The sequence below is a fragment of the Streptomyces sp. 3330 genome (genome assembly GCF_031456635.1).
Lineage (GTDB): Bacteria > Actinomycetota > Actinomycetes > Streptomycetales > Streptomycetaceae > Streptomyces.
Genome location: NZ_JAVDVA010000007.1, coordinates 1 through 386,856, shown reverse-complemented (window position 1 = coordinate 386,856; position 386,856 = coordinate 1). Strand labels below are relative to the sequence as shown.

Annotated in this window: 312 protein-coding genes, 3 tRNA genes and 9 pseudogenes; 181 read left to right on the top strand and 143 right to left on the bottom strand. The window is 72.1% G+C overall.

Going from position 1 to position 386,856, the window contains the following annotated elements; translation table 11 throughout:
* Positions 1 to 137: 137 nt before the first annotated feature.
* A complete protein-coding gene (locus J2X68_RS15365; RefSeq protein WP_310433073.1) occupies positions 138 to 992 on the bottom strand; it encodes a TetR/AcrR family transcriptional regulator in 855 nt (284 codons plus the stop codon).
* A 1,369-nt stretch (positions 993 to 2,361) separates the two neighbouring features.
* Between J2X68_RS15365 and J2X68_RS15360 the strand changes: the two genes are divergently transcribed.
* Positions 2,362 to 6,546 carry a molybdopterin-dependent oxidoreductase gene (locus J2X68_RS15360; RefSeq protein ID WP_399040026.1) on the top strand — a complete coding sequence of 1,395 codons (4,185 nt, stop codon included), beginning with the start codon at positions 2,362 to 2,364 and terminating at the stop codon, positions 6,544 to 6,546.
* Between the two features lie 203 nt (positions 6,547 to 6,749).
* Positions 6,750 to 10,658 (top strand): glycoside hydrolase family 2 TIM barrel-domain containing protein, encoded by a 3,909-nt coding sequence (locus J2X68_RS15355; protein ID WP_310433097.1) that lies wholly within the window; start codon positions 6,750 to 6,752, stop codon positions 10,656 to 10,658.
* 108 nt (positions 10,659 to 10,766) lie between these two features.
* Here the strand turns inward: J2X68_RS15355 and J2X68_RS15350 are convergent, their stop codons facing one another.
* The gene (locus J2X68_RS15350) at positions 10,767 to 11,117 is read right to left on the bottom strand and encodes a DUF6980 family protein (RefSeq protein ID WP_310433071.1); all 351 of its coding nucleotides are present in this window, start codon (positions 11,115 to 11,117) and stop codon (positions 10,767 to 10,769) included.
* A gap of 86 nt (positions 11,118 to 11,203) precedes the next feature.
* On the opposite strand from J2X68_RS15350, the gene lpdA reads away from it, so the two are divergent.
* The 6 genes from lpdA (at position 11,204) to J2X68_RS15320 (ending at position 17,055) form a co-directional block, all read left to right on the top strand.
* The gene (gene lpdA, locus J2X68_RS15345; protein WP_310433070.1) at positions 11,204 to 12,616 is read left to right on the top strand and encodes a dihydrolipoyl dehydrogenase; all 1,413 of its coding nucleotides are present in this window, start codon (positions 11,204 to 11,206) and stop codon (positions 12,614 to 12,616) included.
* Positions 12,617 to 12,746: 130 nt separating this feature from the next.
* Entirely contained in the window at positions 12,747 to 14,033 is a 1,287-nt protein-coding gene (locus tag J2X68_RS15340; RefSeq protein WP_310433069.1) for a hypothetical protein, read from the top strand.
* Positions 14,030 to 14,494 (top strand): hypothetical protein, encoded by a 465-nt coding sequence (locus J2X68_RS15335; protein ID WP_310433068.1) that lies wholly within the window; start codon positions 14,030 to 14,032, stop codon positions 14,492 to 14,494. The genes J2X68_RS15340 and J2X68_RS15335 overlap by 4 nt, the downstream gene beginning before the upstream one ends.
* A 129-nt stretch (positions 14,495 to 14,623) precedes the next feature.
* Entirely contained in the window at positions 14,624 to 16,102 is a 1,479-nt protein-coding gene (locus J2X68_RS15330) for an AlkA N-terminal domain-containing protein (RefSeq protein WP_310433067.1), read from the top strand.
* Between the two features lie 9 nt (positions 16,103 to 16,111).
* Complete coding sequence (locus tag J2X68_RS15325) at positions 16,112 to 16,621, top strand: methylated-DNA--[protein]-cysteine S-methyltransferase (RefSeq protein ID WP_310433066.1); 510 nt, start codon at positions 16,112 to 16,114, stop codon at positions 16,619 to 16,621.
* Positions 16,622 to 16,854: 233 nt separating this feature from the next.
* Positions 16,855 to 17,055, top strand: a complete 201-nt coding sequence (locus J2X68_RS15320; protein WP_310433065.1) for a type II toxin-antitoxin system VapB family antitoxin — start codon at positions 16,855 to 16,857, stop codon at positions 17,053 to 17,055.
* A gap of 162 nt (positions 17,056 to 17,217) precedes the next feature.
* Here the strand turns inward: J2X68_RS15320 and J2X68_RS15315 are convergent, their stop codons facing one another.
* Positions 17,218 to 18,306, bottom strand: coding sequence for an ADP-ribosylglycohydrolase family protein (locus J2X68_RS15315; RefSeq protein ID WP_310433064.1), 1,089 nt, complete (start codon positions 18,304 to 18,306; stop codon positions 17,218 to 17,220).
* A gap of 210 nt (positions 18,307 to 18,516) precedes the next feature.
* On the opposite strand from J2X68_RS15315, the gene J2X68_RS15310 reads away from it, so the two are divergent.
* Positions 18,517 to 19,635: a glycerate kinase gene (locus J2X68_RS15310; protein ID WP_310433096.1), complete on the top strand. Its 1,119-nt coding sequence runs from the start codon at positions 18,517 to 18,519 to the stop codon at positions 19,633 to 19,635.
* 7 nt (positions 19,636 to 19,642) lie between these two features.
* Here J2X68_RS15310 and J2X68_RS15305 read toward each other — a convergent pair whose 3' ends face one another.
* From J2X68_RS15305 to J2X68_RS15260, 10 genes are all read right to left on the bottom strand, one after another.
* A complete protein-coding gene (locus tag J2X68_RS15305) occupies positions 19,643 to 20,875 on the bottom strand; it encodes an alpha/beta hydrolase (RefSeq protein ID WP_399040011.1) in 1,233 nt (410 codons plus the stop codon).
* A gap of 202 nt (positions 20,876 to 21,077) precedes the next feature.
* The gene (gene pssA / locus J2X68_RS15300) at positions 21,078 to 21,896 is read right to left on the bottom strand and encodes a CDP-diacylglycerol--serine O-phosphatidyltransferase (RefSeq protein ID WP_310433094.1); all 819 of its coding nucleotides are present in this window, start codon (positions 21,894 to 21,896) and stop codon (positions 21,078 to 21,080) included.
* 22 nt (positions 21,897 to 21,918) lie between these two features.
* Positions 21,919 to 22,575: a phosphatidylserine decarboxylase gene (locus J2X68_RS15295; RefSeq protein ID WP_020125547.1), complete on the bottom strand. Its 657-nt coding sequence runs from the start codon at positions 22,573 to 22,575 to the stop codon at positions 21,919 to 21,921.
* Positions 22,576 to 22,746: 171 nt separating this feature from the next.
* Positions 22,747 to 23,961 carry an acyl-CoA dehydrogenase family protein gene (locus J2X68_RS15290; protein WP_310433063.1) on the bottom strand — a complete coding sequence of 405 codons (1,215 nt, stop codon included), beginning with the start codon at positions 23,959 to 23,961 and terminating at the stop codon, positions 22,747 to 22,749.
* Between the two features lie 2 nt (positions 23,962 to 23,963).
* Positions 23,964 to 24,488, bottom strand: a complete 525-nt coding sequence (locus J2X68_RS15285) for a MaoC family dehydratase (protein WP_310433062.1) — start codon at positions 24,486 to 24,488, stop codon at positions 23,964 to 23,966.
* Position 24,489: 1 nt separating this feature from the next.
* Positions 24,490 to 25,449, bottom strand: coding sequence for a CoA ester lyase (locus J2X68_RS15280; RefSeq protein ID WP_057606081.1), 960 nt, complete (start codon positions 25,447 to 25,449; stop codon positions 24,490 to 24,492).
* On the bottom strand, positions 25,446 to 27,473 hold the full coding sequence (locus J2X68_RS15275) for a protein meaA (protein WP_310433061.1): 2,028 nt from the start codon (positions 27,471 to 27,473) through the stop codon (positions 25,446 to 25,448). Before J2X68_RS15275 ends, J2X68_RS15280 begins: the two co-directional genes overlap by 4 nt.
* Positions 27,474 to 27,490: 17 nt before the next feature.
* Positions 27,491 to 28,828, bottom strand: coding sequence for a crotonyl-CoA carboxylase/reductase (ccrA, locus tag J2X68_RS15270; RefSeq protein WP_310433093.1), 1,338 nt, complete (start codon positions 28,826 to 28,828; stop codon positions 27,491 to 27,493).
* A gap of 431 nt (positions 28,829 to 29,259) precedes the next feature.
* Positions 29,260 to 30,075 carry a TetR family transcriptional regulator gene (locus J2X68_RS15265; protein WP_310433060.1) on the bottom strand — a complete coding sequence of 272 codons (816 nt, stop codon included), beginning with the start codon at positions 30,073 to 30,075 and terminating at the stop codon, positions 29,260 to 29,262.
* Between the two features lie 136 nt (positions 30,076 to 30,211).
* Complete coding sequence (locus J2X68_RS15260) at positions 30,212 to 32,017, bottom strand: 3-hydroxyacyl-CoA dehydrogenase family protein (protein ID WP_310433059.1); 1,806 nt, start codon at positions 32,015 to 32,017, stop codon at positions 30,212 to 30,214.
* A 434-nt stretch (positions 32,018 to 32,451) separates the two neighbouring features.
* Between J2X68_RS15260 and J2X68_RS15255 the strand changes: the two genes are divergently transcribed.
* Positions 32,452 to 33,027 carry an adenylosuccinate lyase gene (locus J2X68_RS15255; RefSeq protein ID WP_310433058.1) on the top strand — a complete coding sequence of 192 codons (576 nt, stop codon included), beginning with the start codon at positions 32,452 to 32,454 and terminating at the stop codon, positions 33,025 to 33,027.
* Between the two features lie 211 nt (positions 33,028 to 33,238).
* On the opposite strand, the gene J2X68_RS15250 is transcribed toward J2X68_RS15255, so the two are convergent.
* The 3 genes from J2X68_RS15250 to J2X68_RS15240 all read right to left on the bottom strand — a co-directional run bounded on the left by J2X68_RS15250 (position 33,239) and on the right by J2X68_RS15240 (position 36,461).
* Positions 33,239 to 33,637 (bottom strand): RidA family protein, encoded by a 399-nt coding sequence (locus tag J2X68_RS15250; protein ID WP_310433057.1) that lies wholly within the window; start codon positions 33,635 to 33,637, stop codon positions 33,239 to 33,241.
* A gap of 55 nt (positions 33,638 to 33,692) precedes the next feature.
* Positions 33,693 to 35,270: an alpha/beta hydrolase gene (locus tag J2X68_RS15245; protein ID WP_310433056.1), complete on the bottom strand. Its 1,578-nt coding sequence runs from the start codon at positions 35,268 to 35,270 to the stop codon at positions 33,693 to 33,695.
* A gap of 147 nt (positions 35,271 to 35,417) precedes the next feature.
* On the bottom strand, positions 35,418 to 36,461 hold the full coding sequence (locus J2X68_RS15240) for an Rv2578c family radical SAM protein (RefSeq protein WP_310433055.1): 1,044 nt from the start codon (positions 36,459 to 36,461) through the stop codon (positions 35,418 to 35,420).
* 201 nt (positions 36,462 to 36,662) lie between these two features.
* Between J2X68_RS15240 and J2X68_RS15235 the strand changes: the two genes are divergently transcribed.
* The 5 genes from J2X68_RS15235 to J2X68_RS15215 all read left to right on the top strand — a co-directional run bounded on the left by J2X68_RS15235 (position 36,663) and on the right by J2X68_RS15215 (position 43,690).
* The gene (locus J2X68_RS15235; RefSeq protein ID WP_310433054.1) at positions 36,663 to 37,106 is read left to right on the top strand and encodes an SRPBCC family protein; all 444 of its coding nucleotides are present in this window, start codon (positions 36,663 to 36,665) and stop codon (positions 37,104 to 37,106) included.
* 153 nt (positions 37,107 to 37,259) lie between these two features.
* Positions 37,260 to 39,650 (top strand): MFS transporter, encoded by a 2,391-nt coding sequence (locus J2X68_RS15230; RefSeq protein WP_310433053.1) that lies wholly within the window; start codon positions 37,260 to 37,262, stop codon positions 39,648 to 39,650.
* A 154-nt stretch (positions 39,651 to 39,804) separates the two neighbouring features.
* A complete protein-coding gene (locus tag J2X68_RS15225) occupies positions 39,805 to 42,357 on the top strand; it encodes a SpoIIE family protein phosphatase (protein WP_310433052.1) in 2,553 nt (850 codons plus the stop codon).
* Between the two features lie 151 nt (positions 42,358 to 42,508).
* On the top strand, positions 42,509 to 43,234 hold the full coding sequence (locus J2X68_RS15220) for a methyltransferase domain-containing protein (RefSeq protein WP_310433051.1): 726 nt from the start codon (positions 42,509 to 42,511) through the stop codon (positions 43,232 to 43,234).
* Positions 43,235 to 43,336: 102 nt separating this feature from the next.
* Complete coding sequence (locus J2X68_RS15215; protein ID WP_310433050.1) at positions 43,337 to 43,690, top strand: DoxX family protein; 354 nt, start codon at positions 43,337 to 43,339, stop codon at positions 43,688 to 43,690.
* Between the two features lie 44 nt (positions 43,691 to 43,734).
* Here J2X68_RS15215 and J2X68_RS15210 read toward each other — a convergent pair whose 3' ends face one another.
* Positions 43,735 to 44,778 carry a sigma-70 family RNA polymerase sigma factor gene (locus J2X68_RS15210; protein WP_310433049.1) on the bottom strand — a complete coding sequence of 348 codons (1,044 nt, stop codon included), beginning with the start codon at positions 44,776 to 44,778 and terminating at the stop codon, positions 43,735 to 43,737.
* 591 nt (positions 44,779 to 45,369) lie between these two features.
* Between J2X68_RS15210 and J2X68_RS15205 the strand changes: the two genes are divergently transcribed.
* From J2X68_RS15205 to J2X68_RS15180, 6 genes are all read left to right on the top strand, one after another.
* Positions 45,370 to 46,203, top strand: a complete 834-nt coding sequence (locus tag J2X68_RS15205) for a M55 family metallopeptidase (protein WP_310433048.1) — start codon at positions 45,370 to 45,372, stop codon at positions 46,201 to 46,203.
* Between the two features lie 68 nt (positions 46,204 to 46,271).
* A complete protein-coding gene (locus J2X68_RS15200) occupies positions 46,272 to 47,576 on the top strand; it encodes a M20/M25/M40 family metallo-hydrolase (RefSeq protein WP_310433047.1) in 1,305 nt (434 codons plus the stop codon).
* A gap of 15 nt (positions 47,577 to 47,591) precedes the next feature.
* Entirely contained in the window at positions 47,592 to 49,790 is a 2,199-nt protein-coding gene (locus tag J2X68_RS15195) for a prolyl oligopeptidase family serine peptidase (RefSeq protein ID WP_310433046.1), read from the top strand.
* Positions 49,787 to 50,710 (top strand): LD-carboxypeptidase, encoded by a 924-nt coding sequence (locus J2X68_RS15190; RefSeq protein WP_310433045.1) that lies wholly within the window; start codon positions 49,787 to 49,789, stop codon positions 50,708 to 50,710. Before J2X68_RS15195 ends, J2X68_RS15190 begins: the two co-directional genes overlap by 4 nt.
* Before the next feature lie 69 nt (positions 50,711 to 50,779).
* Entirely contained in the window at positions 50,780 to 51,028 is a 249-nt protein-coding gene (locus tag J2X68_RS15185) for a LapA family protein (protein WP_310433044.1), read from the top strand.
* A gap of 20 nt (positions 51,029 to 51,048) precedes the next feature.
* Complete coding sequence (locus J2X68_RS15180; RefSeq protein WP_310433043.1) at positions 51,049 to 51,600, top strand: GNAT family protein; 552 nt, start codon at positions 51,049 to 51,051, stop codon at positions 51,598 to 51,600.
* Here J2X68_RS15180 and J2X68_RS15175 read toward each other — a convergent pair.
* On the bottom strand, positions 51,572 to 51,919 hold the full coding sequence (locus J2X68_RS15175) for a DUF6204 family protein (RefSeq protein WP_310433042.1): 348 nt from the start codon (positions 51,917 to 51,919) through the stop codon (positions 51,572 to 51,574). The two genes, J2X68_RS15180 and J2X68_RS15175, sit on opposite strands and share 29 nt — an antisense overlap.
* A gap of 107 nt (positions 51,920 to 52,026) precedes the next feature.
* The gene (locus tag J2X68_RS15170) at positions 52,027 to 52,377 is read right to left on the bottom strand and encodes a VOC family protein (protein WP_310433041.1); all 351 of its coding nucleotides are present in this window, start codon (positions 52,375 to 52,377) and stop codon (positions 52,027 to 52,029) included.
* A 167-nt stretch (positions 52,378 to 52,544) separates the two neighbouring features.
* On the opposite strand from J2X68_RS15170, the gene J2X68_RS15165 reads away from it, so the two are divergent.
* From J2X68_RS15165 to J2X68_RS15100, 14 genes and pseudogenes are all read left to right on the top strand, one after another.
* On the top strand, positions 52,545 to 53,045 hold the full coding sequence (locus J2X68_RS15165; protein ID WP_310433040.1) for a phage holin family protein: 501 nt from the start codon (positions 52,545 to 52,547) through the stop codon (positions 53,043 to 53,045).
* 241 nt (positions 53,046 to 53,286) lie between these two features.
* Positions 53,287 to 55,065, top strand: a complete 1,779-nt coding sequence (locus tag J2X68_RS15160) for an FAD-dependent oxidoreductase (protein ID WP_310433039.1) — start codon at positions 53,287 to 53,289, stop codon at positions 55,063 to 55,065.
* A 4-nt stretch (positions 55,066 to 55,069) separates the two neighbouring features.
* Positions 55,070 to 56,926, top strand: a complete 1,857-nt coding sequence (locus tag J2X68_RS15155; RefSeq protein ID WP_310433038.1) for a transketolase — start codon at positions 55,070 to 55,072, stop codon at positions 56,924 to 56,926.
* Positions 56,923 to 57,855 (top strand): non-homologous end-joining DNA ligase, encoded by a 933-nt coding sequence (ligD, locus tag J2X68_RS15150; RefSeq protein ID WP_310433037.1) that lies wholly within the window; start codon positions 56,923 to 56,925, stop codon positions 57,853 to 57,855. The genes J2X68_RS15155 and ligD (J2X68_RS15150) overlap by 4 nt, the downstream gene beginning before the upstream one ends.
* 300 nt (positions 57,856 to 58,155) lie before the next feature.
* A pseudogene (locus J2X68_RS15145) lies at positions 58,156 to 58,437 on the top strand (gas vesicle protein); the annotation flags it as partial.
* A gap of 61 nt (positions 58,438 to 58,498) precedes the next feature.
* On the top strand, positions 58,499 to 58,936 hold the full coding sequence (locus J2X68_RS15140; protein ID WP_310433036.1) for a gas vesicle structural protein GvpA: 438 nt from the start codon (positions 58,499 to 58,501) through the stop codon (positions 58,934 to 58,936).
* Positions 58,933 to 59,685, top strand: coding sequence for a GvpL/GvpF family gas vesicle protein (locus J2X68_RS15135; RefSeq protein WP_310433035.1), 753 nt, complete (start codon positions 58,933 to 58,935; stop codon positions 59,683 to 59,685). The genes J2X68_RS15140 and J2X68_RS15135 overlap by 4 nt, the downstream gene beginning before the upstream one ends.
* Positions 59,686 to 59,692: 7 nt before the next feature.
* Positions 59,693 to 59,956: a gas vesicle protein GvpG gene (locus J2X68_RS15130; RefSeq protein ID WP_310433034.1), complete on the top strand. Its 264-nt coding sequence runs from the start codon at positions 59,693 to 59,695 to the stop codon at positions 59,954 to 59,956.
* Positions 59,953 to 60,741: a DNA primase gene (locus tag J2X68_RS15125; RefSeq protein ID WP_310433033.1), complete on the top strand. Its 789-nt coding sequence runs from the start codon at positions 59,953 to 59,955 to the stop codon at positions 60,739 to 60,741. Before J2X68_RS15130 ends, J2X68_RS15125 begins: the two co-directional genes overlap by 4 nt.
* Positions 60,738 to 61,946, top strand: coding sequence for an SRPBCC family protein (locus J2X68_RS15120; protein WP_310433032.1), 1,209 nt, complete (start codon positions 60,738 to 60,740; stop codon positions 61,944 to 61,946). Before J2X68_RS15125 ends, J2X68_RS15120 begins: the two co-directional genes overlap by 4 nt.
* Entirely contained in the window at positions 61,943 to 62,344 is a 402-nt protein-coding gene (locus J2X68_RS15115; protein WP_310433031.1) for a gas vesicle protein, read from the top strand. The genes J2X68_RS15120 and J2X68_RS15115 overlap by 4 nt, the downstream gene beginning before the upstream one ends.
* Positions 62,341 to 63,114, top strand: coding sequence for a GvpL/GvpF family gas vesicle protein (locus tag J2X68_RS15110; RefSeq protein WP_310433030.1), 774 nt, complete (start codon positions 62,341 to 62,343; stop codon positions 63,112 to 63,114). Before J2X68_RS15115 ends, J2X68_RS15110 begins: the two co-directional genes overlap by 4 nt.
* Complete coding sequence (locus J2X68_RS15105; protein ID WP_081551358.1) at positions 63,111 to 63,299, top strand: gas vesicle protein; 189 nt, start codon at positions 63,111 to 63,113, stop codon at positions 63,297 to 63,299. The genes J2X68_RS15110 and J2X68_RS15105 overlap by 4 nt, the downstream gene beginning before the upstream one ends.
* Positions 63,296 to 63,580: a gas vesicle protein K gene (locus J2X68_RS15100; RefSeq protein ID WP_310433029.1), complete on the top strand. Its 285-nt coding sequence runs from the start codon at positions 63,296 to 63,298 to the stop codon at positions 63,578 to 63,580. The genes J2X68_RS15105 and J2X68_RS15100 overlap by 4 nt, the downstream gene beginning before the upstream one ends.
* A gap of 43 nt (positions 63,581 to 63,623) precedes the next feature.
* Here J2X68_RS15100 and J2X68_RS15095 read toward each other — a convergent pair whose 3' ends face one another.
* From J2X68_RS15095 to J2X68_RS15085, 3 genes and pseudogenes are all read right to left on the bottom strand, one after another.
* On the bottom strand, positions 63,624 to 63,794 hold the full coding sequence (locus J2X68_RS15095) for a hydrophobic protein (protein WP_310433028.1): 171 nt from the start codon (positions 63,792 to 63,794) through the stop codon (positions 63,624 to 63,626).
* 325 nt (positions 63,795 to 64,119) lie between these two features.
* On the bottom strand, positions 64,120 to 64,941 hold the full coding sequence (locus J2X68_RS15090) for a methyltransferase domain-containing protein (protein ID WP_310433027.1): 822 nt from the start codon (positions 64,939 to 64,941) through the stop codon (positions 64,120 to 64,122).
* 110 nt (positions 64,942 to 65,051) lie between these two features.
* Positions 65,052 to 65,654: pseudogene (locus tag J2X68_RS15085) on the bottom strand (phosphatase PAP2 family protein); the annotation flags it as partial.
* Between the two features lie 68 nt (positions 65,655 to 65,722).
* Here J2X68_RS15085 and J2X68_RS15080 point away from each other — a divergent pair.
* The 3 genes and pseudogenes from J2X68_RS15080 to J2X68_RS15070 all read left to right on the top strand — a co-directional run.
* Positions 65,723 to 66,382 (top strand): histidine phosphatase family protein, encoded by a 660-nt coding sequence (locus J2X68_RS15080; protein ID WP_310433026.1) that lies wholly within the window; start codon positions 65,723 to 65,725, stop codon positions 66,380 to 66,382.
* Between the two features lie 80 nt (positions 66,383 to 66,462).
* Positions 66,463 to 68,082 (top strand): ATP-binding cassette domain-containing protein, encoded by a 1,620-nt coding sequence (locus J2X68_RS15075; RefSeq protein ID WP_310433025.1) that lies wholly within the window; start codon positions 66,463 to 66,465, stop codon positions 68,080 to 68,082.
* An 87-nt stretch (positions 68,083 to 68,169) separates the two neighbouring features.
* Positions 68,170 to 68,424, top strand: a pseudogene (locus J2X68_RS15070) (DUF6158 family protein); the annotation flags it as partial.
* 586 nt (positions 68,425 to 69,010) lie between these two features.
* Here the strand turns inward: J2X68_RS15070 and J2X68_RS15065 are convergent.
* From J2X68_RS15065 to J2X68_RS15055, 3 genes are all read right to left on the bottom strand, one after another.
* Positions 69,011 to 69,553 (bottom strand): type 1 glutamine amidotransferase domain-containing protein, encoded by a 543-nt coding sequence (locus J2X68_RS15065; protein ID WP_310433024.1) that lies wholly within the window; start codon positions 69,551 to 69,553, stop codon positions 69,011 to 69,013.
* A gap of 79 nt (positions 69,554 to 69,632) precedes the next feature.
* Positions 69,633 to 70,013 carry a DUF2795 domain-containing protein gene (locus J2X68_RS15060; RefSeq protein WP_310433023.1) on the bottom strand — a complete coding sequence of 127 codons (381 nt, stop codon included), beginning with the start codon at positions 70,011 to 70,013 and terminating at the stop codon, positions 69,633 to 69,635.
* A gap of 78 nt (positions 70,014 to 70,091) precedes the next feature.
* Positions 70,092 to 71,888: a thiamine pyrophosphate-requiring protein gene (locus J2X68_RS15055; protein ID WP_310433022.1), complete on the bottom strand. Its 1,797-nt coding sequence runs from the start codon at positions 71,886 to 71,888 to the stop codon at positions 70,092 to 70,094.
* A gap of 259 nt (positions 71,889 to 72,147) precedes the next feature.
* Between J2X68_RS15055 and J2X68_RS15050 the strand changes: the two genes are divergently transcribed.
* The 4 genes from J2X68_RS15050 to J2X68_RS15035 all read left to right on the top strand — a co-directional run bounded on the left by J2X68_RS15050 (position 72,148) and on the right by J2X68_RS15035 (position 76,469).
* A complete protein-coding gene (locus J2X68_RS15050; protein WP_310433021.1) occupies positions 72,148 to 72,942 on the top strand; it encodes an RNA polymerase sigma factor SigF in 795 nt (264 codons plus the stop codon).
* Between the two features lie 182 nt (positions 72,943 to 73,124).
* Complete coding sequence (locus J2X68_RS15045; RefSeq protein WP_310433020.1) at positions 73,125 to 73,871, top strand: hypothetical protein; 747 nt, start codon at positions 73,125 to 73,127, stop codon at positions 73,869 to 73,871.
* A gap of 292 nt (positions 73,872 to 74,163) precedes the next feature.
* Positions 74,164 to 75,411, top strand: a complete 1,248-nt coding sequence (locus J2X68_RS15040) for an aminotransferase class I/II-fold pyridoxal phosphate-dependent enzyme (RefSeq protein ID WP_310433019.1) — start codon at positions 74,164 to 74,166, stop codon at positions 75,409 to 75,411.
* Positions 75,408 to 76,469 carry an MBL fold metallo-hydrolase gene (locus J2X68_RS15035; protein WP_310433018.1) on the top strand — a complete coding sequence of 354 codons (1,062 nt, stop codon included), beginning with the start codon at positions 75,408 to 75,410 and terminating at the stop codon, positions 76,467 to 76,469. Before J2X68_RS15040 ends, J2X68_RS15035 begins: the two co-directional genes overlap by 4 nt.
* A gap of 89 nt (positions 76,470 to 76,558) precedes the next feature.
* Here J2X68_RS15035 and J2X68_RS15030 read toward each other — a convergent pair whose 3' ends face one another.
* Both J2X68_RS15030 and J2X68_RS15025 read right to left on the bottom strand, forming a co-directional pair.
* Positions 76,559 to 77,188 carry a DedA family protein gene (locus tag J2X68_RS15030; protein WP_310433017.1) on the bottom strand — a complete coding sequence of 210 codons (630 nt, stop codon included), beginning with the start codon at positions 77,186 to 77,188 and terminating at the stop codon, positions 76,559 to 76,561.
* Positions 77,185 to 77,958: an MBL fold metallo-hydrolase gene (locus J2X68_RS15025; protein ID WP_310433016.1), complete on the bottom strand. Its 774-nt coding sequence runs from the start codon at positions 77,956 to 77,958 to the stop codon at positions 77,185 to 77,187. The genes J2X68_RS15030 and J2X68_RS15025 overlap by 4 nt, the downstream gene beginning before the upstream one ends.
* Before the next feature lie 84 nt (positions 77,959 to 78,042).
* On the opposite strand from J2X68_RS15025, the gene J2X68_RS15020 reads away from it, so the two are divergent.
* The 5 genes from J2X68_RS15020 (at position 78,043) to J2X68_RS15000 (ending at position 84,113) form a co-directional block, all read left to right on the top strand.
* Complete coding sequence (locus J2X68_RS15020; RefSeq protein WP_310433015.1) at positions 78,043 to 78,453, top strand: hypothetical protein; 411 nt, start codon at positions 78,043 to 78,045, stop codon at positions 78,451 to 78,453.
* Between the two features lie 24 nt (positions 78,454 to 78,477).
* Positions 78,478 to 80,649: a phage holin family protein gene (locus tag J2X68_RS15015; protein ID WP_399039992.1), complete on the top strand. Its 2,172-nt coding sequence runs from the start codon at positions 78,478 to 78,480 to the stop codon at positions 80,647 to 80,649.
* A 105-nt stretch (positions 80,650 to 80,754) separates the two neighbouring features.
* A complete protein-coding gene (locus J2X68_RS15010) occupies positions 80,755 to 81,816 on the top strand; it encodes a MoxR family ATPase (RefSeq protein WP_310433013.1) in 1,062 nt (353 codons plus the stop codon).
* Positions 81,813 to 83,609 (top strand): DUF2201 family putative metallopeptidase, encoded by a 1,797-nt coding sequence (locus J2X68_RS15005; RefSeq protein WP_310433012.1) that lies wholly within the window; start codon positions 81,813 to 81,815, stop codon positions 83,607 to 83,609. The genes J2X68_RS15010 and J2X68_RS15005 overlap by 4 nt, the downstream gene beginning before the upstream one ends.
* A 78-nt stretch (positions 83,610 to 83,687) precedes the next feature.
* On the top strand, positions 83,688 to 84,113 hold the full coding sequence (locus J2X68_RS15000; RefSeq protein WP_310433011.1) for an OsmC family peroxiredoxin: 426 nt from the start codon (positions 83,688 to 83,690) through the stop codon (positions 84,111 to 84,113).
* Between the two features lie 88 nt (positions 84,114 to 84,201).
* On the opposite strand, the gene J2X68_RS14995 is transcribed toward J2X68_RS15000, so the two are convergent.
* The 5 genes from J2X68_RS14995 to J2X68_RS14975 all read right to left on the bottom strand — a co-directional run bounded on the left by J2X68_RS14995 (position 84,202) and on the right by J2X68_RS14975 (position 89,274).
* On the bottom strand, positions 84,202 to 84,609 hold the full coding sequence (locus J2X68_RS14995; RefSeq protein WP_310433010.1) for a hypothetical protein: 408 nt from the start codon (positions 84,607 to 84,609) through the stop codon (positions 84,202 to 84,204).
* Positions 84,606 to 86,375: a right-handed parallel beta-helix repeat-containing protein gene (locus J2X68_RS14990; protein ID WP_310433009.1), complete on the bottom strand. Its 1,770-nt coding sequence runs from the start codon at positions 86,373 to 86,375 to the stop codon at positions 84,606 to 84,608. Before J2X68_RS14990 ends, J2X68_RS14995 begins: the two co-directional genes overlap by 4 nt.
* Positions 86,376 to 86,518: 143 nt before the next feature.
* The gene (locus tag J2X68_RS14985) at positions 86,519 to 87,340 is read right to left on the bottom strand and encodes an SAM-dependent methyltransferase (RefSeq protein ID WP_310433008.1); all 822 of its coding nucleotides are present in this window, start codon (positions 87,338 to 87,340) and stop codon (positions 86,519 to 86,521) included.
* 133 nt (positions 87,341 to 87,473) lie between these two features.
* Entirely contained in the window at positions 87,474 to 88,337 is an 864-nt protein-coding gene (locus tag J2X68_RS14980) for a helix-turn-helix transcriptional regulator (protein ID WP_310433007.1), read from the bottom strand.
* A gap of 109 nt (positions 88,338 to 88,446) precedes the next feature.
* On the bottom strand, positions 88,447 to 89,274 hold the full coding sequence (locus J2X68_RS14975) for a helix-turn-helix transcriptional regulator (protein ID WP_310433006.1): 828 nt from the start codon (positions 89,272 to 89,274) through the stop codon (positions 88,447 to 88,449).
* Positions 89,275 to 89,608: 334 nt separating this feature from the next.
* Between J2X68_RS14975 and J2X68_RS40295 the strand changes: the two are divergent.
* From J2X68_RS40295 to J2X68_RS14965, 3 genes and pseudogenes are all read left to right on the top strand, one after another.
* Positions 89,609 to 89,863 (top strand): annotated as a pseudogene (locus J2X68_RS40295) (ADP-ribosylglycohydrolase family protein); the annotation flags it as partial.
* A 206-nt stretch (positions 89,864 to 90,069) separates the two neighbouring features.
* The gene (locus tag J2X68_RS14970) at positions 90,070 to 90,375 is read left to right on the top strand and encodes a 4a-hydroxytetrahydrobiopterin dehydratase (protein ID WP_310433005.1); all 306 of its coding nucleotides are present in this window, start codon (positions 90,070 to 90,072) and stop codon (positions 90,373 to 90,375) included.
* Positions 90,376 to 90,555: 180 nt separating this feature from the next.
* Positions 90,556 to 91,320, top strand: coding sequence for a class I SAM-dependent methyltransferase (locus J2X68_RS14965; RefSeq protein WP_310433004.1), 765 nt, complete (start codon positions 90,556 to 90,558; stop codon positions 91,318 to 91,320).
* Here J2X68_RS14965 and J2X68_RS14960 read toward each other — a convergent pair.
* Together J2X68_RS14960 and J2X68_RS14955 are read right to left on the bottom strand one after the other, a co-directional pair.
* Complete coding sequence (locus tag J2X68_RS14960; protein WP_310433003.1) at positions 91,274 to 91,792, bottom strand: hypothetical protein; 519 nt, start codon at positions 91,790 to 91,792, stop codon at positions 91,274 to 91,276. The two genes, J2X68_RS14965 and J2X68_RS14960, sit on opposite strands and share 47 nt — an antisense overlap.
* Entirely contained in the window at positions 91,789 to 92,250 is a 462-nt protein-coding gene (locus J2X68_RS14955; RefSeq protein ID WP_310433002.1) for a hypothetical protein, read from the bottom strand. Before J2X68_RS14955 ends, J2X68_RS14960 begins: the two co-directional genes overlap by 4 nt.
* Positions 92,251 to 92,431: 181 nt before the next feature.
* On the opposite strand from J2X68_RS14955, the gene J2X68_RS14950 reads away from it, so the two are divergent.
* Both J2X68_RS14950 and J2X68_RS14945 read left to right on the top strand, forming a co-directional pair.
* A complete protein-coding gene (locus J2X68_RS14950; RefSeq protein WP_310433001.1) occupies positions 92,432 to 93,400 on the top strand; it encodes a YafY family protein in 969 nt (322 codons plus the stop codon).
* Positions 93,401 to 93,439: 39 nt separating this feature from the next.
* Positions 93,440 to 95,365: a rhamnogalacturonan lyase gene (locus tag J2X68_RS14945; RefSeq protein WP_399039986.1), complete on the top strand. Its 1,926-nt coding sequence runs from the start codon at positions 93,440 to 93,442 to the stop codon at positions 95,363 to 95,365.
* Between the two features lie 49 nt (positions 95,366 to 95,414).
* Here the strand turns inward: J2X68_RS14945 and J2X68_RS14940 are convergent, their stop codons facing one another.
* Both J2X68_RS14940 and J2X68_RS14935 read right to left on the bottom strand, forming a co-directional pair.
* A complete protein-coding gene (locus J2X68_RS14940) occupies positions 95,415 to 98,084 on the bottom strand; it encodes a cellulose binding domain-containing protein (RefSeq protein ID WP_310433000.1) in 2,670 nt (889 codons plus the stop codon).
* Between the two features lie 272 nt (positions 98,085 to 98,356).
* A complete protein-coding gene (locus J2X68_RS14935; protein WP_310432999.1) occupies positions 98,357 to 101,272 on the bottom strand; it encodes a glycoside hydrolase family 48 protein in 2,916 nt (971 codons plus the stop codon).
* A gap of 265 nt (positions 101,273 to 101,537) precedes the next feature.
* Here J2X68_RS14935 and J2X68_RS14930 point away from each other — a divergent pair, with 265 nt between their 5' ends.
* The 4 genes from J2X68_RS14930 (at position 101,538) to J2X68_RS14915 (ending at position 107,099) form a co-directional block, all read left to right on the top strand.
* Entirely contained in the window at positions 101,538 to 103,031 is a 1,494-nt protein-coding gene (locus tag J2X68_RS14930) for a cellulase family glycosylhydrolase (RefSeq protein WP_310432998.1), read from the top strand.
* A 138-nt stretch (positions 103,032 to 103,169) separates the two neighbouring features.
* Entirely contained in the window at positions 103,170 to 104,894 is a 1,725-nt protein-coding gene (locus J2X68_RS14925) for a glycoside hydrolase family 6 protein (RefSeq protein WP_310432997.1), read from the top strand.
* A gap of 312 nt (positions 104,895 to 105,206) precedes the next feature.
* Entirely contained in the window at positions 105,207 to 106,154 is a 948-nt protein-coding gene (locus J2X68_RS14920; RefSeq protein ID WP_310432996.1) for a class I SAM-dependent methyltransferase, read from the top strand.
* A gap of 225 nt (positions 106,155 to 106,379) precedes the next feature.
* Positions 106,380 to 107,099, top strand: a complete 720-nt coding sequence (locus J2X68_RS14915) for an SDR family oxidoreductase (RefSeq protein ID WP_310432995.1) — start codon at positions 106,380 to 106,382, stop codon at positions 107,097 to 107,099.
* A gap of 68 nt (positions 107,100 to 107,167) precedes the next feature.
* Here J2X68_RS14915 and J2X68_RS14910 read toward each other — a convergent pair whose 3' ends face one another.
* From J2X68_RS14910 to J2X68_RS14900, 3 genes are all read right to left on the bottom strand, one after another.
* Complete coding sequence (locus tag J2X68_RS14910) at positions 107,168 to 108,004, bottom strand: aldo/keto reductase (RefSeq protein WP_310432994.1); 837 nt, start codon at positions 108,002 to 108,004, stop codon at positions 107,168 to 107,170.
* A gap of 223 nt (positions 108,005 to 108,227) precedes the next feature.
* On the bottom strand, positions 108,228 to 110,054 hold the full coding sequence (locus tag J2X68_RS14905; RefSeq protein ID WP_310432993.1) for an AMP-dependent synthetase/ligase: 1,827 nt from the start codon (positions 110,052 to 110,054) through the stop codon (positions 108,228 to 108,230).
* Between the two features lie 371 nt (positions 110,055 to 110,425).
* Complete coding sequence (locus tag J2X68_RS14900; protein ID WP_310432992.1) at positions 110,426 to 111,928, bottom strand: MFS transporter; 1,503 nt, start codon at positions 111,926 to 111,928, stop codon at positions 110,426 to 110,428.
* A gap of 126 nt (positions 111,929 to 112,054) precedes the next feature.
* Here J2X68_RS14900 and J2X68_RS14895 point away from each other — a divergent pair, with 126 nt between their 5' ends.
* Positions 112,055 to 113,089 carry an AsnC family transcriptional regulator gene (locus J2X68_RS14895; RefSeq protein ID WP_310433091.1) on the top strand — a complete coding sequence of 345 codons (1,035 nt, stop codon included), beginning with the start codon at positions 112,055 to 112,057 and terminating at the stop codon, positions 113,087 to 113,089.
* A gap of 253 nt (positions 113,090 to 113,342) precedes the next feature.
* On the opposite strand, the gene J2X68_RS14890 is transcribed toward J2X68_RS14895, so the two are convergent.
* A complete protein-coding gene (locus J2X68_RS14890) occupies positions 113,343 to 114,254 on the bottom strand; it encodes a LysR substrate-binding domain-containing protein (protein WP_310432991.1) in 912 nt (303 codons plus the stop codon).
* Between the two features lie 154 nt (positions 114,255 to 114,408).
* On the opposite strand from J2X68_RS14890, the gene J2X68_RS14885 reads away from it, so the two are divergent.
* A complete protein-coding gene (locus J2X68_RS14885; protein WP_310432990.1) occupies positions 114,409 to 115,428 on the top strand; it encodes a bile acid:sodium symporter family protein in 1,020 nt (339 codons plus the stop codon).
* A gap of 334 nt (positions 115,429 to 115,762) precedes the next feature.
* On the opposite strand, the pseudogene J2X68_RS14880 reads toward J2X68_RS14885, so the two are convergent.
* Positions 115,763 to 116,616: pseudogene (locus J2X68_RS14880) on the bottom strand (zinc-binding alcohol dehydrogenase family protein); the annotation flags it as partial.
* On the opposite strand from J2X68_RS14880, the pseudogene J2X68_RS14875 reads away from it, so the two are divergent.
* Both J2X68_RS14875 and J2X68_RS14870 read left to right on the top strand, forming a co-directional pair.
* Positions 116,609 to 116,863, top strand: a pseudogene (locus J2X68_RS14875) (MarR family winged helix-turn-helix transcriptional regulator); the annotation flags it as partial. The pseudogenes J2X68_RS14880 and J2X68_RS14875 overlap by 8 nt on opposite strands.
* A 19-nt stretch (positions 116,864 to 116,882) precedes the next feature.
* A complete protein-coding gene (locus J2X68_RS14870; RefSeq protein ID WP_310432989.1) occupies positions 116,883 to 117,410 on the top strand; it encodes an isochorismatase family protein in 528 nt (175 codons plus the stop codon).
* Positions 117,411 to 117,482: 72 nt separating this feature from the next.
* On the opposite strand, the gene fdhD is transcribed toward J2X68_RS14870, so the two are convergent.
* The 5 genes from fdhD to J2X68_RS14845 are packed head-to-tail and all read right to left on the bottom strand — an operon-like array spanning position 117,483 to position 123,969.
* On the bottom strand, positions 117,483 to 118,331 hold the full coding sequence (gene fdhD / locus J2X68_RS14865) for a formate dehydrogenase accessory sulfurtransferase FdhD (protein WP_310432988.1): 849 nt from the start codon (positions 118,329 to 118,331) through the stop codon (positions 117,483 to 117,485).
* Between the two features lie 7 nt (positions 118,332 to 118,338).
* Positions 118,339 to 119,199, bottom strand: coding sequence for a 2Fe-2S iron-sulfur cluster-binding protein (locus J2X68_RS14860; RefSeq protein ID WP_310432987.1), 861 nt, complete (start codon positions 119,197 to 119,199; stop codon positions 118,339 to 118,341).
* A gap of 28 nt (positions 119,200 to 119,227) precedes the next feature.
* On the bottom strand, positions 119,228 to 121,051 hold the full coding sequence (locus J2X68_RS14855; protein WP_310432986.1) for an NADH-ubiquinone oxidoreductase-F iron-sulfur binding region domain-containing protein: 1,824 nt from the start codon (positions 121,049 to 121,051) through the stop codon (positions 119,228 to 119,230).
* Between the two features lie 4 nt (positions 121,052 to 121,055).
* Positions 121,056 to 122,981, bottom strand: coding sequence for a molybdopterin-dependent oxidoreductase (locus J2X68_RS14850; RefSeq protein WP_310432985.1), 1,926 nt, complete (start codon positions 122,979 to 122,981; stop codon positions 121,056 to 121,058).
* Positions 122,982 to 122,997: 16 nt separating this feature from the next.
* Positions 122,998 to 123,969, bottom strand: coding sequence for a 2-dehydropantoate 2-reductase (locus J2X68_RS14845; RefSeq protein ID WP_310432984.1), 972 nt, complete (start codon positions 123,967 to 123,969; stop codon positions 122,998 to 123,000).
* A gap of 291 nt (positions 123,970 to 124,260) precedes the next feature.
* Here J2X68_RS14845 and J2X68_RS14840 point away from each other — a divergent pair, with 291 nt between their 5' ends.
* The 14 genes from J2X68_RS14840 to J2X68_RS14775 all read left to right on the top strand — a co-directional run bounded on the left by J2X68_RS14840 (position 124,261) and on the right by J2X68_RS14775 (position 142,636).
* Positions 124,261 to 125,598, top strand: a complete 1,338-nt coding sequence (locus J2X68_RS14840) for an OFA family MFS transporter (protein ID WP_310432983.1) — start codon at positions 124,261 to 124,263, stop codon at positions 125,596 to 125,598.
* Positions 125,564 to 125,701 carry a hypothetical protein gene (locus tag J2X68_RS14835; protein WP_020125643.1) on the top strand — a complete coding sequence of 46 codons (138 nt, stop codon included), beginning with the start codon at positions 125,564 to 125,566 and terminating at the stop codon, positions 125,699 to 125,701. The genes J2X68_RS14840 and J2X68_RS14835 overlap by 35 nt, the downstream gene beginning before the upstream one ends.
* 191 nt (positions 125,702 to 125,892) lie before the next feature.
* Complete coding sequence (locus J2X68_RS14830; protein ID WP_310432982.1) at positions 125,893 to 126,840, top strand: beta-ketoacyl-ACP synthase III; 948 nt, start codon at positions 125,893 to 125,895, stop codon at positions 126,838 to 126,840.
* A gap of 228 nt (positions 126,841 to 127,068) precedes the next feature.
* A complete protein-coding gene (locus J2X68_RS14825; RefSeq protein ID WP_310432981.1) occupies positions 127,069 to 127,746 on the top strand; it encodes a GntR family transcriptional regulator in 678 nt (225 codons plus the stop codon).
* 228 nt (positions 127,747 to 127,974) lie between these two features.
* Positions 127,975 to 129,156, top strand: coding sequence for an ROK family transcriptional regulator (locus J2X68_RS14820; RefSeq protein ID WP_310433090.1), 1,182 nt, complete (start codon positions 127,975 to 127,977; stop codon positions 129,154 to 129,156).
* A 150-nt stretch (positions 129,157 to 129,306) separates the two neighbouring features.
* Entirely contained in the window at positions 129,307 to 130,878 is a 1,572-nt protein-coding gene (locus J2X68_RS14815) for a sugar ABC transporter ATP-binding protein (protein WP_310432980.1), read from the top strand.
* On the top strand, positions 130,875 to 131,891 hold the full coding sequence (locus J2X68_RS14810) for an ABC transporter permease (RefSeq protein ID WP_310432979.1): 1,017 nt from the start codon (positions 130,875 to 130,877) through the stop codon (positions 131,889 to 131,891). The genes J2X68_RS14815 and J2X68_RS14810 overlap by 4 nt, the downstream gene beginning before the upstream one ends.
* Before the next feature lie 17 nt (positions 131,892 to 131,908).
* On the top strand, positions 131,909 to 132,970 hold the full coding sequence (locus tag J2X68_RS14805) for a substrate-binding domain-containing protein (RefSeq protein ID WP_310432978.1): 1,062 nt from the start codon (positions 131,909 to 131,911) through the stop codon (positions 132,968 to 132,970).
* 614 nt (positions 132,971 to 133,584) lie between these two features.
* Positions 133,585 to 134,793 carry a Gfo/Idh/MocA family oxidoreductase gene (locus J2X68_RS14800; RefSeq protein ID WP_310432977.1) on the top strand — a complete coding sequence of 403 codons (1,209 nt, stop codon included), beginning with the start codon at positions 133,585 to 133,587 and terminating at the stop codon, positions 134,791 to 134,793.
* 21 nt (positions 134,794 to 134,814) lie between these two features.
* A complete protein-coding gene (locus tag J2X68_RS14795; protein WP_310432976.1) occupies positions 134,815 to 135,813 on the top strand; it encodes a sugar phosphate isomerase/epimerase family protein in 999 nt (332 codons plus the stop codon).
* A 262-nt stretch (positions 135,814 to 136,075) separates the two neighbouring features.
* A complete protein-coding gene (locus J2X68_RS14790; protein WP_310432975.1) occupies positions 136,076 to 138,571 on the top strand; it encodes a PQQ-dependent sugar dehydrogenase in 2,496 nt (831 codons plus the stop codon).
* Between the two features lie 14 nt (positions 138,572 to 138,585).
* On the top strand, positions 138,586 to 139,968 hold the full coding sequence (locus J2X68_RS14785) for a ThuA domain-containing protein (protein WP_310433089.1): 1,383 nt from the start codon (positions 138,586 to 138,588) through the stop codon (positions 139,966 to 139,968).
* Between the two features lie 218 nt (positions 139,969 to 140,186).
* A complete protein-coding gene (locus J2X68_RS14780; RefSeq protein WP_399040021.1) occupies positions 140,187 to 141,407 on the top strand; it encodes an inositol-3-phosphate synthase in 1,221 nt (406 codons plus the stop codon).
* 233 nt (positions 141,408 to 141,640) lie between these two features.
* On the top strand, positions 141,641 to 142,636 hold the full coding sequence (locus tag J2X68_RS14775; RefSeq protein WP_310432973.1) for an SCO3242 family prenyltransferase: 996 nt from the start codon (positions 141,641 to 141,643) through the stop codon (positions 142,634 to 142,636).
* Here J2X68_RS14775 and J2X68_RS14770 read toward each other — a convergent pair.
* Complete coding sequence (locus tag J2X68_RS14770) at positions 142,629 to 142,835, bottom strand: hypothetical protein (RefSeq protein ID WP_310432972.1); 207 nt, start codon at positions 142,833 to 142,835, stop codon at positions 142,629 to 142,631. The two genes, J2X68_RS14775 and J2X68_RS14770, sit on opposite strands and share 8 nt — an antisense overlap.
* On the opposite strand from J2X68_RS14770, the gene J2X68_RS14765 reads away from it, so the two are divergent.
* The 6 genes from J2X68_RS14765 (at position 142,834) to J2X68_RS14740 (ending at position 149,423) form a co-directional block, all read left to right on the top strand.
* The gene (locus tag J2X68_RS14765; RefSeq protein WP_310432971.1) at positions 142,834 to 143,985 is read left to right on the top strand and encodes a sugar phosphate isomerase/epimerase family protein; all 1,152 of its coding nucleotides are present in this window, start codon (positions 142,834 to 142,836) and stop codon (positions 143,983 to 143,985) included. The genes J2X68_RS14770 and J2X68_RS14765 overlap by 2 nt on opposite strands.
* A complete protein-coding gene (locus tag J2X68_RS14760) occupies positions 143,982 to 144,836 on the top strand; it encodes an EboA domain-containing protein (RefSeq protein ID WP_310432970.1) in 855 nt (284 codons plus the stop codon). The genes J2X68_RS14765 and J2X68_RS14760 overlap by 4 nt, the downstream gene beginning before the upstream one ends.
* Positions 144,836 to 145,684 (top strand): TatD family hydrolase, encoded by an 849-nt coding sequence (locus tag J2X68_RS14755; protein WP_310432969.1) that lies wholly within the window; start codon positions 144,836 to 144,838, stop codon positions 145,682 to 145,684. Before J2X68_RS14760 ends, J2X68_RS14755 begins: the two co-directional genes overlap by 1 nt.
* A 3-nt stretch (positions 145,685 to 145,687) precedes the next feature.
* On the top strand, positions 145,688 to 146,857 hold the full coding sequence (gene eboE / locus J2X68_RS14750; RefSeq protein WP_310432968.1) for a metabolite traffic protein EboE: 1,170 nt from the start codon (positions 145,688 to 145,690) through the stop codon (positions 146,855 to 146,857).
* Entirely contained in the window at positions 146,854 to 148,302 is a 1,449-nt protein-coding gene (locus tag J2X68_RS14745; RefSeq protein WP_310432967.1) for an alkaline phosphatase family protein, read from the top strand. Before eboE ends, J2X68_RS14745 begins: the two co-directional genes overlap by 4 nt.
* 74 nt (positions 148,303 to 148,376) lie before the next feature.
* The gene (locus tag J2X68_RS14740) at positions 148,377 to 149,423 is read left to right on the top strand and encodes a sugar phosphate isomerase/epimerase (protein ID WP_310432966.1); all 1,047 of its coding nucleotides are present in this window, start codon (positions 148,377 to 148,379) and stop codon (positions 149,421 to 149,423) included.
* 94 nt (positions 149,424 to 149,517) lie between these two features.
* On the opposite strand, the gene J2X68_RS14735 is transcribed toward J2X68_RS14740, so the two are convergent.
* The 5 genes from J2X68_RS14735 to J2X68_RS14715 form a co-directional block, all read right to left on the bottom strand.
* Complete coding sequence (locus tag J2X68_RS14735; protein ID WP_310432965.1) at positions 149,518 to 149,742, bottom strand: hypothetical protein; 225 nt, start codon at positions 149,740 to 149,742, stop codon at positions 149,518 to 149,520.
* A 1-nt stretch (position 149,743) separates the two neighbouring features.
* Positions 149,744 to 151,135 carry an OFA family MFS transporter gene (locus tag J2X68_RS14730; protein ID WP_310432964.1) on the bottom strand — a complete coding sequence of 464 codons (1,392 nt, stop codon included), beginning with the start codon at positions 151,133 to 151,135 and terminating at the stop codon, positions 149,744 to 149,746.
* 123 nt (positions 151,136 to 151,258) lie between these two features.
* Complete coding sequence (locus J2X68_RS14725) at positions 151,259 to 153,403, bottom strand: acetate--CoA ligase family protein (protein ID WP_310433088.1); 2,145 nt, start codon at positions 153,401 to 153,403, stop codon at positions 151,259 to 151,261.
* A gap of 4 nt (positions 153,404 to 153,407) precedes the next feature.
* Positions 153,408 to 154,649 (bottom strand): formyl-CoA transferase, encoded by a 1,242-nt coding sequence (gene frc, locus J2X68_RS14720; protein ID WP_310433087.1) that lies wholly within the window; start codon positions 154,647 to 154,649, stop codon positions 153,408 to 153,410.
* Positions 154,650 to 154,677: 28 nt separating this feature from the next.
* A complete protein-coding gene (locus J2X68_RS14715; protein ID WP_310432963.1) occupies positions 154,678 to 156,360 on the bottom strand; it encodes a thiamine pyrophosphate-binding protein in 1,683 nt (560 codons plus the stop codon).
* A 197-nt stretch (positions 156,361 to 156,557) separates the two neighbouring features.
* Between J2X68_RS14715 and sucC the strand changes: the two genes are divergently transcribed.
* From sucC to J2X68_RS14660, 11 genes are all read left to right on the top strand, one after another.
* Positions 156,558 to 157,688 carry an ADP-forming succinate--CoA ligase subunit beta gene (gene sucC / locus J2X68_RS14710; RefSeq protein ID WP_310432962.1) on the top strand — a complete coding sequence of 377 codons (1,131 nt, stop codon included), beginning with the start codon at positions 156,558 to 156,560 and terminating at the stop codon, positions 157,686 to 157,688.
* A gap of 12 nt (positions 157,689 to 157,700) precedes the next feature.
* On the top strand, positions 157,701 to 158,594 hold the full coding sequence (gene sucD, locus J2X68_RS14705; RefSeq protein WP_310432961.1) for a succinate--CoA ligase subunit alpha: 894 nt from the start codon (positions 157,701 to 157,703) through the stop codon (positions 158,592 to 158,594).
* A gap of 112 nt (positions 158,595 to 158,706) precedes the next feature.
* Positions 158,707 to 160,248 carry an aldehyde dehydrogenase family protein gene (locus J2X68_RS14700; RefSeq protein ID WP_310432960.1) on the top strand — a complete coding sequence of 514 codons (1,542 nt, stop codon included), beginning with the start codon at positions 158,707 to 158,709 and terminating at the stop codon, positions 160,246 to 160,248.
* A gap of 273 nt (positions 160,249 to 160,521) precedes the next feature.
* Positions 160,522 to 160,977, top strand: a complete 456-nt coding sequence (locus J2X68_RS14695) for a MarR family winged helix-turn-helix transcriptional regulator (RefSeq protein ID WP_310432959.1) — start codon at positions 160,522 to 160,524, stop codon at positions 160,975 to 160,977.
* A 143-nt stretch (positions 160,978 to 161,120) separates the two neighbouring features.
* Positions 161,121 to 161,205, top strand: a tRNA-Leu gene (locus J2X68_RS14690).
* A 433-nt stretch (positions 161,206 to 161,638) separates the two neighbouring features.
* On the top strand, positions 161,639 to 162,808 hold the full coding sequence (locus tag J2X68_RS14685) for an ATP-binding protein (protein ID WP_310432958.1): 1,170 nt from the start codon (positions 161,639 to 161,641) through the stop codon (positions 162,806 to 162,808).
* A complete protein-coding gene (locus J2X68_RS14680) occupies positions 162,805 to 163,206 on the top strand; it encodes a roadblock/LC7 domain-containing protein (RefSeq protein ID WP_020125671.1) in 402 nt (133 codons plus the stop codon). Before J2X68_RS14685 ends, J2X68_RS14680 begins: the two co-directional genes overlap by 4 nt.
* Positions 163,203 to 163,580 carry a DUF742 domain-containing protein gene (locus tag J2X68_RS14675; RefSeq protein WP_020125672.1) on the top strand — a complete coding sequence of 126 codons (378 nt, stop codon included), beginning with the start codon at positions 163,203 to 163,205 and terminating at the stop codon, positions 163,578 to 163,580. The genes J2X68_RS14680 and J2X68_RS14675 overlap by 4 nt, the downstream gene beginning before the upstream one ends.
* On the top strand, positions 163,555 to 164,148 hold the full coding sequence (locus tag J2X68_RS14670; RefSeq protein WP_310432957.1) for an ATP/GTP-binding protein: 594 nt from the start codon (positions 163,555 to 163,557) through the stop codon (positions 164,146 to 164,148). The genes J2X68_RS14675 and J2X68_RS14670 overlap by 26 nt, the downstream gene beginning before the upstream one ends.
* Positions 164,149 to 164,156: 8 nt before the next feature.
* The gene (locus J2X68_RS14665; protein WP_310432956.1) at positions 164,157 to 165,500 is read left to right on the top strand and encodes a cytochrome P450; all 1,344 of its coding nucleotides are present in this window, start codon (positions 164,157 to 164,159) and stop codon (positions 165,498 to 165,500) included.
* A gap of 291 nt (positions 165,501 to 165,791) precedes the next feature.
* Positions 165,792 to 167,045, top strand: coding sequence for a tryptophan dimethylallyltransferase family protein (locus J2X68_RS14660; protein WP_310432955.1), 1,254 nt, complete (start codon positions 165,792 to 165,794; stop codon positions 167,043 to 167,045).
* 283 nt (positions 167,046 to 167,328) lie between these two features.
* On the opposite strand, the gene J2X68_RS14655 is transcribed toward J2X68_RS14660, so the two are convergent.
* The 8 genes from J2X68_RS14655 to J2X68_RS14620 form a co-directional block, all read right to left on the bottom strand.
* A complete protein-coding gene (locus tag J2X68_RS14655; protein WP_310433086.1) occupies positions 167,329 to 168,615 on the bottom strand; it encodes an NAD(P)-binding domain-containing protein in 1,287 nt (428 codons plus the stop codon).
* A 186-nt stretch (positions 168,616 to 168,801) separates the two neighbouring features.
* Positions 168,802 to 169,449, bottom strand: a complete 648-nt coding sequence (locus J2X68_RS14650) for a GntR family transcriptional regulator (protein WP_310432954.1) — start codon at positions 169,447 to 169,449, stop codon at positions 168,802 to 168,804.
* A 469-nt stretch (positions 169,450 to 169,918) separates the two neighbouring features.
* Positions 169,919 to 170,920 (bottom strand): proline racemase family protein, encoded by a 1,002-nt coding sequence (locus J2X68_RS14645; RefSeq protein ID WP_310432953.1) that lies wholly within the window; start codon positions 170,918 to 170,920, stop codon positions 169,919 to 169,921.
* A 60-nt stretch (positions 170,921 to 170,980) separates the two neighbouring features.
* The gene (locus J2X68_RS14640; protein WP_310432952.1) at positions 170,981 to 171,907 is read right to left on the bottom strand and encodes a dihydrodipicolinate synthase family protein; all 927 of its coding nucleotides are present in this window, start codon (positions 171,905 to 171,907) and stop codon (positions 170,981 to 170,983) included.
* 34 nt (positions 171,908 to 171,941) lie between these two features.
* Positions 171,942 to 173,402 (bottom strand): NAD(P)/FAD-dependent oxidoreductase, encoded by a 1,461-nt coding sequence (locus J2X68_RS14635; protein ID WP_310432951.1) that lies wholly within the window; start codon positions 173,400 to 173,402, stop codon positions 171,942 to 171,944.
* Positions 173,395 to 173,790 (bottom strand): (2Fe-2S)-binding protein, encoded by a 396-nt coding sequence (locus tag J2X68_RS14630; RefSeq protein WP_310432950.1) that lies wholly within the window; start codon positions 173,788 to 173,790, stop codon positions 173,395 to 173,397. Before J2X68_RS14630 ends, J2X68_RS14635 begins: the two co-directional genes overlap by 8 nt.
* Entirely contained in the window at positions 173,778 to 174,959 is a 1,182-nt protein-coding gene (locus J2X68_RS14625; protein ID WP_310432949.1) for an FAD-binding oxidoreductase, read from the bottom strand. Before J2X68_RS14625 ends, J2X68_RS14630 begins: the two co-directional genes overlap by 13 nt.
* A gap of 139 nt (positions 174,960 to 175,098) precedes the next feature.
* Complete coding sequence (locus J2X68_RS14620; protein WP_310433085.1) at positions 175,099 to 175,902, bottom strand: hypothetical protein; 804 nt, start codon at positions 175,900 to 175,902, stop codon at positions 175,099 to 175,101.
* A gap of 464 nt (positions 175,903 to 176,366) precedes the next feature.
* Here J2X68_RS14620 and J2X68_RS14615 point away from each other — a divergent pair, with 464 nt between their 5' ends.
* Positions 176,367 to 177,071, top strand: coding sequence for a DNA polymerase beta superfamily protein (locus J2X68_RS14615; protein ID WP_310432948.1), 705 nt, complete (start codon positions 176,367 to 176,369; stop codon positions 177,069 to 177,071).
* 439 nt (positions 177,072 to 177,510) lie between these two features.
* A complete protein-coding gene (locus J2X68_RS14610; protein WP_310432947.1) occupies positions 177,511 to 179,769 on the top strand; it encodes an elongation factor G in 2,259 nt (752 codons plus the stop codon).
* Between the two features lie 156 nt (positions 179,770 to 179,925).
* Here J2X68_RS14610 and J2X68_RS14605 read toward each other — a convergent pair whose 3' ends face one another.
* Positions 179,926 to 181,722 carry a coagulation factor 5/8 type domain-containing protein gene (locus tag J2X68_RS14605; protein ID WP_310432946.1) on the bottom strand — a complete coding sequence of 599 codons (1,797 nt, stop codon included), beginning with the start codon at positions 181,720 to 181,722 and terminating at the stop codon, positions 179,926 to 179,928.
* Positions 181,723 to 181,952: 230 nt separating this feature from the next.
* On the opposite strand from J2X68_RS14605, the gene J2X68_RS14600 reads away from it, so the two are divergent.
* From J2X68_RS14600 to J2X68_RS14585, 4 genes are read left to right on the top strand one after another with little or no spacing between them, the layout of a single operon-like run.
* Positions 181,953 to 183,272: a sugar ABC transporter substrate-binding protein gene (locus tag J2X68_RS14600; RefSeq protein ID WP_310432945.1), complete on the top strand. Its 1,320-nt coding sequence runs from the start codon at positions 181,953 to 181,955 to the stop codon at positions 183,270 to 183,272.
* Between the two features lie 5 nt (positions 183,273 to 183,277).
* Positions 183,278 to 184,264 carry a sugar ABC transporter permease gene (locus J2X68_RS14595; RefSeq protein ID WP_310432944.1) on the top strand — a complete coding sequence of 329 codons (987 nt, stop codon included), beginning with the start codon at positions 183,278 to 183,280 and terminating at the stop codon, positions 184,262 to 184,264.
* Between the two features lie 7 nt (positions 184,265 to 184,271).
* Positions 184,272 to 185,111: a carbohydrate ABC transporter permease gene (locus J2X68_RS14590; protein ID WP_057601676.1), complete on the top strand. Its 840-nt coding sequence runs from the start codon at positions 184,272 to 184,274 to the stop codon at positions 185,109 to 185,111.
* 29 nt (positions 185,112 to 185,140) lie between these two features.
* Positions 185,141 to 186,499, top strand: coding sequence for a GH1 family beta-glucosidase (locus J2X68_RS14585; RefSeq protein WP_310432943.1), 1,359 nt, complete (start codon positions 185,141 to 185,143; stop codon positions 186,497 to 186,499).
* 351 nt (positions 186,500 to 186,850) lie between these two features.
* Here the strand turns inward: J2X68_RS14585 and J2X68_RS14580 are convergent, their stop codons facing one another.
* The 4 genes from J2X68_RS14580 to J2X68_RS14565 all read right to left on the bottom strand — a co-directional run bounded on the left by J2X68_RS14580 (position 186,851) and on the right by J2X68_RS14565 (position 193,143).
* Positions 186,851 to 188,620: a hypothetical protein gene (locus J2X68_RS14580; RefSeq protein WP_310432942.1), complete on the bottom strand. Its 1,770-nt coding sequence runs from the start codon at positions 188,618 to 188,620 to the stop codon at positions 186,851 to 186,853.
* Between the two features lie 208 nt (positions 188,621 to 188,828).
* Positions 188,829 to 190,976 carry a UvrD-helicase domain-containing protein gene (locus J2X68_RS14575; RefSeq protein WP_310432941.1) on the bottom strand — a complete coding sequence of 716 codons (2,148 nt, stop codon included), beginning with the start codon at positions 190,974 to 190,976 and terminating at the stop codon, positions 188,829 to 188,831.
* 48 nt (positions 190,977 to 191,024) lie between these two features.
* On the bottom strand, positions 191,025 to 192,623 hold the full coding sequence (locus tag J2X68_RS14570) for a serine/threonine-protein kinase (RefSeq protein WP_310432940.1): 1,599 nt from the start codon (positions 192,621 to 192,623) through the stop codon (positions 191,025 to 191,027).
* Positions 192,624 to 192,702: 79 nt separating this feature from the next.
* Entirely contained in the window at positions 192,703 to 193,143 is a 441-nt protein-coding gene (locus J2X68_RS14565) for an ATP-binding protein (protein WP_310432939.1), read from the bottom strand.
* A gap of 127 nt (positions 193,144 to 193,270) precedes the next feature.
* On the opposite strand from J2X68_RS14565, the gene J2X68_RS14560 reads away from it, so the two are divergent.
* Together J2X68_RS14560 and J2X68_RS14555 are read left to right on the top strand one after the other, a co-directional pair.
* Positions 193,271 to 194,116, top strand: a complete 846-nt coding sequence (locus J2X68_RS14560; RefSeq protein WP_310432938.1) for a helix-turn-helix transcriptional regulator — start codon at positions 193,271 to 193,273, stop codon at positions 194,114 to 194,116.
* Positions 194,113 to 194,319, top strand: a complete 207-nt coding sequence (locus J2X68_RS14555; protein WP_310432937.1) for a DUF397 domain-containing protein — start codon at positions 194,113 to 194,115, stop codon at positions 194,317 to 194,319. Before J2X68_RS14560 ends, J2X68_RS14555 begins: the two co-directional genes overlap by 4 nt.
* 48 nt (positions 194,320 to 194,367) lie before the next feature.
* Here the strand turns inward: J2X68_RS14555 and J2X68_RS14550 are convergent, their stop codons facing one another.
* From J2X68_RS14550 to J2X68_RS14535, 4 genes are all read right to left on the bottom strand, one after another.
* Positions 194,368 to 197,550 carry a UvrB domain 3-containing protein gene (locus J2X68_RS14550; RefSeq protein ID WP_310432936.1) on the bottom strand — a complete coding sequence of 1,061 codons (3,183 nt, stop codon included), beginning with the start codon at positions 197,548 to 197,550 and terminating at the stop codon, positions 194,368 to 194,370.
* A complete protein-coding gene (locus J2X68_RS14545) occupies positions 197,547 to 198,713 on the bottom strand; it encodes a restriction endonuclease subunit S (protein WP_310432935.1) in 1,167 nt (388 codons plus the stop codon). The genes J2X68_RS14550 and J2X68_RS14545 overlap by 4 nt, the downstream gene beginning before the upstream one ends.
* 77 nt (positions 198,714 to 198,790) lie before the next feature.
* A complete protein-coding gene (locus J2X68_RS14540) occupies positions 198,791 to 200,782 on the bottom strand; it encodes a class I SAM-dependent DNA methyltransferase (RefSeq protein ID WP_310432934.1) in 1,992 nt (663 codons plus the stop codon).
* Positions 200,783 to 200,872: 90 nt separating this feature from the next.
* Positions 200,873 to 203,146 carry an N-6 DNA methylase gene (locus J2X68_RS14535; protein WP_310432933.1) on the bottom strand — a complete coding sequence of 758 codons (2,274 nt, stop codon included), beginning with the start codon at positions 203,144 to 203,146 and terminating at the stop codon, positions 200,873 to 200,875.
* A gap of 281 nt (positions 203,147 to 203,427) precedes the next feature.
* On the opposite strand from J2X68_RS14535, the gene J2X68_RS14530 reads away from it, so the two are divergent.
* The 6 genes from J2X68_RS14530 to J2X68_RS14505 all read left to right on the top strand — a co-directional run bounded on the left by J2X68_RS14530 (position 203,428) and on the right by J2X68_RS14505 (position 213,296).
* Entirely contained in the window at positions 203,428 to 204,033 is a 606-nt protein-coding gene (locus J2X68_RS14530) for a hypothetical protein (RefSeq protein WP_310432932.1), read from the top strand.
* Positions 204,034 to 204,204: 171 nt separating this feature from the next.
* A complete protein-coding gene (locus J2X68_RS14525) occupies positions 204,205 to 207,831 on the top strand; it encodes an AAA family ATPase (RefSeq protein ID WP_310432931.1) in 3,627 nt (1,208 codons plus the stop codon).
* 91 nt (positions 207,832 to 207,922) lie between these two features.
* Positions 207,923 to 209,662, top strand: coding sequence for a hypothetical protein (locus tag J2X68_RS14520; RefSeq protein WP_310432930.1), 1,740 nt, complete (start codon positions 207,923 to 207,925; stop codon positions 209,660 to 209,662).
* 329 nt (positions 209,663 to 209,991) lie between these two features.
* Positions 209,992 to 210,237, top strand: coding sequence for a hypothetical protein (locus J2X68_RS14515; RefSeq protein WP_310432929.1), 246 nt, complete (start codon positions 209,992 to 209,994; stop codon positions 210,235 to 210,237).
* The gene (locus tag J2X68_RS14510; protein WP_310432928.1) at positions 210,234 to 212,282 is read left to right on the top strand and encodes an Hsp70 family protein; all 2,049 of its coding nucleotides are present in this window, start codon (positions 210,234 to 210,236) and stop codon (positions 212,280 to 212,282) included. Before J2X68_RS14515 ends, J2X68_RS14510 begins: the two co-directional genes overlap by 4 nt.
* Before the next feature lie 171 nt (positions 212,283 to 212,453).
* Complete coding sequence (locus J2X68_RS14505) at positions 212,454 to 213,296, top strand: alpha/beta hydrolase (protein ID WP_310432927.1); 843 nt, start codon at positions 212,454 to 212,456, stop codon at positions 213,294 to 213,296.
* A gap of 63 nt (positions 213,297 to 213,359) precedes the next feature.
* Here the strand turns inward: J2X68_RS14505 and J2X68_RS14500 are convergent, their stop codons facing one another.
* Complete coding sequence (locus J2X68_RS14500) at positions 213,360 to 213,752, bottom strand: SCO5389 family protein (RefSeq protein WP_310432926.1); 393 nt, start codon at positions 213,750 to 213,752, stop codon at positions 213,360 to 213,362.
* Positions 213,753 to 213,937: 185 nt separating this feature from the next.
* The gene (locus tag J2X68_RS14495; protein WP_310432925.1) at positions 213,938 to 214,891 is read right to left on the bottom strand and encodes an AAA family ATPase; all 954 of its coding nucleotides are present in this window, start codon (positions 214,889 to 214,891) and stop codon (positions 213,938 to 213,940) included.
* Positions 214,892 to 215,017: 126 nt separating this feature from the next.
* Here J2X68_RS14495 and J2X68_RS14490 point away from each other — a divergent pair, with 126 nt between their 5' ends.
* The 4 genes from J2X68_RS14490 to J2X68_RS14475 all read left to right on the top strand — a co-directional run bounded on the left by J2X68_RS14490 (position 215,018) and on the right by J2X68_RS14475 (position 220,350).
* Complete coding sequence (locus J2X68_RS14490; RefSeq protein ID WP_310432924.1) at positions 215,018 to 215,590, top strand: GNAT family N-acetyltransferase; 573 nt, start codon at positions 215,018 to 215,020, stop codon at positions 215,588 to 215,590.
* A 197-nt stretch (positions 215,591 to 215,787) separates the two neighbouring features.
* Positions 215,788 to 217,326, top strand: coding sequence for an ABC transporter substrate-binding protein (locus J2X68_RS14485; protein ID WP_310432923.1), 1,539 nt, complete (start codon positions 215,788 to 215,790; stop codon positions 217,324 to 217,326).
* Between the two features lie 4 nt (positions 217,327 to 217,330).
* Complete coding sequence (locus tag J2X68_RS14480; RefSeq protein ID WP_310432922.1) at positions 217,331 to 219,124, top strand: ABC transporter permease subunit; 1,794 nt, start codon at positions 217,331 to 217,333, stop codon at positions 219,122 to 219,124.
* Positions 219,121 to 220,350, top strand: a complete 1,230-nt coding sequence (locus J2X68_RS14475; RefSeq protein ID WP_310432921.1) for an MFS transporter — start codon at positions 219,121 to 219,123, stop codon at positions 220,348 to 220,350. Before J2X68_RS14480 ends, J2X68_RS14475 begins: the two co-directional genes overlap by 4 nt.
* Positions 220,351 to 220,604: 254 nt before the next feature.
* On the opposite strand, the gene J2X68_RS14470 is transcribed toward J2X68_RS14475, so the two are convergent.
* Positions 220,605 to 221,360, bottom strand: a complete 756-nt coding sequence (locus J2X68_RS14470; protein ID WP_310432920.1) for a CDP-alcohol phosphatidyltransferase family protein — start codon at positions 221,358 to 221,360, stop codon at positions 220,605 to 220,607.
* Positions 221,361 to 221,468: 108 nt separating this feature from the next.
* Here J2X68_RS14470 and J2X68_RS14465 point away from each other — a divergent pair, with 108 nt between their 5' ends.
* From J2X68_RS14465 to J2X68_RS14445, 5 genes and pseudogenes are all read left to right on the top strand, one after another.
* Complete coding sequence (locus tag J2X68_RS14465; protein ID WP_310432919.1) at positions 221,469 to 222,458, top strand: zinc-binding alcohol dehydrogenase; 990 nt, start codon at positions 221,469 to 221,471, stop codon at positions 222,456 to 222,458.
* Positions 222,459 to 222,569: 111 nt separating this feature from the next.
* On the top strand, positions 222,570 to 222,968 hold the full coding sequence (locus J2X68_RS14460) for a 6-carboxytetrahydropterin synthase (RefSeq protein ID WP_020125703.1): 399 nt from the start codon (positions 222,570 to 222,572) through the stop codon (positions 222,966 to 222,968).
* The gene (locus J2X68_RS14455; RefSeq protein ID WP_310432918.1) at positions 222,965 to 224,161 is read left to right on the top strand and encodes a glycosyltransferase family 4 protein; all 1,197 of its coding nucleotides are present in this window, start codon (positions 222,965 to 222,967) and stop codon (positions 224,159 to 224,161) included. The genes J2X68_RS14460 and J2X68_RS14455 overlap by 4 nt, the downstream gene beginning before the upstream one ends.
* A complete protein-coding gene (locus J2X68_RS14450) occupies positions 224,158 to 225,222 on the top strand; it encodes a class I SAM-dependent methyltransferase (RefSeq protein ID WP_310432917.1) in 1,065 nt (354 codons plus the stop codon). Before J2X68_RS14455 ends, J2X68_RS14450 begins: the two co-directional genes overlap by 4 nt.
* A pseudogene (locus J2X68_RS14445) lies at positions 225,222 to 226,238 on the top strand (YbhN family protein); the annotation flags it as partial. The gene J2X68_RS14450 and the pseudogene J2X68_RS14445, both read left to right, overlap by 1 nt.
* A 143-nt stretch (positions 226,239 to 226,381) precedes the next feature.
* On the opposite strand, the gene J2X68_RS14440 reads toward J2X68_RS14445, so the two are convergent.
* On the bottom strand, positions 226,382 to 227,230 hold the full coding sequence (locus tag J2X68_RS14440) for a creatininase family protein (RefSeq protein ID WP_310432916.1): 849 nt from the start codon (positions 227,228 to 227,230) through the stop codon (positions 226,382 to 226,384).
* 38 nt (positions 227,231 to 227,268) lie between these two features.
* Here J2X68_RS14440 and ribA point away from each other — a divergent pair, with 38 nt between their 5' ends.
* The 4 genes from ribA (at position 227,269) to J2X68_RS14420 (ending at position 231,457) form a co-directional block, all read left to right on the top strand.
* The gene (ribA, locus tag J2X68_RS14435; RefSeq protein WP_310432915.1) at positions 227,269 to 227,928 is read left to right on the top strand and encodes a GTP cyclohydrolase II; all 660 of its coding nucleotides are present in this window, start codon (positions 227,269 to 227,271) and stop codon (positions 227,926 to 227,928) included.
* Positions 227,929 to 228,037: 109 nt separating this feature from the next.
* The gene (locus J2X68_RS14430; protein WP_310432914.1) at positions 228,038 to 229,183 is read left to right on the top strand and encodes an FAD-binding oxidoreductase; all 1,146 of its coding nucleotides are present in this window, start codon (positions 228,038 to 228,040) and stop codon (positions 229,181 to 229,183) included.
* The gene (locus tag J2X68_RS14425) at positions 229,180 to 230,247 is read left to right on the top strand and encodes a saccharopine dehydrogenase (protein ID WP_310432913.1); all 1,068 of its coding nucleotides are present in this window, start codon (positions 229,180 to 229,182) and stop codon (positions 230,245 to 230,247) included. Before J2X68_RS14430 ends, J2X68_RS14425 begins: the two co-directional genes overlap by 4 nt.
* Positions 230,240 to 231,457 carry a saccharopine dehydrogenase NADP-binding domain-containing protein gene (locus J2X68_RS14420; RefSeq protein ID WP_310432912.1) on the top strand — a complete coding sequence of 406 codons (1,218 nt, stop codon included), beginning with the start codon at positions 230,240 to 230,242 and terminating at the stop codon, positions 231,455 to 231,457. The genes J2X68_RS14425 and J2X68_RS14420 overlap by 8 nt, the downstream gene beginning before the upstream one ends.
* Before the next feature lie 8 nt (positions 231,458 to 231,465).
* On the opposite strand, the gene J2X68_RS14415 is transcribed toward J2X68_RS14420, so the two are convergent.
* From J2X68_RS14415 to J2X68_RS14405, 3 genes are read right to left on the bottom strand one after another with little or no spacing between them, the layout of a single operon-like run.
* Positions 231,466 to 232,695 carry a serine hydrolase domain-containing protein gene (locus J2X68_RS14415; protein ID WP_310432911.1) on the bottom strand — a complete coding sequence of 410 codons (1,230 nt, stop codon included), beginning with the start codon at positions 232,693 to 232,695 and terminating at the stop codon, positions 231,466 to 231,468.
* Positions 232,696 to 232,754: 59 nt separating this feature from the next.
* Positions 232,755 to 234,155 (bottom strand): MFS transporter, encoded by a 1,401-nt coding sequence (locus J2X68_RS14410; protein WP_310433084.1) that lies wholly within the window; start codon positions 234,153 to 234,155, stop codon positions 232,755 to 232,757.
* Between the two features lie 59 nt (positions 234,156 to 234,214).
* On the bottom strand, positions 234,215 to 234,805 hold the full coding sequence (locus tag J2X68_RS14405; protein ID WP_310432910.1) for a TetR/AcrR family transcriptional regulator: 591 nt from the start codon (positions 234,803 to 234,805) through the stop codon (positions 234,215 to 234,217).
* Between the two features lie 236 nt (positions 234,806 to 235,041).
* Between J2X68_RS14405 and J2X68_RS14400 the strand changes: the two genes are divergently transcribed.
* On the top strand, positions 235,042 to 235,491 hold the full coding sequence (locus J2X68_RS14400) for a TIGR03618 family F420-dependent PPOX class oxidoreductase (RefSeq protein WP_310432909.1): 450 nt from the start codon (positions 235,042 to 235,044) through the stop codon (positions 235,489 to 235,491).
* Between the two features lie 15 nt (positions 235,492 to 235,506).
* Here the strand turns inward: J2X68_RS14400 and J2X68_RS14395 are convergent, their stop codons facing one another.
* Positions 235,507 to 236,502 carry an NAD(P)-dependent oxidoreductase gene (locus tag J2X68_RS14395; RefSeq protein WP_310432908.1) on the bottom strand — a complete coding sequence of 332 codons (996 nt, stop codon included), beginning with the start codon at positions 236,500 to 236,502 and terminating at the stop codon, positions 235,507 to 235,509.
* A 19-nt stretch (positions 236,503 to 236,521) separates the two neighbouring features.
* On the opposite strand from J2X68_RS14395, the gene J2X68_RS14390 reads away from it, so the two are divergent.
* Positions 236,522 to 237,136 carry a TetR/AcrR family transcriptional regulator gene (locus J2X68_RS14390; RefSeq protein ID WP_310432907.1) on the top strand — a complete coding sequence of 205 codons (615 nt, stop codon included), beginning with the start codon at positions 236,522 to 236,524 and terminating at the stop codon, positions 237,134 to 237,136.
* A 174-nt stretch (positions 237,137 to 237,310) separates the two neighbouring features.
* Here J2X68_RS14390 and J2X68_RS14385 read toward each other — a convergent pair whose 3' ends face one another.
* Both J2X68_RS14385 and J2X68_RS14380 read right to left on the bottom strand, forming a co-directional pair.
* A complete protein-coding gene (locus J2X68_RS14385) occupies positions 237,311 to 238,651 on the bottom strand; it encodes an MFS transporter (protein WP_310432906.1) in 1,341 nt (446 codons plus the stop codon).
* 352 nt (positions 238,652 to 239,003) lie between these two features.
* The gene (locus J2X68_RS14380) at positions 239,004 to 239,675 is read right to left on the bottom strand and encodes a TetR/AcrR family transcriptional regulator (protein WP_310432905.1); all 672 of its coding nucleotides are present in this window, start codon (positions 239,673 to 239,675) and stop codon (positions 239,004 to 239,006) included.
* Between the two features lie 150 nt (positions 239,676 to 239,825).
* On the opposite strand from J2X68_RS14380, the gene J2X68_RS14375 reads away from it, so the two are divergent.
* Together J2X68_RS14375 and J2X68_RS14370 are read left to right on the top strand one after the other, a co-directional pair.
* Positions 239,826 to 240,722, top strand: a complete 897-nt coding sequence (locus J2X68_RS14375; protein ID WP_310432904.1) for a shikimate dehydrogenase — start codon at positions 239,826 to 239,828, stop codon at positions 240,720 to 240,722.
* Positions 240,723 to 240,832: 110 nt separating this feature from the next.
* Positions 240,833 to 242,623, top strand: coding sequence for a TIM barrel protein (locus J2X68_RS14370; protein ID WP_310432903.1), 1,791 nt, complete (start codon positions 240,833 to 240,835; stop codon positions 242,621 to 242,623).
* Position 242,624: 1 nt separating this feature from the next.
* Here J2X68_RS14370 and J2X68_RS14365 read toward each other — a convergent pair whose 3' ends face one another.
* The 8 genes from J2X68_RS14365 to tkt are packed head-to-tail and all read right to left on the bottom strand — an operon-like array spanning position 242,625 to position 252,958.
* Entirely contained in the window at positions 242,625 to 244,067 is a 1,443-nt protein-coding gene (locus J2X68_RS14365) for a membrane-associated oxidoreductase (RefSeq protein ID WP_310432902.1), read from the bottom strand.
* 42 nt (positions 244,068 to 244,109) lie between these two features.
* Complete coding sequence (locus J2X68_RS14360) at positions 244,110 to 244,703, bottom strand: histidine phosphatase family protein (RefSeq protein WP_310432901.1); 594 nt, start codon at positions 244,701 to 244,703, stop codon at positions 244,110 to 244,112.
* 8 nt (positions 244,704 to 244,711) lie between these two features.
* Complete coding sequence (gnd, locus tag J2X68_RS14355; RefSeq protein ID WP_310433083.1) at positions 244,712 to 245,593, bottom strand: phosphogluconate dehydrogenase (NAD(+)-dependent, decarboxylating); 882 nt, start codon at positions 245,591 to 245,593, stop codon at positions 244,712 to 244,714.
* Positions 245,594 to 245,611: 18 nt separating this feature from the next.
* The gene (gene pgi, locus J2X68_RS14350; RefSeq protein WP_310432900.1) at positions 245,612 to 247,252 is read right to left on the bottom strand and encodes a glucose-6-phosphate isomerase; all 1,641 of its coding nucleotides are present in this window, start codon (positions 247,250 to 247,252) and stop codon (positions 245,612 to 245,614) included.
* Positions 247,245 to 248,180, bottom strand: coding sequence for a glucose-6-phosphate dehydrogenase assembly protein OpcA (gene opcA / locus J2X68_RS14345; protein ID WP_310432899.1), 936 nt, complete (start codon positions 248,178 to 248,180; stop codon positions 247,245 to 247,247). Before opcA ends, pgi begins: the two co-directional genes overlap by 8 nt.
* Entirely contained in the window at positions 248,177 to 249,721 is a 1,545-nt protein-coding gene (gene zwf, locus J2X68_RS14340; protein ID WP_310432898.1) for a glucose-6-phosphate dehydrogenase, read from the bottom strand. Before zwf ends, opcA begins: the two co-directional genes overlap by 4 nt.
* Entirely contained in the window at positions 249,718 to 250,863 is a 1,146-nt protein-coding gene (gene tal / locus J2X68_RS14335; protein ID WP_310432897.1) for a transaldolase, read from the bottom strand. The genes zwf and tal overlap by 4 nt, the downstream gene beginning before the upstream one ends.
* Before the next feature lie 19 nt (positions 250,864 to 250,882).
* The gene (tkt, locus tag J2X68_RS14330) at positions 250,883 to 252,958 is read right to left on the bottom strand and encodes a transketolase (RefSeq protein WP_310432896.1); all 2,076 of its coding nucleotides are present in this window, start codon (positions 252,956 to 252,958) and stop codon (positions 250,883 to 250,885) included.
* Positions 252,959 to 253,126: 168 nt separating this feature from the next.
* On the opposite strand from tkt, the gene J2X68_RS14325 reads away from it, so the two are divergent.
* Complete coding sequence (locus J2X68_RS14325) at positions 253,127 to 254,029, top strand: AraC family transcriptional regulator (RefSeq protein ID WP_310432895.1); 903 nt, start codon at positions 253,127 to 253,129, stop codon at positions 254,027 to 254,029.
* Positions 254,030 to 254,140: 111 nt separating this feature from the next.
* Here the strand turns inward: J2X68_RS14325 and J2X68_RS14320 are convergent, their stop codons facing one another.
* The 4 genes from J2X68_RS14320 to J2X68_RS14305 form a co-directional block, all read right to left on the bottom strand.
* On the bottom strand, positions 254,141 to 255,532 hold the full coding sequence (locus J2X68_RS14320) for a glycoside hydrolase family 16 protein (RefSeq protein WP_310432894.1): 1,392 nt from the start codon (positions 255,530 to 255,532) through the stop codon (positions 254,141 to 254,143).
* 170 nt (positions 255,533 to 255,702) lie between these two features.
* A complete protein-coding gene (locus J2X68_RS14315; protein ID WP_310432893.1) occupies positions 255,703 to 256,974 on the bottom strand; it encodes an Ig-like domain-containing protein in 1,272 nt (423 codons plus the stop codon).
* A 467-nt stretch (positions 256,975 to 257,441) separates the two neighbouring features.
* A complete protein-coding gene (locus J2X68_RS14310; RefSeq protein WP_310432892.1) occupies positions 257,442 to 258,221 on the bottom strand; it encodes an IclR family transcriptional regulator in 780 nt (259 codons plus the stop codon).
* Between the two features lie 18 nt (positions 258,222 to 258,239).
* The gene (locus J2X68_RS14305) at positions 258,240 to 258,665 is read right to left on the bottom strand and encodes a MarR family winged helix-turn-helix transcriptional regulator (RefSeq protein ID WP_057601712.1); all 426 of its coding nucleotides are present in this window, start codon (positions 258,663 to 258,665) and stop codon (positions 258,240 to 258,242) included.
* 231 nt (positions 258,666 to 258,896) lie between these two features.
* Here J2X68_RS14305 and J2X68_RS14300 point away from each other — a divergent pair, with 231 nt between their 5' ends.
* Genes J2X68_RS14300 through J2X68_RS14285 form a run of 4 tightly spaced genes read left to right on the top strand, consistent with a single transcriptional unit; the run spans position 258,897 to position 262,725 of the window.
* The gene (locus J2X68_RS14300) at positions 258,897 to 259,814 is read left to right on the top strand and encodes an SDR family oxidoreductase (RefSeq protein WP_310432891.1); all 918 of its coding nucleotides are present in this window, start codon (positions 258,897 to 258,899) and stop codon (positions 259,812 to 259,814) included.
* 35 nt (positions 259,815 to 259,849) lie between these two features.
* On the top strand, positions 259,850 to 260,725 hold the full coding sequence (locus J2X68_RS14295; RefSeq protein ID WP_310433082.1) for an amidohydrolase family protein: 876 nt from the start codon (positions 259,850 to 259,852) through the stop codon (positions 260,723 to 260,725).
* Between the two features lie 12 nt (positions 260,726 to 260,737).
* A complete protein-coding gene (locus tag J2X68_RS14290) occupies positions 260,738 to 262,243 on the top strand; it encodes a long-chain fatty acid--CoA ligase (RefSeq protein WP_310432890.1) in 1,506 nt (501 codons plus the stop codon).
* A 26-nt stretch (positions 262,244 to 262,269) separates the two neighbouring features.
* On the top strand, positions 262,270 to 262,725 hold the full coding sequence (locus J2X68_RS14285; protein WP_310432889.1) for a MaoC family dehydratase: 456 nt from the start codon (positions 262,270 to 262,272) through the stop codon (positions 262,723 to 262,725).
* A gap of 231 nt (positions 262,726 to 262,956) precedes the next feature.
* On the opposite strand, the gene J2X68_RS14280 is transcribed toward J2X68_RS14285, so the two are convergent.
* The 7 genes from J2X68_RS14280 to J2X68_RS14250 form a co-directional block, all read right to left on the bottom strand.
* On the bottom strand, positions 262,957 to 264,624 hold the full coding sequence (locus tag J2X68_RS14280; RefSeq protein ID WP_310432888.1) for a histidinol-phosphatase: 1,668 nt from the start codon (positions 264,622 to 264,624) through the stop codon (positions 262,957 to 262,959).
* A gap of 59 nt (positions 264,625 to 264,683) precedes the next feature.
* The gene (locus J2X68_RS14275) at positions 264,684 to 266,522 is read right to left on the bottom strand and encodes a LamG-like jellyroll fold domain-containing protein (protein WP_310432887.1); all 1,839 of its coding nucleotides are present in this window, start codon (positions 266,520 to 266,522) and stop codon (positions 264,684 to 264,686) included.
* Positions 266,523 to 266,566: 44 nt separating this feature from the next.
* Positions 266,567 to 269,503 carry a glycoside hydrolase family 2 TIM barrel-domain containing protein gene (locus tag J2X68_RS14270; protein ID WP_310432886.1) on the bottom strand — a complete coding sequence of 979 codons (2,937 nt, stop codon included), beginning with the start codon at positions 269,501 to 269,503 and terminating at the stop codon, positions 266,567 to 266,569.
* Entirely contained in the window at positions 269,500 to 270,369 is an 870-nt protein-coding gene (locus tag J2X68_RS14265) for a carbohydrate ABC transporter permease (protein ID WP_310432885.1), read from the bottom strand. The genes J2X68_RS14270 and J2X68_RS14265 overlap by 4 nt, the downstream gene beginning before the upstream one ends.
* A 15-nt stretch (positions 270,370 to 270,384) precedes the next feature.
* Positions 270,385 to 271,347: a sugar ABC transporter permease gene (locus J2X68_RS14260; RefSeq protein WP_310432884.1), complete on the bottom strand. Its 963-nt coding sequence runs from the start codon at positions 271,345 to 271,347 to the stop codon at positions 270,385 to 270,387.
* A complete protein-coding gene (locus tag J2X68_RS14255; RefSeq protein ID WP_310432883.1) occupies positions 271,347 to 272,633 on the bottom strand; it encodes a substrate-binding domain-containing protein in 1,287 nt (428 codons plus the stop codon). Before J2X68_RS14255 ends, J2X68_RS14260 begins: the two co-directional genes overlap by 1 nt.
* Positions 272,634 to 272,753: 120 nt before the next feature.
* Positions 272,754 to 273,806 (bottom strand): carbohydrate kinase family protein, encoded by a 1,053-nt coding sequence (locus J2X68_RS14250; RefSeq protein WP_310432882.1) that lies wholly within the window; start codon positions 273,804 to 273,806, stop codon positions 272,754 to 272,756.
* Positions 273,807 to 273,963: 157 nt separating this feature from the next.
* On the opposite strand from J2X68_RS14250, the gene J2X68_RS14245 reads away from it, so the two are divergent.
* The 4 genes from J2X68_RS14245 to J2X68_RS14230 all read left to right on the top strand — a co-directional run bounded on the left by J2X68_RS14245 (position 273,964) and on the right by J2X68_RS14230 (position 280,625).
* The gene (locus tag J2X68_RS14245) at positions 273,964 to 274,728 is read left to right on the top strand and encodes a DeoR/GlpR family DNA-binding transcription regulator (RefSeq protein ID WP_310433081.1); all 765 of its coding nucleotides are present in this window, start codon (positions 273,964 to 273,966) and stop codon (positions 274,726 to 274,728) included.
* On the top strand, positions 274,725 to 276,062 hold the full coding sequence (locus J2X68_RS14240) for a 6-phospho-beta-glucosidase (RefSeq protein WP_310432881.1): 1,338 nt from the start codon (positions 274,725 to 274,727) through the stop codon (positions 276,060 to 276,062). The genes J2X68_RS14245 and J2X68_RS14240 overlap by 4 nt, the downstream gene beginning before the upstream one ends.
* Positions 276,063 to 276,164: 102 nt before the next feature.
* On the top strand, positions 276,165 to 279,236 hold the full coding sequence (locus J2X68_RS14235; RefSeq protein WP_310432880.1) for a glycoside hydrolase family 38 C-terminal domain-containing protein: 3,072 nt from the start codon (positions 276,165 to 276,167) through the stop codon (positions 279,234 to 279,236).
* Positions 279,237 to 279,374: 138 nt separating this feature from the next.
* Positions 279,375 to 280,625: an alpha-L-fucosidase gene (locus tag J2X68_RS14230; protein ID WP_310432879.1), complete on the top strand. Its 1,251-nt coding sequence runs from the start codon at positions 279,375 to 279,377 to the stop codon at positions 280,623 to 280,625.
* 482 nt (positions 280,626 to 281,107) lie between these two features.
* On the opposite strand, the gene J2X68_RS14225 is transcribed toward J2X68_RS14230, so the two are convergent.
* Both J2X68_RS14225 and J2X68_RS14220 read right to left on the bottom strand, forming a co-directional pair.
* Positions 281,108 to 282,796, bottom strand: coding sequence for a fibronectin type III domain-containing protein (locus J2X68_RS14225; RefSeq protein WP_310432878.1), 1,689 nt, complete (start codon positions 282,794 to 282,796; stop codon positions 281,108 to 281,110).
* A gap of 166 nt (positions 282,797 to 282,962) precedes the next feature.
* Positions 282,963 to 284,114 carry an ATP-grasp domain-containing protein gene (locus J2X68_RS14220; protein WP_310432877.1) on the bottom strand — a complete coding sequence of 384 codons (1,152 nt, stop codon included), beginning with the start codon at positions 284,112 to 284,114 and terminating at the stop codon, positions 282,963 to 282,965.
* A 349-nt stretch (positions 284,115 to 284,463) separates the two neighbouring features.
* On the opposite strand from J2X68_RS14220, the gene J2X68_RS14215 reads away from it, so the two are divergent.
* Together J2X68_RS14215 and J2X68_RS14210 are read left to right on the top strand one after the other, a co-directional pair.
* Positions 284,464 to 285,324 carry a metallophosphoesterase gene (locus tag J2X68_RS14215; protein WP_310432876.1) on the top strand — a complete coding sequence of 287 codons (861 nt, stop codon included), beginning with the start codon at positions 284,464 to 284,466 and terminating at the stop codon, positions 285,322 to 285,324.
* On the top strand, positions 285,321 to 286,037 hold the full coding sequence (locus J2X68_RS14210; RefSeq protein WP_310432875.1) for a 4'-phosphopantetheinyl transferase superfamily protein: 717 nt from the start codon (positions 285,321 to 285,323) through the stop codon (positions 286,035 to 286,037). Before J2X68_RS14215 ends, J2X68_RS14210 begins: the two co-directional genes overlap by 4 nt.
* 202 nt (positions 286,038 to 286,239) lie before the next feature.
* Here the strand turns inward: J2X68_RS14210 and J2X68_RS14205 are convergent, their stop codons facing one another.
* Entirely contained in the window at positions 286,240 to 286,500 is a 261-nt protein-coding gene (locus J2X68_RS14205; RefSeq protein ID WP_310432874.1) for a hypothetical protein, read from the bottom strand.
* A 239-nt stretch (positions 286,501 to 286,739) separates the two neighbouring features.
* Here J2X68_RS14205 and J2X68_RS14200 point away from each other — a divergent pair, with 239 nt between their 5' ends.
* Positions 286,740 to 287,771, top strand: a complete 1,032-nt coding sequence (locus tag J2X68_RS14200) for an alpha/beta hydrolase (RefSeq protein WP_310432873.1) — start codon at positions 286,740 to 286,742, stop codon at positions 287,769 to 287,771.
* 112 nt (positions 287,772 to 287,883) lie between these two features.
* On the opposite strand, the gene J2X68_RS14195 is transcribed toward J2X68_RS14200, so the two are convergent.
* Positions 287,884 to 288,405: a toxin-antitoxin system, toxin component gene (locus tag J2X68_RS14195; RefSeq protein WP_310433080.1), complete on the bottom strand. Its 522-nt coding sequence runs from the start codon at positions 288,403 to 288,405 to the stop codon at positions 287,884 to 287,886.
* Between the two features lie 32 nt (positions 288,406 to 288,437).
* On the bottom strand, positions 288,438 to 289,043 hold the full coding sequence (locus tag J2X68_RS14190) for a helix-turn-helix transcriptional regulator (RefSeq protein ID WP_310433079.1): 606 nt from the start codon (positions 289,041 to 289,043) through the stop codon (positions 288,438 to 288,440).
* 291 nt (positions 289,044 to 289,334) lie between these two features.
* Between J2X68_RS14190 and J2X68_RS14185 the strand changes: the two genes are divergently transcribed.
* Positions 289,335 to 290,006, top strand: a complete 672-nt coding sequence (locus J2X68_RS14185) for a hypothetical protein (protein ID WP_310432872.1) — start codon at positions 289,335 to 289,337, stop codon at positions 290,004 to 290,006.
* 58 nt (positions 290,007 to 290,064) lie between these two features.
* Here J2X68_RS14185 and J2X68_RS14180 read toward each other — a convergent pair whose 3' ends face one another.
* Genes J2X68_RS14180 through J2X68_RS14165 form a run of 4 tightly spaced genes read right to left on the bottom strand, consistent with a single transcriptional unit; the run spans position 290,065 to position 293,463 of the window.
* Positions 290,065 to 290,886: an ABC transporter ATP-binding protein gene (locus J2X68_RS14180; RefSeq protein ID WP_310432871.1), complete on the bottom strand. Its 822-nt coding sequence runs from the start codon at positions 290,884 to 290,886 to the stop codon at positions 290,065 to 290,067.
* A gap of 20 nt (positions 290,887 to 290,906) precedes the next feature.
* Positions 290,907 to 291,725, bottom strand: a complete 819-nt coding sequence (locus J2X68_RS14175) for an ABC transporter permease subunit (RefSeq protein WP_310432870.1) — start codon at positions 291,723 to 291,725, stop codon at positions 290,907 to 290,909.
* Positions 291,722 to 292,495, bottom strand: a complete 774-nt coding sequence (locus J2X68_RS14170) for an ABC transporter permease (RefSeq protein ID WP_310432869.1) — start codon at positions 292,493 to 292,495, stop codon at positions 291,722 to 291,724. Before J2X68_RS14170 ends, J2X68_RS14175 begins: the two co-directional genes overlap by 4 nt.
* Positions 292,492 to 293,463 (bottom strand): ABC transporter substrate-binding protein, encoded by a 972-nt coding sequence (locus J2X68_RS14165; protein WP_310432868.1) that lies wholly within the window; start codon positions 293,461 to 293,463, stop codon positions 292,492 to 292,494. The genes J2X68_RS14170 and J2X68_RS14165 overlap by 4 nt, the downstream gene beginning before the upstream one ends.
* 148 nt (positions 293,464 to 293,611) lie before the next feature.
* Here J2X68_RS14165 and J2X68_RS14160 point away from each other — a divergent pair, with 148 nt between their 5' ends.
* A complete protein-coding gene (locus J2X68_RS14160; RefSeq protein ID WP_310432867.1) occupies positions 293,612 to 294,400 on the top strand; it encodes an IclR family transcriptional regulator C-terminal domain-containing protein in 789 nt (262 codons plus the stop codon).
* A 13-nt stretch (positions 294,401 to 294,413) separates the two neighbouring features.
* Here J2X68_RS14160 and J2X68_RS14155 read toward each other — a convergent pair whose 3' ends face one another.
* From J2X68_RS14155 to J2X68_RS14145, 3 genes are read right to left on the bottom strand one after another with little or no spacing between them, the layout of a single operon-like run.
* The gene (locus J2X68_RS14155) at positions 294,414 to 295,349 is read right to left on the bottom strand and encodes a PDR/VanB family oxidoreductase (protein WP_310432866.1); all 936 of its coding nucleotides are present in this window, start codon (positions 295,347 to 295,349) and stop codon (positions 294,414 to 294,416) included.
* Entirely contained in the window at positions 295,346 to 295,519 is a 174-nt protein-coding gene (locus J2X68_RS14150) for a hypothetical protein (RefSeq protein WP_310432865.1), read from the bottom strand. The genes J2X68_RS14155 and J2X68_RS14150 overlap by 4 nt, the downstream gene beginning before the upstream one ends.
* Positions 295,516 to 296,583 carry an aromatic ring-hydroxylating dioxygenase subunit alpha gene (locus J2X68_RS14145; protein ID WP_310432864.1) on the bottom strand — a complete coding sequence of 356 codons (1,068 nt, stop codon included), beginning with the start codon at positions 296,581 to 296,583 and terminating at the stop codon, positions 295,516 to 295,518. The genes J2X68_RS14150 and J2X68_RS14145 overlap by 4 nt, the downstream gene beginning before the upstream one ends.
* 399 nt (positions 296,584 to 296,982) lie before the next feature.
* Here J2X68_RS14145 and J2X68_RS14140 point away from each other — a divergent pair, with 399 nt between their 5' ends.
* A complete protein-coding gene (locus J2X68_RS14140; protein ID WP_310432863.1) occupies positions 296,983 to 298,044 on the top strand; it encodes an NAD(+)/NADH kinase in 1,062 nt (353 codons plus the stop codon).
* Positions 298,045 to 298,227: 183 nt separating this feature from the next.
* Here J2X68_RS14140 and J2X68_RS14135 read toward each other — a convergent pair whose 3' ends face one another.
* Positions 298,228 to 298,761 carry a hypothetical protein gene (locus J2X68_RS14135; RefSeq protein ID WP_310432862.1) on the bottom strand — a complete coding sequence of 178 codons (534 nt, stop codon included), beginning with the start codon at positions 298,759 to 298,761 and terminating at the stop codon, positions 298,228 to 298,230.
* Positions 298,762 to 299,236: 475 nt separating this feature from the next.
* Here J2X68_RS14135 and J2X68_RS14130 point away from each other — a divergent pair, with 475 nt between their 5' ends.
* The gene (locus tag J2X68_RS14130; protein ID WP_310432861.1) at positions 299,237 to 301,291 is read left to right on the top strand and encodes a phosphocholine-specific phospholipase C; all 2,055 of its coding nucleotides are present in this window, start codon (positions 299,237 to 299,239) and stop codon (positions 301,289 to 301,291) included.
* A 90-nt stretch (positions 301,292 to 301,381) separates the two neighbouring features.
* Entirely contained in the window at positions 301,382 to 302,200 is an 819-nt protein-coding gene (locus tag J2X68_RS14125) for a phospholipid scramblase-related protein (protein WP_310432860.1), read from the top strand.
* Positions 302,201 to 302,254: 54 nt separating this feature from the next.
* On the opposite strand, the gene J2X68_RS14120 is transcribed toward J2X68_RS14125, so the two are convergent.
* Together J2X68_RS14120 and J2X68_RS14115 are read right to left on the bottom strand one after the other, a co-directional pair.
* Positions 302,255 to 303,202 carry a hypothetical protein gene (locus J2X68_RS14120; RefSeq protein ID WP_310432859.1) on the bottom strand — a complete coding sequence of 316 codons (948 nt, stop codon included), beginning with the start codon at positions 303,200 to 303,202 and terminating at the stop codon, positions 302,255 to 302,257.
* Entirely contained in the window at positions 303,199 to 303,996 is a 798-nt protein-coding gene (locus J2X68_RS14115) for a phosphatase PAP2 family protein (RefSeq protein WP_310432858.1), read from the bottom strand. The genes J2X68_RS14120 and J2X68_RS14115 overlap by 4 nt, the downstream gene beginning before the upstream one ends.
* Positions 303,997 to 304,217: 221 nt before the next feature.
* Between J2X68_RS14115 and J2X68_RS14110 the strand changes: the two genes are divergently transcribed.
* Positions 304,218 to 304,832, top strand: coding sequence for a TetR/AcrR family transcriptional regulator C-terminal ligand-binding domain-containing protein (locus tag J2X68_RS14110; RefSeq protein WP_310432857.1), 615 nt, complete (start codon positions 304,218 to 304,220; stop codon positions 304,830 to 304,832).
* A gap of 170 nt (positions 304,833 to 305,002) precedes the next feature.
* Here J2X68_RS14110 and J2X68_RS14105 read toward each other — a convergent pair whose 3' ends face one another.
* Positions 305,003 to 306,037, bottom strand: a complete 1,035-nt coding sequence (locus J2X68_RS14105) for a DUF2510 domain-containing protein (protein WP_310432856.1) — start codon at positions 306,035 to 306,037, stop codon at positions 305,003 to 305,005.
* 287 nt (positions 306,038 to 306,324) lie between these two features.
* Here J2X68_RS14105 and J2X68_RS14100 point away from each other — a divergent pair, with 287 nt between their 5' ends.
* Positions 306,325 to 309,039, top strand: coding sequence for an AAA family ATPase (locus tag J2X68_RS14100; RefSeq protein ID WP_310432855.1), 2,715 nt, complete (start codon positions 306,325 to 306,327; stop codon positions 309,037 to 309,039).
* 92 nt (positions 309,040 to 309,131) lie between these two features.
* Here J2X68_RS14100 and J2X68_RS14095 read toward each other — a convergent pair.
* From J2X68_RS14095 to J2X68_RS14060, 8 genes and pseudogenes are all read right to left on the bottom strand, one after another.
* A pseudogene (locus J2X68_RS14095) lies at positions 309,132 to 309,289 on the bottom strand (SDR family NAD(P)-dependent oxidoreductase); the annotation flags it as partial.
* A gap of 81 nt (positions 309,290 to 309,370) precedes the next feature.
* On the bottom strand, positions 309,371 to 310,495 hold the full coding sequence (gene pcaD / locus J2X68_RS14090; RefSeq protein WP_310432854.1) for a 3-oxoadipate enol-lactonase: 1,125 nt from the start codon (positions 310,493 to 310,495) through the stop codon (positions 309,371 to 309,373).
* Positions 310,492 to 311,823, bottom strand: coding sequence for a 3-carboxy-cis,cis-muconate cycloisomerase (gene pcaB / locus J2X68_RS14085; RefSeq protein ID WP_310432853.1), 1,332 nt, complete (start codon positions 311,821 to 311,823; stop codon positions 310,492 to 310,494). Before pcaB ends, pcaD begins: the two co-directional genes overlap by 4 nt.
* Positions 311,820 to 312,425 carry a protocatechuate 3,4-dioxygenase subunit alpha gene (gene pcaG / locus J2X68_RS14080; RefSeq protein WP_310432852.1) on the bottom strand — a complete coding sequence of 202 codons (606 nt, stop codon included), beginning with the start codon at positions 312,423 to 312,425 and terminating at the stop codon, positions 311,820 to 311,822. The genes pcaB and pcaG overlap by 4 nt, the downstream gene beginning before the upstream one ends.
* Positions 312,426 to 312,431: 6 nt before the next feature.
* Positions 312,432 to 313,205, bottom strand: coding sequence for a protocatechuate 3,4-dioxygenase subunit beta (pcaH, locus tag J2X68_RS14075; RefSeq protein ID WP_020129410.1), 774 nt, complete (start codon positions 313,203 to 313,205; stop codon positions 312,432 to 312,434).
* A gap of 17 nt (positions 313,206 to 313,222) precedes the next feature.
* Complete coding sequence (locus tag J2X68_RS14070) at positions 313,223 to 314,437, bottom strand: thiolase family protein (protein ID WP_310432851.1); 1,215 nt, start codon at positions 314,435 to 314,437, stop codon at positions 313,223 to 313,225.
* The gene (locus J2X68_RS14065; RefSeq protein WP_310432850.1) at positions 314,434 to 315,081 is read right to left on the bottom strand and encodes a CoA transferase subunit B; all 648 of its coding nucleotides are present in this window, start codon (positions 315,079 to 315,081) and stop codon (positions 314,434 to 314,436) included. The genes J2X68_RS14070 and J2X68_RS14065 overlap by 4 nt, the downstream gene beginning before the upstream one ends.
* The gene (locus J2X68_RS14060; protein WP_310432849.1) at positions 315,081 to 315,863 is read right to left on the bottom strand and encodes a CoA transferase subunit A; all 783 of its coding nucleotides are present in this window, start codon (positions 315,861 to 315,863) and stop codon (positions 315,081 to 315,083) included. The genes J2X68_RS14065 and J2X68_RS14060 overlap by 1 nt, the downstream gene beginning before the upstream one ends.
* Before the next feature lie 212 nt (positions 315,864 to 316,075).
* Between J2X68_RS14060 and J2X68_RS14055 the strand changes: the two genes are divergently transcribed.
* Positions 316,076 to 316,540, top strand: a complete 465-nt coding sequence (locus J2X68_RS14055) for a MarR family transcriptional regulator (protein WP_310432848.1) — start codon at positions 316,076 to 316,078, stop codon at positions 316,538 to 316,540.
* A 374-nt stretch (positions 316,541 to 316,914) separates the two neighbouring features.
* Here J2X68_RS14055 and J2X68_RS14050 read toward each other — a convergent pair whose 3' ends face one another.
* On the bottom strand, positions 316,915 to 317,880 hold the full coding sequence (locus J2X68_RS14050; protein WP_310432847.1) for a DUF3048 domain-containing protein: 966 nt from the start codon (positions 317,878 to 317,880) through the stop codon (positions 316,915 to 316,917).
* A gap of 541 nt (positions 317,881 to 318,421) precedes the next feature.
* Between J2X68_RS14050 and J2X68_RS14045 the strand changes: the two genes are divergently transcribed.
* Positions 318,422 to 319,612 (top strand): zinc-dependent alcohol dehydrogenase, encoded by a 1,191-nt coding sequence (locus tag J2X68_RS14045; protein WP_310432846.1) that lies wholly within the window; start codon positions 318,422 to 318,424, stop codon positions 319,610 to 319,612.
* Positions 319,613 to 320,012: 400 nt separating this feature from the next.
* Here the strand turns inward: J2X68_RS14045 and J2X68_RS14040 are convergent, their stop codons facing one another.
* Entirely contained in the window at positions 320,013 to 321,089 is a 1,077-nt protein-coding gene (locus J2X68_RS14040; protein WP_310432845.1) for an ATP-dependent DNA ligase, read from the bottom strand.
* A 94-nt stretch (positions 321,090 to 321,183) separates the two neighbouring features.
* Here J2X68_RS14040 and ligD (J2X68_RS14035) point away from each other — a divergent pair, with 94 nt between their 5' ends.
* Positions 321,184 to 322,221 carry a non-homologous end-joining DNA ligase gene (gene ligD, locus J2X68_RS14035; protein WP_310432844.1) on the top strand — a complete coding sequence of 346 codons (1,038 nt, stop codon included), beginning with the start codon at positions 321,184 to 321,186 and terminating at the stop codon, positions 322,219 to 322,221.
* Positions 322,222 to 322,448: 227 nt separating this feature from the next.
* Here the strand turns inward: ligD (J2X68_RS14035) and J2X68_RS14030 are convergent, their stop codons facing one another.
* Both J2X68_RS14030 and J2X68_RS14025 read right to left on the bottom strand, forming a co-directional pair.
* Positions 322,449 to 324,596: an OmpL47-type beta-barrel domain-containing protein gene (locus tag J2X68_RS14030; RefSeq protein WP_310433078.1), complete on the bottom strand. Its 2,148-nt coding sequence runs from the start codon at positions 324,594 to 324,596 to the stop codon at positions 322,449 to 322,451.
* Between the two features lie 53 nt (positions 324,597 to 324,649).
* On the bottom strand, positions 324,650 to 327,127 hold the full coding sequence (locus J2X68_RS14025) for a ThuA domain-containing protein (protein ID WP_310432843.1): 2,478 nt from the start codon (positions 327,125 to 327,127) through the stop codon (positions 324,650 to 324,652).
* A gap of 199 nt (positions 327,128 to 327,326) precedes the next feature.
* Here J2X68_RS14025 and J2X68_RS14020 point away from each other — a divergent pair, with 199 nt between their 5' ends.
* A complete protein-coding gene (locus J2X68_RS14020; RefSeq protein ID WP_310432842.1) occupies positions 327,327 to 328,334 on the top strand; it encodes a multicopper oxidase domain-containing protein in 1,008 nt (335 codons plus the stop codon).
* Positions 328,335 to 328,416: 82 nt separating this feature from the next.
* Complete coding sequence (locus J2X68_RS14015; RefSeq protein ID WP_310432841.1) at positions 328,417 to 329,442, top strand: LacI family DNA-binding transcriptional regulator; 1,026 nt, start codon at positions 328,417 to 328,419, stop codon at positions 329,440 to 329,442.
* Between the two features lie 184 nt (positions 329,443 to 329,626).
* Here the strand turns inward: J2X68_RS14015 and J2X68_RS14010 are convergent, their stop codons facing one another.
* Entirely contained in the window at positions 329,627 to 330,418 is a 792-nt protein-coding gene (locus J2X68_RS14010; protein ID WP_310432840.1) for a VOC family protein, read from the bottom strand.
* Between the two features lie 320 nt (positions 330,419 to 330,738).
* Between J2X68_RS14010 and J2X68_RS14005 the strand changes: the two genes are divergently transcribed.
* The 4 genes from J2X68_RS14005 (at position 330,739) to J2X68_RS13990 (ending at position 333,851) form a co-directional block, all read left to right on the top strand.
* Complete coding sequence (locus tag J2X68_RS14005) at positions 330,739 to 330,984, top strand: WhiB family transcriptional regulator (RefSeq protein ID WP_310432839.1); 246 nt, start codon at positions 330,739 to 330,741, stop codon at positions 330,982 to 330,984.
* A gap of 184 nt (positions 330,985 to 331,168) precedes the next feature.
* Positions 331,169 to 331,240: transfer RNA gene (locus J2X68_RS14000), tRNA-Glu, on the top strand.
* Positions 331,241 to 331,284: 44 nt separating this feature from the next.
* The gene (locus tag J2X68_RS13995) at positions 331,285 to 332,649 is read left to right on the top strand and encodes an SDR family oxidoreductase (RefSeq protein ID WP_310432838.1); all 1,365 of its coding nucleotides are present in this window, start codon (positions 331,285 to 331,287) and stop codon (positions 332,647 to 332,649) included.
* Positions 332,646 to 333,851, top strand: coding sequence for a ribonuclease inhibitor (locus J2X68_RS13990; protein ID WP_310432837.1), 1,206 nt, complete (start codon positions 332,646 to 332,648; stop codon positions 333,849 to 333,851). The genes J2X68_RS13995 and J2X68_RS13990 overlap by 4 nt, the downstream gene beginning before the upstream one ends.
* A gap of 27 nt (positions 333,852 to 333,878) precedes the next feature.
* Here the strand turns inward: J2X68_RS13990 and J2X68_RS13985 are convergent, their stop codons facing one another.
* Both J2X68_RS13985 and J2X68_RS13980 read right to left on the bottom strand, forming a co-directional pair.
* On the bottom strand, positions 333,879 to 335,702 hold the full coding sequence (locus J2X68_RS13985; protein ID WP_310432836.1) for an AAA family ATPase: 1,824 nt from the start codon (positions 335,700 to 335,702) through the stop codon (positions 333,879 to 333,881).
* Positions 335,703 to 335,709: 7 nt separating this feature from the next.
* Positions 335,710 to 337,116, bottom strand: coding sequence for a DUF2201 family putative metallopeptidase (locus J2X68_RS13980; RefSeq protein WP_310432835.1), 1,407 nt, complete (start codon positions 337,114 to 337,116; stop codon positions 335,710 to 335,712).
* Between the two features lie 99 nt (positions 337,117 to 337,215).
* Between J2X68_RS13980 and J2X68_RS13975 the strand changes: the two genes are divergently transcribed.
* Positions 337,216 to 337,291: transfer RNA gene (locus tag J2X68_RS13975), tRNA-Trp, on the top strand.
* A 47-nt stretch (positions 337,292 to 337,338) separates the two neighbouring features.
* Here the strand turns inward: J2X68_RS13975 and J2X68_RS13970 are convergent.
* The 5 genes from J2X68_RS13970 to J2X68_RS13950 form a co-directional block, all read right to left on the bottom strand.
* Complete coding sequence (locus tag J2X68_RS13970; RefSeq protein WP_310432834.1) at positions 337,339 to 338,178, bottom strand: hypothetical protein; 840 nt, start codon at positions 338,176 to 338,178, stop codon at positions 337,339 to 337,341.
* Positions 338,179 to 338,263: 85 nt separating this feature from the next.
* Positions 338,264 to 339,238, bottom strand: coding sequence for an acyl-ACP desaturase (locus tag J2X68_RS13965; protein WP_310432833.1), 975 nt, complete (start codon positions 339,236 to 339,238; stop codon positions 338,264 to 338,266).
* Positions 339,239 to 339,454: 216 nt separating this feature from the next.
* The gene (ddaH, locus tag J2X68_RS13960; RefSeq protein ID WP_310432832.1) at positions 339,455 to 340,231 is read right to left on the bottom strand and encodes a dimethylargininase; all 777 of its coding nucleotides are present in this window, start codon (positions 340,229 to 340,231) and stop codon (positions 339,455 to 339,457) included.
* Positions 340,232 to 340,367: 136 nt separating this feature from the next.
* The gene (locus J2X68_RS13955; RefSeq protein ID WP_310432831.1) at positions 340,368 to 341,996 is read right to left on the bottom strand and encodes an ABC-F family ATP-binding cassette domain-containing protein; all 1,629 of its coding nucleotides are present in this window, start codon (positions 341,994 to 341,996) and stop codon (positions 340,368 to 340,370) included.
* Between the two features lie 266 nt (positions 341,997 to 342,262).
* Positions 342,263 to 342,622 (bottom strand): SsgA family sporulation/cell division regulator, encoded by a 360-nt coding sequence (locus J2X68_RS13950; RefSeq protein ID WP_310433077.1) that lies wholly within the window; start codon positions 342,620 to 342,622, stop codon positions 342,263 to 342,265.
* Positions 342,623 to 342,906: 284 nt separating this feature from the next.
* On the opposite strand from J2X68_RS13950, the gene J2X68_RS13945 reads away from it, so the two are divergent.
* The 3 genes from J2X68_RS13945 to mmpA all read left to right on the top strand — a co-directional run bounded on the left by J2X68_RS13945 (position 342,907) and on the right by mmpA (position 345,551).
* A complete protein-coding gene (locus J2X68_RS13945) occupies positions 342,907 to 344,016 on the top strand; it encodes an oxidoreductase (RefSeq protein ID WP_310432830.1) in 1,110 nt (369 codons plus the stop codon).
* A gap of 456 nt (positions 344,017 to 344,472) precedes the next feature.
* Positions 344,473 to 345,168, top strand: a complete 696-nt coding sequence (locus J2X68_RS13940) for an endonuclease V (RefSeq protein WP_310433076.1) — start codon at positions 344,473 to 344,475, stop codon at positions 345,166 to 345,168.
* A 236-nt stretch (positions 345,169 to 345,404) separates the two neighbouring features.
* The gene (mmpA, locus tag J2X68_RS13935) at positions 345,405 to 345,551 is read left to right on the top strand and encodes a morphogenic membrane protein MmpA (protein WP_310432829.1); all 147 of its coding nucleotides are present in this window, start codon (positions 345,405 to 345,407) and stop codon (positions 345,549 to 345,551) included.
* Positions 345,552 to 345,576: 25 nt separating this feature from the next.
* Here the strand turns inward: mmpA and J2X68_RS13930 are convergent, their stop codons facing one another.
* Complete coding sequence (locus J2X68_RS13930) at positions 345,577 to 346,749, bottom strand: saccharopine dehydrogenase NADP-binding domain-containing protein (protein ID WP_310432828.1); 1,173 nt, start codon at positions 346,747 to 346,749, stop codon at positions 345,577 to 345,579.
* A gap of 186 nt (positions 346,750 to 346,935) precedes the next feature.
* Between J2X68_RS13930 and J2X68_RS13925 the strand changes: the two genes are divergently transcribed.
* From J2X68_RS13925 to J2X68_RS13915, 3 genes are read left to right on the top strand one after another with little or no spacing between them, the layout of a single operon-like run.
* On the top strand, positions 346,936 to 348,192 hold the full coding sequence (locus J2X68_RS13925; protein WP_310432827.1) for a CaiB/BaiF CoA-transferase family protein: 1,257 nt from the start codon (positions 346,936 to 346,938) through the stop codon (positions 348,190 to 348,192).
* Positions 348,193 to 348,233: 41 nt separating this feature from the next.
* The gene (locus J2X68_RS13920; RefSeq protein WP_310432826.1) at positions 348,234 to 349,448 is read left to right on the top strand and encodes an acetyl-CoA C-acetyltransferase; all 1,215 of its coding nucleotides are present in this window, start codon (positions 348,234 to 348,236) and stop codon (positions 349,446 to 349,448) included.
* 41 nt (positions 349,449 to 349,489) lie between these two features.
* Positions 349,490 to 351,685, top strand: a complete 2,196-nt coding sequence (locus J2X68_RS13915; RefSeq protein ID WP_310432825.1) for a 3-hydroxyacyl-CoA dehydrogenase NAD-binding domain-containing protein — start codon at positions 349,490 to 349,492, stop codon at positions 351,683 to 351,685.
* A gap of 12 nt (positions 351,686 to 351,697) precedes the next feature.
* Here J2X68_RS13915 and J2X68_RS13910 read toward each other — a convergent pair whose 3' ends face one another.
* Complete coding sequence (locus J2X68_RS13910; RefSeq protein WP_310432824.1) at positions 351,698 to 352,423, bottom strand: MerR family transcriptional regulator; 726 nt, start codon at positions 352,421 to 352,423, stop codon at positions 351,698 to 351,700.
* Positions 352,424 to 352,641: 218 nt separating this feature from the next.
* Here J2X68_RS13910 and J2X68_RS13905 point away from each other — a divergent pair, with 218 nt between their 5' ends.
* The 3 genes and pseudogenes from J2X68_RS13905 to J2X68_RS13895 all read left to right on the top strand — a co-directional run.
* The gene (locus J2X68_RS13905; protein WP_310432823.1) at positions 352,642 to 354,117 is read left to right on the top strand and encodes an amino acid permease; all 1,476 of its coding nucleotides are present in this window, start codon (positions 352,642 to 352,644) and stop codon (positions 354,115 to 354,117) included.
* A gap of 54 nt (positions 354,118 to 354,171) precedes the next feature.
* Entirely contained in the window at positions 354,172 to 354,654 is a 483-nt protein-coding gene (locus J2X68_RS13900; protein ID WP_310432822.1) for a macro domain-containing protein, read from the top strand.
* A gap of 5 nt (positions 354,655 to 354,659) precedes the next feature.
* Positions 354,660 to 355,547 (top strand): annotated as a pseudogene (locus tag J2X68_RS13895) (adenosine kinase); the annotation flags it as partial.
* Between the two features lie 70 nt (positions 355,548 to 355,617).
* On the opposite strand, the gene J2X68_RS13890 reads toward J2X68_RS13895, so the two are convergent.
* Positions 355,618 to 357,111, bottom strand: coding sequence for a M1 family metallopeptidase (locus J2X68_RS13890; RefSeq protein WP_310432821.1), 1,494 nt, complete (start codon positions 357,109 to 357,111; stop codon positions 355,618 to 355,620).
* A 201-nt stretch (positions 357,112 to 357,312) separates the two neighbouring features.
* Here J2X68_RS13890 and J2X68_RS13885 point away from each other — a divergent pair, with 201 nt between their 5' ends.
* Complete coding sequence (locus tag J2X68_RS13885; protein ID WP_310432820.1) at positions 357,313 to 359,259, top strand: Xaa-Pro dipeptidyl-peptidase; 1,947 nt, start codon at positions 357,313 to 357,315, stop codon at positions 359,257 to 359,259.
* Between the two features lie 15 nt (positions 359,260 to 359,274).
* Here the strand turns inward: J2X68_RS13885 and J2X68_RS13880 are convergent, their stop codons facing one another.
* Positions 359,275 to 360,237, bottom strand: a complete 963-nt coding sequence (locus J2X68_RS13880) for an FAD-dependent oxidoreductase (RefSeq protein WP_310432819.1) — start codon at positions 360,235 to 360,237, stop codon at positions 359,275 to 359,277.
* Positions 360,238 to 360,331: 94 nt separating this feature from the next.
* Between J2X68_RS13880 and J2X68_RS13875 the strand changes: the two genes are divergently transcribed.
* Positions 360,332 to 361,972: an ABC-F family ATP-binding cassette domain-containing protein gene (locus tag J2X68_RS13875; protein ID WP_310432818.1), complete on the top strand. Its 1,641-nt coding sequence runs from the start codon at positions 360,332 to 360,334 to the stop codon at positions 361,970 to 361,972.
* 78 nt (positions 361,973 to 362,050) lie between these two features.
* On the opposite strand, the gene J2X68_RS13870 is transcribed toward J2X68_RS13875, so the two are convergent.
* The gene (locus tag J2X68_RS13870; RefSeq protein ID WP_310432817.1) at positions 362,051 to 364,456 is read right to left on the bottom strand and encodes a Tex family protein; all 2,406 of its coding nucleotides are present in this window, start codon (positions 364,454 to 364,456) and stop codon (positions 362,051 to 362,053) included.
* Positions 364,457 to 364,537: 81 nt separating this feature from the next.
* Positions 364,538 to 364,669: an LPFR motif small protein gene (locus tag J2X68_RS13865; protein WP_310432816.1), complete on the bottom strand. Its 132-nt coding sequence runs from the start codon at positions 364,667 to 364,669 to the stop codon at positions 364,538 to 364,540.
* Positions 364,670 to 364,857: 188 nt separating this feature from the next.
* Between J2X68_RS13865 and J2X68_RS13860 the strand changes: the two genes are divergently transcribed.
* Both J2X68_RS13860 and J2X68_RS13855 read left to right on the top strand, forming a co-directional pair.
* Complete coding sequence (locus tag J2X68_RS13860; protein ID WP_310432815.1) at positions 364,858 to 365,829, top strand: DJ-1/PfpI family protein; 972 nt, start codon at positions 364,858 to 364,860, stop codon at positions 365,827 to 365,829.
* Between the two features lie 28 nt (positions 365,830 to 365,857).
* Entirely contained in the window at positions 365,858 to 366,493 is a 636-nt protein-coding gene (locus J2X68_RS13855) for a DJ-1/PfpI family protein (protein ID WP_310432814.1), read from the top strand.
* Here J2X68_RS13855 and J2X68_RS13850 read toward each other — a convergent pair.
* The gene (locus J2X68_RS13850) at positions 366,480 to 367,229 is read right to left on the bottom strand and encodes an enoyl-CoA hydratase-related protein (RefSeq protein WP_310432813.1); all 750 of its coding nucleotides are present in this window, start codon (positions 367,227 to 367,229) and stop codon (positions 366,480 to 366,482) included. The genes J2X68_RS13855 and J2X68_RS13850 overlap by 14 nt on opposite strands.
* 328 nt (positions 367,230 to 367,557) lie before the next feature.
* Here J2X68_RS13850 and J2X68_RS13845 point away from each other — a divergent pair, with 328 nt between their 5' ends.
* Complete coding sequence (locus tag J2X68_RS13845) at positions 367,558 to 368,076, top strand: ATP-binding protein (protein WP_310433075.1); 519 nt, start codon at positions 367,558 to 367,560, stop codon at positions 368,074 to 368,076.
* A gap of 3 nt (positions 368,077 to 368,079) precedes the next feature.
* On the opposite strand, the gene idi is transcribed toward J2X68_RS13845, so the two are convergent.
* Together idi and J2X68_RS13835 are read right to left on the bottom strand one after the other, a co-directional pair.
* Entirely contained in the window at positions 368,080 to 368,673 is a 594-nt protein-coding gene (gene idi / locus J2X68_RS13840; protein WP_310432812.1) for an isopentenyl-diphosphate Delta-isomerase, read from the bottom strand.
* A gap of 187 nt (positions 368,674 to 368,860) precedes the next feature.
* Entirely contained in the window at positions 368,861 to 369,802 is a 942-nt protein-coding gene (locus tag J2X68_RS13835) for a cation diffusion facilitator family transporter (RefSeq protein ID WP_310432811.1), read from the bottom strand.
* A gap of 677 nt (positions 369,803 to 370,479) precedes the next feature.
* Here J2X68_RS13835 and J2X68_RS13830 point away from each other — a divergent pair.
* From J2X68_RS13830 to J2X68_RS13760, 16 genes are all read left to right on the top strand, one after another.
* A complete protein-coding gene (locus J2X68_RS13830; RefSeq protein WP_310432810.1) occupies positions 370,480 to 372,327 on the top strand; it encodes a DUF5941 domain-containing protein in 1,848 nt (615 codons plus the stop codon).
* Entirely contained in the window at positions 372,324 to 373,076 is a 753-nt protein-coding gene (locus J2X68_RS13825) for a sugar phosphate nucleotidyltransferase (RefSeq protein WP_081551011.1), read from the top strand. Before J2X68_RS13830 ends, J2X68_RS13825 begins: the two co-directional genes overlap by 4 nt.
* A complete protein-coding gene (locus tag J2X68_RS13820) occupies positions 373,064 to 374,125 on the top strand; it encodes an iron-containing alcohol dehydrogenase family protein (RefSeq protein WP_310432809.1) in 1,062 nt (353 codons plus the stop codon). The genes J2X68_RS13825 and J2X68_RS13820 overlap by 13 nt, the downstream gene beginning before the upstream one ends.
* Positions 374,103 to 374,882, top strand: coding sequence for a CDP-alcohol phosphatidyltransferase family protein (locus tag J2X68_RS13815; RefSeq protein WP_310432808.1), 780 nt, complete (start codon positions 374,103 to 374,105; stop codon positions 374,880 to 374,882). The genes J2X68_RS13820 and J2X68_RS13815 overlap by 23 nt, the downstream gene beginning before the upstream one ends.
* A 35-nt stretch (positions 374,883 to 374,917) precedes the next feature.
* On the top strand, positions 374,918 to 375,763 hold the full coding sequence (locus tag J2X68_RS13810) for a glycosyltransferase family 2 protein (protein ID WP_399040015.1): 846 nt from the start codon (positions 374,918 to 374,920) through the stop codon (positions 375,761 to 375,763).
* Positions 375,764 to 375,863: 100 nt separating this feature from the next.
* On the top strand, positions 375,864 to 376,793 hold the full coding sequence (locus tag J2X68_RS13805; protein WP_310432806.1) for an ABC transporter permease: 930 nt from the start codon (positions 375,864 to 375,866) through the stop codon (positions 376,791 to 376,793).
* Positions 376,786 to 377,574 (top strand): ABC transporter ATP-binding protein, encoded by a 789-nt coding sequence (locus J2X68_RS13800; protein WP_310432805.1) that lies wholly within the window; start codon positions 376,786 to 376,788, stop codon positions 377,572 to 377,574. The genes J2X68_RS13805 and J2X68_RS13800 overlap by 8 nt, the downstream gene beginning before the upstream one ends.
* A 360-nt stretch (positions 377,575 to 377,934) precedes the next feature.
* Positions 377,935 to 378,846 carry a squalene synthase HpnC gene (gene hpnC, locus J2X68_RS13795; protein ID WP_310432804.1) on the top strand — a complete coding sequence of 304 codons (912 nt, stop codon included), beginning with the start codon at positions 377,935 to 377,937 and terminating at the stop codon, positions 378,844 to 378,846.
* Positions 378,843 to 379,793: a presqualene diphosphate synthase HpnD gene (gene hpnD, locus J2X68_RS13790; RefSeq protein WP_310432803.1), complete on the top strand. Its 951-nt coding sequence runs from the start codon at positions 378,843 to 378,845 to the stop codon at positions 379,791 to 379,793. The genes hpnC and hpnD overlap by 4 nt, the downstream gene beginning before the upstream one ends.
* Positions 379,793 to 379,945 carry a DUF6380 family protein gene (locus J2X68_RS40290; protein ID WP_399039903.1) on the top strand — a complete coding sequence of 51 codons (153 nt, stop codon included), beginning with the start codon at positions 379,793 to 379,795 and terminating at the stop codon, positions 379,943 to 379,945. The genes hpnD and J2X68_RS40290 overlap by 1 nt, the downstream gene beginning before the upstream one ends.
* Positions 379,942 to 381,363: a hydroxysqualene dehydroxylase HpnE gene (gene hpnE, locus J2X68_RS13785; protein WP_310432802.1), complete on the top strand. Its 1,422-nt coding sequence runs from the start codon at positions 379,942 to 379,944 to the stop codon at positions 381,361 to 381,363. Before J2X68_RS40290 ends, hpnE begins: the two co-directional genes overlap by 4 nt.
* A gap of 110 nt (positions 381,364 to 381,473) precedes the next feature.
* Complete coding sequence (locus J2X68_RS13780) at positions 381,474 to 382,502, top strand: polyprenyl synthetase family protein (RefSeq protein ID WP_310433074.1); 1,029 nt, start codon at positions 381,474 to 381,476, stop codon at positions 382,500 to 382,502.
* Positions 382,503 to 382,619: 117 nt separating this feature from the next.
* Entirely contained in the window at positions 382,620 to 384,641 is a 2,022-nt protein-coding gene (shc, locus tag J2X68_RS13775) for a squalene--hopene cyclase (RefSeq protein ID WP_310432801.1), read from the top strand.
* Positions 384,641 to 385,282, top strand: a complete 642-nt coding sequence (locus tag J2X68_RS13770; RefSeq protein WP_310432800.1) for a 1-hydroxy-2-methyl-2-butenyl 4-diphosphate reductase — start codon at positions 384,641 to 384,643, stop codon at positions 385,280 to 385,282. The genes shc and J2X68_RS13770 overlap by 1 nt, the downstream gene beginning before the upstream one ends.
* Positions 385,283 to 385,287: 5 nt before the next feature.
* On the top strand, positions 385,288 to 386,310 hold the full coding sequence (hpnH, locus tag J2X68_RS13765) for an adenosyl-hopene transferase HpnH (protein ID WP_310432799.1): 1,023 nt from the start codon (positions 385,288 to 385,290) through the stop codon (positions 386,308 to 386,310).
* A 4-nt stretch (positions 386,311 to 386,314) separates the two neighbouring features.
* Positions 386,315 to 386,856 (top strand): flavodoxin-dependent (E)-4-hydroxy-3-methylbut-2-enyl-diphosphate synthase (locus tag J2X68_RS13760; protein WP_310432798.1); only part of this gene is annotated, 542 nt, incomplete at its 3' end.

The window sequence follows — 386,856 nt, the reverse complement described above, 5'->3', positions numbered from 1 at the left end:
CCCGTCTCCTGCCCTCCCGTTCCCGCCCCCGCCCCGTCTCCTGCCCTCCCGTTCCCGCCCCCGCCCCGTCTCCTGCCCTCCCGTTCCCGCCCCCGTGCTCGAGCCTCGCTCGACTGCCGGGGCGGGGATCGGCATCGCTACGCCCTGAGGCCTGCCGGGGGCCGGTAGTCGGCACCCAGCCCCATGCGGGTCACGCTCTCGTGCATCAGCAGCTCGAACATCGGCTCCTGGTCGGTGATCAGCGGGGTGAGGTGCTCGAACACCTCCAGCGCCACCTGTCCGTACAGCGTGCGCCAGCACGAGAGCATGACGATCAGCGCCCCGAGCGGCATGTCGACGCCGGTGGCGGCGCGGTAGTCGGCGATCTGGCGGCGCATCGACGGGGCGAGGTCCTCGTCGGCCAGGACGGGGTAGGGGCGGGCCGCCCACAGCCGCATGTGCTCGGCGCCCCAGAGAGCGGCGAGGTCGCGGACCCACTCGGCGGTCACGTCGGTGTGGGTCACACCGGCGGCCACCGTGGGTGTGCCGAAGAGGAGACGGAACTCCTGGCGATGCGCCAGCGCCCAGCGGCGGAACACCCGGGCCGGGGCGATCAGCCGGGCCGCGAAGTCCGTCTCGCACTCGCCCTCGATGGCCGCCCGCAACCGGTCCGTGAGCTCCGCGACGATGTCCCGGGACGTGCACCGCACGATGTCCCCGAGATCGTCGAAGTGCCGGTACAGGGCGGCCGGGGTCACCCCGACCCGGCGCGCGATCTCGGCGAGCGTCAACGCCTCCACACCCTGCCGGGTGATGACCTCCCGCGCCGCCGCGCGGACGTCCCGCGACATCTGCCGGCGCAGCCGTTCGCGACGGGTGGGAGCGGGTCCTGCGCCGTCGTCCTCCTCGGAGCGCTCGCGCAGCACGACGAACACGTTGACGGTCCTCACATCGCCACCGCCGCTGATGTACTGCGTGCCACCGTGATGCGCCGCGTTGCTCTGTCCCGGCATCGCGGCCGTCGTCGAGGGGCTCTCGTGCCCCGCCTCACCGTTCACCGTCGACCCCGGCTTTCCCGGCCGACGTTGAGGTCCCCGCTCAAGGTGATGTGCTGCGTCCCGCCGTCGCGAGCGACGTTGTGCTGCACGGAGATCCCCGCGGTACGGCTGCCGGTGCCCGTGCCGGTGCGGGTACGGGTGGCGGTGCGGGTACTGCAACTGGTACGGATGCCGGTGTCGGTGCTGGACCGGGTCAGGGCCCGGCGACCGGGCTCCCCCTCCGCCGTGCGGGCCCCCGCGACCTCCGGGACCACATGACCGAGTCGACCTGCCCCGCCCCGCACAACCTCGCCGGGCTCCGTCCCGCCCGGCTCCGTCCCGGTCGGCCCGGACTCGCTCGGCTCGCAGTCGTACGGCCCGGACTCACTCGGTTCGGACCCACCCCGGGCCGCCGCTGCCAGCCCCGCTTCGATCCCTGCTGGCTCGACCGTCCCGCCTTGGACCCGCGCCACTGCGGCCAACTGCCAGGGCGGTGTCCCCCGGCCGCGCAGACCCGTGAACCGCAGCCGTACAGAGCGCCAGATGTCCGTCGCCACGGCCCCGGCCATCGCCGTTCCGCCGGCTGCAGCCAGCCCCCACAACGCTTCCCAGAGCACCGCGCCTCCTTTCGCCCCGCGACACCGCGTGTGCCGCTGACCGAGAAACGTCCACGGGCCTCACCGAGTAACGGCCCGTTACTTTGCTCCTGGCGGTTGCTCGATGCGTGAGGACGTGCGCACCGGCTCGGCGTACGCCGGCTTGGCGGGGGCGCGCGACCGGCGTTCCCACGCGGACAGCCGACCGTGGCTACGCGGCGCCGCCCCAGCCAGGGCGAGAGATCGCTGATGAGGCGGCGAGGCGGCGAGGTAGCGGGGCGGCGAGGTAGCGGGGCAGCGGGGCGGCGAGGTGACGTGGTGCTCACGCTGGGCGAGCGGTCGAGGGCCGGGTGGGCGGCTGCCGGCGGCTACGCCCCGGGGCCGGCCAGCCGGCCGGCGGGCAGGGTGGCTCGGTCGCCGGCGGCAACCGGGATGACTGCGCCCGGAGCCCATCCGTCCGCGCCCCCCCCCGCAGCCCGGCCTCCCGCAGCCCGGCCTCCCGCAGGCCGGCATCGGCCCGCTCACACCCGCCCGCCCCCTGGTGTGCGCCGGGCTTAACTCCTGGCGGCCGGTCCGGGAGACACCTGTGTAATGCACGGTTCGTACCGTCACAGAGGCTTGCAGAGGCTCTCACCAGGCCGATCGTCAGAAGGAAGGGGGCGCCCGTGGCCGCGTTGGACCCACGGACCGACAGCACGAGCACGACGAAGGTGCGCACGGTCTGCTCGTACTGCGGTGTGGGCTGCGGCATGCTCCTCGACATCGGCCGCGGACCGGACGGGCGGCGTACGGTCCTGAAGGCGTCCGGCGACAAGCAGCACCCGGCGAACTTCGGCCGGCTGTGCACGAAGGGCGCGACCACCGCCGACATGCTCGCCGCGCCGGGCCGGCTGACCGGCGCGCTGGTCCGCCCGGACCGCGGCGCGGAACCTGAGCCCGCCCCCGTGGACGCCGCCGTCGCCGAGACGGCACGGCGGCTGCGCGCGATCGTCGACGAACACGGCCCCGACGCGGTCGCTCTCTACGTGTCCGGCCAGATGAGCCTGGAAGCGCAGTACCTCGCCAACAAGCTGGCCAAGGGCTATCTCCGCACCAACCAGATCGAGTCGAACTCCCGCCTGTGCATGGCGAGCGCCGGAACCGGTTACAAGCTGTCTCTCGGCGCCGACGGCCCGCCCGGCTCGTACGAGGACCTCGACAAGGCGGACGTCTTCCTCGTCATCGGGTCCAACATGGCCGACTGCCACCCGATCCTGTTCCTCCGGATGATGGACCGGGTGAAGGCGGGCGCCAAGCTGATCGTCGTCGATCCGCGCCGCACCGCCACCGCCGCGAAGGCCGACCTGTTCCTCCAGGTCGCGCCGGGCACCGACCTCGCCCTGCTCAACGGCCTGCTCCGCCTCCTGCACGACAACGGCCACACCGACCCCGAGTTCGTCACCGCGTACACCGAGGGCTGGGAGGCCATGCCGGACTTCCTCGCCGACTACGCGCCGGAGACGGTCGCGGAGATCACCGGCGTACCGGAGGACGACCTGCGCGCGGCGGCCCGGCTGATCGGCGAGGCGGGGGAGTGGACCAGCTGCTGGACCATGGGCCTCAACCAGTCCACGCACGGCACCTGGAACACCAACGCGCTCATCAACCTGCACCTCGCCACCGGCAGGATCTGCCGCCCGGGCAGCGGCCCCTTCTCCCTCACCGGCCAGCCCAACGCCATGGGGGGCCGGGAAATGGGTTACATGGGCCCGGGGCTGCCCGGCCAGCGCTCCGTCCTCGTGGAGGGCGACCGCGCCTTCGTCGAGGAGCTGTGGGGGCTCGAACCGGGCACGATCCGGGCCGACGGCGTCGGCAAGGGGACCGTCGAGATGTTCCGGAAGATGGCCGACGGCGACATCAAGGCCTGCTGGATCATCTGCACCAACCCGGTCGCCTCGGTCGCCAACCGCCGGACGGTCATCGAGGGGCTGGAGGCCGCGGAGTTCGTCGTCGCGCAGGACGTCTTCGCGGAAACGGAGACAAACGCTTACGCCGACGTCGTCCTGCCGGGCGCGATGTGGACCGAGACCGAGGGCGTCCTCATCAACAGCGAGCGCAACCTCACGCTCGCCCGGCCCGCCGCCGACCCGCCCGGCGAGGCCATGGCGGACTGGCGGCTCATCGCGGCCGTCGCCCGCGCCATGGGTTACGAAAGCGGTTTCACCTACGATTCCGCCGAGCAGGTCTTCGAGGAGATCAAGCGCGCCCACAACGCGCAGACCGGTTACGACCTGCGCGGAGTGACCTACGAGCGGCTGCGGGCCACCCCGGTGCAGTGGCCGGCGGCGACCGTCGACGGCCCCGACCGCAACCCGATCCGCTACGTGAACGACGACGGTTCGCTCACCTTTCCCACGGCCTCCGGCCGCGCGGTCTTCCACCCGCGTCCGCATGTCCCGCCCGCCGAGATGCCGGACGACGACTACCCGTTCTTCCTCAACACCGGCCGCCTCCAGCACCAGTGGCACACCCTGACGAAGACCGCGAAGGTCGCCAAGCTCAACAAGCTGGATCCCGGCCCGTTCGTGGAGGTGCACCCCGAGGACGCCGCCGCGCTCGGCCTGGCCGACGGCGACTCCGTCGAGGTCGCCTCGCGGCGCGGGCGGGCCGTGCTGCCGGCCGTCGTCACCGACCGCGTGCTGCCCGGCTCCTGTTTCGCGCCGTTCCACTGGAACGACCTGTTCGGCGAGTACCTCAGCGTCAACGCGGTCACCAGCGACGCCGTCGACCCGCTGTCCTTCCAGCCCGAGCTGAAGGTCTGCGCGGTCTCGCTGACAAAGGTGTCGACACCGGTTACCGTCCAGTCCCCGGCCCCGGCGGGCCGGGCCCCGGCCCCGGAGAACCCCCTCGGGCACGCGCTCGCCGGCCGGACGGCCCCGACCGAAGGGCCCGGGACCGTCCTCGCCCCGACCGCCGTCCTGCCGTCCACGGCCGAGGTCTTCGGTCTGCGCCCCGCCCCGCCGCCGGTCCTGACCGAGCGCGAACGCCGGTACCTGGTCGGTTTCCTCGGCGGGATCCCGGCCGGCGCGCCCGGGGTGCCGGTGCTGCCGCCGGACGCGCCCTTCAGCCCCGAGCACGCGCTGTGGGTCAACGGCACCCTCGCCGGCCTGTACTCCCGCACCGCCGCCGCACCCCCGCGGACCCCGGCGCGCCGGGTCGTGGTCCTGTGGGCCTCGCAGACCGGCAACGCCGAGGACTTCGCCACCACCACGGCCGAGCGGCTCACGGCGGGCGGTCACCCGGCGTCCCTCGTCGCCATGGACGAGGCCGACCCCGCCGCGCTGCCCTCCGACGCCGACCTGCTGCTGATCACCAGCACCTTCGGCGACGGTGACGCCCCCGACAACGGGGCCGGCTTCTGGGACGGCCTCGACGCGCTGGACACCGGCCGCCTGGAAGGCCGCCGCTACGCCGTCCTCGCCTTCGGGGACTCCTCGTACGACGACTTCTGCGGGCACGGCCGGCGGCTGGACCGCCGGCTCGACGAACTCGGCGCGGTCCGGCTGGCCCCCCGCACCGACTGCGAGCCGGACTACGAGACGCAGGCGCAGGCCTGGCTCGACCAGGTGGCCACCGCTCTGCAAGAGGCCGCGCAACCGGTGTCCCCGGCCCCGCTGCCCCCGGCCCCGCTGCCCCCGGCCCCGCTGTCCCCGGCCCCGGCGGGGCAGGCCCCGGCCGTCGGCGTGCCTGCCGCCGCGCACACGGGGGCGACCGTTGCGGAAGCCGTTTCCGGGGCCGTGACGAAAGCGACACCCGCCGCTCCCCGTTCCCGGCGACCCGCCCCCGTCACCGCCCGTCTGACCGGCAACCGGTTGCTGAGCCTGCCGGGCTCCGGCAAGGAGGTCCGGCGCTTCACCTTCGACACCCGCGACAGCGAGACCCCGCTCCTCTACGAGGCGGGCGACGCCCTCGGCGTACGCCCTCTCAACTCCCCCGGGACGGTGGCGGAGTGGCTGAGCGTCACCGGTCTCGACACCCGCGCGCGCGTGCAGGTGAACGGCGTCGGCGAGACGGCTCTCGGCGAGGCCTTCCTGCGTCATCTCGACATCACCCGGATCACCCCGGCCCTGCTGCGCTTCGCCGCCGACCGCACCCGCGACCCGCGTGAGCTGCGCAAGCTGCTGCGCCCCGACAACAAGGACGAACTGGCGAAGTGGTCCTGGGGGCGGCAGGCCGTCGACGTGGTCGCCGAGTTCGGTGTCCGCGCCGACCCGCAGGAGTGGGCCGAACTGCTGGGTCGGCTCCAGCCGAGGTTGTACTCCATCTCGTCCAGCCCGCTGACCGACCCCCGTCTCGTCTCGCTCACCGTCTCCGTGGTGCGGTACGAGAACCTGGCCGGCCGGCCCCGGCAGGGCGTCTGCTCGCCCTTCCTGGCCGACGCCGAGCCCGGTGCCGAGGTCGCCGTCCACGTGCAGCGCTCCCCGCACTTCCGGCCGCCGGCCGACCCCGCCACGCCCATGGTGATGGTCGGCCCCGGCACCGGCGTGGCGCCCTTCGTCGGCTTCCTCGAAGAGCGCCGGGCGCGGGGGCACCGCGCTCCCAACTGGCTGTTCTTCGGCGAACAGCACCGGGCGACGGACTTCTACTACGAGGAGGAGCTGGCCGCTCTCCTGGACGACGGCACCCTCGCCCGTCTGGACACCGCCTTCTCCCGCGACCAGCGCGCCAAGGTCTATGTCCAGGACCGGATCCGCGAACACGGCTCGCACCTGTGGTCCTGGCTCCAGGACGGCGCCCACTTCTACGTCTGCGGGGACGCCTCCCGGATGGCCAAGGACGTCGATCTGGCCCTGCGTGACGTCGCGGTCCTGCACGGCGGTCTGAGCGAGCCCGAGGCCGCCGCCTACCTGAAGCAGCTCGCCTCCGACAAGCGGTACGTGCGGGACGTCTACTGACGGGAGTCACCAGAAGAGCCCGTGGGAGGCGCGGGCACCAAGTGGCGTTGCGCCGAAGTGAGTTGATATCAGGCCATCGCGGCGCGTCTATGTTCGTTTTTTCAACAGGAGTGGACAAGATCTGACGCACCCTCCGTCCGTGCGAAGCCGCACGGGTCGCCCCGAGGAAGGTCGTGGTCATGTCGCACCCGCACGTGTCGTCCATGGACCGGCCGGACCGCCCCCAGCGGGTGGGACCGGACCACCCCCGGCGGGCGGTCGTCAGCCGTCGTCGTCTGCTCGAAGGGTCGGCCGCCGTCCTCGGCGCGCTCGCCCTGTCCGCGCCGTCCACCGCCCACCGGGCCGCCGCGGCGGGCGCGGACCCGGAGTGGAGCGGCGCCATCGACGTCTTCCGGCTCGGCACCGAGCCCCCGCACACCACCCTCATGCCGTACGCGGATCTCGCCCAGGCCCTCGCCGCCGACCGCACTCGCTCGCCCTACCGGCTCAGCCTCGACGGCACCTGGAAGTTCGCCCACGCCGAGCGTCCCGACGACCGGGACCCGGACTTCCACCGCACCGACCTCGACGACAGCGGCTGGGACACCATCCCGGTTCCCGCCGCCTGGCAGTTGCACGGTCACGACCGCCCGATCTACGTCAACATCACCTACCCGTGGTGGGGCCCCAACGGACTGGGGGAGGAGGCGCAGCCGCCCGCCGCCCCCACCCGCTACAACCCCGTGGGCCAGTACCGTCGCACCTTCACGGTCCCGCGCGGCTGGGCGGGACGGCGGACGTTCCTCCACTTCGAGGGGGTCAAGTCCGCCCACTACGTGTGGATCAACGGCGAGTTGGTCGGTTACCACGAGGATTCCTACGACCCCGCCGAGTACGACATCACCCCGCATCTCAAGCCGGGCGCCAACCAGATCGCGGTGGAGGTCTACCGCTACTCGGACGGCGACTGGCTGGAGGACCAGGACATGATCCGGCTGAGCGGCATCTTCCGCTCGGTCTACCTGTACTCCACCCCGGCCGTGCACCTGCGCGACTTCCGGCTGGACACCCCGCTGAGCGACGACCACCGGGCGGCCGGGCTGTCGGTCACCGCGAGCGTGCGGGACTACGGCGGACGGGGCGCGGGCCGCTACACCGTCGAGACCCAGCTGTACGACGCGGGCGGACACCCGGTGTGGCCCCGGCCCCTGCAACAGGCCGTCGCGCTCGGCGCCGGGGAGGAGAAGGCCGTACAGGCCGCGAAGGCCGTGCCCGCGCCGCGCCTGTGGTCGGCCGAACACCCGTACCTGTACACCGCCGTGCTCCGCCTGCGCGACCCGTCGGGAAAGGTGATCGAAACCCTTTCCCACCGGGTGGGCCTGCGCGAGTTCGCGCTCAAGGACGGCCTGATGCGCATCAACGGCAAGCCGGTCTCCTTCCGGGGCACCAACCGGCACGAGATGCACCCGGTGCGCGGTTCGGCCCTCACCCGCGCCGACCTCGTCGAGGACATCGGGATCATCAAGCGGCTGAACATCAACAGCGTCCGCACCTCGCACTACCCCAACAACCCGCTGTGGCTGGAACTCGCGGACGAGTACGGCCTGTACCTCGTGGACGAGACCAACCTGGAGACCCACGGCATCCGGGGCGAGTACCCCGGCGACCACGCCGAGTGGACGAAGGCGTGCGTGGCCCGTGCCCAGAACATGGTGCACCGCGACAAGAACCACGCGTCGGTCGTCATCTGGTCCCTGGGCAACGAGGCCGGCGGCGGCACCACGTTCAACGCCATGCACGACTGGATCCGCTCCTACGACAGCACCCGCGTCATCCAGTACGAGGGCGACGACCGTCCGGGGATCAGCGACATCCGCTCCGAGATGTACGACACCCCCGCCCGCGTTCTGGCACGCGCCGAGGACACCGGCGACATCCGGCCGTACGTGATGATCGAGTACTCCCACGCGATGGGGAACTCCAGCGGGAACTTCAAGAAGTACTGGGACCTGATCCGCCGTCACGACGTGCTCCAGGGCGGCTGGATCTGGGACTTCGTCGACCAGGCACTCGACTGGCCCACCCCGGTCCGCAAGCTGTTCACCGAGGCCGGGCCCGCCGGGCTCCGGGGCGAGCTCATCGCTCCCGGCGGCACCTTCACCCGCGACGAGGGCGTCTCCGGTGGAACCGTTTTCGCCCGCGACGCCTCGCTGGACCTCACCGGCTCCCTCACGCTGGAAGCCTGGATCACCCCGCACGTAACCGGTTACCACCAGCCGATCCTCGCCAAGGGCGACACCCAGTACGCCCTGAAGCAGACGAACAGGACTCTTGAGTTCTTCATCTACGGCAGCGGCCAGTGGATCACCGCGAGCTGGGCGCTGCCGGCCGACTGGACCGGCGCCGAGCATCAGGTCGCGGGTGTCTTCGACGCCGCGGCCGGCACCCTGACGCTGTACGTCGACGGCGTGGTCCGGGCGACCCGCACCACCACGGTGCGCCCCGGCGTCAACACCGCGCCCCTGTCCCTGGCCACCGACGTCGACAACCCGACCCGGGAGTTCAGCGGCACCGTCCGGCGGGCCCGCGTGTACGCCCGGGCGCTGAGCGCGGCCGAACTGGCCTCCGCCGGCCGCGGTCCCGGCGACGACGGCGTGCGGTTCTGGTTCGACGCCGCCACCGTCGGCCTCACCGAGCAACGCCCCCGCGAGAAGACGTTCCGCGCCTACGGCGGCGACTGGGGCGACAACCCCAACGACGGGGCCTTCTCCGGCGACGGCATTGTCACCGCAGACCGCGGGGCCACCGGCAAGTCCGCCGAGGTCAAACGGATCTACCAGGCCATCGACGCCTCACCGGCCGCCGGCGGCCCGCTCGCCCCGGGAGGGCCGGTCACCCTCACCAACGAGTACCTCTTCACCGACCTGCGGGAATTCGACGGCCGATGGGAACTCGTACGGGACGGGGAGGTGGTCCGGCGCGGCAAGCTGAGCCGTGAGCAACTGAACGTGGCCCCGCTGTCGAGCAAGGACATCACCGTGCCCTTCGAACTGCCGGACCGTCCGGCACCGGGCGCCGAGTACTTCCTCCAGCTGTCGTTCACCACCAGGGAGGCGACGAAGTGGGCCAACTCCGGCTTCGAGGTGGCGAGACGGCAACTCGCCGTCGACGCCGGGAGCCCCGCCGTCACGCCCGTCCCCCTGTCCGGCGTCCCGCCGCTCACTCACCGGGACGCCGCCGGATCGGTCACCGTCCGGGGCACGGACTTCTCGGTCACCGTCGACAAGGGAACCGGCGTCATCACCTCCTACGAGGCCGGCGGCGCCCGGCTGATCTCCTCGGGGCCTGCCCCCAACTTCTGGCGCGCCCCCACCGACAACGACCGGGGAAACGGACAGCACACCCGAAACCAGACCTGGCGCGACGCCGGCGCGCGCCGGAAGGTGACCGACGTGAGCGTGCGGGCGCTGCGCGACCGGGCCGTCGAGATCAAGGTGACCGGCACGCTGCCCACCACCACGGAATCGACGTACACCACCACCTACACCGTTTTCGGGAACGGTGAGATCAAGGTCGACAACACCCTGCACCCGGGCGCCGCCTCCCTGCCGTACCTCCCGGAGATCGGCACGCTGCTGTTCCTGCCCGCCCGTCTGGAGAGGCTGCACTACTACGGCCGCGGTCCCGAGGAGAACCACTGGGACCGCAACGACGCCACCGACGTGGGCCGGTACTCCGGCACCGTGACCGGGCAGTGGACCTCGTACCTGCGGCCCCAGGAGAACGGCAACAAGACCGACGTGCGCTGGGTCGCCCTCACCGACGGGAACGGCACCGGCCTGCTCGTCTCCGGCGAGCCGCTGCTGGAGTTCAACGCCTCGCACTTCACCCCCGAGGACCTGTCCGTCGGAGCCCGCCACGACTACCAGCTCACCTCGCGCGAGGAGGTCGTCCTGCGCGTGAATCACCGGCAGATGGGCGTCGGCGGCGACAACAGCTGGGGCGCGCACACCCACGACGAGTTCAAGCTGTTCGCCGACCGCGACTACGCGTACACCTACCGGCTCAGGCCGTTGACCGACGTCGACGAGGCCACCGCGGTGTCGCGGCGGCCGACGGCAACCTCCGAGTAACCGCTTCCACCCCTCCTCCGGCCCGCCCCCGCCGGCGGTACGGACACGGGTACGGCGACACGTGCCGGCCCCTGTGTCCGTACCGCCGGCGCCCGCCCGCCGAGCGCCTCAGGACGACCGGGGCGCGTCCTCGCCGGCCGGCGCCGGTCCGCCGGCGCCTGCTCGCAGCCACCGGCCGTCCTCGAACTCCGGCGGCACCTCGTCCTCCCAGGGATCGATCCCGCGCGCCTCGAGCGCGTCGAACCACCGGTCCCGCAGCGACTCCGGCAGCCGGGCGCCGCACCAGGGGCAGAAGGAGATCTCCCGGGAGGCCGATCCGCCGTCGTGGACGATCAGGCCGTACTCCCGGAACTTCGGTTCGAACCGCACCAGCGCGTCCGGGCAGGCGAAGACGTCGGGGTGCGCCCGGCACCGCCGGCCGGCCTCGCGGGTCATCTCGGCGCAGCAGTGATCGATCACTCACACATTCTCCCCGTCGGCGCGCGAGAATCGGAACGGCAGCACGCATCACCCGTATCGCACTCCACGGAAAAGGAAACGAATCCATGACCGAGCAGGACGAACGCTTCGACGTCGTGGTCCTAGGCGCCGGTCCGGGCGGCTACGTCGCCGCGGTCCGCGCCGCCCAGCTGGGCAAGCGCGTCGCCGTCGTCGAGGAGAAGTACTGGGGCGGCGTGTGCCTGAACGTGGGCTGCATCCCCACCAAGGCCCTCCTGCGCAACGCCGAACTCGCCCATATCTTCACCCGTGAGGCGAAGACCTTCGGCATCAAGGTCGACGGACAGGTCTCCTTCGACTACGGAGTGGCGTACGACCGCAGCCGCAAGGTCGCCGACGGCCGGGTCAAGGGCGTCCACTACCTGATGAAGAAGAACAAGATCACCGAGTTCGACGGCCGCGGCGCCTTCGTCGACGACCACACCCTGCGGGTAACCGGTTACGACGGCGAGATCCGCACCCTCGGCTTCGACCACTGCGTCATCGCCACCGGCGCCACCCCCAGGCTGCTCCCGGGCACCAAGCGCAGCGCGCGGGTGGTGACGTACGAGGAGCAGATCCTCGCCGACGACCTTCCGCAGTCGATCGTCATCGCGGGGGCCGGCGCCATCGGCATCGAGTTCGCGTACGTCCTGCACAACTACGGCGTGAAGGTCACGATCGTCGAGTTCCTGGACCGGATCGCGCCCCTGGAGGACGCCGAGGTCTCCGCCGAACTGGCCAAGCAGTACCGCAAGCTGGGCATCGACGTGCTCACCTCCACCCGGGTGGAGTCCATCGACGAGTCCGGTCCGCGGGTGCGCGTCACGGTCACCGGCAAGGACGGCGCCCAGCAGGTCCTGGAGTCCGACAAGGTCCTCCAGGCCATCGGCTTCGCCCCGAACGTCACCGGCTACGGCCTGGAGAACACGGGCGTGCGGGTCACCGAGCGCGGCGCGATCGACGTCGACGGCCGCTGCCGCACCTCGGTCCCGCACATCTACGCCATCGGCGACGTCACCGCGAAGCTGATGCTCGCGCACGCCGCCGAGGCCATGGGCGTGATCGCCGCCGAGACCCTCGCCGACGCGGAGACCATGGAGCTGGACTACGCCATGATCCCGCGCGCCACCTACTGCCAGCCCCAGGTCGCCAGCTTCGGCTACACCGAGGCCCAGGCGCGGGAAAAGGGTTACGACGTCAAGGTGGCGAAGTTCCCGTTCACCGCGAACGGCAAGTCGCACGGCCTCGGCGACACCACCGGTTTCGTGAAACTCATCAGCGACGCGAAGTACGGCGAGCTCATCGGCGGCCATCTGATCGGCCCCGACGTCACCGAACTGCTTCCCGAGCTGACCCTCGCCCAGCAGTGGGACCTCACCGTGCACGAGGTCGCCCGCAACGTCCACGCCCACCCGACGCTGGGCGAGGCCGTCAAGGAGGCCGTGCACGGCCTGGCCGGGCACATGATCAACATGTAGGGCCCTCCGAACGGGCGGGGGCGCTCACCCGAACGGCCCCGCCTCGCTCGCCGTCGGCGCGCGGCCGGGATGTGCTGGCTCCACCGGACCGGCCCCGGGCCGGTCCCGACCGACGGCGAGGGAGTCCGCCATGCCGGAAAGCGGTGTTCCCGCCGACGCGGAGCTGGACGCACTCAGGGCCCGCATCGCGGCCCTGGAGGAGGAGCGCACCCGCCCTCCCACCCATCACCGGGTCCGTTCGGTCTTCGCGGTGATCCTCATCGTCCTCGGCTGCTTCCTGGCCCCGCTGGGCGTGGTGGCGGCCTGGACCTCGAGCATCGTGGGCGACACGGACCGCTACGTCGACACCGTCCGCCCGCTGGCCTCCGACAAGGACGTCCAGAACGCGGCCGCCACCCGCGTCACGAACGCCGTGATGGATCGCCTGGACCTCACCGCGCTCCTCCAGGACGCCGCCCCGGCCCAGCGCCCCCTGCTGGAGAAGGCCCTCGGCAGGCTCGGCCCCTCGCTCGAGAGCGCCGTCAGCAGCTTCGTGCACGACAAGGCGCAGGCGGTCGTGGCCTCCGACGCCTTCGAGAAGATCTGGACCGACGCCAACCGCAGGGTCCACAGCGCTGTCGAGAAGGCCCTCACCGGCAGCGGCGGCGGCGCGGTGAAGATCGAGAACGACACGGTCACCGTCGACCTCGCGCCGGTCATCGACGAGGTCAAGCAGCGGCTGGTCGACTCCGGGATGACGGTCGCGGGGAAGATCCCCGAGATCCACACGAACTTCACGGTCATCAGGTCCGAGGACATCGGCAAGGTCAAGACCTACTTCCGGCTGCTCGAACTGGCCGGCTTCTGGCTGCCCGTCGTGGCGGTCCTGCTGGTGGCCGCGGGCGTCCTGCTCTCGACGCACCGCCGCCGCGTCCTGATCGTCGCCGCCCTCTGCTTCGCCTTCGCCACGCTCCTGCTGGGCGTCGCGCTGACCGTCTTCCGGGTGATCTACCTGGACGCCCTCCCGGCCGGCGTCTCCCAGCCCGCCGCCGGGTCCGTCTACGACACGCTCACCCGCTTCCTGCGCACCTCCGTGCGGTCGGTGGTCGCCCTCGGCGTGGTCATCGCCCTCGCCGCGTGGCTGACCGGGCCCGGCCGCCACGCCGCGCTGGTGCGGCGGCTGTGGCACTCGGGCATCGGCGCCGTGCGCGAGACCGCCGATCACGCAGGACTGCGCACCGGTCCCGTCGGCCCGTTCGTCGACCGTTACCGCACCTGGATCACCTGGATCCTGGCCGCGGGAGCCGTCCTGGCGTTCCTGCTGTGGCCGTATCCGACCGGCTGGGTCGTGGTCGGCCTCGCCCTGGCCCTGCTCTTCGCGCTGGCGATCGTCGACTTCCTCGCCACCCGGCCCCGCCGAAAGGACAGCCCCGCATGAGCTCGCACTCCCCGACCGGAGAGCCGCACGGCGAGATCGGCACCGCCTGGTCCACGCCGCCCGGCGGCCCGTCCGGGTCCGCCGCGCACGACAGCCGGACCGACGGCGTCGTCTTCGCCGGCGTCCTGCTGCTGTGCAGCGGGGTGCTCGCCGTGCTCCAGGGCATCGCGGCCGTCGCCGAGGACGACATCTACGCCCGCGTCGGCTCGTACGCCTACGAACTCGACCTCACCGGCTGGGGCTGGATCCACCTCGTCCTGGGCGTGGTCGCGGCGGCGACCGGAGCGGCCCTCCTCAAGGGCATGACCTGGGCGCGCTTCACGGGCATCTTCCTCGCCGCGCTGAGCCTGGTCACCCAGTTCCTGTTCCTGCCCTACGAGCCGCTCTGGTCGGTCGTCGTCATGGCGATCGACGTGTTCGTGATCTGGTCGCTGGCCTCGTGGCCGGAGCGGGCGGGCTGAGCCCGGCGGGAAGGCGCCCCGGCGGCCCTCCGGGGGAGCCGGGGCCGATGCGGGCCACGCGAGGTCGATGTCGGATTCTCGCCAGCGCCGGACCGGCGACCGGTCGATGCTGGACCTATGCAGAACGGGATGTACACCGATCGCGAGCGCTGTGTGCGCGCCGTGCAGTCCAAGGACGCGCGGTTCGACGGCTGGTTCTTCACGGCGGTCCTGACCACCGGCATCTACTGCCGCCCCAGCTGCCCCGTCGTGCCGCCCAAGCCGCGCAACATGGTCTTCCACCCCAGCGCCGCCGCGTGTCAGCAGGCCGGCTTCCGCGCCTGCAAGCGCTGCCGTCCCGACACCACGCCCGGCTCCCCGGAGTGGAACCAGCGCGCCGACCTGGTCGCCCGCGCCATGCGGCTGATCGCCGACGGCGTCGTCGACCGTGAGGGCGTGCCCGGGCTCGCGGCCCGCCTCGGCTACAGCACCCGGCAGATCGAACGCCAACTCCTCGCCGAACTCGGCGCCGGCCCGCTCGCGTTGGCCCGGGCCCAGCGCGCCCAGACCGCTCGCCTGCTCATCGAGACGACCGAACTGCCCATGGCCGAGGCCGCGTTCGCGTCCGGCTTCGCCTCCATCCGCACCTTCAACGACACCGTGCGCGAGGTCTTCGCGCTGTCCCCGACCGAACTGCGCGCCCGGGTAACCCGGAAGAGCCCCTCGGCCCGCACGGGCACACCCGGCACGCTCGCCCTGCGCCTGCCCTTCCGGGCCCCGCTCAACCCGGACAACCTCTTCGGACACCTCGCCGCGACCGGCGTCCCGGGGGTCGAGGAGTGGCGGGACGGCGCCTTCCGGCGCACGCTCCGGCTGCCGTACGGGCACGGCGTCGTGGCGCTCACCCCGAACCCGGACCACATCGGCTGCCGCCTCACCCTCAGCGACCTGCGCGACCTGACGGTCGCGATCAGCCGCTGCCGGCGCATGCTCGACCTGGACGCCGACCCGGTCGCCGTCGACGACCGGCTGCGCGCGGATCCGCTGCTCGCGCCCCTGGTGGACAAGGCCCCCGGCCGCCGGGTGCCCCGTACGGTCGACGAGGCGGAGTTCGCCGTACGCGCCGTGCTGGGGCAGCAGGTGTCCACCGCGGCCGCCCGCACCCACGCGGCCCGGCTGGTCACCGCGCACGGCGAACGCGTCGACGACCCGGAGGGCGGCCTCACCCACCTCTTCCCGACCGCCGAGGCGCTCGCCGCCGTCGACCCCGCAACCCTGGCGTTGCCCCGCACCCGCCGCGCCACCTTCACCACCCTCGTCGGGCAACTCGCCGACGGCACACTGCACCTGGGCGTGGAGAGCGACTGGCCCAAGGCGCGCGCCGTCCTGCTCGCGCTGCCCGGCTTCGGACCCTGGACGGTCGACGTCATCGCGATGCGCGCCCTCGGCGACCCCGACGCCTTCCTCCCCACCGACCTCGGAATCCGCCGCGCCGCGGCGGAGTTGGGCCTGCCCTCCACCCCCGCGGCGCTCACCGCCCGCGCCGCGGCCTGGCGGCCCTGGCGGGCGTACGCCGTCCAGTACCTCTGGGCCACCGACAACCACCCGATCAACGTCCTCCCCGGATAAGGAACGTCCGTGAAACAGCACACGATCGTCGACAGCCCGTACGGCCCCCTCACGCTCGTCGCCGACGACGGCGTCCTGTGCGGCCTCTACATGACCGAACAGCGCCACCGCCCGCCCGAGGAGCATTTCGGCCCCCGCGACGCCACCCCGTTCGGCGACGCGGAGGAACAGCTCCAGGCCTATTTCGCGGGCGAGCTGCGGGAGTTCAGCCTCGAACTGCGCCTGCACGGAACCCCGTTCCAGCGCTCCGTCTGGGACGGGCTGCGGAAGATCCCGTACGGCGAGACCCGCACCTACGGCGAACTCGCCGAAGCCCTCGGCAATCCGACCGCCTCCCGCGCGGTGGGCCTCGCCAACGGCAGGAACCCCATCGGCATCATCGTGCCCTGCCATCGCGTGATCGGCGCGGGCGGCGGCCTCACCGGCTACGGCGGCGGCCTGGACCGCAAGCGGCGTCTGCTGGACTTCGAGGGCGGCGCCGCCCCCGGCGACGCGACCCTCTTCCGGCTCCAGGCGTGAGGACCCCCGTCCGGGCCCGACTGGCGGCACCCCGGCGCGCCGGGCGCGCCGCTCCTCAGCGGAGCGCGTTCCCCGCCTCGTCCGGACCGTTCGCGAACCGGCCCCCGTGGGCCCGGGCGTCGTCCGTCAGCCGGTGCGGGCCGCCGCCGCAGCACGCTGCCGGTTCCCGGCGCGGGGGACCGAAGGGCCGCGAGCACAGGTCGCGGCGCTCCGGGCGGTGTTACCGTCCCCGCATGGCCAAGGTCGCTGTCTCGCTCGACGCCGAACTCGTCGTCGAAGTCATGGTGCTCACCGGGGTGGGCAATCCGCAGGACGCCGTCGAACTGGTCGTGCGCGACTACATCGAGCGCGGCCATCGCACGGAGGCCCGGACCGCCGTCCGGGACGAGGCCCTGCGCGAGGTGGACGGCAAGCCGCGCGACGTCCAGGGCTGAGCGTCCCGGAGGATCACCGCGGCGGCCGGCACACGGGGCAGGGAGACGCGGTGCGCCGCGGGCCCGGGCGTGCCGGGAAGGCCCGTACGGACGGCGTGGGGACGGCGTGGGGACGGCGTAGGGACGGCCGCGGCCGCGCGCCGGACCGGCTGTCCCACCGCCTCAGGGGTCCGCCGGCCGGTCCCGCTCCCCGGCCAGCCGCAGCGTCCGCCGCGCCAGCTCGCTGATACGCACGCCGTCGAAGCCGAACACCGCGCTGCGCACGGTGTCCTCCAGCGGCTCCGTCCACCGGGGCGGGATCGCCGAGGCGCCGGTCAGGACCCCGGCCACCGAACCGGCCGTCGCGCCGTTGGAGTCGGTGTCCAGGCCGCCGCGCACGGTCAGCGTGACGGTCCGGGTGAAGTCGCCGTCGCCGTAGAGCAGTCCGGCGGTGAGGACGGCGGCGTTCGGGACGGTGTGGATCCAGCCGAGGCCCGCCGTCTCCTCGGTCACCGTGGCGAGCGTGTCCTCCCAGGTCATGCGGGCTTCGTGGAGGGAGGCGACCCGGCGCACGGTCCGGGCCAGTCGGCAGCTCGCCGGGACGACGGCCAGCGCTTCGTCCAGCGCGTGGCGCACCGTCGGCGCGGTGAACGCCGCCGCGATCAGCGCCGCCGCGAACATCGCGCCGTACACCCCGTTGCCGGTGTGCGAGAGCACCGCGTCCCGGCGGGCGAGGGAGGCGGCGCGGCGGGGGAGGCCGGGGCAGGTCCAGCCGTAGATGTCGGCGCGGATCAGGGCGCCGATCCACTCCTGGTACGGGTTGTCGTACGTCGCCGTCAGCGGCGGCTTCAGCCCGGCCGTCAGGTTGCGGTAGGCGGCCCGCTCGGCGGTGAACGTCTGCAGATAGGGGAGCCGCAGCAGCCACAGGTCGCCGACCTGCTCGGTGCTGAAGCCGAAGCCGTGGGTCTCCAGGAGGTCGAGGCCGAGGATCGCGTAGTCGACGTCGTCGTCGCGGCAGCTGCCGTGGATGCGGCCGCGCACGCACTCCCGCCACTCCGGGCGCAGCCGCAGGCCGTCCTCCTCGGTGGCCGGCTCCGGCAGGTAGTCGGTGAGCGGCAGGGCTGCGGCCCGCCGCAGATAGCGGTCGATGCGCTCGCGCGTCCACAGGTCGCCCTGCTCGACCGGCTTGCCGAGCATGTTGCCCGCGATCCGGCCCAGCCAGCCCCCGAGGACGCGGTCGGCGAGCTCCGGCTCGCCGCCCACAGGGGTCATGGGTCCGGTCTACCCGATTCCGGTGCCGCCCGCGAGGGTTGCGACCGCCCACAGGCGCCGCTCAGCGTCGTTCCAGGGTCCGGGCACCGCATGACGGCGGGGGCGCCTTGCGGTTAAGGTCGCAGCGGCGCGACTGGCCCTGACGTGCGCGGGGCCCGGAGAGCAAGGGGATGCAAGGTGACGGACGCTCCAGTGCGGGGCACCCGACGGGTGCTCGTGGCCGCGGACAAGTTCAAGGGCTCGCTGACGGCCGTGGAGGTCGCCGAGCGGGTGACGGCCGGGCTGCGCCGGGTGGTGGCGGACCTCGAGGTGGAGGCCCTGCCCGTCGCCGATGGCGGTGACGGGACCGTCGCCGCGGCGGTCGCCGCGGGCTTCGCACGCCGGGAGGTGCGGGTCGCCGGACCGCTCGGCCAGGAGGTGACCGCCGCGTTCGCGGTGCGCGGTGACACCGCGGTCGTGGAGATGGCGGAGGCGAGCGGCCTCCAGCGGCTCCCGGCCGGGGTCTTCGCGCCCCTCACGGCGTCGACGTACGGCTCGGGCGAGCTGCTGCGCGCCGCGCTGGACGCGGGGGTGCGGACGATCGTCTTCGGGGTCGGCGGCAGCGCCACCACCGACGGCGGGGCGGGCATGCTGTCCGCGCTCGGCGCGCGGTTCCTCGACGCGGACGGCGAGCCGGTGGCCCCGGGCGGCGGCGGTCTCGCGGAACTGGCCCGCGCCGACCTGTCGGAGCTGGATCCCCGGCTGGCCTCGGTGGAACTGGTGCTGGCGAGCGACGTCGACAACCCGCTGACCGGCCCCAAGGGCGCACCCGCGGTGTACGGCCCGCAGAAGGGCGCCTCGCCGGACGACGTCGAGGCGCTGGACGCGGCGCTCGCGCACTACGCGAAGGTGCTGGAGAGCGCGCTCGGGTCGAAGGCGGCGGAGTACGCCGCCGCGCCGGGCGCGGGCGCCGCGGGCGGCATCGGCTACGGGGCGCTGCTCGTCGGCGCCCGCTTCCGCCCGGGCATCGAGGTCATGCTCGACGTGCTGGGCTTCGCGACGGCGCTCGGACGGGCCGATCTGGTGATCACCGGCGAAGGCTCGCTGGACGAGCAGACCCTGCACGGCAAGGCCCCCGCGGGTGTCGCCGCGGCGGCCCGGGCGGCCGGCAAGGAGGTCGTCGCGGTCTGCGGCCGCCTCGCGCTGCCCCCGGCGGCGCTGGGCCGGGCCGGCATCCGCCGCGCCTATCCGCTGACGGACGCCGAGCCGGACATCGCCCGGTGCATCTCGGACGCCGGGCCGATCCTGGAGCGGGTGGCGGAACGGATCGGCCGCGACTTCCTGAGCTGAGCGGGGGCTACGGCAGGGGGATCAGATCGCCGTCGGTCTCCCTGAAGTAGCTGCCGTTGGCGAGGCCCTCGACCTTGCTCTGCCGGAACCACTGCTTCGAGAACTGATGGACGGTCTTCGCGGTGGTCTCCCAGACCAGGGAGTGACCCGCGCCGGCGAGGCAGAACATCAGCGTCTTCGGTCCCTTGACGGCGTCGTAGAGGGCCGGGACGGAGAAGCGCAGGATGTCCGGGAACGTCGCGGGGCTGTTCGCCGTCCGGTCCAGCTCCCCGTAGACGATGAGGACGGGGACCCGCTTGCCGAGCACCCGCGTGCCGGCCGGGTTCTCGTGCACGGCGGTCTGGCTGTTCCAGCCCCACGAGTACGTGTTCCGGTACCGCAGGACGCCCTCGTAGACGCCCGGCGCCTCCTCGGGGCCCCACTTGGAGGTGAGGGGGTCGTCCTGCACGCAGGCGTCCCACGCCCGTTCGTCGATGCCGGGCTCCCACAGGGCGGGGGTGCTCACCAGCGACGCCTTGAACCCGGTCTTGCCGGCGACGTGCATCGGGAAGCCGAACAGGTTGGGCGGCTGGGACACGGGCAGCGTCGGCACACCGGCCGGGCGCCCGAAGGGGTCGGAGGCGTTCCCCGACCAGCGCCCCTTCGGCGGGAAGACCGGGGCGAGCAGGAACAGGCTCTCGACGTCCTCCGGATGGCGGAGCGTGTAGGGGCCCATGACGAGCGCGGCCGCGGACCAGCCGACGAACCGGATCGGCTTGTCGAGGCCGGGCACGTTCCTGATGTACTTGACCACCGCTTCGAGCTCCGCCGCCTCGCTCTCCGTGTTGCCGAGCTCGTGCGGGTAGGGGGGCAGGGTCGAGCAGGGCTCCGGAAGCGGGTTGGGGACGAGGACCGCCTGCTGCTGGGTCGGATTGGCGTTGCACGGCTCGTCCATCACCTTCGGCCGTGGTGCGCGGCCGGACCCCTGGAGTTCCATGATGAAGACGTCGTAGCCGTCCTGGGCGAGTTCCTGGGCCCAGCTGTACCGGGTGGTGTGCCCGTTGGGCACCGGCGCCAGGTCGAACCCCGCCAGTGCCGGGACGCTGCGGCCGTGCAGCATGAGGACGGGCTGGTGCGGGTTGCTGCCGTGGGTGCCGTCGTACTCCCGGACGGGGAGCAGCACCGGGTCTCCGAAGTTCGCGGGGATCTTCGAGGTGTGCGGCACCAGATGTTCCTTGAGGACGAGTGAGGGCATGGCCATCTCCCGAAAGGTGCAAAGGGGGTGATTCTCGTACAATCCCTCCCTCTTTCTACCGTCCTCTTCTTCCTCACCCTCTGCAACCGCGCACGGATCGCCGGTAGTTGACGGAGCAAGGGCACACGGCGGACGCCCTTGAACGCGAAACGGGTGCGGCCCGGACCTTCGAGGTCCGGGCCGCACCCGTTTCGCGGTGGGGCGGGGGTCAGGGCAGCTGTGCCGCCCGCGCCTCGCGCCGGTTGTCGCGGAAGTTGTTCACCCGGCGGGCCGTGGCGAACAGCGGGATGACCGCGCCCATGACGAGCTGCAGCGCGCAGCCGGTCTGGAGCAGGAGCTGACCGCTCGGGGCGTCGAACGCCCAGGCCGCCAGCAGGCCCATCGACAGCACGATCCAGCAGAGCATCGCGCCGGCGAGGCGGCCCCGCGGCTTCGGGTACTCGACCCGGCTCACCATCAGCCACGCGGTGCCGATGATCGCCATGAGCGTGGCGACGAACGGCAGCTCGAGGAGCACGATCGAGACGACCGTCAGCGCGCCGAACGGCGACGGCATGCCCTGGAAGGTGCCGTCCTTGACGGTGACGCACGAGAATCTCGCGAGCCTCAGCACCACCGCGAGCAGCACCACGATGGCCCCGACCGCCGCCACCCGCTGGTGGGCGTCGTCGGCGACCATGCCGTAGACCAGGACGAAGTACGCCGGGGCCAGGCCGAAGCTGATCAGGTCCGAGAGGTTGTCCAGCTCCGCCCCCATCGGGGAGGAGCGCAGCTTGCGAGCGACGAGGCCGTCGAACAGGTCGAAGACCGCCGCGCACAGCATCAGGATGACCGCCGTGGCCGCGCTGTGGCGGGCCATGCCGGATTCCTGGCTGCCGGTGAGGTGCGGGATCAGGATGCCGGTGGTGGTGAAGTACACCGCCATGAATCCGCAGGTCGCGTTGCCGAGGGTGAGCGTGTCCGCTATCGACAGGCGGAGAGAGAGGGGCATCTCCTCGTCCTCGTCCACCTCGTCGGCCTCGGGCACCCAGCCCGCCTGGGTCTCCGGGTCAATCACGGTCAATGCGAGTCACCCCTGCCACCGTCTTCTGCCCCACCTCGACCGCGACGTCCACGCCCTCGGGGAGGTAGATGTCGACGCGCGAGCCGAAGCGGATCAGGCCGATCCGCTCGCCCTGCTCCACCTTCGTGCCCTCGGGGATGTAGGGGACGATGCGGCGGGCGACGGCTCCGGCGATCTGGATCATCTCGATGTCACCGAGCTCGGTGTCGAAGTGCCAGACGACGCGCTCGTTGTTCTCGCTCTCCTTGTTGAACGCCGGCACGAACCCGCCGGGGATGTGCTCGACGGACGTCACGGTGCCGGCCAGCGGCGCGCGGTTGACGTGGACGTTGAGCGGGCTCATGAAGATCGCGACCCGGGTGCGTCCGTCCTTCCACGGCATGATGCTCTGCACCACACCGTCGGCGGGGGAGATGACCCGGCCCGAGGCGATCTCGCGCTCGGGGTCGCGGAAGAACCACAGCATGCCCGCCGCGAGAGCGGTGGCGGGCACGGCGACGGCCTTGGCGGCACCCGAGCGGCGGGCGCGCAGCAGGCTGACGGCTGCGGTGGCGACGGTCGGCAGAAGCCACGGCGATGCTCCGCGCGCGAGGCGTGCGCCTACCAGGCTGTCGCGGTGTGCAGAGGTTTGGCTGTGGGGCATGGATGACCTTCGTAGCGGATGATGCCGCGCTTCGACGGGGGGGACGGCGGCTTTCCGCGATCGTAGCGGTTCGGGGCCACAACTGGGTAAGCAAGGAAGCCGAGTCGACGGCAGAGGGAAGGTGACGGGGTGTGATCTTCTTCTCGAAGAAAACACCCCCAACCCGGACAATCAGCCCTGGAACCGGTATTCCTCGAGCAACCTGCGCCCGATGATCATTTTCTGGATTTCTGCGGTGCCTTCACCGATCAGCAGCATCGGGGCCTCGCGGTAGAGGCGCTCGATCTCGTACTCCTTGGAGAAGCCGTAGCCCCCGTGGATGCGGAAGGCGTCCTCCACGACCTCCTTGCAGTACTCGGAGGCGAGGTACTTCGCCATCCCTGCCTCAAGGTCGTTTCGTTCCCCGGAGTCCTTTTTGCGTGCGGCGTTCACCATCATGGCATGGGCGGCCTCGACCTTGGTAGCCATCTCGGCCAGCTTGAACTGGATCGCCTGGTGCTGGGCGATCGGCTTGCCGAAGGTGTGGCGCTGCTGGGCGTACGAGACGCCCAGCTCGAAGGCACGCTGGGCGACGCCGCAACCACGGGCGGCGACATTGACGCGGCCCACCTCGACCCCGTCCATCATTTGGTAAAAACCTCGGCCGGTGACCCCGCCGAGCACGCTGTCGGCGGGAAGCCGCAGGCCATCCATGATCAGCTCGGTGGTGTCCACCCCCTTGTACCCCATCTTGTCGATCTTGCCCGGGATGGTCAGGCCGGGGCGGACCTGGCCGAAGCCGGGCTCCTTCTCGATCAGGAAGGTCGTCATCGACTTGTGCGGCTTGGCGGCCGCCTCTTCGGGGGAGTGTCCTTCGTCACTTCGGACCAGAACGGCCACCAGGGACGACGTGCCGCCGTTCGTCAGCCACATCTTCTGGCCGTTGAGGACGTACTCGTCGCCGTCCTTCACCGCCTTCGACGTGATCGCGGACACGTCCGAGCCGAGCGCCGGCTCCGACATGGAGAAGGCGCCGCGGATGTCGCCGGCCGCCATCTTCGGCAGGTAGTGGTCCTTCTGCTCCTGCGTGCCGTGCTGCTTGAGCATGTACGCCACGATGAAGTGCGTGTTGATGATGCCGGAGACCGACATCCAGCCGCGGGCGATCTCCTCGACGCACAGGGCGTACGTCAGGAGCGACTCGCCCAGACCGCCGTACTCCTCGGGGATCATCAGGCCGAACAGACCCAATTCCCTGAGGCCGTCGACGATCTGCTGCGGGTACTCGTCGCGGTGCTCCAGCTCGGTCGCGACCGGGAGGATCTCCTTGTCCACGAAGTCGCGGACGGTGGAGAGGATCTCCTGCTGGATGTCGGTCAGACCGGCGGTCTGGGCGAGGCGCGCCATGGCTACTTCTCCGTCTTTTCCGAAGGGGCGTTCAGCTCCGGGCGGCCCGGCTGCTCGCCGCCGCGCTCCTTGATGTACGTCTCGGTCGGCACCATCACCTTGCGGCGGAACACGCAGACCAGCGTGCCGTCCTGCTTGTAGCCCTTGGTCTCGACGTAGACGATCCCGCGGTCGTTCTTCGACTTCGACGGCCACTTGTCGAGCACGGTCGTCTGCCCGTAGATCGTGTCGCCGTGGAAGGTCGGCGCCACGTGCTTGAGCGACTCGATCTCCAGGTTGGCGATCGCCTTGCCCGAGACGTCCGGCACGGACATGCCGAGCAGCAGGGAGTAGATGTAGTTGCCCACGACGACGTTCTTGCCGAAGTCGGTCGTCCGCTCCGCGTAGTTGGCGTCCATGTGGAGCGGGTGGTGGTTCATGGTGAGGAGACAGAACAGGTGGTCGTCGTACTCCGTGACCGTCTTGCCCGGCCAGTGCTTGTACGTCGCCCCGACCTCGAACTCCTCGTAGGTGCGTCCGAACTGCATCTCAGGCCTCCGGGATCTCGAACTTGCCGGTGCGCTGCATGCCGGCGGCGCGTCCCTTGCCCGAGATGACCAGCGCCATCTTGCGGCTGGCCTCGTCGATCATCTCGTCGCCGAGCATCGCGGAGCCCTTCTTGCCGCCCGCCTCGGACGTGTAGTAGTCGTACGCGTCCAGGATCAGCTCGGCGTGGTCGTAGTCCTCCTGCGACGGCGAGAAGATCTCGTTGGACGCCTCGACCTGGCCCGGGTGCAGCACCCACTTGCCGTCGAAGCCGAGCGCGGCCGCGCGTCCGGCGACCTCGCGGTAGCCGTCGACGTTGCGGATCTGGAGGTAGGGGCCGTCGATCGCCTGGAGGTCGTTCGCGCGGGCGGCCATGAGGATCTTCATCAGGATGTAGTGGTAGGCGTCCGCCGGGTAGCCGGGCGGCTGCTCGCCCACGACCAGCGACTTCATGTTGATCGACGCCATGAAGTCGGCCGGGCCGAAGATGATCGTCTCGATGCGCGGGGAGGCCTGCGCGATCTCGTTGACGTTGTTGAGGCCCTGCGCGTTCTCGATCTGCGCCTCGATGCCGATGCGGCCGACCTCGAAGCCCATGGTCTTCTCGATCTGCGTCAGGAGCAGGTCCAGCGCGACGATCTGCTGGGCGTTCTGCACCTTCGGCAGCATGATGCAGTCGAGGTTGGGGCCGGCCCCCTCGACCACCGTCACGACGTCGCGGTACGTCCACTCGGTCGTCCAGTCGTTGACCCGGACCACCCTCGTCTTGCCCGTCCAGTCGCCCTCGTTGAGGAACTTGACGATGGTGTGCCGCGCCTCGGGCTTGGCGAGCGGCGCGCAGGCGTCCTCGAGGTCGAGGAACACCTGGTCCGCCGGGAGGCCCTGCGCCTTCTCGAGGAAGCGCGGGTTGCTGCCCGGGACCGCGAGACACGAGCGGCGGGGACGCAGACGGTTGACGGTCATGCGGGGACCTCCAGGGGGTCGAGCTTGTTCGCTTTCCGGATCTCGTCGACGATGCGGCCGATGATTCCGGTGATGTCGAAGTCCTTCGGGGTGAAGACCGCGGCCACGCCGGCCGCCTTGAGCTGCTCGGCGTCTCCATTCGGGATGATGCCACCGGCGATCACCGGGATGTCTGTGGCACCGGCCACACGCAGCCGTTCGAGGACGTCCGGCACCAGCTGGGCGTGCGAGCCGGACAGGATGGACAGGCCGACGGCGTGCACGTCCTCCTCCAGCGCGGCGTCCACGATCTGCTCGGGCGTCAGCCGGATGCCCTGGTAGACCACCTCGAACCCGGCGTCCCGGGCGCGCACGGCTATCTGCTCGGCGCCGTTGGAGTGCCCGTCCAGGCCCGGCTTGCCGACCAGAAAGCGCAGCTTGCCGACGCCCATGTCCTTCGCGGTGTCCTCGACCCTGCGGCGGACGTCGGCCATGGCCGAGCCCTCCTCGGCCGGGACCGCCACCGGCGCCGACGACACGCCGGTCGGGGCGCGGAACTCGCCGAACACCTCGCGCAGCGCCCCGGCCCACTCGCCGGTCGTGACCCCGGCGCGGGCGCACTCCAGGGTGGCCTCCATGAGGTTGGCGGTGCCCTTCGCGGCCTCCTTCAGCCTCTCCAGCGCCTTGCACGGGCGCGGGTGGTTGAAGGGCGGCTGGTAGCGCGTGTCGCGCCAGTTCTCGAGGGAGGCGATGACCCGGGCCTCGACCGCGGGATCGACCGTCTGGATGGCCGTGTCGAGGTCCGCGGTGAGCGGGTTGGGCTCGGTCGTCTCGAAGACGTTGACGCCGATGATCTTCTCCTGCCCGGACTCGATCCGGGCCCGGCGCTCGGCGTGCGAGGAGACGAGCTGCGACTTGAGGTAGCCGGACTCGACGGCGGCCATCGCGCCGCCCATCTCCTGGATCCGCTCGATCTCGGTGAGGGACTCCTCGACCAGCTCGGCCACCTTGGCCTCGATGACCTTCGAGCCCTCGAAGATGTCCTCGTACTCCAGCAGGTCGCTCTCCAGGGCGAGCACCTGCTGGATGCGCAGCGACCACTGCTGGTCCCACGGCCGGGGCAGCCCGAGGGCCTCGTTCCAGGCGGGGAGCTGCACGGCCCGCGCGCGTGCGTCCTTGGACAGCGTCACGGCGAGCATCTCGAGGACGATCCGCTGGACGTTGTTCTCCGGCTGCGCCTCGGTCAGGCCCAGGGAGTTGACCTGGACGCCGTAGCGGAAGCGGCGCTGCTTGGCGTTCTCGATGCCGTAGCGCTCGTGGGTGATCCGGTCCCAGATGCGGCCGAAGGCGCGCATCTTGCACATCTCCTCGACGAAGCGGACGCCCGCGTTGACGAAGAAGGAGATGCGGGCGACGACCTCGCCGAACTTCTCGGCCGGCACCTGCCCGGAGTCACGGACGGCGTCCAGCACGGCGATCGCCGTGGACATCGCGTACGCGATCTCCTGGACCGGCGTGGCCCCGGCCTCCTGCAGGTGGTAGCTGCAGATGTTGATCGGGTTCCACTTCGGGATGTGGGAGACCGTGTACGCGATCATGTCCGTCGTCAGACGGAGGCTCGGTCCCGGCGGGAAGACGTGCGTCCCCCGGGACAGGTACTCCTTGACGATGTCGTTCTGGGTGGTGCCCTGGAGCAGGGTGATGTCCGCACCCTGCTCCTCGGCGACGACCTGATAGAGCGCCAGCAGCCACATGGCGGTGGCGTTGATCGTCATCGAGGTGTTCATCTGCTCCAGGGGGATGTCCTGGAACAGCCTGCGCATGTCACCGAGATGGGCCACCGGCACGCCGACCCGGCCGACCTCGCCGCGGGCGAGGACGTGGTCGGAGTCGTAGCCGGTCTGGGTGGGCAGGTCGAACGCGACCGACAGACCCGTCTGGCCCTTGGCGAGGTTGCGCCGGTACAGCTCGTTGGACGCCTCGGCCGTGGAGTGACCGGCGTACGTGCGCATGAGCCACGGCCGGTCCTTCTGACGCTCAGTCATCTATGACCTCGGGTGTCTCAGATGTTGCGGAAGCGGTTGATGGCGTCGATGTGCTGGGCGCGCTTCTCCTGGTCGCGCACACCCAGACCCTCCTCCGGGGCCAGCGCGAGGACGCCGACCTTGCCCTGGTGGAGGTTGCGGTGCACGTCGTAGGCGGCCTGGCCGGTCTCCTCCAGGGAGTAGACCTTCGACAGCGTCGGGTGGATCTTGCCCTTCGCGATCAGCCGGTTGGCCTCCCAGGCCTCGCGGTAGTTGGCGAAGTGCGAGCCGATGATCCGCTTCAGGGACATCCACAGGTAACGGTTGTCGTACTCGTGCATGTAGCCGGAGGTCGAGGCGCAAGTGGTGATGGTGCCGCCCTTGCGGGTGACGTAGACCGAGGCGCCGAAGGTCTCGCGACCGGGGTGCTCGAAGACGATGTCGATGTCCTCGCCGCCGGTGAACTCGCGGATGCGCTTGCCGAAGCGCTTCCACTCCTTCGGGTCCTGGGTCCGCTCGTCCTTCCAGAACTTGTAGCCCTCGGCGTTGCGGTCGATGACCGCCTCGGCGCCCATGGCCCGGCAGATGTCGGCCTTCTCGGGGGAGGAGACGACACAGATCGGGTTGGCGCCGCCGGCCAGCGCGAACTGCGTGGCGTAGCTGCCGAGTCCGCCGCTGGCGCCCCAGATCAGGACGTTGTCGCCCTGCTTCATGCCGGCGCCGTTGCGGGAGACGAGCTGGCGGTAGGCGGTGGAGTTGACGAGGCCGGGGGCCGCCGCCTCCTCCCACGACAGGTGGTCGGGCTTCGGCATCAGCTGGTTGGACTTGACCAGGGCGATCTCCGCCAGGCCGCCGAAGTTGGTCTCGAAGCCCCAGATGCGCTGCTCGGGGTCGAGCATCGTGTCGTTGTGGCCGTCCGACGACTCCAGTTCGACGGACAGGCAGTGCGCGACGACCTCGTCGCCCGGCTTCCAGGCGTTGACGCCCGGGCCGGTGCGCAGGACGACGCCCGCCAGGTCGGAACCGATGACGTGGTAGGGCAGGTCGTGCCGCTTGGTGAGCTCGCTGAGCCTGCCGTAGCGCTCCAGGAAGGAGAACGTCGACACCGGCTCGAAGATCGAGGTCCACACGGAGTTGTAGTTGACCGAGGAGGCCATGACGGCCACCAGGGCCTCGCCCGGACCGAGCTCGGGCAGGGCCACCTCGTCCAGGTGGAGAGACTTGCGGGGGTCCTTGTCGCGGCTCTCGAGGCCGGCGAACATCTCCGCCTCGTCCTTGTGCACGGTGATCGCGCGGTAGGACTCGGGGAGCGGCAGAGCGGCGAAGTCGTCCGGTGTCGAGTCCGGCGACTGGATCGCGTCCAGGATCTTCTGCATGGTCACGGTGTTGCCTCCGGCGGAGAGCGCCCTGAGGGCGGGGCGCTGAGGGTTACGTCGGTTGCTGCTGAGGGTGTGGGAGAACGTGCCGTCGGTTCGGCGGATGTGCTGTTCGGCAGCGCTTTGTGGCGCGGGAGGTTGCCTGTGACGCAGGCGTCCGGGCGCGCAAACCATGAGCTTGCGGGGACAGCCGACGTACGAAAGGTCTCTGCACGCCGGCCGCCCGGACACCTTCAACGTATGACACCGCGTGTCACCCCGCAAGGCACTGAGTGCCAGAACTTGGTCTCAGCTGAAATCTTTACGTAACACATGAGCGATGATCGATCGAACGGCCTCTGAAATGTGCGTGAAAAGGGGCTCTGACATGCCAAAACGGCCACCCGGTGGGGTGGCCGTCATCACAGCGTCTCAGGGGTGCCGCGGGGTGTTCAGCGTTCCTTGAGAGCCTGCTCGATGGTGCGCATGACCTCGTCCAGCGAGGCGTCGGTGCGGGCGACCGTCACCAGGACCTCGCCCTGCGCGGAGACCGCCGCCGGGGCGGGCCGGGCGGCGCCGGCGCTGTTGCGGCCGGCCCCGATGCCGGTCCCGAACGTCTTCCGCACGATCGCGAAGGCGTGGTCGAGCTGTGTCTCCACGTCGCCCTGGCCGCCGGCCCTGAGCCAGCGCCGCAGCACGTGGTTGTGGGCGGTGACCACGGCGGACGCGGCGACCTCGGCGAGCAGCGGATCGTCGTTGGCGTCGTCGTCGTGGGCGTGCTCGTCGAAGTGGCCGAGCAGATAGCGGGTGAAGAGGCGCTCGTAGCGGGCCACCGAAGCGATCTCCGCCTCGCGCAGGGTGGGCACCTCGCGCGTCAGCTTGTAGCGGGCGACCGAGATCTCCGGCCGGGCCGCGTACATCTTCATGACCTCCTTGATGCCGCGGCACACCGTGTCGAGCGGATGCTCGTGCGCCGGGGCCGCGTTCAGCACGGCCTCCGCCCGGATCAGGGTGTCGTCGTGGTCGGGGAAGATCGCCTCTTCCTTGGAACGGAAGTGACGGAAGAAGGTCCGGCGGGCGACCCCGGCGGCGGCCGCGATCTCGTCGACGGTGGTCGCCTCGTACCCCTTGGTCGCGAACAGCTCCATCGCCGCGGCCGCCAGTTCTCGGCGCATCTTGAGTCGCTGGGCTGCCGCGCGGCTGCCCGCGGCACTCTCCGGCGCGTCGGGCGTGGCTGGTGTACGTGTGGACCTGGCGGGCTGGGGCATGACCCGAACGTACTGCATGTGCGCAGCTCGGTGCGCCTGTCCGGGGTTTCCCCCGCCCTCGGCGGGCGGGGGCCCGAGGGCGGGATCGAGCAGCCCGCCCCAGTCCTCGTCGGCGCGGAGCCGGTCGCCGATGCCCTCAGCGGCGGGCATATTCGCGGAAGCCGCGGCCGGTCTTGCGGCCGAGGCAGCCCGCGGCCACCAGGTGCTCCAGGAGCGGGGCCGGGGCCAGGCCCGGGTCCCGGAACTCGCGGTGCAGCACCTTCTCGATCGCCAGCGAGACGTCGAGTCCGACGACGTCCAGCAGCTCGAAGGGGCCCATCGGGTAGCCGCCGCCCAGCTTCATCGCGGCGTCGATGTCGTCGAGCGAGGCGTAGTGCTCCTGCACCATCTTGATCGCGTTGTTGAGGTACGGGAAGAGCAGCGCGTTCACGATGAAGCCCGCGCGGTCACCGCAGTCCACGGCGTGCTTCTTGATCCGCCCGCACACCTCGCGGACCGTCGCGTGGACGTCCTCGGCCGTCAGCACGGTGCGGACGACCTCCACCAGCTTCATCGCGGGCGCCGGGTTGAAGAAGTGCATCCCGATCACGTCCTGCGGGCGCGAGGTGGCGCGGGCGCAGGCGACGACCGGCAGCGAGGAGGTCGTGGTGGCGAGGACCGCGCCGGGCTTGCACACCTTGTCCAGCGTCGCGAACAGCTGCTGCTTGATCTCCAGGTCCTCGGCGACCGCCTCGAGCGCCAGGTCGACGTCGGCGAACGCGTCGTAGGACCCGGCCGGGGTGATCCGGTCCAGGATCTGGGCGGCGGCCTCGGCGGTGAGCCGCCCCTTGTCGACCGAGCGGGAGAGCGACTTGCCGATCCGGGCCTTGGCGGTCTGCGCCTTCTCCTCGCTGCGGGCGGCGAGGACGACGTCGTAGCCGGCCTTGGCGAAGACCTCGGCGATGCCGGAGGCCATGGTGCCGGAACCGGCGACCCCGACCGAGCTCACCGGGCGGCCGGGGGCCCCGCCGGCGCCGGACAGGGGCGTCAGCGCGTCCGGCACGACCGTCGCGCCGCCCGGGGCGTCGTAGGTGTAGAAGCCGCGGCCCGCCTTGCGGCCGGTCAGGCCCGCCTCGCTGAGCTGCTTCAGGATCGGCGCGGGGGCGTGCAGCCGGTCGTGGGACTCGGCGTACATGGCCTCCAGGACCGTACGGGCGGTGTCCACGCCGATCAGGTCGAGCAGGGCGAGCGGGCCCATCGGCAGTCCGCAGCCCAGCCGCATCGCGGCGTCGATGTCCTCACGGGAGGCGTACCGGGCCTCGTACATCGCCGCGGCCTGGTTGAGGTAGCCGAACAGCAGGCCGTCGGCGACGAAGCCGGGACGGTCGCCGACCGCGACCGGCTCCTTGCCGAGGTCGAGGGCGAGGTTGGTGACGGCGGTGACCGCGGTGGGCGCGGTCAGCACCGAGGAGACGACCTCGACCAGCTTCATGGCCGGCGCCGGGTTGAAGAAGTGCAGGCCCAGCACCCGCTCCGGACGCGCCGAGTCGGCGGCGAGCCGGGTCACGGAGAGCGCGTTGGTGCCGGTGGCGAGGACGGTCTCGGGCCGCACCAGCCCGTCCAGCTCGCGGAAGATCTGCTGCTTGATCTCGTACGACTCCGGGGCCACCTCGATGACGAGGTCGGCGTCCGCCGCCGCGCGCAGGTCGGTGGAGACGCGGACGCGGGCCAGGGCCGCCGTGCGCTCCTGCTCGGTGAGCCGGCCGCGCTGCACGGCGCGGGCGGTGGAGGCCTCCACCGCGGCGAGGGAACGCGCGGCCTGGGCCTCGCTGATGTCGATGCCGATCACCTCGCGCCCGGCCTTCGCCAGGACCTCGGTGATGCCGGTGCCCATGGTGCCGAGGCCGATGACGGCGATCGTCCGGAGCGGGGACAGAGGGGTGTCGGACAGGGGAGCGACCATCGCGGGACTCCAGAAATGAGGTGACGACTGGGAACGCGCCCGGGTGCGCCGGGCGGCCTCTGCGAGGCCTGGGCGCACCGGATGCGGAGAAGATCTGCGGGTGTTGCCGGGCTGACGAGCGCACACGCCCGGTGCCGTCGCCGCGGGCGTGCACACGCCCGGAGCGAAGGAGGGTTCCGACCGGCCCTGTCCCGTGGCCGGGTCGTACAGCGGTACATGTGGTACCGAACCGACTTCTCGCGGCGACTGCGTCACCAGGCCACCGCGAGGAGGTGATGCGAGTGGGTGACTCGCTCGTATGAGCTTAACCGGTGGGTAACGAGCGCGCCAGCCCCTGGGAATGTGACCTGTTTCGCTCGAACGGCCCAGCCCGGCGCGTCGGACGTGTGCCCGGTTTGCGCCGCCGCGCACGGCCCAGCCCCTACGCTCGGCACATGGACGAAGAGTTGCGATCACTCACGGAGCGCTTACGGCGCGAGTCCGGCGCGACGGCGGCGTACGAGCGCCTGGCGCGCACCGCGGACCTCGACGAACTGGCGGCCGTGCTCACCGAGTCGGGGCAGCCCCTCTGGGCCCGCGAACTGGCCGCGTTCCGGCTCGGATGCGCCAGGGACCGGCGCGCCTTCGAGGCGCTCGTCCTGCTGCTCAACCACCGGGACCCGCCGCGCTGCGCCTCCGCCGCCCACGCGTTGAGCCGGCTGGACGATCCCCGCACCGCCCGCGCCGCGGCGGCCCTGGCCACCAACGAGCTGCGCGTCGCCTACGCCCTGCAGCCCGTCCGGCTGCTGGTGGACCTGCGCGCACCCGAGTCCGTCCCCGCGCTGATCACGACGCTGCGTCGACGCCTGAGCCCGCACGATCCCTACCGGCGGGTGGCCCTCGCCTGCGTGGAGGGGCTGGGCGCCCTGGCCGACGACCGCGCCCGCCCGGTGCTCAACGACGCCCTGGCCCACCCGGCGCTGGCGGAGGCGGCCGTCCACGCGCTGGCGCGCATCCCCCGGCAGCGGTGAGGGCGCCGGACCGACGGGCGTGAGCGCGCCGTACAACGGGCAGGTGTCCGAGGTGGCGCGCCTCGGGCACCGCGACGCCCTCCACCTCGAAGGGCTCCTCGGCGCCGTCCGCGTGGAGCCCGGCCCGCTCGTAGAGGCGGCGGGCCGACCCGGATCTCGGAGACGCGGTCGACGTCGGCGAGCGCCATGTCCCTCACGACCGGGGCGGACGTCATGCGCCCAGCACCGCGAAGGCCTCGATCTCCATCAGGAAGTCCGGGTGGATCAGGGCGGCGACCTGTACGGCCGAGGCGGCGGGGAGGCGGTCGTCGGGTATGTGGGCGGTACGGGCCGCGCGGATCGCGGGCATGTGGGCCATGTCCGTGACGAAGTAGGTGAGTTTGACGACGTCGTCGAAGGTCGCGCCGGCCGAGGCGAGGCAGCGGCGCAGGTTCTCGAAGACCTGACGGGCCTGGGCCTCGGGGTCGCCCTCGCCGACCAGCCTGCGGTGTTCGTCGAGCGGGAGCTGACCGGCGACGGCCACGAACCGGCCGGTGCCCATGACGACATGCGAGTACTGGGCCGCGGCGGCGACTCCGTCGGGGGCGGTGATCCTGGTCGGTTCGCTCATGTGTCCATGGTGGACCAGGGTTCCGGCAACGCCCCCGACGGGTCGGGGTCACCGCTCAGCCACGGAACCCCAGCAGCCCGTGCAGCGTCGAGCCGTGGGCGGTGCGCGAGGCGGCCTTGGACGCCGACGGCTTCGGGTCGGGCAGCGCCTTGCACACCGCGTCGGCGCCGCCGCTCCCGTGCGGCACCGTGCCGTCGGTCAGGTACGCCGCCAGGTACTTGTCCAGGCAGGCGTTCCCGCTCAGCGTGATGCCGTGGTTCTGGCCGCCGTCCTCGACCACCAGACGCGAACCGCGCAGCAGCGCGTGGACCGTCGCGCCGCCCGCGAACGGGGTGGCCGCGTCCTCCGTCGCCTGGAACAGCAGGGCCGGCGGCAGCTCGCCGTTGGCGAGGTCCACCGGCCCCACGGACCCGGTCGGCCAGAACGCGCACGGGGCGTTGTACCAGGCGTTGTTCCAGGTCATGAAGGGCGCCTTCGCGTACACCGACCAGTTGTCCGTGCGCCACTCGTCCCAGTCGCGCGGCCAGAAGGCGTCACGGCACTGCACCGAGGTGTAGACGCTGTAGCCGTTGTCCCCCGCGGCGTCGACGGCGGCGAAGTCCTCGTACGCCTCGACCAGCGGTGCGGCGTCCTTGCGGTTCACGTACGCCGCGAACGCCTCGGCGAGACGCGGCCAGTAGCCGTTGTAGTAGCCGCCGGGCAGGAAGGTGTCCTCCAGCTCCGAGGCGCCCACCCGGCCGCCGGCCGGCTTCCCCGCGAGGGCGGCCCGCATCGCGTACCACTTGGTCTCGACCTGCTCGGGGTCGGTGCCGAGCCGGTACGTCTTGTCGTACTTGGCGATCCAGGCCATCAGGGCCCGGTGCCGGTCGTTGAAGGCCAGGTCCTGGGTGAGGTTGTCCTCGTACCAGACGCCCGTGGGGTCGACGACGGAGTCCAGGACCAGGCGCCGTACCCGCTGCGGGTAGAGCTTGGCGTACACCGCGCCGAGGTAGGTGCCGTACGAGTAGCCGAAGTAGTTGAGCGTCGGCGCGCCCACGGCGGCACGGATCGCGTCCATGTCCCGTACGGCGCCGACCGTGTCGATGTACGGCAGCACGCGCGCGTACTTCTTGGCACAGGCCGTCGCGAACGACCGCGCGCGCTCGACGTTCGCCTTCTCGACCGCCTCGGTGCCCGGCACGGAGTCCGGGCGCACGGAGGCGAAGTGACCGGGCGCGCAGTTCAGCGCGGGCGTGCTCTTGCCCACCCCGCGCGGATCGAAGCCGATGACGTCGTACTGGGCCGCCACCGCCTTCGGCAGCGCCGAGGCGACGAACCCGGCGAGACTCAGCCCCCGGCCGCCGGGGCCGCCGGGGTTGACCAGCAGCGGGCCCTGGTACGTCTTCGCGGTGTGCGGGACGCGGGACAGCGCCAGCGTGATCTGCTCGCCGTCCGGCCGGGCGTGGTCCAGCGGCACCTTCAGGGACGCGCACTGGAGCTTCGGCTGCCCGGCGGTGGCGCAGCCCTTCCAGGCGAGCGCCGCCGCGCGGGCGGGTTCGGCTGAGGGCGAGGGGCTCGCGGCGGCGGGCACGGCGGTGACCGTCCCGGCCACGACGACGGCGGCAGCGCACAGCACGGCTGCGCGTTGGTTCATGGAGTGCTCCCGAGACGACGAAGGGGCCGGAGGTGGTCGGACCGCACAGCTCACGGCCCTTGCCGCATCGTCCCGGCAAGAGCGTCCGCCAGAACCTGTTCCGCCGTCGATTGACCCGTTCGGGTCGCCGGATGCGCTCGAACGCCCTCAGATCAGCGAGAGCTGGGTCGGTCCCGCCCCGGCCGGCTCCTCCACCGGCCCGGGCCGCGGGATCCGGCGGGGCATCCCCGCGCGCGTGGGGCCGATCCCGTACTCCTCGGCCAGTTCGTGGACCTGACGGGTGATCCGCCGCTGGTACCACTTCGGGGCGTAGGCGCCGTCCGCGTACAGCCGCTCGTAGCGGCGCACCAGGTAGGGGTGGTGCTGCCCGAGCCAGGCCATGAACCACTCGCGGGCGCCGGGACGCAGATGCAGCGCGAGCGGGGTGACGGAGGTGGCTCCGGCGGCCGCGATCGCCCGCACGGTGGCGCGCAGCTGGGCCGGCTCGTCGCCGAGGAAGGGGATCACCGGCGCCATCAGCACCCCGCAGCCGATCCCGTGGTCCGTGAGGGTCCTGACGACGTCCAGGCGCCGCTGCGGGGCGGGGGTGCCCGGCTCCACGGTGCGCCACAGCTCGGTGTCGGTGAAGCCGACGGAGACCGAGACGCCGACGTCGGTCACCTCGGCGGACTCCCGCAGCAGGTCGAGGTCGCGCAGGATCAGGGTGCCCTTGGTCAGGATCGAGAAGGGGTTCGCCCGGTCGCGCAGGGCGGACAGGATGCCCGGCATCAGCCGGTAGCGGCCCTCCGCACGCTGGTAGCAGTCCACGTTCGTGCCCATCGCGACGTGCTCCCCGTGCCAGCGGGGTGAGGCCAGCTGGCGCCGCAGCAGCTCCGGCGCGTTCACCTTGACGACGATCTGGGAGTCGAAGCCCGTCCCGGTGTCGAGGTCGAGATAGCTGTGCGTCTTGCGGGCGAAGCAGTACACACACGCGTGCGTGCAGCCCCGGTAGGGGTTCACCGTCCACTCGAACGGCATCCGGGAGGCGCCGGGCACCCGGTTGAGGATCGAGCGGGCCCGGATCTCGTGGAACGTGATGCCGGCGAACTCGGGCGTGTCGAACGTCCTGGTGGTGACCGCGTCCGCGCCGAACAGCGCGGCGTCGGCCGGCCGGTCGTGACGGGTCTCCGCGGTGAGGTTGTCCCAGCGCATGACGCCTCCTCGGTAGCACTGCCCCCACAATAGAACATGTGTTCCCATGATCGTGCGCGGAACCGTTCGGCGGTCCTTTTCGATCGCCCCGCGATCGCTTCCGGGACCCCGATTTGGGCGGCCGTGGACCGGGGTGGTTGGCTTGCCCCGAACCTGAGAAACCCCGAACAACCCTGAGCAACACAGACCTGGAGGAACCCCATGGCGCAGGTCGAGGCCACCACCGAGCGGGTCGTCGCCGCGGATCCGGAGAAGGTGTTCGACACCATCGCCGACTACAGCGGATCGCGCGGGAAGCTGCTGCCCGAGCACTTCAGCGAGTACGAGGTGCGTGAGGGCGGCGACGGCGAGGGCACCCTCGTCCACTGGAAGCTCCAGGCCACCAGCAAGCGCGTCCGCGACTGCCTCCTGGAGGTCACCGAGCCGACCGACGGCGAGCTCGTCGAGAAGGACCGCAACTCCTCGATGGTCACCGTCTGGCGGGTCACCCCGGCGGGCGAGGGCGCGTCCCGCGTCGTCGTCACCACCACCTGGAACGGCGCCGGCGGCATCGGCGGCTTCTTCGAGAAGACCTTCGCGCCCAAGGGCCTCAACCGGATCTACGACCTGATCCTCGCCAACCTCGCCGCCGAGGTCGAGAAGTAGGGCAACGCCCCGGCGCCTCGCGCGCGTTGGCCCTCTTCACCGGTTCGAGTGGTTCTCTCTTGTGACCGGGTCGGCGCCGTGACTCGTCGCGCTTGCCCGTAGTTGTCGCTTCACGCGGGAACTGCGACGCAGGCGCGACGAGGGGAGCGGTACATGGGCGGGACCATGACGGCACAGGACGAGCCGGTCACGGCGCCTGCCGCACAGGACGGGACGCCTGCGCCGGAACCCGGTCGGCGCGGGGTGCGGCTGATCTTCTTCTCCCTGATGCTCGCCCTGCTCCTCGCGGCCCTGGAGCAGATGATCGTCGCCACCGCCCTGCCGAAGATCGTCGGCGAACTGCACGGCCTGGACCGGATGTCCTGGGCGATCACCGCCTACCTGCTCACCGCCACCGTCGGGCTGCCGGTCTACGGCAAGCTCGGCGACCTCCTCGGCCGCAAGGGCGTCTTCCAGTTCGCGATCGTGGTCTTCGTCATCGGCTCCGCCCTCGCCGGGCGGGCCGGGACCATGGACCAGCTGATCGCCTTCCGCGCGGTCCAGGGCGTCGGCGCGGGCGGACTCATGATCGGCGTGCAGGCGATCATCGCGGACATCGTGCCGCCCCGGCAGCGCGGCCGGTTCATGGGCCTCATCGGCGCCGCCTTCGGCCTCGCCTCCGTCGCGGGACCGCTGCTCGGCGGCTACTTCACGGACCACCTCTCCTGGCGCTGGTGCTTCTACGTCAACGTCCCCTTCGGTCTGCTGACCCTCGCCGTCGTCACCGTCGTGCTCCAGCTGCCGAAGCCCACGGCGAAGCCCCGATTCGACGTCCTCGGCGCCCTGTTGCTCGCCGCCGCCTCCACCTGCCTGGTCCTGCTCACCAGTTGGGGCGGCACCCGGCACGCCTGGGACTCCGGCGTCGTCCTCGGCCTCGGCGCGGGAGCGGCGTCCGCGACCGTCCTGTTCGTCGCCGTGGAACGCACCGCCCCCGAACCCCTCATCCCGCTGCGGCTGTTCAGGGACTCCGTCTTCAACGTCACCGCGCTGGTCGGCCTGGTGATCGGCGTCGCGCTGTTCGGCGCCGCGAGCTATCTGCCGACCTTCCTGCAGATGGTCGACGGTGCCACCGCCACCGAGTCGGGGCTGCTGATGCTGCCGATGATGGGCGGCATCGTCGGCGCCTCGGTCCTGTCCGGGCAGCTCATCACGCACACCGGCCGCTACCGGATCTACCCCGTCCTGGGCAGCGCCCTCGCCGCCCTCGGCATGTATCTGCTGTCCCGGCTGGAGGCCGACACCCCCCGGCTCCAGTACAGCCTCTGGATGGCCGTCCTCGGCGTCGGCATCGGGCTGGTGATGCCCGTCCTCGTCCTCGCCGTGCAGAACTCCGTGCGCCCCGCCGACCTCGGCACCGCCACCAGCGCCAACACCTACTTCCGGCAGATCGGCGGAAGCGTCGGCGCGGCGGTCTTCGGCACGCTCTTCGCCGACCGGCTCACCGACGCCCTGCGAGCCCGCCTGCCCGTCGGCACGGGCAGCGGCCTCCCGGACTCCGAGTCCCTCACGCCGCAGCTCGTCCACGCCCTGCCCCCGCAGCTGCGGGACGCCTACATCCGCGCCTACGCCGACGCCATGCCGAGGATCTTCCTCTACCTCGTGCCGGTGCTGGTCCTCGGCCTGCTCATCGCCTTCTTCCTCGAGGAGAAGCCGCTGGTGTCCCACGGCGCCGCGACGCGTCCCGCGCCCGGGGACCCCGGGACCACGGAAGGGCCGCAGACCCTGAGGCTCCCCGTGCCGCACACCGCCGGCGTCCCCGTCCACGGAACGGTGCGCCACTCCGACGGGACCGCCCTGCCGCGCGCGGCGCTCACGCTCATCGACGTGGGCGGGCGCCAGATCGGCCGGGACGCGAGCGGCGAGGACGGACGGTTCGCGCTGGCCGCGCCCGGCTCCGGGCCGTACGTCCTGATCGCCGCCGCCGGCGGCCACCGGCCGCGCGCCGTCTCCGTCGCCGTCGGCGAGCGCCCCGTCGCGCTGGACGTCGTCCTCGGCGGCGCCGGACGCCTGGCCGGGACCGTCCTGAGCGACGACGGCTGTCCGGTACGGGAGGCCGTCGTCACCCTCACCGACGTCCACGGCGAGGTCGTCGCGAGCACCCGCAGCGGCCACGAGGGCGGCTATGTCCTCACCGGACTCGTCGCCGGGGAGTACACCCTCGCCGCCGGCGCGGTCGGTCACCGCCCGGCCGCCGTCCCGGTCAGCGTCCAGGCCGCCCGGGAGACCCGCCAGGACGTCGAACTCGCCGGCGGCGCCCTGCTGCGCGGCACCGTACGCGCCCCCGGCGGGCGACCCGTCGAGGACGCGCGCGTGACCCTCCTGGACGCGGCGGGCAACGTCGTGGACACCCTCACCACGGGGCCCGACGGCGCCTTCCGCTTCGACGACCGGTCCTGCGGCGAGTACACCGTCGTCGCCGCCGGATACCCGCCGGTCGCCACCGTCCTCCAAGTGGCGGGCGGCGGACGCACGGAACGCGACCTCCAGCTCGGCCACGACGACTGATCCCGTCGCGAGCGGACATCCGGAGGGGCGGCGTACCCCGGCGCGCTCCGCCGAAACCAATTCCAGGATTGCCGCACATGCCGAGCGACGTGCGCCGTACGGTGGTGACGGCGGGACAGATCTTGTACAGCTCTGGGGAGAGAGGGCCTGGGCCATGGACCGTGGCACCGAGAGGGACGCACCTCCCCGCCGCGGAGCAGCGAGCGGCGCGGTCGGCGCGGCGGGCGGAACGCCCGGGCGGTCCGTCCGCCCGGAGGGCGCCGAAGCCGCCTCCGACCCCGGGCGTGTCCCCCTGGCCGTCGTCGTGGTGGACCGCGAGGGACTCGTCTCCCACTGGAGCTCCGGCGCACGCCGGCTCTTCGGCGTCGTCAAGGAGGAGGCGCTCGGCAGGCCCGCGATCGACCTGCTCCCCGTCTCCGGCGCGCTCCCCGAGCCGGACGACGATCTCCCGGACGGCGGGTACGACGGCTACGGGGACTACGCGGCCTACGACGGACTCGGGCCCGGCCTCGACTCCTCCCTCGACCGGGGCCTCGGCTACCCGGCGGCCGGACGGGCCCGGCTGACCGTACCCGGACAGGACCGCGACCACGGTCGGGTCGACGTGCTGTGGTGGGCGTACCCGCTGGTCGGGCCGGGCACGGAACGGCTGCTGGTGCTGGCCGCGGACGCGGCGGGACTGCGCCGGGACGAGGCGGCCGACCCCCTGGCCGTCGAACGCATCGCGCCCGCCTTCGCCCTGCACACCGACTTTCCCGGCGCTGCGGAACTCGCCCGGCGGCTGCCCGAGATCCTGCCGAGCATGAGCGTCGGCGAGAGCGCCCGCATCGTCGCGCAGATCCTCGAACTCGGTTATCCGATACTGGAGTTCAGCCAGAACGACCGGGTGCCCGTGACCCCCGACTGGGGCGTGGCCCGGCGCGTCGAGCGCAGAGCGCGCCGTGAGCGGGCGGCCCGCGCCGCCGCCGAGGGGTCGCCCACCGCACGGGAGCCCGCCGACGAGGGCGAGGACCTCGAGTACGTCGCCGTCCGTGAGCGGCTGGAGTTCCTCAACGAGGTCAGCGGGAAGATCGGCACCTCCCTCGACCTCTCCCGCACCGTCCTCGAGGTCAGCAGAGCCGTCGTCCCGCGCTTCACCGACGTCGCCGGCACCTATCTGCGCGAACAGGTCGTCGCCGGGGAGGGGTTCCCCGACGGAGTGCCGGACACGACCACCATGTGGCACCGGGTCGCCGTCGAGCACACCGACGAACCCGGCCGCTGGGACGACGTCGTACCCGTCGGCGAGGCCATGCCGTTCCCCGCCCACACCCCCTTCTTCCAGTGCATGACGACCGGGCGGCCCGTCCTCGTGCCGCGCATCAGCGAGCAGATGGGCCACGCCATCGCCGCGCAGTTCGAGAAACGCGACATCCGGCCTCTGATCACCGGCCGTTCCATGCTGGTCGTCCCGCTCAAGGCCCGTAACGTCGTCCTCGGCTTCATGATCCTGCTGCGCCATCCCGAGCGCGCCCTCTTCAACGACATGGACCGGGTCACCGGCGCCGAACTCGCCGCCCGGGCGGGCCTCGTGCTCGACAACGCGCGCATGTACACCCACCAGGAGAGCGTCGCCGAGACCCTGCAGGACAGCATGCTGCCGCACATCCCGCCGCGCATGGCGGGCTGCGACATCGCCACCCGCTATCTGCCCGGCACGTTGCTCGGGCGGGTCGGCGGGGACTGGTTCGACTCGGTGAAGCTGCCCGGCGCGCGCACCGCCCTCGTCGTCGGCGACGTCATGGGCCACGGCCTCAACTCGGCTGCCATGATGGGACAGTTGCGCACGGCCGTGCAGACCATGGCGGCCCTCGACCTGCCGCCCGCCCAACTCCTGCGCAACCTCGACGACTTGGCGCAGCGGCTGGGCGACAGCTATCTCGCGACCTGCCTGTACGCGGTCTACGACCCGATCGAGGGCGAGCTGCACCTCGCCAACGCCGGCCACATCCCGCCCGTGCTGGTGCGCGCCGTCGACGGCCGCAGCGAACTCCTCGAACTGCCCACCGGGGCGCCCATCGGGGTCGGCGGGGTGCCCTTCGAGGCGGTACGCGTGTGCGTGGAGCCGGGCGACCGGCTGGTGATGTGCACCGACGGGCTGGTGGAGGTGCGCGGCGAGGACATCGGCGTAGGGCTCGCGACGCTCTGCGAGTCCGCCGCCCACCCGGCCGCCTCCATGGACGACGCCTGCGACACCATCATCCGCGCCCTCAACACCCGCGGCGGCCGCAAGGACGACGTGGCCCTGCTCATGGCGCGCCTCAACGGCATCGAACCGGACGACGTCGCCGAGTGGCGGTTCCCCCGCGATCCGGCCCAGGCGGGCCGGGCCCGCGCGGTGGTCCGCGAACAGCTGCACGACTGGGGCCTGGCCGGGCAGGCGGACACCGCCGCGCTCATGGTGAGCGAGCTCGTCACCAACGCCGTACGGCACGCCCGCAGCAACCCCGTGGCCCTGCGCCTCGTCCGCGGCGACACCCTGCTGTGCGAGGTCGAGGACGACGACCACGAACTGCCGACGCTGCTGAGCGCCGGGCCCGGCGACGAGGCCGGGCGGGGGCTGCGCGTGGTGAGCGCGCTGGCCCGCGAATGGGGCTCCAGCCGTACCGGCACGGGGAAGTCCGTGTGGTTCGAGCTGACGCTCCCGCGCCGCCCCGCGGGGCGCTGAGCACGACGGACCGGCGCACACCGGGCGGCGGACGGATCTCGAACGCGGCGTGAAGGAACGCGCACCGCGCTTGTCGCGCCGGCCGGGGAGCGATAGACCGTACTCGCCCGTCACTCACGGCGGATCGGCCTTGCATTCCGGGGAGTTGTGCATGAGCGTGACGAGTCGATACCGGCAGGCCTGGGAGGGCTTCTGGCGCGAGGCTCCGCAGGAACCGGGCGGAGTGTTCTGGGACGCGGATCCGAAGGTGACCGCCGCCCTCCACCTGGCCCTCTTCGAACCCCATCTCGCCGATCCCGGTCTGGCGTTGCTGGACCTCGGGTGCGGCAACGGCACCCAGACCCGGTACTTCGCCGACCGCTTCCCGCACGTCGTCGGCGCCGATCTGTCCGCCGCGGCCCTGGACCGTGCCCGCCGCGCCGACCCCGCGGGACAGGCCGCGTACCGGCTGCTGGACGCGGTCGAGAAGGGCGCAGCCGAGACACTGCACGCCGAACTCGGCGACACCAACGTCTATATGAGGGGCGTCCTGCACCAATGCGAGCCCGACGACCGGCAGCCGCTGGTGGACGGGATCGCCGCGCTGCTGGGGGAGCGCGGCCGGGTCTTCCTCGTCGAACTGTCGGAGGCCGCCCGCCCCGTCCTCGGCGGACTGGCGCAGAGCCCGGACGGTCCGCCGCCGAAGCTCGCGCCGATCTTCCGGCACGGCATCGCCCCCGGCGAAGTCGCCGACGACGCGGTGCCCGGGTATCTGCGCGCCGCCGGCCTCACGGTCCTGGCCTCCGGTGAACTGCCGCTCGTCACCACCGAGTACGCGCCCGACGGCACCCGGATCGAGCTGCCGTCGAAGTGGCAGGTGGCCGCCCGCGTCGCGTGACCGTCGTCACACAAAACTGTCTCCGGCGGCTGTCACACTCGCGCGGCGCACCGTGTCAGGGGGGTGCAGGAACGGACGGAAACCCCCTGAGGAGCTGCTGAGATGTTCACCGACCACTCCACCGCCTACGTCGTCGTCACCCTTGTCGGAGCCGTCATGGCGGGCTTCTCGGCCGCCTCGGTCCTCCTCCGCGCCGAGTGGACGGTGAAGCCGCTGGCCGACTACGGCGTGCCGCGCTCGTGGTGGCCGTGGCTCGGCGGGGCCAAGGCCGCGGGCGCGGCCGGTCTGCTGGCCGGCCTGTTCGTGCCCGTGGTCGGCGTGCTCGCCGCGATCGGCCTGATCCTGTACTTCCTCGGCGCCGCCGCCACGGTGCTGCGGGCCCGCTGGTTCGCGCACGTGCCGTTCCCGCTGGTCTACGCAGCGCCGGTGGTGGCCTCGCTGGTGCTGGCCTTCTGAGAACGGGTGCGGGGCCGGTGCGGACGGTCGGCCCCCCCCGTCTGTCAGCCGTCGGCGTCCATGGTTTCGGTGTCCATGGTTTCCGTATCCATGGCTTCGGCGTCCATGGTGTCGGCTCCGACGGTGTCGAGCACGGCCACCTCGATGCCGTCCAGCCGCTCCCGGTCCGCCACCACGTCGATCCGGGTGATCCCGCCCTCCGCGATCGTGAACAGCAGGACCAGCCGCAGCCTGCCGTGCGGTGCCATCGCGAGGCCGACCCCGCCGTCGAGCAGGGCGAGGCCGGTGAACCGGGCCCGGCCGGCCGCCGCCATCGCGCCCTCGGCCACGGGCCCCGCGCCCCTGACCGTGACGGGTTCCGGCGTCGGGACGACGAAGCGGTCGGCGGTGAGGACCACGTCCGGGTGCAGCAGGGCGAGCAGTGCCTCGAAGTCGCCGCCCCTCGTGGCGGCCAGGAACGCGTCGGCGACCTGGCGTTGCCGGGTCCGGTCGACGGCGGACGCGGGTGCGGCGGGTCCGCGTCCGGGAGCGGAGGCCCGGGGAGTTCCGGTGTCGCCCGGGCCGGAGGGCGCGTTCGGAGCGACGGCTGCGCCGCCCCTGACGCGCCGACGGGCCCGGCTGGCCAGCTGCCGTGTGCCGGCCGGAGTCCGGTCGATCATCGGGGCGATGACGTCGAACGGCACGGCGAACAGGTCGTGCAGCACGAACGCCAGCCGTTCGGCCGGGGCGAGCGTGTCCAGCACGACCAGGAGCGCCACCCCGACCGAGTCGGCGAGCAGCGCCTCCTCCTCGGGGTCGCCGCCCTCCGCCTGCCCGGCCACCGGCTCGGTCACCTGGGCGTCGAGCGCCACCTCGGGCCGTGTTCTTCGCGAGCGGAGCATGTTCAGGCAGACCCGGCCGACGACCGTGGTGAGCCACCCGCTGAGGTTCTCCACCTCGCCGACGTCCGCCCGGGTCGCCCGGAGCCATGTCTCCTGAACGGCGTCCTCCGCCTCGCTGAGCGAGCCGAGCATGCGGTAGGCGACCGCGCGCAGGTGCGGCCGGTCGGCCTCGAAGCGTTCCGGTGGCAGGGCGGTGTGCGTGGTCATGGCCGGGTCCCCGTTCGTCGTCACCCACCTGTGGGCGTGCGTGCCCAGATCACCACACGGCAGCGTCGTCCGCACCAGCGATTCCGTGAACGAAGGAACGTCCCTGGCCGTGTGGTTGTGGCACGGCCCGGCCAACAGGGCAGTTCGCTCACAGGTGTTGACGGCACCGGAGAGGACCGGGGGAGGGGACCAGGCCCGCGTCGGCTGCCGGAGGGCGGCGGCCGGAGAGCGGCGGCCGCTCGGGGTGCTGCACGTCGGCGGGCTCCGGACGGCCGGTGCGCGGTCGGTCCGGCCGGCCCCGCGGTGCGACCGGCGACGACCAGGGCTTCGGAGCCGGGACCGGTGAGGGCCCGGGCGTCGGCGGCCCCCCGGGGCCCGGCGGTCCTTCGGCCGGGGTGCGCGGGTCCGGTCACCCGCGCGACCGGGTGGCCCGCCGCCGTCGGCCGCCCGTCCCGGGCGGGCGGCCGACGGCGGCGGCCGAGGGGTGTCTGCCGCCGTGGGGGAACTCCCGGCTGAGCGGCGTCGCTCCCGGGAAATCCGGGCCGCGGCCCGCTAGGCTCGGGTCTCCTTGAGAGGACGGGGTGCCGTGACGTGAAGATCCTCATCAGCGCCGACATGGAGGGCGCCACGGGCGTCACCTGGCCGGCCGACGTGCTGCCCGGGGCGCCGGAGTGGCAGCGGTGCCGGTCGATGTTCACCTCGGACGTCAACGCCGCCGTGCTCGGCTTCTTCGACGGCGGAGCGGACGAGGTTCTGGTCAACGAGGCCCACTCGACCATGCGCAACCTGCTTCTCGAGCAGCTCGACGAGCGGGTGGAGATGCTCACCGGCCGTCACAAGTCCCTCTCCATGGTGGAGGGCGTCCAGCACGCAGACGTGGACGGCATCGCGTTCGTCGGCTACCACGCGGGCGCCGGCATGGAGGGCGTCCTCGCCCACACCTACCTCGCCAACTCCCTCACCGGCGTGTGGCTGAACGACGTACGGGCCAGCGAGGGGCTGCTCAACGCGCACGTGGTCGCCGAGTACGGAGTGCCGGTCGTCCTCGTCACCGGTGACGACGTGGCCTGCGAGGACGCGCTGGGCTACGCGCCCGAGGCGCTGAAGGTCGCGGTGAAGGACCACGTCTCCCGGTACGCGGCCGTGTGCCGTACCCCGGCCCGCACGGCCGCCGACATCCGGGCCGCGGCGAAGGAGGCGACCCGGCTGGCCGTCCGTCAGGAACCGGTGAGCGGAGGGCCGTTCACGGTGGCCGTGGAGTTCGACGCCGAGCACCTCGCGATGGCGGCCACCGTCGTGCCCGGCGTCGCCCGGGTCGGCGAGCGGAAGATCGCGTACACCAGCGGCACCATGTACGAAGGCATCCGTACGTTCAAGGCGGTCACGACGATCGTCTCGGCCGCGATCGAGGAACAGTATGGCTGAGGAGCGGGACCCGGGGCGGTGGCCGGAGCGGCCGCCGGGGCCGGGGCGGCGGCACGGGCGGGAGCGGCATGGCTGACGCGCGGGCGCGGGACGAGGTCGTCCGGTTCACCTCCGATCTCATCCGCATCGACACCACCAACCGGGGCGGGGGCGAGTGCCGGGAACGGCCCGCCGCCGAGTACGCCGCCGCCCTGCTCGCCGAGGCGGGCATCGAGCCGACGCTCCTCGAACGCGTCCCGGGACGGACCAACGTCGTCGGCCGGATCGAGGGCACCGACCCGGCCGCGGACGCCCTGCTCGTCCACGGCCACCTGGACGTGGTCCCGGCGGAGGCCGCCGACTGGAGCGTCCACCCCTTCTCCGGGGAGGTGCGCGACGGGGTCGTGTGGGGGCGCGGCGCCGTCGACATGAAGAACATGGACGCGATGATCCTGGCCGTGCTGCGGGCCTGGGCCCGGCAGGGCGTCCGGCCCCGGCGCGACCTCGTCATCGCCTTCACCGCCGACGAGGAGGCCAGCGCCGAGGACGGCTCCGGGTTCCTCGCCGACCGCCACCCGGGACTGTTCGAGGGCTGCACCGAGGCCATCGGCGAATCCGGGGCGTTCACCTTCCACGACGGCGCCGGGCGCGAGATCTACCCCATCGCCGCGGGTGAGCGCGGCACCGGCTGGCTGAAGCTCACCGCCCGCGGACGCGCCGGACACGGCTCCAAGGTCAACCGGGAGAACGCGGTGACCCGTCTGGCCGCCGCGGTCACGCGGATCGGCGCGCACGAGTGGCCCCTGCGGCTCACCCCGACCGTCCGGGCCGCCCTCACCGAACTCGCCGCGCTGTACGGCGTCGACGCCGACCTGCGCGATGTGGACGGGCTGCTGGCGAAGCTCGGCCCGGCGGCCGCGCTGGTGGAGGCGACCGTCCGCAACAGTGCCAACCCGACCATGCTGGAAGCCGGTTACAAGGTCAACGTCGTTCCCGGTGAGGCGGTCGCCTATGTCGACGGCCGCTATCTCCCGGGCGGCGAGGACGAGTTCCGCACGACCCTCGACCGACTCACCGGTCCCGAAGTGGACTGGGAGTACCACCATCGCGAAGTGGCCCTGCAGGCACCTGTGGACGCCCCGGTCTACGCCCGCATGCGGGCCGCCGTGGAGGAGTTCGCGCCCGAGGGGCACGTGGTGCCGTACTGCATGTCCGGCGGTACGGACGCCAAGCAGTTCTCGCGGCTCGGCATCACCGGCTACGGCTTCGCACCGCTGAAGCTCCCGGAGGGCTTCGATTACCAGGCCCTCTTCCACGGGGTCGACGAGCGGGTGCCGGTGGAGGCGCTGCACTTCGGTGTCCGGGTGCTCGACCGGTTCCTGCGGACGGCCTAGGCGAACGGGGAGAACGTGCAGGTCCTGCCCTACGGTTCCTGGCCCTCGCCCATCGACGCGGCCCTCGCGGCCACGCACGACGGGCGGCCCGAGTATGTCGGCTTCGTCGGCGACGAGGTGTGGTGGACCGCGCCCCGGCCGGCCGAACACGGCCGCCGCACCCTCGTCCGGCGTCGGCACGACGGCACGGAGGAGTCCGTGCTGCCCGCCCCCTGGAACGTCCGCAGCCGGGTCGTCGAGTACGGCGGACAGCCGTGGGCCGGCGCCGTGCTCGACGGCCGGCCCCTGGTGGTGTTCGTGCACTTCGCCGACCAGCGGCTGTACGCGTACGAGCCCGGGTCCGCGTCGGGCGCCGGGCCGCGCCCGCTCACTCCCGTCTCGTCGGTGGGCGGCGGACTGCGCTGGGTGGAGCCGCAGTTGCTGCCGGAACGGGGCGAGGTGTGGTGCGTCCTGGAGGAGTTCACGGGTGAGGGCCCGACCGAGGTGCGCCGGGTGCTGGCCGCGGTGCCGCTGGACGGTTCGGCCGCCGAGGACCGCGCCGCCGTGCGCGAACTCACCGACGACCGACGCCGTTTCGTCACCGGCGCCCGCCTCTCGTCCGACGGCCGCCGGGCCGCCTGGCTGGCCTGGGATCATCCGCTGATGCCCTGGGAGGGCACCGAGGTGGTCGTCGCCGACGTCGGGGGTGACGGCACGCTGAGCGGCGCCCGGGTGGTGGCGGGCGGCCCGGGGGAGTCGATCGCCCAGGTCGACTGGATGCCGTCGACGGGATACGGGCGACAGGGGGCGGACGACGGTGGCCGGTCCGCGGCATACGACGGACGGTCGACCGGCGACGACATGCGGTCGACCGGCGACCAGATGCGGCTGACGGGCGACGACATGCGGTCGACTGCCGACGGGGAGCGTTCGGCCGTCGACAGTCCACCGTCCGCAGGCGACGCGGGACAGTCGGCGTACGACGGACAGCAGTCCGCAGAAGACTGCCTACTGTATACAAGCGACCGCAGCGGCTGGTGGAACCTCTACCGCGACCACCGGCCCCTCTGCCCCCGCGAGGAGGGGTTCGGCGGCGCCCTGTGGAAGCTCGGACAGCGCTGGTTCGCGCCGCTGGACAGCGGACTCGTCGCCGTCGTGCACGGCCGGGGAGCCACCGCGCTCGGGGTCCTGGACCCGGAGACCGGCGAGCTCGTCGACGCGGCCGGACCATGGACGGAGTTCGCGCCCACCCTCGCGGTGCACGGGGAGCGCGTCGTCGGCGTCGCCGCCAGCCCGCGCAGCGCCTACGAGGTGGTGGAGCTGGACACCAGGACGGGCCGGGCCCGGGTGGCCGGAGCCGCGCACGACGACGCCGTGGACCCGGCCTACTACCCCGAGCCCCGGATCCGCACGTTCACCGGCCCCGACGGCCGTGACATCCACGCGCACGTCTACCCGCCCCACCACCCCGGGCACGTCGCGCCCGGCCACGAGCTGCCGCCGTACGTCGTGTGGGCGCACGGCGGGCCCACCGATCGCGCCCCGCTCGTGCTGGACCTGGAGATCGCCTACTTCACCTCCCGGGGCATCGGCGTCGCCGAGGTCGACTACGGCGGCTCCACCGGGTACGGGCGGGAGTACCGGGAGCGGCTGCGCGAGCAGTGGGGCGTCGTCGACGTCGAGGACTGCGCGGCCGTCGCCCTGGCGCTCGCCGACGAGGGCACGGCCGACCGCCGGCGGCTGGCCGTCCGGGGCGGCAGCGCGGGCGGCTGGACCGCCGCGGTCTCGCTGGCCGGCACCGACGTGTACGCCTGCGGCACGATCCGCTACCCCGTGCTGGACCTGGTGGGCTGGGCGACGGGGGAGACCCACGACTTCGAGTCGCGCTACCCGGACAGTCTCGTCGGGCCCCTCGCGCAGGTGCCCGCCCGCTACGCGGAACGCTCGCCGATCGAGCACGCCGACCGGATCACCGTCCCGTTCCTGCTCCTCCAGGGGCTGGACGACGTGATCTGCCCGCCCGCCCAGTGCGAGCGGTTCCTGTCCCGGCTGACCGGGTCGGCCCGCTCGGCCGGGCGGCCGGCGCCGCACGCGTACCTGGCGTTCGCGGGGGAGGGGCACGGCTTCCGGCAGGCGGCCACCATGGTGCGCGCCCTGGAGGCCGAGCTGTCGCTGTACGCTCAGGTGTTCGGGCTGAGCCCGTCCGGAATCCCCAGGTTGGAGCTTGCGCGGTGAAGGAACTCGTACGGCCGTCCCGGCTCGCCCCAGGGGCCAGGGTCGCGGTCGTCGCGCCCAGCGGGCCGGTCGCGGAGGAGCGGCTGGAGGCCGGCCTCGACCTGCTGCGCGGCTGGGACCTCGACCCCGTGGTCGCGCCCCATGTGCTGGACCGGGACGACCTGCTGCCGCACCTCGCGGGCACCGACGCCGACCGGGCCGCCGACCTCCAGCGGGCCTGGTGCGATCCGGGTGTCGACGCCGTGCTGTGCGCACGCGGCGGCTACGGCGCCCAGCGGATCGTCGACCTGCTCGACTGGGACGCGATGCGGGCGGCCGGGCCGAAGGTGTTCGTCGGCTTCAGCGACAGCACCACCCTGCACGAGGCGTTCGCCCTGCGCCTGGGCCTGGTGACGCTGTACGGGCCCGCGGCCGCGGGCATCGACTTCATCAAGAGCGCCCGCGGCCAGGAACACCTCAGGGCCACCCTGTTCGCCCCGGAGTCCGTCCGCACGCTCGCCTCCACCGGTACGGCCATCGCGCCGGGCCGGGCGCGGGGCGTCACCCTGGGCGGCTGCCTCGCGCTGCTGGCCACCGGCTACGGCACTCCGCACACCCGGGCCGGCGCCCGCGGCGGCCTGCTGCTGATCGAGGACGTGGGGGAGCGGCCGTACAGCGTCGACCGCGCCCTCACCCAACTCCTGCGCACCGGCTGGCTGGACGGCGTCGCGGGCGTCGCCCTCGGCTCCTGGGAGAACTGCGGCCCCTACGCGGAGCTGCGCCCGGTCCTCGTGGACCGGCTCGGCGGCCTCGGCGTCCCCGTCGTCGAGGAGCTCGGGTTCGGTCACTGCGAGGGGGCCCTCACCGTGCCGTTCGGGGTGCCCGCCGTGCTCGACGCCGACGAGGGCGCCCTCACCCTCGACCTCCCCGCGCTGCGCTGACCCCCGGCCGCCTCACCCGGGGGCGCGCCTCACCGTGCGTGAGCGCGGCGCAGGGCCCACGCTGGTCGTATGAGCCCGAAGACCTCGAAGGCGTCCCGGAGCGGGGGCAGGAACGAAGCGATGACGCCGGGCCGGATCGTCGTCCTGGCGCTCGCCGTCCTCACTCTGGTCTTCATCTTCCAGAACACCCGCCCCACGAAGATCCGGCTGCTGGTCCCCGAGGTGACGGTGCCGCTGTGGACGGCGCTCCTGGCGACCTGGGTCATCGGCGTCGTCTGCGGCGCCTCCTTCGCGTATTTCCGGAAACGGCGCAAGTGACCTCGTCGTAGGCTGTCCCGATGCCGCACACCGCATCCCGCTACCTCGCCGAGGGCCCCCGCGTGGGCATACGTCACTTCACCTACGAGGACGGGCCGGAGTTCACCGCCCGCGCGCGGGAGAGCGAGGACCTGCACCGCCCGTGGCTGTTCCCGCCGGCCACCGCCGACGCGTACACGGCCTACGCGGGCCGGCTGATCGAGGACCCCTCGAAGGCCGGTTTCCTCGTGTGCACGCGGGAGGACGGGGCGGTCGCCGGGTTCGTCAACATCAACAACATCGTCCAGGGCGGCTTCCAGTGCGGCGCGCTGGGCTACGGCGCCTTCGCGCACGCGGCCGGGCGCGGGCTGATGCGCGAGGCGCTCGACCTCGTGGTGGGCCACGCGTTCGGGCCGATGCGGCTGCACCGGCTGGAGATCAACGCGCAGCCCGGCAACGTCGCCTCCATCGCCCTGGCCCGCGGCTGCGGCTTCCGCCGGGAGGGTTTCTCCCCGAAGATGATCTATATCGACGGGGAGTGGCGGGACCACGAGCGGTGGGCGATCACCGCCGAGATGCGGCCTTGTAGTTGATCTTCATGGTGTCGAGGTCGGTGACCGTCGACCGCAGCCCGGTGAAGCCGTGGCCGAGTTCGCGCAACGTCGCCTCGGCGCGCTCCTCGGCGAGCGCGCCCGCCATCTCGTCGCCGTCCGCCGCGTCCGACACCACCACGTAGCGCATCGAGAAGTGCTTGAGCGGCGACGGCTCGTAGGACAGCGTGCCCTCCTCGGTGAACCGCATGCTCGTCAGGCCGTGCGCGCAGGCCTCGGCGAGGAGGCGGGTGCGGCTCTCCTCGGTGAGACCGTCCCAGGTGCCCCGGACGATCACCCGGTAGGTGTGCTGCTCATTCACTGCCGCTCCTTCGTGCCTGCCGCCGAACGCCCGACTCTACGTCCGGGAAGGCCCGCCGCCCACGGAATTTCGTCCCGCCCGCCGCGGCACCCGGCGCACGCGGAACCTCACGAGCCGCGCCGGTCGACGTACTCGTACACCGCTCCGTCCGGGTGCCGGGCGATCAGGTTGCGGCCCACCGGGGTGGGCACCGGGCCCGCGATGACGTCCGCGCCCAGCTCGGTGAGGGTCCGGTGGGCCTCGTCGACGTCCGCGACGGCGATCGTCGCGGCCGCCTTGCGCAGCAGCTCCAGCTCGGCCGGAGGCCCGCTCATCAGCAGGAAGCAGCCGACCGCGGCCACGTGGACGCCGCCCCGCTCGAAGCGGAGCGCGCCGGTGCCCGCCAGCCGCTCGTAGAAGGAGACCGAGCTCTCCAGATCGTCGACACAGACACGCAGTGTGGCTCCCAGAATGTCCATGCGGACGAGCCTAGTTGGGGCGGGTGCGGTGAGGTGATCCCTTCACCCGATCCCCGCCCCGGCCCCCCTCCCGGTCCCCGCCCGGTTCTCGGCCCCGCTCCCGGCCCGGCGATCCGGCAAGCCGGTCACCGGAGTTAAGCGTCCATGACAGCGGGTACCCGAGGTCCATGGAGCGCATGGATCACCTGGAGCATCTGGACAAGCATCTGGTCGACGAACTGGCGCAGGTGGCGCGCGAGACGATCCGCGAGGAGCTGCGCGAGCAGACCCGCAAGCAGCGCCGTACGGCGATGCTTTACGCGGCCTCCGGCGCCGTCGCCCTCTACGCGGGCGCGGCCGTCGCACTCGCGGTGGGGCTCGCCCTCGGCATCGGTCTGCCGGACTGGGCCGCGGCGCTGATCACCGCCGCGATCCTCGGCGTCGTCGCGTACCTGCTGCGCGGCGCGGCCAGGCCGCACGCGTCGTCCCCGTCCACGGCGGGGCTGGAGGCGGCGCAGGACAAGGGCCCGGGCCGCGTCGTCGGCGGTTCGCAGCCGGCCGGACCGCCCGGTGGCACCGGCCTGCCCTACCCCCCGATGCCGCCGACCGCACCCGGCGCCCAGGTGCCGGCGCCGGGCGCGGCGCCGCGCGCCGACGACATCGATCCCGAGAGCCCGCAGCGGGCCTGACCCGCGGCGCGCATCCGCCGAAGTGACGCACCCGCGTCACGGGTTCGGCGTCCGGGAGGCCCCGCGGCACGAGCTGCCGCGGGGCCTCCCGGCGTGCGCGGGCGTTCCCGGTCGCTCCACAGCCGGCGCGTTCCGGACGCCGGACGCCCGCCGCGGACACCGGCGCACGTTTGACGGCTCCTGCCAGGGGGACGCGGAAACCTCCGTACGACAACCGTCCGAACCCCTCCGGAGGACCATCGTGAGGCGTCCCCGCATCGTGATCGTCGGAGCCGGATTCGCCGGCTACCGCACGGCCCGGACCCTGGCGCGGGCGGTCCGGGGCCGGGCCGACGTCACTCTGCTCAACCCGACCGACTACTTTCTGTACCTGCCCCTGCTGCCCCAGGTGGCGGCGGGCATCCTCGAACCGCGCCGGGTCACCGTCTCCCTGTCGGGCACCCTCCGTGAGGTGCGGCCGGTGCTCGGCGAGGCCGGACGCGTCGACCTCGACGCGCGCACCGTCCACTACACGAACCCCGAAGGGGACGAGGGCGCACTCGACTACGACCGGCTCGTGCTGGCCGCCGGCAGCGTCAACAAGCTGCTCCCCATCCCCGGGGTCGCCGAGCACGCGCACGGTTTCCGCGGCCTGCCCGAGGCCCTCTACCTGCGTGATCACCTCACCCGTCAGGTGGAGTTGGCCGCCTCCGGCGCGAACGCGGAAGAGTGCGCGGCGCGTTGCACGTTCGTCGTGGTCGGAGCGGGCTACACCGGTACCGAAGTCGCCGCGCAGGGACAGCTGTTCACCGACGCCCTGGTCCGCGCGCACCCGTTGCGCCGGGGCATCCGGCCGCGCTGGCTGCTGCTCGACGTCGCGTCCCGCGTCCTGCCCGAACTGGACGAACGGCTCTCCCGTACCGCCGACCGGGTGCTGCGCGGGAGGGGCGTCGAGGTGCGTATGGGGACCTCCGTCAAGGAGGCCACCCGGGACGGAGTCCTGCTGACGGACGGCGAGTTCGTCCCCACCCGCACCCTGGCGTGGTGCGTGGGCGTACGGCCCGATCCCCTGGCGGAGTCGCTCGGACTGCCCATGGAACGCGGGCGGTTGCTCGTCGAACCGACGCTGCAGGTGCCGGGCAGGCCCGAGGTGTTCGCGTGCGGCGACGCGGCCGCGGTACCGGATCTGGAGCGGCCCGGGGAGTACACGCCGATGACCGCGCAGCACGCCTGGCGGCAGGGCAGGGTGGCGGGGCGGAACGTCGCCGCCTCGCTGCGCGCGGGCGGCGGCGCGGCCGGTCTGCGGCCTTACCGGCACAAGGACATGGGCTTCGTCGTGGACCTGGGCGGGGTGCAGGCCGCCGCCAATCCGCTCGGCGTCCACCTGTCCGGCCCCGCGGCGGGCGCGGTCGCCCGCGGCTACCACCTCGCCGCCATGCCCGGCAACCGTGTGCGGGTCGCCGCCGACTGGCTGCTGGACGCCGTACTCCCGCGTCAGGACGTCCAGCTGGGCCTGGTCAGGTCCTGGTCGGTGCCGCTCGACACGGCGTCACCGGAGCCGGCACGGGTACCGGAGGACCACCGCCGCGAACCGACGGCCCCCGGCCCCGGCGCCGCCACCCGGGAGGACGTGAAGGCCGGGAACCGCGCGGACGCGACGGACGGAGCGGACGGCGCCCACGCGTCCGACACGCACACGCACGACACGCACGACACCGATGAAGGGAACGACGTGAACGCCAAGAACGACGTGAACCAGGAGACCGGCGGGTCCGGCGAGCACCACCCCTCCCCGGAGGACGACTCGCAGTCGATCACCTCGCCGACCCCCGAGGTGGGGCGGCACGGCGGCGGTGAGGACGAGTCCGGCACGGGCCGGCGATCGCCGGAGGACGGCTCCCAGTCGATCACCTCGCCGACCCCCGAGGTGGGGCGGCACAGTTCCGGACCGGCGGACGTGCGCGACGACAGGACCGCGGACGAGCCGACCCCCGGCCCCGTCGAGCACGGCGACACCCGCGACGCGAAGGGGGACAGGTAACCAGATGGACACCGCCGAACTGACCGGACTCGGACAGCAGTTGCGGGTCGACAGTGTGCGGGCCGCGGCCGCCGCGGGGTCCGGTCACCCGACGTCCTCGATGTCGGCCGCGGACCTGATGGCCGTACTGCTCGCGCACCACTTCCGCTACGACTTCGACCGCCCGGCGCACCCGGGCAACGACCGCTTCGTCCTCTCCAAGGGCCATGCCTCCCCCCTGCAGTACGCGGCCTACAAGGCCGCCGGGGCCATCGACGACGAGGAACTCCTGACCTTCCGCGCGCTCGGCAGCAGGCTCGAAGGACACCCCACCCCGCAGCGGCTGCCCTGGGTCGAGACGGCCACCGGCTCGCTCGGCCAGGGACTCCCGGTGGGCGTCGGCATCGCGCTGGCCGGGAAACGGCTGGACCACATCGGCTACCGCGTGTGGGTGCTGTGCGGGGACAGCGAGCTCGCCGAGGGCTCGGTGTGGGAGGCCGCCGAGCACGCGGGCCACGAGCATCTCGACAACCTCACGGTGATCGTCGACGTCAACCGGCTCGGCCAGCGCGGTCCCACCCGGCACGGCCACGACCTCGGCGCCTACGCCCGCCGCTTCCAGGCCTTCGGCTGGCACACCATCGAGATCGACGGACACGACGTGGACGCCGTCGACCGCGCCTACGGCGAGGCGGCCTCCACCCTGGGGCAGCCCACCGCGATCCTCGCCCGCACCCTCAAGGGCAAGGGCGTGCGCTCCGTCGAGGACCGCGAGGGGCTGCACGGCAAGCCGCTGCCCGACGCCGACGAGGCGATCGAGGAACTGGGCGGCCTTCGTGACCTGCGGGTCCGCGTGCGGGAGCCGGCCGACGCCCGCATGCTGCACTCCGTCCCCACCGGGCCCCTCGTGCTGCCCCGCTGGGAGGGGGAGGACCGTGAGAAGGGCGTGGCGACCCGTGACGCCTACGGCAAGGCCCTCGCCGCCCTCGGCGCCGCCCGCGCGGACATCGTCGCCCTCGACGGCGAGGTCAGCGACTCCACCCGCGCCGAGGCCTTCGCCAAGGAGTACCCCGACCGGTTCTTCGAGTGCTACATCGCCGAGCAGCAGCTCGTCGCCGCGGCGGTCGGACTGGCGACGCGCGGCTGGGTCCCGTACGCCTCGACGTTCGCGGCCTTCCTGACCCGGGCCCACGACTTCGTCCGGATGGCCGCGGTCAGCGGGGTCGGCATCAATCTCGTCGGCTCGCACGCGGGGGTCGCCATCGGCCCGGACGGACCCTCGCAGATGGGTCTGGAGGACCTGGCGATGTTCCGGTCCGTGCACGGCTCGACCGTGCTGTACCCGTGCGACCCCCACCAGACCGCCCGGCTCGTCTCCGCCATGGCCGGCCTGGAAGGGGTCCGCTATCTGCGCACCTCACGCGGCGCCGATCCGGTGCTCTACGGGCCGGACGAGGAGTTCCCCGTCGGCGGCAGCAAGGTGCTGCGCTCCTCCGACCGGGACCGGCTCACGATCGTCGCGGCCGGCGTCACCGTGCACGAGGCGCTGAAGGCCGCCGAGGCGCTCGACGCCGAGGGCGTCTCCGCGCGGGTGATCGACCTGTACTCGGTCAAGCCCGTCGACCGGGCCACGTTGCGCCGGGCCGCCGAGGAGACCGGCCTGCTGCTGAGCGTGGAGGACCACCACGAGCAGGGCGGCCTCGGGGACGCGGTCCTCGACGCCTTCCTCGACGGGCGGCCGGTGCCCCGGCTGGTGCGGCTCGCCGTCCGGACGATGCCCGGTTCGGCGACCCCGGCCGAGCAGCTGCACGCCGCGGGCATCGACGCCGAGTCGATCGCCGCGTCCGCTCGGCTGCTGGTGGAGCAGGCGATCGCGCCGTGAGCGGTGACGACGTTCGCAGGGTGCGGGCGGGCCGCCGCAGCGTCGAGGTCCACCGGCCCGAGAAGGTGCTGTTCCCGGGCGGCGAGGAGGCCAAGCAGTACACGAAGGGCGACCTGGTCGCGTACTACCGGTCGGTCGCCGCGTTCATGGTGCCGCACCTGCGCGGCCGTCCGCTGATGCTGGAACGGCATCCGGACGGGATCGACGGGCCCCGCTTCCTGCAGAAGAACACGCCCGAGCACTACCCGGAGTGGATCACCCGGGCCGAGGTGGCCAAGGAGGACGGCACCGTCCGCCACACCGTCTGCGACGACTCCGCCACCCTCGTGTACCTCGCCGACCAGGCCTGCCTCACGCTGCACCGCTGGACGTCGCGGGCCGGCCGGGCCGACCGTCCGGACCTGATGGTCTTCGACCTCGACCCGGCCGACGGCTCGTCCTTCGCCGCCGTCCGGGAGGCCGCCGAATGGCTCGGCGACCTGCTGGACCAGCTGCGGCTGCCTTCCGCCCTCATGACGACGGGCTCGCGCGGCCTGCACGTCGTCGTCCCGGTCGACGGGCACGACGACTTCGACGCGGTGCGCGGGTTCGCCCGGGACGCCGCCGACCTGCTCGTCGCCGAGCACCCCGACCGGCTGACCACGGCCGCCCGCAAGAAGGACCGCGGCGACCGGCTCTACCTGGACGTGCAGCGCAACGGCTACGCGCAGACCGCCGTCGCGCCCTTCTCGGTGCGCGCGCTCCCCGGGGCGCCCGTCGCCATGCCCCTCACCTGGGAACAGCTGCGCGATCCGGAACTCGGCCCGCGCCGCTGGACCATCGCCGACGCCGCCGAGCAGGCCCGCACGCGTCCGTGGTCGGCGCTGCCGGGACGCGGGCGCGCCCTGGGCCCCGCCCGACGCCGGCTCGACGCACTCCGGGCCACGTGAAGGTTTGGCCAAGAGCCTTTGGGCCACACGGAAGAAGAGGTGGCCATGGTGAACACGAAGAACACATCACAGGCACGTGCTTCACACGATTCGGACGAGGCGCACGAAGCGCCTGAAAGGCGGAGTTCCAAGAGTTCACGGACCTCGGGAACCTCACGGGCCTCGGGAACCTCGGGGGCTTCGGGAACTCCGCAGAAATCACACAGACCACAGAGAACGACGAGAACGAAGAGATCAGAGAGTTCGCAGCCCGCCGAGCGCGCGCGGACCTCGCCGGACAAGGAAGGAAAGGACGCCGTGGCGGACGACCGGCCGAGCCCCATGGAGGTGCTGCGCCAGGCGCGCGCCCAGCTCGCGGAGCTGACGGGCATGACCGCCGAGAGCGTCTCGTCCTTCGAGCAGACGGAGGACGGCTGGTCCCTGGACGTCGAGGTCCTGGAGCTTTCCCGCGTGCCCGACACGATGAGCCTGATGGCGAGCTACCAGGTCGATCTCGACCCCGGGGGCCAGCTCACCGGGTACCGGCGCGTCCGCCGCTACGAGCGGGGTCGCTCGGACGCACATCGGCAGGGCGGCCGCTAGGCCGCGGGCGCGCAGTCATTCCCGATCATCATCCAATCTCACACAAGGAGGCGCGGTAGACATGACCGTTGTCCCGGCACAACAGTCCGGCGGTGGAGGCGGCTCCAGTGGCCTCTACGACGTGCTGGAGCTCGTCCTCGACAGGGGTCTCGTCATCGACGCGTTCATACGGGTCTCCCTGGTCGGTATCGAGATCCTCAAGATCGACGTCCGGGTCGTGGTGGCCAGCGTCGACACCTACCTGCGCTTCGCCGAGGCGTGCAACCGGCTGGACCTGGAGGCGGGGCCGCGCAAGAGCCCCGGCCTGCCCGACCTGGTCGGCGAGATCACCGAGTCCGGCGCGCGCGGCAAGTCCAAGGGTGCGCTGTCCGGCGCCGCGGAGACCATCTCCGGCGCCTTCAAGCAGGCCCGTGACGAGGGCTCCGACAAGGAGGAGCGGGAATCCAGGCCGCGGACGCGCAAGAGCACCACCGCGCGCCGGAAGGAGGAGCAGGAGTGAGCACCTACGTGTACGGCATCGTCGCCGCCTCCCACCCCGACCTCCCGGACGGCCTGGTCGGCGTCGGCGATCCCGCCCTGCCGGTGCGCGTCCTCAAGGAGGGCACGCTCGCGGCGGTCGTCAGCGACGCCCCCGAGGGGCTGCGGCCCAAGCGCAGGGAACTGCTCGCGCACCAGACCGTGCTCGCCGAGGCGGGCGCCGAGGGCTGCGTGCTGCCCATGCGGTTCGGCAGTGTCGCCCCCGACGACAGCTCCGTCACCGGGGTCCTCGCCGAGCGCGCCGCGCACTACGAGGAGCGCCTGCGGGTCCTCGAAGGCCGGGTCGAGTACAACGTCAAGGCTTCGCACGTGGAGGAGGCCGTCCTGCATCAGGTGATGGCGGAGAGCCCCGAACTGCGCAGCCTCGCCGAGGCCAACCGGCAGTCGGGCGGCGGCAGTTACGAGCAGAAGATCCAGCTCGGCGAGATGGTGGCCGCCGCGGTGAAGGCCAAGGAGGCCGAGGACGCCGCCGACGTGCAGCAGGCTCTCGAGCCGCTGGCCGCCTCCACCAGTGTGGGTCCCGAGTCCACCGGCTGGCTGGTCAACGTCTCGTTCCTGGTGGACCGCGATTCGGCGGCAGCCTTCCTGGACGCCGCGGAGGAACTGCGCGCGAGCCGTCCGCACCTCGAACTGCGCGTCAACGGGCCGCTGCCGCCGTACAGCTTCGTCGAACCAGGCCCGGCCGAACCGGCGGGCGCCACCGCGGAGTAGGTGTGCCATGGGACTGATCTCGGAGGTGCTGCTGCTGCCGTTCGCTCCGGTGCGCGGGAGCGGCTGGGTGATCGGACAAGTGGTCAAAGAGGCCGAGCGGATCTATTACGACCCCGCGACGGTCCGGGCCGAACTCGCCCGGCTCGAAGAGCAGCTGGACGCCGGCGAGATCAGCGAGGAGGAGTTCGACCGACAGGAGGACGAACTCCTCGACCGGCTGGAAAGCGCGACGCGCAGAAGCGCGGGACAGGACGACGGGTGGACAGGATGAACCGAACGGCAGTGGGCCTCGCGGTCGGGGCCGGGTACCTCCTCGGACGTACCAAGAAACTGAAGCTGGCCATAGCCGTCGGCTCCCTGGTGGCCGGCAAGCGGCTGAACCTGACTCCCAAGGGCATCGCGGACCTGGTCTCCCAGCAGCTGCAGAACAATCCGCAGTTCAAGGAGATCGGGGACCAGCTGCGCCAGGATCTGCGCGGGGTCGGCAAGGCCGCCTCCGGCGCGATGGTCGAGCGGCAGATCGACGCGCTCGCGGACCGGCTGCACGGCCGCACCGCCGAGGTGCGCGACCAGCTCGAGGGCATCGTGCCGGGGGAGGCCGACGACGAGGCGGACGACGAGGCGGACGAGGAGTACGAGGAGCCTCAGGACGCCGAGGACGAGGCGGACGACGAGTACGAGGAGGACGCCGAGGAGGAGGACGAGGAGCCTCAGGACGCCACCGCGGAGGACGAGGAAGAAGAGGACGACGAAGAAGAGGACGAGGGGGAGGGAGAGGAAGAGGAGGAAGAAGAGGAAGAGGAGCCGCCCAGGAAGACGGCGGCCAGGAAGGCCCCCGCGAAGAAGGCTCCTGCGAAGAAGGCTCCTGCGAAGAAGGCGCCGGCGAAGAAGGCTGCCAAGAAGGCCCCTGCGAAGAAGGCGCCCGCCAAGAAGACCGCGGCCCGTACACCGGCCGCGAAGAAGACCGCGTCGGCCCGCAAGACGGGCACGGGCGCAGCGAAGACCGCCTCGGGCTCGTCCCGGACCCGGCGGCCGAAGGGAGGCGGTGACCGATGACCGAGGCTCTCGGATCCGCCAAGTCCGCGACATCCGCGGCTTCCGGCGCCGGCAAGGCGGCGGAGGGCGGCAACCCGCTCTCCGGCATCGCGCACAGCGAGGCCGCCGACCGGCTCAAGGCAGAGGTGCAGGAGTACCTCGCCGCACAGGCCACCCGCCTGCTGACCGGCGTCGGCCACAAGCTCGGGGACACCACCTCCAAGCTCAACGACATCGCCGAGGGCAACAGCCCGGGCTTCGCCAAACTCGCCCTCGAGGGCGGCCGCAAGGTCGCCGAGGGCAAGGGACCGCTGCGCACCGCGCTGGAGCTCGGCGCCTCGCGCGCGAAGGACAAGGTCACCGGCGCGTTCAAGAACCTCGGCGGCAAGGGCGGCAAGGGCAAGAAGAGCGCCGGCAAGAAGCCGACCGTGATCATGGAGACGATCGACGTCGGCGTGCCGCTGCGCACCGCCTACGACCAGTGGACGCAGTACCAGGACTTCAGCACCTTCGCCAAGGGCGTCAAGAGCGCCAACCGCGCGGACGACACCACCAGCGACTGGCAGGCGAAGGTCTTCTGGTCCAACCGCAGCTGGAAGGCGAAGACCACCGAGCAGGTGCCGGACGACCGGATCGCCTGGACCTCGGAGGGCGCCAAGGGCACGACGAAGGGCGTCGTCTCCTTCCACGAGCTCGCCGAGAACCTCACCCGGATCCTGCTGGTCATCGAGTACTACCCCACGGGTCTGTTCGAGAAGACCGGCAACATCTGGCGCGCCCAGGGCCGCCGCGCCCGTCTCGACCTCAAGAACTTCGCCCGCTTCATCACCATCAAGGGCGAGGCGCAGGACAGCTGGCGCGGTGAGATCCGCGACGGCGAGGTCGTCACGTCCCACGAGGACGCGGTCGCCGAGGAGGAGCGGGAGAACGAGGAGAACGAGGAGAACGAGGAGAACGGCGAGCCCGAGGAGGGCGCCGAGGCACGGGATGCCGAGGACGGCGGCCGGGAGGACGATGAGGAGTACGAGGCCGAGGACGACGAGGCCCCGTACGCCGAGGACGAGGAACCGGAGGGCGAGGAAGAGGAGCCCGAGGACGAGTACGAGGAGGAAGAGGAGGAAGAGGAGGGCGAGCCGGAGGCCGCCGAGGACGAGTACGAGGAGTACGACGAGGAAGAGGAGCCCGAGGAAGAGGACGCGCGCGGTAAGAGCAGGGCCCGTCGATGAGCATGCCGAGCCGGATGCCGGAGCCGTACGGCCAGGGCGGCGGGGCCAATCTCGCCGACATCCTGGAACGTGTCCTCGACAAGGGCATCGTCATCGCGGGCGACATCCGGATCAACCTGCTCGACATCGAACTGCTCACCATCAAGCTCCGCCTCATCGTCGCCTCCGTCGACAAGGCCAAGGAGATGGGCATCGACTGGTGGGAGGACGACCCGGCCCTCTCCTCCGGCGCCCGCCGCAACGAACTGGCGCGTGAGAACGCCGAGTTGCGGGAGCGGCTGGCGCGCCTGGAGGAATTGGAGCTGAGCCGCTCCCCCGAGGAGAGCCGCGCTCTGAAGGAGGGCGGCGCCCCCGAGGAGAGCCACGCCGCACAGGACGTCCGAGAGGAGCCATCATGACCGGACTGCGTTACGTGTACGCCGTCTGTCACCCCCTCGGCGCGCCCCTCCAGACCGCGCTCTCGGGGGTGGCGGGCGATCCGCCCAGACTGCTCAACCACCGTGGCCTGGTCGCCGTGGTGAGCCATGTGCCGGAGCGGGACTTCGCCGAGGAGCCGCTCCGCCGCCGTCTGGAGGACCTGGACTGGCTCACGGAGACCGCTCGAGCCCACCAGCAGGTGATCGACGCCCTCACGGCCGTCACCACTCCGCTGCCGCTCCGGCTCGCCACGGTCTTCCGGGACGACAGCGGCGTCCGCGTGATGATGGAGGAGCGCGAGGAGGACTTCCGGCGCGTCCTGGACCGGCTCGCGGGGCGGGTCGAGTGGGGCGTGAAGGTGTACGTCGAGCCCGAGCCGCAGGAGTCCGAGCGGAAGGCGGCGAAGCCGGCTTCGGGCCGGGACTACCTGATGCAGCGGCGCTCAAAGGCCCGGGCCCACGACGACACCTGGCAGCGGGCCGAGCGGTTCGCCGGGAGTCTCCACGAGAGGCTGTCCGCGTACGCCGAGGACTCCCGCCTGCACCCGCCGCAGAACGCCGCCCTTTCCAAGGCGTCGGGCCAGAACGTGCTGAACGCCGCCTATCTCGTCCCGCGTGCGAAGTCCGAGGAATTCGTGGAAATGGTGGACCGCACCAAGGGGGAGGAACCAGGAATGCGTGTGGAACTCACGGGGCCGTGGGCTGCCTATTCCTTCGTGGAATCCGCCGGTGAGCCGGGGGAGGGCGCATGACCGTGGTGGAGCGCCGTGAGGTCGCCCTCGTCGACCTGCTCGACCGGCTGCTGGCCGGCGGGGTCGTCATCACGGGCGACATCACGCTGCGCATCGCGGACGTGGATCTGGTCCGCATCGACCTCAACGCGCTGATCAGCTCGGTCAACGAGCAGGTGCCGTCGCCCTGGGGGGATTCGCTGTGACCGAACGCCGCAAGCATCTCGACCTCGAGCCCGACACCGTCGAGCGCGATCTGGTGAAACTCGTCCTGACCGTCGTGGAGCTGCTGCGCCAGCTGATGGAACGGCAGGCGCTGCGCCGCTTCGACACGGGCGACCTGAACGAGGAGCAGGAGGAGCGCATCGGGCTCACCCTGATGCTGCTCGACGACCGCATGACCGAGCTGCGGGAGCGCTACGGACTGCGGCCCGAGGACCTCAATCTGGACCTCGGGCCGCTGGGACCGCTGCTTCCCCGGGAGTGATCGCCTCACGCCCGGGGGAGCGGGTGTCGTGTCGCCGCTTTCCTCACCACCTGTACCAGCGGCCCCTGCCTCCCGCGGAAGTGGTTCCGCGGGCCAGGAATCCGATCAGCCAGAGGACGAGAACCGCGAGCGCGATCCACCAGAGCACCTTCACCGCGAATCCGGCGCCGAAAAGAATCAGCACCAGAAGCAGAACCAGCAGAACGGGAACCATAGCGTCAACCTCCTGCCCTGCGGGTTTCCCGGATTCCAGGAATCATTCGCGATTCCTTCGATGTTCCTTCACGTGCCGTTCGCCGGCCGTTCGCCGTCCTGCTGCGCATCCTTCGCGATACGGGGGCGAATCCGTGGTGCGGGAGTGTCGCGCGGGTGATTTCCGAGAGCGATTCCTGCGGGTGATTATCCGCGATTTTCGCGTGAATCCCGTGCCTGTGCTGGTGCTTGCGCTTGCGCTTGTGCCGATGCCTGTGCCTGACGGTGGGTGGCGGCCGGGATTCCTCGCCGTGCGTGCGCGGGATTCCGCGTGGCGCGTGCGCGGGTCAGACGGCCTTCCGGCACAGGATCTCCGCGTGCAGGACGCTGAACCAGCCGTCCTCCCGCCGTCCCCACTCCCGCCAGGCCTGCGACACGGCGCGCAGTTCCTCCGGCGTGGCGTGTCCGCCCCGGGTGGCGCGTTCCGCGTACGCCGAGGCCACGGTGCGGTCGGCCCACAGGCCGCTCCACCAGGCCCGCTCCTGCGCGGTGCTGAAGGTCCAGGTGGCGGAGGTGGCCGTGATGTCGGTGAAGCCCGCGGCCAGCGCCCAGGACTTCAGCCGGCGCCCGGCGTCCGGCTCGCCGCCGTTGGCCCGGGCGACCCGGCGGTACAGGTCCAGCCAGTCGTCCATCCCGGACGAGGCGGGGTACCAGGTCATCGCCGCGTAGTCCGAGTCGCGGACGGCGACGTAGCCGCCCGGCTTCGTCACCCGCAGCATCTCGCGCAGCGCCTGCACCGGGTCGCCGACGTGCTGGAGCACCTGGTGCGCGTGGACGACGCAGAAGGTGTCGTCCGGATGTTCCAGGGCGTGCACGTCGGCGACCGCGAAGTCGATGTTGGTCAGCCCCCGCTCGGCCGCCGTGGCCCGCGCCTGCTCCAGGACCCCCGGCGCGTGGTCCACGCCGGTGACGTGCCCGTCGGGGACCAGGGCGGCCAGGTCGGCGGTGATGGTGCCCGGGCCGCAGCCGATGTCCAGGATCTTCATGTGCGGCTTCAGCGAACCGAGCAGGTAGGCCGCTGAGTTGGCGGCGGTCCGCCAGGTGTGCGAGCGCAGCACGGACTCGTGGTGTCCGTGCGTGTAGACGGCCGTCTCCTGTGCTTTCGGCATGGCTCTGCCCCTTCTCGACGAACCGGGTCCCCGGTTCCCTCACCGTACGCCGATGCTCGGATGGTGAGACCGTTCGTCTTGGAATATGGGCTGACGAGGTGTCAGGTGGCCGGTGCGACCCGGGCGCTCCGCCGCCGCCGGAGGCGCGCCGCGCGCCGGACGGCGAACGCGGCGCCGACGCCCAGCGCGGCGCCCGCGAGCACGTCGCTCGGGAAGTGGACGCCCGTGTACACCCGGGACATCGCCACCGAGAACGCGACCGGCGCCACCACCACGCCCCAGGCCGGCGACTCCAGCGCGACCCCGGCCGCGAAGGCCGCCGCCGACGCCGAGTGGCCGGACGGGAAGGAGGTGGTGATCGGCTGCCGCTTCAGCCGCCGTCCCAGCGGCACCGCGTCCAGACCGGGCCGGGACCGGCGCACCGAGCCCTTGCCGAGCGTGTTGATGGCGAGCGACGCCAGGCCGAGGGCGGTCAGCCCGCGCGTCGCGGCACGCCGGGCCCGGGGCGTGCCGGACACGGCGAGGGCCGCCGCCGTCGCGAACCAGAGCACGCCGTGGTTCGCGCTGCGGCTCAGCCGCGGCAGAACCGGTTCCGCGGCCGGCCAGTGCCGCTCCGCGGCGAACGCGAACACGTGGTCGTCGAGGGCGAGGAACAGGTCGCGCAGGCCGTGCCGACCGGGCTTCAGAGCGGTGAGATCGATGTCGGGCATCATGGGCTGCGGGTACCCTGAAGTGGCCGTTTCTTGTGCGGGGGCGGCTGTCGACACCGGAGGGTCACTGCATGCGCCTGCTGCTCGTCCGCCACGGCCAGACCCCCACGAACGTGGACTACCTGCTCGACACCGCCGTCCCCGGCCCCGGCCTCACCGCACTCGGCGCACGGCAGGCCGCCGCCCTGCCGCAGGCCCTCGCCGACGAGGACATCGAGGCCCTGTACGCCTCGACTCTCGTGCGCACCCGGCTCACCGCCGCCCCGCTGGCCGCCGCCCGCGGGCTCGACGTCCTCGTCCGCGACGGCATCCGGGAGATCTCCGCGGGCGACCTGGAGATGGCGCGCGGCGACTCGGCGCAGGGCGAGCTGTACATGCGCACGGTGTTCGCCTGGGCGGCGGGCGACGTCGGGCTGCGCATGCCGGGCGGCGAGAGCGGCACCGAGTTCCTGACGCGGTACGACGCCGTCGTCGCCGAGGCCGCGGCGAGCGGCGCCGGGACCGTCGCGATGGTCAGCCACGGCGCCGCGATCCGCGCCTGGGCGGCCACCCGCGCCGACAACGTCGATCTGCCCTTCGCCACGGCCAACCGTCTCGCCAACACCGGCACGGTCGTCCTCGAAGGCTCCCCGGCGGACGGCTGGAAGGCGCTGTCCTGGGCGGGAGCGACGGTCGTGCCCGCGGGGGAGGGCGGCCCGGCGGGGCAGCCGGTGGCGGAGACCGGCGGCTGACCGGCCACGACGCCCCCTCCCGGGCCCGCCGCGCATAACGGTTTGCCGCAACCCGCGGGCGGACCGCAGAATGCGTCCTCATGGGACATCTGGAAGCCGCGCACGTCGAGTACTACCTCCCCGACGGGAGGGCGTTGCTCGGCGACGTCTCCTTCCGGGTGGGCGAAGGGGCCGTGGTGGCGCTGGTCGGCCCCAACGGCGCGGGCAAGACGACCCTGCTCCGGCTGATCTCGTCCGAACTGAAACCGCACGGCGGGACCGTCACCGTGTCCGGCGGCCTCGGCGTGATGCGCCAGTTCGTGGGCTCCGTGCGGGACGAGACGACCGTCCGTGACCTGCTGGTGTCCGTCGCCCCGCCCCGCATCCGCGAGGTCGCGCAGGCCGTCGACAAGGCCGAGCACGCGATCATGACCGTCGACGACGAGGCCGCGCAGCTCCAGTACGCGCAGGCCCTCTCCGACTGGGCCGAGGTGCGCGGGTACGAGGCCGAGACGCTGTGGGACATGTGCACCACGGCCGCGCTCGGCGTCCCCTACGACAAGGCCCAGTTCCGCCTCGTCCGCACCCTCTCCGGCGGCGAGCAGAAGCGGCTCGTGCTGGAGGCGCTGCTGCGCGGCACCGACGAGGTGCTGCTGCTCGACGAGCCGGACAACTACCTCGACGTGCCCGGCAAGCGGTGGCTGGAGGAGCGGCTCAAGGAGACCCGCAAGACGGTCCTCTTCGTCTCCCACGACCGCGAACTCCTCTCCCGGGCGGCCGAGAAGATCGTCTCCGTCGAGCCCGGCCCGGCCGGGGCCGACGCCTGGGTGCACGGCGGCGGCTTCGCCACCTACCACGAGGCCCGCCGTGAACGCTTCGCCCGTTTCGAGGAGCTGCGGCGCCGCTGGGACGAGAAGCACGCCCAGCTCAAGAAGCTGGTCCTGAGCCTTCGTCAGGCAGCCTCCGTCAGTCACGAGCTGGCCTCCCGCTACGCGGCGGCCCAGACCCGGCTGCGCAAGTTCGAGGAGGCCGGCCCGCCGCCGGAGCCGCCCCGCGAGCAGGACATCACGATGCGTCTCAAGGGCGGCCGCACCGGCGTCAGGGCGGTCACCTGCAAGGGGCTCGAGCTCACCGGTCTGATGAAGCCCTTCGACCTGGAGGTCTTCTACGGCGAGCGGGTCGCCGTCCTCGGCTCCAACGGTTCGGGCAAGTCGCACTTCCTGCGGCTGCTGGCCGGCGACACCGTGGCGCACACGGGGGAGTGGAAGCTCGGCGCGCGCGTCGTGCCGGGGCACTTCGCGCAGACCCACGCCCACCCCGAGCTCCTGGGCCGCACCCTCCTGGACATCCTGTGGAGCGAACACTCCCAGGACCGGGGCGCGGCCATGTCCCGGCTGCGCCGCTACGAGCTGACCCAGCAGGCCGAGCAGACCTTCGACCGGCTCTCCGGCGGTCAGCAGGCACGTTTCCAGATCCTGCTGCTGGAACTGCAGGGCGTCACGGCCCTGCTCCTCGACGAGCCGACCGACAATTTGGACCTGGAGTCCGCCGAAGCCCTCCAGGAGGGCCTCGAAGCCTTCGACGGCACGGTGCTCGCCGTCACCCACGACCGCTGGTTCGCCCGCTCCTTCGACCGCTACCTGGTCTTCGGCAGCGACGGGCGGGTCCGGGAGACCGCGGAGCCCGTGTGGGACGAGCGGCGCGTGGAGCGGGCCAGGTAGGGAGCCGGCCCGCACGGAGGGCCCGAGGGCCCAAATGTTCGTACAGTGGAGGCGGAGACGTGCTCCCGGGTGGGGTACCCGAACCGCATGGACGAACACGACGAGCGGGGCATGACCATGACCGGAGTCGACCCGGACCGGCTGGACGACCAGCAGCTGATGAAAGAGCTGGAGACGATCCACCGCACGCGCCACGACACCCTGCTGTACGGCTCGAACGACGCGCTGCGCGCCCACAACGGCCGCATGGCCCAGTTGGAGGGCGAGTACCTGCGCCGCAACCCGCGCCGCTTCGTCTCGCCGGGCCGCACCCGGGACGGCGCGCGGGAACGGACCGTCGGAGCCGACGGGATCCGCTCGCGCCGTACTCCGTCCGGGAGTCCGGCCGCCGGCGAGGCCGGCTCGGCGGGCACCCCGGTCGGCAAATGGGGCCCGGGAACGACGAGCGGCTCCGGCGGAGCCTGAGCCCACCGGAGCCGCCCGACTGCTCGCGATCACCCGCGCTTCTCGCGGTCACTCACGGTTGTGCTGACGGTGCGTGTGGGTAGTGGGTCGACCGCGAAATGTCTACAGTATCCAGTCGACCGTGCATGAGCGGCCCGGATGCGGTCGGTGGTCGACCGCAGACCATCGACCGCTGACTGTCGACCGCTCACCGCGGACGGCCGCAGGCGACTCACCGCGGACGGCCGCAGGCGCCCACCGCCGACCGGCGATCGTAGACAGACGACTGTGGATGCCCCACCGCCGACCGGCGATCGTAGACAGACGACTGTGGACGCCCGACCGCCGACGGCCGACTGTCCACCGCTCACCGCAGTCGCCCGACCGCAGACGACAGATCGCAGTCACCCGCCCGCCGACGCCCGCCCGCCGACGCCCGCCGGCCGGCGGGCGACCGTCGACCGCCGCTCGACCGCCCCCGCGGTCAGCCCGCTTCTCGTGCGAACACGTCCAGGAACGCCTCGCAGAAGGCCTTCAGGTCGTCCGGCTTGCGGCTGGTGACGAGCTTGTTGGGGCCGTGGTCGCAGATCTTCACCTGCTCGTCCACCCAGGTGGCGCCCGCGTTGCGCAGATCCGTCCGCAGGCTCGGCCACGAGGTCAGCACCCGGCCCCGTACGACGTCCGCCTCGACGAGGGTCCACGGGGCGTGGCAGATCGCCGCGACCGGACGGCCCTGCTCGAAGAAGTCCTTGACGAACGCCACGGCCTTGTCGTCCGTGCGCAGGAAGTCGGGGTTCGCGACGCCGCCCGGCAGGACCAGCCCGCCGAAGGACTCCGCGGACGCCTCACCGACGACCTCGTCCACCCGGAACGTGTCCGCCTTGTCGAGATGGTTGAACGCCTGGATCTCGCCCGCTTCGGTCGACACCAGGACGGGCTCGTGGCCCGCGTCGACCGCCGCCTGCCAGGGGTCGGTGAGTTCGACCTGCTCGACGCCTTCGGGTGCCGTCAGAAACGCGATGCGCATGAGGGTCAACGTCCTTTCCGTGTCCTTGCCGCGGCCCCTGTGTCAGTGGGCCCGGTCTCGCCCGACGGGTGCCGCGCCGTCACCGGCCGCTCCCGACCAGCGCCTCGGCCAGCTCCTGGACGGTGGCGTAGCGGTCCTTGCCCGGCAGCTGCCGCACCGCTTCCACCAGCGCGTCCGGCGCGTTCTTGCGGCGCAGGCCCACGGCCAGCGCGCCCGCGCCGGCGGGGAAAGAGCTGCGTCCCAGGGTCCGCGCCAGCTCCAGCCGCACGGTCTCCAGCGTCGCCCCGGAGCTCCCGGGCACCACCGGCCCGCCCCAGATCGCGGGGTCGTCCTCGGCGGACGGCTCGGGGTCGTGCCACTCCTCCACCCGCGTCGGGTGTCCGGACCTCAGCAGACCCTGCAACTCGTGCTTCATCTCGTCGTCCCGGTGCACGCTCAGCCGGTTGCTGCCTCGCTGCATGTCTCTCCCTCCAGGTCTTCGTCGGTGTCGGTGGCCACCGCGTACCCGAGGACAGGGAGCCGACACGGGGTCGCCGGGCTACTTCTCCTGCCGCCCCGGCAGGAACTCCTGCATCTTCGCCCGCAGGCCCTGTTTGATCATGGAGCCCCGGTCGGCGTCGCCCCTGAGGGCCGAGGCGACCGTGGCCTCGATCTGCTCCCAGGTGGCGTGCGCCGGGACCGGCGGCACGGCCGGGTCGGTGAGGAACTCGACGACCGCGGGGCCGTCCGCCTCCAGAGCCGTACGCCAGCCGCGCTCGACGTCCTCCGGCGTCTCCACCCGCACCCCGGTCAGCCCGAGGGAGCGGGCGAACTCCGCGTACGGCACGTCGGGCAGCTCCTGCGAGGGCAGGAACGACGGGGCGCCGCCCATCGCGCGCATCTCCCAGGTCACCTGGTTCAGGTCGCGGTTGTTCCACACGGCGACGACCAGCCGCGGGTCCGTCCAGCGGTCCTTGTACTTGGCGGCCGTGATCAGCTCCGCGAGACCGTTCATCTGCATCGCCCCGTCGCCGACCAGCGCGATCACCGGCCGGTCCGGATGAGCGAACTTCGCGCCGATCGCGTACGGCACGCCGCAGCCCATCGTCGCCAGCGTGCCGGAGAGCGAACCGCGCATGCCGGGGCGCAGCATGACGTGGCGGGCGTACCAGTTCGCCACCGAGCCGGAGTCCGAGGTGACGATCGCGTCGGACGGGAGCAGCGGGGACAGCGCGCGGGCCACGTGCTCCGGGTTGATCGGGTCGGCCGACAGCCCCGCCCGCCGCTCCAGCACGTCGTCCCAGCGCCGTACGTTGTCACATACGGTTTCGAACCATTCCCGGCCGCGTTCCTCGCCCCGGATCATCGGGATCAGCCGGCGCAGGGTCTCCCGCGCGTCGCCGACGAGGTTCACCTCGTACGGGTAGCGCATCCCGATCATGTGCGGATCGATGTCGATCTGCACGCCCCGCGCCTTGCCGAACTCCGGCAGGAACTGCGTGTACGGGAAGGACGAGCCGATCGTCAGCAGGGTGTCGCAGTCCCGCATCAGCTCGTAGGACGGCCGGGTGCCGAGCAGGCCGATCGAGCCGGTGACGTAGGGGAGCTCGTCGCTGAGCGCGTCCTTGCCGAGCAGCGCCTTCGCGACGCCCGCGCCGAGCTCCTCGGCGATCCGCTCGACCTCGGCCCGGGCTCCGGCGGCGCCCTGACCGACCAGGATCGCCACCTTGTCCCCGGAGTTGAGGATGTCGGCGGCCCGCCGCAGGGACTCCTCCGACGGGACCGTCGTCGCGTCGCTCAGGCCGAGACTGGACGGCACCATCCTGAACTCGTGGGTGGGCGCCGCGTGGTCGAGTTCCTGCACGTCCCCGGGGATGATGACCGCGGTCGGGCAGCGGCGGGCGTACGCGGTGCGGATCGCCCGGTCCAGGACGTTCGGCAGCTGCTCGGGCACCGTCACCGTCTCCACGAACTCCGAGGCGACGTCCTTGAACAGGGTGTGCAGGTCCACCTCCTGCTGGTACGAGCCGCCCATCGCCGAGCGGTGCGTCTGGCCGACGATCGCGAGGACCGGCACATGGTCGAGCTTCGCGTCGTACAAGCCGTTGAGCAGGTGGATCGCCCCCGGCCCCGAGGTCGCCACGCACACCCCGAGGCGGCCGCTGAACTTGGCGTAGCCGACCGCCTGGAACGCGGACATCTCCTCGTGCCGCGACTGCACGAAACGCGGCTCGTCCCCGGCCCGGCCCCAGGCGGCGAGCAGGCCGTTGATGCCGTCGCCGGGATAGCCGAAGACCTGCTCCACCCCCCACTCCCGCAGCCGCTGAAGGACATGGTCGGAGACCTTGACGCTCATGGAAGTGACCTCCTGGGCAGGGGACATGGACACGGTGTGAAGGCCGTGTCCCGTTCCGTGTGACCCCTGGGGCCGCCGGAAAACCTGGGCGGGTGTTTGGCGCGTGGAGTCGGGGGCAGGCGCGTCTCAGTGCTTCGGACCGGAGGCACGTCCGTGGAAGGCAGCGCATTCGCGCCCCCCGGCGGCCCGGTCGGGCTGCTGTCGCGCTTCCCCGGTGACCGGCCAACCCAAAGCACGTCCGAGGGAGTTGCCACACCCCATGCCGAACAGAGCGAACACGAAGCGCCATCCGCACGACGACGCCCCCGACACCGCCGACGCCTTCCGAAGGCTCGCCGCCCTGCCCCCGGGCCCCATGCGGGACACGCTCCGCGCTCAGATCGTCGAGGCATGGCTGCCCATGGCCGACCGGCTCGCCGGCCGCTTCCGCAGCCGCGGGGAGTCCTTCGACGACCTGCGTCAGGTCGCCGCCCTCGGCCTGGTCAAGGCCGTCGACCGCTACGACCCGGAACTCGGGAACGCTTTCGAGAGCTACGCCGTCCCCACCGTCACCGGTGAGATCAAGCGGCACTTCCGCGACCACATGTGGACCCTGCACGTGCCACGCCGCGTCCAGGAACTGCGCAACCGGGTGCGCTTCGCCGACCAGGATCTGGCCCAGACCGTCTCCGGCCGGCGTCCCACCGTCGCGGAGATCGCCGAGCGCGCGCAGCTCAGCGAGGAGGACGTGCGCCTCGGGATGGGGGCGCTGGAGAGCTTCACGGCCCTGTCGCTGGACGCGGAACTGTCCGGCGGCGAGGACGGCTACTCGCTGAGCGACATGCTGGGGGCGGCGGACCCGGCGCTGGGCACGGTCGTCGACCGGGAGTCCGTCAGGGCCCGGCTCGCCGCGCTGCCCGAGCGGGAGCGGGCGATCTTGTACATGCGGTTCTTCGAGGACATGACGCAGAGCCGGATCGCCGAGCGCCTCGGCATCTCGCAGATGCATGTCTCCCGGTTGATCAACCGGTGCTGCAACCGGTTGCGGGAACAGGTCATGAACGACGCGGCGTAGCAGGAGCCTGCGGCTGCGGCTGCGGCTGCGGGGACGTGGTCGTGGGCGGCCGTCGGTCACCCGGTTGGTGGTCCGTGTCCCGCCAATGGCGTCCGGCCGCGCGCGGCCGGCGGGTCCTCGGGCTCTGATGGCTGTGGGGCGGCAACGCCCCGCCCGCAGTCGTCGGCCGAAGGAACCGTGCCATGCGTCGCACCGCTCACCTGCTCGCCACCCTCGCCGTGGCCGGCGCCGTCCTGGTCGCCGCCGGTCCGGCGGCGACCGCGGACCCGGCGGCGGAGGTCAGCCCGGGCAGCGTCGCCCCGGGCGGCAGCGTCACCGTGTCCGTGTCCTGCGGTCCCCTCGGCGCCACCGCGCCCGAGAGCCTCGAGGCCACCTCGCAGGCCTTCGCCGAGGGCACCGTCGCACTGAGCAAGGTCCCCGGCGCCGACGGCGCCCAGTCCGGGGCCGCGTACCGGGGCACCGCCCGCATCGCGCCCGCCGCCGATCTCGAGGTGAGTCCGGAGGCGGTCGGACCCGACGCCGCCTGGACCGTCGACGGCACCTGCCCCGCGGCGCCCGGCGGACAGGGCAAGCCGTGGAGCGCCCCGCTCGACGTCGCGCGCAGCGCACCACAGCCGTGCGGGTCGGCGTCCGCCGCCTCCTGTGCCACCGGCCGGCCCTGTCCGCCGGCACAGGACACCTCCACGACGCACACCGACCCCTGCCGCACCGTCGAGCCGTGCGCCGCGCCGGAGCCCCGGCCGCGCGCCACCGCGTCCCACGAGACCGGCTGCGCCCCCGCCGCCCTCGGCCACGGCGTGCAGGCCGGTGAGGGCGGCGCCTTCACCGACTCCGTTCCCGCGCTCGCCGCCGGCGGCCTGCTGATCGCCGGCGCGTTCGGCGCCGCCGTGCACCGGCTGCGCCGCCGGGATCCCGGGGACGGCGTCTGACCTGCCCGAGAGCAGGGAGGGCCGGGCTGTGGCCGGCGCGACGCACGGGGGCGGTCATGGGGTCGGCTCCCACGGGGTACTCGGGCCCCCGGGGCACGAGCGGCCCCGTGCGAGCGTCCGGCCCCGCAGGACCGCCGGGCCCCGCGCGGACCGTGACGCCCCACCCGGACCGTGACGCGGCCCGGCGGCCGGGTACGCCGCCGCGCCGCGGGCGCTCGTCCGGGCGCCGCGCCGGAGGCGGACGGGACTCGGGACCAGGCAGGGCACAGGGACGGACTGCGCGGAGGGCGACATGCGACGGACGGCGGTGGAGGACCACGGGCCCGTCCGCTACGGCCCGCCGCTGCCCCTGGACGGCCTGCCGGTGCTGCCGGAACTCGTCGCGGCGCTCACCCGGGCCGCCGGCCGCGCCGACGCCGAGCCGGTCGGCGGCGGCCCCGCCCTGCTCGACGCGGCCCACGGCTACTGGGAGCGCCGCGGCACCCCCGCCGAACCGGGGCGCGTCGTGGCCGGGCCCGGCGCCCCCGCCCTGCTGCTCGCGCTGACCGCGGCCCTGGGCGGCGACGTCCTGGTGCCCCGGCCCTGCGCCGCCTGGTGGGCGCCGTACGCGCGCCTGCTGGGGAGGCCCGTCTTCCATGTGGCGACGCCCGCCGAGTGCGGCGGCGTCCCCGACCCGTACGCCCTGCTGGAGACGGTCCGCCGGGTGCGCGCCGAGGGCGGTGACCCGCGGCTGCTGGTGCTGTCCGTCGCCGACGACCCCACCGCTACCGTGGCGCCGCCGGAGGTGCTGCACGAGGCGGTGGAGGCCGCCGCGGGCGAGGGCCTGCACCTGGTCAGCGACGAGACCTGGCGCGACACCCTGCACACCCCGCAGGACACCGTGCTGGTCAGCCCCTCCGAGATGCTGCCCGAGCGGGTCACCGTCGTCAGCGACCTCGCCGGTGCGCTGCTGCCCACCGGCTGGCCGGCGGCCGTCGCCCGGTTCCCCGGCTCCGCCACCGGCGACGACCTGCACGCGCGGGTGCTCGACGTCCTCACCGCGCTCGGCGCGCGCGTGGCCGCACCGGTCGCCGCCGCGGCCGGGTACGCGCTGGCCGAGCCCGAGCCCGTCATCGCGCGCGTGGAGGCCGCCGTACGCCTGCACGCGCGCGTGGCGGACGCCGTGCACGCCACCGTGGTCGCCGCGGGCGCTCTCGCCCTGCCGCCCCGGGCCGGCCGTCACCTGTACGTCGATCTCGGCCCGCTGCGCACCGCGCTCGCCGCGCACGGCATCGGCGACGCGCAGGACCTGGAGGACTTCCTCTCCGCCCGGCTCGGGATGCCCGCGCCGGGCGGACACCGCTTCGGGGACGAACTCGGGGCCCTGCGCGTCCGGCTGTCCACCGGCATGCTGCTGGACGGCACGGACGCGCAGCGCGCGGAATGCCTCACGTCACCCGCGCCGTTGGAACTGCCACACGTGCAACGCGCGTTGATGCTCTTGAGGTCGGTCTTCGACGGCCTCCGTGACGACGCTCAGCGATGGGAGCCTCCTCGATGACGCAGCAGTCAGAGTCGACCACCGGCACCACGGTGAGCACCGAGGACGCCGACGCCCCGGCCCCCCTGCCCCCGCTCACGCCCACCGCGCCGCCGCTCGCGGAACCCCGGCCTCCGGGAGAGCGGCGGGTGTGGCCGCGGACCTTCCACGACCGGCTGACCTCGCCGCTGCCCGATCTCAGGGCCATCGCCCGGTTCGCCCGCGAGGGTTCCGTCCGGCCCGGCAAGGACGGCCTCGCCGACGTCCCCCGGCTGCCCTTCGCACCCGCCCCGCTGCCCCGGGTGGACGCCCGCACGGTCGCCGTCTCCTGGGCGGGGCACGCCAGTTGGGTGGTGAGCGTCGGCGGCCTCACCGTCCTGACCGACCCGGTCTGGTCCCGTCGCATCCTCGGCACCCCGGCCCGGATCACCCCCGTCGGTGTGCCCTGGGAGGCGCTCCCGCGCGTCGACGCCGTCGTCATCAGCCACAACCACTACGACCATCTCGACGCCCCCACGCTGCGCCGCCTCCCGCGCGACACGCCCGTCTTCGTGCCGGCCGGGCTCGGACGCTGGTTCCTGCGCCGCAGGTTCACCCGGGTCACCGAGCTCGACTGGTGGGAGGCGGCCGAACTCGACGGCGTCCGCTTCGACTTCGTGCCGTCCCATCACTGGTCCAAGCGGTCCCTCACCGACACCTGCCACTCCCTCTGGGGCGGCTGGGTGCTCACCGCGCCCGACGGGCGGCGCGTCTACTTCGCCGGGGACACCGGCTACGGACACTGGTTCTCCCGCATCGGTCAGCGCTACCCCGGCATCGACCTCGCCCTGCTGCCCATCGGCGCCTACGACCCCCGCTGGTGGCTCAGTGACGTCCACTGCGACCCGGAGGAGGCGGTCCGCGCCACCCTCGACCTCGGGGCGCGGCGGATGGCCCCGATGCACTGGGGCACGTTCGTGCTGTCCGCCGAGCCCGTCCTGGAACCCCTCACGCGTGTGCGTGCCGCCTGGGACACGGCGGGGCTGGCCCGGGACGACCTGTGGGACCTGCCGGTGGGAGGCGCCCGCGTGCTGGAGTGACGCGGCCGCGTCGCCCCGCGGCCGGCACATCGGTCCGGCGCACCGCGCCGCGGGAACCGGCCGGCCGCCGGACGGTCGGGGCTGCGGGGCTACGCGGTCCTGGCCCCCCGCACCCGGCGCCACAGGCTCGGGGCCGCGCCGACGACCACGGTCAGCGCGATCGCGGCGACCACGCCCTCCCAGGGCTCGGGGAACAGCGAGCCGCCCAGTATCCCGATCAGCTGGTAGGTCGCCGCCCAGGCCAGACACGCCGGGAGATTGCCCCGCGCGAAGCGGCGCAGCGGCCACTTCGCCATCAGACAGGCCAGCATCACCGGTATCCGGCCCGCCGGGACCAGCCGGGACAGCACCAGTACGGCCGTGCTGTGCCGGGCGAGCTTGTCCTGCGCCTGCTCCAGCCGTTCCTCGGGCGCCCGCGAGCGGATCGCCTCCAGCCAGCGGGAGCCGTTCTTCGACCGCATCCCGCGCCGCCCCAGCCAGTACAGCGTCGCGTCCCCGCAGAACGCCGCCAGCGACGCCGTCAGGAACACCATGGCCAGCGCGTACGGCACGGTCTGATGGACGGCGACCGCCGCCGCCGTGCTCACCAGGGCCCCCGTCGGCACCACCGGCACCAGCGCCCCGATCAGCACCAGCAGGAACAACGACGGATAGCCGAGGGCCTGCTGCGTGGCCTCCGTCGGCACGACCGTCACGGTCGTGGCGAGCCACCACTTCACCGGAAGACCTCCGGGCGCACGCTCTCCCCGTGCCCCAGCCGGTGCACCGTCACCCCCGGCGCGCGCTCCGCCGCGAGCCGTACGAACTCCTCGCCGGGAGCATGGAATTCATGGGGGCGCACGGCGTCCATGCCGATCGGCCAGTACGTGCCGTAGTGCACCGGCACCGCGAGGCGCGGCGCCAGCCGGACCAGCGCCTCGGCCGCGCGCCCCGCGTCCAGGTGCCCCTCGCCGAGATGCGGCCCCCAGCCGCCCACCGGCAGCAGCGCCACGTCGACCGGCCCGACGTGCTCGGCCATGTCGTCGAACAGGCCGGTGTCCCCGGCGAAGTACGTCCGGGCCCGGCCCTCGACGACGTACCCCAGCGCGGGGGAGTGGTGCCGTCCGACCGGCAGCCGCCGTCCGTCGTGGCGCGCGGGCACGGCCCGTATCCGCACGTCGCCCACGGTCGTCTCGTCCCCCGGCGCCATCTCGGTCAGCCGCAGGTGGCGCAGACGGCGCAGCCCGGGGACGGCGCGCGGCGCGCCCCGGGGCACCAGCAGGCGCGTGCCCGGCGCGAGGCGCGCGAGCGAGGGCACATGCAGATGGTCGGCGTGCAGGTGGGAGACGAGCGCCACGTCCGCGCGCCAGGCGCCGGGCGGGGGCACCGCGCCCCGGCGGCGGCGCAGATGCGCGAGGCGGCGCGCGAACAGGGGATCGGTGAGCACGCGTACGTCCGAATCCTCGACCGTACAGGTGGCGTGCCCCCACCACGTGATCTCCACCGCCACCTCTTTGCCTCCTTCGCGCGACTCCCCGAAGCCTACGGGCAGGAGTAGGGTCGGCGGCGAAACCCGGAGGTGAGGGGGGACGCCATGGGACCGGTGCGGGTCATGCGGGTCACGGCGATCGCGAGTCTGACGCCGCTCGAGGAACTGGACGCCGATCCCTTCCTGGTGGACTCCCGCAGCCAGCACGCGATGTGCGCGCGCTGGGCCGCCGAGCGCGGCTACGTCGTCAGCCGGGAACTGCTGGTCCGCGGGCTGCGCGCCGACCACTGCGTGCTGTGGGACGGCATCCGGGCCGGCGCCGACCTGTTCGTCGCGCCCAGCCGGCGGGTGCTGGAGAGCGCGCTGTCGTCCGTCGAGGAGTTCGCCGCGGAGTGCGCGCGGCGCGGTGTGCGGGTGGAGACGGTCGGCAGCGCCGAGCCCGCCTACGACGCGCAGATGAAGGCCCGGGTGCACCGGAGACTGTCGATGCCCACCGCCGGCTACGACGGGCGGTAGCCGCCGGGTGCCTCTCACCCCGGTATGACAGGGTGGAGGGCGGCCCCGGGTGTCGGGGCCGGAACGCGAGGTGTACGGGGCGTGCGTGGGGTGCGGTGGCGGCGGGCCGTCAGTCAGGCCGGGCGGAGCGTCGCGGTGTGGGGCGTCTCCACGCTCACGATGCTGGTGCTCGCCGGGATCCTGCCCGACTTCCGGCTCCAGTCCCCCGACGGCGACAGCGCCACCACCATCGCGATGACCGCCGCCGTCGGCGCCGGGGTGTTCGGTGTGCTGTCGGCCCTGGCGTGGCCCCTGCTGGTGCGCCTGCTGCTGCTCGTGCCGGCGCTGGTGCTCGGCCTGCTGGTGTTCTTCCTCAACGGCTCGCTGCTGCTGCTCGCGCTGCGCCTGAACCCCTCCGGGCAGAGCGAGGCCGCCCCGGAGACCGCCGTGATCGTCGCCGCCGTGATGTCCGCGGTCGCCTCCGCGACGGGCGGCGCCCTGGCCGTGCGCGACGACGAGGCCTACCGGCGCCGCCTGTACCGGCTCGCCGACCGGCGCCGCAGGGACGGGGCCGCCTGCCCCGTCACGCACGGCACCGTCTTCCTCCAGTTCGACGGCGTCGGCCACGACGTGCTGGCCGCGGCGGTGCGCAAGGGACTGATGCCGACCGTCGCCCGATGGCTGGGCGCCCCGCAGCAGGACGGTGCGCGGGACCGCGCGGGAGGCGGCGCCCCCCGCCCCAGCCACCGGCTCACCGCGTGGCACACCGACTGGTCGAGCCAGACCGGCGCCAGCCAACTCGGCATCCTGCACGGCAGCAACCACGACGTGCCCGCCTTCCGCTGGTACGAGAAGGACACCGGGGAGGTGATGGTCTGCAACCGTCCCACCAGCGCCGCCGAACTCCAGCGCCGCGCGGTCGAGCGCACCGGCGACGGCGGACTGCTGTCCGCCGACGGCGCGAGCCGCGGCAACCTCTTCGGCGGCGGCGCGGACGAGCAGGCCCTCGTGCTGTCCATCGCCGCCCGCCGGCGCAACCGGGAGACACGGTCCCGGTCCGGCTACTTCGCCTACTTCTCCGACCCGGCCAACGCCGTGCGCACCGCGCTGTCGTTCGTCGCCGAGGTCGGCCGTGAGACGGGTCAGTCGGTCCGCGCCCGGCTGCGCAGGGAGCGCCCCCGCGTCGGACGCGGCGGCCTCTACCCGCTCGTCCGCGCCTTCGCGACCGTCGTCGAACGCGACGTCGTGGTGGCGGCCGTGATGGGCGACATGCTCGCCGGCCGCACCGCCGTCTACGCCGACCTGGTGGCGTACGACGAGGTCGCGCACCACTCCGGGCCGCTCGGCCGGGACACCGAGCAGGTCCTCGGCCGCCTCGACCGCGCGCTCGCGCTCATCGAGAACGTCGCCGAGCACGCCCCCCGGCCCTACCGGATCGTCGTCCTGTCCGACCACGGCCAGAGCCCCGGCGAGACGTTCCGCGCCCGCTACGGGCTCACCCTCGGCGACCTGGTGCGGGCCGGTTGCGGACTGGCCGTGTCCCGCAAGGCCGAGCGCACCCACAGCGGCGCCGAGGCCCGGGCGGCCGTCCGCGCGGCGCTGCGCCGGCCCGTCGAGGAGGACGGCGAACGCCATCACCCGGCCGGCCGCCGCTCGGAACCCATCGTGCTGGCCTCGGGCAACCTGGGCCTGATCTCCTTCCCGGACGTGCCGCACCGGATGACCAAGGAGGAGATCGACGCCCGCCACCCCGCCCTGCTGACCACCCTCGCCAACCACCCCGGCATCGGCTTCCTCCTCGTCCGCAGCGAGGAGCACGGCGGGGTCGTCCTCGGCGCGCACGGCGCGGAGATACCGCTGGACGAACTCGACCGCACGCCCGGCCCGCTGGCCGCGTTCGGGCCCGGGGCCGCCGACGCCGTGCGCCGCACCCACTCCTTCCCGCACACCGCCGACATCATGGTCAACTCCTTCCACGACCCGGCCGACGGCGAGGTCCTCGCCTTCGAGGAGCAGATCGGCTCCCACGGCGGCCTCGGCGGCGCCCAGGCCAGACCCTTCCTGATGTCCCCGCTCGCGCTGTCCGCCCCCGTCGAGGACGACGGTGAGCCGCTGACCGGCGCGGAGCAGGTGCACCGCGTGCTGCGCCGCTGGCTGCGCGAGTCCGACGGGCCCCAAGTGCCGCTCGAGACGGCGCCGGAGGAGCGCGCCGCCTGAAATTCGGCTGCGCCGCGGGAGCCGTACGCACACACTGGCCGTACCGATCCGGCCCGGATCCCGCGCACGCGCGCGCCCTTCCCGCATGCTCCCGAGGAGCCTTCTTTGCAGGCTGCCGTCTCCGTCACGCCCTCCCGCGTCCCCGAACTGCTCCTCGGTCTCGCCACCGTGCGGCCGGTGTTCCTCTGGGGCGCCCCCGGCATCGGAAAGTCCTCCCTGGTGCGGGACTTCGCCGAGTCCCTGGGGCTGGAGTGCGTCAGCCTGCTCGGCACCCAGCTCGCGCCCGAGGACCTGATCGGCGTCCCCCAGATCCGGGACGGGCGTTCGGTGTTCTGCCCGCCGCAGGCCATCGCCCGTGACGAGCCGTACTGTCTGTTCCTGGACGAGCTGAACGCGGCCACGCCCGACGTCCAGAAGGCGTTCTACTCCCTCATCCTCGACCGGCGGATCGGCGACTACGAGCTGCCCGAGGGCTCGATCGTCATCGGCGCCGGGAACCGGGCCACGGACAACGCGCTCGCCCGGCCCGTCGCGTCCGCGCTCGTCAACCGCCTCACGCACGTCCATCTCGAGGCGTCCGCGAAGGACTGGCTGAAGTGGGCCGCGGGCAACGACATCCACCCCTGGGTGCTGGACCACCTCACCGACCGGCCGGACCACCTGTGGTCCAAGCCGCCGAAGACCGAGGAACCGTTTTCCACCCCCCGCTCCTGGCACATGCTCTCCGACGCGCTGCACTCCTTCGGGCGCGATCTCGACGAGGACACCCTCGCGGTCCTGGCCCACGGCACGCTGACGCCCGCGCACGCCACCGCCTTCCGCGGCTACGTCAAGATCGTGCGCAGCCGGTACGGCATCGAGGCCGTCCTCAAGGGCGACGCTCCCTGGCCGCGCGGGGTCGAGGACCGCGACCTGCTCTACTACCTCGCCGACTCGTTCCGCGGCCGGCTCGTGAAGGAACTCCCCGCCGTCCGGGAGCACATGTCGCCGAAGGGCCGGCAGACCGCGTACCGCGCCAAGTCGCTGCTCGTGCAGCTCGCCGAGATCTCGGTCGAGGTCGCCCGGACGGTCATCGCCTCCGACGCCGACGGCAACCCCGTACTGCCCGCCTGGTTCCTGGTCGAGGCGGCCCGGGACATGCCCCGCCTGGTGGAGGCCCGCCGGTGAGACGGGAGGACCGCGAGAAGAAGAAGCGGGACCTCGCGGCGGAGGCCTTCGAGGCCGGCAGGGCCGCGCTGCGCGGCAACCCGGCGCTGGCCGCCGTCGACTTCGACGTCTGCCGACGCGAGGAGTGCACGACGGCTCCCCGCGACGGACTCGTGCGCGCCGACTCCAACGGCACCCTGCACGCCCACCCCACCAGGCTCGCCGACCCCGCCGCCTGGGCCTGGTCCCTCGCGCACGCCGCCCTCCACCTCGGCTTCGGACACCTCCCGGCGTCCCCGCACGAGCGGGACCAGCCCGACCGGTACGACCTCGCCGCGCGCTGCACGGTCGTCAACCGTTTCCTGCTGACCTTTCCGGTGGGCAGCGCGCCCGACGGACTGCCGCTGTCGTACCCGGGCGGCGACGAGGAGCAGCTGGCAGCCCGCTGGCGGCGCACCGGCCTGCCGGCCGCCTACGAGCACTGCGGCACCGCGGGGGCGGCCGCCGACCAGGTGCTCGTGCGGTGGACCTGGTCCGGGCGCCGGATGCCGGACTGGCCGCTGGCCTTCGCCACCGCCCTGACCCGGACCGTGTCCGCCGCGATGGACATGGCGGGCGGCCGCCGCACGTCGCTGCACGGCGAGGTGACCCCGTCGCGTCCCTGGGAACGGGCGCTGAGCTGGTTCGTCTCGTCCTACCCGCTGCTCGGCGGCCTCGCGGCCGGCATCGAGCTCGTCGCCGACGCCGAACTCGCCCGCGCGCACGGCATCTCGATCGCCGCCGTGAACGCCGAGGCGGGCGAGATCTACATCAACCCGCTGCGCCGCTACGAGGACGAGGAGTGGCGGTTCGTCCTCGCCCACGAGATGCTGCACGCCGCCCTGCGCCACGGCGACCGCTGCGGCACCCGTGACCCCTATCTGTTCAACGTCGCCTGCGACTACGTCGTCAACGGCTGGCTGCGCGAGATGCAGGTCGGCACCATGCCCGAAGGGCTGCTCCACGACCCGGAGCTGGCGGGACTGTCCGCCGAGGAGGTCTACGACCGCATCACGGTGGACCTGCGCCGGATGCGACGCCTGGCCACCCTGCGCGGCAAGGGCGTCGGCGACATCCTCGGCGCCCCGCTCGGCCCGCCCTGCGACCACGTCGACCTCGACGGCTTCTACCGCCGCGGCCTCGCCCAGGGCCTCGACCTGCACCAGCGGCAGGAACGCGGCTTCCTGCCCGGCGGGCTGGTGGAGGAGATCCGGGCGCTCAGCCACCCGCCGCTGCCCTGGGACGCCCGACTGGCGCGCTGGTTCGACGAGTTCGTGCCGCGCCCCGAGCCGGTGCGGACCTACGCCCGCCCCGCGCGCCGGCAGGCGTCCACGCCCGACATCCCGCGCGCCGGCCGCTGGTTCCCGCCCGAGGAGGTCGCCCGCTGCACCTTCGGCGTCGTCCTGGACACCTCCGGCTCCATGGACCGCACCCTGCTCGGCAAGGCGCTCGGCGCCATCGCCTCCTACGCCGCGGCCCGTGACGTCCCGGCGGCCCGGGTCGTGTTCTGCGACGCGGCCCCGCACGACGCGGGCTATCTGCCGGTCACCGAGATCGCCGGCCGGGTCCGGGTGCACGGCCGCGGCGGCACGGTCCTCCAGCCCGGCATCGACCTGCTGGAGCGCGCCGACGACTTTCCGCCGGGCGCGCCGGTGCTCGTCATCACCGACGGCTGGTGCGACGTGCTGCGGGTACGGCGCGAGCACGCGTACCTGATCCCGCAGGGCGGCCGGCTGCCGTTCACCGCGCGGGGGCCGGTGTTCCGGGTGCGCTGACGCGGAGTGTGATCGGATGGGGCACGGAAACCCGTGCAACGGGAACCCCCTGCGAAACCTCATGCGAAAGGAAGAACCGTGGCTACCACGCGCTCCGCACACACGGTCTGGGAAGGCAACCTGCTCGAGGGCAACGGGGTCGTGACCTTCGACTCCTCCGGCATCGGTCAGCAGCCGGTGTCGTGGCCTTCGCGCGCCGAGCAGGCGAACGGCAGGACCAGCCCGGAGGAGCTGATCGCCGCCGCCCACTCCAGCTGCTTCTCCATGGCGCTGTCGCACGGCCTGGCCGGCGCCGGCACCCCGCCCACCAAGCTCGTCACCTCCGCCGACGTCACCTTCCAGCCGGGCGAGGGCATCACCGGCATCCACCTGACGGTGGAGGGCACCGTCCCCGGCCTCGACGAGGACGCGTTCGCCGCAGCCGCCGAGGACGCCAAGAAGAACTGCCCGGTCAGCCAGGCGCTCACCGGTACGACCATCACCCTGTCGGCCAAGCTCGCCTGAGTCCGCCGCCTGTCGGTCCGGGCGCGGGAGCCGTACCAGGCCCCGCGCCCGTCACGCGCCCGGCCCGCGCCGGGCGGGCCGCCTCGGCTCAGACGAGTCCGGTCAGTCCCCTGATCGCGGACTGCGCCCACTCCTGCGCCCCGACCGCCGTCCCGGCGGCGAGGCCGGTCGCGACGGGCGCCAGGGCTCCCTTGAGCATCGTGACCGAGCGGCGGAGCCTGCCCGGTTCGGGCGACTCCGGGCCGCTGATCTCGGCGAGGACGTCCTGGGCGGCGCTCTCGGCGTCCTCGCGCTCCCGGTCGCCGAGCCCGGCCGCGGGCAGCTGCCGGAGCAGCTCGGTCACCAGCGTCGCGAGCGCCTCGTGTCCCGGGGCGACCGTGCTGTTGAGCTGCTGGTTCTGGGTGGCCGTCTCGTTGTTCCAGGCGAACTGGGAGTTCGACACACCCCCGTTGAACACCGGACCGTCGTAGTGGTGCACCTGCTGCGGGTCGTTCATCGGCCCACTCCGTCCTGATCGCTCTGGTTGTTCCGGTCGCTCCGGTCGTCGTGCTCGTTCCGGCCGTTCCCGTCGTTCCGGGCGGCCTGCTGCTGGATGACGTGGGTGTTGTTCCACGCCAACTGGGCGCTGTGCACCGCCTCGACGAAGACCGGGCCGTGGTAGTGGTTGACGATCGTCGGCGGCGCGGGCGGTTCCGTGATCTCCCTGACCGGCAGCGACGTGCGGAGTCCGACCAGTCCGACGCGGCCGTTGTGCTGCACCGCCACCCCCGTCGCCCCGGTCACGGAGCAGTCCGCGAGCCGGCCGCCGCAGGCGTCGTCGCAGCGCACCCCCGTGGCCGCACAGTCCTCGAAACGGCTGTCGGCGACGTCCAGGTACGCGGAGCCCGTGCCGCACAGGCCGTACGACTCCGCGCCCGTGACCGTGAGATCGCGCGCGACGAACCGAGACGTGCCGAAGGCCAGGGCCCCTCCGGTGCTCACGGCCGAGACCTCGCTGCCGTGCACGTGCAGCTGTGCCTCCTCGGCGGCGCCGAACCCCAGCAGCCCGCGCTCCGCGGACACGCCTCTCAGGGTCACCCGGGACTGACCGACGGCGGCCACGGCGGCCATGTCGAAGTCGACGATCCGCGCGTCGGTGAGCTCGGCCGTCGTACCGCCGTTGCCCCGCGTCTCCAGGCCGAACGGACAGCGCTCCACGCGGACCTGCGCGAACACGGCCTTGCTCTCGTCCCAGACCCGCAGCGCGACCCCGGTCAGGTCGCGCACGTCGACGCGGATGAAGTGACCTCTGGCCTTGTCGGTGACGGCGATGCCGACATTGCCCCCGGCGACGCGGCAGCCGGTCACCCGCGGGGCGCCGCCCCGGGTCGACAGCACCGCGACGTTCCCCGCGCCGGTGATCTCGCACTCCTCGAACGTGCCGCGGCCCGTGTCCTGGACGTGGATGCCGGTGTCACGGCAGTCGGCGAACACACAGGCGCGCACCACCGGGTCGGCGCCGCTCGCCACCAGGATCCCGTTCTCGGCGTCGGTGACGCGGGTGCCGTGCACGGAACCCCGGGACTGCTCGATGAAGGCGACGCCCGCCATGTGCGTGGCGGCGACCACGCACCCCTCGACGGTCAGTTCCGCCCGGGTGTCCGCCATGACGGCCGCCTGCCCGGCCCCGGTGACCTCGCAGCCGACCAGGTGGGCCCGGGCGTCACTGACGCGCACGCCGTGGATCGCGCTGCCGTCGAAGCGGCTGTCCCGGATCAGCACTTGGGCGTTCTCGATGACCGCGACCGCGTTGTCGGCGGCGTCGGTGAACCGGCACCGCTCGACCAGCCCGGCCGCCCCCGCGAAGAGGGTCCGGCCGTAGCGGAACTCGCTGTCCGTCAGCGTCAGGGACGTGCCCGGCCGGGCGTGCGCGCAGACCCCGTCGTGCGCCCGGACCGTCACCCGGTCCAGGGTGAGGGATCCCGCGTGGCAGTCGACCACGCCGGCGCCGGTCTCCCGGCCGACCAGCACCAGGCCGCGGACCACGGCCGTCCCCGAGACGTCGAGGACCGTGCCCCGGGGGACGCTCACCACCACGGAGCCCGCGTCACCGAGCGCCGCCAGCTCGATCTCGCCCCGGACGGAGAGCCGTTCCTCGTAGTGGCCGGGAGCGATCTCCACCCGGGCGGCCCGGCCCCGCGCGGTCGCGGCGCGCAGCGCGGACCCGATGTCGGGGTGGGTGCCACGGCCCCCGTGCGGCGCGACCACGTACCTCTTGACCATGCCGGCTTCCCCCGCAGCGCCCGCCCGTGACGCCTCGTCGACTCCCGGTCACCGATGCTACCGGAGGGGGCTGCGGCGCCGGTGGTGCGGACCGTGGCCTTCACCCGGCCTCCGAACGGGCCCGGGGCACGCTGGGAACCGGTTCACGGCTTGCGGGCGACCCCCGCGTACACCGGCACGATGCCCTCCGCCTGGACCGCCACGTCCTCCGGCTCCGGACGCCAGCCGGAGACCGGGATCACGCCCGGCCCGAGCAGCTCCAGCCCCTCGAAGAAGCGGGTGAACCCGGCCAGGGAACGCGGGTAGAAAGGGGTTCCGCTGCGCCGGAAGTTCTCCGCGGCCTGCTCGATGGCCGCGGGGTTCAGGTCGGGGGTCACCTGGGAGAGGATCAGCCAGCTGCCCGGCGCGAGCGCGGCGACGTACCTCTTCAGCAGGCCGTGCACGTCGTCACCCGCCGGATCGTCGCTGAGGTAGTGGGTGAGCGCCACCAGCGACAGCGCCACCGGCCGTGTGAGGTCCAGGGTGTCGGCGGCCCGGTGCAGCAGGGTGTCGACGTCGCGGACGTCGGCGTGCGCGTACCGGGTGGAGCCCTCCGCCGAACCGTGCAGCAGTGCCTCCGCGTGCCGCAGCACGATCGGGTCGTTGTCCGCGTACACGACCTTGGACTCCGGGGCCACGCCCTGCGCCACCTGGTGCAGGTTGGGCTGGGTGGGGATGCCGGTGCCGATGTCGAGGAACTGGCGTATCCCGGCCTCGGCGGCCGTGCGGACGGCCCGCTGCATGAACCGGCGGTTGGCCCGCGCCCCGCGCAGCACCGTGCCGTCCACGGCGAGGATCCTGCGGGCCAGCTCCTCGTCCACGGGGTAGTTGTCCTTGCCGCCCAGCCACCAGTCGTAGACGCGGGCCGGGTGCGGCCGGCTGGTGTCGATGCGGACGGGTGTCTGCTCGGCCTCGGGTCCGGTCATACGGGTGACGCCTCCAGGAGAGTCGGTGGTGAAGGGGCGGGGGAGGGGCGGGGCAGGAACAAGGGGCGGGAGGAGCCGGAGTCGGGAGGGGCCGGGGTCGGAGCGGGCCGGGAGACCGGGTGGCGGGACGTGCTCAGAGGTTCTCGCGGGCGTCCCGCAGGATCTTCTTGGTGTGCTGCGCGGACGCCGCGTGCGTCGTCATGTGGTCGAGGACCTCCAGGTGCGCGGAGACCTCCTTGCGGTCGTCGAGGTACAGAGCGCCGGTCAGGTACTCCGTGACGACCATGTCGGGCAGTTCGGGCTCGGCGAAGCGGAACAGGGAGAACGGCGCGGAGGTCCCCGGATGCGGGCCGGCCGCGAACTCGGAGACCTGCAGGGTGACCCGGTCCCGCTCGGCGAACTCCATCAGCCTGTCCAGCTGTTCGGACATCACGGCGGCGTCCACGCTCACCGGACGGCGCAGCACCGTCTCGTCCATCACCACCCACAGATGGGGCGGGTCGCCGCCGTCCAGCAGCCGCTGACGCGCGAGGCGCAGCGACACATGCCGCTCGATCGACTCGGGCGTCGTCTGGCCGACGGTCCCGGCCTCCAGGACGGCGCGCGCGTATGCCTCCGTCTGGAGCAGTCCGGGCACGAAGTGCGGCTCGTAGGAGCGGATCAGCCGGGCCGCGCCCTCCAGGCTCACGTACAGGCTGAACCACTCCGGCAGCACGTCGTGGTAGCGCTGCCACCAGCCGGGCCGGTTCGCCTCCTCGGTGAGCGAGACGAACGCCTCGGCCTCCTCGTCGCCGACGCCGTACGCCTCCAGCAGCACCTGTACGTAGGGGACCTTCAGCGCGACGTCGGCCGTCTCCATGCGCCGCACGGTCGCCGGGGCCACGCGCAGGGCGCGGGCCGCCTCCTCGCGGCCGAGGCCGGCCGCCTCACGCAACTCCTGGAGCCGCCTGCCCAGCACCACCTGGCCCACCGTGGGTGCGGGCCGTCGCTCACTCACCCCACGTCTCCCCTACGCGTCGAGACACGCGGGCCAGTGTGTCACGTTCCGGCGTCACTCTCACGGGAACGGAGTCGAACATTCATCTGGACGCCCGACCGGGTCGGCGTCAGCCGATGAGCGAGTGCAGGTACTTGACCGTCGCGGGGTCCGCCGGGAGGAAGGTCTCGACGGCCAGCTCCGCGACCGTCACGTCCATCGGCGTGTTGAAGGTGGAGACCGACGAGATGAAGGAGAGCACCCGCCCCCCGTGCTCGATCCGCATCGGCAGCGCGAAGTGCTGTACGGGTTCCTCCGTCTCGTCCGCCGGCCCCTCCGCCGGCGCGGCCACCGGGTACGCGGCGACCTCCTCGTACAGCTCCCGCAGCGGCGCCGAGCGGTGCAGGGCGATCTGCCGCTCCATCTGCGCGAGCAGGTGGCCGCGCCACTCGCGCAGGTTGCGGATGCGTGGGGCGAGACCCCGCGGGTGCAGGGTGAGGCGCATCGCGTTGAGCGGCGGCGCGAGCAGCGACTCCGGAACGCCCTCCAGCAGCATCGTGATCCCGCGGTTGGCCGCCACCACGTCGTACCGCGCGTCCATCACCAGCGCCGGGTACGGCTCGTAGCCCCGGAGCAGCCGCTCCAGGCCCGCGCGCAGCGCGTCCAGCGCCGGGTCGTCCAGCGGGGTCTGCGAGTAGTGCGGGGCGTAACCGGCCGCCAGGAGCAGCGCGTTGCGCTCACGCACCGGCACGTCGAGGTGCTCGGCGAGCCGCAGCACCATCTCCTCGCTGGGCCGGGCCCGGCCCGTCTCGACGAAGCTGATGTGCCGGGCCGAGGAGTCGGCGCGCAGGGCCAGCTCCAGCTGGCTCAGCCGCCGCCGCTCGCGCCAGCCCCGCAGCAGCGGGCCGACGCCCTGACCGGCGGTGGCGGCGTTCGTACCGGGCGGGACAATGGTCATACGCACGACCGTAGTTGAGGAAGGCGCGGATGAACGACCGGAGGACGTCTTCCTGGCGCCGACGGCGGTGTGCCGCGCCGCCCGGGTGCGGGACTGTCTTCCGAGCGGGGCGCTCGGCGACGCCCTCGGACACGCGGTCGAGTGGTCCTCCCTCGACCGGATCCGCGCGGCCCACGGACCGAGGCGTCTGACCCGCCCGCCCCGATGGCGAAGGAGCTGGTCGGCCGGGTCAGCGACGACACCCGGACGACCCTGTTCACCGTAGAGGGCCCCCGCACGGCGGGCGGCCAGGAGGGCCCGGCCCCAGCGCGTCGTCCGGGCGCAGACCGCCCGGGTGCGCCAGGCCTGCCGACGCCGGCTCGGGACCCGGCGGCGGACGGAGCCGGCCCACGGGGTCGAGGGCGGTCCCCTCGCCGAGCGCCGGCTGTACGCCCGCCGCGCCGCCGGCGACGCCTGCCTCTCGGGGCTCGCCCGGGACCACGTCCCCGCCCCGCGGGCCGAGCCGAGCGGCGCGCCCGGGCCGGTCAACCCCGGCTCCGAGGGCCGCGGCACGGTGATGCGCTCGGCGCCGTGCGGTCTGGCCCGCTCCCGCGCCGACGTCGCCTCGGGGACGGCCGCCCGCTGCGCCCGGACGACCCACGGCCACCGGGACCGGCCGGGAGCGCCGCGCCGGCGGACGACCCGGCGGCCGAGTGCCTGGTCGGCCGGGCCCGAGGCCGGCCTGCCGGCCAGGGCCGCGGCGGCCTTCCTGTGGCAGGCTGGACAGGTACGCGACATCAGGAAGGGAGCCGTGCCATGGCCGTCGCACCGCTGTCGCAGCAGGAGATCGAGGACCGGCTGTCCGAGCTGCCGGGCTGGTCCCTGGACGGCGACCGCCTCACCCGCTCCTACCGGCTCGACTCCCATGTCGCGGCGGCCTGCCTGGTCGTCCATGTCGCCCGGATCCAGGACGAACTCGATCACCACTCCGAGCTCACCCTCGGCTACCACTCGGTGTCCCTCGCGGTGAACACCCACAGCGCGGGCGGCGCGGTCACCGAACTCGACGTCGAGCTCGCCCGCCGGGTGGAGGCCGTCGCCCCCGCGCACGGCGCGCGCTGACCCGCCCCGCCTTTGCCCGTACCGCCTCCGGCGGCCCCCGCCGTGCCGACCCTCGGCGTCCCGCTGGCCGGGCGGTGCGGACAGGGCGGTGCGGACCGTGTGGGTGGAGCGGGACTGTCCGGGCAGCCGTGGGGGGACTCTACGAGCAGGGTGCGGCGGTCACGGGAACGGGGAGCGCGGGTGCTGGACTACGACGAGGAAGCCGAACGTTACGACGCCTGGCGCGGCGGCGAGCCCAGGGCGGCGGCCGCCGCCGAGGGCGTCCTGGGTCTCGTACCGGCCCCGGCGCGCAGCCTGTTGGACGTGGCCTGCGGCACGGGCATCGTCACCCGGCGCCTCGCGGCCGGGCGCCCCGGCCTGCGGGTGACCGGCCTGGACCGGGCGCCGGCCATGGTCGGCCACGCCGCCGCCCGGCTGCCCGGCGCGGTCGTCCTCGCCGACGGCCGCGAACTCCCCTTCCGGGACGGAGAGTTCGATGTCGTCACCAGCGTGTGGCTGCTGCACCTGGTCGAGGACGCGACGGACGCGCGACGGATCGTCGCGGAGTGCGCCCGGGTGCTGCGGCCCGGCGGGGTGTACATCACCACCGTCGACAAGGGCGCCTCCCACAACGTGGGCAGCGACATCGATGTCGTGCTGTCCTCGCGCCCGCAACGGCCGGCTTCCGACACCGCGGCGCTGGTCGCGTCGTACGCCGTCGAAGCCGGGCTGGTCCCGGCCGGGCGGGCCCGTTTCGCGGGGCGGGGGCAGGGCCGCAGCCCGCGCCGTGCCATCACGGACCTGCGCCGCGGCTGGTTCGTCACCCTGCCGCCCGGTCACCCCCTGGCCGACGAGTTCGCCACCCGCCTCGCCGCCCTGCCCGACCAGGACCGGCCCCGCCCGGACCCCGCGTTCACGCTCAGGGCGTTTCGGAAACCGGTTCCCGGTTCGTTCCCGGACGGGTGAAGTCCATGACCCAGTTGGTCAGCCAGGTCTCCCCGCCGTCCAGCGAGAAGGCCTGCTCCCAGCGGGCGGAGGTGTCGCACACCCCGGACCACACGAACCGGGCCCGCACCTCCTTGCCGTCGTGCGTGTCGTCGCCGTAGAACTCACCGCGGTCGCGACGGCCGCCGGGCCGCCCGTCGGCGTCGCCGAAGCCGCCGATCACCGGGGGGAACAGCCTGCCGCTGCGGCTGGACGACCAGTTCAGCGACCATTGGCCGCTCTCCCGGTCGAAGAGCCTCAGCGTCAGCCCCTTCGCCCCGAGGTGCGGCATGTCGATCTCGTCGATGTTCGCGGCCCCGTCGAACAGCGGCCGGCAGTGCGCCGTGGACGGGAACTCCTCCCACGCGCTGCCGGGGTCGAGGGAATCGGTGCGACGGCGCTGGCGGACCTCCCACGCGCCGTGCAGGAAGTCGAAGTCGTGCGGGCTGCTCATGAGCGGTCTCCTGTCGTTCCCCCGGTCAGGGAATCGGTCACGTAGGCGTCGAGGTCCGGTACTCCGGACGCGGGGCGGGCCAGCATGTGCCGTACCCAGGCGTCCCGTTCGTGGAGGATCGGCGTCAGTTCCCAGACGCAGCCGATCCAGGGCCGGTCGGTCGGCACGAAGTGGCTCGGGTCGGCGTCCGGGCAGCCGAGCACCGGCTGGCCCGCGGCCGCGCCCCGGAAGTGCAGGACGTTGTCCCACACCCAGCTGTAGGTGTTGAGGTAGGCGCCGTCGTCGCCGCCCCGGTGCAGGACGACGAAGGTGGCGGGCGGCGTCCCGTCCGGCGCCGGCAGCAGCTCGGGAAGGATCGCGTACGCCGCCTCCACCACCTCGGGCGCGATGCCCGCCGGGTCGGAGGTGACGTGGTAGCGCTTGATCCACCGTCCCGCCACCTCGATCGGTGGTGGCACCGTGAGCAGTTTCTCCGCGAAGGGGACCGCGGGGGCCGGGGAGGGAGGGGGAGAGGGAGACGGGAGGGGCGGCGGCGAGGGAGGCGGTGCGGGAGGCGGGGAGGCGCTGAGGGGACGGAGATCGCGGGAAGCCGAGGTCATGGGCAGGACGCTAGGCCCGCTTCACTGACATCCTGTGTCAGTGAAGTCCAGCCGACTCGTCTCGATCCTGCTGCTGCTCCAGACCCGCGGCCGGATGACCGCCGCCCAGCTCGCCGGGGAGCTGGAGGTGTCGGTGCGCACCGTCTACCGGGACGTGGAGGCGCTGGGCGCGGCGGGTGTCCCGCTGTACGGCGACGCCGGTCATGCCGGCGGATACCGCTTGCTCGACGGTTACCGCACCCGCCTGACGGGACTGACCGCCGACGAGGTGGAGGCCCTCTTCCTCGCCGGCGTTCCCGGCCCCGCCGCCCAGCTGGGCCTCGGTCCGGTCCTGGCGGCCGCCCAGCTGAAGGTCCGCGCCGCGCTGCCGCCGGAACTGCGGGCGCACGCGGACCGGATCAGCGGCCGCTTCCATCTGGACGCGCCCGGCTGGTACACGGACGCGGGGGCGGACGAGACGCCGTATCTGGCGGCGATCGCCGACGCGGTGTGGAACAACAGGATCCTGCATACCGTCTACCGTCGATGGCGTGCGCCCACCGACGTCGAGCGCCGCCTGGAGCCCTACGGCCTGGTGCTGAAGGCGGGACGCTGGTACGTCGTCGCCGGTCCGGGCCCGCGCACCTTCCGCGTCGACCAGTTCCTCGAACTCACCGTCTCCGAGGAGGTGTTCGCCCGGCCGGCCGGCTTCGACCTGGCCGCCCACTGGACGGCGTACCAGCGGGGCTTCCACGAGCGGCTGTACCAGGACGGCGCGGAGGCCGTGGTGCGGCTGGCCCCGGGGGTGACCCTCGCCCGCGCGGTGCCACTCGACGGACCCGCGGGGGCCGACGGCTGGACCACGGTCCGGGTCCCCATCGAGTCCGTCGAGCACGCCCACTCCGCGTTCCTGCGGCTGGGCGCGGACATCGAGGTGTTCCACCCGCCGCGGCTGCGCGAGCGGATCGCCCGGACGGTGCGAGAACTGGCCGCTCTGTACGGCAACTCGCCCGTCCGCGGCGGCGACTGAGAGACGGAACCCGTCCGTCCCTCCCGGGAGGTACGTCTCGTGCATCACCCGCACCCGCACACCCGTCCGCAGCGGGAGCCTCATCCGCACCCGGAACCCTCTTCCCGCAGGCACCGCGGACGAAGGGTCGTCCTCTCCGCGCTGACCGCCACCGCGGCCCTGGTCGGCGCCGGACTGACCACGCTCGGCGCCGGCACGGCCGAGGCCGCCACTGCCCGCCAGGTCGAGGCCCTCGACCGGGGCGTCGTCAGCGTGCACACCGACAGCGGCAACCTGGTCAGCTGGCGCTGGCTCGGCACCGACCCCGACAGCGTCTCCTTCAACGTCTACCGGGCCGGCACCAAGGTCAACGCGTCCCCGGTCACCGGCTCCACGAACTTCTTCCACTCCGGCGCCCCGGCGCAGGCCGACTACACCGTCCGCGCGATCGTGAACGGCGTCGAACAGGCCGACTCCGTCCACGCGATCCAGTTCCGCACCGGCTACAAGGACGTCCCCATCACCCCGCCGGCCGGCGGCACGACCCCCGACGGCGTCGCCTACACCTACGAGGCCAACGACGCCTCCGTCGGCGACCTCGACGGCGACGGCGCCCTGGACATCGTCCTGAAGTGGCAGCCGACGAACGCGAAGGACAACTCCCAGTCGGGCCACACCGGCAACACGGTCGTCGACGGCGTCAAGCTCGACGGAACCCGCCTGTGGCGCGTCGACCTCGGCCGCAACATCCGCTCCGGCGCCCACTACACCCAGTTCCAGGTGTACGACTACGACGGCGACGGCAAGGCCGAGATCGCCATGAAGACCGCCGACGGCACGGTGGACGGCACGGGCGCGGTCATCGGCAGTTCCTCCGCCGACTACCGCAACTCCAGCGGCTATGTGCTGTCCGGCCCCGAGTACCTGACCATGTTCAACGGCCTGACCGGCAAGGCGATGAGCTCCGTCGACTACGTCCCGGCCCGCGGCACGGTCTCGTCCTGGGGCGACTCGTACGGCAACCGGGTCGACCGCTTCCTTGCGGGAACCGCTTACCTGGACGGTTCCCGCCCCTCGCTGATCATGGCACGCGGTTACTACACGCGTACCGTGATCGCCGCCTGGGACTGGCGCAACGGCGCCTTCACCCGCCGCTGGACCTTCGACAGCAGTTCCTCCACCAACACCGGCAAGGGCTATGACGGCCAGGGCTCGCACAGCCTCTCCGTCGGGGACGTCGACGGCGACGGCAAGGACGAGATCGTCTACGGCGCGATGGCGGTCGACGACAACGGCAACGGGCTGTGGACCACGAAGACCGGACACGGCGACGCCCAGCACCTCGGCGACCTCGACCCCTCGCACGCGGGCCTCGAGTACTTCAAGGTCTCGGAGTCGACCGGCCAGCCCGCCGAGCTGTACATCGACCCGGCGAACGGCACGGTGAACTGGAAGCTGGCCGCCTGCTGCGACAACGGCCGCGGAGTCGCCGGCGACATCTGGGCGGGCAACGACGGTGCCGAGGTCTGGTCGGCCTCCGACACCTCGATCCGGGACGAGGCGGGCGCGACGAAGGGCCGGGAGCCGTCCTCCGTCAACTTCCTCTCCTGGTGGGACGCCGACCCCGTCCGTGAGCTCCTCGACGGCACCCGCATCGACAAGTACGGCACCTCCGCGGACACCCGTCTCCTGACCGGTTCGGGCGTCCACTCCAACAACGGCACCAAGGCCACCCCGTCGCTGTCCGGCGACATCCTCGGCGACTGGCGCGAGGAGGTCATCTGGCCGACCGGTGACAACACGGCGCTGCGTATCTACTCGACGCCGTACGAGACGACCACGCGCATCACGACCCTGCTCCACGACACGATGTACCGCACCGGCCTGGCCTGGCAGAACACCGCATACAACCAACCGCCGCACCCGAGCTACTTCCTCGGCAACGGCATGCCGACGGCACCCCGCCCGACGGTCTACACGCCCTGAGCGAGCGAGGGGTGCGCGTCCCGGTCCCCGGGGCGCGCACCCACGGTCGTCAGCTCACCGTGCAGCTCTGCTCACCCAGCTTGAACGCCGCCGGTTTCGCGTTCGACCCCGACCAGCTGCCCGTGAAGCCGAAGCTCACGGACGAACCGGCCGCCACGCCGGCGTTCCAGCTGACGTTCTTCGCCGTCACCGTCGCACCCGACTGCGTGTAGTCGGCGTTCCACAGTTGCGAGACCGTCTGGCCGTTGGCGAACGCCCAGTTGAGGTTCCAGCCGGACCAGGCGCTCGTGCCCGTGTTGGTGAGCTTGACGTCCGCCTGGAAGCCCCCCGACCACTGGTTGGTGATGGTGTACGTCACCGCGCAGGCCCCGGTGGGCGTGGGGTCCGTCGGGTCGGTGGGATCCGTGCCCCCGTCCCCGCCGCCCGTGTCGGAGGTGTCTCCGTAGACGACACCCCGGCCGTTCGTCGAGACGTAGACGCGGCCGTACACCCGCGGGTCACCCGTGATCGCGGCGCCCGTCCAACCCCACTGGTGGGCATCGTCGTTGACACGGGTCCAGCTCGCCCCCCTGTCCGTCGAGCGGAAGATGCCCCGCACCCCGGCGATCTCGGCGCTGGTGTACAGGGTCTGGTACGAGGCCCCGGCCGCCGCCTTGCCGAACCCGATCGTGTCGGCCTGCCCGACACCCGGCAGCTTGGTGAAGGTCGCCCCGGCATCCGTGGAGTGCCACAGCCCGTACGCCCCGTCGCTCGCTCCGCCCGCCAGCCAGACATCGCCCTTCGTGCCCGGCAGCGCCTTGAACCGCACGCTGTCCCCGGCGGGCAGGCCGGTCGCCGCGGACCCGGTGAAGGTCGCCCCGCCGTCCGAACTCACGTAGAACCTGCCCGACTTGAACCCGTAGAAGATCTTCGGGTCGACCCGGTCGGACTCGACGACCGCGCCCGCCGGGATCCCGCTCGACGCCTGCCACGAGGTGCCGAAACCGGTGGTGTACTGCACACCGGCGCCCGCCGGACTCCAGACGAAGCGACTGCCGTCCGCGGCGGCCGCGACCGTGCCGCCCCCGCTGACCCCCGAAGGGTCGGTCCCCGCGAACCAGTTGGCGCCGTTGTCCGTCGAGAACGCCACGTGCGGGCCCGAGTCCAGGTTGCCGACGCGCACCACGGTGTTCGGGTTCGTCTCGGCGTAGTCCAGGCTCGTCGTCGACGTGAAGTTCGGGGAGGTGAACATCATCGACGGCACCTTCGTCAGGTCCGTGTGACGGAAACCGCCGATGTCGCCCAGCGCACTGAGCAGCGGAGCACCGGACGGCGGAGACGCGATGTCCAGGACCGCCGTCTCCTCCAGCCCCTGCACCATCGGCTTGATGGTGAACTGGCCCCCGCTGTCCCAGTCGGCCAGGTTCTCCGTGCCGTAGAGCGTCGCCCCCGTGCCGTACATCATGCGACTGGAGTTGAACGGGTCGATCTCCAACGCCTCGGTCATCCAGCCGAGTTTGGGAGACTGCTCCGGCGGCGACGGGTTGGCGCCCCAGGTCAGCCACGGCGACGACGAGACGTCCATCGTGTACCGGTTCGCGCGGTTGGGATACGACGTGTAGTCCCAGGCCTTCGTCCAGGTGCCCCCGCTGTCCGTCGAGCGGAAGATCTGGGTGTCGGGCCACCAGGAACTGTAGGCGGTGGCCATCACGGTGCCGGGCTTCTGCCGGTCGATCGTCAGCCCGCTGAAGCCGTAGTACGTGTCGGCCTCCGCCACCGGACTGACGTCGGTCCAGGTCCCGGTCGCCGTCGCGTATCTCCACAGCCGGCCCTTGCCTCCGTCGTACGGCCCGCCCTTGTCGCTGTAGGCGATGTACAGAAAGCCGTTGACGGTATCCAGTACACCCTTGTGCGCCAGGTATCCCGTCGGCTGCCCGGCCAGGCGCGTCCAGGTCGCGCCCGCGTCCGTCGACCGGTACACCGCGTTGTCCTTGTCCGCCACGCCGACGTAGATCGTTTTCGTGGCGGCGCCCGCCGACCCCGTGGACTCGTCGAAGGTGACCCAGACGATGCCCTGGTTGTCGGAGGCGTACCCGCTGGTGTCGGTCGGATCCTGCTGGTAGTTGCCGACGTTGGGGAAGCTGGTCACCTGCGACCAGGTGACCCCCGAGTCCGTCGACCGCCACAGGCCCCTGCCGCTCGGCGCGCCCAGGTACAGCACGCTGTTCCGGCTGGGGTCGACCGCGAGCCGCTCGCCCATGCCGCGGCCGGGCATGTTGCCGCCCAGCTTGTAGGGCAGATCCGTCTTCTGCCAGCTGGCGCCCCGGTCGGCGGAGCGCAGCACGGCTCCGTTGCCCGGATCCCAGCTGTTGGTGTACGTGCCGACCGCCGCGTACACCTTGTTCGGGTCGACCGAGTCGGAGGCCAGACTCACCACGCCCGTGTGACCCCAGTCCGCCCAGCCGACCGAGTCCAGCAGGGGTGTCCAGGTCTTGCCCGACTCCTGCCAGCGGTACGCGCCGCCGATGTCGGTGCGGGCGTAGGCGAGGTTCTTCTCCTTGCGGTTGAAGACGATGCCGGGCACGAAGCCGCCGCCGTCCACCCGGGCGTTCTTCCAGGTGTACGACTCTGCGGCGAGGGCCGTCTGCGGGCTGCCGTCCGCGGCCAGTACGGGCGGACCGCCCGCGATCAGGCCGGCGGCGAGCGCCGACACGGCCATGAGGATGCGGGTTCTTCGCACGGTGGAGGTCCTTCCTCGCGAAGCCATGTGTGCGGGGGGTACGGGACGTGCGACTGCCGGGCGGCCCCCTGTGCGGTGGGGGCCGCCCGGCCTGGGCCCCGTCGTCAGGTGACGGAGCCACGCACGCGGAACCTCGAGCGACCGCGCCGACGGGCGGCGCCACCCCGCGCCCCCGGGCCCCTGAGGGCGACGAGGGCGCGGGGTGCTGCGCGACCGGGCACATCCGGCCCGCAGACGAGCACCGCCCGAGCGGCGGAGCGCTCAGCGGGGGCCTATTCGAGAAGCTCCGCGTACGAACCCATGGCCAGGGCGATGTCCGCCTGGGCCCAGAAGCGGTGGTACGTGAAGACGGGCGCGGCGCCGCCCGCGAGATAGCTCTCGATCTTCGACCAGGCCGGGTCGTTCTTGTAGAAGGACCGCAGCGAGGCGAAGGTCGAGGAGGAGTTGATCGTGTCGCCGTTCGGCATCTTGCCGCTGAAGGTGCTCGGGACGTACACGCCGTCGTCGAAGCGGTTGTAGTCGGCGCGGGTCTCCGGGACCGCGATGCCGAGCGTGTCCTGGTTGTTGGCCCACATCCCGTCCAGGAGCGCCTTCGCTGTCGTCTTCGCCTCCGTGTCACCGGACCTGGCGGCGTAGTACGTCAGGGTCTTGGCGTACGCGGCGGCCACGCCGACGTCGTTGGTGTAGTCGGCGACGGTGACGTGAAGTCCCGTGTTGGCACCGGGACTCGAGGCGTTCCAGGTGTCGGGCTGGCCCGACCACTGCAGCGTGGAGGGGATCAGGAAGCTGCCGTCCGGGTTGATCGTGGTCTTGGACAGCGCCCAGTCGACCCACTTGTCGAGGACCGCCTTGGCGCTCGCGTTCCCCGTCTGCTGGTAGTACTCGGCGACCCGCTCCATGGACCAGGCCTGGAAGCCGAACCACTGGTTGGACGGAGGGTCGTGGTAGACGGGCTGCTGGTCGTAGTACATGCCGTAGAAGGTCGACGTGCCGGTCGGCGGAGTCGCGTAGCGGCCGGCCCAGCTGTTCGTCGCCCCGCCCGCGATGGCGCCCTCACTGGACTGCAGCCAGCGGTAGAACTCCAGCTGCCGGGTCAACGACTTCGCCCAGTCCGCCTGTCCCGTCGACGACTTGGGCTTCAGGTCGGCGTAGCTGCTCAGCGCGTAGGCCGCCAGCGGGTTCTGGTAGCCGCCGTGCGTGTGACTGGAACCGATGCGCCAGGCCCAGCCCGCGCTGGTGTCGGTGGCGCCGCCCCAGGCGTAGTACCAGGACAGCAGGTAGTGCGAGGCGTCCTTGCCGGTGCCGGCCGCGCAGGCGGTCGGTCCGACGCAGTTGCCGATCTTCTTGAAGTACTTGTCGTACATCGCGTAGCGCAGGTAGTCGCCCATCTTCGCGGCCTTGCCGACGGTCGCGGAGACGTCGCTGCCCTTGCCCTGCGCCTCGGCCCAGATGTCGGCCCAGTACGCGGCCTGCACGGCCCGCGCGTCGGCGTCCGGGGCGTTGGTGAACTTCCACTGCTTGGCGTAGGAGGCGTCGCCGGTGAACAGGTCCAGATACCCGTTCGTGCCGCCGTACTTGAAGGCGTCGCAGGTCGGCTGCGGCACCGTCTCCCACACGGACTCCTGCGCGCCGCGTTGGAAGGTGTTGATGTACGACGGGCCGGTGTCGGTCGGGCCGGCCTCGCACTTGCCGGGCGCGTTGCCGTAGCCGTAGGTGTTGTCGACGTCCTGAAGCCAGTGCATACCGTAGACGTCGTCCGTGCCGTAGGCGGTCTTCAGTTCACCGGCCAGGGGATCCGTTCCCACCGACACCCCGGTGTCCAGCTTCGCCGGATACTCGTTCGGCGTGTCCAGTTCGGGCGCGTAGGTCGCCGGTTTGGACGCGTTGTAGAACGAGTTGGTCGGCTGGTCGGCGTGGGTGGGGATCATGTACTTCTCCATGATGTCCCAGGCGCCGTTGAACTTGGTCCAGTCGCCGGTGATCTTCCCGTACATCGCCTGCAGCCAGAGAAGGTAGCTGTAGGCCTCGGAGGTCGTCTCGTGCCCCTGGTCGGGGGCCTCGACGATCAGCGTCTCGACCGAGTGGTACGGGATGCCCTCGGGGGAGAAGTAGCCGTTCGCCGGGTTGGTGATCTTGCCGTAGAGGTCGAGGAAGCGGGCGTCGTACGCCTTGGTGCCCGCGATCTCGGTGGCCGTGACCGAGGCCTTCGCGTGCCCGGTGGCCGTCGACTCGAAGGTCGCGGCGCCCGTGCCGGAGGCGTTGGCCGTGATGGTCACGTTCTGGGCGGTGGCCCAGTTCGACGGCGTGAAGGTCAGACTCGCGCCGCCCGTCACCGTCAGCCCCGTGTTGCCGGCCGTGCGGGCGGTCGTGACGGTCACGTCGGCCGACGGCTGGGTCGACAGCTTCAGCGTGTACGTGCCCGTCTTGCCCTGCTGCACGGCGAGTTGGCCGGCGGAGGCGACCACGGCCGGTCCCGAGGCGACGGTGATGCCGACCGGGGTCGAGGACGCCGAGGCGCCCAGGCTGTCGTAGGCCTTGGCGACCAGTGAATGACTGCCCACGGACAATCCGGAGGCGGACAGCGTGTACGGCGCGCTCGTGTCCGTGCCCAGCAGGGTCGTGTCGTCATAGAACTCGATCTTGCTGATGGCCGCGTTGTCGGCGGCCGCGGCGGTCGCCGCGAGCGGCACCGCGTTCCCCTGCGTGTAGACGGCGCCCGCGGTCGGGCTGGTCAGCACGGTGACCGGCGGCTGGTGCGCGCCGGCGCAGGTGGTGCCGTTGACCGCGAAGCTCGCGGGAGCGGTGTTCGTCCCGCTGTAGGTGAACTGCGCGCCCGTGCCGACCGCGGCGCCGGCCGCGATCGTCCCGTTGTACGAGGCGTTGTTCACCGTGATCTGCTGACCGGACTGCGACCAGCTGCCGTTCCATCCGTTCGTCAGCTTCTGGTTGCCCGCGTACGTGTACGTCAGGGCCCAGCCGCTGATCGGGTCGGTGCCGCGGTTGGTGAGGGTCAGGTCCGCGGTGAACCCTGAGCCCCAGTCGTTGGTCTTGTAGTCCACGCTGCACTGAAGTGCGGCCGCCTGGGCGGGAGTCGTGCTCGTGGTCAGCATGGCGAGGGGGAGCGCGAGGGCCGCCAGAGCGGCGGTCCACAGGCGCCGCGCCCCGCGGCGTCTGCGTGAGGGATCCATGGTGCTGGTTCCTCCTTGCGGCTCGGAGAAGTGGGGGAGGAGCAACAAGCCTTGAACCAGTGGGAGCGCTCCCATAGTGGGGATGGGGGTCGGAACGGTCAAGGTGCTCGAAGAGTCGAAAAGATTCGACGACGGATGTTGAGGCAAAGTCAGTGACGCCTCTGTTCTTTGCCGGCGCTTGGCGCTAGCTTCGAGGCACCAGTGGGAGCGGTTCCATCAGTCGACGCGTCTGTTCACGACGCGCCTGAGCTGCAAGGAGTCGCTCATGCGACACCCCCCGCGTTCAGTACTTTTAGCCGTCACCGGCACGGTCGCGCTCGTCGCGGGCGCCCTGCTGCCGGTCGTCACGGCGCAGGGAGCCGTGCCCGCGTGCACGGTCGAGTACGCGGTCACCGGTCAGTGGGACGCCGGCTTCCAGGGCGCCGTCAAGATCACCAACAATGCGACGGCCCTGAGCGCCTGGAGCCTCACGTTCGACTTCGCGGACGGCCAGAAGGTCACCCAGGGCTGGAGCGCCAAGTGGTCCCAGTCCGGCACGACCGTCACCGCCGCGAACGAGAGCTGGAACGGCTCCCTGGGCACCGGCGCGAGTGTCAGCGCGGGCTTCATCGCCTCCACCTCGAAGACCGACGCCGTTCCGACGGCGTTCCAGCTCAACGGCACGACCTGCAACGACGCCACTGACCCGACCCCTACGCCCACCCCCACCACGCCACCCACGACGGATCCGCCGGGCACCGGTGACGGGCCGCCCGCGCTGCACGTCTCCGGCAACAAGCTCGTGGACGCCGACGGGAACCCCCGCCGTCTGCTCGGCGTGAACCGCTCCGGCGGTGAGTTCATGTGCGTCCAGGGGCGCGGCATCTGGGACGGGCCGGTCGACGACGCCGCGGTCGAGGCGATCGCCGACTGGAACGTCGACACCGTGCGCATCCCGCTCAATGAGGAGTGCTGGCTGGGCCTTTCGAACATCGACCCCGCCTATGGCGGCGCCGCCTACGTCGACGCCGTCAAGGACCTGGTGGGCCGGGTCGAGGCGCACGGCATGACGCCCGTCGTCGAACTGCACTGGAACTACGGGCAGTACACGGGCAACTCGGCCGGCTGCTCGGATGTGCACGCCGTCTGCCAGAAGCCGATGCCCGACATGCGGTACACCCCGTCGTTCTGGACCTCGGTGGCCGACACCTTCAAGAACGACCAGGCCGTCGTGTTCGACCTGTTCAACGAGCCCTATCCGGACCGCGCCACCTCCACGACCACCCAGGCGTGGCAGTGCTGGCGGGACGGCGGCACCTGTCCCGGCATCGGATACGAGGTCGCCGGTATGCAGGATCTCGTCGACGCCGTACGGGCGACCGGCGCCAGGAACGTGATCCTGGCCGGCGGGCTGGCGTACTCCAACGACCTCAGCCAGTGGCTGACGTACAAACCCACCGACCCGACCGGCAATCTCGCCGCCGCTTACCACGTCTACAACTTCAACACCTGCGCGAACGAGAGCTGCTGGAACTCCACCCTCGCCCCCGTCGCGGCCCAAGTGCCGCTCGTGGCAGGGGAGATCGGGGAGAACACCTGCTCGCACGGCTTCGTCGACCAGGTCATGAAGTGGTTCGACGACCGAGGCCTGTCGTACCTGGGCTGGACCTGGAACACCTGGGACTGCTCCACCGGTCCGTCCCTGATCTCCGGCTACGACGGGACGCCCACGGCGTACGGGGCCGGCCTGCGCGACCATCTGCGCGCACTCGACGGATAGGCGCCACCGGGAACCGTCCGCCGCGTCGATCCACCGGGCCGGAACCCGGGACGACCGACGTCGGCCGACGCTCCGTCACACCTGCCAAGAGCCACTGAGAAACGGACACCACCCGCAACCGAGAAGGAACCCGCACTCATGAGCCGTAGCAGAACAGCGGTACTCGCCGCGCTGGCGCTGGTCGCCGGCGCCTCCGGGACGGCGCTCGCGGTCGTCCCCGGAGATCCGGGCATCGCCGCCATCCCGTGCAGCGTCGACTACAAGGTGCAGAACGACTGGGGCACCGGCTTCACCGCCGCCGTCACCGTCACCAACAACTCGGCAGCGAAGTCGAGTTGGTCGGTGAAGTGGGCGTACGCGGGCACACAGAAGGTCACCAACGGGTGGAACGCGAAGATCACCCAGTCGGGGACGGCGGTCACCGCCGGCAACGAGACCTACAACGGGACGCTGGCGACCGGCGGTTCGGTCAGCTTCGGGTTCCAGGGGACCTACAGCGGCACCAACGCGGTCCCGACCACGTTCACCCTCGACGGCGTGACCTGCAACGTCGACAGCGGCACCGGCACCCCGACCGATCCCGGCACCCCGACGGACCCCGGCACCCCGTCCACCAAGGTCGACAACCCCTACGCCGGCGCCAAGGTGTACGTGAACCCCGAATGGTCGGCGAAGGCCGCGGCCGAGACGGGCGGCAGCCGCATCTCCAACCAGCCGACCGGAGTCTGGCTCGACCGCATCGCCGCCATCAACGGAGTGAACGGCGGCATGGGCCTGCGCGCCCACCTCGACGCGGCCCTCGCCCAGAAGGGCAGCGGCGAGGAAGTCGTCCAGCTGGTCGTGTACGACCTCCCCGGACGTGACTGCGCCGCCCTCGCCTCCAACGGAGAGCTCGGCCCGACGGAGATCGACAAGTACAAGACCCAGTTCATCGACCCGATCGCGGCGATCCTCGCCGACAGCAAGTACGCCGGCCTGCGGATCGTCACCACCATCGAGATCGACTCGCTGCCGAACCTCGTCACCAACACCGGCAGCAGGCCCACCGCCACCGCGGCCTGCGACACCATGAAGGCCAACGGCAACTACGTGAAGGGCGTCGGCTACGCGCTGGACAAGCTCGGCGCGATCCCCAACGTCTACAACTACATCGACGCCGGTCACCACGGCTGGCTCGGCTGGGACGACAACTTCGCCCCCTCCGCCCAGCTCTTCTACCAGGCGGCCACCGCCGAGGGCGCGACCGTCGACGACGTGCACGGCTTCATCACCAACACGGCGAACTACAGCGCCCTGAAGGAGAACAACTTCACCGTCAACGACTCGGTGGCCGGCAAGTCGGTCCGCGAGTCCAAGTGGGTGGACTGGAACCGGTACGTCGACGAGCAGTCGTACGCCCAGGCCTTCCGCAACCAGCTGGTCACCGCCGGCTTCAGGTCGAACATCGGCATGCTGATCGACACCTCCCGCAACGGCTGGGGCGGCACCGCCCGGCCCACCGGACCGGGCGCCACGACCAGCGTGGACACCTATGTCGACGGCGGCCGCTACGACCGTCGCATCCACATCGGCAACTGGTGCAACCAGGCCGGCGCCGGCCTCGGCGAACGCCCGCAGGCGGCTCCGGCCGCGGGGATCGACGCGTACGTGTGGATGAAGCCGCCGGGCGAGTCCGACGGCTCCAGCTCCGCCATCCCGAACGATGAGGGCAAGGGCTTCGACCAGATGTGCGACCCGACGTACACGGGCAACCCGCGCAACGGCAACAACCTGTCGGGCGCCCTGGCGAACGCGCCGCTGTCCGGGCACTGGTTCTCGGCCCAGTTCCAGCAGCTGATGCAGAACGCGTACCCGCCTCTGTAGGCCGGTGGGACACGCGAGCCGCTCCGTACGGCAGTCGGGTGGGACGGCGGTGATCCGCCGGGGCCGGTGGTGACCCTCCGGGGCCGCGTCGGGCCCGGCGGACGCCGGCTCCACCCGTGACGTACCCTGGCCGGCCGCTCCCGCTCGTCGGGACCGGCCGGACAGGTGCGTCGACGGGTGCGTCGACGGGTGCGTCGACAGGCGTCTCCGCTTGCCGTGGGCACCGTGCTTTTTGCCGCGCCGGCAACAAAGGTGGCCCCGGACCGGTGCGTCGGCGCACGCTGACGACACACCGGACGAGAGGCTGACACCATGGCGCACCACCCGCACGAGTCCCACGGCGACCAGCACGCCCCCGGCCCAGGCCACGCCCCCGGGCCGCAGCACGGGCACGGCCACGGGCACGGCCATGACACCGACATCGACTGGGCCGAGATGGCCCCGCACCTCGAAGCCCAGGCCGAGTTGTACATGCCCCTGTACGAGCGGGCGCTGTCCTGGCTCGGGAAGGAGGTGACCGAGCCGGGGCTGATCGTGGACGTGGGCAGCGGCCCCGGGGTCGTCTCCTGTCTGTTCGCCGAGACGTTCTCCGGCGCGCGGGTCACGGCGGTGGACGGATCAGCGCCGCTGCTGGAGCGGGCGCGACAGCGAGCCGACCGGCTCGGGTACGGCGACCGTTTCGACACCCTGGCCGGTGAACTACCGGATGTACTCGCCGAGTTGGACTACCCGGCCGATCTGCTGTGGGCCGGCCGCAGTCTGCACCACCTGGGCGACCAGCGCGCCGCGCTGGCCTCCTTCGCGGAGCGCCTCGCGCCCGGCGGCACGCTGGCGATCATGGAAGGCGGGCTGCCGACCCGGTTCCTGCCGCGCGACCTCGGCTTCGGACGGCCCGGCCTGGAGGCACGGCTCGACGCGCTCCAGGAGGAGTGGTTCGCGCGCATGAGGGCCGACCTGCCCGGCTCCGTCGAGGAGACCGAGGACTGGGCGGCGCTGCTGGGCGCGGCCGGTCTGAAGCATGCCCGCACCCGCAGCTTCCTGCTCGACCTGCCCGCGCCCGCCTCCGAACGGGCCCGCGCCTACATCGCCGCGTCCCTGTCGCGGCTGCGGGATGTCTTCGGTGACCGCCTCGACGCCGACGACCGCGCCGTGCTGGACCGGCTGCTCGACCCGCAGGACGAGGCGGGCGTGCACCGCAGGGCGGACGTGTTCGTGCTCGCGGCGCACACCGTGCACACCGCGGTGAAGCCGGTCCGGTAGCCGGTCACGGGGCCAAGTCGGCGCGACGGGGCTTGACTTGGAGAGCGCTCCAAGTGATGGACTGCGTGCCGCGCACCGTACGTCGGGCACCCTGCACCCTGCCACGAGGAGCGAGCAGTGAGCAGTGAGCACTGCGACCGACCAGTGGGCGGCGAGGTGCGAGGGGCACCACGCGGCCGACGTACGCGGCCGAGGCGCGCAGTCGACGCAATGGGGGCACACACCATGAGTAACATCTCGGGCACTTCAGATTCTCCGGTGGCGCTGATCACCGGCGGTGGCAGCGGTATCGGGGCCGCCGTCGCACGGCGGTTGCTGGACGCCGGGCACCGGGTCACGGTCACCGGCCGCGGCGAGGAGCGGCTGCGCGCCTTCGCCGCGGAACTCGGTGAGCCGAAGGGGCTGCTGACGGTGGCCGGCAACGCCGCCGACTACGACAGCGTGCGGTCGGCGGTCGACCGTACGCTCGACGCATACGGTCGACTGGACACCGTCGTCGCCAACGCGGGGACCGCCACCCACGACTCGGTCGCCGAGGGTGACCCCGCCGGATGGACCGACATGGTCCTGACGAACGTACTCGGCCCCGCGCTCCTGATCCGGGCGTCGATCGACGCGCTGAAGGAGACCCGGGGACGGATCGTGCTGATCGGCAGCGTCGCCGGTCTCGTGCCCACGCCGGGCAACATCTACGGGGCGACGAAGTGGGCCGTGACCGGTCTCGCGGAGAACACCCGCCGCCAGGTCACCGAGTGGGGGGTCGGCGTGACGCTGATCGCGCCCGGCCGGGTGGAGACCCCCTTCTGGGACGGCTACGGCAGCCTGCCGCCCGGGCATCTGCTGACCGCCGACCAGATCGCCGACTCCGTCGTGTGGGCCGTCGGGCAGCCGGCGGGCGTCGACATCAACACCGTCGTCGTACGTCCCGTCGGGCAGCCCAACTGACGGGACCGCCGACGCGTGGAGGGCGCCCCCCGGAACCCGGGGGGCGCCCTCCACGCGTACGGGAGACCTCAGCCGACGTCGAACGTCGCCGGGTCCGGACCGATGCGCCGGTCCTCGTTGAGGGCGCTGATCGCCGCCAGGTCCTCGGTGTCCAGGCTGAAGTCGAACACGTCGATGTTCTCCTTGATCCGTGACGGCGTCACGGACTTCGGGATCACGACGTTGCCGAGCTGGAGGTGCCAGCGCAGCACGACCTGGGCCGGGGTGCGGTTGTGCTTCTGCGCGATGGCCACGATCGCCGGGACCTCGAGCAGGCCCTTGCCCTGGCCGAGCGGGGACCAGGCCTCCGTGGCGATGCCCTGCTCCGCGTGGAACGCGCGCGAGGCGTGCTGCTGGAGGTGCGGGTGCAGCTCGATCTGGTTGACGGCCGGGATGACCGACGTCTCGCCGATCAGCCGCTCCAGGTGCTCCGGCAGGAAGTTCGAGACGCCGATCGCGCGCACCCGGCCGTCCGCGAGGAGCTTCTCGAACGCCTTGTAGGTGTCCACGTAGTCGTCGCGGGAGGGCAGCGGCCAGTGGATGAGGTAGAGGTCCAGGTAGTCCAGACCGAGCTTCTCCAGCGAGGTGTCGAACGCGCGGAGCGTCGAGTCGTACCCCTGGTCGCTGTTCCAGAGCTTGGTGGTGACGAAGATGTCCTTGCGGGGCACGCCGGAGGAGGTGATGGCCTTGCCGGTGCCCTCCTCGTTGCCGTAGATCGCCGCTGTGTCGATGCTGCGGTACCCGGCCTCCAGCGCGGTGGAGACCGCCTGCTCCGCCTCGTCGTCCGGCACCTGCCAGACACCGAAGCCCAGCTGGGGCATCTCCACGCCGTTGTTGAGGATGATCGGGGGGACCTTGCTGCTCACGAGCTCTTGATCCTTCGGTTGTCCGTCAAAGTGGTACTCCCATCGTCAACGATCACGGCGAGTGATGCATTCCTGACCCCCGAATTCGTCTCGGAAGCCGGTTGCGGGAGTCCGCCTTGCCCGTTTCGGTGGCCCACCGTAGGAGCCCGCCGGGGGGGGGAGAGCGGGGAAGCCCGTCGCGGGAGCCCGCCAGAAACGTGTTTCACCACACCGCCGGGATCACTCACGAGCGATACAGCGCGTCGACCTCGTTGGCGTAAGCGTTTTCGATCGCTTTGCGCTTCAGCTTGAGCGACGGGGTCAGCAGCCCGTGCTCCTCCGTGAAGGGCTGGGCGAGGATACGGAAGGTGCGGATCGACTCGGCCTTCGAGACCAGCGTGTTGGCGGCCACGACGGATCGCCGCACCTCCGCCTCCAGATCCGGGTCGTTCACCAGCTCGACCGGCGACAGCTGCGGTTTGTTGCGCATCTGCAGCCAGTGCTCGACGGCCTCCTGGTCGAGGGTGACCAGGGCGGCCACGAACGGCCGGTCGTTGCCGACGACGATGCACTGGTTGACCAGCGGATGATCACGCACCCGCTCCTCCAGCAACCCCGGCGAGACGCTCTTGCCGCCGGAGGTCACCAGGATCTCCTTCTTGCGGCCGGTAATGGTGAGGTAACCGTCTTCGTCGAGTGATCCCAGGTCACCGGTGGCCAGCCAGCCGTCGTGCAGGGTCTCGTCGGTGGCCTTGGGGTTGTTGAGGTAGCCCTGGAACACGTTTCCGCCGCGCAGCCAGATCTCGCCGTCGTCCGCGATGTGCACGGTCATCCCGGGGATGGCCTGGCCGACCGTGCCGTACCTGGTGCGTCCGGGCGGGTTGGCGGTCGCGGCGGCCGTCGTCTCGGTCAGACCGTAGCCCTCGTAGATCTGCACGCCCGCGCCGGCGAAGAACAGGCCGAGCTTGCGGTCCATGGCCGAGCCGCCGGACATGGCGTGCCGCACCCGGCCGCCCATCGCCGCGCGCACCTTGGAGTAGACGAGCTTGTCGAACAGCTGGTGCTGCATGCGCAGACCCGCCGAGGGGCCCGGCCCGGTGCCCCACGCCTTCGCCTCGATCGCCTCGGCGTAGTTCACGGCCACGTCGACGGCCTTCTCGAACGGTCCGGCCTTGCCCTCCCGCTCCGCCTTGCGGCGGGCCGCGTTGAAGACCTTCTCGAAGATGTACGGCACGGCCAGGAAGAACGAGGGTCTGAAGGCCGCCAGGTCGGGGAGCAGGGCGGCCGCGTGCAGCGCCGGCTGGTGGCCGAAGCGGACCTTGCCGCGGATCGCGGCGATCTGCACCATCCGCCCGAAGACGTGCGCGAGCGGCAGGAACAGCAGGGTCGCCGCCTCGTCGCCCTTCTTGGAGTGGAACACCGGCTCCCAGCGTTCGATGACGGTGTCCGCCTCGAACATGAAGTTCCCGTGCGAGATGACACAGCCCTTGGGCCGGCCCGTGGTGCCCGAGGTGTAGATGATCGTCGCGGTCGAGTCGGGGGTAACCGCTTCCCGGTGCCGGTGCACCACGTCGTCCTCGATGGCGGCGCCGGCGTCGTACAGCTCCTGCACACAACCCGAGTCCAGCTGCCACAGCCGTCGCAACCGGGGGAGACGGTCGATGACGGTGGCGATCGTCATCGCGTGGTCCTCGTGCTCGACGACGGCCGCCGTGCACTCGGCGTCGTAGAGCATCCAGAAACACTGCTCGGCCGAGGAGGTCGAATAGACCGGCACCACCTGGGCGCCGATCGTCCACAGGGCGAAGTCGAAGAGCGTCCACTCGTAGCGGGTACGGGACATGATCGCGACGCGGTCGCCGAAGCGGATGCCCTGCGCGAGGAGACCCTTGGCCAGGGCGAGGACCTCGTCGCGGAACTCCCCGGCGGTCACGTCCCGCCACTCGCCGCCCTCGTCCTTGCGGCCGAGAGCGACGAAGTGCGGGTCCTCCTGGGCGTGCCGGAACACGACGTCGGCCAGACCGCCCACCGGTGGTGCCAACGCCAACGGAGGGTTGGTGAACTCGCGCAAACCCGCACCCCGCTTCTCATGGCCGCACAGCGCCGTGAAAGCTACCCCACCCGACGGCGGGAGGGGAGGGGGGCGGAAGACGAGCGATGCTCTCGTCTGCGCTGGTCAGTGCCGGAAAATGGGCTCACATGGGGAAGGGTCGGACAGAAAACTGACGGAAGAGTAAGTTTCGGCACCGTAATCTCCACCGAATCTGCCCGTACCGCTTACTCGCCCGCCCCTTCCGTGGCCGTCACGGCTCGCGCCCCCCGGTCCCGCCGTCGGGACCACGGCGCCAGGCCCGCACACCGCGGAACACCGTCGAGCGGTGCATGGGGCCGAGCAGTGCATGGGGCCCAGCGGTGCATGGGGCCCAGCGGTGCGGGACGGCGTCAGGTCCGGGGTGCTGCCCCTTCCTTCGACGACGGCGCGGCCGTGGTCGTTTCCGTCGTTCCGGCCGCGGCCGCGCGTGGTGTCCTGACGAGGGCGAGGACGAGCGCCGCGGCGACCACGCCCGCGCAGCCCGCCGCCACCAGCGCCGCGTCGAGCCCCGAGGCGAACGCGGACCGCAGGGTGTGCTCGGAGAACGTGCCTCGCAAGGCACCGGCGCCCCCGCCCGCCAGCGCGTGGGAAGCGTCGTGCGGGAGCGTGCCGGTCATCCGGGAGGTCAGCACGGTCCCGAACACCGCCACCCCGAGCGCGTACCCGAGCTGCCGCACCGTGTTCACGGCTCCACCCGCCATCCCGGCCCGCGCCGGCTCCACCGCGGCCAGCGCGGCACCGGCGACGGTAGGCGCGACGAAACCGGTTCCTACGCCCACCAGCACGAACCCGGGCACCAGCGCCGTCCAGTCCGAACCTGCGCCGAGCACGGCCTGGCAGAAACAGCCCGCGCCGATCAGCAGGAGTCCGCCGCCGATGGTCAGCCGGGCAGAAACACCGTGGAACCGCTTACCCACCACGACCGCCGTGATCATGGCCGCCACCGTCATCGGCAGCAGCGTCAGTCCACCGCGCACCGGGCTCATCCCCAGCAGCGTCTGCATCCAGATGGACAGGTACGGCGTCACCCCGAACGCGACGGCGTTGAAGGCGAGCGCGCCCACCATCACCCCCACGAACGCGGGCCGGCGCAGCAGCGACAGGTCGAGCAGCGGATGCGCCGCCCGCCGCTCCGCCAGCACGAAGCACACCAGCGCGAACGCGGCGACCCCGAACGAGGTGAGCGTCGCCGACGCCGTCCAGCCGTCCTCACCGGCCCGTACGACGGCGTACGCCGTACCGCCCGCGAAGACCGCGAAGGTCGCCGTGCCCGCCCAGTCGACCCGCATCCCGCGCGGCCCCCTGGACTCCGGGACCGCCCTCAGCGTCAGCCACACCGCGACCACGCTCACCGGGAGGTTCACATAGAAGATCCATCGCCAGCCTGGCCCCTCGGTCAGCAGTCCGCCCAGCACCGGCCCGACCGCCGCGGCCGCACCGCTCACCGCGCCCCACACCCCGAGCGCGGCCGACCGCTGCCGGCCCTGGTAGACCGAGCCGAGCAGCGGCAGCGTCGTCGCCAGCATCGCGGCGGCTCCCACCCCCTGCAGGGCCCGAGCTGCGACGAGCGTGTCGGGCCCGCTCGCCAGCCCGCACAGCAGCGAGGCCGTGGCGAACACGACGACCCCCACCACGTGCAACCGGCGGCGCCCCAGGATGTCGGCCGTGGCCCCGGCCCCCAGCAACAGCGCGGCCAGCGCGAGCGCGTACCCGTCGACGACCCACTGCAGATCGCTCAACGAGGCGTCCAACGCCCGCGCCATGTCCGGCAGCGCGACGATCACGATCGTCACGTCCAGCAACAACATGAACGTGCCCAGACACACCGCTGTCAGCGGCCCCCATGTACGCATGTCCCACTCCTCGACAGTTCTTCCGCGACGGATACGAAGCGCTCCGTACGATGGACGAAGCGCGGCCGATCACCGTGGTATCCGGTGCCTCGCCGACGGAATCCGACAGGAGTGTGCGCGGTGAAGATGGATTTCCACGCCCAGGGCGGGCTGGACGGACTGGATCTCCAGTTGCTCTCGGCGCTGGAGGTGGACGGGCGGGCGTCGTTCAGCAGACTCGGCGCGGTCCTGGGCGTCTCCGACCAGACGATCGCGCGCCGCTACCGCCGGCTCAGCGCCGAGGCCGGCCTGCGGGTCGTCGCCCTCCGGGACGCCGACCGCCTCGGCCAGGACCAGTGGATGCTGCGGCTGCGCTGCGTCCCCGACAGCGCCACGGTCATCGCCGAGGCGCTCGCCAAGCGCCCCGACACCTACTGGATCGGGCTGGGCTCAGGCGGCACCGAGATCGTCTGCATGACCCGGCCCCGCCATCCCGACGACCACGACGACCTGCTCCTCGGCAAACTCCCGCGCACCCCGAGCGTCGTGGAGATCCGCGCGCAGCAGCTCCTGCACCGCTTCTACGGCGGCCCGACCGGCTGGCTGCGTAAGTTCGGCGCGTTGGACTCCGAGCAGATCGCCGCCCTCACGCCGCGCCACGACGCGAACGCGTCGGCGGGGGCGGAGGCCGGGGCCGGGGCGGGGGTGGCTGGGTCCAGGGGCGGCCCTGCGCGTATCGAACCCGAGGACGAACCCCTGCTGGCCGTCCTGGAACGCGACGGCCGCGCCACGTATCCCGAACTCCAGCGCGCCACCGGACGCTCCGAGTCCGCCGTCAAACGCCGTCTGGCCGCGCTGCTCGCCTCGGGCGCCGTGTACATCGACGTCGAATACCACTCCGAAATGCTCGGCTACCCCCTCGCCGCCGTCCTGTGGATCACCACGGCGCCCTCCGCCATGCACACGGTCGGGCAGGCGCTCGCCGGCCACGACGAGATCGCCTTCGCCGCGGCCACCGCCGGGCCCTCGCACATCGTCGTCACCGCGGTGGTGCGGGGCACGGCGGGCCTCTACGCCTACCTCAGCGGGCCGCTGGGGCGCCTGGAGGGCGTCCAGCACGTGGAGACGACGCCGTTCATGCGACGGGTGAAGCAGCTGACGTATCAGCATGCTGGGCGGTAGGCGGTAGGCGGTAGGCGGTAGGCGGTAGGCGGTAGGCGGTAGGCGCGGACGCGGGCCGGCGTTGGCGGTAGGAGGGATTCGGTATGCAATATGTCGCAGACCGCAGACCGCAGACCGCAGACCGCAGACCGCAGACCGCAGACCGCAGACCGCAGACCGTGCACTGCGGACTGCGGACTGCGGACTGCGGACCCCGGACCTGACGTTGCAGACCGGATACCGCATCCACGTGCCGCAGGTGATGCGCCGGCCCTCAGCCGGTGCCGCCTCCCGGCAGGTCCAGCCGTCGACCGTGTCCTGCCGCCCGTCGGTGCAATCGGTCGCCTCCCGCCAGGATCGCCACCGCCAGCGCGTCCGCGGCGCCCTGGGCCGAGGTGCGTCGGGGCCCGTGCACCAGCACGAAGTCGACCTGCCCGAGCTCCGGCAGGCCTGCCCGTTCCGGGATACGCACCAGGCCCGGCGGGATCAGGCCACGCGAGTGGGCCATCACGCCGAGGCCGGCCCGGGCCGCCGCGATGAGGCCGTTGAGGCTGCCGCTCGTGCAGACGATCCGCCAGGCCCGCCCTTGCCGCTCCAGCGCCTCCAGGGCCAGGGCGCGGGTGATGCCGGGAGGCGGGAACACGATGAGCGGGACCGGACGGTCGGCGTCCAGACGCAGCCGTTCCGCACCGATCCACACCAGCCCGTCGTGCCACACCAACTCCCCCCGAGGGTCCTCGGGGCGTCTCTTGGCCAGAACCAGGTCCAGTTTCCCGGCGGAGAGTTGCTCGTGGAGGGTGCCCGACAGTTCCACCGTCAGTTCGAGGTCGACCTCGGGATGGTCGTAGCGGAAGCCTTCGAGGATCTCGGGCAGCCGGGTCAGCACGAAGTCCTCGGAAGCGCCGAAGCGCAGGCGGCCGCGCAGTCGGGTGCCGGTGAAGAAGGCCGAGGCCTGCTCGTGGACGTCCAGGATGCGGCGCGCGAACCCGAGCATCGCCTCGCCGTCCTCCGTCAGTTCCACGGAGTGCGTGTCCCGGGTGAACAGCGCCCGCCCGGTCGCGTCCTCGAGGCGTCGCACGTGCTGGCTGACCGTGGACTGACGCAGTCCGAGCCGCCGCGCGGCCTGGGTGAAGCTCAGCGTCTGGGCGACGGCGAGGAAAGTACGCAGATGGGAGGGCTCGTACACGCTCGCCACACTAGCGCCCTGGGCCGCCGGTCATCGTGATACGTGATGACAGTGAGAGCGGTATACCGGATTCCCGATCACGATGCGGAGGAGGACGATGGGGAGGGGCTCTCCGAGCCCGTACGCACGCCCATCGAACCGCACGTGGAGCACCGTGAAACGCCTGCACTGGCCGAGTCGGATGCCGGTCGACCCCTACATCCTGCTGCTGCTCGGCACCGTCGGGTTCGCGGCGCTGCTCCCGGCCCGCGGCGCCGCCGCCGACGTCGCCTCGGGTGCTTCCACGGCCGCGATCGCCTTCCTCTTCTTCCTCTACGGCGCCCGCCTCTCCACCCGTGAGGCGCTGGACGGGCTGAAGCACTGGCGGCTCCACGTGACCGTCCTGGCCTGCACCTTCCTGATCTTCCCGCTGCTGGGCCTGGCCGCGCGCGGCCTCGTGCCGGTGTTCCTCACCGACCCCCTCTACCAGGGGCTGCTCTTCCTCACCCTCGTGCCGTCGACCATCCAGTCGTCGATCGCCTTCACCTCCATCGCCCGGGGCAACGTGCCCGCAGCGATCTGCGCCGGATCCTTCTCCTCGCTGGTGGGCATCATCGTCACCCCGCTGCTCGCGGCGGCCCTGCTCGGCAGCAGCGGCGGTGGGTTCTCCGCGGACTCGCTGGTCGAGATCGTGGTGAAGCTGCTCGTGCCGTTCGTCGCGGGCCAGTTGCTGCGCCGGTGGATCGGCGGGTTCGTCGCCCGGCACAAGAAGGTGCTCGGACTGGTGGACCGGGGCTCGATCCTGCTGGTCGTCTACACGGCGTTCAGCGAGGGCATGGTGCAGGGCATCTGGCACCAGGTCAGCGCCGTACGGCTGGGTGGGCTGCTCGTCGTCGAGGCCGTGCTGCTCGCCGTGATGCTCGTGCTGACCTGGTACGGCGGCAAGGCACTGCGGTTCAACCGCGAGGATCGCATCGCCATCCAGTTCGCGGGCTCCAAGAAGTCCCTCGCCTCCGGACTGCCGATGGCGAGCGTCCTGTTCGGCGCGCATGCCTCCCTGGCGGTGCTGCCGCTGATGCTCTTCCATCAGATGCAGCTGATGGTGTGCGCGGTGATCGCCAAACGCCGGGCGAAAGATCCGGTGGAGGCGTCCCCGGAACCTGCCGAGGAGAGGGCGCGCGCGGCCGCCACGTGAGATCGTCGCCGGTCGCCGGTCGCCGGTCGCCGGTCGCCGGTCGCCGGTCGCCGGTCGCCGGTCGCCGGTCGCCGGTCGCCGGTCGCCGGTCGCCGGTCGGCAGTCGGCAGTAGACAGTCGGCGCTCGGCGGTCGTCCGTGCAGCGACGGTATGCAATGTGCGGTCGACCGCATCCGGGCTCCGGTCGATCCGACCCCCACACCTCCGCCCCGGTCACCCTAAGCACCAGCACCCGGCACTCAGGGTTTGGCACGAAGCACGAAGCACGAAGTACGAAGCACCCAGCACCCGGCACCCCGCGCCATCGACCCCGCTCCCTGCTCCCCGCCCCTGTTCACGGCACCAGGACGAGCTTGCCCGCATTGGCCCGGGACTCGATCGTCGTGTGTGCGTCGGCGGCGTCCTCCAGGGCGAACTTCTTGTGCACCACGGGCTTCAGCGCCCCGTCCGCGAACAGGTGCCACAGCTCCCGGCGCCACCGCTCGTACACCTCCGGCCGCCCGCGTGCGATGTGGGCCATCTGGAAGCCGATCACGGACTTGGGACCCACCAGCAGGTCGTACGCCTGGACCGTCCCTCCGCCGGAGCTGTACGCCACGAGCCGTCCGCCGGGCGCCAGGGCCGCGACGGTGGGCGCGAGCAGCGCGCCGCCGACCGCTCGAGCGCGTAGTCGACGCGGTCTCCCCGGTCCGGCAGCTGGTCGTAGGTGAGGATGTCGTCGGCGCCCAGTGCCCTCACGAAGGCGGCCTTCGCGGGATCGGACACGGCGCCCACGACACGGATCGCGCCGCGGGTGCGTGCCAGCTGTACGGCGAGGTGGCCCACCCCGCTCGCGGCGGCGGTGACGAGGGCGGCCTCGCCGGGTTCGGGGCGCGCGGCGGTGAGCGCGCCCAGGGCGACGAGGCCGCTGCGCAGCAGGGCGACAGCGTCGACCGCGTCGGCGTCATCGGGGACGGGGGAGGCCATGGCCTCCTGCAGCAGCGCGAAGTCGGCGTACCCGTGGCCGAAACACAGACCCGTCACGCGATCGCCGGCCCGGAATCGGCTGACCGCGTCCCCGACGGCCACGACCTCCCCGGCGATCTCGCCCCCGAGCGGAATCGGTTCCGCGGCCTCCGCGACCCTGCGGACGACGGGGAGCGTGACGCCGATCGCCTCGCAGCGCACGAGGAGCTCGGTCGGTCCCGGCCTCGATCCCAAGGACCTCGTCGGCATCCTCAACGACCTGCAGTCCGCGGGGCTGGCCGTGCGCGAACCGGATCCGAACGACCGCCGGAAGAACGCGGTGTCACTCACCGGCTAGGGGCGGGGGCTGCTGCGGCGCTGCGAGAGGGCCGCCCGGGAGGCGAACGCGACGTTGCTCGCCCCGCTGTCCGCCGTCGAACGGGAGTACTTCACGGGCATGTTGATCCGTATTTCCGGTACGGAGGGCTGACGACGGATAACGTTCCGTCATGACCACAGCTCTCCCTCTCGTCCCCGCGCGCAGCGCTCTCGTCCTCGTCGATCTGATGGACCGCATCGTCGCGTTGCCCCTGGAACCCCGCAAGGGAGCCGAAGTGCTGGCTGTCGCGGAGGAGTTGGCGGCGCGGTTCCGGTCGGCCGGAGCGCTCGTCGTCCTCGTCCGTGTCGAACGTCCCGGCGTCGCCGAGCAGCCGCCCGGCAGCGGCTTGGTCCAAGGCCTCTACCAGGACGGCGACTTGGAGATCGTCAAGCGGACGATCGGCGCGTTCCAGGGGACCGGTCTGGACGAACGACTTCGCGCGTCCGGCGTGACCACCCTCGTGTTCGGCGGCATCGCCACCAACCTCGGGGTCGAGTCGTCCGCCCGCGCCGCGGGTGATCTCGGCTACGACCTGGTCTTCGTCGAGGACGCCATGTCCGCTCTGACCGGGGCCGAACACGAGGCCTCGGTGAAGCTGGACTTCCCTCGGCTGGGAACCGTGGCGCGCGCGGGCGACGTGCGTTTCACGAGCGGCTGAGGCGGGGCCCCCACGGCGCAGGGGGCGCTCCCCGCCGGTCGGGGCCCCGCCGCCGTGCCGCGGGGAACCGGGTCAGCCCTGGGCGGCCGCGGTTCGCAGGGTGATGCGGTCCTCACCCGCGTACACGTTCATGGAACTGCCCCGCAGGAAGCCCACCAGTGTCAGGCCGGTCTCCGCTGCCAGGTCCACCGCCAGGGAGGAGGGCGCCGAGACCGCCGCGAGCAGCGGGATGCCCGCCATGACGGCCTTCTGTGCCAGCTCGAACGAGGCCCGGCCCGACACCAGCAGGATCGCCCGGGACAGGGGCAGGTCCCCGTTCTGGAGGGCACGGCCGACCAGTTTGTCGACCGCGTTGTGCCGTCCCACGTCCTCGCGCACGTCGAGCAGTTCACCGTCTTCGGAGAACAGGGCCGCCGCGTGGAGCCCCCCGGTCCGGTCGAAGACCCGCTGGGCCGCGCGAAGCCGGTCGGGGAGGCGCGCGAGCAGCTCGGGTTCGATCCGGAGCGGGGGAGTGTCGGCGATGGGCCAGCGGGCCGTCGTGCGGACCGCGTCCAGGCTCGCTTTGCCGCACAGGCCGCAGGAGGAGGTGGTGTAGACGTTCCGCTCGAGGGTGATGTCGGGCATCGTCACGCCCGGGGCCGTGCGGACGTCCACCACGTTGTAGGTGTTGGATCCGTCGACCGTCGCGCCCGCACAGTAGACGATATTCAGCAGATCGGATGCGGTGGCCAGCACCCCCTCGCTGACCAGGAAGCCGGCCGCCAGCGCGAAGTCGTCACCGGGCGTGCGCATGGTGATGGCCAGCGGCTTGCCGTTGAGCCGGATCTCCAGTGGCTCCTCGGCGACCAGGGTGTCCGGCCGGGTGGAGACCACCCCGTCCCTGATGCGGATCACCTTGCGGCGTTCGGTGACTCGTCCCATGTCGTGATCAGCCTCGGTTCTGTACGTGCTGGTAGCCGAAGCGGCCCTTGATGCAGAGATTCCCGTGGGTCACGGGGTTGTCGTGCGGTGAGGTCACCTTCACGATGTCATTGTCCTGCACATGGAGCGTGAGGTTGCAGCCCACCCCGCAGTAGGCGCAGACGGTCGTGGTCTGCGTCTGGGCTGATTCGTCCCAGTTCCCGGCCGCTCGCCGGTCGTACTCGGACTTGACCGACAGCGCTCCGGTCGGGCACACCTCGATGCAGTTCCCGCAGTACACACATGCCGAGTCGGTCAGCGGGGCGTCGTGCTCGACGGCGATGCGGGCGTCGAAGCCCCGCCCCGCGACGGAGATCGCGAAGGTGTTCTGCCACTGGTCACCGCAGGCGTCCACGCACTTGTAACAGAGGATGCATTTGTCGTAATCGCGTACATACAGATCGTTGTCGATCTTCGGCTCCTCGTTCAGCCGGGCCGCGTCGGGGCCGAAACGCTCCGGCTTCGCGTCGTACTCCTTGATCCATTCCGCAACCACAGGTGTCGTGGACAGATCCACCGAGGACGCGAGCAGCTCGAGAACGATCTTGCGGCTGTGGCGGGCCCGCTCGGTGTCGGTGCGCACGTCCATTCCGGGCTCGGCCCTGCGGGAGCAGGCCGGCACCAGGGTGCGGGAGCCCGCCACCTCCACGACGCAGACCCGGCAGGCGTTCTTCGGGGTGAGCGTGTCGCCCTGGCACAGGGTCGGCACGTCCTTCCCGGCGGCCCGGCAGGCGTCGAGGATCGTCGATCCCTCGGGGACCCTGGCCTCCCGCCCGTCGATGGTGAACTCCACCAGCCGGCGCGGCACTCCCAGCGGAATCGCGGTCATACGGCGGCTCCTGTGCGGTCGGTCGCGGTCATTCGTACGCCCCCAGACGGTCGATGGCGGATTCCACGGCGTTCCACGCGGTCTGGCCGAGGCCGCAGATCGAGGCGTCCCGCATGGCGCGGCCCACCTCGCGCAGCAGGGCGATGTCGTCGGCGGCGTCGGCGCCGGTGCGCTCCACGATCCGGTGCAACGCCTCCTCCTGACGTACGGTCCCGACCCGGCAGGGCACACACTGTCCGCACGACTCGTCCCGGAAGAACTCGGCGATGCGCAACAGCAGCCGGGGCATCGGGACGGTGTCGTCGAAGGCCATCACGACCCCCGAACCGAGAGTCGTGCCCGCGTCCCGCGTGCCCTCGAACGTCAGCGGGATGTCCAGTTCGTCGGGCCGTACGAAGCCGCCGGCCGCGCCGCCGAGCAGTACGGCACGCAGGTTCTCGCGCACTCCGGCGAGGGTGAGAAGTCCGCCCAGCGTCGTGCCGAAGGGGAGCTCGTACACGCCGGGGCGCTCGACGCCGCCCGACACGCAGAACAGCTTGGGTCCGGTGGATCCGGGCGTGCCGATCGCGGCGTAGGCCGGTGCGCCCATGGTGAGGACCGGCAGGACGTTGACCAGGGTCTCCACGTTGTTCTCGACCGTCGGCCTGCCGAAGAGGCCCTTCTCCACGGGGAACGGCGGTTTCGAGCGCGGCTCGCCCCGGTACCCCTCGATGGAGTTGAACAGGGCTGTCTCCTCGCCGCAGATGTACGCGCCGGCGCCCCTGCGGATCTCGATGTCGAAGGCGTAGCCCTGGCCGAGGATGTCGTCGCCGAGGAGACCGCGAGCCCGTGCACAGTCGACCGCATATTGCATACGGCGCAGGGCGCGCGGATATTCGCCGCGGAGGTACAGGTAGCCCTGGTGCGCGCCGACCGCGTACGCCGCGACCGTCATCGCCTCCACCAGCGCGTACGGGTCGCCCTCCATGAGGACGCGGTCCTTGAACGTGCCCGGCTCGGACTCGTCCGCGTTGCACACCAGATAGTGCGGATGGTCGGGCTGGGACGCCGTGGCCCGCCACTTGCGGCCGGTGGGGAAGGCGGCGCCGCCGCGGCCGAGCAGGCCGGAGTCGGTGACCTCGCGGATGACCCCGGAAGGGCCGAGCGCGAAGGCGCGGCGCAGGGCCGTGTAGCCGCCGTGGGCCCGGTAGTCGTCCAGCGACGACGGATCGACCACGCCGACCCGGCTCAGCAGGATCAGCGACGGGTCCCCGGCCTGGGGCACCGCGTCCGCCGCCGGCGCCTCCTCGGGCGCCGAGTCGGGGGCGCTCGCCGCGAGCACGGCCTCCTCGACCGTCGCCGGCGCCGACACCGCCGTACGCACCGGATCGCCGGCCCGGACGGCGAGTGCGGCCGGGGCGCGCTCGCACAGGCCGAGGCAGGGGCTGCGCTGGACGGACACCCCGCTGCCCGCGCCCAGCCGTGACTCGATCCCCGCGCACAGCCCGGAGGAACCCGCGGCGGCGCAGGCGAGGTCCGTGCACACGTGGAGCACCGTGGCCGGCCGCGGCCCGACCGAGAACATCGCGTAGAAGGTGGCGACCCCGTACGCCTCCGCCGGGGGCACGGTCAGACGGCGGCACAGGTAGGCGAGGGCGCCCTCGCTGATCCAGCCGACGCGGTCGTTGATCGCGTGCAGTCCCGGCAGCAGCAGATCGCGTCGTTCCCGGGCCGCGCGGCCGCCCCGTGCCCACCGCAGGTCGGCGTCGGAACGGTCGGCGCCCTCCCAGGAGGACTCCGGTGGGCCGAACAGGGCGTCCACGGCAGCCCGTTCGTCGTCGGTCGGTCCGCTGTCGCCGAAGTGCAGGTCCACGACGTCACCTCACCCAGGTCGGGGCCGGGAGCTTCTCGATCCGGATCGCCGACGCCTTGAACTCCGCCGTCCCCGCGATCGGGCAGTTCGCCTCGATCGTCAGCTGGTTGGTGTCCACCTCGTCGGGAAAGTGCATGGTCATGAAGGCGAGCCCCGGCCGCAGGGCGGTGTCGATCCACACCGGCGCGACCACGGATCCGCGCCGCGAGCTCACCCGTACCTCCTCGCCGACGACGACCCCGTAGCGCTCCGCGTCCTCCGGGCACAGCTCGACGTACTCGCCCCGTCGCAGGGGCGAGGCGAAACTCCCGCTCTGCACGCCGGTGTTGTAGGAGTCGAGCCGTCGTCCGGTCGTCAACCGGATCGGGTACTCCTCGTCCGTGAGGTCGACCGGCGGATCGTGCCGGACGATGCCGAACGGCGCTGGCCTGCCTCGTCGTTCCGCGCTCTTCTCCCACAACCTCCCGTGCAGATATGCGGGTTCGAGGTCATCGACGCTCGGGCACGGCCACTGGATGCCCTGATGCTCCTCCAGCCGGTCGTACGTCATCCCGTGGTGGTCCGGGGACACCGACCTGAGCTCGTTCCAGACGGCTTCGGCGTCCGCGTACTTCCACTCGTGCCCGAGCCGGGTCGCCAGGTCGCAGAGGATGTCGATGTCCTCGCGCGCCTCGCCCGGCGGTGTCACGGCGCGCCGCACCCGCTGAACCCGCCTCTCGCTGTTGGTCGTCGTGCCGTCCGTCTCCGCCCATCCGGCCGTGGCGGGAAGCACCACGTCGGCCAGCTCGGCGGTCTTCGTGAGGAAGATGTCCTGCACGACGAGGAAGTCGAGGGCCCGCATACGGCGTACGGCCTGCTCGCTGTCCGCCTCCGACTGGGCCGGGTTCTCCCCGATGCAGTAGACGGCCTTCAGCGATCCCTCCTCCATGGCCTCGAACATCTCCGTGAGATTCAGTCCGTAGTGCGGCTGGATGACGGTGTCCCAGGCCGACTCGAACTTCAGCCGGGCACCGGGGTCGAGGATGTCCTGGAACCCGGGGAGGCGGTTGGGTATCGCGCCCATGTCGCCACCGCCCTGGACGTTGTTCTGTCCGCGCAGGGGCTGGAGGCCGGAGCCGTAGCGGCCCACGTGCCCGGTGAGCAGCGAGAGATTGATCAGCGCGCGCACGTTGTCCGTGCCGTTGTGGTGCTCGGTGATGCCGAGGGTCCAGCACAGCTGGGCCCGCTCGGCGCGGGCGTAGGCATGCGCCAACTCCTTTATGGCGGAGGCCGGTACGCCCGTCACCTTTTCCGCGAGGGACAGCGTCCAGGGCTCCACGAGTTCCTCGTACGCCTCGTATGCGCTGGTCGCGCGTTCCACGAACGCCTCGTTGACGAGGCCGGCGCGGATGATCTCGCGACCGAGCGCGTGCGCCATGGGGATGTCCGTCCCGACGTTGAGGCCGAGCCAGCTGTCCGCCCATTCGGCGGTCGACGTCCGGCGCGGATCGACCGCGTACATCCGGGCGCCGTTCCTGATCCCCTTCAGTACGTGCTGGAAGAAGATCGGGTGCGCGAAACGCGCGTTGGACCCCCACATCACGATGACGTCGGTGTGCTCGATCTCCTCGTACGACGACGTCCCGCCACCGGAGCCGAAGGCCGCCGACAGACCGGCGACGCTGGGCGCGTGACAGGTCCGGTTGCACGAGTCGACGTTGTTGGTGCCCATCACGACCCGGGCGAACTTCTGCGCCACGTAGTTCATCTCGTTGGTCGCCCGGGCACAGGAGAACATGCCGAACGCGCCGCGGTTGCGCTGCAGGCCCCGCGCGGTGCGCTCCAGAGCCTCCTCCCAACTCGCCTCTCGGAAAGGCTCGTCGCGCGAGTCCCTGACGAGTGGTCGGGTGAGCCGGGTGTAGGTCTTCGGGGCCCGGTCGCGTTTCCTCATGCGTGCTCCCCAGCGATCATGCGGCGCTCCGCAGAGCGAGCAGGTCCGAGATGGCGTGCACGGTGCGCAGGGTGGGCACCTCCACGCCGGTGATCTCCGCCAATTCGACGACGGCCGCCAGGAGCACGTCGAGTTCGAGCGGCTTGCCGCGCTCCAGGTCCTGGAGCGTGGAGGTGCGGTGGTCGCCGACCCTCTCCGCGCCCGCGAGCCGGCGCTCGATGGAGACGCCCACCTCGCAGCCCAGAGCTTCGGCGACCGCGAGCGTCTCGCGCATCATCGTCTCGATGACCTGGCGGGTCCCGCCGTGCAGGCACATCTGCCGCATGGTGGCGCGGGCCAGCGCGCTGATCGGGTTGAAGGAGATGTTGCCCAGCAGCTTGAGCCAGATGTCGTTGCGCAGGGCCGGTTCCACCGGGCACTTCAGCCCGCCGGCCTGCATGGCCTCGCTGAAGGCCAGACAGCGGGCCGACACACTGCGGTCGGGCTCGCCGACGGAGAACCGGGTTCCTTCCAAGTGGCGCACGACGCCCGGTCCGTCGAGCTCGGTGGCCGCGTAGACCACGCACCCGACGGCCCGTTCGGGCGCGAGCACCGCACTGACCGTGCCGTCCGGGTCCACACTCTCGATCCGCAGTCCGTCGCAGGGGCCGCCGTGGCGGTGGAAGTACCACCAGGGGATGCCGTTCTGGGCGGCGACGACCGCTGTGGAGTCGTGCAGCAGGGGTTCGATCAGCGGCCCGCACGCCGCGTACGAGTGGGCCTTGAGGCCCAGGAAGACGAAGTCGACCGGGCCGATGTCCCCCGGGTCGTCGGTGGCGTGGGCGCGGGCGGTGAAGTCGCCGCGCGGACTGAGCACCCGTACCCCGTCCCGCCTCATGGCCGCGAGATGCGGTCCACGGGCGACGAGATGCACGTCGGCGCCGGCGCGGTGGAGCGCCGCACCGACGTAGGCGCCGATCGCACCGGCGCCGAGAACTGCGACTTTCATGGCCAGGGAGCTCCGTTCGGTCGAGGGTACCGAGGAACTGTCGAATCCTGTCGACGAAATATTGTCTACAGTATGGAACAGGGGGCGGCAAGGGTTCGCGCAGCGTCCGGGATGGTTCGCGGTCGGCGCGCGAGGGCGGCCCTGCAAGGGCGTGGCCCTGGAAAGCCGTCTCGAAAGCGGTTACGGAAACCGGTCGGTCCGACCGTTCGGCGCAGCGTGGATACCGTTCACCGCATACCGTCGACGCGCCGCCTTCTCAACGCCCGTGCCGCTTCCTACCGTGCAGGACTCATGAGTCCCCCTGTCGCACCGGCCGGCTGGAGCCGCTGGCTCGTCCCCCCGGCCGCTCTCTCGGTCCATCTCTCCATCGGCCAGGCTTACGCCTGGTCCGTGTTCAAGCCGCCGCTGGAGTCCGCGCTCGGCCTCAGCGGCACCCAGAGCGCGCTTCCGTTCCAGCTGGCCATCGTCATGCTCGGCCTGTCCGCCGCCTTCGGCGGCACGCTGGTCGAGCGCAACGGACCGCGCTGGGCGATGACCGTCGCCCTGATCTGTTTCTCGTCCGGCTTCCTGATCTCCGCCCTCGGAGCCGCCACCGAGCAGTACTGGCTGATCGTCCTCGGCTACGGCTTCGTCGGTGGAATCGGTCTCGGTATCGGTTACATCTCGCCCGTCTCCACCCTGATCAAGTGGTTCCCCGACCGGCCCGGCATGGCCACCGGCATCGCCATCATGGGTTTCGGCGGCGGCGCGCTCATCGCCTCGCCCTGGTCGGCGCAGATGCTGGAGTCGTTCGGATCCGACAGCTCCGGCATCGCCCTCGCCTTCCTCGTGCACGGGCTGTCGTACGCGGTGTTCATGACGCTGGGGGTCCTGCTGGTCCGCGTGCCGCGCGCCACCCAGCCGGTCGCGGGCGGGCCCATCGCCGTCGAGGGCGTGCAGGTCTCGGCCGGCCGGGCGGTGCGCACGCCGCAGTTCTGGTGCCTGTGGGTCGTGCTCTGCATGAACGTGACCGCGGGCATCGGCATCCTGGAGAAGGCCGCCCCGATGATCACGGACTTCTTCGCCGACACCTCCACCCCGGTCTCGGTGTCCGCCGCGGCCGGCTTCGTCGCCCTGCTCTCCGCGGCCAACATGGCGGGCCGGATCGGGTGGTCGTCGACCTCGGACCTGATCGGCCGCAAGAACATCTACCGGGTGTACCTGGGCGTCGGCGCCCTGATGTACGCCCTCATCGCCCTGATCGGGGACTCGTCGAAACCCCTGTTCGTGCTGTGCGCGCTGGTGATCCTCTCCTTCTACGGCGGCGGATTCGCCACGATCCCGGCCTATCTCAAAGACCTGTTCGGGACCTACCAGGTCGGCGCGATCCACGGGCGGCTGCTCACCGCCTGGTCCACCGCGGGCGTGCTCGGTCCGCTGATCGTCAACTGGATCGCCGACCGGCAGGAGGAGGCCGGCAAGCACGGCTCGTCCCTCTACACCCTGTCCCTGTTCATCATGATCGGGCTGCTGGCCGTCGGCTTCGTCGCCAACGAACTCGTCCGGCCCGTCCACGCCCGCCACCACCACGTCCCCGCCCCGAGGGAGGCCACCGATGTCGAACGACAGCAGCCCGAGTCCGCAGCCTGACCGGCGGCCGCTGATCGCCTTCGCCTGGCTGTGGGTGGGCGCGCCCCTCGCCTACGGGCTGTACGAGCTGGTACAGAAGGCGACGCAGCTGTTCACGAAGTGACCGGGCAGCGGTGTTTCTCGGGGGACGGGTGCTCCACGGGTACACGTTCGGCGGTTGCTCGGGCGTCCGAGGGCTGGGGGGAAGCCGACAACCCGGGAACCGGTTTCCTGTCGCTTCACGCGTCCTCGTACCCGTGAGTCACTGATCAGACTGGTGGATCCCGCTACCCAAGGCAACGAGGGGATCCCCCAATGAACGGCTCGCGCATCGCCGCCGTCGGCCACTACCAGCCCGCCAAGGTGCTCACCAACGAGGATCTGGCGGGTCTGGTCGACACCAGTGACGAGTGGATCAGAAGCCGGGTGGGCATCCGCACGCGCCACATCGCCGGCCCCGACGAACCCGTGGACGAGCTGGCCGCGCACGCCGCAGCCAAGGCGCTCGCCTCGGCCGGCCTCATGCCGAGCGACATCGACCTGGTGCTGGTCGCGACCTCCACGGCCGTCGACCGCTCGCCGAACATGGCGGCCCGGGTCGCCGCACGTCTCGGCATCCCGAAGCCGGCCGCGATGGACGTCAACGTCGTCTGCGCCGGTTTCACCCACGCGCTGGCCACCGCCGACCACACCGTCCGCGCCGGGGCCGCGACCCGTGCCCTGGTCATCGGCGCCGACAAGATGTCCGAGGTGACCGACTGGAGCGACCGCACGACCTGCGTGCTCGTGGGCGACGGCGCGGGCGCCGCCGTGGTCGAGGCCTGTCCCGACGGTGTGGAGCCCGGCATCTCGCCGGTGCTGTGGGGCTCGCTGCCCGAGATGGGGCACGCGGTGCGCATCGAGGGGCAGCCGGCGCGGTTCGCACAGGAGGGGCAGAGCGTCTACCGCTGGGCCACCACCCAGCTTCCGCCGCTGGCGCGCCAGGCCTGCGAGCGGGCGGGCCTCACCCCCGCGGACCTCGCCGCCGTCGTCCTGCACCAGGCGAACCTGCGCATCATCGAACCCCTCGCGCAGAAGATCGGCGCCGTCAACGCGGTGGTCGCGCGTGACGTCACCGAATCGGGTAACACCTCCGCCGCCAGCATCCCGCTCGCCTTCTCCAAGCTCGTCGAGCAGGGCGCCGTCTCCACCGGGGACCCGGTACTGCTGTTCGGCTTCGGCGGCAACCTGTCGTACGCGGGACAGGTCGTGCGCTGCCCGTGAGCGGGTGCGGGACCGCGCTCGCGGGTGGATTCCCGCGGGTGGGGCGCGGCGTAGTGTGACGCGATCGACTGTGCCCGGCTCTGGCTACTGTGCGCCGTAGACTGTAGACGAAAGACAATCGATACTCGGCTGTAGACAGTCGATCGGCTGCGAACAGCCGAGCATGTCCATCGATACGTGGCTTTCCGGTTGCAGTTGCCCGGTGCTGCCCAGGAGGGGGACCGACCGATGTTGTCGACAGGACTGCCGCAGGGCGCGGTGCCCAAACTCGAACGCCCCGGCCCGCTGCGCGACCGCGTCTACGAGGCACTCCTCGAACTCATCACCACCCGCGCTCTGCAGCCCGGCCAGCATCTCGTCGAGAGCGAGCTCGCCACGCACCTCGGCGTCTCGCGGCAGCCGGTGCGCGAGGCGCTCCAGCGGCTGAACACCGAGGGCTGGGTGGACCTCAGGCCCGCCCAGGGCGCGTTCGTGCACGAGCCGACCGAGGAGGAGGCGGACCAACTCCTCACCGTGCGCACGCTGCTGGAGGCGGAGGCCGCGCGGCTCGCCGCGGCGCGCGCGGACAAGGCCGGCGTCGAGGCCCTGGACGAGATCCTGGCCCAGGGCATGCTGGCCGTCGCCGGCGACGACGTGGACACCGCGGTCGCCCTGAACGCCCGCTTTCACGCGAAGATCATCGAGCTCGCGGGCAACGCGGTGCTCGCCGAACTGGCAGCCCAGGTGGACCGGCGCGTGCGCTGGTACTACACGCCGATCGCCCGGCAGCGCGGCCACCAGTCCTGGATCGAGCACCGCGATCTGATCGCGGCGATCGCCGCCCACGACGAACAGCTGGCCACCCGGTTGATGCGCGAACACACCGAGCACACCCGGCGCTCGTACCACGACCGGCCCACGTCCTGAGCGCGCTCTGAGCATGTCCTGAGCACGTCCTCAGCTCCCTCGGCACCGGTGTCCCACCGGGCCTCGGCCGTTTCCGGGTGCGTCGGTTCCGCTCTTTGTCCTGAGAGTGGAGAAAGTTGACGGCAATCCGTGCACAGCTTCTTCCCAGGTTCGGCAGGCGCTGCTACGTTCCCTTCGAAAGCCCGACACTGGTGGCCGAACTGAGGCGGGGAGGGGTTCGTGAGACGTATGACGGCACGCCCCGCGAACGCCCACCAGGCCCGTCTGCTCAAGCTGTTGCGGGACGGCGGCCCCAACTCCCGCGCCCAACTGGGTGATCAGATCGACCTGTCACGTTCCAAGCTCGCCGTGGAGGTCGACCGGCTCCTGGAGACCGGACTCGTCGTGGCCGACGGACTCGCCGCCTCGCGCGGCGGCCGCCGCTCGCACAACGTCCGGCTCCACCCCGGGCTGCGCTTCCTCGGTGTCGACATCGGCGCGACCTCGGTCGACGTCGCCGTCACCAACGCCGAACTGGAGACGCTCGGGCACCTCAACCAGCCCCTCGACGTACGTGAGGGCCCGGTCGCGGTCTTCGAACAAGTCCTTTCCATGGCTGCGAAGTTGAGGGCGACGGGACTCGCCGAGGGCTTCGACGGCGCCGGCATCGGCGTCCCCGGTCCGGTGCGCTTCCCCGAGGGCGTGCCGGTGGCTCCGCCGATCATGCCCGGCTGGGACGGCTTCCCCGTGCGGGAGGCGCTCAGCCAGGAGCTGGGCTGCCCGGTGATGGTCGACAACGACGTGAACCTCATGGCGATGGGGGAGCAGCACGCGGGCGTCGCCCGCACCGTCGCCGACTTCCTCTGCGTCAAGATCGGCACCGGGATCGGCTGCGGCATCGTCGTCGGCGGTCACGTCTACCGCGGTACGACCGGCAGCGCCGGCGACATCGGGCACATCCAGGCCGTGCCCGACGGCCGTCCGTGCGCCTGCGGCAACCGGGGTTGTCTGGAAGCCCACTTCAGCGGCGCCGCCCTGGCCCGGGATGCGCGGGAAGCGGCCCAGCAGGGCCTCTCGGCGGAACTCGCGGCACGGCTGGAGACGAACGGCGGCCTCACCGCGGTCGATGTCGCCGCCGCGGCGGCCGCGGGTGACGCCACCTCGCTGGAGATGATCCGCGAAGGCGGCAACCGCGTCGGCCAGGTCATCGCCGGACTCGTCTCCTTCTTCAACCCCGGCCTGGTGGTGATCGGCGGCGGAGTGACCGGCCTCGGGCACACCCTGCTCGCCGCGATCCGTACCCAGGTGTACCGCCAGTCGCTGCCGCTGGCGACCGGCAACCTGCCCATCGTCCTGGGGGAGTTGGGCCCCACCGCCGGTGTCATCGGCGGGGCCCGGCTGATCAGCGACCACCTGTTCTCACCCGCGTAGACAGCACCCGACCCGGCCCGACCAGCACAGCGTGTCGCTCCGCCCTGCCCTGCTCCACCCTGCTCCACCTTGTTCCGCCCTGCTCTGCCCCGAGAACAACGACTTGTTCCGCCCTGACTCCGGCCCGCACGCCCGCCGAGGGGAACCCACATGGCAACGGAACCACCCCTGCTCAGCATGTCCGGCATCACCAAGTCCTTCCCCGGAGTACGGGCGTTGGACGGCGTCGACCTCGCCGTCCAGGCCGGCGAGGTGCACTGTCTGCTCGGCCAGAACGGGGCCGGGAAGTCCACCCTCATCAAGGTCCTGGCCGGTGCCCACCAGCCGGACGACGGTGTCATCCGCTGGCGGGGAGACCCTGTCACCCTGCGCTCCCCGATTGCCGCCATGCGCCTCGGCATCGCCACCATCTACCAGGAACTCGACCTGGTGGAGCACCTGTCGGTGGCCGAGAACGTGCACCTGGGACACGAGCCCACGGCGGCCGGATTCGTCGTACGGCGCAAGGTGGCGCGTGCCTCCACGGGCGCCCTGCTGCGACGACTTGGACATCCCGAGATCGGACCGGCGCGGCTGGTGGGCGAGTTGTCGGCGGCACAGCAGCAGATCGTCTCCATGGCGCGGGCGCTCTCCCACGACGTGCGGCTCATCGTGATGGACGAACCGTCCGCCGCGCTCGACCCCGACGAGGTCGACAACCTGTTCCGCATCGTCGGGGACCTGACCGCCGACGGAGTGGCCGTCGTCTACATCTCGCACCGGCTGGAGGAGATCCGTCGCATCGGAGACCGCGTGACCGTGCTGAAGGACGGCCGCGCGGTGGCGGGCGGGCTTCCGGCGAAGACGACGCCGCCCCGTGAGGTCGTCGCGATGATGACCGGACGCAACGTCGAGTACGTCTTCCCTGAACGCCCCTCGGGCGACGCGGTCACCGCCACGGTCGACGCCGGGAGCGATCCCGGCGCCGGCGACGGCCCTGCCGACGTGACGCCGGTGCTGGAGGTGCGAGGGCTCGCCAGAGAGGGCGAGTTCGCGCCCCTCGACCTGACGGTGCGGCCCGGCGAGATCGTCGGGCTCGCCGGACTGGTCGGCTCGGGACGATCGGAGATCCTGGAGACGATCTACGGAGCCCGCAGACCCAGCGCCGGTCAAGTCCTCGTCGAAGGACTGCCGTTGCGTCCCGGCAGCGTGCGTGCGGCCGTACGGGCCGGGCTCGGACTGGCCCCCGAGGAACGCAAGGCGCAGGCCCTGCTGATGCTGGAGTCCGTCACCCGCAATGTCTCCGTCTCCTCCATGTCCCGCTTTTCGCGCGGGGGTTGGATCGACCGGCGGGCTGAGCGAGAGGCCGCGCGGGCCGCGACGCGCGAGCTGTCGCTGCGCCCCGACAATCCGTCCGTCCCGGTCCGCACGCTGTCCGGCGGCAACCAGCAGAAAGCGGTGCTGGCCCGTTGGCTGCTGCGTGGCTGCCGGGTCCTGCTCCTCGACGAGCCGACGCGCGGCGTCGACGTCGGCGCCCGTGCCGAACTGTATGCGGTCGTCCGTCGACTGGCTGACGAAGGCCTCGCCGTGCTGCTGGTCTCCAGTGAGGTGCCCGAGGTCCTCGGCCTCTCCGACCGCGTACTCGTGCTCCGGGAAGGCCGCGTCGTCCACACGGCGCCGGCCCGTGAGCTGGACGAACACCGCGTACTCGATCTCGTCATGGAAGGAAGCCCGGCGTCATGACGCAGCCCGTCTCCCCACCGCGGGACTCCACCGGCAAGGTGCCGCAGATCCCGCTTCCCGCCTGGCGCACCGCAGTGGCCCGCGCCGACGTCCGCACCCTCTCCCTGCTCGGCGTGCTCGCCGCGCTCATCGTGATCGGCGGCCTCACCAAGCCGGACGAGTTCCTCGACACCCGCAACCTCCAACTCGTCCTCACCCAGGGTTCCGTGATCGGCGTCGTCACCGTCGGCATGACCTTCGTCATCACCTCCGGGGGCATCGATCTCTCGGTCGGTGCGATCGTCGCGCTGGCGTCGGTCTGGGCGACCACGGTCGCCACCCAGGAATACGGTTTCGCGGGCATCCTCTTCACGGCGGTGATCGTCGGCCTGGGCTGCGGCCTGGTCAACGGGCTGCTCATCGCGTACGGCGGGATGGTCCCGTTCATCGCGACGCTCGCCATGCTGGCCTCCGCCCGCGGGCTGGCGCTCCAGATCACGGACGGCCGGACGCAGATCGTCACGGTGAACGGCGTCCTCGACCTGGGCGAGCGTGACGCCTATGTGCTCGGTGTCCCGCCGCTCGTGATCGTCTTCGCGGTCGTGACGGTGATCGGCTGGCTGGTGCTGAACCGCACCACGTTCGGTCGCCGCACGGTCGCCGTCGGCGGCAACGCGGAGGCCGCCCGGCTCGCCGGCATCGACGTACGACGCCAGCGGCTCTATCTCTACCTGCTGTCCGGGCTGTGCTGCGGCATCGCCGCCTTCCTGCTGATCATCCTGTCCGGCTCGGGACAGAACACCAACGGCAACCTCTACGAACTCGACGCCATCGCGGCCGCGATCATCGGCGGCACGCTGCTCACCGGGGGGCGCGGCACCATCACCGGATCCGTGCTCGGCGTACTGATCTTCACCACGATCACCAACATCTTCGCCCTGAACAACCTGCAGAGCGACGTCCAGCAGATCGCCAAGGGCGCGATCATCGTCGCCGCCGTGCTGGTCCAGCGCCGTACCGCGAGCACGACCTGAGGAAAGGGTTCACCGCCATGCCAGAGCCGACACCGTTCACGAACCGCTTCACCAGTCGCAGAGGAATGCTCCTCGGGGCCGCCGCCGTTTCCGCCGGAACCTTCCTCACGGGTTGCACCAGCAACGACTCCCAGGACGAAGAACCGGCCGCGAACGACCGGCCGGCCGCCGACGACAAGCCCGGCAAGCAGGTCACCATCGGTTTCGCCGGACCGCAGGCCGACCACGGCTGGCTCAACGCCATCAACGACAACGCGCAGAGCCGCGCGAAGAAGTACTCCGACGTGACCCTGGAGATCACCGAGGGCTCGAACGACACCGCCCAGCAGATCGGCCAGATCGAGACCTTGATCAACAAGAAGGTCGACGTCCTGGTCGTGCTGCCCGCCGACGGCAAAGCCCTCACCCAGGTCGGTCTGAAGGCGATGCGTGCGGGCATCCCCGTCGTCAATCTCGACCGGATCTTCAACACGCCTCAGGCGTACCGGTGTTGGGTCGGCGGTGACAACTACGGGATGGGGCTCAACGCCGGGCACTACATCGGCGAGAAGCTCAAGGGCAAGTCCGGCGCCCGCGTGATCGAGTTGGCCGGGCTCGACAACCTGGAGCTCACCAAGCAGCGGACCCAGGGTTTCGACGACGCCCTGAAGAACTACCCCAACATCAAGAAGGTCGCCCGGCAGGCCGCCGAGTTCACGGTCGAGTCGGGGCAGGCCAAGATGGCCCAACTGCTCCAGGCGCAGCCCAAGTTCGACGCGCTGTGGAACCACGACGACGACCAGGGTGTGGGCGCGCTGCGTGCCATCGAGCAGGCCGGACGTGACGACTTCCTGATGGTCGGCGGTGCGGGCGCCCTGGCCGCGTTCCAGGCGATCAAGCAGGACAACGGCGTTCTGCAGGCAACCGTTCTCTACCCGCCGACCATGGCCGCCTCCGCCATCGACCTCGCCCGCGCGCTCGGTCAGGGCAAGGGTGTCGGAGGTCTCGCGGAGTACGAGATCCCCGCCTCCATCACGCTCTACTCGGCGGTCGTCGACAAGACGAACGTCGACCAGTACATGTCCACCGGCTTCAAGTAGGGCGTGCCCTGCCCGGGGGATGACCGCATGCCGCCGGGTCGAGCCGCGTGCCGCGGGCCGCGGGCAATCGGCCCCGGGCGACCGGCGACCGGTTGACGGGCGGGCGACGGGCTGTGAAGTGCGAGATGCGGGGTGCGGTGTACGAAGTGCGGGATACGACGTACGGGATACAGCAGACAAGGCGACAGTCACAGGTACTGACCGCCGGGCACTCTGCCGAGCGGCCTGAACCGCGGGCACGGTGCGGTAGCCGTCGGTCTCCGGCACGCTCGCCCGGTTCCGTACGGCGCCGGGGCAGTCGACGACTCTCCGGAGAGGGGCAGGGGGCACCGGGCCCGGGGGCAGGCCCGCACTGCCCGAGGGGCCGAGGGCCCGAGGGACCACCTCCACCGCCATCCAGCCCGGCGTAGGCCCCCGAGAAGGCCCGAGCCCACGAGCCTGCCGCACCGCCCGAGGGTGTCCCGTCCGAGCCGACCCTCGCACCCGGCGACACCAGCCGATCCGGCGGCACCGGCTCCACCGGGGCATTCGCCGGACAGCCCGGCCTCGCGCCCGGCCTCGCGCCCGACCGCGTCCCGGCCCCGCCGTGCCACGACGACAAGGAGGACAACCGTATGGAAGAGCCGCAGCAGTCAGCAGGACCGGAGGCGGACAAGCAGCCGCTCCGTGTGGGGATGGTCGGTTACGCGTTCATGGGCGCCGCCCATTCCCAGGGCTGGCGTACCGCGGGCCGGGTCTTCGATCTTCCCCGCCGTCCGGTCCTCGCGGTGATCTGCGGCCGCGACCCCTCCGCCGTGCGGGCGGCGGCGGACCGGCACGGCTGGGCGGCCGCCGAGACCGACTGGCGTGCTCTGATCGCCCGGGACGACGTCGACCTCGTCGACATCTGCACCCCCGGTGACTCGCACGCGGAGATCGCCGTGGCGGCGCTGGCCGCCGGCAAGCACGTCCTGTGCGAGAAGCCCCTCGCGAACAGCGTCGAGGAGGCCGAGACCATGGCCCGCGCGGCCGAAGCCGCTGAAGCCAGAGGTCAGTTGGCCATGGTCGGCTTCAACTACCGCCGGGTCCCGGCCACCGCCCTGGCCCGGCGGATGGTCGTCGAAGGCCGACTGGGCACGTTGCGACACTTGCGCGTGACGTACCTTCAGGACTGGCTGGTGGACCGAGAGTTCCCCCTGACCTGGAGACTGCGCAGGGAGCTGGCAGGCTCCGGCTCGCTCGGCGACCTGGGCGCGCACATCGTCGATCTCGCACAGCACCTGGCGGGGGAGCGGCTCGCGGGCGTCTCCGCGATCACCGAGACGTTCGTACGGCAGCGGCCGCTGCCCGGGGGTTCGACGAGCGGCCTGAGCGCGTCCTCCGCCGGTGGCGCCGGCACGGTCACCGTGGACGACGCCGCCCTGTTCACGGGCCGATTCACTTCGGGTGCGCTCGCCTCCTTCGAGGCGACCCGGTTCGCCACCGGACGCAAGAACGCGCTGCGCCTCGAACTCAACGGTGAGCGAGGCTCGTTGGCCTTCGATCTGGAACGCCTCAACGAACTGTGGTTCCACGACGCCACCGAGCCCGGCACGCACGCCGGCTTCCGCCGCATCCTCGTCACCGAGCCCGACCACCCCTACCTCGACGCCTGGTGGCCGCCGGGCCATGGGCTCGGCTACGAGCACACCTTCGTCCACCAGGTCCGCGACCTGGTGCACGCCGTCGCCGAGGGCAGTCGCCCCGAACCCTCCTTCGCCGACGGACTGCAGGTCCAGCGCGTGCTGGCGGCGGTCGAGGAGAGCGCCGAGAAGAACTCCGTCTACACCCCGATAGCGGACTGAGGACCGAGGAGGGCCTGGAGCATGCCGCGTACGTTCACACTCTTCACCGGCCAGTGGGCCGACCTGCCCCTGGAGGAGGTCTGCCGTCTCGCCCGCGACTTCGGATACGAGGGGCTGGAACTCGCCTGCTGGGGCGACCACTTCGAGGTCGACAAGGCGCTCGCGGATCCCGGGTACGTCGCGTCCCGCCATCAACTCCTGGACAAGTACGGACTCAAGTGCTGGGCCCTCTCCAATCACCTGGTGGGCCAGGCGGTCTGTGACGCCATCATCGACGAACGCCACCAGGCGATCCTGCCCGCCCGCATCTGGGGCGACGGCGAACCGGAGGGCGTCCGGCGGCGAGCCGCCGCCGAGATCGCCGACACCGCCAGGGCCGCGGCCGCCTTCGGCGTCGACACGGTGATCGGCTTCACCGGATCCGCCATCTGGCATCTCGTCGCCATGTTCCCGCCCGCGCCCGAGACGATGATCGAGCGGGGCTACGAGGACTTCGCCGAGCGCTGGAACCCCATTCTCGACGTCTTCGACGCCCAGGGCGTGAGGTTCGCGCACGAGGTTCATCCGAGCGAGATCGCCTACGACTACTGGACGACCGTACGCACGCTGGAGGCCGTCGACCGTCGACCGGCCTTCGGCCTCAACTTCGACCCGAGCCACTTCGTGTGGCAGGACCTCGACCCGGTCGGCTTCCTGTGGGACTTCCGCGACCGCATCTACCACGTGGACTGCAAGGAGGCCCGCAAGCGTCTGGACGGCCGCAACGGACGACTCGGCTCCCATCTGCCCTGGGGGGACCCGCGACGCGGCTGGGACTTCGTCTCGGCCGGTCACGGCGACGTCCCCTGGGAGGACGTCTTCCGCATGCTGCGCTCCATCGACTACCAGGGCCCGATCTCCGTGGAGTGGGAGGACGCCGGAATGGACCGGCTCCAGGGCGCCCCCGAGGCCCTTGCCCGCTTGCGGGCCTTCGACTTCGAGCCACCGTCCGCGTCCTTCGACGCGGCGTTCGGCAACTGAACCGACGCCATCGACCGAGCCGACCGCGAGATCGCACCGCACCGACCGCACCGACCGCACCGACCGAACCCACCGACCGAACCCACCGACTCGAAGGACTCGGCCGAGCGAACCGAATTGTCCGAAGCGTTCGAGGCATCCGAGGCCTTCGAGGTGATCGAGCCCCCCACAGGCTCACCTGACTGTTCTTCCGTCACCGGGATGACGGCGCATCCCGGCGTTCGCACCCGCCCGTACAACCAGCCCCACTCTGGAGGCATCCGTGCACGGGAACGACCCCACCACCCCCACCCGCAGAGCCGAGACCCGCAGACGACGTCCCTCGCTGCGCAGAACCGTCGCCCTTCTGAGCGGCACCCTGCTGGCCGGCGCGTCGCTCACCCTCGCCGCACCCCAGGTCGGCGCAGCCGTCGCCGACCCGGTGGCAGCGGCCGAGGACTTCCAGCAGGTCACCCTCGCCAAGGGGGAGGCCGAGGTGGGCGAGCCGATGTCGCTCGCCGTCCTGCCCGACCGCTCCGTCCTGCACACCTCACGCGACGGCGAACTCCGGCTCACCGACGCCGCCGGCACCACCCGGCTGGCCGGGAAGCTCGACGTCTACTCCCACGACGAGGAGGGTCTCCAAGGCATCGGCGTCGACCCGGAGTTCGCGGCCAACCACTTCATCTACCTCTACTATGCGCCACCGTTGAACACCCCGGCGGGCGATGCCCCCGAGACCGGGGCGGCTGCCGACTTCGCCCCCTTCGACGGGGTCAACCGCCTCTCCCGCTTCGTGCTCGGGACGGACGGGACGCTCGACGTCGCGAGCGAGAAGAAGATCCTCGACGTTCCCGCCTCGCGCGGCCTGTGCTGCCACGTGGGCGGCGACATCGACTTCGACGCGGCAGGCAACCTGTACCTGTCGACCGGCGACGACAGCAACCCCTTCCAGTCGGACGGCTTCACGCCCATCGACGGACGCGACAACCGCAACCCCGCGTTCGACGCCCGCCGTTCCTCCGGCAACACCAACGACCTGCGCGGCAAGATCCTGCGCATCAAGGTGAACGCCGACGGCTCGTACGCCATCCCGGACGGCAATCTGTTCGCGCCCGGCACGGACCGGACACGGCCCGAGATCTACGCGATGGGTTTCCGCAACCCGTTCCGCTTCAGCGTCGACAAGGCCACCGGCATCCTCTACGTCGGCGACTACGGTCCCGACGCCGGCGCTGCCGATCCGGCCAGGGGACCCGCCGGTCAGGTCGAGTTCGCGCGCGTCACCGGTCCCGGGAACTTCGGATGGCCGTTCTGCACGGGCGACAATGATCCGTACATCGCATACGATTTCGCGACGGGTGTATCCGGCGCGCCCTTCGACTGCGCCGCCCCGAAGAACACCTCGCCGCACAACACCGGCCTCACCGATCTGCCCCCGGCCCAGCCCGCCTGGATTCCGTACGACGGTGCTTCGGTACCCGAGTTCGGCGACGGTTCCGAGTCCCCGATGGGCGGCCCCGTCTACCACTACGACGCCTCGCTCGACTCGCCGGTGAAGTTCCCGGAGGCGTACGACGGGAACTTCTTCGCCGGGGAGTTCGGCCGACGCTGGATCAAGCGCGTCGTCAGTGACGCGAACGGCGCCGTGCAGTCGATCAACCCCGTCCCGTGGACCGGCACCCAGGTGATGGACATGGCATTCGGACCCGACGGGGCGTTGTACGTCCTCGACTACGGCACCGCCTGGTTCGGCGGCGACGAGCACTCCGGTCTCTACCGCATCGAGAACGCCACCGACGGCCACTCCCCGGTCGCCCAGGCCGCGGCCGACCGCACCTCGGGACAGGCCCCGCTGAAGGTGCGCTTCTCCTCCGCCGGAACGACCGACCAGGACGGCGACGCGCTCACCTACGCCTGGGACTTCGGCGACGGCGGCACCTCGACGGCGGCCGACCCCACGCACAGGTACAAGAGGAACGGCACGTACACCGCGACCCTGACCGCCCAGGACGGCTCCGGCCGTACCGGCAGCTCCAGCGTGCAGATCGTGGTGGGGAACACGGCGCCGACGGTGGTGCTCGAAACCCCGAAGGACGGCCGGCTGTTCAGCTTCGGTGACGCGATCCCGTTCAAGGTGCGGGTCACCGACCCGGAGGACGGCAAGGCGATCGACTGCTCCAAGGTCGAGGTCACGTTCGTCCTCGGACACGACAGCCACGGTCACCCGGTGACCTCGGCAAACGGTTGCACCGGCACCCTGCAGACCAGCGCCGACGGCGGCCACGACGAGGACGCGAACATCTTCGGAGTCCTCGACGCCGAGTACACCGACGGCGGAGGCGGCGGCCAGGCCCCGCTCACCTCGCACGACCAGAGCGTCCTCCAGCCCCGTCACCGCCAGGCCGAGCACTTCGGCGACGCGTCCGGCGTCACGGTCATCACGAAGGACGGCGCGCACGGCGGCAGGACGGTCGGCGACATCGACAACGGTGACTGGATCTCCTTCACGCCCTACGTCCTCGGCGACGCCGAGAAGGTCACGGCACGTGTCTCCTCGGGCGGCGCGGGCGGAACGCTGGAGATCCGCGCCGGCTCACCCACCGGCACCCTGCTCGGCAAGGCCACCGTCCCGGTGACGGGCGGTTGGGAGAACTTCCAGGACGTCAGCGCCGATCTGTCCCGCGCCCCACGCGGCACCACCACGCTCCACCTCGTCTTCAAGGGCGGATCCGGCGCTCTCTTCGACGTGGACGACTTCACCTTCACCACCGGCTGAGAGGAGGGCACGTGATGGATGCGATCCGCCGACTGGCCACCGTCGTCATGGGTACGGCGCTGCTCCTCGGCAGCGTCTCCGGCCCGGCTGCCTCGCACTCCGGGGACAGCCCGGACAAGGGCAACGGAAAGGGAAACAGCGAGAAACGCGTACTGGTCTTCTCCAAGACGGCCGGTTTCCGGCACGACTCGATCCCGGACGGCGTCGCCGCGGTGCGGGAACTGGGTGCGACGGGCGGCTTCGGAGTCGACGCCACCGAGGACGCCGGTGCGTTCACGCCGCAGAACCTGCGGCGCTATCAGGCCGTCGTCTTCCTGTCGACGACCGGGGACGTCCTGGACGCCGCGCAGCAGACCGCCTTCGAGAGCTACATCCGGCACGGCGGCGGCTATGTCGGGATCCACGCGGCGGCCGACACCGAGTACGACTGGGAGTTCTACGGCGGCCTCGCCGGCGCCTGGTTCCAGTCGCACCCGGCGATCCAGCCGGCGACGGTGGACGTCGAGGACCGGGCCCACCCGGCGACCTCGGGGCTCGCCCGCACCTGGAACCGCACGGACGAGTGGTACAACTACCGCTCCAACCCGCGCGAGCGGGCCCATGTCCTGGCCTCGCTCGACGAGCAGTCCTACACGGGCGGCACCATGAACGGCGACCATCCGATCGCCTGGTGCCAGAACTACCAGGGCGGCCGCGCCTTCTACACCGGGGGCGGCCACACGAAGGAGTCCTACGCGGATCCTGCATTCCGTAGACACCTGCTGGGTGGAATACTGTATGCGGTCGCCGATGTGCAGGCCGACTGCCGACCGGAGAACGGATACCGTCCGCTCTTCGACGGCACGTCCCTGGACGGCTGGCAGCAGGCCGGACCCGGCTCCTTCACCCTCTCCGACGACGGCACACTGACGTCGACGGACGGAATGGGATTGCTCTGGTACGCAGGCCGGAGCTTCGGCGCGTACTCCGTGAAGCTCGACTGGAGGACCACGGCCGCCGCTCCGGGCGACCCCGGTGACGACAACTCCGGCGTGTTCGTGGGCTTCCCGCCGTCGGACGACCCGTGGTCCGCCGTCAACAACGGCTACGAGATCCAGATCGACGCCACGGACGTCCCCGAGAAGACCACGGGGTCGGTCTACGGCTTCCGGTCCGCCGACCTGAAGAAGCGGGACCGCGCGCTGAACCCGCCGGGGGAGTGGAACACGTACGAGATCCGGGTCGAGGGCGAACGCCTGCGCGTCTGGCTCAACGGCGTGAAGATCAACGACTTCACCAACACCGACCCGGCGCGGAGTCTGCGCGACGGGCACCTCGGGCTCCAGAACCACGGAGCCGACGACCAGGTGTCCTTCCGTGACGTCCGGATCAAGGAACTGCCCGTCCAGGGCGACTGAACGGCGGCGGGCGGGGGACGCCGTACCCCCGCCCGCCGTCACCACCTCGGCCCCTCAGCAACGCCGAACCGCTCCGCGCGCAGGACCTGTTCGCTGATTCCTCCTCCCTCCGGCCCCTTCCCCTCACCCCTCCTCACCCCTCCTCACCCCTCGTCCCTTTCCCTCGCCCCTCTCCCCCCCCCCACCTCGTTCCCCGGGGTTCGCGCACGACAAGGAGGCTGCCCGTGTCCGTGTCCCTTCCCCTTCCCCCGCGCGTCGGCGTCTGGCTGATCGGCGCCCGCGGTTCCGTGGCCACCACCGTGGTCGCGGGGTGCGCCGCGGTCACGGCCGGCCTGCATCCGCCGACGGGCCTGGTCACCGAGACTCCCGCGTTCGCCGACAGCGGCCTGCCCGACCTGTCCACCCTCGTCTTCGGAGGTCACGACACGACCGACTGCCCCCTGCCCAAGCGCGCCGAGCAACTCGCGGCAGGAGGGGTCCTCCCCGCGGGGCTCCCGGCGGCGGTCGAAGCCGAACTCGGCGCCGCCGAAAGGGAGATCAGACCCGGCGGACCCGTCCCGGGGGACACCCGCGGCGAGGAGCGTCTGATCGACGAGTTCGCCGCCGACCTACGCGATTTCGTACGCCGGTGCGGCCTCGCGCGGGCGGTGGTGGTGAACGTGGCCTCGACCGAACCGGCGGCGACCGGCACCGAGCTGCCGCCGAGCTCCCTCTACGCGGCCGCGGCCCTGCGGGCAGGGTGCCCGTATGTGAACTTCACCCCGTCCACCGGACTGCACCACCCCGCGCTGGCGACCGTGGCGGAGTCGAGCGGCCTGCCGTACGCCGGCCGTGACGGGAAGACCGGGCAGACACTGCTGCGGTCCGTCCTGGGGCCGATGTTCGCCCAGCGGGCGCTGGCCGTCCGGGCCTGGTCCGGCAGCAACCTCCTCGGGGGCGGTGACGGAGCGGCCCTGGCCGACCCGGCCGCCGCCGAGGCGAAGAACGCGGGCAAGGAACGCGTCCTCGCCGACACCCTCGGCACGACTCCCGAGGGCCGGGTCCACATCGACGACGTGCCGGTACTGGGGGACTGGAAGACCGCCTGGGACCACGTCGCCTTCGACGGCTTCCTGGGCGTGCGCATGATCCTCCAGACCATCTGGCAGGGCTGCGACTCGGCGCTCGCGGCACCCCTGGTCCTCGACCTGGCCCGCCTCGTCGCCCGGGCCCACGAAGCCGGTCTGTCCGGCCCGCTCGGCGAACTCGCCTTCTTCTTCAAGGACCCCGTGGGCGACGCGCCCTCGGCCCTGGCGGAGCAGCACGCGCAACTGGAGCGGTTCGCCCGACGGCTGCGGGGCGGCGCGGAACCGGCCGCCCGGAGTGGCGCAAGGAGCCGACGCGAGACGCCCGGGAGACAGCGCGATCACACGTCGGGGTCGGAAGAGGAGTCGGGATGACCGGGGGCGGTGTGATGCGCGGAGTCGCGGGGAAAACGGCCGCGGAGGACACCGCGCCGGATGCCGAGACGGCCCCGGAGGCCGGTCGGTCGGGCGGTGGTGTCGCTGCGCAGGAGGGTGTGCCGCGCGGTGGTGTCGCCGTGGAGGCCGACGGGTCGGACCGGGGGGCAGCCGCGACGGCGGGTACGTCGGACGGGTGGGCGGCTTCGAGGACCGGGACCTCGGACAACCCGGTGGAGGGGGCAGCCCTCACCGCCCCGGAGAGGAACCGCGCTCGTGCGCGGGCCTGGGCGGAACTGCTGCGGCTGCCCGCTCTCTTCACGGTCCCGGGCGACGCGCTGGCGGGCGCCACCGCGCTCAGCGCACGCCCCGACCACCGGACCCTGCTCGCCATCGGTTCCTCCCTCTGCCTGTACGAGGCCGGAATGGTTCTCAACGACTGGGCGGACCGCGCGGAGGACGCCGTCGACCGCCCCCACCGCCCGCTCCCCTCCGGCCGAGTGAGCCCCACCGCGGCCTTCACCGCCGCCTGCGCCTTCACCACCTCGGGGCTCGTCCTCGCCGCCCGGGCAGGCCGCCCGGCCCTGGCGATCGCGGCCCCGCTCGCGGCCACCGTCTGGACCTACGACCTGGCCCTGAAACACACGCCCGCGGGCCCGTTCGCCATGGCCGCCGCCCGTGGCCTGGATCTCCTCCTCGGCGCCGCGGCCACCGCGGGAAACGCGCGCCCGGCCCTTCGCAGCGCCGCGCTCCTGGCCACGCACACGCTCGCGGTCACGACCCTGTCCCGCCAGGAGACCCGCCAGGGCACACCTACGGCGGCCCTGGCAGCCCTGGCCACCACAGGCGCTCTGACCTGGCTGGTACAGCGCCGGCCGCCCACCGGCCTGCCCCTGCCAAGGGACCGACGGTCACCTGACGGGCTGTTGCCCGGCCGTCGTGGGCGGACAGGGCCAGGATCCGCGGACCGCTTCCCCGCACCGCAGAGCCTGACCGCAGCGTTCGCCGCCACCTACGCCGGCACCACGGCCCGCCCCTACCTGCACGCCTCCCTCAATCCGTCGCCTCCGCTGACCCAGCGTGCCGTCGGCGCCGGCATCCGCGGCACCATCCCCCTCCAGGCCGCCCTCATCGCCCGCTCGGGGGCCATCGCCACCGCCACCGCGCTGTTCACGGCCGCCCTCGCACCGGCCGCGCGGATTCTCGCGAGGCGGGTGAGCATCACGTGAACCTCGGACCCACGAGCCGCGAGAGCGGACCCGACACGAACACCCCGAACACGAACACCCCGAACACGAACACCCCGAACACGATCACCTCGCACCCGCACCCGCCCTCGCTGTCGGACCTCCCGTCGCCGCTGCTCCCGCCCGTGCCCTCGTCTCCTTCCGCGTCCTCGTCTCCTGACGTGTCCTCCTCTCCTTCCATGTCCCCGTGGCCGTCCCCTCCCGCGCGCTCGCTCCGCTTCGGCTACGGCACGAACGGCCTCACCGACCTCCGCCTCGACGACGCCCTCGCCCTGCTCGCCGACCTCGGCTACGACGGCGTCGGGCTGACGCTCGACCACATGCACCTCGACCCGTTCGCCCCGGATCTCGCCGTCCGCGTCCGACGCATCGCGCACCGGCTGGACGCCCTCGGTCTGGGCGTGACCGTCGAGACCGGCGCCCGCTACGTGCTGGACGCGCGCCGCAAGCACGGCCCCTCCCTCCTGGACCCGGAGCCGGACCATCGCGCCCGCCGGGTCGACCTGCTGCTCCGGGCCGTCCGGATCGCCGGCGACCTCGGTGCGCACGCCGTCCACTGCTTCAGCGGGACCCTCCCGCCGGGTACGGCCGCGGAGACGGCGTGGCAGCGCCTCGCCGAGACTCTCGCCCCCGTCGTGGACGCCGCCGCGTCCGCGGGCATCCCCCTCGCCATCGAACCCGAACCCGGTCACCTCCTGGCGACCCTCGCCGACTTCCACCGGCTCCGCCGGGCCCTGGACGACCCGGCGTTCCTCGGCCTCACGCTCGACATCGGCCACTGCCGGTGTCTGGAGCCGCTCCCGCCCGCCGACTGCGTACGCGCCGCGGCTCCCTGGCTGTGCCATGTCCAGATCGAGGACATGCGCCGCGATGTCCACGAACACCTTCCCTTCGGCGAGGGCGAGATCGACTTCCCGCCCGTCCTCGCCGCGCTCGCCGACACCGGTTACCAGGGCTTGACGGTGGTGGAACTGCCCCGCCACTCCCACGCCGGCCCCCACTACGCCGAGGCCTCCCTCCCCTTCCTGCGCCGCGCGGCGGCTTCCGCCTCCGTCGCCGTCACCGATCACGCCGGTCCGACGACACCCCCCTCCCCGGCCCCGACCACCGCACCGAGCGCAGTCCCGACCACCGCATCGAACGCTGTCCCGCGCACCGGACCGCCCAGCGCGCCTCCCCTCGGCGGGCTCAGGGGCCTTGCCACCGCTCCTCCGGACCGACATGCGCCCCCTGCCCTCGTCCCACTCGCGGGCCCCCGGTCCCCGGCGGTGAACCTGCCTGTCGTGCCACCCGGCGAGCCCTCCGCCACCCCGGAAGGGAGCACTCCATGACGCACCCGCACACCGCCCCGGCGATCCCGGAGGCGGGACCCGCGGGCACCGCACCGGCCACCGGGCCGCTCGAAGCCCTGCACCGCCACCTCGACACCCACCTCGAGGCGACCGCCCGCGTCTGGTTCCGCCGGGCTCTCGACGAGGCCGCCGCCCACCCGGGCACCCATGGCCCCATCTCGGTGTGGGAGCTGCGTCTGGCCGAGGCCGGGCGCCGTTGCGGCAGCCGTTACGCCGACGCCGCCCGCGTGCTCATCCTCCGCGCGGCCCGCGCCGACCCGGAGTCCCTGGCCCGCGTGTACTTCCAGGGCACCGCCGACGAACGGCGCGCGGTCCTGCACGCGCTGCCCCATCTCGTCTCCGGGCCCGACGCCGTCCCCCTGGTCGAGGACGCCCTGCGCACCCACGACACCCGGCTCCTCGCGGCCGCCGTCGGCCCCTACGCAGCCCGTCACCTCGACGCCCACGGCTGGCGTCACGCCGTCCTGAAGTGCCTCTTCGCCGGGGTGCCCATCGATGAGGTGGCCGGCCTGGAACAGCGTGCCCGCGCCGACGCCGAACTCGCCCGCATGCTCGGCGACCACGCCGCCGAACGCACCGCCGCGGGCCGCTCCGTCCCCCGCGATCTGCACCGCGTCCTGACGCTGGCCGACCTGACCGATCCGCCCCGCCCGACCGACCCGACCGATTCGACTGACCCGCCCCGCCCGACCGACCCGACCGGCCCGAAGGCGCCGGCGCCCCTGACCTCCGCCGACTCGCGCGTTCGCACCCCAGACCTTCCTCGCACGGACCCTCCTGGCACGGGCAGTCGCCACCGCCCGTCCCACCCCCACGGCAAGGAGTCCTGATGCGCATCTTCGACCCCCACATCCACATGACCTCGCGCACCACCGACGACTACGAGGCGATGCACGCGGCCGGTGTCCGCGCCGTCGTCGAGCCGGCCTTCTGGCTGGGACAGCCCCGTACCTCGACCGTCTCCTTCCTCGACTACTTCGACTCCCTCCTCGGCTGGGAACCGTTCCGCGCCGCGCAGTACGGCATCGCCCACCACTGCGCGCTCGCCCTCAACCCCAAGGAGGCCAACGACCCGCGCTGTGCGCCCGTCCTGGCCGAGCTGCCGCGCTATCTCGTCAAGGACCATGTCGTGGCCGTCGGCGAGATCGGCTACGACTCGATGACCCCCGCCGAGGACACCGCCCTGGCCGCCCAGCTCCAGCTGGCCGCCGACCACGCCCTGCCGGCCCTCGTGCACACCCCGCACCGCGACAAGCTCGCCGGGCTGCGCCGCACCGTCGACGTCGTCCGCGAATCCGCCCTGCCGCCGGACCGGGTCCTGCTCGACCACCTCAACGAGACCACCGTGAAGGAGGCGAAGGACGCCGGGTGCTGGCTGGGTTTCTCCGTCTACCCCGACACCAAGATGGACGAGATCCGCATGACCGGGATCCTCCGTCTGTACGGGCCGGACAAGGTGCTCGTGAACAGCGCCGCGGACTGGGGCAGGAGCGATCCGCTCAAGACCCGAAGGGTCGCCGACCTGATGCTCGCGGAGGGCTTCTCCGAGGACGACGTCGATCGCGTCCTGTGGCGCAACCCCGTCGCCTTCTACGGTCTCAGCGGCCGCCTCGCCCTCGAGGTGACCGCCCCCGACCCCACCCACGAGGGCAATTCCATCCTGCGCGGCGGGGAGTGAACGATGCGCTTCCGTCATCCCGACGGCACCACCGTCCATCTCGCCTACTGCACCAACGTCCACCCCGCCGAGACCCTCGACGGAGTCCTCGCCCAGCTGCGCGACCACTGCGAACCCGTCCGGCGCCGTCTCGGCCGCGACCGGCTGGGCGTCGGGCTGTGGCTCGCCAAGGACGCCGCCCGGGCCCTCGACAGCGACCCGTCGGCCCTGCGGGGCCTGCGCACCGCGCTCGACCGGCGCGGCCTGGAGGTCGTCACCCTCAACGGATTCCCGTACGAGGGCTTCGGCGCCGAAGAGGTCAAGTACCGCGTGTACAAGCCGGACTGGGCCGACGACGAGCGTCTCGACCACACCACCGCGCTGGCCCGGGTCCTCGCCGGACTCCTCCCCGACGACGTCACCGAGGGCACCATCTCCACCCTCCCGCTCGGCTGGCGCACCGCCTGGGACGAGGCGCGCGCCGCGACGGCCCACTCCGCGCTGCGCACCCTCGCCGAGCGCCTGGACGCGCTGGAGGAGCTGACCGGCCGCTCCGTCCGGGTCGGTCTGGAACCGGAGCCCGGCTGCACCGTCGAGACCACCGCCGACGCCCTGGCCCCGCTCGCGGCCGTCGGTCACCCCCGTATCGGTGTCTGCGTCGACACCTGTCATCTCGCCACCTCCTTCGAAGACCCGCACACCGCCCTGGACGCGCTCGCCGAAGCCCGCGTCCCCGTCGTCAAATCCCAGCTGTCGGCCGCCCTGCACGCCGAACACCCCTCTCTCCCCGCCGTCCGCGAAGCCCTCACCGCGTTCGACGAACCCCGATTCCTGCACCAGACGCGCACCCGCACCGCCACCGGCCTGCACGGCACCGACGACCTCGGCGAGGCCCTCGGCGGCACCGCGCTGCCCGACACCGGACCCTGGCGCGCCCACTTCCACGTCCCGCTGCACGCGGCCCCCGCCCCGCCCCTCACCTCCACGCTCCCCGTCCTCAGGGCCGCGCTGACCCGCCTGGTCGGCGGTCCGCACCCGCTCACCCGGCACCTCGAGGTCGAGACCTACACCTGGCAGGCGCTCCCACCCGAGCTGCGGCCCCGCGCCCGAGCCCAGCTCGCCGACGGCATCGCCGCCGAACTCGCCCTGGCCCGCGACCTCTTGACCGACCTCGGACTCAAGGAGCTCCCATGAGCAGCCCGGCATCCGGCGCCACCGAGCCCCAGGAACGGCCCGGTCCTCACGCCCACGCCCCGGCCCCCGGGGCGCCTGTGCCCCTGCTCGTCCTCGACGTCGTCGGTCTCACCCCCCGTCTGCTCGATCACATGCCCCACCTCAAGACCCTCGCCCAGGCGGGCTCCCGCGCACCGCTCGGGACCGTCCTGCCGGCTGTCACCTGCGCCGCGCAGTCCACCTTCCTCACGGGGACGCTCCCCGCGGAGCACGGCATCGTCGGCAACGGCTGGTACTTCCGCGAGCTCGGCGACGTCCTGCTGTGGCGCCAGCACAACGGTCTCGTGGCCGGCGACAAACTGTGGGACGCCGCCCGGCGGGCGTACCCCGGCTACACGGTCGCCAACATCTGCTGGTGGTACGCCATGGGCGCCGACACCGACTACACCGTCACCCCCCGTCCGATCTACTACTCCGACGGCCGCAAGGAACCCGACTGCTACACCCGCCCCGCGGCCCTGCACGACGAACTCACCGAGAAGCTCGGCACCTTCCCCCTCTTCCACTTCTGGGGACCGGGCGCGGATCTGGTCTCCAGCCGCTGGATCATCGACGCGACCCGACACATCCTGCGCACCCGCAACCCCGACCTGGCCCTGTGCTACCTCCCTCACCTCGACTACGACCTCCAGCGTTTCGGCCCCGACGATCCCCGCTCCTTCCGGGCGGCCGCCGCCCTGGACGCCGCGGTGGCCCCGCTCCTTGCCGACGCCGAGGCGCAGGGACGCACCGTGGTCGCACTGTCCGAATACGGCATCACCCGGGTGAGCAGGCCCGTCGACATCAACCGCGCCCTGCGCCGCGCGGGCCTGCTCGAGGTGCACACGCAGGACGGCATGGAGTACCTCGACCCGATGGCGTCCCGGGCCTTCGCGGTCGCTGATCACCAGCTCGCCCACGTCTACGTACGCCGCCCCGAGGACCTGGAGGCCGCCCGGGCAGCGCTCACCGGACTGCCCGGCATCGACCTGCTCCTCGACGACGAGGGCAAGAAGGCGCACCACCTCGACCACCCGCGCTCCGGCGAACTCGTCGCCGTGGCGGAGCCGGACGCGTGGTTCACGTACTACTACTGGCTCGACGACGCCCGCGCACCCGACTTCGCACGACTCGTGGAGATCCACCGCAAACCCGGCTACGACCCGGTCGAACTGTTCATGGACCCGCTCGACCCCTATGTGAAGGTCAAGGCGGCCACCGCCCTGGCCCGCAAGAAACTCGGCCTGCGCTACCGCATGGCGGTGGTGCCTCTCGACCCGTCACCTGTTCGGGGCAGCCACGGGCGACTTCCCGCGAGCGACGACGACGGTCCGCTCCTCATCTGCTCCACCCCCCGTTCGCTCGGTGACCGTGTCGCGGCCACCGACGTGAAAGCACTGCTGCTCCGACTGGCCGGTCTGTGCTGACTGACTGCCGCCGACCGATCACCAGTGAAGCACTCATCACTGACAACGCCCTCCGATCCCGAGGAGTTCCAGACATGAGCCGCATCTCCGACATCGACCCCGACCTCACCCACCGGCTGACCAGACGAGGCATGCTCGGCGTCGCCGCGGGAGCGACCGCGGCCGCACTGCTCGGGGCCGCCGCCCAGCCCGCCGGCGCGGCGCCCGCCACCGGCAGCGATGCCTCCGCCGCAGGCCGCGGACGTCCCGTCCTGCCGCCCGGCCGGCTCGGCATCCAGCTCTACAGCCTGCGCGACAAGGTCTCCACGCTGGGCTTCGCCCCGGTCTTCGCCGAGTTGGAGAAGTACGGGTACGACGAGGTCGAGTTCGCCGGCTACACCCAGGGCTCCGCGGGCCCCATCACCCTCGCCCGGCTCAAGCGGCTGGCACGCGACCACGGCCTGACGCCGATCGGCAGCCACGTCGGCTACTACGCCTCCGACCCGGGCGCCTACACCTTCGCCCAGAACCTCACGCAGGTCCTCGACGACGCCCAGGCCCTCGGCCTCAAGCACATCGGCACCGCCTCCGGGCCGTTCCGCTACGGCTCCACCGTCGACGCGTGGAAGCGCGCGGCCGAGGAGTTCAACACGTACGGAGCGGCGGCGCGGGCCCGCGGCATGAAGTTCTACCAGCACAACCACTCCGACGAGTTCGGCTTCGCGACCGACGACCCGAAGGTCCGTCTCTACGACGTGCTGCTCGCCGAGACCGACCCCGACCTGGTGTTCCTCGAGATGGACATCTTCTGGGCGTACGCCGGCCAGTTCCGTTTCTCCAGGCGGGCCGACGGTTCGCCCGCGCCCTTCGAGCCGCTGGACTACGTCCTGAGGCAGCCGCATCGCTACCCGCTCTTCCACGTGAAGGACGGCGTCAGCGACCCCTCGAACGAGTTCGGGTACCGGATGACCGACGTCGGGGACGGGGACATCGACTACCGGCGGTTCATCTCCGCCGTGACCCGGCTGCGCGGCGAGCGCTCGGCCCACCACTGGCAGGCCGAGCACGACAACCCGGTCGAGTCCTTCGCCTTCGCGCGGAAGTCGAGCGCGCACCTGCACTCGTTGCGGGAGAAGTGCTGAGCGCGGGGCGCCACCCGCGCTGAACGGGACGCACGCACGCGTGGAGGCCCACCCCGTCACCTTCCGGGGTGGGCCTCCACGCGCGCGTACGCCGTCAGCTCGCGGGCCGGGGCAGGGCGGCCGACGTGCTCGCCCCACTCCGTCCGGGCCGCCGGAGCGGCGGGGCGACGTCCGCCGCCACCGTCGCCGAGCGGCCGAGGAGGTCGCGGTCGGTCTCGCCGATGCGGTGGACACGGCCCGGGGAGCGGGTCACCTCGCGGTGGGGAGGGTGTGCGGCGTCGGGTGAAGAGCTACCGCGCGCGAGGGGATGTGCCGTCATGTCAGGCCGTCTCCTCGCCGAGCGGATGCGGGTTGGGGACGATGCGACGGCGGGCCGTAGGCCTGCCGGGCGCCTTGAGGAAGAGCGCCAGTACGGCGGAGGCGAGACCGATGCATCCCGCCAGGACGAACGCGCCCTCGTAGTCCCACGCGCCCACCACGATCGAGCCGACGCCGGAGCCCACGAGGCCCGAGATGAGCTTGGAGCTGTAGACCATGCCGTAGTTGCTGGCGTTGTTGTTCTCGCCGAAGTAGTCGGCGGTCATCGCGGCGAACAGGGGGAAGATCGCGCCGCCGCCGAAGCCGGAGACCATCGAGCAGAACAGGAAGAACGGCATGCTGCCCATCTGGCCGGAGACCAGCACACCGAATTGCGCGGTGCCGAGCACGAGGCAGACGATGATCAGGGTGTGGCGGCGTCCGTAACGGTCGGAGATCCAGCCGATGATGCCGCGGCCGGTGCCGTTGACGATCGCCTTGAGGGACATGGCCGTGGCGACGATCCCGCCGGCGAAGCCCATGTCCTTGCCGAACGGCACCTGGAAGGCGATGCCGAAGATGTTGATCCCGGCCGTGCACAGCAGACAGAACCACATCATCCACAGGACAGGGGTACGCGCCGCCTCCTTGGGGGTGTACTGCTTCACCGCCGGCGGGTTCTTCTGCAGCGCCCGGCGGATCTTCGGGTCGTCGGTGAGCCGGAGCGGGTCGACGTGGGCCGGCCACCAGTTCTTCGGCGGGTCCTTGAAGAACCGTCCCGCGAACGCGACGACGGTGCAGCAGGTGAGGCCCACCGCCACCAGCACGCCCTTGTAGTTGCTCAGGTCCATGTACGACGTGAACAGGAAGACGAAGGGCACCGAGCCGTAGGCGAAGCCGCCGTTGACCATGCCGGTCTTGCCGCCCTTGCGCTCCGGGTACCACTTGCCGACCATGTTGACGCAGGTCGCGTAGACGAGGCCGGCGCCGATGCCGCTGCACATGCCGAAGCCGAGATAGGCGACGGCGACGTGCGGCGCGTACGCGAGGGACAGATAGCCGAGGACCGTGCCCAGCGCGCCGATCATCATCGCGTAGCGCGCGGGCAGCCTGCCGCTCTCCCGCAGCTGCCCGGCGGGGAAGGCCACGGCCGCCTGGAAGAACACCCAGACGCCCATCAGCCAGAAGATGTGCCCACTGCTCCACAGGTGGGCGTCGTGCAGCGTGTCCTCGGCCGACGTGAACGCGTACTCCGAGGAGCTGATGCCCAGCATGCCCATCCAGGGGAAGAGCACCATGGTCCAGCGTGGTCGCCCCATGATGTCCCGGTCGCTCTCGCCGATCCGGTACACACGGCCGTTGCGGTCGGTCACCTCCCGGTAGGGGAGGGACGTCGAGTAGTCGGTGGTTGTCATGTCGCTCAGCACCCCTTGCGTCGAAAGTTCTGGCCAGCGCCCCCTGTCCAATGCCTTTCGTGTGCGCTCGGGTCCCGGGGCCGGCCGACGCGCACCGTCGGCCGGCCCCGCGCCTGGGTCAGGTCATGAACCGCCCCCCAACAGCCCCGCCGCACGCGCCCACCGGTACTTGGCGCCGAGCACCGCGACCGGCCGCTCGGTCGTGTACGGGTAGGCCACGACGCCCCGTTCGTACAGGTACTGGCAGGCCTCCTCGACCTCCACGTCCCCGGCGAGCGACGCCACGACGGGCTTGCGCACGCCGCGTTCGCGGAACTCGCCCACCACGCGCGCGGTGAGCTCCGCGAAGACCATCGGGGGAGTGACGATCGTGTGCCAGTAGCCGAGCACCAGCGCGTGGATCCGCGGGTCCTCCAGCCCCAGCCGGATCGTCGCCTCGTACGTCGACGGCGGCTCGCCGCCGGTGATGTCGATCGGGTTGCCCGCCGCGCCGAAGGGCGGGATGAACGCGCGGAACGCCGTGTCCAGGTCCGGCGGGATCTCCATCAGGGTCAGGCCGTTGTCGGTCACGGCGTCCGACAGCAGCACCCCGCTGCCGCCCGCCCCCGTGATGATCACGACGTTGTCGCCCGCGGGGGTGGGCAGCACCGGCAACGCGCGCGCGTACTCCAGCATCTCGTTCAGCCCCGGCGCCCTGATGACGCCCGCCTGCCGCAGGATGTCGTCGTAGACGGCGTCGTCGCCCGCGAGCGCCCCCGTGTGCGAGCCCGCCGCCCTCGCGCCGGCCGCCGTACGCCCCGCCTTGAGGACGACGACCGGCTTCTTCGGCACGGTCGCCCGCGCGGCCTCGACGAACGCGCGGCCGTCCTTGAGGTCCTCCAGATGCATCGCGATGCAGTCGGTGTGCGGGTCCTCGCTGAACCAGGTCAGCAGGTCGTCCTCGTCCAGGTCCGACTTGTTGCCGAGCCCGACGATCGCCGACACACCCGTCTTCGTGGTGCGCGCGAAGCCCAGGATGGCCATCCCGATGCCACCGGACTGCGAGGTGAGCGCGACCCCGCCCTTGACGTCGTACGGCGTGCAGAACGTGGCGCACAGGTCCTGCCAGGTCGAGTAGTAGCCGTAGATGTTGGGCCCGAGCAGCCGGATGCCGTACCGCTCGGCGATCGCCACGAGCTCGTCCTGGAGCGCGTGTTCCCCGGTCTCCGCGAACCCGGAGGGGATCAGCACGGCGTTCGGGATGTTCTTGCGCCCCACCTCCTCCAGCGCCGAGGCCACGAACTTGGCGGGTATCGCGAAGACCGCCACATCCACCTCTCCGGGAACGTCGGTGACACTCTTGTACGCCTTGCGGCCCACGATGTCATCGGCCCGGGGATTCACCGGATGGATGTCCCCGGCGAAGCCGCCGTCGACGAGGTTGCGCATCACCGAGTTGCCGATCTTGCCCTGCTCGTCGGAGGCACCGATCACGGCGACGGACGCCGGCTGCATCAGACGGCGCATCGAGGTGAGGATCTCCGCGCGCGTGTAGCGCCGGCGCGCCGTGACGGGTGTGTCGGACAGGATCACGCGGATGTCCGCCGCGATCGCGCCCTCGGCCGTGGCGATCACCGGGTTGAGGTCCACCTCGGCGATCTCGGGGAAGTCCGCGACCAGCCGGGACACCCGGCGGATCTGCTCGGCGACGGCCCACCGGTCCACTCCCGCCTGCCCGCGCACACCCCGCAGGACCTCCGCGGCCCGGATCGAGTCCAGCATGGACAGCGCCTCGTCGGCGTCCACCGGGGCCAGCCGGAAGGTGACGTCCTTGAGCACCTCGACGAGCACTCCGCCGAGTCCGAACGCCACGACCTTGCCGAACGTCGGATCCGTGACCGCCCCGACGATGACCTCCTGGCCCTTCGGCAGCAGTTCCTGGATCTGCACGCCCTCGACCCTGGCGTCCGCGTCGTACGCGCGCGCGTTCCCGACGATCCGGTGGAACGCCGCCCGCACGTCCGACGCGCCCTCCACCCCGACGATCACACCGCCGGCGTCGGTCTTGTGCAGGATGTCCGGCGAGACGATCTTCATCACCACGGGGCCCGCGAAGCGCGCGGCGTACGCGACGGCCTCGTCGACGTCCCTCGCCAGTTCCTCGCCGGGCACGGCGATCCCGTACGCGTCCGCGATCACCTTGCCCTCGGGCGCGGTCAGCGCGGTCCGCCCCTCGGCCCGCACCGCGTCGAGCAGCGCGCGCACCCTGAGCATCCGGTCCTCGGCCATCACGTCAGATCACCCCGGTCGACTTGAGCAGGCGCAGCTCCTCGTCCCCGAGGCCGAGTTCGCCGACGTACACCTCTTCGTTGTGCTCGCCGAGCAGCGGTGAGCCGGTCACCTCGACGGGGGAGTCGGAGAGCTTGAGGGGGCTGCCCACGGTCACGTACTCGCCGCGCCGCGGGTGCGCGACGCGCACCACCATCTCGTTGGCGACGAGCGACTCGTCCTCGATGATCTCCTTGGTGGACAGGATCGGCCCGCAGGGGATGTTGTGGGTGTTGAGCCGCTCCAGCACCTCCCACTTGGGAAGCGTCGAGGACCATTCCTCGATCAGCTGGAACATCTTGCCGAGCTTGGGCAGCCGGGCCTCGGGCGTCGCCCACTCGGGGTCGTCGGCCAGCTCGGGCCGGCCGATCAGCTCACTGAGCGGCTGCCAGCCGACGGGCTGCACGATGACGTACACGTAGTCGTTGGGGCCGCCGGGCGCGCACTTGACGGCCCAGCCGGGCTGGCCGCCGCCGGACGCGTTGCCGGACCGGGGAACCTCGTCGCCGAAGTCGTCGTTGGGATATTCGGCGAGCGGTCCGTGTGCCAGGCGTTGCTGGTCCCGCAGTTTCACCCGGCACAGGTTGAGCACGGCGTGCTGCATGGCCACGTTGACCCGCTGCCCGCGCCCGGTGTTCCCGCGCTGGTACAGCGCCGCGAGGATCCCCGCCACGGCGTGCACACCCGTCCCCGAGTCCCCGATCTGGGCCCCCGTCGCCAGCGGCGGCCCGTCCTCGAAACCGGTGGTCGCCATCGACCCGCCCATGGCCTGCGCGACGACCTCGTACGCCTTGAAGCCGGTGTACGGGCCGTCCCCGAACCCCTTGATGGAGGCATAGACGATCCGCGGATTGATCTCCTGGATGCGGTCCCAGGCGAACCCCATGCGGTCGACCGCGCCCGGACCGAAGTTCTCGACCATGACGTCGGAGCGCCGGATCAGTTCGGTGAGGATCTCCTTGCCGCGTTCGGTCTTGGTGTTGAGGGTGATGCTCCGCTTGTTGCAGTTGAGCATCGTGAAGTAGAGGGAGTCGACGTCCGGGAGGTCGCGCAGCTGCTTGCGGGTGATGTCACCCGACGGCGCCTCCAGTTTGACGACGTCCGCGCCGAGCCAGGCGAGCAGCTGGGTCGCGGACGGGCCCGACTGGACGTGCGTCATGTCGAGGACGCGGATGCCTTCGAGAGCCTTGCCGGCCGTTCCTGTCATCGGGGTCATGGGGGTCATCGGGGGCACCTCACTTGTACATCGTCTGGTTCATCGTTCCGGGGGCGTAGGCGTCGGGGTCCACCCAGACGTTGATCAGCGAGGGCTTCCCGGACTCCCGGGCGCGCCGCAGCGCGGGGCCGATGTCGGCGGGGTCGCGCACCTCCTCGCCGTGGCCGCCCAGCATCCGGGCGAACTCGTCGTAGTGGACGTCGCCGAGGGTGTTGCCGACCCGCTCGCGTTCGGGGCCGTACTTGGCGGCCTGGCCGTAACGGATCTGGTTCATGGAGGAGTTGTTGCCGACGATGCCGACGAAGGGGAGGTCGTAGCGCACGAGGGTCTCGAAGTCCCAGCCGGTGAGCGAGAACGCGCCGTCGCCGAAGAGGGCGACGACCTCCTTGTCGGGCCGCGCCTGCTTGGCCGCCAGCACGAAGGGGACGCCGACGCCGAGGGTGCCCAGCGGCCCGGGGTCCATCCAGTGGCCGGGCGCCTTGGGCTGGACGACCTGACCGGAGAAGGTGACGATGTCGCCGCCGTCGCCGATGTAGATCGAGTCCTCGGTGAGGAAGTCGTTGATCTCGCCGACCAGGCGGTAGGGGTGGATGGGGGAGGCGTCCGAGCGCAGGTGCGGCAGCCGCTTGTCGATCGCGCTCTGCTCGGCCGCGCGCAGCTCGTCCAGCCACTCCTTGCGCCGGGACGCACCCCCGTCGATCCGCCCGGAGGCGGCCTCGGCCACCGACTTCAGCACGAGTCCGGCGTCGCCGACGATCCCGAGGTCGATGTCGCGGTTCTTGCCGACGGTGCGGTAGTCGAGGTCGATCTGGACGACCGTCGCGTCCGGCGACAGCCGCTTGCCGTACCCCATGCGGAAGTCGAAGGGCGTGCCGACGATCACGATGACGTCGGCGTTGGAGAAGGCGTAGCGGCGGGACAGCTGGAAGTGGTGCGGGTCGCCGGGAGGCAGGGTGCCGCGGCCGGCGCCGTTCATGTAGGCGGGGATGTCCAGGGCGCGCACCAGCTCGATGGCGGCTGCGGTGCCCCGGGTCGTCCACACCTGGCTGCCCAGCAGGATCGCGGGCTTCTCGGCGTGCACGAGCAGGTCGGCGAGCTTCTCGACGGCCTCGGGGTCTCCGGCCGAGCGGGTCGAGGCGCGATAGGCGCCGGGCCGCGGCACCCGGGCCTTCGCCACCGGCACCTTGGCGTCGAGGACGTCGCGCGGGATCTCCAGGAAGGCGGGGCCGGGCGCGCCGTGGTAGCACTCACGGAACGCCATCGAGACCATGTCCGCGGCGCGCGCGGTGTCCGGAACGGTCGCGGCGAACTTGGTGATCGGCGTCATCATGTCGACGTGCGGCAGGTCCTGGAGCGAACCCATCTTGTGCTGGGCGAGCGCGCCCTGACCGCCGATCAGCAGCATCGGGGACTCCGCGCGGAAGGCGTTGGCGACGCCGGTGACGGCGTCGGTGGTGCCGGGTCCCGCCGTGACGACGGCGCAGCCGGGCTTGCCGGTGATGCGCGCGTAGCCGTCGGCGGCGTGGGCGGCGACCTGTTCGTGGCGTACGTCGACGACTTCTATGCCCTCGTCGACGCAGCCGTCGTAGATGTCGATGATGTGGCCGCCGCACAGGGTGTAGATGCGGTCGACCCCCTCTGCCTTGAGTGCCTTGGCAACGAGATGACCACCGGAGATCACGTCCTGGGTGTCGTCGGGCATGGCGAAGTCCCGTCCCTTCGTAGGGGGGTGGAAGGCTCTCGCGGTACATTGCATACAGTCGACGAATACTGTATGAAGCTTGTTATCCCGCATCCGATGGGTGGTGTCCAGGGGGCGTGCGGCACTTTCGGTCATCGGAGTCGGGCCTCGCGCAGGCGCGGCCCACTTCGGATTCGACTTCACAGACGGGAGCCGAGATGGACCTGTACGAGCACCAGGCAAGGGAACTCTTCGCGGAACACGGCATCCTGGTCCCCAGGGCCGAGATCACCGACTCGCCCAAGGAGGCGCGCGAGATCGCCCGTCGCCTCGGTGGGCGGGTGGTGGTGAAGGCCCAGGTCAAGACGGGCGGCCGGGGCAAGGCGGGGGGCGTCAGGCGAGCCGCCGATCCGGCCGCTGCCGAACTGACGGCCCGGCAGATGCTCGGCATGGACATCAAGGGGCACACGGTCGCCACGGTGATGCTCGCCCAACCCGTGGACATCGAGGCGGAGTTCTACGTCTCCTATGTGCTGGACCGCGCGGCCGGCCGCTTCCTCGCCATCGCCTCGGCCGAGGGGGGCATGGAGATCGAGGAGGTCGCGGCCACCCGGCCCGAGGCGGTCGCCCGCATCCCCGTCGATCCGGCGCGGGGCGTCACTTCGGCGAAGGCCGGCGAGATCGCCGCCGCGGCCGGACTGCCCGCGCGGACCGCGGACGTCCTCGTGCGGCTGTGGCAGGTGCTGGTCCGGGAGGACGCCCTCCTCGTCGAGGTCAACCCGCTCGTCCGCACCCGGCAGGGGCAGATCCTCGCCCTCGACGGCAAGGTCACCCTGGACGACAACGCGTCCTTCCGGCAGTCACGTCGGGGCGCGGAGGCCACCGCGCACGGTGACCCGCTGGAGGCGGCGGCCGCGGCCAAGGGCCTCACCTACGTCAAACTGGACGGCGAGGTCGGCGTCATCGGCAACGGCGCCGGACTCGTCATGGCGACCCTCGACGTCGTCGCCGGCTGCGGCGCCCGCCCGGCCGACTTCCTCGACATCGGCGGCGGCGCGTCCGCCGGGATCATGGCGGACGGACTGTCGGTCGTCCTCTCCGACCCCGCCGTGAAGTCGGTTCTCGTCAACGTCTTCGGCGGCATCACCGCGTGTGACGCGGTCGCCGAGGGCATCGTGCGCGCCCTGGACACCGTACGGCTGACCAAACCGCTCGTCGTCCGGCTCGACGGGAACAACGCGGCCCGGGGGCGCGCGATCCTCGACACCCTCCGGCATCCGCTGGTCCAGCAGGCCACCACCATGGACGGCGCCGCCCGCCGTGCCGCCGAACTCGCCACCGCAGTCTGAGGAGACGACGCCATGGCCATCTACCTCACCAAGGAGAGCAAGGTCCTCGTCCAGGGCATGACCGGCGCCGAGGGCATGAAGCACACCCGGCGGATGCTCGCGGCCGGCACGAACGTCGTCGGCGGGGTCAACCCGCGCAGAGCGGGCCGGTCCGTCGACTTCGACGACCGTGCGGTGCCCGTCTTCGGGTCGGTCGTCGACGGCATGCAGTCGACCGGCGCCGATGTCACCGTCGTCTTCGTGCCGCCCGCCTTCGCCAAAGCAGCTGTCATCGAGGCGGCGGACGCCGGGATCGGCCTCGCCGTCGTCATCACCGAGGGCATCCCGGTGCACGACTCCGTCGCCTTCACCGCGTTCGCGGCGGCACGCGGAACACGCGTCATCGGCCCCAACTGCCCCGGCCTGATCACCCCCGGCCAGTCCCATGCGGGCATCATCCCGGCCGACATCACCAAGCCGGGGCGCATCGGCCTGGTCTCCAAGTCCGGCACCCTCACCTACCAACTCATGCACGAGCTGCGCGACATCGGCTTCTCCACCTGCGTCGGCATCGGCGGCGACCCGGTCGTCGGCACCAGCCACATCGACTGCCTGGCCGCCTTCGAGGAGGATTCCGACACCGAACTCGTCGTCCTCATAGGTGAGATCGGCGGCGACGCGGAGGAACGAGCGGCCGCCTACATCCGCGAGCACGTCACCAAACCCGTCGTCGGCTACATCGCCGGCTTCACCGCGCCCGAGGGCAAGACCATGGGACACGCGGGCGCGATCGTCTCCGGCTCCGCGGGGACCGCGCGGGCGAAGAAGGCGGCGCTGGAGGCGGCGGGCGTGCGGGTGGGCGCCACGCCGACGGAGACCGCCCGTCTCGTCCTCGCCGTACTGGGTGAAGGGACGCCGCCCGCCTAGAAGGTGACGTGCCGTCACCGGCATATCCGCCGGAGCCGCCGCGTCCCGCCGGCGTGCTCCGTGGCCATGCGCCACCCCGCCCCCGACTGTGCACCGAGAGCGGAGCATCCCCATGACGACCACCCTCACCCTCAAATCCGGCACGTCCTGGAACGACACCTGGCGGCGGTGTCTCGCCGCCGCCCCCGAGGCCTTCCGCGACGACCGGGTCCTCAACCTCTGGAACGCCTCCTGGCAGGCCGACGGCCGGACGCTGCCGGCCACCGGCCCCGTCGACGGCGCTCCGATCGCCGGGCCGCCCCGGCTGGACGGGGTCACCGCCCACCGGGCCGTACGCGCGGGCCTGGACCAGCACCGCGCCTGGCGGCACGTCCCGCTGGGGGAGCGGCGCGCCCGTATCGCGGCCACCCTCGACGCCCTGGCCGAACACCGCGAACTCCTCGCCCTGCTCCTCGTCTGGGAGATCGGCAAGCCCTGGCGTCTCGCGCAGGCCGATGTCGACCGGGCCGTCGACGGCGTGCGCTGGTACGTCGACGGCATCGAACCCATGCTGGACGGGCGGGCACCGCTGGACGGCCCGGTGTCGAACATCGCGAGCTGGAACTACCCGATGAGCGTGCTCGTTCACGCCGTGCTGGTACAGGCACTGGCAGGCAACGCGGTCATCGCCAAGACCCCGACCGACGGCGGCGTCGCCTGTCTGACGCTGGCCTGTGCGCTCGCCGCGCGCGAAGGCGTCCCGATCACCCTCGTCAGCGGCAGCGGCGGCGAGCTGTCGCCGGCGCTGGTCCGGGCGCCCGAGATCGGCTGTGTCTCCTTCGTCGGCGGCCGCGACACCGGCGCCGCGGTGGCCACGGCCGTCGCCGACCTCGGCAAGCGGCACGTACTCGAGCAGGAAGGACTCAACACTTGGGGCATCTGGAACTATTCGGACTGGCAGACCCTCGCCGCGGCGGTGCCCAAGCTCTTCGACTACGGCAAACAACGCTGCACGGCGTATCCGCGCTTCGTCGTCCAGCGCGCGCTGTTCGACGAGTTCCTGGCGGCATACCTCCCGGCGGTGCGCACGCTGACTGTCGGGCATCCGCTGGCCGTGGAGAAGTGCGACGACCCGTATCCCCGGCTGGACTTCGGGCCCGTGATCAACGCGGCCAAGGCCGAGGAACTGCACGACCGGATCGCCGAGGCCATCGACCGGGGCGCCGTCCCGCTGCACCGCGGCCGACCGGCCGACGCCCGCTTCCTGCCCGGCCAGGACACCTCGGCGTACGTCCAGCCCGTCACGCTCCTCGGACCACCGCCGTCCTCGCCGCTGCACCACGCGGAGCCGTTCGGCCCGGTCGACACCATCGTCCTGGTCGACACCGAGGCGGAGCTGCTCGCCGCCATGAACGCGTCCAACGGCGCACTCGTCGCCACGCTGTCGACCGACGACCGGAGCACCTACGACCGTCTCGCCCCGCAGATCCGCGCGTTCAAGGTGGGCCACGGCACGGCCCGCTCCCGCGGCGACCGCGACGAGCTCTTCGGCGGATGCGGCGCGTCCTGGCGGGGCGCGTTCGTCGGCGGGGAGCTGCTGGTGCGCGCGGTGACCCAGGGGCCGACGGGGGAGCGGCTGCCCGGCAACTTCCCGGACTACCGGCTGATGCCCTGACCGTCCGGCGGGCCCGACCGCCCGCCGGACCCTTAGCGGGCCGGACCAGCCGAGGACCTGCCCACCTGCCGGACGGTCCGCTCGCCGCGGAGGCGTCGTCGCAGCCCCGGCCGGTGATCCGTCCGCCGCTCCGAGGGCGGCCCGGTCGCGTCCGCTCAGGTCCGGACAGGCCCGGACACGGCCGGTCACGTCGGCCCCGGAGGCCTCGCTCGTCAGGCTGATCGTCAGGGCGGCAGACGATCAGTGAGGGGTACGGATCGCTACGCTCGGGCCATGGTGAGTGATCGGGAAGCGGAGGCCGGGTCCCAGGACGGCCGGCTCGGCCACCTCCTCCGGCACGCGCAGGCGAGGCTGGCCAGGAAGTCCGCGGAGGCGCTCGTGCCGTACGGGGTCGACGGCCGCGAGCTGGCGGTCCTGGTGGTGGTCGCCGGTGAGGAAAGGCTGTCGCAGGCCGAGGTGGCGGGGCGGCTCGGCGTCGACCGCACCACGATGGTGGCCCTCGTCGACGGGCTGGAGGACCACGGGCTGGTGCAGCGGCGGCGCAGTCCTCGGGACCGCCGCCGGAACATCGTCCGGCTCACCGACGCGGGCCTGGCCTGCCTGGAGCGGGCCGAGGCGGCGCGGCGGGCCGCGGAGCGCCGGTTCCTCGCCCCGCTGGACGAGCAGGCGGCGACCGCGTTGCTGCGGGCGCTGCGGATGCTGGTCGACGAGCAGCCGACGGGGAAGTGACCACCCGGTCACCCGGTGTGAGGGCTTCGCGTTTCGGTCCCGCGACCCGTTCGGCCAGCGGATATGCAGGTGAGACCCACTCCGAAAGCTTGGTATTGTTGTCCCTGTCGCCGCGGGGAGAACGCACGCAGCGGCAACACCTGGTCCGGGTGGCGGAATGGCAGACGCGCTAGCTTGAGGTGCTAGTGCCCTTTATCGGGCGTGGGGGTTCAAGTCCCCCCTCGGACACTCTCACTCTCCGTACCGAGCGAATCTCGCTCGGTGAACGGTCAATTACCCGCACTCGGCGTCGCGCCGGATGCGGGTTTTGTTGTTTCCGTATCCCTTGCCTCCGGAATGTCGCGGAAGCCCGTTTATCGGTTGTCCTGCCTCGCTGTGTGCCGGCCCGCTCGTGGGGCCACTTCCCGGCCACTCCGCCGTTGCTCCCAGGTGTCGCTGACGATCCGTCAATGTTCACCTCGGTCCGCATATTGACGGTCTGTGACTCCATCTTGTGGTGATACGATCACGCTCGCTTGTAGAGCGGGCGGATGGGTGCAAGACGACATCTCCGACTACGGGGACAGTCCGGGCGGTCACCCCGTCGATGCGGGCGGTCCGCCGGTCCACCCGCATTGACGGGAATTCAGCAACTGGCCGTCAGTCGCCTGAAGAGAGTCTTATGACGCATTACATACAGAACCCGGTACTCTGGGCTCTCCTTGTGGCCGTACTCGTCGCAGTCGCCCTCATCGTTCGCCAGCGCAGGGCGGCGCGCGCCTTGCGGCAGGAGATCGCGGGGCTCAAGTCTCACTACTCCGCGTTGGAGAACGAGTACGCGCAATCCGTCGAGGCAGCTCAGGAACGAGCCGAAGAGGCTACGAAAACGGTCCTGAAGTCCGCGATGCGGACCCTTCAGGGCCTTGCCGCGGAACAGCAGTTGATTGTTTCCCGGCTGCAGACCAAATATGGCGAGTCGGTAATTCTCCAGGACCTCCTGGAGATCGACCACACGAACTCGCAGTTCGGTCGGCGGGCCCAGTCCATCGCCGTTCTCTGCGACGGCTGGCTGGGACGCGCGCGTGATGTCGCGTCCGTGTACGACGTGGTACGCAGCGCGCAGGGCAGGGTTCGCCATTACCGGCGGGTCGAAATCCTCTCGCAGGTCGATTTCGGCATCACGAGCCGTGCGGTCGAACCGGTCGCGCTGGCCCTCGCCGAACTGCTCGACAACGCGACGAGCTATTCCAGCCCGGACACGGTCGTCGAAATCAACATCCGTACCGTGCCCAAGGGTATTTGCATCGTCGTCGACGACGCCGGTGTCGGTATGAACGACGAAGAGCGCGCCCGTGCCGACAAACTGCTGTCGAGCCAGCGCGTCTCGGGTGTTTCCGCGCTGGGCAACCCGCCGCAGTTCGGATTCGCGGTGATCGGCGTGCTCAGCGAGCGCTTCGGCTTCGAGGTGTCGGTGGACTCCACCTCTCCCTACGGAGGCGTCCGGGCGGTGCTCCTCCTGCCGCACGACCTGCTCACCAACGCGCCCGAGCAGAAGGAACCGGCTCCGGTCGTTCCCACCGTCGCCGCCCCGGCCCGCGGCGGCCCGGAAGGCGGGCTTTCCACCGGCACCACCACCGCCGACGGCCTGCCGAAGCGGCGTCGCAAGCGGCCCATGGCCATCGTGCCCGGCAGCGCGTCCGCGTCCACTCCCGCCCGCTCGGGCGCCGAGACGGCGGCGATCATGGGCGCCTTCCAGCGGGGCACCCAGTCGGGCCGGGCCACGCCTGCGAGTCCCGTGGAAAAGTCGAGCAGCACCCGTGGTGCTGGCAGCGAAGGGCATGAGGTCTCGTGAACGACGATCTGTCATGGATGCTTGACAGTGCCTTGGAGATACCTGGGGCCCTGCATGCAGTCCTCATCTCCGCGGACGGCCTGTTGATGGCACGGACGCAGGACTTCGACAAGGACGACGCGGACCGGGTGGCCGCCGCGATGAGCGGGGTGCAGTCGCTGAGCCGCTCGCTCGCGTTCTTCTGCGAGGACCCGCAGATGGGGTGGCGGCAGACGCTGGTCGAGTTCGACGGGGGCTGGGTCTTTCTGATCTCCGCCGGTGAAGGCGCCTATCTGGGTGTCTCCGCCTCGCCGGACGTCGACATGGCGGACATCACCTTCCGGATGCAGCAGCTCGTCGGGCAGCTCGGCAAGGCGCTGACGACACCGCCGCGCGAGAACCTCGGCGCGCGGTCATGAACGGCTTCGACGAACTGGAGCCGCAGACGCCGGAGTTAGTGCGTCCGTACGTCATTACCAAGGGGCGCGGGCTGCCCGACGAGGGGCAGCTCTCCCTCATCACCCTGGTCACGGCCGCCGCCGATCACGAGCAGCGGCCGACGCGCCTGTCCCCCGAGGAACAGAACCTGCTGGACCTGTGCTCGGCCGGCTACCTCTCGGTCGCCGAGATCGCCGGGCACACCCAACTGCCCCTGGGCGTGGTGAAGATCCTCCTCGCCGCCCTCACCGAAGGCGGCTACCTCATCACGCGCCCGCCGGTCCAGCGGGCTCCCCTCGCCGACCGGGACATCCTGGAGGAGGTGCTGAATGGTCTCAGGGCCAAGTTTGGATGAGCAGGCCTACGTCCGTGACGGGGCGACGCAGACGGCGGTGAAGATCCTCGTCGTGGGTCACTTCGCGGTCGGCAAGACCACGTTCATCGGGGCGATCTCCGAGATCGAGCCGCTGACCACCGAGGAGACGATGACGCGGGCAGCCGAGTCGGTCGACGACCTCAAAGGAGTCCAGGGCAAGACCACGACCACGGTCGCCATGGACTTCGGCCGTCTGACCATCAGCGACCGTGTCGTGCTGTACCTGTTCGGAACGCCGGGTCAGCAGCGTTTCGTGCAGATGTGGGAGGACATGGCGCGTGGCGCGCTCGGCGCGCTGGTGCTCGTGGACCCCGAGCGGCTCGCGGACTCCTTCGCGGTGATCGACCTCATCGAGCAGTACGGACTCGACTACGCCATCGCCGTCAACCACTTCGACGGCACCCCCCTGCGGGACGAGACGGCGCTGCGCGACGCCCTGGATCTCCTCGACGACACCCCCGTCGTCACCTGCGACGCGCGGGACGAGCGGTCGTCGGCCGAAGCGCTGATCACCCTCGTCCGCCATCTCCAGGACCGTGCACACTAGGAGCAGACATGGACCAACCCACCGCACCCGTGCCCCCGCCCGGGTGCCCGGCGCATCAGGCCGGCGGCCGAGTGCCCCTGCACGGCATGGAGTTCGCCGCCGACCCGCAGGCCTACTACACCTACCTGCGTCACTTCGGGCCGACCGCGCCGGTCGAACTCGCTCCGGGAGTCGAGGCCACCCTCATCACGGACTACGCCTTCGCCCTGCAACTGCTGCAGGACTCCGGCGCGTTCCGCAAGGACGCGCGCCGCTGGCGTGACCTCAACGAAGGCCGGGTCTCCCCGGACAGCCCGGTCGTGCCCCTGCTGTCGTACCGGCCCAACGCCATGTTCACCGACGGCGCGGACCACCTGAGGCTGCGTCAGGCGATCACCGACAGCATGGCGCGCGTCGACTCCCGCAAGCTCAGCCGGACCACCGAGCAGGTCTCCAACTACCTTCTCTCCCAGTTCGGTTCGCGGGGCTCGGCCGATCTGCTCGGCGACTACGCCAAGCAGCTGCCGCTCTTCGTGTTCAACGAGCTCTTCGGCTGCACCGCCGACATCGGCGACCGTGTCGTGTTCGGCATCACCGGCATGTTCGACGGCGTGAACGCCGAGCAGGCGGTCGGCGTGATGTTCGGCGCCATCGGCGAACTGGTCGCCCTCAAGCGCGCGAAGCCGGGCGACGACGTCCCCTCGTGGCTGATGGAACACCAGGCCAAGCTCACCGACGAGGAACTGGTCCACCAGATCGCCCTTCTGCTGGTGGCGGGCAACGAGCCGCTGCGCAACCTGATAGGCAACACCCTGCACCGGCTGCTCACCCACGACGCGTACGCCCACCAGGGCGGTCTGATCGACGAGGCGATCGACGACACGCTGTGGGAGAACCCGCCCATGCAGAACCTCGCGCCGCACTACCCGGCCTCCGACATGGAGTTCGCCGGTCAGAAGCTCCATGCCGGTGACCTGGTCCTGGTCAGCTTCGCCGCGGCCAACACCGGTCCGGCGCTGACGGCGGCCCGCAAGGCGGGCAGCAACCGCGCCCATCTGGCGTGGAGCGCGGGCCCGCACGCCTGCCCGTCCAAGGAGCCGGCCCGGCAGATCACCGTGACGGCCATCGAGAACCTGCTCAACAAGCTTCCGGACGTCGAGCTCGCCGTACCGTCGGAGAGCCTGACCTGGCGACCGGGCCCCTTCAACCGGGGTCTCACCGCGCTGCCCGCCAAGTTCACCCCGGTGCGGATCGTGCAGAGGCCCGCCCCGGCGCATCCTGAAGCCCCCACGCGTCAGCAGCCGACCCCGACGGGTGGCAGGGGTGAACGCGGAGGCGTATGGAGCCAGTTCCTCAACTGGCTGACGAGGTGATTCACACAACACCCGTCAACTCCACACCACTGCATGACGATTCAACCTCAGGGGTAGTGAGGAACGCGGCATTCCGTGTTGCTCACACATCAGAGGAGGTGTCGTGGACCACATATCCACCGACGCCGTTTTCATACAACATCCGCCCGTCGTGCACCCCCTGATACCCGCCTCCCCCGGCGGGTATCTTCTTGCCCGCATCGTTCCCGCGGGAGAGCCCCGATGACCGCCGCCGGTCACGAGCTTCGGGGTGCCCCGCATGCCGCGCGCCCGGGGACGCTCGGTGGCCACGTGGCACATCAGCTGCTGAGCCTGGGTGAGATCGCGGGGTTGCCCGGGGACGACTCCGAGTTCTACGCGCGCACACTCCTCGAGGCCCTGGGCGACGTCGCCCAGCGGCCCCTGGACCTGCCGCCGCCCAGCCACAGCTTCCTGTCCGACGACCACACCCCGGTGGAGTTCTCCCTCTCCTGCGAACCGGGCGCGGCGCCGACCCTGCGGGTGCTGCTGGAGCCCGGATCCGGCACCGGTGACCTGGGCGAAGGCGGCCGCACCGGCCTGCGGGTGCTGCGCGGGATGGGGAAGCGCTGGGGCTTCACCACCGACCGGCTCGACGATCTCGCGGATCTCTTCTTCCCGTCCTCACCCGCGGGCCCCCTGGCGCTGTGGTGCGCGCTGGAACTCCGTCCCGGTGGAGTCCCCAAGGTCAAGGCCTATCTGAACCCCGCGGCCTCCGGGGAGAGACGTGCCGCGAAAACCGTACGGAAAGCCCTGAAACGACTCGGCTACCGGGAGGCGTTCGACGCGCTGCCCGAAGGCGACCGTCACCTGTTCTTCGCCCTGGACCTTGGGGACTGGGCGGAGCCACGGGTCAAGGTCTACCTCGCGCACCACGACCTGTCGGCCGCGCGGGCGAGCACGCTGTCCCGCATGGACGGCGGCCCGGGCCGCGCGGAGATCGAGGAGTTCTTCCGCATCGTGACCGGGCCCGGCCCCGATGCCGGCACCGATGCCGAAGGGGTCGGCGTCGGAGGAGGCGCGGGCGGCGGCGCCGGAGCGGGGAAGGGGGCCGGGGGAGGAGGGGAACCGCGGCTCGCGCGCCGCCCCGTCCAGAGCTGCCACGCCTTCACCGACCCGGGCAGCGGTGAGCCGAGCGGATTCACCCTCTACATCCCGGTGCGGGACTACGCCCGGCACGACGGCGAGGCCCTGGACCGGGCGAAGTCGCTGCTCGGCCACCACGGCATCGACCCGGCACCGGTGCTGCGCGCCTCGGCCGCCGTCACGCTGCGGCGGCCCGAGGACGGTGTGGGACTGGTCGCCTATCTCGGCCTGGCCCATCAGCGGGGCCGTCCGCCGCGGGTCATGACCTATCTCTCCTCGGAGGCGTACGAGGTCCGCCCGCCGGCGGTGGCACCTCCTGCCGACCCGCTGCCCACCGCACCCCTGCCCGCCGTCACTCTCTCCGCCGAGGCTGTGACCGAACGGCGGTCGCCGCGGGCTCGGCGGATCGGTACCGCCCACGGGTCCCCGGGAACCCCGTAGAACGGCATCTGTCGAACAGCGCCCGCTGAACCTCGGCCCGTGGAACAGCACCCGCTGAACTAACGGCCCCGTGGCACAGCGGCCCCCGCGGAATCGGCGGTACGACAGCACTCCGGAACACCGCCCCGGAACACCACCTCGGGGGGAGCCGTACGCCGACGTCGTCGAACCGCTCCCCTCGCCCCACGAGCAGTACCCACGTGAGCCGCCCAGACCGCCCGGGCGGCCTCTCGGCGCACCGCACGGGATCCGGTGCCCGGCCGCCGGCGTCGCCGACCGGGCGTCACTCGTTGCGCAGCTCCTCCAGGTAAGGCGCCACGTCGACCTGGATCGACGCACCCTGCGACCGGCCGTACTGGCCGGCGATGCCGCCCAGATAGGCGGCGATCTCCTTGCGCATGACATCCGGCTCCGGCAGGACCGCCTTGCCGGCCACGAGCCGGGCGACCCAGCGTGCCTGGGCCTCCACGAGACGGGTGACCGAGCCGTGCGGGCGGACCAGGCCGATGAAGTGCAGACCGGGGTGGTCGGGCGCGACCACCCGCTTGTACAGCTCCACCGAGCCCTGCGGGCCGATCGGGCAGCCCGGCGGCAGGAAGGGATGCGCCATCCGGTACCCGGTGCAGTGGACGATCGCGTCGGCGGGCACGGACGTGCCGTCGGTGAAGACCACCCGGCCCTCGTCGACGAAGTCGATCGCGGGCTTGGGGACGACCCCGCCGTGGCGTATCCGGCTGAGGATCTCGTCGGAGATGGTCACGGCCGAGGCGAAGATCGGGTGGTCCGGCTCGGGCAGGCCGTAGTCCGAGAGCTTCCCGCGGGCGACGAGCAGGGACTGCTCGATGAACCGGCGCTGCTCCGCCAGGGACATGGCTGTCCACCACGGCGCCTCGGCGACATCGTCCAAGGGCATGCCGAAGAGCTGCTTGGGCAGGATGTGCAGGCCCCGTCGCACGGAGAGGACGGTCTGCGCGGCGTACCGGGAGAGGTCGGCGGCGATGTCCACCGCCGAGGCGCCGAGTCCCACGACCACGACACGCTGCCCCGCGTAATCGCTGCCGTCGCGGTAGTCCAGCGCGTGGAGAATCGTTCCTTTGAAGGTCTCGGAACCCGGTGGGGCAGGGGGCAGGACCGGCTCGGTGTTGTGCCCCGACGCGACGATCACATGGGTGAAGTCCCTTGTCGTGCACGTGCCTTGCGCATCCCGGCTGACGACCGTCCAGGAGCCGTCGGGCGCCCGGCGCACCGACTCGACGGTCGTCTCCAGCTCGATGTGGTCCAGCAGGCCGGCCCACTCGGCGAACGAGCGCAGATAGTCCGCGAGTTGGCTGTGCCGCGGATAGACGGGATATTCGGCCGGCATCGGACGGGCGGCGTAACCGGTCAGCTGCTTGTTGGTGTTGAGGTGGAGCGACAGGTAGCCCGGACCGCGTTCACCGGCCCCCGGCTGCCGCCAGAGCCCGCCGACGTCGGACGCCTTCTCGAGGCAGACGAAGTCGAGGCCCTCGGACTTCAGGGCGTGTGCCGCGGCCAGCCCGGACAGACCCGCACCGATCAGACACAGGCTCACACGTTCCCCCACGGAATCGACACCATCCTTTCGCACGGGCAAGTAGATGCCCGTTCGGTACTCCCTCCACGCGCCGCACACCAGCGACAAGGATCACAGGCGTGATCCCGGGGCAGAGGTGGCGCGAGGAGAGGGGACGGGTAGAGGGGAGGTCGTGGGGCGAGCCGCCCACTCCGGGGCGAGTCGCTACTCGCGAGCCGAGGCCCACAGTCCCCGCACGTGCCCCAGATGGCGCGTCATGACCGCCCGCACGGCCCGCTCGTCGCGGGACAGCAGGGCGTCCAGCAACTCCAGGTGCTCGTCCGCGGAGGCCAGCAGACGGCCCGAGGCGGACAGCGCGGTCAGACCGTACAGACGTGCCCGGCCGCGCAGTTCGCGGACGACCTCGACGAGATGGGCGTTGCCCGCCAGCGCGAGCAGGCCCAGGTGGAAGCGGGTGTCGGCCTCGACGTACGCGATGAGGTCGCCCGCCACCGCCGCGGCGACGATCTCCCGGGCGGCCGGCCGCAACGCCTCCAGGGACACCGGGTCGGCGGTCGTCGCCAGCGCCACCACCGTGGGGATCTCGATGAGGGCGCGGACGTGCGTGTACTCGTCCAACTGCCGGTCGGAGACCTCGGTGACCCGGAACCCCTTGTTCGGGACGGCGTCGACCAGGCCCTCCTTCGCCAGGTCGAGCATCGCCTCGCGTACGGGTGTCGCCGAGACGCCGAATCGGGCGGCCAGGGCGGGCGCCGAGTACACCTCGCCGGGCAGCAGCTCACCCGCGATCAGCGCGGCCCGCAGGGCATCGGCGACCCGCTCGCGGTAGCTGCTCCGCCGACCGCCGAGCACGGGGAGCGCGGGCGCGGACGGGGGAGCCGCATCCTGTGCCGCATGCGTCGCTCGGGGCGCTGCCGCTGCCGCTGCCGCTGCCGCCTCCGCTGCTGGTGATGGTGCTGATACCTGTGCGGCGGGGGTGCTGCGTGCGCCTGGTGCGCCGGACGTGCTGGATGCGGAGGATGCGGCGGGGGTCTGGCTGCTGGTGCGCCGGGCGGCGGCCATGGTGGGTCTCCTCGGTGCGGACGGTGCCATGTCACTCTGAACCAGTGCACTGTGCCATGTCACGTCTCACCCCGGCCGGCGACGACGACCGGGGCGAGACGCCGACGGCCACGACGTCGGTCCGTCCGTCGCGACGGCGCGGGAGCGCTGGTCTGCGGGCGGCGCTGGTCTGAGGGCGGCGCTGGCCTGCGGGCGGCGGTGGGAGGTGCGTCATGGTCCGGGACGTACGGCGGTGGTGGCAGGTCCGGCAGTGGTGGTGTCAGAGCACGAACCCCGCCGGGAACGGGTCCGTCGGGTCCAGAAGGTACTGGGCCGTACCCGTGATCCAGGCACGGCCGGTGAAGCTAGGCAGGACGGCCGGGCGGCCGGCGACCTCGGTCGTGCCGAGGAGCCGGCCCGTGAAGCGGGTGCCGATGAAGGACTCGTTGACGAACTCGGTGTGCAACGGCAGTTCGCCCCGCGCGTGCAGCTGCGCCATCCGGGCGCTCGTCCCCGTACCGCAGGGGGAGCGGTCGAACCAGCCGGGGTGGATGGCCATCGCGTGCCGGGAATGACGGGCGGTGGCGCCGGGTGCGTACAGGTGGACGTGGTGACACCCGCGGATGGAGGGGTCTTCGGGGTGCACGGGCTCCTGCTCGGCGTTGATCACCTCCATGAGTGACAGGCCGGCGCGCAGGATGTCGTCCTTGCGTGCGCGGTCGAAGGGCAGCCCGAACTCCTCCAGCGGCAGGATCGCGTAGAAGTTGCCGCCGTACGCCAGGTCGTACGTCACGGTACGGCCGTCGGGCAGCGTGGCCGTGCGGTCCAGGGCGACGGCGAAGGAGGGGACGTTGCGCAAGGTCACGGAGGTGGCCGCGCCGTCCTCGACCGCCACCTCGGCGACGACGGGCCCGGCCGGGGTGTCCAGGCGGATGGTGGTGACCGGTTCGACGACCTCGACCATGCCCGTCTCGACGAGCACCGTCGCCACCCCGATCGTGCCGTGCCCGCACATCGGCAGATAGCCCGAGACCTCGATGTAGACGACGCCCCAGTCACAGTCCGGTCGGGTGGACGGCTGGAGGATCGCGCCGCTCATGGCGGCGTGACCGCGCGGCTCGTTCATCAGCAACTGCTTGATGTCGTCGCGGTGTTCACGGAAGTGGAGCCGTCGTTCGTTCATCGTCGCGCCGGGAACGGTGCCGACCCCACCGGTGATCACCCGGGTGGGCATGCCCTCGGTGTGCGAGTCGACGGCGTGCAGGACGAGCTTGCTGCGCACGAAGGGTCCTCCTTGCTCGGGAAGTTGAGCCGCCGGCCTCGCGGACGAGTGGTTCCGCCGTCACGCCGAACCGGCCGCGACGGCCTTCTCGGTGGCCGCGCGGACGACCGCTTCCTGTTCCGGCAGCAGGGGGACCCGTGGCGGGCGGCAGCCGCCGCCGTGGCGTCCCACGACGTCCATCGAGAGCTTGATCGCCTGGACGAACTCCACCCGTGAGTCCCAGCGCAGCAGTGGGTGCAGCCGGCGGTAGAGGGGAAGCGCGGCGGTGAGATCACCGGCGACGGCGGCCCGGTACAGCTCCACGCACGATGTCGGCAGGGCGTTGGGGTAACCGGCCACCCAGCCCTTGGCGCCCGCCACCGCCAGCTCCAGCAGTACATCGTCAGCGCCGATCAACAAGTCTAGTTCCGGGGCGAGTTCGGCGATCCGGTAGGCGCGGCGGACGTCCCCCGAGAACTCCTTGACGCCGTGGATGTGGCCCTCGCCGTGCAGCCGGGCCAGCAGCTCGGGGACGAGGTCGACCTTGGTGTCGATCGGGTTGTTGTACGCCACGACCGGCAGACCCGCCGCGGCGACTTCCGCGTAGTGGGCCACGACGGCACGCTCGTCCGCGCGGTAGGCGTTGGGCGGGAGCAGCATCACGGCCGCGCAGCCCGCCCCGGCCGCCTGCTCGGTCCAACGCCGGGCCTCCGCCGAGCCGTACGCGGCGACGCCGGGCATCACGCGCTCACCGCCGATCGCGGCCACCGCGGTCTCCACCACCCGGGCGCGTTCCTCGGGGGTGAGCACCTGGTACTCGCCCAGGGAGCCGTTGGGCACGACGCCGTCGCAGCCGTTCGCCACGAGCCAGGCGCAGTGCTCGGCGTACCGGTCGTAGTCGACGGAGAGGTCCTCGCGGAGGGGGAGCGCGGTGGCGACGAGGACGCCACGCCAAGGTCGGCGCGGGGAGGCGCCGGGAGAAGGGGGAGAGGCGGGGGTGGTGGCCATGCGGTCGGGCCCTCCATTCGTGATGTGTGACATATCACTGCCGATCGCTGCCGTCGATGCCGTCGATGCCGTCAGTGGGGCCGATGGGGCCGATGGGGTCGAGGGGATCGGGCGGGGCGGCCAGTACGCCCAGAGGCACAGGACGGGCCAGCAGGCGTCGTGCCGGAGTGGGTGCGCAGCCCGCGACGCCGGCCACTCCGGGTTCGCACACGCGGCCCTGGCACCAGCCCATCCCGGCCCGGGTCAGCAGTTTCACGGTGCGCAGGTCACCCGCGCCGAGTGCGCCGACGGCCTCGCGGACCGCACCGGCGGTGACCTCCTCGCAGCGGCACACGACCGTCTCGTCCGTGACCTGTTCCGTCCACCGGACGGGCCGGGCGGCGTACGCGGCGTCCAGTGCCGCGAAGGACGACCGCAGCCGGGTGCGGGCGCGCGCGGCGGGGGCCCATTCCCGCGGGTCGGGCACCGCGCCCGTCAGCCTGGCGGCCGCCGACCGTCCGGCGATGTGCCCCTCGGCCAGCGACAGCGCCGAGCCGCCGGTCCCCGTGGTCTCCCCGGCGGCCCAGACGCCGGGGACGTCGGTGCGCTGCTCGTCGTCGACGCGCACGCCCGGTCCGTCGAGGCGGCAGCCGAGTCCGTCCGCGAGATCGGTGTGCGGCAGCAGGCCGTGCCCCACGGCGAGGGTGTCGCAGACGACGCTTCGCTGCGTGCCGGGCCTCGGCCTGCCCGCGGAGTCCAGTGCGGCGACGGTGACGGACTCCAGACGCTCGGCGCCGTGTGCCTCCAGAACGGCGTGACGGGCCATCACCGACACACGATGACGCAGGAGTCGGCCTGTATGGGCGGCGCCCTCGGCGAGCTTCGCGGGGGTGCCGGACCAGGTCCGCGCCAGGCGCGCGAAGTCCCTCGGGCCGGCCGACTCCACCAGGGCGACGACCCGGGCGCCCGCGGTGGCGAGGCCGGTGGCCACGGGAAGCAGCAGAGGTCCCGTGCCGGCCACGACCGCGGCACGGCCGGGCAGGACGAGCCCGCCCTTCAGCAGCGCCTGGGCGCCTCCCGCCGTGACCACGCCGGGCAGTGTCCAGCCCGGGAACGGCAGGACCTTCTCGTAGCCGCCGGTCGCCAGCACCACCCCGTCGGCGCGGACCGTGACGGACTCCTCCTGCTCCGGACCGGTCAGCGCGTGCACGAGGAAGCCTCCGGATCCGGTTTCCACGCACCACACATGACGATCGCTCAGGTGCGTGATCCGTCCGGTGGCGAGGTGGGCGTCGAGACCGGCACGCAGCCGCTCCCAGGTGCGCCACCGGTGATGGAGGGCGCGGGGGCGCAGCGCGCCGAGTCCTGGAGCGGGCTGCCGGTAGAACTGCCCGCCCGCCTCGGCGGCGGAGTCGATCAGGGCCACCCGCACGTCCCGCTCAGCGGCCGCCAGGGCGGCGGCGACGCCGGCGGGTCCCGCGCCGATCACCGCCAGCACCGGGCGACGCTCAGTCATCACGGCCCGCTGCCTCCTCGTGACCCGATTCCTCGTGACCCGATTCCTCGCTGCCCGCTGCTTCCTCGTGAGCCGATTCCCCGCTGCCCGCGTCCTCGTGCCCCGTCCCCACCTGCGTACGGACGTCCGCGCCCGGCACGGCCGTCACCAGGCAGGCCCGTCGGCCGGGGCGGCCGTCGACGGTCACCAGGCAGTCGAAGCACACGCCGATCCCGCAGAAGACCCCGCGCGCCCGCCCCTCGCCCCGCGTGGTGCGCCAGGCCGTGACGCCGGACGCCCACAGTGCGGCGGCGATCGTCTGACCGGGCAACGCCTGGATCGCCCTGCCGTCGAAGTGCACGGTGAACGGGGCGCCGGGGCGGGCCCGGGTCAGCTTCAGGGGGTCCATGGCGCGGCCTCCTCGGGGAAGCGGTCGGGGCGGTCGAAGCGGTCGGGGCGGAACGGTGTCAGGTCCAGCTCCGGGTGTCGGCCGGTGAGTGTCTGCGCGATCAGGTGGCCGGTGCCGGTCGCGAGGCCGATGCCCGCGCCCTCGTGTCCGCAGGCGTGGAACAGCCCGGGCACGCGTGGGTCGGGCCCGACGGCGGGCAGGTGGTCGGGCAGGTAGGGGCGGAAACCGAGGTAGGCGCGCATCGCCCGTACATGCTCCAGGAACGGGAACAGGCGTGTCGCGCCCGCCGCGAGAGCGCGGACGACGGGCAGGGCGAACGACCGGTCGAATCCCACCCGTTCGCGGCTCGCGCCGATGAGCACGGGCCCGGCGGCGGTCCCCTCGACGACCGGTGAGGTCTGCAGGGCGGCCGAGTCGCTCGCCACGTCGGCCACGTAGTCGGCCGCGTACACCTTGTGCCGCACCCGGCGCGGCAGCGGCTCGGTGACCAGGACGAAGCCCCGGCGGGGGAGCACGGGCAGCCGGACCCCCGCCCGTGCGGCGACCTCGGCCCCCCAGGTCCCGGCCGCGTTCACCACGGCCGGCGCCAGGATGTCCCCCCGGTCGGTCCGTACGCCCCGTACGGCGCCCGCGGGCTCGCGCAGGATCCGTGTCACCGTGCGACCCGTCTCCAGGCGCGCACCCGACGCCCGTACGAGGTGGGCCGCGGCGAGGGTCGGCATCACCTGGGCGTCCTGGGGGTACAGCACCCCGCCCGCCAGGCCGGGTGCCAAGTACGGTTCCAGTTCCTGGAGTTGATCTGCCCGGATGTTGCTTGCCTTCACCCCGGCCGCGCGCTGCCCGGCCGCCAGGTCCGTCAGGGCGGCGAGCGACTCCGGCGTGGAGGCGGCGACGAGGCCGCCCTTGGGCTCGTACTCGACGGCCGCGCCCAGTTCTTGGGCCAGCTCACCCCACAAGCGGGCCGACAGCAGGGCCAGTCGGAGCTCGGGGCCGGGCTCCTTGTCGGACACGAGGAGGTTGCCCTCTCCCGCCCCGGTCGTGCCGCCGGCCACCGGACCCCGGTCGACCAGGATCACGTCCAGTCCGCAACGGGCCGCGTACAGCGCGCAGGCGGCGCCCACCATGCCGGCGCCGACGACCACGACGTCACCACTCGGTCGCTTGGTCACGGCAGTAATATGTCACATGGTTCTGAGGTGAGGAAGAAGGCGGGATTGGGATCCGGCGAGACCCGGCCGGAGCGGGGTGGCGCTCGGCCGGACCGGCGTGCTCGGTCGAACTCGCTCGGCTCCGGCCGGACCGGCGTGCTCAGTCGAACTCGCTCGGCTCGGACGCCGGGGTCCGCCCCTCCTGTACGTCCTTGAGCCGGGTGGTGCCGTGGGTGACGGCGGCCTCGGTGCTGTCGTGGTCCGCTCCGTCGGTGCCGCCGTTGGTGACCGTGATCGCGTCGTCCCCGACCCGTACGACGGCTACGTCCATGGTGAGGGTGACCGGGGTCCCGCCGGAGGGGCCCGCCACGGTCACGGTGAGGCCCTGCCGCGTGTCGCCCGCCTTGGGCAGGGAGGCCGTGACGACCTGAACGGTGCGGGTGGAGCCGTCGGAGCCGACCGCGTTGAACTGGTCGCACGCGGTCGGCAGCGTCTTGAGCCAGTCGAACGACTGGTCAAGGCTGGCCGGCTTGTAGGCGGCGACCTGGTAGAGCAGCCGGGACTCGCCCTCGGTGAAGCCGGTGAGAGCCGACGGGCCGGGCGGGGCGCCCAGGAGGTCTTCGTCGTAGAGCCCGTCGAGCAGTCGCTGGCAGTCGGCGGCCTGCGTCTTGCCGGTGAGGAACTGGGCGGCGTCCACCGTGCCGATGAGCATCCGGTCGCGCCAGCTGGCCGCCGTCTTCACCTGCGTCCAGTTGTCCTCGAGGTCGCCCGCTGTGATCAGCGCCGTCTGCGCGCCGGCCGAGGTGAGCGGGGTGACCGTGGGGGACGCGGAGGCGGTCCCTTGTCCGGCGGACGGGGTCGCGGAGGCCGTGGTGCTGCTGTCGGCCGACGCGCTGTCGTCCCCGTCGTCGGAGCAGGCCGCGGTCGCGAGCAGCGTTCCGACGGCCAGGGCGACGGCCAGCACCCGCGTCGGACGGCCGGGACGCGTCGGACCGGCCGGACCGGGCGGCCCGGCGGGACGCGGCGGGGTGGACGGGCGGGACGACAGGCGAGGGCTGGTCACGGATACCTCCTGAGGACGGTTCGGGGACGGGGCGGGGCGGGGCCGGTCCCCGCGTGGGCGCGCGCCCCGGGCGGGTTCCCGAGGGTTTCCTCTCGTCGACCTGGGTGCTTCCCGGGCACCCTGTGGGCTCGTGCGGTGCTGGCTCTGCCCCTACACGGCACCACCGGCCGGGCCGCTCTACCAGCGCACTGATCCGTACGGGTGAAGCGGCGGGCGGGGCGGGGCGGAGGGCCGGGACCGGGCGGAGCGGACCGCACGCCCTGGAAAATGCGCGGTGGGCCGGGCCGGAGCCGGGGCATCATGGCGGTCCTGCCGCCCGGCCACGGGGGCAGGTGATCACCATCGGGGAACGACCGGGGGCACCTGTGACCGTCACCAACATCCTGCTGTCCGGAATCGTCGGCTCGACCGCCTACGGGCTCGCCCACGAGGGCTCCGACGTGGACCGCCTCGGCATGTTCGCCGCCCCCACCGAGGACCTGCACGGCCTGCACCAGCCGAAGGAGTCGCACGTCAGCACGGCACCCGACCGCACCCTGCACGAGGCCGCGAAGTGGTGCCGGCTCGCCCTCGGCGGCAACCCGACGGTGATGGAACTCGTCTGGCTGCCGGACGAGCTGTACGAGGTGCGCTCCCCGCTCGGCGAGGAACTCATAGGCCTCCGGGGGACCTTGCTGAGCGCACGCCGGGTCAAGGACGCCTATCTGGGCTACGCCACGCAGCAGTTCCGGAAGCTGCAGAGCCGCAGCGAGGGCCCGCACGCCGCCGAGACCCGCAGACGCAGCGCCAAGCACGCCCGTCACCTCAAGCGGCTGTGCACCCAGGGCTTCGAGCTGTACGCCACCGGGCGGTTGACGATCCGGGTCGACGATCCCGAGAGCTACCACGCGTTCGGCGAGCGGGTCGCGGCCGATCCCGCGGCCGCGCTGCCGTTGCTGCGCGGTTTCGAGGAGGCGTTCGCCGAGACGCGCAGCGTGCTGCCGGAACAGCCCGACGAGACGGCCGCCGACGCGTGGCTGCGCCGGGTGCGGAGGCGGTTCTACCCGGCTGCGCGGGCCACGGCACTCTGATCGACGGGGCGTGCTCCCGGCACCCCCCGTCGGTCGGACGGGGGTGGAGCGGAGCCGGGAAGGCGGCGGAACGGCGCGACAAATCACGTGCGGAGAGGGCCCGTTCGCCCCTACACTCGCCAGCACCGAGCGCGGCCCACGACACGGGCGGCGCGGTACCGAGACGAACGAGGGGAGCCCGGCCATGCGTGACCACACCGCTGTCGTCGCTCCCCGCTCCCGCTACGAGGTGATCCTCGTGTCTTCGTCTGTCCGGTGCTCGCTGCGCGGCCGGCACCGGATGTCCTGACGAGCGTCCGAGCACACCGATGTGCCGCTGACGTGCCGTTTCTGACGGCACGTCAGCGCGTTGGCGCATCGGCACGTCCACCCCGTGCCCCGCGTACGTCCGGAAATCGCGCTGCCCGTATCTCGGAAACACCCCGAAAGGCCAAGGGCCGTGCGCAACCACCTCGACCGTCCTCTCTCCGCCGTGCGCAACCTGGGCATCCTCGCCCACGTCGACGCAGGCAAGACCACCGTCACGGAGCGGATCCTGTATGCCACCGGGACCACGCACAAGCGCGGCGAGGTCCACGACGGCACGACCATCACCGACTTCGACCCCCAGGAGCGCGACCGCGGGATCACCATCTTCGCCGCGGCCGTCAGCTGCGACTGGGACGGTCACCGCATCAACCTGATCGACACCCCCGGGCATGTCGACTTCGCCGACGAGGTGGAGCGGTCCCTGCGGGTGCTCGACGGAGCGGTGGCGGTGTTCGACGCGGTCGCGGGCGTGGAGCCGCAGAGCGAGTCCGTGTGGAGGCAGGCCGACCGGCACGGCGTACCGAGGATCGCGTTCGTCAACAAGCTCGACCGGGTGGGCGCCGACCTCGACGCCGCGGTGGCGTCGATCCGGGAACGGCTGCACCCCGTCCCGCTGGTCGTGCAACTGCCGATCGGCGCGGAGGACGGCTTCACCGGCGTCGTCGACCTGCTGCGCATGCGGGCGCTGACCTGGATCGACGGCGGCGAGGCAGCCGTCGAGGACGTCGTGCCGGAGGGCCTCCGCGACGAGGCGCTGCGCCGGCGCCGGCTGCTGGAGGAGGCCGTGGCGGAGCGGCACCCGGCCGCGCTGGAGGAGTTCTGCGACCGGGAGACGCTCTCGGCCGCGACCCTCTCCGGCGCCCTGCGCGAGCTCACCCGCGCGGGCGACGCGGTGGTCGTGCTGTGCGGTTCGGCCTACCGCAATCGCGGCATCGAACCGCTGCTCGACGCCGTCGTCGCGTATCTGCCGTCGCCGTCGGACGTGCCGCCGGTATGCGGTGTGCCTGGTGGCGCCGACGGTATGCGACATGCCGTGGGCGGTATGCGGGACGCGGTCGGCGGTATGCAATCTGCCGTCGGCGCGCCGCACGGTGACGGCGACGGTATGCGATATGCCGCCGACGGTAGGCACGCCACCGTCCACGGTCTGCACGAAACCACAGACCCGGCGCCCGCGACTGCCGACGGTATGCAGGACGCCGTAGGCGAACGACGACCCGCCGACCCCGCCGCACCGTTCGCGGCCCTCGCGTTCAAGGTCGCCGCCACCCCCACGGGACGGCTCACCTATCTGCGGGTGTACTCGGGCACGATCGAGAAAGGAGACGCGGTGTGGGAGTCCGGTACGCGGCGCGTCGAGCGGATCGGCCGGATCCTGCGGGTGCAGGCCGACCGGCATGCCCAGCTGGAACGCGCGGTCGCCGGGGACATCGTGGCCGTGATCGGGCTCAAGTCGGCCCGTGCGGGTTCGACGCTGAGCGCGCCGGGGGCCCCGGTCGTTCTCGAACCGCCCGGGGTCGCCGACCCGGTCGTCTCCGTGGCGGTCGAGGCGCGGGCGAGCACCGACGCCGACCGGCTGGTCTCGGCGCTCGCCCGGCTGGCCGAGGAGGACCCCTCGCTGGTCGTCCGGACCGACCCGGAGACCGGTCAGACGGTGCTGTCGGGCATGGGGGAACTGCACCTGGAGGTCGCGGTGGAGAAGATCCGGCGCAGCCTCGGTCTGGAGGTGAACGTGGGGCGTCCGAGGGTGACCTATCGCGAGACGGTCGCCCGCGGGGTCTCCGGCCTGGTCTTCCGGCATGTCAAACAGGACGGTGGGGCCGGGCAGTTCGCGCAGATCGTGCTCGACGTCGAGCCGGTCGGCGCGGCTGAGGCGGAAGGTGCCGCCGAAACCGGTTTCACGTTCCGTTCGACCGTCGTCGGCGGACGGGTGCCGCAGGAGTACGTCCGCGCGGTCGAGGCCGGCTGCCGGGACGCTCTCGCCGAGGGGCCGGTGGGCGGGCATCCGGTCACCGGGCTGCGGGTCACCCTGACCGACGGGGCGACCCATGTGAAGGACTCGTCCGAGACGGCCTTCCGCACGGCCGGCCGGCTCGGGCTGCGGGAAGCCCTGCGGGGCTGTGCGATGGTCGTGCTGGAGCCGGTCGTCGAGGTCACGGTGACCGTGCCCGAGGACGCCGTCGGCGGGGTGCTCGGCGATCTGGCGGCGCGGCGCGGGCGGGTCACCGACTCGGCCGTGCGCGGCGGTTCGGCGGTGGTCACCGCTACCGTGCCGCTGGCCGAACTGTTCGGCTACGCGACCCGGCTGCGCAGCCGGACCCAGGGCCGCGGCACCTTCACGGCCCGGCCGACGGGGTACGCCCCGGCCCCGGCGGCGACGACGCGGTAGGTCCACGCCGTCCCGGGGGCGCCGGGGGCGCGGGTCACCCTGCCGGTTCGTGCCACGGACACCTGGTGTCCGTGGCACGAACCGGGGGCTCCGGTCGTCACCGCGCCGTGTGCGGCGCGGGCCGCCGCCCGTCGGCGCCGCCGCCGCGGTGACGGATCAGGGGTACGCGACCACGGTCGACGGGACGGTCGACGTGCCGGAGGTCGGCGCCCCGAGATCGTTGATGACGTGCTCGTACTGCCCCTGGCCGCCCAGCGAGACCACCAGCAGGCCGTGGAACTTCACCCCCGGTGCGTCCGGGGCGGCGAAGCCGTGGTGCTGGACGATCGTCGGATCGACGTTGTAGTAGCAGTAGCTGCCCAGACCCCAGCCCTCGTGCGTGGTGACCCCGGCGCCGACCTTGTAGGCGGCGTACCCCTTCACCGACCCGTTCTGGATCGCCGCCTGGTTCGGCGCGTCGTAGGCCTTCTCGTTCTGGAAGAAGATCGTGCGGCCGCGCTGGCCGTTCCACTGCACGTCGTACTTGTTGAAGTGCTCCACGAACAGCCCCGTGGCCAGCACGTCGTGGCCGTTGACGACGACGCCGTAGTCGGCGCGGTTGGTCTCCCAGCCGACGCCCTCGCCGTGGTCGGCGCGCCAGACCCAGGTGTGGTCGACGATCGTGTGACGGCTGTTGATCACCATGCTGGTGGTGGCCTTGCCGGCGCCCGCCCCGCCGATCCGGACGAAGACGTCCTGGACGGTGGTGGGGTTGGCGGAGTGGTCGCGCGAGGCGCCCCGCGGACCGACTTCCAGCAGGACCGGGGAGTTGACCGGTCCGGCGTCGACGAGGAAGCCCGCCAGCCGGACGCCGTCGACGTCGGCCACCTTCAGCGCGCTGACGCCGTTGTCCGGGATCAGGGTGGCGTAGCCGAGGCCCAGCACGACGGTGTCGGCGCGGTTCACCTGGACCGGCCGGTCCAGGTGGTAGATCCCGGGCGTCAGCAGGAGGTTCAGGCCTTGGGCGAGCGCCTGGTTGAGCGTGGCGGCGGAGACGCCCGGCTTGGCGACGTAGAACCGCGAGAGGGGCAGTGAGCTGCCGCGCGGTGTGCCGCTGCCCCAGGAGACCCCGCGCGCGTCGGTGCGCTTGGCGGGCAGGAAGACGCGGAAGGCCCCGCCCTTGTCGACGTACAGGAACGGCTTCTCACGCGAGACCGGGGTCGTGGCGAGCGTGGTGTACGGCGGGTCGGGGAAGCTCTGGGCGGGGGCGCCCTCGACCCCCGAGAACACCATGTTCCACACGCCGTTGAGCCAGCTGCCGATCGCGCTGTCCCGGGTGTACCACTGCTGCTGCGAGTACGGGCCGATCTCGCCCTCGACACGGCTGTCGGCGATGTAGCCTCCGCTCGCCCAACCGTAGCCGGACGGGGCGAGGTTGAGGCCGCCGCGGACGTGCATCCGGCGGAAGGGGGCGGCCTGGGCGACCGCCCACCGGTTGGTGCCGCTGACCGGGACGAGCGCGAGGTTCTCCGCCGAACGCCAGAAGTTCTGCGTGGCGTTGCCGCCGAACCAGCCCGCGTCGACGGTCACGTCCCCGTTGATGGTCGTGTCGTCGGGGGAGAGGCCGAGCCCGGCGATCGAGGTGTAGAAGCCGAGTTGGGCGTTGAGGCCGTGGTAGGTGCCGGGACGGAACAGCAACGCGTAGCGTCCGGGGCCGAACTGGGCCGACTCCTGCTGCCGGAACACGGTGTCCAGCCGGGCCTGGATGTCAGGGGTCGACGGGTCGAAGACGAGGACGTTCGGGCCGAGGTCGCCACCGCCGGGAAGGGCGCGCGCACGTTTTGCGCGCGGGGCGGCGGAGGCCGGAGCGGTGGAGAGTCCGGCGAGGGCGGGGGTTGCCGCGGCCGTGGCGGCTGCCGCGAGGACTGCTCTGCGGCGCACGGCGGGCGTCTCCGGGGGCGGAGTGTGGGGCATGGGCGGCTCTCCTCGGTCCAGGCCGCTCCGGGGGAACGGCTGATTTAAGGAAGTGAACGGTCGCTGAGGTGAGAGCGCTCTCTCAGCGCTGAATGCTTCAACTACCCGAACAGGTGCGTCAAGTGGTGGGACCGGAGTTCCCCGGACTGTGCCGCACCTCTTGACGTGGCCCGCTTCCGAGGTTTAACTCACGTCCTAAATTAAGTCCTGATGACACCGGGAGCCGACCCATGCGCACCATCCGAGCCGCGGCCACAGGCGCCGTCGTCATGTCACTCGCCCTCGCGGCCACGGCTTGTGGCGGCGGCACCTCGACAGACGGCGAAGGCTCCAACGACTCGCCGAAGACCCTGACGTACTGGGCCTCGAACCAGGGCGCGAGCATCGAGGTGGACAAGAAGGTCCTCCAGCCCGAACTCGACAAGTTCGAGAAGCAGACCGGGATCAAGGTGAAGCTCGAGGTCGTCCCCTGGTCGGACCTGCTCAACCGGATCCTCACGGCGACCACGTCCGGCCAGGGCCCCGACGTCCTCAACATCGGCAACACCTGGTCGGCCTCGCTCCAGGCCACGGGCGCGCTGCTGCCCTGGGACGAGGCGAACTTCGCGAAGATCGGCGGCAGAGACCGCTTCGTCGAGTCCGCGCTCGGCTCGACCGGGGCGCAGGGCAAGGACCCGGCCGCGGTGCCGCTCTACTCGATGGCCTACGCGCTCTACTACAACAAGCAGATCTTCGCCGACGCCGGCATAGCCCAGCCCCCGGCCACATGGGCCGAGCTGGTGGCCGACGGCAAGAAGATCCAGGCGAAGGGCAAGCAGGTCCTGGGCGCCGAGGGCGCGAACGTCTCGGAGAACGTCCATCACGTCTTCGTCTTCGCCAAGCAGCACGGCGCCGACTTCTTCACCGCCGACGGAAAGCCCGACTTCACGTCCGACGGCGCGGTCACGGCGGTCAAGCAGTACGTCGACCTGATGGCCAAGGACAAGGCCATTCCGCAGGGCAACGCCGAGTACGCGCAGAACCAGTCCGTGAGCGACTTCGCCAAGGGCAAGACCGCGATGCTGCTGTGGCAGTCCGCGTCCGCCAACCTCAAGTCCCAGGGCATGAGCGAGGACACGTACGGCATCGCCCCGGTGCCCGTGCAGTCCGGCGCCCCCGGCACCGGCGCCCAGGTCAACTCGATGGTCGCGGGCATCAACCTGGCGGTCTTCAAGAACACCGACAACCTCGACGGCGCCACGGAGTTCGTGAAGTTCATGACGGGCGACGAGGAGCAGAAGGTCCTCAACAAGGCCTACAGCACCATCCCGCCCGTCGCCTCCGCCCAGTCGGACGCCGGGTTCAACTCCGCCGCGAACGCCGTCCTGAAGGACACCCTCGCCAAGAGCGCCGCCGCGCTGCCGCAGGTCGCCGACGAGTCGCAGTTCGAGACGGCGATCGGCACGGCCGTCAAGGAGCTGTTCGCCGACGCGGCCGCCGGCCGCCCGGTGACCACCGAGTCGGTGAAGGCCAAGCTCGCCAAGGCCCAGCAGCAGATGCCCGCGAAGTGAGCCGGATGACCACCACCGTCGAGGTCGAGAAGCCTCGCACAGACCCCGGATCCGGCCGGGCCCCGGGCCCGCGTCCCGGCCGGATCCGCCGCATCGGACTGCCCTACCTGCTGCTCCTGCCCGCTCTCGTCCTCGAACTGCTCGTGCACCTCGTGCCGATGGTGATCGGCATCGTGATGAGCTTCAAGGAGCTCACGCAGTTCTACATCCGCGACTGGGGCACCGCTCCGTGGTCGGGCTTCGACAACTACCGGGTGTCGGTGGACTTCGACGCCCCCGTAGGCGAGGCCCTGCTGCACTCCTTCCTCGTCACCGTCGGCTTCACCCTGCTCTCGGTGGGCCTGTGCTGGCTCATCGGCACCGCGGCGGCGATCTTCATGCAGGACGCCTTCCGGGGCCGGGGGCTGCTGCGGGCGCTCTTCCTGATCCCGTACGCCCTGCCGGTCTACGCGGCCGTGATCACCTGGGTCTTCATGTTCCAGCACGACAACGGCCTGGTGAACCATGTCCTGCACGACCAGCTGCACCTCACCGACAAGCCGTCCTTCTGGCTGATCGGCGACAACAGTTTCTACGCGTTGCTGACCGTGTCGGTGTGGAAGGGCTGGCCGTTCGCCTTCCTCATCGTGATGGCCGGCCTGCAGAACATCCCCGGTGAGCTGTACGAGGCGGCCGCACTGGACGGCGCGGGCATCTGGCAGCAGATCCGCCGGATCACCCTGCCGTCCCTGGGGCCGGTCAACCAGGTCCTGGTCCTCGTCCTGTTCCTGTGGACGTTCAACGACTTCAACACACCGTTCGTCCTGTTCGGCAGGGCCGCCCCGGAGGCCGCGGACCTCATCTCCGTCCACATCTACCAAGCCTCCTTCGTGACCTGGAACTTCGGCACGGGCTCGGCGATGTCGGTCCTGCTGCTGCTCTTCCTGCTGGCCGTGACGGGCGTCTACCTGGCCGTCACCTCGCGCGGGCGGAGGGCTTCCCATGCGCGCTAGTTCCCCCATGGCACCACCGCGGTCGTTCCTGTGGTCCCGGCGGATCTTCCTCACCGTGCTCACCGGATTCGTGCTGCTGCCGGTCTACGTGATGGTCTCCAGCTCCCTGAAGCCCCTCGCGGACGTCACGGGGAAGTTCCGCTGGCTGCCCAGCGGCCTGACGATCCGCCCGTACATCGACATCTGGTCCACGGTCCCGCTGGCCAGGTACTTCGTGAACTCGCTGGTCGTGGCGGGCGCGGCGACCGTCTGCTCCGTGGTGATCGCCGTGTTCAGCGCCTATGCGGTGAGCCGTTACGACTTCCGTGGGAAACGGGTTTTCACCGTCACCGTGCTGTCGACGCAGATGTTCCCCGGGATCCTCTTCCTCCTCCCGCTGTTCCTGCTCTACGTCAACATCGGCAACGCCACCGGCATCGCGCTGTTCGGCTCGCGCGGCGGCCTGATCCTGACCTATCTGACCTTCTCCCTGCCCTTCTCCATCTGGATGCTGATCGGCTACTTCGACTCGGTGCCGCGCGACCTCGACGAGGCGGCGCTGGTGGACGGCTGCGGCCCGCTCGGCGCGCTCTTCCGGATCGTCGTGCCGGCCGCGATCCCCGGCATCGTGGCGGTCGCCGTCTACGCCTTCATGACCGCCTGGGGCGAGGTCCTGTTCGCCTCCGTCATGACCAACGACACCACCCGCACGCTCGCCGTCGGACTCCAGGGCTACTCCACCCTCAACGACGTCTACTGGAACCAGATCATGGCCGCCTCGCTGGTCGTCAGCGTGCCGGTGGTGGCCGGCTTCCTGCTGCTCCAGCGCTATCTCGTCGCCGGACTGACGGCCGGAGCCGTGAAGTGAGCAACCACCCCGATTCCGAGAGGACTTCAGTGACCATCGACTTTGCCGCCCTGCCCCGGGACTTCCTGTGGGGAACCGCCACCTCGGCGTACCAGATCGAGGGCGCCGTGGCGGAGGACGGCCGTTCGCCGTCGATCTGGGACACCTTCTCGCACACTCCCGGAAAGATCGCGGGCGACGACCACGGCGACGTCGCCTGCGACCACTACCACCGCTGGCGCGACGACATCGGCCTGATGCGTCAACTCGGCGCCAACGCCTATCGTTTGTCGATCGCGTGGCCCCGGGTGATGCCGGGCGGCGACGGTCCCGCGAACCCCGAGGGTCTGGGCTTCTACGACCGGTTGATCGACGGTCTGCTGGAGGCGGGCATCACCCCGTCCGTCACCCTCTACCACTGGGACCTTCCGCAGGTGCTCCAGGACCGCGGCGGCTGGCCCGAGCGGGAGACCGCGGAGCACTTCGCCGCCTACGCGTCGGTGGTGGCCGAGCGGCTGGGCGACCGCGTCACCCACTGGGCCACCCTGAACGAACCCCTGTGCTCGGCCTGGATCGGCCACCTCGAAGGCACGATGGCCCCCGGCCTGACGGACCTGACGGCGGCGGTCCGCGCCTCCTACCACCTGCTCCTCGGGCACGGACTCGCCGTCCAGGCCATCCGGGCGGCGGTCCCGCGCGCCGAGATCGGCATCGTCAACAACCTCTCCACCGTCCACCCCGCCACCGACCGTCCCGAGGACGTGGCCGCCGCCCACCGCATGGACGGTCACACCAACCGCTGGTGGCTCGACCCGGTGCACGGCCGGGGCTTCCCGGCCGACATGCGCGAGGTGTACGGAGTCGAACTCCCGGAGCAGCCGGGTGACCTGGCGACGATCGCCGCTCCGCTGGACTGGCTGGGCCTGAACTACTACTTCCCGGCCACGGTGAGCGACGACCCCGACGGGCCCGCCCCGCACGCCCGTTCCGTCCGCCGGGGCGGCGTCCCGCGCACCGGCATGGACTGGGAGGTCGACCCGAGCGGCATCGAGACCCTGCTGCTGCGCCTCACCGACGAGTACGGCGCGCGACGGCTGTACGTCACGGAGAACGGTTCCGCCTACCCCGACGTCGTCCGCCCGGACGGCACCGTCGACGACCCCGAACGCCAGGCCTACCTGACGGGTCACCTCGCCGCCTGCGCCTCCGCCGCCCGCAAGGGCGCTCCGCTGGCCGGCTACTTCGCCTGGTCCCTGCTGGACAACTTCGAGTGGGCGTACGGCTACGACAAGCGCTTCGGCCTGGTCCACGTCGACTACCGCACCCAGGCCCGCACGATCAAGGGCACGGGACGGCACTACGCGGAGATCATCCGCAGCCACCGGGAAGGGGCGGTGCAAGCGGCCTAGGCTCGATGCCTCGTGGTCGGGTCAGGTCGCGGTCCGCTGGTGGGCCGCCACCAGCCGGACCGCGCGGCCGGTCCGCGACCGCGTGCGGCAGTTTCACCCCGGCGTGGCCGCCGTGTTCTGTCCCGCTGGCGGCCACAGACAGCCGCCGATATCAACCCGGCGCGCTCACCACCAGAAAGGTGCACCTGTTCATGCAGCGGATACGACGTCAGCACGCGCATCCCTGCAGTTCAGGAGCACCCTTCTTCACCTCTGCAGCAGAGGAGCTCGGGGGCTGTCTCCACGGGGCCGCGGGACGCCTGGTGGCCTGCTGAACACCTGAGATCGACTGGCTCAGGGCAGTCTCGAGGCCTATCCGGCATCGCTGGTCACGGCTTCGGATCCAGTCGACTCCGTGGAGCTCGGGCCAGTGCTGTTCTTCTTCTCGCCCGCCTCGAGTGGGGCGTGGCACCGCCGTTGAAGCTCCTCGCGTTCAACGTCCGGGATCGCCATCGACTCGGCAAGCACGGCGGCGAGCGCGCCCACTTGGGTGTTGTCCATGTCAGCGGGGAAGAGCCACCGAATGTTCTCGTCGCGCGTGATGAGGTCGATCGCCAAACGCGCGCTTCTGTCCTGTGTGGTCGTTGCTCGGACGTATCGCACTTGGTCGATCGGGATGTTCTGACGGATCTCGGCTTGCTCGAGGAATGCGTTCGTCTTGGCCGTGATGATGCGGCGATCCGTGACGGCGACCAGTGTCCTGGCCGCGGCCTTGTCCCTTGCTGCCGCCAACTTCTCCTTCGCTCCGCCGACGATCGCCGAGAGGGGACCGAGGGCATCGAGCTGGTCGGGGAAGCCGAGGACACGCAGAGCCTCACCGTCCTCGAAGAACCATCGCAGGATGCGAAGATGCGGCTCGAGATCCAGCGACTCGGGTGCGCAGACGACGCCCGGAGCCTCGAGCGGAGGGGTCGGCGGATGGAGAGCATCGGCAAGAGGCCCGATCGCCTCCAGAAGGCGGGCGGAGATTTCGCGGGCTGCCTTTACGTCCTTCCGCTTCCCCGGCAGCGGCCACGCGTCGGGTCCGGGAAGCTCGGCCGTGATCCGCAGCTCCCGCGTCAGCGCGTCGACGAGACTCGTCGACTCGGCGAGAGCGGAGTCGAACTCCGCGCGGGTGTCACGCGCAATGACCTCGGCGTACTGCGCCTCCGCGGCGTCTTCGCGTCCAGCGGCTCTCGCCCTCGCGGCGCGCAGCGCGTGATACCCGGTCCATGCCTTGAGGGAGGACAGCAGGGCGTTGGCGTCGAAGGCGATCGCCTCGGCGTTCGCCTGCAGATACTCACGGTGGCTGCGCACGTCGACGCGACCGATCTGCCTGACGTGGTCGCGGACGTTGCCCTGGTAGAGCTCAAGCTGCTTCTGCAGCAGCGCTCCACTGCCCGCGACGTCCTCCCACAAGGACGTCGGGACCGATTCGATCTCTCGCGCTTGGCCGACCGCGCGATCGATGACGGCGACGAGCCCCGTCAGTTCGGCCCACTGATCCTTGCGGATGGAGCTGAGGACCTGGTTCGTCACCGCGAGGTTGGTCCTGACGAGGCCTGAGACCTCACTCAGCATCATCTGAAGGGCGACCATGGCCAGCGCCGGCCCGATCGAGGCCGCGGTCTGCGCCTTGCTCACCGTGTTCACGGAGTAGAGGCGGACCTGACGCACGATGCGGCCAGGAACCATCACCGCTCCGAGGTTCCCGCCATCCTTGACGGCGAGCGTCGCGCCGCTGTTCAGCAGGGCTCGTGACGTGGCGTCGATCCTGTAGAGCCCCTGCACGCCGGCGAACGCGTTTCCGAGATTTCCGACCACGGTCGCCGCGTTCCCGATCGAGGCGAGGATCGCTGAGATCTGCTTGCGGTCGACAGCCGGCACGATCCCGAAGTCGATCAGGTCGGGCTTCAGCTCCGGCGGGACCTCACCGGCGACGACAGCCACCCCTGGAAGCACCTCCACCAGGACCGTCGACGCCGTCGTCGAGTCGATATCCGAGTTGGACGTCGGATCGTCCACAACAGGTGAATCGGCGGTAATGCTCCGGCCGTTCTCCTCAGGCTCGGCGGTCTCCGTCGAGTCCGAAGGGTCCTGCATGCGATCTCCTCCCCGCGAGGGCGCGCAACGTTCAGACGTCGTCGGCGCTCACTGCTGGAGTCTACGGCTCGACGCCGTGCACCACGTCCGCATGAACGTCACGGTCGGGCAGGCTTCGTTCGAGGCGGACGTGCTGAGCGTGGCGTCGATGCCGATGACGCCCTTCGTGATCCGCCTCGCCGTAACCGTCCGCGGCGAGCCCTCCGCCTCAGACGCCCGCCTCGGTCAGGAACGGGCTGGGCTCACCGGACCAGGACACGTACAGGCTGTCACGGGCTCTCGTGCAGGCGACGAACAGCAAGCAGCGTTCCGACATCATGTCCTCCTCGTGCTGCTTGGGGTCCACGTCAGCAGGAGTGACCGCCTTCGAGAAGGGCACAGCATCCTCACTGACGCCGACCACGGCGACGCAGCGGAACTCGAGCCCCTTGAACGAGTGCATGGTCCCGACCCGGACGGCTTCCGCGTCGGCCGAGGCTCCGACGGCCCGCAGCGGCGCGGCGGGGATGCCGGCGTCCTTCAGACGGGCCACCGCCTTCGCGCACGTCTTGTTGAAGCGGGTGCTGACCCCGATCTCCCCGGCGCCCACGCCCGCGTCCTTCCACGCCCGCACCTGGGCGACGAGCGCGTCCAGTTCGGCGTCCTCGGTCGCCGCCGCGTGCACGACGGGCCCGTCGCCGTGCAGGGCGGAACGGTAGCCGAGCAGCGTGTCGGTGCGGTTCGCGTCCTCCAGCTCGGCGATCGGGCGGCCGACGAGCAGGGCGGTGGACCAGCGCAGGATCTCCTGCGTGCTGCGGTAGTTCTTGCGCAGCTTCACCGACCGCCCGGTCACCTTGATGCCGAGCGACTTCAGCGAGACCTTCGCGTCGTAGATGCGCTGATGCGGGTCGCCCGCGATGAACAGGTCGTCCGGGCGGGCGGGAGCGGCCGCGCGCAGGAGACGCCACTGCGCCGGGTGCAGGTCCTGCGCCTCGTCCACCACCACGTGCCGGTACAGCGGGCCTTTCTCCTCCAGCAGCCGGGCCGCCTCCGCGCATGTCTGGAGCCAGGTGCGGGCCCCGTCCGCGGCCAGGTCGGCCGTGAACCGCTCGACGGTCTCCCACACCAGGGGCCGCTCGGACGCCACCAGCCGGCTCCCGCGGCCGCGCCGGTCCGCCGCCTCGTACGCGGCCAGGGTCCTGATGCCCTGGGCCAGGATGACGTGCCGGTACTCCTGGGCGAGGAACTGCGCGCTGCCGGTAAAGCCCGTGGCCTTGGCGGCCTTGCCCCAGCGGCTCTCCTCCTCGTTGTGCATCAGCGGCCGCAGGGCAACCGCATTCGGAGCCTCGGCTACGACACGGTTCGCGAAGCCGTCCACCGTCGAGATGTCCACCCGCGCGCGCAGCTCCGGGTCTTCCAGCAGGGACTCCAGGCTGGAGCGGAGGGCGTCGACGAGCGCGTTGGTGTACGTCGTGAGCAGGATGCGGTCCCCGTCGCGCAGGTGCCCGAGCAGGTGCCTGACCCGGTGCAGGGCCACCACCGTCTTGCCGGTGCCCGGTCCGCCGGTGACCTGGGCGGGCCCCGAGTAGGACGCCCGGTAGGCGACCTTGCGCTGCGAGGGGTGGAGGAACACCCGCCAGGCCGCGAAGGGCTTCTCGAGGATGTCCCGCAGCTCCTCGGAGGCCGTGACCAGCGCGATGCGCGCCCGGCTGTGCCGGATCGCCGTCTCGTAGTCCTGGGTGTCCACCGGCTGCGACGACGCCTGGAGGGCCGGCGCGACGATGTCCTGCCAGACCTCCTCGACCGTGCAGCCCTCCGCGAGGTACTGGAGCACCTCCCGCTGGTCCTGGGGCAGCAGCGGCGCGAAGATCTCCAGCTGCTCCTTGTCGACGAGCGAGCGGGCCTGCCGCAGCGTCTCGGCGTCGATGCCGAGGGCGGCCAGGTCGCCGTCGGAGAACTTCGCGAACAGCCGCTCCTTCGGCGAGGTCTGCGCCACCCGTTCGTACGCCGGCGTCAGCTCGTCCAGGGTCGCCGCGTCCCGGATCTCGACCGCCCGCGTCACCTCGTTGATGCTGGACTTCTGCTTCTTCGCCCAGGCGATCGCCTTGTCGTGCTGCATGACCCGCAGCAGGACGAAGGTGTCCCCGGAGGGCGGCGCGAGGACGACACCGCGCCAGAACTGGTCGATGCGGATCGTCCGGATCTGCTTGTCCTGCGCGTGCGTCAGGCTCTCCAGCTTCAGCCCCGGATCCCTGAAGAGCTGGTCGAGGGTGAGCCGGCTGAACTTCTCCCAGGCGTCCAGCACGCCCTTCCTGACCGGGGGCTGGAGCTTGGGGAGTTCGGCGAAGAACGCGATGTCGAAGGCGAGCTGCGGCATGGGCGGATCCTAAGGGCCGGGCGGGCTGCGTTGATGAGGAAGGCCAGGTCAGTTAGGGGAGCCGGCCGGGCCGTCGTCGAGATCCAGACGGATCACCGCCAGGGTCTCGGCCACCTCGGCGGTCAGTTCGTCGCCCGGGCCGAGGACCATGCACAGGTCGGAGTGCAGCGGGTCCAGGACGTGAAATGCGTCCGCCGTCCGGCCCTGCGCGAGCAGCAGCATGCCGATGTCCCGGCGCAGTTCCACGGCGTCCTCGCTCATGTCGCCGCCGATGGCCCGCACCAGCTCCAGGACGTCCTGCAGACCGGCCAACGCCTCGGTCACCTGGCCGAGTTCGCCCCGGCAGCGGGCCGCCTGCGCCCGGCTGTCGAGAGCGGACTCGCTGGATGGGCCGCTGATCCTGCCGTAGGCCTCGGCGAGCGCCTCGAACTCGGGCAGCGCCGCCCGGTAGTCGCCCGCCAGTTGCCAGCTGAAGGCCCGCCGCCTGCGCAGCCCGAGCACCACCTTGTTCTCGGAGCCCAGGGAGCGCGCCGCCGACTCGATCAGCTCGCCGACCACCTCCGCGGCCTGCGAGTACCGCTCCTCCTCCATGAGAGCGGCGTAGTGGGCGTGCACCTCCCGCACCTGGTCGCGCAGCGCTTCGGGAAGCGGCGCGGGCGCGACGGCGCCCGGCGCCTGCGCCGAGCCGGTGCGGGCGGTCGCTCCCGCGCCGGCCCGCGCGCGGGGCGCGTACGGGCGGCGGAAGATCCCGGTCGGGTCCGGAGCACCGGCGGGCCCGGCCTCCTCCGCCAGGGACGGCTCACCGGGCGCGGGCAGGAAGGGCCGCAGCCGCTCGTACACCTCCTGCACGTCCCCGGGGCGCGCTTCGGGAGCCTTGCGCAGCAGGTGCAGGACCAGGTCCTCCAGCGCGGACGGCACGTCGGCGCGCAGCTGCCGCAGGGGCGTGGGCGCCGCCTGGACGTGCTGCGTCATCAGCTGCCACTCACTGTCCCCGCTGAACAGCGTCCGCCCGCACAGCAGCTCGTGCAGGACGCACCCGAGGGCGTACAGGTCGGTGTGCGGTGTGACCCGCGCGCCGCGCACCTGCTCCGGCGCCATGTACTGGTACGTGCCGATGGGACTGCCGGTCGCGGTCAGCTTGGTGACGTCCGAGCGCAGGATGGCGGCGATGCCGAAGTCCAGGACCTTCACCGTCCCGTCCCGCGCGACGAGGATGTTGCCCGGCTTCAGGTCCCGGTGCACCACCGGCACGTCGTGCGCGTACGACAGCACGGTCGCCACCTGCGCCGCCACGGCCACCGCCCAGCTGACGGGCAGGAGGCGCTCCGGATGGATGTAGGCGGGCAGCGGCACCCCGTCCACCAGCTCCATGACGAGGTACAGCTGCTCGTACGTCTCGTCGAGCACCGCGTCGTACACCTGCGGAACGCCCGGGTGCTGGATCCGCGCCGTGATCCGCGCCTCCCGCCGGAACCGCTTCTCGAACTCCTCCGCCAGGTGCGGTGACGTCACCGACTGGGGCCGGATGCGTTTCACGGCGACGGGCCGGTCCAGCACGGCGTCATAGCCGCGCCACACGTCCCCCATGCCGCCGTGGCCGAACTGTTCGAGCAGCTCGTACCGCCCGGCGATCGGTTCTTCCGGCACCCGTCCCCCGCCCCCCGTGAGCGTCCGCTGTGGTCAGGGGGTCAGTTTCGCGCCTGCGGGATTCCCGAGTCCAGCCGGGCTACCGGTTCCCGCCAGGCACGACGCATTCCGCCCACACCGTCTTGCCGGGCCCGTCCACGCGGGGCGTGCAGCCCCAGCGGTCGGCGAGCGCCTCGACGAGGAGCAGGCCGCGCCCGCCGTCGTCCGGTGCGGTGGCGCGGATCCGGGGGAGGCGTTCGCCGCGGGTGTCGCTGACCTCGATCCGTACGGTGCCGGTGGCCGGGGCCGCGCCGAGCAGGACGTGGAAGTCCCGTCCGGCGACGTGCCCGTGCAGTACGGCGTTCGCGCACAGCTCCGCCACGACGAGGACGAGGGCGTCGTGCGCGGCACTGCCGTACGGGATCCCCCAGGCGTCGAGCCGGTGCCCGCACATTCGTCGGGCGAGGCGCGCGCCGCGCGGGGTGGAGCTGAAGCGCATGGCGAACCGGTGCGTCGTGAGGGGTGGTTGTGTTGCGGTCATGTACTCACGGTGGCCTCTCGTGGCGTAGCGTGACCAGTGGTGACGCGCTGACTCCGGCCCTTCGTACGGGGCCGGATCGTGCGCTGTACGTGGCGGTACGCGGGGGAGAGGCGGCAGGACGGTGACCATGCGGGACGAGGAAGACGGACAGCGGCAGCAGCGGCCGGAGGACGACCCGGGGAGCGGCGTCGTGACCGCGTTCGGGCGGCAGTTGAAGCTGCTGCGGATGCGGGCCGGGCTGGAGCGCGCCGAGTTCGGCAGCCGGGTCGGGTACGCGGCGGACACGGTGGCGTCGATCGAGCAGGGGCGGCGGATCCCGCAGGCCCGGTTCATCGACCGCGCGGACGAAGTGCTGAACGCCGGGGGCGTGTTGAGGGCCCTGAAGGAAGAAGTGGGGCGGGCTCAGTATCCGGCGTTCTTCCGGGACGCGGCGGGGCTGGAGGCAAAGGCTGCGGCCCTGAACCTGTATGCGGTGTATGCCGTGCCGGGGTTGCTTCAGTCGCAGGAGTACGCCCGAGCGGTATTCCAGATGCAGCGGCCACTGCTCGAAGACGCGGTGATCGAGCAGCGCTTGGAAGCGAGGCTGGCCCGTCAGGAAATCTTCAACCGGCGTCCGGCACCATTGATGAGCTTCGTGATCGAAGAGGCGGTACTACGGAGGCCGATCGGCGGTCGCAAGATCATGCAGGGGGCGCTGGAACATATCCTTCTCACCGGCCATTCCCGGAACGTTGAGGTGCAGGTGATGCCCTTCGGACGGGAGGACCATGCCGCACTGGGTGGCCCGTTCACGCTGATCGACACCAACAAGGGGGAGCGCATCGCGTACGCGGAGATTCAGGACGACAGCCGCCTGTACACCGATCCTGCGTACGTACGGACGCTCGAAGCCCGCTATGGCATCCTCCGATCACAGGCCCTGACGCCGAGCGAGTCTTCGGCGTTCATCGAGCAACTGATGGGAGAGGCATGAGCGTGCAGCGCATCAAGGCGGCTGTACCCGAAGCCGCTTGGTTCAAGAGCAGCTACAGCACAGGGAACGGCGGCGAGTGCCTCGAGGTCGCCGCAGCTTCACGAACCGTGCTGGTGCGGGATTCGAAGCAGGTCGAGGGATCGGTGCTCGCCGTCGGCGTTGACGCCTGGGCCGGGTTCGTGCGGCTGGCCGTCGGCCGCTGAGGGACGTACGACGTTCGGGGCCCGGCACGACGCCGGGCCCCGAACGCGTCAGACGTCGTCCAGACCCTCTTCGCTGCGGATCATCCGCCAGGCGGCCCGCCGCGCGCTCCGGTCCAGGTTGGACTTGAAGCTGCGGTCGGCGCCGAAGTAGCGCTTGCCGAGCGTGTCGATGGTGGACACATGATCCATCATGTACTCGTTGAACTTCTTGTCGAAGACGACGGCGAAGTTGTCCTCGTCGTTGACGACGGCGGCGGCCCGGACCTTCGGGTCCTCCTTCGTGGCGTTGAAGGCCGGAAGGACGTCGGCCTCAGTGAACTCCGTGCCGAACTTGGCGTTGAACTTGTCGATCAGCTCGGAGAGAAGCGACTTCTCGGCGTCCTTCGCACCGCCGGTGCCGTCGCCGAAGCCTTTCAGCTCGGCCGAGCCCTCCGGGTTGAGGGACACGTCGTGCTCGCCGGTCTTCGCCACGCGCAGGTGACTCAGGTCGACTTCGCCTATGTCGACGCCGCCGTCGGCGTTGCGGGGGAGGCGGTTGAGGAGGTAGCGCCCGTAGAGGTGCAGGCGCTCCAGGTCGGGGTCCTGGTAGGGCACGATCTGCGCCAGGAAGCCGTACTTGCGGACGTAGTCGTTGAGGTTGGCGCGGAACTCCTCCGCGGTCTCGACCTCGTCCTCCTCCTCGCTGTCCATCAGCTTGGTGAAGCGGGTGACGGCCGGGGACAGGAGCCGGTACAGCTCGGCGTGCAGCTTCTCCCACTTGGCCTGTGAGCCGGCCGCCTTCTCCTTGGCCGCGAAGTACGCGGCGGCGAACTCGTCCATGTCCTGTTCGGAGATGACCGGCGCGGACATGACGCGGCTCTGGGCCGTGTAGAGGAGGTTCGGGTCGGACGGGAGGGTCGTCGCCTCCTCGAAGTACGGGCGGAAGGCCTCCTGGATGTCCTCGGCCTCGTTGACGAAGTCCAGGACGGCCAGGTCGGCCTGGGACTTGCGTTCGGCGGTGCGGTTGAGGCGAGACAGGGTCTGCACGGCGGAGATGCCGGTGAGCGTCTTGTTGACGTACATCGTCGTGAGGAGCGGCTGGTCGAAGCCGGTCTGGTACTTCTCCGCGACGACCAGGATCTTGTACTCCTGCTGTCCCTTGCCGCCGGCCTTCACGGCCTTGTCGTCGGCGCGGGTGTAGGCGAACGCCTTCGGCAGCGCGCCTTCCGACAGACCGCCGTTCTCCTTGGTCTCGGTGGTCTCCTCGTCGTCGATCGTGAGGGAACCGGAGAAGGCGACGAGTACGCCCAGGTCGGGGTACTTGGTGTCGTAGTCACGGTCCTTGATGTAGCTCTTGATCGCTCGCGCCATCTGCGCGGCCGACTGCCGGGACGCGGTGACCACCATGGACTTGGCCCGGCCGCCGAGTCGGCCACGGGTGTGCGTCACGAAGTGCTCGACGATCACCATCGCGTGCTGGGACACGGTGTGCTCGTGCGTGAGCGCGAACCGGGCGAGCAGGCTGTTGGCCTTGGAGGGGTCTACCTCCTTCTCGTCCGGGTTCTGGTTCACCAGCTTCCAGTACGTGGCGTACGTGACGTAGTTGCGCAGCGGATCGAGGATGAAGCCTTCCTCGATGGCCTGGCGCATGGAGTACGTGTGGAAGGGGCGGTAGACCGCCTTGCCGTTCTCCGTGCTCTCGGTGCCGAAGAGTTCGAGGGTCTTCGCCTTGGGCGTGGCGGTGAAGGCGAAGTAGGAGAGGTTCGTGGCCCGGGACCGCTCCACCGCCTTCCCCTTGAGCTTGTCCCCGAGCGTGACGGTCGTCGCGCCCTCGTCCTCCGAGTCGGAGTCCAGACCGAGTTCCCGCAGCGCGGACTTGACGGCCGTGGCCGCGTCCCCGGACTGCGAGGAGTGCGCCTCGTCGATGACGATCGCGAAGCGCGTGCCCTTGATCTCGGTCGGGTTCCGCTTGATGTAGTCCAGCAGCGCCGGGAACGAGTGCAGGGTGACGGTCACGATCTTGCCGGTGTCCCGCGAGAGGGCACGTGCGAGCTGCTCGCTCTTCGCGCCGTGCTTCTCGTCGACCTTCACGACCAGGCCGTCGGTCTGCGAGAAGCTGCCGACGGTCTCCCGGAGTTGGGCGTCCAGGTTGCGGCGGTCCGTGATGACGATGACCTTGTCGAAGACGGGCTCACCCGGCTTGATGCGGCCACTGGCGAGGGCTTCGGGTTCGAGGGAGTGCGGGTCGGTGCGGGCGTGCAGGTCGCTCAGGCGGTGGGCCAGCCAGCCGATGGTGTTCGACTTGCCGGAGCCGGCGGACGCCATGACCAGGTAGTTGTGGCCGGTGCCCCGCGTGGACGCGTGGGCGGTGAGCTTCCGGACCACGTCCCACTGGTGGTAGCGGGGGAAGATCGTCGACTTGGTGGTGCCGCCGCCGGGCGTCTTGTGCTTCTGCTGGTGCGCGAAGCGGTGGAGGAGGTCGAGCCAGTTCTCGGGGTGCCAGACCTGTTCCCACAGGTAGGAGGTGGCGTACGTCCCGAACGTCGTGGGCGCGGGGTTGCCCGCGCCGCCGGGCTGGCCGGGGCCGTTCGAGCCGGTGTTGAACGGCAGGAACCTCGTGCTCTTGCCCCGCAGTTGGGTCGTGACGAACACCAGGTCCGGGTCGACGGCGAAGTTCGCGATGACCCGGCGCGTGAAGATCAGCTCGGTCGGGTCGCGGTCCGTCCGGTACTGCTCCTTCGCGTGCTCGACGCCCTGTCCGGTCAGCGGGTTCTTCAACTCGGCCGTGGCGACCGGGATGCCGTTCAGGAACAGGGCCAGGTCAAGTTCGTGGCCCCAGTCGGCCTGCTTGGTGGCGTAGGCAAGTTCCCGGACCACGGTGAGGCGGTTGGCCCGGTAGTCGTCGAGGACGTTCTCGGCGGCGACCAGATTCGGCCTGAAGTAGGCGACGCGGAGGAGGATCCCGCGATCCTTGACCCCGTTCCGCAGGACGTGCAGCAGCCCGTCGTCGGCGATGGCCCGGTCGAGACGCTGGGCGAATCCGCGTTCGGCCTCGCTCTTGTTGCCGCCGTAGATGCTGAGGAGGTCGTTCCACTCGTCGAGCTGGGTCTCGCGGATGAAGTCGAACAGCTCGTCCATGTCGAGACCGAGATCGGCCCGGTACTTCGTACGATCCCTCTCACGCCACCCCCGCTCACAGAGCGCGGCGACGATGGCATCCCCGAAGGCGGACTCGTCGTGCACGGGGCTCATACGGAGACTCCTTCGGTGACGTTGCGCCCGCTGGCAGTGGACACGTCGAACTGGCCGGTTACGGCGGCGGTGATGAGGGCTTGACGGCGTTCCGTGGCGAGAGTGGTGGAGCGCTCAATTGTTTCCCTCAAAGGAGTGACCTCGCTTATCCAGCGGCTGATCTCGTGCTGTTCACTCAAAGGAATGACGGGAATTGGAATACGGCCAAAGAGATCCCAATTGCGAAGATCGACTGCTCTCTCGCGCGTGCTGATCGCGAAGCTTCCCAGATATCCCTGTAGGGCCAGTAGTCGAAGAAGGCGACCCAGGAAGCGGGGGTCCTCCCCATTGCGGGGAGTACATACATGATAGACGGGACTGCAATTTCCTTGGGCTTCCGATGTGCCGATTGCGCCTGCGAATCCGTCCAGTCCGTGTACGACCACGTCACCGATCCGTACAAGTTGGCCTTGAGGTTCGGTGGAAGCGGAAAGTGTGTAGCCCTCGGCCCGCCTGGAACTCCGCACGGTTACCTGACCATTGCGATAGGCGGTGATCGTGTCTTGTCCCTGACGGGGAGGCCTTGCCACCCTGCTTAGAATTCTGCGGATCGGCATAGTTGGCGTGCCCTCGGCCCTCGCCAAGGTGCTGGCGCCCACGTGTCCTAGCACCCTGCTGTCGATCCGTTCGTTGAGAAGGTCGATCAGAAGCCGCTTCTTGGCGATCAGGCGATCGATTCTGGCAACTTCTGCATTGAGGAAGTTGGCGATTCGGTGCTGTTCTTCCAGAGGGGGCAACATGACTCGCAAAGCGCGAAGCCGTTCGTTGTCGATCTCCACCTGGCCTGGGCGAACGCCGCGAGACAGTGAGGCGTATTCGGCCGTGTAAGGGCGAGATCGAAAAAGCCAGTTTAGGAAGCAGTCATTCTCTTGGTGGGCAGGGCGAAAGCTGAGATAGTGACCGGAGACGATTCCCCGGAAGGGGGATACTCCAACTGATCCCTGCCATGCCTTCATGCGGTTCACGACGAGCCAGCCTGGGTGTACGAGTTGATAGATGCTGCGGTCCAGGGCGGCTTTATTGAAGTTGTCATTGCGGTCATCACGTTTAACGACGCCGTGATCGCGATAAACGCTGAGCAGGTCCTCTTTCGGGTGATCAACGTCTTTCACTCGTTGGTACATCGACCAGAGCGGTACAGACCGCCAGTGCGTCGGCCATGAAACGGGAGAATTCTGGGAGAGACGTGCGGCGTTATGATTCATGCCGTAACCTCTCCCAACAGCCCCTGAATTTCCGCCTCCAGCGCCTTCAACTCCGCGTCGATCTCCGCCAACGGCCTCGGCGGCTCGTAGACGTAGAAGTGCCGTGTGAACGGGATCTCGTAGCCCACCTTCGTCTTGGTGTGGTCGATCCACGCGTCCGGGACGTGGGGGTGGACCTCGCGCTTGAGGTATTCCTCGACGTCCTCGCCCAGTGGAACGTTCTCGTAGTCGCGCAGCTCCGAGTCCGGCTCGGCCTCGCCCTTGATGCGCTGGACCTCGCCCTCCGGGTGCCGGACGCCGATCGATTCCCGTACCGCCTTCGCGAACGGCGCGCCCGCCGGCCACGGGAGCCCGGCCGCGACCACTGCGTCCTTCAGCGCCACCAGCGCCTCGGACTTCGTCCCCCACGACGAGCCCAGCAGCGTACGCACCGCGCCGACGAAGTCCTCGGACTGCTCCAGCTTCTGCACCGGCTTGGACGCGGCCAGCGCGGCCAGCGTCTCCTCCGTCACCTCGAAGCGGAGCTTCAGCGGGCGCTCGACGGTGATCCGCTGGTACCCGAAGTCGGTGTTGGCGAAGACCTTCACCTTGGCGTGGAGCGGGTGTTCCGGGTCGGCGGCGGCGGTGAGCGCGTCGCCGTACAGCCGGGTCACCGTGGCGATGTGGTCCTTGCCGAGTTCCTTGCGCTTGTCGCCGAGGGACTTGCGCATCTTCTGCCACTGGTCGCGGGCGTCCAGCAGGACGACCTTGCCCTTGTGATCGGAATTCTTGCGGTTGGTCAGGATCCAGAAGTACGTGGAGATGCCGGTGTTGTAGAAGAGCTGGTCGGGGAGCGCGACGATGGCCTCCAGCCAGTCGTTCTCCAGGATCCAGCGGCGGATCTCCGACTCGCCCGAGCCCGCCGCGCCCGTGAACAGGGGCGAGCCGTTGAAGACGATCGCGATGCGGGAGCCGCCTCCGCCGTTCACGTCGACCGGCTTCATCTTCGAGATCATGTGCTGGAGGAACAGCAGCGAACCGTCGTTGATCCGGGGGAGCCCCGCGCCGAAGCGGCCGGAGTCGCCGAGCGACTTGTGCTCGAACTCGACGTCCTCCTTGACCTTCTTCCACTCCACGCCGAACGGCGGGTTGGCCAGCAGGTAGTCGAAGGACTTGCGGGCGTGGCCGTCGTCGGAGAAGGAGTTACCGAAGGCGATGTTCTCCGGGTCCTGGCCCTTGATCATGAGGTCGGACCGGCAGATCGCCCAGGACTCGGGGTTCAGCTCCTGCCCGTACACCTCGACCGTGGCGTCGGCGTTGTAGTCCTTGATGTGGTCCTCGACCGCCGAGAGCATGCCGCCCGTGCCGCAGGCCGGGTCCATGACCGTGCGGATGACGCCGGGGACGTGGAGCGCGTCGCCGTCCGGGGCGATGAGGAGGTTCACCATCAGCTTGATGACCTCGCGCGGAGTGAAGTGCTCACCGGCCGTCTCGTTCGACTGCTCGGCGAAGCGGCGGATCAGCTCCTCGAAGATGTAGCCCATGTTGTGGTTGGGCACGATCTCGGGGCGCAGGTCCAGGTCGGTGAACTTCCCGATGACCTGGTAGAGCAGGCCCGCGCTGTCGAGCCGCTTGATCTGCTGGGCGAACTCGAACCGCTCCAGGACGCCCCGCGCGTTGTCCGAGAACGCGCCCACGTACACGTGGAGGTTCTTCGCCGCGTTCTGCGGGTCCGCCGCGATCTTCTTCAGCGTGAGGGCGGACTTGTTGTAGAAGGAGTGGCCCGAGGCCCGGCGCAGGAAACCGTCCGGGTCGATGTCGCTGTCCTTGTACTGCGCCGCCAGCTCCGCGACCTTCTCGCGCTTCGGCTCCAGCACGCACTCCAGACGCCGCAGCACCGTGAACGGCAGGATGACCTTGCCGTAGTCGGACTGCTTGTAGTCCCCCCGCAGGAGGTCGGCGACGGACCACGCGTGGTTCGCCAACTCCGTGTGCTTACTGCTGTTCAACTGAATCCCCGAATTCCTTTCCGAGATGTCCCGCATGTCCCGCCCCCACCGCGCCGCAGCATGAGCCGCGCGGGTGCCGACAAGTGTGGTCTATGTGGATGAAGGGCCGTATGTCGAATGCCGTGAATCGGCCCCGTGCGGGTGAGCTGCCCCGCCGTCCTGCCCTGCCGTGTCCCGGCCCGCCGCGTCCCGCCCGGGAAGCAGTTGCCCCCCGGTCAGGCCGCCCGCCAGCAGCCGGGCCGTCTCCTCCGCCAGGCGCGTCGCCCGCCGGGCCTCGGCCCGCAGGGCGTGCACGTGCCGGAACGCCTCTCCGTACCGGCGCTGCTCCTCCAGCGGCAGCAGCGGCACGCGCAGCCGGCCCGGGCTGACGGTCAGGACCGTGCTGCCCGTCGACGCGCCGGCGATGTTCTCCTCCGCGCCCAGGAACCCGGCGAGGAACCAGGCGTCCAGGCGTGCCGGGTCCGGCCGGAAGAGGTGGACGTGGGGGCCGAGCAGCGCGCCGGCGTCCTCCTCGCCCGCGACCCGCGCCATCGGTCCGTCCCCGTTTGCGACCGCCCGTACGACGACGTCCCCGACGGCGACCACGGGCGCCACGGCGCTGCGCAGTTCCGACGGGTCGCCCGTAGGGCCCGACCCGCGCGCGATGTCCGAGCCGGTGAGGACGGCGCGCGCGGCGGGAGCCTCCGGGTTCGCGTCCCCGGCCTCCGCCAGGTCCGCCCGCTCCGCCTCCTCCGCGCGGCCCCGCGCACCCTCCGGCGCCGTCCGCAGGAAGGTCAGCGCCCCGCCGCGGGAGAGGTCGGACGCCGTGGCCGTCCGCCATTCGCGTGCCGCGGCGCCCGCGCTGCCCCACTCCTCGTGGGCGGCCGTCCGCGCGAGCGACTTCGCGGCCTTGACGAGGTCCCGCCGGGCCGCGTCGACCTCCGCCGACAGTTCCGCCGGATCGACCTCGGCCCGCGACGCCCGTACGAGACGTGCCGGGGTCAGGTCCACCACGTCGTCCAGCAGGTCCACCACGCCCGCCGCGTGCGCGACCCCCGGTTCGCCCTCGAACGCGTCCGGGTTCTCCGTGAACGCCCGCCACACCCCCAGGACCCGAGCCGTGAGCTCGGCCCAGTCCGGCGCGGCGGACCGGCTGCCGCCGCCCCGCGCGCGGGTGGCTCCGGCCGTGCCACCGCCCCCCGTGCCCGACGGCGTCGACGTTTCCGTCGCGTCCACGAACAGCACCGACTTGCGCTCCGGGCCGCCCGGTTCGGGCCGTTGCAGCACCCAGATCTGGAGACCGACGTGCAGGGGGACCGACGCGCCGACGGGCAGTGCGATCACCGCGCGCAGGGCCCCGCCGCGTACCAGCTCCGCCCGTACGCGACGGCCCGACGCGCGGCCGGCCATGGCGGGCGGCAGGAGCAGGACCGCGTGGCCGCCCGGGGTCAGGTGGGCGAGCGCGTGCTGCACCCACGCCAGTTCCGATTCGGCGCGGGGCGGCACGCCGTACGCCCAGCGGGGGTCGTACGCCAGCTCGTCGTGACCCCAGTCGCGGACGCCGAACGGCGGGTTGCACAGCACGGCGTCGACGACGAGGCCGGGGAAGGCGTCCGCGCGCAGACTGTCGGCGGCGCGCATGGTGACCTCGGCCCGCGGAGCGGTCAGCATCAGGCTCACGGCGCTGCGCTGGGCCTGCACGGGGAGCGTGTCCTGGCCGTAAAGCTCGCGTGCGCCCCGCCGTGCCGCGGCTGCCAGCAGGGTGCCGCTGCCGCAGGCCGGGTCGAGGACACGGACCGGCGATCCGGGGATCAGACCGGCCAGCAGGTCCGCGAGCGGCTCGGGGGTCCGGTACGCGCCGGACGCGGCGCTGTCCTCCAGCTCCCGCTCGGCGAGCACGCCCAGCGCGGCCTGGCCGCCCTCGTCGCGTACACACACGTACAGCGCGCGCAGAACCGCCGCGCCGACCGCCTCGAAGCGGACGGCGTCCGCGACCGGGACTGTGTCGGCCACGGTGGCCACCTCGCGCTCGGCGCGGCTGACGAGGTCCGGGTCCGGCAGCAGCGCGGCGGCCGTCAGTTCCTCCGGTGAGCGGCGCGCCGCCGCGAGGACCAGCAGGAGGAGGTCGGACGTGCCTCCGCCGCTCTGCGCATGCAGACGGAGAGTCGTCCGCAGCTCCTCCGAGGGGCTCGCCGCGGCCACCTGCCCGCGCGAGGCGAGCCAGGCACGCACCGACTCCAGGTCGTACAGCGGGCTGCTGTCCGTGCCGCCGGACGGGGCCGGGAAGTCGTCGTGCCGACGGCGCCAGTTGCTGACCGTGGCGCGCGTGACCCCCGCGATGCGGGAGATCTCGGCGGCGGTGACCTGGGCGGATGGCTGGGACATGAAGGGGGTCCTGGCTCTCTGGCTTCTGTCTCGCTCGGCTGCGGACGTCAACAACCTACAGCACTCGTCAAATCTGTCAACGCGATTGACAGTGCTTTCAGTCTGGTGCTTATCTTTCGATGCTTCCGATGGGAGGCAGTCGCCCAGCACGTCACTGCCGGGTGCGTGTCCTCATGTCGCGCCGTTCCGGCGCGCAGACCGCACCGCACGGCACCCACCTTTCCAGCAGCCTCGGCCCCGCCTCACCGGCACGGGTCGGGCATCACCGAACGGAGCACGCCATGACGAACCCGACCCCCGACCCGCAGCGCGACCACGGCCCGCAGTACGGCCAGGGTCCCCAGTACGGCCGCGGGCCGCAGGGCGACTGGGGTCCGACGCCGCCGGTCCAGCCCGTACCTCTCAAGCCCGTGTCCCGTCGCGGACAGCGGATCAAGTACGGCGTCACGGCTGCCGTCGCCCTGTTCGTCGGCGTCGGAATCGGCGCCGGCGGCGGCGAGTCGGCCTCCGGTGACACCGCCGACGTCGAGGCCGGGCCCCGCCCGACGGTGACCGTCACCGAGACGGCGCGGGGCGAGGCGGCGCCCGCCCCCACGGTCACCGAAATGGTCACCGTCCCGCCCGAGAAGGCGGAGCCCGTCGGTCCCGCGACCACCTTCTCGGGCGAGGGCGAGTACCTCGTCGGCGAGGACATCAAGGCGGGGACGTACCGGACGGCGGGGCCCGAGGACGAGTTGGGCTGCTACTGGGAACGGGCCAAGGACGCCAGTGGCGAGTTCGGCTCGATCATCGCCAACAACAACCTGCAGGGGTCGGGTCGGGTGACCCTCGGCAAGGGGGAGTACTTCAAGACCAACCGGTGCCAGGAGTGGAAGAGGGTCGGCTGACGCCCCGCGTTGCGTGAAGTGACGAGCGTCACAGCAACCACGGAGGTGTCTGTGAAGTCGAAGAAAGCGCCGACACCCGTGGTCTTTTCAGGAAACGGCGCAGTACAACCGCAGGAGAAGGGCAGATCGGGCAGCATGGCGAAGCGTGCACGTCGGGCGGATGTCCTTGCCATGGAACAGCGGGCCGTCGACCACGCCTACCGCTGCCTCGAAAACACCCGGCGTGAGGCCGTCGAGCTCAAGGAGGTGGCGGCCTCCGCCAGCGGCAAGGACGCCATCGACGTCAACCGTGCCTGGCGGCGCGAGCTCGACAGCCTCGACCTCGGCAGGAACTCCCTCGTGTTCATGAGGGCCGACGTCGACGAAGGGGCCGGCGCCGAGACGTTCTACATCGGCCGCCGCGCGGTGTTCGACGCGGGGCGCAACCCGGCCGTCATCTCCTGGAGCGCCCCGGCCGCCGTCCAGTGGAGACTGACCAGCGAGCAGGAGCCGGGCGGGGTGCGGCTGTTGCGCCAGATCGTCTGTGACGAGCGCGTCGTCAGGCGTTACTTCGACCTGCACGGTCGGGACGGTGCCGACGTCCGCGCAAGCGAGAGCGGGCGAGGGTCCCAGGGGCTCCGGGACGCCCGTCGGCCGAGCGAGCCCGACGCGGTTCAGCAACCCGAGGCGTTGCACGAGCCCGACGAATCCGACGGGACCGAAGAGGCCGTGGGGCAGCTCGCCGAGCCCGAGTGGAATGATCCGCTGCTCGACGAACTCGATCGCGGACGCGACGGCGCGATGCACGACATCGTCGAGACGATCCAGCGTGATCAGCTCCTGCTCGTGACGGAGCGGCCCGGCGGGGTGCTCGTCGTCCAGGGCGGACCCGGCACCGGCAAGACGGCCGTAGGGCTGCATCGGGTGAGCTGGCTCCTCGACAACCGGCACATGACCGCCGACGACGTTCTGGTGCTCGGGCCCAACCGCGGACTTCTGCGGTACGCGGCGAGTGCCCTCGTGGAACTCGGCTCCCACGGTGTGACCATGCTCGACCTGCCCGCGCTGTGGTCGGGCGGCGCCGCCGACCGCGATCCGCGCGACGTCGCCGTCGTCAAGGCCGACGCGCGGATGAGCCGTGTCCTGCGGCGCGCCGTCGACAACCTCACCACCGACACGGCCGAGCGGCTCGAGGCGCTCGTCGGCGGACCGGTGTTCTCCTTCGAGCTCCGGCGTCGCGAGGTCGAGGTGCCCGTCGTGGAACTCGCCGACATCGCGGCCGCCACGCTCCGCGGAGACGGCCCCTACGAGGTGCGCCGAGAGGGCTGCTTCCGGCGGATCGCGCAGCATCTCACCCAGGCCTACGTCGGGCTGCTGCCCGGCCCCGCCGACAGCGACTACTTCGAGATCATCCGGCAGCTGCGTCCCGTCAGCCGTCTCATGCGGCGCATCGCACCCGAGCTCTCGGCACGCGACGTACTGCGCCGCCTGCTGTCCGGCGCCGCCGTGCTGGCCGCCGCCGCCGACGGCGTCCTCACTCCCGGGGAACAGGCCGGCCTCGTCGCCCACCAGGCGAGCCGCACACGATCCGCACCCCCGCGGTTCGGGGCCGAGCCGAGTCTCGAAGACCTCGTCCTCCTCGATGAACTGGAGTTCCTGCTGTCGGGGCGCCCCGAGCGGACGTACGGGCATGTGGTGGTCGACGAGGCGCAGGACCTCACACCCATGCAGGCGCGAGCCCTCGCCCGTCGATGCCCCGGCGGGTCCATGACCGTCCTCGGAGATCTCGCCCAGGCCACCGGCCCCTTTCCCTACCGGGACTGGGAGGAGATCGGGACGACGCTCACCGGCCGTGACGGCTGGCGGGTGACCGAACTGCTGACCGGGTTCCGCGTGCCCGGCGAGGTCATGGACTACGTGCGCCCGCTCGGCACGCACTGCGCCCCCGGCGTCGGCGTGCCCGACTCCGTGCGGCGGACGGGTGCCGCCGTGGCCGTCGTCCAGGACGGCAACCCGGCACAGCGGGCCGCCGAGCACGCGGTCGCCCTCGCCTCCGGGCCGGACGGCGCCGCGGCCGGCCGTACGACCGCGGTGATCGTCCCGCAGGCTGCACGCTGGAAAGAGGCGGTGGTCGCGGCCGTCCCCGATCCCGAGACCGTCGCGGTGCTCACCGCCGAGGAAGTCAAAGGCCTCGAATTCGACCATGTCGTCGCGGTCGAACCCGCGGCGATCGCCGCGGACGACGTGACCGGGCCGCGACACCTGTACGTGGCGCTGACCCGCTGTACCCAGTCCCTGACGGTGGTGCACCAGCGCCCGCTGCCCCGGTGGATCGGAGGGCCGGGAAACCCCGTGCCGACTCCGAGACAGTTCATGGCCCAGGTGGGCCGCAGGAAGAGCCCGCACGGTGGGTCCGGGCTGTGCACCCGCTACCGGGCGGACGGGTCCAGATGCGACCACGAGACGCGGCAGCCGGACGGATGGTGCCGGAAACCGGGCTGCGGCGGCTTCCGGACCGCGCAGCCCGCGTCCCTGGGCAGGAGCTACCTCGGGGTCCCCGAGGACGGTGTGACCGAGGCGCGACTGGAACTGCCACCGGAACGTGTCTCCGAGATCCGCATCACGTCGGCCGCGTGCGGAGCCTTCGTGGTGCGGCATCGGGGCAGTCTCGGTGAGGCCGCAGTCGAACTCCACGCGATGCTCGCCCCGTTCCTGGCCGGAGGGCGCCACCGGCGCACCGAGAACGGATGGCTCCTGGACCTGGAGGGCTACCGGCTGGTGCTGGACGCGCGGGCGCGCGCCGTGACCGCGTACCTGACGGGTCATCCCGAGCGCAGCTTCGCACAGGTGGCGGCGGGAGTGCCCTCTCGCGTCGGACATCAGGCGCGCGGCGCACGGCGATCCGCGCTCACCGCGCCGGAGGCCGACGCGGGCCCCCGTCTGCCCGACGTCACCGCCGTCCGCGGCCTGAGCGTCGCGGACCTGCACGTCACCGCTCGGGCCTGCATCACGTTCGAGCGTCTCGCCCAGTGCGCGCACTCGGCGGACGAGGAGTTCGTCCGGCGGCTCAGGGAGGCCCTCGCTGCCGACCTGGAGAGCGGCCGCGTCGAATGGGTGGGGGAGCGCCCGGTCGTCGAAGGCGAACACGGCCAGTGGTGGCTGCGGTCCGACGGACGTGTCCTGACGACGGTCCGCCGGACCGCGACGGAGATCTACCGCGGGTTCGAGGCACGGCCGGCCGACGAACAACCCGCACACGACGAACAACCCGCACACGAGGGCGAACCGACAGGACGGGGCGAAGTTCCCCACGAAAGGGACCACATGTCGACGACCACCACCGACGGCGACGCGCCGGGCGCCGTCACGGCACCGGCGGGAGGACCCGACCTGGCCGGCACGGTCGCCGAACGCGAGCGCCTGGCTCGTTCGCACCGCGCCCACGAAGGCTTGCGGCACCGGCTGCTGGCCGATCTCTACGACTGCTTCGACGAAGTGGGCGACAGCGCCTACGCCGACGCGTGGACGCACGGCCCCGACGGCACCACCCTCTTCGAGGTGCTGGCCGAAGATCCCGCGGAGTACGAGCGGATCCGCGAGGCCGCCCTCCACCTGCTGGAAGCCTCCTGCCTGCACCCCGACGGGCCTGCCGAGTACCTGGTCGTCGTACTCCCGGCGCCACCGGCTCAGGCCTGGGCCGCCGGCACCGCCGACCGGGCGTTCAGCGTCGGTCTGGCCTGGCGGGACGGCTCGGGGTGGGCAGGACCCGCCGCGGCACGGATCCGGCCGGAGGAGCCGGACGAGAGCGGCACGCTCTGAGCCGGTCGAGGCGGGGGGTACAGAGCCCGGACGGATGGGCGACTATCCAACGGTCGACGGGTCAGGGGCCGCATGAGCGATGTGGGAACAGATGGTGAATGACGACAGACCCGCGACGGGCCTCGGGCCGAGTGCGCCCACGCAGCGGGCCGACCTGGTCGAGGCGTGGCGCGAGCAACGGCGGGCACGCCGACTGCGGCCGGACGCGGGCGGACCGCAAACGGCGGGCCTGGACGGGTTCGCCCTGCGCCGATGGCGCAGGGCGGGTGTGTTCGGCGCCGACGCGGTGCGACGAGTGGAACGGCTTCTCACCGACCTGCGCGACACCCGCTCCGGTGACGCGACCGCGCCCGACTGGGCGCTGCAGGTGCTGGCCCGGTGCCTCGAAGGCGACCCGGTCTCCCAGTTGCCCTCCGCCGTACGGGCTCTGCTCGGACACGGCGACCCGCACGACGTCGTGACCGCCATGACCGTCGTCCACGAGGCCGGGCTGCCTTGGCTGACGCCGCAGGGCCAGACCCGGCTCGAACACCTCATGGGCTCCGAACCGACCTCGGTGTCACGGGAGATGCGACCCACCCCCACGGAGGACGCGTCGGGTGCCTTCGCCGCGCAGTACGCCCTCCGCCATGACGGTCTAGCCGGACTGTCACCCACGGTGTGCGACCGGATCCTGCCGTGGGCGCCGGTCGGCATCGTCGACGACCTGATCGACGCCGGCGTCGTCACGAAGGAGGGCGAGCCCTGGAGGGCCCGGCCCGACGTACGGGAACGGGACTACCTGCGGGCCAGACTCGCCCCGGAACAGGTGGACCCGGAGACGGCCGAGACCCTCGGCTGGCAGGAGTATCTGCGGCGCCGGCGCTTCCTCGACGGTGAACACGTCGACGCGGTGGACGAGGAAGCGGCCGACCTCGCGGACGAGAACGGCGACGAAACGGACGACGACGTCTACGGTCTGCTCGAACGGGCCGCGGAAGGTGATGCCGGCGCCATCAAGGGGCTGGAGTACCTCCTGCCCCGTTACCTGGTGTTGAGACTGCGTCAGATCCGGGACGGCGCCCTCACCGGCAACTGGCCCGCGGACATCCTGGCCGACCGCGGACTATGGCGACTGATGGCGGCGCTGTGGGAGCCGAAGGCCGCCGTGAACCCCCGGCGCAGCACCTTCCACGCGCTGTCGGCTCTGCGACATGCCTACGACTCCCTCTGCGCCGGTGACCTCAGGAGGGCGCGTGCCCAGGTGGAACTCCTCGTCGAGCACGACCAAGGGGATCCGGCGCAGGAGGCGGAGGTCTGGAACATGTCCGCCTACCTGGCACTTCTGGACGAGAACCTCGACGGGGCGCTCGCCGCCCTCGGTCAGATCGGGGAGGACAGTCCCGAGACGGCACACAACCGAGACCTTCTCGAAAGACGGCGCACCCGGGCGCGCAACGACCGGCCCCATCCGTCCAACCCCTATCTGGAGCTGGGACTGCCCCATCAGTCCCCGTTCTGGAAACAGCGGTACCGCGATCTGCGGCGGGAGTTCGCGGACGACCGGGAGGAGGCCGCCCGGCTGAACCGCGCCATGCGCCGCATTCAACAGGCGGAGCAGGAGGAGGATTTGTCGGACTTCTTCGTGCTGCCCCTGGACGCTGATGTGTTCCGCCTTCCCGATGACCTGCCCGTCACCCTCGTGCCACCGGTCGAGCCGCTCCCGCGGCGGACGGCACCTCTCGATCCCGACGACGTCGCCGCGGTGCGGCGTCGCGCACTGGCCGATCTCCTCCCCACCCTTCTCAACGCGCCCCGGCGCCCGGACCACCAGCACAGGACCACGAATTGAGTAAGCCCCGGAATTGGATCAACCAGCCTGACTCCCCGAACCGCCGGCGGGGCGAGAGAGGCAGGTCCATCGATCCTGAACTACATACCTATCGACCTCACGAACTGCTGAACCCGGCTGATGTGCTGAAGCGCTTCACGGAGAGTGCGCAGGCGCTCTTGGAGAGCGTTCCTATCGAGAGCAGGCCTAAGCAGGGTGAAATCCTGGCTGCTTTGAGGCAGGGCGTACTCGAGGCGTTCAGGACTCGAGAAGAACATCTGGCGCGTCTCGTGGAGTGTGACCTTGAGGCGCGTGGGTCCGGCAATCGGATGAGCACACTCAAGTGGCAAGTGTCAGTCCGCAAAGCACTTCTCGGACTCGGCGTCCGAGTCGTCGAGTCTCCTGACGAACGCGAACACTTCGTCGTCGTCGAGGGTGAGGGAGAGGAGTTCGAGGTCGTGCGGCCCGCATACATCGACCAGGCGACCAGCAAGGTCATCCTGTCCGGCCAGCTGCGCCGGGTGCCCCGCCGGCACACCCAGCCCGCCGACGGCACCGGAACGCAGGACGCCGCGACGAAGGAGGACCAGCCGTGACGGCCACCGGTATCGACTTCGGCACCACCAACTCCGTGGTGGCGCAGTGGCAGGGCGACGACGTGGAGGTGCTGCCGCTCGACGCACACCACCTCGACGCCGACTGGCGGCGGCCGGGTTTCGAGTTCCTCTTTCCGTCGGTCGTCGGCATGAGTTCGCTGCGCAGCGGCCCGCTCTTCGGATGGGAGGCGAAGCTGCGGTCGGAAGAAGCCGCAGAGGCCTGCAAGCGGCTCCTCAAGAGCGATGAATACGTGAATGTGCAAGGACGGCGCTTCGCCGCCACCACTGCGGCCGCAGGCGTGTTCACCGCCATGAGAGACGGCGCGCGCCACAACCTCACCGAAATCGACCGGGCCGTCATCACCGTCCCCGCGAACGCCACAGGAGCGGCTCGGTACCGCACCCGTGCGGCGGCCCGGTTCGCCGGCATCGACGTGCAGGCACTTCTCAACGAGCCGACCGCCGCTGCCATCTCCTACGTCCACGACATGCGCGAGGACGCCCAGATCCTGGTGTTCGACTGGGGCGGCGGAACCATCGACGTCACGGTCCTCGACTACGAGGACGGGTTCTTCGAGGAGCGAGCCTCGCGCGGTGTGACGGAACTCGGCGGGCTCGAGATCGACCGACGGCTCAGGAGGCTCGTCCTGGACAGGGCCCCGGCACGGCGGCAGTGGGCTCCCGCCCAGGAGCGTCAGTTCCGGCTCGACATCGAGCGGAGCAAGATCCTTTTGTCCTCGCTCCCCTCCGTGCGGATCAGGACGCCGGACGACAAGGAGGTGGAGATCTTCCAGGAGGAACTGGAGGAGTCGATCACCGATCTCGTCGACCGAGCCCTGGCCCCGGTCGAGGAGTGCCTGCGGGATCTTCATATGGCGCCGCTCGACGTGGACGACGTTCTCATGATCGGCGGCACCAGCCAGATCCCGAGCGTACGGGCGGCGGTCGCCGAGGCCCTGCAGATGGACCCGGTGCCGACCCAGTTGTGCGATCCGATGACAGCCGTGGCCCGCGGTGCCTCGATCGCGGCAGCCGTGCTGGCCAAGGAGACGCCCGGTGTCATCCAGGTCGCCAACAGCCACGCACTGGGGACCGTCGTCAAGGCGGCCGACGGGCGAAGAAGGTTCAGCGAGATCATTCCCCGCAACTCGCCGCTGCCGTGGAGCGAGCGCAAGAGCTACACCCCCAAGCGCGACCACGAGCGCAAGCTCACCGTGGAGATCTGGGAGGGCGATCCCGACAAGGAGCTCTCCGACTCCGACAACGTCCAGCTCACCGAGTTGACCCTGAACTACCCCACACCCCGGGTACGGGAGGAGTCACGTTTCGACCTGGAGTACACCTACGACTCCGACGGCCTGCTGCATGTGAAGGCCACCCTGGAACACACGGGCGAGGTCGTGGTCGACGAGGAGGTGAAGAGCTTCGGCTCCGGTGGGGCGACCCCGGAGGTGCGCAAGGAACTCGACGACCTGCTGACGGCGACCCCCGCCTCCTCGCCGTTGCTACGGGGCAAGGGAGGCGAGAACGGGGCCCGTCCCGCTGCTTCGTCTTCCCAGGTCGGTGGAGCGGAGAAGGACGACGACGTCCACACGCTGGTGGTCGACGGCTCCAACCTCGCCTGGATCGGCCATGCGCCGAGCCGACCCGGCGTGTACGAGGAAGGGGACCGGCCGAGTTTCGCCCAACTGCTGGACGCTCGCACAGCGCTTGCCAAGAAGTTCCCCGGGGCGGACATCCACGTCGTCGTCGACGCCACCTTCCGGCACAAGGTGGCCGAGGAGGAGAAGGCGGCCGTGGTCGCCGCCCTGAGCAAGGGAGACATCCTCCAGCCGCCGGCGGGGACGGAAGGAAAGGGCGACGCACTGGTCGTGGCCATCGCGGACGAATCGGGTGCGGTGGCAGTGACCAACGACAACTACGTCGAGCTGCAGAGCCGTCACCCGTGGTTGCGTGAGAGCGGACGAGTCCTCGGAGCCACGTACGCCAAGGGGGTCTGGATCTTCACCCCGCGCACCTGTGTTCCGCCCGCCGTGAGGAGCTGAGCGCCGCAGCCGACAACCTGTCACCGAAGAGCGCCCGACCCACGGGGCTGCGCACCACGGGATGCGTGGCCCCGCAGCAGCATGTACTCGAGCACATGGCGTCGAACGGGGGCAGGCCGCCGGTGCGGAAACCGCTTGTCCCGCGCTCACCGCCCTGAAACGCTCAGCCGCATGGTCACCTTCACCGCCCACGACGGAACCCGCCTCGCCCACCACGCGTCGGGGGACGGTCCGCCGCTGGTCTGTCTGCCCGGCGGGCCCATGCAGTCCGCCGCCTATCTGGGCGACCTGGGCGGGCTCACGGCTCACCACCGGCTGGTCGGGCCGGACCCGCGGGGCACCGGGGAGTCGGCGGTTCCGCGGGACACGTCGTCGTACCGATGCGATCGTCAGGTCGACGACGTCGAGGCACTGCGTGAGCACCTCGGCCTCGATCGTATGGACCTGCTCGCCCATTCCGGCGGAGCCAACCTCGCGGTGCTCTACGCCGCTCGCCACCCCGACCGCGTGGCCCGCCTCCTGCTCATCACCCCCAGCGTCTACGCCGTCGGCCTCCGGATCACCGCCGAGGACCGCCTCGCCACGGCCCGCCTGCGTCGGGACGAGCCCTGGTTCGCTCCCGCGTACGCGGCGCTGGAAGCGGTTACCGCCGGGCGGGCCACGGCCGATTCCTGGAACGCCGTCGCCCCCTTCTGGCACGCCCGCTGGGACGAGACGGCCCGAGCCTTCGACGAGGCGGGCGAGCGGGCGAAGAACCACGAGGCGGCGGCCGTGTACACGGCCGAGGGCGCCTTCTCCCCGGCCGCCACCCGTGAGGCGCTGGCGGCCTTCCCGTCGCCGGTCCTGCTCCTGGCGGGGGAGGCGGACCTGGCGGCTCCGCCGCGCGTGATGCGGGAGTTCGCGGAACTGTTCCCGAAAGCGGAGCTCGTCGTGCAGCCGGGAGCGAGCCACTTTCCCTGGCGGGACGACGCCGTTCGGTTCGTCTCGCTCGTGAGGGGGTTCACGGACCGCTGACGGGCCGACCCGGTCGCTGTGCGGTGGGTCGGCCCGTCGGGTGTGTGTGGCAGCCGGCGTGGGTCAGCAGTCCCGCAGCTCCGCCGACTGGTTCAGCACCTGCGCCCGCGTCGACGTGAAACGCGTGTGCGTCGCCCCGTCCCGTGCCGCCGGGCGGAAGGCCGCCACCCGGTGGCAGTTCTGGAAGGCCAGGGTCACGCCGAAGTGGCGTTCCAGGCTGCCGCGGATGGCGTCGCTGGCGAGGGCGCGCAGGAGCTGGCCGCGTTCCTGCTCGGACGCGGGAGGGGTCTGGTTGTCGGTGAACTCGACCGTGCCGGCGTGCAGTTCGGCGGCGAGGGAGGCGATGAGGCCGTAGGCGTAGGGGAGGGACGTGCGGACGGTGTCCACGAAGTCCTCCTCGCGGATGTCGCCGGCCTCGGCCGCGGTAAGGAGCTCGGGGGAGACGTCGAGAGACATGGGTGTCCTGTTCCTTCGGGGGGTGCGGGGTACGGGGGGAGCGGGATGAGGGGGCGAGGGCGGGGCCGCGCCCGCCTCGACGTGCTCGGGGTCTTTCCGGGCCCGGGCGAGGCGGGGTGATACGGCGGGGGCGAGGCGGCGCGGGGCAGGTCGGCACGGAGTCGCCGGGCCGGCCGCGGGGAAGGTCAGTGCGGTGCCGCTGGCCCCGGGACGAACTCCGGGTCCACCTGGGCGGCCAGGTCCTGGCCGGTCGCCGCGTCGGCCCAGGCGCGGGCGTTGCGGAGGTGGATCTCCACGGCGTGGCGGTGGAGGGCGGGCCAGTTCCGCTCGCGGGCGTCGACCGTCTCGCGCAGGAGGGTGAGGGCGTGGCGGTTGGCGTCCTCCAACTCGCCCTGTGGAATGCCCCGTTCGGCGGAGCGGACCCAGGGGGAGAGGGCGAGGTGGGTGAGGAGGTCGTCGCCCACCTCCTCCTTGAGGAAGAGCAGGTCGTCCTCGCCGGTCACCTTGTTGCCGACCACGGCGAGGGGGATGCCGAACTCGCGGGCGTGGTCGCGGTACTGGCGGTAGACGGAGACGCTCTTGCGGGTGGGTTCGGCCACCAGGAACGTCATGTCGAAGCGGGTGAAGAGGCCGGAGGCGAAGGCGTCCGCTCCGGCGGTCATGTCCATCACCAGGTAGTCGTCCGGCCCGTCCACCAGGTGATTCAGATACAGCTCCACCGCGCCCAGTTTGGAGTGGTAGCAGGCCACCCCCAGGTCGCTCTCGTCGAACTCGCCCGTCACCATCAGCGGCACGCCGCCGACCCGCTGGACGTGACGCGTGTGCAGTTCGTCGTCGCCCAGGAGGCTCAGCAGCCGGGAGCCGCGGCCCGGCGGCGTCGTCTTGACCATCGCCTCGCGGGAGGCGATCCGCGTGTTGGTGCCGCGCAGCAGGTCCTTGATGTCGCCCAGATGCGCGGCCAGGGGCGGCGCCGTGAAGGGCGCCGCGCCCGCCGTGGGGTCCAGGGCCTCGGCCAGATGCTGGTTGATGTCGCCGTCCACGGCCAGCACCCGTGCGCCGGACAGCGCCAACTGCCGGGCGAACAGGGCCGACAGCGTCGTCTTGCCGCTGCCGCCCTTCCCTACGAACGCGACGCGCATCACAGCACCCCCTTGTTGAAAATGAATGTCATGTGGCTAGATTTAGGGGCGCACCGTGATCTCTGTCAAATCCGGAAGGGGTGGTCGAGTGATCAACTTGCTCTGCTTACTGCATATGATGCGCAAGTGCGTGACTACTGCATCAGGCCCGCGGGCCCCGAGGACCTCGACGGCGCCCGAGCCGTCATGCTCGACACCGTCTACCGCGATTTCGGTACCGGCTACGTGCCCCGCTGGCACGGCGACATCATCGATCCCGTCGCCGCCTACCTCGTCCCGGCCCGCCACGCTCTCCTGGTCGCGCTCGACGGCGAGGGCGGCGAGGTCGTCGCCACCGCGGCCCTGGACTCCCGGGGTCCCGCGCACCCGCCGAACCCGCGCCATGTCGCCGAGCGCTACCCCTCCGGCACGACTGCGCAGCTGCGCCGCGTCTACGTGCGCCGCGAGCACCGCCGGCGCGGTCTCGCCCGGCGGCTGGTCGCCGAACTCCTCGCCTTCGCGGCCGCGGACGGCGGCTACCGGGCCGTCTATCTGCACACGGACCCGGCCGTGGAGGGAGCCGAGGGGTTCTGGCGGTCTCTCGGCACCGTCGTGCACGACGAGCGGGACGGAGTGACCTGCGGTCAGGGCATCGTGCACTTCGACATCCCCCTCGGCGTCCCTCTCGACACCCCCCTCGGCGTCCCGCTCGGCGCCTGACTCGGCGCCCCCTGGACGCCCCCGCCGCGTGCGCTTCGGCGTGCTCCTCCCCGCCGCCTCCTCCGCCTCGCCCTCCCCGTCAGCCCTTTCCGTCCCCGCCGCAGCCCCCGCGGCCTCCTCCTCTGTCTTCTCCTCTGTCTCCTGCTCTGTCTCCTGCTCTTCGTTGTCCCGCCCTCGTCCCACAGGCCGGTAACCCCATGCGCTTCCCCCGCCGTCCCCGTCCGCCCCGCCGTCCCCGCCGTCCTCGCCCTCCTCGGCTTCTCGCCGCGGTCCTCCTCGCCCCGCTGCTCGCCGGATGCTTCGCGTCCTCCGGTGGCGACGGCGGCGCGGGCTCCGCCGCCGCCGAGGGTTCCCGGCTGCGCGTCGCCCTCGCCTTCCCGCCCGCCGAGAACCTCTCCCCCCACGGCGCCGACGCGACGATCCTCAGCCGTCTCGGGGTCACCGAGGGACTGACCACCCTCGACGCCAACGGCGCCGCCGCCCCCGCACTCGCCGCCTCCTGGCGCCGGGTGGACGACCGCACCTGGCTGTTCACCCTGCGCGAGGCCGCTTTCCAGGACGGCACGGAGGTCACGCCCACCGCCGTCGCCGCCTCCCTGACGCACGCCACCGAGGCCCGGCCGGTCCCGGCCGCGCTCTCCGGCGTCACCCTCACGGCGAAGGCGGAGGGCGACACCGGCGTACGCGTCACCGCCGCCGCCCCCGACCCCGTCCTGCCCCTGCGCCTGTCGAGTCCCGGCCTCGCCGTCCTCGCCCCGAAGGCCTACGGGAAGGAGGGCGCCGTCGATCCGGTGGGCACCGGCACCGGGCCCTTCGCGCTCACCGAGGTCACCGGCGCCACCGCCGCCCGTCTCGACCGCTTCGACGACTACTGGGGCGGCCGGGCCCAGGCCTCCGGCGTCGAGGTGCGCTTCATCGCCGACGGCACCGCCCGGGCCAACGCCCTGCGCACCGGACAGGTCGACCTCGCCGAGGCGATACCCGTCGCCCAGGCCGCCACCCTCGACGCGGGCACCCGCCGCGAGACCGCCACGACCCGCACCACCAGCCTGCTTCTCAACGCGAGGTCGGGCGTCTTCAAGGACCCGGCCCTGCGGGCTGCCGCGCGCGCGGCCGTCGACGCCTCCGCCCTCGCCGAAGGCGTCTACGAGGGCCACGCGGATGCCGGCGCCGGCCTCTACGGCCCCGCCGTCACCTGGGCCGCGGGCAAGCGCGTCCCGCCCGCCGGGCGGGCGGCGGCCGGTAGTCCCGGAGGTGCCCCGCTCACCCTCGCCACCTACGACAACCGTCCCGAACTTCCGGAAGCCGCACAGGTGTTGAAGCAGCAGCTGGAGAAGGCCGGCTTCCAGGTGAAGCTGGAGGTGCGTGAGTACTCGAGGCTGGAGAGCGACGCGCTCGCGGGGAAGTTCGACGCCTTCCTCGGTGCCCGCAACAGTCTCCTCGACACCGGCGACCCCGTCTCCCTGCTGGCCAGTGACTTCACCTGCGACGGCGGCTACAACCTCGCCCTGCTGTGCGACCGGGGCGTCGACCGGGCGGTCGCCGCCGCGCAGACGGTGGCCGACGCCGGTGAGCGGCAGGACGCCGCCCTGGCCGCCGAGGCCGCGATCCTCGGCACCGACGCCGTCGTCCCGCTGGTCCATCAGCGCGTCATCACCGGCGTCGGCGCCGAGGTGAGCGGTGTGCTGCTCGACCCGTACGAGCGCACGCTGGTCGGCGCCGGGACCCGGCGCTGACGGCATGCTGAGCAGGCTGGGCGCGCCGCTGTGGCGTGCCGTGCTGGCCGTGCTGCTGGTGTGCGGCGTCGGGCTGCTGCCCTGGCTGTCGCACACCGACCCGGCGCTGACCGTGCTGAAGGCGCGGTCCGCCGACCGTGACGCCACACCCGCGGTGCTCGCCGACGTGCGAGCCCAACTAGGCCTGGAGGCTGGGCCGTTGCGTCTCCTCGGGCAGTGGCTGGCCGGGTTGACGCGCGGGGACGCAGGACGGTCGTGGATCTCCGGTGCCGATGTTCTGCCCGGCGTCCTCGATGCCCTCGGCGCGTCGATGCTGCTGATGGCGGCGGCGTTGACGGTCGCCCTGGTCACCGCCGCCGGAGTGTGCGCACGCACCCTGTACCTCGGTGCCCGGCGGCGACTGGAGGGCCGGCCCGGCGGCGGCTCCGGTTCCGCCGTGCTCGCAGCGCTGCCCGAGTTCCTGACCGCTTCCGTGCTCGCCACCGTCGTCGGTGTGCAGTGGGGATGGCTGCCCGCTCTCGGCTGGTACGGCCCGCAGTGGACGGTGCTGCCCGCGCTCGCCCTGGGGCTGCCCGCCGGTGCGGTGCTCGGGCGCCTTCTCGACGACCAGTTGCCGGCCGCCTTCGCCGAGCCCTGGGCGGTGGCCGCCGCCGCGCGCGGACTGTCCGGACGGAGCGTCGCCCGCAAGGCGGTGCGCCGCTGTGCGCCCGGACTGCTGCCCAACCTCGGGCTGTTCGTCGTGGGGCTGACCGGCGGATCCGTCGCCGTGGAGCAGATCTTCGACATCCCCGGGCTCGGCCGGACCACCCTGCAGGCCGCCATCGCGCAGGACCTGCCCGTCCTCCAGGCCGGCACCCTCGCCCTCGTCGCCCTCGCGGCCCTCACCACCGTCGGCGCCCGGCTGGGCGCCCGGCTGCTGATCGGCCCCGCGCTGCGCGACGGCGCTCTGCACACACTCCACCGGCCGTCGCCGCCGGTCCGCAGGATCCTGCCTTTCGCATACGGTCTGCTGCTGACCGTCGTCATCTCCCTCGGGCTGCCCCGCGATCCGTTCGCCCTCGACACCGCGGCCCGCCTCCGGCCCCCCTCCACCGCTCACCCGTTCGGCACGGACGCGCTGGGCCGCGACGTCCTCGCCCGGGTCGCGTACGGCGCCCTCGGCACCCTGCTGCTCGCCCTCGCCATCAGCGCGATCGCCCTGACGGCCGGGGTGCTGCTCGGGCTGGCCCCCCGGTTGTCGGGGCCGCTCGTCGACACCGTGAACGCCGTACCGCCGGTGCTCGCCGCCCTCCTCGTCGCCGCGGTCCGGGGCAGCGGGCCCATGACGCCCGTGCTCGCCGTGGCCGTCGTGGCCTGGGCGCCGCTCGCCGCGCACACCTCCGCGCTGCTGGAGCAGGAGCGGGCCACCCTGCATCTGACCGCCACCCGCGCCCTCGGCGCCGGCCCCGGGTATCTGCTGCGGAGCGAGCTGCTGCCCGCCGTCCTCCCGCCCGTGGCCCGCCACGCCCTCCTGCGGCTGCCCGGCATCGCCCTCGCCCTGGCCTCCCTCGGCTTCCTCGGCCTCGGCGCCCAGCCGCCGTCCCCCGAATGGGGGCTGCTCCTCGCGGAGAACCAGCCCTACGCGGAGCGCGCCCCCTGGGCCGTCCTCGCCCCCGCCGCCGTCCTCGCCCTGCTCGGCGCACTGGCGGTGACCGCGGCCGGCGGTACGCGACGACCCCGGCCGCGGCGACCTCGTACGGCGGACCCGCTCGGCGGCCAACAGCCCTCCCGGAAAACGGAGTCGGCGGGAGCCGGATGACGCCGACCCGCCTCGCCCCGGGCCGCGGCGCGAAGGGGGCGCCCGCGCTCTCGCCCCTGCTGCGCCTGCTGATCTGGACCCAACTCGCCTTCAACATCGGCTTCTTCGCCGTCCTGCCCTTCCTCGCCGGGCATCTGGGCGACGCGGTCGGTATGGCGGGCTGGCTCGTCGGGTTCGTGCTGGGCCTGCGGACCTTCAGCCAGCAGGGGATGTTCGTGGTCGGCGGAGCGCTCACCGACCGCTACGGCGTCCGGCCCGTCGTCCTCGCCGGATGCGCCCTGCGCATCGCCGGGTTCGGCTGGCTCGGCCACGCCGGGCAGACCTGGACGGTCGTCGGGGCGGTGCTGCTCATCGGGTTCGCGGCCGCGCTGTTCTCACCCGCCGTCGAGTCCGAGGTGGCGCGGCAGGCCGTCGTGCACGAGGAGTCGGGCGGCGGACCGCGGAGCCGGGTGCTCGCGCTGTTCACCGTTGCCGGACAGGCCGGGGCGTTCGTCGGGCCGCTGCTCGGCGCGCTGCTCCTGGCCGTCGACTTCCGCGCGGTGTGTCTGGCCGGAGCCGGCGTCTTCGTCCTCGTCCTCGCCGGGCACGCCTGGCTGCTCCCCCAGCACATCCCCGGCCGTTCCTGGGTCCAGGTGCGCGGCGGGCTGGGCCCGTTGCTCCGCAACCGCCGCTTCCTCGCCCTGTGCGGCGCGTACGGCGCCTGTCTCCTCGCCTACAACCAGCTCTACCTCGCCCTGCCCGCCGAGGTGGAGCGGGCGGCCGCCTCGCAGGCGCCGCTGGCCTGGCTGTTCGCGCTGTCGTCGCTGCTGGTGGTGGTGGCCCAGTTGCCGGTCACCCGGTGGGCGGGGGAGCGGATCGGGCCGCGCCGCTCCATGACGGGCGGGCTCGCGCTCGTCACCGCGGGGTTCGCCGTGGTGGCCGCCGCCCGGCCCGCCGGACGGACCGGGACGGCCGGGCTGCTGCCCGCGGCCGTCTTCGTCGTGCTGCTCACGCTCGGTCAGATGCTCGTCGTGCCCGCCGCCCGCGCCCGGGTGCCCGACCTCGCCGAGGAGGGCCGGCTCGGCCTGTACACCGGGGCGCTGTCCTCGGTCTCCGGGCTGATCGTGCTGCTCGGCAGCGCGGCCACCGGCGCCCTCCTGGACGCCGGGCTGCCCCCGGCCGTCCCCTGGCTCCTCCTGGCCGCCGTACCGGCCGCGGCCGTCGCGCTCCTTCCCCGGCGGACGTGAACACGGGAGCGCCTGTACGGGAAGCACGTGAACGGGGAGCACGCGAACTCGGGAGGCCGCGAACCCGTGAACGCATGACGCGTGAACGCGGCTGCGTGCGAACCGGGAGTGCAGGAACAGGCAGAGCGTGAACGCCGGAGCGGCGGCCGGCGTGTCCGTCGGACGCGGTCGGCGGGGTCCTGACCGGGCCGGGAGCCCATGGGGCAGGGCCCGGACCGTCGACCGGTCCGGGCCCTGCCCCATGGGAGAGGGAGTTACACGAGCTCCAGGACCTTCGGCGCCGGAGCCTGCGCGGCGATCCGCGAGGTGCGCCGCAGCCACAGCACGTCCCGGCCGAACGACCACACCAGCGAGCCCAGCGCCAGCAGGACGACGGCGAAGTTGGCCGCGTACGGCAGCAGGTCCGCGCCCGCCAGCAGCAGCAGGACGCCCTGGAGGGCGGCGACCGTCTTGCGGGCGGTGCTCGGCGGGAGCGGGGCGTTGAGCCAGGGGGCGACACGGGCCGCCGCGACGAACACGTAGCGCATGCCGCCGATCAGCAGGACCCACGGTCCGAGCGCCATCGAGACGTAGACGCTGAGCACCAGGATCAGGAACGCGTCGACCTCCATGTCGAAGCGCGCGCCCAGCGCCGTCGAGGTGCCGGTGCGACGCGCCACCTTGCCGTCCACGCCGTCGAGGATCAGGGCCACGGCCGTCAGGCCGACCAGCAGCGTCACCGGCGGCGTGCTCTCGAAGGAGTCCGCGACCAGCGCGGTCACCCCGCCCACCAGGGTCGCCCGGCCGAGCGTGACCCGGTTGGCCGGGCCGAACGAGCGCAGACTGGAGCGGTGCAGCGCCCGGGAGAGCACCGCCCAGGTGGCGATGGCGAAGACGAGACCGGTCACCCAGCCCGCCGGCCCCAGGCCGATCGCCGAGCCGAGCAGAGCCAGCAACAGGATCTGCACGCCCGCTCCCACAGCGGTCTCCTGCTGGACCAGCCTTGCGTCGTAAGTGTTGTTCAGGGCCACCGCACATTCCTCCGGCCAGATGACAAAGATGATCAGTGCCGCGTACTGTGCGCGGACTGTGCACACCTCGGTACGTGGGCCGGTTGCCGATCGTTCAGGAGGATGCCGATGTCTGTCACCGCTCGTGCGTTCTGGGTCAGCTCTCCGGGTGAGGGGGAGATCCGCGAGGTCGTCGTTCCCGACCCGGCCGAGGACGAGGTGCTGGTGCGCTCGCTGTGGTCCGGCGTCAGCCGCGGCACGGAGACCCTCGTCTTCCGCGGCGGGGTGCCCCGGAGCCAGCACGCGGCGATGCGGGCGCCGTTCCAGGAGGGCGACTTCCCGGGGCCCGTGAAGTACGGCTACCTCAACGTCGGGGTGGTGGAGAAGGGGCCGGCGGCGCTCGTCGGGCGCACGGTCTTCTGCCTCTACCCGCACCAGACGCGGTACGTCGTCCCGGCGGCGGCGGTGACCGTCGTCCCGGACCCGGTGCCCGCGCCGCGGGCCGTCCTCGCCGGCACCGTGGAGACCGCCGTCAACGCGCTGTGGGACGCGGCGCCGCTGGTCGGCGACCGGATCGCGGTGGTCGGCGGTGGCATGGTCGGCTGCTCGGTGGCGGCGCTGCTCGCCCGTTTCCCCGGCGTCCGCGTGCAGTTGGTGGACGCCGACCCGGCGCGGGCGAAGGTCGCCGAGGCGCTCGGCGTCGACTTCGCCGCCCCCGAGGACGCCCGTGACGGGCTCGACCTCGTCGTGCACGCCAGCGCCACCGAGCAGGGCCTCGCCCGTTCCCTGGAGCTGCTGTCCGCCGAGGGCACCGTCATCGAACTGAGCTGGTACGGCGACCGGAAGGTCTCCCTCCCGCTCGGCGAGGCCTTCCACTCGCGGCGGCTCGTCATCCGCAGCAGCCAGGTCGGCACCGTCTCCCCGGGCGGCCGCGCGGGCCGGACGTACGCCGACCGGCTCGCGCTCGCCCTGGAGCTGCTGGCCGACCCGGCGCTCGACGCCCTCGTCACCGGAGACAGCGCTTTCGAGGAGCTGCCGGAGGTGATGCCGAAGCTCGCGGCAGGCGAGATTCCGGCCCTGTGTCACCGCGTCAGGTACGGGCAAGAGGGTCTGACCTGAGAAAAGAGTGAGATCGGGCTGAACAAGGGGAAGCGAAGAGCCGTACTACACGGCATCCCCCGGCGGCCAACGGCCGGGGGAGCAGAGGCGCCGCACCTGGAGGGTCGTCCGTTGTTCAGTGTCACCGTCCGCGATCACATCATGATCGCCCACAGCTTCCGCGGCGAGGTCTTCGGACCCGCGCAGCGCCTGCACGGAGCGACGTTCCTCGTGGACGCCACTTTCCGCCGCGAGCAGCTGGACGACGACAACATCGTCGTCGACATCGGGCTGGCCACGCAGGAGCTCGGCGCCGTGGTCAGCGAGCTGAACTACCGCAATCTCGACAACGAGCCCGACTTCGCCGGGGTCAACACCTCGACCGAGTTCCTGGCCAAGGTCGTCGCGGACCGGCTCGCGGAACGCATCCACAAGGGAGCGCTCGGCGAAGGAGCCCGGGGTATCGCGGCCATCGCGGTCAGCCTGCACGAGTCGCACGTCGCCTGGGCGAGTTACGAGCGTGCCCTGTGACCGATGTGACTCTGGAGAAGGCGGCCGTGCCCCCGGCCCCGCTGGCCTACGTGCCCGCGCAGGCCGCGCTCCCCAAGATCGGCGGGATCATCCCCATGTCCCTGCGCTCCGTACAGTTCGTGATGCCGGGCGGCGTCGACGACCCGGCGAACCCGAGCGGCGGCAACGCCTACGACCGGCGCCTCTGCCTGGATCTGCCCGGCTTCGGCTGGCAGGTGCACAAGCACCAGGTGTCCGGTGCGTGGCCCCGCCCGGAGGCGGCCGCCCGCGCGGAACTGGCGCGGACGCTGCGGGAGTTCCCGGACGGCACGGTCGTCCTCCTCGACGGGCTCGTGGCCTGCGGGGTCCCGGAGATCATCGTCCCCGAGGCGGAGCGGCTGCGGCTCGCCGTCCTCGTCCACCTGCCGCTCGGCGACGAGCGGGGCCTCGCGCCCGAGGTGGCGGCGGAGCTCGACGCCAGGGAGCGGGCCGTGCTGCGGGCCGTCCCGGCCGTCGTCGCGACCAGCGAGTGGGCGGTGCGCCGCCTCGTCTCCCACCACGGTCTCGCCCCCGAGCGCGTGCACGCCGCCGCCCCCGGCGCCGACATCGCCCCCCTCGCCTCCGGGACCGACGGCGTGTCACGCCTGCTGTGCGTGGCCGCCGTCACCCCCCGCAAGGGCCAGCACCGGCTGGTGGAGGCGCTGGCCGCGGCGAGGGACCTGCCGTGGAGCTGCGTGTGCGTGGGCGGACTCGGGCAGGACCCGGAGTACGTCGCCCATCTGCGCGGCCTGATCGCCCGGTACGGCCTCCAGGACCGGCTGGAGCTGGCGGGACCGAAGGCCGGCGCCGAGCTCGACGCCGCCTACGCCTCCGCCGACCTGATGGTCCTCACCTCCTACGCGGAGACGTACGGCATGGCCGTCACCGAGGCGCTCGCCCGCGGCATCCCCGTCCTCGCGACGGACGTCGGCGGGCTGCCCGAGGCGGTCGGCCGTGCCCCCGACGGCGGCGTCCCCGGCATCCTCGTCCCGCCGGAGGACCCGGCCGCCCTCGCGGTCGAACTGCGCGGCTGGTTCGGCGAGGCCGACGTACGACGTCGTCTCAAGGCCGCCGCGCGCGGCCGCCGGGCGGCCCTGAACGGCTGGGCGACGACCGCCCAGAGCCTGGCCGGCGTCCTGGGCAGGCTTCCCGGCGAACCCCGGAGGGCGGCATGAGGAAGACGACGGCGACCCCGGCCGACGTGGCACGACGGGTGGGCGGCATCCCGGCACAGCCGGGCCGGAAGGAAGCTGGTTCCGTGGTGGATTCCCTGATCCCCGACGGCGGCTCCGCCGCCCCGGCGGGTTCCGGCGCCGACGACGCGGTGCTCGGCGTGATCGCCGGCGCCGGGCCGGTGAGCCGGACCGGCGAGCGCCCGACCGTGCGGCTGCGCGACGCCGGGCCGGACGAGCAGCCCCGCTACGCCCCCGAGTGGCTGGAGCTGCGCGAGCCCGCCGACGCCGCCGCCCGGTCGATGGAGCTGCTGGACCCGCTGCGCATCCGGCTCGCCAACCTGCCCGGACGCGGCGGCCTCGCCATCCACGACCTGGGGTGCGGCACCGGCTCGATGGGCCGCTGGCTCGCGCCCCGCCTGGACGGCGCCCAGCACTGGATCCTGCACGACCGTGACCCCTACCTCCTGCACTTCGCGGCCGTCGCCTCGCCCCGGGCGGGCGCCGACGGCAGCCGGGTCACCGTCGAGACGCGGCGCGGCGACGTCGCCCGCCTCACCCCGGACGCCCTGCTCGGCGCCTCGCTGGTCACCGCGTCCGCGCTGCTCGACGTGCTCACCCGCGAGGAGGTCGAGACGCTCGCCGCGGCCTGTGCCGGCGCCGGCTGCCCGGCGCTGCTGACGCTCTCGGTCGCCGGGCGCGTCGAATTCAGCGCGCCCGACCCGCTGGACGACGAGATCGCCGCCGCCTTCAACGACCACCAGCGGCGCGGCGGTCTCCTCGGCCCCGACTCGGTCGCCGTCGCCTGCGAGGCGTTCGCCGCCCACGGCGCGACCGTCAAGGTGCACCCGAGCCCGTGGCGGCTCGGCCCCGAGAACGCGAGCCTGACCGCCCAGTGGCTGCGCGGCTGGGTCGGCGCGGCCGTGGAGGAGCGCCCCGCGCTGGCCGAGCGCGGGGCGCCCTATCTGGCCGCCCGGCTGGCGGCCTGCGCGGCGGGTGAGCTGGACGTCACCGTCCACCACAGCGACCTGCTGGCACTGGCCCGGCCGACGGGCGGGGTCTGATGAGCGCGGAGACGGTGAGCCCCCGGGTGACGGCCGCGCCGCAGACCGGTTGGGCCGAGGGAGCCAGGGCGGCGGTCGCCCGCCGGCCCCCGCGCGGCCCCTCGGCGGCCCGCACCGGCGCCGCCGTGTCCGAGGCGCGCACCGGTGCCGTCGTGAGCGGGCCGCGGACGAAGAAGCCGTCCCGGCTGCGCGCCCTGCTCACCGGCCGGGCCGTCCGCACGCACGTCGGCACGGTCGCCGGAGTCGTCATCCTCGGCGTACTGCTGTGGCGGCTGGGCACCGGTGTCTTCATGGACGGACTGCGCCGCATCGACGGGCCCACCCTGCTGGCGGGGCTCGGGATCGGCGCGCTCACCACGGTGTTCAGCGCCTGGCGGTGGGCGCTGGTGGCCCGCGGACTGCGCATCCGGCTGCCGCTCGGCGCGGCCGTCGCCGACTATTACCGGGCCCTGTTCCTCAACGCGGCCCTGCCCGGCGGCGTCCTGGGCGACGTGCACCGCGCGGTACGGCACGGGCAGAGCGCCGGTGACGTCGGACGGGGCGTGCGGGCCGTGGTCCTGGAGCGGACCGCGGGCCAACTCGTGCTGGCCGTCGCAGGCGTAACGGTCCTGCTGACCCTGCCCTCCCCGGTGATGCAGGACGTACGGCACTTCGCCCCGCTGGTCCTGCTGGCCGGCGTGGGCGCGCTCGCCGTCGTCCTCGCCGTGCGCATGAACTCCTCGGCGCCGCGGCGCGGCGGCCGGCTGCGCGCGGGACTGGCCGAGGCGCGCGAGGGACTGCTGTCACGGCGCAACGGGCCGGGCGTCGCGGTGTCCTCCGCGGTCGTCCTGGCCGGGCACCTCGGGATGTTCGTCGTCGCCGCGCGGGTCGTGGGCTCCGACGCCTCCGTCCTCGCACTGCTGCCGATCGCCGTCCTCGCCCTGCTCGCCATGGGCCTGCCGCTGAACGTCGGCGGCTGGGGCCCGCGCGAGGGCGTCACCGCCTGGGCGTTCGGCGCCGCCGGGCTCGGCGCGAGCACCGGCCTCGCGGTCGCCGTCGTGTACGGGGTGCTCAGTTTCGTGGCGGCGCTGCCGGGTGCGGTCGTGCTGGTCGCCCGCTGGTACGCGGGGCTGCGGGCCGGGTCCGCCGAAGAGGCCGGCCCCCGGCCCGGCGAGCGGGGTCACGACGAGGGCGCGGCACCCGCTGCGGGCTCGTCGCCGGCGTCGGACCCACGGGTCGTGGCGGTGCGGGTCCCGGTTCCCGAGGCCGCCGCCGGAGTCCCCGTGGTGAGCAAGGAGAAATACGCGCCGAAGGAATCCGCCAGGCTCGCCAGGAGTTCCTTCCCCTTTTCCGCGGACCCCAGGGAAGGACGGCCGATGACGCCCGAATCGGTATAGGCGGACATTCCCAGCGTGAGCAGATGACGGCGGTCGTCCGCGACGAAATCGGCCGACTCGTGACCGGGCCGGACGAGTTCGGGGTGGGCGTGCAGCAGGATCGAGGTCTCGATCTCCCCGGCGTGCATGTCGGTGAGCAGCGAGGTCGACACCCCGGACCGCTCCAGCGCCGCCTCCCAGTCCTCCGGGGCCGGGAAGAGCGCCATCCGCTCACCTTCGGCGGAGGACTCCTGGACGACGTTGCCCAGGACGTAGTTCCCGCCGTGTCCGTTGACCAGCACCAAGGCCTCGACGCCCGAGCGGCGCAGCGACGCCGCTATGTCCCGTACCACCGCGTGAAGGGTCACGGAGGAGATGCTGACGGTTCCCGGCCAGGCCGCGTGCTCGTGCGAGCAGGCGATGGTCACCGGCGGGAGGAGGTGCACCGGGTACGCCCCGGCGATCTCCCGGGCGATGGCGCACGCGACCAGTGTGTCGGTGGCCAACGGCAGGTACGGTCCGTGCTGTTCAAAGCTTCCGACGGGCAGGACCGCCACCTGTGTCGAAACGCCGGCGCCCCGGGTCTTCACGTCTTCGGACGTGTCCGTCGGCACCAGTCCGTACGCCGCCGACCGTATTTCCGAACCACTCATTTCTTCCCGGCCCTTCGTCTCTGCTTAGGAACCAGATCATGACAGAAAAAATTGGCGTACTCGGCACGAAGACCCCGCAGCGCACCGGTGTGGAACGCGTGGTGAATGCCCCTCTGCCCACCGTGTACGGGAAATTCCAGGCGGTCGGTTACATGGACCACGACCGCGGCGACGAGCAGGTCGCCCTGGTGTACGGGGAGATCGGCGCCGAGGACGTGCTGACCCGGCTGCACTCGGAATGCCTGACCGGCGACGCGTTCGGCTCCCAGCACTGCGAGTGCGGCGACCAGCTGGCCTCCGCGCTGCGGGCGGTGGTCGCCGAGGGCCGCGGGATCGTCGTCTATCTGCGCGGGCACGAGGGCCGGGGCATCGGGCTGCTGGGCAAGCTGCGGGCGATGGCGTTGCAGGCCGAGGGCCTGGACACCGTCGAGGCCAACGTCGCGCTCGGCTTCCCGGTCGACGCCCGCGACTACAAGGTGGCCGCCGACATCCTGCGCGACCTGGGCGTCGACTCCGTCCGCCTGATGTCGAACAACCCGCGCAAGCGCGAGGCGCTGGTGGACAACGGCATCCGGGTCGCCGAGGAGGTCCCGCTGCTGATCGAGCCGTGCGAGAACAACATCACCTACCTGCGCACCAAGCGGGAGCGCCTGGACCACCGGCTGCCCCATCTGGACGCGGTGGCGCACTGGTCCTGATCGGGCTTGGGACCGCCGCCCCGACGGGTAGGGATCACGGCGGCCACGGCGTACGACAGCCCCGGTCCCGGCGTACGGGCCGGGGCCGCCGTGACAAGGAGCCGCTCGGGTGAACACGCATGCCTCGGTAGTCGTCATCGGCGGCGGGGTGATGGGCACGAGCATCGCCTACCACCTCGCCGCCGCCGGCGTCCGTGACGTCCTGCTGGTGGAGCGCGACGAACTCGGCGCGGGCTCGACCTCGAAAGCCGCCGGCGGGGTCCGCGCCCAGTTCTCCGACGAGCTGAACATCCAGCTCGGCGCGCGCAGCCTGGAGAGCTTCGGGCGGTTCGAGGAGGAGACCGGCTACGACATCGGGCTGCACCGCGTCGGCTATCTCTTCCTGCTGTCCACGCCCGAGGAGGTCGCCTCCTTCGAGGCGGGCGTGCGCCTCCAGAACGCGCTCGGGGTGCCCAGCCGCATGATCGACCCGGCCGAGGCGGGGCGTCTCTCCCCGCTGATCCGCACCGACGGGTTACGCGCGGCCGCGTTCTCGCCCGACGACGGACACTGCACCCCGGAGGCCGTCGTCCACGGGTACGCGGCCGCCGCCCGCCGGCACGGGGCGCGCATCCTGCGGCACACCGCGGTCACCGGCATCGAACGGCAGGGCGCCGCCATCACCGCCGTGCAGACCACCCTCGGCCGCGTCACCACCGACACCGTGGTGTGCGCGGCCGGCGCCTGGTCCCGGGCCGTCGGCGCGATGGCCGGCGTGGAGCTGCCGGTGCAGCCGCTGCGCCGCCAGATCGCGGTCACCGAACCGGTCCCCGGCCTGCCGCCGGACCTCCCCATGACCATCGACTTCACCACCAGCCTCTACTTCCACGGCGAGGGCCCCGGGCTGCTGGTCGGCATGTCCGACCCCGACGAGCGGCCGGGCTTCGCCACCGACACCCACGACCGCTGGATCCCCCGCCTCGCCGCGGCCATGGAGCGCCGCGCCCCCGCCCTGCTCGACCTGCGCCGAACGGGTGGCTGGGCGGGGCTGTACGAGGTCACGCCGGACCACAACGCGCTGATCGGCGAGGCGTCCTCGGTATCCCGTTTTCTGTATGCGACAGGCTTTTCCGGCCATGGTTTCCTCCAGGGACCGGCCGTCGGCGAGGTCGTCCGCGACCTGTGCCTGGGCCGCGTACCCTTCGTGGACGTCACCCCCCTGAGCGCCGACCGCTTCGCGGCCGACGCCCCGCGTCCGGAGGCCAACCGCGTATGAGCGAACTGCACCTGTGGCTGCGGCACGAGGTCCGCACCACCGAACGGCGCACCCCCGTCGTTCCCGACGACGCCCGCCGCCTCGTCGAGGCAGGTGTGGAACTGACCGTCGAGGACTCCCCGCAGCGCGTCTTCCCGGCGCGCGCGTACGAGGGCGTCGGCGCCCGGATCGTCCCCGCGGGCTCCTGGGTGTCCGCTCCGTCCGACGCGGTCGTCCTCGGCCTGAAGGAACTCCCCGGCCGCCCGCCCGAGCTGAGGCACCGTCACATCTTCTTCGGGCACGCCTACAAGCGGCAGCCGGGCGCCGCCGACCTGTTGCGCCGGTTCGCCGCCGGGGGAGGGGCGCTCCTCGATCTGGAGTACCTGGTCGACGACGACGGCCGTCGCCTCGCCGCCTTCGGCTTCTGGGCGGGCTACCTGGGCGCGGCCCTGGCGGTCCTCCAGCACCGGGGCCGGCTGACCGCCCCCCTGCGGCCCACGGACAAGGACGAGTTGGACGAGGTGCTGCGCCCGGCGGCCGGTGACGAGGAGTTCTCCGCCCTCGTCACCGGCGCCCTGGGACGCAGTGGCCGGGGCGCACGGGCCGCGTTCGCCGCGGCCGGGGCCGAACCCGCCTGCTGGGACCTCGCGGAGACCCGCGACCTGGACCGTGCCGCCCTGCTGGCCCACGACGTGCTGGTCAACTGCGTCCTCGCCACGGCCCCGGTGCCGCCGTTCGTCCGCGAGCGGGACCTCGACGACCCGGCCCGCCGGCTGCGCACCCTCTGCGACGTCACCTGCGACGTGGGCTCGCCCCTCAACGTCCTGCCGGTGTACGACCGCACCACCGAGTGGACGGACCCCGTGCGCCGGCTGCGCAAGGATCCCCCGCTCGACCTGATCGCCATCGACAACCTGCCGTCCCTGCTGCCGCGCGAGTCCAGCGTCGACTTCTCGTCGGATCTGACGCCCCGGCTGCTGGACTTCGGCGTGGGCGGCGGCGGGCCGTGGGACCGCTGCCTGGACCGCTTCCGCCGGGCCTCCCGCGAACTCGGCGTCACGGAAGGGGAGTCCGGCCGTGCCTGAGCGCGTCCCGGCGACCGGCGCCGTCCACTGGGTCGGGGCCGGTCTGTCCACCGGCAGCGGCCTGGCCGCCCTGTGCGAGCACGCCGACGGCGTACGGCTGTGGCACCGCACGGCGCAGCGGGCGGCCGAGGCCCTCGACCGGCTGGGGCTGACCGGACGGGCCGAGCCGCTCGCCTACACCCTCGACGCGCTCACCGAGCGGCTGGCGCCCGGGGACGTCGTGGTGTCGATGCTGCCCGCCTCCGAGCACGCGGCGCTGCTGGCGGCGTGCGTGACCCGGCGGGCCCACTTCGCCTGCTCCAGCTATGTCTCCGACGCGGTGCTGGAGCAGGTGCCCGCGGCCGCCGGCGCCGGGCTCGTCGTTCTCACCGAGGCCGGGCTCGACCCGGGCGTCGACCACCTCTTCGCGCACAGCCTGGTGGCCCGCGCCCGGCGGGCGATCGGCGACGACACGGCGGCCTCGTACCGCCTCACCTCCTACTGCGGAGGCGTCCCGGCCGAGCCCGACGACTTCCGGTACCGCTTCAGCTGGGCGCCCCTCGGCGTCCTCAACGCCCTGCGCTCACCCGCGCGGCACGTGGAGAACGGCGCCGAGACCGTGGTCGACCGGCCCTGGGAGGCCACGCGGGAGCACCTCATCGACGGCGAGACCTTCGAGGTCTACCCCAACCGCGACAGCGTTCCCTTCATCGCGCAGTACGGGCTGCCACGGGCCTGGAAGCCGCTGACCTTCGTGCGCGGCACCCTGCGTCTGAAGGGCTGGCTGCGGGCCTGGGACGCGGTCTTCGAGCGGCTGAGGACGGGCGACGACGCCGCCGTCGCCGCGCTGGCCCGGGAGCTGGCGGCCGCCCACCCCACGACGGACGCCGACCGCGACCGCGTGGTGCTCGCCGTGTCGCTGGACGTGCGGGCGCCGGGCAGCGGCGCGGGCGGCACGGGTCACGCGGGCGGCGCGGGCAGCCGGGCCGGGGACGACATCAACGGCACCGTCTGGTCCGGGAGTTACCACCTGGACCTGGAGGGCGACGAGAAGGAGAGCGCGATGGCGCGCTGCGTCTCGCGGCCGCTCGCCCTGGGCGTCCGGCACATCCTGGACGGCTCCCTGCCTCCCGGGCTGAGCCGGGCGGCCGGGACGGCGCCGCGCTCCGAGGAGTGGCTTCGCGAACTCGCCGACCAGGGCCTTGAGTTCACGTTGCGGGTCGAGGGCTGACGGGCCGGTCAGCCGGTGATCGCCTCGTGGACCAGCCGCTTGAGTTCGGGGTAGAGCTTCAGGGACTTCCTCGGCCGCAGCTGGGTCAGGAACTGGACGGTCAGATCGCGGCCCGGGTCGACCCAGAACGTGGTCGTGGCGACGCCGCTCCAGCCGTAGGCGCCGAGCCCGGAGGGCGCCTGGGTGCGGCTCGGGTCGATCACCACGGAGACCCCGAGACCGAAGCCGACGCCGTCGTTGCCGGGCTCGTCGTGGGCGGGTCGGCTGCCGAAGGCGCGCAGGTCGGCGCCGCCGGGAAGGTGGTTGCGGGTCATCAGGTCGACCGTCTCGGGCCGGAGCAGGCGTACGCCGTCGAGTTCGCCGCGGCGGCGCAGCAGCTCACTGAAACGGTGGATGTCGTACGCGGTCGCCACCATGCCGCCGCTGCCCGACAGGAACCGGGGGCGGCCGAACAGCGGCAGGCCCGCGATCCGCTCGATCCCCCCGCTGTCGGCGTCGCTGTACAGCTCGGCCAGCCGGCCGGCCTGCTCGTCCGTGACCTGGAAACCGGCGTCCGGCATGGCGAGCGGACGGAAGATCCGCTCGGCGATGAACTCGTCCAGCGGCCGGCCGGAGACGACCTCGATGATCCGGCCCAGGACGTTGGTGGCCACCGAGTAGTTCCACTGCGTGCCCGGCTCGAACTGCAGCGGCAGCCGCGCGTACGCCTCCACCGTCCCGGCCAGGTCCGAGCCCGGCAGCACCGCCGACTCCAGACCGGCCTCGCGGTACAGGGCGTCGACGGGGTGGCAGTGGTAGAAGGCGAAGGTCAGGCCCGCGGTGTGGGTCATCAGATGCTTCACCAGGAGGGGCTGCCCGACCGGGCGGGTGGTGAGGTCGGCGCCCGAGCCGCTCACGTACACCCGCTGGTCCGCGAAGGCCGGGAGGTGGTCGGCGACCGGGTCGTCGAGGCGCAGCAGGCCCTCCTCGACCAGTATCAGCGCGGCGACGGAGGTGACCGGCTTGGTCATCGAGTAGATCCGGTAGAGGGTGTCGGCCTCGACCGGAAGCCCGGCGGCGATGTCCCGGTGGCCGTGCGTCGTGAGGTGGGCGACCCGGCCGCCGCGGGAGACGGCCAGGAGGAACCCGGGCAGGCGCCCCTCGTCGACGAAGTGGGCGACGTGCTGATCGAGCCGGTCCAGCGCCTTCGCGTCCAGCCCGACCTCGCTCGGGTCGACCTCTTGCCGCAGCAGTGCCATGGTTTTCCTCCGGTGCGTTCGTTCAAGGTGCGGTCCCGGCCTACCCCGCCCGGACGACCTCAGACCTCATGGTCGCGTAGGGAACGCCTGTGCGGACCCCTTTCGGCGCCGTGATCCGTGTGCGTTGCGTCGCTTCCACCGGCCGGGGTGCCGGACGGCGGGGCGGGCGGGACCGCGGGCGGACCGCCCGGCAGCGCGCGGCAGAGCGGTAGCGCGGCCGCGGCCACGCACGCCAGCGCGACCAGGGGCGAGCGTGCCGCGCCGAGGCCCATGAGCACGGTCGCCGCCGCCACGCCCAGCACCGGCCCGACGTTCATCGCGGTCTGCTGCAGGCCGCCGGCCACCCCCGCCGACTCCGCGGGAGCCTGCCGTACGACGACATGGGTCGCCGCGACCATCACGGTGCCGAACCCGGCGCCCACCAGCGCGAACCCGGCGCAGAGAGCGACCGGCGCCGAAGCCGCCGCCGCGAGGACGAGCAGACCGGCGGCGAGGAGGGCCGTCCCGCCGGCGACCGTGGCGCGGGCGCCGGACCGGCGCAGCAGCACGGCGGAGGCGGGTGCGGCGGCCACCAGCAGCACGGCCAGCGGAAGGCTCAGCAGCGCGCTGTGCAGCGGGGTCAGCCCCAGGTCGTCCTGGAGCACGTAGACGCAGGTCAGCAGACCGCCGTTGAGGGCCGCGGACGCGAGGACGAGCACGCCGAGCGCCCCGCCCACGGCCCGGGAGCCCATGACCTCGGGCGGCAGCAGCGGCGAACTCGTGCGGCGCTCGTGCCGTACGAAGGCGGCGCCGGCGAGGAGGGCGACCGGAGCCGACCAGGTCACGCCGGGGAGGATGACGAGAGCGTGCACCAGGCAGGCCAGGGCCACGGCGAGCAGCAGGGCGCCGGGCAGGTCGAGCGGGACGGCGTCGGCGGGCCGCGGAAGGTCCCGGTCCCGTCCGTCCTCCCGGCCCCGGCGGATCCCGGCGCCGAGGGCGAGCAGGCCGAACACCAGCGTGGGCACGACGGTGAGGAGGAAGACGGACCGCCAGCCGAACGCGGTGGCCAGCGCCCCGCCCACCACCGGTCCGGCCGCCGCGGCCACGCCGATGGACGCGGTGCGCACGGCGATCGGGGTCCGCAGCCGTTCGGGCGGGTACGCGGCCCGCAGCATGCCCAGGGTGGCCGGCTGCAACAGCGCTCCGAACACCCCCTGCACGACCCGCAGCCCGATCACCCAGCCGATGTCCGGCGCCAGCGCGATGCCCGCCGACACGGCGCCGAAGCCGAGCATGCCCAGGGCGAAGACGCGCCGGTGCCCCCAGCGGTCCCCGAGCCGCCCGGCGAACACCAACAGGCCCGCCACCGCGACGAGATACCCGGTGGTGGTCCACTGGACCTGGCTGAAGGAGGCGCCCAGGTCGCGGCGCAGGGTGGGCTGGGCGACGGTCAGCACGGTTCCGTCCAGGGCGACCACCATGGCGCCGGCCGCACTGCACGCCAGCGTGAGGCGCGGGGAGGGGCGGGAGCGGGCACGCTTCACCGGCCGGCCTCCGGACCGAGATGCGCGTCCAGCGTGGTGCGCAGCAGCGGTGCGAAGTCGTCCGTCCCCGTGGCCAGTTGAAGGCTTCCCCAGCGCCAGAGCTGGGCGATGCCGTGCAGGTTCGCCCACAGGGCTCCCGCGATCGACCGGGCGTCCTCGCCCGGCCGGACCCGGCCGACCAGGTCCACCAGGACGCCGAACAGCGGCAGGCTGGTGTCCCGCAGCCGCAGGTGCCCGCTCTCCAGCAGATCGTGACGGAACATCAGCTCGTACATGCCGGCGTTGTCCGACGCGAACTCCAGGTAGACGCGCGCCAGTCCGGTCAGCTGCTCGCGGGGAGCGGCGGCGCCGTCGCCGAGGGCCGTCGTCACCCGGGCGCCCAGCCGGGCGAAGCCGCGGTGGGCGATGGCCGACAGCAGCTCCAGGTGCGTGGGGAAGTAGCGGCGGGGCGCGCCGTGCGAGACGCCGGCCCGGCGCGCGATCTCCCGCAGGGTGAGCGCTGCGGCGCCCTCCTGGGAGACCAGGTCCACGCCGACGTCGACGAGACGGGACCGCAGATCCGGTTCCGGCCTTTCGGAATCACTCATAGACACTGTCTACCAGGCCAGCGTAGACAGTGTCTACTCGCCGAGCCGCGGGCGATCCGAGGCCCCTCCGGGGCCGATCCGAGGTCGATCCGGGGCGTATCGGGGCGCATCGGGGCGGAGGGAGCGGATCGAGGGATCGGGGTGCCGGGGAGTCGCGGGATCGAGGGGTGCCGGGGGTGCCGAGGCGGAGCGAGGGACGGGGGAATGCGGCCCGGGGCGCCGTCCGTTGTGCCGACATGACTCAGGACACGACGCAGAACGCGCTGCTCGCACTGCTCTCCGAGGTCCGCGGCGGGGTGCTGGTCACCCTCAAGCGCGACGGCCGCCCCCAGGTGTCGAACGTCGTCCACCGCTACTACCCGGACGAGGGCCTCCTCCGGATCTCGGTCACGGACGACCGCGCCAAGACCCGCAACCTGCGGCGCGACCCCCGGGCGTCGTACCACGTCACGGCCTCCGACCGCCGCGCCTACACGGTCGCCGAGGGCGCCGCCGACCTCTCGCCGGTCGCGCAGGACCCCTACGACGCCACCGTGGAGGAACTCGTCCGCCTCTACCGCGACCTCGCGGGCGAGCATCCCGACTGGGACGACTACCGTGCCGCCATGGTCCGCGACCGCCGCCTGGTGCTGCGCCTCCGGGTGGAGCGGGCCTACGGCATCCCCAGGGGCGCCGAGAACGGCTGAGGACGCCGGCGACGCTCAGCGGACAGGCTCGGTGCCCGCGGTACGGGCGGCGGTGGCGGTGTCGCTCCGGGCCTCCAGGGCGTGCAGGACGGCGACCATGTCCGCGCCCGCGTGGCCCAGGGCCACGGTCTCCTCGAAGAGCGCGTGGCAGGTGTCGAGGAGCGGCGAGGCCAGGCCGGACGCGCGTGCGGCCTCGGCGATGAGGCGGTTGTTCTTCAGGACGTCCAGCGCGGCGGCCTGCACCGCGAGGTCGCCCGTCAGCAGCTTGGGGGCCTTCATCCGCGAGACCCCGCTCGCCAGGGGGCCGGCGGCCACGACGTCCAGGAACAGCCGCCGGTCCAGTCCCTGCCGCTCCGCGAAGTGGAACGCCTCGGTGAGGCCGGTCACCTGCGTGATCAGGAACAGGTTCACCGCGAGCTTCATCAGCAGCGCGCCGGGCGCCGGGCCGCAGCGGAACGTCTCGTGGCACATCGGGGCCAGCAGCGGCCGTACGGTGTCCACGGCCTCCCCGTCGCCCGCGAGCATCGCCACCAGCCGGCCCTCCTCGGCCGGGACCCGCGAGCCCGAGACCGGCGCCTCGACGTAACCGCCGCCCGCCGCGCGCACGTCCGCTTCCAGCGCGCGCGAGTACGCGGGCGAGGTCGTGCCCATGGTGACGACCACGCGCCCGGTCACCCGCGCGCCGAAGCCGGGGGTGCCGCGGCCGAGGACGGAGTCGACGGCGGGCTCGTCGGCCAGCATGAGGATCACGACGTCGGCGCGGGCGAACACCGCGGAGGGGTCCGCCGCCACCTCGGCCCCGGCCGCGCCGAGGGCCTCGGCCGGGGCCGCCGAACGGTTCCACACCACCAGGGGCGTCCCGGCGCGGACCAGCCGCAGCGCCATGGGGCGGCCCATCACGCCCAGACCGATGAATCCGACCCGCATGGCAGCCGCCTCTCCCCACGCTCTATGACAGCGGTCATAGTAGCGGGTGCTATGACACCGGTCATAGGATGCGGCGAGTGCCATGGCCGGGAGGAGGCCGAACATGCCGGTGCCCGAACGCGGACCCCGTGAGCGGATGGTCTTCAGCGCGGCCCAGCTCATCCGGCGCGACGGAGTCGGCGCGACCGGGATGCGGGAGGTCGCCGTCCACGCGGGCGCGCCCCGGGGTTCGCTCCAGCACTACTTTCCCGGCGGCAAGCAGCAGCTCGTCAACGAGGCCGTGGGCTGGGCGGGCCGCTACGCCGGCAGACGGGTGGCCCGGTTCCTGGACGAATCGGCGAAGGCCGGCGAGCCGACGCCCGCCGGGCTCTTCGCCGCGATGGTGCGCCAGTGGACGGACGAGTACGCGGCGTCCGGATTCGCCGCCGGCTGCCCCGTCGCCGCCGCGACCGTCGACTGCGCGGCCTCCGGCGAGGCCACCCGGGAGGCCGCGGCCGCCGCGTTCGCCACCTGGACCGGCCCGGTGGCCGAGGCCCTGACCGGCCTGGGCGTCCCGGCGGCCCGGGCCGGATCACTCGCCACTGTCATGATCAGTGCCCTGGAGGGCGCGATCCTGATCGCCCGGGCGGAACGGGACGTGCGGGCGCTGACGACGGTCGCCACCGAGCTGGCTCCCCTGCTGGACGCCGCCGTCGAGCGGGGCGCTTCCCGGGGGTGAGCCGCACCCCCGTGCGCTACCCCGCCTCGCCTCCGCCCTTGCCCCCTGGATCCCGCCCGGCCCCGCCCGGCGGCAGGCACGGACGAGCCCCCGGCGCCGAGAGGGCGGCCGGGGGCTCGGGAGCAGGACGCGGTCGGAGGGCCCCGGGGCGCGGCCCCGGGGGTCGGGACGGGATCAGACGGTGACCGTTTCCGGCTGCGAGGCCTTCCGGGCGTCCCGCTCGCCCAGCTGCTCCGTCGGGATCTTCGCCGTCTCCCGGGCCGACAGGGCCGCGATCACCGGCGGGACGCACAGCGCCGCCGTGAACAGGGCCACCGAGGACCAGCCGTCGCCGTCCGGGCCCGCGATCTGCGCGGCGAAGGTGACCGCGAAGCCCGCCACCGCGAAGCCGATCTGGGTGCCGATCGCCATGCCGGACAGACGGACGCGGGTGGAGAACATCTCCCCGTAGAAGGAGGGCCACACGCCGTTCGCGGCGCTGTAGACCACGCCGAAGGCGGCGATGCCCAGCAGCAGGATCAGCGGGTAGGAGCCGGTGGAGATCGCCCACAGGTAGGCGGACATCATCACCGCGCTGCCCGCCGCGCCGATCAGGTACACCGGACGGCGTCCGATGCGGTCGGACAGCGCGGCCCACGCCGGGATGGCCGCCAGCGCCACCACGTTGGCCAGCGCGCCCACCCACAGCATCGACGTGCGGCTCATCCCGACCGAGTCACTGGTCGCGTACGCCAGCGCCCACACCGTGAAGATGGTGCTGACCGAGGCGACGAGCGCCCCCGCGACCACCCGCAGGACGTCCGCCCAGTGGTCGCGCAGCAGCACCGCAAGCGGCAGCTTGACGACCTCGCCGGTGGCCTGCTGCGCGGTGAAGGCCGGGGTCTCCTCCAGCTTGCGGCGGATGACGTAGCCGACGACGGCGACCGCGATGCTCAGCCAGAACGGGACCCGCCAGCCCCAGGACAGCAACTGCTCCTCGGGGAGGGCCGCGATCGGGATGAAGACGAGCGTGGCGAGGAGCTGACCGCCCTGGGTGCCGCTGAGGGTGAAACTGGTGAAGAAGCCCCTGCGTCCCGCCGGGGCGTGTTCCAGCGTCATGGAGTTGGCGCTGGCCTGCTCGCCGGCCGCGGAGATGCCCTGGAGGACGCGGCACAGCACCAGCAGGACGGGAGCGAGCGTGCCGACCTGCGCGCGAGTGGGCAGGCAGCCGATGAGGAACGTCGACACGCCCATCAGGATCAGCGTGAAGACCATGATCTTCTTGCGGCCCACACGGTCGCCGAAGTGTCCGAGGAAGAGCGCGCCGACGGGCCGCGCCGCGTAGGCGACGCCGAAGGTGGCCAGCGACAGCAGGGTCGCGGTGGCGGGGTCGGACTCGTCGAAGAAGACCTTCGGGAAGATCAGTGCTGCCGCGCTGCCGTAGATGAAGAAGTCGTAGTACTCCAGCGCGCTGCCGATCCAGGCCGCCATGGCGGCTTTCTTCGGCTGACCGGGAGGTGCGGCGGGGACGGACACGGCGTGCTCCTTCGAGGGAACTCCAACGTACGTGGAGTGAGGCAAGGGGAGTAGGGCCGGTTCCCTGGGGTGCGGGGCGGCTGCGCCGGGTGCGTGCCCGGCTAATTAACCCACTGGGTAGTTAGTAGCGGATGGCTACGGATGTTGCGCTGATGTTTCTCCGCTGTCAATAGGCGGCACCCGAGGATCTTTCGTGGAGGCGCCGCGTCGTCCCGCGGGATCGGCCGCCGGGCCGGCGTCGGACCGGCCCGCGCCGTCCGCCCGCGGGACGGGCCCGCCCCGCACGGCCGGGCCGCCGGACCGGCGCCCCGGCCGGCGTCGGACCGGCCCGCGGGACGGCGGCCCGCCGGGGTCAGTCCGCCGCGCGCTCCGCCGTCAGATAGGCGATCACCATGTCGCCGAGCATGGCCCGGTAGTGCTCCCGCTGGGCCGGGTCGACCAGGTCGCGGCCGAACAGGGCGCCGAACGTGTGCCGGTTGGCGACCCGGAAGAAGCAGAACGAGCTGATCATCGCGTGCAGGTCCACGGCGTCCACGTCGGCCGTGAACAGCCCGGACTCCCGCCCGGAGGCCAGGATGCGGCCGATCACGTCGAGCGCGGGGGAGCCGATCCGCCCGAGCTTCTCGGAGGCGGCGATGTGCTCGGCCTCGTGGATGTTCTCGATGCTCACCAGGCGGATGAAGTCGGGGTGCTGCTCGTGGTGGTCGAAGGTCAGCTCCGCCAGCCGGCGGATCGCCGCGACCGGGTCGAGATGCTCCACGTCGAGCTGCTGCTCGGCCTCGCGGATCACGCCGTACGCCCGTTCCAGGACGGCGGTGAAGAGCTGCTCCTTGCCGCCGAAGTAGTAGTAGATCATCCGCTTCGTGGTGCTGGTGCGGGCGGCGATGTCGTCGACCCGGGCCCCTGCGTAGCCGACCCGGGCGAACTCCTGCGTCGCCACGTCGAGGATCTCGGCCCGGGTCCGGGCGGCGTCGCGCAGGCGGCCGTTGCCGTGGGGTCGTGCCGGTTCGTCGACGCTGGTCATCCGGGTTCCTTCGGGCGGCGTGGGTGCAGTGCCGCGATTCTAGAAGCCCGCCCCGGTCCCGTGACGTGAGAGGGCTTCCCTCGGGGTCCGCATCGGTGTTATGACTAACTCACCAGTTCGTACATTAGCCAGCCGATCAGGAGGTCCGCCGTGGCCGTCGTCTTCAAGGACTCGTATCTCGTCGGGCTGATCGGCTCCGGTATCGGTCCGTCCCTCAGCCCGGCGCTGCACGAGCGCGAGGCCGACCGGCAGGGCCTGCGGTACCTGTACCGGCTCATCGACATCGACGTGCTGGGTCGCGGCCCCGAGGCGGTGGGCGACCTGGTGCGCGCCGCCCGCGACCTCGGCTTCGACGGGCTCAACATCACCCACCCGTGCAAACAGCTGGTCGTTCCGCACCTCGACGCGCTCGCCCCGCAGGCCGAGGCGCTCGGCGCGGTCAACACCGTGGTCTTCGAGGACGGCCGGGCCGTCGGCCACAACACCGACGTCACCGGATTCGCCGCCTCCTTCGCACGCGGTCTGCCCGACGTGCCGCTGGAGCGGGTGGTGCAGCTGGGCGCCGGGGGCGCGGGCGCGGCCGTCGCGCACGCCACCCTCACGCTGGGGGCGGGCCGGGTCACCGTCGTGGACGCGCTCGCCGACCGGGCCGCCGATCTCGCCGGTTCCCTCGACCGGCACTTCGGACCCGGCCGGGCCGTCGCCGCGGGACCGGACCGGCTGGCCGATCTGCTCGCGACGGCCGACGGCGTCGTGCACGCCACGCCCACCGGGATGGCCGCCCACCCCGGGCTGCCGTTCCCGGCCCGGCTGCTGCGCCCCGGCCTGTGGGTCGCGGAGGTCGTCTACCGCCCGCTGGAGACCGAGCTGCTGCGCACCGCGCGCGCGGCCGGCTGCGCCACGCTGGACGGGGGCGGCATGGCCGTCTTCCAGGCCGTCGACGCCTTCCGTCTGTTCACCGGCCGGGAGCCGGACAGCGCCGGCATGCTGGCCGACTTCGCGGAGATGGCCCGGGGCGCGGAACAGTCCGCGGGCCACGCCGCATGACGGCCGCGGGCCGTCCGCGGCCGGCCGCCGGCGACCGGCGCAGCCGCGGGATGCCGTCAGGCCCCGTGCCCCCCGACGGGGCGCGGCACAGTCCTCGAAGGAGCATGACCGTGCGTACGTCCATTGCCACCGTCTCCCTCAGCGGATCCCTCACCGAGAAGCTCACGGCCGCCGCCCGGGCCGGCTTCGACGGTGTCGAGATCTTCGAGAACGACCTGCTCGCGAGCCCTCTCGCCCCGGAGGAGATCCGGGCCCGCTGCGCCGACCTCGGCCTGGGCATCGATCTGTACCAGCCGATGCGGGACATCGAGGCGGTGCCGGCCGAGGAGTTCGCCCGCAACCTGCGCCGCGCCCGGCACAAGTTCGAGCTGATGGACCGGCTCGGCGCGGACACCGTCCTGGTCTGCTCCAGCGTCTCCCCGCTCGCGGCGGACGACGACGCGCTCGCCGCCGCCCAGCTGAGCGAGCTCGCCGATCTGGCCCAGGACTTCGGCATCCGCGTCGCCTACGAGGCGCTCGCCTGGGGCCGGCACGTCAGCACCTACGACCACGCCTGGCGCATCGTCGAGGCGGCCGGCCATCCCGCCCTCGGCACCTGCCTGGACAGCTTCCACATCCTGTCCCGGAGCTCCGGTCCGAAGGATCTCGAACGCATCGAAGACATCCCCGGCGAGAAGATCTTCTTCCTCCAGCTGGCCGACGCCCCGCTGCTCGGCATGGACGTCCTGCAGTGGAGCCGCCACCACCGCTGCTTCCCCGGCCAGGGCGGCTTCGACGTCGCCGGCCTGGTGCGGCACGTCCTGCGCACCGGGTACGACGGACCGCTCTCGCTCGAGGTCTTCAACGACGTCTTCCGCCAGGCCGAGGCCGGGCCGACCGCGGTGGACGCCCGCCGCTCCCTGCTGATCCTGCAGGAGGAGGCCGGCCTCCGGGCGCTGCCCGCTCCGGCCGCCCCCACCGGGGTCGCCTTCGCCGAACTGGTCACCCACGACGCCGAACCGGTCGCCGCCCTCCTCACCGGCCTCGGCTTCGCCCGCACCGCCCGCCACCGCGGCAAACCGGTCGAGCTGTGGGAGCAGGGCGAGGCCCGTGTCCTGGTCAACACCGGTCCGGCGGCCCGGCGCGACGGCACCACCCTCACCGCGCTCGGCCTGGAGTCACCGGACCCGGCGGCGGCCGCCCGCCGCGCGGAGGCGCTGCTCGCCCCCGTCCTGCCCCGGCGCCGCGCCGCCGGGGACGCCCCGCTCGACGCGGTCGCCGCCCCCGACGGCACGGAACTCTTCCTGTGCGCGACCGACCGGCCCGAACTGCCGAACTGGCGCGCCGACTTCGCGGACGTGCCGCACGACCCGGCCGCCTCGGACGCCGTCCGCATCGACCATGTGGCGCTCACCCAGCCCTGGCACCACTTCGACGAGGCGGTGCTCTTCCACCGCGGTGTGCTCGGCCTCGAAGCCCAGGAGAGCGTCGACGTCGCCGACCCCTACGGGCTGCTGCGCAGCCGCGCCGTCACCAGCGCCGACGGCGGCGTCCGCCTCCCGCTCACGGTCGGCGCGGCCCCCGGCGACGACACCGCGCACGCCCGGCACATCGCGCTGGCCACCGACGACGTGGTCGCCGCGGCCCGCCGCTTCACGGAGGCCGGCGGTCGCCTGCTGCCCATCGGGGCGAACTACTACGACGACCTCGCGGCCCGCTTCGCGTTCGCCGACGGCGAGCTGGAGACCTACCGCGACCTCGGCATCCTCTACGACCGGGACGCGCACGGCGTCTTCCGGCACTGCTACACGCACACCGTCGGCCGGGTCTTCTTCGAGCTCGTCCAGCGCGACGGCGGCTACCAGGGGTACGGCGCCGTCAACGCGCCGGTGCGCCTGGCCGCCCAGCACGCCGCCCGCTGACCTACTGCCGGCTGACCGTCCTGGTGACACCGGCGACGACCGTCGTGGCCAGGAGCCAGCCGGTCACGATGAGGACGTACGAGAGCGTCTGGTACCAGCCCCTCGGCGCGAACGCGCTCTCCTGCCCGAAGGAGATCACGGGCAGGAGCAGGTCGAGCGTGTAGAAGACCGGGTCGAACCCGGGCGCCTCACCGGCCTTGAGCGGGGGCGGATGATGCCCGGCGTAGGCGATCGAACCGACGGCCAGCAGGGACAGCAGCCAGACGGCCGCGCGCAGCGGGCGGAACCCGTAGCCGACCGCCGCGTCCTGGAGGTGGCCCCACGCCCGGCCGTACCAGGGCAGGGTGCCGCGATGCCGGCGCTGCTTGGCCAGCTGCACGGCCCGGGCCGCGCGGTCGTCGCCGGTGCGGCGGTAGGCGGCCGTGAGCTGCTCGTAGGCGTGCGGGTCGAAGGCGCCGTCGTCGCGCTCCAGCATCGGCAGCCGCCGCTCGGCGGGCTCGTGCGGGGTGAGGAAGGTGTAGGTGAGGTCCAGCAGGCGCACCTGGTCGGGCAGCATCTCCGGCTCCAGCTGGAGCTGCCCCACCTCCGCGCGCCGCAGATTGAGCCGGCCCTCGACCGGAGGGCCCTCGCGCAGCCACAGTTCCCCCAGGACACAGCTGCTGGCCCGCAGCGCGGTGCCGCCCGGGTTGGACAGGGAGGCCCGCAGCAGGTCCACCCGGCCGGGGACGCGGGAGCCGCGCAGATCGATCCGGCCGTGCGCGCGCAGCCGCCGGCCCAGCAGATTGGCCCCCACCTCCAGGGACTCCGCGTTCAGCACGTGCCCGCCCGGGTTGCTCAGTTCGGCGTCCTCCAGGTCGATCGAGCCGCTGACGGAGGCGCCGTCGAGCCGGATCAGGCCCCGGGTGCGCAGCCCGTGCGCGCAGAGGTCGTCGTCGATGGAGACCTGGTTGAGCTGGAGGACGGGCTCCGTGGGGTCCGCCGCGGTGACCCGCGCGCCGTCGAGGTACAACGCGCCCGATATCTGCGCCCTGCTGAGGTGCACCGGGCCGGCGATCCGGCAGCCGGTCAGCCGCAGCCCCCCGTCGATACGGCTGTGCGACGCGTCCAGACCGGGCAGCTCGGAGTCGCGCAGACTGAGGTAGCTGAGCTGGGCTCCGACCAGTCGCGGGGCCTCGTCGAAGCGGCAGCGGACCAGACGGATCATGCTGTCGACGACCGCGTGGCGCAGGTCGAGGAGTCCGGTGACCTGCGCCCCGGTGACCTTGAGAGCCGCTATCTCCCCCGGTTCACGGGGGCCGTTGAGGAGCAGGGCCCGCAACACGGCCGCCCGTACGGCGCGTTCGGGGCCGTTCTCCTCGCCCCGGGTCCGGAAGTCCACGGTCGCACCTGTGGCGAAGGCCCGCCAGAGTCGCTGTTCGGCCGGTGTCAGATCGTTGATCTCCATCAGCCGCGACTCTGGCGGGCCTTGCCGAGCGGTGTCAACCGGCTACGGCCGGATGTTCCATTCGGCGATCACGGGCCGTCCGTGCTCCGTCGACAGACGGCTGACCGTGCCCGTGGCCAGCTGGAACAACCGGCCCTCGGCGGGCGGGAGTCCCAGCCTGCGGGCGGTCAGGACGCGCAGGAAGTGTCCGTGCGCGACCAGCACCGCGTCACCGCCGCGGTTCTGCAGTGCCGCGTCCACCCGCGACAGCACCCGGTCGGCACGCCGGCCGATCTCCTCGGGCGACTCGCCGGGACGACCGTCCGGGCCGGGCGGCACGCCGTCCGTCCACAGGTCCCAGGCGGGACGCGTGCGGTGTATCTCGACGCTGGTGATGCCCTCGTAGGCGCCGTAGTCCCATTCGTGCAGGTCGGGTTCGGGAACGGCCCCGGTGACGCCCGCGAGTTCGGCGGTTCGGACCGCCCGGTGCAGCGGGCTGGTCAGCGCGAGGCAGAAGGCCCGGCCGGAGAGGAGCGGAGCGAGCGACTTGGCCTGTTCCTCACCGCGTTCGGTGAGGGGCAGGTCGGTCAGGCCGGTGTGCTGTCCCGACACGCTCCACTCCGTCTCCCCGTGGCGGACCAGCAGCAGATCCCCCACGGCCGGGCCTACTTCTTCGCCGACTCGACGGCGTGGCCGCCGAACTGGTTGCGCAGCGCCGCGATCATCTTCATCTGCGGCGAGTCGTCCTGGCGGGAGGCGAACCGTGCGAACAGCGACGCCGTGATGGCGGGCAGCGGCACGGCGTTGTCGATGGCGGCCTCGACCGTCCAGCGGCCCTCGCCGGAGTCCTCCGCGTAACCGCGCAGCTTGTCCAGGTGCACGTCCTCGTCGAGGGCGTTGACGGCCAGGTCGAGCAGCCAGGACCGGATGACGGTCCCCTCCTGCCAGGACCGGAAGACCTCGCGCACGTTCTCCACGGAGTCCACCTTCTCGAGGAGCTCCCAGCCCTCGGCGTACGCCTGCATCATGGCGTACTCGATGCCGTTGTGGACCATCTTGGAGAAGTGCCCGGCGCCGACCTTGCCCGCGTGGACGTAGCCGTAGGGGCCCTCGGGCTTGAGCGCGTCGAAGATCGGCTGCACCCTGGCGACGTGCTCGGCGTCGCCGCCGACCATCAGGGCGTAGCCGTTCTGGAGGCCCCAGACGCCGCCGGAGACGCCGGCGTCGACGAAGCCGATGCCCTTGGCGCCGAGCTCCTCGGCGTGCTTCTCGTCGTCCGTCCAGCGGGAGTTGCCGCCGTCGACGACCGTGTCGCCGGCCTCCAGCAGGCCGCCGAGCTCGTCGATGACGGACTGGGTGGCCGGGCCGGCCGGGACCATCACCCAGACGGTGCGCGGCGCTTCGAGCTTGTCGACGAGTTCGGCGAGACCGCTGACGTCGGAGACCTCGGGATTGCGGTCGTAGCCGATGACGGTGTGGCCTGCGCGGCGGATGCGCTCGCGCATGTTGCCGCCCATCTTGCCGAGGCCGATCAGACCCAGCTGCATCGATGTCATGTCAGTTCACTACTTCCTGAGTTCGCGGTAGGCGGCGACGAGAGCGGCGGTGGAGGGGTCGAGTCCGGGCACCTCGGCGCCCTCGGTGAGGGCGGGTTCGACGCGCTTGGCGAGCACCTTGCCCAGCTCCACGCCCCACTGGTCGAAGGAGTCGATGTCCCACACGGCGCCCTGCACGAGCACCTTGTGCTCGTAGAGGGCGATGAGCTGGCCGAGCACCGACGGGGTGAGCTCGGGGCTGAGGATCGTGGTCGTGGGGTGGTTGCCCTGGAAGGTGCGGTGCGCCACCTGCTCCTCCGGCACCCCCTCCGACCGGACCTCCTCGGCGGTCTTGCCGAAGGCGAGGGCCTGTCCCTGCGCGAACAGGTTGGCCATCAGCAGGTCGTGCTGCGCCTTGAGTTCACCGCTCAGCTCGTCGAGCGGACGGGCGAAGCCGATGAGGTCGGCCGGGATCAGCTTCGTGCCCTGGTGGATCAACTGGTAGTAGGCGTGCTGCCCGTTGGTGCCCGGGGTGCCCCAGACCACCGGGCCGGTCTGCCAGCGCACGGGCCGGCCCTCGCGGTCCACCGACTTGCCGTTGGACTCCATGTCGAGCTGCTGGAGATAGGCGGTGAACTTCGACAGGTAGTGGCTGTAGGGGAGTACGGCGTGCGACTGCGCGTCGAAGAAGTTGCCGTACCAGATGCCCAGCAGGCCCAGGATCAGCGGGGCGTTGGACTCGGCGGGCGCGGTGCGGAAGTGGTCGTCGACGATCCTGAACCCGTCGAGCAGCTCCCGGAAGCGGCCCGGGCCGATGGCGATCATCAGCGACAGGCCGATCGCCGAGTCGAAGGAGTATCGACCGCCCACCCAGTCCCAGAACTCGAACATGTTGGCCGTGTCGATGCCGAAGCCGGCGACCTTCTCGGCGTTCGTGGACAGCGCGACGAAGTGCTTCGCCACGGCCTTCTCGTCACCGTCCAGCCCCTTCAGGAGCCAGCTGCGGGCCGAGGTGGCGTTGGTGATCGTCTCGATCGTGGTGAAGGTCTTGGAGGCGACGATGAACAGCGTCTCGGCCGGGTCCAGGTCGTGGACCGCCTCGTGGAGATCGGCGCCGTCGACGTTGGAGACGAACCGGAAGGTCAGCGAGCGGTCCGTGTAGGCCCGCAGTGCCTCGTAGGCCATCGCGGGGCCCAGGTCGGAGCCGCCGATGCCGATGTTGACGACATTGCGGATCCGGCGGCCGGTGTGCCCGGTCCACTCACCGGAGCGCACGCGCTCGGCGAAGCCGCTCATCCTGCCGAGCACGGCGTGCACCTGGGGGACGACGTTCTCGCCGTCGACCTCGACGACGCTGCCCGTGGGGGCCCGCAGCGCGGTGTGCAGGACCGCGCGGTCCTCGGTGATGTTGATCCTGTCCCCGCGGAACATGGCGTCGCGCAGCCCGGACACGTCCGTGGCGGCGGCGAGTTCGCGCAGCAGCGCGAGCGTCTCGTCGGTGACGAGGTTCTTGGAGTAGTCGATGCGCAGGTCACCGACGCGCACCACGTACCGTTCGGCGCGCTCCGGGTCGGCCGCGAACAGCTCCCGCAGGTCCGTCTGCCACCGGGCGCGGTGTTCCTTCAGCGCGGTCCACTCGGGCCGCTGGTCGAGTCGGGGCGTGTCAGACATGGGAGGAGGTCTCCTTGGTGCCCTCGCCGCGCAGGGCGACGGCGTACATCTCGTCCGCGTCGAGGCGCCTGAGCTCCTCGGCGATGAGTTCGGAGGTGGCGCGGACCTTCAGCGCCAGGGTGCGCGAGGGCTGGCCGGGCAGGGTGAGCGTGGCGAGCGGGCCCTCGGGGCGGTCGATGGCGATCTCGCCGTTCGCGGTGCCGAGGCGGACGGCGGTGACGACGGGCCCGGCGGTCACGACCCGGTCGACGACGACGTTCAGCCGTGCCTCCAGCCAGCGCGCGAGCAGCTCGGCGCTGGGGTTGTCGGCCTCGCTCTCGACGGCTGCCGAGGTGATCGGCACCTGGGCCTGGTCCAGGGCCGCCGCGAGCATCGAGCGCCACGGGGTGAGCCGGGTCCAGGCGAGGTCGGTGTCGCCGGGCGCGTAGGACTTCACGCGCGCCTCCAGGGCCGCCAGGGGCCGCTCGACGGCGTACATGTCGGTGATCCTGCGCTGCGCGAGGGCGCCCAGCGGGTCCTTGGCGGGGTTCACCGGAGCGTCCACCGGCCACCACACGACGACCGGGGCGTCCGGCAGCAGCAGCGGCAGGACGACGGAGTCGGCGTGGTCGGACACCTCGCCGTAGGTCCGCAGGATGACCGTCTCGCCGGTGCCCGCGTCGGCGCCCACCCGTACCTCGGCGTCGAGCCGGGCGTTGGTGCGGTCGCGCGGGCTGCGGGCGTGCCGCTTGATGACGACCAGGGTGCGCGAGGGGTGCTCGTGCGAGGCCTCCTCGGCCGCCTTGATGGAGTCGTAGGCGTTCTCCTCGTCCGTGACGATGACCATCGTCAGGACCATGCCCACGGCCGGTGTGCCGATGGCGCGGCGACCCCGCACCAACGCCTTGTTGATCTTGCTTGCCGTGGTGTCGGTCAGGTCGATCTTCATGGCCTGCGCCAGCTCCGTCCGTCTCGTGCGAGCATCTCGTCGGCTTCCTCGGGTCCCCAGCTGCCCGAGGCGTACTGCGCGGGCTTGCCGTGCCGTGCCCAGTACTCCTCGATCGGGTCGAGGATCTTCCAGGACTCTTCCACTTCCTGGTGGCGGGGGAACAGGTTGGCGTCGCCGAGCAGCACGTCCAGGATGAGACGCTCGTACGCCTCGGGGCTGGACTCCGTGAAGGACTCGCCGTAGGCGAAGTCCATCGTGACGTCCCGGATCTCCATCGAGGTGCCCGGCACCTTGGAGCCGAACCGCACCGTGATGCCCTCGTCCGGCTGGACGCGGATGACGATGGCGTTCTGGCCGAGCTCCTCGGTCGCGGTGGAGTCGAAGGGGGAGTGGGGCGCGCGCTGGAAGACGACCGCGATCTCGGTGACCCGGCGGCCGAGGCGCTTGCCGGTGCGCAGGTAGAACGGCACGCCGGCCCAGCGGCGGTTGTCGACGTTCAGCTTCACGGCGGCGTACGTGTCCGTCGTGGAGGCCGGGTCGATGCCCTCCTCCTCCAGGTAGCCGAGCACCTTCTGGCCGCCCTGCCAGGCGCCCGCGTACTGCCCGCGCACGGTGTGCCTGCCCAGCTCCTCGGGGAGCTTCACCGCCCTGAGCACCTTGAGCTTCTCGGTGAGCAGCGCGTTCGCGTCGAAGGCCGCGGGCTCCTCCATGGCGGTCAGGGCCATCAGCTGGAGCAGGTGGTTCTGGATGACGTCGCGGGCGGCGCCGATGCCGTCGTAGTAGCCGGCCCGGCCGCCGATGCCGATGTCCTCGGCCATGGTGATCTGCACGTGGTCGACGTACGACCGGTTCCAGATCGGCTCGAACATGGTGTTGGCGAAGCGGAGCGCCAGGATGTTCTGGACGGTCTCCTTGCCCAGGTAGTGGTCGATGCGGAACACCTGGTCCGGCTCGAACACGTCGTGCACGACCGCGTTCAGCTCCTGGGCGCTGGCGAGGTCGTGGCCGAACGGCTTCTCGATGACCGCCCGCCGCCAGGATCCCGCCGGACCCTTCGCCAGGTTGTGCTTCTTGAGCTGCTCGACGACCTTGGGGAAGAACTTCGGCGGCACGGAGAGATAGAAGGCGAAGTTGCCGCCCGTGCCGCGGGAGGAGTCCAGCTCCTCGACGGCGTCCCGCAGCTGCTTGAACGCGGTGTCGTCGTCGAAGTCGCCGGGCACGAAGCGCATGCCCTCGGCGAGCTGCTGCCAGACCTCCTCGCGGAACGGCGTCCGGGAGTGCTCGCGCACGGCGTCGTGGACGACCTGCGCGAAGTCCTGGTCCTCCCAGTCGCGGCGGGCGAAGCCGACGAGGGAGAAGCCCGGCGGGAGCAGCCCGCGGTTGGCGAGGTCGTAGACCGCCGGCATGAGCTTCTTGCGGGACAGGTCGCCGGTCACGCCGAAGATGACGAGGCCGGAGGGGCCCGCGATACGGGGCAGGCGCCGGTCACGGGCGTCCCTCAGGGGATTCTGCCAGGCCGCGCCGAGACTGCTGGTGCTCATTCCGCGTCAACTCCCTTGCTCATCAGCGACTTCGTGACCGCGTCCAGAAGGTCCTGCCACGCCACCGCGAACTTCGCGACACCCTCTTCCTCCAACCGGGTGACCACCTCGTCGTAGGAGATGCCGAGCTCCTCGACGGCGGCGAGGTCGGCACGCGCCCGGGCGTAGCCGCCGGTGACGGTGTCACCGGTGATGTCACCGTGGTCGGCGGTGGCGTTCAGCGTGGCCTCGGGCATGGTGTTGACCGTGCCCGGTGCCACCAGATCGTCCACATACAGCGTGTCCTTGTACGCAGGATCCTTCACCCCGGTGGATGCCCACAGCGGACGCTGCCGGTTCGCCCCGGCGGCGGCGAGCGCGGTCCAGCGGTCGCCCGCGAAGGCCTCCTCGTACGCCTCGTAGGCCAGCCGCGCGTTGGCGAGGGCAGCCCGTCCCTTCAGGGCGAGGGCCGCGTCGGTGCCGAGCACGGTCAGCCGCTTGTCGATCTCGGCGTCGACGCGGGAGACGAAGAAGGAGGCCACCGAGTGGATCGTGGACAGGTCCAGGCCCATGGCGGCGGCCTTCTCCAGGCCCGCCAGATAGGCGTCCATGACCTCGCGGTAGCGCTCCAGGGAGAAGATCAGCGTGACGTTGACGCTGATGCCGAGGCCGATGACCTCGGTGATCGCCGGGAGGCCGGCCCGGGTGGCCGGGATCTTGATCATCACGTTGGGGCGGTCGACGAGCCAGGCGAGCTGCTTGGCCTCGGCGATCGTGGCGGCCGTGCGATGGGCCAGACGGGGGTCGACCTCGATGGAGACCCGTCCGTCGCGACCGTCCGTCGCGGTGTATACAGAATGCAGGATATCGGCTGCGGACCGCACGTCGGCCGTCGTCATCATCCGCACGGCCTCGTCCACCGTGACGCCCCGCGTCGCCAGGTCGGCGAGCTGTTCCTCGTACCCCTCACCGGAGCCGATCGCGGCCTGGAAGATGGACGGGTTGGTGGTGACGCCGACGACGTTCTTCGTCTCGACGAGTTCGGCGAGGTTGCCGGACGCGATCCGCTTGCGCGACAGGTCGTCCAGCCAGATGGAGACGCCCTCGCTCGACAGGCGGTCCAGCGCTCCCGCGGTTGCGGTTGCTTCGGTCACTTCGATCATCTTCTTTCCGGCGGTCGGATCAACCACGCGCTGCGGCAAGGGATTCCCTGGCCGCGGCGGCGACGTTCTCGGCGGTGAAGCCGTATGCGGCGAACAGGGTCTGGGCGTCGGCGGAGGCGCCGAAGTGCTCGAGGGAGACGATGCGGCCGGCGTCCCCGACGTACCTGTGCCAGGTGAGGCCGATGCCCGCCTCGACGGCGACGCGGGCCTTCACCGACGGCGGCAGGACGTGGTCGCGGTACTCGCGCGGCTGCTCCTCGAACCACTCCACGGACGGCATCGACACCACCCGGACGCCGATTCCCTCGGCCTCCAGCGCCTCGCGCGCGGCGACGGCGAGGTGCACCTCGGAGCCGGTGGCGACGAGGACGACCTCGGGGGTCGCCGTCGAGGACTCGGCCAGGACGTAACCGCCCTTCGCCGCGTCCGGGTCCGGCGCGTACGTCGGCACGCCCTGACGGGTGAGGGCCAGACCGTGCGGGGCCGGCCGGGTGGCGTGCCGCTTCAGGATCTCGGCCCAGGCGATCGCCGTCTCGTTGGCGTCGGCCGGGCGGACGATGTTCAGGCCCGGGATGGCGCGCAGCGAGGCCAGGTGCTCGACCGGCTGGTGCGTCGGGCCGTCCTCGCCGAGGCCGATGGAGTCGTGCGTCCACACGTACGTCACCGGCAGCTGCATCAGCGCCGACAGCCGCACCGCGTTGCGCATGTAGTCGGAGAACACCAGGAAGGTGCCGCCGTAGATGCGGGTGTTGCCGTGCAGGGCGATGCCGTTCATCTCCGCGGCCATCGAGAACTCGCGGATGCCGAAGTGGACCGTGCGGCCGTACGGGCTCGCCTCGGGCAGCGGGTTGCCCTCGGGCAGGAACGACGACGTCTTGTCGATCGTCGTGTTGTTGGAACCGGCCAGGTCGGCGGAGCCGCCCCACAGCTCGGGGATGACCGCGCCGAGCGCCTGGAGGACCTTGCCGGACGCGGCACGGGTGGCGACCGCCTTGCCGGGCTCGAACACCGGCAGCGCGTCCTCCCAGCCGTCGGGCAGCTGACCCGCGAGGACCCGGTCGAAGAGCCGGGCGCGCGCGGGCTCGGCGCCACGCCACTTCTCCAGCTGCTTGTCCCAGGCCGCGTGGGCCTCGGCGCCCCGGTCGAGGGCGGCGCGGGTGTGCGCGAGGACCTCGTCGGAGACCTCGAAGCTCCGCTCCGGGTCGAAGCCGAGGAGACGCTTGGTGGCGGCGACCTCCTCCGCGCCGAGGGCCGAGCCGTGGGAGGCCTCGGTGTTCCGGGCGTTCGGCGCGGGCCAGGCGATGATCGTGCGCAGCGAGATGATCGAGGGGCGCCCCGTCTCGGCCTGCGCCGCCCTCAGGGCCGCGTACAGGGCGGGGACGTCCACGTCGCCGTCCTCGGTCGGCTCGACGCGCTGGGTGTGCCAGCCGTAGGCCTCGTACCGCTTCAGCACGTCCTCGGAGAAGGCGGTGGCGGTGTCGCCCTCGATGGAGATGTGGTTGTCGTCGTAGACGAAGACGAGGTTGCCCAGCTTCTGGTGGCCGGCGAGGGAGGAGGCCTCGGCCGACACGCCCTCCTCCAGGTCGCCGTCGGAGACGATGCCCCAGACGGTGTGGTCGAACGGCGACTCGCCCTGCGGGGCGTCGGGGTCGAACAGACCGCGCTCGAAGCGTGCGGCCATCGCCATGCCGACGGCGTTGGCGACGCCCTGGCCGAGCGGTCCGGTGGTGGTCTCGACACCGGCGGTGTGCCCGTACTCGGGATGACCGGGCGTCTTCGAGCCGTGCGTGCGGAAGTTCCTGAGGTCCTCCAGCTCCAGCTCGTAGCCGGAGAGGAAGAGCTGGGTGTAGAGGGTCAGCGAGGTGTGGCCGGGGGACAGCACGAAGCGGTCACGGCCCGTCCACTCGGGGTCCGCGGGGTCGTGTCGCATCACCTTCTGAAAGATCGTGTACGCGACCGGGGCCAGACTCATGGCCGTTCCCGGGTGTCCGTTGCCCACCTGCTGCACGGCATCCGCTGCCAGAAGGCGTGCGGTGTCGACGGCACGCCGGTCACGCTCGGTCCATTCGACGTCGTTAGGAGTCTGCGTGCTCATCTTCAAGAAATCCTCGATAGGAGCGGGGCATCTGCTCGGTTGTGTTCAAACCTAAAAGTCTGACTTTTACGAAGGAAGGTCTCCCTGTGTCAGCCTGTGGTGAATGTGGGACACCCGGCGGCGACACATGAGCGCCACGGGGCGGCAACTGGGCGGCACGAGACGGACATGGTGGACACAAGTACCCAAGACGGCGCCGGTGAGGGCATCAGGACCTTCCCCTTCCCCGTCGAACTCAGCGTCGGCGGCGTCGGCATGCAGGTGGGCCCCATGGGCACCGGTCGCACCTGGCACACCGACGCGCCGCTGGACCGTGTGCACCGCATCGACTTCCACGTGGTGATGCTCTTCGACGACGGTCCGGTCCGCCACATGATCGACTTCGCCGAGTACGAGGCGAGGGCCGGTGACGTGCTCTGGATCCGCCCCGGCCAGGTCCACCGCTTCTCGACGTCGAGCGAGTACCGCGGAACGGTCCTGACCATGCAGCCCGGCTTTCTGCCGCGCGCCACCGTGGAGGCCGCGGGGCTCTACCGCTACGACCTGCCGCCGCTGCTCCGTCCGGACGCGCGCCGGCTCGCGGGCCTGCGCGCGGCACTGACGTATCTGCGCGGGGAGTACGACGACGGCGGCGCCGACGCGACGCTGCCCCTGAGCCTGCACACGGCGGTGCTGCGGCACTCCCTCACCGCGTTCCTGCTGCGGCTGGCGCATCTCGCGGCGAGCAGCGCGGAGGCGGCGCGCGGCCGCGCCGACACCACGTTCACGCTCTTCCGGGACGCCGTGGAGCGGGGCTTCGCCACCAACCACAGCGTCAGCGCCTACGCCGACGCGCTCGGTTACTCCCGCCGCACCCTCGTCCGCGCGGTCCGCGCCGCCACCGGCGAGACACCCAAGGGCTTCATCGACAAGCGGGTCGTCCTGGAGGCGAAACGGCTCCTCGCCCACACGGACCTGCCGATCGGCCGGGTCGGTGCGGCGGTGGGCTTCCCCGACCCCGCGAACTTCTCCAAGTTCTTCCAGCTGCACACGGGAAACACCCCGGTGGCCTTCCGCGCGGAACTGCGCTGAGGCGACCGGGGTGTGCGTCGGCCGACGGCTGGGGGCGACCGGGGGTGCGGACGGCCGGGGGTCTGCGGCCCGTCCGCGGAGGCCGGCCGCCCGGCGCCGTGCGGCCGTCGGTCAGTGGCCGAAGGTGAACCAGTTGACGTTCACGAAGTCGGCCGGCTGGCCGCTGGTGAAGGTCAGGTAGACGTCGTGGGTGCCGGTGACGGAGCTGATGTTCGCCGGGACCGTCCGCCACGCCTGCCAGCCACCGGTGTTGGCCACCGCGAAGCTGCCGACGGGCGTGGCGGTACGGCTGTCGAGACGCACCTCGACCAGTCCGCTGACCCCGCCGGCCGCCCCGCTGGCGACCCGCGCGCTGAACTGTTTCGCCGCACCGGAACCGAAGGTGACGCCCTTGAAGACGGCGTAGTCGCCGTTCGCGAGGGCGCCGATGTTCTGGCCGCCGCCCGTGTCGGTGGTCGTCTCGGTGATCGTGCCGGAGTGGCTGTCGTACGACTCGGCCTGGATCGTGCCGTAGGCGTCCCGGCTGCCGGACGGCGGCGGTGTGGTACCGCTCCCACCGCCCGCGGCCTGGAGCACCTGCACGTAGTCGACCACCATCGGGTGGCCCGGCTGGGTGTCGCCGTCCAGACCGCCGCCGAAGGCGTCCGGGAAGCCGCCGCCCATCGCGACGTTCAGGATCACGAAGTAGCCGTGGTTCGTCGCGTTGGTCCACGTCGTCGCGTCGACCTGGTTCGCCGTGACGGTGTGGTAGTTGACGCCGTCGACGTAGAACCGGATCGCCTCGGGGCTCACCGAGCGGTCCCACTCCATGCTGTACGTGTGGAAGCCGGACTGGCAGGTGGTGTTCGGGCACGCGACGGAGTTGCCGATGCCGGTGGTCTCGTTGCACGGGCCGCCCGGGTTGGTGCCGCAGTGCATCGTCGACCAGACCTTGTTCAGGCCCTGGACGTTCTCCATGATGTCCAACTCGCCGACGCCCGGCCAGTTCTGGTAGTTGCCGCGGTAGGGCGAGCCGAGCGCCCAGAACGCGGGCCAGTAGCCCTCGGCGGCCGTGCCGGTCACGTTCGGCATCTGGATGCGGGCCTCCACCCGCAGCTTGCCGCCGGACGGGGGCTGGAAGTCGGTGCGGTTGGTCTCGATGCGGCCCGAGGTCCAGCGGCCCGCGGAGTCGCGCAGCGGTGTGATGCGCAGATTGCCGTTGCCGTCGAGCGAGACGTTGGCGGTGCTGTTGGTCATCGTCTCGACCTCGCCGGTGCCCCAGTTGGCGGGGCCGCCCGGGTACGAGGTCCCGGTGCTGTACTGCCAGTTGGAGGTGTTCACCCCGGTGCCCGCGGCGCCGGTGAAGTCGTCGAGGAAGACCTGCGTCCAGCCGGACGGGGGTGTGGGCGCGGAGGCGTTCGCGGGCAGGGTGACGGCCGCCGCGGCGGCGGCCGCCAGGCCGAGGGTGCTCAGCACGGCGACGAGCGCGCGTCGCCGTCGGGGGATGCCGGAGGTTGCACTCATGGGGAGGTGCCTCTCGGGTACGGAGTGATGGGCGCGGGTGACTCCGAAAGCGTTTGAGAGCGCTCTCAAAGTGGGCCCAATGTGCTCTCCGTGCCGGGGGCCGTCAAGACTTAAAGCAAAGAAAGTCCTTACGTGGCAAGGAAGTTCATGGGTTGAACCACGCAAACGTGCTAAAGCGCGCTGCCCGCCGTCCAGTCCGACCAGGAGAGGTTCCAGCCGTTGAGTCCGTTGGCCGCGTCGACGGTCCGCTCGCCCGAGTTCTTGACGATCACCACATCCCCGAGCATCGAGCTCTCGTAGAACTCGTAGCCCGCGACGGAGCTGTCGTCGGCGCCCTTGGTGTCGTGCAGGCCGACACAGCCGTGGCTGGTGTTCCGGCTGCCGAAGATCGAGGCCGAGGCCCAGTAGTTGCCGTGGATGAAGGTGCCGGAGGTGGTCAGGCGCTGGGCGTGCGGGACGTCGGCGATGTCGTACTCGTCGCCGAGGCCGACCGTGGAGGACTCCATCCGGGTCTCCTTGAACCGCTCGCTGATGACCATGATCCCGGACCAGGTGGTGTGGTCGGAGTCGCCGCCGGAGACGGGGTAGGTGGCCAGGGTCGCGCCGTCCCGCTCGACCACCATCTTCTTGCTGGACAGGTCCACGGTGCTGATCTGCGCGCGGCCGATGTGGAACGTGACGTCCTTCGACTGCATACCGTAGACACCATCCGCGCCCTCGACGTCCTTCAACCGCAGGCCGAGGGTGATGGTCGTCCCGGCCGCCCAGTACGTCTTCGGCCGGAAGTCCAGCCGGGTGGAGCTGAACCAGTGCCCGACGATCTCCACGGCGGGCTCGGCCGTCACCGTGATCGCCTTCTCCACGGCCGCCTTGTCCGTCACGGCGTGCGAGAAGCTGATCGAGACCGGCATGCCCACGCCGGAGGTGGAGTTCGCCTCGGGGGTGAAGTAGCCGACGAAGGTCTCGCCCGGGGACCTGGTGGTGAAGGTGGCGGTCTGCGCGGCGCCGCCCTCCGCCCGGGCGGTGACCGTGTACTTGGTCCCGGAGCAGGGAGGGGAGGTGGACGTCCACGTGGTCCCGGTCTCGTCGAGCGCGCCCGCGAGAGCCGAGCCGTCGTTGCCCGTCACGGTCACGGAGGCGAGGGTGCCGTCGGTCACGGTGACCTCGACCGGGCTGGTGAAGGCCGCCTTCTTGGTGCCGTCGGCCGGGGTGACCGAGATCACCGGCTGTGTGGCGGTCGGCGAGGCCTTCGTGGACGCGGAACCCGACGTCCCCGTCCCGGTTCCGGTCCCGTTCGTCGTGTGCTCCGAGGCGTCCGCCGATCCGGAACCGCACCCGGTCAGCGCCACGGCCGGGACGGCCCCCAGCACGCCCAGGATCCCGCGCCGGGACCAGCCTCCCGGCTGCTGTCCGGACCGGTTCGATATGTGCGAGACGCCCACGGCATGCCTTCCTGAGTTGTCCTTCTGCGCGCCTGCATCCTGCGCCTTCCAGATGGGGCGATCCTTTGAATCCCCCGGTCGCCACCTGAGATTCCTGTGAGGAGGGCCTGAGAGACGGGGGCGCCTGCGGAAGGGTGGGGCCGCCGGGCTGCGGATCGCCGGGCTGCGGGTTGCCGGGAGCGGATTGCCGGGACTCCGGCCGCTCCGAGGTCTTGGCCTTCGGTTCCGGGGTCCCGGCGGCCTGACCCCCGGCTCCGGGAACCGTCCGGCAGGGATCTCCGAGTCGGCAACCGGTTCTCCTCCGCGGGGAACGACCGCCCGTATCCGGTCGGCGGGCCAGGTCCGCAAGGCCCGCAGGTCAGTTCCGCCCCGTGCGGGTCGGCCCGGCGGTCGACCGCGCGGCCCTCGGCCCTGAGGCGCCGGCCCGGCCTCTCCCGCGCCGGTGGCCGCAGCGGCGGCGCGGCGGCTCAGCCCTGCCGGCCGTCGGGCTGCCAGCCCAGGGCCCGGGAGATACCGCGCGCCGCGAGACGTACGGCCGGCGCCAGTACCGGCACCTGGGCGTCCGCGTGCGGGACGACGACCGACACGGCGGCCGCCACCGCACCGTCCGGTCCGCGCACCGGGGCGGCCACCGACAGGGCGTCGTCGGTGACCTGACGGCTGCTCACCGCGACTCCGGAGCGCCGGACTTCGGCCAGTACCCGGCGCAACCGCGCGGGATCGGTGATGGTGTGGGCGGTGTAGGAGGCCAACGGCCCAGCGCAGTAGTCCTCCTGGAGTGCGAAGTCGCTGTGTGCCAGCAGCGCGAGCCCGACGCCGGTCACGTGCAGCGGCCAGCGGGCGCCCACCCGGATGTGCACCCCGACCGCCGAACGCCCCGACAGCCACTCGGTGTAGACGACCTCGGACCCGTCCCGCACCGCCAACTGCACGTTCTCGTGCGTGGCTTCGTACAGGTCCTCCAGATACGGCAGCGCGACCTGCCGCAGTGCCAGGCCGCGTGGCGCCAGCGCCGCGACCTCCCACAGCCGCAGCCCGACGTGGTACACGCCGGACGGGTCCCGCTCCAGGGCGCCCCACTCGGTCAGGGCGCTCACCAGCCGGTGCGCGGTGGTGAGCGTCAGACCGGCGCGGCGGCTGATGTCGGTCAGGGTGAGCGCGGGGTGCGTGTGGTCGAACGCGGCGAGCACGGCCAGCAGCCGGCCGGGCGCGGAGCGGGCGGTCACCGCGGGATCGCCCCGGCCCATCGGGTGCTCCTCACGGCGTCAGGCCAGTCCGTCCTCGGCGATCCGCCGCAGCAGGGAGTGCAGGGTCTCGCGGTCGGCCGGGCCGAGCGGGTCCAGCAGTTCGTTCGTCACCCGCAGGCCCGCCTCGTCGGTGCCGCGCAGGAAGGAGCGGCCGTCCTCGGTGAGCACGACGATCCGGCTGCGCCGGTCGTCCGGCGCCGGGCGGCGCTCGGCGAAGCCCAGCTTCTCCAGGTCGTCGACCAGGCCGACGATCGCGCTGGGGTCGTAGCCGAGCCGTGCGCTCAGCTCCCGCTGGAGGGCCCCCTCGGAGGTGGCGAGGAAGCGCAGCACCGCGTAGTGACGCAGCCGCACTCCCGACTCCTGGAGGAACGTGTTGAACAACTGGCCCGAGCGCAGGCCCAGCCGGTACAGCAGATAGCCCGTGTCCGCGTGCAGCCCGCGCATCCACGGTTCGTCCGCGTCGATCGGGGCGGCGTTGCTTGCGTTGTCCTGGCGGGCGATGGCGGGCTCCCTGGGCTCGGTCCCCTTCCGGGGTGGTGCGACGTACAGATTCCAGCATGACGCACCCGTAGGACGACAACAACTATTGACGACAACAATTATTGCTCTTAGCTTCGATCTCGTAGTGAGCACCCCGCACAGCACTGTGCGCACCCCATGTGAAGGGACACCGTCGTGCCCAGCATCGATCTCACCGGCAAGGCCGCCGTCGTCACCGGCAGCGGCCGGGGCCTCGGCCTCGCCTACGCCCATGCCCTGGTCGCCCGCGGCGCGGCCGTGGTCGTCAACGACGTCGACGAGGCGGTCGCCGGGCAGGCCGTGAAGTCCCTCGTCGCGGCCGGTGGCAGGGCGGTCGCCGAAGTGGTCCCGGTCGGTACGACGGAGGCCGCGGACCGGCTGGTGGACCGTGCCGTGGAGGAGTTCGGCCGGCTCGACATCCTGGTCACCAACGCGGGCATCCTGCGCGACAGGGTGCTGTGGAAGATGACCGACGACGACTTCGACGCGGTGATCGCCACCCACCTCAAGGGCACCTTCACCTGCGCCCGCGCCGCCGCCGTGCGGATGCGCGAGCAGGGCGAGGGCGGCACGCTGATCCTCGTCGGCTCCCCGGCCGGCCAGCGGGGCAACTTCGGCCAGACGAACTACGCGGCGGCCAAGGCGGGCATCGCCGCCTTCGCCCGCACCTGGTCGATGGAACTGGGCCGCGCGGGCATCACCGTCAACGCGATCGTCCCGGTCGCCGCGACCGCGATGACCGAGACCGTCCCCGCCTTCGCCCCCTACGTCGAGGCCCTGAAGAACGGTGAGCCGTTTCCCGGCTTCCTGCGCAAGGGGGAGGGTTTCGGCACCCCCGAGGACTGTGCGGCGCTGGTGCCCTTCCTGGCCTCCGAGGCCGCCCGGGGCATCACCGGCCAGGCCATCGGCATCGGCGGTGACAAGGTGGCACTCTGGTCGCATCCGCAGGAGATCCGGGCGGCCTACGCCGACGGCGGCTGGACGCCCGAGACCCTGGCCGACGTCTTCCCCGTCTCGGTCGGCGCCGAGCTCCAGACGGTCGGCATCCCGGCCCCCCGGTTCCCGGAGGCGTGATGAGCCCCTCCACCACCCCCGCCGCGGCCCCCGTCATGAACGCCGGTGAACTGGTCGCGATCGACGTCCACACCCATGCCGAGGTGTCCTCCCAGGGGCACTCCTCGCTGGACGACGACCTGCACGACGCCTCCTCCGCCTACTTCAAGGTCCAGGGCGAGCGGAAGCCGACCCTGGAGGAGACGGCCCGCTACTACCGGGAGCGGAGGATGGCCGCCGTGATCTTCACGGTGGACGCCGAGTCCGCGACCGGCACGGCGCCGGTCCCGAACGAGGAGGTCGCCGAGGCCGCCGCGGCCAACGCCGACGTCCTCATCCCCTTCGCCTCCATCGACCCCTTCCGGGGGAGGGCGGGCGTGAAGCAGGCCCGGCGCCTGGTCGAGGAGTACGGGGTGAAGGGGTTCAAGTTCCACCCCAGCATCCAGGGCTTCTTCCCCAACGACCGCGCGGTGGCCTACGACCTGTACGAGGTGATCGAGGAGACGGGGACCATCGCCCTGTTCCACACCGGCCAGACGGGCATCGGCGCCGGGGTCCCGGGCGGCGGCGGGATCAGGCTCAAGTACTCCAACCCGCTGCACGTGGACGACGTGGCGGCCGACTTCCCGCACCTCAAGATCATTCTGGCGCACCCGTCCTTCCCCTGGCAGGACGAGGCGCTCGCCGTCGCCACGCACAAGCCGGGCGTGCACATCGACCTGTCCGGCTGGTCGCCGAAGTACTTCCCGCCGCAGCTCGTGCAGTACGCCAACACGCTGCTGCAGGACAAGGTCCTCTTCGGCTCCGACTTCCCCGTCCTCACCCCCGACCGCTGGCTCGCCGACTTCGACAAGCTGACGATCAAGGACGAGGTGAAGCCGAAGATCCTCAGGGAGAACGCCGCCCGTCTGCTCGGGCTGACCACACCGTAAGGGGCGTGGAAGATGCGCAACGAGGGACTGGGGTCATGGCCCGCACGCCGGGCCCGCAAGACCCCGCACCGCACCGCCCTGGTGCACGGTGAGCGGTCGACGGACTACCGCACACTGTATGCACGCACCACGCGCCTGGCCCACGCCCTGCGCACCCGGGGCGTCCGGCGCGGCGACCGCATCGCCTACCTGGGTCCGAACCACCCCTCCTACCTGGAGGCCCTGTTCGCCGCCGGCACCCTCGGCGCGGTGTTCGTCCCCCTCAACACCCGCCTCGCCGGACCCGAGATCGCCTACCAGCTCGCCGACTCCGGCGCCAAGGCGCTCGTCTACGGCCCCTCGCACGGCGGCCTGGTCGCCGGACTGCCCGGGAACACGGACGTCCGGACGTACCTCGAGGTCGGCGCCGCATACGAGAGGGAGCTCGCCGCCGCCACCGACGAGCCGATCGACACGCCGGTCACCCCCGACGACACCTGCATCGTCATGTACACCTCGGGTACGACCGGCCGTCCCAAGGGCGCCATGCTCACGCACGGCAACCTCACCTGGAACGCGGTCAACGTCCTCGTCGACACCGATCTGACCGCCGACGAACGCGCCCTGGTCTCCGCGCCGTTGTTCCACACGGCCGGGCTGAACATGCTGACCCTGCCGGTGCTCCTCAAGGGCGGCCGCTGCGTCCTGGTCGAGGCCTTCGACCCGGAGGCCACCTTCGACCTGATCGCACGGCACCGGATCACCTTCATGTTCGGGGTGCCGACCATGTTCGAACAGATCGCCCGGCACCCGCGCTGGGCGGACGCCGACCTGTCCAGCCTGCGCATCCTGAACTGCGGCGGATCTCCGGTGTCGACGCCGCTGATCGCCGCCTACCAGGAACGCGGACTCACCTTCCTCCAGGGCTACGGCATGACCGAGGCGTCCCCCGGCACGCTGTTCCTGGACGCCGAGCACGCCGTCAGCAAGGCGGGCTCGGCCGGCGTCCCGCACTTCTTCAGCGACGTACGCGTCCTGCGCCCCGACCTCACCCCCGTCGAGGTGGGCGAGACGGGCGAGGTCGTCGTCCGCGGGCCGCACGTCATGCCCGGCTACTGGGGGCTGCCCGAGGAGACGGCCGCCTCCTTCGCCGACGGCTGGTTCCGCAGCGGGGACGCGGCCCGCGTCGACGAGGACGGTTACGTGCACATCGTCGACCGCATCAAGGACATGATCATCTCGGGCGGGGAGAACATCTACCCCGCCGAGATCGAGGACCTGCTCCTCGCTCACCCCGACATCGTGGAGTGCGCGGTCATCGGCGTGTCAGACGACAAGTGGGGCGAGGTGCCGCGCGCGGTCGTCGTACCCCGCGAGGGCGCCTGGCTCGACCCCGACGAGGTGCTGGCCTCCCTGTCCGGGCGGCTCGCCAAGTACAAGATCCCCAAGTCGGTCGTGGTGGCGGACGAACTGCCGCGCACCGCCTCCGGAAAGCTCCTGAAGTCCCGGGTGCGCTCCCGGTTCGGCACCGACTCCTGAACAACTCTCCTGTGAGGTACGGAAATATGAGCATCACCGTCAACGGTCTCGACGAGCTGAAGGAGCTGGCCGGGAGCGACCTGGGCACCAGCGAGTGGATCGAGGTCACCCAGGAGCGGATCGACACGTTCGCGGACGCGACCGGGGACCACCAGTGGATCCACGTGGACCCCGAACGGGCGGCCGCCGGACCCTTCGGGGTCCCGATCGCCCACGGGTACCTGACACTCTCCCTGTTCATCCCGCTCTTCACCGAGCTGCTGGACGTCCAGGGCGTCACGACGAAGGTCAACTACGGCCTGAACAAGGTGCGGTTCCCCTCGCCGGTCACGGTCGGCTCGCGGATCCGCCTGGTGGGCAGGCTGACCGAGGTCGCGGACGTGCCGGGCGGGGTGCAGATCACCGTCGACGGCGCGATCGAGATCGAGGGAGGCGCGAAGCCCGCGGCGGTGCTGCAGAGCCTGTCGCGTTTCTACGCGTGACACCCCGGGTCGTACGTGCCCCTGCTCGCGCTCTCCCGCCGGTCGTCCTCCGCGGCGCCGTGCGCGCCGCGCAGAGGGCGCCGGCGCCGTGGGTCTGCACGCCGTTTGCGCCGACGTCGCGGGGGCCTGCGGGCGGCCGTGGCAGGTCGCCCGGCGATTCGCCGGGCCCAGGGCAGCTGCCGGCCCGCTGTGGCAGGCCGGCCGGCAGTTTCCCGCGCCCGCGGAAGACCCTCAGCGCACGACGTCCACGAAGATCGGGTTCGAGTAGAACCACGTGTCGGCCCACGGGTCGCCGTCGCCCGGCGCGTGGGGGATCGGGCCGTGCGGGTCCACGGAAGCGCCCAGGTAACCGGTTCCGTTCCGGTTGCCGTCGCTGCCGCGCAGCCGGAGGTAGCAGGACTCGTCCCCCACGGCGACCGGGACGCGCAGGGTGTAGGTCCCCCTGCGGCCGCTCACGTCCGTCGTGCGGACCACCCTCGTGTCGGGAGCCCGCCAGGTGTCGCGGTCGGACACCACCCCGCGCACCGCGCCCCGGATCACGTCCACGTGCGCCAACTGCGGCAGGATCCCCTGGGGGTTGGGGCGGGACGCGCTGGTGACGGTGATCTCCAGGACGAGCCTCTCGCCCTTGCGCACCCGGAGCCGGCCGCCGAGCGTGACGCCCCGACCGCCGCCGTGCTCCCGCCGCAGCCGGACCTCCAGGCCGTCGAGCAGATGCCCGTGGTCCAGCCAGACCCGGCCCTCGCGCAGGCCCGTCATCACCGCGCGGTAGCCGTAGCGGGTCACGCCGACGTGGGTGCGGCTGAACTGCCCCGGCCAGAAGTCGCTGCCGGCCTGCGGGGTGCCGGTGTTCACCGGATCGGGCAGCCTGCCGGTGTTGTCGAAGTTCTGTCCGGCGGGCCAGTCGCCGTTCTTCCAGGTGTCGAAGACGGTCCGGTGGTTGTCGGAGTTGGTGGTGACCGAGAACAGCCGGCCCTCGGCCAGCATCGAGTCCCACAGGCCGCCGACGGTCGCGGTGGCCCAGTCGAAGCCGCCGTACGTGACGTAGGCGTCCGCCGGATAGCCCGCCCAGGACTGGGCGGACGGCTTGTTCTCGTACTCGCCGCGGACGGACGTGGCACCGCGCCAACCGGGGATCGCCGCGCCCTGGGCGCCCGGCGCGCCCTCCATGCCGATCATGATCTCGGGCGCCGCGTCGCGCCAGGCCCGCAGCTCGTGCGGGGAGTCGATGCCGAGGCGCAGCGGGTGGTTGGCGAGGACGAGGACGTCGTCGACGTAGCCGCTGCGGCGCTGCTCGGCCAGCCACTCGATCGCCCTGACGGCGTGCGCCTCGTTGCGCGCGGTGTCGGCCGCACCGGCGGCTCCCTCGGTGTAGCCCAGCAGCTTGCCGTCGTAGGCGAGCTCGAAGCGCGTGAGCAGATCGACCTCGTGCGGGCCCGGGGCGGCGAAGACCGTGCCGTGCTCGGCGGCCGGGATGTACCACTCCAGGCCCTGGAAGATCAGCTGGCGCGGGTTCGCGGCGCGGGCCTTCAGGATCTCCTCGTGCTCCAGCGCGGCGCCGTGGGAGGCGTGCCCGAAGTTGGCGTGCTCGTTGAACACCATCCAGTCGAGGCCGTACCGGGCGGCGGCCCCGGCCAGCTGGGAGAACGTGTACTTCGCGTCGTGGCTGTAGACGGAGTGGACGTGGTGGTCGCCCACCAGATAGGCGAGACGCGGGTCCTCGCCGCCGTGGCCCCGGCCGCCGGCGGCGACGGCCGGGGTGGCGGCCCCGCCGAGGGCGAACGCGGCGCCGAACAGGCCGGCGCGGCGCAGAAGTCCGCGCCTCGACACGCCCTGGGTGTCGAGAGCGGCGGGCGGGACGGACGGATCGGCCCAGGCGGGCAGCTGCTGCTCGGTCACGGTGATCCTCGGGGAGAAGGTCGGTGGTTCATGAGGGAGGTCGGCGCTCATGAGGGAGCTCAGTGGTTCATGAAGGAGGTGACGGGCAGCGCCCGCGCGACGATCCGGACGTCGCCGAGGCGGCCGTGCAGGATCTGGTCGATCCGTCCGCCGTACTCGTAGCCGCCGAGCAGCCACGGCAGCCCGACGGAGGTGACGCCGACGGCCGCAGCCTTCGGGTTGCGCACCGCCGGGCAGCCCTCGACGTACAGCGTGGTGTGCCGGCCGTCGTTGACGACCGCGAGGTGCCACCAGGTCTCCAGCGGGGTCTCCTGACCCCAGTTGGTGGCGCTGCCCTGCTGGTTCAGCGGGCGCACGGCCCACTGCGGTTCCCGGTCGTCGGACAGGGAGAGGGTGGCGAGCGGCTCGTCGGGGTCGTCGCTCGTCCGGCCCGCGGCGCCGCCGGTTCCGGTCCGGCCGACCAGTCCCGACCAGGCGTGGTGCGCGGGGTCCCAGTCGGCGGGGAGACGGTAGAACACCTCGATGGTGTAACCGTCGGCGAAAGTCCCGGAGTTGAGCGGGGCGCCGTCGACGGTGCGCAGATAGGCGCCCGTCAGCGGGGACCGATGGCCCCGGAACTCCAGGCTGCCGTGGCCGGGCTGGTCGGGATGGTGGTCGGACGACCAGGCCAGCGCGCCGCCGCCCACCGTGACGAGGGCGAGGTCGTTGCCGTGCCCGGACAGGTCACGGACGGTGCCGCCGACCGCGGTGCCGTCCTCGCGGCCGTCGAACCGCCAGTAAGCGACCGTGTCGCGCACCAGCACCTCCGACACGGGACGGGCAGGGCGCGCGGGCACCGGATCGAACCCCGCGAAGCGCTCGGCGAAGTCGATGCCGACCGTGAACCGGTCCGCGTCTGCGCTCAGTTCGCTCTCCTGCCGCTCCAGCTCGTTGAGCCCTTTCGCGGCCCGGCCGAGGATCCACGGGGAAACGGTCTCCACGTCGATGACGTTCCGGTCGAGGTCGAAGCGGTAGAGGCGGATCATCGCCGCACCGCCGAAGTACCGGTTCTGATAGTTCGTCAGGTGCAGGTGCACGTCGTGCCCGGCCGCGTTCTCGCGGATCGCCCGACCGGCGGGCCAGTAGTGCCCGTTGAGGGTGAGGAAGATCTGGTCGTGGTGCTCGATCAGCCGGTCCCACAGCTGCTGTCCGTACGCCGACAGGGAGTCGTCCCCGGCGACCAGCTCGTGCGTGGTCAGGACGACCGGTGTCCTCGGGTGCCGGGCGAGGACACCGGCGGCCCAGGCGTACCCCTGCTCCGACAGCCGCCAGTCCAGCGCCAGCACCATCCACTCCCGGCCGCCCGCCCGGAACAGGTGGAAGGTGTTGTAGCCGTCGGGGGAGGCCCCGCCGAACGTGGGCTTGCCCCGGAAGCGCCGCGGACCGAAGGCGTCCAGGTACGGGGTGGCGCCGCGCTGGTCGGTCGTCGAGGACCGCACGTCGTGGTTGCCGGCCAGCACGCTGTAGCCGATCCCGCGCCGGTCGAGCAGTCCGAACGCCTCGCTGATCGCGGCGACTTCGTCCTTCGCCCCGTTCTGGGTGAGGTCGCCGAGGTGCGACAGGAACACGAGGTTCTCGTGCTTGCCCTGGTCGAGGAGGTAGCGCAAGGACGCCTCGACCGGCGCGCTGTCGATGCTCGGGCCGTCGAAGAGATACTGCGTGTCGGGCATGACGGCGAGCGTGAATCGGCGGCTCTCCGGGTCAGGGCGCCACTGGGCGGAGGCCGCCTCGGCGGTGGCCGGCAGCGCGAGTCCGGCCGTGGCGGCCGCGCCGAGCAGCGCGGTGGCCCGGAGGAAACCGCGCCTGCCGGCACCGGCCTGCGTGGCCTCGCCCTGTTCCTGGGCATGCGAAGTACACACGTGTGCTCCGTGGGTAAGTCCCTTGCTTGCAGAGCAAAGGGGGTTCAGAGGGCGCGCAGGGTCCAGCTCCAGCGGTGGACGCCCGGTGCGACGAGGTAGGAGGGGAAGGTGTCGGGGCCGCACGAGGCCGTGCCGAGGCCGCGGTGTGCCGCGTCGAGGTGCACCACGCAGCCGGCCCGGGGGACGAGTTCGTCGTGATGGGTGACGGCCGCCAGGTCCTCGGCGCGGTAGCGCGTGACGGAGACCTGCCGCGGCTCGTCCAGAGTGACGCAGAAGCCCGTGGCGTCCGGCGCGGAGAGCGTGAAGCGCCGTACACCGTGCAGGCCGCCGCTCTCCTGCGGGCGCAGGTACGGGGTGAAAAGCGCGTCGACCCGGGCATGGTGATGGCCCACCGGCGCGCCCGCGCTCCGGTCGGGGTACGACTCCCAGGGGCCCTGCCCGAACCAGTCCAGCCGGTCCGGTCCCGCCACCGTCTCGAAGACCGAGCCGACACGCGCCACGTCGTCGAACTCCGCGGGCACCTCCGCCTGTTCGTCGATCCGGACGCCGCCTTCCACCGGCGTGAAGACCTGCCGGTGCCGGACGACCCCGGTGGGGCCGGCGTACTCGGCGAGCACGGTCGCCCCGTCGCCCTCGTGGTGCACGGACACCAGCCGGCGCACCAGGCGGTCCAGGCCCCACCTCCGCCAGCGCGGCGCCAGCCCGCCCAGCTCGTCGTTGTCGGTGGGCGCCCGCCACAGCGACAGCGTGGGAGCGGCGGCCAGCAGGGGGTGGACGAGGAGTCCGTCGGCGTCGATCGCGACGCGGCCGGTGCCCACCGGGTCGTCGACCGGCGCCGGCTCCCGCAACCGCACCTGCGGCGCGCAGACCGGCGTGCCCCGCGGCGCCCACGGCAGCTCCCGCGCCGTCGTCACCCGCAGCGTCAGCCAGGCCTCGCCGCCCTCCTCCGGCAACGCGAAGGGCAGCGGCATCACGGTCGTGCCGCCCGGCCCGAGGTCCGGAAGTTCGGCCGGCGCGGTGAGGGTCCCGCCGTGGGCGAGCGACAGCTCCCACTCGCCCGCGAGCCACTCCAGGCCGCGAAAATGCTGGTGGTTGGAGACCGTCACCCCGTCCGCCCGGACGCCGTGCAGCCGGACCGGTGCGGCGAGCTCCCGGTGCTCGTACATCACCGGTTTCGGAGTGCGGTCGGGGAAGACGACACCGTCCGCGACGAACGCGCCGTCGTGGTCCTTCTCGCCGAAGTCGCCGCCGTACGCCCAGCGGTGTCCGGGCGCGGCGACAGCGTTGTCATAGAGCCCGGCGCCCCCACGCCCGACCGGTCTAGCGTCGTTCACACGCTGGAGGATGCCGTGGTCCCAGAACTCCCAGATGAACCCGCCCTGAAGACCCGGGGTGGCCTCGATGGCGGCCCAGTGGTCGGCCAGCGTGCCGTTGCTGTTGCCCATCGCGTGGGAGTACTCGCACTGGATGAGCGGCTTGGTCTGCTGTCCGGACAGCGCGTGCGCCACGCAGTCCTCCAGGGGCGCGTACATCGGGCAGGCGATGTCGGAGGCGACGTCCGGATCGGCCCAGCCGCGCTTGGCGGCCCCCTCGTACTGCACCGGCCGGGTCGGGTCGTGCCGGCGCACCCAGCCCGCGGCGGCGTCGTGGTTGGCGCCGTAGTCGGACTCGTTGCCCAGCGACCAGACGATGACCGACGGGTGGTTCTTGTCCCGCAGCACCATCCGCGAGACCCGGTCGACGAAGGCGTTCAGATAGCGCGGGTCGTCGGCGATCTCGTGGGCGTGGTCGTGGGACTCGATGTCCGCCTCGTCGACGACGTAGAAACCGATTTCGTCGGCGAGGTCGTACAGCGCGGGGTCGTTCGGGTAGTGCGCGGTGCGGATCGCGTTGAAGCCGAAACGCTTCATCACCACCAGGTCGGCGCGCATGTCGTCGTACGACACGGTCCGTCCGGTCAGGGGGTGGAAGTCGTGCCGGTTCACGCCGCGGATGAAGACCCGCTCGCCGTTGACCAGCAGATCCCGGCCGACGATCGCCACGTCGCGGAAGCCGATCCGGTGCCGGGAGGTGTCGGCGACGGTGCCGTCGGCGCGGTGGAGCCGGACCGTGAGGTCGTACAGCTCGGGCGTCTCGGCCGTCCAGGTGCGCACCTCGGGCACGCGTGCGCGCAGGCGGGCCTCGCCGAGGAAGTCGGAGACGCGCTCGTCCTCGGCGTTGGCCAGGTCGAACTCCGCGTCCTGCGCCAGCGGCAGCCCGTCCAGTTCCCCGTCGACGTACCAGCCGGCGGGCAGCGCTCCGCCCGAGTCCCGGACCTGGCAGTCGACCCGCAGCTCGCCGTCGCGCGCCGCCCGCACGGTGACATCGGCCAGCCGCAGCCGGTCGGTGGCGTACAGCAGCACCGAGCGGGTGATCCCGGCGTGCCACCACTGGTCCTGGTCCTCGATGTGCGAGGCGTCCGACCACTTGACGACCGTCAGCCGCAGCAGGGAGCGGCCGCCGGGGCGTACGACGCCCGACAGATCGAACTCGGCCGCCAGATGCGAGTCCTTGGAGATGCCGACGGGCCGCCCGTCGACGTGCACCAGCAGGACGCTCTCGGCGGCCCCGACCTGGAGCACGACCCGGCGCCCCGCCCACGCGGCGGGGACGTCGATCTCCCGCTCGTACACACCCGTCGGATTGTCGGCGGGCGACAGCGGGGGGAATTCTGTATACGGCATACGGACGTTCAGATACTGCGGAAGGTCGACGGTGCCCTCGGTGCCCTCGACGGCCTGCATGGTCCATGCGCCGGGCACGGTCGCCGTCGACCAGGGACCGCCGACCGGCGCGTCCGGAGCGGGCAGCAACCGGAACCGCCAGTCGCCGTCCAGGGAGTTCGCTCCGGAGCGCCGGTCGACGGCGTTCATGGGCAGCCGTCCCCAGGAGGTCACCTCGGGTGCCTCCCAGGGGCGCAGGGCCGGCAGCGGATCGGTCACTTGATCGCTCCCTTCGCGAGGTCGCCGATCATCTGACGGGCGCCGATCGCGAACACGACGAGCAGCGGGACCAGGGCGAGCAGCGCGCCGGTCATGACCATTCCGTAGTCGGTGGTGCCGTGGGTGCCGTTGAGCTGGGACAGGGCGACCTGGAGGGTCACGTTGCCCGGGTCGGTCAGGGCGATCAGCGGCCAGGCGTAGTCGTTCCACTGGCCCATGAAGGTGAAGATGCCGAGGAAGGCCAGGCCGGGCCGCACCACCGGGAGGGCCACGTGCCAGTACTGGCGCAGGAAGTTCGCGCCGTCGATGCGCGAGGCGTCGAGGAGTTCGTAGTGGATCGCGCCCTTCATGTACTGGCGCATCCAGAAGATGCCGAACGCGTTGGCGGCGGCCGGCACGATCAGCGCCGTCATCGAGCCGATCCAGCCGAGCTTCGCCATGATGACGAACTGGGGGATGGCCTGGAGCTGCGCCGGGACCATGAAGATGAACATGAGCAACACGAACAGCAACCGCTTGCCGGGAAACTCGAACTTGGCGAAGACGAAGGCGGCCAGCGAGTCGAAGAACAGGACCAGGAAGGTCACCGAGCCCGCCACCAGCAGCGAGTTGAGCATCGAGCCGAAGAAGTCGATGTTGTCGAAAAGGCTGCGGACGTTCTCCGGGAAGTGCGTGCCGGGCAGCAGCTTGGGCGGGTAGGAGAAGATCTCCGACGACGTGTGCGTCGACATGATCACGGCCCAGTAGAACGGGAAGGCCGAGAGCAGGACGCCCAGGACGAGCGCGGCGTGCAACCCGATCCCCCTGCGCCGGGACCCGTCGATCCCGCGACCGCGACCGCGCTGTGTCTCTTGGGTGGATGCCATGGTGTACGGGCCTCCCTAGTCTTCGCCCCGGCGCTGGACAAGGCGCCAGTTGATGATCGAGAAGAGGACGACGACGAGGAAGATGCCCCACGCCACGGCGGCGCCGTAGCCGAAGTCGTTGTTGTCGAAGGTCTGCTGGAAGAAGTAGAGGACCATGGTCCGGCCGGCGTGGCCGGGACCGCCCGAGAACGTCGAGTCGTTCGAGGTGTTCTGGAGCAGGACCTGGGGCTCGGAGAAGCTCTGCAGGCCGGTGACCGTGGACACGACGAGCACGAACAGCAGCACCGGCCGCATCATCGGCAGCGTGATCCGGAAGAAGGTCTGCACCGGCCCCGCGCCGTCCATGCGCGCCGCCTCGTACAGCTCGCTCGGGACGGTCTGGAGACCGGCGAGGAAGATGATCGCGTTGTAGCCGGTCCACTGCCAGGTCATCAGCGTCGCGATGGCGATCTTGATGCCCCACGGGGTGTTCAGCCAGGCGATCTGGTCGAGACCGATTGCCTGCAGGAAGGCGTTCACCAGGCCGAAGTTGGTGGAGAAGACCGAGCCGAAGATGATCGCGATCGCCACGACGGAGGTGACGTTCGGCAGGAAGTAGGCGACGCGGTAGAAGTTCTTGAGACGGACCGCCGAGTTGAGCATCACGGCCGTCACCATCGCCAGGAAGATCATGGGGAAGGTGGCCAGGGCCCAGATGACGATCGTGGTGCCGATCGAGCTCCAGAACGCGGAGTCGCTCACCAGGTACCGGTACTGCGACAGTCCCGCCCACTCCATCGAGCCGAGGCCGTCCCAGCGGTGGAAGGAGAGGTAGAGCGAGAACCCGACGGGGATCAGGCCGAAGCAGAGGAAGAGCAGATAGAAGGGGGAGATCGCGGCGTAGAGGTGCCAGTACTTCCGCAAGCCCGTCCGTGGGCGGGTGACGGGGACGTCCGCCACGACCGCCGGGGGCTTCTCCAGCGTGGGGAGGGTGGCCATCAGTAGCTCACCCCCAGGTGCTTCGCGATGCGCCGGCATGTGCTCATGGCGTCACTCCAGGCCTGCTTCGGGTCCTTGCCGAGGACGCCGACGTTCTTGATCTCGTCCTTGATGGGCTGCCCGAGCGCGACGTCGAACGGGCTGTTGTAGGCGACCACGATCTTCTGAGCGGCCGGTCCGAAGACGTCCATGGTGATCTGACCGCCGAAGAACTCGTCCGGTTCGCGCACCTGCTTCAGGCCGTACGAGGCGGGGGTCGAGGGGAAGAGCCCGGCGTCCACGAACCCCTGCGCCTGGTTCCCCGCGTCGAGCATCCAGCTGATGATCCGGAACGCCTGCTCGGGTTCCCGGCACGCCTTGGTGACCGACAGGAAGGAACCGCCGTTGTTCGAGGGCCGCACGGGCATGTCGGCCACCCGCCAGCGGCCCTTGGTCCTCGGCACGCCGTTCTTGAGGTCGCTGGTGGCCCAGGAGGCGCCCAGCTGGCTCGGCAGTTTGCCGTCCTCGACGGCCGACAGCTGGTCCGGGGTGCCGTTGACCAGGTTCGACACGATCTTGCGCTGTTTCGCCTCCACGGCGAGCGCCCAGGCGTCGCGCACGTGCTCCTGGTCGCCGATGAAGTGCCGGTCCTTGTCGACGTACCGCGCGCTGCCCTGCTGGACCACGTTCTCGAAGACGCTGTTGATGTCGGTGAGCAGGAAGGTCCCCGGAATCCGCTGCTTGAGCCGCTCGCCCGCCGCGAAGAACTTCTCCCAGGTGTCGAGCTCCCCGGACACGTCGGCCGGCTCGTGGGGCAGGCCCGCCTTCCGGAAGACGGCGTACTGGTAGAAGTGCGCCACCGGCCCGCAGTCGATCGGGAAGCCGACCATCCTGCCGTCGTCGGCGATGCCCTGCTCCCATTTCCAGGGCAGGTACTGCGACCGGTACCGCTCCGCGCCGAGCGTGCGCAGGTCCACGAACTGGTCGGCGTCGGGCAGGTAGGACGCCATGTCCTCGCCCTTCAGGCCGGCGATGTCGGGGACGTGCGCCCGGCCGGCCATCGTGGTGATCAGCTTCGACCGGTAGTAGCCGCCGATCTTGACGGCCTTGAGGTCGACCGAGCTGTCGTAGCGGGCCCGGGCGTTCCCGACGACCGTGTCGCCCAGGCCTCCGTCCCAGTACCACAGGACCATGTTCCGGCCGGTCGAGCCGGTCGGAACGGCACAGCCGGACGCCAGGCCGCCGAGCGCCGTGGCGGCCGAACCGGCCAGGCCCGCACGGAGCAGGCCTCTACGTGAGAGCCGCACAGCTCCCACCGCCTTTCGGATCTGTTCGCGTCTTCGCAGACGGGGTGCCATTCGAGGGGCATGCGGGGGGTTGTCTTCTGGATGCGGGGGATGCAGGGGATGCGGGGGTCCGGGGCGCGGTCAGGGCCGCGGGACGGGCGGGGTGACCGGGGCGTACCGCACGGGCGGGCCCACGTCCGCCGGGATGCGGTCGGCGAGGAAGCCGTACGCCCGCCGGAGCCCGGGGTCCCGCAGCGAACGCCACCAGCGGTCGACGCCGTACCAGCCGGGGGCCGCCAGCGCTCCGCCGTGGTGCTGGACCGAGAGCCCGGCGGCGAGGACGGCGAACCGCAGCCGTTCCTCGAGCGGCCAGCCGCCGAGCGAGGCTGCCACGAAGCTCGCGCCGAACACGTCGCCGGCACCGGTCGCGTCCAGGACATCGATGTCGAGCGCGGTGACCTCGGCGTACTCACCGGTCTCCTGATCGACCGCGATCGCGCCGTCGGCGCCCCGGGTGACCACCGCCACCGGCACCAGTTCCGCGAGGGCGCCGAGCGCGGCGACCGCGCTGTCGGTGCGGGTGTACGCCATCGCCTCCTTCTCGTTGGGGAGGAAGGCATGGCACAGGGCGAGCTGGTCCAGCAGGTCGGTGGACCACTGCCGGGTGGGGTCCCAGCCGACGTCGGCGTAGATCTGGGTGCCGTTCGCCGCCGCCTTGGCGAGCCAGGCGCGGGGTTCGGCCTCCAGGTGCACCAGCGCCGTGCGCGCCTCGGGCGGGTCGCCCATCAGCACGTCCTGCGAGTACGGCGGCTCCTGTCCGTGGGTGACGAGGGCCCGGTCGTGGGCGGGGGCCCCGCCGCCCGGGTGGGGCGGGGAGGGGAGGGCGAGGGCGACGGTGACCGGGGTGTGCCAGCCGTCCGCAACCCGGGACAGGGAGAGGTCGACGCCTTCCTGGCCGGACAGGAGCCGGTGGCAGTGGTCGCCGTAGAAGTCGTCGCCGAAGACCGTGGCCAGCGAGGTCCGCAGGCCGAAGCGGGCCGTGGCCACCGCGAGGTTGGCGATGCCGCCGGGGCCGCACCCCATGCCGGCCGTCCAGATCTCCTCGCCCGGCGCCGGCGGCCCGCCGAGCCCCGTGAGGACGAGGTCGTAGAAGAGCAGCCCGGTGAGCAGCACCTCGGGCCGGTCGTCGTCCACGGCACATCCTCCTCGTCGGGGGAGCCCGCCCGTCGGGGGAGCTCGTCAAATCTCTTCAATTCGGTGACCGGAATCGTGCGCCCCTCGGCGACTTTGGTCAATACCTCAGCAGAAGTGAGCATAGATTTGATTGAAGATGACGAGTAGTGTTCACGTCGTGCTGGCAGAACGACGACATCAACTCATCCTGCGGGCCCTGCGCTCCGGTGGCCCCGCGGCCGTGACCGATCTCTCCGAGCAGCTGGGCGTGAGCCCCGCCACGATCAGGCGCGACCTGGTGAAACTCGAGGAGGACGGCCTGCTCACCCGGGTGCACGGCGGCGCCGTCGCGGAGGAGGGCGACCAGCCCTTCGCCGAGGTCGCCGAAGTGCGGGTGGGCGAGAAGGACGCCATAGCGGCCCACGCGGCGGCGATGGTCGCCGACGGGCAGTCGGTCCTCCTCGACATCGGCACGACCGCCTACCGCCTCGCCCGGCAGCTGCACGGCCGCCGACTGACGGTCATCACCAGCAACCTCGTGGTCTACGAGGAGCTCGCCGAAGACGAGGGCATCGAGCTGGTCCTGCTCGGCGGCATGGTCCGCCGCGAGTACCGCTCCCTGGTCGGATTCCTCACCGAGGACAACCTGCGCCAGCTGCACGCCGACTGGCTGTTCCTCGGGACCAGCGGCGTGCGTCCGGGCGGGCAGGTGATGGACACGACGGTCGTCGAGGTGCCGGTCAAACGGGCCATGATCAAGGCCGGTGACAGGGTCGTCCTGCTCGCCGACTCGGCGAAGTTCCCGGGGACGGGCATGGCGAAGGTCTGCGGTCCCGAGGACCTGGACGTGGTGGTGACGGACACGCCGGTCGACCCGGCTACCCGGTCCTCCTTCGAGGAGGCGGGCGTCGAGGTGGTCGTGGCAGGAAAGGTGCAAGCGTGAAACTGACGATTCTGGGCGGCGGCGGGTTCCGGGTGCCGCTGGTGTACGGGGCGCTCCTGACGGACCGCGCCGAGGGCAGGGTCACGGAAGTCGTTCTGCATGATCTGGACGACAGCCGACTGTATGCAGTGGCCCGTGTACTGGATGAGCAGGCGTCCGCCGTTCCCGACGCGCCCCGGGTGACCGCCACCACCGACCTCGACGAGGCCCTGCGCGGCGCCGACTTCATCTTCTCCGCGATCCGCGTCGGCGGCCTCGAAGGCCGCGCGAACGACGAGCGGGTGGCCCTGGCCGAGGGTGTGCTCGGCCAGGAGACGGTCGGCGCGGGAGGCATCGCCTACGGTCTGCGGACCGTCCCCGTCGCCGTCGACATCGCCCGCCGGGTGGCCCGCCTGGCCCCCGACGCCTGGGTCATCAACTTCACCAACCCGGCCGGCCTGGTCACCGAGGCCATGTCCCGCCACCTCGGCGACCGGGTGATCGGCATCTGCGACTCGCCGGTCGGGCTCGGCCGCCGGATCGCCCGCGTGCTCGGCGCCGACCCGAAGCAGGCGTGGATCGACTACGTCGGTCTCAACCACCTCGGCTGGGTCCGCGGGCTGCGGGTCGCCGGACGCGACGAACTCCCTCGGCTGCTCGCCGACGACGACCTGCTCGGCTCCTTCGAGGAGGGCAAGCTGTTCGGCGTCGACTGGCTCCGGTCGCTCGGCGCCATCCCCAACGAGTACCTGCACTACTACTACTTCAACCGCGAAGCCGTACGGTCCTACCAGCAGGCCGAGAAGACCCGCGGCGCCTTCCTGGCCGACCAGCAGGCCCGCTTCTACGAGGAGATGAAGCGGCCCGACGCCGCCGCCCTGACCGCCTGGGACCGCACCCGCGCCGAGCGCGAGGCCACCTACATGGCCGAGAACCGGGAGACGGCCGGCGCCGGCGAGCGGGACGCCGACGACCTCTCCGGCGGCTACGAGAAGGTCGCCCTCGCCCTGATGCGGGCCATCGCCCGGGACGAGCGCACCACCCTGATCCTCAACGTCCGCAACCAGGGCACCCTCGCGGTGCTGGACGCGGACGCCGTCATCGAGGTGCCCTGTCTCGTCGACGCCAACGGCGCGCATCCGGTGGCCGTGGCCCCGCTGCCCGACCACGCCACCGGGCTGGTCTGCGCGGTGAAGGGCGTCGAGCGCGAGGTGCTGGCCGCCGCCGAGTCAGGCTCCCGCACGACGGCCGTGAAGGCGTTCGCGCTGCATCCCCTGGTCGACTCGGTGAACGTGGCCCGCAAGCTGGTCGCGGGCTACACCGACGTCCATCCCGGGCTGGCGTACCTTAGGTGAGTCCCGGAGGGAAAGCGCTTTCCCCGCGCGATTCCTCCGGCCGGCTCGTCCCTCGGCCCCAGGGCCGTCCCGCCCCTCGTGGTCCCTCTCTGGAGATTCCCCATGCATGACGAACGCCGCCGCATCGAGGAGCGCGTCGAGCGCGTCCACAACCAGCGCATCAAGCCCGCGATCTACGCCGCCAAAGTGCCCTTCGAGGTCGAGGCCTGGCAGGCCCCGGGGGAGCCCGTCCCCTTCGAGGAGGCCGCGGCCGCCGCCTACGAGCCCTTCACGATGGACACCCCGTGGGGCCCGCCCTGGGGCACCACCTGGTTCCGCATGCGCGGGCAGGTGCCCGCCGAATGGGCCGGCAGGCGCGTCGAGGCCGTCATCGACCTCGGCTTCGTGGGCGACTGGCCGGGCAACCAGGCCGAGGCCCTCGTCCACCGCACCGACGGCACGCCGCTGAAGGCGGTCAACCCGCTCAACCAGTACGTGCCGATCGGCAACCCGGCGACGGGCGGGGAGATCGTCGAGTACCTGGTGGAGGCGGCCTCCAACCCCGACATCCTGGCGAACGACTTCGCGGGCCCGACCCTGCTGGGCGATGTACTGACGGCGGGCGACCGTCCACTGTACACATTCCGCGGTGCCGACATCGCCGTCCTCGACGAGGAGGTCTGGCACCTCGACCTCGACCTCCAGGTGCTGCGCGACCTCATGGTCCACCTCGGCGAGCACGAGCCGCGCCGGCACGAGATCATGCACGCCCTGGACCGCGCCATGGACGCCCTCGACCTCGACGACGTCTCCGGCAGTGCCGCGGCCGTCCGCCAGGTCCTCGCGCCGGTGCTGGCCAGCCCCGCCCACGCCAGCGCGCACACCATCTCCGGCGTGGGTCACGCGCACATCGACTCCGCCTGGCTGTGGCCGATCCGTGAGACGAAGCGCAAGACCTCCCGCACCTTCTCCAACGTGACCTCGCTCGCCGAGGAGTACGACGACTTCATCTTCGCCTGCTCCCAGGCCCAGCAGTACGAGTGGGTGCGCGACAACTACCCGCAGGTGTGGGCGCGCATCCAGGAGTCGGTGAAGAAGGGGCAGTGGGCCCCGGTCGGCGGCATGTGGGTCGAGTCCGACGGCAACCTGCCCGGCGGCGAGGCGATCGCCCGCCAACTGGTGCACGGCAAGCGGTTCTTCATCGAGCATTTCGGCATCGAGACCAAGGGCGTCTGGCTGCCGGACTCCTTCGGCTACAACGCCGCCTACCCGCAGCTCGCGAAGCTCGCCGGGAACGAGTGGTTCCTCACCCAGAAGATCTCCTGGAACCAGACGAACAAGTTCCCCCACCACACCTTCTGGTGGGAGGGCATCGACGGCACCCGCATCTTCACCCACTTCCCGCCGGTCGACACCTACAACGCCCGCTTCAGCGGCGAGGAGATGGACCGCGCGGTCCGCAACTACTCCGAGAAGGGCGGCGGTACGCGTTCGCTCGCCCCCTTCGGCTGGGGTGACGGCGGTGGCGGCCCCACCCGCGAGATCATGGAGCGGGCGCGCCGGCTCGCCGACCTGGAGGGCTCGCCCAAGGTCGTCGTCGAGCACCCCGACACGTTCTTCGCGAAGGCCCGCGCGGAGTACCAGGACGCCCCCGTCTGGGTCGGCGAGCTCTACCTGGAGCTGCACCGGGCCACGTACACCACCCAGGCCCGCACGAAGCAGGGCAACCGCCGCAGTGAACACAAGTTGCGCGAGGCCGAGTTGTGGGCGACGACGGCCGCCCTGCACGCACCGGGCTACGCCTACCCGTACGCGAAGTTCGACCGGCTCTGGAAGACGGTGCTGCTCCACCAGTTCCACGACATCCTGCCGGGCTCCTCCATCGCCTGGGTGCACCGCGAGGCCGAGGCCGAGTACGCGCGGGTGGCCGAGGAACTGGAGGCGCTGACGGCCGAGGCGGTCGCCGCGCTGGGCGGAGGGCGAAACGGCGGCCCGCTCCGGGTGTTCAACACGAGCCCCTACGGTCGTGCCGAGGTGGTCCGCACACCCGAGGGCGCACCGGCCTACGTCGAGGTGCCCGCGAGCGGCAGCGCGCCGCTGACCGGCGCGGAGCCCCCGACGCCGGTGACGGTCTCCGGGCGGGTCCTCGACAACGGGCTGGTGCGCGTGGAGGTCGCCGAGGACGGCACGCTGTCGTCCGTGTTCGATCTGCGGGCGAACCGTGAAGTCCTCGCCGACCAGGGCAACCTGCTGCGTCTGCACACCGACCTCCCGAACTACTGGGACGCCTGGGACATCGACAAGCACTACCAGAACCGGTACACCGACCTGCTGGAGCCGGACGCGGTGGCCGTCGTCGAGGAGGACCCGCTGGTCGGCGCGATCCGGGTCACGCGCTCCTTCGGGAAGGGCTCGACGATCACCCAGACCATCACGCTCCGCGCCGGCAGCCCCCGGATCGACTTCGAGACCGACATCGACTGGCACGAGGCGGAGAAGATCCTCAAGGCGGCCTTCCCGGTGGACGTCCGGGCGCCGCACTCCTCCGCCGAGATCCAGTTCGGCCACATCCAGCGCCCCACGCACACCAACACCAGCTGGGAGGCCGCCCGGTTCGAGGTCTCCGGCCACCGCTGGGTGCACATCGGCGAACCCGGCTACGGCGTCGCGGTCATCAACGACTCCACCTACGGCCACGACGTCTCCCGCACGGTCCGCGAGGACGGCGGCACGACCACCACCGTCCGCCTCAGCCTGGTCCGCGCCCCGCGGATCCCGGACCCCGAGGCCGACCAGGGCCGGCACCGCTTCCGCTACGCGCTGCTGCCCGGCGCGAGCATCGAGGACGCGGTCGCCGAGGGCTACTCCCTCAACCTCCCGCTGCGCGTGGCCGAGGCGGCGGACGCCTGCCCCGGGCCCGTGGTCTCGGTGGACGGCGAAGGGGTCACCGTCGAGGCGGTGAAGCTCGCCGACGACGAGTCCGGTGATGTCGTCGTCCGGCTCTACGAGTCCCGCGGCGGCCGTTCCACCGGCACCCTGCGCACGGGCTTCCCGCTCGCCGGCGCCCAGGTGACCGACCTGCTGGAGCGGCCGCTGGAGCCCGCCTCCGTCGATGCGGACGGCGCCGTCGCCGTCGTGCTGCGGCCCTTCCAGATCCTGACGCTCCGTCTGGAACGCGCCGTCACCGGCCGCTAGCAGCGGCCATGGGGGCGGGCGCGACCCGTGGCGTGCCCGCCCCCGCTCTGCCTGTGCCCCGCCCCACCCTGCCGAGGCCCTACCCCGCCCCACCCTGCCGACGCCCTGAAGTGCCCTGCTCTGCGGAGGAGTTCAGCTGTGCCCATGCAACCCTGGTTCACCGACGCCAAGTTGGGGATCTTCGTCCACTGGGGCATCTACGCCGTCGACGGCGTCCAGGAGTCCTGGTCGTTCTACGACGACATCGTGCCCCACGACCGGTACATGTCCCAGCTCGACCGCTTCACCGGGGCCCACTACGATCCGCGGGCCTGGGCCGACCTGTTCGCCCGCGCCGGGGCGGGCTACGCCGTGCTCACCAGCCGTCACCACGACGGCGTCGCCCTGTGGGACACGGCCCACGGGAACCTCGGCCTGGGCCGCGACTATCTCACCGGCTACGCCGAGGCCCTGCGCGAGAAGGGCCTCAAGGTCGGTCTGTACTACTCGCACTCCGACTGGAACCACCCGGACTACGCGTCCACCCGCAAGCCGGGCCGCCCGCCGGAGATGGAGGACAACCGCTACTCCGAGTGCTCCGCCGAGGACGAGGACCTGGAGGCCTGGGAGCGCTTCCTCGCCTACCGGGACGGTCAGGTCCGCGAGCTGGCGTCCCGCTACCGTCCGGACCTCATGTGGTTCGACGGCGAGTGGGAGCGCAGCGAGGAGCAGTGGCGCATCAGGGAACTCGCCGCGCTGATCCGTTCGTACTCCCCGGACGTCGTCTTCAACGCCCGGATGCTCAGCGAGGGCGACTACGCCACCCCCGAACAGGGTGTTCCCATCGAACCCCCGGACGGTCCCTGGGAGTTGTGCCTCACGATCAACGACTCATGGGGTTACCGGCACGACGACCACCACCACAAGTCGCTCGCTCAGCTGGTGCGCTACTTCGCCGAGACCATCGGAGGCGGCGGCAACCTGCTGCTGGACGTCGGCCCGATGGAGGACGGCACCGTCCCGCAGCCGCAGGTCGAGCGCCTGGAGGGCCTGGGGGAGTGGATCCGCAAGCACGCGGAGGCGGTGTACGGGACCGTGCGGGGGCTCCCGGCCGGGCACCACTACGGGCCCAGCACCCTCTCCGCCGACCGCCGCACCCTCTACCTCACCCTGTTCGACCTCCCGCGCTCCGAGATCGGGGTCCGGGGTCTGGTCACACCGGTCCGCAAGGTCACCGTGCTCGGCACCGGAACGGAACTCGCCCACCGTGTCGTCGGCGGACTGCACGAGGCGGTCGGCGTGCTGTGGATCGACCCGCCCGCGGGCTCCGACCTCGACCCGCACGCCACGGTCCTCGCCCTCGAACTGGACGGCGAACTGGAGCTGTACCGGGGATCGGGACGCTTCTGAGGCATCCGGCCCGCCCCTGTCTGCCCTGCCTGTCCGGCCTGCCCTGCCCGTACCGCCCGGCCCGCAGGTAGGGCCCTGGCCGGGATCGCGTGAGTCGGGGCTGTCGAGCCGGGGCCGCAGAGCCGGGCCGCGGAGTCGGCCGTCCGGTCGGCGGGCGCCGGTGACACGGCCGCGCGGTCGGCGAGCGGGTGCGGGGTGCGGCCGTCCGGCCGGCGGGGCACAGCGATGCGGGCCGGCCGGTCGCTCCCCGTGACAGCGGCCGACCGACCCGATCCCCCGTACCGCCGGGAATCCCCCGTCGATTCCCGGACTTCCCCCGTGATCCCTGTGCTTCCCCCTGGAGCCCCGTGCTTCCCCGGTTGCTCCCCCGTGGGGCCCTTCCCTCTTAAGAGCGAGCCACCCGGATCCTGATACACCCTTCGTCGAAAAAGTCCCCCGGACCGTGGTCCGGGGGACTTCCGCTCGTGTCCGGGAAGGGGGGGTCAGCCGGTGAAGCCGGCCGTGATCGAGGTGAACTGCCAGGTGTTCTGGCTGATGCCGGAGCAGTTGCTCACCACGCCACCGCCCGGGCAGGGCCGGTCGCGGTTGACGGCCCAGAAGGCGAGCCGGGCGATGTGGTGGCTGTTGGACCAGTCGCGGATCTGGGTCCAGATCGCCGGGGTGGTGTTCTCCTGCTGGTCCGACAGGCCGTTCATGCCGGAGATGCCGATGTGGGCGTAGGCCGTCGCGTCGTCCCAGCCGAAGGTGGACTTCAGCTTGTTCTTCAGGCCCTCCGTGGCGTTCACGGTGTTGCCGTACATGTCCGAGCCGCCGCCGAAGTCGAACGGCATGATGGTGAAGACGTCGATGTCGGCGCCGAGCGACTTGGCCTGCTCGATGAGACGGTTGCCGTAGTAGGTCGGCCCGGTCGTGGACGTCCCGAACGTGACGATGGTCTTGAGGCCGGGGTTGTTGGCCTTGACCGTCTTCAGGGCGGTGAGGATCCGCGCCTGCACGGCCTCGTTCTCGAACTCGTCCGTGTTCTCGATGTCCATGTCGATCGCCTTGAGGGAGTAGGCGTCGATCACCTTCTGCAGTGCGGCCGCCAGCGCGCTCGCGGAGGAGCAGTTGGCGCCGAGCTTGCTGCCCTGCCAGCCGCCGAAGGAGGGCACGATGTCACCGCCGGCCGAGCGGATCTGGTTGATGACGCTCTGGTCCACCCCGCCGGTCAGCGGCCGGCTGCTGTCCCACATCGGGTTGCATCCGCCCCCGTCCAGCATGAAGGCCATCGTGAACCACTTGATGCCGGTCGAGCTCATCACCGTGGACGCGCTCGGCGGGTCGCCCCAGCCCTCGAACAGGTAGGGCGCGGCCTGCTTGAACCCGGTCCCGCCACCGCCGCCCGTGGCGGTCGTGACGCTCACGGAGCCGGAGGCCCCCGAGGTGTTGCCCGCGGCGTCGCGGGCCCGCACGGTGAAGGTGTAGGCGGTGGCCGCGGACAGGCCGCTGACCGTGGCCGACGTGCCGGAGACGGTGAGCACCTTGGCGGATCCGCTGTACACGTCGTAGCCCGTGACGCCGACGTTGTCGGTCGCGGCGTTCCAGGACAGCGACACGCTGGAGGAGGTCTTGCCGGTGGAGGTCAGCCCGCTCGGCGTGGTCGGCGCCTGGGTGTCCGAACCGCCCCCGCCGCCCGGTCCGTCCAGGCTGACGTCGTCGGCGTGATACGTGCCCTGGGCGTACCAGCCGTGGACGTAGATCGTGGCACTGGTCTGCGAGGCGCCGGTGGTGAAGGACACCGACAGCCGGCTGTACGCCGACGGTGACGACGTCCAGGTGGAGGCGCCGCCGTCCACGCCGAGGTAGACGTAGGAGCCGCGCACCCAGCCGGTGAGCGCGTACGTGGTGTTCGGCTGGACCGCCACGCTCTGGCTGCACTTGGCGATGTCACTCGCACTCACCGCCCCCGCAAGGGCCTTGGAGCCGCTGTGGGTGGGCGAGGAGACGACGGAGCCGAGGTTGCCGGTGCAGGACCAGGGCGAGAGGGCGCCCGACTCGAGACCGGGGTTGGTGAGGATGTTGGCCGCTTGAGCGGTGCCCGGCAGGGCCACGGCCCCGGCCAGGGCGAGACCGGCGGTGCCGAGCAGGGCGAGGAACCGACGCCATGGGCGTCCGAGGGATCTGGTGCGCACGCGATCTCCCTGAAGGAATGGGGGTGTTCGGGAGTGCAGGGGAGTGCAAGGGGGTGCGCAACAAAGTTGGTATGGACCAATCCGCCTGTCAAGACGAGAGGCTGAATTGGTCCATACCGGTGGGGGAAATGTCCTTCTTGGTCTTCTCTCGGAGTCCTGTTCGCCCCTAGAGCGGCAGCGCCTGCGCGGCGCCCGCCGTGGTCACCTCGACGGAGTCGGCGGGTGCGGGCACCGCCGACAGCAGCGGCTCGGGGCTCTCCTCCATCCGCTGGTGCGGCAGCGTGACCGCGCGCAGCGGACGCGGACCCGACACCACCGTGTAGTCCTGCCCCAGGAACGGCGGCACGATCTCGCCCGGGTCCTCACCGAGCGCCAACTGCACAGCCGCCCAAGGGGCGTTGACGCCGCACAGCGACAGCTGGTGGAGTCCGCCGGCCGGGCGCGTGTTGACGTCCATCAGGACCGGACGGTCCCCGAACATCCGGAACTGGATGTTGGAGAGGTAGTGCAGCCCGAAGCCCTCGGCGATGAGACGCGCCGGCTCCAGACACTGCTCGTGCAGGGTGAACCCCCGGCGGCGGCCGTTCTTCGTCCGGCCGATGGCCATCCGCAGGATGTTGTCCGGGCCGGTGAGGCAGTCCACGGACACCTCCGGCTGCTCCAGGCGGGGCATGACCAGCCAGTCGATCTGCTCTTCGCCCTGCTCCTCGGCCCGCGTCAGCGCCTCGACCACCATGTCCAGCTGGACGTACGGGCCCGGGAAGCCGCTGAGGTGCATCAGCGAGAAGGGGGTGCGGGTGATCACCCGGAAACCCACCCCGCCCGCCCCGGACGCCGGCTTGAAGCACGCACGGTGCCCGGCCTCTTCCAACTCCTCGACGGCGGCCACGAGTTCGTCCGCCGTCCGGACCCGGAACCACGGCGGCACGGGCACGCCGATCGCCTGCACGGCCTCGTACGCGACCACCTTGTCGTGGAAGACGGCGACGGCCTCCGGCGGCGGCGCCAGCAGGGCCGTGCCGACCGCGTCGAAGTCGGCCCGGTGTGCCACGACGGCCGCCTGGTGCAGCCGGGGCACGAACACGTCGATGCTGCGGCGCTTGCACTGCGCGAGGGCGTACTCGACGTACGCGGCCGGGGAGAGACCCTCCGGCTCCAGCTCGGCGGTGTCGGCCGCGGCCAGTACGGGGGAGTCGGCGTCACCGTGCGTGGCGTGGATCTCGACCGCGCGATCGCTGGGATTTCGTCGCAGCTGATCCGTGAAGAACACGTTCTCCGCGTACGTGCGGTTGAGCCAGACGCGTACGCGAGAGACCATGCAGGCCGCCTTTCACGGTTCGCGGGCAGGGCAAAGCGGGCCCGGCCCGGGCAGGGGGATTGGAGGGTCACCAAACCGCCCTGCGGAAGGGACGTCCATGGCGGTGGTGTTGGGGCGATCATACGGCTTCCCGGGGGTGCCGCGTGCAACGTGCGTGTTACGGATTTTCCGATCTTGTTCACGTGAGGCCCGTGTTCGGGTAGAGGCGCGCTACGACGCAGGTCGGACCGTGTCCGTGCCCGGCGGACGGCCCGGAACGACCTTGTACCGCACGTGTGAATGTGTTCTCGTGGTGGCACTGGTGTATTCGTGGGAACGCGGAGAGTGTGCTCGTGAGCGGGGGCGGAAGGTGACGTCGACGGCCGGTGACGCCGGACAACTGCTGGCCATCAGCGATCTGCACATCGGCTATCCGGAGAACCGCGCGCTGGTCGAGGCCATGACCCCGGAGTCGGACGAGGACTGGCTGCTGGTCGCCGGCGACGTCTCGGAGAACGTGGCCGACATCCGCTGGGCGCTGAAGACCCTCGCCGGCCGGTTCCGCAGGGTCGTCTGGGTCCCCGGCAACCACGAACTGTGGACGCATCCCTCGGATCCGGTCACCCTGCGCGGAGTCGCCCGCTACGCACACCTCGTCGAGGTCTGCCGCGACCTGGGGGTCACCACGCCCGAGGACCCCTACCCGGTCTGGGAGGGCCCCGGCGGCCCGGTGGCCGTAGCGCCGCTCTTCCTGCTGTACGACTATTCGTTCCTCCCGGCCGGCTGCGCCACCAAGGAGGAGGGCCTGGCCTACGCGCGGGGCACCGGCATCGTCTGCAACGACGAGCACCTGCTGCACCCCGACCCGTATCCGACCCGCGAGGACTGGTGCCGGGCGCGCGTCGCGGAGACCGAGCGGCGGCTGGCCGAGATCCCCGACGACCTGCCCGTCGTCCCCGTCAACCACTACCCCCTGCACCGGCACCCGATGGACGTGCTGTGGCACCCCGAGTTCGCCATGTGGTGCGGCACAGCGCTCACCGCGGACTGGCACCGGCGGTTCCGGATCGAGACCATGGTCTACGGCCATCTCCACATCCCGCGGACCACCTGGCACGAGGGCGTCCGCTTCGAGGAGGTGTCGGTGGGCTACCCCCGTGAATGGCGCAAGCGCGCGCAGCCGCCGGGCCGGCTGCGCCGCGTCCTGCCCAGGGAGGCCGGGACCGCATGATCGACGAGCTGTTGCCGGAGCCGGTGGTGGCGGTGGAGGCCTTCGGCGAGGAGGGCGTGCGCGAGTTCGGGAACGCACCGCTGTACCCGCAGGAGGAGGCGCTGGTGGCGCGGGCCGTCGCCAAGCGGCGCCGTGAGTTCACCGTCGTACGCTCCTGCGCCCGGCGCGCCATGGAGAAGCTCGGCGTGCCCGCCCAGGCCGTGCTGCCCGGCGAGCGCGGCGCCCCGCAGTGGCCGGACGGCCTGACGGGCAGCATGACCCACTGCGCGGGCTACTGCGCGGCCGCCCTGGTCCGGGCCGCCGACCTGGCCTCCCTCGGCATCGACGCCGAACCGCACGAGCCGCTTCCCGAGGGCGTCCTGTCCGCCGTCGCCCTGCCCGCCGAGGCGGAGCGGCTCGGCAGGCTGGCCGCGGACCGTCCCGAGGTGCACTGGGACCGGCTGCTGTTCAGCGCCAAGGAGTCCGTCTACAAGGCGTGGTTCCCTCTCACCCGTAAGTGGCTGGACTTCAGCGAGGCGGACATCGACCTCACGCCCGCCCCCGGCGCCGCGACCCCCGTGACGGGCCACGCCGAGGGCGCCGAAGGCGTCTTCCGCGCCCGGCTGCTCGTGCCCGGACCGGTGGTCGGCGACCACCGGCTCGGGCACTTCGACGGCCGCTGGACCGTCCGGCGGGGGCTGGTGGCCACGGCCGTCACCGTGCACCACGGCTGAGGCGCCGGCCCGGGGCGGGGCGGGGCGGGGCGCGGGCTCGCGTGCGGCGTCCGGCGGGGGCGGCGGCCACAGGCCGTGCGACCTGGCCGGGGCGACAGCCACCTCACGGAGTCTCCTGCTCGGGCGTCAGGCTTCGGAAGGGGCCCGGGCCACAAGGGTCACCGGCCGGCGCGGACGCGACGGCGGCCGCCCCGGCCGGACGTCACGGGCCCGGGCACCAGTGGTGCAGCAGCCGGAAGAACTCCTCCTCGTTGCCCGCAAGGCCCGCGGCGGCCAGGGCCTGTTCCGCCTCGGCCAGGACGGCCGGCGGGACCACCGGGGGCAGCCGGTCCCGCCCGGCGCCGGGGGCGCCGACACCCGTGCCGTCCTCCTCGTCGCCGAAGGCGGCACGCACGGTGTGCAGCAGCCGCAGGTAGGCCTGTACGGCCATGCGCTCGCGGTCGGTCAGTACGGCAGTGGGCATCGGTCGGCTCTCCCCGTGTCGGCGTCGTGTCCCCCGCGCCCGACGGCGCGTACGCCCCCGTGCGGCGGCGCACCCCCCAGCTTGCCGCCCCCCACTGACAATCCGGCCTGACCCGAGCTCGGTTCGCCCGCTTAGCGGAGGTGAAACCTTCTGGAAATCCCCTGGCGGAAACGGGTTCTACGCTGAGGGGAAGGGCCTTCGGCGGACCGTCGGGGGCCAGGGGAACAGGAGGCGAGCCGGTGGTCGACGTCCCACAGCGGCGCCCGGCGCGCGGCACCCGGCTGCGCCCGGTGGGCGACGGAGAACTGGAGCTGCGCCACCGGGTCGTGCACGGCTACCGGCGTGCCTTCCGCATGGCGGGCGAGGGCCCGGCGCTGGTCCTCATCCACGGCATCGGCGACTCCTCGCGGACCTGGGCCGAACTGATCCCCGACCTCGCCCGCACCCACACCGTCGTCGCGCCCGACCTCCTCGGCCACGGCGCCTCCGACAAGCCCCGCGCCGACTACTCGGTGGCCGCGTACGCCAACGGTCTGCGCGATCTGCTCAGCACGCTCGGCATCGAGTCGGCGACCCTGGTCGGGCATTCGCTGGGCGGGGGAGTGGCGATGCAGTTCGCCTACCAGTTCCCCGAGCGCACCGAACGGCTGATCCTCGTCAGCGCGGGGGGCGTCGGCCGCGAGGTCAACCCCGCCCTGCGGCTGGTGTCGCTGCCGGGCGCCCATCTGGCGCTGTCCGCGCTCCGGTTGCCGGGCGCGCGCTTCCAGGTCGGGCTCGCCGTCCGCCTGATGAGGCTGCTGGACACCGATCTGGGCCAGGACGCCCCCGATCTGCTCCGCCTCGTCGACGCCCTGCCGGACGAGACCGCGCGCAACGCCTTCATCCGCACCCTGCGCGCGGTCGTCGACTGGCGCGGCCAGGTCGTGACGATGCTCGACCGCTGCTATCTGACGGCCGGCATGCCGACGATGCTGCTGTGGGGCGACCGGGACAGCGTGGTGCCCGTGCGGCACGCGTACGGCGCGCACGAGGCGATGCCCGGCAGCCGGCTGGAGATCTTCGAGGGGGCCGGCCACTTCCCGTTCCACAGCGACCCCGCCCGGTTCCGTGCCCTCGTCGAGGAGTTCACCCGCACCACGGCCCCGGCCGACTGGAGCCGCGACCACTGGCGGCGGCTCCTGCGCGAGGGCGGCCCCGCGACGGGGCCGACGGGCGCGCCGGACGGCACGGAACGGGACCTGCGCGGCGCGAGCGAGCGCAGCGCGACCTGACGGAGACGGCCGTACGGACCGTCCCGGAAGGAGTCCGCGCGGGTCCGGAAGGTCCGCGGGGGGCCGGGAGGCGTCCGCGCCGGTCCGGAGGGTGTCCGGCGCGGGCGCGGTCCTACCCCAGATAGCCCAGTGACGCCTCGATACGGCCGGCCAGGTGGTCGCGCTGGCCCCGTTCCCGCGGCGACGCACCCGGCAGCCAGGTACGGCACTTGCTGGCCAGCAGCAGGCCGAAGCTCTCGGCCTCCCGCTCGTCGGTCAGGTCGAAACGCGTGCGCGCGGCGACGCTGCGCACCGTGGCCTGGAGGTCCGCTCCGTCGGTGAGTAAACGGGCCGCGACGACGGCGCCCTCGACGTGGTGGCCGCAGTGCCCCGCCTTCATGTGCCACAGCTCGTGGCCCAGGATCACCAACTGGTGCTCCGGCGCCGTGCGTTCCTCGATGACGACGAGGTCCTGGTCGGCCATGTCGAGCCACAGCCCGCTGGCCGTGTCGGCGGGGAAGGAGGCCATGCGGAAGTGCACGGGGCGGCCGCGCCGTCTGCTCATCCCGTCGCACAGGGCGGTGTAGAGGTCGGCCGGCACGGCCGGGGCCGGCAGGGTCAGCTCCGCGACCAACTCGCCGCTGAGACGGCGCATTTCCCTGGCGATGCTCACAGTTCTCCCCCGGATCACGACTCGGGCCGCTTCACGCTCTCCAGGAGCATGTCCAGCCACTCGGCGACCTTGTCGCGGTGCTGGTCGGTGGGCAGCTGGGCGGCCCGCCACGCGATCCCGCGCACGCCGTGGTCCTGCAGCAGCCGCTCCAGCGGGTCCTCGGCGGCCGCGGCGGCCTCCCGCGCGGCGAGCTTCTGGAGCAGCTCCTGCTCGATGTGCTGGAGGGCGCCCGCGAGCGCCTCCGGGTCCTCGGCCGTGAGGAAGCCGGCGTGCACCCGGAAGAAGCGCTGGAGGGCGTCGCAGTGCTCCATCGTGGGCCGCCGGTCGCCGTTGATGAGGGCGCCCGCCTGCTGGCGCGACATGCCGGCGCCGTCGGCTATCTCCTGCTGGGTGTACTTGCGGCCGTTCGGCTTGAGCCGGGTGCGGCGCAGCAGGTCCAGGCGCTGCAGGAAACGGGCCTGCACATCGGGCTCACCGGCGGGCCGGCCGCTCAGCAGGGCCTTGACCACCGGTTCCGGCACGCCGGAGGCGACGGACAGCCGTCCGGTGCCGAAGACCTCGGCGTGCGGCACGCCGAGCCGGTCGGCGAGCGCGGCGACACGGGCGACGACGGCCGACATCAGCACCGTCGCCGCGGCGCCCGGAACCTCGAAGCCATCCTCCGACACCGACAGGTCTCCTAGGTCTCTCACGTCCCTCTCACAGGCACACGATCACCAAAACAGACGGTCGCCGTGAACTGCGTGGAGAGTAGCCGGTCTTTCGAACTCACATCCAGGTCTCGCCACAACTGTGGCCAATTTCAGCCGTCAACCAGCACGGAATGCCACGATAGTTGACACCGATCGCATCGGGGCAGCAGGATCGGGGCGCCGCGTGAAGGCCGCATAGGCAAGAGGGGTGACCTCCCGATGGCATATCAGGCAGGAGGGCAGCGGTCCGCACCGCGGCCCGTCCCCGAGAGTCTCGAGGCCCAGGCGTACCTGCAGGACTACGCCACGTACCTGGAGGCCGTCCCCTTCCCGTCCGTCGTCCTCGACCACCGCTGGGACGTCGTTCTCTCCAACGACGCTTTCGCGTCACTTTTCCGCGAGGTGGGCCCGCATCCGACGGCCCAGCCCGGCGACAACTTCCTGCGCTTCGTCCTCTTCCATCCCGACGCCCCCTCGGTCCTCGGTGACCACGAGGCCGGCTGGTGCCTGCCGATGCTCGCCCGCTTCGCCGCGGCCGTGGAGCGGCACGGCCATGACCACGGGCTCCAGGCCATCCGCCGTGACATCGCCCAGGATCCGCTCATGGAGGCCGCCTACCGCCAGGGGCTGCCGCACTGGATCCGCGCGGTCGGCGAGGACGCCGTCGAGCACGACGGCGCGGTGCGGCCGCTCGTGCACCCCGACCCGCGCTGGGGCGCCACGGAGTGCCGCATCGTCGCCGACACCCCCAGGACCCTGCACGACATGGGGTACACCCGGCTGACGATGGTGCTGCGCTCCACCCGCCCGGCCCCCGTGCCCCGCCGCAGGACGGGCGGCGCGCGCCGCACGGCGAGCCACCTCAGCGTGGTGCCGGCCCCCGAGGCCTGACCGGGCACCGTCGGCGTTCAGGTCGCCGACGGCGCCCGGGTCGGCACCGCGCGAGCGTTCAGTGCGGCGGGGGAGCGTCCGACTTCGCGAGACGGTCCACGGGAGTGCCGCGCTTCGCCGCCTGGATGTGCTCGTACACCTGGGTCCGCAGCTCCGCGAAGCGCGGGGCCACCCGTGTGTGCAACTGGTCGCGGTCCGCCGGGAGATCGACCTTCAGCTGTTCGCGGACGACCGTCGGGGAGGCGGACAGGACGACGACCCGCTCGCCGAGGTAGACCGCCTCGTCGACGTCGTGCGTGACGAACAGGACGGTGATCCCGCGCTCCCGCCAGAGGCCGCGGACCAGGTCCTCCAGATCGGCGCGGGTCTGCGCGTCCACGGCGGCGAACGGCTCGTCCATCAGCAGCACCCGCGGCTCGTAGGCGAGCGCCCGGGCGATCGCCACCCGTTGCTGCATCCCGCCCGACAGCTGCCACGGGTACGCGGACAGCGCGTCCTCCAGGCCGACGGACCGCAGGGCGTCCGTGACCAGCTCCCGCCGCCGAGCCTTGGGCAACCCCTTCTGTTTCAAAGGGAGTTCGACGTTCTCGCCGACCCGCTTCCACGGGAAGAGGCTCCGCCCGTACTCCTGGAAGACGAACGCCATGTCCGGCGGCGGACCGGTCACCCTCCGCCCCTCCAGGAGCACTTCGCCGGAGGTCGGTGCGAGCAGCCCGGCCATGCACTTCAGCAGGGTCGTCTTGCCGCAGCCCGACGGCCCGACGAGACACACGAGTTCACCCGCCTCGACGGTGAACGTGAGGTCGCGCACCGCCTCGACCCGGCGCCCGGACCCCTCGTAGACCTTGCTCAGGCCGGACACTGCAAGACGCGGGTGCATGGGACGCCCTTTCGCGAGGGTCACGGGGACCGCCGGGTGGATGCGCGCAGACCGTGGTACCAGCCGAGCACCCGACGCTCGACGATCTGGAAGAGCACCGACAGGACGAAGCCCAGGAGGCCCAGCACCAGGATTCCGGTCCACATGTCGGGGATGGCGAAACCCCGCTGGAACTGCACGATGGTGAAGCCGAGCCCGTTGCTCGCGGCGAACATCTCGCTGATGACCATCAGGATGATGCCGATCGACAGCGCCTGGCGCAGCCCCGCGAAGATCTGCGGGCTCGCCGACGGCAGGACCACGTCGCGCAGCCGGGCGACCCCCGAGATGCCGTACGACCGTGCCGTCTCCGCCATCACCGGGTCCACCGCCCGCACGCCCTCGACGGTGTTGAGCAGGACCGGCCACACGCAGCCGCTCGCGATGACGACGACCTTCATGATGTCGCCGATGCCCGCGAACAGCATGATGACCGGCACCAGGACGGGCGGCGGCACCGCCCGCAGGAACTCCAGGACCGGCTCGCAGACCGCCCGCACCCGGCGGTAGGAGCCGATGACCGTGCCGAGCGCGACCCCGACGAGGGCCGCCGCCGCGTAGCCGCCGAGGAGCCGCAGCAGGCTCGGCCGCACGTCGCTGCGCAGCCGCTCCGCCGTCCACACGTCGGGGAAGGCCTTCAGGATCGTGCGCAGCGGCGGCCAGTACACGTTCGTGCTGCCGTCGGAGGCCACCCACCAGGCGGTGACCAGCACGGCCGGCAGGGCGAGGGCGAGGAACAGCCGCAGGAGCACGCGTCGCCAGACGGGCGGGCCCGCTCCGGCGGGGGAGGCCCCGGTCATACCGCCACCTCCCCGCGCACCGACTGGTGCCAGGCCAGCGCGTGCCGCTCCACCGTCCGGGCGCCCACGTTGATCAGCAGCCCCAGGACCCCGGTGACGACGATCAGGGCATACATCTCGGGCACCGCCTGCGAGGTCTGCGCGACGCCGATGCGCGCACCCAGCCCCGGTGCCCCGATGACCAGTTCGGCGGTGATGACGAGAATCAGCGCGACCGCCGCCGCGAGCCGCACGCCGGTCATGACGTACGGCAGCGCGGTCGGCCACAGCACGTGCCGGATGCGCGCCCAGGTGCCGAGCCCGTAGGAGCGGGCGGTCTCCTCGGCGACCGGGTCGACGTCCTGGACGCCGTACAGGACCTGGATCAGGATCTGCCAGAAGGAGGCGTACACGACCAGCAGCAGGACCGAGCGCAGTTCGGTGCCGTACAGCAGCACGGCGAGGGGGATCAGGGCGACGGACGGGATCGGGCGCAGGAACTCGATCGTCGAGGCCGTCGCCTCGCGCAGGTGCGGGACGACCGAGAGGAGGACGCCCGCCACGACCCCGGCGCCCACCGCGATCGCCAGGCCGAGGGCCCAGCCGGTGAGCGTGTCGCCGAGCGCCGTCCAGAAGGCGGAGTCGGCGAGTTCGTCGGCCAGCGCGCCGGCGATGCGGCTGGTCGGCGGGAAGTAGGCCTCCTCGACCAGCCCGAGCCGCGGCACCGCCTCGCCCAGGGCGAGGAAGGCCGCGAGCCCGGCGGCGCCGAGTGCGAGGTTCGCGCCTCTCACGGCAGCAGCTTCTCCAGGTCCGGGGCCGACGTGAAGAGCTTGTCCCGCTCGCCGAGCTTCTCCAGCGCCTCGATCGACGAACGGTTCGCCTCCGCGGGCCACTTGGGCAGCGTCACCTGTGCCAGCACCGACGCCGGGATCTTGGTGTACGTGGTGACGATCCGGCGGACCTCTTCCGGGTGCGCGTCGGCGTAGGCGAGGGACTCCGCGGTGGCCTGCTGGAACTTCTTCACCACCTCCGGATTCTTCTGCGCGTACGGCGTGGAGGTGAAGTACATGGCGACGGTCAGGTCCGGGGCCACGTCCACCAGCGGCGAGGCGATCTCCACCCCGCCCTGGCTCTTGACGGTCGCCAGCGCCGGTTCGACGACCATCGCGGCGTCGATCCGCCCGCCGTCCAGGGCGGCGGGCATCTGATCGAAGGCCAGTTCGACGAACTTCACCTGGTCCGGATCGCCGCCCGCCTTGCGCACCGACTCGCGCACGGCTGTCTCGTTGATGTTCTTCAGCGTGTTGATGGCGACCTTCTTGCCCTCCAGGTCCTTGGCGGACTCGAGCGGGCTGCCCTTCTTCACGGTGATCGCCCCGAAGTCCGCGCCCTGTACGCCCGTCGAGGCGATGCCGTTCGAAACGGCCTGCACGGGAACGTTGTTGGACTGCGCGACCATCAGCGAGGTCATGTTGCTGAAGCCGAACTGGAACTGGCCGCTGACGACGCCGGGCACGATCGCCGCGCCGCCCTGTGCGGTGGTGATCGACAGCTTCAGGCCGTGCTTCTCGTAGAACCCCTGCTTCACACCCAGGTAGACGGGCGCCACGTCGACGATGGGGATGAGTCCGAGTTCGACGGTCGTGGTGCCTCCGGACGACGAACTCCCGGTGGACGTACCGGAGTCGCCGGACGAGCCACAGGCCGCCGTGGCGAGCAGGAAGGTGCCGGCCGCGAGACCGGCGAGCAGACGACGCAAGGCTCCTCCTGTGCAGACAACGGTGTTCCGACAGGCTGTGCGCACACCGCACAGTAGTGCTCGATTGGCGTGCAGGGAACGTAGAGCCCGCTGTGAGACGGGGTCAATGGGTTTGGCTGACGAAATTGTTGACAGTTAGGAGGGCGGCATGTCCACCACGGCCCGAGCACCGCACTTCGTGAGGTCCTTCGAACGCGGCCTCGCGGTGATCCGTTCCTTCGACGCCGGGCACCCCGCGCGCACCCTCAGCGACGTGGCCCGCGCCTGCGGGCTGACCAGGGCGGCCGCCCGGCGTCTGCTGCTCACCCTCGCGGACCTCGGATACGTCCACAGCGACGGCCGGCTCTTCCGGCTCACCCCACGGGTGCTGGAACTCGGCTACGCCTACCTGGCCGGGCTCACGCTCCCGCAGGTCGCCGAGCCGCATCTGGAGCGGCTCGTCGCCCAGGTGAAGGAGTCCTCGTCGCTGTGCGTCCTGGACGGCGACGACATCGTCTACGTCGCCCGGGTGCCGACCACCCGCATCATGTCGGCCGTCATCACCGTCGGCACCCGCTTCCCGGCGCACGTCACCTCGGTGGGCCGGGTGATGCTCGCCGCCCTGGCGGACGACGAGCTCGAACGGCACCTGAGCCGCGCCGAGTTGCGCCCGCTCACCGCGCGGACGCTGGTCACGGTCGAGGAGGTGCGGGCGGAACTGGCGCGGGTGCGGCGACAGGGGTACGCGCTCGTCGACCAGGAGCTGGAGGAGGGGCTGCGGTCGGTGGGCGCCCCGGTGCGCGGCCGGGACGGCACGGTGGTGGCCGGCGTGAACCTGGCCGTCCACGCCGGCCGCACCTCGGTGGCCGCGGTCCGCCGCGACCTGCTGCCGCCGCTGCTGGCGGCCGTGGCGCGGATCGAGGCCGACCTGCGGGTCACCGGCCCGGCAGGCGCCTAGCGGCCCCCCGCGGTCACAGATCCAGGACGAGCTTCCTGCCCCGGCACCGGGACACGCAGATCATCATCGTCTCCCCGGCCTCCCGCTCCTGCGGGCCGAGGACGGAGTCCCGGTGCTCCGGCGTGCCCGCGAGCACGTCGGTCTCGCAGGTGCCGCAGGTCCCCTCCGTGCACGAGTAGAGGACCTCGACCCCCGCCGCCCGCACGGCGTCCAGCACGGACACCCCCGCCGCGACGGTCACCGTCCGGCTGCTGCGGGCCAGCTCGACCTCGAACCCGGTCTCCTCGTCCGCCCGTTGCTCCCGTGCCTGGAACCGCTCGACCTGGAGCACGTCGGCCGGGCAGCGCTCCTCCACGGCGTCCAGCAGCGGACCCGGGCCGCAGCAGTAGACGAGGGTTCCCTCGGGCAGCGCGTCCAGCACGGAACCGAGGTCGAGCAGACCCGTCTCGTCCTGCGGTGCGAAGGTGACCCGGTCGCCGTACCCCGCCAACTCCTGGGCGAACGCCATGGATCCGCGGGTGCGGCCGCCGTAGAGGAGACTCCACTCGGCGCCCGCCGCCTCGGCCGCCGCCAGCATCGGCAGGATGGGGGTGATCCCGATGCCGCCCGCGACGAAGCGGTAGCGGGCCGCCGGGCGCAGCGCGAAGTGATTGCGCGGGCCGCGCACCCGCACCTCGGCGCCCGGCCTCAGCCGCTCGTGCACCTGCGCGGATCCGCCCCGCCCGGCCGGATCGCGCAGCACCGCGATCCGCCACCCCGAGCGGTCGGCCGGATCGCCGCACAGCGAGTACTGGCGCTCCAGTTCCGGACCGAGGACGAGATCCACGTGGGCGCCCGGCTCCCAGGCCGGGAGCGGCTCGCCCAGCGGATGGCGCAGGGTGAGGGCGAGTACCCCTTCGGCGGCGAACTCGGCCGACGACACGACCAGTTCGGCTTCGAACACGCTCATGATCCGTTTCCTCGCGGCAGGTGTCCTTCGGGGTGGCCGAGCATCCACTCCCACATCTCGACCGGGTCCTGCGAGGTGTGCTCGGCGCCGCAGTGACAGGTGCCGTGCAGCACGTCGGTGCCCGGCAGCCAGTCGATGCGGTAGACCTCCCCGGTGGGACCGGTGCTCACAGGACCTTCTCCGCGGGCTTGTCGCCCTCCTCCACCAGCCGGGCGAGGATACGGCGCGCGGCCAGGCCGCCGGTGTCGATGTTGATGCTCAGCTCCTGGTAACCGGCGCGTTCCGAACCGAGCGTGCGCTGCAGCAGGTTGAGCGCGTCGACGTCCTGCATGACCACCGTGTGGTTGTTGCCCCGCAGGAACGCGGTGACCTCGTCGTCGTCCGTCGCCCAGTCCCGCGAGACCATCCAGAAGTCGTAGACCTTGCCGTCGGCGGACGGCGTGATCGCGTAGGTGATCTCGGTGTGGAAGCCGTTCGGGTCGCTGCCGTCCGCCCCGGGCCGGACGCCCACCGGCGCGATACGGCTGTGCAGCAGATACAGACAGGGCGCGTGGTACTCGATGTCCTGCCAGCGGGTGATCCGGCCCTCGATGCCCGTGGAACGGGCGTAGAACGGCGGGCACTCGGCGTCGTCCATGTGCCGGCTCACCCGCACGATCCCCGCGCCCTCGTCGACCTCGGTGGTGATCGGCGTCTCGGCGACCTCGGGGGTGCCGATGTAACCGCCGTGCAGATACGTCTCGTGGGAGAGGTCGAGGAGGTTGTCGACGAGCAGCCCGTAGTCCGCGTCGATGGGCTCCATGCCCCGGACGGTGGTCCAGCCGGGGCTGTCGAGGTGCCGGGCGCGCGGGACCGTCTGCGGGTCGGCGAGCGCCGGGTCGCCGATCCACACCCACACCAGGGAGTCCTGCTCGACGACCGGGTAGGCGGTGACCCGGGCCGTGCGCGGGATGCGTTTCTGCCCCGGCACGTACACACAGACGCCGGTCGTGTCGTACGTGAAGCCGTGGTAGCCGCACACGATGCGGTCACCGTCCAGCCTGCTCTCCGACAGCGGGAAGCGGCGGTGCACACACCGGTCGTGCAGGGCGACGGGCGTCCCGTGCTCCTCGGTCCGGTAGAGGACGAGCGGCTCCCCGAGAACCGTCCGCCCGAGCAGCTCCTCCCGCCCGACCTCGGCGCTGTAGGCGGCGACGTACCACTGGTTCCTGGCGAATGCGGTGGTGTGCGGCATCGTTGCGGCTCCCGTCTCTGGTGGTGGTCGCATCGTCGAGGCGGCCGTGACGGGGGCGCAATACGGCTTCCGTCTCGCGGAAGGGGCTTGACGAACAGCCTGGTCAGGCCGGGGTGACGAGGCGGGAACGACATCGGATGACCGGGCGCCGGGCTCGACCGCGACGAGAGCGGTGAACTGAGGCGCCGTATCGCCGCTGCCCCCTGCCCGCTGCTGGCTGCCCGGTGCTTGTCGGTCGTCGGAGCGGGGCCACGGGCCGAGGGCCGAATGGCTGGTCCGGATGCGACAGGGCCGGTTCGTCTGCCGCACCATCGAGGAGACGACGGCCGCAGGCGCCGCACCGGGGCGTGCCGCGCGCCACCGCCACGACCTGGTGACCGAGACCGTCCGGAGGCGGATGTGACAGTGGACCGGCTGGGCCTGGTCGTGCACGGCGGCCGTGCCGAAGCCGTGGCGGCGGCGGACCTCGTCCGCGCGTGGTGCGCGGAACACGCCGTGCGATGCGCGGACATCGACGTGTGGCACGACGGCGGGCGGCGCGGCGCGCGTGAGGAGGTCGAGGCCGCGGGCCACCCCGACCTCGTGGTGACCCTGGGCGGCGACGGCACCTTCCTGCGCGGCGCCCGGCTGGCCGCCGCGAACGACGCCCTGGTCCTGGGGGTCGACCTGGGCCGGGTGGGCTTTCTGACGGAGGTCTCGGCGACCGCGGTGCGCTCGGCGCTGGACGCGGTGCGCGAGGGCCGGTTCGAGGTCGACAGCCGCATGCTGCTCGCCCTGCGCGCCTCGCGCCGCCTGGAGGTCCCGGCGGGCATGGAATCGCTCATCGCGTACGGCCGGGGCCCGCTCCTGCCCCCGCCGCAGGTGCGGCCCGACTGCGCGGTCGACAAGGACTGGGGCATCCCGCTGGACGTCACCGCGCTCAACGACATCGTGGTGGAGAAGCTGGTCAGGGACCGTCAGGTGTCGGTCGGCGTCTACGTCTCCGGGCGGCTCCTGGCGTCCTACTCGGCCGACGCGCTGCTCGTCGCCACGCCGACCGGTTCGACCGCCTACAGCTTCGCCGCCGGCGGGCCGGTCGTCTCGCCCCGGGCGGAGGTCCTGGTCTTCACGCCGGTCGCCCCGCACATGGCCTTCGACCGTTCCGTCGTCACCGCCCCCGACGAGCCGGTCGGTCTGCGCCTGCTGGAACGCTCGGGGACGGCCGCGGTCAGCATCGACGGCCAGCTGCGCGGTGTGCTGGACCCGGGCGACTGGATCGGCGTGTACGCCGCCCCGCGCCGCCTGCGGGCCGTCCGGCTCGGCCCGATGGACTTCTACGGCCGGCTGCGCGAGCGGATGAACCTGACCGACGCCCCGGCCGCGGTCGCGGACGGTTCCCCCGCCCCGCTGTGGTCGGTCACGACGCCGCCCCCAGGGGACCTCGCCCATCTGACCCTGCTGACGGCCCCGGACACCCCCTGACCGCCGACGCCGCACACCGTCGTCGGACGCGGGACGCCCCGAAGTCCTGCGGAGAGCCGCCCGTGCGCCCGGGACGCCGTGCCGAGGAGGTCCGGCCCGACGGCGAAACAGGTGTCACGCCGGTTCACCACCTGCGCGGGGCTGCAGTTCACCGCGGACCGGCTCATCACCACGCGGCGCCCCTCAGGGGACGCGGGACGCCGCCGTGCGGGCCAGGGACAGGGTGCGCGAGCGGGAGGGCGCCGTGGGGCTGCCCGCCTCGCTGAGGACGACCAGGGTCCGCCCCACGACCACCAGGACCAGCGTCTCCTGAACGGTGAAGGTCTCGCTGGTCGCGGTGACCGTGGCGTGCCACGAGGCGTCTCCGACCCCTGCCGAACCGTGGGCCACCACCCGCTCCGTGCCGGTCGTGCCGTCGCTCCGGCCGATGGCGAACTCGGCGCGACCGGACAGCACGGCCGCCGCCTGCCGGAGGTCCGTCCGCGCACCCGAGCCCGGCAGGGCGCGCAGGACCTCCTGGAGGAACCGCCCGCTCTGGCTCTGGGCGAAGGCGGCCCGGGCCTCGACCGCGCCGGCCCGCGTACTGCGGTAGGACTCCAGCGCGTTGAGCGTGTCGACGCACTCGGGCCGGTCCGAGCGGATGGGGGGATCGTTGCGCAGGGCGGTCCGCACGGAGCCGCCGGGGAGCCGGCCCGTCGTCAGCAGCGCGGAGGACAACCGGGCGGCGGTGGGGAGTTCGGGGGTGGCGGGGGTGCCGGCTCCGGACGTCGAGCGGCCGCCCGATCCCGACCCGGAGCCGCCGCCGGATCCTCCGCTGCCGCCGGATGCCCCGCTCCCGCCTGACCCCGCGCCCCCGCTCCCACCCCCCGCGCCGGAACCTCCCGTACGGCCCGGCGTGCCCGGACCGTTCGTGCTTCCCGAGGGTGCCGGGGAGCCCGTCGAGGCCTTCGCGGAGGCCGGCGCGGTGCGGCGCGCAGCGGCTGCCGTCCGACCGCCGTTTGCGGCCCCGAGCCGGCGCGCCGGAGCGGCTTGGGGATCTCTTGGCCCGCCGCACACCCCTCGTACCGGCGACTTTCACACCGGCGTCACCCGGGCCTTCCCTGACGTTCGGTGCCCTTGGAACACTCCTTGCGCGCGCATTGCGTCCCGAACCGGCAGGCGCAGCCCCTTCCGTACGAGAGGTGCCTCACCCATGCCCGAAGTCAACCGGCGCCGATTCCTCCAACTCGCGGGCGCCACGACGGCGTTCACCGCGCTCTCCGGCAGCATCGAACGTGCCGCCGCGCTGCCCGCGAACCACCGCACGGGGTCGATCGAGGACGTCGAGCACATCGTCGTCCTGATGCAGGAGAACCGCTCCTTCGACCACTACTTCGGCAAGCTGCGGGGAGTCAGAGGCTTCGGCGACCCGCGCCCGGTCACCCTGCCGAACGGCAAGTCGGTCTGGCACCAGGCGGACGGCGCCGGCAAGGACGTGCTCCCCTTCCGTCCGGACGCCGACGACCTGGGCCTCGCCTTCCTCCAGGACCTCCCGCACGGCTGGAACGACGGTCACGCCGCCTTCGACGGCGGCAGGTACGACACCTGGGTGCCCGCCAAGAGCGCCACGACGATGGCGTACCTGACCCGCGAGGACATCCCCTTCCACTACGCGCTCGCCGACACCTTCACCGTCTGCGACGCCTACCACTGCTCGTTCATCGGCTCCACCGACCCGAACCGCTACTACCTGTGGACCGGGCACACCGGCAACGACGGCAAAGGCGGCGGCCCGGTCCTCGGCAACGACGAGGCGGGCTACAGCTGGACGACGTACCCCGAACGACTGGAGCGGGCCGGGGTCTCCTGGAAGATCTACCAGGACGTCGGCGACGGCCTGGACGCGAAGGGCGGCTGGGGCTGGATCCAGGACGCCTACCGCGGCAACTACGGCGACAACTCGCTGCTCTACTTCAAGCAGTACCAGAACGCCGCGCCCGGCGACCCGCTGTACGACAAGGCGCGCACCGGCACCGACGCCCGCACGGGCGAGGGGTACTTCGAGCGGCTGAAGGCGGACGTCAAGGGCGGCAAGCTGCCGCAGATATCCTGGATCGTCGCCCCCGAGGCCTTCACCGAGCACCCCAACTGGCCCGCGAACTACGGCGCCTGGTACGTCGCCCAGGTCCTCGACGCGCTCACCTCCGACCCGAAGGTGTGGGCGAAGACCGCCCTGTTCGTCACCTACGACGAGAACGACGGCTTCTTCGACCACCTGGTCCCGCCGTTCCCGCCCGCCTCGGCCGCGCAGGGCCGTTCGACGGTCGACGTGGGCCTCGACGTCTTCCCGGGCGACAGCGGCCATGCCGCCGGCCCCTACGGGCTCGGTCAGCGGGTGCCCATGCTCGTCATATCCCCCTGGAGCAAGGGCGGTTACGTCTGCTCCGAGACGCTCGACCACACCTCGGTCATCCGGTTCATGGAGCGCCGCTTCGGCGTCCACGAGCCGAACATCTCGCCGTGGCGGCGCGCGGTGTGCGGCGATCTGACCTCCGCGTTCGACTTCTCCCGCCCGGACGCCCTGCCGGTGGCCCTGCCGGACACCGAGGCCTACGAGCCGCCGGACAGGGAACGCCACCCGGACTACGTGCCGACCCCGCCGGCCCACCCCGTCCTGCCGAAGCAAGAGAGCGGCTCGCGGCCCACCCGCCCGCTCGCCTACGCGCCCGCCGTGCACGGTGCGGCGGACCCGGCCGCGGGAACCCTCACGCTCGCCTTCTCCTCCGGGGCGAAGGCCGGCGCCGCCTTCCTGGTCACCTCCGGCAACCGCGCCGACGGACCGTGGAGTTACACCACCGGCCCGGGCGCGACCGTCTCCGACACCTGGAACTCGGCGTACTCGGGCGGCGCGCACGATCTGACCGTGCACGGCCCCAACGGATTCCTGCGGGTCTTCAAGGGGGCGGGCAGGGCGGCGGGCGCGGAGGTGACCGCCCGGCACGTCGGCGACGGTCTCGAACTGACCTTCACCCACCGGGGCTACGGCACGGTCGAGCTCGAGGTGGCCGACGGCTACGGCGGGCGGCCCACGAGGGTGCGGCTGCGGCCCGGCGGATCGCTCCGGCGCACCCTGGACCTGCGGGCGAGCCGCCGGTGGTACGACGTCACCGTCACGTCCGGCGCCGACCCGGCGTTCCTCAGGCGGTTCGCCGGGCACGTCGAGAACGGCCGCCCCGGGGTGAGCGACCCGGCGATCGTCACGGAGTGACCCGCTTGGGCGGTGCCACGGCAAATGGGTGGTGGGCACCGCATCGTGGGGGCTGGTCAGGTCCCGGCGGGCTCGGGGTAATGTGCCCCGGTGACCACGCATTCGAACACACCTTCAGGCTGGTACCCGGACCCGCACGGGGCGGCCCAGACCCTGCGCTACTGGGACGGCGCCCAGTGGACCGAGCACACCCACGCGGACGGCGCGGGGGGCCCCGCGCCGCAGGTGCCCCAGCAGGCGGGGCCGGACGGGCGCGTCCAGCGCCAGGTGCAGAAGCAGGCCGGGGTCGCGGCGGGCGGCCCCGGCGGCGGCACGCTGTTCAGCGAGCCGGTGCTGGTGGTGAACCAGAAGGCCAAGCTGATCGAGCTGACCAACGAGTACAAGGTGATGGACCAGCAGGGCGGTCAGCTCGGCTCGGTCGTCCAGGTCGGCCAGAGCGCGCTGCGCAAGATCCTGCGCTTCGTCGTCAGCATCGACCAGTACCTGACGCACAAGCTGGAGATCCGCGACGTCCACGGACAGCCGGTGCTCCTGCTGACGCGTCCGGCGAAGTTCCTCAAGTCCCGGGTGGTCGTGACGCGCCCCGACGGGCAGCCGGTCGGCGAGATCGTCCAGCAGAACGTCTTCGGGAAGATCAACTTCGCCATCAACGCGGACGGCCGGCAGATCGGCGCGATCAAGGCGGAGAACTGGCGGGCCTGGAACTTCGCGATCGTCGACCACGCCGACAACGAGGTCGCCCGGATCACCAAGACCTGGGAAGGCCTCGCCAAGACCATGTTCACCACGGCGGACAACTACGTCCTCCAGATCCACTACCAGCTGCCCGAGCCGCTGCTGAGCCTGGTCGTGGCCACGGCCCTGACCGTGGACACCGCGCTCAAGCAGGACGCGCGCGGCCTGGGCTGACGCGCCCTGCGCGGACGGGTGGCACTCCCCGGGGTGTCACCCGTCCGCGCCGCGCTACAGCGGGGTGAGGTGCTCCGGGCCGGTCGTCGGCCGGGGCAGCAGCGCCGGTTCGGCCGACGCCGTCTCCGGCCGCAGGGCCAGCACGGCCGCCACGGGGTGGTCCTCGTCCGGGTCGGCGCCGGCCTCCGGCGCGGCCCGCGACAGCAGCACCACGCCCCAGCCCGCGACCCCCGCTCCCGCGAGCGCCAGCAGCACCCCCGCCGCCCCGCCCTGGAGGCGTTCGCCGAGGAGCGCGAGGCCGATCGCCGCGGCGGCCACCGGGTTCGCCAGGGTGACCATCGCCAGCGGCGCGCCGAGACCACCGCGGTAGGCGGTCTGAGACAGCAGCAGCCCGGCCGTCGCGAAGGCCGCGACCAGCAGCGCCACCCCGATCACCTGCACGCTGAGCAGCGGGCCCGAACGGTCCGTCGCGGCCACCGTCACGGTCTGGGTGAGCGCCGAGGCGACGCCCGAGGCGAACCCGGACGCGGTCGCGTGCCGCAGTCCCGGCCTGGCGCCGCGCCGGGCCAGCAGGCCGATGAGCGCCGAGGTCGCGCCCGCCACCGCCACCGCCTCCGGGACGCTCAGCACGTCCTCGGGAGCCGGACCCGACGCGGTGACCAGGATCGCGGCCAGACCGGCCAGGGTGAAGGCGGTGCCGCGCCACTCGGCGGCGCCGACCTTGCGCCCGGCGACCCGCGCGCCCAGCGGCACCGCCGCGACCAGGGTGAGCGCGCCGAGCGGCTGCACCACGGTGAGCGGCCCGTACTTGAGGGCCACCACGTGCAGCAGCGCGGCGGCGGCGTTCAGCCCCACCGACCACCACCAGGCGGAGTTGCCGAGCATCCGCAGCAGGCCCGTGCCGGGGTGCCGGGAGGCCAGTCGTTCCTGGGCGACGGCGGCGGACGCGTAGGCGACGGCCGAGAAGAGGGACAGGACGACGGCGACCGGCATGGCGTTCATCGGCCCGCTCCCACGAGGACGGGCGCCTCGGCCGGGACGGATGTGCGCGTGTCGCGTCCCGCCGTCGTGGCCGTGCGCCGGGGGGCGTGGATCAGCGCGAGCGTGAGGCCGAGCAGCGCGCCCGCCGCGATCGCGTCGAGCCAGTAGTGGTTCGCCGTGCCCACGATCACCAGCAGGGTCAGCAGCGGATGCAGCAGCCACAGCCACCGCCACCGCGACCGGGTGGCGACGACGAGGCCGATCGCGACCATCAGGGCCCAGCCGAAGTGCAGCGAGGGCATCGCCGCGAACTGGTTCGACAGCTGGTCCGTCCGCGGCGGGCCGTACACCGACGGCCCGTACACGCGCGCGGTGTCGACCAGTCCCGTCGCCGCCAGCATCCGCGGCGGGGCGAGCGGAAGGGTGAGATGCAGCACCAGGGCGGCGGCCGTGACCGCGGCCAGCACCCGGCGGGCCCACACGTAGTGGGCCGGGCGCCGCAGGTAGAGCCAGACCAGGAACGCCAGGGTGGCGGGGAAGTGCACGGTCGCGTAGTAGGTGTTCGCGATCTTGGCCAGGGTGTCGCCGTGCAGCAGCAGGGCCTGCACCGAGCCTTCCCCGGGCAGCCGGAGCAGGCGTTCGACGTGCCACACGTCGTGCGCGTTGCGGAAGGCCTCGCCGGTGTGGCCGGCGGCGAGCCGGCGGCCGAGCTTGTAGACGAGGAAGAGCCCTGCGACCAGCAGGAGCTCTCGGGTTATGGGCGGCCGCGCCGGCGTGACCGGCTCCGCTTCCCCAGGCTCGGTGCGGGCATTCATCCCCCGGCCCCTTCACTGACGGTGGTGCGTGTGGGCGGTGCTGCCGGGCTCGTGACTCGTGCATACACCATCGATACGAAGTCGTACCGATACGTCAGTGTACCGATACGCGTGCGTACCGGTACACTGACGTATCGATTGATGTGCGCCACACTGGACCCAGGCCCCAGGCGGGCCCCCGGGCAGGCGTCGGAGACGGAAGAGAAGCGAGGGGACGGCAGATGACGTCGCAGGCAGCGGACGGACCCGAATCGGTCGCCGCCACGAGCCGCTCCAAGCTCACGCCCGAGCGTGAGCAGGAGTTCTTCGACGCCGTCCTCGACCAGGTCCGTGAGTGCGGCTACGAAGCCGTCACCATGGAGGGCATCGCCGCCAGCACCCGGTGCAGCAAGTCCACGCTCTACCGGCAGTGGAAGACCAAGCCCCAGTTCGTCGTCGCCGCCCTGCGCTCGCGCCGCCAGGCCAGGCTCACCGGCATCGACACCGGCTCGCTCGCCGAGGACCTGCGCGAGGCCGCGCGGGCCACCGGCCGCTGGTCCACGAACGACACCAAACTGCTGCAGGCGCTCGGCCACGCCGTCACCGGCGACCAGGACCTCGCGCTGGCCCTGCGGGAGGCGATCGTCGCCCCGGAGATCGAGGCGCTGCGCGAGATCCTGCGGCGCGGGGTCGAACGCGGCGAGGTCGCCGGCGACCATCCGGCGCTGGAGTACATCCCGGCGCAGATGTTCGGCGTGATCCGCGCCCGTCCCGTCGTCGACGGGGAGTACGCCGACCAGGAGTACCTGGTCGGCTTCGTGGAGGCCGCCGTGCTGCCGGCGCTCGGCCTCACCTAGCGACCGGCACGGAGACCGACACAGAGATCAGCACATGGCTCAGGCCGCCGTCCACGGGATGACTGGACGGTGACCTGTCTCGCGCCGCACCGTGGGGACGGGGGCGGCGCGCACCACCCGGCCGGGTGGGGCCCCCTTGAGCGGAGGGGCGTCCCACCCGGCCGACGGCGTCACACGTCCTGGCCGCTGCCGCCGCCCGTCGACACCTTGATGCCCTTGGTGATCGTGTCGATGACCGACACGTCCTTGTCGGCGTCCACCCCGAAGCGGAGCACCACCAGCCGCTTCGTGTCCGCGGGCGCCGGGAACGCCAGCGACTCGACGTAGCCGTCCGCGCCCTTGCTCGTGACCGCCTTCCAGCGCACCAGGTAGCCCTTCTGCCCGGCCACCGTCACCGCCTTGGAGGCGAGCACCTGGTGCGAGGTGATCGCGCCGTACGTCGTGCCGCCGTAGGACTCCTCGGCGTTGGCCGAGATGTCCGCCTTCGCGACCGCCTCGGCGGTCTCGCCCTTGGTCTCCAGCACCTCGACGGGCGCCGAGTACACGCCCCCCTCGGTGCACGTCTTGGAGGTGTCGCCGGGGCACTTGTAGGAGGAGTCGGAGGTGACCTGCGCGCCCACGCTCGACTCCTGGCCGGTCCAGCCGTCCGGGATCGGGATGCTGATCCCGTTGAGGGCGTCGGTCACCGCACCGCTCTTGATCTTCGGCGCCTCGGACTCCCCGGGCGACGGGGAGGCCCCGCCCGGACCCCCGGAGTCGCCCTGGCCGCCGGAGCCGCCCGAACCGCCGGAGTCGCCGAAGGGCCCGCCCTGGCCGCCGCCGTCCTGACCGCCCGTGCCGCCGGGCCCGCCCTGCCCGCCCGGTCCCTGGGCCGTGCCGCCGCCGCTCGAGCCGTCGCCCCCGGCCAGCGCGTACACGCCGACCCCGATGCCGGCGAGGACCGCCACGGCCGCGGCGACGGCTATGCCGGTCCGCAGTCCGCGCCGGCCCGTGCCCGGCGGCGCCGCGGGATACCCCGGATGACCGGGATACACCGGGTACGACCCGTCCGCCGGCGTCTGCGCCGGCGGACCCCATACGGCGGCCGAGCCCGCGGCGCGGGTCTGGTCCGTCCATGCCTTGCCGTCCCACCAGCGCTCGGTGGCGGGACCGTCATTTGTCTGCCCCGGATCGGGATACCACCCGGGAGGAGTCACCTGCGTCATGTCCCCACCGTATGAGGCGTCGGTGAAAGCCGGATGAGAGGGAGGGCATTCGGTGGGAATCCGCTGCCGGCGCCCCGCCGCCCGGCTGGCTTGATGTGGACGTCAATTCGGTGCCCTTCACTCGCCGTTGACGTCAGGGGAGCACTTCCGCAGGCCCGCCGGGGCGTCCGGGACCGCCGCGTGTCACCCGTGGAGGCGGGACCTGCCCGGACCGCCCTCCGCGCGGGCGTCCGGAAGGCTACGCTCGACGTCGGTACGTCGTTCGGGCGACTTGGGGAGGTAGCGGGATGACGGAGGTCAGGCCGACGGCGGCCGCCTCGGCTTCCCTGTGGGAGCGCGAGCGGGAGGTCGCCGCCATCGCCGAGGCGGTGGAGACTCTCTGCGCCGACCGGTCCTCGTCGGGTCACCTGCTGGTGCTCCGGGGCGAAGCGGGCTTCGGCAAGACCGCGTTGCTGGCCGAGACTCGCCGCATCGCCGAGAGCCGCGGCTGCACGGTCTGGTCGGCCCGCGGCGGCGAGACGCTGAGGTCCGTCCCCTTCAACGTGGTACGGCAGTTGCTCCAGCCCACCCTGCTCTCCCTGCACCCGGAGGAGGCCCGCGAGTACCTCGGCGACTGGTACGACATCGCCGGCCCCGCCCTCGGCATATTGGAGCCCGGCGAGGGCCACGCCGACCCGCAGGGCGTCTGCGACGGCCTCGTCGCCGCCGTGACCAGGCTGGCCAGGCGCGACTACCCGCTCGTCCTGCTGATCGACGACGCGCACTGGGCCGACCAGGAGACCCTGCGCTGGCTCGTGGCGTTCGTCGAACGCCTCGACGAACTCTCCGTCCTGGTCGTCGTGGCCCGCAGGCCCGGTGAGATCAAGGGCGACGCCGCCCGCCACCTCGACGCCGTCGGCCTGGCCGCCGGCCGCGCGGTCACCAGCCTCAGCGCCCTGACCCCGACCGCGGTCGCCGGCCTCACCCGGGCCACCCTCGGCCCGCACGCCGACGCCGCGTTCTGCCGCGAGGTCTGGGCCGTCACCGACGGCAACCCCTACGAGACCGTCGAGCTCCTCGCCAAGGTCCGCGACAGCGAACTCGAGGCGAGCGAGTCCTCGGCGGGCGAGCTGCGCGCCCTGAACCGGGCGGCCCGCGGCGGCGGCCTCGTCGACCGCCTGGAGAAACTGGGCGTCGACGCCACCAAGTTCGCCATGGCCGCCGCGATCCTCGGCGCCGACATCTCCGTCGACCAGGCCGCCCTGCTCGCCGGACTCGGCCGCGACGACGCGGCGCGCTGCGCCGAGCTGCTGCGCAACGCCCGCATCCTCACCGAACCCGTCCCCGGGGCCGTCCCGGCGGGGGACGGCGATCTCGAGTTCGTCCACCCGCTGATCGCCTCCGCCGTCTACGACTCCATCCCCGGCGGCCTGCGCACCGCGATGCACGGCATCGCCGCCCAGGTCGTCACGGACGCCGGCAAGGGTCTCGCGGCCGCCTCCCGCCACCTGCTCCAGGTGCACGCGGAAGGGGACGAGGAACTCGTCGAGCAGCTGCGCGAGGCAGCCCGCGAACACCTCGCCGTCGGCGCGCCCGACGCGGCCCGGCGCTGTCTGGAACGGGCCCTGAGCGAGCCGCCCGCCCCGGAGGTCCACGCGCACGTGCTCTTCGAACTGGGCTGCGCCACCCTCCTCACCGCCCCCGCCAGGACCATCGACCACCTGCGCACCGCCCTCGCCATGCCGGGCCTCGACGGCGCCGAGCGCGTCGACGCCGTCTACCGCCTCTCCCAGGCGCTCCTGCACAACGACCAGCTGGAGGAGGCCGTCCGCACGGTCGAGGCGGAGGCCGCCCGGCACGCCCCCGGCCCCGCGCGGATGCGGCTCCAGGCGGTGCAGTTCATGTGGGAGGGCGTGTACGCCGGGGAGACGACCACCCCGCGCCGCTCCGAGCGGCTCGCCGAGCTCGCCGCGACCTGCGTCGGCCGGGACAACGCCGAGCGCGCCCTGCTCATCCTGCGCGGCTTCGACGCCATGACCCACGGCGAGAACGCCGAGGAGGTCGCCGAGTTCTGCGACCGCGCCCTCGTCAACGGCGGCCTCGCCCCCGGTCTCGGCTGGACCGACCAGGAGTGGGGCATCGAGCTGCTGATGATGCTGGCCAGCTGCTACGCCTACACCGACCGGCTCGACCGCGCCGACGCCCTCTTCAACGAGGCGCTGCGCGCCTACACGTCCGCCGGCTGGAGCGGCGGCCACCTCGCCCTGGCCCACGCCTACCTCGGACTGGGCCTGCGCCGCCGGGGCCGTCTGAAGGACGCGGAGGAGTCCCTCAGGGAATCGCTGCGGGTCGCCGAACGCGTCGGCCGCGGCCTGCCCCTGTACTGGTCGGCCACCTGCAACCTCGTCGACACGCTGCTGGCCCGCGGCCATGTCGCCGAGGCCTGGGAGACCGCCGAACAGTACGGGTTCGCCCCGCCGTACCCGTCGACGATCGTGCTGCCCGACCCCCGCTCGGTGCGCGGCCGGCTGCTGCTGGCCGTCGGCCGGGCCAAGGAGGGCGTCAACGAGCTGGAGGCGGCCGAGAAGGCGGCCGCCGCGCGTGGCCACCTCAACCCGGTGATGGTCCCCTGGGCCGTCGAACTCGCCCGGGCGCTGGCCACCGAGGATCCGGCCCGGGCGAACCGGCTCGTCTCCGAGGCCCGTCGTCAGGCCGAGCGCTTCGGCACCGACACCGCCATCGGGGAGGCGCTGCGCTGTGCCGCGGCCCTGGAGACCGGCCAGCGGGCGGTCCGGCTGGCCCAGCAGGCCGTCACCTTCCTGGAGTCCTCGCCCTGCCAGTACGAACACGCGGCCGCCCGCGTCGAGTACGGCATCCTCTCCCGTTCGGTGTCCGAACTCGGCCGCGGCCTGTCGCTGGCGCGGTCCTGCGGGGCGGACGGCCTGGTGGACAAGGCCCAGCAGGCACTGCGCGGCATGGGTGCGCCGCAGGTGGGCCTGGTCCCCGGACAGACCCGGAGGTAGCCGCGGCGCGCCGCCGGTGGAGGTGACACCGGCGGCGCGCCGCGGCGGCTCGTGGGGGCGCCGATCCGGCCTCGCCGGCACACGACGAACCCCCCCTCCGCCTCGCCCTCGGCCCGCAACGCGGCGACGTGCCGCTCCGTACGGCCGGGATCGCGGCCGTGGGCGAGGACGAGGTGGCCGGGCCGGACCAGCGCGAACGCGACGTACCGCCGAGGCCGGAGGTGGCGCCGGTGATCAGGACGGTGGACATGCCCCGAGGCAGGAGACACCGGTGTCCGGGGGGTGCCGCCGATGCCACGACCGGCAGGATCACCCCCCGGCCGTACGCCCTTCAGCCGGTCCCGTCCTCCTCGGCCAGCACCCGCTGGGCCGTCGCGAACGCCGAGTTCGCCGCCGGAACCCCGCAGTAGACCGCCGTCTGGAGCAGCACCGCGCCGATCTCCTCGGGCGTGAGCCCGTTGCGCCGGGCCGCCCGCACATGCATGGCCAGCTCGTCGTAGTGGCCGTGCGCCACCAGCGCGGTCAGCGTGATCATGCTGCGCTCACGGCGGCTCAGCGTCGGGTCGGTCCAGATCTCGCCCCAGGCGTAGCGGGAGATGAAGTCCTGGTAGCGCGCGGTGAACGCGCTCTGCCGGGCCTGCGCCCGGTCCACGTGCGCGTCCCCGAGCACCTCCCGGCGCACCTCCATGCCCCGCTTGGCCCCGCCGTCGAGATGGGCGCGCAGCACGGTCAGCACGGCCTCCGGGCACTCGGCGGGCGCGAGGTGCGAGGCGCCCGGCAGCTCGACCAGCGTGGCGCCCGGCACCGCGTCCGCGATCTCCCGCAGATGCGCCGGCGGCGTCGCCGGGTCCTCCCGCCCCGCGATCAGCAGGGTCCGTACGGCGATCTCGGGCAGCCGCTCGCGCAGATCGAACGCGGCCAGCGCGTCACAGCACGCCGCATAGGCCCCCGGGTCGGCGTCGCGGTGGTCGGCGACCAGCCTCGGCACCGTGAACCCGGGCGTGAACCAACGGGCGTCCGCGCCCTCGGCGAGCCCCGCCAGCCCCTCGCGGCGCACCAGCGCCGCCCGCTCCTCCCACGGCCTGGACCCGTTGAAGTGGGCCGACGAACAGATGGCCGCGAGGGCCGTCACCCGCTCCGGGTGATGCAGCGCCAGATGCAGACCCACCGCGCCGCCCAGGGACACGCCGGCGTACGCGAACCGCTCCAGGCCCAGCGAGTCGGCCAGCGCCAGCACCAGGTCGGCGAGATCACCGACGGTGGCGCCGGGGCCGATCAGGTCGGCCGCCGAACCCCCGTGCCCGGGCAGATCCCAGCGGACCACCCGGTGCGTCGCGGACAGCTCCGGCGCGACCGTGTCCCACAGGGCGTGCGAGGTGCCCAGCGACGGGCCGAGCAGCAGCGCCGGACCGGAAGTCGGGCCCTCGGCGAAGTGGTTGAGCAGCTTCTCGGTCAACGTCGCTCCAACGCACGGTCGGTGAGGCTTCCGGCGGAACCGGTGTAGCGGGCGGGGTCGGTGAGGTCGCCGAGATCGACGTCCTTCAAGTCGGGCTCCTCGGCCAGCAGTTCGGCCAGCGGACGGTCCTCGGCGTAGGTGCGCCGGGCGAGCCCGGTGAGCAGTTCCCTGGCGCGGGCACGGCCGAGCGCGGCCGACAGCGCGGCGGACAGCCGCTCGGAGACGATCAGTCCGTGGGTGAGGTCGAGGTGCGCGCGCATCGCGTCCGCGTCCACCCGCAGCCCCTCGGTCAGCTCGGCCGCGTCCCGGGCGGCCCCGCCGGCCAGTCGCAGCAGCTCCCTGAGGGGCTCCCACTCGGCGTGCCAGGCCCCGGCCGGCCGCTCGTCCTGCGCCGCGAGCGACCCGTAGAGGGTGGCCGCGAGCTGCGGGGCGCGCAGGGCGGCGGCCGCGATCAGTGTGGACCGCACCGGGTTGGCCTTGTGCGGCATGGCCGAGGAACCGCCGCCGCTGCCCTCCGCCACCTCGGCGATCTCGGTGCGGGCGAGGGTCAGGACGTCCGTCGCGACCTTCCCCAGCGCGCCCGCCGCGAGGGCCAGGCAGCCGGCCAGGTCGGCGATCGGGGTGCGCAGCGTGTGCCATGGCAACAGCGGTGCCCGCAGCCCGAGTTCACCGGCGAAGGCGGCGGGCAGAGCGGTCGCGTCGGTGGCGCCGTACGCCGTGAAGGCCGCCAGTGTCCCGGCCGCGCCGCCGAGCTGGGCGGGCAGCGAGTCCCGTACCGCCGTCACCCGGTCCCGCGCGTCCAGCACCAGCGACCGCCAGCCGGCCGCCTTCAGGCCGAAGGTCGTCGGCACGGCGTGCTGGGTGAGCGTCCGGCCCGGCATCGGCGTGTCGCGGTGCTCGGCGGCCAGCCGGGCCAGCGCCCGCTGGACCCGGTCGAGGTCGGCCAGCAGGAGAGCGAGGGCGCGCACCGCGACCAGCATCGTCGCCGTGTCCATGATGTCCTGGCTGGTCGCGCCCCGGTGGACGTACGGGCCGTGCTCCTCACCGACCGCCTTCGTCAGATCGGCGACCAGCGGGATCACCGGGTTCCCGCCGCCGCGCGCCCGGTCGGCGAGCGAGCGCACGTCGAAGCCGCCGTCGCCGGCCGCCGAGGTGACGGCCGCTCCGGCGCCCCGCGGGGCCAGCCCCAGCGACTCCTGGGCGCGGGTCAGCGCGGCCTCCGCGTCGAGCAGCGCCCGCAGATAGGCGTCGTCGCCGGTCGCGGCCGCGGCGGGGGAGCCGGCCCACCCGGGGGCGAGCAGACCGGCGTCGTGGTGCGCAGTTGTCACTGGAACTCCAGGAAGACCGTCTCGCCTTCGCCCTGAAGGCGGATGTCGAAACGGTAGGTCCCCAGCTCGCCCCGGGTGGCGACGAGCGTGTCGCGGCGCGCCGGGTCCACCCGCGTCAGCAGCGGGTCGGCGGCCAGCGCGGCCTCGTCCTCCGGCAGGTAGATCCGGGTGAACAGATGCACCAGCAGCCCGCGGGCGAACACGCAGACACTCAGATACGGGGCGCTGTGCCCGCGCGCGCCCGGTCGCAGCGTCCGCGCCGACCAGTGGCCGTTGGCGTCCGTCTGGATGCGGCCCCAGCCGGTGAACTCCACGCCGTTGCGGCCGAGGAATCCGCCGCTCGACGGGTCCCGCCGCATCGAGCCGTCCACCTGCGGCAGATTGCCCTCGGGGTCCGCGCCCCACAGCTCCAGGAACGCGTCCGGCAACGGGTTGCCCTCCCCGTCGTACACATAGCCCTGCAGCGCGATCGTGTCCGGGTGGCCGAGCGGGGCGATGTCACCGCCGCCGGGAAACGGCAGTGCGTGGCCGTAGAACGGGCCGACCGTGTGCGACGGAGTGGGCAGGACGGTCTCAGGACGGCTCGTGTCGATCTTCGTCATGGCAGCTCAGCGTCCTTCTTCGATCCAGGTGGCGTGCGGCCCGTCGAGCACGATGTCCCAGTGGTAGCCCATCGAGAACTCGGGCACCGACAGGCTGTGGTCGTAGGTGGCGACCAGCCGCTGCCGGGCCGCGTCGTCCGTCACAGACTGGATGATCGGGTCGTACGGAAAGAGCGGGTCGCTCGGGAAGTACATCTGCGTCACCAGCCGCTGGGTGAACGCCGAGCCGAAGAGCGAGAAGTGGATGTGGGCCGGCCGCCAGGCGTTGACGTGCTGCCGCCACGGATAGGGGCCCGGCTGCACGGTGGTGAAGCGGTAGAAACCGCTGTCGTCCGTCAGCGTGCGGCCGACCCCCGTGAAGTTCGGGTCCAGCGGGGCGTCGTGCTGCTCACGCTGGTGCGCGTAGCGGCCCGCCGAGTTGGCCTGCCAGATCTCGACCAGCTGACCGCGGACCGGACGCCCGTCGCGGTCCAGCAACCGGCCGGAAACCGTGATCCGTTCACCGATCGGCTCGCCGTGGTGCTGCCGGGTGAGGTCGTTGTCGATCTCGGTGATGTCCCGCTCGCCGAAGGCGGGCGAGACCAGCTCCACCAGTTCCGGGTCCTTGCTGACGTCGATGGCGACCGGCGGCTGCTTCGGGTGGCGCAGGACGGAGGAACGGTACGGCGCGTAGTCGCGGCGCGGCTGGTGCTCGACCGGCGCGCCGTCGGCGATCCGCTTCTCGTACGCGGCGTGCTCGGCCGCGATCTCCTGGTCGATGTCGGCTTGCGTGAGAGTCATGGCACTTCCCGGGTTTCTTAGCGTTCGAGGACGAGGGCGAGGCCCTGGCCCACGCCGATGCAGAGGGTGGCGACCCCGATGCCGCCGCCCCGGCGGGCGAGCTGGTGGGCGACCGTGCCGGCGAGCCGGGCACCGGAGGCGCCGAGCGGATGACCGAGGGCGATCGCGCCGCCCTGCGGGTTGAGGACCGCCGGGTCGAACTCGGGCCATTCGGCGACACAGCCGAGGACCTGGGCCGCGAAGGCCTCGTTCAGTTCGAGCACCGACAGGTCGGCGAATCCCTTGCCCGCCTTGGCGAGCGCGCGGTGGACGGCCTCGACGGGAGCGAGCCCGAAGTACCGCGGGTCGATCGCGGACACCCCGGTGGCGCTGACCCGGGCGAGCGGCTCACGTCCGGTCGCCTTCAGCCCCTCCTCGTCCACCAGCAGCAGGGCCGCGGCGCCGTCGTTCAGCGGCGAGGCGTTGCCCGCCGTCACGGTCCCGTCCTCGGTCCGGAACGACGGCCTGAGCCTGGCCATCGCCTCCAGCGAGGCGTCGGCCCGTACGCATTCGTCGGCGCCGAACACGACGGGGTCGCCCTTGCGGCGCGGGATCGACACGGGCGCGAGCTCGGCGTCGAACAGACCCGCCTGCTGGGCCGCTGCGGCCTTGCGGTGGCTGGCGAGGGCGAACTCGTCCTGCTGTTCGCGGCCGATCTTGTGCTTGTCGGCGATCAGCTCGGCCGACTCGCCCAGCGGGATCGTCCACTGCGGGTCCATCCGCGGATTGACCATCCGCCAGCCCAGCGTCGTCGAGTACAGCTCGGCGTGCCCGGTGGGGAACGCCCGGTCGGCCTTCGGCAGCACGTAGGGCGCGCGGGTCATCGACTCCACACCGCCGGCGACGGCGACGGAGGCGTCGCCGGCCGCGATCGCGCGGGCCGCCTGGATGACCGCCTCAAGACCGGAGGCGCACAGCCGGTTCACGGTGACACCCGGCACGGAGGTCGGCAGCCCCGCGAGCAGCGCGCCCATGCGGCCGACGTTGCGGTTCTCCTCGCCGGCCCCGTTGGCGTTGCCGAAGTACACGTCCTCGATGCGCGCGGGGTCCAACGCGGGTGTACGGGCGACGACTTCACGGATGGCGTGGGCCGCGAGGTCGTCCGGGCGCACCGAGGCCAGCGCGCCGTTGTAGCGGCCGATCGGGGTGCGGACGGCGTCGACGATGTAGACGGTCCTGGAACCGTTGCTCATGACCGGACCTCCTGGGCGAGACGGACCTCGGCGGCCGTCTTGGACACGATCTCCTCGGTGCTGACACCCGGCGCGGTCTCCACCAGCACCAGACCCGCCTCGGTGACGTCGAGGACGCCCAGGTCGGTGATGATCCGGTTCACGCAGGCCTTCCCGGTCAGGGGCAGCGCGCAGTCCGTGAGGATCTTGGGGCTGCCGTCCTTGGCGGTGTGGGTCATGACGACGATGACCGTGCGGGCGCCGTGCACCAGGTCCATCGCCCCGCCGATCCCGGTGATCATCTTGCCGGGGATCGCCCAGTTCGCCAGGTCGCCGCGCTCGGACACCTGCATCGCGCCCAGCACGGCGACGTCGATGTGCCCGCCGCGGATCATGCCGAAGGACAGCGCCGAGTCGAAGAAGGACGCGCCCGGCAGGACTGTCACGGTCTCCTTGCCGGCGTTGATCAGGTCCGGGTCGACGGCGTCCTCGGTGGGATAGGGGCCGGTGCCCAGGATGCCGTTCTCGCTCTCCAGCACCACCTCGACGTCCGCCGGGAGGTAGTTGGGGATCAGGGTCGGCAGCCCGATGCCGAGATTGACGTACTGACCGTCCCGCAGCTCACGTGCGGCGCGGGCGGCCATCTCCTCGCGTGTCCAGGCCATCACTCGCTCACCGTTCCCTCTGCCGCGGGCGCGGAGACCGTCCGCTGCTCGATCCTCTTGTCCGCCGCCTGCTCCGGGGTCAGCACGATGACGCGCTGCACGAAGATGCCCGGCAGATGGACCGCGTCCGGGTCGAGCTCACCGGGCTCGACGAGCTCCTCGACCTCGGCGATCGTGATCCGTCCGGCCATCGCGGACAGCGGGTTGAAATTGCGCGCGGACTTGTTGAACACCAGGTTGCCGTGCCGGTCGCCCTTCGCGGCCCTGACCAGCGCGTAGTCGGTGCGGATGCCGTGCTCCAGCACGTACTCCGCGCCCTCGAACTCCCGGACCTCCTTCGGCGGCGAGGCCAGGGCGACGCCGCCCTCGCCGTCGTAGCGCCAGGGCAGCCCGCCCTCCGCGACCTGGGTGCCCACGCCCGCCGGGGTGTAGAAGGCGGGGATCCCGGCGCCGCCGGCCCGCAGCCGCTCGGCCAGCGTGCCCTGCGGGATCATCTCGACCTCGAGCTCGCCGGACAGGTACTGGCGGGCGAACTCCTTGTTCGCGCCGATGTAGGAACCGGTCACCCGGGCGATCCGCCCGGCCGCGAGCAGCACCGCGAGGCCCGACTCCATCGCGCCGCAGTTGTTGGAGACGACCGACAGTCCGGTGACGCCCCGCTCGTACAGAGCCTGGATGAGGACGTTCGGCACGCCGCTCAGTCCGAATCCACCCACTGCCAGAGACGCGCCGTCCGGCACGTCGGCCACCGCCTCCAGGGCCGTGGCGACCACCTTGTCCATCCGTGAAGCCCCATCTCTTCCGCGCGTCCCCGGCCGCCAATTAATCAGGGCACTGATTATTTCACCGGGGTTTCCCACACGCTGCCACCGTGGACCGGAGCAGTCAAGGCCCCAGGCCGGAGGTCAGGGAAGGGTCACACAGGTACAAGACCTGGACGATGGCGCGCGGTATTGTTCAGTGCACCGACGAAATCTTACGCTGAGGAGCGCACATGGCCGCGGTGGATCTCACCAGCCACCCCGGGCACCTGGCCCGGCGGCTCCAGCAGGCGCACTACCTGCTGTGGAACACGATGGTCTCCGAGGAGATCACCTCGCCGCAGTTCGCGGTCCTCAACGCGCTCGTCGCCGAGCCGGGCCTCGACCAGCGCACGGTGGGGGAGCGGGTGGGGCTCGACCGCTCCACCATCGCCGAGGTGATCAGCAGGCTCATGCGCCGCGGGCTGCTCGACAAGGTCCGCGACCCGCAGGACGGGCGCCGCTTCCTGCTGGGGCTCACCGACGAGGGGACGCGCACCCACCGCAGGCTGACGGTCCGCACGGCCCGGATGAACCAGGTCTTCCTGTCGCCGCTGTCGGCCGCGGAGCAGACCCTGTTCCTCGAGCTCATCCAGCGCGTCTCGGACGCGGCCGAGGGACTGCGCAACCCCGGGGAGCCGCTGGTCGCCCCGTCCTGAACACGGCGCGGCCTGACTACCGCGTGGCCTGAGCGCTGTGTGGGCTGAACACGATGTGGCCTGACTCCGGTGTGGCCTGACTCCGGTGTGGCCTGACTCCGGTGTGGCCTGATCACGGCCTGTCGGAACCGCTCGTCCCGGTCACGCCCCGCCCCCGTCCGGATCACGGTGTCCGGGCGGGGCGGGGTGCGCGATCCCGGTGCGCCGACGTGGTGTGCGGGCGCAGGGGTGTCGGTCGGCGGGTGTGGGTGTGGGTGTGGGTGCGAGTCTGGGTGTGGGTCTGGGTCTGCGGTGGGCGCGGGTCTGGGGTGGGCGCGGGTCTGGGGTGGGCGTGGGTCTGGGGTGGGCGTGGGTGTGGGGGTGGCTGAGGGTCGTCAGGGTGCCTTGGCGAACACCACCCACACCTGGCCCTCGGCGAAGGACACCGGGGTGCCGTCGACGGTCGCGAAGTCGGTGCCGTCCGTGGCCGTCGTCCGTCTCCAGTTCACGTCGTGGACCCGTCCGTCGCGCAGCACCCTCGCCTTTCCCGAACCCACCGTCTCGGTGTAGGGCGTGTTGTTGCCGAGGAAGTCGTGGAAGCCCGACGCGCGCACCTTCACGTACTGCACGACCACCGTGGCCGGGGCCACCCGCCGCCCGTCGGTCGTCACCGTCGGCGCGCCGTCGGTCGAGACCAGCCAGCGCGCCCGGCTCGCCGACCAGGTGAAGGTGAAGCGGGCCGCCGGGTAGCGCACGGTCAGCGAGGGCTGCGCCGTACCGCCGGCGGGTGCGGGGCCGTAACGGAACCCCGTGGTCAGCGCGGCGGAGCCCGGCGCGGAGGGCAGCAGGCGATCCGGGTGCACGTAGAGGTTGTGGGGCGCGGACCGGTCGGCGCCCCGGTAGTAGGCCCCGGCTCCGGCCGGGTCCTCGGGCGTGACGGCGTCCAGCGGCGCCCGGTCGATCAGCGGCAGCAGCTTGCCCTGCGCTCCGGAGAACGCCAGCACCGGCCGCTCGAACTGGCCCAGCAGCTCCAGATCGGACTCGCGGGCGCTGCGCACGGGGCCGACGGCCTTCGGCAGCGTGGTCGCGTACACGGCCATCAGCCGGCTCAGCCCGCCCTCGACCTGCTCGGCGTAGACGACGTCCGCGGAGTCCAGGCCGGTCTGCGGCCGGGCACCGGGGGCGTTGTCGATCTTCACGGCGAGTACGGAACCGACGGCGGCCGAGGGGCTGGTGCTCCCGCTCGGGTTCGGCTGCTGCGACGCGCTCCGGCCGTCGTCCTTCGTCGGCGGCTCGCGGCTGGTCGTGCAGCCGGCCGCGAGGACGACCGCCAGAACGCCGGCCAGCAGCGCCGCGGCCACCGAGCGGCGCCCGGCGTGCGTCGTGCGCGCCGGATTCCCCGGATGTCCCGGACCGCTCGGTATCGGTCCCGGTCTCGGTCGCCGCGTTCGTCCGGGCCGGCCGAGTCGCCCCGGAATGTTCGGGCGTCTCGGATGTCCAGGATGTCTTTGGCGTCCCGAACCACTCGTGCCTGTCATGGCCACCCCCGTTTCGTGTCTCGATTGTGCGCTCGTCCGTTCGAAAGTGGCTATGCGTGCGTGCGTGTGTGCGGGCAGGCGGGCGGGCGAGGTCGGGGGAGGAGGGGGGCTGGGCCGGGGTGGGGTGCGACGGAGGAGGGCGGCGAGACGGGCCGGTGCAGCGCGGGGTGGGACGAGGCAGCGCGGGGAGGGGTGAGCTGGATGCGGCCTGCGGGCCCGTGGACCTGGGAGCCCGTGGACCTGGGGGCCCGTGGGGCGTGGGCTTCGTGGTTCGCGGTCCGGGGGTCGGGTACCCGGGCCGCAGCCAGGACCCGGTACCCCCGGACCAGCCGGACGGGCCGGTCGGCGGAGGGAGCGCGGCGCGATGAAGGCAGTGACCTGGCAGGGCAAGCGGGACGTTCGGGTGGACACCGTGCCCGATCCGACGATCCAGGAACCGACGGATGCCGTCATCCGCATCACGTCCACCGGCCTGTGCGGCTCGGACCTGCACCTGTACGAGGTGCTCACCCCGTTCATGACCCTGGGTGACATCCTCGGCCACGAACCCATGGGCATCGTCGAGGAGGTCGGCGCCGCGGTGCCGGACCTCCGGGCCGGGGACCGGGTCGTGGTGCCCTTCCAGATCGCCTGCGGCAACTGCTGGATGTGTCTGAACGCGTTGCCCACCCAGTGCGAGACCACCCAGGTCACCGGTGAGGGCATGGGCGCCGCCCTGTTCGGCTACACCCGCCTGTACGGGGCGGTGCCCGGCGCGCAGGCGGAGTATCTGCGGGTGCCGCAGGCCCAGTTCGGCCCCATCAAGGTGCCCGAGGGCCCGCCCGACGACCGCTTCGTGTACCTCTCCGACGTGCTGCCCACCGCCTGGCAGGCCGTCGCCTACGCGGACATCCCCGAGGGCGGCACCGTCGCGGTGCTAGGCCTCGGCCCCATCGGCGACATGGCCTGCCGTGTCGCCCAGGTGCGCGGCGCGAGCCGGGTGTTCGGCGTGGACCTGGTCGGCGACCGGCTGCGCCGGGCCCGCGCGCGGGGCGTGGAAACGTTCGACCTGCGCAGCTTCGACTCCGAGAAGGAACTCATCGCCGCGATCCGCGACGAGACCGACGGTCGCGGCCCGGACGCCGTGATCGACGCCGTCGGCACCGAGGCGCACGGCAGCGCGGCCGCCCGCATGATCCAGAACGCCGCCGCCATGCTCCCGCGCAAGCTGAGCGGCCCGCTCGCGGAACGTTTCAGCGTCGACCGGCTCGCCGCCCTGCACACCGCCATCGAGCTGGTGCGCCGCGGCGGCACCCTCTCGCTCGTCGGCGTCTACGGCGGCATGGCCGACCCGCTGCCGATGCTCACCATGTTCGACAAGCAGCTCCAGATCCGCATGGGTCAGGCCAACGTGCGCCGCTGGTGCGACGAGATCCTGCCGTACCTCACCGACGAGGACCCGCTCGGCGTCGACGACTTCGCCACCCACCGCGTACCGCTGTCGGACGCTCCGCACGCGTACGAAATGTTCCAGCAGAAGCAGGACGGCGCGGTGAAGGTGCTGATGACCCCGTGAACCGCGAGAGCCGACGGTGAGCGCGTAACCGGTTACGGGTGAGCTGAGGACCCGTAACCGGTTACGGGTCAGGTGTGGGTCCGTAACCGGTTACGGGTCAGGTGTGGGTCCGTAACCGGTTACGGGTCCGGTGTCATCCCGAAACCGCTTGCGGGTCAGGGGCGGGATCGAAACCGGTTGCACCGGTTGCACCGGTTCCGCAGAAACAGCGGCCGAGCCCGGCGTTCCACGCCCGCTTCGGGAGGACGCGGCCGGCACCGGTCGGCGTCCGGTCGCGGAAGAAGCTCTTGGGCCGCAACCGGATGCCGAGGAAGCTCGGGGTCCGTAACCGGTTGCGGAAGACGTACTGGGTCCGTAACCGCTTGCGGAGGAAGCTCTACGTCCGCCACCGGTTGCGGAATCACGTCGCGGGCGGCGCCCCCAGAATTTCGGCCAGGTCGTAGCGCACCGGCTCCTCCAGTTGCGCGTACGTGCAACTGGAGGCGGTCCGGTCCGGGCGCCAGCGGCGGAAGCGGGCGGTATGCCGGAACCGGGCGCCGTTCTCCATGTGGTCGTACGCCACCTCGACCACCCGTTCCGGCCGCAACGGCACCCACGACAGGTCCTTCTTGCCCGACCAGCGGCTCGGAGCTCCGGGCAGGCGTGCCGACTCGTGCGCGGCCCCCTCCGCCCAGGCCGCCCACGGATGGCCCGCCGCGTCCGCCATGCGCAGCGGCTCCAGCTCCTCGATCAGCTCCGCCCGGCGTTTCATGGAGAAGGCGGCCGACACGCCGACGTGCTGGAGGACGCCCCGGTCGTCGTACAGGCCCAGCAGCAGAGAGCCGACCACCGGTCCGCTCTTGTGGAAGCGGTATCCGGCGACGACGACGTCCGCCGTGCGCTCGTGCTTGATCTTGAACATGGCGCGCTCGTCCTGGCGGTAGTGCAGGGCGAGCGGTTTGGCGATCACCCCGTCCAGGCCCGCGCCCTCGTACTCCTCGAACCACTGCCGCGCCACCTCGGCGTCGGTCGTCGCCGGCGCCACGTGCACGGGCGCCGTCACCCCGGCGAGCGCCCCGGTCAGCAGTTGGCGGCGGTCCGCCAGCGGGACGTCCAGGAGCGACCGGTCGTCGAGGGCCAGCAGGTCGAACGCGACGAACGACGCCGGGGTCCGTTCGGCGAGCGTGCGCACCCGGGAATCCGCCGGGTGGATGCGCTCGGTGAGGGCGTCGAAGTCGAGCCGACCCTCCCGGGCGATCACGATCTCACCGTCCAGCACACACCGCTGCGGCAACCGTTCCCGCAACGCTTCCACCAGTTCCGGAAAATACCTGGTCAGCGGCTTTCCGGTGCGGCTTCCCAGCTCGACCTCGGCACCGTCGCGGAACACGATCGCGCGGAAGCCGTCCCACTTCGCCTCGTACTGCATGCCCGGCGGAATCGCCGCCACCGACTTGGCGAGCATCGGCTTCACGGGCGGCATCACCGGCAGATCCATGCTCCGATTCTGCGCGAGGATCGCGGGGACCGCCCGGCGTGCGCGCGGCCGCGAGCTGATGCGAGCCGTCGGAGGTGTGTCTACCGTGGCTCGCATGGGAGATGCGGTGGAACTGGAAGTGGCCGGCCGGACGGTACGGCTGTCCAGCCCCGACAAGGTCTTCTTCCCGGAGCGCGGCTTCACCAAGCTGGACCTCGCCCGCTACTACCAGGCGGTCGCCCCCGGCATCCTGCGGGCCCTGCGCAACCGCCCCACCACCCTGGAGCGCTACCCGGACGGCGTCACCGGCGAGTCCTTCTTCCAGAAGCGGGCGCCGAAGAACATGCCCGACTGGATCCCGACCGCGCACATCACCTTCCCCAGCGGACGCAGCGCCGACGAGATGTGCCCGACCGAGGAGGCCGCCGTCCTGTGGGCCGCCCAGTACGGCACGCTCACCTTCCACCCCTGGCCCGTGCGCCGCGACGACGTCGACTCTCCCGACGAACTGCGGATCGACCTCGACCCGCAGCCCGGCACCGACTACGACGACGCCGTCCACGCCGCCCATGAACTGCAGTCCGTCCTCGACGAGTTCGGCGGTCTGCGCGGGTGGCCCAAGACCTCCGGAGGCCGTGGTCTGCACGTGTTCGTGCCGATCGAACCCCGCTGGACCTTCACGCAGGTCCGGCGGGCCGCCATCGCCGTCGGCCGGGAGATGGAACGGCGGATGCCGGAGCGGGTCACGATCAAGTGGTGGAAGGAGGAGCGGGGCAAGCGCATCTTCATCGACTACAACCAGACCGCCCGCGACCGCACCATCGCCTCCGCCTACTCCGTACGTCCCCGGCCGCACGCGCCCGTCTCGGCGCCGCTGCGCTGGGAGGAGGTCGGCGACGCCCGTCCCGACGACTTCGACCTCGCGACCATGCCGGCCCGGTTCGCCGAACTCGGCGATGTGCACGCCGACATGGACGACCACGCGTTCTCCCTGGAGGCCCTCCTCGAACTCGCCCGCCGCGACGAACACGACCACGGACTGGGCGATCTGCCGTATCCGCCGGAGTACCCGAAGATGCCCGGCGAGCCGAAGCGGGTGCAGCCGAGCCGGGCCCGGCACGAGGACGCCCCGGGCGGACCCGGGGCGTCCTAGATGTACTGACCCGTGAGGTTGGGGACGCAGCGGGCCAGGCGCAGACGGCCGGTCTCGGTCAGGGGTGCGTTACGGTGGGGCACGAGGGCCTTTCGGTCAGGTGTCGACGTCGCAATCCACACCGAACCGGAAGGCCCTCACCTGTTCAAGATCCCTCAGCCGAGACCTGGCTCACCCATCCACAACCTCCCGAGACAGAACACCTAGACCGCTCCCCTCAGAGTTCTTCAGAGCTCCTTGACGCGGATGTCCCGGTACGAGACGACGTCCGTCGTGCTGTGCACCTGGAGCCCGAGGTAGCCGGAGGCGAAGCGCCGGCCGTCCGTGCCCGGGTCGTCCGCGCGCGGCGGGGAGAACACCTGGCCGCCGGTGTTGTCGAACTCGTTGATCAGTACACCGTTGCGGTAGACCGAGTAGTGCTGGTCGACCACCCTGATCTCGTAGTCGTTCCAGGTCCCCTTCTGGGTGACGCCCGCGCCGGCGAGTCCCACCCGGTCGAAGCCGTAGACCGAGCCGGTCTTGTACATGTCCCCGTCCGGCCGGTCCAGCACCTGTACCTCGTGCCCGTACTTGATGGCGACCCACTCCGGTCGCGGCTCCTCGGCGTGGTCATGGACCCACGGGAAGCGCACGAACACACCGGAGTTGGCGTTGCCGGCGCCCGGGGCGTCGTCGCGCCACTGGAGCTTCAGCGAGAAGTCGCCGTACTTGCGCTCGGGGAACCACAGCATGCCGAGGCCCTCGCGCGTGGTCCCGCTGGTGATCGATCCGTCGGGATTCCGGGCGAACGAACCGCCGCCCACCTGCTGCCACTTCGCGAACGACTCCGCGCTGCCGTCGAGGATCGTGCGGTAGCCCTCGGTCTGGCCGGGCTTGCCGATCCCGGACTGCCGCGCCGCCTCCTGGACGGCGTCGTACTCACGCTGGTCCACGACCCCCTGGGCGAGCAGCGCGTCGAGGACCGTCTTCACGTGCTTGAGGAACAGCGCGTGGGACGTCCACTCCTTCTCGTCCTCGATCAGTTCGTTGATCCGGCAGCGCTTGTCCGTCAGCCGGTTCGGCACCCCCGAGTCGACCGTGCCGACGATCACCGTCAACCGCTCGTCGTATTCGGGGCAGTTGGGGGCGGGGACCTGGCTCGACACCACGGTGAAGGTCACCGTGCGCGCGGTGGAGGTGTTGCCCGCCTTGTCGGTGGCGCGGTAGGCGAGGGTGTGCGGGCCGGCACGGTCGACCACCACCGGGATGGTGTAGGCGATGTACGGTCCACCGTCGAGTGAATACTCGATCCGGTCGACACCCGAACCGTGTTCGTCCGTGGCGCTCACCGTCACCCTGGCGTTGCCGACGTAGGCGCCGCCGGAGTTCTTCGTGCCCTCGACGCTCACGCCGGTCACCGGGGGCGTGGTGTCCTGCGGGGCCGCCGCGACGACGGTGAACCGGACGCTCTTCTCGGCGGCCGAGTTGCCCGCCTTGTCGGTGGCCCGGTACCGCACGGTGTGGGTGCCGACCTGGTGCACCATCACGGGCGCGGTGTACGGCTGCCAGGCCCCGGAGCCGACGGCGTACTCGACGGTGTTGACGCCGGATCCGGTGTCGGAGGCCGACACGGTGACGGTCGCCATGTCGATGTACGTGCCGTCGGGGTTCTGCTCACCGCTCACCGTCCCGGAGGTGTCCGGGGGTGTCGTGTCGTCGGAGGGCGGGGCGACGACCGTGAACGCGACGGTCTTCTCCGCGGAGACGTTGCCGGCCTTGTCGAACGCCCGGTAGCGGATCTGATGGCTGCCGACCTGATCGACGACGACCGGTGCGGTGTACGGGATCCAGTCGCCTGCGGTGCCGACGGCATACTGGATGCCGTCGACGCCGGACCCGCCCTCGTCGGTCGCCCCGATCGCGACGCTCGCCGAGCCGACGTACTCGCCCTGCGCGTTCTGTGTGCCGGTGACCTGCGCCGCCGTCTGCGGCGGTGTCGTGTCCTCGCCGCCGCCCTCCGTCACCACGAGGATGCCCTGCATCTGGCCGTGGCCGGGGATCGTGCAGTGGTAGAAGTAGCGTCCCGGGGTCAGGGTGACCTCGGCGGTGTGCCGGCCGCCCGCGTCGTCGTTCGGGTTGGCCAGGATGTTCAGCGTGACGTCGTCGTTGAACTCGGGGTCGTTGGTCGCGAACGTCAGCGTGTGCGGCATGCCCATGGTGTTGCCGGTCGCCACGCTGTTCTCGAAGACGATCGTCGCCTGACCCGCCACCGCCGTCGTCGGCGCCGAACCGTACCGGGTGATGTCGTCGCCCGCGGTCCAGGTGAGCACCTGGGCGGCCGCGGCGGACGGCTCGGACTGCGCCGCGGTGGGCGCCGCCTGGAGACCGAGCGTCATCAGTACGGCGGCCAACAGGGCCGTCAGGACTCTTCGTTGCCGTGTCCGCAGAGTCACCTGGTCCCCCTCGCCAGCCGGTCGGCGGCCGGTGTGGGACCGCCGCCCTTGTACGTGACCCGCCACAGCGCCGACTTGGCGTCCGAGGTGAAGAAGCCCCGGCCGTAGTCGAGGACGTACAGGGCGCCGTCCGGGCCGAACTTCCAGTCCATGAGGTTCTTGATGCCGTCGTTGCCGACCGGCACGATCTTCTTCAGCGACTCCGAGTGGACCGGCAGACCGCCCGAGCCCTGCGTCCTCGGATCCATGACGACCGCGTTGCGCGGCTGATCGGCGTCGTAGAAGTCGCCGACGAACCACTTGCCGTCCCAGTAGGCGGGCCACCTCACCGCACTCGCGCCGGCGGCGTCGTAGCGGTAGACGGGACCGTTCATCGCCGCCTGCCCGCCGCCCTTGAGCCACGGCAGCCGGTACGTCGCCTGGTCCTGCCGGTAGGACGGCACGCCGTTCGCGTCGCGCGGGTAGTCCGGTGCGCCGCCCTGAGGCGAGTACCAGATGTTGTTGCCGGTGACCGGCGGCAGGTTGACCAGGCCGTCGTTGTTCGGCGACTCGTTCTTCGGGTGGTCGCAGTCGTACCAGCCCAGCGGCTGGGACGGATCCGGCAGGTTACGGTCCCGGTACGGCTGCTTGTTGCCCATGCAGTACGGCCAACCCCGGTTGCCCGCCTGGGTGATGACGGCGAACGTGTCGTACTTCGCCGGTCCCCAGACGGGTGACGGCTCGCCCGCGTCCGGGCCGACCCAGCCCGCGTACAGGATGTCGGTGGTGCGGTCGACGAAGATGCGCGCGGGATTGCGGACGCCCATCACATAGATCTCGCCGCGGGTCTTGCCACCGCCCTCCTCGGTCTCCCGGCCCGTGAACAGGTTCCCCGCCGGAAGCGTGTAGGTGCCGTCGGGCTCCGGATGGATGCGCAGGATCTTGCCGTTGAGGTTGTGGGTGTTCCCGGCCGTGCGGCGCGCGTCCGCGAAGGAGACGCCCTTGAAGTTCGGCTGCGGGTTGTTGCCGGAGTAACCGCCGCTGAAACCACTGGAGTTGTTGTCACCGGTGGCGATGTACAGGTTGCCCTTCGAGTCCCAGGTCATCCCGCCCCCGGCGTGACAGCAACTGTGCACCTGCACGGGCCACTTGAGCAGCACCTTCTCGCTGCCGAGGTCGAGCCGGTTCGTGGCGGGGTCGAGCGTGAAGCGGGAGACCCGCCGCTCGGCCGTCCGGGTGTCACGGTCGACGCCCGAGTGGGGTGTGTAGTGCAGGTACACCCAGCCGTTCTGCTCGAAGCGCGGGTCGAGCTCGATGCCGAGGAGGCCTTCCTCGACCTTGACGAGCTCGTCGCCGCCGCCCTTGTTGCCGAAGACCGTCAGCTCCCCGGCCAGCGTGACCTTCTTGGTCGCCGGGTCGTAGACGTGGACCTGGCCCTTGCCCTTGCCGACGTCCGGGCTGTTCCAGTCGGTGATCACCGGCCGGGAGGAGTCGGCGCCGCCCCGCCCGATGTAGAGGACCCGGCCGTCGGGCGCGGTGACCAGGCCGTGCGGTTCACCGATCTGGTCGTTCCGGCCGGGCTGGTTGGCCGGGGTCAGACGCTCGGCCTGGTAGTTCTTGGTGATGGTGGCCTTGCAGTCGGCCTGCACCAGCCGGGACGTCCAGAGCAGGGCGCCGCGCAGATGCGTGCGGAAGTCCGTCTCGTCGTACGACGAGACCGTGCCGCCCATACCGGTGTAGAAGGAGCGGCCGCCGTCGTAGTCACGGCACCAACTCACCGGATGGTCCGTGCCGTTGGCGCTCGCGCCCGGCTGGTAGGTCGACTCGCGCACCCGGGCTACGGTGTGCACCTCGCCGGAGGGGTTCTTCACCCAGTTCGGCCACCGGTCCGGGCGCTTCCACTCCAGCGGCAGCGCACCGGTGGCCGGATGCCGCCGGTCGCCGACCTCGACGGTGGCCCGCTGCACGGCCGTCGGGCTCGAAGTGGCGGGACGGGCGCCGATCAGGCCGGTGAACCAGTCCGAGTACGGCTCCGCGCGGGCCGCGTCGTGGACGCCGACGAATCCGCCGCCGGCCTCCATGTAGGCCTCCAGGCCCGCTTCCTGCTCCGGATCGAGGACGTCACCGCCCCCGGTCAGGAACACGACCGCGTTGTAACCGCCCATCCTCGTCCCGTCGGTGAAGACGGAGGCGTCGTCCGTGGCCTCGACCTCGAAGCGCTGGTCCGCCGGACCGGACAGGCCGATCCGCTCGACGGCCTCGATACCGGCGTCGACGACCGGTGACTCGTCCCCGGCCGCGGCCGACCCGTGGAAGATCAGTACCCGTACATGCGGGCCGCCCGGCGGCGACTTGATGGACATCGTTGTCAGGGGTGGCTCCGGGGCCGGGCGCGCGTCCGCGGCCGGCGCGGACAGCAGGCCCGCGACGAGCGTTGCGCACGCCACGGCGGTCACCCGGATTCGTCCTCTCGTACTCAACCCTCGTAAGTGCATGGGCACCTCCTCGGTCACAGCGACAGCGCCAAGGAAGCTAGACCCCTTCTGCATGAGTCGCCAAGGGCTATGACCGCAATGGCATGAACTTTGTCCTGGGTGTGGAGAAACGGCGGAACGACCGGTACCGTCTCACAGGTTCATCACAGGCACGTCTTCTTCATCTTCGCAAATTCCGTACCAGGGTGGGGAGTTCGGCATGGACGGGCGCGGGTTCAACCGCCGGGTGCTGCTGGGCGGCGCCGTCGCCGCGACATCGTTGTCCTTGGGGCCGAGGGCGGTGAGCGCCGACGGGCCGGCCAGGACCGCGCCGGCCGGGGGAGCGGTCCGGCACCTCAAGCTGTACATGGAGAAGCTCCCCGACGGACAGCTCGGTTACGGCTTCGAGAAGGGGAAGGCGACCATCCCCGGACCGCTGATCGAGGCCGACGAGGGCGACACCCTCCACATCGAGGTGGAGAACACCCTGGACGTGGCCGCCAGTCTGCACGTCCACGGTCTGGACTACGAAGTGTCCAGCGACGGCACCAGGTTGAACAGGAGCGACATCGAGCCCGGCGGCACGCGCACCTACACCTGGCGCACCCACGCCCCCGGCCGCCGCGCCGACGGCACCTGGCGGGCGGGCAGCGCGGGCTACTGGCACTACCACGACCACGTCGTGGGAACGGAACACGGGACGGGCGGCATCCGCAAGGGCCTGTACGGGCCGGTGATCGTCCGGCGCAAGGGCGACATCCTGCCCGACGCCACCCACACGATCGTCTTCAACGACATGACGATCAACAACAGACCCGCCCACGCGGGCCACCAGGGACCCGACTTCGAGGCGACGGTGGGCGACCGGGTCGAGTTCGTGATGATCACGCACGGCGAGTACTACCACACCTTCCATCTGCACGGTCATCGCTGGGCCGACAACCGCACCGGACTGCTCACCGGCCCCGACGACCCCAGCCAGGTCGTCGACAACAAGATCGTCGGCCCGGCCGACTCCTTCGGGTTCCAGGTGATCGCGGGGGAGGGGGTGGGCGCCGGCGCGTGGATGTACCACTGCCATGTGCAGAGCCACTCCGACATGGGGATGGTCGGACTGTTCCTGGTGAGGAAGCCCGACGGCACGATCCCGGGATACGAGCCGCACGGGTCGCACGGGTCGTCCGGGTCCGACGAGCCGGGCGGGACCGGCGCCGCGCACCGGCACTGAGGGGCGGAGCTCGGAGAGCGCTCTCACCTCCGCCGTCTCCCGGCGTTATCCTGAGCCGCAGCCGGCCAGGAGGAGCCCCGAAGTGACCGAGACAGCGTCGCGACCCACGCTGGAGGCCGTGGCCGCGCGGGCCGGGGTCTCCCGGGCGACCGTGTCGCGTGTCGTCAATGGCGGGGACGGCGTCCGCGAGCCGCTCGTCGAGCGCGTCAGACAGGCCGTGGAGGAGCTCGGGTACGTCCCGAACCAGGCGGCGCGCAGCCTGGTGACGAAGCGGCACGACGCGGTCGCCGTGGTCATCGCCGAACCGGAGACCCGGGTCTTCGCCGATCCCTTCTTCGCACTCCAGCTCCGCGGTATCAGCAAGGAACTGACCGCTCACGACAACCAGTTGGTGCTGCTGCTCACCGAGGGCCGCGACGACCACGCCCGTGTCGCCCGGTACCTCGCGGGCGGCCACGTCGACGGGGCCCTCGTCTTCTCGCTGCACCTCGACGACCCGCTGCCCGGGCTGATCCAGGGCGCCGGGGTCCCGACCGTGTTCGGCGGCCGTCCCGGCTGGAGCGACGGCACACGGGACGTGGTCTACGTCGACAGCGACAACCGCGGCGGCGCCCGCGAGGCCGTACGCCTGCTGGCCGGACTCGGCCGCACCCGCATCGCGCACATCACCGGCCCCCTCGACCAGACCTCCGCGGCGGACCGGCTCGACGGATACCGGGAGGTCATGGGGGAGAACGATCCGCGGCTGGTCGCGGAGAGCGACTTCACGCCCGGCGGCGCCGAGCGGGCCATGCGGGAACTCCTCGACCGGTGCCCCGACCTGGACGCGGTGTTCGCCGCGAACGACCTCGCCGCCTCGGGTGCGCTGCGGGTCCTGCGCGAACGCGGGCGCCGGGTGCCCGAGGACGTCGCCGTGGTCGGCTTCGACGACATGCTGCCCGTCGCCGAACAGAGCGATCCGCCGCTGACGACGGTCCGTCAGGACATCGAGGAGCTGGGCCGGATCATGGCCCGTCTGCTGCTGCGCCGTCTCGACCGGCGGGTCGCCGACGAGGCGCCGGGCGGTGTGGTCCTGCCGACCACGCTGGTGCGCCGGGCCTCGGCCTGACCGGGGCCGCCGCCCCACCCGGATCCGCCCCCCCCGGATCCGCCCAGCCCATGTCCGTCCTGCCCGGGGCGTCACGCCCACGTCCGTCACGCGCGGGTCCGTCACGCGCGGGTCCGCCCCGCTCGGCCCCGCCCGGAGCCTGCCCGGCTCAGTGCCGTCCGTTCCCGCGAGGTCCCGGACCGTCTCACATCTCCTGGGGCACGCTCTTGATCACGGCGAAGCGTGCGCCGTAGGGGTCGGCGAGCTTGGCGATGCGGCCGACGCCCTCGACGTCCGTGGCGGGCATCCGTACCTTGCCGCCCAGCTCCTGCGCCCTGGCCACGACGGTGTCCGCGTCGGCGACCTCGAAGTACGGCAGCCAGTACGCGCCGGTCTCGGCCTCCGTGGGGTCGTCGGCCAGCGGCACGATCCCGCCGAACATCGCCTCCTCCCCGGCGCCGGCCGGGTTGACGCACGTGTACGTGCCGCCGGGGAAGGCGGCGGCCGAGGTCTCCAGGCCCAGCGTCGCGTTGTAGAACGCGGCCGCCGCGGCGATGTCGGGCGTGTACAGCTCGACCCAGCACAGCGCGCCGGGCTCGTTCGCCACGTCCACGCCCACGGTCTCTCCCGGCTGCCAGAGGCCGAACGGCACGCCCGCCTGGTCGGCGATGACCGCCATCGTGCCCTGGCCCATCACGTCCATCGGCGCGAGCAGGACCCTGCCGTGCTTCCGCTCGGCGATCTGCGCCGTGTCCTGCGCGTCCGCTGTCCGGAAATAGACCGTCCACGACGGCGGGCCCTGGCCGGGCGCGGTCTGCATCCCGCCGGCCACGGTCCTGCCGTCCAGCTGGAAGAAGCCGTACCCGCCGGCCTCGGGTCCGGCCGACCGGAACCGCCAGTCGAAGAGGGCGCCGTAGAAGGAGGTGGCGCCGTCGATGTCGGAGGTGCCGACATCGATCCAGTTCGGTGCGCCGTTGACGAAGCGGGTGGTGAGCATCCTTGCCCTCCTCGAAGGGGTCCCGTTCCCTGCACTGCCGAGTCTTGCACCGCCCACTGACAAACGCTGCCGGAGTACGGCCACCGGCGCGCCCGGGACGGCCCGGCCACGGACGGTCCGGGGCGGTCCCGGGCGGCCCCGGGCCGTCGTGGGGGAGATGCCCGCGTCCGCCCGGCGTTCCCGGAGAGTGCCGGGTACGCCGCGCGCCGCCGTGCAAAGGGGTGGGCGCCAGGAGCATCATCGGGCGGCCGGGGGCCTCGGGGCGCCGCGTATATCCGGCGTTGATCGAACGTTTTTCGACGCCGGGCACGATCCTGGCCATGTATACCGACACGATTCCGGCACCCGACCTCGGCTGGCAGCAGGAGGCCCTGTGCGCACAGACCGGGGCGGAGTTCTTCTTCCCCGAGCCCGGCAGTTCCGTACGGGAGGCGAAGCGCATCTGCGGGATGTGCGAGATGCGCTCCGCCTGCCTGGAGTACGCCCTGGCCAACGACGAGCGCTTCGGCGTCTGGGGCGGCATGTCCGAGAAGGAGCGCCTCAGTCTCCGGCGCACGGCGCACTGAGCCGCGCCGTGGCGGCGACCCCGAATCCGAGTGACCGCGTCGCGGGGGTGCGGTTAGGATCCGGGGGCGTCCGGACGTGGCGCGAGCAGGGCGCACTCCCCTCACCCTCGGTTTCGCCCGAGCGGGGGGAGCCCCGGCTCGAGGCGTCACGCCGGTGCGTGTCCGGTCGTCCGGACGCGCGCGCGGTCCCGTAGAGCAGAGGCAGACTCGCCACCTTCTCAGGGTGGATACGCCGGTTCGAATCCGGTCGGGACCACGGCAGGGCGAGCACGGGGCGGGCACGGGGCGGGGCGGCGACGGATGGGCGAGGACAGCGAGGGGGCGGCGGCCGGTCCGTCCGTCACCGAGGCGGAGCTGGCCGCCTTCCACGGCCTCGTGGGCAGGCTGCGCGCGCTGCCGGTGAACGATCCCGTGCGGCTGCGGGCCGAGCAGGTCGCCGCGTCCTTCGCGCGCGACGGGCGGCTGCGGCGGCGCAAGGAGCGGGGCGCCGAGGTGGCGGCCGCCGACGCGGCGACGATGGCGGCGACCGCGACGGGGGCCCTGGACCGGCGCGAGGACGCGCCCCTGCCGGACACCGGACACGGGGGCCGTTTCATCCGGCCGCGCACCTGTTATGTCTGCAAGTCGGCCTATCGGGAGGTCGACACCTTCTATCACCGGCTCTGCCCTGCCTGCGCCGCGGACAACACGGCCCGCCGCTCGCTGAGCACCGACCTGAGCGGGCGCCGTGTGCTGCTCACCGGCGGCCGGGTCAAGATCGGCTTCCAGCTGGCGCTGATGATGCTGCGGGACGGTGCGCAGACCGTCGTCACCTCCCGCTTCCCGCACGACACCGTCCGCCGGTTCCGGGCCGAGCCGGGCAGCGCGCAGTGGCTGGACCGGCTCACCGTCGTCGCCGTCGATCTGCGCGACCCGCGCCAGGTGCTGGGCCTGTGCGAGGAACTGCGCCGGGAGGGCGAGCCGCTCGACATCCTCGTCAACAACGCGGCGCAGACCGTGCGCCGGCCGCCCGAGTCCTACGCCCTGCTGGCCGCCGGGGAGCGCGACGCGCTGCCCGAGGGAACGCGCCGGGCGCCCGGGTTCACCCCGATGCGGATGCTGGAGGGCCTCGGCGGCTCGCTCTGTGCGCTGCCGGCCGCGCTGCGGGAGGCCGACGAGGCCGGACTGCTGCCCGATCCCTCCCCGGAGAACTCCTGGTCGGCCCGGCTCGGCGCGCTGGACCCGGCCGAGGTCCTGGAGACCCAGCTCGTCAACGCCCTCGCGCCCGCGCTGCTCTGCGACCGGCTGCTGCCGCTGCTGCTGGCCTCGCCGCACCCGCGCCGGTACGTGGTCAACGTGACGGCCGTCGAAGGACGGTTCGCGGTGCGCAACAAGATGCCCGGGCACCCGCACACCAACATGGCCAAGGCCGCCCTCAACATGCTCACCCGCACCAGCGCGGCCGCGCTCGCCGAGCAGGGCGTGCACATGTGCGCCGTCGACACCGGCTGGATCACCGACGAGAACCCGGCGCCGAAGAAGGCCCGGATGGCGGGCGCGGGCTTCCGTACGCCGCTGGACATCGTGGACGGCGCGGCCCGCGTGTACGACCCCATCGTGCGCGGCGAGGCCGGCCACCCCGTGTCGGGCGTGTTCCTCAAGGACTACCGGGAGGCGCAGTGGTGAGCGAGGAGAGCGCGGCGGGGCCGGAGCAGGCAGGTTTCGCCGGGGTGCCCCACGTGGCGCCCCGCCCCCTCGCCGACCTCGCCCCGCTGCTCGACTGGCTGCGGGCCGGGCGTCCGGCGGGCGAGCGGCTGGACTTCGCGACGGGCACCGCGCTGCCCGACGGGCGGCTCGACCTGTGCAAGCAGGGCCTGGGGGCGGAGGGCGCGGCCCTGGTCACCGGGGCCCTGGCCGACGGCCCCTCGCCCGTGCGGCATCTGCTCCTCGGCACCGACGCCCTCGGGGACGACGGCGCCGCCACCGTGGCCGGGACGGAGGCGCCGGTCGAGACGCTCTACCTCGGGTGCAACGGCATCACCGCGGGCGGCGCCTGCCGGATCGCCGACCAGCTGCGCGCCTCGCCCCAGGTGGTCACGGGCGTGTGGCTCAAGCGCAACCCGCTGGGCCGCGGCGGTGGCCGCGCGGCGGCCGAACTCGTCGATTCAGCCCGGACGTTGCGCACGCTCGACCTTGTGCAGACCGGACTCGACGCGGCGGGCGTCGCCGTGCTCGCCGACGCGCTGCTGGCCGCCGCGGGCAACGGACGGCGCATCGAGCGGCTGTTCGTCGGCGGCAACCCGCTGGGGGAGGCGGGCGCGGAGGCGCTCGCGGCGGTGGTGGCCGCCGGGGCGATCGGCGAACTGTACGTGTCCGCCGCCCGGTTGGGCGACGCGGGCGCGCTCCTGCTCGCCGACGCCCTGCAGCGGGCGCCCTACGGCCGGCTCACCCGGCTGTCGGTCGCCAGCAACGGCGTCGGCCCCTCCGCCGCCGCCCGTCTGGTCGGCGCGGCCACCGCCGCCGGTGTCACCCTGCTGGACCTCGGCCGGGTCCGGGCGGCGGGCGTGCTCGGCGCGGCGGACAACCGGCTGGACCTGGCGGCCGCCGAGAGCATCGGGCGGACGCTGGCGGCCGGCGAGCACCGCCTCGCCCACCTCGTCCTGCGCCACACGGGGCTGCGCAGCCGCGAGGCCCACCGCATCCTCGACCACGCGCCCCGCGCGGCCACCGCCACCCGCTTCGTCCTGGGGCAGGGCGTCGCCGCCACCGTCAAACGCCGTCTGGCGGCGCTCAGCGCCGAGGTGCCGCCCCCGGCCGTCCCGCCCGACGTGGCGGCCGTGCGGAGCGTGCACCGCACGGCGCCGCCGGAGGCGCCGGCGGGGCACTGACGCCCGCCGGCGCCCGGGCCCCGGCGCTCAGCGCCGGATCCCCGTGAACACCCCCACCCAGAACTTCTGTTGCTGCTCGGACGCCCCCACCAGGTACGTCGCCCGCAGCTTGGCGGGCAGATGGGCGACCAGGCGGGCCACCACGGCCTGATGCCTGCGCAGTTGGGACAGCTCCGCGTTGGCGAGGATCTGGTGGACGACGTCGCTGTCGTCGCCGCCCTCGTCGCAGCGGGCGGCGGCGCGGCGCAGCCGGGCCTCCCACGCGTCCGCGTCCCGGGCCAGCTCGCGCAGCCCCGTCACCGGGCGGCCCTTCCAGCGGTCGATCAGCGCGGTCAGCGGCACCGGCGCGTACTCGCCGTCACCGAGGTAGACCGTGGCCATCTGCAGCGGCAGCCCGCGCCGGTGGAGCTTGATCAGCCGCTCCAGGGTGCGCTTGGTGATCCAGGCGCGGCCCTCCTCGTCGATGTCGTGCTTCCACCACTCCAGTACGGTCTCGGCGTCCGCCCCGTACCGTGCCAGCAGCCACTCGTTGGCCGGGATGTCCTCCGGAGCCACCTCCAGGGAAGCGGTGAACCGGGTCGCCTGCGCGATGTTGTTGCGGGAGACCAGCAGCTTGCGGCCCAGGTGGTAGGGGGGATTCTGCACGGCTATCTGCGCCCGCAGGTTCTCGATCCGCCTCCCCGCCAGCGACCACTCCTGGGTGATCTCCATCAGCTTGGCGAACGCGGCCTTGTCCTTGGGCCGGTTGTACTCGTCCCACACGATCGCCTTGGGCTCCGGGCCGGTGAACTTCGCCGCGAGCAGGTTGTCCAGCGTGCCGTCCGGCGACGGCACGGGCGCGCAGAGGTCCTCGACGTTGGTCACCGGCAGCGAGAAGTACAGGGCGTCGCGCCCGAGCCCCGCGCGGACCGTCTCCCGCACCAGCTCCGTCTTGCCGCAGCCGGGCGGCCCCTGGAGCAGCACCGTCCAGCGGTTGCGCAGGGCCGCGCGCACCACCTGCCGTACCGGGTCGGGAACCGTCGCCGGGTCGGCCACGCCCAGCGCCTGCGCGAGCCGGTCGAGGATCTCGGCCGTGCGGTTGTGGCCGGGCCGGCCGTCCGGGCCCGGCTCGGCCAGCCGCAGCCGCTCCCCGTCGATCAGCGGCAGGCCCCAGCGCAGCGGGAACCCCTCACGGGCGTTGGCCAGGACATGGTCGAGCGTGCGCGGGGACAGCAGCTCGCGCAGCGCGGGGGAGAGCGAGGCCCACACCGCGAACACCGGACGCAGGTCCCACGGGCGGTACTTGACCGTGAGGTGCCGACGCCACGACGTGTCGTTCGCCGAGATCCGCATCGTGACCATCCGGTCCAGCAGCGCCAGGTCGCCGCGCCGGGCCGACGTCTCCGCCTGCGACTCGTTGTCGGTGAGGAAGACGCCGACGCAGCCCAGGGCGCGCAGGTCGTGCTCGCCGAGCGTCCAGTCGCAGGCGATCTGCATCAGCTGCGACTGGATGGTGTCGCCCGCCTGCAGCGAGTCGTCGATGAGCAGCACGAACGGCCGGCCCGGCTTCAGCTGGCTCATCACCAGCTGGCGCAGCACCAGTTCACCGGAGCGCGGATCGCGTACCGGCGCGTTGACGAGCAGGTCGTCCGGTGTCAGGTTCGCCGCCGGCACGTACACCAGCTCGGTGCCCGGGTGGGCGCGGGCGACGTGCGAGAAGAACGTCGCCGTCTTGCCGATGCCGTGCTCGCCGAAGATCTGGCCGGTCTGCCCGAGGTCGATCATCGCGTCGATGAAGCCCTCCAGGCGGGAGACCCCGGCCGGGGCCGGGCGGTCGCCGGCGCCGTGCGTGTGTTCCGTCCGCGTGCTCATCGCTCCTTCACCGCGATCCTGTGGTGACGCGATGGCAGGCCATCGCCGGTGTGTGCGTCTCGGGCCACTCGTGGCCCCCCTCGGTGATCAGCCAGATCCAGGTGTCCGGCTCGGCCGGCGTGATCGGCGGCGCGTACCCGTCGGTGAGGACGACGACCGCGTCCGGACGCTCGTCGAAGCGGCGGCCGTTCACCTCCGTGCGTCCCTCCACGTAGTCGGCCACCGCCTGGAAGCTCGTGCCGCCGCCCCCGTACACGCGCTCGCCGGGCCGGAAGGGCATGACCACGGCGTCGAACGAGAGCCAGTGCGCCTCGACGCCGTCGATCCGCCCGACCAGCTCGGTGAGCCAGCGGACGACGTGCTGCGGCATCGACCCGGAGGTGTCGTAGGCGATGACCAGGACCTTGTCGCGGACCGGGCCGCGCCTCGCCAGCATCGGGTCCTGGCCGAGGGCGGCGAGCAGCGCGCCCCGCTTCTTGGGGTAGACCAGGCGCTCGCCGTCGCGCAGTTTCGAACCCAGCACGTCGACCAGCCAGCGCTGCCACCAGTCGACCGTGCGGGTGCGTGCGGTCTCGCCGCGCAGCGCGCCGGCGCCGAGCCCGCCCCACAGCCGGGCGGCCCGCGCCGAGTCGCCCTCCGTGCGGTCCATGAGGTCGAGCAACTCCCGCTCGGCGCCCGCGTGTCCGCGCCGGGCCGCCAGGAGGGAGTTCAGCAGGGCGGAGGAGGTCACCGCGTCGACGGTCTCCTGGTCGGCCGGGACCGCGCCGGGCGTCAGGTGCACGCACAGCCGCTCCCGCGGCACGGGCGGACGGCGCATGCGCTTCAGCTCGCCGTACACCCGCGTGTCGGTCCGCGTGAACGTCTCGTAGGGCATCGGCTCCAGGCCGTGCGCCGTCAGGTCGGCGACATACAGGTCGTGGACCTGACGCGGGTCGACGCCCGTCGGACGGCCGTTCAGCCGGGGCAGTTCCCGGCGGCCCAGCCGCACCAGTGCCACATGGTTGATGGACACCTCGGCGGCCAGCTCGAACACCGGATCCTCGCGCAGCTCCGGCTCGGCGAGCAGATGCCGGTGCACGAGGTGCCGGGCCTCGTGGAACAGGACGAACTTGACGCCGTCCAGGCCCAGTCCGACGAAGAAGTCCGGGTTGTACAGCAGCAGGCAGGTGCCGTCGCCGGAGGCGACGACGGCCGCCGTGTCCACCGCGGTCGTCGGGATCTGGTGGTGGCACTTGTTGTACAGCCAGGACGCCACCGCCGACTCGGTCAGCCCGAAGTCCAGCAGCGCGGCCTCCTTCAACTGCCGGGCCCGGGCGACCGCCTCGGGCGCCGCGGGGCGGTACGCCTCCAGTGCCCTGCGGTCGGCCAGGTCGACCACGGGCGGATGCCGCCGCCCTCGCTCCCCGTACCCCATGTCGAGCCCCCCGCGCCCCTTTTGGCGTGCTTCCCCCGATGCCTCATTGGTACCAGGCCCCACCGACAACGGGCCAAGGCATTACGCTCGGGGGCAAGGGCGGGGTCGTAGCGCAGAGGCAGCCGCACCGGTCTCCAAAACCGGATCACGCTGGTTCGAATCCAGCCGCCCCGCCCCCCTCGGCCACCAGCAACCGGCGTCCGGCAAGCGGCAACCGGCGCCTCAGGCGATGGCGCCCGCGGTCACGACGAGCTCCGGCGCCGTCCCGTGGAACGTGCCGATCAGCTGCGCCAGCACCGCCCAGGCCTCCTCGCGCCCGCCCAGATGGTCCCGCACGAGCGGGCGCAGGGCGTCCTCGGCCTCGCGGACCCGGGCCGGGAACATGACATGGCCCAGGGACAGCACCTCCAGGACCCGGGAGGCCGGGCCGTGCCCGGTCGCGTACGCGGCGGGGCCGTCCAGGACGCCCGCCTGCCGCAGCCGGTGCGTGAACTTGGGGTGCGAGCCGAACCGGGCGCGCAGCGCGGGCGGGCAGTCGGGGCGCACCGACAGCGCCCAGCGCGCGTACCCGGGCAGCGCCCGCTCGTCGTGGGCCGCGCCGACCGTCTTCCAGTCGCCCCGGGTCAGCACCATGGAAGCGGCCGCGCGGGCCGAGGGCATGGAGTTCGCCCGGCGCAGCGCGCCCACGAGCCCGTGCCGGACGTAGCTCTCGGGGATGTCGGGTTCCTGCCGCTCGTGAACGGAGCGCGTCGGCAGGGGCGCGGTGCGCCCGGGGCCGAACGGCACCCCGCGGGCGAGGGCCCGGCGCAGGCCGAGGTCGTTGCCGACGAAGCGCCACACGACGGCGTTCAGCGCGGGATCGTCCTGCTCCAGGATCCACAGCACCACCGAGGCGGGCGCGGGGGGCCAGGTCCACGCGCGGTTCAGCCTGCGCTGGACCGCGGCCGCGTTCTCGGCGCCCCGGGGCAGACCGATCCGGGCCCGGATCCGTTCGGCGGTGTCCTCGTCGGTCAGCCCGAGCAGGAAGCCGACCGCTTGCTGGACCGTGTCACTGTCACCCATGGCGGCATGATGCCGCAGGTCGCGAACGGCCCGCACCGGGAAATCGGTTCCCTGTGCGAGCCGTCGAAGCGAGGGGCGGGGGCGGTCAGCCGGCCGCGCGCGCCGCCATCCGGGCCTTGCGCGCCGCGAGCTTCTCGTCGAACTTGGACGCCTCCGAGTCGAGGCCGCCCATGTACAGGCCGATCTCCTCCTGCGCCTTCTGGCCCTCGGGGCCGAGACCGTCGACCTCCATGACCTTCAGGAAACGCAGCACGGGCTGGATGACGTCGTCGTGGTGGATGCGCAGGTTGTACACCTCGCCGATCGCCATCTGCGCGGCGAACCGCTCGAAGCCGGGCATGCCGTGCCCCGGCATGCGGAAGTTGACGAGGACGTCGCGCACGGCCTGCATGGTCAGGTCGGGGGCCAGCTCGAAGGCGGCCTTCAGCAGGTTGCGGTAGAACACCATGTGCAGGTTCTCGTCGGTCGCGATGCGCGCCAGCATGCGGTCGCAGACCGGGTCACCGGACTGGTGGCCGGTGTTGCGGTGCGAGACGCGGGTCGCCAGTTCCTGGAAGGCGACGTAGGCGACCGAGTGCAGCATCGAGTGCCGGTTGTCGGACTCGAAGCCCTCGCTCATGTGGGACATGCGGAACTGCTCCAGCTTGTCCGGGTCCACCGCGCGCGAGGCGAGCAGGTAGTCGCGCATCACGATGCCGTGGCGGCCCTCCTCGGCCGTCCAGCGGTGCACCCAGGTGCCCCAGGCGCCGTCGCGGCCGAACAGCGAGGCGATCTCGTGGTGGTAGCTGGGCAGGTTGTCCTCGGTGAGCAGGTTCACGACGAGCGCGATCCGGCCGATCTCGGTGACCTTGGACTGACCCTTCTCCCAGGCCTCGCCGTCCTCGAAGAAACCGGGGAAGTTGCGGCCGTCGCTCCACGGCACGTACTCGTGCGGCATCCAGTCCTTGGTCACCTTGAGGTGCCGGTTGAGTTCCTTCTCGACCACTTCCTCCAGCGCGTGCAGCAGCTTGGCGTCGGTCCAGACGGCGGGGCTGCCGAGGTGAGGGGAGGTGATCGTCACGAGAACTCCAGGGGGACGTCAAACGGAGCGGTACACTCCGGCGGCGAGGCCGGAACTTACGGAATCGTAGGCTACGTATCCGTAGGTTACGACACCGTAGGTTAAGAACACCGTAAACATGGCTGATCAGCCGTGTCCCGTCAAGTGATTGCGGGCATGCCGAACAGCCCCGGGATCCGCAGCTCCCGGGGCTGAACGGGTGACGTCCTCACCCGCTCAGGCGTACAGCTCGCGCAGGCGCACCGAGAGGCATGTCACACACCCCTCGAGCTTCTCGAACTCGCCGATGTCGACGACGACGGGCTCGTGACCGAGATCGGCGAGCAGGTCCGCGGTCTTCGGCGCGGCGGCCGAGATGAGCACGTGCGGGCCGCCGAGGAGCACCACGTGCGAACCGGCCTCCTCGGGCACCGACAGGAAGCGCGGGAACAGCGACGGCCGGTCCACCTTGGGGATGTGACCGATCACCGTGCCGTCGGGCAGCGCCGTGACCGCCGACTTCAGGTGCAGCACCTTGCTCACCGGCACGGCCACGACCCGCGCGCCCAGCGGTTCGAAGGCGGCCCGCACCTGCTGGACGCCGGCCGCGTTGGTGCGGCCGCCCCGGCCGACGTAGATCGTGTCGCCGACCTTGAGCACGTCACCGCCGTCCAGCGTGCCCGGGTCCCAGATCCAGTTCACCGAGCACCCCAGCCGGGCCACGGCCTCCTCGACGCCGAGGGTCTCGTCGCGCCGGGACTCGGCGCCGGAGCGCGCGATCAGGGCGACGTTCTTGTACATCACCACCGTGTCCTCGACGAACACGGAGTCCGGGCAGTCGTCGGCCGGGTCGACCTCGACGGTCTCCCAGCCGTGCGCCCGCAGGGCCCCGGCGTACGCCTCCCACTGCTCGACGGCGCGCTCCACGTCGACCTTCTCCCGCTCGACGTGCGTCACCAGGCCTTCGGCGAGGCGCGGGCTGGGGCGGCGGATGAGGGCCTTCTTGCTGGGCACGTCCAGGTCTCCGAATCGGGTGGCACAACCGGCGCCTCGGACGCGGCGCCGGTCAGCCATCATGCAGGGCGGGGCCACCACGACAAAACCCCGCAGTAACAATGTGCCCCTCCTGAGACCGAACGAGGGACGGCGGTCACGCCTGGCCCGGATCCGCCAGCTCCGCCGCCGTGGTCTCCCGCAGCTCCCCGTCCAGCAGCAGCCACCGGGTGATGCCGATGGACTCCAGGAACGGCAGGTCGTGGCTGGCCACGATCAGCGCGCCCTCGTAGGACTCCAGGGCCGTGGTGAGCCGGCGCACGCTCGCGATGTCGAGGTTGTTGGTCGGCTCGTCCAGCAGGAGCAGCTGAGGCGCGGGCTCGGCCAGCATCAGCGCCGCCAGGCTCGCCCGGAAACGTTCCCCGCCGGACAGCGTCGCCGCCTTCTGGTCGGCGCGGGCGCCCCGGAACAGGAAGCGGGCCAGCCGGGCCCGGACCCGGTTGTTGGTGGCGCCCGGCGCGAACCGGGCCACGTTCTCGGCGACGGTGAGCTCGCCGTCGAGGATGTCGAGCCGCTGGGGCAGGAAACGCAGCGGCACGTGCGCGTGCGCCTCGCCGGCCTCCGGCGCCAGCTCCCCGGCGATGGTGCGCAGGAGCGTCGTCTTGCCCGCGCCGTTGCGTCCGACCAGGGCGATCCGCTCGGGGCCGCGCAGGTCGAAACCGCCGTCCACGCGCGCGCCGTACGCGAGCCGGAGGTCCTGCAGCAGCAGGACCTCGCGCCCGGGCGGCACGGCCGTGTGCGGCAGTTCGACGCGGATCTCGTCGTCGTCCCGCACGGCCTCCACCGCGTCGTCGAGCCGCTCCTTGGCCTTGGCGAGCTTCTCCTCGTGCATGATCCGGTACTTGCCCGCCGACTCCTGCGCCGCGCGCTTGCGCGCCCCCATGACGATCTTCGGTTCGCGCTTCTGGTCGGACATCTTCTGCCCGTACCGCTTGCGGCGGGCCAGCGTGACCTGGGCGTCGACCAGTTCGCGCTTCTGCTTCTTCCAGTCGGCCTCGGCGACGCGCACCATGCGCTCGGCGGCCTCCTGCTCGGCGGCCAGGGCCTCCTCGTACGCGGAGAAGTTGCCGCCGTACCAGGTGACCCCGCCGCCGCGCAGGTCGGCGATCTGGTCGACGAGGTCGAGCAGTTCGCGGTCGTGGCTGACCACGATCAGCACCCCCGGCCAGGACGTGACGGCCGCGTACAGCCGCCGCCGGGCGTACAGGTCGAGGTTGTTGGTCGGCTCGTCCAGCAGCAGGACGTCCGGCCGGCGCAGCAGCAGGGCGGCGAGCCGCAGCAGGACCGACTCGCCGCCCGACACCTCGCCGATGGTGCGGTCGAGGCCGATGTGGCCGAGCCCGAGCTCGCCGAGGGTGGCCAGCGCGCGCTCCTCGACGTCCCAGTCGTCGCCGACGGTCTCGAAGTGCCGCTCGGAGGCGTCACCGGCCTCGATGGCGTGCAGCGCGGCCCGCTGCGGGGCGATGCCGAGCGCCGCGTCCACCGTCAGGGCGGTGTCGAGGGTGACGTTCTGCGGGAGGTGTCCGATCTCGCCGGCGCGGCGCACCGTGCCGTCGGAGGGGGCGAGTTCCCCGGCGATCAGCTTCAGCAGGGTCGACTTGCCGGAGCCGTTGACGCCGACGAGCCCGGTCCGGCCGGGGCCGAAGGCGACGTCGAGCCCGTCGAAGACGGGGGTGCCGTCCGGCCAGGAGAAGGCGAGGGAGGTACAGGTGATGGAATGAGTCAAAGCGGGCCTCGTGGTGGCGTGTGCGGTCAGGGCGACACGTGTCGAGACACCGGAAAGCGGCGACCACCGCGGCAGCGGGGGAGCGCGGAGACATGACGATGGTCCTGCTCCGCAGGGACGGCTCGAAGGCCGAGGTCGCACGCGGCGCACACACCCCGAAGGTGTGACGCGGTGTCTCAAGACCTCAGACGAGCAACGTCCTTCTCCGATCGACGGCAACAGAACCGTTTCAAACGGTAGGAGGGCCCGGAAGGGCTGTCAACGGATTAACAGGCGTCCCGCATCAGCTCGGCCAGGTCGTGGTCGAGGTCGAGCTGCCGGTACTCCGTGCCGGCCGGCACCAGTTCGCTCGTGGCCTGCAGGAAGTCGCGGATCTTGTCGGTGTGGACGTGCACGACGGCCGTGCCCTCGGGCGCGTGGAACTCCAGCACGGTGCGGCCGTAGCCGTAGGGCCGCACACGGACGTCGCCGTGGCCCTCGGCGTCGTGCAGACCCGCGGAGAGCAGGTCACGGGCGAAGGTCCAGCAGACCTCGACGCCCTCCAGGGTGGCCGGGGCCGGGAAGGTCATACGGACGGCGAAGGGGTCCTGCCGGTCGTAGGACAGGGTGGCGGGGATGCTCTGCATCCGGGGCGCGGCGGCGACCAGACGCGCCTCTACGGGCTGCTCGATGACGGTGGTGGACAACGCCTTGCTCCCTCGTGACGGCGGGACGATCTTCCGGGCGGTGCGTCCGGACACTGGAAGAGACGCCGGAAGCGGCCGATCCGTGCACACCCATTCCTAGTGACCTCGGTCACCGCCTTTCATGCACGGGAGTGACTCACCTCTCCTGCCGTGACTCCCCGGGCGGCCGAGGCGGTCGACGGCATCTGGACGCCGGCGAAAGCCGTGGGCTAGCTTCGCCCGCCATGAGGCGCTTGGGGAAGACGCGACGCACGGTTCGGACAGCACGCGGGGGCGGCCGGGCGGTGGCGGCGGCCTGCGGGGCGGCACTGGCCCTCCTGACGGCCCTGCCCGCCCAGGCGCGCACACCGGGGCCCGCGACCCCGCACTGGGACCTCAAGGACACCGGCACGACCTCCGTACGGTTCCGGGGCCTCGCGGCGGTGGACCGGCGCACCGCCTGGGTGTCCGGCACCGAGGGCACGGTCCTGCGCACCACCGACGGCGGCGCGAGCTGGCGCGACGTCTCGCCGCCCGGCGCCGCCGACCTCCAGTTCCGGGACGTCGAGGCGTTCGACGCGCGCCGCGCCGTGGTGCTCGCCATCGGCGAGGGCGAGGCCTCCCGCGTGTACCGCACCGAGGACGGCGGGACGACCTGGACGGAGTCCTTCCGCAACACCGACGCCCGCGCCTTCTACGACTGCCTGGCCTTCTTCGACAGCCGCCACGGCCTCGCCGTGAGCGACCCGGTGGACGGCAGGTTCCGCATCCTGTCGACCGGCGACGGCGGCCGCTCCTGGAAGGTGCTGCCGGACGGGGGCATGCCGGCCGCCCTGGACGGCGAGGCGGGGTTCGCGGCCAGTGGCCAGTGCCTGGTCGCCTCCGGTGCGAAGGACGTCTGGCTGGCCACCGGCGGGGCCGCACGCGCGCGGGTGCTGCACTCCTCCGACCGCGGGCTGACATGGACCGCCGCCGACGCGCCGATCCCCGCGGGGGATCCCGCGCGCGGGGTCTTCGCCGTCGCCTTCCGCGACCGCGGCCACGGCCTCGCCGTCGGCGGCGACTACCGCGCCGACCAGCCCTCGCCGCGGGCGGCCGCCGCGACCGGCGACGCGGGCCGCACCTGGCGGCCGGCCACCGCACCCCCGCCCGCCTACCGCTCCGGTGTCGCCTGGCTCCCGCACAGCCGCTCCGCCGCCCTGGCCGTCGGCCCCACGGGCACCGACCTGACCACCGACGCCGGCCGCACCTGGCGCCCCGTCGACGCGGGCTCGTACGACACCGTGGACTGCGCCCCCGACCTCGGCTGCTGGGCGGCCGGCGAGAAGGGGCGCGTGGCACGACTGGAGAGCTGAGCCGCTTTCGGGGCACCCCGGGGGGCGCGAGACGCGACGCGCACGCGAAAGGAGTGAGCGCCCATGCCACGCGGTTCCGGCCCCGAGCGGGAGCGCCAGTACGAGCACATCGAGGAGAGCGCGCAGGACCGGGGCGAGAGCGCCGGACGCGCGAAGGAGATCGCCGCCCGGACGGTCAACAAGGAGCGCGCCCGGGCCGGCGAGTCCAAGACCGCGAGCCGTACCTCCGCCGAGGACATGTCGTCCGGCGAGCGGGGCGGTCGGCGGTCCGGCAAGGGGTCCCGGGGACCCACGTACGACCAGCTCTACGAGGAGGCCGGACGACGGGGCGGCAAGGGCCGTTCGGGCATGAACAAGAGCCGGCTGCAGCGCGCGCTCGGTGACAAGGACGGACGCCGAGCGCGGCGGAACAGGATCGCGGGCCCGCCCCCCCGGAGCCGTACGCTCGTCCCCACCATGACGACCGTAGACATTCCGGCGGGCTGGCCCGCGACCGAGGAAGAGGCCCGCGCCGTCCAGGACGGGCTGCGGGCCCGGGTGGTGCTCGACGAACCGGGGCCACCGCCCGGCACCGGGTACGTGACGGGCGTCGACGTCGCCTACGACGACGAGCGGGACGTGGTCGCCGCGGCGGCCGTCGTGCTGGACGCGGCGAGCCTCGACGTCGTCGCCGAGGCCACCGCCGTCGGGCGGATCTCCTTCCCGTACGTGCCGGGGCTGCTCGCCTTCCGCGAGATCCCCACCGTGCTGGCCGCCCTGGAGGCCCTGCCCCGGCCGCCCGGCCTGGTGGTCTGCGACGGATACGGCCTGGCCCACCCGCGCCGCTTCGGTCTCGCCAGCCATCTGGGCGTCCTCACCGGCCTGCCCACGATCGGTGTCGCCAAGAACCCGTTCACCTTCACGTACGACGATCCCGGCGCCCCGCGCGGATCGGCGTCACCGCTGCTGGCGGACGACGACGAGGTGGGGCGCGCGCTGCGCACCCGGGCGGGCGTGAAGCCGGTCTTCGTGTCCGTCGGCCATCGCGTCACCCTCGACGACGCCTGCGCCCACACGCTCGCCCTCACCCCGCGGTTCCGCCTCCCGGAGACGACCCGGAGAGCGGACGCCCTGTGCCGGCGGGCCCTTCAGGAGGCGACCCCCCGCCGCTGAACCGACCTTCTGGCAGGCGCAGTCGCGCACCGCCGCGCCGTTCGCTCCGTCCCCGGCCTCCAGAGCGCACCCGATGTCCGGGCAGGCCGCCCCGCCGATCACGGTGCCCGGCCGCAGCGCCCGGCCACGCCGCCCGGTGCGTCGCCCCGGCGAGGTGTCCGGGTACGGCGTCTGAGTACCCCTTCTGAGTACCCGTACGGATGTGCGGTCCGGGCTCCGCTCGGCAGGCTGGGCCCATGACCACGCACCGTGCCCCGAAGCCCCTCGCCGACCCGGACCGGCCCGTCGAGCGTGCCGTGAACGCCGCGCTGATCCTCGCCGTCCTGGCGGGGGTCGGCTGGATCGCCGGCATGATCTACACGCTGGTGCAGTGGCCGGTCTGAGGCCGGGGACACGGGACGGGGACGGTCAGCGGCGCGCCGCGACGCGGAAGCGGACACCCGCCCGGGTCAGCCGCTCGGTCAGCGCGTCGCCCATCGCCACGGCCGTCGTCACCTGCCCCGCGGTCGGCGGGAGGTCGTCGCAGGCCAGGGCCAGCGCCGCCTCCGCGAACATCTTCGCCGTCTCGTCGTAGCCCGGGTCGCCGCCCGCCACCTCGGTGCACACCCGCCGCCCGCCGCCCTCGCCGACGAACCGCACCGAGAACCAACTCCGCGCCCGCTTCTGCGCGCTGGGCCCCTCCCCGGGCTTGAGCCGGTCCGACAGCCAGCGCCGGGCAGGCGGCAGCTGGGCCGCCGCGGCGAGCGCGCCGACCGCCGCGACCCCGCCCACGGCGACCGGCAGCCGCCGCACGGCCGCGTAGTGCCGGTAGCGGAAGTCGGGCCCGTAGCGCGGCAGCGCCCGCGCCGACCGCAGCACGATCTGCGGGTCGATGGTCGGCAGCGGCAGCGCCCAGGCGCCGACCTCCGGGGCGAACCGGGGCGGGCCCACCGGTGCGGCGGCCCGACGGCCCATCAGCCGCGGTTCGTGCCGACCGCGCTCCCGTGCGGCGGCCACCAGCTGCCGGCCCCGCGCGAACTGGCCCAGCGCGGAGGCGAAGGTGCCGCCGGAGAAGGCGGCGTCGACGCGCACGAAGCCGTCCACCGTCAGGGGCACGTCCTCCGGAAGCTGCCGGACGGTGAAGTACGCGCCCAGATCGTGCGGGACGGAGTCGAAACCGCACGCGTGGAGCAACCGGGCGCCCGTCTCCCGCGCGCGTGCGTCGTGCCGGACGTACATCAGGTCCACGAACTCCGGCTCGCCGGTGAGGTCGAGGTAGTCCGCGCCGGTGTCCGCGCAGGCCGCCACGAGTTCCTCGCCGTACGACACGTACGGACCCACCGTCGTGGCCACCACGCGCGCGTGCTCCGCGAGGGCGCGCAGGGAGGCCGGGTCCGCGACGTCGGCCCGCAGCACCCCGACGTCCCGGCCGAGCCGCTCGCGCAGCCGCTCCAGCTTCTCCCCGCTCCGGCCGGCGACGGCCCAGCGCAGATCGTCCGGCGCCTGCGCGGCGAGGTACTCCGCGGTGAGCGTCCCCACGAAGCCGGTGGCCCCGAAGAGCACGATGTCGTACGGACGGTCCGACTTTTTCAGCCTGCTCATGACACCCCTTGGTCGTCGTGCAGCCCGCGCCGCTGTCGGTGGCTGAGGCTAGCGTGAGCAGTGCGGAGGCCGACGGCAGGTGCCCCTAAAGTGTCTAAGCGCTTGCTCGCTCACCTCTTGTGCCCACTGGAACACGTTCTTAGCATCACTGGTGTTACATCGGTTGTGTCACAGCAAGGGGGCTGGATGACGACGGGACGGACGGCCGGGCACGGGCCGCTGGCGGGCGTGCGCGTGGTGGAACTCGCCGGGATCGGCCCCGGCCCCTTCGCGGGCATGCTGCTGGCCGACCTCGGCGCCGACGTCGTCCGCGTGGACCGCCCCGGCGGTGCGGCCCTGGCCATCGATCCCGCCCACGACATCACCAACCGCAACAAGCGGTCGGTGATCGTCGACCTCAAGGCGCCGGACGGCCCCGCGCGCGTGCTCGACCTCGCCGCCCGCGCCGACGTGCTCATCGAGGGCAACCGGCCCGGCGTCGCCGAGCGCCTCGGCGTCGGCCCCGCCGACTGCCACGCCCGCAACCCCCGTCTGGTCTACGGCCGGATGACCGGCTGGGGCCAGGACGGCCCGCTCGCCGAGCGGGCCGGCCACGACGTGTCCTACATCGCCGTCACCGGCGCGCTCGGCATGATCGGCGCCCCGGACCGCCCGCCGCCCGTCCCCGCCAACCTGCTGGGGGACTACGCGGGAGGCTCCCTCTACCTCGTCGTCGGTGTCCTCGCCGCCCTGCACCACGCGCGCGTGAGCGGCGCGGGCCAGGTCGTCGACGCCGCCATCGTCGACGGCACCGCGCATCTCTCCGCGATGATCCACGGCATGCTCTCGGCCGGCGGCTGGCAGGACCGGCGCTCCGCCAACCTGCTCGACGGCGGCTGCCCGTACTACGGCACCTACGAGACCGCAGACGGCGGCCACATGGCTGTCGGCGCCCTGGAACCGCAGTTCTACGACGCGTTCGTGGACCTGCTCGGCCTCGACGACCTCCGCGACGCCCGCACGGACCGGACGCGCTGGGGCGCACTGCGCGAGGCCGTCGCCGCCCGCTTCCGGTCCCGCACCCGCGACGAGTGGACGGCCCTCTTCGAGGATTCCGACGCCTGCGTGGCGCCCGTGCTGTCGCTGCGCGAGGCCCCGCACCACCCGCATCTCGCGGCCCGCGGCACCTTCACCGACCACGGGGGCATCACCCAGCCGGCCCCCGCGCCCCGTTTCTCCGCGACGCCCACGGCCGTCCGCACCGGGCCCGCGCTGCCGGGCGCCGACACGCGCGCGGTGGCCCGGGACTGGGACCTGCCCGCACTCGTGACCGACCCGGTGAGGACGCCCGCCGAAACCGCGGCCGGGACCTCCGCGCGGACGGCCGCGACGACCTCTGCGACGACCGCCCCGACGACCCCTGCGACGACCCCTGTGAAGGACTTCCCGCACCAGGGCGACTGACCCCGCGCCCTGTACGGCCCACCCTCCCGAAAGGCTTACCAGTGAGCACCGAAGCGTACGTGTACGACGCGATCCGCACCCCGCGCGGGCGCGGCAAGGCGAACGGCGCCCTGCACGGCACGAAGCCCATCGATCTCGTCGTCGGCCTCATCCACGAGCTGCGCAGCCGCTTCCCCGGCCTCGACCCGGCCGCCATCGACGACATCGTGCTCGGCGTCGTCGGTCCCGTGGGCGACCAGGGCTCCGACATCGCGCGCATCGCCGCGATCGCGGCCGGGCTGCCGGACACCGTGGCCGGCGTCCAGGAGAACCGCTTCTGCGCGTCGGGCCTGGAAGCCGTCAACCTGGCCGCCATGAAGGTCCGTTCGGGCTGGGAGGACCTCGTCCTGGCGGGCGGGGTGGAGTCGATGTCCCGGGTGCCGATGGCCTCGGACGGCGGCGCCTGGTTCAACGACCCGATGACCAACCTGTCGGTCAACTTCGTGCCGCAGGGCATCGGCGCCGACCTGATCGCCACGATCGAGGGCTTCACCCGCCGCGATGTGGACGAGTACGCGGCCCTGTCGCAGGAGCGGGCGGCGACGGCCTGGAAGGAGGGCCGCTTCGACCGCTCCGTGGTGCCGGTGAAGGACCGCAGCGGCCTCGTCGTCCTCGACCACGACGAACACCCGCGCCCCGGCACCACCGCCGACTCGCTCGGCAAGCTGAAACCGTCCTTCGCCGACATCGGCGAGCTGGGCGGCTTCGACGCGGTGGCGCTCCAGAAGTACCACTGGGTGGAGAAGATCGACCACGTCCACCACGCGGGCAACTCCTCCGGCATCGTCGACGGCGCCTCCCTGGTCGCGATCGGCTCCAGGGAGGTCGGCGAGCGGTACGGGCTCACCCCGCGCGCGCGGATCGTCTCCGCGGCGGTCTCCGGCTCCGAGCCGACCATCATGCTCACCGGCCCCGCGCCCGCCACCCGCAAGGCCCTCGCCAAGGCCGGCCTGACCATCGACGACATCGACCTCGTCGAGATCAACGAAGCGTTCGCGGCCGTCGTGCTGCGGTTCGTCAAGGACATGGGTCTGTCCCTGGACAAGGTCAACGTCAACGGCGGCGCCATCGCCCTCGGTCACCCGCTCGGCGCCACCGGCGCGATGATCCTCGGCTCGCTCGTCGACGAACTGGAGCGCCAGGACAAGCGCTACGGCCTCGCCACCCTCTGCGTCGGCGGCGGCATGGGCATCGCCACCATCGTCGAGCGCGTCTGACCACCCCAGCGGAACCCACCGACTTCTACGGAGACCCCGTCATGACTCAGAGCACCACCATCCGCTGGGAACAGGACCGCACCGGCCTCGTCACCCTCGTCCTCGACGACCCCGACCAGTCCGCGAACACCATGAACGCGGCCTTCCGCGCCTCCCTCGCCGCCGTCACCGACCGCCTGGAGGCCGAGAAGGATTCCGTCCGGGGCGTGATCCTCACCTCCGCGAAGAAGACCTTCTTCGCCGGCGGCGACCTGCGCGACCTCATCCGCGTCACCCCCGGGACGGCCCAGGAGCTGCTGGACGGCGGACTGGAGATCAAGCGCAACCTGCGCCGCATCGAGACCCTCGGCAAGCCGGTCGTCGCCGCCCTGAACGGCGCGGCCCTCGGCGGCGGCTACGAGCTCGCCCTCGCCTGCCACCACCGCGTCGCCCTGGACGCCCCCGGCTCGAAGATCGGCTGCCCCGAGGTCACTCTCGGCCTGCTCCCCGGCGGCGGCGGTGTCGTGCGCACGGTCCGGCTGCTGGGCATCACCGACGCCCTCCTGAAGGTCCTCCTCAAGGGCACCCAGTACAGCCCGAAGGCGGCCCTGGAGAACGGCCTGGTCGACGAGGTCGCCGACTCGCCCGACGACCTGCTCGCCAAGGCCCGCGCCTTCATCGACGCGAACCCCGCGTCGCAGCAGCCCTGGGACCGGCCGGGCTACCGCATCCCGGGCGGCACCCCGTCGAACCCCCGGTTCGCCGCCAACCTGCCCGCGTTCCCGGCCAGCCTGCGCAAGGAGACCAACGGCGCCCCCTACCCGGCGCCCCGCAACATCCTCGCCGCGGCGGTCGAGGGCGCCCAGGTCGACTTCGAGACCGCGCAGGTCATCGAGGCCCGCTACTTCGTCGAGCTGGCCGCCGGACAGACGTCGAAGAACATGATCCAGGCGTTCTTCTTCGACCTCCAGGCCGTCAACTCCGGCGTCAGCCGCCCCCAGGGCGTCGCACCCCGCGAGGTCCGCAAGGTGGCCGTCCTGGGCGCCGGGATGATGGGCGCCGGCATCGCCTACTCGTGCGCCCGCGCGGGCATCGACGTCGTCCTGAAGGACGTCTCCCTGGAGGCCGCGCTCAAGGGCAGGGCCTACTCCGAGAAGCTGTGCGCGAAGGCCGTCTCGCGGGGCCGCACGACCCAGGAGAAGGCGGACGCGCTGCTCGCCCGCATCACACCCACCGCCGACCCCCAGGACCTGGCCGGCTGCGACGCCGTGATCGAGGCCGTCTTCGAGGACACCTCCCTCAAGCACAAGGTGTTCCAGGAGATCGAGCAGATCGTCGCCCCCGACGCCCTGCTGTGCTCCAACACCTCCACCCTGCCGATCACCGCCCTCGCCGAAGGCGTCGAGCGCCAGGACGACTTCATCGGGCTGCACTTCTTCTCGCCCGTGGACAAGATGCCGCTCGTCGAGATCATCAAGGGCCGGCGCACCGGCGACGAGGCGCTCGCCCGCGCCTTCGACCTGGTCCGGCAGATCAAGAAGACGCCGATCGTCGTCAACGACTCGCGCGGCTTCTTCACCTCACGGGTGATCGGCCACTTCATCAACGAGGGCGTGGCCATGGTCGGCGAGGGCATCGAGCCCGCGTCCGTCGAGCAGGCGGCGGCCCAGGCGGGCTACCCGGCCAAGGTGCTGTCCCTCATGGACGAGCTCACGCTCACCCTGCCGCGCAAGATCCGCAACGAATCCAGGAGGGCCGTGGAGGAAGCCGGCGGCGTCTGGCCCGGCCACCCCGCCGAGGCCGTCATCGACCGCATGGTCGACGAGTTCGGGCGCACCGGGCGCAGCGGGGGAGCGGGCTTCTACGAGTACGCCGAGGACGGCAGGCGGGCCGGGCTCTGGCCGGGCCTGCGCGAGCACTTCACGCGCGCGGACGCCTCGATCCCCTTCCGGGACATGCAGGAGCGCATGCTCTTCGCCGAGGCCCTGGACACCGTCAAGCTCCTCGAAGAGGGGGTGCTGACGTCCGTGGCGGACGCCAACATCGGCTCCCTGTTCGGCATCGGCTTCCCCGGCTGGACCGGCGGCGTCCTGCAGTACATCAACGGCTACCAGGGCGACGCCGAGGTGGGCACCGGACTCCCCGGCTTCGTGGCCCGCGCGCGGCAGCTCGCCGAGCGCTACGGCGACCGCTTCACCCCGCCCGCGCTGCTGGTGGAGAAGGCGGAGCGGGGGGAGACCTTCACGGACGGGCGCTGAGCCGCCGGACCGTCACGGGGAGCCGTCCTCCGGCGGCTCCCCGAGCCACTCCCGCAGCTCCTGGGTCAGCGACCGCTGGAAGGCCGTCAGCAGCGCCTGGACGACCAGGGGCTGCATGTGCGCCGACAGCGACCTCACCGCCTGCGCGTCACGCTCCGGAACCTCGTCGCGCAGCAGCCGCGACAGCTCGTGGGCCGCGGCGCGCGCGTGGTCGAGCAGCACGGTGCGCGCCGCGAGGATGGCCTCCGGCGACAGCGGCACGTCGAGGAGCCGCGCACCCAGCCGCAGCAGCCCCGCGTCGACGCGGTAGGCGTCCTCGCCGGCCGGGCCGCCCGCGTCCAGCACGCCCATCGCGGCGAGCCGGTCCACGTCCTCCTCGCTGAGCGCCCGCCCGGCCCGTCGCCCGAGCTCCTCGCGCGGCACCGTCTCCACGGCGTCCGGGGCCCACGAGGCCACCACGGCCCGGTGCACCGCGAGGTCGTGGGCGTCGAGACCGGGGGGCAGCCGGTCCAGATAGCGTTCGATCGCCGCCAGGGTCAGGCCCTGCCGGCGCAGCTCCTCGATCAGCGCCAGCCGCGCGAGATGCCCGGGACCGTAGTGCCCCACCCGGCGCGGGCCGATGACCGGCGGCGGCAGCAGCCCCCTGGTGCCGTAGAAGCGCACCGTCCGTACGGTGACCCCCGCCCGGGCGGCCAGCTCGTCGACCGTGAGGGCCGGCTCCTCGGTCTCGATCGTCATGTGCAGCAGTATCGCTGTCACACCAGTGCTGTGAAACCGGTCGGCCGGAGCCGGACGGCGTGTGAGAAGCGCCGCCCTGTGACATGGGCCACCGCATGATCGCCGGGGCCTCCGGGAAGCTGCTGCCTTGGTCTGTGCCCCTACCGGGAGCCGCGGGCCACGACCGTACGGACACCCGGGCACACCCCGCCCGGGCGCACCAGAGAGTGGAACCACCCGTGAGCAAGGACAGCGTGCACACGGCCGAAGTCGCCGCCCATCCCCAGGCGACCGCGACCCCCGCGGACGCGGGCGACGCCGGCTACAGCAAGGACCTCAAGCACCGCCACGTCAACATGATCGCCATCGGCGGCGCCATCGGCACCGGCCTCTTCCTGGGCGCCGGAGGACGTCTCCACAACGCCGGCCCGGCCCTCGCGCTCGCCTACCTCGTCTGCGGCGTCTTCGCCTTCTTCGTGGTCCGCGCCCTCGGCGAACTGGTCCTCTACCGGCCCTCCTCCGGATCCTTCGTGTCCTACGCGCGCGAGTTCCTCGGTGAGAAGGGCGCCTACGTCGCCGGGTGGATGTACTTCCTGAACTGGTCGACGACGGGCATCGCCGACATCACCGCGATCGCGCTGTACACGCACTACTGGAGCATGTTCACGAGCATCCCCCAGTGGGTGCTCGCGCTCATCGCCCTCGCGGTCGTGCTGGCCGTGAACCTGATCTCGGTGAAGATCTTCGGCGAGATGGAGTTCTGGTTCGCGATCGTCAAGGTCGCCACCCTGGTCGCCTTCATGTGCGTCGGCGTCTTCCTGCTCGCCACCCAGCACCGGGTGGGCGGGCAGACGCCCGGCCCGAGCGTGATCACGGACCACGGCGGCCTGCTGCCGCACGGCGTGATGCCGGTCGTCCTCGTCATGCAGGGCGTGATCTTCGCGTACGCCGCGCTGGAGCTGGTCGGCGTCGCCGCCGGCGAGACCTCCGAGCCGGAGAAGGTCGTCCCGCGCGCGGTGAACTCGATCATGTGGCGCGTGGGTCTGTTCTACGTCGGCTCCGTCGTCCTCCTCGCGCTGCTGCTGCCCGGCTCGGCCTACTCGGCGGACGAGAGCCCCTTCGTGACCGTGCTGTCGAAGATCGGCGTCCCGGGCGCCGGTGACGTGATGAACCTGGTGGTCCTCACGGCCGCCATGTCCTCCCTGAACTCGGGCCTGTACTCCACCGGCCGCATCCTGCGCTCCATGGCCATGGCGGGCTCGGCCCCGAGGTTCACCGCCCGGATGAACCGCAGCCAGGTCCCCTACGGCGGCATCCTGCTGACCTGCGGTGTCTGTGTGCTCGGCGTCGGCCTGAACTTCCTCGTGCCCAGCCAGGCCTTCGAGATCGTGCTGAACATCGCCTCCCTCGGCATCATCAGCACCTGGGTGATCATCATGGTCTGCCACCTGGTCTTCGTCCGGCGTGCCGAGGCCGGCCTCGTCACCCGCCCCGGCTTCCGGCTCCCCGGCAGCCCGGTCACGGAGATCGTCACGATCGTCTTCCTGGTCGCCGTCCTCGGCCTGATGGGCAACGACCCCGAGGTCGGCCGCAAGACGCTGCTGCTGATCCCGGTGATCGCGGCCGCCCTGGCCGGCGGCTGGTACGCGGTCCGCAGCAGGGTGTCGAGGGAGGCGGACGCCGAACTGACGGAGCTGTCCCGGCCCACGAGGTGACGGTCACGGCGGCGGGCCGGAGCCACTGTCGGTGGCATCGCCTACGGTGGCGTCATGCCGGAGATCACGTACGTCCGGGGTGACGCCACCGTCCCTTCGGTGAAGGGCGTCAAGGTGATCGCCCATGTCTGCAACGACCTCGGGGGATGGGGCAAGGGCTTCGTCCTGGCGCTGTCCCGCCGCTGGCCGGAACCGGAGGCCGCCTACCGCGCCTGGCACCGGGAGCGCGCCTCGAACGACTTCGGCCTGGGCGCGCTCCAGCTCGTCCGGGTCGCGCCCGGCGTGTGGGTCGCCAACATGATCGGCCAGCGCGGCATACGCACGGGCAGCAAGGGCGTCCCCGTGCGCTACCCGGCCATCGACACCGCCCTGGCCCGCCTGGCCGACCACGCGATCGAACTCGGCGCGTCGGTGCACATGCCCCGGATAGGCTGCGGTCTGGCCGGCGGCAAGTGGTCCCGCGTCGAGCCGCTCGTCACCGAGCGGCTGGTCGGCCGGGGCGTCGCGGTGACGGTGTACGACCACGGGGAGGGGTAGCGCACATGCGAGCCGACGAAGAGAGCACCGGGAGCACGGCCACCGGGCACGCCGGGGACATCGACGTCCTGGTCCTGGGCGGGGCGGGCGTGGACACGATCGTGTACGTGCCGGAGCTGCCGCTCCCGTACGCCGACAGCTACATGATCGACGCCGGGATCCGTGCCCGCGCCGGGCAGACCGGCGACTTCGTCGCGCTGGGCCTCACCGCCCTCGGTCTGCGCACCCACCATCTCGACTTCCTGGGCGACGACCCCGAGGGAGACCTGGTGCGCGCCCTGCACCGGGACAAGGACATCGCCCTCACCGCGCTCCCGCAGCCCGCCGGGACCAAGCGCGCGGTCAACCTGGTCGGCCCGGACGGGCGGCGGCTGTCGCTGTACGACAACAGCCGCGGGCGCCCGGACGACCGCTTCCCCGAGGACACCCTGCGGACGCTGGCCGCCGCGAGCCGTCACGCGCACGTGTCCATCACCCACCCCGGCGCCGAGGCCCTGCCCGTCCTGCGCGAGGCGGGCGTGGGCATCTCCACCGACCTGCACAACTGGGACGGGGAGAACCCCTATCACGAGGCCTTCGCCTACGAGGCGGACGTCGTCTTCGTCTCCGTGACCGCGCTGACCGACCCGGAGACGACCATGCGCCGCATCGCCGCACGGGGCCACGCCGAGGTGGTCGTCGCCACGGCGGGGGCCAAGGGCGCGTACCTGCTCACGGACGGCGAGCTGACCCATGTCCCGGCCGCCGTCCCGCCCGGCCCCGTGGTCGACTCCAACGGCGCGGGCGACGCCTTCGCGGCCGGCTTCCTCTTCGGCCGACTGAGCGGCGAGCCGCCGCACCGGTGCGCCGAGTACGGCGCGCTGGCCGGCGCCCACGCCTGCACGGTGCCGGCCGGGAATCGACGCGCTCCGGGGCCGGTCCCGCGCGCGTCCGACGGCGCCGGGCCCGATCGGCGAGGGCGGGTCAGTGCGCGTGCACGTCGTTCGTCGCCGCGATCTTCTTCCAGGACCTCGGCTGTGCGGGAGCGGCGGACCCCTTCGCGACCGGCGCCGTCCGGGCCGCGGGCGCGGCCGGCTTCGCCGGCCGGAACAGCCAGGTGTCGAAGAGGGAGCCCAGTTCCTTCCCGGAGATCTGCTCCGCGTACGTCTGGAAGTCGGCGACGCTCGCGTTGCCGTACGCGTGCTTCGTCGGCCAGCCCTTCAGGACGGCGAAGAAGGCGTCGTCGCCGATCTCGTCGCGCAGCGCCTGGACCGCCAGCGCGCCCCGGTCGTAGACGGCGATGTCGAACTGGTTCTCCGCGCCGGGGTCGCCGGGCTTCACCGTCCAGAACGCGTCGTCGGCCGGGTGCGAGGCGTACACGTAGTCCGCGAGTTCCTGTGCCGTGCCCTCGTCCTCGTGCTCGGACCACAGCCACTGCGCGTACCGGGCGAAGCCCTCGTTCAGCCAGATGTCCTTCCACCCCGCCACGGACACGTCGTCGCCGTACCACTGGTGCGCCAGCTCGTGCACCACCACGGAGACGTTGGAGCCGCCCGCGAACTGCCGGGGGCTGTAGAACGGCCGGGTCTGCGTCTCCAGCGCGTATCCGGTGTTCGTGTCCGGCACGTACCCGCCGAGCGCGCTGAAGGGGTACGGCCCGAGGTACCCGCTCAGCCAGTCGGCGATCTCCCCGGTCCGCTCGACGCTCGCCCGCGCGGCGCCGGCGTTGCCGCCCAGGTCCTTGCTGTAGGCGTTCACGACCGGGATGCCGCTCTCGGTCGTCCCGGTCGTGATGTCGAACCTCCCGACGGCGAGGGTGGCCAGATACGTGGCCTGGGGCTTGTCGGAACGCCAGTTCCAGCGCGTCCAGCCCAGCCGTGAACTCGTCGACTGGAGCGTTCCGTTGGAGATCGCCTGCGAGCCGTCGGGCACCAGCACCGAGACGTCGTAGGTGGCCTTGTCCAGCGGATGGTCGTTGCCGGGGAACCACCACCAGGCGGCCTCGGGCTCGTTGGCGCCGACCCCGCCGTCCGCGGTGCGGTGCCAACTGGTGAAGCCGTACGCCTGCTTCGAGGACGGGACACCGCTGTACCGCACCACGACCGTGACCGTCGCGCCCTTCGCCAGCGGCTTCTTCGGCGTGATCTCCAGCTCGTGCTCGCCCGAGGTCGTGAACGACGCCACCGCGCCGTCGACCCGTACCTCGCTCACGTCGAGCAGGAAGTCCAGATCGAACCGGGACAGGTCCTGCGTGGTCTTCGCCAGGATCGTCGCCGTCCCCTCCAACCGGTCCGTGGACGGCTGGTACTTCAGCCGCAGGTCGTAGTGGGAGACGTCGTAGCCGCCGTTGCCGTACGCCGGGTAGTAGGGGTCGCCGATGCCCGGGGCGCCGGGGGAGGCGCTCGCGGCGGATGCCGGGATCGCCAGCAACACCGACGCGGCGGCGAGTGCGCCCGGCGCGATGATTCTGCGGTGCACGAGAGCTCCAAGTCGTAGATTCACGCGGTCCGTTCGGAGCCTATTGACTCCCTGTGTCCCAGGGCCTGCCCCTCGCCGCCCCTGTCACACGATCGCCATTCGGCCGTCACGGGCAGCCCCTCCCCAGGGGCGTCTTCCGGCCACAGCCGACCCACAGCAGCCCTCTTCTGCGCGGGAGTTGACCCGGGTACCGTCCCGCGCATGTCGACACGCATGCGCTTCACGACCTGGAGACCGCTCGCGACCGCCGCCATCACCCTCCTGGTGGCCGCCTTCCTCACCCCGGCCGCGGCCCACGGCGCCCCGCGCGAGAGCCGGCCCGTGTACTCGTACGAGAACGCCATCCGCGAGGCCGTCTGGGTGGACACCGGACTCGACGGCGACGGCGACGGGAAGACGGACCGCGTCGCCGTCGACATCGTCCGCCCCCGCGAACTCGCCGCACAGGGCCGCAAGGTGCCCGTCATCATGGACGCCAGCCCCTACTACTCCTGCTGCGGCCGCGGCAACGAGAGCCAGCGCAAGACGTACGACGCCGCCGGGAACGTCGTCCGGATGCCGCTCTTCTACGACAACTACTTCGTGCCGCGCGGCTACGCCTTCGTCGGCGTCGACCTGGCGGGCACCAACCGCTCCGACGGCTGCGTCGACGTCGGGGGACGCTCCGACATCCAGTCGGCCAAGGCCGTCGTCGACTGGCTGAACGGCCGCGCCAGGGCGTACACCACCCGCACCGGCGCCACGCCCGCCGGAGCCGGGTGGACCGACGGCAGCACCGGCATGATCGGCAAGAGCTGGGACGGCACCATAGCCAACGGCGTGGCCGCCACCGGCGTGAAGGGCCTGAAGACCATCGTCCCGATCGCCGCGATCTCCTCCTGGTACGACTACTACTTCGCCCAGGGCGCCCCCCTCTACGACTCCGGACCCGACTGGCTCTCCGACTACGTCGACAGCCCCGACGCCCGCGGCACGTGCGCCGCCGTCCAGCGGGAACTCGTCGACGGGGCGCCGCGCACCGGCGACCTGACACCGCTGTGGGCCGAGCGCGACTACGTCCGGGACGCGCGCAAGGTGAAGGCGAGCGTCTTCCTCGTCCACGGCCTCCAGGACCTCAACGTCCGCACCAGGCACCTCGGCCGGTGGTGGGACGCCCTCGCGAAGAACGGGGTCGAGCGCAAGATCTGGCTCTCCCAGACCGGTCACGTCGACCCCTTCGACTTCCGCCGCGCCGCCTGGGTGGACACCCTGCACCGCTGGTTCGACCACGAACTCCTCGGCTACGACAACGGTGTCGACCGCGAACCCATGGCCGACATCGAACGCCACCCCGACCAGTGGGCCACCTCCACCGTCTGGCCGCCGCACGGCACCCGGACCGCCACCCTGCGCCCCTCCACCGGCGCCGCTCCCGGCGTCGGCGCCCTCGGCCTGCGCAGGGGCACCGGCACCGCCGCCTTCACCGACGACCCGCGGCTGAGCGAGACCGACTGGGCCGCGCGGATCGACACCCCGACCCCCGACAAGGCCGGCTTCGTCACCGCGCCCCTCACCCGCGACCTGCGCCTGTCAGGCTCCTCCCGGGTCACCGTCACCGCCACGCCCACCACCGCGACGGCCCACCTGACCGCCGTTCTCGTCGACGTCGGCCCGGCCACCATCCGCGACTACGCGGCCGACGGCGAGGGCATCGGCACGCTCACCGACCGCACCTGCTGGGGCGCGAGCAGCGCGGGCGACAGCGCCTGCTTCCGTGAGACCGCCGCCAGGACCGCCGACGTCGGTCAGACGGTCGTCAGCCGCGGCTGGGCGGACCTCGGCACCTACGCCGACCCCGGCAGAGGCGTCCCGCTCACCCCGGGCAGGGCCTACACCCTCACTCTCGACCTGGCGGCCACCGACCATGTCGTCCCGGCCGGTCACCGGCTCGCACTGATCGTCGCGGGAACCGACAGGGACCTCATCGACCCGCCCGCCGACACCCCCACTCTCACCCTGGACCTGTCCCGCACCGCGGCCCGGGTCCCGTTCGTCGGGGGCGCGGACGCCTTTACCCGCGCCACGTCCGGAGCCGCAGCGGCCACCCCGGACACCCGGCCCCTGGACGGCGTACGGACGACGCCGCACGCCACGTACCGGATCCCGTAGCGCCGCGGGCGCGGATCAGGGGGCGGCCGGGAGCACCAGCCCGGCCGCCTCCTCCGCACAGCCCCACGCCACCGTCACGCCCGCCCCGCCGTGTCCGTAGTGGTGCACCACCGTCCGCCCGTCCGGCAGCCGCGCACGCTCCAGCCGTACCGTGCCCCGGACCGGCCGCAGCCCGACCCGGTGCTCCAGGATCCGCGCCCCGGCGACCTCGGGCCGCAGGGCCGCGCAGCGCCGCACGATCGCCTCGGCCGCCTTCGGATCCGGTTCGAGCGACCGCACGTCGTCCTGCGCCGTACCGCCCAGCAGCAGCCGCCCGGGGTGCGGGAACAGACAGGCCATCTCGCCGTCCGGGGCGGTGGAGACCAGCCAGGTGTCGACGCCGGGGTTCTCCACGACGACGATCTGCCCCCGCACGGGCCGCACCGACGGGTCCGCCGCGAGCCGCCCGGCGTCCAGCCCCGTGCAGTTCACCACCACCGGCGCCTCGGCCTCCGCCAGGTCGGTCACCGTGCGCTCCTCGATGGTGCCGCCCGCCCGCAGCAGCCGCTCCCGGAGCCAGGGCAGATAGGCCGGCATGTCGATCAGCGGCAGCCGGGCCCGGACACCGGCGCCCGCGCCGTACTCGCGCGCCGTCGTCCGGCGCAGCCCGGCCAGCGAGCCCGCCGCCCAGCCCTCGACCTCGTCCAGGTCCGTCTCGCCCAGGATTCCGCCGACCAGGCGCACACCGGTCTGCGCGGGCCGCTCGGCGAGCTTCCCGTAGATCTCCAGGGAGCGCAGCGCCCACGTCCGCGCCGACCGGATCGGCCCGATGCGGTACGGCCACCACAGCGCGCCCGCCACCGCCGACGTCGTCCGCTCGACCGGGTCGCGCGTCCAGACCCGGACCCGTGATCCGCGTTCGGCGAGCACGACGGCCGTCGTCAGCCCGATGACCCCGCCGCCGACCACGACCACATCGCCGTTCAACCCCGTGTCCACGTCCGGACGTTAACCGACCGCAGCGCCGCACGGCGAGATCGCGGGGAATGCGGCGCGACCGCACCCCCGGACGACCACTAGGATCGACGACCTGATGACTGCCACCCTCGTCGCCAAGAACCTCGCCGCCGGCCACGGCGACCGCTCCCTCTTCTCCGGGCTCGATCTCGTCGTCGCCCCCGGGGACGTGATCGGGCTGGTCGGTGCCAACGGCGCCGGCAAGTCCACCCTGCTGAAGCTGCTCGCCGGGCTCACCACGCCCGAGCAGGGCGAGCTCAGGCTCTCCCCGCCGACCGCGAGCGTCGGCCATCTGCCCCAGGAACCGGAGCGCCGCCCCGGCGAGAGCGTGCGGGACTTCCTCGCCCGCCGCACCGGCGTCGCCGAGGCACAGCGCACCATGGACGAGGCCACCCAGGCCCTGGTCGACGGAGCGCCCGGCGCCGACGACGCCTACGCGACGAGCCTCGAACGCTGGCTCGACCTCGGCGGCGCCGACCTCGACGAGCGCGCCGAGGAGGTCACCGACTCGCTCGGCCTCGGGGTCGGCCTCGACCAGCCGATGACCTCCCTGTCCGGTGGTCAGGCGGCCCGCGCGGGCCTTGCCTCCCTGCTGCTCTCGCGCTACGACGTCTTCCTCCTCGACGAGCCGACCAACGACCTCGACCTCGACGGCCTGGAGCGTCTGGAACGCTTCGTGAAGGGGCTGCGCGCCGGGACCGTCGTCGTCAGCCACGACCGCGAGTTCCTCACCCGCACGGTCACCAAGGTCCTGGAACTCGATCTCGCCCAGCAGCAGATCAACCTCTACGGCGGCGGCTACGAGGCCTACCTGGAGGAGCGGGACGTGGCCCGCCGGCACGCCCGCGAGGACTTCGAGGAGTACGCCGACAAGAAGGCGGCCCTCCAGGACCGCGCGCAGACCCAGCGCTCCTGGATGGACAAGGGCGTGAAGAACGCCCGCCGCAAGGCGGGCAACGACAACGACAAGATCGGCCGCAAGTTCCGCAGCGAGGCCAGCGAGAAGCAGGCCGCGAAGGCCCGGCAGACCCAGCGCATGATCGAGCGCCTCGAGACCGTCGAGGAGCCGCGCAAGGAGTGGGAGCTGCGCATGGAGATCGCCTCCGCGCCGCGCTCCGGCGCGGTGGTCGCCACCCTGCGCGAGGCCGAGGTGCGGCGCGGCGACTTCACCTTCGGGCCGGTGTCCCTGCAGATCGACTGGGCCGACCGGGTCGCGGTCACCGGCGCGAACGGCGCGGGCAAGTCGACCCTCCTCGGCGCGCTCCTCGGCCGGGTGCCGCTGGACGCCGGACAGGCGGCCCTGGGCTCGGGCGTCCTGGTCGGCGAGGTCGACCAGGCGCGGCAGCTGTTCCACGGCTCCGAGTCCCTGCTGGACGCGTTCCGCGCCGCCGTCCCCGACACCGAACCGGCCGACGTCCGCACCCTGCTGGCCAAGTTCGGCCTCAAGTCCGACCACGTGACGCGGCCGGCGGCGAGCCTGTCACCCGGTGAACGCACCCGCGCCGCCCTCGCGCTGCTCCAGGGGCGGGGCGTCAACCTCCTCGTCCTCGACGAGCCGACGAACCACCTCGACCTCCCGGCCATCGAGCAGCTGGAGTCGGCCCTCGACGCCTACGAGGGCACGCTGCTCCTGGTCACCCATGACCGGCGCATGCTGGACGCGGTCCATGTCACGCGCCGGCTGGAGGTCGCGGACGGCAAGGTGACCGAGCGCTAGCAGACGCGGGCACGCGTCCCCCGTCGCACGAGGGCTGCCGGGGCCCGGCGGGCCGGGCCCCGGTCGCGCGCGTCGCGGTCAGCGCCTGCCCTTCTTGGGGTCGACGAGACCCGCTCGGCGCAGGGCGTCGGCCATCGCGCTGTTGCCCGGCGCCGGCGCCTGCCGCGAACCGCTGCCTCCGGCGCCTCCGCCGCGCCGGTCGCCCTGCTGCCGCTGCTGCGGCGGACGCCCGCCGCCCCGCTGCGGTCGGCCCCCGCCGGAGGACTGGCCCTGACCGCCCTGCGGGGCGGCCTCGTCGTCCAGCCGGAGCGTCAGCGAGATCCGCTTGCGCGGGATGTCGACGTCGAGCACCTTCACCTTGACGATGTCACCGGGCTTGACGACGTCCCGGGGGTCCTTGACGAACGTCTTCGACAGCGCGGAGACGTGCGCCAGGCCGTCCTGGTGGACACCGACGTCGATGAACGCCCCGAAGGCCGCCACGTTCGTCACGACGCCCTCCAGGACCATCCCGGAGGTCAGGTCGGAGATCTTCTCCACGCCCTCCTGGAAGGTGGCCGTCCTGAAGGCGGGCCGCGGGTCACGCCCGGGCTTCTCCAGCTCCTTGAGGATGTCCGTGACGGTCGGCAGACCGAACGTCTCGTCCACGAAGTCCGTCGGCCGCAGCGAGCGCAGGACACCCGTGTTGCCGATGAGGGACGCCACCTCCTGGCCGGTGGTCTTCACCATGCGCCGCACCACCGGGTACGCCTCCGGGTGCACGCTGGAGGAGTCCAGCGGGTCGCTGCCGCCGCGGATGCGCAGGAAGCCCGCGCACTGCTCGTACGCCTTCGGGCCGAGCCGGGCCACCTTCTTCAGCTCGGCACGCGAGGTGAAGGGCCCGTTGGCGTCCCGGTGCGCCACGATGTTCTCGGCGAGTCCGGTGGAGATGCCGGACACCCGCGAGAGGAGCCGCGCCGAGGCCGTGTTGACGTCCACGCCCACGCCGTTCACACAGTCCTCCACCACCGCGTCCAGCGAACGCGACAGCTTCACCTCGGACAGGTCGTGCTGGTACTGGCCGACACCGATCGACTTGGGGTCGATCTTCACCAGCTCGGCGAGCGGATCCTGGAGCCGGCGCGCGATCGACACGGCGCCGCGCAGCGACACGTCCATGTCGGGCAGCTCCTGGGAGGCGAACGCCGAGGCCGAATACACGGAGGCACCCGCCTCGGACACCATCACCTTGGTGAGCTTCAGCTCCGGATGCCGGGTGATGAGTTCACCGGCGAGCTTGTCGGTCTCGCGGGACGCCGTGCCGTTGCCGATGGCGATCAGGTCGACCGCGTGCTCCTTCGAGAGCCGCGCGAGCTTGGCGATCGCCTCGTCCCACTTGTTCGCCGGGACGTGCGGGTAGATCACGTCGGTGGCGACGACCTTGCCGGTCGCGTCGACGACGGCGACCTTCACGCCGGTGCGGAAACCGGGGTCCAGGCCCAGCGTCGCGCGCGTGCCGGCCGGGGCGGCCAGCAGCAGGTCGCGGAGGTTGGCGGCGAAGACGTCGACGGCCTCGTCCTCGGCGGCCGTCCGCAGCCGCAGCCGCAGATCGATGCCGAGGTGGACGAGGATGCGGGTGCGCCAGGCCCAGCGGACGGTGTCCGTCAGCCACTTGTCGCCCGGCCGGCCGCGGTCGGCGATGCCGAAACGGCGCGCCACGATCCCCTCGTACGAGGAGGGGCCGGGCTGCTCGGAGGGCTCCTCCGGCTCCAGGACGAGGTCGAGGACCTCCTCCTTCTCGCCGCGCAGCATCGCCAGGACACGGTGCGAGGGCAGCGCGGTGAACGGCTCGGCGAAGTCGAAGTAGTCGGCGAACTTCGCGCCCGCCTCCTCCTTGCCGTCGCGCACCTTGGCGGCGAGCCGCCCGCGCTTCCACATGCGCTCGCGCAGCTCACCGATCAGGTCCGCGTCCTCCGAGAACCGCTCGGTGAGGATCGCCCGCGCACCGTCCAGCGCGGCCTGCGGGTCGGCGACGCCCTTGTCGGCGTCGACGAACGCGGCGGCCGCCGCGAGCGGATCGGCCGACGGATCGCCGAGCAGCCCCTCGGCGAGCGGCGCGAGGCCCGCCTCCCGCGCGATCTGCGCCTTGGTGCGCCGCTTCGGCTTGAACGGGAGGTAGATGTCCTCCAGCCGCGCCTTGGTCTCGGCGCCGAGGATCTGCGCCCGGAGCGCGTCGGTGAGCTTGCCCTGCTCGCCCACCGACTCCAGGATCGCCGACCGCCGCTCCTCCAGCTCCCGCAGGTAGCGCAGCCGCTCCTCGATCGTGCGCAGCTGCGCGTCGTCGAGCATCTCGGTCGCTTCCTTGCGGTAGCGGGCGATGAAAGGCACCGTCGAGCCGCCGTCGAGCAGCTCCACGGCGGCCTTCACCTGCCGCTGCCGTACGCCGAGTTCCTCGGCGATCCTGCCTTCGATGGACCCTGATTCGATGGACCCGGGTGTCGTCACGATCCCGTACCGCCTTCTCCACTGAGGTTGCGCGGCAATTGTGGCAGGTGACACCGACACTCGGGGATCAGGGCGCGGTCATCAGGCCCGGCGGCTCCTGGTGGAACTCGAGGCCCCGCCGAAGAGCCGGGCCACTGCCCGGAAAGGCAGCGTCACCACGGTGGCGACGGCGCCACCGATCTGCCGCAGGACGTCTGCGATCGCACGGAACACGAGCTTCCCCTTTCGTCGTCCGGCCGCTCCGGCCGCTGACTACCGGGTACCTCGAGATCGTCGCGGCATGCCCGCCGATCTCGGCGGGAGGGCCGACCGGTCTCGGCGGGAGGGCCGACCGGTCATGGCAGGAAAGGTGGGGAGCCCGTCATTGCGGCCCTGTGCCCCGCCCGCGAAGAATCGTGGCCATGGCGCACCGATCCGTTCACACCGTTCTCCTCGTGCTCTTCGACGGCGTCCAGAGCCTCGACGTGACCGGCCCGCTGGAGGTCTTCGCGGGCGCCGAAGCGCACACCCCGGGCACCTACCGGATCCGCACCGCCTCCCTGGACGGCGCCCCCGTGCGCACCTCCAGCGGGCTGACCCTGGTGCCGGACGAGGCCCTCACGCGCGCGTGCGACCCGCACACGCTGCTCGTCCCCGGCGGCCGGGGCACCCGCCGTCCGGAGACCACGCCGCTGACGGACTGGCTGCGCGTCCACGCCCCGCGCGCGGAGCGCCTCGTCTCGGTCTGCACCGGCGCCACCCTGCTCGCCGCCGCGGGTCTGCTGGACGGCCGCCGGGCCACGACCCACTGGGCGTACTGCGACCGGCTCGCCCGCGACCACCCGGCCGTGCGGGTCGACCCCGATCCGATCTACGTCCGGGACGGGCACGTCCACACCTCGGCCGGGGTCACCTCCGGCATCGACCTGGCCCTCGCCCTGGTCGAGGAGGACCTGGGCCGTGACACGGCGCTGACCGTCGCCCGGCACCTGGTCGTCTTCCTGCGCCGACCCGGCAACCAGGCCCAGTTCAGCGCGCAGCTGGCCGCCCAGACGGCCGAACGCGCGCCCCTGCGGGACGTCCAGCACTGGATCACCGAGCATCCCGCGGCCGATCTGAGCGTCGAGTCGCTCGCCGCCCGCGCCCTGCTCTCCCCGCGCCACTTCGCCCGCGCCTTCCGCGACGAGACGGGCATGACACCCGGCCGCTATGTCGACCGGGTCCGCCTGGAGCACGCCCGCCGTCTGCTGGAGGACACGGCCGACGGGGTCGAGGAGATCTCCCGCGCCAGTGGCTACGGCACCCCCGAGGCCATGCGGCGCGCCTTCGTCAAGGCGCTCGGGACGCCCCCGGCGGAGTACCGCCGCCGGTTCCGCCCCGCGTCCGTCCACTGAAGTTCCAGAGCCCGTCCGAGAGGAACCCATGCAGATCGCCGTCGTCGTCTACGACCGCTTCACCGCCCTCGACGCCGTGGGACCGTACGAGATGCTCTCCCGCGCCCCGGGCGCGCAGACCGTGTTCGTGGCCCCGGAGCGGGGGCCCGTGCGCACCGAGACGGGTTGCCTGGCCGTCACCGCCGACCGGGCGCTGCGCGAAGTCCCCGCCCCCGACATCGTGATCGTCTCCGGGGGGCCGGGCCAGAGCGCGCTGATGGACCACGAGCCCCTGCTCGACTGGCTCCGGACCGCCGATGCGACCAGCACCTGGACCACGTCGGTGTGTTCGGGCTCCCTGCTGCTCGCCGCCGCGGGTCTCCTCGAAGGCCGCCGGGCCGCCTCCCACTGGCTGGCCCTGGACCGGCTGGAGGCCTTCGGCGCCGAGCCGACCGGCGAACGCGTCGTCTTCGACGGCAAGTACGTCACCGCGGCCGGCGTCTCGTCCGGCATCGACATGGGACTCGCCCTGCTCGGCCGGATCGCGGGCGACGACCACGCCCGGGCCGTGCAGCTGGCCACGGAGTACGACCCGCAGCCGCCCTACGACGCGGGCGCCCCGCACAAGGCGCCCGCCCACCTGGTCGAGATGCTGCGCGCCCGCAGCCGCTTCATCCTGACGTAGTCCAGGTGAAGCGCGGTTCCCTGCGCTCCAGGAAGGCGGCGACGCCCTCTGCGGTGTCGCCGCTGGCGCGCGCCTGCGCGCTCCAGTGGGCGTCCCGGTCCCCGCGGCCGTTCGCGAACTCCTTGGCGGCGGCCTGCGTCAGCTGCGAGCGGGACACCAGCACGCGGGTGAACTCCGCGACGCGTTCCTCGAATCCGTCGACGGGCAGCACCTCGTCGACCAGACCGTTGCGCAGCGCCCGCTCGGTGTCGATCAACTCGCCCGAGAAGAGCAGGTACTTGGCGGTGGCCGGGCCCACCAGGGACACCAGGCGCCGGGTGGCGGTGGACGGGTAGACGATGCCGAGCTTCGCCGGCGTCACCCCGAACTGTGCGCCCTCCTCGGCGAAGCGCAGGTCGCAGGCCGCGGCGAGCTGGGCGCCGCCGCCGACGCAGTGCCCCCGGACCGCCGCCAGGGTCGGCTTCGGGAACGCCGCCAGGGCCTCCTCGGCGCGCACCGCCAGCTCCTGGGCCTCCTCCGGCGACTCCCGGAGCGTGGAGATGTCGGCCCCGGCGCAGAAGGTGCCGCCCGCACCGGTCAGCACCAGCGCCCGCACCGCCGGGTCGGCGGCCAGGGTGTCGAGCAACGGGGGCAGCGCCGCCCACATCGCGGCTGTCATGGCGTTGCGTTTCGCCGGGTGGTGCAGGACGACGGTGGCGACCGCGTCGGTGACGCCGTGCAGCAGATCGGGCTCCATGGTCCGGATGCTAGCCACCGGCTCGTCCGCATGATCGGCGAGGCCGATGTGAGAGGCGCGACACCGTCGGCAAAAGGGGCCAGAGCGCGTCGAAGACTTTCAAAAGCTGTCAAGGGGTACGAGCGGTGCCGCCGAACCCGTACAACCCGAAGAGTGCGCGAAGTCGGCGCGGATGCGACAGAAACGGTCCTGCGGTCGACTCCGCCATCCGGGGCCGGTCGGAAACGTTCGATAACTGCTGACTTCTGTTCAGTCATCCGGAGGAAGGCGCCTCGGTATCAACACTTCACGTGTGGTGACAATCGAGCGCGAGGGTGGCGACCGGACGATGGACGATCAAGGGCGCGGGCCCGACCCACGCCCGGCGGGCGCCCCGGGCCAACCCGGTGGATCCTCTGCGGAAGCCGTACCCCGGCCGCTGCCCTACGAAGGCGTCTGGCGGTTCAGCGCCCCCGCCGTGGACGCCTCGGTCCCGCAGGCCCGGCACGCCGTGCGGGACCTGCTCCACCGCCAGGGGGTGCCGGTCTCCGACGACCTGGCCCAGGGGCTCCTGCTGATCGTCTCCGAGCTGGTGACCAACGCCGTCCGGCACGCGGCGGTGCTGTCGCCGGTGCTCGCCGTGGAGGTGGCGGTCGGGGCCGAGTGGGTGCGGGTGTCGGTGGAGGACAACCACCCCTACCGTCCGACCGCCCTGGAGACCGACCACGGCCGCACGGGCGGCCGGGGACTGCTCCTCGTGCGGGAGATCACCCGGGAGGCGGGCGGGGTCTGCGACGTCGAGCACACGGCGGGCGGCGGCAAGGTGATCTGGGCCGCCCTGCCGCTCGAGCCCGTGCGGGTGCCCTGAGGGTCACCAGCCGGCCGACGGTCCCGTCAGCTCCCTGACCGCCGGGCGGGCCGCGTCCAGCACGGTCATGAACCAGGAGGAGAACGGGTCCCCGGCGTGCCGCTCCGCCAGTTCGGCGGGCGTGACGAAGGCCGTGTCGCCGACCTCCTCCGCGTCCGGCCGCAGCGGGGACTGCACCAGCCCGACGAACAGGTGGTTGTACTCCTGCTCCACCAGGCCCGACTCCGGGTCCGGGTGGTTGTAGCGGACCGTGCCCGCCTCGGCGAGCAGCGTCGGGGAGACCCCGAGCTCCTCGAAGGTGCGCCGCGCGGCCGCCGCGAACGGCGCCTCACCGGGGTAGGGGTGACCGCAGCAGGTGTTCGACCACACGCCGGGGGAGTGGTACTTGCCGAGCGCCCGCTGCTGGAGCAGCAGCCGGCCCCGCTCGTCGAAGAGGAACACGGAGAACGCGCGGTGCAGCTGCCCCGGCGGCTGATGGGCGGCCAGCTTCTCCGCGGTGCCGATCGTGACGCCGTCCTCGTCGACCAGCTCCAGCAAGATCGCGTCCGCGGTGCCGTTCGGCGACGTGTGTGTCGCGGTGGCAGGTGTGATCGGCATACCCATCCTTAACATCGGTCCTCGCGTCCCCAGTCTGCCGTACGCGTCCGGCACTCCCGGCACTTCACGCGAAAGCGCGCATGTCCCGCGCGGCAAGGGGCCCGGTAGGTGATCTTGCCCGTCGCCGGGGGCGGGGAACCGTCCGGAACGTCTGTGCGGATCACGCGGCGTCGCGGCCGGGACGCCCTCAGTGGCAGAGGCGCGCCTCGTGCTCCGCGTGTCCGCTCGGCTCCAGCTGGAAGGTGCAGTGCTCCACGTCGAAGTGGTCCCCCAGGCAGCCCTGGAGCTCGTGCAGCATCTTCTCGTGGCCGATCGCGTTCAGCACGTCCGAGCGCACCACCACGTGCGCCGACAGCACCGGCATCCCGGAGGTGATGGTCCACGCGTGCAGGTCGTGGACGTCCTCCACGCCGTCCAGGGCGAGTATGTGGGAGCGCACCTCCGCCATGTCGACGTCCTTGGGCGCCGACTCCAGCAGCACGTCGAGCGTCTCGCGCAGCAGTTTCACGGTGCGCGGCACGATCATCAGGCCGATGACGAGCGAGGCGATCGGGTCGGCGGGCTGCCAGCCGGTGGTCAGGATCACCACCGCCGAGATCAGCACCGCCACCGACCCCAGCGCGTCCGCCGCCACCTCCAGGAAAGCCCCGCGCACGTTCAGGCTCTCGGCCTGGCCGCGCATCAGCAGCGACATCGAGATCACGTTCGCGACCAGACCGAACGCGCCGAACCAGATCATCAGCCCGCCCTCGGTGTCGGCGGGGGTGAAGAACCGCTGGACGGCCTCGAACAGGACGTAGCCGCCCACCCCGAGCAGCAGCAGGCAGTTGGCGAGGGCGGCCAGGATCTCGGCGCGGGCCAGTCCGAAGGTGCGGTTCGCGCTCGGCGGCCGGTTGGCGAAGTGGATGGCCAGCAGGGCCATGCCCAGCCCCAGCGCGTCCGTCGCCATGTGCGCGGCGTCCGCGACCAGCGCGAGGGAGTCCGCGAGCACCCCGCCGGCGATCTCGACGACCATGACGGCGAGCGTGATCGACAGGGCGACGCGCAGCCTGCCCCGGTACGCCGCCGCGGCCGTGGCGGTGGGCGGCACGTGGGTGTGCGTATGGCTGTGGTCGTGCCCAGCCCCCATGGAAACAGCCCTTCTGTGGTCCGTCGTGGGCCGTCGCGTTCTGCCCCGCGATCACAGTGAACTACGGGTGGGGGGTATCCGGCAACGCGGCACTGAACACCGTTGTCATGTGCCCTGACCTGCGGAAACGAAGCGCAGGTCAGGGCGCCCTCACTCTGCTTCGGGAGCCGCGCGGCCACGGCCGGCCCGGCGGGGGGCCGCCCGGGGCGGGCGGTGAGGCGTTCCCCGGTCGTGGCGCGGGTCGGCCGTCGCCCGCGCCCCATGTGTCCTGTGTCCCCTGTATATCCGGTGCGTCCGGTACATCCGGTGCGTACGGCTCCGCCGGACGACGAGCCGCGTCCCGCCGCAGGATCCCCCGCCGTCCGGCAGGGGCCTCCCGGGTGCGCGGGGCAATGTCCCGGATGTCGGCTCACGGGGGCGCGGTTTGTCGCCCGGGCCGCCGATCACCCATGATGATCTCGGCAAAGGGCGGTTCAAGGCGAGCTCGGGCCGTGCTGCGGGACCGCGTCGATCGTGCCTGAACGGGCGGTGAACACGGCGTTCCCGGCATCCGATAGCCTCTGCCGACATGCCGCCCGCCTGGCGCGGCCACCGGTGAAGTCGCCGGTGCGGCCCAGGGGCGCCTCCACCGTGTACATGACCGGCGCGCACGCGCCGGACCCAGGGAGTGAGTTCGGTTGTCGACCGCCATCCTCACCGGCTCGCCGGTCCCCGGATCGTCGATCGAGGGCGATCTGCGGTCCCTCGGCTTCGACGTCCGGACCGCCTCCGACGCCGGTGACGCCGAGGCCCTCCTCGCCGCCGTCCCGGGCGACCAGCGCGTCGCCGTCGTGGACGCCCGCTTCGTGGGTCACGAGCACGCGCTGCGCCTCGGCCTCACCGACCCCCGCTTCCCGCTCGGCGCCATCCCGGGCGCGGTGACCGCGCAGCCGGCCGGCCGTCAGGCCCTGACCCGGGCGATGGCCCGGGAGAACTCGGCGAGCGGCGGGGGCGTTCTGGGCGGCGCCCCCGCGCTGCCGAAGGCGAGCGTGGGGAACGTCGACGGCGTCGACAGCCTCGCCGACCGGATCGTCGCCGCCCTCGACGCCGACGGCGCCGACGTGCACCGCCCCGAACTGGGCAGCCTGGTCGCGGAGGTCCCCGCCGACCCGCAGGCCCGCAACGAGGCGCGGCAGGCCGTCGCCGCCGTCGACGACGAGGCCGTCCGCCTGAAGTCGGCCGTGAAGGCCCGCGACGGCTTCTTCACCACGTACTGCATCAGCCCGTACTCGCGCTACATCGCCCGCTGGTGCGCCCGCCGCGGCCTCACCCCGAACCAGGTCACCACCGCCTCGCTGATCACCGCGCTGATCGCGGCGGCCTGCGCGGCCACCGGCACCCGGGGCGGCTTCGTCGCGGCCGGCGTCCTGCTGATCGCGTCCTTCGTCCTGGACTGCACGGACGGCCAGCTCGCCCGCTACTCCCTGCAGTACTCCACGCTCGGCGCCTGGCTGGACGCCACCTTCGACCGCGCGAAGGAGTACGCCTACTACGCGGGCCTCGCGCTCGGCGCCGCCCGGGGCGGCGACGACGTGTGGGCCCTCGCGCTGGGCGCGATGGTCCTGCAGACCTGCCGGCACGTCGTGGACTTCTCCTTCAACGAGGCCAACCACGACGCCACCGCCAACACCAGCCCCACCGCCGCCCTGTCCGACAAGCTCGACAGCGTCGGCTGGACGGTCTGGGTGCGGCGGATGATAGTCCTGCCCATCGGCGAACGATGGGCCATGATCGCCGTTCTCACCGCCGCCACCACCCCGCGCATCACCTTCTACGCGCTGCTCGTCGGGTGCGCGTTCGCGGCGACCTACACCACGGCGGGCCGCGTCCTGCGTTCGCTGACCCGCAAGGCCAGGCGGACGGACCGGGCGGCGCAGGCCCTGGCGGACCTCGCCGACAGCGGCCCGCTCACCGAGCTGCTGGCCCGCAGGCTCCCCGCGGGCATCCGTGTCCCGGCCCCGCTCGGCGCCGTCGTCGGCGTCGCCCTGCTGGTCCTCGCGGCCGCGTTCGACGGGCCGGGCTTCCCGCTCCTCCTGGCCGCCGTCCTGTACGTGCTGCTCTCCGCCGACGCCGTCGCCCGCCCCCTCAAGGGCGCCCTCGACTGGCTGGTGCCGCCGCTCTTCCGGGCCGGCGAGTACGCCACGGTCCTCGTCCTGGCGGCCCGGGCCGATGTGAACGGGGCGCTTCCGGCGGCTTTCGGGCTGGTGGCCGCCGTCGCCTACCATCACTACGACACGGTGTACCGCATCCGCGGCAACGCCGGAGCGCCGCCGGCCTGGCTGGTGCGCGCCATCGGGGGGCAGGACGGGCGCACGCTGCTCGTCGCCGTGCTGGCCGTGTCGCTCACCGCTTCGCAGTTCACGGTCGCGCTCACGGTCCTCGCCGTGGCCGTCGCCGTCGTGGTGCTCCTCGAGAGCATCCGCTTCTGGGTCGCCGCCCACCGGGCAGGCGCCCCGTCCGTACACGATGAAGGAGAACCCGCATGATCGGCCTCGTGCTGGCGGCCGGCGCCGGACGGCGTCTTCGCCCCTACACCGACAGCCTGCCGAAGGCGCTGGTGCCGGTGGGGCCCGCGGGTATAGAGGGCGAGCCCACGGTCCTGGACCTGACTCTCGGCAACTTCGCCGAGATCGGTCTGACCGAGGTCGCGGTCATCGTCGGCTACCGCAAGGAGGCCGTGTACGAGCGCAAGGCGGCGCTGGAGGCGAAGTACGGCCTCAAGCTCACCCTCATCGACAACGACAAGGCCGAGGAGTGGAACAACGCCTACTCCCTGTGGTGCGGTCGTGACGCCCTCAAGGACGGCGTGATCCTCGCCAACGGCGACACCGTCCACCCCGTCTCCGTCGAGCGGACGCTGCTCGCCGCCCGCGGCGAAGGCAAGAAGATCATCCTCGCCCTCGACACCGTGAAGTCCCTCGCGGACGAGGAGATGAAGGTCGTCGTCGACCCCGGGAAGGGCATGACGAAGATCACCAAGCTCATGGACCCGGCGGAGGCCACCGGCGAGTACATCGGCGTCACCCTCATCGAGGGCGACGCGGCCCCCGAGCTGGCCGACGCGCTCAAGGCCGTGTGGGAGACCGACCCGCAGCAGTTCTACGAGCACGGGTACCAGGAACTGGTGAACCGCGGCTTCCGTATCGACGTGGCGCCGATCGGCGACGTCAAGTGGGTCGAGATCGACAACCACGACGATCTCGCCCGTGGACGGGAGATCGCGTGCCAGTACTGACCCGGCTGATCCCCTCCCCGGTCGTCGTCGACATCCGCCCGGGTGCCCTCGACGACCTGGTCGGGGTCCTCGCCGACGAGCGCATCTCGCACTCGGGCAAGCTCGCGATCGCCGTCAGCGGCGGCTCGGGCGCCCGGCTGCGCGAGCGCCTCACCCCGGCCCTGCCCGGCGCCACCTGGTACGAGGTCGGCGGCGGCACCCTCGACGACGCCGTGCGGCTGGCGAGCGACATAAGGGCCGGCCACTACGACGCGGTCGTGGGCCTCGGCGGCGGCAAGATCATCGACTGTGCCAAGTTCGCCGCGGCGCGCGTCGGCCTGTCCCTGGTCGCCGTCCCGACGAACCTCGCGCACGACGGCCTGTGCTCCCCGGTCGCCACCCTCGACAACGACGCGGGCCGCGGCTCCTACGGGGTGCCGACCCCGATCGCCGTCGTGATCGACCTGGACGTCATCCGCGAGGCCCCGGTCCGCTTCGTGCGGGCCGGCATCGGCGACGCCGTCTCCAACATCTCCGCCATCGCGGACTGGGAGCTCGCCAACCGGATCAAGGGCGAGAAGATCGACGGCCTCGCGGCCGCGATCGCCCGGCAGGCCGGCGAGGCGGTGCTGCGCCACCCGGGCGGCATCGGCGACACCGACTTCCTCCAGGTGCTCGCCGAGGCGCTGGTGCTCAGCGGCATCGCGATGTCGGTGTCGGGCGACTCCCGCCCGTCCTCCGGCGCCTGCCACGAGATCAACCACGCCTTCGACCTGCTCTTCCCCAAGCGGGCGGCCGCTCACGGCGAGCAGTGCGGACTCGGCGCGACCTTCGCGATGTACCTGCGCGGAGCCCACGAGGAGGCGGCCTACATGGCCCGGGTGCTGCGCCGGCACGGGCTTCCCGTCCTGCCGCAGGAGATCGGCTTCACGGTGGACGAGTTCGTCCGCGCCGTGGAGTTCGCTCCCGAGACCCGGCCGGGCCGCTACACGATCCTCGAACACCTCGACCTCAAGACCGAACAGATCAAGGACATCTACGCCGACTATGTCAAGGCCATCGGTAGCTGAACTCAGACCGGTCGTCCACCCTCCGGGGGTGAAGGACCGGCGCAGCGGTGAGCACTGGATGGGGCGCCTCTACATGCGTGAGGTGTCCCTGCGGGTCGACCGCTACCTGGTCAACACCAGGGTCACGCCCAACCAGCTCACGTACCTGATGACCGTCTTCGGCGTGCTCGCCGCCCCGGCCCTGCTGGTGCCGGGGATCACGGGCGCCGTGCTCGGCGTGGTGTGCGTCCAGATGTACCTGCTGCTGGACTGCGTCGACGGCGAGATCGCCCGCTGGAAGAAGCAGTACTCGCTGGGCGGGGTCTATCTGGACCGGGTCGGCGCGTATCTCACCGACGCCGCCGTCCTGGTCGGCTTCGGCCTGCGCGCCGCCGACCTGTGGGGCACCGGGCGCGTCGACTGGCTCTGGGCCTTCCTCGGCACGCTGGCCGCGCTCGGCGCGATCCTGATCAAGGCGGAGACCGACCTCGTCGGCGTCGCCCGCCACCAGGGCGGCCTGCCGCCCGTCAAGGAGTCGGCCTCCGAACCGCGCTCCTCCGGGATGGCGCTCGCCCGCCGGGCCGCCTCGGCGATCCAGTTCCACCGGCTGATCCTCGGCATCGAGGCGTCCCTGCTGATCCTGGTGCTGGCGGTGGTCGACCAGATCCGCGGCGACCTGTTCTTCACCCGGCTCGGCGTCGCCGTGCTGGCCGGCATCGCGCTGCTCCAGACCGTGCTGCACCTGGTGTCCATCCTCGCGTCGAGCAGGCTGAAGTGAGCGCGCCGGTGAAGGTCGGCGCGGTCGTCATCACCATGGGCAACCGTCCCGACGAGCTGAGAGCCCTGCTGGACTCGATCGCCAAGCAGGACGGCGACCGGGTCGAGGTGGTCGTGGTCGGCAACGGCTCGCCCGTCCCGGACGTCCCCGAGGGCGTCCGGACGATCGAGCTTCCCGAGAACCTCGGCATCCCCGGCGGCCGCAACGTCGGCATCGAGGCCTTCGGCCCCAGCGGCCGGGACGTGGACGTCCTGCTGTTCCTGGACGACGACGGTCTCCTGGCCCACCACGACACGGCCGAGCTGTGCCGCCGGGCCTTCGAGGCCGATCCGAGGCTGGGCATCGTCAGCTTCCGGATCGCCGACCCGGAGACCGGAGTCACCCAGCGCCGCCACGTCCCGCGGCTGCGCGCCTCCGACCCGATGCGCTCCTCCCGGGTCACCACGTTCCTCGGGGGCGCCAACGCCGTGCGCACCAAGGTCTTCGCGGAGGTGGGCGGACTCCCGGACGAGTTCTTCTACGCCCACGAGGAGACCGACCTGGCCTGGCGGGCCCTCGACGCCGGCTGGATGATCGACTACCGGTCCGACATGGTGCTGTACCACCCGACGACCGCGCCCTCGCGGCACGCGGTGTACCACCGCATGGTCGCCCGCAACCGGGTCTGGCTGGCCCGGCGCAACCTTCCCGCCCCGCTGGTCCCCGTCTACCTCGGGGTCTGGCTGCTGCTCACCCTGGCGCGCCGCCCCTCGGGGTCCGCGCTGAAGGCCTGGTTCGGCGGTTTCCGGGAAGGCTGGAGCACTCCGTGCGGACCTCGTAGGCCCATGAAGTGGCGTACGGTGTGGCGGCTGACCCGACTGGGCCGGCCCCCGGTGATCTGACAAGCTCGTCCCTGAGGGCACCCCGGGCCGTACCGCGGGCCCCCCGGCTCATGCCGGCCTCGTCAAGGCTGCGCATCCCGAAGACGAAAGTTTCCTACCTGTGAGTGAGACAACGCATGACGTCGGAGTCGTGGTGACTGCGCCTCCGTCGCCCGACGAGGGCCTCACGGCGGCACAGCTGGCCGCCAAGTACGGGCTGGCCGTGAGCGGCGCCCGGCCTCCGCTGCGGGAGTACGTCCGGCAGCTCTGGGGGCGCCGGCACTTCATCATGGCGTTCTCCCGGGCGAAACTGGCCTCCCAGTACAGCCAGGCCAAGCTCGGCCAGCTGTGGCAGGTGGCCACGCCGCTGCTGAACGCGGCCGTGTACTTCATGATCTTCGGCCTGCTCCTCAACGCCGGCCGGGGGATGTCGAAGGAGGTGTACATCCCCTTCCTCGTCACGGGCGTCTTCGTGTTCACCTTCACGCAGAGCTCGGTGATGACCGGCGTCCGGGCGATCTCGGGCAACCTCGGCCTGGTCCGCGCCCTGCACTTCCCGCGCGCCTCCCTGCCGATCTCGTTCGCCCTCCAGCAGCTCCAGCAGCTGCTGTACTCGATGCTGGTGCTGTTCCTGGTCGTGATCGGCTTCGGCAGCTACCCGGACGCCTCCTGGGCGCTGATCGTGCCGGTGCTCGCCCTCCAGTTCTGCTTCAACTCCGGTCTGGCGCTGATCTTCGCCCGGGCCGGCGCGAAGACCCCGGACCTGGCGCAGCTGATGCCGTTCGTGATGCGGACGTGGATGTACGCGTCCGGCGTGATGTTCTCCATCCCCGTCTTCCTCGCGGACAAGCCGCAGTGGGTGGCCAACATCCTCCAGTGGAACCCGGCCGCCATCTACATGGACCTGATGCGCTTCGCGCTCATCGAGGAGTACGGCGCCGAGAACCTCCCCGCGCACGTCTGGGCGGTCGCGGGCGGCTGGGCCGTGCTCGTCGCCCTCGGCGGCTTCGTGTACTTCTGGCAGGCGGAGGAGAGGTACGGCCGTGGTTGAGCCGCTCGCGGGACAACGGATCCCGACCGTCATCGCCGACGAGGTCCACATCGTCTACCGCGTCAACGGCGCCAAGTCCGGCAAGGGCAGCGCCACCGCGGCACTCAGCCGCATCGTCAAGCGCGGTTCCGACGACTCGGCGCGCGGGGTGCGCAAGGTGCACGCCGTGCGCGGCGTCTCCTTCGTCGCCCACCGCGGCGAGGCCATCGGCCTGATCGGCTCCAACGGCTCCGGCAAGTCCACGCTGCTGCGTGCCATCGCCGGTCTGCTGCCGCCGGAGAGCGGCAAGGTCTACACCGACGGCCAGCCCTCGCTGCTCGGCGTCAACGCGGCCCTGATGAACGACCTCACCGGGGAACGCAACGTCACCCTCGGCGGGCTCGCCATGGGCATGTCCCGCGAGCAGATCAAGGAGCGCTACCAGGAGATCGTCGACTTCTCGGGCATCAACGAGAAGGGCGACTTCATCACCCTGCCGATGCGCACCTACTCCTCCGGCATGCAGGCCCGGCTGCGCTTCTCCATCGCCGCCGCCAAGGACCACGACGTCCTGATGATCGACGAGGCGCTGGCCACCGGCGACGCGAAGTTCCGGGGGCGCTCCGAGGAGCGCATCCGGGAGCTGCGCGAGCACGCCGGCACGGTGTTCCTGGTGAGCCACAGCAACAAGTCGATCAGGGACACCTGCGACCGCGTGCTGTGGCTGGAACGTGGCGAACTGCGGCTGGACGGCCCGACCGAAGAGGTCCTCAGGGAGTACGAGAAGTTCTCGGGCAAGTAGCGCGATTCGGCCAGGGCCCCGCCGGAACTGTCCGGCGGGGCCCTGCGTCTGCAAAGGAAACGTCAACTCCGGCTCCGCCCAGGAATCTTGACGCCAATCGGTGTGTTGTTGTGATGTCCCGGACACCCCCGCGAACCGTGCTGCGTTGTACAACGTAAGCTGGACCGGCCCCCGAATCGCGCCAAGTGGGGCGAAAACCCGCAGTGCCCGCCGTCGAGGCCGCTGCGCGGGCGGCTCGGCGGCGTGTCCGAAATAGTGTGTATTAGGTCAGCAGTGTAGAACGGGAGATGTGACGGCGATGGCTACGGAAACTCCCCAGGTCGACGCGAGCCGTGCCGTCCCCGCCCCGGACGGTCGACGATGACGGCGCCCGCCGCGGCACGCATCGGCGACCCGGAGCGCGGCACGCTCGCCAAGGCCGCGGACGAGAACTTCCCGGTGGCCCCGTTCTTCCTGCCCCGGGCGTGGCGCGACGACCTGATGGCCGTGTACGGCTTCGCCCGGCTCGTCGACGACATCGGCGACGGCGACCTCGCCCCCGGCGGCGCGGACGCCCGCCTGCTCGGCGTGTCGGCCACCGCGGCAGAGGACCGGCTCGTCCTGCTGGACGCCTTCGAGGCCGACCTGCGCCGTGTCTTCGACGGGTCCGGCGGCCCGCCCCGGCACCCCCTGCTGCGCCGCCTCCAGCCGACCGTGCGCCGTCGCGCGCTCGCCCCCGAGCCCTTTCTCGGCCTGATCGCCGCCAACCGCCAGGACCAGCTCGTCACGCGTTACGAGACGTACGACGACCTCCTCGCCTACTGCGAGCTGTCCGCCAATCCCGTGGGCCGGCTGGTGCTCGCCGTCACCGGCTCCGCCACCCCCGAGCGGATCCGCCGCTCCGACGCGATCTGCACCGCGCTGCAGATCGTCGAGCATCTCCAGGACGTGTCGGAGGACCTCGGCCGCGACCGTGTCTATCTGCCCGCCGCCGACATGAAGCGTTTTCACGTGAAGGAATCGGATCTGGCCACGAACACCGCGGGCGCGTCGGTGCGCGCGCTGGTCGCGTTCGAAGCGGAACGCGCCCGGGATCTGCTGAATGAAGGCGCCCCCCTGGTGGGTAGCGTTCACGGCAGGCTGAGGCTGCTGCTGGCGGGTTTCGTGGCGGGGGGAAGGGCGGCGATCCAGGCGATCGCCGCCGCCGGGTTCGACGTACTTCCCGGCCCGCCCAAGCCCGGCAGGCTCCGGCTGCTGCGCGAGGTGGGCGTGACCCTGCGAGGAGAGGGGTGATCCGGGCCGTGGAGCCGTCACCGCACGTGTCCGCGCCGGTACTCGCCGCCTACGGCTACTGCGAGACCGTCACCGGCCAGCAGGCCCGCAACTTCGCCTACGGCATCCGGCTGCTGCCCACGCCCAAGCGCCGCGCGATGTCGGCGCTGTACGCCTTCTCACGCCGCGTCGACGACATCGGCGACGGCGCTCTGGACGGCGAGGTCAAGGCGGTCCGGCTCGAGGAGACCCGGGCGGTGCTCGCCCGGGTCCGCGCGGGCGAGGTCGAGGAGGACGACACCGACCCCGTCGCGGTCGCCCTCGCGCACACCGCCCGGACCTTTCCCGTCCCGCTGCGCGGCCTGGACGAGCTGATCGACGGCGTGCTGATGGACGTGCGCGGCGAGACCTACGAGACCTGGGACGACCTCAAGGCGTACTGCCGCTGTGTCGCGGGCGCCATCGGGCGGCTCTCGCTCGGCGTGTTCGGCACCGAACCGGGGGCGCGCGGCGCCGAGCGCGCGCCGGAGTACGCCGACACGCTCGGGCTCGCGCTCCAGCTCACCAACATCCTCAGGGACGTCCGCGAGGACGCGGAGGGCGGCCGCACCTACCTGCCCGCCGACGATCTCGCGAAGTTCGGCTGCTCGGCCGGGTTCGACGGACCGAAGCCGCCGGAGGGCTCCGACTTCCCGGGCCTCGTGCACTTCGAGGTCCGGCGGGCCCGCGCCCTCTTCGCCGAGGGCTACCGGCTGCTTCCGCTGCTCGACCGGCGCAGCGGCGCCTGTGTCGCCGCCATGGCGGGCATCTACCGCCGCCTCCTCGACCGCATCGAGCGCGACCCCGAGGCCGTGCTGCGCGGCCGGGTCTCGCTGCCCGGACGGGAGAAGGCCTTCGTGGCCGTACGCGGGCTGTCGGGCCTGGACGCCCGGCACGTGTCACGCCGGAGCGTCAGGAGGCACCCCTGATGGACGCGACGGGTGACAAAGTGGGCCAAGGTGATTCCACCGGCGAAAAGCGGCACGCAACCCTCCGGTCCGGCGCGGCGTCCCTGACTGCGACGGCCAGCGGTGCAGAGTTCAAACACCATGGCCGGTTCGCACGGGAGGGCGCAGGATGAACGACGAGCAACTCGTGGACGCCTCGGAAGCGTCCGGCGTGTCGGGGCGTACCGCCGTCGTCGTCGGGGGAGGGCTCGCCGGGGTGACCGCCGCGCTCGCGCTCGCCGACGCGGGCGTACGCGTGACGCTGCTCGAAGGCCGGCCCCGGCTCGGCGGCCTGGCCTTCTCCTTCACGCGCGGCGACCTGACCGTGGACAACGGACAGCACGTGTACCTGCGCTGCTGCACCGCCTACCGCTGGTTCCTCGAGCGCATCGAGGGCAGCGGGCTGGCGCCTCTGCAGGATCGTCTCGACGTGCCCGTCGTCGATGTGGCCGCGCCGGTGGGGCGACGGCTCGGCAGGCTGCGGCGCGACGCCCTGCCCGTCCCCCTGCACCTGGGACGCAGTCTCGCCACCTATCCGCATCTCTCGCTCGCCGAACGCGCCAGGGTGGGCCGTGCCGCGCTCGCCCTCAAGGGGCTGGACCTCGCCGACCCGCGGCTGGACGGGCAGGACTTCGGCGGCTGGCTGACCGCGCACGGCCAGTCGGCACGCGCCGTCGAGGCCCTCTGGGACCTGGTCGGGGTCGCCACCCTCAACGCGGTCGCGGGCGACTGCTCGCTGGCGCTCGCCGCGATGGTGTTCAAGACCGGTCTGCTGTCCGACCCTGGGGCCGCCGACATCGGCTGGGCGCAGGTCCCGCTGGGCGATCTGCACGACCGGCTCGCCCGCAAGGCGCTCGACTCCGCGGGCGTGCGCACCGAGGTCCGCGCCCGCGTCTCGTCCCTCTCCTGCGACGAGAACGGGACGTGGAGCGTGCAGGTTCCCGGCGAGACGCTCCGGGCGGACACCGTCGTGCTCGCCGTACCGCAGCGTGAGGCGTACGACCTGCTTCCCGACGGGGCGCTCGACGACCCCGGACGGCTGCTGGAGATCGGCACCGCGCCCATCCTCAACGTGCACGTCGTCTACGACCGCAAGGTGCTCGACAAGCCCTTCCTCGCGGCGCTCGGCACGCCCGTGCAGTGGGTCTTCGACCGCACGGCGGCCTCCGGGCTGCGCGAGGGCCAGTACCTCGCCCTGTCCCAGTCCGCGGCGCAGGACGAGATCGACGAACCCGTCGCCGCGCTGCGCGAGCGCTATCTGCCCGAGCTCGAACGGCTGCTGCCGCGCACGCGCGGCGCCGGAGTGCGGGACTTCTTCGTGACCCGGGAGCGCACGGCGACGTTCGCCCCCACCCCCGGCGTCGGGCGGCTTCGGCCCGGCGCCCGCACCAGATCCCCCGGCCTGTACCTGGCCGGAGCGTGGACCGCCACAGGGTGGCCCGCGACCATGGAGAGTGCGGTCCGCAGCGGTGTGAGCGCGGCGGACGCCGCGCTCGGCGCCCTGGGCCGGCCCCGCCCCGGCCACCTCTTCGACTTCGAGGAGGCGGCCTGATGCTCGATCAGCACGGCTCGGCACACCCCCGCACCCTCTCCAGCACCGCAACAAGAGGAGAAAACGTGCCCACTGTGCCCCCGGCCACGCCGGCCGCCCGGAGGACCGCGGTGGACGTGACCGCGCTCCTGGAGCGTGGCCGCACCCTGGCCACCCCGGTGCTGCGGGCGGCAGTCGACCGTCTGGCACCGCCCATGGACACGGTCGCCGCCTACCACTTCGGCTGGATCGACGCCCACGGCAACCCGACCGACGGCGACGGCGGCAAGGCCGTGCGTCCCGCGCTCGCCGTGCTGTCCGCCGAGGTCACCGGCGCCGCTCCCGAGGTCGGCGTCCCCGGCGCGGTCGCCGTCGAGCTGGTCCACAACTTCTCGCTCCTGCACGACGACCTGATGGACGGCGACGAGCAGCGCAGGCACCGGGACACCGTCTGGAAGGTGCACGGGCCCGCCCAGGCCATCCTGGTCGGCGACGCCCTGTTCGCCCTCGCCGGCGAGATCCTCCTCGAACTCGGCACGGCCGAGGCGGCCCGGGCGACCCACCGCCTGACCGTCGCCACCCGTGCCCTCATCGACGGCCAGGCCCAGGACATCTCCTACGAGCACCGCGACCGGGTCAGCGTCGAGGAGTGCCTGGAGATGGAGGGCAACAAGACCGGCGCCCTGCTGGCCTGCGCCAGTTCCATCGGCGCCGTCCTCGGCGGGGCGGACCGGGGCACCGCCGACGCCCTGGAGAAGTACGGCTACCACCTCGGTCTGGCCTTCCAGGCCGTGGACGACCTGCTCGGCATCTGGGGCGACCCGGAGGCCACCGGCAAGCAGACCTGGAGCGACCTGCGCCAGCGCAAGAAGTCCCTGCCGGTGGTGGCCGCGCTCGCGGCGGGAGGTTCCGCCTCCGAGCGGCTCGGGGAGATCCTCGCGGCCGACGCCAAGAGCAGCGACTTCGAGACCTTCTCCGAGGGCGAGTTCGCGGCCCGCGCCGCCTTGATCGAGGAGGCGGGCGGCCGTGACTGGACCGCCGGTGAGGCACGTCGTCAGTACGCCGTCGCCCTGGACGCCCTGAACGTCGTGGACATGCCCGAGCAGGTGCGGGAGCGGTTCACGGCGCTCGCCGACTTCGTCGTCGTACGAAAGAGATGATCCCTATCGGTCGAATAGCCCTCGCGTAGTCGCCGGCCGGTGTGCGAGGAGAGAGCACCGGCCGACGGCGGACCCACAGCAGACGCAACGCCATGCACACTGCACGAAGGGGAAGCCATGACAGCGACGACCGACGGAAGCACCGGGGCCCTGCCGCCCCGCGCTGCCGCGGCCAGCGAAACCGACATCACCATCCCCGTGGCGGCCGGGGTACAAGAAGCCGCCACCCGCGCGATGCAACGCGCCACCGACTTCCTGCTCGCCGGGCAGGACGCCGAGGGCTGGTGGAAGGGCGACCTCGAGACGAACGTCACGATGGACGCCGAGGACCTGCTGCTCCGTCAGTTCCTGGGCATCCGCGACGAGGCCACGACCCGCGCCGCCGCGCTCTTCGTCCGCGGCGAGCAGCGCGAGGACGGCACGTGGGCCACCTTCTACGGCGGTCCGCCCGACCTCTCCGCCACCGTCGAGGCGTACGTCGCCCTGCGGCTGGCGGGCGACGCCCCCGAGGCGCCCCACATGCGCCGGGCCTCCGGGTGGATCCGCGAGCAGGGAGGCATCGCCGGCGCCCGGGTCTTCACCCGGATCTGGCTGGCCCTGTTCGGCTGGTGGAAGTGGGAGGACCTGCCCGAACTGCCGCCGGAACTCCTGTTCTTCCCCAAGTGGTTCCCGCTGAGCATCTACAACTTCGGCTGCTGGGCCCGGCAGACGATCGTGCCGCTCACCGTCGTGTCGGCGAAGCGCCCGGTGCGTCCGGCGCCCTTCCCGCTCGACGAACTGCACACCGACCCTGCGAACCCCGCTCCGGCCAGGCCCCTCGCCCCGGTGAACACCTGGGACGGGCTGTTCCAGCGGCTCGACAAGGTGGTGCGCGGCTACCGGTCGGTCGCGGTGCGCAGACTGCGCGGCGCGGCCCTGAACTCGGCCGCCCGCTGGATCATCGAGCGGCAGGAGAACGACGGCGCCTGGGGCGGCATCCAGCCGCCGGCCGTGTACTCGGTGATCGCCCTGCACCTGCTCGGCTACGACCTCCAGCACCCGGTGATGCGGGCGGGACTCGACTCGCTGGACCGCTACGCCGTGTGGCGCGAGGACGGCGCGCGGATGATCGAGGCCTGCCAGTCGCCGGTGTGGGACACCTGCCTGGCGACCATCGCGCTGGCCGACGCGGGCCTGCCCGCCGACCATCCGCAACTGGTCAAGGCGGCCGACTGGATGCTGGGCGAGCAGGTCGTGCGGCCGGGCGACTGGTCCGTGAGCAGGCCCCAACTGCCCCCGGGCGGATGGGCGTTCGAGTTCCACAACGACAACTATCCCGACATCGACGACACCGCGGAGGTCGTCCTCGCGCTGCGCCGGGTCAAGCACCACGACCCGGAGCGGATGGACCGGGCCATCGCGCGCGGGGTGCGCTGGAACCTCGGGATGCAGTCGAAGAACGGGGGCTGGGGCGCCTTCGACGTCGACAACACCAGCCCGTTCCCCAACCGGATGCCCTTCTGCGACTTCGGCGAGGTCATCGACCCGCCGTCCGCCGACGTCACGGCGCACGTCGTCGAGATGCTGGCCGTCGAGGGGCTCTCGCACGACCCGCGCACCCGCCGCGGCATCGAGTGGCTGCTGGCCGAACAGGAGCCGGACGGCTCGTGGTTCGGGCGCTGGGGCGTCAACTACGTCTACGGCACGGGCTCGGTGGTGCCCGCTCTCACCGCGGCGGGCCTGCCCGCCCAGCACCCCGCGATCCGACGGGCCGTCGCCTGGCTGGAGCGGGTGCAGAACGACGACGGCGGCTGGGGCGAGGACCTGCGCTCCTACCAGGACGCCGCCCGCTGGAGCGGCCGGGGCGCCTCGACGGCCTCGCAGACGGCCTGGGCGCTGATGGCGCTGCTGGCGGCCGGGGAGAGGGACTCCCAGGCCGTCGAGCGGGGTGTCGCCTGGCTGGCGCAGACCCAGCGGGAGGACGGCTCCTGGGACGAGCCCTACTTCACCGGCACCGGCTTCCCGTGGGACTTCTCGATCAACTACCACCTCTACCGGCAGGTCTTCCCGCTGACCGCGCTCGGCCGGTACGTCCACGGGGAGCCCTTCAGCGAGCAGCCCGCCACGCACGCGGTTCCCACCGAGGCCAAGGGGAGCTGATGAGCACGCAGTCCGTCCCGTCGCCGCTGCTGATCGCCTGCGCCCTCGGCATCGAGCACCTCGCCCTGCGCCTGGGCGAGCGCGGCGGAGCCGACGGGCCGGTCACCGTTCTGCGGACGGGCATGGGGCCGAAGGCGGCGGAGCGTTCCGTCACCCGGGTCCTGGCCGACCCGCTGTTCGCCGGGGCGGCCGTGCTGGCCACCGGGTTCTGCGCCGGGCTCGCCCCCGGCATGCACCCCGGCGACCTGGTCGTCGCGGAGGAGACCCGCGACCCGCGCGGCAGCGTTCCCTGCGTCGGCACCGAGCTGCTCGTCAAGGAACTCGCCCGCACCCTGCCCGGGCGCACCGTCCACACCGGCCCCCTCACCGGCTCCGACCACGTCGTTCGCGGTCATGAACGGGCCGATCTGCTCGCGACCGGCGCGATCGCCCTCGACATGGAGTCGGCGGCCACGCTGCTGAGCGCCGTGCGCGCGGAGTCGCGCCCGGTTGCGGCCGTCCGGGTGGTCGTGGACGCTCCTGAACATGAACTCGTCCGGATCGGCACGGTACGCGGTGGAATATCTGCCTTCCGCGTCCTTCGCTCGGTCCTGCCTGCTTTTTTCGAATGGCACCGTAATGTTCTGCTCCCCCGGAGGTGAGCCACATGGCCATGCCCCTGCGCCAGTCCATCAAGGTCGCTACATACCTGGCCGAACAGAAGCTCCGCAAGCGGGAGAAGTTTCCGCTCATCGTCGAGCTGGAACCCCTCTTCGCCTGCAACCTCAAGTGCGAGGGCTGCGGCAAGATCCAGCACCCGGCGGGAGTGCTCAAGCAGCGCATGCCGGTCGCCCAGGCCGTCGGCGCGGTGCTGGAGTCCGGTGCGCCGATGGTGTCCATCGCGGGCGGCGAGCCCCTGATGCACCCTCAGATCGACGAGATCGTGCGGCAGTTGGTGGCCAAGAGGAAGTACGTCTTCCTCTGCACCAACGCGATGCTGCTCCGTAAGAAGTTGGACAAGTTCACGCCCTCTCCCTACTTCGCCTTCGCCGTGCACATCGACGGGCTGCGCGAGCGGCACGACGAGTCGGTGGCCAAGGAGGGTGTGTTCGACGAGGCCGTGGCGGCCATGAAGGAGGCCAAGCGGCGCGGCTTCCGGGTGACCACCAACTCGACCTTCTTCAACACCGACACCCCGCAGACCATCATCGAGGTGCTCAACTACCTCAACGACGACCTCAAGGTCGACGAGATGATGATCTCGCCCGCCTACGCCTACGAGAAGGCGCCCGACCAGGAGCACTTCCTCGGCGTCGAGCAGACCCGGGAGCTGTTCAAGAAGGCCTTCTCGGGCGGCAACCGGCGCCGCTGGCGCCTCAACCACTCGCCCCTCTTCCTCGACTTCCTCGAGGGCAAGGCCGACTTCCCGTGCACGGCGTGGGCCATCCCCAACTACTCGCTGTTCGGCTGGCAGCGACCCTGCTACCTGATGAGCGACGGGTACGTGCCGACGTACCGCGAGCTGATCGAGGAGACGGACTGGGACAAGTACGGCCGGGGCAAGGACCCGCGCTGCGCCAACTGCATGGCGCACTGCGGCTACGAGCCCACCGCCGTCCTCGCCACCATGGGCTCCCTGAAGGAGTCCCTGCGCGCCCTGCGGGAGACCGTCAACGGAAACCGGGAGTGACGGCGTGACCGCCGTTTCCCTGGGCCTCCCCGGGATGCCGGTCCGGCCGGTGGCGTCGCGGCGCGAGTCGCGGCGGATCCAGGTCGGCTCCGTGGCGGTCGGGGGCGGGGCCCCGGTGTCGGTGCAGTCGATGACGACGACGCGTACCTCGGACATCGGTGCCACGCTCCAGCAGATCGCGGAGCTGACCGCGTCGGGCTGCCAGATCGTGCGGGTGGCCTGTCCCACGCAGGACGACGCGGACGCGCTGGCCACGATCGCCCGCAAGTCGCAGATCCCGGTGATCGCGGACATCCACTTCCAGCCGAAGTACGTGTTCGCCGCGATCGAGGCGGGCTGCGCGGCGGTCCGGGTGAACCCGGGCAACATCAAGCAGTTCGACGACAAGGTCAAGGAGATCGCGAAGGCGGCGAAGGAGCACGGGACCCCGATCCGTATCGGCGTCAACGCCGGGTCGCTGGACCGCCGTCTGCTGCAGAAGTACGGCAAGGCGACCCCGGAGGCCCTGGTGGAGTCGGCGCTGTGGGAGGCGTCGCTCTTCGAGGA

Bases quoted from the DNA above. Each gene is read 5' to 3' on its own strand.
- fdhD (WP_310432988.1), bottom strand. From the start codon at position 118,331: ATGGGACGAGTCACCGAACGCCGCAAGGTGATCCGCATCAGGGACGGG.
- J2X68_RS14575 (WP_310432941.1), bottom strand. From the start codon at position 190,976: ATGCCGCAGCTCGCCTTCGACATCGCGTTCTTCGCCGAACTCCCCAAG.
- J2X68_RS14505 (WP_310432927.1), top strand. From the start codon at position 212,454: ATGGTCACCTTCACCGCCCACGACGGAACCCGCCTCGCCCACCACGCG.
- sucC (WP_310432962.1), top strand. From the start codon at position 156,558: ATGGACCTGTACGAGCACCAGGCAAGGGAACTCTTCGCGGAACACGGC.
- J2X68_RS13985 (WP_310432836.1), bottom strand. From the start codon at position 335,702: ATGAGCACGCGGACGGAACACACGCACGGCGCCGGCGACCGCCCGGCC.
- J2X68_RS14060 (WP_310432849.1), bottom strand. From the start codon at position 315,863: ATGGACAAGGTGGTCGCCACGGCCCTGGAGGCGGTGGCCGACGTGCCG.
- J2X68_RS15245 (WP_310433056.1), bottom strand. From the start codon at position 35,270: ATGAACCAACGCGCAGCCGTGCTGTGCGCTGCCGCCGTCGTCGTGGCC.
- J2X68_RS14525 (WP_310432931.1), top strand. From the start codon at position 204,205: ATGGAACAGCGGGCCGTCGACCACGCCTACCGCTGCCTCGAAAACACC.
- J2X68_RS15045 (WP_310433020.1), top strand. From the start codon at position 73,125: ATGCGTCGCACCGCTCACCTGCTCGCCACCCTCGCCGTGGCCGGCGCC.
- J2X68_RS14120 (WP_310432859.1), bottom strand. From the start codon at position 303,202: ATGAACGCCATGCCGGTCGCCGTCGTCCTGTCCCTCTTCTCGGCCGTC.
- shc (WP_310432801.1), top strand. From the start codon at position 382,620: ATGACAGCGACGACCGACGGAAGCACCGGGGCCCTGCCGCCCCGCGCT.
- tal (WP_310432897.1), bottom strand. From the start codon at position 250,863: ATGATCGAAGTGACCGAAGCAACCGCAACCGCGGGAGCGCTGGACCGC.
- J2X68_RS15110 (WP_310433030.1), top strand. From the start codon at position 62,341: ATGACCGGACTGCGTTACGTGTACGCCGTCTGTCACCCCCTCGGCGCG.
- J2X68_RS14410 (WP_310433084.1), bottom strand. From the start codon at position 234,155: ATGGTGGTCGCCCTGGACGGAACCGTGCTGACCGTCGCCCAGCCCACC.
- J2X68_RS15155 (WP_310433038.1), top strand. From the start codon at position 55,070: ATGGACACCGCCGAACTGACCGGACTCGGACAGCAGTTGCGGGTCGAC.
- J2X68_RS15290 (WP_310433063.1), bottom strand. From the start codon at position 23,961: ATGGCGCGCCTCGCCCAGACCGCCGGTCTGACCGACATCCAGCAGGAG.
- J2X68_RS15130 (WP_310433034.1), top strand. From the start codon at position 59,693: ATGGGACTGATCTCGGAGGTGCTGCTGCTGCCGTTCGCTCCGGTGCGC.
- ribA (WP_310432915.1), top strand. From the start codon at position 227,269: ATGACAGAAAAAATTGGCGTACTCGGCACGAAGACCCCGCAGCGCACC.
- J2X68_RS15330 (WP_310433067.1), top strand. From the start codon at position 14,624: ATGTACACCGATCGCGAGCGCTGTGTGCGCGCCGTGCAGTCCAAGGAC.
- J2X68_RS14745 (WP_310432967.1), top strand. From the start codon at position 146,854: ATGAGCAGCCCGGCATCCGGCGCCACCGAGCCCCAGGAACGGCCCGGT.
- J2X68_RS15040 (WP_310433019.1), top strand. From the start codon at position 74,164: ATGCGACGGACGGCGGTGGAGGACCACGGGCCCGTCCGCTACGGCCCG.
- hpnE (WP_310432802.1), top strand. From the start codon at position 379,942: ATGAACGACGAGCAACTCGTGGACGCCTCGGAAGCGTCCGGCGTGTCG.
- eboE (WP_310432968.1), top strand. From the start codon at position 145,688: ATGCGCTTCCGTCATCCCGACGGCACCACCGTCCATCTCGCCTACTGC.
- J2X68_RS13930 (WP_310432828.1), bottom strand. From the start codon at position 346,749: ATGAGCAGGCTGAAAAAGTCGGACCGTCCGTACGACATCGTGCTCTTC.
- J2X68_RS14840 (WP_310432983.1), top strand. From the start codon at position 124,261: ATGAGTCCCCCTGTCGCACCGGCCGGCTGGAGCCGCTGGCTCGTCCCC.
- J2X68_RS14970 (WP_310433005.1), top strand. From the start codon at position 90,070: ATGGCCGTCGCACCGCTGTCGCAGCAGGAGATCGAGGACCGGCTGTCC.
- J2X68_RS14845 (WP_310432984.1), bottom strand. From the start codon at position 123,969: ATGAAAGTCGCAGTTCTCGGCGCCGGTGCGATCGGCGCCTACGTCGGT.
- J2X68_RS15165 (WP_310433040.1), top strand. From the start codon at position 52,545: ATGGAGCGCATGGATCACCTGGAGCATCTGGACAAGCATCTGGTCGAC.
- lpdA (WP_310433070.1), top strand. From the start codon at position 11,204: ATGACCGAGCAGGACGAACGCTTCGACGTCGTGGTCCTAGGCGCCGGT.
- J2X68_RS14115 (WP_310432858.1), bottom strand. From the start codon at position 303,996: ATGAATGCCCGCACCGAGCCTGGGGAAGCGGAGCCGGTCACGCCGGCG.
- J2X68_RS14025 (WP_310432843.1), bottom strand. From the start codon at position 327,127: ATGCACTTACGAGGGTTGAGTACGAGAGGACGAATCCGGGTGACCGCC.
- J2X68_RS15275 (WP_310433061.1), bottom strand. From the start codon at position 27,473: ATGACTGAGCGTCAGAAGGACCGGCCGTGGCTCATGCGCACGTACGCC.
- J2X68_RS15020 (WP_310433015.1), top strand. From the start codon at position 78,043: ATGGGACCGGTGCGGGTCATGCGGGTCACGGCGATCGCGAGTCTGACG.
- J2X68_RS14110 (WP_310432857.1), top strand. From the start codon at position 304,218: ATGACGTCGCAGGCAGCGGACGGACCCGAATCGGTCGCCGCCACGAGC.
- J2X68_RS14870 (WP_310432989.1), top strand. From the start codon at position 116,883: ATGACCACAGCTCTCCCTCTCGTCCCCGCGCGCAGCGCTCTCGTCCTC.
- J2X68_RS14380 (WP_310432905.1), bottom strand. From the start codon at position 239,675: ATGACCAGCGTCGACGAACCGGCACGACCCCACGGCAACGGCCGCCTG.
- J2X68_RS13835 (WP_310432811.1), bottom strand. From the start codon at position 369,802: ATGGGGGCTGGGCACGACCACAGCCATACGCACACCCACGTGCCGCCC.
- J2X68_RS15315 (WP_310433064.1), bottom strand. From the start codon at position 18,306: ATGACCCCTGTGGGCGGCGAGCCGGAGCTCGCCGACCGCGTCCTCGGG.
- J2X68_RS13855 (WP_310432814.1), top strand. From the start codon at position 365,858: ATGCAGATCGCCGTCGTCGTCTACGACCGCTTCACCGCCCTCGACGCC.
- J2X68_RS14795 (WP_310432976.1), top strand. From the start codon at position 134,815: ATGCCGCGTACGTTCACACTCTTCACCGGCCAGTGGGCCGACCTGCCC.
- J2X68_RS14160 (WP_310432867.1), top strand. From the start codon at position 293,612: ATGTCCACCACGGCCCGAGCACCGCACTTCGTGAGGTCCTTCGAACGC.
- sucD (WP_310432961.1), top strand. From the start codon at position 157,701: ATGGCCATCTACCTCACCAAGGAGAGCAAGGTCCTCGTCCAGGGCATG.
- J2X68_RS14070 (WP_310432851.1), bottom strand. From the start codon at position 314,437: ATGAGCAACGGTTCCAGGACCGTCTACATCGTCGACGCCGTCCGCACC.
- J2X68_RS14480 (WP_310432922.1), top strand. From the start codon at position 217,331: ATGCTGAGCAGGCTGGGCGCGCCGCTGTGGCGTGCCGTGCTGGCCGTG.
- J2X68_RS13860 (WP_310432815.1), top strand. From the start codon at position 364,858: ATGGCGCACCGATCCGTTCACACCGTTCTCCTCGTGCTCTTCGACGGC.
- J2X68_RS15060 (WP_310433023.1), bottom strand. From the start codon at position 70,013: ATGCAGCGAGGCAGCAACCGGCTGAGCGTGCACCGGGACGACGAGATG.
- zwf (WP_310432898.1), bottom strand. From the start codon at position 249,721: ATGAGCACCAGCAGTCTCGGCGCGGCCTGGCAGAATCCCCTGAGGGAC.
- J2X68_RS14530 (WP_310432932.1), top strand. From the start codon at position 203,428: ATGACGAACCCGACCCCCGACCCGCAGCGCGACCACGGCCCGCAGTAC.
- J2X68_RS15230 (WP_310433053.1), top strand. From the start codon at position 37,260: ATGGGCGGGACCATGACGGCACAGGACGAGCCGGTCACGGCGCCTGCC.
- J2X68_RS14045 (WP_310432846.1), top strand. From the start codon at position 318,422: ATGAAGGCAGTGACCTGGCAGGGCAAGCGGGACGTTCGGGTGGACACC.
- gnd (WP_310433083.1), bottom strand. From the start codon at position 245,593: ATGCAGCTGGGTCTGATCGGCCTCGGCAAGATGGGCGGCAACATGCGC.
- J2X68_RS14695 (WP_310432959.1), top strand. From the start codon at position 160,522: ATGGTGAGTGATCGGGAAGCGGAGGCCGGGTCCCAGGACGGCCGGCTC.
- J2X68_RS14665 (WP_310432956.1), top strand. From the start codon at position 164,157: ATGGACCAACCCACCGCACCCGTGCCCCCGCCCGGGTGCCCGGCGCAT.
- J2X68_RS14390 (WP_310432907.1), top strand. From the start codon at position 236,522: ATGCCGGTGCCCGAACGCGGACCCCGTGAGCGGATGGTCTTCAGCGCG.
- J2X68_RS15335 (WP_310433068.1), top strand. From the start codon at position 14,030: ATGAGCTCGCACTCCCCGACCGGAGAGCCGCACGGCGAGATCGGCACC.
- J2X68_RS14960 (WP_310433003.1), bottom strand. From the start codon at position 91,792: ATGAGCAGCCCGCACGACTTCGACTTCCTGCACGGCGCGTGGGAGGTC.
- J2X68_RS14065 (WP_310432850.1), bottom strand. From the start codon at position 315,081: ATGGCCTGGACACGCGAGGAGATGGCCGCCCGCGCCGCACGTGAGCTG.
- J2X68_RS13970 (WP_310432834.1), bottom strand. From the start codon at position 338,178: ATGGGTGACAGTGACACGGTCCAGCAAGCGGTCGGCTTCCTGCTCGGG.
- J2X68_RS14550 (WP_310432936.1), bottom strand. From the start codon at position 197,550: ATGAGCCCCGTGCACGACGAGTCCGCCTTCGGGGATGCCATCGTCGCC.
- J2X68_RS14765 (WP_310432971.1), top strand. From the start codon at position 142,834: ATGTCCCCGTGGCCGTCCCCTCCCGCGCGCTCGCTCCGCTTCGGCTAC.
- J2X68_RS15340 (WP_310433069.1), top strand. From the start codon at position 12,747: ATGCCGGAAAGCGGTGTTCCCGCCGACGCGGAGCTGGACGCACTCAGG.
- J2X68_RS14105 (WP_310432856.1), bottom strand. From the start codon at position 306,037: ATGACGCAGGTGACTCCTCCCGGGTGGTATCCCGATCCGGGGCAGACA.
- J2X68_RS14590 (WP_057601676.1), top strand. From the start codon at position 184,272: ATGGCACCACCGCGGTCGTTCCTGTGGTCCCGGCGGATCTTCCTCACC.
- J2X68_RS15140 (WP_310433036.1), top strand. From the start codon at position 58,499: ATGACCGTTGTCCCGGCACAACAGTCCGGCGGTGGAGGCGGCTCCAGT.
- J2X68_RS14265 (WP_310432885.1), bottom strand. From the start codon at position 270,369: ATGGCATCCACCCAAGAGACACAGCGCGGTCGCGGTCGCGGGATCGAC.
- J2X68_RS14835 (WP_020125643.1), top strand. From the start codon at position 125,564: ATGTCGAACGACAGCAGCCCGAGTCCGCAGCCTGACCGGCGGCCGCTG.
- J2X68_RS15035 (WP_310433018.1), top strand. From the start codon at position 75,408: ATGACGCAGCAGTCAGAGTCGACCACCGGCACCACGGTGAGCACCGAG.
- J2X68_RS14555 (WP_310432937.1), top strand. From the start codon at position 194,113: ATGAGCGTGCAGCGCATCAAGGCGGCTGTACCCGAAGCCGCTTGGTTC.
- ligD (WP_310432844.1), top strand. From the start codon at position 321,184: ATGGGAGATGCGGTGGAACTGGAAGTGGCCGGCCGGACGGTACGGCTG.
- J2X68_RS15120 (WP_310433032.1), top strand. From the start codon at position 60,738: ATGACCGAGGCTCTCGGATCCGCCAAGTCCGCGACATCCGCGGCTTCC.
- J2X68_RS14040 (WP_310432845.1), bottom strand. From the start codon at position 321,089: ATGGATCTGCCGGTGATGCCGCCCGTGAAGCCGATGCTCGCCAAGTCG.
- J2X68_RS14020 (WP_310432842.1), top strand. From the start codon at position 327,327: ATGGACGGGCGCGGGTTCAACCGCCGGGTGCTGCTGGGCGGCGCCGTC.
- J2X68_RS14175 (WP_310432870.1), bottom strand. From the start codon at position 291,725: ATGACCGGGGCCTCCCCCGCCGGAGCGGGCCCGCCCGTCTGGCGACGC.
- J2X68_RS15250 (WP_310433057.1), bottom strand. From the start codon at position 33,637: ATGAGCGAACCGACCAGGATCACCGCCCCCGACGGAGTCGCCGCCGCG.
- J2X68_RS14465 (WP_310432919.1), top strand. From the start codon at position 221,469: ATGTCTGTCACCGCTCGTGCGTTCTGGGTCAGCTCTCCGGGTGAGGGG.
- J2X68_RS14405 (WP_310432910.1), bottom strand. From the start codon at position 234,805: ATGAGTGATTCCGAAAGGCCGGAACCGGATCTGCGGTCCCGTCTCGTC.
- J2X68_RS14210 (WP_310432875.1), top strand. From the start codon at position 285,321: ATGATCGACGAGCTGTTGCCGGAGCCGGTGGTGGCGGTGGAGGCCTTC.
- J2X68_RS14220 (WP_310432877.1), bottom strand. From the start codon at position 284,114: ATGGTCTCTCGCGTACGCGTCTGGCTCAACCGCACGTACGCGGAGAAC.
- J2X68_RS14600 (WP_310432945.1), top strand. From the start codon at position 181,953: ATGCGCACCATCCGAGCCGCGGCCACAGGCGCCGTCGTCATGTCACTC.
- J2X68_RS13810 (WP_399040015.1), top strand. From the start codon at position 374,918: ATGGGCAACCGTCCCGACGAGCTGAGAGCCCTGCTGGACTCGATCGCC.
- J2X68_RS13815 (WP_310432808.1), top strand. From the start codon at position 374,103: ATGTCAAGGCCATCGGTAGCTGAACTCAGACCGGTCGTCCACCCTCCG.
- ccrA (WP_310433093.1), bottom strand. From the start codon at position 28,828: ATGCAGAAGATCCTGGACGCGATCCAGTCGCCGGACTCGACACCGGAC.
- J2X68_RS15235 (WP_310433054.1), top strand. From the start codon at position 36,663: ATGGCGCAGGTCGAGGCCACCACCGAGCGGGTCGTCGCCGCGGATCCG.
- J2X68_RS14830 (WP_310432982.1), top strand. From the start codon at position 125,893: ATGAACGGCTCGCGCATCGCCGCCGTCGGCCACTACCAGCCCGCCAAG.
- J2X68_RS14715 (WP_310432963.1), bottom strand. From the start codon at position 156,360: ATGCCCGACGACACCCAGGACGTGATCTCCGGTGGTCATCTCGTTGCC.
- J2X68_RS14640 (WP_310432952.1), bottom strand. From the start codon at position 171,907: ATGGCCACCACCCCCGCCTCTCCCCCTTCTCCCGGCGCCTCCCCGCGC.
- J2X68_RS14770 (WP_310432972.1), bottom strand. From the start codon at position 142,835: ATGGAAGGAGAGGAGGACACGTCAGGAGACGAGGACGCGGAAGGAGAC.
- J2X68_RS15360 (WP_399040026.1), top strand. From the start codon at position 2,362: ATGCTCCTCGACATCGGCCGCGGACCGGACGGGCGGCGTACGGTCCTG.
- J2X68_RS14580 (WP_310432942.1), bottom strand. From the start codon at position 188,620: ATGCAGGACCCTTCGGACTCGACGGAGACCGCCGAGCCTGAGGAGAAC.
- J2X68_RS14630 (WP_310432950.1), bottom strand. From the start codon at position 173,790: ATGGACCCCCTGAAGCTGACCCGGGCCCGCCCCGGCGCCCCGTTCACC.
- J2X68_RS14900 (WP_310432992.1), bottom strand. From the start codon at position 111,928: ATGCGTACATGGGGGCCGCTGACAGCGGTGTGTCTGGGCACGTTCATG.
- J2X68_RS14325 (WP_310432895.1), top strand. From the start codon at position 253,127: ATGGTGGACACAAGTACCCAAGACGGCGCCGGTGAGGGCATCAGGACC.
- J2X68_RS14190 (WP_310433079.1), bottom strand. From the start codon at position 289,043: ATGTCGGCCGTCGTCGCCCGTGTCGCCGCGCTCGCCGACCGGCTCGGC.
- J2X68_RS15265 (WP_310433060.1), bottom strand. From the start codon at position 30,075: ATGCCCCAGCCCGCCAGGTCCACACGTACACCAGCCACGCCCGACGCG.
- J2X68_RS15125 (WP_310433033.1), top strand. From the start codon at position 59,953: ATGAACCGAACGGCAGTGGGCCTCGCGGTCGGGGCCGGGTACCTCCTC.
- tkt (WP_310432896.1), bottom strand. From the start codon at position 252,958: ATGAGCACGCAGACTCCTAACGACGTCGAATGGACCGAGCGTGACCGG.
- J2X68_RS14990 (WP_310433009.1), bottom strand. From the start codon at position 86,375: ATGGTCAAGAGGTACGTGGTCGCGCCGCACGGGGGCCGTGGCACCCAC.
- J2X68_RS14260 (WP_310432884.1), bottom strand. From the start codon at position 271,347: ATGGCCACCCTCCCCACGCTGGAGAAGCCCCCGGCGGTCGTGGCGGAC.
- pgi (WP_310432900.1), bottom strand. From the start codon at position 247,252: ATGTCTGACACGCCCCGACTCGACCAGCGGCCCGAGTGGACCGCGCTG.
- J2X68_RS14785 (WP_310433089.1), top strand. From the start codon at position 138,586: ATGGATGCGATCCGCCGACTGGCCACCGTCGTCATGGGTACGGCGCTG.
- J2X68_RS14415 (WP_310432911.1), bottom strand. From the start codon at position 232,695: ATGGCACTGCTGCGGCAAGAGGTCGACCCGAGCGAGGTCGGGCTGGAC.
- J2X68_RS14485 (WP_310432923.1), top strand. From the start codon at position 215,788: ATGCGCTTCCCCCGCCGTCCCCGTCCGCCCCGCCGTCCCCGCCGTCCT.
- J2X68_RS15220 (WP_310433051.1), top strand. From the start codon at position 42,509: ATGAGCGTGACGAGTCGATACCGGCAGGCCTGGGAGGGCTTCTGGCGC.
- J2X68_RS14985 (WP_310433008.1), bottom strand. From the start codon at position 87,340: ATGACCGGACCCGAGGCCGAGCAGACACCCGTCCGCATCGACACCAGC.
- J2X68_RS14500 (WP_310432926.1), bottom strand. From the start codon at position 213,752: ATGTCTCTCGACGTCTCCCCCGAGCTCCTTACCGCGGCCGAGGCCGGC.
- J2X68_RS14920 (WP_310432996.1), top strand. From the start codon at position 105,207: ATGGCGCACCACCCGCACGAGTCCCACGGCGACCAGCACGCCCCCGGC.
- J2X68_RS14130 (WP_310432861.1), top strand. From the start codon at position 299,237: ATGCCCGAAGTCAACCGGCGCCGATTCCTCCAACTCGCGGGCGCCACG.
- J2X68_RS14930 (WP_310432998.1), top strand. From the start codon at position 101,538: ATGCGACACCCCCCGCGTTCAGTACTTTTAGCCGTCACCGGCACGGTC.
- J2X68_RS14285 (WP_310432889.1), top strand. From the start codon at position 262,270: ATGAGCATCACCGTCAACGGTCTCGACGAGCTGAAGGAGCTGGCCGGG.
- J2X68_RS13950 (WP_310433077.1), bottom strand. From the start codon at position 342,622: ATGCAGAGCATCCCCGCCACCCTGTCCTACGACCGGCAGGACCCCTTC.
- J2X68_RS14295 (WP_310433082.1), top strand. From the start codon at position 259,850: ATGAACGCCGGTGAACTGGTCGCGATCGACGTCCACACCCATGCCGAG.
- J2X68_RS14450 (WP_310432917.1), top strand. From the start codon at position 224,158: ATGAGGAAGACGACGGCGACCCCGGCCGACGTGGCACGACGGGTGGGC.
- J2X68_RS14800 (WP_310432977.1), top strand. From the start codon at position 133,585: ATGGAAGAGCCGCAGCAGTCAGCAGGACCGGAGGCGGACAAGCAGCCG.
- J2X68_RS14810 (WP_310432979.1), top strand. From the start codon at position 130,875: ATGACGCAGCCCGTCTCCCCACCGCGGGACTCCACCGGCAAGGTGCCG.
- J2X68_RS13875 (WP_310432818.1), top strand. From the start codon at position 360,332: ATGACTGCCACCCTCGTCGCCAAGAACCTCGCCGCCGGCCACGGCGAC.
- J2X68_RS15105 (WP_081551358.1), top strand. From the start codon at position 63,111: ATGACCGTGGTGGAGCGCCGTGAGGTCGCCCTCGTCGACCTGCTCGAC.
- J2X68_RS15180 (WP_310433043.1), top strand. From the start codon at position 51,049: ATGCCGCACACCGCATCCCGCTACCTCGCCGAGGGCCCCCGCGTGGGC.
- J2X68_RS15095 (WP_310433028.1), bottom strand. From the start codon at position 63,794: ATGGTTCCCGTTCTGCTGGTTCTGCTTCTGGTGCTGATTCTTTTCGGC.
- J2X68_RS13995 (WP_310432838.1), top strand. From the start codon at position 331,285: ATGGGCGAGGACAGCGAGGGGGCGGCGGCCGGTCCGTCCGTCACCGAG.
- J2X68_RS13945 (WP_310432830.1), top strand. From the start codon at position 342,907: ATGAGGCGCTTGGGGAAGACGCGACGCACGGTTCGGACAGCACGCGGG.
- J2X68_RS13900 (WP_310432822.1), top strand. From the start codon at position 354,172: ATGCCGGAGATCACGTACGTCCGGGGTGACGCCACCGTCCCTTCGGTG.
- J2X68_RS14685 (WP_310432958.1), top strand. From the start codon at position 161,639: ATGACGCATTACATACAGAACCCGGTACTCTGGGCTCTCCTTGTGGCC.
- J2X68_RS14310 (WP_310432892.1), bottom strand. From the start codon at position 258,221: ATGGGCCGGGGCGATCCCGCGGTGACCGCCCGCTCCGCGCCCGGCCGG.
- J2X68_RS15115 (WP_310433031.1), top strand. From the start codon at position 61,943: ATGAGCATGCCGAGCCGGATGCCGGAGCCGTACGGCCAGGGCGGCGGG.
- J2X68_RS13915 (WP_310432825.1), top strand. From the start codon at position 349,490: ATGACTCAGAGCACCACCATCCGCTGGGAACAGGACCGCACCGGCCTC.
- J2X68_RS14755 (WP_310432969.1), top strand. From the start codon at position 144,836: ATGCGCATCTTCGACCCCCACATCCACATGACCTCGCGCACCACCGAC.
- J2X68_RS14725 (WP_310433088.1), bottom strand. From the start codon at position 153,403: ATGGCCGAGGACCGGATGCTCAGGGTGCGCGCGCTGCTCGACGCGGTG.
- J2X68_RS14180 (WP_310432871.1), bottom strand. From the start codon at position 290,886: ATGCACCCGCGTCTTGCAGTGTCCGGCCTGAGCAAGGTCTACGAGGGG.
- J2X68_RS14820 (WP_310433090.1), top strand. From the start codon at position 127,975: ATGACGGCACGCCCCGCGAACGCCCACCAGGCCCGTCTGCTCAAGCTG.
- J2X68_RS14440 (WP_310432916.1), bottom strand. From the start codon at position 227,230: ATGAGTGGTTCGGAAATACGGTCGGCGGCGTACGGACTGGTGCCGACG.
- J2X68_RS14400 (WP_310432909.1), top strand. From the start codon at position 235,042: ATGACTCAGGACACGACGCAGAACGCGCTGCTCGCACTGCTCTCCGAG.
- J2X68_RS15080 (WP_310433026.1), top strand. From the start codon at position 65,723: ATGCGCCTGCTGCTCGTCCGCCACGGCCAGACCCCCACGAACGTGGAC.
- J2X68_RS14675 (WP_020125672.1), top strand. From the start codon at position 163,203: ATGAACGGCTTCGACGAACTGGAGCCGCAGACGCCGGAGTTAGTGCGT.
- J2X68_RS14925 (WP_310432997.1), top strand. From the start codon at position 103,170: ATGAGCCGTAGCAGAACAGCGGTACTCGCCGCGCTGGCGCTGGTCGCC.
- J2X68_RS15320 (WP_310433065.1), top strand. From the start codon at position 16,855: ATGGCCAAGGTCGCTGTCTCGCTCGACGCCGAACTCGTCGTCGAAGTC.
- J2X68_RS13825 (WP_081551011.1), top strand. From the start codon at position 372,324: ATGATCGGCCTCGTGCTGGCGGCCGGCGCCGGACGGCGTCTTCGCCCC.
- J2X68_RS14805 (WP_310432978.1), top strand. From the start codon at position 131,909: ATGCCAGAGCCGACACCGTTCACGAACCGCTTCACCAGTCGCAGAGGA.
- J2X68_RS15255 (WP_310433058.1), top strand. From the start codon at position 32,452: ATGGACGAAGAGTTGCGATCACTCACGGAGCGCTTACGGCGCGAGTCC.
- J2X68_RS15215 (WP_310433050.1), top strand. From the start codon at position 43,337: ATGTTCACCGACCACTCCACCGCCTACGTCGTCGTCACCCTTGTCGGA.
- J2X68_RS13925 (WP_310432827.1), top strand. From the start codon at position 346,936: ATGACGACGGGACGGACGGCCGGGCACGGGCCGCTGGCGGGCGTGCGC.
- J2X68_RS14395 (WP_310432908.1), bottom strand. From the start codon at position 236,502: ATGGCACTCGCCGCATCCTATGACCGGTGTCATAGCACCCGCTACTAT.
- J2X68_RS14995 (WP_310433010.1), bottom strand. From the start codon at position 84,609: ATGAACGACCCGCAGCAGGTGCACCACTACGACGGTCCGGTGTTCAAC.
- J2X68_RS15240 (WP_310433055.1), bottom strand. From the start codon at position 36,461: ATGCGCTGGGACAACCTCACCGCGGAGACCCGTCACGACCGGCCGGCC.
- J2X68_RS15285 (WP_310433062.1), bottom strand. From the start codon at position 24,488: ATGCAGTTCGGACGCACCTACGAGGAGTTCGAGGTCGGGGCGACGTAC.
- J2X68_RS14495 (WP_310432925.1), bottom strand. From the start codon at position 214,891: ATGCGCGTCGCGTTCGTAGGGAAGGGCGGCAGCGGCAAGACGACGCTG.
- J2X68_RS13845 (WP_310433075.1), top strand. From the start codon at position 367,558: ATGGACGATCAAGGGCGCGGGCCCGACCCACGCCCGGCGGGCGCCCCG.
- J2X68_RS14320 (WP_310432894.1), bottom strand. From the start codon at position 255,532: ATGAGTGCAACCTCCGGCATCCCCCGACGGCGACGCGCGCTCGTCGCC.
- J2X68_RS15305 (WP_399040011.1), bottom strand. From the start codon at position 20,875: ATGGCCATGCCCTCACTCGTCCTCAAGGAACATCTGGTGCCGCACACC.
- J2X68_RS14155 (WP_310432866.1), bottom strand. From the start codon at position 295,349: ATGAGCGTGTTCGAAGCCGAACTGGTCGTGTCGTCGGCCGAGTTCGCC.
- J2X68_RS13770 (WP_310432800.1), top strand. From the start codon at position 384,641: ATGAGCACGCAGTCCGTCCCGTCGCCGCTGCTGATCGCCTGCGCCCTC.
- J2X68_RS14520 (WP_310432930.1), top strand. From the start codon at position 207,923: ATGGTGAATGACGACAGACCCGCGACGGGCCTCGGGCCGAGTGCGCCC.
- opcA (WP_310432899.1), bottom strand. From the start codon at position 248,180: ATGAAGATCGACCTGACCGACACCACGGCAAGCAAGATCAACAAGGCG.
- J2X68_RS14475 (WP_310432921.1), top strand. From the start codon at position 219,121: ATGACGCCGACCCGCCTCGCCCCGGGCCGCGGCGCGAAGGGGGCGCCC.
- idi (WP_310432812.1), bottom strand. From the start codon at position 368,673: ATGCCGATCACACCTGCCACCGCGACACACACGTCGCCGAACGGCACC.
- J2X68_RS14735 (WP_310432965.1), bottom strand. From the start codon at position 149,742: ATGACGGCACATCCCCTCGCGCGCGGTAGCTCTTCACCCGACGCCGCA.
- J2X68_RS14235 (WP_310432880.1), top strand. From the start codon at position 276,165: ATGCATGACGAACGCCGCCGCATCGAGGAGCGCGTCGAGCGCGTCCAC.
- J2X68_RS15055 (WP_310433022.1), bottom strand. From the start codon at position 71,888: ATGAGCGTCAAGGTCTCCGACCATGTCCTTCAGCGGCTGCGGGAGTGG.
- J2X68_RS14100 (WP_310432855.1), top strand. From the start codon at position 306,325: ATGACGGAGGTCAGGCCGACGGCGGCCGCCTCGGCTTCCCTGTGGGAG.
- J2X68_RS14290 (WP_310432890.1), top strand. From the start codon at position 260,738: ATGCGCAACGAGGGACTGGGGTCATGGCCCGCACGCCGGGCCCGCAAG.
- J2X68_RS14825 (WP_310432981.1), top strand. From the start codon at position 127,069: ATGTTGTCGACAGGACTGCCGCAGGGCGCGGTGCCCAAACTCGAACGC.
- J2X68_RS13850 (WP_310432813.1), bottom strand. From the start codon at position 367,229: ATGGAGCCCGATCTGCTGCACGGCGTCACCGACGCGGTCGCCACCGTC.
- J2X68_RS14815 (WP_310432980.1), top strand. From the start codon at position 129,307: ATGGCAACGGAACCACCCCTGCTCAGCATGTCCGGCATCACCAAGTCC.
- J2X68_RS14195 (WP_310433080.1), bottom strand. From the start codon at position 288,405: ATGCGCCGTCTCAGCGGCGAGTTGGTCGCGGAGCTGACCCTGCCGGCC.
- mmpA (WP_310432829.1), top strand. From the start codon at position 345,405: ATGACCACGCACCGTGCCCCGAAGCCCCTCGCCGACCCGGACCGGCCC.
- J2X68_RS14305 (WP_057601712.1), bottom strand. From the start codon at position 258,665: ATGCGCGGGCTGCACGCGGACACGGGCTATCTGCTGTACCGGCTGGGC.
- J2X68_RS15200 (WP_310433047.1), top strand. From the start codon at position 46,272: ATGGCTGACGCGCGGGCGCGGGACGAGGTCGTCCGGTTCACCTCCGAT.
- J2X68_RS14605 (WP_310432946.1), bottom strand. From the start codon at position 181,722: ATGCCCCACACTCCGCCCCCGGAGACGCCCGCCGTGCGCCGCAGAGCA.
- J2X68_RS15210 (WP_310433049.1), bottom strand. From the start codon at position 44,778: ATGACCACGCACACCGCCCTGCCACCGGAACGCTTCGAGGCCGACCGG.
- J2X68_RS14740 (WP_310432966.1), top strand. From the start codon at position 148,377: ATGAGCCGCATCTCCGACATCGACCCCGACCTCACCCACCGGCTGACC.
- J2X68_RS14730 (WP_310432964.1), bottom strand. From the start codon at position 151,135: ATGACAACCACCGACTACTCGACGTCCCTCCCCTACCGGGAGGTGACC.
- pcaG (WP_310432852.1), bottom strand. From the start codon at position 312,425: ATGACGAAGATCGACACGAGCCGTCCTGAGACCGTCCTGCCCACTCCG.
- J2X68_RS40290 (WP_399039903.1), top strand. From the start codon at position 379,793: ATGGACGCGACGGGTGACAAAGTGGGCCAAGGTGATTCCACCGGCGAA.
- J2X68_RS15185 (WP_310433044.1), top strand. From the start codon at position 50,780: ATGAGCCCGAAGACCTCGAAGGCGTCCCGGAGCGGGGGCAGGAACGAA.
- J2X68_RS14185 (WP_310432872.1), top strand. From the start codon at position 289,335: ATGGCATATCAGGCAGGAGGGCAGCGGTCCGCACCGCGGCCCGTCCCC.
- J2X68_RS14860 (WP_310432987.1), bottom strand. From the start codon at position 119,199: ATGACCGCGATTCCGCTGGGAGTGCCGCGCCGGCTGGTGGAGTTCACC.
- J2X68_RS15065 (WP_310433024.1), bottom strand. From the start codon at position 69,553: ATGCGCATCGCGTTTCTGACGGCACCCGAAGGCGTCGAGCAGGTCGAA.
- J2X68_RS15225 (WP_310433052.1), top strand. From the start codon at position 39,805: ATGGACCGTGGCACCGAGAGGGACGCACCTCCCCGCCGCGGAGCAGCG.
- J2X68_RS14935 (WP_310432999.1), bottom strand. From the start codon at position 101,272: ATGGATCCCTCACGCAGACGCCGCGGGGCGCGGCGCCTGTGGACCGCC.
- pcaH (WP_020129410.1), bottom strand. From the start codon at position 313,205: ATGACTCTCACGCAAGCCGACATCGACCAGGAGATCGCGGCCGAGCAC.
- J2X68_RS15170 (WP_310433041.1), bottom strand. From the start codon at position 52,377: ATGGACATTCTGGGAGCCACACTGCGTGTCTGTGTCGACGATCTGGAG.
- J2X68_RS14595 (WP_310432944.1), top strand. From the start codon at position 183,278: ATGACCACCACCGTCGAGGTCGAGAAGCCTCGCACAGACCCCGGATCC.
- J2X68_RS15260 (WP_310433059.1), bottom strand. From the start codon at position 32,017: ATGGTCGCTCCCCTGTCCGACACCCCTCTGTCCCCGCTCCGGACGATC.
- J2X68_RS14055 (WP_310432848.1), top strand. From the start codon at position 316,076: ATGGCCGCGGTGGATCTCACCAGCCACCCCGGGCACCTGGCCCGGCGG.
- J2X68_RS14205 (WP_310432874.1), bottom strand. From the start codon at position 286,500: ATGCCCACTGCCGTACTGACCGACCGCGAGCGCATGGCCGTACAGGCC.
- J2X68_RS14895 (WP_310433091.1), top strand. From the start codon at position 112,055: ATGGATTTCCACGCCCAGGGCGGGCTGGACGGACTGGATCTCCAGTTG.
- J2X68_RS15050 (WP_310433021.1), top strand. From the start codon at position 72,148: ATGCCGAACAGAGCGAACACGAAGCGCCATCCGCACGACGACGCCCCC.
- J2X68_RS14635 (WP_310432951.1), bottom strand. From the start codon at position 173,402: ATGACTGAGCGTCGCCCGGTGCTGGCGGTGATCGGCGCGGGACCCGCC.
- J2X68_RS14425 (WP_310432913.1), top strand. From the start codon at position 229,180: ATGAGCGAACTGCACCTGTGGCTGCGGCACGAGGTCCGCACCACCGAA.
- J2X68_RS15295 (WP_020125547.1), bottom strand. From the start codon at position 22,575: ATGCCCCACAGCCAAACCTCTGCACACCGCGACAGCCTGGTAGGCGCA.
- J2X68_RS14915 (WP_310432995.1), top strand. From the start codon at position 106,380: ATGAGTAACATCTCGGGCACTTCAGATTCTCCGGTGGCGCTGATCACC.
- hpnH (WP_310432799.1), top strand. From the start codon at position 385,288: ATGGCCATGCCCCTGCGCCAGTCCATCAAGGTCGCTACATACCTGGCC.
- J2X68_RS14365 (WP_310432902.1), bottom strand. From the start codon at position 244,067: ATGGAGATCAACGATCTGACACCGGCCGAACAGCGACTCTGGCGGGCC.
- J2X68_RS14010 (WP_310432840.1), bottom strand. From the start codon at position 330,418: ATGCTCACCACCCGCTTCGTCAACGGCGCACCGAACTGGATCGATGTC.
- J2X68_RS14535 (WP_310432933.1), bottom strand. From the start codon at position 203,146: ATGTCCCAGCCATCCGCCCAGGTCACCGCCGCCGAGATCTCCCGCATC.
- J2X68_RS13910 (WP_310432824.1), bottom strand. From the start codon at position 352,423: ATGACGATCGAGACCGAGGAGCCGGCCCTCACGGTCGACGAGCTGGCC.
- J2X68_RS14670 (WP_310432957.1), top strand. From the start codon at position 163,555: ATGGTCTCAGGGCCAAGTTTGGATGAGCAGGCCTACGTCCGTGACGGG.
- J2X68_RS14145 (WP_310432864.1), bottom strand. From the start codon at position 296,583: ATGCCGCACACCACCGCATTCGCCAGGAACCAGTGGTACGTCGCCGCC.
- J2X68_RS14005 (WP_310432839.1), top strand. From the start codon at position 330,739: ATGTATACCGACACGATTCCGGCACCCGACCTCGGCTGGCAGCAGGAG.
- J2X68_RS14030 (WP_310433078.1), bottom strand. From the start codon at position 324,596: ATGACGCTCGGTCTCCAGGCGGCGCCCACCGCGGCGCAGTCCGAGCCG.
- J2X68_RS14760 (WP_310432970.1), top strand. From the start codon at position 143,982: ATGACGCACCCGCACACCGCCCCGGCGATCCCGGAGGCGGGACCCGCG.
- J2X68_RS13885 (WP_310432820.1), top strand. From the start codon at position 357,313: ATGTCGACACGCATGCGCTTCACGACCTGGAGACCGCTCGCGACCGCC.
- J2X68_RS15365 (WP_310433073.1), bottom strand. From the start codon at position 992: ATGCCGGGACAGAGCAACGCGGCGCATCACGGTGGCACGCAGTACATC.
- J2X68_RS13980 (WP_310432835.1), bottom strand. From the start codon at position 337,116: ATGGGGTACGGGGAGCGAGGGCGGCGGCATCCGCCCGTGGTCGACCTG.
- J2X68_RS15075 (WP_310433025.1), top strand. From the start codon at position 66,463: ATGGGACATCTGGAAGCCGCGCACGTCGAGTACTACCTCCCCGACGGG.
- hpnC (WP_310432804.1), top strand. From the start codon at position 377,935: ATGACGGCGCCCGCCGCGGCACGCATCGGCGACCCGGAGCGCGGCACG.
- J2X68_RS13940 (WP_310433076.1), top strand. From the start codon at position 344,473: ATGACGACCGTAGACATTCCGGCGGGCTGGCCCGCGACCGAGGAAGAG.
- J2X68_RS14975 (WP_310433006.1), bottom strand. From the start codon at position 89,274: ATGACCATTGTCCCGCCCGGTACGAACGCCGCCACCGCCGGTCAGGGC.
- J2X68_RS15355 (WP_310433097.1), top strand. From the start codon at position 6,750: ATGGACCGGCCGGACCGCCCCCAGCGGGTGGGACCGGACCACCCCCGG.
- J2X68_RS14565 (WP_310432939.1), bottom strand. From the start codon at position 193,143: ATGACCGCAACACAACCACCCCTCACGACGCACCGGTTCGCCATGCGC.
- J2X68_RS14545 (WP_310432935.1), bottom strand. From the start codon at position 198,713: ATGTACCAACGAGTGAAAGACGTTGATCACCCGAAAGAGGACCTGCTC.
- J2X68_RS15015 (WP_399039992.1), top strand. From the start codon at position 78,478: ATGACAGGGTGGAGGGCGGCCCCGGGTGTCGGGGCCGGAACGCGAGGT.
- frc (WP_310433087.1), bottom strand. From the start codon at position 154,649: ATGACAGGAACGGCCGGCAAGGCTCTCGAAGGCATCCGCGTCCTCGAC.
- J2X68_RS14700 (WP_310432960.1), top strand. From the start codon at position 158,707: ATGACGACCACCCTCACCCTCAAATCCGGCACGTCCTGGAACGACACC.
- J2X68_RS15280 (WP_057606081.1), bottom strand. From the start codon at position 25,449: ATGACCGTCAACCGTCTGCGTCCCCGCCGCTCGTGTCTCGCGGTCCCG.
- J2X68_RS14850 (WP_310432985.1), bottom strand. From the start codon at position 122,981: ATGAGGAAACGCGACCGGGCCCCGAAGACCTACACCCGGCTCACCCGA.
- J2X68_RS15090 (WP_310433027.1), bottom strand. From the start codon at position 64,941: ATGCCGAAAGCACAGGAGACGGCCGTCTACACGCACGGACACCACGAG.
- J2X68_RS14560 (WP_310432938.1), top strand. From the start codon at position 193,271: ATGCGGGACGAGGAAGACGGACAGCGGCAGCAGCGGCCGGAGGACGAC.